Here is a 461373-nt window from a genome sequence, read left to right on the forward strand (position 1 = left end):
ACAAGGCATCGTAGAGTGGACGTAAATATGGATCAATTTTCTGGCTTAAATCACCTGGTAGGAAACCCAGTTTTTCACCTGCTTCAACGGCAGGGCGAACCAATAAAATCCTTTGAATTTCGTTACGTTCTAGCATATCGACTGCGGCTGCAACGGCGAGATAGGTTTTACCTGTACCCGCAGGTCCAATACCAAAAGAAATATCACTTTGTAGAATACGCTGCACATAACGCTTTTGGTTAGCACCGCGTGGATTGATACGACCTTTACGGGTTTGGAGCCACACTTCATCTAAACCAGTGTGCTCTTGCCCATCAAGGTCTTCTTGCAATTCACGGTCAGTCTGACTGCCTTGAATCATGAGGTGTAAGGTGTCGGCACTGATTTGTACCGTATTTTCTGCTTCTTCATGCAGGCGATGAAGCAGACCTTCTGCTCTCTCAACTGCATCCATTTCACCATCGACATAAAATGCATCACCTCGATGGGAAATAGTGACATCTAAACGCTGTTCGATTTGTTTCAAATGACCGTTATAAGCACCGAGCATGCTCTTTAAACGTTCTATTGAAACCCCAGGAAAAGTTACTGTACGTCGAATCGCTGCAGTCAAGAGAATTCCTTTAAGTAGTCAGAATCTATTCTCTTACATTACGCCACGTCAGGCTCAAGATTCAAGAGTTCGCCATAAACAAAATTCAAAGTTTTAATCTCTGTCACTTCGATTTCTGCGAAACGTCCGACCCATGCTGCATCACCAATAAAACTCACATAACGAGTGTTATCCGCCGTACCAATCAGTAGGTTTGGATCTTTATCCGAAACTTTCTCGACCAAAACGCGTTGAATCGTGCCGAGCATGGCATCGGTCTTTTCAATACTCGATTGTTTAATCCACTTTTGGACTTTGGATAAACGTTCTTTTTTCACGTCTTCAGAAGTGGTGTCTTCAAGCTCAGATGCAGGTGTACCCGGACGTTTTGAGTAAACAAAACTATAGGAATGGTCGAAGTCCATGTCTTTGATAAATTGATAGGTTTCTTCAAAGTGTGCATCGGTTTCACCTGGGAAACCAATGATAAAGTCACTCGATAAATGCATGTCTGGGCGAACTTTGCGTAACTTGGCAATTTTGTCGATATAGACGTCAATGGTGTGGTTACGTTTCATGGCTTGCAACACATCATTTGAACCGCTTTGTACAGGCAAATGTAGATGCGATACCATTTGTGGTAAATCACGGTAGCACTGAATCAAGTCATCATTAAACTCAAGCGGGTGTGATGTGGTATAACGCAAACGACCAATCCCTGGGATTTCTGCAACAAGACGTAACAAGTCTGCAAAAGTACAGATATTGCCTTCGAATGTTTCACCGCGGTAACCATTCACGTTTTGACCTAATAGCGAAATCTCACGGACGCCTTTTTCGGCTAAGGTGGCAATTTCAGCTAAAACGTCATCCAGTGGACGAGAAACTTCTTCACCACGGGTGTAGGGCACCACACAGAATGAACAATATTTTGAACAACCTTCCATAATTGAAACAAAAGCCTTGTAACCTTCCACACGCGGTTCAGGTAAAAAGTCGAATTTTTCAATGTCAGGGAAAGAAATATCTACCAATTTGATTTTTTCTTTCTTGGGTTTTTCGATTTGATCAAAGTGCTGATCGAGCATTTGTGGTAAACGGTGCAAGGTTTGTGGACCGAAAATCATGTCGACATAGTTGGCACGTTTTTGAATGTTGTCGCCCTCTTGAGAGGCCACACAACCACCGACCCCAATGATCAGGTCAGGGTTTTTGTCTTTCAGCTTGCGCCAGCGACCCAGCTCAGAGAACACTTTTTCTTGGGCTTTTTCGCGAATCGAACAGGTATTCATCAGTAGAATATCGGCTTCTTTCGGGTCTTGGGTCAGTACATAACCGTGTGAGTCGCCCAGTAAGTCTGCCATACGGTGACTGTCATACTCATTCATCTGACACCCTTGCGTTTCGATATACAGTTTTTTAACTGATCCATCGGTGGCTGGGGTGTGCTGTGGCTGGGTGACAGTGTTTTCTGAGGCAGCTTGGGCACCATTTGGAATGAAGGTTTGAACCGTCATGTAGGCTCCTAAGGGGATAAATCTAGGTTTTTTGTGTCTGATCGGTATCTGTGGCGGCGAAAGCAGGGCTTGGCTAGCGACAAAAATGCTCGATCAAGCACCATTTGAAATCTACGAAAGGCGCATATTTTAGCAGGAAATCTGAATAAACTTATAGCTTTAAATCTGAAGCTAAAAAGATTGATTTGTGAAGTGAAAATACAGGAAAATTAATATTGTCTAATCATAAGGTTACATAAGAGAACAATAGAGTCTGTTCTGAGTTATTAAACTAATCAAAATGATGAGACGAGACTAGGCTATACAAAGATGACAGAAGGCACACCCATGTTAAAACGATTACAGAATAAATATTATCAAGTGTTTGCGTTGGGTGTAGCTGCCTTGGGTTTATCTGCAGCGACACATGCCGCAGATGAACAATTCAATGATGCTTTACGCGCAGCCAATACGGGTAATGCCAGCTTGTTGCAAGAATATCAAAGCAGTATGCAGGGTGATGTCTTGGGCTATTACCCTGAATATTGGCTATTAAACAGTAATTTAGCGTTGCAACCAGCGGCCAATATCGTGGGCTTTGCACAGCGCTATCCTCAGTCCGCGATGGCTGAAAAATTGGCAGCAGACTATATTGAAGAAAAAGTCAAAATGGCTGACTTTACTTCCGCACAGCCAGTATTGGCGTATGTGTCTAATGCAGACCAAGCAGAAAGCTGTGCTATGGCGCAAGTCCGCGCCAAGTCGGGCGACCCTTTGGTTTTCGCCGAATATAAAGATGTTTGGCTCGCGACCAATTCACAACCTGAATCATGTACTGGGCTGGGACGCATGATGCTGTCGAGCCCTCTCATGACGGAACAAGACAAGCAACAACGTCTATGGGCGCAGCTACGTGCAGGGCAGTCAGGTCAAGCGATTGCAACTGCACAAACCATCGGTATGAATTTGTCTTTGGCGCAGCTGAATAGCATTCAAGCTGATCCACTGAACTATCTATGGTCAGCACCGAAAGCATCGGCTGTAGATCAAGCATATTTAATTTATGCCATTGGGCGCTTAGCCGATAGTGATCTAAATACTGCATTGGCTTCGGTAAAGCGTGCTGCAGAGGGTACCCCTGAGTCGGTGCAAAAAGCGTTGTACCGTGCTGTGGGGTATATCGGTGGCACAACTGTCATGAAAAATAATTTTAATGTGGAGGTATTACAAGCCTTCGATCGGAGTTATGGTTTAGCACTGAGTGAAGAAGAAGCCGAAATTTATGCGCGCCAAGCCATTCGCTTTGGGGCATGGGAGAGCGTGATTCGTGCCGTTGATGGTATGAGTGTGACGCAAAAACAAGAAGATCGCTGGCAATATTGGTTAGCCCGTGCTTCAGAACAACGCGGTGATGCAAAATCAAAGGCACTGGCGCGCGAGATCTTCAAAAAATTGTCAGTAGGTGACGATTATCATAACTTATTGGCAAAAGATCGTATTGGACAACGTTATCAGACCATTCCTGCGAATACCCAACCGAGCAATGCTGACATACAACGTTTGAATCAGGATATTCATTTTAGCCGTGCTTTTACACTGCGCAATGTCAACGCACCAGACAATTATGTCAACCGTGAGTGGAATTGGGCGGTCAGACAAGCTTATTTAAAACAAGATGATGGTTTAATTTTAGCTGCAGCAAAACGGGCAACGGAGATGGGGTGGTATGACCGAGCGATCTATGCGGCCGATCGAACAGTCAAGCAACATAACTATAGCTATCGCTATGCCATGCCACACCAAAGTTATGTGGTGAGTCACAGTCGTAATGCAGGCATAGATCCTGCATGGGCGTATGGGCTAATGCGCCAAGAAAGCCGCTTTGTCACCCATGCTCGCTCGCATGTCGGGGCAGGTGGCTTGATGCAAATCATGCCAGATACGGCAAAATTGGTCGCAAGACAAATGGGTGAAACCTATAATCCAGCCGCACTGAGTGATATGAATACCAATGTACGTTATGGCACTTTCTATCTGTCCATGATCCAAAGTCAGTTAAGCAATAATCCAGTGTTGGCGACAGCAGGTTATAATGCGGGTCCGAACCGTGCACGTCGTTGGCAGCCTGAAAATCAAGCCATTGCAGCGGATCAATACACGGAAAGTATTCCACTGACTGAAACCCGAGATTACGTCAAGCATGTGATGAGTAATGCCACGCATTATGGTGTTTTGCTTGGCCAAGGATCACAGTCCATTACTCAGCGCATGCAAAATATTCCTTTTAAAAGTCAATAATAAAGGTCTAGACATTTTATGGTTTTGATGTCACTCCCATCAGTCTTAACGCAAAAACTACTGCAGATGATTGGTAGTAGTCTTGTTTTGGGATTTTTTACGACATCTGCTCATGCTGCACCGACGGTATTTGGTTATGTGATGGAAATTCAAATGACACCCGCCGTGTGTATGTTTGATAACCAAGGCTTGAAAAAACGGAAGTGTCTAGAAGGTTATTCACTCAATATTACGGGTTTATATCCTGAAACCACCACACGGGAGTGTCAGACCAATTCTTCTGCGGTCCTTTCTCCGCTTCAAACCAAAGTCGTGGCGAGAGTCATGCCTGATGAACATGCGCGCCGCCAGTTATGGGCAGAAATTGGCGGTTGTGTGCCGATGAATGCCAGTCAGTATTTCCGTAATGTGATTAATTATGCAGAGCGTTTAAAAATTCCTGCAGATTTGACTTCTTCTGAAAATAAAACCGCACAGCTCAATACACTGCGAGGGCAATTTCAACGTTTAAACCCAGGGCTACCTGCAAGTGGGCTACGTTTTAGCTGTCGGACACAACGACAAACCAACATTTTGACCGAAGTCAAGGTCTGTTATAAACCCAACGGTCAGTACAAAGCTTGTGCAGAGAATATTCAAGAAAACTGCCCAAGTTCCTTTGCGATCAAAGGTTCTTACTAATCTCTTTTTCTAAATTAATTTATATTTCCTATCATACTTTTGTTGGAATTCATTCTCTTTTACATGCATCTGCCAAAGTATTGGAGTACAATCTTTGCCGTTTATGATTATTAAGATTAGATAGAACAGCTATTTAATCATATCTAACGTTCCTCAAATGGAGATAAGTACATGAAGCAACCTGTTCGCGTTGCCGTTACTGGCGCAGCTGGTCAAATTGGTTACAGCCTATTATTCCGTATCGCTAGTGGCGAAATGTTAGGTAAAGACCAACCAGTTATTCTGCAATTGTTAGAAGTTCCTTTTGAGAAAGCTCAAGCTGCGCTTAAAGGCGTAATGATGGAATTAGACGACTGTGCTTTCCCATTATTGGCTGGCATGATCGGTACTGATGATCCTAAAGTTGCATTTAAAGATGCTGACTACGCGTTATTGGTTGGTTCACGTCCACGTGGTCCAGGTATGGAACGTGCTGACTTATTGAAAGTGAACGGTGAAATCTTCATTGGTCAAGGTCAAGCACTAAACGAAGTTGCTAGCCGTGACGTTAAAGTACTTGTTGTGGGTAACCCAGCAAACACCAATGCTTACATCGCAATGAAATCTGCTCCAGATCTTCCAGCGAAAAACTTCACAGCAATGTTACGTCTTGACCACAACCGTGCCTTGACTCAACTTGCTCAAAAAGCAGGTGTTGCAGTTTCTGACATCGAAGACATGACTGTTTGGGGCAACCACTCTCCAACAATGTATGCTGACTACCGTTTTGCAACTGTGAATGGCGAAAGCTTAAAAGACAAAATCAACGATGCAGCTTGGAACAAAGATGTGTTCCTTCCAACTGTTGGTAAACGTGGTGCTGCGATCATCGAAGCACGTGGTTTGTCTTCTGCTGCGTCTGCTGCAAATGCTGCAATCGACCATATGCGCGATTGGGCTCTTGGTACAAACGGCAAATGGGTAACAATGGGTATTCCTTCTGACGGTTCTTATGGTATTCCAGAAGGCGTAATGTTCGGTTTCCCTGTAACAACTGAAAATGGCGAATACAAAATCGTTGAAGGTCTTGAGATCGACGAATTCAGCCGTGAGCGTATCAACTTCACTCTGAACGAGTTAGAAGAAGAACGTGCAGCAGTTGCTGACATGGTTAAATAATTTAATCGAACTGATTAAGTTGAAAAAGCACTCCATTTCGGGGTGCTTTTTTTATACAAATGTTTTATTGAACAAAAAATAACATGCTGAGATATAGACACAACTGACTAAAAAATAAGCATACCTTAATCTGTAAAGGTATGATCAAGGGCTTGAGGAGAACAATGATGTTTGATCAACAACCGACTTTAGAACTTTTATTTGAGCAATTGGGGCTTGATGCAAGTGCGGATGCGATAAATCAGTTTATTGACACACATCAACTCACTTCAGATGTTCCATTGCATAAAGCACCTTTTTGGTCTAAAGCACAGCATGATTTTATTATCAGCAATTGGAAAAAAGATGATGAATGGTCATTGGTCGTTGACCAGTTAAACGAGCAATTACACACAGAAAATAAACTTTCGGGTTCGTGTCATTTATAATCACAAATTGAAACAACAAACCTAGTTTTAAGACTAGGTTTTTTTTAAAAATACATATAAGTTAATTCAATAATAATTGACAATAGTATTGATAAGGAGGGCGAGATGCTCAATCAACACAAACCATCCTTAGAGCTTTTATTTTCTCAACTGGGACTTGCTAATAGTGCAGCTGCCATTGAGTTATATATTCGTACGCATCAACTACCCGCTCATCAATCTTTACATGATGCAGCGTTTTGGAATCCAGCACAGCGTGCATTACTCATCAGCCATTTGGTGCAAGATGATGACTGGGCGATTATGGTCGATGAACTCAATCAACAACTGCACTTAGATGCTTATAAGCTTCAAACAGCTTAAATGAATGATCACAACTGAAAGCAACACGGTCTTTGAACTATAAAAAACGCCTGATCACAGGCGTTTTTTATTCTTTAGATGTATAACTTGGATGCCCACATTTTAGTGCAATTTACTTTGTATGAGTTTGATAAACCAATCTTCTTGATGGAAGCTGATAAAAGCGGCATGTTCACGCAGTAAAATGAAATCAAACTCTGTACTTTTTGCATATTTTCCAAGCCAGTGTCGTGCCAATGCAGATTCTTTTCTACTCACAGAGGCGTAGGCCAAAAACAGGTAAATATCACCCTGACCATAGCTGGTCAGTGGTTTTAAAATTTGCTGTGTAATCAACGCAAAGCGATCTTCTTTGGTGATTTCAAAGTACAGCATATATGCCTTAGCAAGATGCAAAGACAAATTGAGGTACAAAGACAGAGGCATTTCCTCAAACTCAATTCGACCTTGCTCAAGTAATACCACCGCTTCTTGTAAGAAGTGGACTTGCTCTTGGCGCAGTTGGCTCAGTGTGACTAACTGTAAGCGCAAATCAGCACGCTCAAGTGCTAATTCAGGGCTATTGCCTTGTAAGTAGAGTTGGTCTGTTTCACCAATACGCTGAATAATGTGTTGACTGTTGGCACGCATCGGTTACATCCTCCTCAATGAATGTTCAGTATATGAGGATGCTTTTTACAATTTAAAGTCTTATTGCCTGAATCACAGAATTGTACTGTCACTACGTAACCATGCGGTAATTGATAAACGCTGATGTTTGGCTTTTAAAACCTCATGTAGCAAGTCACTTTGAAACAGTGCGATACGATTTGGTTTGGGTTGCAGTACATGCCAAATGTTATTTTTATCTTGTAGATGAAGCTCACCTCCCCAGCTGTCTTGCCAGTCTTCATGTAAGTAGTAAACTGCAGAAATCATACGACCATTTTTACCTTGAGGATTATCACGGTGTAGTGCATAAAACTCGCCGGCGTTATAGCAAGCAAAATGCGCTTCGACGTCCCGAATACCAAGATAAAAAGCACGGTTGAGCTCATGACCTAAGCTAAAAAGGGACTGTACATGTCGATTGGAAATGTGGAGTTCGGGATGTAACCATAAAATGTGATCACTACGGATCTTACTGATGACACCGTTTTGAATAGCGGCTTCACGAAAGCGGTTTAAGTTCGAAGTGCATTCTTCAATGAGTTGATGTACATAGTCATCAGAGTAGGCGTCATCAATGATGGCAAAACCATGTTGATCTAAATCATCTAGGATTTGATCAACATTCCAAGACTTTGGGAGAAGAACTGCTTCCATAACATAAAACCTAAAAGACAAAGAAAAGCCGCTGTTATTCTAGTGTAAGAAAGCTGTCTGAACGAAACTATTTTTCATGCTAAAATACTCATTGATTTTAGGAATAATACAAACATGAATTACCGTCACCATTTCCATGCAGGCAACTTTGCCGATGTCATGAAGCATGTTCTTTTGCTTCAGATTTTGACTCGCCTCAATCAAAAAGATAAACCGTATCGTTATATTGATACGCATGGCGGTGCTGGTAAATATGATTTATCGACTTCAGAAGCACAAAAGTCAGGTGAGTTTTTAAATGGCATCCATCGTTTAGTGAAACTAGATGATTCAATCAAGCGTAATGCGCCTGAAGGCGTTCAGCAGTATTTAAAAATTGTTGAAAAAATGCGTGAAGGTTCAGGTAAAGGTGCCTATCCTGGTTCGCCGTGGTTTGCCTTAGAAGGCATGCGTGAAATCGACAAAGCCACTATTTTTGAAATGCAGCGTGATGTATTCCAACAGTTGTATTACAACGTTCGTGATAAACGCGCGGGTTTGCATGAGCGCGATGCGTATGAAGGCTTACTCGGTGTCATTCCGCCTAAAGAAAAACGCGGTTTGGTGATGATTGACCCACCTTATGAAGTTGAACGTAAAGACTTTCCACAGTTAGTTGACCTGATTGCAGCAGCACATAAAAAATGGTCAACAGGGGTCTTTGCGATTTGGTATCCGATTAAAGACCGCGCGATGATTGAACGTTTTGAAAAGAAAATGATTAAAACGGGTATTCGTCGTCAGTTGATCTGTGAAGTATGTGTTTGGCCAGATGACACTCCAGTGGGCTTAAACGGCTGTGGTCTATTGGTGATTAACCCGCCTTGGAAGTTCTCCGAAGATGCCGATGAGGCGTTACAGTGGTTATTCCCGCATTTACGTATGAGTGAAAATGGTGGTCATGCTGCTGTTCGTTGGTTAGTTGGCGAATAAAGACAGACTTAAAGAGAAAAAGGCTACATTAGGATCGACAGAAAATGACAAATATAAATAAACCTGAAAGCGAATCTACTCCACGCAGTGTTCCCAGCTTTGATGGGATCACTTTCGAGGTGGAAGAAGAAGAGCATACACAGGAAGGTCAAAAAGTAAAACGTCGAGGTATTTATTTGTGGCCGAACCTGATTACAACGGCAGCGTTGTTGTCAGGCTTTTATTCCATTATTGCTAGTATGAATGGTAATTTCCAACAAGCGATTTATGCTATTTTCTTAGCCGCATTGTTGGATGGCCTAGACGGCCGTGTGGCACGTGCAATCGGTGCGCAGAGTGCTTTTGGTGAGCAGTATGACTCTTTGTCTGATTTACTTGCCTTTGGTGTTGCGCCAGCGATTTTAATGTATAGCTGGAGTTTGGATTCGCTGGGTCGTATCGGTCTAGCGTGCTGTTTTGTCTATACCGCATGTGCTGCGTTCCGTTTAGCGCGTTTTAATGTGCAAATTGGTGTAGTCGATAAGCGTTACTTTATTGGTGTGGCTAGTCCACTTGCAGCCATTATCATTATTTCATTGGTTTGGGTCGGGCTCGATTTTCCTGAAATTTTTGATATTCGTGAGCGCGGTATCCAAGCGATCAGCGCTGTAGTGATTGTTTCTGTTGGTCTATTGATGATTTCGAATATTAAGTATTATTCATTTAAAACAGTAGATCGCAAGCGCGTTCCATTTTTTGTTCTGCCGATTGCAGTCTTTATTTTTGCAGCAATGACCTACAATATTCCTGTGGGTATTTTGGTGATTTCCTTGATTTATGCGTTATCTGGATTTGTTACGACATTTTTAGCACGAAGCCAACAAAACCCATGATGAGTTAATAATATGTAGAAGGAGTGCGATATGTGGTTGTTCCAAGATTTTCTCGATCAGTCTAAACAACTTAATCAAACTCCTTCACGGTCTTTGCCTGCCTACCATCCGCCCAATAAGAAATACAAAATCATTCATCAGGCTGTAACCATTCCTAACCTTCCTGCACCATTACATTACTTAAATTTTTTGAGTATGATCGGGCAGCCCAACACGCCTATGCTTCGGAATAACAGTGCGATTAGAACCACAGCACTAGACACAGCAACGGTTCTAGCCAGTAGCAGTCCGCATATGGCAGGTCAACTGAGTCGCTATTCTATTTCTGCTGAATGTGCTTTTGAAAAACAACAATTTAAATTTGCAAACAAAGAACACGTTATAGGTGCATTTCCTAAATTTCAGATTCAACGAAAAGATAGTGAACTAAGCTTTGAGATAGAAGTTATCACCACACCCTTGATTTCTCATTTTACCAAGTTACGTTTTGGCTTAGCTGAACATTGGTCGGTGATGTGTCAGTGTCAGGGCGAGGTAAAATACAAAGGACAACACTATGACATAGATCAACTCGGCGCATTTGAATATGGGCGCAGTGTTGACTTTAGTTATGTCCCTTTAGCTTTTTTTACATATCAAATCATTAATCTAGCAGATCAACGTCAGCTCTTATTAGAGCAAATTCGGGATTCATTTAATCGAGTCGTTCAGTCACGGATTTATTTACGTGATTTAAAAAAGCAGCAGACTTCCATGTTTGACCAAATGGTACGCTTTCAAGTTCATCGTGTTTATCCTGCTGTGAAAACGCCAAATGGGCAAAAAATGTATTTACCACGAGAGTTTGAATGGTGTTATCAAGGTGAGCAGGGATATCGGATACATATTTGCGCACAGAGCCGTGGAGACTTTAAGTTTGGCTTAGCAGCAGGTTATGTAGGAAGTTTTAAATATCAAGTCAAAATTGATAACTATGAGGAAAATGGTGAAAGTGGCTACTGTGAATATGTCGACTGTCGTGCTTTAAAGTGGCAAGAACATAACTCACAAGAAAAAATACGCAATGAAATTGGAGAAATTGTTCCCTTTTCACTCAAGAAATAAGAAAAAAGTAATATTTTGCCGATTAAATAAACAAGTGGAAGTTTTTTTATAAATAATTGAGAGAAGGGGGTTGCAAGGGGATAGAAATGCTGTAGAATGCACATCCATCGGCGGTGATTAAGATTAAAACTTCTGATAAAACAGTAACTTAGTTGAAAGTGATTGAGTTGGGTTTTAGAAAGAGAGTTTAAAATAATTTAAATTACCAGTTGACTTTTAAGAGATTGAGAGTAATATAGCCGACCTAGCTTGATGGTGACGAACCATTGAGAAGATCATTAAGAGATTATGAAGAACAACTTGTGTGGATTTTTACTGATTGATCGATCGAAAATATTTCATTGATTGATGGTAGAAATTACTCGAAGTTTATTTGAGCGAATTTTTAGTCAGAAAATTGATGAGCCAGAATTGTGACCTTAAGTCACTAAATGATTTTAACTGAAGAGTTTGATCATGGCTCAGATTGAACGCTGGCGGCAGGCTTAACACATGCAAGTCGAGCGGGGGGAGGTAGCTTGCTACCTAACCTAGCGGCGGACGGGTGAGTAATGCTTAGGAATCTGCCTATTAGTGGGGGACAACATTTCGAAAGGGATGCTAATACCGCATACGCCCTAAGGGGGAAAGCAGGGGATCTTCGGACCTTGCGCTAATAGATGAGCCTAAGTCGGATTAGCTAGTTGGTGGGGTAAAGGCCTACCAAGGCGACGATCTGTAGCGGGTCTGAGAGGATGATCCGCCACACTGGGACTGAGACACGGCCCAGACTCCTACGGGAGGCAGCAGTGGGGAATATTGGACAATGGGGGGAACCCTGATCCAGCCATGCCGCGTGTGTGAAGAAGGCCTTTTGGTTGTAAAGCACTTTAAGCGAGGAGGAGGCTACCGAGATTAATACTCTTGGATAGTGGACGTTACTCGCAGAATAAGCACCGGCTAACTCTGTGCCAGCAGCCGCGGTAATACAGAGGGTGCGAGCGTTAATCGGATTTACTGGGCGTAAAGCGTGCGTAGGCGGCTTTTTAAGTCGGATGTGAAATCCCCGAGCTTAACTTGGGAATTGCATTCGATACTGGGAAGCTAGAGTATGGGAGAGGATGGTAGAATTCCAGGTGTAGCGGTGAAATGCGTAGAGATCTGGAGGAATACCGATGGCGAAGGCAGCCATCTGGCCTAATACTGACGCTGAGGTACGAAAGCATGGGGAGCAAACAGGATTAGATACCCTGGTAGTCCATGCCGTAAACGATGTCTACTAGCCGTTGGGGCCTTTGAGGCTTTAGTGGCGCAGCTAACGCGATAAGTAGACCGCCTGGGGAGTACGGTCGCAAGACTAAAACTCAAATGAATTGACGGGGGCCCGCACAAGCGGTGGAGCATGTGGTTTAATTCGATGCAACGCGAAGAACCTTACCTGGTCTTGACATAGTAAGAACTTTCCAGAGATGGATTGGTGCCTTCGGGAACTTACATACAGGTGCTGCATGGCTGTCGTCAGCTCGTGTCGTGAGATGTTGGGTTAAGTCCCGCAACGAGCGCAACCCTTTTCCTTATTTGCCAGCACTTCGGGTGGGAACTTTAAGGATACTGCCAGTGACAAACTGGAGGAAGGCGGGGACGACGTCAAGTCATCATGGCCCTTACGACCAGGGCTACACACGTGCTACAATGGTCGGTACAAAGGGTTGCTACCTAGCGATAGGATGCTAATCTCAAAAAGCCGATCGTAGTCCGGATTGGAGTCTGCAACTCGACTCCATGAAGTCGGAATCGCTAGTAATCGCGGATCAGAATGCCGCGGTGAATACGTTCCCGGGCCTTGTACACACCGCCCGTCACACCATGGGAGTTTGTTGCACCAGAAGTAGGTAGTCTAACCGCAAGGAGGACGCTTACCACGGTGTGGCCGATGACTGGGGTGAAGTCGTAACAAGGTAGCCGTAGGGGAACCTGCGGCTGGATCACCTCCTTAACGAAAGATTGACGATTGGTAAGAATCCACAACAAGTTGTTCTTCATGACGATGTATCTGAGGGTCTGTAGCTCAGTTGGTTAGAGCACACGCTTGATAAGCGTGGGGTCACAAGTTCAAGTCTTGTCAGACCCACCAAATCTGACTAACAAGCATTGTTAAATGCTGAATACAGAAAAACAGAGACATTGACTTATTGATAAGCTGGGGACTTAGCTTAGTTGGTAGAGCGCCTGCTTTGCACGCAGGAGGTCAGGAGTTCGACTCTCCTAGTCTCCACCATAGATTATAGAAATTAGTAAGTTAAAGCTTATTAACTTCTGTGATTTATCGCAGTTTCCTGACCTGACGAAGGCTGGAAAAATCATTAACAGAATATATTTGAGTTGAAATAATTTGTTCATACTCGTTTTTAAGATCGACATTAACAGTGATTTATTACTGGATGGTGAAGATTGAAGAAATGAGTTACTAGCGAAATTAACTGAATCAAGCGTTTTGGTATGTGAATTGAATTGAAGCTGTACGTAGTTAAATCTACAAGGCTCCAACTGTAGCGATTAAGTTCGCGACGCAATATCCTACTTGTAGGGATTAGCGACTGTTTGGGGTTGTATAGTCAAGTAATTAAGTGCATGTGGTGGATGCCTTGGCAGTCAGAGGCGAAGAAAGACGTAATAGCCTGCGATAAGCTCCGGGGAGGCGGCAAATATCCTGTGATCCGGAGATTTCTGAATGGGGAAACCCACCTGTCATAAGGCAGGTATCGTATGATGAATACATAGTCATACGAGGCGAACGAGGGGAAGTGAAACATCTCAGTACCCTTAGGAAAAGAAATCAATTGAGATTCCCTCAGTAGCGGCGAGCGAACGGGGAAAAGCCCATTAAGTCATATAAGTTTTAGTGGAATGCTCTGGGAAGTGCAACCATAGTGGGTGATAGTCCTGTACACGAAAGGGCTTATATGATGATGTCGAGTAGGGCGGGGCACGTGAAACCTTGTCTGAATATGGGGGGACCATCCTCCAAGGCTAAATACTCCTGACTGACCGATAGTGAACCAGTACCGTGAGGGAAAGGCGAAAAGAACCCCTGTGAGGGGAGTGAAATAGATCCTGAAACCGCATGCATACAAGCAGTGGGAGCCGACATGTTCGGTGACTGCGTACCTTTTGTATAATGGGTCAGCGACTTACATTCAGTAGCGAGGTTAACCGCATAGGGGAGCCGTAGAGAAATCGAGTCTTAATAGGGCGTTTAGTTGCTGGGTGTAGACCCGAAACCGGGTGATCTATCCATGAGCAGGTTGAAGGTTGGGTAACACTAACTGGAGGACCGAACCCACTGTCGTTGAAAAGCCAGGGGATGACTTGTGGATAGGGGTGAAAGGCTAATCAAACTCGGTGATAGCTGGTTCTCCCCGAAAGCTATTTAGGTAGCGCCTCGGACGAATACCATTGGGGGTAGAGCACTGTTTCGGCTAGGGGGTCATCCCGACTTACCAAACCGATGCAAACTCCGAATACCAATGAGTACTATCCGGGAGACAGACTGCGGGTGCTAACGTCCGTAGTCAAGAGGAAAACAATCCAGACCGCCAGCTAAGGCCCCAAAATTATAGTTAAGTGGGAAACGATGTGGGAAGGCATAGACAGCTAGGAGGTTGGCTTAGAAGCAGCCACCCTTTAAAGAAAGCGTAATAGCTCACTAGTCGAGTCGGCCTGCGCGGAAGATGTAACGGGGCTAAAACTATATGCCGAAGCTGCGGATTTGCAATTTATTGCAAGTGGTAGGGGAGCGTTCTGTAAGCCGATGAAGGTGTATTGAGAAGTATGCTGGAGGTATCAGAAGTGCGAATGCTGACGTGAGTAACGACAAAACGGGTGAAAAACCCGTTCGCTGAAAGACCAAGGGTTCCAGTCCAACGTTAATCGGGGCTGGGTGAGTCGACCCCTAAGGCGAGGCCGAGAGGCGTAGTCGATGGGAAATTGGTTAATATTCCAATACTTCTATGTAATGCGATGAGAGGACGGAGAAGGTTAAGTCAGCCTGGCGTTGGTTGTCCAGGTGGAAGGTTGTAGGCATGTATCTTAGGCAAATCCGGGGTACTCTATGCTGAGAACTGATAGCAAGCTGTACTTGTACAGTGAAGTGGCTGATACCATGCTTCCAGGAAAAGTCTCTAAGCTTCAGTTACATAGGAATCGTACCCGAAACCGACACAGGTGGTCAGGTCGAGTAGACCAAAGCGCTTGAGAGAACTCTGCTGAAGGAACTAGGCAAAATGGTACCGTAACTTCGGGAGAAGGTACGCTGCCGACGGTGATAGGATTTACTCCTTGAGCTATTGGCAGCCACAGAAACCAGGCCCCTGCAACTGTTTATTAAAAACATAGCACTCTGCAAACACGAAAGTGGACGTATAGGGTGTGATGCCTGCCCGGTGCTGGAAGGTTAATTGATGGGGTTAGCGTAAGCGAAGCTCTTGATCGAAGCCCCAGTAAACGGCGGCCGTAACTATAACGGTCCTAAGGTAGCGAAATTCCTTGTCGGGTAAGTTCCGACCTGCACGAATGGCATAATGATGGGGGCGCTGTCTCCAGCAGAGGCTCAGTGAAATCGAATTCGCCGTGAAGATGCGGTGTACCCGCGGCTAGACGGAAAGACCCCGTGAACCTTTACTGCAGCTTGACATTGAACTTTGATCTTACTTGTGTAGGATAGGTGGGAGGCTTTGAAACCGAGACGCTAGTTTCGGTGGAGCCAATCTTGAAATACCACCCTGGTAATATTGAGGTTCTAACTCTGTCCCGTAATCCGGGACGAGGACCATGTCTGGTGGGTAGTTTGACTGGGGCGGTCTCCTCCTAAAGAGTAACGGAGGAGTACGAAGGTGCGCTCAGCGTGGTCGGAAATCACGCGTAGAGTATAAAGGCAAAAGCGCGCTTAACTGCGAGACCCACAAGTCGAGCAGGTACGAAAGTAGGTCTTAGTGATCCGGTGGTTCTGTATGGAAGGGCCATCGCTCAACGGATAAAAGGTACTCTGGGGATAACAGGCTGATACCGCCCAAGAGTTCATATCGACGGCGGTGTTTGGCACCTCGATGTCGGCTCATCTCATCCTGGGGCTGAAGCAGGTCCCAAGGGTATGGCTGTTCGCCATTTAAAGAGGTACGCGAGCTGGGTTTAGAACGTCGTGAGACAGTTCGGTCCCTATCTACCGTGGGCGTTGGAAATTTGAGAGGATCTGCTCCTAGTACGAGAGGACCAGAGTGGACGAACCTCTGGTGTACCGGTTGTGACGCCAGTCGCATCGCCGGGTAGCTATGTTCGGAAGGGATAACCGCTGAAAGCATCTAAGCGGGAAGCCTACCTCAAGATAAGATTTCCCTAGGACTTTATGTCCTCTAAAGAGCCGTTGAAGACTACGACGTTGATAGGTTGGATGTGGAAGCATAGTGATATGTGAAGCTGACCAATACTAATTGCTCGTGAGGCTTGACTATACAACACCCAAACAGTTGGTGTTGTGGTTCAAATCACTGCAAATACCTTGATTTAGTTATAAAGCTAAGTACAATGTGCAAATTAAATTAACTCAGATGTTCTGTTAATAACTCATTTGATGAAAGTTAGGCATACACAATGTGTAAATAAGACCAAACGAATAGTCATAAACAGTTGTGCTGGCGACAATAGCAAGAGTGAACCACCTGATCCCTTCCCGAACTCAGAAGTGAAACCTCTTAGCGCTGATGGTAGTGTGGCGTTTGCCATGTGAGAGTAAGTCATCGCCAGCTCATTATTCAAAAGCCCCCTAACTTAATTGTTAGGGGGCTTTTTTTATTATGCGGTTAGCGAAATAGTGAATTTATTGTCATTGATTAATGCTGATGTCTTATCAGTATCTGGTTTTTGGTTTGGATCAACCTCATTCAAAAAATAGAACTCAGCTTTTCATTGAAGACGGTTGATGAAATCGTTTAATCACGCACCGTAAACGTCTAAGTACCTATAGCAAGAGAACATGAATTTGGCAGCTTAGGGATTGAGTTGTCGACGAGCATGTTTTAAAGCCGTTCTTAAGCCTTCTTCAAGGGTTGGGTGATAAAATGGCTTTTCCAAAATTTCATCGACAGTCAATTCTTCTGCAATCATCCATGCCAATAAATGGGCCAAATGTTCAGTAGACTCTGTGAGTAATTCAGCACCCAGTAGCTTTCGGCTACTTCTATCTACATAAACCTCGATGGCCCCATAGTTTTTACCCAGAACCAATGCACGTCCTTGTTTTGCATAGGATACTTCGCCGATGACAAAATTGATATTTGCACTTTGTAGTTGCTTAAAGTTTTGTCCAACCATTGCCATTTCTGGGTTGCTAAACACGATGCCTAAAGGTGTTAGAGTTTTGCATGATTCTATAGTGGGGAAGTTCAATGCATTTTTAACCGAAACTTTACCTTCGTGTGCAGCTTCATGTTGTAGTGGTGTATCAGTATGTGCATCGCCAATGATAAAAATCGGGTAGTCAGCGAGTTGTTTTGTCTTAGGATCAACAGGTAAATGTTTTAAGTCTGTGAATGATGTGTCGATATTTTCGAGTTTAAGCGTATTTAAAAGACTACTTCGTCCAGTAGCAACCAGTAAATAATCGACGTTAAGTGTTTTAGGCTGATCATTTTCAGTAAAACTAAGTTCAACGTGATCGTTTGTATACTTAACTTCTGTGGGTAAAACTTCGAACTTGATTTCAAGTTCATCGCCAATTTCTGTTTGTGCCAACTGCTGTAATTTAGGACTGGTCAGAACGCCGACTTTACGGCTACGTGCAAAGACCGTGGTCTTGACACCAAGTCGTTGCATGGCTTGCGCGAGTTCAATCGCGATGACGCCACTCCCAATAACGGCTAAGGAGTTAGGTAAAGCATCAAGTTCAAAGATTTGATCGGAGGTGATAAGTCGATCACCGAGTTCATCTTTCCACATTGGGTTAAAACTTGGTGTGGAGCCTACAGCTAAAATAAAGCTTTTGGCTTGGTAGAGTTGCCCATTCACTTCGACCGTTTTTGCATCGACAAAGTGAGCACGGCCTTGAACTTTGTGCGACTTAGGCCAGCTCTCTACGGTTTTAAGGGTACTAGAGGTAAAGCGATCGCGGAGTGCTTGTACGTGTTTCATGACCTGACTGCGGTCAATTTTTGATTCTACTTTTAATCCGACACGATCCGCATGTTGAATATCATGCATGCGATTGGCTGTAGAAATCAGGACTTTTGAGGGCATACAGCCGACACGTGCACAAGTGGTGTCCCACGGTCCATCATTAATGATTAATAGATTTTGTGTGGACTTAATGGCTTGTTGGTAGGCTGCAATACCCGCAGTTCCTGCCCCAATAATAATCAGATCATACATAACACAGAGTTTACCTAAGTAAGATTGCTCTATAGTTAACATATTCATGGGGCTTGGGGATTATATTTTGTAAAAATTGGCATGGATTGCCGTCATTATTTATAAACTGCTACCAACGCTGACACCAACAGTAGGTCGAACATGCATTGAACTACATGCAGTTATAAGCGTACAACAGAGTAAAAGAAGAAAGAGCTTATTCATGCAGTAGTCCTAATTGTTTGGCTTGATGAAAGAGCCGACTTGAACGTTCACCACTTTTACAGACCATTAAAATGGGTTTGGGGAGCTCATTATAATATTTAGCAAATTCAATCACGTCTGTTTCAGAAATTTTACTGCTGGTAACTGGTTGGTAAATCACACTGACTTTCGCTTGCTCTGCGATACTTCGTAGTTGCTCAACGCGAACGGTATTGCCTTGTTCTTGATCAGGTCGGTTGACAATGACTGACTTAAAACCTTGTTTCATCAATTGTTGAAACTTATCTGTGGTCATTTGTCCTGAAACACTCAGTTGCGGACTCAGTGACTGACTGAGTGTTTCCGCTGCTGCCCAAAGTGTACTGCTTGCTAAAAGCAGAGCAGTACAGATGACGTGTTTAAACAACTGTTTAGTCATCTAACAGATCCATTTGTTTGGCAAGTTGGTACAAGTTATTTGAGCGATTACCTGTACGGCAGAACATGAGAACAGGTTTTGGAAGTTCATTAAAGTGGTTGGCAAAAGTGCGAACATCCATTTCGGTGATTTGACCAGCAACTACAGGTTGGTAGACATAATCCAAGCCTGCTACACGTGCAGCTTCCTCGATTTGAGCGCTGGTGGGTTGTTCTGGGCCACCTTCCATATCTGGGCGGTTATTGATCACAGATTTAAACCCTTTTTCAACCACTTGAACCAAATGTTCAGGACCAATTTGACCTGCAAAGCCTACATTTTCACTCATCCTGTCACTCCAAAATTAAGATAATCGAGATATGCTTTATGATAGCATTAAGCTGAAAGCTCAGCCTATGCTGTTGAAATATTTATAAGCGATTACAACCATAAAATAACGCAATGGAGCAGGTATGCACGCCTATACCGTTGAACCGCTGTATGTGAAAAGTGGCCAAGAGGTCATTGCTGCAGATTTTTACCGTCCGAAAACTGAAGAGAAGCCCGCAGTGATTTTGATGGCTCATGGCTTGGCTGGGCTTCGCCAATTCAAACTGATTCAATTTGCGCAACGGTTTGCACAAGCGGGCTATGCGGTCGTGTTATTCGACTATCGTTATTGGGGGGGAGTACGGGGCGCCCAAGAGAGCTGGTGTCGATTAAAAAGCAGCTCGAAGACTGGCGCACCATGATTAACCATGTCAAAGAGCGTAAGTCGATTGATAGCCGACGTATTGTGCTGTGGGGGACGGCACTCAGCGGTGGATATGTACTCGATATTGCTGCAGAGTTCAAAAATGTTCAGGCGGTGATGGCACAAGTGCCTTTTGTCGATGGTGCTGAAAGTGCCAAGCTTTACCCGTTACAGCAACTCCCGAAAGCATTAAAGCTGTCCAGCCAAGATTATATGGGGGGCAAAGTTGGTTTAGCGCCAACGACTTTACCCGTAGTTGACCCCCGAAAGCTGTGTTTTATGCCGACCCAAGATGCGTATTTGGGTTATCGTTCGATTATCAATCTAGACTATTATTGGAGTGGTGAGATTCCCGCACGACTATTTTTTAATTTAATCCGTTATCGTCCGATTCAAAATGTACGGCAAATTAATATTCCTGTACTTTTTATTGCAGCAAAACATGATAGCCTCATACCTATTGAATCGAGTCGTGAAGCGGCGACCAATATTGCTCCCTTTGTTCAATATCATGAATGGGAGATGCAACATTTCGATATTTATCATGCCACCTGGTTTGAAAAAGCCATTTCGACCCAATTAGAATTTTTACACCAACATATTGGAGTCAATTAAATGATTATCGTCTGTCCGACCTGTATGGCAAAAAATCGTGTCCCTGAAGAGAAGCTGAATGCTAATCCGAGTTGTGGCCAATGTCATGCTACGCTTCTGCCAGCTACACCTATTGAGTTGAATGAACAAAATTTTAGTCAGTTTATTAGCCATAGTGATTTGCCTGTATTGATTGACTTATGGGCAGAGTGGTGTGGTCCTTGTAAAATGATGGCACCGCATTTTGCTGAAGTGGCGAAACAAAATCCACAAGTGATTTTTGCCAAAATTAATACCGAAGAATCTCCACGATTAAGTAGTGCCTTTAATGTGCGAAGTATTCCAACCTTAGTTTTAATGAATAAAACTACTGAAATTGCTAGAATAAGCGGCGCGCTCCGTGCGCCACAATTGCAACAATGGTTAGATCAACAGTTGCAAGCCCAGTCATAACGAAAATTGGAGTCAACGTGTCAGAGATTCATGTGAAACCAGAAGGGATGCTATCTCTTCAAACGATTGCAATGCCAGCTGATACCAACTGGAGTGGAGATGTGTTTGGTGGTTGGATTGTGTCACAAATGGATTTGGCCGGCGCAATTCACGCAGAACGCTTTAGTAAAGGGCGTTGTGCAACGATTTCGATTAATCAGATGACGTTCTTGGTCCCTGTCAAAGTCGGGGACGTGATTAGTTGTTATACTAAAATTCTAAAAGTAGGCAATACCTCGATTCAAATGGAAATTGAGGTATGGGACAGTCATGATAGTTCACGCCCACCTGTACGTGTAACTGAAGGTGTATTTACCTTTGTGGCAGTGGATGTCAAAGGCAATAAGCGCCAAATTCCAACTGATGTGAAAGAGAAATTTTTTGCCAATCAAGCTAATTAAGCTTGAGACGAGCTAAAAGCCAGTAATAATACTGGCTTTTTTATAATTATTTGAAAAGTGATTAAGCTTTAGAACATCGTGTTGCTATTTGCTGATTCGGCAGGCACGCTCTGCACGGCATCCCAATGTTCTACAATTTTGCCTTGTTCGACACGGAAAATATCAACGACAGCCTCTCCGCGGTCTTGTGCATTTTGGGTGGAGTGGACGTGCAGTACAACCAAATCACCATCGGCAATCACACGTTTGATGGTACTTTTTGCTTGCGGGTGTTCTTTAAAATACTGGGTGAAATAGTTTACAAAAGGCGCTTTTCCGTCTGCAACATAGGGATTATGTTGAATATATTGTGTACCAATATAGCGGTCTGAATAGGTTTGAACCTGATGTTTGCTAAAAACCCCTTCATAAAAGTCCACCACAATTTTTTTATTCTGTTCGGTCAGAGCAGAGGCAGAATGGTGACTCGGCGTTGTTGAAACCGATGTGTTGGCTGGGTTGTGTTGTTGGCAGGCGACAAGCCCTAAAGAAAATAGGGTCGTTGCTAAAATTAGTCTTTTTTTCATTAAGTCAGCTCAAATATTCATATTATGTAGCATGATTTTGAGCTGAGTTGAAGCAAAGATATAGTAAGTTTTAGTCGCGGCTTTAGCGTATTGTTGTAAATTTTATACTTACCAAACAGTAAGTTATATTTACATTCTTATTTTTTTAATGATGCTTTATCGAGCCAAGCCCATAACATTTCACATTGAACAGGTGCTTCACCCGATTCATCCATTACTGTCACAGAAACTAAAGTTTCACCTTTGGCGGTAGTTTGCATCAGTTGCTGTTGTTCTGGTGTTAAGGTGGCTGTCGCTGTCATGGCACCTTTACTTGGACGTTTAAAGTCAATACGCATGCTTTTAATCAGAACGATGCAATGGTCAGGTACATTCATCCCTGTGACAAAACCTGTTGCCGTTTCGGCAATCAAGGCCATGGCACAGGCATGTAGTTGACCAATATGGTTTTGCATAGCTCGGTGGTTTTCAATTTTGACGACGACTTCACTATGATTCACTTGTAAATAACGGATATGAGCACTGCCGACCATGGGAACTATGCGACCAAAAGCTTGACTCCATAATCGCGTAAGCAACGCTTTCGGCAAGCGAGAAGTGGCTTTTACAATTTTAGATAAGCGATTGGCCTTTGGCATAGTTACCTCAAATGATCGAACAAGGGGATTAGTCTTTAAAGTTATTGAACTGTAAAGGCAGACCAAATTGCTGTTCTTTTAAAAACGTCATTACTTGCTGTAATGTATCGCGCTTTTTATCAGTCACACGAATTTTGTCGCCTTGAATTGAAGATTGCACTTTAATGCCGCTTTCTTTAATGGCTTTGTTAATTTTTTTTGCGGTATCTGAGTCAAGTCCGTCTTTTAATTTCACCACTTGAAGTACATTTTTACCTGAAGCGGTCATTTTTTGTGGATCAAGCGCTTGAATATCAACTTTACGCTTAAAGAAATGGTTCTCTAACATGGTATAAACTTGTTCGCACTGGAAATCACTTTCTGTTGAGATTTTAATTTCTTTGTTTTTTTCATTGAGTTCAATTGAAACATCTTGACCGCGGAAGTCAAAACGGGTTGCAATTTCCTTTTGGGTATTCTGAACAGCATGATTTACCTCAAAAATTTCTAATTCTGAAACAATATCAAAAGATGGCATGGATTAGACCTTTACAAATAGAAAGAATATCTGAGATGCTAGGGATGTTTTCTTCATTTGCCAAGTGTTGTTTACATCAAAGGAGTGCGCAATGATCCGTAAACAAGAAATTACAACATTTGAGTTCCCAGAGGATGCGATCATCTGGGATGTACGCGATTCAAATGCTTATGCCGAAGCACACGTGAAAGGGGCGGTTAATCAGCCCATCACGGGACTATCGGCACAGAGCCTTACTCAGGTGTCGACGGGTCAACCGATTTATATATTATGTGGCGGCGGAAGCAAAGCACCACGTGCAGCAGAGCTACTTGAAGGTTTTGATAGTGCACGTGAGTATGTCATTTTAATGGGCGGTACTCGTGCTGCTCGTGATGCTGGTCTAGCCTTAGAGCAGGGCAACTAAGCAACAGCAAAAAAAGCGCCGTAAGGCGCTTTTTTAATGTCTTGGAAATATGAATTTTCTCTATAGCGCCATGCGCTGCACTTGAGTCAAAAGCAGAACTAAGACTGAGCTTTAAAATAAGGCTTTTTGGCTTTGACTTTCTTGTGGAATCGGGTTGGACTGAGCTTTTGTAGCAGTGACTCAGGAACAGGGCAGGCCTCTTTTAGTATCTGTGCCGCTAAAATTTCACTGCATAAAGGCGCAAATAAGAAGCCCTTAGAGCCTAGGCCTGCAAAGCTATAAACTTCAGACTGTTCGGACATTCTACCAAGTACTGGAAAATAGTCCAAACTTTGCGCGCGAACGGATGCACGGCCTTGCCAAGTCCTCACATCAGGAAGTGATTGTGCATAATCTGGAAAGACACTGTGGATAAGCTCGTAGTTATGCACATGGTCTTCAAGCAAAACATCGCTGTCGTCCCGATTCGGATAGAAGGATGCGCCTAAGATGAGCTGTTGAGCATCAAGCTGCATACAATAGCCACCATAGCTATAGGCTTGATCAAGTGCGAATGCTTGTGACGTGTTCTCCACCCAGCTAACTTGTCCACGAATGGGCTTCAGCACAGGGTACTGCTCAAAGAAAGTAGCCGTGTGGCGTGCACAACACACAATCACGTGATCAAACTGACCTAGAGATTGAGCTTGTTCATCTACGATTTCATTGTGCTCTGGATGGATTTGAGTAATGTTGGCTTGTACGAACTGAATCAGCGGATGCGCTAAGATTTGATCTCTGAGTTGATGTGGTGAAACGGCGCCCGCTTCGGTTAAATTCAGACTGGAATATTCAGTGATTAACGCTGAATCAGCAGCGGTTTCGGCTGTCAAAAGACCCGCAGGATATTGTGGTTCGAGATCGAGTAAGTCTTCGGCTTTTTTAAGCGCCAGTTGATGTACTTGAATCGGGCGAAAAGCTTGAAATTTGGAATAGTGCTGTAAAGCATGTTGCCAAGCCAAGGTCATGAGATGTTCATGACTTTGTTCAATCGGACAAAGTTTGGGGTTGAGTAAGGCCAGCGGATTGCCTGAACCTCCTGCGAGTGGCTCAGATTGGTCGTAGAGCGTGACTTGGTGCCCACGCTCAGCAAAGGCCCATGCACTAGTTAAACCTGCAATCCCTGCACCTATGATTGCGATATGGCGCTGTTTAAAAGGGTATGGTCGTTGACCAGGTCGGTTTTGATCCGATACCGATTTGGCGTCTACAGCATCTGATGTATGTTCAGGCTCAGCAGGGAACCAGATGGCTTTGAGCATTTCGCGTTTGTGTTTGAATCCACGTGGGCGTGAAATAGAAATACCATACTGTTTTAAGCCGCGTTTAAGTACACCTGCAACACTAAATGAAGAAAATGTTGTTCCAATGTCAGACAAGCGAACGATGTGATTCAGTACTTGCTCTTCCCATATGTCTGGGTTACAGGCAGGTGCAAACCCATCGAGGAACCATGCGTTAATGCTACTGGTTTTTGCCATACTAGGGAAAACATCGTGGGCATCGCCTAACCACAGGTCTAGGCTAAAACGTTCATTAGGGAAGCTCAGGCGATGACAACCCGCAATCGGATGCGGGTATTGTGTTATCAATTCATCGGCGATCGGTTTAAGTTCAGGCCAAGCATCGAGTGCGCGTATCAGATCAGCCTTAGATAGCGGAAATTTTTCAACTGAAATGGCATGGAGATGGCTGTGGTTATTTGGCCGTACTTGTTGCCAAAGTTGCCAAAGTGCCAAGATGTTGAGCCCTGTGCCAAAGCCAGTTTCACCCACACTAAAATATTCAAAGGGCTGAAGATTTGACAGGCGCTCAGATAAATCGTTGCCATTTAAAAACACATGGCGTGTTTCGAGTAGACCATTGTCTTTGGAAAAATAGACATCGCCAAATTGTTTTGAAACTGGCACATCAATGCCATCAACTTGTTGCCACTCTAAATCGGCAGTTTGAATTGCGCTTGACAAAGCCACAGTACCCTATTGTTTCTAATAGGGCTTAGCTTACCACTGACGACGGCGTTTGGTATAAACGTAACTAGCAATTAAGAAACCCAGTAAGACACCCACAGCGATGGTTGCTGCACCGTAGAGAAACATTTGTGCACTGCGTTCGCTTTGTAAAACCTGTACTTGTACACCGAGGCTGTCATTTTTAAGTTGTAGCTCTTGGTTTTGTGCCAAAGCATCAAGATTGGCTTTTTCTAACTGAGCTAAGCGAGAAGCTTGGTCTTTGACCAATGCTTTGACTTTGGCATCTTGGAGGGCTTTGTTTTTCGCCAATTGTTCAGCGGTGAGCGGTTTGGCTTCCTGTGGTTGACCATTTGGACTAATGGTTGCTACAGCAGGAATAATTTTTGGTTGTGTAGCGGTGTTGTGTCCAGATGGTGGTGGAGCCGCAGTCGTTGCTTGGACGGCAGGGGCTACACTTGGAGCAGGTGCGGTTTCAACCGCCCATGCCATAGAAGAAAGAAGAGATAAACCCAATAAGCTTGTGACAACGACACGCATGACCTTATCCTTGAGGGAATGCTTTATTAAATGGTTTAACATCAATATGACGATAAACCCCTGCTTTTAAGAAAGGCTCTTCCTGTAACCATGCATCGAGTGCTTCACGTGAGTCAAAGTCAACAATGATCGTACTGCCATAAAAACCCGCTTGTGGATTGCTTGGGTCTTTAGGCATTGCACCAGCAACAATTAAACGACCTTCATCATTGAGCTTTTGTAAACGAACAAGATGTTCTGGACGTGTAGCAAGGCGTTTTTCGACAGTCCCTTCCTGATCGGTACATGTGACAACGAATAGCGGCATATGAATTCTCGATGTATGTTCTGGCTAAATTACTCTTCAGAAGATTTAAAGTATTTACGTAATACAATAAACTGAATAATGATAAAGGAAAACATCACGATCATGTCACCAAAAGCCGTGAATTCTCCCCAATATTTTCCGTCCATAAATAAAAATGCGAAAAATACGTGTAAAAAAGACATGAGAGCAAACATGGCCGCCCATGCAAAGTTTAAATTTTTCCAACCTGCGTTGGTTAAATTGAAGATTGGGCCGAACAAACGTTTGATCAGCGGTTTGCGTTCTTTGCCAAAATAAGGGGAAAGTAAGAAAGCACCTGAGAAAATTATATTCAGTAAGGCCGCTTTGAGTTTGATGTAAAAGTCATCTGACAGCATTAAGGTAACACCGCCGAAAATAACCGTCATAAACAACACAATCCACTGTTGTTTGTCTAAACGGAACTTTTGCATGAAGAACAGTGCGCCGTAAACCATCAGCATCGAAATAATTAAACCTGTGGTGGCTACAAGAATATTATTATTATCGACACCCCCAGCAGAACCAATCAATTGAAGTAATGGGTGATCAGTATTTTTCGGATCTACAGTTTTATATAAATAAAAGAAAATGATCAGCGGCACAAAGTCTAAAAGTGCTTTCATGTTAGAGTATCTAAATCTGTTCAAATAAATAGCTAGTATAAGTGATGGAAGGCGTAGATTTACATACTCACAGCAATATTTCTGATGGCACTTTTACACCGAAGCAATTGGTTGATGCTGCAGCAGAAAAAGGTATTCATACCTTGGCTTTGACAGACCATGACACCATGGATGGCCTTGCTTTAGCAGAGTTGGCTGCAAAGTCGCATGCGATGCGTATTATTTCAGGTGTAGAAATTTCCAGTCAGTGGTCGAGACCCTCGACTAAGAAAAACTATGGCGTGCATGTGGTTGCATTGAATATGCAAGATTTAGAGCCACTACAAAAATGTCTTGAACAGCAAAAACAAATCCGCGCGCGCCGCGCCAAAGAAATTTGTGATTTGTTGATTCCACTGATTGGTGAAGACATTTATGCTGATGTTTTGGCGAAAGTTGAACAGATGCCTGACCGCGTGACTCGAACCCATATTGCCAAGACCTTGGTTGAAAAAAAGTATGTGAGTCGCGCGCAACAAGCGTTTGATAAATATATTAAGGAAGGCAAAAAAGCCTACGTGAAATTTGATGGGCTGGGTTTAGAAGAAACCATTCAGGTGATTCATGCCAGTGGTGGTTTTGCAGTATTGGCGCACCCGACACGTTATGATTTATCGGCCACCAATATTCGCTATCTGATTGAAATCTTTGCGCAGTTTGGTGGAGATGCGGTTGAGTTGCCACCCAGTGTTGAACCGACATCTACCCGTCAAATGGTGGATCGGATGATTGCCGAGCATGATTTAAAAGTATCGGTCGGCAGTGATTTTCATGGTGACAATATGCCATGGATTAAATTGGGCAATATTCCCAGAGTCAAAGAGGGACAAGTGGGGATTTGGGATAGTTTTATCTAAATGTTTTGAGGATCGCTACCTTCTCCATGAGCTATATATGGCCTAAGAGAAGGTAAGTGTGAGTTCGCTTAGAGTAGATTATTGTCTTGTGCTTGAATCGGGGGAGGTGTCGGTTTACCTAAAGTCCCAAGCAGTTCAATTTCGATGGTACGTACCATCGAGTCCAGCGGCAAATCATTACTTTGCGTTCCGAAAGGTTCTTCAATTTCCGAACTCAAAGCATCGAGTCCTAAAAAGGTATAGGCCAACACACCAACCAATAGCGGGGTGAAAATACCCAAGGTTGAACCTAAGCTAAACGGTAAAATGAGACAGAAAAAATACACCGTACGATTGAGTAATACCGAGTAGGCAAAAGGTAGTGGCGTTGTCGCAATACGGTCACAACCGGTTTGCACTACACTTAGGTCAGCAACATGCTGATTCAACTGTGCATACACAATGTCGCTAATTTCACCTTCTTTTAATGCTTGCATTAACTCCCACTGAATCAAACTGAGGGTGTACTGCGGGGCATTGGCTTGTTGATACAGCTGAGTCAGTGCATTTTGACTTAGGCCACTGGTTTCCACCAGTTCCGTAGGATTGGCTGTTTGATGGCGTAAACGGTCACGCAAGACATTGGCAAAGACAATCACATGTTGAATTACACGTTCACGACGACCTTGGGTCAAGATACGACAGTCACGGTCAAAGTGACGTGAATTGGCAATTAAAATACCCCATAGCTTCCGTGCTTCCCACCAACGGTCATAGCAGGCACTATTTTTAAAGCCGAGGAAAATAGAAAGGACTACCCCAATGAGGGTGAAGCCGACCAAGGGCAGTTCAGGGAAATGAAAATAGCCGACATAGGACAAAATGCCAATAATGGCAGAGACCAACATGACCACGCCCAAAGGGGGTAAAACTTTGGGAAGAATGGTGCCACGCCATGAAAAAAGCACCTTAAAAATACTGGGCTGATCACGCACAATCATGTGATTAGAATTCTTTTACAATTTTGCTTGATCTTCATATTTGTCGTGGTATTTGTCAATCATTTGTCTGCATATTTAAGCGGGTTGGATCAGGTCGTGTTCAGCAAAAGAAAAAGTACCTTCGGGCGATAAAATAAAATGATCAATCAGTTGAATGTCCACAAGCTGACTGGCTTGAAGAATACGCTCGGTCAGTCCGATATCCGCCGCGGAGGGCTGAGCTTTTCCAAGCGGATGGTTATGGGCAATCACGACAAAGGTAGCATGTTGAGCAATACAATAACGGAGCAATTGGTTGATCGAAATTTCACAGGAATTGACCGCGCCAAAAAACAACTTTTTAAAGTTTATTTTTCTTAAATGTGCGTCGAGACAGAGCACGGCAAAAACCTCTTGGTTCTCGCTTGAAAATTCATATTGTAAAAACTTGAGTAACTGAGCTGAATGATTGAGCTCTAACTTTTCTTGCTTGAGCTGCTGACTACTGTAGCGTCGTCCCAATTCTTTGACGGCCATTAATTGTGAATACTTGGTCGGACCAATGCCGTGAAATTGGCTGAGTTCGGGCAGTTCAGCATCGAAAACGGCATTCAGACTGCCGAAATGCTGTAACAGCAGACGGGCCAATTCGACCGCAGAATGTTGTGTTGAGCCCGAGCGGATAAAAATAGCCAGTAGTTCCGCATCAGAGAGGCTGGCAGGCCCTTGTTGTAACAAGCGTTCACGTGGCCGTTCTTGTTCGGGCCATTTTTTTATAGATAAGTGCATTCTTTTATACTTTTTTATTCTTAATTTGAGGAACATTACCCAACCGATTATTGGGTATAAGACTATTTAATGCTATTGTGAGCGCCACTGCAACAGAAAGGTAGCCTGTTCGTGAGCTTTGATCTCAGTGTGATTCCAAATAAAAATATCCTTTTAGCTGTTACGGGCGGTATTGCTGCCTATAAAAGTGCCATCTTAGTTCGTCGTTTAAAAGACGCAGGTTTTCAAATCCGTGTGGTCATGACCGAAGGCGCACAAGCCTTTATTACCCCATTAACATTCCAAGTCTTGTCAGGCAATCCTGTGCATACTGAATTGTTAGACCCTGAAGCCGAAGCGGGCATGGGACATATTGAGCTGGCACGCTGGGCAGACTTGCTTTTGGTTGCGCCTGCTAGTTGTAACACCATTGCAAAGTTTGCTGCGGGTTTAGCTGATGACCTGCTTTCTACTTTATATTTAGCCACCAAAGCCCCTGTGTGGGTTGCACCTGCCATGAACCAACAAATGTGGGCAGCAAAAGCGACGCAGCGTAATTTAGCGACTTTGGTAGACGATGGCGTGCATGTAATCATGCCAGATGCGGGTGCTCAAGCTTGTGGTGATGTTGGGTTAGGTCGTATGCCTGAGCCTGAGGATTTGGCACATCAAGTGACAGAATACTTCCATAAAGCGCAGCGTGCCATGGCTGAAAAATTTGGGATGCTGGCCGGTAAAAAAGTCACCATTACTGCTGGGCCAACGCGTGAAGCGATTGATCCTGTGCGTTATATTTCCAACCACAGTACGGGTAAAATGGGCTTTGCTCTTGCCGCTGCATGTTATGCGGCTGGAGCCAAAGTAACTTTAATTGCAGGTCCTGTCAGCTTAGATACGCCGAATGGTGTACGCCGGATCAATGTTTCATCTGCCATGAAAATGTTGGATATCAGTATGCAAATGTTGGATGAAGGCTGTGATGTGTTTATCGCGACTGCTGCTGTTGCAGACTATCGCGTTGCAGAAGTTGCAGAGCATAAGATTAAGAAAGCAGGGGATGAGCTCAATGTTTCTTTAATCAAAAACCCTGATATTGTGGCGACCATTGCACAGCAAGATAAACGCCCATTCATGGTTGGCTTTGCAGCAGAAACACGCAATGTCGAAGAATATGCTGCAGGTAAATTAGTCGCGAAAAAGCTCGATATGATTGCTTGTAATGATGTGTCACGCCCTGATATTGGTTTTGCTTCTGATGAAAATGCGATGATAGTCTTTTTTGCAGAACATTATAAAATGCAAAAACGTGATCTGGAAAAAGCGTCGAAACAAGAAATTGCGTTGCAGTTGGTTGAAGCGATTCATGATGCTTTACACCGAGACCCTGAAAGTGATGATGATTTTTAATTTACATCGTTCTTAGTTTTTGCCATATTTAATGCAGCCTTAGGCTGCATTTTTTTGCAAACTCATAGGAATAAGAATGAAAACACTATTAAAGGTCGTGCTGTTGAGCAGTGGTATATGTTTGGCAGGATTTGCACAAGCATCGGAAGTGCTAGAAGGCGCGATGAAATCTTTGGCGAAGAACTCAAAGGCTTTTGCTCAAGCCCAGACTGCCACAGAGGCAAATAACGCATTAACTGAAATGCAAAAAGCCGCAGTAACTGCCAAACAAAATAAGCCCGGAAAGTTAGCGAAACAAGCAAAAGACAGTGCTCAAGTGAAGCAATATGAGCAAAGTTTTGATGTATTATCTCAAGAGATTGAACATGCTCAACATCTCGTACATGCAGGAAAGTTGACTGAAGCCAAACAAAGTTCAGCCAAGTTTGAAGCCATTAAGCAGCAAGGTCATAAAACGTTTAAATAATTCAGTACAATAAAAAAGACCGCAAAAGCGGTCTTTTTTATGTTTGAAGGGCTTAAAAGTTTAAGCTTGACCTTCAACAGCAGCGGCTTGAGCACGCTGCATATTTGCTTCGAACTCAGCATCAAAGTTAATTGGTGTAAGTAACAATTGTGGGAAGCTACCTTTAGTCACCATGTCATTCACCGCTTCACGAAGGAACGGGAATAAAATGTTTGGACAATATGCACCTAAGATGTATGGAAGACGTTCTTCTTCAACAGCATCTACAAGGAAAATACCCGCTTGAGTGACATCAACAATAAACGCCGTGTCGCCTGCATTGTTTGCTTGTACAACCACTTTAAGTGAAACTTCGTAGTGAGTTGGATCAACTTTTTCAGCAGAAGATGACAAGTTGATGTTCAACTCTGGTTGCCATTCTTTGGTAAAAACTTGCGCCCCAGGAACTTCAAAAGAAATATCTTTTGTGTAAATACGTTCTAAAGCAAGTTGTGGTTGAGCTTCACTCATTTTCTAATCCTTAATATGCTGAGCTAATTATGCCAATAGTTGGTCGAGTTTGCCTTCACGCTCTAAAGCATAAAGTTGATCGAAACCACCAATAAATTGGTCATCAATAAAAATTTGTGGGACCGTACGGTGATTTGTACGTTGCATCAGTTCAATGCGGACTTCAGGCGCTTCTTTAGATAAATTAATTTCTTTATATTCAACGCCTTTACGCTCAAGGAGCTGTTTTGCGCGAACGCAATATGGACATACAGTCGTTGAGTAAATAGTGACTTGAGCCATGAGTTTCTCCTTGTGCGAATTATTTAGCTTTGACCAGTGGTAAGCCTTGAGCTTTCCAGTTGCTAATCCCGCCATCTAAACGATAGCTGTCAGTATGCGCAACTTGTTGTAAAGCAGTGCCTGCCACTTGACCTAAGTTACAGATGAACACGAGTGGACGATCTGCAGCTTTTAACTCTTCAACATGTTTGGTAATTTGGCTGTAGGGAATGTTGCGACTTCCACTGATATGACCTTCACGGAAATCTTTGGCATCACGTAAGTCAATCAACATGGCATTTTTAGCTTTCACTAAAATACCTAAAGATTGTGGTGAAATTTTGCGACCATTGCGTTGTCCTTCAAGTACGAAAAACAAAACAACCAATACCGCAAGTGTTCCAAATAAGAAGGGGTGATTCCCCATAAACTCCAACCAACGTTCCACAAGTCACCTAAATTACAATTCAAAAATTGCTAGAGAGTATAGCTCATAAAATATGGTGATCAAAATCACCGCTTCAAGGGCTAAGGTTGAATAAAAATTAATTTTTTTGCTGAGCTTCAGCAATTTCATCAATCAGACGTAAATAGCTGTCTAAACGGCGCGTTAAAATTTCACCATTTGCCGCAGCTAAGCGTAAGGCGCATTGTTTTTCATGTTTATGGGTGCAGTTCCGGAACTGACAGTAGCCCAACAAGTTTTCAATTTCAGGAAAACCATGTTGCACTTTGTCTGCATCTAAGTGCCATAAACCAAACTCACGAATTCCCGGTGAGTCAATCAACGAGGCACCTTCGCCAAAACCAATCAAACGGGTAGAAGTCGTGGTGTGCTGCCCTAAGGCTGAGTTTTCAGAAATCACATTGGTTTTTTGTGCAGCGTCAGGCACGATGGCATTAATCAGGGTGCTTTTGCCAACACCAGACTGACCGACAAAGGCTACCGTTTCATTTTTTAAACGCTGGGTCAGAGCCGTTAAGTCACCATCGGCTTGTGTTTGCATCACTTCATAGCCTAAGGCTTGATATTCCGCAATCAACGCTAAAATTGGGTCATTGTCTTTAAGCAAATCGGTTTTGTTCAGCACCAACAGTGCTGGAATATTGGCATCGGCACAGGCCACCAAATAACGGTCAATTAGACCTGGTGCAGGCTCAGGCAGTGGCGCAAACACAATCACAATCAAGCTGATATTGGCAGCGACAGGTTTCACTTTATGATAACGGTCTGGGCGAGTCAGTAGCGACTGACGTGGCTGTATGGCATTGATGATTCCCAGCCCTGTATTTGGGTCGGCTTGCCATTTGACACGATCACCAGTGACCAATAGTTCGAGGTTGGTACGTGTATGACAGCGCCAAATACTGCCGAGTTCAATCGGTTTCCAAAACGGTTCAGGCTCGCCTGCTTGTACCGTCGGTTTGATGGGATGTGGATCTGGAGTCGTAAGGGCTTGCACTTCAAGCTGACGGCCATAGTGTTGTACCACCAAGCCTTCTAAGTCATTTGAAGTGTCGATATCTTCTTGACGTGTTTGCTGTTGTTTCTGAATGCGACGTTGTTGCTGTTCAGTTAAACGACGTTTACGAATTAAAGCCATTCATATCCTAAAAAACCATGAATTCAAGATGGCAAAAATAGCACGAAGCAGGGTAGCAGTTACAGCATCGAAGCAATTAATTTGCTACTATCATCGTTTTTAAGCCGAATAAGATTGCACATTTATGAGCAGCACCGCTGATACGCGTTTGATTTGGATTGACCTTGAAATGACAGGTCTCGATACAGATAACGATCAAATTATTGAAGTTGCTACAATTGTGACGGATGATAACTTAAATATTTTAGCTGAAGGGCCTGTGCTTGCTGTACATCAGCCAGATCGCGTGCTGAATGCAATGGACGAGTGGAACACCCGCCAACATGGTCAATCAGGCTTAATTGAACGTGTACGTCGCAGTAAATTGACGGCACAGGATGCTGAGCAGCAAACTTTAGAATTTCTAAAGAAATGGGTCAATCCAAAAAGCTCACCGATGTGTGGCAATTCAATCTGCCAAGACCGTCGTTTTTTACACCGTTTAATGCCTGAAATGGAACAATATTTCCATTATCGTAATTTAGATGTGTCTTCGGTTAAAGAGTTGGCTAAACGCTGGCGTCCAGAAATTATGAGTGGCTTGAAAAAGAATGCTTCACACTTAGCGATGGATGACATTCGTGATTCGATTGCGGAACTGAAGTATTATCGCGAATACTTTTTTATTATGAATAAATAAGTACTAAAGAAAGAGGCGTTAGCCTCTTTTTTATTGAAATCGAATAGAATAAAGCTGAGGGTGTTTGTGTAGAAAAAAGAAACACTTTTTTGCTATACAAGTTTAAAACAAGCTTTATGATAAAGTAAATTAATTAAATTATAACAAAGAGTTGAGTTATGCAAAGTAATAACCCTATTTTGAACCGCGTGGAAACACATGCGGATTATAGTCAACCGATGACTGTTCAAGGTGCTATTCAGAAGTCTGTATTACTTACAGTGATTGCGGCTGTGGTCGGTATGGCACTGTTTTTATACTGTTTCATGAGCTTAAATATTTCGCTGGCTTATGCTGCAACCTTAGTCGGTGCGATTGGTGGTCTAATTTTAGGTCTCATTGCAACCTTTAAACCGAATACCGCTCGAACTCTTGCTATTCCTTATGCCTTGTTTGAAGGTGCTTTTTTGGGAGGGGTATCGGTCATTTTCCAATTGAAATATCCCGGTGTGCCTTTACAAGCACTGTTGGCAACTTTTGTCACCACTTTGGTGATGTTTGGTTTGTATCGTTTTCAAATAATTCGTGCCACAGAAAAATTCAAATCTGTGGTGATGTCGGCTTCAATTGCCATCGCAATTGTCTTTGTGGTGCAAATGGTGATGCGTTTGGCTTTTGGTTCAAGTATTCCATTTTTATTTGAAAACAACTTATTAGGTTTAGGTTTTGCTGCTTTTGTTGCAGTGATTGCATCACTTAACTTGATTCTAGATTTCGATTTGATTGAAAGTGCTGCGGCACAACACGTGCCGAAAGCGATGGAGTGGCTGTGTGGTATTGCACTACTAGCGACTTTGGTGTGGATGTACTATTCATTCCTGCGTCTACTCAGCATGCTGCGTGGCGATGACTAATCGCTCGAGTCTTAACACATACGCCCCTTCATCGGGGCGTATGTGTTATTGAATGTTGATGAATTGAAAAAAGGCGCATTATGCAATTTCGGTTTCAACTTAAACTTGGCATTATGCAGATAAATTATTTTGAGTGAGAGTCACATGGCACAAGGACTATTGGCTGGAAAGCGTTTTTTAATCGCAGGTATTGCAAGTAAATTATCAATTGCATTTGGTATTGCTCAAGCGCTTCACCGCGAAGGTGCGGAACTTGCGTTTACTTATCCAAATGAAAAACTGAAAAAACGTGTGGATGAATTCGCAGCACAATTTGGTTCAACGATTGTTCTACCGTGTGATGTGGCTATTGATACTGAAATTGAACAGACTTTTGTTGAATTGGCAAAACATTGGGATGGTTTAGATGGTGTAGTGCATTCGATTGGTTTTGCACCTGCACATACCTTAGATGGGGACTTTACTGATGTAACGGATCGTGATGGCTTTAAAGTGGCGCATGACATCAGTGCATATAGTTTCATTGCGATGGCACGTGCAGCGAAGCCATTATTGGTTGCACGTCAAGGGTGCTTATTGACCTTGACTTACCAAGGTTCTGAGCGCGTGATGCCAAACTACAACGTGATGGGTATGGCGAAGGCATCATTAGAAGCGGGTGTACGTTATTTGGCTTCAAGCTTGGGTGCAGAAGGGATTCGTGTGAATGCGATTTCAGCAGGCCCAATCCGTACTTTGGCGGCATCAGGTATTAAATCGTTCCGTAAAATGTTAGACGTCAACGAAAAAATTTCACCACTTAAACGTAATGTGACCATTGAAGATGTCGGTAATGCCGCATTATTCCTTTGCTCGCCTTGGGCAAATGGTATTACTGGTGAAATCATGTATGTTGATGCAGGTTTCAACACTGTGGGGATGAGCCCAGACTTGATGCTAGATGAATAATTAGTTTGATCTAAATTATTTGATAAAGCCGCTTTTATAGCGGCTTTATTTTTTAAGATTGTGAGATATTCAAATTAGAACGCTCTAGCTTGATTGGAGTGAGAAGGTATAGCTTTTTAATGTTGTCTCATTGAGTTACATTTGTTGATAGTACCATTCAGCGCGTATAAATCTCTCTGTAGCCACCTAATTGCTTCAATGCCTCCATAAAGCTATCAGGTGCATTTGTACCGCGAGCCAAGAATAGAGTGGTTGGAACAGCATAAAGTACGAGCTCTTTTTCTGAGTTCTCTTGCTGTGCTTCTGTTGCCTGCCTGTGGGCTTGGGCTAGCCATTCCGCTTCATGCTCCGACGTTAGTTTTTTCGTGAGTTGATTTATATGTGCATAGACTAGCTCACAATACTCTATCGCAACATGCTCAGCAGGAAGAAGTCCTTTGTGGATGACTGCATTTCGGAATTCTTTCCATGTTTTTGTTTTACTTTTGGGGGTGTTTGGAAGTGTTGGCTTCATATTGTCAATCAATTCTGGAGATTCGTTTGACCATAGGAGCATACAAAACATGAAAGCGCCAAACTGACGTTCTGATGCAGCATCAACTAAGCGCCATGCTGCGTTTAATTGTTCGTCGGGAATTTTTTGACTCGCACAGATGACACGAACGCATAGTTCATAAAACCGCTCGAGTGCAGCTGCAATGGTTGCGATTGCCTCTCTAGGATATCCATCAGCTAGTGCCATTGCTCCAATCTCAAATAAAACTTCGTGCTTATGCTGAGTCAGAGCAACGAGCGTAGTGTGTCTGCGAGCGCAAGTGGCTTCGTGAATATTACTGTCGCCAATCTCTAGATACGAGAAGACGGGTTCTCGAATTCCATCTTGATCAAAACACTTTATACATGGCATCTTTAGCTTCAAATCATGCTCCTATTGCTATCTTCGTGTGGGATTCGATAAGCCTTGCCACAGTTATATGACAGACTTGCCGTATAACCATTTTGAGTATCTTATTAATTATGATTATATTTTTATCAACATATAAAACAGCAATATGTACGTCAACAAAAAACTCTGATTAACATAACTTCATAAGGTTTGACGTGAAACTTAATTCAATAATTAACTATATTTTTAAACATATCGAAAAATATACCTAATCATTTGGCATCGAATATTTTATATGCTAATAAATCCTAGTTTTTGTTGAATTAAAATTCTAAAGATAATGTCGATAAAAATATAATTTTTAGCTTTCGGGGTAGGTAAAAAGCGTGAAAAAAATAACTGTTGTTTTTGGATTAGTCACTCTTCTTTCACTTCAAGGTTGTGCCGCAGTGATGGCGAGTAACCAGCCGCATAAAAAGAATCTGACGGTTTTAGAGGTTGGAAAACACCGTAATTATGTGATTTCTGAATTGGGTGCGCCAGTCACCTCAGAAAACGTCAATCGAGAACGTAAAGAGATTTATACTTTCCAACAAGGCTACTTAAAAGCAGCCAGAATCAGTCGTACGTTATGGCACACGACTGCGGATATTGCCTCGATTGGTCTATGGGAAGTGATTGGCTCTCCAGCCGAGATGTATTTCGATGGTCAGCAACTTTCCTATGAAGTTGTTTTTGATGATCAAGACAATATTAAACGTATTCACCAGATCCAGAATAATCCAGATCTGGTGAAAGAATAAGAAAACAAAACAATAGTGCTCGGACTATTGTTTTGCTAGTTCTTTTACAGGACTTCCACCTAAGGCTTGCATCAAGGTCACGTAAGCGTTGTATTGGCTTTGTTTGGTATTGACCAAGGTTAAGCGAGCAGTACGCGTGGTTTCTTGTTGATCCAACAAGGTTTTTAAAGCCACGGCACCATAGCGATAACGCACTTGGGTCAAACGTTCCACTTTTTCAGCCAGTTCTAAATTCCGCTGTTGTAATTGTACTTGTTGACTCAACTCAGTTCGTGCAGACAGTGCATTTTCCACATCGGCAAAGGCTTGGTACAAGGTCTGACGATATTGCACGATGGCTTTTTCATAGTCCAATTGACTAATCGCAAGGTCGCGTTTCATATCGTTATATTGCAAGAACGGTAGACTTAAACTTGCGCCTAATGTTAGTGCAGGGTTCTTGAGCAGTTGCGTGAGTGAAGTGCTCGTTGATCCTAGATTCCCTGTCAAACTGATCGAAGGATAATAGCTCGCCGTGGTAGCATCTTTAGTGGCTAAACTCTCACGTAAACGTAGCTCAGCCGCTTTTAAGTCTGGACGGCGTGACAAAATGTCGGCAGGTAAGCCTGCTGCAATACTTGGCAAAGCCAAACGTGGTAAACGCTGTGGTTCATCAACACTTAACTGCTGCACAGGTATATGCAGTAACACTGCAATTGCGGTACGGGTCTCGACCAAACTTTGCTGAATTTGACTTAGACTGGCTTTTTGACTTTGTACGGACTGTTCCGCTTGGGTTAAGTCCAGTCCTGATACAGCCCCAGCTTGATACTGAACTTTAACCAAGTCATAGAGTTTTTGTGAGGTGGCAAGGCTTTGCTCAGCTGTTATACGGCTTTCATTATAATAGGCCAATTGCCAATATAGCTTCGCCGTGGTGCCAATTAAGCTTTGAGCAGTGGCTTGTAAATCTTGCTCGGTGGCAAGAGCTTCCCATCTTTTTGCTTCAGTTTGACGGGCCAATTTACCAAATAAATCGACTTCATAACTTAAACCTGCACCTAAAGACAGACCGCTTGAGCTGTCATTGCCTGAGTTTAAGTCGAACTGATGACCTGTAGATACCGTAGAGCTGACACGTGGCTTTTGCTGATTTTCTGCAAGTTCTGCTTGTAAGCGTGCTTGCTTTAAGGTCATCCCTGCAACGGCCAGATCGGCATTTTTTGCGAGCACGGCATCGACCAGTTGATTAAGCTGTGTATCGCCAAACAACGTCCACCATTGGTCGGTATAAATCGCTTGTTGGCGTTGTTGTGCAGTCGCTTTGTCATACTGAAACTGAGTCGGCGTTTGTACGACTGGCGTTTGATAAGGGGTTTTAACCACGGCTGCACAACCAACCAATGTGCTCCCAAGCAGCATTGCAGTACAAAGGCGTGTAAATAAAAAAGGCATATTTTTTCCTTATTCTCGAGCGAGTGCTGCAACAGGATCAAGTTTGGCTGCATTTTTTGCAGGTAAGAAACCAAACACCACACCAATTAAAGTTGAACAGACAAATGCGGCAATAATGGACGTGGTGGAATAAGCCACAGCAAAATTATCCCCTGCAAACTTCTCAATGATTTGCCCTAGTCCAAGGGAGAGTAGTACACCCAAAACACCACCAATTAGGCAGACTAGAATGGCTTCAATCAAGAACTGCTGTAAAATATCACTCTGACGTGCACCTACGGCCATCCGAACACCAATTTCTTGCGTCCGTTCTGTGACCGATACCAGCATAATATTCATCACACCAATACCACCAACTACCAATGAAATCACCGCAATAGCAGAAACCAATAGGGTCATGGTACTGGTGGTTTTTTCAATGGTTTGGCGAATACTGTCACTGTTCATGGTAAATACGTCTTGTTGACCATGACGTAGGGTGAGTAAGTTTACAATCGCATTTTCAGCAGCACTGGTTGAATATTTATCATTGATTTGCACAATAATATTGCGCACATTGCTCTGACCGAGCATACGGCTCATTACTGTCGTGTAAGGCATATAGACATTTAAGGTGTCATCAGAGCCCATAGCACTGTTTTGTGGTTCCACGATTCCAATAATGCGCGCAGGCACGCTGCCAAGTAAGACCACTTGACCGACAGGATCAGATCCGTCACTAAAGAATTGTTTTTGGGTGTTGGTATCAATGATTACGTCTTGGGTACGATCACGTACACTACGCTGATCAAAGGTTTGTCCACTTTTAAAGGTGAGACCTTTGACTGTAAAGTAGTCGGCACCAATTCCATTGATCGTGGCACTGGCTTCATTTTCTTGATAACGAATCGTTTTGGATGAACTCACCATGGGGCTGACAGCACTCACATAGGGTTGAGTTGCTAAAGCGTCGGCATCGCCTGGAACAAGCGTTTTGAAATTAGCCGTTTTAGAGTTGTCACCGAAGCCACGTCCCTGAAATACGGTAATGGTATTGGTTCCTAGGCTACTAATATTATTCAAAATCTGCTTCTGTGAGCCATTTCCTAATGCCACTACAGTTACGACAGACGCAATTCCGATAATAATACCGAGCATGGTCAAAAAAGTTCGCATGCGGTGAGCATTCATGGACAACAGTGCCATGCGGAAAGCTTCACCTAGACGGTCGAGCAAGGAGCGCCATGCTGAGACGCTTTTATTTTTTTCTTGCTGGGCAGAAATCGCAGTTTCTGCATCTGGATCTGTATGTAGTTCTGTGTCGTATTCGGGTTGATTAACTCGGTCGGCAATGATTAGACCATCACTGATTTCAATAATACGCGAGGCATTTTTTGCCACTTGCATGTCATGAGTGACCAAAATAATGGTATGGCCTGCGGCATTCAGTTCGCGTAAAATTCGCATTACTTCGATACCGCTATGCGAGTCTAATGCGCCTGTTGGTTCATCAGCGAGAATAACATCTCCACCATTCATTAGCGCACGTGCAATTGAGACACGTTGTTGTTGACCCCCAGAAAGTTGACTTGGACGGTTTTGAGTTTTGTTACCTAAACCTAGTTCCGTCAGTAGCGCAGTGGCTCTCTGCTTTCTTTGATAAGGGCTCACTCCAGCATAAACGGCAGGAACTTCGACATTTCCCTCGGCTGAGAGATCACCCAAGAGATGATAACGCTGGAAAATGAAACCAAAATACTCACGACGCAACTCAGCCAGTTGGTCTGGTTCAAGTTTGCCAGTTTCTCGTCCATTGACCTGATAACTACCTGAAGTTGGTCGATCAAGACAACCTAAGATATTCATGAGGGTCGATTTACCTGAACCCGATTGCCCGACAATGGCAACCAGTTCACCCTCATAAATGGTCAGATCAATCCCTTTGAGAATTTGTACAGTACTTTCGCCAGCTGGAAACTCTCGCACCAAATTGCTGACTTCAAGCAAGGCTCTTTTTGTCATGCTTACATTCCCATCGGTGGGCCGTTACGACGACGGTTGCTGCTGTTTGCGGTTGCAGCGGCAGTATCAGAGCTGTCAGCAATGACCACTTGATCACCTTCTTTTAAGCCTGCAATAACTTGTGCATTGACACGGTTATTAATACCAACCAAGACTTGTTTAGGTTGAGCAGAACCATCTGCCTGTAAAACACGAACGACACTCACCGTTGCTTTGCCGTCTTTGACCAATTGTTGCTGTGCAGCATTTAATTTGAGACGCTCTAAGCGAGGAGCTTGTGGATGATCTGCATCAGATTTATTTTGTGCAGAAGATGCAGCCTCTGTATTAGAGTTACTACTACGATTTGCATTTGTAGTGCGGGTAGAAAGCGCAGAAGAAGGGACAAGCAAGGCATTTTTTGCAGAGTCAAGTACGATATATACTTGTGCTGTCATATCAATACGAAGTTTGCCATCGTGATTTGGCACATCAAATAGCGCATTATAATAAATAGCTGTACTTGTAGATGTACTGGTACTGGTGTCATCATCTGTAATTGAGTCTGGTGCAGGCTCAACCTGACGCAAACTTGCATAACGTTTGCTGTCATCCCCTAAAGTTGTAAAGTACACAGCTTGTCCTTTTTGCACTTTCATAATGTCCGCTTCACTGACCTGTGCCTTAATGGTCATATTTTGTAGTTTTGCAATTTTGACAATGGTTGGTGTACTTTGATTAGCATTCACCGTTTGACCTTCTTCAGTCACAATCGCAACAACGGTACCGTCAGTCGGTGCCACAATACGGGTATAACCAATATTGGTTTGAGCTGTTGATTTGGTCACTTTTGCAGATTCAATTTGTGCATCAATCGCTTTTATTTGGGCTTGGGCTGTTTTATAGCTTGCTTCGGCAGATTCTAATTCTGCTTTAGATGTTGCATCTTGGGCATACATTTGTTGTTGACGTTTATAGGCCAACTGCATTTCATTTAAGTTGGCTTCTTGTTGTAGGCGCTGCGCTTCTAGATTCTTAATATTTGCTTCTGCTGTTTTAAAGCTGTTTTCTTGGGTCGTTGAATCAATTTGAGCGATTAATTGTCCTTGTTTGACTTCGTCCCCTAATTGCACATACATTTTTTGTACTTGGCCTGATACCTGTGCACCGACACTTACCAGTTTGGTCGCATCTAAAGTACCTGTAGCTAATACCGTGTTTTCGAGGTCGCCACGACTAACACTTTCGGTAATATATTGAGGTTGTTCTTGTTTTGGCTTGAAGTATGTCCATGCGACATAAGCAACTACAGCAATACAGAGTACTGCTATGATCATTTTAAAAGCTTTTATTTTTTGCATTGGAATCAGGGAGTAAACAAAATTAGGAACATTATAGAAGCGAAATACGGATAAATCGTGAATTTTTTGAACAAATAGAAATGATTATTATTTTAAAAATGAAGATACCGTGAATTTAAGCTGGAAAAAGTGATTTTCCACAGAGTGAGGCAATCGCTTGCATCACGACATGTTCTGCATTTTCATGTTGTAAACCCTTAATTGAAGCATCAATCCGTAGTAATAAATGGGGCCATGTCAAAAAACAGTGCGGATTTAGTCGACGTAAAGCGTGTTGATAGACGCTAACTTTATTTTTCCAAATGCCGAGTTGTAGCGCATTTTGTGGTTGTTCAAATAGTTGCATCAATAAACGCATTTCTTTGCTGATACTCCACAAAATCAGACTGAGAGGTTCGCCTGAAGCAATCAGATATTGATAAATTTTAATGGATTGCGCTAAATTTCCTTCGAGTAGGGCATCGCTTAAATCGAAGGTGCTATAACGGGACTGGTCTTGCAAACAAGCTTGTAAGTGATCAATTTGAATCAGTTCAACTTCAGCAAAAGTATCGCTGACACGCATCAAGCTGTTTTTTGCTGCAAGTAGGTTATGTTCATGATGCTGTTCTAACCATTGCCATGCATCCTGACTGAGTTTTATCCCCAGTTTATCTGCTTCAATGCCTAAAATCTGCTGACGATCCCGCGGATAATTCGCGGTCAGGGCCACATGCACACCATTGGCTTCAACAGTTTGAAAAAAGCCAGTTTTTAGGCTAGCACTGTCTTGCTTGGGCATCACGACCAAAAGCAAATTCTGTTCATTGTTTTGGATATAACTTTTTAGCAGCTTAAGGCCGTTGGCATCAGGCTTAATATTGCCATGAACTTCAATGGCTAACTGGCTGGAAAATAAGGATAAGCTGTTGAGTGCATTAAAGACATTTTTCCAATCATTAACATTATTAATGTCATGACGTTGCCGTTCGATCTCTTGTTTTTGCCAGCTGATCCGAAATGCATCTAGTAAGTTTTGTTCAAGTAATGGCTCTTGACCTTGCATCACCCACGCACCACGGGCTTCATCGACACGTTTTAAGGCTTGCAGATAGTCAAGTTTCATTCAATAACCTTATTGTTGGGCAGGGGGTAAACGATTCAAAGAAATCTGACGAACAATTTGTTGAGCAATATCATCGACGATGACTTGGTTCAAGTAAGTCTTTTCTTGATCATCGGTGTTGACGGTTTCAACGTTATATTGGTATGTACGTGTCGCGACAACTGTTCGTGGCTCCGTAATCGGGCGACCTTGCGCATCTTCAATACGGAAGGTGACGTTTAGTCGTAAAATGACTTCAATCAGTTTACCATTGAGTTCTAAACGCTGTGGTTTATAGTCTAAAACATGGAGTACATAGGCATCTGAACCATTGCTCAACTGAACCCCAGATGCACCAAGGTAGATGGCTAATTTTTCATGTAACTCATCAGTGTCTTTTGGCAGAACTAGATTTATTTTTGAATAAGCAATCGGTGTTGTACTTGGGTTGGTTCCTTTTAAATGAAAGCCACAACCGACTAAGCTTGCACCTAGGCCACAAGTTAAAACAATGGCTGCCAAACGTTTGCCTAAATGCATGTGTTGTCCTCTGTTTTGCTCTTTTTGATAAAAGAAAAATAATATGTCGTGATTGTATGTGCAAAGCCCGTTGACTGGCAACGGGCTTTGTTTGGGAATTGTTGATTCCTTTTCATTTCCGCCTCTTTTGAAAGAGGTGAGAAGCAATGCTTCGCAAGGGAGATTTTCTAATAAAATCCCACCAAGCCTCCCTTTATAAAAGGGAGGCTCAAAGGCTTTAAACCACCAAATTTACTAATTTATTGGGTACCACAATTTCTTTCTTGGTTGGACCCGTCAAGAATTGTTGAACTTCTGGCAAGGCTTTAGCTAAAGCAAGTAAATCATCTTTCGATACATCGACAGACACTTCTAATTTACCACGAAGTTTACCGTTGACCTGAACCACGATCGTTTGTGTATTTCGTACCAGTGCAGATTCATCTGCAGTCGGGAATAATACAGTGGTTAAATCCAACCCGAATTCAGCCAATAGCGTTTGACTCAAGTGCGGTGCAAATGGCGCAAGTAAGGTTAATAGAGTCGTGATTGATTCACGTGCAACAGCAACATCGTTATCAGTTTTCGCTTCAAACTTGTTGTTGGCATTTAACAGTTCCATCATTGCTGCAATGGCTGTGTTAAAGGCATGGCGGCGTTCAATGTCATCACCCACTTTTTGGATGGTTTCATGCGTTTTACGACGTAAATCTTGGGCTTCGGTAGATAATTGCGTTGTATCAATGCTAGATGCGGTATTGTCTTTCTCAAGGAAGTTTGCAACCAAACGCCAGACACGTTTCAAGAAACGGTTTGCACCTTCCACACCTGCATCTGACCATTCTAATGATTGATCTGGTGGGGCAGCGAACATCATGAAGACACGTGCTGTATCTGCACCGTACTGATCAATAATAGCTTGTGGGTCGATACCGTTATTTTTCGATTTCGACATTTTCTCTTGGCCACCAACAATGACTTCTTGACCGTCACCTTGGTATTTCGCAGACAGAATACGACCTTTTTCATCACGTTCGAGGTCGATATCCGCAGGGTTAAACCAAGTTTTCTTGCCTGATTCAGCTTCACGGTAATACGTGTCTGCCAAAACCATACCTTGAGTCAACAGGTTGGTAAATGGTTCATTGCCTTGTACTACACCTTCATCACGCATCAATTTGTGGAAGAAGCGTGCATAAAGTAAGTGCAGAATCGCGTGTTCAACACCACCGATATATTGGTTTACAGGAAGCCATGTTTGACTCGCAGCAGGATCAACCATACCGCCAGTAAAGTCTGGAGAGGCATAACGTGCATAGTACCAAGATGATTCTACAAAGGTATCTAAAGTATCGGTTTCACGACGCGCATCGCCACCACAGTTAGGGCACTTGGTTTCGTAGAACTCTGGCATCTTGTTCAATGGATTACCAGAACCATCTGGTACGACGTCAGTTGGTAATACCACTGGCAATTGATCTTCTGGTACGGTGACTTGACCACACTTTTCACAGTTGATCATTGGAATTGGGCAACCCCAGTAACGTTGACGAGATACACCCCAGTCACGTAAACGGAATTGAACCTTAGCATTCGCTAAAGTTTGTGGTTCTAATTTTGCAAGGAAAGCATCAAACGCAGCTTGGAATTCCAAACCATCAAACTCGCCAGAATTCACCAATTTGCCATCTTTAGAACCGTACCATTCTTGCCATTCAGTTGCTGAGTATTCAGCATCATCAGCGCCTTTGGCATCAATCACTTGCTTGATTGGCAAGTTAAATTTATTGGCAAATTCAAAGTCGCGTTCGTCATGTGCAGGCACTGCCATCACAGCACCTGAGCCGTATGACATCAACACATAGTTCGCAATCCAAACAGGTAAGTCTTCACCTGTCACAGGGTGCTTCACAGACAGACCTGTTGCCATCCCTTTCTTTTCAGCAGTAGCTAAATCAGCTTCTGCGACTGAACCCATACGGCATTCTTCAATAAATGCAGCAAGTTCAGGATTGCCCGCTTCTGATTGGACGGCAGCCGCTTTCAGTGCCATAGGGTGTTCTGCTGCAACGGCAACATAAGTCACACCCATTAAGGTATCAGCACGCGTGGTGTAAACGGTTAAACCATCTGCGTAGATTTCAGTATTGGCAGAAGGGAAGGTGATTTCCATCCCCGTTGAACGACCAATCCAGTTACGTTGCATGGTCAAGACTTGCTGTGGCCAACCGTCTTTTAAGGTATCTAAATCGTCTAATAATTCTTGTGCATAGTCGGTGATGCGGAAGTAGTACATTGGAATATCACGTTTTTCAACCAATGCACCTGAACGCCAACCACGACCATTTTCAACTTGTTCATTGGCTAAAACTGTCTGGTCTACAGGGTCCCAGTTCACAGTTGAAAGCTTACGATAGATCAAGCCTTTTTTGTACAGTTGTACGAACAACCACTGTTCCCAGCGGTAATATTCAGGGGTACAGGTCGCAAACTCACGATCCCAATCGACAGAAAGCCCCAATTTTTTAACTGATCACGCATATATGCGATGTTTTCAAAAGTCCATTTTGCTGGCGCAACTTGATGGGCAATCGCAGCGTTTTCAGCAGGTAGACCAAATGCATCCCAACCCATAGGTTGCAGTACAGTTTCCCCTTTGAGACGGTGGAAACGGCTAATCACATCGCCAATGGTATAGTTACGCACATGACCCATATGCAGTTTGCCACTTGGGTAAGGGAACATCGAGAGGATATAACGACGTGGACCTTCTACAGTGTCTGCAACTTTAAAGGCTTTACGAGCTTCCCAGTCTTGTTGGACGGTAGGTTCAATCGCGCTCGCTTGATATTCGGGGTCAATGTGAGTAGTCATATACGTATGTTAAGAACAATGATTAAAAAAAGTTTGTTGCACAGCATAGCGCAAAATGCACCTAAAAGTGAATTTTGCACCATGATTTGTGCAGGAAATTAAAGAAGTTGAAAATATAGCTGAAACTGTATGAGTTGTTTAAATCGCAGGTTGAGCCCGTTGCCCTTTTTGTAATGCTTTATTGGCGTCGCGTTGTTGGTTTTCGAATTCCACGGGTGCTGCGGGGGTTACAGTGGGTACAGCATCTGGTATTGCTGGTGTAGGACTCGGGACATTGCTTGGGGTCGGTGCTTCTGTTGTCGTCTGTTGAGGCGAGTTCTTCCAACCATAAGTATCTATTTTACCTTGCTTCTTTGCTGTTTTGGGTGGTGGCGTGGTGGTGTAATGTGTCGAACCTTGGCTGTCCACCCACTTATAATAGGTTTTGGCAAAGCTTTGTGTAGTCACCACGGTTAGCCCCATGCAAGCCAAACCTAAAAGCATTTTTGTAAACGGAAAACTCATCTGCGATTGTCCTTTTTATATCCCTAATCATTCGATTTGATTGGGTTTATCGTTATGGCTATTTTATGCTTATTTTTGAACAATAAAAATTGTTTGGCCTGTCTTTTCATCTAAGTTTTTTTGTGTTTTTTAGCTGTAATACTCAATTGACATCACAATATATGTGTTCTGGCACAGTTAGGCAGTTAGAAAGAAGAATAAACTTATAAAAATCTGTATATAAAAATGGGTTTAAGCCTAAAAACTTAATATGCAAAGTGCCGAAATAGTTTTAAAGCAAAGGTATGGCGAATTCAAACATGAGGTGCGACAGTTTCAAAAGCCATATGATAATCAACAAGCTGAGCAAATTTCTCTAATGGTGTAAGCCAATCTAACGCCTTTCTAGGACGAGTATTCAGTGACATGGCAACTTGATTTAAATAATGCTGATCTGCCTGATTTAAATCAATCCCTTTAGGTAAATATTGCCTAATTAAACCATTCATATTTTCGCATGTGCCTTTTTGCCAGGGTGAATGTGGGTCACAGAAATATACATCTATGCCTAAATCTTCTTCGAGTATTTTATGTTCTGACATCTCACGTCCACGGTCATAGGTCAACGTTTTACGCAGTTCTGCAGGTAAATATTTCAGAGCTTCAGTTAAAGCCTTGCGCACTGATTCTGCCTTTGCATCAGGTAATGTTGCCAAGATACAGAGCCGTGTATTTCGTTCAATAAGTGTTGCTATCGAACTTTTATTGTCTTTACCTTTAATTAAATCAGCTTCCCAATGACCCGGTATTTTTCTTTCTTGAACTTCGGCTGGGCGCTCATGAATAGTTTTAATATCCTGTAATATAGAATCTTTTTTAGGTTCACCGTTAGCTTTTCGCTTTTTATTTTCATGACGTAGACAGGATAATAAGTCTTTTTTCAACTCACCCTTGGGTAATGCTCGTATCGTTGAATAAATCGTTGTATGGCTTACATTCATTGTTTGATCCAAATCAGGAAATGTCTTTAAACGCTTTGCTATTTGCTGAGGAGACCATAAACAACGGATCGCTTCAACAATAAATTTCCAGAGGATTGAATCGATTTTGAGTTTTCTGTGACCACGTCTACGTCTAGCAAAAGTGTTATCAGAAGCATATTGAGCTTGATAAACGTCATTGATGCTATTTCTTTTAAGCTCACGATAGATCGTACTAGGATGTCTTTTAATAAGTTCAGCAAATTTTCTGGCTGAAAAGCCTTCTTTTCTTGACTCAAGCATTAATGCAGTACGATCTTCAAAGTTAAGATGATGGTATGACAATTTTATATACTCCATAAACCCTTTAAATTAATTAGGTGGTTTATGTCGCACTTCAAGTTTTACTCTGCCTATTATTAAACTTATTTATGGATTTCATGACCTTTTTTTATTAATAAATTCAGAGCAATAGAAAATCATGGGTTTGAACTTTAAAAAATAAAGAAAAACTTTCCTCGTTTCTTTGATCAAGGTGCATAAAAAATAAACGGTCTGTAAATAAACAAAAAAAAGCTAATTTTTAAACTTGACATTAGTCACGAAACTCCTAAAAATGCTGTCTTTAGTTTTATATGCCTTTACTCGATCACCCTTCGATAAAGTGTCATTTCATGCAATGGACACGCTTTCTAGCCGAGACCGTGAACAAAGTAAAAAAAATGTGTTTATCCCAACACATTTTAGATCTCATAGTGCTCAAACAGCATACAGATCAGAATTTTTTCCTATTGCTATGAAAACTAAGAAATATGTGTGCTATAACAGTGCAGACAATCAATGAATGAAACACTGCTGGTGCCTCCCACCATTGCAGTGATAAAAGATTAGGGTGAATCACGTTGGAACTTTTATCTGGTGGTGAAATGCTCGTTCGCGCATTGGCGGACGAAGGCGTTGAACATGTATTTGGATACCCAGGCGGCGCAGTTTTACATATCTACGACGCGTTCTTTCAACAAGACAAAATCAATCATTACCTCGTGCGCCATGAACAAGCTGCTGGTCATATGGCCGATGCTTACTCGCGCGTAACAGGTAAGACGGGTGTGGTGCTCGTGACTTCAGGTCCGGGTGCAACCAATACTGTGACTCCAATTGCAACGGCTTATATGGACTCAATCCCAATGGTGATTTTGTCAGGTCAGGTTGCGTCACATTTAATTGGTGAAGATGCATTCCAAGAAACAGATATGGTCGGTATTTCTCGCCCGATCGTAAAACATAGTTTCCAAGTGCGCCATGCCAGCGAAATTCCTTCGATTATTAAGAAGGCTTTTTATATCGCATCTTCAGGCCGTCCAGGTCCTGTGGTGGTTGATATTCCTAAAGATGCAACTAATCCTGCTGAAAAGTTTGCTTACGAATACCCAGAAAAAGTGAAGATGCGTTCGTATCAACCACCGCATCGTGGTCACTCAGGTCAAATTCGTAAAGCCATTGAAGAGCTAATTCACGCAAAACGCCCTGTAATTTATACAGGTGGTGGTGTTGTACAAGGTAATGCATCAGAACAGTTGACTGAGTTGGCGCATATTCTAGGCTACCCAGTGACCAATACTTTGATGGGTCTGGGTGCCTTTCCAGGCAATGATCCACAGTTCAATTGGTATGTTGGGTATGCATGGTACGTATGAAGCCAATATGACCATGCACAATGCCGATGTGATTTTGTGTATTGGCGCGCGTTTCGATGACCGTGTAACCAACAATCCTGCAAAATTCTGTCCAAATGCAAAAGTGATTCATATTGATATCGACCCTGCGACGATTTCAAAAACCATCATGGCGCATATCCCAATCGTGGGTGCGGTAGAACCTGTTCTTCAAGAAATGTTGACACAGCTCAAGCAGATGAATGTGTCTAAACCAAATCCTGAAGACATTGCCGCGTGGTGGGCACAAATCAATGAATGGCGTAAAGTTCATGGTTTGAAATATGACAAACCGACTGATGGTTCAATGAAGCCACAGCAAGTGGTCGAAGCGTTGGATAAAATCACCAATGGTGAAGCAATCATTACTTCTGACGTAGGTCAGCACCAAATGTTTGGTGCAAACTACTACAAGTATAAGCGTCCACGTCAATGGATTAATTCAGGTGGTCTTGGCACCATGGGTGTGGGCTTACCTTACGCGATGGCTGCGAAATTAGCTTTCCCAGACCAACAAGTAGTATGTATCACAGGTGAAGCATCCATCCAGATGTGTATCCAAGAGCTTTCGACGTGTAAGCAATATGACCTTAACGTAAAAATCCTCTGCTTGAATAACCAAGCTTTAGGGATGGTAAAGCAGTGGCAAGATATGAACTATGAAGGACGTCATTCGAGTTCTTATGTAGATTCATTGCCTGACTTCCCTAAATTGATGGAAGCGTATGGTCATGTAGGTATTCAGATTAACCATGCCGATGAGCTTGAGTCTAAGCTTGCAGAAGCAATGGCAATCAACGATAAATGTGTATTCATCAACGTTATGGTTGACCGTACCGAGCATGTTTATCCAATGCTTATCGCAGGTCAGTCAATGCAAGATATGTGGTTAGGTAAAGGGGAGCGCACGTCATGAGACACATTATCTCTGTACTTGTAGAAAACGAAGCTGGTGCGCTTTCTCGTTTGGTGGGTTTATTTTCTCAACGTGGTTATAACATTGAGACCTTAAACGTTGCGCCAACCGAAGATCCGACTTTATCTCGTTTGACTCTAACGACTTATGGTGATGACCATAAAATTGAACAAATCACGAAGCAACTCAACAAATTGGTTGAAGTTGTAAAAGTGGTTGATCTGTCTGAAGGTGCGCATATTGAGCGTGAATTGATGTTGATTAAGGTCAAATCACTTGGCTCGGCACGTGCTGAAATTAAACGAACTGCGGACATTTTTCGTGCGCAAATCGTGGATGTTACCCCAACGACTTATACCATTCAAATCGCGGGTACGACTGAAAAAATTGATGGTTTTATTGATGCATTAGCAGAGAATACCATTCTTGAAGTTGTACGTTCTGGTGTTTCAGGCATCGCGCGTGGCGAAAAAGTTTTAACCATTTAATTAATTAACACGATTCAACCTCCTTTTGATCAAAAGGAGGATTTCATCAAAAAATAAACTCTTGGTGAAATTACAGAATACAAAGCATTTTAGCGGAGACAGCAATGCAAATTTTTTACGATAAAGACTGCGACTTATCTATCATCCAATCTAAGAAAGTAGCGATCATTGGTTACGGTTCGCAAGGTCACGCGCATGCGCTTAACCTTAAAGATTCTGGTGTAGACGTAACTGTAGGTTTACGCGCTGGTTCTACTTCTTGGAAAAAAGCTGAAAATTCGGGTCTTAAAGTTGCTGGAAGTTCCTGCGGCTGTAGCGCAAGCTGATGTAGTGATGATCTTGACTCCAGATGAGTTCCAATCACAACTTTATCGTGACGTGATCGAGCCAAATATCAAAGAAGGTGCAACATTAGCATTTGCTCATGGTTTCTCTGTTCTTTATAACCAAGTTGTTCCACGTGCTGATTTAGATGTGATCATGGTTGCGCCAAAAGCACCAGGTCATACAGTACGTTCTGAATACCAACGTGGTTCAGGTGTTCCTGACTTAATCGCGATTCACCAAGATGCATCTGGTAATGCACGCAACGTAGCACTTTCTTATGCTTCAGGCGTAGGTGGTGGTCGTACAGGTATCATCGAAACTTCATTCCGTGAAGAAACTGAAACTGACCTATTTGGTGAGCAAGCAGTTCTTTGTGGTGGTGCAGTAGAGCTTGTGAAAATGGGCTTCGAAACTTTGGTTGAAGCAGGTTATGCACCTGAAATGGCTTACTTCGAATGCTTACACGAACTTAAGTTGATTGTTGACTTGATGTTCGAAGGTGGTATTGCAGACATGAACTATTCAGTATCGAACAATGCTGAATATGGCGAATACGTAACTGGTGTTGAAGTAATCAACGAACAGTCTCGTGAAGCGATGCGTAATGCACTTAAACGTATCCAATCTGGTGAATATGCGAAGATGTTCATTCAAGAAGGTGCGTTGAACTACCCATCTATGACTGCTCGTCGTCGTCAAAATGCAGCACATGGTATTGAAGTAACTGGTGGTAAGTTACGTGCGATGATGCCTTGGATTCAAGCAAACAAAATCGTAGATAAAGAAAAGAACTAATTTCTTGAATCAATTGATTTGAATGCGAAGACCCACTCTATTTGAGTGGGTTTTTTTATGTTTAAGCTTAGGTACCTCAACAAGATAAAAGCAGTGCTTTTATCTTTTTTTGTACCTTGGATTCAAGCGAACAAAATCGTAGATAAAGATTAAACTAAATTTTAGTTTAATTTTTAAAAACTTTGTTTTTACAAGATTTTTCTGCTATGCGTTGAGTATTGGTTGTTCTAGTGACGGTGTCGCAGTAGCTTACAATGCTAAAAATAGAGCCATCACTATGGTTTTAGCACTAAAAGAGGGTGCTTAGGGGGGAGTTCCAATAGAAAAACCACAAATGAATGATCTGTTTTTGTGGCTATATCTTAGTTCAATATTCTTTATAAAATTATTGGATTAATAATGTTTTTGTGGATTTTATTTTTCATAAAGAAAATCCTAGAAAAGAGTACTTGAGATTACATTTAGGTTTGAAGTGTCGGTTTAAGTTTTCTAAAACGCACATTCATGTAATTTTTAAGTTTGAAAGTGAGGTTTTGGTCATCTTATTCAATCCCTAGAACTGGGTAAATAGGATGTGAATAAACTTTCGGTTTTCATGAAGTAATCGCTATAAATGTATAAAATAGTTGAAAATTCAACTAAAAAAAGAATGAAAAATGAAATTTTCAGCAAAATAAGAAATTATTCAATCGAAGATGTAATGAAATGTAAAACTAAAATGTCATAAATTTCCAATATAAAACAGGGAACTATTTTAAATATTAAAATGCACAAAAAAAGTGCATCCCTGAAAGTTGTGTAACTATTTTTTGGGACTTCAAAAATATAGGATATATAAAAAAATAAATAAAAATAGTTATTTAAATTTACTTTTTTTAAAAATGCGTACTTGTTGTCTTTTTGAGTGAAAAGGGGTGTATAGGTGGTTTTTTGTTCAGAATAACTACAATTAAAACACGCTTAACAAAAAGCTTGGTAGCCAAGAAAGGCCCAGTTTTGATTAAGGGTAACCATAACAATTAATCAGGTTTTAAAAATAAACGTCCCGGAGAATGGCTATGAATAAGTTAGTTCAAACATCTTTAATGGCAGTTGCATTAGGTCTTGGCTCAACAGCAGTTTTTGCTGATGATGAAGGTGGCGAAGCAGCACGTGGTGGTGGCGGATATAATTGGGGTAACTGTACTTCACTTGGTTGTGAAAAAGATATTCCAATTAAATTGGAAATTCCTAAAAAATGTGAAGTGCTCGGTGGTAGTGCCATTACGTTGAATAAAAATGGCGGAACTCAGAGTTCAACTTACACTGTGCGTAGTAATACCCACTATACGCTTAACATTCAAACAGCAAACACTGGTACAAGTGCCAGCACTTATGTGAAACATGAAGATGATGGTAGTGTTCGTGTACCAACAACAATTGTTACAAATAAAACAGGCGGTGGTGTGATTCCATTTGGTAACTCAAATCACAATGGTCTAGCTGATGATGTATACTCTGTATCTGTTACAAATGCAGCAGTAAGTGCCTTCCAACGTGCGGGTACATACAACGATACTTATAAAATTAAAGTTTACTACTAATCTGGTCAAACTAAGCCTAACTTGATCACAGTATCAGGTTAGGTTTTTTAAAATTATAATAAGGGGTGTAACATGAAAAGAATAATAGCAATTTTAGTGTCTTCGATGCTGTATATGTCGGGAACACATGCTGGTGTTTCAGTTGACCCAGTCCAAATGTATATTCAAAATCCCGCAAAGCAAAGAACAACAACATTAACCCTAGAATCTAAAGATGAGACAGAAAAGCGAATTTTTGAAGTTAAAGCATTTAAGTGGACTCAAAAAGACAATGGCGAGAATGTGCTTGAGCCTGACAATAGTTTAATTATTAACCCTAAGAATTTTATTTTACAAGCCAATGGCAAGCAAACCATTCGCGTCGGTTTTAATCGTCCGGTAGAGTCGGTTTTAGAAGGGCAACAAGAAGGGACATGGCGTGTGATTGTTGATGAAATTCCACAGGCTGTAAAAGAATCTTCAGTAAATTTTCTGGTTAGCTTTAATTTACCCCTCTTTGTTGGCAAGCAGGAAGATGTTAAACTAAATTTCAACGTTGAAAATAATAAGTTGATTGTTAAAAATAATGCAAAATCGCATATTCAAATCGCAAATTTGAAAATTGTAGATGCAAATAAAAAAGAAGTTTTTAAAACGGAAACCATGAATTATTTGCTTGCAAATAAAAGTATGTCTTATGATCTAAACAATACACGAATAACAAACCCTAAAAATTATTACGTTCAATTGTTTACAGATAAGAACGATAAAATGGTGGAACTCAAATTCTCGGATTAGTCCAAGGTGGGGGGTGTAATGAATACGAAAATAAAAATACTGATCGTTATTCATTTTTTTTTAGCACTCAATGTAAATGCCAGTGAGGGTGTGCTGGAAGAAAATATTGCGAACCTTTGGATTAATGATCTAGATCATCATACAGATGTCGCCTTATTAAAGCAGGGCGATCAATATTATCTTGAATGTCAGGTACTGGCAGAACGTCAAATTTCAACTGCGCAATTAAAAACCTTAGCTTCGCGACCAGAATTCTGCTTGGTGTCATCAAGTGGTGTTCAGTCAACTTTTGATGATTCATCGCAATCCATTAAGCTCACGATTCCAACAGAACTTTTTGAAACGGACTTTAATGCATTAAACAATAACATCATTCCTGAAAAGGCCAGTTTTGGTGGCTTTATTAATTATGATTTCGTATATGCCAATAGCAATAATAATGACTCTTATAGTGGCTTGATGGAGTTAGGGGTTTTTAAAGATTACTGGATCATGAAAAACTCCATGCTATACCAGAACACCCCTACAGATGAACGTGTGGTGCGACTCAGTAGTAGTGTTGATTTTGAATTTCCCAAAAATATGACTCGGTTAACCATCGGTGATACCACTACAACCTATAATCCCTTGATTAATTCTCTACGTTTTGCGGGATTGAATTGGGGAACAAATTATACCGAGAGACCAAACTTTATTTATTGGAATATGCCAAGTTTACAAGGCAGTGCGCGGGTTCCTTCCACAGTTGATTTGTATATCAATGGAGTAAATATATACAGCCAGAAAGTCAGTCCTGGTGATTATAATTTATTAATGGGTGCGCAAATTCAACAAGCAGGTAATGCTCAAATTGTCGTTGAAGATGTACTTGGAAATCGAAGTGTGCAGAGTTTTCCGATCATGGTAACCAATCGGCTGCTACGCTCAGGTTTGAATGAATATAGTATTGCTGTTGGTAAATTACGTTATAACTATAATATGGACAGTAGTGATTATCGTGATTTCTTTGTAAATACTTATTATCGAAAAGGACTGACAAACTCTACAACGCTTGGAACAAACTTGTCATACAGTAAAGATATACAAAATGTAGGCTTTATGTGGACGCAGGCTGTTAGCAATATTTTTGTTTTGGATAGTGTAGTCCTTGCATCTCATGATGATGATAACCAGTTTAATTATTCTTATGGATTATCTGCAAGTAAAGACTTTGGCCGTTTCTCAATGGGGGCAAGTTCTAAATATACAGAGAGGAATTTTAAATTTCTTGGAGATGAATTAGGGGTTTCTTCTAATTACCCAAAATTTGAAAATCTTGCTTACTTTGGTATGAGTAATGTGCCGTATTTACAGAATGTTAATATTAATTATGCCGAACAAAAATATTATGATGACCCAGATTTTCCGAATAGTGATCAGAAAGTCATTAATATTGGCTTTAATCGAAATTTCGGACGTAGAGTCTCCTTTGGTTTAAGTTATTTCAATGCTTTTGGTGATCGTAAGGATTCTGGCGGGATTCTGTCACTTAGTTATAGTTTTGATGATAAGTCGGTTTATTTTAGTCAGTCAGCAGATCAGAATACCAACCTTCAATTGGTTAAATATGACTCTAATCAGGTTGGTTTCGACTATTCAGTTGGGGTCAATCGTCGTAATGATGAAACGATGTTTAATGCAAATGGTGTAGTAAAAACTGACGTGGGTGATTTGGATTTCTATCATATTCAAGGTCGTGATGATCGTGAAACACAACTAAACTACCGAGGTGCAGTAGTCTGGTTAGGTAATAAACTCAGTTTCACTAAAATGGTCGACAATGCATTTACATTGGTTAAAGTGGGTGATTATCAGGATATTGATATTTTGAGGTCACTGACTTATGTTGATAAAACCAATAAAAAAGGCTATGCGTTTATTCATGATATTATTCCATATGTAAAATATGATATTGCATTTGATCAAAATCAATTACCTGTGGAAGATAAAATACAATATTCAAATAAACAATTAACAGCATTGAACCAACGTGGTTATATTATAGATTTTCCTGTTTTTCATGCAAAACAAGTCAATATAAGACCATTAGACAGTAATAATAATACTTTTGCACCAGGCTCTGAACTTTATATTAATAATAATGGTGAAGGGGAAGTTTATCCGATTTCTACTGATGGTAGTGTCATGCTTTATGGTTTGATTCCTGGTACATATAATATACAGATTAAAACCAAAGATGCGCGCAGTTGTTCAGCAGAACTCAATATTACAGATACAGTAAATGAAGAGAATCAACCAGCAATGGATCTTCATTGTAAATAGATGGAGTAGTAGTGCCATGAAACTGAGAGTTGTTTTATTCGTGTTTTGTGTAGGAGCATCAGCTTTGACCTATGCAAAACAGTGTCAAATTGAGCGCTTAACCTCAAGCCAGCTGAATTTGAGTTCTTCCTATCTAAGTCAGGCTGCGACTTCTTTTTCAGTCGCATGCGATAGTAATTATGCGATTAAGTTTAATTCTCGTAATTTAATGAATGCAACGGGTAGCAGTTATTTAGTGAATGAGAAAAATCATAAACTAAGAACGCAAATGAATATTTCGGGTGCGAGTGCTTCGCGTTGGAATAGTCCTATCTCACAACCTGCAACTGCACAAAGTAAGTTTGTGGTATTGGTGCAATTGATGGAGCGACCAACGGCATTGACGCCGGCTGGAGTTTATCGAGATAACCTTTATATTAACTTAATGTTTTAAACGAAGTGTAATGCTTCATATATAAAAGATATGGCCAAGTGGCCTATCTTTTTGCGTGGGGAGTGTTAAATTAGTTTCATCATTCAATCATCAAACTGTCAAATAGTTCAGTTAAGCTTTACTTAAAATAAGAAAAGTTTGGTGTAGTATGATCGGTTCAATGACAACAAAATTATTCAAACAGCACAATTTCCCCGAACCACAGCGGTTTTATTTAAAACAACAACATCAACAAAATTTTCAGCAAGAGCTTTCCCTGCTTCAAGAAACTCTTAAGCCTAAATTAAAAATTACTATCGTGACTGAAACATGGTCACCAGAAATCAATGGTGTCGCAAATTCACTGTTACAATTATGTAAAGGCTTGCAAAAACAGGGGCACCGCATTCAGTTGATCCGCCCAATGCAAAAAAATATATGCACAGAGTTTCAGGCCGAACACGAGTGTTTGGTCTGGGCGAAAAGTATTCCAAAATATACGGAGATGCAATTTGGCATGCCTCAGTATGTCAAAGTCAGCAAGGCGATTGAGCGTTTCAGTCCAGATGTCGTGCATATTGTAACGGAAGGCCCTTTGGGATTGACTGCACTGTATGCCGCTCAAGCGCATCAAATTCCAGTATCTAGTGGCTTTCATTCAACTTTTCATGATTTTAGTCGCTTTTTTGATTTAGCTTTGCTGGTAAAGCCGATTGAAAGCTATCTTCGTTGGTTTCATAACCATACGGTACTCACTTGTGTGCCGAGTCAAACCACCTTAAATCAACTTCAGGATTTTGGAGTGACCTGTCCTTTGGTTGAGGTTGGACGAGGGGTAGATACCATACGTTTTCAGCCAGAACATCGCTCGGAACAAATGCGTCTGTATTGGCAAGCAGATGCAAATACCACTGTGCTTTTATATGTAGGGCGTTTATCTCCTGAAAAAGAGGTGGATGTGCTCATTCAAAGTTATTTGAATATCAAGAAGCAGTCATCACGCAAATTTAAAATGGTGATTGTGGGGGATGGGCCGGATCGTAAGCGTTTAACGGAGATGGCCAATGGTTCAGATGTGATTTTTACAGGCAGCTTAACAGGACAGTCACTCGCTCAGGCCTATGCCAGTGCGGATGTTTTTGTTTTTGCTAGCCAAATAGAAACTTTTGGCAATGTGGTACTTGAAGCGATGGCAAGTGGTTTACCTGTGGTGGCGTATAATTATGCAAGCCCGCAGCGATATGTCCAACATGGAAAAACAGGTTGGCTGAGTCCTTTTGGACAGGTGGCACATTTTATGCAAACGATTATACAGTTGCCAGCGCAAACTGTACTTAAAACCATGGGAGCTCAAGCGCGTCAAGATATTGAAAGTGTTGGTTGGCAATATCCTGTGAAACAGTTTGAGCAAGCTTTATATCAGGTGGCGAGTCTAAAAGCATCATCATCGCTTCGTGGTTAAAATTGTAAATGAGTGCGGGTATTTATGGATGAGTTTAGTGAAGATCATCAAACTGTCAAAAATATCCTTTAAAATGAAGCGTAATAAAATCCCTTAGACGGGCTAAAATCGTCGGCATAACAATGATTTTCCAGCTGAACTTTCAACGTTGTTGTTAAGGAGAAGTGGTATGAATCTTAAAACTGCAAAAATAAGAATATTAGATTTAGATCTAAAGGGCTGTGTTTATCTTAATCATTTTTCCCATTCACAGACAGTAGCCAATTTTTTCAAACGAATCAGCCGATTGGGCGATGGTGTTTTTTGGTACACCATGTTGGCTTTAACTTGGCTGTTGCAAGGTCTGGTCTATAGTCTGCAAATTGTGTATTTGGTTTTGGGTTCACTATGCGGTACTTTGATTTATAAGGTTCTAAAAATAAAAACGATTCGTCCACGACCTTATCAAGTGCATCAGGTGATTCGAATGGGTGAGCGACCGCTTGATCATTTTAGTTTCCCTTCAGGTCATACCTTACATGCGGTGATGGTGAGTACATTGCTAGGTTTCGTACAGCCAATTTTATTGATCCTTATGTTGCCTTTTACTGTTTTGGTCGCTGCATCTCGGATGATTTTGGGGCTACATTATCCAAGTGATGTTTTGGTCGGGGCTGCAATTGGCGCGGTTGTAGCAGTGGCTTTAATTTGTAGTGCACCACTTTTAAATATCGTGTTGTAAAAAAGTGCAGTTTTGCACAAAACAGACTAACGCTTAAATTTCAGAGTTTGCTACAGTACAGCATCTTCTATATTGTGATGAGACGCCACTATGGGCTTACGTTGGTCGGACACTATTGATATTGCTATTGAGCTCTATGAAGCTCATCCAGATGTCGATCCGCAGTGGATTCGTTTTACAGATTTACATGCGTGGGTGTGTGCCTTACCAGACTTTAGTGATGATCCTAACAAGTCAACTGAAGGGTTGCTTGAGGCAATTCAGATGGCATGGATTGACGAAGCACGATAATCCGTGCATCGAAAAAAGCAACTTTTTACAGAGTAAAAGCAGATAATTGTGCATTATCTCGGTATAATGCGCCAAAATTTTCATGTCTACATTGACTTAAGGAGCCAATCATGGCTATTGAACGTACTTTATCTATCGTAAAACCAGACGCAGTTGCTAAAAACCACATCGGTGACATTTTTGCTCGTTTTGAAAAAGCTGGTCTTCAAATCGTTGCAACTAAAATGAAACACTTGACTCAAGCTGAAGCTGAAGGTTTCTACGCAGAGCACAAAGAACGTGGTTTCTTTGCTGACTTAGTTGCGTTCATGACTTCTGGTCCAGTTGTTGTTTCAGTGCTTGAAGGCGAAAACGCAGTTCTTGCTCACCGCGAAATCCTTGGCGCAACGAATCCTAAAGAAGCAGCTCCAGGCACTATCCGCGCTGACTTCGCTGTAAGCATCGACGAAAACGCTGCTCACGGTTCTGACTCTGTAGCATCTGCTGATCGTGAAGTGAACTACTTCTTCGCTCAAACTGAGATTGCTCCGCGTACTCGTTAATTCGAAGTATTCAAACCAGATAAGTGTTATTATACTTATCTGGTTTTTTTATTCCCTGAATATATTTCTGCTCGTTTATTGAGCTTCTCCTTTCATCGTTAGACATGGTTTAGGTAATACACATGAGTACTGAAGTGGTCGCTGTCTCTACAGTTTCGGCTGAACAGCAACAATCTCCATCCGCTCCTGCACAGCAAAATTCTGTTGCGAAAGTGAACTTACTTGGCATGTCACGTCCGCAGCTTGAAAAATTCTTCGAAGATCTGGGAGAGAAAAAATTTCGTGCAGGGCAGGTGATGAAATGGATTCACCAATTTTTTGTGACTGATTTTGCTGAGATGACCAATATCTCAGGTAAATTACGTGAAAAACTTGAAAAGTTGTGTGAAATTAAAGCACCTGAAGTGGTACATAAGAATTATTCTAAAGATGGTACCCGTAAATGGGTTTTTCGTGTCGGTGAGGGCGAAGGCTCTTTGGTTGAAACCGTATTGATTCCTGCTGAACATCGTAGTGGTTTACGCCGTACTTTATGTATCTCATCTCAAGTCGGCTGTGCACTGGATTGTTCATTCTGTTCAACGGGTAAACAAGGTTTTCAGCGCGACTTAAACCCAGATGAAATTATTGGTCAGTTGTGGGTTGCAAACTATTCTTATATGGAAGATGTGCCTGTAGCTGAGCGTGAGCGTTCGGTAACCAACGTGGTGATGATGGGCATGGGCGAGCCATTACTGAACTATGATGCCGTATTGAGCTCAATGCGTATCATGCTAGATGACTTTGCTTATGGTATGTCTAAACGCCGTGTGACCTTATCGACTTCAGGTGTGGTCCCGAAAATTGATCAATTGGCACAAGATATTGATGTTGCATTGGCAATCTCCTTACACGCACCAAATGATGAACTGCGGAATGAGTTGGTTCCAATCAATAAAAAATATCCATTGGCACAACTGATTGCAGCATGTCAGCGTTATATCGCCAAAGATGGCAATGAAAGTGCACGTAAGCATGTCACGATTGAATATGTGATGTTGGATGGGGTGAATGATCATCCTGAGCATGCGCAGCAGATGATTAAATTGTTGAAGAACTTACCAAGTAAAATTAATTTGATTCCGTTTAATCCATTTCCACATGCGCCTTATGGTCGTTCAAGTCGCAACCGCATTATTTCTTTCCAAAAAACTTTGTCTGATGCAGGATTTGTGTGTACGATTCGTCAAACGCGTGGCGATGATATTGATGCTGCCTGCGGACAGTTGGTGGGCCAAGTAGCGGATCGAACTCGTCGTGCAGAGCAGTGGAAAAAGAAAGTAGCAGAGGAAAAACGAAATTCTACGTTCACAAGGATAATATGAGGATGCCAATTGAAAAAACCCGTTTCTAAACTTTACCTTGCACTGACATTGGGTGTGTCTGTGTGGTACTTAGTGGGTTGCCAAACCGTGAATACGAAAGGTGATCCGACGAAAGCAGTACAAGTTAGAACTCAGTTGGCAGCTGAATATATTAAGTCAAACGATTATGATACGGCGAAACGTACATTAGATCAGGCCTTAGACATCGACTCACGTGATGCATCTGCAAATATGATGATGGGTGTGCTGTTACAACGCGAAGGTAGTCCGCAAAATGTGGCAAAAGCTGAGCGTTATTTCAAGCATGCCATTGCGACTGAGCCAAAAAATGCACAGGCTCGTAACAACTACGGTACGTATTTATATCAAATTGGGCGTTATAATGACGCGATTGATCAACTTCAAGTTGCTGCTTCAACTTTGGGCTATGATCAACGTTATCGAGCATTCGAAAATTTAGGTCGTGCGTATATTCAGGTAGGTCGAGTAGCCGAAGCAGAAGCTGCTTTTAAACAAGCCCTACAGGTGAGTTCAAATGCCTATCTTGCCATGATCGAAATGGCGGAAATTTTATATTTACGCCAACAATACGCTGAAGCGACACAATATTATGAACAATTTGTGCGAGCCGTTGGCGAGAAAAACTTAGATGCGCGTGCGCTTTGGATCGGTATCCGAATTGCGCGTGCAAACCATGACACTTTGGGGTCGCAAGTACTGGTCAATCAGCTACGTGCCTTGTACCCAGATAGTCAAGAATACAAACGTTATTTGCAATTACAGTACACTACTGAGGCCGTATGGAAGTAAATCCTAATTCACCACAATCGAATGGTTCTAGCAATGCTTTAGGAAATATCCAGCGTCCAGGTGATTATCTTCGTCAAATTCGTATTGCACAAAAACGTGAATTAAGCGACGTTTCGAAAGAGCTCAATATTCCACTCAAGACATTAACTGCACTTGAGCAGGACGAATATACGGCACTTCCAGAAGCTACGTTTATTAAAGGTTACTATCGTACCTATGCGAAGTACCTGAAAGTGGATGCAACTACGATTATCCAACGTTTCGATGACATCTATGCCAATGATACGGGACTTCTGCCGAATCATGCTTTGAATAATTCGCCAATTAAAATTATGGGCAAATTGCCAGGTTCTAATCGCGACCGCAATCGTAAGTGGTTGAAACGCGGACTAGTTGCAATTGTTGTTATTGCCATTTTGGCAGCATTATTTGGTGTCATTCAAAATTGGTCAGGTGGTGCTGATGAGACGACAGCTCAACAAGCAGAATCAGATGTTCAAATTATTAATATGAATGGCGCTGCTGCAACCACAGGGGATCAGTTGAAACTTGAGTTCAATCGCCCAACATCTGTGCATATTGTTGATTCAACAGGTAAAGTTTTGGCAACAGGTCGTCAGGCTTCAACACTTGAGTTGTCTGGAGAGACCCCTTTTCAAATTCGTATTGATGATGCGGCTGCTGTGTCACTCAGCTTAAATAATGAAAGTATTTCATTGTCACCATATACCGTCGGTGGAAAAGCAGATTTCCGCTTGTCACGTTAATGGGATCAAGGAAAAGCCATGATTGTAAATCCAATTAAACGCAAGCCTACTCGCAAAATTCGTGTGGGTTCAGTCTATGTCGGTGGTGATGCACCGATCAGCATTCAAAGTATGACCAATACCGAAACTTGTGATGTTGAGGCAACACTGGCACAAATTCAGCGTTGTGCAGATGTAGGTGCAGACATTATGCGTGTTTCTGTGCCAACGATGGAAGCGGCAGAAGCTTTTGGTGAGATTCGTAAGCGTTCATCGGTGCCTTTTGGTTGCAGACATTCACTTTGATTACAAGATTGCACTGCGTGTTGCAGACTTGGGAGCGGACTGTTTACGGATTAACCCGGGAAATATTGGTTCTGAAGCCAAAATTCGTGAAGTGGTAGCCGCGGCGCGCCATAACGATATTTCTATGCGTATTGGGGTGAATGCGGGTTCACTGGAAAAAGATATTCAAAAGAAATATGGTGAGCCGACTGGTCAGGCATTGCTAGAGTCGGCGATGCGCCATATTGATATTCTGGATCGTTTAGATTTCCACGAGTTCAAAGTTTCAGTGAAAGCATCCAATGTGTTCTTAACCATGGACGCTTATCGCCTACTTTCACAGCAAATTGATAATCCTTTACACCTTGGTGTAACAGAAGCGGGGATTTATCGAACAGGTTCGGTGAAGTCTGCGATTGCATTGGGCGGTTTGCTGTTGGATGGCATTGGTGACACCATGCGTATTTCCTTGGCAGCGGAACCTGAAGAAGAGATCAAGATTGGCTTTGATATTTTAAAATCACTTAGTCTTCGCTCAAATGGTATTAACTTTATTGCTTGTCCGAGCTGTTCACGTCAAGAGTTTAACGTGATTTCAGTGATGCAGGCTTTAGAAGAACGTTTAGAAGATATTCGTACCCCAATGGATGTGTCGGTGATTGGGTGTAAAGTGAATGGTCCGGGTGAAGCCAAAGAAGCCGATATTGGTGTAGTTGGTGCAAGTCCACGTTCACTGGTGTATCGTAATGGCGAAAAGAGCCATTTAATTGACACAAATCAGTTGGTTGACGAAATCGAAGCGATGGTTCGTCAACGTGTTAGCGATCTTGAAGACGCTAAAGCTAAAGAGATTATTCGCACAAGTTTTTCTGAGTAGATCATGAGTTCAATAGTCGCAATCAAAGGTTTTAATGACATTCTTCCTACGCAAACCTCTGCATGGAGACGTCTTGAACAGCATCTCGCATCATTGATGGATGCTTATGGCTACCAACAAATTCGTTTACCTATTGTTGAACAGACCAATTTGTTCAAACGTTCAATTGGGGATGCAACGGATATCGTTGAAAAAGAAATGTACACCTTCTTGGATAAAGGTAATCCGCCTGAGTCTTTGACTTTGCGTCCTGAAGGAACAGCAGGCTGTGTACGCGCCATGCTTGAGCATAACTTGCTTCGTGGTGCCACTCCTCGGGTTTGGTATATTGGCCCGATGTTTCGTTATGAAAAGCCACAAAAGGGTCGTTACCGTCAGTTCCACCAATTTGGCGTGGAAACCTTTGGTGTAGCAACCCCAGATATGGATGCTGAGCTGATTTTGATGACCGCACGTCTGTGGAAACGCATGGGTGTGGCAGATAAAGTTCAACTTGAATTGAATACTCTCGGTGAGTCTGACGAGCGTGCTGCTTATCGTGCGGCATTGGTTGAGTTTTTGGAATCACACAAGGGTGATTTGGATGAAGACTCACAGCGTCGTTTAACCACCAATCCACTGCGCATTCTTGACTCTAAAGATGCAAAAACTCAAGCCATTCTGGAAAATGCACCGAAGTTGCATGACTTTATGGGTGAGGAAACGTTGAATCACTTTGCAACCTTGCAGCAATATTTAACGGATGCAGGTGTAAGCTTTGTCATTAACCAGAAATTGGTGCGTGGCTTGGATTATTACAACAAAACCGTTTTTGAATGGACCACTACGCATTTGGGTTCACAAGGCACGGTCTGTGCCGGTGGTCGTTATGATGGTCTAGTTGGACAGCTCAAAGGCAAAGCAGATCAGTCTGTGCCAGCCGTTGGTTTTGCAATGGGTATAGAGCGTTTATTATTGCTTCTTGAGCAAGTTGAAGATGCTACACCTGTACGTGACTGCGAAATGTTTTTGTTGGCAGATCCAGCGTCTCAAGGCAAAGCTTTAGTCCTTGCAGAGCAAATTCGCAATCAGTTGGATGTAGCATCGAGCACGATTCGTTTGAAAGTAGGCTCTCAGGGTTCAATGAAGTCACAGATAGAAAAAAGCCGATCAGTCTGGCGCATTGTTTGCCCTTATTTTAGGTGAGCGAGAAGTGGAAGCTGCGCAGTTTGCCGTAAAAGAGTTGGCAACAGCTGAACAAACTTTGGTTGCGATGGATGACATCGTGCCATTTATGATTGAAAAATTTTCTTCAAAATAAGCCAAAATATAAGGAAAGGGTAGTCACATGAGCGCATTAAGTGATGAAGAACAACTTGATAGTTTAAAGTCTTTTACTAAGAAATATGGTTCAGCCATTATTAGTGGGATTTTAATTGCGCTGATTGCCTTTTTTGGATGGCAATACTGGCAGAAGAAGACTTTGGCCGAGAACCAAATGAACACGGCTAAAGTTCAGCAATTGATGGATGAAGCACGTGCAACGCAAGGTGATGCATTTACTGCCTTGTCAGCAACTGCGGATAAAATCGTAAAAGATGCACCAGATTCGGCTCAGGCCATTCAAACGCAATTGTTGATGGCAAAATTAGCTTATGACAAAGCAGATTATGCAAGTGCTGAAAAAGCGTTGAAAAAAGTTGAAAACTCGAAAGTCGATGACGATGGTTTAGTGCAAATTGTAAAACTACGCTTGGCGTATGCTCAATTGGCACAAAAGAAATTTGATGATTCAATTAAAACATTAGCGCAAGTGACTGATCCTGCTTTTAAAGCAACGGCTGATGAAGCTTTGGGTGATGTCTATGTGGCTAAAAATGATATCGACAATGCCAAAAAAGCCTACCAAAGTGCATGGGATCAGTTGGTTGAACGTAAACAAGAACGCCAAATTTTACAAATTAAACTCGAAAGTGTTGGTATTTTAGTTGATGATCCTGAAATCGAACGTCCAATCATAGAAACCGTTGCGGAAGAATCTTAATGAATAGAAAATACAAAATTTCGTGCGCATTAACCGTATTGACTTTGGCTCTTGCGGGTTGTGCAAGTAGTGGCAAAGTAGAAGAAGTTAAGCCGAATCCACTTCCAAAACTGACTCAAGCGAAAACGCTGACCCCTGTATTTTCTCAAAGTGTGTCTTCAACTTCGACAGCGGACCCTTTACGGTTACGTTTAGATGCAGACAATGGTGTGGTTTTTGCGCTTGATCCAAAAGGTGAAGTGACGGCTTATAAAGGCAAACAAAAACTTTGGCAGAAAGAAGTGTCTAAGGCTGGCTTAAGCTCAGGTGTGGAAGCGGCTGATGGTTATGTCATAGTGGGTAATGCTAAAGGCCAATTGTTTGCTTTAGACCAAGCGACAGGCGAGCAAAAATGGACAGCACAATTAACGGGTGCACTACTTGCGCCATCGTTGGTTCAAGCGGGGCGTGTGATTTCTGTCAGTAATGATGGAACCGTTTTTGCACATGATTTGGCGACAGGTCAACAAGTGTGGACCTATAACCTACCAAATGTTCAACTTAGCCTTCGTGGTAATGCGGCACCAGTGCCTGTTGATTCGCGCACAGTACTCATTTCTACTGCAAATGCCTATGTTTATGCTTTAGATGTAGTTACGGGTGTGCCACGAATGCAGCGTCGTGTAGCTGTGTCGGATGGTCGTTCGGATATTCAGCGTTTAAATGATATCGACGGTGACCCAGTAGTTGCAGGTCAGTATTTGATTACCACCAGTTATCAAGGTCAAGTCACTATGACGGATTTGGCTTCACAGCAAGTGGTATGGAGTGAAGATTCGAGTAGTACACAACGCCCTGAAGTGGTTGGCAATGGCGTGTTTGTTGCACAGGCCGATGGTAAATTAGTGGCTTATGAAATTACGACGGGTCAAAAACTGTGGGAAAATGACAGTCTGCTGAATCGCCAATTGAGTAATCCTGTGATGTTAGGTCAAGACCTGATTGTGGGTGATCTAGATGGTGTATTGCACATGATTAACCCTGCAACAGGTGAATTGATTGGTCGTGCTAAGACTTCTGGTGAAGTGCGTACTTTACGTGTGATTGATGATCAACTTTATGTTGCAACACGAAAGGGTGCATTAAGCATTTGGCAGAATCGTTAATTCTGTTCGACTTATGTTAAACTAGTCGAAATTCGTATTTTTAAATTTCCTCGGGGTATTTGTTTAGACAAGACCCCGAGTTTTTATTCAGGTTTTTCACCTTATTTTTCTTCCAGTTTCTGATGTTCAGACCAGTCTTACTGGCTGATCTTGAATAAAGGTTAATCTATGAAACCCGTAATTGCGCTCATTGGCCGTCCGAACGTCGGAAAATCAACGCTATTCAATCAGATCACCAAGAGTCGTGACGCGCTTGTTGCTGACTTTGCTGGCCTGACGCGTGACCGTAAATATGGTGACGCTGTATATCAAAATAAGTCTTTCATTGTGGTTGATACAGGCGGTATCGGCGAAAATGAAGGGGATATCGACTCTTACATGGCAGAACAGTCTAAAACAGCCATTAATGAGGCTGATATTATTGTTTTTGTAGTCGATGCTCGCGCAGGTTTGTTAGCCTCAGATGAACAAATTGCTCGCGAACTGCGTACATTAGGCAAAAAAGTTTTCTTGGTTGCCAATAAAGTTGATGGTGTACACGCTGAAGCAGCTTTGGTTGAATTTTACAAACTCGGTATGGGTGAACCTCTGCAAGTGGCAGCAAGCCATGGTCGCGGTGTTCAGCAAATGCTGGAAGAAGTTCTACATGATGTGCCTGAAGATGAAAACCCAGATGAACATGATAAGCACACAGGTTTACGCTTAGCGATTATTGGTCGTCCGAATGTGGGTAAATCAACGTTAGTCAACCGTTTATTGGGTGAAGAGCGTGTGGTAGCATTTGACCAACCAGGAACCACCCGTGATTCAATCTATATTCCGTTTGAGCGTGATGGTCGTCAGTACACCTTAATTGACACAGCAGGTGTTCGTCGTAAAGGTAAGGTTGATGAAATGATTGAGAAATTCTCAATCGTGAAAACCTTACAAGCCATGAAAGATGCCCATGTGGTGGTCATAGTGGTTGATGCGCGTGAAGGTATTGTAGAACAAGACTTACACTTAATTGGCTATGCGCTTGAAGCAGGTCGAGCGATGGTGATTGCGATTAACAAATGGGACAATATGTCCGAGTATGATCGTAAGCAATGTAAGTTGGATGTAGAGCGCCGTTTTGACTTTATTCCATGGGCGAAGATCCACCTGATTTCTGCTTTGCATGGTACGGGTGTTGGTGAAATGTATCCATCAATTCACCGTGCTTATGACTCATCGCATTTGAAAGTCTCACCTGCGAAAATTACACAAATTTTAAATGATGCAACCGATGCGCATCAACCACCTATGGTACAAGGTCGTCGTATCAAGATGCGTTATGCACATATGGGTGGACAAAATCCACCAACCATCGTGATTCACGGCAACAAAGTCGACAAGACTCCACATGACTACCGCCGTTATTTGGAAAACGTATTCCGTAAAGTGTATAAGCTTGAGGGTACGCCAGTGCGTATTGAGTTTAAAACCTCTGAAAACCCATTTGAAGGACGTAAGTCGCAAGTGGATGAGCGTACAGCAGCGCGTAAGCGTCGTTATGTTCAGAAGTTTAAGAAAGCAGAGAAGAAATTCAAACGTTAATCAGGCATTAATGTTCTGATGCTGAAAAGCCCAAAGTGATCTTTGGGCTTTTTTATTTTATGATGCATGAAATGATGATAGGAAGGCAACGTGGCAAGGACAATACGTGTTGAGCTGAAAAAGATTAAGGACATTGTACAGGTGGATTACAATCTGTCACGTGTCGAGCAAATTGCACAGCGAAAACAAGCCATTTATCAATATCGCAATCAATCCTTATCTGAACAACGACAAATGATCGTTGATGATCATGCCATTGCACTGAGCGAGACAGGCAAACCCTATTGGGTTGATCAGCCTTCTTTTCATTTCAATCATAGTCACAGTCAAAATTACTATGCTTTAGCCATGAGTGAAAAAGTGGCTGATTTGGGCGTGGATGTTGAAGAGTTAAGTCGAAAAGTACGTTTTGGCGCTTTGGCTCAACATGCTTTTCATGTTGATGAACTTGAGCTATGGCAACAGGTTGAGCAGGAAAAATCCTACTGGTTTAAAGTTTGGACCACCAAAGAAGCGGTGCTTAAAGCATCAGGTTTGGGTATTCGTTTAAACTTAAATGAACTGAATACCCAAGCACATCCAATGCATAATGGTGGTATGTGTAATCATCCGCTCATTGGTAGTTTCGCCTATCAAAATTTTGAGTTGGGAGATGTGATGTTGACTGTGGCATGGCGGGCAGAGCAGTCCTGCCGTGGCTATGCGTTGCCTCAGATTGAGTTGATACAACAGCTTCATACCGATATAAAAAAGCCTCTCGATTGAGAGGCTTTTCTTTTGACGTAGCTATATGAGTTTATGGAATTTCATTTTCTTCTTCAAACTCAGGCTTCACTTGTACAATGAAGTCTTGACGGTTTAGACCACGCCATAAGGCAAAGGCTGTACCGATATAGATTGAAGAATAGGTACCCACAAAAACCCCGACAAACATCGCTACAGAGAACCATTTCAGACCATCACCACCGAGTAACATCATCGAGATCACCACCAGTAATAAAGTCATTGAGGTGTGAATGGTACGACGTAATGTTTCAGTCAATGCAATGTTAACGATTTCTAAAGGCGTTGCACCACGAATCTTACGGAAGTTTTCACGAATACGATCCGATACAACAATGTTGTCATTCAGCGAGAAGCCAATCAGGGCCAAAACAGCAGCTAAAACCGTTAAGTCAAACGGCCATTGCATCATGGCAAAAATACCGATGGTTACTACAACGTCATGGAACAATGATAGTACTGCACCCATTGCCAGTTTGAACTCAAAGCGAATGGTGACATAAACCAGCATCAGTAATAGAGCTAAACCCACAGCACCTGCTGAGCGAATATAGAGCTCATTACCCACTTGCCCACCGACTACATCAACTTTGTTGACAGAAGCCAAGTTACCTGGAAGCTGTACTGCTTGGGTAATGGTTTTGGTTAAGTCTTCTGCTGCTGTGTCTTCTTGTACAGGCATACGTACAATTAAGTCACGATCCGAACCAATGGTTTGTACCACGGGATCATGAAAGCCAGCTTTGGTTAGTGCAGCAGAGACATCGGCTGACTTTACTGGCTTACTATAGTTCAATTCGGCTGAAATACCACCAGTAAAGTCCAAACCTAAGTTAAGACCCTTGGTGAAAATGAAAAATAGGCTGCCAATCGTTAAAATAATAGAAAGAACGGCTGCAGGCAGCGCAATCTTCATAAAATTAATCACGCGATCGTCATCAGGACGGCCGTATTTTTTTGAAGTTTGTTGAGTCACATCAGTCATCGTCGATCTCCTTATATGCTCAACTTTTTCAAGTTTCGTTTTTTGCCATAGATGAGCTGTACAATTGCACGTGTTACTGTGATTGCAGTAAACATTGAGCAGACAATACCGATCATTAAGGTTACAGCGAAGCCTTTAATTGGGCCTGTGCCGATAGCAAATAAGATAAACGCAACCAAGAATGTGGTTAAGTTTGAGTCGAGAATGGTGTTATAGGCACGATCATAACCCGCCACAATAGCTTGTTTGGGCGATGCTCCCCATTTCATTTCTTCACGTATTCGCTCACAGATGAGGACGTTGGCATCGACGGCCATACCAATGGTAATCACGATACCTGCAATACCCGGTAGGGTAAGAGAAGCGCCAATCCAAGACATGACGGTTAAAATCATGGCTAAGTTGAAGACCAAAGCAAAGTTTGCAATTAAACCAAATAGACGGAAGAAGACCACCATCCAAATCGCGACGAGTAAGAAACCGATTTGAGTTGATAGAACCCCTTTATCAATGTTTTCTTGACCGAGACTTGGACCAACGACACGTTCTTCTACAAAGTACATTGGTGCAGCAAGTGCACCTGCACGCAGCATCAATGCTAGCTCAGATGCCTCTTGAGGAGAATCTAAACCGGTGATACGGAATTGTGAGCCGAGTACTGCTTGAATGGTTGCAGCGTTAATCACTACAGATTCTGCATACGGGGTACGGACTTCTGTTTGCGCACCAGTGGTAGGATCGGTGATATAGCTAATACGTTGTTTATTTTCAATGAACAACACGGCCATACGCTTACCTACCGCATTACGGGTTGCATCGGACATCAGTTTGCCACCAGCTGTGTCTAAGGTAATGTTTACCTCAGCACCGCCCGTGTCTTGGCTAAAGCCACTTGATGCATTTTGAACGCGTTCACCCGTTAAAATACGATTACGGTTTAACAGTAATTCACGTCCGCTGTCCAAAGATTGATAGGCAAAAAGTTCAGTGCCTGGTGGAAGCGGTTGCCCATTACTCTTGCCAGTATATTGGTCAATGACTTGATCATTCTGGTCAGAGACCAAACGGAATTCTAAGTTTGCAGTACGCCCTAAAACACGTTTTGCTTCGGCTGTGTCTTGTACACCCGGGAGTTCAACCACGATGCGGTTATTGCCTTGGGTTTGTACCAAGGCTTCTGCCACACCTAACTCATTAATACGGTTACGTAAGGTGGTTAAGTTCTGGTTTACCGCATAAGACTGAATTTCTTGGCGACGAACGTCGGTATAGGTTAAACGTAAGGTTGAACCTGTCGCAGTTGCGACCGCTTGCTGATTAAACTCATTGCCATTGCTACGTAAGTAGTCTTGAGCAGTCATGCGATCATCGTTGTTCGCAAACTGAATGGTAATCGTGTTGTTGTTTAATCCAAGACTGTTAAATTTAATCTTGTTGTCACGGAACTGTCGACGTAAGTCTGTCGCAGAGGTTTCCATGCGCTGAGAAATTGCTTTATCCATATCCACTTCTAACAAGAAGTGAACACCACCACGTAAATCCAGACCGAGCTTCATTGGTTTTGCACCAATTTTTTGTAGCCACTCTGGTGTTGTTGGTGCCAAGTTTAGTGCGACAACATAGTCATCACCAAGCCCACGACGTAGCGCCTCTTTGGCTTTTAATTGTGCTTCGCTAGAGTCAAGACGTAACAGTGCAGCATTATTACTAAAGCTGTTGTCATGGCTTGAGATACTTTCAGATTTTAAAATCTGCTCTGCTTTTTGTACGATGCTTTGGTCAATTTGGGTACCAGCTTTGGCACCAGAAATTTGAACCGCAGGTTCATCCGGATACAAACTAGGCAGGGCATATAATGTACTGATAATCAAAACCACGATAATCAGTAGATATTTCCATGCTGGGTAACGCATTCGTTTTCTTCTTAAAATGAAAAAAGTCGTGCGGATGCACGACTAATTTTTTTGATTAAAGGTTATTTAATGTGCCTTCAGGAAGAACTGAAATCACACTTGCGCGTTGGATTTTTACGTCTACACCACGGCTCAGTTCAACCACAGCGAAGTCGCCTTCGAGTTTAGTGATTTTACCCATGAGGCCACCAGCAAAAACAACTTCACTGCCTACACCAAGACTTTCAACCAAAGAACGGTGCTCTTTTGCACGTTTAGCTTGAGGGCGCCAAATTAAAAAGTAGAAGATGGCAATAAAAACAGCAATCATCAACAAGTTTGCGACCATACTTGGTTGTTGTGCAGCTTCACCCGCTGCGTGAGCTGTAGAAATAAAAAGGCTCATTTCAAATTCCTAAACTAAAAAAACGGTGATCAACGAATTGATCATAAATAGACTTGTTCTGCAATTTACCTTGTCTTTTTACCAAGCGCAAATGCTCACAACAATTAATCTTGGGGGCAAGGTGGAACTTCTAAACCACGACGTGCATAAAAATCTTCAACAAAGGCATCAAAGCGATCATTATCCAATGCGTCACGAATGTCTTGAGTGAAACGTTGGTAATAACGTAAGTTGTGAATAGTACCCAGCATTGAACCTAGCATCTCACCACATTTTTCCAAATGGAATAAATAAGCACGGGTAAAGTTGGTACAGGTATAACAGTCACAGTGTGGATCTAGCGGACTTTGATCATGACGGTATTTACTGTTACGGATACGGACTAAACCGTCGGTCACAAAATAATGTCCATTTCGGGCATTACGGGTAGGCATGACACAGTCAAACATGTCGACACCACGGCGGATGCCTTCCACGATGTCTTCAGGTTTACCGACACCCATCAGGTAGCGCGGTTTGTCTGCTGGCATTTTCGCAGGAAGATAATCTAGTACTTTGATCATTTCTTCTTTTGGTTCACCGACAGATAGGCCACCAATGGCATAGCCGTCAAAACCAACTTCAAGTAAGCCTTTTAATGACTCATCACGTAAGTCTTCATACATGCCACCTTGAATGATACCAAACAGCGCATTTTTATTTTCAAGCACATCATGATGTTGAGTCTTACAACGCTTTGCCCAACGCAATGACAGTTGTAGCGACTTTTGTGCTTCTTCATGCGTTGCAGGATATGGGGTGCACTCGTCAAAAATCATTACGATGTCTGAGTTCAGTGTGTGTTGGATGTCCATTGAGATTTCAGGAGACAAAAACACTTTAGAGCCATCAATTGGAGAGCGGAAAGTCACACCGTCTTCTTTAATTTTACGCATTGCACCGAGGCTGAAAACTTGGAAGCCGCCTGAATCGGTCAAAATGGGTTTATCCCACTTCATAAATTGATGCAGACCGCCGTGTTCTTTAATCACTTCAAGGCCAGGGCGCAGGTAAAGGTGGAAGGTGTTGCCTAAAATAATTTGCGCTTTGATGTCTTCAATGTCACGTGGGAGCATGCCTTTGACTGTACCATAAGTACCGACAGGCATGAACACAGGGGTTTCCACCACACCATGCTCTAAAGTTAAACGACCACGACGGGCGCGACCCGACTGACCTAATTTTTCAAACTTCATAAAAAATCCTAAACAAGAGCAAAGCACCGCTTGACTTGCAGTGCAAGAGCGAAAAAACAGTTCGCCGCTAAAAGGAGGCTATTTTCCTTGATTATGCAAATAAACACCAGTGTTGTAACACTTTTAAAGCAAAGCTTTTCTGTACGAAATAGTATGCGGTGACAACGGTTTTAATTTGAATGTATTGTCGGGGTGGAGATAGATTGTATCAAGCGGTGGTTGTCAGCAGTGCAGTCAGCGTAGAGGTTAAAAAAGGCACTCATTTAAAGTAAGTGCCTTTAAGCAAATATCGGTGTAATCACCCTGCTAATTAAAGTTTGGGCGGTAATCAAAATTTTGTAGCGCAACTGAGTCGCGGAACGGACGGACCGCTTTTTTGCCGACAGTCATGGTGTTGACAATGTTGTTTGGAAAAATTTGAATATGATTGTTAAACAGCTCGACATTGCGGTTAAAGATGCTGATCGCAGCACCGACATTTTCGTTTTGTTCCTCAATTTCATTCATCATTTTGAGATAAATATCATTGGCTTTGAGCTCAGGATAATTTTCGACCACGACATTAAGGCTACGCATTAGTTCTTGGTTTAAAGCTTCAATACGCTGTAATTGATTGACATCCGTATTGTTCAAGTTCAGGTTAAGAATGTTCTGACGGAGTTCAGTGACTTTTTCCAAGGTGCCTTTTTCAAAACTGGAATATTGTTCGACCAAAGGTTCTAGCCCATCTAAAATTTTGATCTTTTGACGTTCATAAGTAGCCACATCTGACCATGCGCGAATGGTTGCATTGTGGTGTCTGACAATATTATTACGAATGACAATCACGCCAAACACGATTGCAATAATAATCAAGAAGAAAATCAATAGCCCCATACGACCCTCTAACGGCAAAAATATCATTATTTTAAAAATTGCGTTAGATCGGATTCTAAACGCTCTAGATAAGGTAATTTAAAAGTACGTAAGTGTCCACGCAATGTCGAAATGTCATTGACTTTTTTTGCTTTACTGGATATTTCAAACAGGTCTTGCGGGCTGATATAGCACAAAATATTTTTTTCAGGATGAAAGAGTAAATCACCTTCACGTGATTGGAAGAAGTTAGCGACACGTAATACAAAAGCAGGTGATAGCAGTTTAGCCATGTGCATTTGGTCGGCACCAAAAAATTTGAGCCTTTGGTTGATTTGAATGTCACTGCTATGCCACGGAAAGCTATAAGGATAATAAAATTTTTTATTGTATGCTGTGATGGCAATTCCTTGAGTCGGTACATCAAACACAAAACATCCCCATAAGTCTTTGTGCACTTCTTTGACTTTCATCTCATTGCCATCTTTGTCTCGCACCCGAATTTCATCGACAAAGTGATATTGAAATAATAAGACCTGATGTTGTTGTCCGTCCTCATCCTGCCAAATCGTGCTGGCATAGTAGGGAATATCATTACTGATGGTTCCTTGGTTAAAGATCGGAAACAATTGTTTGAGTTGTGGGATAAAATACGCAGGTTGTAGCGGAACACCAATGTACTGCGGTGGTGTGAACTCATTGAGCTGATATTTTTTATGAATAATTTGCTTTTCGAGGTGGTCTATGACTTCCTCAAGGGCATCATCCTGTTCATAGCTTAAATAGGCCCAAAGCAAGCAAGCTAAGCCAAATAAAAAGCTAAATAATGTCCAAATATGTTGTCCTGCAAAAAACACAGGCACAATAAAAAAAATGCCGATTATTCCCAGTAGAATGGGCAACACATTTTCAAATTTAAGGGTAATCGGTGCTTTCCATGGATGCAACCGATCCAAGATTTCTTGGGCAGTGTCCGCACTCCGAGCAATGTCCCAAAGCCTGTCGATATTATCAAACACGACCTGATTCTTTTTACGTCGAATATGAATAGAATGTTTGATCGTATCGAGAGGCATGGTTCTTCTTATTTGGGTTGAAGTTGGTCGACTAACATGGCATCGCCATAACTAAAGAAGCGGTACTGGTTTGCAACTGCATGTTGATAAGCCATCAAAATATTATCACGATTTGACAGCGCTGAAACCAACATCAAGAGAGTCGATTCAGGCAGATGGAAGTTGGTGATAAGACGATCCACCACTTTGAACTCATAACCTGGGTAGATAAAAATTTGGGTATCTCCAGTCCAAGCTTTCAGTTCACCATCATGTGCCTGTGCTGCACTTTCAACCGCACGTGTCGCTGTCGTTCCGACAGAAATGACTTTATTACCACGCGCTTTGGTTTGACGAATAAGCTCAACTGAATGCTCAGGAACATCACACCATTCACTATGCATAATGTGATTGGCAATGTCATCGGTACGTACAGGCAGAAAGGTGCCAGCACCCACGTGTAAAGTGACAAACGTTTTTTGAATGCCTTTAGCTGCAAGCTGATCTAACAGTTTTTGATCGAAGTGTAGACTTGCGGTCGGTGCCGCGACACTGGCTAACTTGGTTGGATCATTAAATACTGTTTGATAGCGCTCGGTATCAATCGCTTCGGCTTCGCGGTTAAAGTACGGCGGAATGGGTAGTTGGCCGTATAAATCCAAAACATTGAGAATTGGCTGCGAAAACTCCACAATAAATAAATTTTCATGACGACCTAGCACCGTGACTTTAACAGCATCTGGGCCAATAAAAAGTTCAGCTCCCGCTTTGGGTGTGTTGCTGGCTTTTATGTGACAGTGTGCAATAAATGCATCTTGCATGCGTTCGACCAGAACTTCGACTGCACCACCACTAGCACGCTTACCTTTGAGACGTGCTTTCATCACTTTGGTGTCATTGAGCACCAATAAATCGCCTTCATTGAGTAATTCGAGAATATCGGTAAATTGGTGGTCGTGGTATCGACCTTGTGCATCGAGGTGTAAAAGACGAGAAGCACTGCGCGTGTTTAAAGGATAACGAGCAATGAGTTCATCGGGGAGGTCAAAATTAAAATCAGAAAGTTGCATGATGGAAAAGCAGCGTCAAAATAGAGGATATAAAATTGGCGCTAGTATATGCTTTTTTGGACATGAACGCTGATATTGCACAAATATAAAGCTAAAAAAGCACATGTGACTTAAAAATAGACAATTGTCATCAACTTACGTTGACAAGTTTTTCAAAAAGTTTAATATACGCATCAACACCTTCCCGAGGTGGTGAAATTGGTAGACGCGGCGGACTCAAAATCCGCTGTCAGAGATGACGTGTCGGTTCGAGTCCGACCCTCGGGACCAAGATATTAAAAACCCCAAGCATATTCAGTCTTGGGGTTTTTTATTGCCGGAAATTTATGGCTGAGGCTGTTGATGACTTGAAATTATAAAAGTACAGATAAATCATGTTTTTTCAAATAGTAAAATAAATCCAAAGATAAAGTCTCGCCATAGTTGATTTTTTTGTTAAATGCCATCATCGTATTGTTGTGTTTTTATATTGTTTTAATAGTGAAAGTTTGCTAATACATAGAATAAATAATGGGTTTGTGCCGATAAAATCACAAAAGATGAGGCAGAAATGGGTATTCAATTACTGGAAATCGGGTCTGATACAGAACAATTAAGTGCTTGTCACTTATCTTTATTATTGGGTGTAAATACTCAAGATAACAAAATTCAAAGCTTCCTTAAGTTTGCAAGAAAAATTTTGCGAGCAAGAACAGCGATTTTAACATTTATAGATGAGCCTTATATTTGGTATGTTGCTCAAAATTCCTTTAACGCTGTTCATCGACCCGCTGAAAGCAATTTTTCAGTTTATTTTGATGACCATTTCTTTATAGATGTACAACATCCAAATTATAAAAAAATGTCGCAATCTCTCTCCGATTTGGGCTTTGTGCATCATCGAATGGTCGCAATAGACTTAAAAGAGGATGCAAAGTCGATTGGTCAGTTGATTTTGTTTGATGAGCAACAGGATGCTTTTGATCGAGATGCGATTGACAGTGTGAAAGAGCTTGCAATGAGTTTTCTTAATATTCTGTATTTGCGTATGGAAAATGCCGAACTTAAGGAGTTATATGAACAGCAAGTGGCTATGAATGTCAGTAAAACCAAATTCTTTCAAATTATTGCACATGATTTAAGAGCACCATTTCATGGTTTAATCGGTTTCTCAGAGGTGTTGGCTGAAGAGCGTGAGAGTTTGGATGAGTTGGGTATACAAAGTATTGCAGACTATTTACATGATACTGCCCAATCGACTTATAGCTTGTTAGAAAGCTTGCTGAATTGGGCTATGGCGGAGGGAGGGCGTTCTTTCTACCATCCGATTCATTATAAACTTAAACAGTCTTCACAAATTGTCTTTGATGTACTAAATGGTCTAGCGGTCAATAAAAATATTCAACTGATCGACCGTGTCCCTGATGATTTAAGAATTTTTGCCGATATCAATATGGTGACTTCTGTCATTCAGAACTTGGTCTCAAATGCACTCAAATTCACCCATATGCATGGCAATGGTGTGGTAACGATTGATGCCAAACAGCGCGATGACTTTATTGATATTTATATTCAAGACACAGGTTTAGGCATGACGCATGGGCAAATTGAATCATTATTTGAACCGAAGTTGACGATTAGCTTTAAAGGTACAGCGGGGGAAAAAGGTACGGGTCTAGGATTAGTACTCTGCAAACGTTTCGTTGACTTAAATAAAGGCGAAATTTCTGTAACGTCTAAAGAGGGCGTTGGGTCAACCTTCATCGTCAGCTTACCGCGCTCAAACAGCGCACACCAAGCTTTGTCTTTGGTTTCGCCCCAACAAGAATTTATTGAATAATCATGTTTTCTTTATAAAAATAATTCGCTTAATATCATGATCTGCTGTTATAAATAACCAAAATAATGTGAAAGGGTCGATCATGAATGCTGAGCAATTGCAAAAGACATTGCGCGCAAGTCAATATGCTGAACAAGTCCTATCTATACATCATATTGATATCGAAAAAGATTATGCTATTGATCAGTTTTCTCAGCCACTGACGACCGAACAAATTTTTGCTGTAGTTCAGCAGACTTTACAAGATATAAGTGATGAAAATACATGGATGCGCGCACTCCGTGTTTTACGGGCACGCCTCATGTTTCGTTGGATTTGGCAAGATGCCAATCAGTTGATTGATGTGATGACCTTGACGCGCGAGCTCTCTGATTTTGCTGATGCGGCGATATGCGTTGCTAAAGAATTTGCATTAGTACCCTTGATTGCTAAATATGGGCAACCTGTAGGCTATAACCATAAACTTCAAGATTTAATCGTGGTTGCGATGGGGAAACTCGGTGCACAAGAGCTGAATTTGTCCAGTGATATTGATCTGATTTTTGCCTTTGACGAGCAGGGTGAAACAGATGGGCGCAAGTGTATTGATGTACAACAGTTTTGTATTTTGTGGGGACAGAAGCTGATTTATTTGCTGGACCATATCACTGCGGATGGTTTTGTTTTCCGTGTAGATATGCGTTTGCGTCCTTGGGGTGACGGTTCAGCACTGGCGATTAGTCATGCCGCTCTGGAAAAATATTTAAGTCAGCATGGGCGCGAGTGGGAGCGCTATGCGTGGATCAAGGCGCGAATTGTTACGGGTGGAAAAGAGGGGAATGCGTTATTGGGCATGACTCGTCCTTTCGTATTCCGTAAGTATGTCGATTACACTGCTTTTGAAGCCATGCGCGAAATGAAAGCCATGATTGAGCGTGAGGTGCTACGCCGTAATATTGAAGACGATATTAAGTTAGGTGCGGGCGGTATTCGTGAAGTCGAATTTATTGTACAAGTGTTCCAATTAATTTATGGCGGGGCAAAATTAGAGTTACAAGACCGTCAATGTTTAGTCAGCTTGCATCATTTGGGTGAAGTGGGTCTACTGGATGGGCAAGCAGTCAATGAGCTAGAAGATGCTTATTTGTTTTTGCGCCGTGTAGAGCATGCGATTCAAGCCTTGAATGATCAACAAACCCAGTCTTTACCAACAGAACCTGAACTGCGTCAGCGTATGATTGATACTTTGGGCTTCGCAAGTTGGGATACATTTATTGAGTATTTAAACCAAAAGCGCGCCAAAGTCATTTACCAGTTTGAGCATTTAATTAAAGAAAAAGAACATGACCCTTTTGTGGAAAGTTTTAGTCAACTTGAGACGCGTTTAAATGAAGTCTTGGATGAGGGGGCGAAAAATCTTATACACGAGTTTTGGCATGGTCATGCGTTAAAAAAATTGCCTGCCAAAGCGGTACAACGTTTAAAGATGTTTTGGCCACATTTGATTGAAGCGATTTTACAGTCAGATAAACCACAAGCCGCATTGCTACGTCTCATGCCCTTGGTGGAGTCAGTGATGCGACGCACCGTATATTTGGTCATGTTGATTGAGAGCAAAGGGGCTTTACAACGCTTAGTCAAAATGGCAACGGTGAGCCCATGGATTTGTGAAGAATTAACCCATTATCCAGTGCTGTTGGATGAATTCTTGTCAATGGATTTTGAGCTGCCTCGCCGTCAAGATTTGGAAGATTCGCTACGTCAACAGTTACTCCGCATTGAGCTGGATGATGTTGAAGACTTGATGCGTGTACTGCGCCTATTCAAAAAATCCAATGTGTTGGCAGTCGCGGCTAGCGATGTCTTGGCAGAAAGCCCATTGATGAAAGTATCTGATGCTTTGACGGATATTGCAGAGGTTTCGGTCAGTACAACTTTGAATTTGGCTTACCAAATCACCGCAAAGAAACATGGTTATCCGCTTGATACGGACGGTCAACGTTGTTCGATTGATCATTTGGCATTTGCAGTCGTGGGCTACGGTAAAGTTGGCGGGATTGAGCTGGGTTATGGCTCAGACTTAGATTTGGTCTTTATTCATTATATGGATGAGCAGGCTGATACTGATGGGTTAAAGGCCATCAGTGGATTTGAATTTGCCATGCGGGTAGCTCAGAAATTTATGTCACTAATGACGACTCAAACGCTTGATGGTCGGGTTTATGAAATTGATACCCGCTTACGTCCATCAGGGGAAGCTGGGGTATTGGTGACGAGTTTAAAGGCTTTTGAGCAATATCAATTGAAAAGTGCATGGATGTGGGAGCATCAAGCATTGGTGCGTGCTCGTTCGATTGCAGGTGAGGCCAGCCTACGTGATAAGTTTGAAGCACTGCGTTGCCAAATTTTGACGCAACCGCGTGATGAAGAAAATGTACGTGCAGAAGTGTTGAACATGCGTCAGAAAATGAAAGACCATTTGGGTTCTTCTAAAGAACAACAAAAAGATGGAATTTTTCATTTAAAACAAGACGCAGGTGGTATCGTCGATATCGAATTTATGGCACAGTATGCTGTGTTGGCGTGGAGTGGGTCTCATCCAGATCTTGCCCATTATTCCGACAATGTACGAATCCTTGAAGACGCCGCAAAAGCCAGTTGCTTATCCAGCGACGATGCGACCGCATTGATTCAAGCTTATCTCAGTGAACGAGCCGAGAGCCACCGCTTAGCCCTTGCGAATCAATCCATGCAAGTAAATGCTGCGGACTGGCGCGATACCCGAGTGATCGTTTGCAAATTATGGCAAAGATTAATTGATCCAAGCTCAATTGTGAGCATTGGGTAACATGACTGTGTATATAAATTTGGAGTGTGTGTCATGAATTTGGCTGATCGTGATGGTTTTATTTGGCAAGATGGACAATTGGTTGACTGGCGTGAAGCGAAAACTCACGTCTTAACACATACCTTGCATTACAGCATGGGTGTGTTTGAAGGTGTCCGTGCCTATGAAACACCGAATGGCACGGCTATTTTCCGTTTAAAAGAACACACTAAGCGTTTATTGAACTCTGCAAAAATTTATCAAATGAAAGTTCCATTTGATCAAGCAGCACTAGAGCAAGCTCAAATTGATGTGGTTCGTGAAAATAAATTAGCATCTTGTTACTTGCGTCCAATTATCTTTATTGGTTCGGAAAAGCTGGGTATTGCTGCCACAGATAATACTATTCATGCTGTTGTTGCTGCGTGGAGTTGGGGTGCCTACCTCGGTGATGAAGCGATGGCGAAAGGTATTCGTGTGAAAACTTCATCGTTTACTCACCACCATCCAAACGTGACGATGTGTAAAGCAAAAGCGTCAGGTAATTACACTTTGTCGATTTTGGCTCACCAAGAAGTGGCACATTCTGGTTATGACGAAGCAATGTTGCTCGACCCACAAGGTTATGTATGTCAAGGTTCTGGTGAAAACGTATTCTTGGTCAAAGATGGTGTATTACATACGCCAGACATCGCAGGTGGTGCACTGGATGGTATTACACGTCAAACCATTATTACCATTGCAAAAGATTTAGGATATGACGTGGTTGAGCGTCGTATTACCCGTGATGAGTTCTATATTGCAGATGAAGCATTCTTTACAGGAACGGCTGCTGAAGTGACGCCAATTCGTGAATATGATGACCGTGAAATCGGTTCAGGTACGCGTGGCCCAATTACTGAACAAATTCAAACCACATTCTTTAATGCGGTTAAAGGTAAAGATCCAAAATATGCACATTGGTTGACTTATGTAAAATAAGTAATTTGATGTGAAAAGGGCTCTTCGGAGCCCTTTTTTATTTTCTCTATTTTATTTTTATTGACTAATTTTGATTTTAAAATGATCAATACCACATTATCTATTAGTTTCTGAAAAAATATAATATTCACAAAGCATACACAATTGAATAAATTTGTTATCATTTGGTAAAAATGAGATGTATTTAAAATTTAACCAATGATTAACAATCTTATATATCAAGCAAAAGTAATTAGAACGATGTTTGTTTCGGATGAAAAATATCTAACAAAAAGGTTTATTAATAAATTGGGATATACCCCAAATTTTAATCAACCAGAAAGTTTTAATGAGAAAGTGACTGCGCGAATGATTTTTGAAAGAAGCGCACTACACACTAAATTAGCAGATAAATTCGCTGTCAGAGAGCTGGTGATAGATCGAATTGGTGAAGAATATATGGTTCCATTGATTGGGACATATTGTGATTTTAATGATATCAATTTTGATCAATTTCCAAACCGGTTTGTTTTAAAATGCACGCACGATAGTGGAAGTGCTACGATTTGTCATGATAAAGATTCATTTGATTTTAATCGGACAGAAATTAAGCTCAAAAATAGTTTAAAGATGAATATGTACTACCGCAAACGCGAGTGGCACTATAAAAATATTTCGCCGCTTATTTTGGCGGAGCATTATGTTGATTTATATCGTGATGCTGAAACACTTGCGACTATTACGACCTGCCGAGTTCACTGTTTTGAAGGGCAACCGATGTATGTTGAGGTTGATGTTCGTGGGCATGATGGTACTGAATATTCAAATATTTATGATACTTCTTGGTCATTACAGCCGTTCACCGTTGACTTGAAAGAAAATACACCGCAACCAGTTATTGAGCCTTGCAGGATGAAGAAGATGATGGAGTTATCTGAAAAACTTTGTTTGGAATATGGCTATAGCCGAATAGATTTTTTATTGTCGCAAGATGCAATACTGTTTAGCGAAATTACATTAACACCAAACGCAGGGCGTATGGTTATTTCTCCTGCTGAGTGGGATATCAAACTGGGAGCCTTATGGCGCTCTTAATGTGGCCTACAGAGTATTATTGGATTAATTTAAAAAAATATTTGATTATTCGATATTCTGAAATAGGATATTATTTGAATACTGTGCAGATGCTCTTTAATGATTAAAAAGCCTGACAATTAAAATTGATTATATCTAAGATTGTCGATTTAAATATCATGGAAAATAGAACCCCTAATCATAAAAAAATTAGGGGTTTTATTTTGTACAGTTTAATGACCACATTCGTCTTTAAACTTGGTAGAAATTTCGATACCACTGTACAAACTGTTGGACGCCGTCTTCAACTGAAACTGAAGGCTTATAGCCTACACTTTGTTCCAAGGCTGTACTGTCAGCAAAAGTGTCGGGTACATCACCTGCTTGTAAAGGTAATAAGTCCAAAATGGCTTCTTTATCTAATGCTTTTTCAATTGCATGAATATATTCAATCAATTTAACAGGATTATTATTGCCGATATTAAAGATACGGAAAGGCGCATTGCTGGTCGATGGATCTGGATGGTTGCTATCCCAGTTTGGATTGGCTTGTGCAATTTGATCGCTTGAGCGAATCACACCTTCGACAATATCTGCAATAAACGTAAAATCACGGGTATGGTTACCATGATTGAACACAGGAATTGGCTTGTTTTCAATGATATTTTTAGTGAATTTGAATAAAGCCATGTCTGGGCGACCCCACGGGCCATAGACCGTAAAGAAACGTAAGCCAGTGGTTGGCAGTTGGAATAAATGACTATAACTATGAGCCATTAACTCATTCGCACGTTTGGTGGCAGCGTAAAATTGCACAGGATGGTTGACCCCATGTTTTTCACTAAATGGCATGGTGGTATTGGCACCGTAGACGCTACTTGTGCTGGCATAAGTGAGATGCGGTGTTTTCGCATAACGGCATGCTTCAATAATATTGGTAAAGCCAATAATATTGCTTTCGACATAACTCATTGGGTTTTCAAGTGAGTAGCGCACGCCTGCTTGTGCGGCCAAGTGAATGACGCGATCAAACTGATGCTGTTGAAAGCATTGATCAACTGCTATTTTATCGGCAAGATTGGCTAGAATGAACTCGAATTGTCCTGCATTTTGGGTGGCTGTTTGATTTAATAAATCAACACGTGCTTGTTTGAGTGTAGGATCATAATAATCATTCATGTTGTCAAAGCCGACAACGCTATCACCACGTTCAAGCAACTTTTTAGCAACATGAAAACCAATAAAACCTGCTGCACCTGTGACTAAAACTTTCATTCATCACCTCCAAAAATATCACGAGTATAAATTTTATCTTCAACATCACTTAAGTCCTGAGACTTGCGATTGGCAATGATGACATCACTTTGCTGCTTAAATTGATCTAAATTATTGACTACTTTTGATTTAAAGAATTCCTCTTCATTTAAAGTTGGTTCATAGACAATCACATTAATCCCTTTGGCTTTAATGCGTTTCATAATGCCTTGGATAGCTGAAGCCCTAAAGTTATCTGAGCCACTTTTCATCACTAAACGGTAGATGCCAACAGTGTTTGGGTTTTTCGCAATAATGGAATCTGCAATAAAGTCTTTACGTGTACTGTTGGAATCGACAATCGCTTGAATTAGGTTGCTTGGCACTTGATTGTAATTGGCAAGAAGTTGCTTGGTGTCCTTCGGTAGACAATAGCCACCATAGCCAAAGGATGGGTTATTGTAATGGTTGCCAATACGTTGATCTAAACATACGCCTTCAATAATTTGACGGGTATCCAGACCAAAGGACTGCGCATAGGTATCGAGTTCATTAAAATAAGCGACGCGCATTGCAAGGTAAGTGTTGGCAAATAATTTAATTGCTTCAGCTTCTGTAGAGTCTGTAAATAATACTGGACTATCTTTTTTAATGGCACCTTCAATCAACATGTCTGCAAACAATTGAGCACGTTCTGATTTTTCACCGACAATAATACGTGAAGGATAAAGATTGTCATGTAAAGCCTTACCTTCACGTAAAAACTCTGGAGAAAAAATAATGTTCTCGGTGTTGTATTGTGCTTTTACTTTCTGAGTAAATCCTACGGGCACCGTGGATTTAATAACCATGGTTGCTTGAGGATTAATTCCAACTACATCTTGGATTACGCTTTCGACACTTTGAGTGTTGAAATAGTTGGTTTTTGTGTCGTAGTCGGTAGGTGTCGCAATAATGACAAAATCAGCGCCTCGATAAGCCTCATATTTGTCAGTTGTAGCACGAAAATTAAGCGGTTTCTTGCTTAAAAATGTCGATATATCTGCGTCCTGAATCGGAGATATTTTTTTATTCAACATGTCGACTTTTGTGTCGATGATATCCAGTGCAATAACTTCATGATGTTGTGAGAAGATCATGGCATTAGAAAGGCCGACGTAACCGGTGCCTGCAACTGCTATTTTCATATCAACCTGATTCTATATTCTTCATATGGGAGCTTGGATTCAAACCATTTCTGATTTGTAAAAAGCGACTTCGTATCATAGCACAAACTATTTTGAGTATTATGAAGGCTTTGAAAAAGCCATACACTAACTTCTTGTCAGAGATGTTATGATATGAAACAGAATGCTGGTGGATGATAGAACATGCAGGAAAACGTGAACGATGCGCTGTTAAAACAGGCTGATACCCAAGCAGAACAAAATGTTGTGTTGTGCATGAAATGGGGCACCAAATATGGGGCCGAGTACGTCAATCGTTTATATAATATGGTGAAACGTCATACCACGGTTGATTTCAAAATGGTCTGCCTAACAGATCGTTCTGAAGGAATTGACCCTGCAGTTGAATGTTTTCCGATTCCACCATTGGCATTACCACCGGGGAGTCCTGAACGAGGGTGGAATAAGCTGTCTACATTTGAACCAGATTTGTATGGTTTAAAGGGGAATGCATTATTTCTAGATTTGGATGTGGTGATTGTTGACAATATTGACAGTTTCTTTACCCACCCAGGGGATTTTCTGATTATTCATGATTGGAAACGCCCGTGGCGTATTACAGGTAATAGCTCGGTTTACCGTTTTAAATTGGGCGCTTTCCCGGGATTAATGCCTTATTTCCGTGAACATTTTGATGAAATTCGTCAGAAGTTTCGTAATGAGCAAGCCTATTTGTCATGGTATGTCGATCAAGAGAAAAAGTTGTCTTACTGGCCAGATAGTTGGTGTAAGAGCTATAAATATCACTGCCTACAAAAGATTCCTTTGGCGTATTTCAAGCCGCCTGTGAAACCTGAAGGCGTTAAAATCATTATTTTCCATGGTGAGATCAATCCACCTGACGCGATTCATGGTGGCGGTGGGAAATGGTATCGCTATGTATTGCCATCGCAGTGGATTAAGGATGCGTGGCAATAATTGCCACTAAGTAGACTCATGTTTTGAAGTGATCAAGCGAATGCAAAATATTGATGTTGTGATTGCCTGGGTAGATGGTAATGACATTGAACTGAAAAAAAAGCGCCATAAATATTTGACGGGTGAAGATGCCTCTGATGCGATCAGTGATACGCGTTTCGCCAGCAATAATGAAATTTATTACAATATTGCTTCAATTTTAAAATATGTTCCTTTTTGTCGTCATATTTATGTTGTAGCAGACAATCAACGTCCTGAATTTATTGATGAGTTTGTCGCGCAGGGCCTATGTGCTAAAGATAAAATTCGGGTGGTTGATCACCGCGAAATTTTCAAAGGTTTTGAACAGCACTTGCCCACATTCAATACACGTTCTATTGAAACGATGCTTTGGAATATTGAGGGGTTGTCGGATTATTTTATCTACCTGAATGATGATTTCTTTTTTAATTCGCCAGCAAAAATTGAAGACTTCTTAAAAGATGATCATTTGGTGGTCTATGGTCACTGGCAAAGTAGCTTTGCGCTTAAAGCCAAGCTGAAATATCGCCAGTTTATGAGTCGTCAATTGGGTCAACCTATACAGCCTAAGCATATGATTGCGCAGATGCTTGGTGCGGATATTTTAGGCTTTAATAAGTTCTTTGAAATTCATCATTATCCTCATATTGTAGATCGTGATGCATTAAAGGACTATTTGCTTGCGCATCCGCAGCGTTTAGAAACACAGATCAAGTTTAAATTTCGAAGTGTAGAACAGCTAAATCCAATTTCACTGATGAACCATATTAAGATTCAAAAACAGCAGGCGGAGTTGAAGCCTGATCTTGAACTGGCGTATCTTAAAAATCAGGATAGTTTGAATAGTTTTATACAGGCGCTTCAAAATCCCGAAATTAAATATGGTTGTATTCAAAGTTTGGATCAGCTGAGTAGCGATGCTGCAAAGCAGATCAGTGATGCAATGCATGAAAAATTAGCAGGCTATTTACCCCATTCCGTTTTGGTTTAAAGGTTCATGATGAAAGTTGTTACTTATTTAATTAATTTGGACGGCAGTCAGGAACGACTTGAGCGAGCAACACAGCAGTTGGATCAAGTCAATTGGCCTTTTGAGCGCTTTTCTGCGGTCGATGGTCGAGGCAAAGCACTCACTGAGTTTACAAACTATGATGATCATGGTGCGAATCAAGCACTGGGTCGTAGTTTGATGAATTCAGAGTTGGGGTGTTATTTGAGTCACTACGGTTGCGCGGAGAAGTTTCTAACGACAGATGCTGATTATTTAGTTGTGCTTGAAGATGATATGAAGATTAATCAAGAGTTTAAAGACAAGCTTGATGGCGTACTTACCTATCTAAATCAGCATAAAGAATTAGATTGGTATTTGATCAATATTGCAGCCAAAAAGAAAAAACTAAGCAAAGATGTTACGAATATTGATGGCATGAGCTTATGGCACGCTTTTTATTTCCCTATTCGCGGTCTCGGTTTAGTTTGGTCACGCAAAGGTGCTGAAGCATTTATACAAGAAGGAAAATCAATGACCATGCCTGTTGATATTTTCTTTCAAACTTGGCTCAGTAAAAATGGGAAAGGTTTAGGAGTATGGCCTGCATTGGTCAAACCAGCGGGTCTGGACAGTGATATTTTGGGGACTGTAGCTGCAGAAGGAATTTCTCGTAAAGAAAAAGAAGGTCGAAGTTTTTCTTATGGGGTTAAAAAGCAAAAACGAATGTGGCGTGACAAATTTTATGCGGTGAAGCATAAGTATTTGTAATTGTCCTAAGGTGTTTTGATACAAGGCTAAATGATCGACTAAAATGAAAATTTTTAAAAAGTTATTTTATATTTTTAAGTTTTATACGCTGCTTAATTTAAAACAACGAAATAAATGTGATGCCATAGATAACTATGCAGATCAGATCGTTTTACAGGCTAAGCCAGAGAATCAAAGCGTTCAATTACCTAAAAAGATATGGATCTATTGGGAAGGGAACATGCCAGCTTTGGTTCGGCATTGTATTGATCATATTCAGAAATTACATCCTGACTATACTGTGAATCTGTTAAATCCAAATAATGTCGCAGATTTTATTAGTTTTGACCTAACCTCACCTATTTTGCAAAAAGCAACATCCCAGCAACGCGCAGATTTAATCCGTTTTGACTTGATTTATCATTATGGTGGGATTTGGTTGGATGCAAGTATTATTGTTTATAAAAAATTAGATTGGATTGAAAATCTCATCCAGCAAACAGGAACACAAAGCTTTGCCTATTATCGGAAAAAAAATACGACGCTGGCTGATTTTCCCGTGATTGAAAATTGGTTACTGGCGAGTGTAGAAAAGAATCCATTTTATCAATTATGGTTTGATGAACTTTTTAAGGCGATTGATCTTGGACCAAAGCAATATATCCAATATATCCAAGCCAACTATGATAATTCTCAAGACTATTTTCAGCGTATTGGTCGGTTAGAGTATCTTGTGGCTTATGTCGCGTGTCAGAAGGTGATGCGAGATTTAGTACCGAGTATGGTATTAATCAATTGTGATAAAAATGCGTTTTTCTATCAAGTTAAAAATAAATGGGTTAAAGAAAAGACCCTCATTGATTTAGCTATTCATGAGTCACCAGATGAGTATCCGAATCTCATAAAACTTGCGGGGAAAGAGCGTCAGATATTGGATAAGCATTTTGTGCGAGGACAATATTTCAAGCACTCACTCTTAGATTTTTAGTCAGCACTCGAAAAAATAACCTTGAATCGGATGCATTTTATTGGGATTTAAATAAGTCCTTTGCATTTATTTTTGGAAATGCTTCCACAGCGCTATGTTCAGAAAGGTTATATACGGTAATTCCTTGAGCCTTAAAGAACTGTGCTGCTAAGTCGAAGGCTGGTAATGTGAAATCCAATGATCTGTCTAAAAGCGTTGGTTGTTTATTTTCAGCACTCTCATAGAAACGGGGTTGGGTAAAATTATTCATGTCTAACCCAGCTAAGTAAATCTCTTGATAGCGGAGTGAGTGAATAATCTGTAGTGCAACGTAGGCTACAGTAAAATAATCAAAGATCGCGGTATATATTTGAGTTGAAAAACCCAATTGATTGTTGGTATAGAAATAATTTTTTTGCATGTCGACAGCTTTTTTAGGCTGTAAGATTGGTTCAATTTCACCGCGAGTAATAGGTTCTACGACTCTAATGTTACATTGGATATCCTGAAATAAAACTTTTCGTAAAATCAGATCTAAGCAACGTGGTGTAGTGTAAAACGTACAATTGCTATTGAGAACTTTCAACACTAAATCAAAACGGCTCTCAACGAAATTATGGTCAATAATGACATAATGCTTAAACACAACATTAGGCATCGAAATTGCGCCATTTAATCCAACATAATCTATATCGGAGCGGGTAAAAGCTTCGGGAGGGATTTGTTGGACTGATGGCCCAGTTGCAATCATCATGCATAGTTTGTTTTCTGTACAAACAGCTTGTGTATTATCGACGACCAACTTCTGTTTGAAAAAGAGTTTTTGTAAACCATTTTCAGTATCACGTTCAACCTGATAATACGGCCAAAAACGGCGATTATGTTTGTATTGATTTGAATGACTCAGTTTGTAAACGACTTTATAAATATTTCTAAAACACAAGTTTGAAAAAAATAATTGTAAGGTCTGTAGCTTTTTAGGAATCATAAACAAATCATTCAGGTTGAACATTTTAAAAAATAGGCTAAGTTGTGACTAAAGCAGTCACTTTAAGCTTTAGTCATCTAGTCTAAATTTGTTGCCACTGAGTTTAGACTTTAATTTATTGAGCTTTTGAGTGAACCAAGATTCTTTCTGCCCTGGGCGTGTAATTTTATTGCCGTGATAGTTGGCTTGAGTTGCTTTGGTAAAAGCGCCAAAAGGTTCAATCATATATTGTTCTGGTTTGTATCCAGCAGCTAGCGCTTCGTCATAATATTGATCAAAAAGTGCTATTAAATCTGCCCGAGGGTGAGGCATGATTTCACCATCAAACCAGTGCTTTTGGCCTGTTGCTTCAAGACGAGGTAATGAATACTTATGACTGAACTGCGTGCCCATATCTGAGTAATGTAGAATTTTGATCTGTTCAATCGACATCCCTTCGCCATCAATATTATTGTAAGAATCTTGATAAGGTTGTACGAGATTTGGTTTTTCTTTTAGAAGGCGCATTAAATTCTTATGTGCATCTGGATTGGCTTGAATGTCTTTCAATGCAGGAAGATATTGTTTGGCTTTTTCGCAATCCCATACACAAGTACATAGACGTGCTGAGCTTTTGCCGCCCTTAGCGATAACAATGGCATCGTCCTGCATTGAATGAGACCAAAGCTCTGCAATATCACAAAGTACAATGACGTCGGCATCCATGTAAATTGCGCGACCTTCGAAGTTACACGATTCAGGAATGGCCCAACGGAAACCAGAAAAAGGAGTAGCCCATTTTTCAGTACGCCATCCCTCACCAGTCTCCTGATTGGTGTACCAAGGACTATTTGTGTCATGACTCAGTTGCATCCAAGTAATATTTACCGGATGCGAAGTGTGCTTACGAAGACTATATTCAAGAACCATCATTTGTTCTAAGTCACAATTATTGGGATCACAACCTACAAATACTTGAATTGTTTGAGTCATCTTACACACCGTTTTATATAATTAGATTTTAATACAAAGTCATCGCTATAACTATAATAGGATTATAAGTGCTAAAAGCTAGTTCTGCGTAGTAGTTTTTTGCAAATAGTGTCTTGCTGAATGCGGTGCCGCTAGAGATATATGATGTGATTGGTCGCTTTAAATTGATGAGTTTGGTGGGTTCAACTAATATATTGGATATGAGTTAGAGATCTTCCTTAGATTGAGTTTGGTCATCATTGTATTTTATGATTTTGGCGGAATATTTTGAGTGAGAATAGAAGTACTTTCTCTGTAATTTTTGCATTTATACGTTAAATTTTAAGTATAAGTGTTCGATGATTTATAGATTTAAGTATTTGTAATTAAATATAAAATAGCCTTGAGTGTTTTTCAGGTTTTACAGGATCGGTAATGTTAACAGTTTTTGGTTTCCATACGAACGATAAGTTATATACGAAGCATGCGAATATTTTAAAATGCTCGGCAAATAAATTTGGTATAGATGTACATTTTCAAAGCTTTTCCAAAGATGATTGGCAAAAAATTATTGCTTTTAAGCCATGTTATATTGCAAAAGTTCGGCATGAGCTACAAGGGCCGATTTTGTATATAGATGCCGATGCGATTATTCTCGAAGATATTCGACCTTATTTTGAATCAATCACAGAAGATATTGCGGTGCACTATATTCATAATAATCGTTTAATTAGTGCCACGTTGTTTATCAACGATACCCCAAATGCACGTCTATTGGTTGATGAATGGGAAAAAAGACAGTTGGCTGAGCCTGATCGTTGGGATCAGGTTGTATTGCAGGAATTACTGGATGCATGGGTCGAAGAAAAACGCGTTACACTCAAAAAGCTACCGCCCGAGTATAACTTTATTTTTGACACATCACGTAAAGCATACGGGGATACGGTTGAACCGATTATCGAACAATTACAGGCGAGTAGAGACATGCGTTGGGTGCAAAAATATCAGCGTAGAAATGCGTTCTACCGTTGGTTTATGCGCTCAACCACTTTAGCAAAAAGCACACGAAAAATTTTGATGCGTCACGCGGTTGTTAACGCACGGGCAAAGCAATTGGGAATTGATATACAGCTTGAACTTCAAGACCTCATGTAAATGGTGTTGAGGGCTGCTGTAGAGGGAGTTGGATCTGCTGGTAGGGAGCCTTTTTTAAAATATACCTGATCCAGTTGCCAAAGCTGTATTTCTCACGAATTTGTGGATCTACAGCGACATAAGGACTGTCTAAAAAGTCTTTCAATGTATCTAAATTTTTACCATCCCAAATCAGAATGTTGTTGGGATGGTAAAAATCATAATTGCGTATTTGCGCATTGTTGGTGATTAATTTTTTTTGATAATACAGTGCTTCAAAGGTGCGGAAAGATAATCCTTTATGCACTGGATTGACTACATCTACCAATATATCTGCTTGATTAATATGTTGAAGGTTATCCTCATAGTCAATATTTTGGCTGATAAATTTTATTTCTGAAGTGTGATATTGCGTTTGCGCATCTGCTTGATCACCATAGCGAAATTTAATATTGAAATCTAAAGTAATACCATGCTCAATAAGCGCTTTTGCACAATGATCAATTGGTTGAGAGCGGTCGTCAAAATGTAGACCTACAAAGTAGGCAACAGTACCTGTGTGTAATTTGGGTTTTGGAGGGTACACATCAAAATAGAAATTGGTACAACCTTGAAATTTGTAACTACTGTAGTTTGGATTTGATAAATCTTCTGGGTCAAATACAAAAAAATGGTCAAATAAATCAACAGATAATAATGTTTTAGGGAAGCGTTCTATGCCATTCCATTGGTAGCCAATAAAATGGTGATTCGAACCTGCTTTTAATAATTCTAAATGTTGATTATCAATTAAGTCTGGACGTATGACGAGTACATAATCAAAGGTATTATTCTGTAAAGCCTTGGAAATTTCTTCGGCAATGATTCGCTGTTTGATGGCATCTTTTGCTTTATCCTTATATGAAAAATCAGCCAAGAATAATTTTCGGAAAAGCGTGTAGATATTCATCCATCGTGAAAGTTTAATTTTTTGGATATTTTCAGGTGAGCTATTAATGAATTTGACTTCAAAGTTATGGAATTCTAAATTTTTCTGAATAGCTGTCGCAAAATTACTATGGCTGGGCATCACTAAGATTATTTTGTTGGTCATGATGTCTGTCTCATACGGGTCTCAATCTATTTTTAGGCCTATTTATACGACGGCTGAGGGGGCAACGCTTCTTAAAACAGTTTATATTTATTGGATATTTCTCTAGGCTGTACTCTAAATTTAACTGAGAATCTGACTAAATAAGATCATGCTTGGGAGTATTTTCTTGTGATCAGTTTATGTGTAATTAGCATAATCAGCCATGATTGGGTAATAGGTGATTTAGTTAAACCAAGAACTACAGGTAAATTAAAGTTTCTTTGGTTTGCGAATACATGTTTTTTATGCTGCAAAAAAAGCAATAGGTACCGCCTTAGCGGCACTGTTGCTATACATAATTGCTAGCTTGATCATCAACAAAAAGTGTATTTAGAGTCGTAATATGATTACTGTGGTTTATCCGCATTGCCTTTCAAGACCATATAAATTAGGCCGACAAAAATCACAAAAGCACCTGCAAGACTACTTACACAGAAAAAGACAATCCGATTATAGGTTGTTAAATTAAACAATTGATTGTCTAGTATGTAACGCATGAACAACCATTGCGCGATAGCAAAAACAATTAGCACAATACCGCGACGACGGACTTCAGGACGCATAGCCATTTGCTTGCTCACAACTGATATAAAACAGGACGCTATTATGCCATTGCTGAGAATTGATCTCAAATAAATAAAAGTATGCCAATCAAGCCTAAACTAAATAATTTTGATTTTATCTTATCGTCCTGTTTGGATCATGTCTTGCTCTATAGCATTTATACGGGTGGCAACTTTTTATACGCATTGATCTTGCCTGCACAATTTCTAAAACGTCTATAGGACCAAATGTATTGTTCAGGTGCTTGGTTAATCATGTCTTGCATGGCAAGGTTTAAACAGTCCACAGACTGCTGTAGGTCTTTCGATAAAATCTCCTGAGATAACTTAGTACAGTACACATTAAAACCCGTTGCATCCGTATTACGAATACAACTTAATCCAATCACATTACATTGCGTTTTGGCGGCCATTTTTGAGACAAGAGTTGCGGATAATGTATGTTGTTGGAAAAAATATGAATAAATACCGCCACTCGGTTTTGGCAGATGATCGGGTAAGATTACGGTGAGGCCACCTTGTTTTAAGTGTTTGAAGATACTGCGGATCCCTGTTTCATCAGTAGGCACAAGCGTCGCATTAAACTTCTGGCGTGCTTCTAAAATATAGCGGTTCACTCCCTTCGTTTTATAGGGTTTATACATGATCATGGGTTGTGTATAGACGTTTAACCATGCATTTAACAGTTCCCAACAGCCGAAATGCGGAACAACCACAATCACGCCTTTTTTATTGGCTAAAGCCTCTGTGAGGACAGATTCTCCGTGAATATTTTTGAGTAAATCTAGGCTGTATTGGGGTGACATGCCCCAGCATTTTAAAAATTCAATATAGGTCTGACATTGGCTTTGAATGCTGAGATGAACGCGTTTCTGGCGTGTTGTTGGAGCGAGTTTAGGGTAGGCCAATTGCAGATTGATGCTGGTAATACGTTTGATTGAAGAATCACTATAATAAAGAAGGTGTGCAATTCCGCGAGCGATGTATTGTAGAAAGGGTAATGGCAAAATTGAAATGCTTTTAAGTAAATAATACATAGCCATATTTAAACTCAGAAATCTTATGCAAAAGATGTGATGAGAGAAAATTTTGCAAAGAAACTTAAAAATCTAAGATAGATAAAATCAAAAAAAGATGAGCGTCTTAAGAACAAAATAAATGAATAAATCAACAGAATGCTTTAGTGCCAGAACTGCTGCAATAAAATATAGACTATCGTGACCCACTGTAAGTGCGATAGATCAAAAGTTCAAAGGAAATTTTGGAAAATTTGAAGCGAAAAATCGGATCTAGGGGGGAGGAGACTGCCTTGTCTTAAATAAAAAAACCCTGCACATGGCAGGGTTTTTTAATCATAATCTAAAGATTATTTAGTTTCTTCAGCTTTTGGTTTTTCACGTAAACGAATACCCAAATCACGTAGTTGGTTTGATTCAACTGGTGCAGGCGCTTGAGTTAATGGACATTCAGCAGTTTTTGTTTTCGGGAATGCAATCACATCACGAATAGAAGCACCACCTGTCATGAGCATGACTAAACGGTCTAGACCGAATGCCAAACCACCATGCGGAGGAGCACCGTAACGTAATGCGTTGAGTAAGAAACTGAATTTCTCTTCGGCTTCTTCTTCACCAATACCCAAAGCTTCAAAGATTGCTTTTTGCATTTCTAGGTTATGAATACGTAGCGAACCGCCACCAATTTCAGTACCGTTTAACACCATGTCATAAGCCACAGAAAGCGCAGCACCTGGGTTGTTCTTCACATCTTCAACGCTTGATTTAGGCAGTGTGAATGGATGGTGAACAGAGGTCCATTTGCCATCATCGGTTTCTTCAAACATTGGGAAGTCAACCACCCAAAGCGGTGCCCACTCGCAAGTTGACATCTTCAAGTCATGACCGACTTTAATACGTAAAGCACCCATGGCATCGTTGACAACTTTAGCTTTGTCTGCACCGAAGAACACGATATCGCCATTTTCTGCACCCACACGTTTCAATAGATCAAGCACGATCGGCTCGATGAATTTCACGATTGGAGATTGTAAACCTTCGATGCCTTTTTCAAGCTCGTTTACTTTAATGTAGGCTAAACCTTTCGCACCGTAGATGCCGACAAATTTCGTGTATTCATCAATTTGGCTACGTGGTAAAGAAGCTGCACCCGGAACACGTAATGCAACGATACGGCCTTTAGGATCTTTAGCAGGACCTGCGAATACTTTAAATTCAACTTCTTGCATCAGGTCTGCAACGTCAACCAATTTCAACGGAATACGTAGGTCTGGTTTGTCCGATGCATAGTCACGCATAGCATCTGTATAGGTCATGCGTGGGAATTTATCGAATTGAACATCAAGCAGTTCTTTGAACATCTTAACTGTCAACGTTTCCATTAAATCCATGATGTCATCGTCACTCATGAACGATGTTTCAACGTCGATTTGGGTGAATTCAGGCTGACGGTCTGCACGTAAGTCTTCATCACGGAAACATTTTGCGATCTGGTAGTAACGGTCAATACCACCCACCATTAACAATTGTTTGAATAATTGTGGTGACTGTGGAAGTGCATAGAAGCTACCATTAGATACACGGCTTGGCACTAAGTAGTCACGTGCACCTTCAGGTGTTGCACGGGTTAAAATCGGGGTTTCAACGTCTAAGAAACCATTGTCTTCGAAATAGTTACGAATGAGGTTGGTTAGCTTAGAACGGAAACGTAAACGATCTAACATTTCAGGACGACGGATGTCCAAGAAACGGTATTTCAAACGAATTTCTTCAGAAATATTGGTGTTGTCATCATTCAATGGGAATGGAGGTGTTTCAGATGCCGCAAGAACTTCGATTTCTTTGCCCAAAACTTCGATTTGACCGCTCACCATATTGGCATTTTCTGTGCCTGCATAACGGCGACGCACACGGCCTGTAATTTTTAATACGAATTCTGAACGTACTTTGTCCGCAGTTGCGAATGCTTCAGGAGTGTCAGGGTCAATAACCACTTGCACAAGACCGTCACGGTCACGCATATCAAGGAAGATGACACCACCGTGGTCACGGCGACGGTGTACCCAACCGCAGAGGGTTACTGTTTCATCAATTTGAGCTTCGGTTAAAGAACCGCAGTAATGAGTTCGCATCATGGCGTTAAAAATCCAACTATATGGCTAAAGGTAGCGAATACGTAAACAGCGTACCGCCAGAAATAAAGGTAGGATTATGCCTCTTTGGACACCTAGTCTCAAGGTATAGCTTAAAAAAGGTATAAAATTGCTTGCCAGTCTTGCTGCAAACTTAGCCTAAACGGCGATCACGATCTAAAAATAAAAACAGAATGCAGCCAAAGATCAATATCAGTAAAGCGACTCGGCTAAATTCATTGATACTCCGCCCAGTAAAATAATATAGGTCTGACTGCCAAACTTGCGTAGGGATATAACGCGCATAGTCCCAAACACTCACTAGACCACCCAAAAGGCTGAATATGAACAGCCCAATGGCAAAGCGCCTGATTTTTAAACTGACAGGAAAATGTTGCTGGTATGTTTGGTAATAACGCCAACTCATCCATGCCAACAAAGGCAGAGCCAACGCCGATGTCCCAATTTGTAAAATACGGTGTAGTGGGAATGGGTGTCCTAGCAGTGCAACATTCTGGCTTAAAAAGTTCTGAAAAAATAAGGTTCGGAAGTCGGCATGAGTGAGTCCATCCCAGAATAAATGCGTGGCCGTACCGAGAAGTACTGCCAGAATGGTGCCTGTTAAAAATTTAAAAATACGCATTGCACTGTCGAGCCTAAGCTCATGCTGAATGCCCACAAAACGATAAAAACAGGGCCGTAATAGCACATACCATAAAATACAAAAACTGAGTCCAATCCAAAGATCAGGGTGAATCAGTGACGTCCAATAGTGGGTGATATTTGAATTGGTCTGCGTAAACAGTCGATACAAATCGGGAGTCATGCAACCAATGGCAATCGCCGCAACTGGCAATCGGTCACCACTGAGTTTGGCTAAGGGAGGTGCGAGAACAGCATGTGAAATGGTAAAGGGCATTGTTATGTCTTAAATTACATAGACTTAAAATTTATGATTCAGTTTAACTGCTTTTTAAAATAGAAATGTTTTTTATTGCAATAAAAATGGAATGTTATATTATAACAATATTCAAAACTTGTAACTTGAGTCAGTTCCATGTCTTTTCATAAAAATTTGATTACGCTTTCTATTTTTACTGTCGTCGCACCAGGGGTTTTTGCAGAGGAAGCAACAACACAACTAGAAACGTTGACCAGTCAAGCCCATCCTTTGGTACAAACAGCGGCAGACTTTGCAGTCGCCGATCAGGTGATCGAGCAAAAAACATTAAAAGAACGTGCACCAACCATTGGAGATGCTTTGGCAGATGAGTTGGGGGTGTATTCAAATCAATATGGTTCAGGTTCAAGCCGACCAGTGATTCGTGGTCAAGATGGCCCACGAGTGAAGGTCTTACAACACGCCTCAGAAACTGCTGATGTCTCGGCTTTATCGCCGGACCATGCCGTGACGGTTGATCCGATTTTGGCGAAACAAGTTGAAATCATTCGTGGTCCTTCAACCCTATTGTATAGTGCAGGCACTGTGGGTGGTTTGGTTAATGTGACCGACCAAAAAATTCCAACAAGCATGCCTGAAAAGGGTATCGAAGGTACGGCAGGGTTACGTTATAACACGGGTAGCGACGAAAAATTGGCAAGTGCTGGGGCGACTGTTGCGTTGGGAAGTCAGTTTGCTCTACGGGTTGAGGGTTCAAAGCGTGAAGCAAATGACTATATTGCCCCGAACTACTACCATGAGCATGAGGGTGAACTCGAAAAAGAACGCCGTGTTGGAAATACCTTTGCCAAAGGTGAAACTGTCAGTATAGGGGGTTCATGGATTGGGGAGCGCGGTTTTGCGGGTATCGCCTATACCAATCGTCAAGATCAATATGGTCTACCGGGGCATAATCATGAATATGAAAGCTGTCATCCGCACGATGACCATTTACATTGTGGTGCCGATGGGCATGACCATGATCATGAAGAACACGAGGCAGGGCCTTGGGTTGACTTAAAGTCAGAACGTTATGATTTCCGTACAGAAGTCTTAAATCCGTTTGTAGGGTTCGATAAACTACGTGCTCATGCCAGTTATACTGATTATCAACATGATGAAATTGAAGGCGATAGTGTTGCAACCACCTTTAAAAGTAAGGGTTATGATGCGCGTTTAGAGTTGGTGCATCAGCCAATTGCAGATTGGGAAGGTGTGGTTGGCGTACAGTACAATCAACAAAAATTAGATATCACTGGTGAAGAGTCTATTTTAGACCCAACCAAGACGCAAAAATGGAGCGTATTTGGTTTAGAACATAAGCAGTGGAAGGACTTCCATTTTGAATTCGGTGCGCGTGTCGATCAGCAGACCATTGATATTGAGTCTGATCGAAAAGACTATGATGATTATGGCGTATCTTATTCGGGTGCTGTGAATTGGATGTTTGCACCCAACTATAAACTATCTTTGGTTGGATCTCATCAAGAGCGTTTACCTTTAGCGCAAGAGCTTTATGCTGATGGTAACCACCTAGCGACCAATACCTATGAACGTGGTAATGAAAATCTCGATGTTGAAAAATCCAATAACTTGGAGTTAGGTTTCCATTACGACACGGATAAAGTTGATTATCACGTGCATGTCTACCACAACTGGTATGACAACTATATTTATGCACAAACCACTGACCGTTATGAAAACTTCCGTCTAGTAGACTACACCCAAGACAAAGCGCGTTTTTATGGGACTGAAGCAGAAGCGTCTTATGCCATCAATGATGTGTATAAGATGAGCGTGTTTGGTGACTATGTACGTGGCAAAATTGACAATGAAAATGCTCCGCGAGTGCCTGCTGGTCGTTTAGGCACCAAAGTGAATGCAAACTTTAGTGATACGTGGTCGGGTACGGCAGAGTATTACCATGTATTTGAGCAAGATCGAATTGCAAGCTATGAAACGGAAACTGCGGGCTATAACATGGTAAATCTTGGCTTGGCGTATAATGGTCAATATATGCAGGGCAATGATTATCGTGTGTATTTCAAAGCCAATAACCTCTTGGATGAGACGGTTTATTCGCATGCTTCATTCCTATCGACCATTCCACAAGTGGGGCGTAACTTCACAGTTGGGCTCGACTTTAGTTTCTAAAATGCTACTTCAAGCTTCAACCCAACCTTTTCCGTAAAGAAGAGGTGCTTCCTCTCCTTTGTGGAGAGGTTGCCAAAACATCGACAACAGAAATCCTCTTGAAAAATCAAACAATAAAACCTAGTCTGAGCATATTGGACTAGGTTTTTTGTTATGCGTATCTTTCGAAAATTACATCAAAAGCTCAACTGGACTGCGACTCGTTACGTTGGTGTCGTGGTGGGCTTGCTGGCTCTAACTTACTTAAGCTCAGCGGTTTATCATACTGTTAAACCACTGCCTGATGGGTTGGACTATACTGGCAAGTTACGTCATGCCGATGTCAAATTTATTGCAGATCAAACCTATATTGATGCACAAGGTAAACAGCAACAAGATCACCATATTTTCAACGAAGTGTTTAAGTTGATTGAAGATGCACAAACCACGATTGTGCTGGATATGTTCTTATTTAATGATGAAGTGGGTACATCTCAAGTATCACAACGGGCGTTGACTCGTCAGTTGACCGATGCATTGATTGTCAAGCGTAGCTTGCATCCGAATATTGAAATCAAAGTCATCACTGACCCGATTAACTCAGTCTATGGCGGGCTCTTACCTGAGCATTACCGTAAACTGCGTCAGGCGGGTGTGGATGTGATCGAAACTGATTTACGTCCGCTCCGTGCTTCTAACCCTGTTTGGTCAGGTTTTTGGTATATCTGTTGTCAAAATGCAGGCAATAATCCCGATGGTGGTTGGTTAGGCAATCCATTTGGGGATGGAAAAATTACGCTACGCAGCTATTTAAACCTATTTAATTTTAAAGCCAATCATCGCAAAACTTTAGTGGTCGATACCGCACAAGGTTGGAAGACCTTGGTGACATCTGCGAATCCGCATGATGGCAGTTCGCGACATTCCAATGTAGCGCTGTTGGTGACAGGCAATACCGCAATTGATGTCTTGAAAACAGAGCAAACTGTGGCTCACATGTCTCAGGGCGATGTACCGATGGTGATTATGGGGGAGTTTGAAGCCAGTCCATCCCAGCCTCAAGTTCAAGTGCTGACTGAAAAAGCAATCCTAGATGCAACACTCAACTTGTTGAATAACGCAAAAGCCAATGATCAGATTGATTTGGCGATGTTCTATTTGTCTGAGCGTCAAATTATCAATGCTTTAAAAGATGCACAGAACCGTGGCGTTAAACTTCGGATTTTACTCGATCCCAATAAAGATGCATTTGGTCGTCAAAAGAATGGAATCCCCAACCGCCAAGTTGCGTCTGAGCTTAACGATGCCGGTATTACAGTGCGTTGGTGTAATACTCAAGGGGAACAGTGTCATAGCAAAATGGTTTTAAAACGCCATGCGCAAGAAGCAGAGCTCATTTTGGGTTCAGCGAATTTTACTGCACGTAATTTGAAAAATTATAACTTGGAGACTAATTTACGTGTGATTGGTCAGTCTAAAGCAGCGGTGTTTACAGATGCTCAGCAATATTTTGATGGGGCATGGTCGAACTTAAATGGTCGTCAAATGAGTGTGGACTATGAGCAATATAAAGATGAGTCAAAACTCAAATATGGGCTATACCGCTTTATGGAGTGGAGTGGTTTGTCGACGTTTTAATTTCGAATTCCTTTTTCCATTTCTTGCCGTTTCATGAAAAGCGGTACTTCTCCTATATTGTGCAAGATGAAAAATCCCTCTTTTTAAAGAGGGATTGAGGGAGATTTAATTTTTAAGATTTTACTGCTCAGGATTGGGCGGGATGATTTGATCCAAATCTTTATCGGTCATCTTATCGAGTTCATGTAGATCGGTTTTGATTTTCCATTTTTCAGCATCTTCTACTGGACTTGGCAGACGTGCTTCTAACCAGTCACAAATCACATCGGGTGGAAAGTCAGCGTGGTTACACTGAATGACCCATGCTAAGAATTGCTTGGCTTCACCATTCATGTACGGTGGAGGTGAGACAGGTAAAAACTGTGTCGGGAGGCGCTCATTTTTAGAAATATAGTTCAACACATGCCCAAGTTCTTGCACGGTTTGCCATGCCAAAGGATGATCTACATCAATTTGGAACTTAAACCACCACGCACTTTTTCCATCTGTACCATAAGCATCAATCAGATTTTTTTGAATACTGGGAACTTTGCAAAAATATTCATAGAGTCGATCAAAACTTAATTCAGCCACGGCGTGATCATCCAATACAATTATAAACTAAGGCTAAGTATAAACTGAAAACTCCTGTGATTTTTGATTTTCAAAGAAATCCAGTTTGTCACCTTATAGCGACGATAACCAGCAATGATCTAAAATCGACATTTTGTACATTTTTTATCCATTAAATTGGTTTAAAATAATAATATTCACCTCAGTGGAGGAAGATGATGAAATATTTAAAAATAATCTATGGAATAAGTTTACTCAGCTTATTTCCTGCACTGAGTTTTGCTCAACCAGTGACGCGTTATTATGGAAAACCGCTGACTTCGCAAACGCAACGTTTTCCAACTTATGCGGGGCCTTATCAGGGTTTAACCACGCGACCTACATCACCGCCTCCAATTGAGCCTCCTCAGCACAGACCACCTCCGCACCATCCTCCTCATGGCGGGTATCCGATGCGACCAGGTGTGAGTATTATTTATCGAGCACCTAGTTATTCAACTTATAGTCAGGAAACCAATAGCTATGTGTATGGGGATGGTGATTCCAGCATTGAAAGTCGTGATTATGTATTGATTACCGATTGGCGACGTTTAGGGCTACCAGACCCACCTGAAGGCATGCACTGGATTTTTGAAAATGGACGCTACGCTTTAGAGCCAGATTCAAAATAAATGAATCTTTGATTGATACTAAAAACCCTCCGTTGTTTAGACGGAGGGTTTTTTAGTGGTCAATAAAAATTAAGCGAGTTCATCATCTTGTGGACGTGGTGTTTTGCCTTCAGCTAAGGGTTTGTCGGCATGTTTATCCCGAATCACCGAAGGATAATTCCATGACGCATAACGAACCACCAGAATGGCAAGAGCCATAATTAATATTGAGCCTGTGATAATGACTAAATCCATATCGGCTTTGTGGTCGTGTTGGATGTCCGAAATGAGTAGCCGAGTGAGGGCAGTGATCGCAATATAAATTAAGAAACGAACAGGCATGTGGTTGGTTTTAAAGTAGATACCGACCATTGCACCCAGCTCTAAGTAGATGAATAACAGTAAAATATCATCAATCGAGGCGTACTGTTTAACGGTTAGGATCTCATAAACAGTATGACCAGCCGACCAAATCACCATACAGCCAATAATAAATAAAGCCACATAGTGAAAACTTTCTACTGCAGTATTGCCTAATTTATCGAGGAGGGTTTCAATTTTCTCTATTTTAGGATCACGGTTGGTCATGCTAGCCTCCTCATACTTTGCAGATATTATATTGAATCATATGCAAATTTCATGCAAATGACGAGAAGTTGATTATAAAAAGCTGACGTTAAAAAAAACGCCTGACTGGTCAGGCGTTTTTTATCGTGTTTAAACTAATTAAGCTTGGTTGGTGAAGTAGTCTTCAGAGAAGTTCATGATAACTTCTGCACCCGCTTTTACTTTTGCAATACGTAAGTCGATTTCAGGCAAAATACGCTGTGTAAAGTAAGCCGCAAGCGCCAATTTGTTTTGATAGAAATCACCATCTTTGGCTTTGGCCGCATTGGCAATTTTTGCAAACATATAAGCAAAGCTAAGTAAGCCGACTGCATGTAAGTAATCCACTGCTGCAGCATTTGGAAACTCTGCACTTTCAGCAGCACGTTCAAGAATATACTTGGTTACTTCTTCCACTTCAGTTGCTGCATCGAGTGTTGCATCTTTAATGAAGTTTAGGTCCGCATCTAAGCTGTTAGCAAAGTCACGGATTTCAGAAATGTAGTCTGCGATAAATGCACCACCACATTTAATGGTTTTACGACCAATTAAATCTTGAGACTGAACACCGTTCGTACCTTCGTAGATTTGTGCAATACGTAAGTCACGTACACATTGCTCCATGCCCCATTCACGAATATAACCATGACCACCGAAGACCATTTGTGAATCAATCACTGCATTAAAAGCAGTATCTGTTAAATAGGCTTTTGCAATTGGAGTTAGCAGTGCCACACGGTCATTGGCTGCTTTCACAGCTTCAGGGTCTGTTGAGAACTTGGTGATATCAAGTTGTTGACCGACATAGACAGCAAAGGCACGCGATGCTTCGTTGTTCGCACGTGCATTCAGCAACATACGACGAACGTCACCATGCACAAGAATGCTGTCTGCAAGCTTAGCAGGTGATTGAACACCTGATGCACTACGGCCTTGTAGGCGGTCTGTTGCGTATTGGGCAGCATTTTGGTAAGCAAATTCAGATGCACCTAAACCTTGGATACCCATCGACAAACGTTCGTAGTTCATCATCACGAACATCGCCGCAAGGCCTTCATTTTCTTTACCGACCAAGAAACCCTTGGCACCGTCAAAGTTCATCACACAAGTCGCAGACGCTTTGATCCCCATTTTATGTTCAATTGAACCTGGGCCTGCTGCATTACGTTCACCGACAGAACCATCTGCATTCACCAAGAATTTAGGTACGATGAATAATGAAATACCACGTGAACCCGCAGGTGCATCTGGTGTTTTCGCTAGAACCAAGTGAATGATGTTTTCAGCTAAGTCGTGGTCACCGCCAGTAATGAAGATTTTAGTCCCTGTAATGTTATAGGTGCCGTCTTCGTTACGTTCAGCTTTAGTTTTGATAATGCCTAGATCTGTACCTGCATGTGGCTCCGTTAAGCACATTGTTCCAGACCATTCACCTGAGTAAATTTTAGGTAAATACGTTTCTTTTTGCTCTTGAGAGGCATAGCTGTTCAGTGCCATACCAGCACCAACAGAAAGTAGCGGATAGAGCATGAATGATGGGTTGGTTGCGAACAGCATTTCATCTGCAAGAACGGTCAGCATTTTAGGCATGCCTTGACCGCCCCATTCTTCATCAGCTGCTAAGCCAATCCAACCGCCTTCAGCATATTGTTTAAATGCTTCTTTAAAACCAGCAGGTGTGGTGACTGCACCATTGCTATAAGTTGCACCTTCTTCATCACCTGTACGGTTTAAAGGCAGGGTAACGTTCTGCGCAAATTTAGCCATTTCTTCGAGGATCGCTTCAGCCGTTGCGCTGTCTACATGAGCAAGATTTTCATTAGACTGCCAGAACTGTTCAGCATTGAAAACGTCATTGAGGATAAACTTCATATCCGCAAGTGGGGCATTATAAATTGGCATGTTCGTTCACCTGTTTATTGTTTGAATCTCTGTAGACTTAGGACAGCTTAATGGACAACGGTGGATGTTGTTAGATGACCCAAGCGAAATAACGCTCTATTTATAAAGAAAAAGGACCGTCAAAGCTATGACCGTCCTTTCTCTATTTCTGTACTCAAGAGTACAACATTTCAAATATCAACTGAGATATTCAGCTTAGAATGCAAAATGTTCTGCATCTAATGCGAGTAACGGTTCTACACCACCAGCAATCACGTCAACGTGTGAGCGAACACGTGGAAGAATCTTCTTGAAGTAGAAGCGAGCTGTAGTAACTTTCGCGTTATAGAAGTCAACTTCAGTTGTCCCAGCAGCAAGTGTTTCTTGAGCCACAAGTGCCATACGTGCCCATAGGTAAGCAAGGGTGACATAACCAGAGAAGTAGAGGTAATCGACTGCTGCAGCACCCACTTCATTTGGGTTTTGCATTGCTTTCATACCAATTTGCATCGTGAGGTCACCCCACTCTTTGTTCAGTGCAGCAAGTGGTTCAACAAATTCTTGCATTGCAGCATTGTCTTTGTTCGCTTCGCAGAATTTGTGAACAATCTTAGTGAAGTCTTTCAACATTGCACCTTGAGTACCCAAAACTTTACGACCTAATAAGTCTAATGCTTGGATTTCTGTTGTTCCTTCGTATAGACACGCAATACGTGTATCACGAACGATTTGTTCCATACCATGCTCTGAAATAAAGCCGTGACCACCAAACACTTGAACACCGTGTTTTGCAGACTCTGAACCTGTTTCAGTTAAGAATGCTTTTGCAATTGGAGTCAGTAGAGACAAGATGTTGTCAGAGTATTTACGTTCTTCTTCTGTCGCACCTTGCTCAACCACGTCTGCATGTAGAGACAATAAGTAAACCAGTGCACGACCACCTTCAGCAAATGCTTTTTGTGTTAAAAGCATGTTACGTACAGCAGGGTGAACAATGATAGGGTCTGCTTCTTTTTCTGGGGCTTTAGGGCCAGTCAGTGAACGCATTGCTAAACGGTCTTTTGCATAAGCAAGCGCACCTTGGAATGAACCTTCAGATGCCGATAAACCTTGAACTGCTGTACCAATACGAGCAGTGTTCATGAAGGTAAACATGCAGTTTAAGCCACGGTTTTCAGGTCCAATCAGGAAGCCTTTTGCGTTATCAAAGTTGATCACGCAAGTTGAGTTACCATGGATCCCCATTTTGTGTTCGATTGAACCACAACGTACTGCGTTACGTTCACCGACAGAACCGTCTGCATTTAGATTGAACTTCGGTACGATGAATAACGAAATACCTTTGGTACCTTTAGGCGCACCAGGAAGACGAGCAAGGACGATGTGAACAATGTTCTCCGCCATGTCGTGCTCACCCGCAGAGATAAAGATTTTCTCGCCTGTGATTGCATAGCTACCATCTGCCTGTGGTTCAGCCTTGGTACGGATAATACCCAAGTCAGAACCTGCATGGGATTCAGTTAAGCACATGGTACCTGTCCAAACACCTGAAACAAGGTTTGGTAAGTACGCATCTTTTTGCTCAGCTGAACCGTGGTGTTCTAAAGTACGTACTGCACCATGAGAAAGACCAGGGTACATACCCCAAGCCCAGTTCGCAGTACCGACCATTTCAGAAATCACGTTACCTAAAGAAACTGGTAGACCTTGACCGCCATATTGCTCTTCAGCAGAAAGAGATGGGAAGCCTAATTCGATATATTTCTGATACGCTTCTTTAAAGCCTGTTGGCGTGGTAACAACGCCATCGTTCCATGTACAACCTTCACGGTCACCGCTTTGGTTGATTGGAGATAATTCGTTTTCACAGAAATCTGCAACTGCGTCTAAGTATTGGTCAACCAATTCACGGCTTACGGTTTCCTGAAATGCAGGCAGTTTAGAATAATGTTCTTCTGCGTTAAGTAACTCATGCAGTACGAATTGCATATCACGTAAGGGCGCTTTGTATTGTGGCATCTCGTTTTCCTCAATACTGGTTTAACCAGCTTATAATCCTAATAAACATAAAAACGTGTCTTCATTGACACGTGTTGGAATGGTTCAATCGTGCAACATCTTCTAATTTGGTACAAGCGTTTCAGGGGCTTTTCTTGGTGACTGTAAAGTCAAACAAATATTATTTAAAATCGCTAAGTGGGTTGAGTGTAAACAGTGTTGGCTGTTCTAGCATGACATAAATAGTCAAAAAGCGTAAAAAGTTATGTCCAAGAAAAAAGGCGCAGAATGCGCCTTTGAACTGAAACTATCTTTTTAAGATGCTTGATTTGGAGCTGGAACGGGTGGTTTTGGTTGGAAGTGAACCATACATTTACCATCCACGGTCTGCATACCAACTTTTATTTGAACAGATTTACCATCTGGTTGGCCTTGGCAAGCTTTAGCCATAGCTTCTTGGCGCGCTTGACGTTCAGCTAAACGCTGAGCATATTGTTTGGTCAGTTCAGCACGTTTTGCATCGGTTAATGGCTCACCGTGTTGCATATGCATGCCACGGAACTCACCACGATCACCTTGCATAGGTGCCTGTCCAGCATGATCATCTTCCATTGGTGGACGTTCGCCACGTTTCATTTCATCACGGTTTGGTTTAAATGAAATGGCGCAGGTACCATCTAAGTTTTGTTCACCTGCTTTAATTTGTACCGCTGTACCTACTGCCTTGCCATCACATGCTTTTTTCATGTCTTGCATGACTTGTTTATGTTCAGCGCGCATTTCTTTAAATTGCTCGCGTTGTTCAGGGGACATTCGACGGTCGTTCTTGTCATGACCATGCATGCGTTGAGGTTGGTCCATATCTTTTGGAGGCTGGGTTGATTGACAGGCAGTCAATGCGCCTACAGATAAAATACTGGCAGTGGCTAAAGCAATTTTTGTCATCTTATTCATGTGTAATTCCCCAATAAAGAGCAGGTGATTTTTGATGATTAAAGATTAAGTAATAATGATGTAGAAACAATGGAGAGTTTTTTAGCACAGTGTTCTATACAATACGAAATGAGAAGAAAAAACTGAGATATGTGTTTTGAAAATTCGTCGCGTACCGATTGCCTTACGCTTATTCCTGACCGTCTTGCTGACCACGTTGGTGATTACCACGGTGAGTTTGGGCGTGTTACATTGGACGATGCAAAAGAATTTTGCTAAATACGTTGCAGATGTGGAAATGCAAAAGCTTGATCATTTGATTGACAACTTGGCAGGTGTGTATAGCACTTATCATGATTGGGGCAATGCCATTCAAGCACAGATTTTACAGATTGAAGGTAAAGCGGATCCTGACGATTATGACCGGCTCTCGCATTGGTGGTTAAGACGGCAATATGATATTGCGTTACAGCAGCGTTATTTTGAAGAACATACTTTTGCGAATCTCCCGCCAACTTTGGCTAAAGCTGATCAAGGAAAACCATTACTTGATCAAGATGAATTGAAATGGTTAGAGCTTAATTTACCGTCAGAATATCAACCTTTTGAAGGGCTTAAATTTCCATTGAGGTCGAATGAAAATGCATTTCGCCCCCCTGAACGCAAAGACGGCAAAGCACCACCAAAGGAAAATCAGAAAAAGCAATTTATCTCAATGCCAGACCGTTTAGGTTTGAGCTCACGTTTATCTTTATATGACGCCAAACAACAATTCGTTGTTGGTGAGCCATCTTCAGACCAAGTTTCATATCGCCCCATAATTGTGGATGAAAAAATAGTCGGGTATTTGGGCCTAAAACCCGTGCTTGATCAAGATGATGCACTGAGTATTAACTTTTTTAGCAATCAGAAACGTTATTTATTATTGGCTTATGGTTTAACTGTTTTTGCCAGTTTGATTGTTTCATTATTATTGGCAACGTATTTTAAACAACCGATTCAGCGACTTTTAAATGGTACACGTGAACTGACGAAAGGTAATTTTCAGCATCAAGTTAAAGTGAATCGAAACGATGAGCTGGGTGATTTGTCCAATGAGCTCAACCAATTGGCGGTGATTTTAGATCAGCATGAAATTTCACGTCGTCAATGGGTGTCGGATACTTCGCATGAGTTGAAAACACCGTTGGCAGTGTTACAAGCGCAGATTGAAGCGATGCAAGACGGTATCCGAAAACCAACGCCTGAGCATTTTGCCTCGATGTTACGTCAAGTGACCAGTTTGAAAAAGCTGACTCATGATTTGGCAGACTTAGCACAAGCTGAAGCGCAGCAATTAAACTGTTATTTTGCAAGCGTAAATCCATGGGCGGTGATTGAGCAAGAAGTGGAAAACTTTAAGCCCAAATTTGAACAAGCTCATTTAAGCATCAGTGTTGAAGGTGAGGGGGCTGAGTTACAACTTGATATTGACCGCTTTAAGCAAATCATGGTCAATTTGTTGGGCAATAGTATTCGTTATACTGAAGCCGGTGGACAGGTTCGTATTCATACTGAACAATCTGCAACAGATTGGACAGTCTACGTTGATGACAGCCCTTATGGTTTAAGTGACGAACAGTTGGCACGACTCGGTGAGCGTTTTTACCGTGTAGATGACTCGCGGACGCGGAGCACAGGTGGTACGGGTTTAGGTTTGGCTTTATCTGCTAAACTGGCGCAAGCTTTAGGTGGCGAATTGAGCTTTGATCATTCGCCTTTGGGTGGTTTACGTTGCAAGTTAACGTTCCCAAAAAAATGAAACACAAAAGGAAGTATGTATGAAACATATTATGCTGGTTGAAGATGAAGTAGAACTTGCACAATTGGTCCGCGATTATCTTGAAGCAGCGGGCTTTGAAGTCAGTATGTTTCACGATGGTCAGGACGCATTTGATAGCTTTACGCAGCGTAAACCGAGTCTCATGATTTTAGACTTGATGGTGCCGCGTATGGATGGTTTAACCATTTGCCGTAAAGTCCGCGAACAGTCGGATTTACCGATCATTATGGTTACCGCACGTACCGAAGAAATTGACCGCGTGCTTGGCTTGAACATGGGGGCAGACGACTATGTGTGTAAGCCCTTTAGCCCGAAAGAATTAGTGGCGCGTGTCCAAGCCGTGTTACGCCGTTTAGAGCGCAAGGCTGAGCCTGAAGATCAGTCTTTATTCCGTATGGATAAAGCGCAGCAACGCATTTGGTATCAACAAAAGCCTTTAAACCTAACACCGACCGAGTTTCGTTTACTGGAGTTGTTTTTAGAGCATGTGGGGCAAGTCTATTCACGTGCACAGTTGCTAGATCATATCAACCCAGACAGCTTTGAAGTGGCTGACCGTGTGATTGATAGTCATATTAAGAACTTACGTCGTAAGATTTCGGATGCAGCTGAAACAGGCAACCGTCATGAATGGGTTCAGGCAGTATATGGTGTAGGTTACCGTTTTGAATATCCTGAAGATTAATTCAGTTGTCTAAACAATAAAAAAGCGGATAAGTCTTAGGCTTATCCGCTTTTTTATGCATTCAGGGGAGGGAGTAAGCAAAAATGACAGTCAGTTTGAATGCGAAATTGCTAAAGCGAGACGGGACAATCAGCGATTTTAAAGGACAAGACTGGTTGATCGTCTGTGCAAGCGGTACAATTCACTTTTTTATCAGATGAGCATGTGTTTTGAGCAGCGAGACGCCTAAACTTCAGCGCCGTTTAAAGAACCGCCATATTCAATTGATCGCCATGGGTGGTGCAATTGGTACAGGACTGTTCTTAGGTTCAGCACATATTATTGAATCTGCTGGCCCATCGATTATTTTGGGTTATATGATTGGCGGTTTGATTGCATTTTTAATTATGCGACAGCTCGGTGAAATGATTGTGCATGAGCCAGTGACGGGTTCATTCAGCTACTTTGCCTTTAAATATTGGGGGCGGTTTTCAGGCTTTTTAACGGGCTGGAACTACTGGGTGCTGTATATCTTGGTGGTAATGACTGAGCTGACCGCGATTGGTAAATATGTGAACTACTGGTGGCCACATATTCCTGCGTGGGTCTCGGTGCTGGTGTTTTTTGTGGTGATCACCCTGGCCAATCTTGCCAATGTCAAACTGTATGCGGAGTCTGAGTTTTGGCTGTCGATGATTAAAGTTGTGGCGATTATCGCCATGATCATCTTTGGGGTTTATTTGCTGTTGACGGCTGATGTCGGTTCAACCGCATCCGTCACGAACTTATGGGTACATGGCGGGTTTTTCCCACATGGCTTTGAAGGCTTGTTTTATATGTTGGCCTTTATGATGTTTGCCTTTGGCGGCATTGAGCTGATCAGTATGGCGGCTGCGGAAACCGAAGATCCTGAAAAGAACATTCCAAAAGCCGTCAATCAAACGGTGATTCGGGTTTTCCTATTCTATATTTGCTCGCTGGCGATTCTTTTGTCTTTGGTACCTTGGAATCAATTGGATTTGGGTGGGCTAGATAAAAGTCCATTTGTGCTTATTTTTAAGCAAATGGGCATTGATTGGGCAGCGCATTTACTCAATTTTATTATTCTGACTGCATCAGTTTCTGTTTGTAATAGTGGCATGTATGCCAATAGTCGCATGCTATTAGGTCTGGCCGAACAGGGCAATGCCCCGCAAGTTTTTAAGCAGGTGAATCGACAAGGGACACCAATTGCGGCGGTTTTATTTTCAGCATTACTGATTTTCGGTTGTGTGCTGTTAAATTACTTCTTACCTGAAAAAGCGCTCAGCTATCTGATTTATATTGTGGTTAGTGCGGCGGTGTTGAATTGGATGATGATCAGTTTGATCCATCTTAAATTTAGACAGAGTATGAAAAAACAGGGCATTCAAACCAAGTTTCCAGCGCTGTTTGCACCGTTTAGCAATTATTTTGTTTTAGCGTTCATGCTGATGATTTTATATATCATGTGGAATCAAGGTTTTATGCTTTCCGTGTTGATGCTTCCTGTCTGGATCCTCGTGCTCTTTGTTTTATTTAAAACATTGAAGCCGAAGAAGAGTTAAAGCGCAGGTGATGATGTTGAAAAGGACTCAATATGAGTCCTTTTTTATTGGGCTTTTGATCGTTTAGGATTCTGATTCATTGTTAAATTATAAGGATTTTAAATAATGTTTTAGTGTGTCCTTTTACTTTTACGTCTGTTTTAGACAAAGTCGATGAGTCTGTATTCAAATCAGTGATGCATTCCACGGGTCATGTGTGTCATTCAGGGCTTGGTGGTAAAAATGCGGGCCAAACTCTCCAACGATACTTTTAAATAAGCAACTGAGCAGCTAAATGACCTAGATTTCATTCAATCTCAGAGGGGCTTCGTATGAGGTTCACCATAGCTTTTGGATTAACTTGGGTGGAGAGTGAGCGACTCTCATACTTCATCTTTTCGGATTGATATGTATAGATAATTAAATAGGCAAAATTGAGAAAAGAGTGGTTATATTTCCAACAGATTGAAACAGTGGGTTATCAAGTTGCTTTTTAAGTACTCAAAAACTAAATTGAATGAGTAAGGTTCAGCTGCGGTCATACTGAAAACTATCCACAATTTCTGCGGATAATTTTGGGGGTAAGTCTAATTAAGCTTATTTTTTATGTACGTTTTGGCTTACAACTATTCAAGCGGATTGCGTCTAGGTCAGCCCCAAGATTTTTTATATGATGCAGTCATAGAGAACAGGAAGTTCCAAAACATAAAACAAAAATAATAAGTTCAGCACGAGGATGTGAGGTACGACAGGAGTTATACCTAGCTAAGTGATACGAAAAAAGCCCGACAGGATGTCGGGCTTTTTTTATGATCTATAAATGTCTCATTTCGTTTTTCGTTTCGAATTTTGCTTCCAAAGTGGGCAATACTAGAAAATGTAGTAAAGCTGTGCAGCAGAGACAATATGCGTTCAAATCTATGTATCTGCTTGATGCAGTGATAGGGTTGAGCTTTAGAAAATGTAAAAGGAGTAATTAAATTCTGTTCATTCAATACATATTTAGGTGATGGCTTGAAGCGCAGCGATTCGCTGTTTTTGTCGTTTATTCAGTTTGGATACCACGAGCTCATAAGAACTCTGTACTAGATCAATAACTAAATCTGAATCTAAGTCTTCATCCTCATAAATTGAAATCCAATGTTTTTTATTCATATGCCAACCTGTATGAATATATGGATAAATATCACGTAGCATCGCGCCGTGGTCAGGCGTGACTTTTAAGTTACTTAAAGCCACACCCTTTAAAGATGAATTGAGCAAAAACATTTTATCCATGACTTTATAGACATCACAGCCCTCACCAAAGGGCTGAGTACACGCCACCTCTGGTAGGACAAGTGCAGCTTTTGCAGCAATAAGATGTAAGGACATGGTGATCATCACTCAATGGGCGAAGCCCTGTGGATATTGTTTAATTTATCCACAGTTTAAGCCAAACGCTTAAGAGGAACAACTTACCATCACTTCAGGAATATCATTTGCTAATGGAGCTAAATCCTCCACTTTCTCCAGTGCTACATTCCGCTCAAACGGGTGGCTGAGGAGGTCAAATAAGCGTTCGACTTCTGAAAAATCATTTCGTTCGGCCAGTTCAATCGCTTTTTGCGCCATGTGATTGCGTAGGATATAAACAGGGTTGGCTTGTTGCATGGCTGCATCGAGTGCTGCTGTGTCTTGATTGGCACGAATTTGTTCATATTGCGCAAGGAAACTTTCAAACTGACGGCGGTCAAGGCAGTCATCTTTAATCGCTTCATATTGTTGATCCTGCAAACGAATAAAGCTTTGCGTGTAGTCGAGCTGTTCGGTTTGTAGAATCCGTAAGAAAGTCATGGCACAGTCAAAACTGTCAGCATGGAAATGAGGCAAGCCCATTTTCTGACTTAAACCCAGTTTATAGTGCTCCAAGAACGTGGGTTCATAGTGCTCTAGGCAAGTGGCAAGGTCTTGCTTCCATTGTTCTTTGTCATAGTCTTGTGGACAAAGCGGAATGAGGTTATTCAACCATGTCCATAAGTTCCAGTGTCCAATGCTCGGCTGTTGTTGATAGGTATAGCGACCTTGATAGTCGGAGTGATTGTTAATCCAATTCGGACGGAAGCGTTCCATAAAGCCATAAGGGCCAAAATCGAGGGTTGAACCCGTAATATTCAAATTATCGGTGTTCATGACGCCATGTGCAAAACCAACCAATTGCCATTTGGCAATCATGACCGCAGTCCGTTGAATCACTTGGGTTGCAAATGCCAAAACAGGTTGTTCCGCATCTAAACATTCGGGGTAATGCCATGCGATGCATTTTTGCGTAAATTCGCCAATTAAATCAGGTTGATACTGATTGATCCACTCAAAATGTCCCAAGCGAATATGACAGTCTGATGTACGTAACATCATTGCACCGAGTTCCAATTTCTCCCGCTGCACGCCTTGAGCTGATGAGGTAAAGCCCACCGCGTTGCTTGAAGCCACACCTAAACTATTCAGTGCATGCCCAGCCAAGTACTCACGAATAACGGAGCGAAGTACCGCACGACCATCTCCCATACGTGAGTAAGGGGTAGAACCTGCACCCTTTAAATGCAGGTCAATGGTTTGACCATGTTGATCGAGAATTTGTGCGATCAATAAACCCCGACCATCACCGAGTTGTCCCGCCCACTGACCAAATTGATGTCCAGCATAGACCATTGCCAAAGGTTCAAATTCACTAAAGGTTTTCTGTCCGCTACAAATCTCTACCCAAGACTGTTTGTCAGCTTCAGACCATTGCAACTGTTCTGCTAAGGCTGCATTGAAATGACCTGCTTTTGCCCCTTTTAGTGGAAGGGGCTGTTGATGGTGATAAAGCTTTGAAGGAAGGAGGGAATAGCGTGAGTTGAATTGCATAGTGAAAGATCACAAGGGATAAGCCATGACCCCATCAATATAGCAAAGTTTTAGTGTTAAGACATATATCCAACTGTTTTAGTCGACTATAAACAACTTGGCACCCTTTGAGGTGGATGAGCGATGGGCTTCAGCTTGATCTGCAACTTGGTAACTCATGCCAGCCGTAAGGATAAAGCTACGACCATCATCTAGTTCAGTGTGGAGTTCGCCTTCTAAGCACAACAGGATATGTCCTTTAGAACACCAATGGTCGGCCAAATAGTTCTCCGAATACTCCACCATACGCACGCGAATCGCGTCAAATTGCTGCGTACGCCACAGAGCATAACCTTGATCACCTGTATGGCGCGTGGTGGGTATCTCGGCCCAGTTGGTGATACCGAAAGGGATGTTCTTAATATCCATGTTGTTATCCTTTATGAACTGCTAAAAAAAGCCCCTTGCGGAGCTTTCTTTTGAAACAATTATTAGAAATCAATTATTGTGAAACAGGCGCTTTTTTAATGCTACGCATCAGCGTGGTTAAGGTTTGACGATGATGACCTAAACGCTGTTCAACCAATTGAAATTCAATTTTAAGCTTTTCATCCATTTGATGAATTTTTTCAGCTACAGCCGTTTTCTTGGCTTGAATTTCTTGTTCTTTCAATTTTGCCCAGTCATTTAAGGTCTGGGTGAACGCATCATACTCTTGTGCAATACGAGCTTTTGCTGAGCTGATGTCATCACTGACATTCAGACCATGAACTTCTAAGTCTTGCTCAGCATACTTAAACTTCATCGCAAGTTCAGCTTTTTTGATATTAAAGCTCGGAATACGACGTAAGTTTTTAGCTAAACCCAGTTTTGAGCATGACCAAATCAACCATTTGGTTGGGTCATATTGCCACCATTTCACACCATTACGGTAGTCATATTGGAAAATGTGGTGGTAGTTATGATAACCCTCACCCCAAGTCGCAATCGCTAACCAGAAGTTGTCACGTGCGGTATTTTCATCTGTATATGGACGTTTGCCCCACATATGACATAAAGAGTTAATGAAGAACGTAACGTGGTGGCTGAGGATTAAACGCATTAATCCGCCCAATAATAACACGCCCCATAAGTCACCTACGGCCCAACCAATTGGTAATAAAATACCCGTGTGGACGATGATCACTAAAGGCACATAGTATTTGTGTTGGAACATCACCAATTTATCATTGAGTAAATCGGGTGCATTTTTAAAGTCAGGTTCTGCTGATGGATAGTCACGAAGCATCCAACCCATGTGTGCATACCAAAAACCATTGTTAATCGAGTACGGATCTTTCTCGATATCATCGACATGGCGGTGGTGGGTACGGTGACCTGAACCCCAATATAAAATACTGTTTTGTACTGCAAATGTACCCATAATCATCAAAATGATTTTTAAAGGCAAGCTTGCTTCATAAGCACGGTGTGCCCATAGACGGTGATAGCCAGCGGTAATACCTAAACTACTAACACCCAGTAATACAAACATACTGATCCAAGCGGCTAAGCTGAAATCATGATGGTAGGCATATAACGGAATTGCAATGACAGCCACAATGGGAAGAAAAACCAATGCAAAAATTGCAACCCAGTTAAATGGGGCTTTGGGTAGGGGAGCATTCATCTCCAACAGCACTCCTGAAACCTTGGGAGGTATAAATGGAAGGTCAATCCATTACTTTTTGCATGGATTAAGCTACAGCATATTAGCATGAGCGAACCGTGATTCACTAGCATTATTGTACAGATGTATTGTACTAAACAGTAACAGAATAAGAATGTTTAGATATCGAAATTATCGAAGCATTTTTAGGCACTATAGTAGTAGAGCGATCAATATGAAAAGTGAACATTTTCAGTCCCACTGCTCATGTAAAATTCAAGTCAATTTTTGGCTTGCTCAATGAACATCTGCCAAATGTTGTAGCATCATTTTAGGAAAATCGGTAATTAATCCATCAATGCCACAGTCACGTAAATGTTTAGCGCGCTCGATGTCATTTACTGTCCAAACGCTAATCGCCAAATTCGCTTGTTGTGTGGCTTTTAACAGGTCATCGGTTGCCAGTTGGTTCATCCAGCCGATTTGGCAACAGCCATATTTGAGCGCTTGTTCAATTGCAAGATGTTGAATATTTTCTTCAATTAATAAGCCCCATTTCAGTGGGGAATGTAGATCTTGGAGTGCTTGTAGGATTTTAAGATCAAAACTGGTGATGACTGCACTCTGCTCAAAGTCTCTCAGTTGCTGTGTGAGATGTTGTGTCAGTCGCTCCGCTTCTGCTTGTGTTGCTACAGCTTTGACTTCAACCTCAAGATGTTCGAAGTCCTGCATAATCTGGAGTGCTTGTCGCAGAGTTGGAGTGCCTTGCTTTTCCCAGTCTAACCAAATATGTGCTTGATTATAGGTATCGAGTTCTGTGCTGTTTAATGGGTAGAGTGCTTGGTCGATACCAGTGGTCCGGAGCATGTTGTCATCATGCATAATGATCAGCTCATGGTCTTTGAGCTGACGAACATCAAATTCGACCGCACGGATGCCCAAATCATGAATATATTGAAAACCGCCGAGTGTATTTTCTGGGGCTTCGCCACGTGCACCACGATGTCCGATGATTCTCATATTGAACCTGATTTATACGTCTTTTGATTGATTGTAGCGCTAAAACATCGGATTGGGGGATAGATTCTAAGGTGGAAATATCAGATATACGTCAATGCCGTGTGTAATAGTTAGAGGTCGGATTGAGTTTGAGTGTAATGCCTCTGCGATATTGGCAATAAGCAATGAAGTCCGAAGAGTTTTACGATGGGTAAATGGTTTGGGTTAGTTTCTCGAAAGAAAAGTAACTTCAAAAAGCCTTCCAGTGAATTGATCACGGGAAGACTTTGAAAAAATCTATTTCGTTCTAAAACTTAGAAACGTTTAAATGGTTTCATTAATATTTTTTTGCCAAAGCACTTCTGAGCCGCCTTCAGCTCGTTGTAAGGCACGGGATGCAACAAAAAGCCAGTCTGATAAGCGGTTGAGCAACTGTAGCGCGGTGCTTTGAATATTTTGATCACGGGTGTGTACCGACATTAAGCTACGTTCAGCTCGGCGACATACCGCTCGCGCTTGGTGTGCGTAGCTACATGCTAAAGAACCTGAAGGGAGAATAAATTCTTTCAGCATGGGTAAGTCTTCATTCATACGGTCAATTTCTTGTTCAAGAAACTCAATACAAACTGGTTGGAGCAAATGATAGTTTGGAATACAGACTTCACCGCCTAAATCGAAGAGCCAATGTTGAATGAGGCTCAAGCTTTTATCCCATGTTGCTTTTTCCGTGATTTGGCTTGCACTAATTTGAGCACGAAGTACACCAATTGTTGAATTAAGCTCATCGACATCGCCCAGTGCGGTAATTCTTAGATCATCTTTAGTCACACGTGATCCATCGCCCAGACCTGTGGTGCCTGAGTCGCCAGTACGGGTATAAATTTTACTTAAACGGTGGCCCATAATTTGTCCTGCCTAAAGAATGAAAAAAAGGATAATGTCGGTCAAAACATTATCCATAAACTGCGCTGTTTTAAATTGTTTTTTTGAGTCTTTACGCTAAATTAATAACGGAAAGTGACTCCTGCTGAGGCAAAACGACCGCCATTGATGTACCACGTATCAGTGCTTGAGTAGACTGCTTTGTATTTGACATCACCAATGTTTTGGATATTGGTGAACAATTTGATATTTGGATTTACATTCCAAAATGCATTGAGATCAATCGTTGCATAACCAGGAATTTTAACGGAGTTTTGGCTTGCTTGAGCTTTTGCATGAGAACGAGCGACAAGAGCAGTATTTACACCATAAGTTCCGTCATCATATCCTGCTGTAAAGGTAAAGGTTTGACGTGGACGACGCACGAGTTCAAACCCAGTAGATTCATCTTCTGTTTTTACGTAAGCATATTCAGCAGATGTAAAAAGTTGATCTTTTTTCCAATTTAAACCGAGCTCACCACCAGTCATATTGGCATCATCAATATTGACATATTGCCATGAGGCATTTGATCCAATTAGGTTTTTGACTTTAGTGTAATACACAGACGCATTTGCACTTAAACCATAGTTAAATTGTTGATCTAAACCGATTTCATAAGAAATACTTTCTTCTGGTTTGAGATCTTGATTCCCATAAAAACCAGCATATAGCTGATAGGCTGTTGGCGCTTTAAATGCAGAACCAATATTGGCATAAACACTTGTCAACGGTGCAATTTGTAAACGTCCAGCTATTTGCCCTACAGTGTGTTGACCAAATTGATCATCATCTTCTAAACGGATACCTGCTTGAGTGTGTATGCCCGCATTATTATATTGATGTTGTAAGTAATACCCTGTAGACCCAAGGTTTTTCTTCCCAGATAGGTAATCATAAGTCACATCAGTATCTTGTGTTGATACACCGAACAAAATGTTTTGTTTTGGAGTGAACTTCCAATTTAAATTAATGTCACCTTCATTGCGCTCACTATCATAGGCATACGAATACGTTTCAATATAAGTTGCTTCATCTTGATAATTTGAATAGCGGGCATTTAAAGTTAATGCATCTGTGAATTGGTATAGACCATTCCAGTTGATCAATTGATTTTTAAAATCACGTTTAGCAGTATTTGTACCTGTAGAATAGTCTAAATAGTGATTGATTCCTTCATTTTCACTAATAGATACGTTTGTTTTAAAATTATCTTGTTTGTATCCAATCTTAGCGCTATAACCTTTTTGGTCATAGCTCGCTTGGTCATTATTCTGTGTATTTAAGATTTCTGTGCCATCACTTTCTAAGCGTTGACCTCGAATTTGAGCAAAAAAACCATCTTGAGCTAGATCTAATCCTACCAGTGCTTTATATGTGTTGTTCTCACCATATAAGCCAGTAATGAATGCACTATTTTTTTCTGGGGTGTCTGTCAGTAATTGGATTACCCCACCAATTGCATCAGAACCATATTGAACTGAAGCAGGGCCTTTAAGAATTTCAATTTGACCGACATCAGATAAATCTAAAAGTTCGGTATTATTTTTACCATTAATCCCTTCAATTAAAGCAGCACCATCTTTAAGTACTAAAGTATGATTGGAATTTGTACCACGGGTGAAAATGGAAGTTGTTTGCCCAAGACCACCAGTTTGAACAACATTTAATGCGGCATCTTGTTTGACTAGATCATTTAAGTTAAGAGCTGGATTTTTTTCGATGTCACTTTTTGAAATCACAGCAATACGGGCAGGAACGTCTTTAATCTTTTCTTCAGAACGTGTTGCAGTTACAACGAGTGTGTCTAAAGATGCATTAATACTGTCTTGTGCAGATGCTGTTGCGGAGAAACCCATCGCAAGAGCGATTGCGCCCACTAAAGCTGTAGGCTGAAATAAATTTGGCATGCTGGCTCCATACATTCACCCCCCGTGAATGATTGAGTTAAATGGCGCAATAAGCAGGTCTCCGGACTTAAATATAAATATTGCGAACAATATTGGTATATCCATCTTCCCACACGAGTGCAGTGATGTAAGTGCAAACACTTATAAAGATATACGTTTCGTTTTACCGTTGCGGGGGCAGTGTTGGACTCTCACCAACTTCCCTAAAGCATAGTGCTCAGACTTATTGCATTTGGGCGAAGTATAAGGTTTGTATGCGAATTAAACAATCTATGTAAAGATTTTTCAGGATGAACTTTACGCAAGGCGAAAAAATTGCATTACAATGATTCGCCCTGTTATTTATAGATCAGCTATAAATAGGGTTGAGCCAGAGTTATAACCTATGCGAACCCGTGCCAAAATTTGTGGGATTACCCGTAGCCAAGATGTTCAAGCTGTGGTCAAAGCAGGGGCAGATGCAATTGGTTTTGTATTTTTTCCACCTAGTCCACGCCATGTCAGTGTAGTTCAAGCCAAAGAATTGATTCAACATGTGCCTGCCTATGTGCAAACTGTTGGACTTTTTGTGAATGCCACTGCGGATGACATTGCGGATGTGTTAAAACAAGTGGCACTGGATATCATCCAGTTTCATGGTGATGAAACACCAGAAGACTGTCAGGTGATTGGGACACAAGTAGGAAGGCGCTGGTATAAAGCTATTCAAGTCAAACCTGAATTGGATGTGGTGGCAGAAGTTCAACGTTTCCAACAAGCAGGGGCAAGTGCAGTGCTCTTAGATGCCTGGCATCCTGAACTCAAAGGGGGAACAGGACACAGTTTTGACTGGTCACAATTCCCTACGCTTGATATTCCTTTAATTTTAGCGGGTGGTTTAACCCCCACTAATGTTGAAGACGCTATAAAGACGACTGGGGCTTATGCTGTAGATGTCAGCGGAGGCGTCGAATCCGCTAAAGGTATAAAAGACCAACAACTTATAGAAAACTTCATGCAAGGAGTCCATCGTGGATCAGCAAAGTAATGTGATTGACTATACCCAATACCCAGATGAACGTGGGCATTTCGGTATCCATGGCGGACGTTTTGTGTCAGAAACTCTAATGGCAGCATTAGAAGACTTAGAAAAGCTCTATTTCCGTATGAAGGATGATGAGCAGTTTCTGGCAGAATTCGACCGTGACCTCGCCTACTATGTAGGTCGTCCTAGTCCTTTATATTATGCTGAGCGATGGTCGAAAGAGTTGGGTGGTGCGCAAATTTATTTAAAACGTGAAGACCTCAACCATACGGGTTCACATAAAGTGAACAACACCATTGGTCAGGCTTTACTGGCAAAACTGTCAGGTAAAAAACGCATTATTGCTGAAACGGGTGCAGGTCAGCATGGTGTCGCAACGGCAACCATCGCGGCGCGTTTAGGTCTGGAGTGTGTGGTATTCATGGGTGCAGAGGACGTAAAACGTCAAGCCATGAATGTCTACCGTATGCGTTTACTTGGTGCAACTGTTGTGCCTGTCGAAAGTGGCTCAAAAACATTGAAAGATGCCATGAACGAAGCGATGCGTGACTGGGTGACCAATGTCGATTCAACCTATTATGTGATTGGTACGGTTGCAGGCCCACACCCATATCCACAGTTAGTTCGTGACTTCCAGTCAATTATTGGCCGTGAAGCGCGTAAACAAATTCAAGAGCAAGCAGGGCGTTTACCTGATGCTTTAGTGGCATGTGTAGGTGGCGGTTCAAATGCAATGGGCTTGTTCTACCCATTCTTAAACGATGCTGATGTGAAAATGTACGGCGTTGAAGCTGCGGGTTATGGCATTGAAACAGGTAAACACTCTGCACCGTTAAATGCAGGTCATGTTGGTGTTTTACATGGTAACCGTACTTATTTGATGTCAGATGAACAAGGTCAGATCATTGAAACGCATTCAATTTCAGCAGGTTTGGATTATCCAGGTGTGGGTCCTGAACATAGTTTCCTGAAAGATATGCATCGTGTTGAATATGTGCCAATCAATGACAATGAAGCTTTACAAGGTTTCCGTGATTTAACTCATATTGAAGGAATTATTCCTGCTTTGGAAAGTTCTCATGCGATGGCTTATGTCACTAAACTTGCGCCAACCATGTCTAAGGATCAAATTATCATTGCGACGGTTTCTGGTCGTGGGGATAAAGATTTGATGACTGTGGCACGTATTGATGGCGTGGAAATGGTTGAGATGTAATGACTTCTTTAAAGCCTTCCTATTGAGGGGAAGCTTTAAATATTAGATTTAAAGAATCGTGTTGGGTGAAAGCTCAGCACGATTTTTTTGAAATAGAAGTTTATCCAAAACATGAATAAGGGAAGGCGACATGGATGTTGCCCGTTGAGCAGCATTACAGGGATGTAATGTCTGCTCAATAAGATGGTTTTGTTACTTTTGCCGAAACAAAAGTAAGATATTTCCTGCCAATGAAAACTTTGGTCAAATCTATCTCATTGTATTGGTGATAACGTTATTTAAATTTTGACGGAGTCTTACTGCTTACACCTCAAATGTAAGGAGTTCATAATGTTACTTTGGATAAGCTCAAAGTAACCAAAGGCATTGTCATTCGCAAAACTCGTCCTATACTTTCATGTGATTAATGGAGTTGCAAAAACATTTCTCTTGAAGGGTAGTTTACCTCGAACAATTGCGAATGATGCTTCCGTGAAGCGCCTGTTAGCTATAAAAAAGTATCTCAAAAGAAAGGAAATAGAATGCCCAACCTATTTATGGTTATGCTAGGTGGTCGTCATGCACGTGCCAATACCGAAGTCCATGATGTTGTGTTTGCTGTCGCTGACAGTTTAGAAGACAGTTACCCGCAACTTAAACATGCATGGTTTGGTGAACAAAAAGGCTTACATATAGATGCTTGGGCACGGCTAAATGGTGTTGAAAGTGCGGGGAAAAAATACCAAATACAGTTTAGTGATGCTCAGCCTCAAGTCACAGATGAAAAATTGTGGCTCATAAATTTAGGTGGCTATGACACAGGTGAATTTGGGGAGTTGCATCGTTATGTACTCGTTGTTGCCCCCAATGCAGTAGAAGCCAAACAACTTGGCAAACTACATTTTGATCAAAAGTGGAAAAAGCAACATACAGATCGTGTTTTAGACGTCGATGACTGTATTGCGATTGATTGCATACATGGACGTTATGTGCTGTTGGTTGAAGCTGAGTTTGCACAGAATGTATGGGAAAATACGTATTTGATGTTGAGTTAAGCTGAGTGCGTATTCAGTGCTAGGATGAAAACATAAAGACATCAAAATGTTAATCTGATTTCTTTTCATAAGAAGCTGATGAAAAAATAAACTAAATGCTGTTCAGTGCCAAAATTATAGGCATAATAAGCATACGGATATTAATTAACTTTTGCTTAAGGATAGAGCATCAATGGATTTGATACAGTCCAATGGACAACCCCATTATGGTCGGTTTAGTGAACTTCCAAAAACCATTGATTTAGATAAATATCAGTATAAAACTCCGTATGGTGAAGTGCTTACGGGATGGCGTAAGAAACTGAAATATAAAAAATTTAAGTTTTGCAGCATTCAACATGAACACTATACCATTGGTCTTGCAATTGCCGATATTGCTTGGGCAGGACATGGTTTTGTTTATATTTATGATCATCTTAAAAATGAAGTGCTTGAATGGAATGCGGTGAACTTTTTAGCACGTAAAACCGTATTGGATGAACAGCCTTTATATAATCAAAGCGTGTTTGCAAATTCACCTTTCCAAATTGAAATTCAGCATGCCAATGGGGTGCGTTATGTGCAAGTGACTAAATATGGTGAAATTAAACTGAGTGCACGTATTTTCTGTGCCAGTACAGAACCGCTTAGTATGTGTAGCCCAACAGGAATCAATGGTTGGACCTACACACAAAAACTCACAACTTTGGCTTGTGAAGGATTTTTTACCAATAAAGCAGGTCAGATAATCCAATTCAATGATCGGACATTGGCTTCTTTAGACGATACCTGTGGTTTTCTTAGACCTGAAACAGCTTGGTTTTGGTTATCATGCAATTTTTGGGATGCTGAGGGCAGACGCATTGGGCTCAATTTAGCTTCTGGTGTAAATGAAAGTTTTGGCAACGAAAACTGTCTGTGGATAAATGGAAAATTATACACAGTGAGTGATGTTTTGTTTCAGATGGAAGAAGAAGGTCGCTGGACGATTCGTTCGTTAGATGAGCGTTTGCATTTAACCGTGACTACGGGTTGGCGTCGGTTTGAAAACCTCAATTTACGTCTGGTCGGCAGCCAGTTTAGTCAGTGGCAAGCCAAGATTAGTGGTACGATCCAGCAGGGTGAGCAAGAGCTTATCTTTCTCAATGAATATGGCTTACTTGAACAGCATTATGCAAAGTGGTGACAGCGAAAATAAAAAACTGGCTCAGTGCCAGTTTTTTTATTGGTTATGGTTTTTCACGTTATTTCCCAGCTTGCCAAAACGCTTCGCCCGCTAAAATTGGATCATTCGTTTCTGCTAGGGTGTCGATCCAAACATCATACTGTGCAATCACAGGATGTTGATTTGGGTGAAAGTCTTTCTTAAACCAATCGAAATATTGCCCACGCATCCGAGACAGTATTCCTTTTTGTCCAAAGAACCATGGCAGCCCTTTACGCATCATTTGCAAACGTTGCAGGCGGCTAAAACCATCATGTTTGAGCATGACATCTGCGCGGTAGGTGGTGAAACCAAACATCATCACCGTGGTAAAGGCCAGTGCAAACAAACGGGTCGCTTCTGGAACATGTCCGACTTGTTTCATGACATCAAACGCCACATCACGATGTTCCATTTCTTCAATGGCATGCCATGCAAATAAAGCACGTACATAGGGATGGGCTTCTGCTAAGGTTGTTTTGTGGCTATAAAACGTTTCCGCCATGAGTGCAGTTAAATGTTCCGCAGCGGCAGTCATCGCAATGTTGTATTGAGGCGAGCGTTTACTCAGTTCAAATTTAAAGATTTTATTTAAACGTTGAATAAATTGGTCAACGGGCATGCCCTGTTCTCGCATGACCTGATTCATTTTGTCATGGGCAATGCCATGTTGCGCCTCTTGTTTAATAAAATCTGTTACGCGCTGCGCTAATTCAGGGTCTGTAATCTGATCGCGAAATAAACGCACGCTTTGAATAAAATAGCGTTCACCATCGGGAAATGTGAGGCTGAGTGCATCAAACATGCGGGTCCGAAATGGGTCGTCGCCAAACCAAAAACGTGGCACTTCATCGAGCTTAAAATTAAGTTGGGTTCGCACAATCGGTTCAATAGGGGCACTAACAATGGCATTCATTTTGTTTTACTTCATTTGCCTTGGATGATTGCAGTATGTCGGAGAAAATGCAGTTTGTTTTGACAGATATTGCCATTTTTTATACATTTTACGCCAATATGAAAATGTCGCATGTCAAATAGCGGGTAGGCCGTCATGCAAGAATTACAAATCCCTAATGGTTATTTTCAGCTCTGGAATATGTACCTGATACAGCAGGGCATTGATTTTCATCATCTCGATATTTTAAATCCATATAAAGTGAACTTAGAGCATGTGCTCAGACTGCCGATTGATACTCAGTCACCTTTTTCTTTTTTTCATACGATTTTACAGCTCACGCAAACGGAGTTGGACTGTCCACAGTTAACCATGGAAATGGCTAAGCTGATTCGGCCTGAACACTTTGGTGTGCTAGGCTATATGGCGACTCGAAGTAATAGCGTGGCTGAAGCCTTACAGTATGTTATGCGCTTTAGTCGCTTGGTGATTGATGGGGCGGAAGTAACGCCGATGCACATGCAACAGCAGGGCAATGAAATATGGCTGACATGGCCGTTCCACCATGAAAAATATGCAATGCTGAATGAAATGACCATGGCCTCGATGGTGCATTTGGCTAAGCAAATTTTCCCCGATCAATTACAGTTCTTAAAAATTCAAATGGCCCATTCCGCGCAGATGGCACTCTATCATTATCAAAAGTTTTATGGCTGTGAAGTGAGCTTTAATCAAGCCTGCTATGCCTATGTGATGAGTGCAGACAGTTTGAGCTTAAAATCGGGCTTTGCTGATCCTTCCTTAACACAGCTTTTACTGAAACAAGCAGAGGTTGCCATTGCCCTCAAGCCTCGTTATGAAAGCGTATTACAACAGATTCATAGCGCCGTGGCGGATTATCTTAAAGCACATGCGGAAGCCCCTAAAATCGAGCACATTGCAAGTGAGCTACATTTGTCTACGCGGACCTTACAGCGCCAGCTACGAGACTTAGGCAGTTCATTTAAGCAAGTGCTTGAATGTGAGCGTATGAAGCAGTGTGAGCAGTTGCTTCAACAAGATTTAAGTTTGACTGATATTGCCTTTCAACTCGGCTACTCGGGGCAGTCTGCTTTAGCGCGTGCTTATAAACAGCATAGTGGACAGACCTTATTACAGTTGAAACGACAACTGAAATAACAGCAGGAATAAAAAAGCGCCTTTGGCGAGGCGCTGAAATGTATGAAAGGATCAGACCGATTTCAGTCGTGGAAAACGGAACGCAATCGCAAGAATGGCAAAAATCGCCAGTATCCAACAGTAGTAAATGCTGCCGATGAGTTCAACAGGAGAAAGCTTTGCAATCGAGCAGGCCAATAGAAGTTGTGCGCCATAGGGAATCAGTCCTTGTACCACACATGAAAAGATGTCGAGTAAAGCGGCTGCACGTTTTGGGTCTACGCCATATTCTTTAGCAACTTCACGTGCCATATCGCCCGATAAAATAATCGCTACAGTGTTATTGGCCACAAAAATGTTGGAGAAAACCACTAAAAAGCTCAATCCAATTTCACCTGCACGCTCGCGACCGACTTTAAATAAACGGGTTAGGCTGTAAATGCGTTGAATAAGCCAGTCGAGTCCACCTTCTTTTTGCATAATGGTCGAAAGACCGCCTAAGAACATCGACAGTAACGCCACTTCAAACATACCGACAAAACCATCATAGATGGCTGTGTTGAGTTGAATGACTGTAAATTCTGGCTGTGCAATCAATCCCATCACTCCAGAGAGCACCACACCAACCATGAGTACAGCAAGCACGTGTAAACGACTGAAGGCGAGGAAAAACACCATCACATAGGGCAATACCAGCCAAGGGTTAAAGTCTTTGGATTGAATACTTTCGGTTTGATGGATGCTAAAGACATAAATCGCGATCGTGACTAAAGCTGCAGGTACTGCAATCCAGACATTGACGCGAAACTTGTCTCGAAGCTGAACTTTTTGACTGGTGGTAGCGGCAATGGTGGTATCCGAAATTATTGACAGGTTATCACCAAACATTGCACCGCCGACGACTGCGCCTATGGCATAGACCGCAGCAATATCAGTGGCTTGAGAGAAACCAAAGGCAATCGGTGCACAGGCTGCAATCGTGCCCATCGAGGTGCCCATTGCTGTTGCAATGAACGCTGAAATAATAAATAGCATGGGCAGCACAAAGGCCGGCGGAATCGCAGACAAGCCCATTTGCACTGTAGCATCTACACTACCAATGGCGCTGGTGGTACTGGCAAATGCGCCTGCCAGCATGAACACCATGAACATTAAGATGAGGTTCGGGTGACTTGCACCGCGCAGAAAGGTTTCGATGCCTTGATTCAGCTCACCGCGATAAATCAATACTGCCAAAATAATAGCAGGAATGGCCGCAACAGGCGCTTTCATTTGATAGAACGCAAACTCGGTTCCAATCACAGAATGGTAAATACCACTGCCTAAGAAAATGGCTAAAAAAACAATAAGCGGTAATAGCGCAAGCGCACGTGCTTGCACTAAACCTGAGTTATCGGTGGTCATAGGAGATAGGGAAATGAAAGAATGTGCGTAGTATAATGCAGGTTTTGCTATTTCATAAAACTTTAAATGTAAAAGCTAAACCGCCTATTTTTATCATTTTTTTGCAAATAAAAATAAGTTTATCTAAAACTTAGACATTTTGGTATTTCCTAAAATTAGGCATCTTTGATCATTGAGAAAAAAACCGAAATATCAGTAAATGGTGCTTTACGGTTGTTCTGAAAATATTTGACGAAAAATGAATTGGAACGTGAACGCAATGTGCTCTATTCAATGAGTAAAAAATAGCGTTACAATGCAGCGTCTTGTATTTTTACAAAGCCAACTCCTCAGTAGTTTTAATTTTAAACAAGTTAAGGAAAGCACAACCCTATGTCACGTTTAGCCACTCGTTTTGGACAGCTTAAATCTCAACAGCGTAAAGCTTTGGTTTCTTATGTTATGGCTGGTGACCCTCATCCACAGGTAACAGTTCCTCTGTTACATCAGATGGTCGAGGCGGGTGTTGATGTGATTGAACTCGGTCTTCCATTTTCAGACCCTATGGCAGATGGTCCTGTGATTGCCCTTGCAGCAGAACGCGCATTGGCAGGTGGCACCAATACCTTAGATGCTTTGAATATGGTCAAAGAGTTCCGTCAAAAGGATCAAGAGACCCCAGTGGTATTGATGGGTTATCTGAATCCAGTTGAAGTGATTGGTTATGAAAAGTTTGTATCGACTGCGCACGCATGTGGCGTCGATGGCATTCTACTGGTGGACTTACCACCAGAAGAAGCAGCAGAGCTTGATGTTGTATTGAAGCAATTTGATATGGATCAAATCTTTTTACTAGCGCCAACCTCAACGGACGAACGCATTAAACATGTGGTGAAACAGGCGAGTGGTTTCATCTATTACGTGTCTTTAAAAGGGGTCACAGGTGCAGCAACTTTAGATGTTGCTGAAGCTGCAAACCGAATTGCAAAAATTAAAGCAGAAACAGATATTCCTGTCGGTGTTGGTTTTGGGATCAGTGATGCGACATCTGCCAAAGCAATGGGCGGAGTGGCTGATGCTGTGATTGTTGGTAGTGCTTTTGTTAAGCAATTTGCAAGCTTAGCACCAGAACAAGCCGTGGTTGAAACGGTTAATAAAGTCAAGGAGCTTCGAGCAGCGCTCGATGAGTTAGTATGAGTCAAGATGTTAAATCAGGGAAAATCCTAAGCCCATCGACGCCATGGACTGAACGTGGTGTACCCGGTATTCAAGTACCTGATGAGCAAACCTCACTCAAGGCGACGTTTACAGAACCAACGATAGAATGCCCTGAGTGCCATGCACTTGTTACACGTACTGCAATGTCATTTAACGCTTATGTTTGCCCTCAGTGTGATGAACATTTGCGTATGAAAGCCCGGGATCGTTTGAATTGGTTCTTTGACCAAGTACAAACAGAATTGGGACAAGAATTTAAAGCCAAAGATCCGTTGAAATTTGTTGACTCAAAGCCATATCCAGATCGTATGACTGAAGCACAGAGCAAAACGGGTGAAACTGAAGCCTTAGTTGTGATGCAGGGTTTGCTTAAAGGTATTCCTTTGGTTGCCTGTGCCTTTGAATTTGACTTCATGGGTGGTTCAATGGGTACGGTAGTTGGTGACCGTTTTGTGCAAGCAGCTGAAAAAGCCATTGCGGACAAACAACCTTTGATTTGCTTTGCTGCTTCAGGCGGTGCGCGTATGCAAGAAGGTATGTTGTCTTTGATGCAAATGGCGCGTACTTCAGCGGCTATCCAAAAAATGAAAGATGCAGGTCTGCCTTATTTAGTGGTGTTGACGCATCCTGTTTACGGTGGTGTAACGGCATCTTTAGCGATGCTTGGTGATGTGCATATTGCAGAGCCAAAAGCGATGATTGGTTTTGCGGGTAAACGTGTCATTGAACAAACTGTGCGTGAAAAGTTAGAAGAGCCGTTCCAACGTGCTGAATACTTGCTTGATCATGGTGTAATCGATCAAATTGTTCACCGTCACGCATTACGTGATACAGTTTATCGTATTGTCGCGAAATTGATGAATTTGTCTTGAACACAGCACCACTTGCAACAGACTCTTTAGCAACATGGCTCGATTATTGGGGCCATGTTCACGTTACGGGTATTGATTTAGGGTTGGAACGCGTCATTCCAGTAGCTGAAAAGCTTGGAGTGACACGACCTGATGCCAAAGTTTTAACTGTAGCGGGAACCAATGGAAAAGGTTCGACCACCACCACATTAGCTGCCATTTTAAATGCACAAGGCTATAAAGTGGGACTGTATCAGTCACCGCACATTTATCGTTTTAATGAACGAGTTAAATTGCGTGGGGTAGAGGTTGATGACCAAAGTTTGGTTGATGCTTTTGTGCAAGTGGATCAAGCACGCCGTGATTGTGATTTAAGCCTCTCGTTTTTTGAGGCGACGACACTCGCGGCTTTTGTCATTTTTAAAGACCAAGCCTGTGATGTTTGGGTGCTTGAAGTGGGTCTAGGCGGTCGTTTAGATGTGGTCAACGTGATTGAACCCGATGTTGCGGTGATCACCAATATTGGTTTAGACCATACTGACTGGCTGGGCGATACCATTGAAAAGATTGCCTTTGAAAAGGCAGGTATTATCCGTCCCAATATTCCTGTGGTGTTCGGCGGCTTACAACACATTCCTCAAGCGATTCTTGATAAAGTGGATGCTTGTGCTGCCACATTATATGCAGTGAATCGTGACTATTTTTATCAACCTAGTGAACATGGTCAGTCGTGGATGTTTGCATCCAGTGGCGCCACTTTAAATTTGCCCCTCGGCACATTGGCCGTTGAAAATATTTCAACAGCCGTTGCTGCTGTTTTATTGAGTGGTTTAACTGTCACTCAAGCGGCTATTTCTAAAGGAATTCAAAATGCAAAATTGCAAGGTCGTTTTGAAATTCGCCAAATACAGAATAAAACCGTAATTTTTGATGCAGGGCATAACCCGCACGGTGTTGCTTTTTTATTAAATCAATTGCGAAATTTCCTAAAATACAATAAACAGTACACTGAAGTAGTCAGTGTTTTCTCAATGTTGACAGATAAAGATGTGAAATCTGTCACAGAGTTATTGAAAGACACCATACAAATGTGGAAAATTGCGGCATTAACTGTTCCGCGTGCAGCACCAATTGAACAATTGGATCAAGCATTGCTAGGACAACAGGTGCAGCACTTTGACAGTGTGAAATTGGCTTTTAAATCAGCGCTCGATGAAACAAAGAATAATCAGCTGATTTTGGTATGTGGTTCATTTCATACCTTGGAAGCGGTATGGGAGTATTTGGAAGAATGTCAATGAATAGCAAACAGCGTTGGATGGGTGGCGTTGTTTTATTAGGTGGTGGTGTCCTTTTGGCAGCATTACTTCTTAAAGGCAAAGAAGAAATACATCAAAATAATATTAAAACACCAGAGCTTGCGACACAATCTGTGCAACGTAATGCTGAAGGTGAGTTAGCTCAACCTCAGTCGTTAACGGTTGATGTTGAAACAGAAAAACGCTTACTGGAACAGCAACGTGTCGCACGTGAAAAATCAGTTGCTGAACAAGAAGCTCGTGCGGCTGAATTTTTAGCGATGCAGCAACAAGCCGAAGCCGATGCTGCACGTAAGGCCGCAGAAGAGTATGCTGCGCTGAATGCACATCGCAATGCCGCACAGCAAAGCTCGGACAACATTCCACCCGAATTGGTTGAGGATGAAAAAGCCAAGCAACAACGAATTGTTGCGGACAAAGCGGCTGAACTAAAGAAGTTGGAACAGCAAAAGCTACAAGCCCATACTGAGGCTGAAAAAGCAGCTGCTGCAAAAAAACTGACTGAGCAAAAAGCCTTAGCGGAAAAGCAAGCGCTTGAAGATAAAGCCAAACGTGAAGCTGAGGCTAAACGTAAAGCAGAAGACGAGCGTAAGGCTGAAGCGAAAAAAGAAGCCGAACGTAAAGCCGATGCTGAGAAAAAAGCGGAAGACAAACGTAAGGCAGATGAAAAGCGTAAAGCTGATGAAGCCAAGAAGAAGGCGGAAGCTGAAAAAGCGCGTGATTTGCTTGAGCATGGCGATAAGCAGTGGATGGTACAAGTGGCATTGGCTGCCAATGAAGCCAATGCAGATGCTCTGGCTGCCAAGCTTCGTGCCAAGGGTTATAAGGTCACTAAAAGTCCAACCTCTAAAGGCGTGCGGATTATGGTGGGACCATCCAAAGACCGTGATACTGCCGATGCAGCTCGCAAGAAGATTACCTCAGATGCAAGCCTCGGCATGAAGTCAGCTTGGGTGATTGACTGGGTGCCACTCGACAAACGTTAAGATTGGGTTTAACCCAATTGCCTTCACTAAGATGGATTCAACAGTTGCTGTTGAATCCATTTTATATTTTCAGGGCTAAATAAAGGCTCAATATTTTGCCAAATCGGATGAAAACCATAACCACCATGTTTCATCTCAGCCAAGGCATCAGCGGTAGACCAGTTTTGAAAAATAATGCGGTACATCGCCACGCTGGCGCCTGTACGGTCTGAACCATGGTAGCAATGCAGTAAAACTTTTTGCTGATTTTGCTCTGCATGTTGAATTTGCTGCATCACCTTTAACAGGTCTTCTCGGTCAATCGCCCATGTATGAATTGGGATATGCACCAGTTCAAACCCTTGGTTGGACAGTTTTTTTAGGTCTTGATTGCGCGAGCGTAAATTAATAATCACGTCAATTTGCTGTGCTTTTAAACTTGGAACTAAATCTTGATCGGGTTGCTCACTCCGAAAAACAGTTTCGCTGATTTGATAGAAGTTATGCGCAGGTTGGATCGACTGTCCCCAGTGTTGTGGGCGCTCTGTCTCTGGCAGCGCAGGTGTAGTCATACAGCCAGAAATACTGACACACAGAGAAAGCATAATCATAGGATCAGGCTCTGATGGTATGAGAGTTCAACAGGGTCATGCGCACAAAAGATTTCGATACTGGGTTCAGACTGTGCCAATTGTTGAATTTTATGCAGGTTGCTTAAACGCTGTGAATTATCTTCGGCAAAAAATACTTCCAAGGCATTTAAGCTGCGAAGTTTGTTTTGAGGGTTGAGTTCTAAGTGAGAGTAGTAGGCATCCCCGCAGAAGAGTTTCCAACCCTGTTGGGTTTTAATGGCAATACCACAGTGACCTTCAGTATGCCCAAACAGCGGAATCAAAAGAATCTCATTATGAAATAAGTCAAACCCTTGCACTTGAGTCAAATTAAACCATGCGTCACCGTGGATCGGCTCAATAAAGTGCCAATGGCGATGCTGCTGAAATTGTTGTGTTTTATAACGCGCTTTATTTTTTAATGATTTCAGGTTTTGTGCAGCATTATATTCGTTAGACAGGATATGCACCGTTGCGTTGGGAAAGTCAGAAATGCCACCTGCATGGTCAAAATCCAGATGTGAAACCAAAATATGTTTAACATCTTTCGAGCTAAAGCCAAGTTTTTGGATTTGTGCAATTGCAGTTAATTCTAAGTTTTGTTCAATTTTTCCAATCCGAGCCACTAACTGCCCCAAACGCTGTTTGGTGTGTAGATAGTCTTGTATGCCTAAGCCTGTATCAATCAGCACCAGCCCTTGATCTGTTTCAACCAAAAGACAATGACACACCACCTTGGCTTGAAAACCTTTTTGGCCGAAGAGCGGAGCACAAACTGGACACATAGTGCCACAATGTAAATGGTGAATGTTATAAATCATAAAGTCATTTTTATCGTGTTGTTTGGACTGTTATAGCGGAAGATTTGAGTTTTAACAGTTTGATTTTGTTAAAGAGTCATGTGTGCCTGCTTTAAGCGGAAAAAAGCCTGTCGATTGACAGGCTTTCAAAAGTTCAAACTCGGCTCGTCATTAGAGTTTGAAACGATCATACAAGGTAACTCAGAACGTATTTTTATGGGTTAGTTTCCTCTTTGGATTGCTTGCAGTTCAGTGCCCATTTTTGTTTTCAATCGGTTTGCTCGGTCAAAACTTCGGGCTTCGCTTGTCTGCTGCAAGAGCAGAATATTTTATCCTTGCTCAGGCTGTGGAGTCAGGCGTAAATATGGCGTTACTGCCTTATAGCCTTTCGGAAAGCGCTGTGCGATCTCCGCTTCATCTTTGAGTGATGGCACAATCACCACATCATCGCCCTGTTGCCAGTTTGCTGGGGTTGCAACTTTGTGATGATCGGTCAGTTGCAGTGAGTCAATCACGCGTAAGATTTCATGGAAATTACGACCTGTTGATGCAGGATAGGTGATAATCAAACGGACTTTTTTGTTTGGGTCGATAATGACCAAAGAGCGAACCGTTAATGTTTCACTGGCATTGGGATGGATAAAACCATATAGCTCAGACACTTTTCGGTCTTGGTCGGCAATGATCGGGAAGTTCACGGTAGTATTTTGGGTTTCATTGATGTCTTTGATCCAGCCGTGATGTGACTCGACATCATCGACTGAGAGGGCAATGGCTTTTACACCACGCTTTTCAAATTCATCTTTGAGTTTTGCGGTAAAGCCAAGCTCGGTGGTACATACTGGCGTGTAGTCAGCAGGATGTGAAAAAAGTACTCCCCAGCTATCGCCTAAAAATTGATAAAAATCAATTTCGCCTTCGCTCGAAGCCTGTTGGAAATTGGGTGCGATATCGCTTAAACGTAAACTCATAGTAAACCTCAAATTATCTTTATGTCTATGGAATGAACATCACTATGGCGCAATTTCTTTTGCATGAAAAATAGTGTTTTATTATTTGTTTATACAAAATACTCATAATGAGGCGGATAGGGGTTCTGTATTTAGGCATATCAAAGATGATCTCATTTTTTGCTCTAGAGACCGTTTATTTGCATGTTTACTAACGGTATTTAAACGAAATTATTTCTGCTCTAAAGTGTGTAACTATATAGGATTGATCGCACATACGATCGGCTATAATTCTTTTTATGATTGATTTATATTGGTTTTTTAAAGTGATTCCAAAAATATAACAAATTTGAGCATTCGAACAATGAGAAAAAATAGGTATCGCCCTGACTTTGTTGCTGTGTGTGGGTGCTTCAACTCATGCGCAGTGGGCAATTGAAACAAGCCCAAGTGAGTACTGCTCGTCAAACGCCACAACAAATTACAGACCAATATTTAGCGTCTCAAAAGAGTCTTACACAGCGGAAAGTGGCACTGTCTCAGGCTCTCGAACGAGAGTGGGCTCAAGGTCAGACTACGAATGCGAGTAATGTCTATAATATTACCTGCGTACAGCTCGTTCCAATTCTCACTGCAATGCGAGTCAATGATGAGCAGCTTTTAGATTTTCTACAGAGCATGAATCCATGTCAGTCCAACAACGGAGTGAAAGGTTCGCTGCGGCAAAATCCAGCGCATGAAAGCAAAACATTGAACAACTGCAAACAATTAAAGTCGCTACTTTAAAAAAGACTGTTGAATCCTGATGAGTTCGGATGAAATCTCTATGTCGGCTGTTTAAAATTTGTTACATTAGTTTGCCTTAGATTCGACGGGCTAGAAACAATGAATAGATTTTTTAAATGGTTTTGTGTAAAGCCCTTGTACTTCAAATTTCTAGCACCATAATAACGACTAAGAAAACATATTCATTTGACAAGCAAGATTTAGAGAGTCTATTCATGTTGGCAAGTCTGATCGGAGGAATCTTCGGTACCAAAAATGAGCGCGAACTCAAACGCATGCGTAAAATCGTAGACAAGATTAATGCGCTCGAGCCGACGATATCCGCTCTTGGCGATGCAGACTTATCTGCAAAAACTGAAGAATTTAAACAACGCTATAACAAGGGCGAAAGCCTCGATAAATTACTCCCAGAAGCATTTGCTGTCTGCCGTGAAGCAGCTAAGCGTGTGATGGGCATGCGTCACTATGACGTACAGTTGATCGGCGGTATTACCTTACACGAAGGTAAAATTGCGGAGATGCGTACAGGTGAAGGTAAAACCCTGATGGGTACCTTGGCGTGTTATTTAAACGCGATTAGTGCTCAAGGTGTTCACGTCATTACTGTGAATGACTACTTGGCACAGCGTGACGCTGAATTAAACCGTCCGCTCTTTGAATTCTTGGGTTTAAGCATCGGGATTATCTATTCCATGCAAGATCCAACAGAGAAAGCTGAAGCCTATCGTGCTGATATTACTTACGGTACCAACAATGAATTTGGTTTCGACTACTTGCGTGACAACATGGTGTTCTCGCTTGCTGAGAAAAAGCAGCGTGGTTTGATCTATGCCATCATTGACGAAGTCGATTCGATCTTAATTGATGAAGCACATGCGCCGTTGATCATTTCAGGTCAAAGTGATGACTCTTCACAGCTGTATGCTGCAATCAACAGCATCCCACCTAAACTGCATGCGCAGAAAGAAGAAAAAGTTGCGGATGGTGGTCACTTCTGGATTGATGAAAAGCAACGCTCTGTTGAAATGACTGAGGTTGGTTTTGAAACGGTTGAAAATGAACTGATTGAGATGGGCTTGTTGGCTGAAGGTGAAAGTCTATATTCATCGACCAACCTGAACTTGGTTCACCATGTGACTGCTGCCATTCGTGCACATTACTTATATCAACGCAATGTGCACTACATCATCAATGATGGTGAGGTGATCATTGTCGATGAAAACACAGGACGTACCATGCCTGGTCGTCGCTGGTCTGAGGGTTTACACCAAGCAGTTGAAGCAAAAGAAGGCTTAGAAATCCAGCCTGAAAACCAAACGCTTGCAACAACGACTTTCCAGAACTATTTCCGTCTATACAAAAAGCTTTCGGGTATGACTGGTACTGCCGATACTGAAGCTGCGGAAATGAAAGAAATTTATGGTCTAGATGTTGTCATCATTCCAACACACCGTCCAATGATTCGTCTCGACCAAAACGATTTAATCTATTTAAATCGTAATGGTAAATACAATGCGATTATTCAAGAAATTCAACGCGTGCATGAGTCTGGTGTAGCCCCAATTTTGATTGGTACTGCAACGATTGAAGCTTCTGAGATTCTCTCGGATAAATTGAAAGAAGCAGGCATTCAGCATGAAGTGTTGAACGCGAAACAACACGAACGTGAAGCGGATATTATTGCGCAAGCGGGTGCACCGCGTGCAGTGACCATCGCAACCAACATGGCAGGTCGTGGTACAGACATTCTGCTTGGTGGTAACTGGAAAGCTTTACTGGCAAAAATTGAAAACCCAACCCCTGAAGATGAAGCGCGCTTAAAAGCAGAATGGGAACAAAGCCATGAAATGGTATTGAGTTCTGGTGGCTTACACATCATTGGTTCTGAGCGTCACGAATCACGTCGTATTGATAACCAGCTTCGTGGTCGTGCAGGTCGTCAGGGTGACCCAGGTGTGTCGCGTTTCTATTTGTCTCTTGAAGATGATTTGATGCGTATCTTTGCGGGTGATCGTGTTGTGGGTATGATGCGTGCGATGGGCTTACAAGAAGACGAAGCCATTGAGCATAAAATGGTGTCACGTTCGATTGAAAATGCGCAGCGTAAGGTTGAGGCTCGTAACTTCGATATTCGTAAGAACTTATTGAAATACGATGACGTCAACAACGAACAGCGTAAAATTATTTACTCGCAACGTGATGAAGTTTTGGCAGAAAGTACATTGCAAGATTACATCGAAGAGATGCAACGTGATGTGATGCAAGGTGTGATTTCTAACTATATCCCACCTGAGTCAATTCATGATCAATGGGATATTGATGGGCTTGAAAAAGCATTACGTGAAGACCTTGCGATTGATTTGCCAATCAATCAATGGTTGGAAGATGAGCGTCGCTTAGATGAAGAATCTTTGGTTGAACGTATTACTGATGAAGTGGTACAACGCTATCGTAATCGCCGTGAACAAATGGGGGATGAAACAGCAGCAATGCTTGAGCGTCACTTCATGTTGAACTCGCTGGATCGTCACTGGAAAGATCACTTGGCGGCAATGGACTATTTACGTCAAGGTATTCACTTGCGTGGTTATGCACAGAAAAATCCTGAGCAAGAGTACAAAAAAGAAGCGTACAACTTATTTGTAAATATGTTGGCGATTATCAAATCAGACGTTGTAACTGATTTGTCTCGTGTGCATGTACCAACGGCTGAAGAGCTCGCTGAAATGGAAGCACAGAAGCAAGCTCAAGCTGAAGCGATGCAATTGAACTTGTCACATGCCGACTTTGATGGTTTATTGGCCGATGATCAAAACCACTTTGCAGAAGTAGATGCACAATACGAACCAGTAGAAGCATTTGCTGCACCTGCGAGTCGTAATGCGCCTTGCCCATGTGGTTCAGGTCTGAAATACAAACAATGTCACGGTAAAATCTAAACATGGCGTAATAAAAAGCAGAACTTTGGTTCTGCTTTTTATTGGAATGGCTAAAAAATTCTCATTGAGCTAAATTGCATATTGCTTATGATGCCAGCTAAAGCGTTGCAGAATGTGAATAGCAATTGCAGTCTTAGTCATTAAATGCTATTTAGTTGCTCATTATCTAAATCTCTAAAGTGGAAAGACAATGAAAAAAGTATTAAAACCAATCATGATCGTAGCTTTGGTGCTTCCAACTTTTGCACTTGCAGACACCACTACCGCAGCTAAAGTCCAACAAGCACGTGGCACAACCACAGCGCCTGCGGCACAAGCCAATGGCAATATTACGGTACAAAGTCCACGTACAGGTATTCGTTATACTTTTCCTAACCCAAATCAACGTCCTGTCGTATTACAAACAGCGGCTATTGCTCCGGTGAATGCAGTCACAGTGAATCGTATCGTGGCTTCAAATCCAGCACTTTCCCCTATAAGCCAAGAAAATGCTAAACAAGCACTGTTGTCTGAGTCGGCACAGCTTGCTTCAAATTAATCGTATTTTCAAATATAAAACCGATCTTCGGATTGGTTTTTTTATGTCAAAAATGAACTCACTTTGAAAAGTGAAAACAAACAAAGTCTTCTGCTCGATTTTTTCTGAAAATTCTAATAAGCTGTGGTTTTTCTAACAAATGAATTGGACGTTTAAAATGCCAGTAGGTGACGTATCAATGCCACAAATGCACGTGGTGAAAGGGGTGAGAATCGGAACGGCTGAAGCTTATGTGCGCTATCAGAACCGACGAGATCTTGTCATTTTCGAATTTGCTGAAGGAACCAACGTTGCGGGTGTTTTCACCCAAAATGCTTTTTGTGCAGCACCTGTGCATGTGTCTAAAGCGCACTTACAACAAGCAAATCCACGTTACCTTGTCATTAATACAGGGAATGCCAATGCAGGCACAGGTAAAACTGGTCTAGCAAATGCCCAAAGCACTTGCACAAAACTGGCTGAACTTGCCGATGTAAAGGCGAACGAAATCCTGCCATTCTCAACTGGGGTAATTGGTGAGCAATTGCCTTTAGAACGTTTGTGTAGTGGTTTACAGCCTGCTTTAAATAGTTTGAGTGCTGACGCTTGGGTCGACGCTGCTACTGGTATTATGACGACTGACACAACTCCGAAAGGCGCATCTGAACAGTTCGAGCTAGATGGCATCATTTATACCATGACGGGTATTTCTAAAGGTGCAGGTATGATTCGTCCAAACATGGCCACCATGTTAGGTTATGTTGCAACTGATGCACCTATCAGCCGTAATTTGGTTCAGCAACTTTTGAGTGAAACAGCGAATGTTTCGTTCAACAGAATTACCATTGATGGTGATACTTCGACCAATGATTCATGTATCTTTGCAGCCACAGGACAAGCTGGTGGTATTGAAATTCAGTCCACAAATGATCCACGTTATGCTGTAGTCTTAGATGTATTGACCCGTATAATGAAACGCCTTGCACAACTGATTGTACGCGATGGTGAAGGTGCAACTAAGTTTATTACGGTTGCAGTTGAAGGTGGGAATGATACACAAGAGTGTTGCGATATTGCCTATAGTATTGCGCATTCGCCTTTGGTGAAAACTGCAATTTTTGCATCAGATCCGAACTGGGGACGCATCTTGGCTGCGATTGGTTATGCGGGTGTTAAAAATTTAGATGTTGAAAAAATCCAAGTTTGGTTAGATGATGTGCAAATCTGTAAGGATGGTGGAGCGGCAGTTGATTACACGGAAGCAGAAGGTGCTCGTGTAATGTCGCAAGCGGAAATGACCATTCGTGTAGACCTTGGACGCGGAGCGGCGAAAGACACAGTCTATACCTGTGACTTATCTTATGATTATGTGAAGATTAATGCGGACTACCGCTCTTAATCTGAACATGCTCAAGAAAGCCTCCATTGGAGGCTTTTTTATCTTGAGTGCTTTTGAATGATTGGTCAAAAGCCTAAATGCCATTTGACCAATAAATTGAGTGTGGGAATTGCTTGTTGATAAGCATGAAGGGATGGATGAATGATGAACAATGCGACCAATTTAATTGCCAATGAAGCAAAATCAATTGTGCAGGCGCATTTGGACCGTTTGGGTGAGACCAAAGAGTCACAGCTGAGCGAGGAGGCAAAACAGGAAAAATTTGCCCTAATCTTGGCTGAGCTGAAAAAACGCGATGCAGTTTTGGTAGCACATTACTATTGCGATCCAGAAGTGCAGGAATTGGCCGAGTTAAGTGGTGGCTGCGTATCCGACTCATTGGAAATGGCACGTTTTGGTCGTGATCATCCGGCATCTACCTTAGTGGTGGCGGGCGTTAAATTTATGGGGGAAACTTCAAAGATTTTATCGCCAAATAAAACCATTCTCATGCCCACTTTGGAAGCCACATGCTCTTTAGATTTGGGCTGTCCAGTCGATGAGTTTAGCCAGTTTTGTGATGCACATCCTGATCATACCGTTGTGGTTTATGCCAATACTTCAGCCGCAGTGAAAGCCCGTGCCGATTGGGTGGTGACTTCAAGCTGTGCAGTTGAGATTATTGAGCACTTAGATAGTTTGGGTGAAAAAATTATTTGGGCGCCCGATCAGCATTTGGGACGTTATATCCAAAAGAAAACAGGTGCAGACATGTTACTTTGGGATGGGGCATGTATTGTGCATGAAGAGTTCCGTGCGCGCGGTATTGCTCAAATGAAAGCACTTTATCCAGATGCTGCTGTTTTGGTCCATCCAGAGTCACCTGAATCTGTGGTTGATATTGCCGATGCTGTCGGGAGCACATCACAACTGATTAAAGCTGCTCAGACTTTGCCACATGAGCGATTGATCGTTGCGACGGATCGGGGTATTTTCTACAAAATGCAACAAGCCGTACCCAATAAAATTTTAGTTGAAGCCCCGACAGCAGGTGAGGGTGCAACTTGTCGGTCTTGTGCACACTGCCCGTGGATGGCAATGAATGAGCTAGATGGTATTTTGGAGGTTTTACAAAAAGGGGATCAAGAAATTTTTGTTGATCCTGCTTTGGCAGAACGTGCAAAACTACCTTTAGATCGGATGTTGGATTTCAGTGCATCATTAAAACGTTAAATTTTGTATAAAAAACAGCTGAAACGCTTGATTAATATACATTTGACGTGATTTTTTTACTTTTTTTAAATATAGGTGTTGACGTTATCAAGCGTCGCGCCTAGAATGCACACCGTACCGAACGAGATGTTCGATACGAAAAGCTGAGATGAATCGGAGCATAGCACAGCCTGGTAGTGCACCTGGTTTGGGACCAGGGGGTCGTAGGTTCGAATCCTACTGCTCCGACCAATTCTTCAAGGCAAGGTTTTCCATAATACCTCGTATTATTGGTCATGCGCCTGTAGCTCAGTTGGATAGAGCATCCGCCTTCTAAGCGGATGGTCACAGGTTCGAATCCTGTCAGGCGCGCCATTTGGTAGCTTGGTATATAAGAACCGAAACATGATGGTGGATGTAGCTCAGTTGGTAGAGCCCTGGATTGTGATTCCAGTTGTCGCGGGTTCGAATCCCGTCATTCACCCCAACTTTAAAAAGTTGAAATCGGAGCATAGCACAGCCTGGTAGTGCACCTGGTTTGGGACCAGGGGGTCGTAGGTTCGAATCCTACTGCTCCGACCATTTATTAAAATGGTCGAGATAAAGATACCGCGTTAAGCGGTTTTTTTATGCCTGAAATTTAGTGAAGTGCGTAAAAAAAGCCTTCGTGATGAAGGCTTAATTTAAGATACAAGCGAAGCAGATAATGTTTAAGGAATAATAATAATATTCACACGACGATTCAACGCTCGATTTTCTTCACTGTTATTTTCAACCAGTGGTTGTGAAGCACCACGACCAAGGGACTGAATATTTTGAGTTTTGAATCCTGTTTCAATAAAGATTTGACTGACGCTAGCTGCACGTTTTTCTGACAGTGTTTGATTATATGCTGGGTCTCCAATATTATCCGTATGTCCGACCACTTTGATTGTATTCAGATTATATTGTTGAAGTTGTTTTGATAGTGCCTCTAGCGGAGGCTTTTGAGTGGCTTGAATATCGGATTGGTCAAAGCCAAACAATAATTTTTCAGGCAGTCTCAGCGTCCAGCCTTCTTCGGTCAGGGTAAAGCCTTGTTTCTTCAACATGCGCGCCTGTTTATAGTTGAGATGTCCTAAACTGAGGCAGCCTGATAGGATGGTCATAAGACTTGTGACGATAATTAATTTATAAAGATGTTTTAGCATACGGCTTCCTAATAAATATCTTGACAGGGGGTGATATACCACCCTTGAGCTAAGTTTTTGGCTTTATACATGGCATTATCGGCTTCAGCAATCAGGTCTTCGGGCGTTGTTGCACATTTGGAAAAGGCCACGCCAATACTGAAACTGAAATAAATTTGTTGTTGGTCGAAATTCAGGGGAGCTCGGCTACATGCAATTAAGTGCTCACAGATCTGCTCTAAGTGCTCATAATGTTTGATATTGCGAACGAGAATAGCAAACTCATCTCCACCTAATCGTGCAACGACATCATAATTACGAACATTCTTCTTTAAGCGTAGAGCCATTTCTTTTAAAACTGCATCGCCTGCTAAATGCCCATAAGCATCATTAATATATTTGAAATTATTATTATCAATAAAGAATAATGCAGTTTGATTTTCCTCTAGATTTTCAAACTGATTACATAAAATATTGTAGAAATAATGTCGGTTTGGTAGCTCTGTTAGTTGGTCGTGTAGAGCTTTATGAGATAGCAGTGAATTTTCGCTTTGTAGTTTTTCATTGGTGCGTTGCACCTTGTCTAGCAAATTGTTAAAAGCACCACTAATCACTCGAAATTCATAAATGGGTGAAGATGGTAGCCGGGCTTGGTAATTGGTATCAAGATTTAAACTTTCAACGGTGTTAACCATAGGTTGAATAGAGTGCATCAGTTTTCGATAGGTAGAATGTACTAACCACAGCATCACTAATAGAATAATAAAAATACCAATAGATAAGCAGATCAACATCTGAAAGAAAAAACTCATCAGTTGATTTGCACTACCATGAATAATCAAAGTGCCGTACTGGTTATTTTTGTGCTTAATGCTTTGACTAACAGGATCTGCAAAAAAGACCCGATTAAATAGATTTTCCAGCCATGCAAACTCAGTTCGATTTTTGTACACGGCTGCAAGAGTATCGCCTTGCATGTCCTTTACCACAATTGCGCGTATTGGATACTGTTGAATGTGGTTGTTCAGTGTTTGTTGTAGTGTAATACGGTCATTAAAAATGACTGCGGGTTGGATTTGTTCACTTAGGGTTGCACTCAAGATATTTAAGCTTTGCTTGGCATAGGTGTTCATGGTGTAACTTGAAATAACAATAAAAATTAAGCTACAAATACCAAGTGTCAGTGAAAAAATTAGCAATTGGGACTGACTAAAAATCTTTTGTAAAGATGTGTTGTAGTGCTTACGAAACATTGTGTTAAGGCTCCGTAGATTTTGCTAATAATAAAACACGCGGATCTACATGAGCACGCGATTGAGAAAGGCTGCTTAAATTCACTTTAAAAGAAGTTCTAGTTTTACTCTGGTATAAGCAAAAAGCACTGCCTAATTCACATTCAGCATTATTCGAACTGAATGTAAGGGGCGCATCTTTTAAACTATTAATAATATTTTGCTCTTCACGAGGTGTATATGTTGAGAAAAAGACTGCATTACACATCACTTTATTGAGTTCAGATAAGTTAATAGCTTGAATTTGGTAAGCGCTTTTGAGTTGCTGATTGACTTGTGCAAACTGATTAGAGAGTTGAGTGTTATTTAAAATACATAAAGAAACAGGATTTGGGGTATTCCATCGAACATAGCTTAAGATAGTCAATGTGGTCGTGGGGAGATTAAGTTGAGGTTGTGCCTGTACCTGTGAAATCATTACACAAGACAAGAGCACACAATAAATTCTGTATTTAAAAGCTGTCATTATTCATTTTGCTTGGCAGCGAGATAGAGCATATCTTAACGAAAAATAAACAAGGATAGTAAAAAATGCTTTAATAATCGTCAAAAACAACAAATTTGACTAAAAAACACCCACTCGAAATAATAATTGCTGTAAAGGGGTTGCAAGGGGATAGAAATGCTGTAGAATGCACATCCATCGGCGGTGATTAAGATTAAAACTTCTGATAAAACAGTAACTTAGTTGAAAGTGATTGAGTTGGGTTTTAGAAAGAGAGTTTAAAATAATTTAAATTACCAGTTGACTTTTAAGAGATTGAGAGTAATATAGCCGACCTAGCTTGATGGTGACGAACCATTGAGAAGATCATTAAGAGATTATGAAGAACAACTTGTGTGGATTTTTACTGATTGATCGATCGAAAATATTTCATTGATTGATGGTAGAAATTACTCGAAGTTTATTTGAGCGAATTTTTAGTCAGAAAATTGATGAGCCAGAATTGTGACCTTAAGTCACTAAATGATTTTAACTGAAGAGTTTGATCATGGCTCAGATTGAACGCTGGCGGCAGGCTTAACACATGCAAGTCGAGCGGGGGGAGGTAGCTTGCTACCTAACCTAGCGGCGGACGGGTGAGTAATGCTTAGGAATCTGCCTATTAGTGGGGGACAACATTTCGAAAGGGATGCTAATACCGCATACGCCCTAAGGGGGAAAGCAGGGGATCTTCGGACCTTGCGCTAATAGATGAGCCTAAGTCGGATTAGCTAGTTGGTGGGGTAAAGGCCTACCAAGGCGACGATCTGTAGCGGGTCTGAGAGGATGATCCGCCACACTGGGACTGAGACACGGCCCAGACTCCTACGGGAGGCAGCAGTGGGGAATATTGGACAATGGGGGGAACCCTGATCCAGCCATGCCGCGTGTGTGAAGAAGGCCTTTTGGTTGTAAAGCACTTTAAGCGAGGAGGAGGCTACCGAGATTAATACTCTTGGATAGTGGACGTTACTCGCAGAATAAGCACCGGCTAACTCTGTGCCAGCAGCCGCGGTAATACAGAGGGTGCGAGCGTTAATCGGATTTACTGGGCGTAAAGCGTGCGTAGGCGGCTTTTTAAGTCGGATGTGAAATCCCCGAGCTTAACTTGGGAATTGCATTCGATACTGGGAAGCTAGAGTATGGGAGAGGATGGTAGAATTCCAGGTGTAGCGGTGAAATGCGTAGAGATCTGGAGGAATACCGATGGCGAAGGCAGCCATCTGGCCTAATACTGACGCTGAGGTACGAAAGCATGGGGAGCAAACAGGATTAGATACCCTGGTAGTCCATGCCGTAAACGATGTCTACTAGCCGTTGGGGCCTTTGAGGCTTTAGTGGCGCAGCTAACGCGATAAGTAGACCGCCTGGGGAGTACGGTCGCAAGACTAAAACTCAAATGAATTGACGGGGGCCCGCACAAGCGGTGGAGCATGTGGTTTAATTCGATGCAACGCGAAGAACCTTACCTGGTCTTGACATAGTAAGAACTTTCCAGAGATGGATTGGTGCCTTCGGGAACTTACATACAGGTGCTGCATGGCTGTCGTCAGCTCGTGTCGTGAGATGTTGGGTTAAGTCCCGCAACGAGCGCAACCCTTTTCCTTATTTGCCAGCACTTCGGGTGGGAACTTTAAGGATACTGCCAGTGACAAACTGGAGGAAGGCGGGGACGACGTCAAGTCATCATGGCCCTTACGACCAGGGCTACACACGTGCTACAATGGTCGGTACAAAGGGTTGCTACCTAGCGATAGGATGCTAATCTCAAAAAGCCGATCGTAGTCCGGATTGGAGTCTGCAACTCGACTCCATGAAGTCGGAATCGCTAGTAATCGCGGATCAGAATGCCGCGGTGAATACGTTCCCGGGCCTTGTACACACCGCCCGTCACACCATGGGAGTTTGTTGCACCAGAAGTAGGTAGTCTAACCGCAAGGAGGACGCTTACCACGGTGTGGCCGATGACTGGGGTGAAGTCGTAACAAGGTAGCCGTAGGGGAACCTGCGGCTGGATCACCTCCTTAACGAAAGATTGACGATTGGTAAGAATCCACAACAAGTTGTTCTTCATGACGATGTATCTGAGGGTCTGTAGCTCAGTTGGTTAGAGCACACGCTTGATAAGCGTGGGGTCACAAGTTCAAGTCTTGTCAGACCCACCAAATCTGACTAACAAGCATTGTTAAATGCTGAATACAGAAAAACAGAGACATTGACTTATTGATAAGCTGGGGACTTAGCTTAGTTGGTAGAGCGCCTGCTTTGCACGCAGGAGGTCAGGAGTTCGACTCTCCTAGTCTCCACCATAGATTATAGAAATTAGTAAGTTAAAGCTTATTAACTTCTGTGATTTATCGCAGTTTCCTGACCTGACGAAGGCTGGAAAAATCATTAACAGAATATATTTGAGTTGAAATAATTTGTTCATACTCGTTTTTAAGATCGACATTAACAGTGATTTATTACTGGATGGTGAAGATTGAAGAAATGAGTTACTAGCGAAATTAACTGAATCAAGCGTTTTGGTATGTGAATTGAATTGAAGCTGTACGTAGTTAAATCTACAAGGCTCCAACTGTAGCGATTAAGTTCGCGACGCAATATCCTACTTGTAGGGATTAGCGACTGTTTGGGGTTGTATAGTCAAGTAATTAAGTGCATGTGGTGGATGCCTTGGCAGTCAGAGGCGAAGAAAGACGTAATAGCCTGCGATAAGCTCCGGGGAGGCGGCAAATATCCTGTGATCCGGAGATTTCTGAATGGGGAAACCCACCTGTCATAAGGCAGGTATCGTATGATGAATACATAGTCATACGAGGCGAACGAGGGGAAGTGAAACATCTCAGTACCCTTAGGAAAAGAAATCAATTGAGATTCCCTCAGTAGCGGCGAGCGAACGGGGAAAAGCCCATTAAGTCATATAAGTTTTAGTGGAATGCTCTGGGAAGTGCAACCATAGTGGGTGATAGTCCTGTACACGAAAGGGCTTATATGATGATGTCGAGTAGGGCGGGGCACGTGAAACCTTGTCTGAATATGGGGGGACCATCCTCCAAGGCTAAATACTCCTGACTGACCGATAGTGAACCAGTACCGTGAGGGAAAGGCGAAAAGAACCCCTGTGAGGGGAGTGAAATAGATCCTGAAACCGCATGCATACAAGCAGTGGGAGCCGACATGTTCGGTGACTGCGTACCTTTTGTATAATGGGTCAGCGACTTACATTCAGTAGCGAGGTTAACCGCATAGGGGAGCCGTAGAGAAATCGAGTCTTAATAGGGCGTTTAGTTGCTGGGTGTAGACCCGAAACCGGGTGATCTATCCATGAGCAGGTTGAAGGTTGGGTAACACTAACTGGAGGACCGAACCCACTGTCGTTGAAAAGCCAGGGGATGACTTGTGGATAGGGGTGAAAGGCTAATCAAACTCGGTGATAGCTGGTTCTCCCCGAAAGCTATTTAGGTAGCGCCTCGGACGAATACCATTGGGGGTAGAGCACTGTTTCGGCTAGGGGGTCATCCCGACTTACCAAACCGATGCAAACTCCGAATACCAATGAGTACTATCCGGGAGACAGACTGCGGGTGCTAACGTCCGTAGTCAAGAGGAAAACAATCCAGACCGCCAGCTAAGGCCCCAAAATTATAGTTAAGTGGGAAACGATGTGGGAAGGCATAGACAGCTAGGAGGTTGGCTTAGAAGCAGCCACCCTTTAAAGAAAGCGTAATAGCTCACTAGTCGAGTCGGCCTGCGCGGAAGATGTAACGGGGCTAAAACTATATGCCGAAGCTGCGGATTTGCAATTTATTGCAAGTGGTAGGGGAGCGTTCTGTAAGCCGATGAAGGTGTATTGAGAAGTATGCTGGAGGTATCAGAAGTGCGAATGCTGACGTGAGTAACGACAAAACGGGTGAAAAACCCGTTCGCTGAAAGACCAAGGGTTCCAGTCCAACGTTAATCGGGGCTGGGTGAGTCGACCCCTAAGGCGAGGCCGAGAGGCGTAGTCGATGGGAAATTGGTTAATATTCCAATACTTCTATGTAATGCGATGAGAGGACGGAGAAGGTTAAGTCAGCCTGGCGTTGGTTGTCCAGGTGGAAGGTTGTAGGCATGTATCTTAGGCAAATCCGGGGTACTCTATGCTGAGAACTGATAGCAAGCTGTACTTGTACAGTGAAGTGGCTGATACCATGCTTCCAGGAAAAGTCTCTAAGCTTCAGTTACATAGGAATCGTACCCGAAACCGACACAGGTGGTCAGGTCGAGTAGACCAAAGCGCTTGAGAGAACTCTGCTGAAGGAACTAGGCAAAATGGTACCGTAACTTCGGGAGAAGGTACGCTGCCGACGGTGATAGGATTTACTCCTTGAGCTATTGGCAGCCACAGAAACCAGGCCCCTGCAACTGTTTATTAAAAACATAGCACTCTGCAAACACGAAAGTGGACGTATAGGGTGTGATGCCTGCCCGGTGCTGGAAGGTTAATTGATGGGGTTAGCGTAAGCGAAGCTCTTGATCGAAGCCCCAGTAAACGGCGGCCGTAACTATAACGGTCCTAAGGTAGCGAAATTCCTTGTCGGGTAAGTTCCGACCTGCACGAATGGCATAATGATGGGGGCGCTGTCTCCAGCAGAGGCTCAGTGAAATCGAATTCGCCGTGAAGATGCGGTGTACCCGCGGCTAGACGGAAAGACCCCGTGAACCTTTACTGCAGCTTGACATTGAACTTTGATCTTACTTGTGTAGGATAGGTGGGAGGCTTTGAAACCGAGACGCTAGTTTCGGTGGAGCCAATCTTGAAATACCACCCTGGTAATATTGAGGTTCTAACTCTGTCCCGTAATCCGGGACGAGGACCATGTCTGGTGGGTAGTTTGACTGGGGCGGTCTCCTCCTAAAGAGTAACGGAGGAGTACGAAGGTGCGCTCAGCGTGGTCGGAAATCACGCGTAGAGTATAAAGGCAAAAGCGCGCTTAACTGCGAGACCCACAAGTCGAGCAGGTACGAAAGTAGGTCTTAGTGATCCGGTGGTTCTGTATGGAAGGGCCATCGCTCAACGGATAAAAGGTACTCTGGGGATAACAGGCTGATACCGCCCAAGAGTTCATATCGACGGCGGTGTTTGGCACCTCGATGTCGGCTCATCTCATCCTGGGGCTGAAGCAGGTCCCAAGGGTATGGCTGTTCGCCATTTAAAGAGGTACGCGAGCTGGGTTTAGAACGTCGTGAGACAGTTCGGTCCCTATCTACCGTGGGCGTTGGAAATTTGAGAGGATCTGCTCCTAGTACGAGAGGACCAGAGTGGACGAACCTCTGGTGTACCGGTTGTGACGCCAGTCGCATCGCCGGGTAGCTATGTTCGGAAGGGATAACCGCTGAAAGCATCTAAGCGGGAAGCCTACCTCAAGATAAGATTTCCCTAGGACTTTATGTCCTCTAAAGAGCCGTTGAAGACTACGACGTTGATAGGTTGGATGTGGAAGCATAGTGATATGTGAAGCTGACCAATACTAATTGCTCGTGAGGCTTGACTATACAACACCCAAACAGTTGGTGTTGTGGTTCAAATCACTGCAAATACCTTGATTTAGTTATAAAGCTAAGTACAATGTGCAAATTAAATTAACTCAGATGTTCTGTTAATAACTCATTTGATGAAAGTTAGGCATACACAATGTGTAAATAAGACCAAACGAATAGTCATAAACAGTTGTGCTGGCGACAATAGCAAGAGTGAACCACCTGATCCCTTCCCGAACTCAGAAGTGAAACCTCTTAGCGCTGATGGTAGTGTGGCGTTTGCCATGTGAGAGTAAGTCATCGCCAGCTCATTATTCAAAAGCCCCCTAACTTAATTGTTAGGGGGCTTTTTTTATTATGCGGTTAGTGAATCGGGAAGAGGTTTATCAAAAAATAAATAAAAATGATGTTTCGAGTTATTGATGGTCTCTATGGCTAATATTAACTTAATTAAATTTATAGAAAGTTTTTAAACATGGATTGGATTACCTTTAATGAATATGCTTTTATATATTCGGTCTAAAATTAAATTTTGAGGTGGTTTAATGAAACTTAGTTCATTCTCCCCAATCCCTGAAAGCGATGATGAACTGCATTTACCTGAATTGGTTTATTGGGCATCTTTAGGTGAGTTGGCAGAAGTTGAAAAAAGTCTTGCCAGCGGTACAGATGTGAATTCTACTGATGATGAAGGCTATAGCGCGCTTCAAGCTGCTGCTGAAAATGGTTATCTAGATGTGGTGAAACTACTGGTTGAAAAAGGCGCAAATGTTCAGTACAAAGGTGAATATACTGCATTACAACTGGCTGAAATGGCGGAACAATTAGAAATTGCCTCCTATTTAAAAAGTCTGTAATTTTAGAAAGTGAATACAAGGGCTTGATGAATTTCAGGCTTTTTTATTTTATAAAGCTTTTAATTAGATTGATTGGATTTAGCTTCGCTCAAGACTAGTGATTGGATATTTACTGGGACACATAAGCTGATCACGGAATAGCTAGGAGTATTGCATTTGTTGGTAGCTTCATTGACCCAAATCCTGCCCATATTTTCCAAATCAAATTATATAGTTTTACGCGAGTTTAAGGAAAGATGTTCAGCTTCAATGCAGATGATATATCACAGTATGTTTTGGCTACATGACTAAAGCATCCAGTAATTTCGAGTGTTTTGTGATGGCGGTTAACCAATTAATATTGATTGATGCACCTAGAATAATGAAAAAACCATCGTTTTTTAATGCGCGTGTGCTAAGTCCGTATCCGAGGTGGTCTTGCATAGCTTCTTTCTTTATTTGACAGTGTAGATTTCGCTGTGCTCAATACTGTGCAATCTACAAAATAGGAGGCTGAATTTACGCATTATGTTCTACAGCTATGTTTGAGGTTCTTAATAATACTTTTGAGTTGTGTAAATTACTTTAAAAAATATCTATACGTAGGTTTTTACAAAGTTGAATGACGATGATGTTTTTATTTAATTGGCCCTTATAGCGAACTGAAAGTATGCGTTGAGTCTATTAAAATAGGATGGGATGATTTATTTTTTCTTAATTGATAAAAATCTGTGTAAAGCATGATGTTGTGTTATTCAGGTTGCGTAAAATAATATGCTCAAAATTTGTAGGTTTTTTGAATTTTTTATGCTATAAAAAATAAAACGGCACAAAAATTGCTTGTAATGCGTGCTTTAGAAAAGTTGTATAAAAGAGTAGGGATCTATGAAGTTATCTGTTGGATTGAAAGTTGCGAACTCTTTGTCGCTAACCCCCCAATTACAACAAGCTATTCGATTGCTTCAATTGTCGAGCCTTGAACTTGAACAAGAAATTCAGATCCAACTCGATAGCAACCCGCTTTTAGAAAAAGTAGAAGAACAATCTTCAATGGAAAGCTTATCTAGTGTACAAGAGCAAGAAGTAGATAAGAAAGACTTAACCAATGAACTGAATGCTGACCATTTGCCTGATGATTTACCTGTCGATACAGATTGGGATGATGTTTATACACATCAGCCGACAAGTCTCGGTGCGGCAGAATTTGAAGAGCGTGAAGATAACCGCCAAGGGCATTTGGGTTTAAAAGAGCATATGCTCGAGCAAATTAATCTTTTGCATTTTTCGCAAGTGGATCAGTTGATTGCTTATTGCATTATTGACTCATTAGATGATAAAGGATTTTTAGATAGCGATATTTCAGAAATTACGACTTCAGTTCAGCACCTTTTAGAAAGTATGGACTATGACGATGAAGTGGAAGATGATGAAGTCGTTGTCGTGCTCAAACATATTCAGCGTTTAGATCCATTGGGTGTTGGTTCTCGTAATTTGGCTGAGTGTTTAATGGTGCAGTTAGAAGCCTTGCCTGTACAAACTGTTTGTCGAAATGATGCCATGATTTTACTGAAAAATTATGAGCTGTTAATTACCAATGAGTTGGCTAAACTGATTAAACAAACAGGGCTGAATCAAGAGCAATTAAAATGTGCAGTGGATTTATTAAAAACTTTAAAAGCACATCCAGGATTGGAATTTGAAGATAAAGACTCGGATTATCAAATTCCTGATGTCGTGGTCATGAAGAAAAATGAGCAATGGCAAGTGGCATTGAATCCAGACATTATGCCTAAACTGCGTATTAACTCTTTTTATGCCAATATGATTAAACGTGCTGATCAAAGTGATGATAATCAGTACTTACGTAATCAGATGTTGGATGCGAAAAACTTTATTAAAAGTGTCGACGAACGGCATAAGACCTTGTTGAAAGTGGCGACGTGTATCATTGAACATCAACGCGCATTTTTAGAAATTGGTGCTGAAGGCATGAAGCCTTTGGTCCTTCGCGATATTGCCGAAGAGGTAGAATTACACGAATCGACCGTTTCTCGCGTAACTACAAATAAATATATGCTGACGCCACGCGGCTTGTTCGAGTTGAAATATTTCTTTTCAAGTCATGTCGGTACAACTTCAGGTGGCGAAGCATCTTCAACTGCAATTCGCGCCAAGATTAAAAAATTGATTGCTGAAGAGAATGCTCGTAAACCTTTGTCTGACAATGCAATTGCCAATCTTTTAAAAGATGATGGGATTGATGTTGCTCGTCGGACGGTGGCAAAGTATCGTGAATCGTTACATATTCCGTCATCTTCTGAACGAAAAGTCTTGATCTAAAATTTAAAATCTGACTATTCTAGAGGTTCATTATGACAACATAATGAACCTCTTTTTTCTTTAAGGAATGGCTAAAATGATTTGATGTTTCTATACGCACTGGTTGTTTTGCAGTCATTAAATCGTCTTGGCTTTTCCTCATTAATCCTAATGAAGGTGAGGGATAGATATATGCAAATAACAATTCGTGGACACCATTTAAGCATTACCCCAGCTATTGAAGATACTATTCGCTGCAAGTTTGCAGAAATGACCAAGCATATTGATCAAGTGAACAGTATGCAGGTAAAATTGACCAAAGATCATCAGGTCGATAAACATACTAAAAAAGGCAGTAGCAATCATATTGCAGAAGCAATTATCCGTTTACCGGGCATTGAATTTTTTGCTCAGGCTTCAGCAGATGATATGTATACGTCGATTAAAAAATTATCAGAAAAACTCAAAAGACAGCTCGATAAGCATCGTAAAATGCAGCAAGTTTACTAACCTATTGCCATTTAGTTTGATTTTTAAGCAAAAAGAGGTTTTTTTGAACCTCTTTTTTTATATATAAAGTGTATGGGTCTAATGCTTTATTTTTCAGATTTATAGTAAAATGGCAGGTTTTTACACCGTTGGTCCTATAAGAGGTCTTTGTGATGAATAGTGAACAGCTCACTGAAATTTTAAAAGCTGCTTTTCCTGAAGCTGAGGTTGCAGTTAGTGGGCAAGGCGGAAAGTTTGACTTACGTATTGTCGATGATCAATTCGAAGGCAAGCGTCCTGTTGCGCGTCAGCAAGCTGTTTATGCACCATTAAATTCTTATATCGCAAGTGGCGAAGTGCATGCGGTGACTATTCGTGCAATGACTAAAGAAGAATGGCGTAAAGCAAGCTTATTCGGAGCTTAATACTAGATGGATAAATTTTTAATTCAAGGTGGCACTAAGCTCGAAGGTGAAGTCCGTATTTCGGGTGCTAAAAATGCTGCTTTGCCTTTGCTTGCAGCAATGATTTTGCCTGAAACTCCAACCAAGCTTACCAATGTGCCACATTTAAAAGATGTGAATACTTTAGTGCAGTTGATTGGTGGTTTAGGGATTACCATGACCTATGAAGGGGATACGGTCACTGCAGATACTTCAACATTGGACAATCAGTTTGCACCGTATGAGTTGGTGAAAACCATGCGTGCATCTATTTTAGTGCTTGGTCCGTTGGTGGCGCGCTATGGTAGTGCAAAAGTATCTTTGCCGGGGGGCTGTGCGATTGGCTCGCGTCCAGTCGATCAACACTTAAAAGCTTTAGAAGCTTTAGGTGCAGAAATTGAAGTTGAAGCGGGTTATGTACACGCTAAAGTCGATGGACGTCTGAAAGGTGGCGAAGTCGTTTTTGATATGGTGACCGTAGGTGGTACCGAAAATATCTTAATGGCTGCGGCATTGGCAGATGGTGTGACTACGATTCGCAATGCGGCACGTGAACCTGAAATTACTGACCTTGCGAAAATGTTGATCGCGATGGGTGCAAAAATTGAAGGTTTAGACACTGATACCTTAGTGGTAACAGGCGTTGAAAAACTACATGGCTGTGAATACGCTGTAGTTGCTGACCGGATTGAAACGGGTTCGTATTTGGCTGCTGCGGCCATTACAGGTGGTCGTGTAAAAACTACACATACTGATCCAACGTTGATGGAATCTGTTTTAGAAAAGTTTGAAGAAATGGGCGCAGAAGTGACCCGTGGTGATGATTGGATCGAACTGGATATGATGGGTAAACGCCCGAAAGCAGTGAGTTTCCAAACGCTTCCACATCCTGACTTCCCAACCGATATGCAAGCACAGATTATGGCAGTCAATGCCATTGGCCGTGGTTTTGCCACCATTTCAGAAACGATTTTTGAAAACCGTTTTATGCATGTACCTGAATTGTCACGTATGGGTGCCAATATTCAGGTCGAGGGTAATGATGCTGTTGTGACGGGTGTGGAGAAACTTTCTGCAGCACCTGTGATGGCAACAGATTTACGCGCTTCTTTCTCGCTGGTGTTAGCGGCACTTGCTGCGGATGGTGAGACGTTGATTGATCGTATCTATCATATTGATCGCGGTTATGAAGATGTCGAAGCGAAATTACAAGGTATAGGCGCCCAAATTAAGCGAGTAAGTTCATGAGCGATATGAGAAACGATGATCCAAATTTTGACGTAATGGGCAATTTTGATCATGGTTTAACATTGGCATTGAGTAAAGGTCGTATTTTAAAAGAAACCCTGCCTTTACTTGAAACGGCTGGAATTAACTTACTGGAAGATCCTGATAAATCACGTAAGTTAATTTTCCCCACCACCCATAAACAAGTCCGTATTTTAATTTTACGTGCTTCTGACGTACCTACCTATGTGGAAAATGGTGCGGCTGATATTGGTGTTGCGGGTAAAGACGTGCTTATGGAGCATGGCGCGCAAAACGTTTATGAACCACTCGATCTAAAAATTGCAGTATGTAAACTGATGACCGCAGGTAAAGTTGGCATGGAGCGTCCCAAAGGGCGTTTAAAAATTGCCACCAAATATGTAAATTTAACCCGTCAGTACTATGCAAGCTTAGGTGAGCAAGTCGATGTGATTAAGTTGTATGGTTCAATGGAACTTGCACCGTTGGTGGGTTTGGGCGATTACATTGTTGATGTGGTCGATACCGGGAATACTTTACGTGCCAATGGGTTAGAACCTTTGGAAGAAATTTGTAAAGTCTCTTCACGTTTGATCGTGAACAAGGCAAGTTTCAAGCGTAAGCAAGCATTGTTAAACCCAATTCTTGCACAGTTAGAAACAGCAGTCGCTGAACGTGAAGCGTTAAAAAACAAATAAGTTGATCTTTTTTGTTTAAAGAAACCGCTATCTATGATGGCGGTTTTTTTGTACGTACTCATTTTTAATATTTTTATTGGATTGAAATACAATAGGATTGAATCTGAACCAGTTGATTTAAAGCATCAAAGGTATAGACATCACAAGCAGAAACTCGGGATGTCTGCTTGGCATCATGGAATTGCGCTTCACCTTGAATAATTACATGATGAGCTACTTGATGAACCGCTTGGATTTGGAACTCATGCGATATGCGCTTAAAATAATGTTCAATAGAGTGGCAATGTTTTAGAACTTGGTCGATGCCTGAGAGTTGTCGCTCGCCGATGATTTCCCATACAATATTTTGTGAAAAATACGGCTGAACTTGGCTGAATTGCCCGATGGAAAAGCTTTGGGCTATATCTGTAATCGTCATTAACGTTCACCTATTTTTTTAATTCTTAAAATCATTCTAGTTCAAAAATAAGATTTCTACTTATTTGCCGATGCGCTTAAAAGTAATTTTTCATTAAACTCTATCTTAAGCTGTAGGATTGTTGCCCACAAAATAAAGGAAACAAGGTAAACTAAAGCTTCCCTTTATTTTCATTGTGGATAAATTGATGCGACGTTTATCGACTCAAGATCAGAACTTTAAACAAGTCTTTGCTGATTTGTTGGCTTTTGAAACCGTGAGTGACCCAGAACTTTTAAAAACCGTAGATCAAATCATTGCTGATGTCCGTCAGCATGGTAATGCTCATGTTCTTAAACTCACTCAACAGTTCGATCGACATCCCGCGCATCAATTCTCAGATTTAGAGCTGACTCAAGAACAATTAAAAACCGCTTTTGATGGTTTGAGTAGCGAAGTTCGCGAAGCTTTAGAGCTTGCAGCAAATCGTATTCGTGAGTTTCACCAAGCACAGAAGCAAGAAGGCTGGACTTATGTGGATGCCTTGGGCAATACGCTCGGACAAAAGGTCACACCACTCGACCGTGTCGGGATTTATGTACCGGGTGGTTTGGCATCTTATCCGTCGTCAGTATTGATGAATGCTGTACCTGCACATGTCGCAGGTGTACCTGAAATTATTATGGTTGTACCTGCACCAAACGGCGAGTTGAATCCGCTGGTGTTGGCGGCAGCTTATTTAGCTGGTGTGCATCGTGTCTTCACTATTGGTGGGGCACAAGCAGTTGCAGCATTAGCTTATGGTACAGAAACGATTCCATCGGTGGATAAAATTACAGGGCCGGGCAACCGTTTTGTGGCTGCAGCGAAGCGTGCAGTATTTGGTCAGGTCGGTATCGACATGATTGCAGGGCCGTCTGAAATTTTAGTCTATGCTGAAGGCGTGAATAATGCAGAATGGTTGGCGATGGATTTATTGTCTCAAGCTGAGCACGATACTGTGGCGCAAGCTGTATTTATCACGCCAGATGCACAGTTGTTAAATGACGTAGAACAAGCGATTGAAGCACATTTACAAGCTTTACCTAAAGCGGAGATTGCACGTACTTCGATCGCCAACCGTGGTGCATTGGTGCTTGTGAAAGACCGTGCCGAAGCTGTTGAACTGATTAATCAAGTGGCGCCTGAGCATTTAGAGCTTTGCCTAGACGAAGCGCAGGAAATGGCCGAAGATATTCGCCATGCAGGCGCAATCTTCATGGGGCGTTATACCCCAGAAGCGATTGGTGACTATTGTGCAGGGCCAAACCACGTTTTGCCAACTTCAGGTACAGCACGCTTTTCCTCGCCGCTGGGTGTCTATGATTTCCAAAAGCGTTCAAGTTTGATTATGTGCTCTGAGCAAGGTGTGAAAACTTTGGCGAAAACTGCGGATATCTTAGCGCAACAAGAAAACTTAGATGCGCATGCGCGTTCAGCACGTTATCGTTATCAATAATATAAATTTAGATCCCTCATTTGTTCAGTAATGAATGTTCCTCTCCCTATGGGAGAGGTTAGGAGAGGGGAAAATATTTAATTCAGTTTGGGACATCATAAACCTTTCCCAAATCCTCTCCTAGAAGGAAAGGGCTTACAGAAAAGTAAGTTGAGTGCATAAATGAGATAGACAATGTCTAACATTACTACAGAACAAATGCGTTTTTGGAGCCCTGAAGTACGCGAATTAGAACCGTATGTGCCAGGTGAACAACCGAAAATTCAAAACTTATTGAAGCTCAATACCAACGAAAACCCATATCCACCTTCACCAAAAGTAGTGGAAGCAGTTCAAGCGGTCTTGGCAAATTCTGCAGATGTACTGCGTTTATATCCAGATCCAGATGCTTCTGCGTTAAAGCAGGCGATTGCGAAACAACAACATGTTGCCGTTGAAAATGTCTTTGTCGGAAATGGTTCAGATGAGGTCTTAGCGCATATTTTTAAAGCTTTTTTTGTGCAAGAGCTGCCTGTGCTTTATCCAGATATTACTTATAGTTTTTATCCTGTTTATAGCCAATTTTTTGGAGTCAAAACCAAAATTTTGCCACTTAATGATGACTTTGAAATCGTGATGGATGACTATAAGCAAGCCAATGGTGGCATTATTATCACCAATCCAAATGCACCAACCAGTATAGATATCGGTTTGGTAGCTATTGAGGAAGTACTTCAAGCTAACCCAAATTCAGTCGTGGTGATTGATGAAGCTTATGTCGATTTTGGTGCAGAGTCTGCGGTCAGTTTGGTGGAAAAATATGAGAATTTGGTGGTGTGTCAAACGACTTCAAAATCTCGTTCATTGGCAGGCTTACGTGTAGGTTTTGCGATTGCTCAGCCACATTTGATTGCTGCCTTAGAGGCGGTGAAAAATAGCTTTAACTCTTACCCGATGGACCGTTTTGCGATTGCCGCTGCGGTTGCATCATTTGAAGATCAAGCTTATTTCAAAGCACAAAATCAAAAAGTCATAAAGAGTCGTGAACGATTGGTTGAACAATTGACCGCGCTGGGCTTTAACGTTTTGCCATCGAGTGCCAATTTTATCTTTGCATCATTGCCTAGCAAAGATGCGGGACAATTAGCAGCTGAATTACGCGAACAAGGTATTATTGTACGTTATTTCAATAAACCGCGTATTAACCAGTTTTTACGTATCACGGTTGGAACTGATGAACAAAATCAGCGTCTTGTCGATACATTGAAAAATGATATTTTAAAATAACTTTTCAGTGAATTTGCCCGTGGAAAAAGTGAACCTTCATTGATGTGAAGGTTCACTTTTTTATTTTGGTGGCTATTCGACATCCTGTTTTACAAAGGTATTGAGTAAATTAAGAAGGGCGGAGACCTTGTCAAAGCATTCTTGATATTCAGCCTCACACTCTGATGCAATGGTGATTCCGCCACCAGCCCAAAGTGAAAGTTTGTCTTGTGATTTTTGGATTGAGCGAATCAGAATGTTCCAAGAGCCTGTACCATCGAAATTAAAATACCCCATTGAACCGCAGTACGCTCCACGTGGAGCACTCTCCAGCTCGTCAATAATTTGCATAGCCCGAATTTTAGGTGCACCTGTAATTGAGCCACCGGGCAGTGCAGAGAGTAAAACATCAAAGGGATGAATATCTGCTCTAAGTGTGGCTTCAACTTCGCTGACCATGTGGTGGACTTGGTTAAAACTTTCAATATTAAACAGCTTAGGTGTTTTGACTGAACCTGTTTCAGCATAAACGCTTAAATCATTTCGCAATAAATCTACGATCATTACATTTTCAGCTTGGTCTTTTTCTGAAGCCATCAAACGTTGTTTTGATTGTTCATCTAATATTGGATCTGCATAGCGGGGCATTGTCCCTTTAATTGGTTTTGTGACAATTTTCCGCTGTTCTTTAAAGTCGATAAACAGTTCAGGAGAGCAGCTTAGAAGTTCAAAATCATCAAGACGTAAGTATCCTGAATAGGGTGCATCCGTGAGTTTCCAAAAATGCTCAACGGCGCTGAGTAACTGACCTTCTGCGTTAGCTGTGAATTCTTGTGTGAGATTAATTTGATAGCAATCGCCCGCTTTAATGTACTCTTGCACCTGCTGAAATGCCTGCTGGTATTGGGTTTGGGTCCAGCGAGCTTGGCATGTGGATTGAAGCTGTAAAGGCGAGGGAAGAACAGGCATTGTACTGATGCATTGTTCTATTTTGCTGAAAATACGTTCTGCTTGCGGATCCGTACTATAAAAGACCCAGCCTGCATTGCTCCATTTGAGATAAGTGCTATATAGCCCTAAAAATAAGCTGGGTTGAGACTTGATTTGAATGTTAATTTGTTTTTGTGCTGCATAATCATAACTAATAAATCCAATCATCCCCCCATTGAAAGAATCTGTTTTGGAAGTAGATATTGGTTTGATTTCAGTAGAAAGTTCACTTGCCTGATCATCAGATATGTAACAAAAATCAGCAGTACGTTGAAAGAAAAAGTGCTGTTTTTCCTGAAAAACTTGATAACGCTCAGGCAGGAAAGCAATGACAGGTGCATCTACATTTTGTAAATAGACTAACTGCGTGAGTTCATTCAAGGCATGTAATAGTTTTGATACTGAAATGCTGGAATCACAGATTGTCTTTTTAAATGATGGGTTTAGAGTCATGCTAACGCAAATAGAGTCAAAAAATTCAGTCTATTTTACCGCATTGTGAGTATGTGCACAGCGTAAATACCGTTTATCGGTAAGCTGGGGATTACGACCAACAGCAGTTGATCAAAAAAGCACGCACATATAACTTAGTTCTGGCAGTTAGGTCACTCAAGGATAGATGTTGATACTGGGTCAAAATAAAAAAAACAGTAATTAACATCGAGTGACTGGTATCACAAAAATAAAGCTCTTAGGAGAGGAACAAGATGAAAATTATTACTAAACTTGCTTTAGTTTCTTCAATGGCAATCAGTGCAAATGCAATGGCAATGCAAGCAATGGATGACGCTTCGCTCAGTGCCGCTACAGGTCAAGATGGTTTAAATATCGGCATCGGTATTTCTAAAATCGAAATTGGTAAAGTCTTTGTCCACGATAATGATGGTCTAGCAGTTGCAAATGGCGGTACTGCCAAAGCTGGTGCTATTGTGATTCAAGGAAATGGTAAAGCGGGTGATGTGCTCGAAAATCACGGTATTATTATCGGTGCAAACTATGACAACGCGGGAGCATACTTACTGCCTTCTCGTAATTTGGCTGATCTACAAATTGACTCTGATGCAAACGGCGGTAATGCATTTATTAACGTTGCAGCTCAAGTTTCTGGTTTAGATATTAAAATTGGTCAAATTGGTGTCGTGGCTTCAGCTGATATACCAACAACAGGGGCAACATCTATCCGTCGTGGTGGTACAGGTACTGTAAACCCAATCTTAAGTGGCTTATCACTTAAAACGGGTCCAATGTCTGCAAATATCCAATTGGGTGCTGCACCGCAAGGCGCAATGATCCAATTGAACGCAACGATGGTGGGTGGTTTAGAAATTAAAGACTTGGGTATCTTAGATAACTCAACGAAAACAGCAACACGTGCTGCAGGTGAAATCTTTGTTGAAAGTATTAAAGTTGCAGATGCTAACTCTCTTGATTTAACGCTAAATCAAAAAATTAGCGTGATTGGTGAAGAAGGTGCGAATAAGGGTTATATTCGTATGATTAGCACAAGCGGTGCGCACGATACTTATGTTAAAGGTGTGCATTTAGGTAGCCGTAGTGCTGCGTCAATGGGTGATGTAGAAGTTCAAGGTATGCAAACATACTTTAGTCCTGCTGCTGGTGTATATATGCCAGGTGCTGTGATTACTATTTCTGGGCACTAAGCTTAGAACTAAAAAAAGCGCGTGAATTCACGCGCTTTTTTTCTAAAATATATTCATAAAAAATGCAAAAAAGACTATTTTTTTTTAAGAAAACGCAGTATCTTCTTGAATGTATGGATATAGAGTATTAACTCTAAAAACAAAAAATGGGCGGGATGCCTAAATTATTAAAAAAAGTAAAAGCTATGTTAGAGATCGCATTGGGCTCAGCAATGATGTATTACTTTGCCACCGAAGCCTTTGATATAAAGAAGAAACCTGCGGAAGCGGTTTACTATACTGAAGTTCTAGATTCTCGGAATGCATCTTTTACAAGAATGCACCATGAACCAGTCTTAATTAATCCTGCTGTCGAAGACCAATTTCGAGGCATTGTTCGTCAAGCCTATGACTATAGTTGTGGTTCAGCTGCACTGACGACACTCATTAATGGTTATGTCGGTGCTCAACTTACAGAACAGCAAACTATGGATGGCTTGCTTCGCTATGGGGAGTATGAGCGCATCATTGAACGTCGTAGTTTTTCTTTATTGGATATGAAGCGTTTTGTGACCGCACTTGGTCTAGAAAGTGGAGGATATAAAGGGGAGTTTGAGGATCTGGTTAAACAGGGTCAACCCGCAATTGTTCCAATTTCTTATGCCGGTTTTAAGCACTTTGTTGTGTATAAGGGCTATAAAGATGGTCGTGTGTATGTTGCTGATCCTGCACTGGGAAACATTAGTTTTGATGAGCAGCGTTTTAAGGATATTTGGGAAAACAACACACTGTTTTTAATTAATGTAGCCCCTGAGAAACGAAAAAATATGTTGGCTTTACAAGAGGCTGATATGCGACATGTCGATGATGCTACTGTCAATCGTTATGCATTGGTCGATATCCAATACCCTCAACATTACATGGAAAAAACAGCTGATCGGGCCTCAACAATTCGCCTAGAGCGCAATAAAAATAAAGAGTCGGAATACTATGGACAGCCGACATATAATTTTCTCAGGCTTTATTACAAAAACAAATAAAGTGTGAAAAAAATTAAAACAAGAACAATTGGTGGTAGGTAAAGGGACAATGATGAATAAATGGATGAATAAGACACTGCTCGCAGTAAGTGTGCAGATGATTCTTGGGGTGGCTTATGCAGCAGAAGAACCAACTTTGGGGGGCTATGAAGCTGTCAATGAGAATGTTGCAGTAGAACAAGCGACTGCTCAGCCTCAAGATACTACTGTATCTGAAGCACAAGTGGTTGCTCAGAGTGGCAGTAATGAGCAAGCAGCTTCTTCTGCTTTACAACAACAGGAAGGAGATGCAACCAAAGAGACGAATCTTCAAGAAGTATTTACTTCTAATGAACGTCAATATTCATTGATTAAACAAGGTGAAATTTCATCTTATTACGACATTGATTATACCTACTACCGAGATACTCAACTCGATCTGGAAATGGCACAAGGACAGCTTTATCAGCTTCGTGTCCAAGAAAATGCAACTCATAGTTTGACCAATACCTTCACAGCCCAATATGGTTTGAGAGATAACTTAACCTTAACGGCTTCATTGCCTTTGGTTGCTAAAACAGATTTATTAAAAGATACCTCTACGGCTGGGCTAGGGGATATTTCTTTTGGTGCTCGTTGGGAACCCTTCCCACTTAAAGCTGGTCGTCTACCTTTGATTTTATTCGGTAATATTTCGACTAAAACAGGCGATAGTCCTTATGAAATTAATGCCACTTCAGACTTAGCAACGGGTAAAGGATATTATTCGGCAGGTGTTGGAGCAAGTACACGTAAGTACATTGATCCTGTGGTGTTGTTTGCCTCCGTTTCTGCTAACTATGGTTTTAAAGAGTCTGGTTTAGATCAACGCCGTGGTAGCCGCGTGATTGAAGAATTTGAACCTGGAATTAGTGGTGGTTTTGCCGTAGGTTTTGCTTACTCGTTTAACTACGATGTATCAATGACGATGTCCTACCAACAGAGTTTCAATACGGGTGCGGAGTTTAAGTATAGCTCTGGTGAAAGTTATTCCCCAGCAGATCAAACCAGTTCAACGTTTGCTATTTCACTTGGGGTACGTGTTTCACCTGAAACAATTGTGAATGGCACGGTCGGTCTAGGTTTGACCGAAGATGCACCTGATGTATCACTCGGTTTATCTTTCCCGTTAGATATTCTTGGTTTTGGAAAAAAGCTTAAATAAAAGGGCAGTCGTATGAACAATCTTCGACTTAGCCCTTTGGTGTCTGCCATATTATTAACGGGCTATTCTAGTGTTACCTTTGCCGCTTTAGGGCAAAACCTATCAGTTGATATTCGCTCTTTGTCCATGGGGAATGCTGTGACCGCTGATCCTCCTGGAATCAGTGCGATTCATTTTAACCCAGCAGCCTTAACCAAGATTGAAGGCTTGCAGACAGATGTACAAGGAATTGTTGCTGATTTTAATATCGAGCGAGAATTTACTGTTCCAGCTGGTTATAACGTTTTTGGTTATTCTGATGACCCAATGGTCTGTAACGATGGACCTGAGGTTGATGCTGATATTTGTACTGATTTTAAAGGCCCAGTTCGAGGAGATGTTGAATACCCAAGCCTATATGTCCCAGGCTTAAAGAAAATGGTGGACTTAGGTAAAGGTATGCCAGTTGCTGCCCCTACGGCGGGTATTGCCTATACCCCTCCTGGATCCAAAATGACATTTGCAACCGCAATGTATGCACCTTTAATTGCAGGCTTTGGGGCTGAAGATGGCAATCCTGGTAACTTTATGGGGCAACAGGTTGCGTTAGAGCGGATTACATATTTATCTCCATCTATGGCTTATCAAATCAATGATCAACTTTCGATTGGTGGTTCAATCGGTATGTCATATCAAGCGCTAGCATTGAAAAATGATTTGCGTTTTCCCAATGAGTTAATTGGGATGCTAAGAATGATAGATGATGTTGTATGTACACCATTCAAAGAAAATTCAGATGTGATTACCGATATTTTATTATTGGGTATGTGTAATGCCAAAGAGGGAATGAATCCTTTTGGGCTTTTTGGAAAATTAGATCTTTCAGTTGAGCAGACACTGAGTCCATCCTATAACCTAGGTGTGCTTTGGGAGCCAACAGAAGACTTTAGCTTTGGTGTGGTTTATCAGAGTGCTGCCAAAATGAGGATGAAAGGTCGCTATCACATTGAAAATACGAAAGCACCACGTGAGTTGATTAATGGTTTAATGTCATCCCCGACAGGGCAAATTTTAGCTGCAATTTTAAGTTTTCCAAACTCTATACCAGCAAGTGAGTCTGGTTTAGTGTCAATGGAGTTGGAATATCCTGCACATTTCCAAACAGGGATTAAGTATAAGCTTTTACCTGATTTACAAGTGAATATTGATGTCGGTTGGACTGATTATAGAGCATGGAATAAGTTTAAGTTTGAGTTCGATCGTGAAGTTTCAGCACTCAAAATTGCAAAACTGCTTTCGGCAAATATTACAGATAATAGTTTGGCACTGCCTTTAGAGTTTGAGTCACCATGGAACTATGGTATTGGGCTTGAATATTCCGTTACAGACCGTTTGAAGCTCCGCGCTGGTTATGAGCCACGCACCAGTGCAATTCCAGATGGTAAGCGAAACACTATGGTTCCTATTAATAATGCACGTTTGTTTGGTTTAGGTGTAGGTTATCGGTTTGATGCAGATACCGATGTGGATTTGTCGATTGGATTTTTACAAAGCCGAGATAAAATTCCAGCAAATACCAGTAGTTTAGCGAACCAAACTGGGGTGAATAATATTTTATTAAATCCATACGCGGGTTTGAATGTAAAAACAGATACAACCATTACGATTTTAGGGTTGAACTATAGATCAAGGTGGTAAGCACATTGAATACAAGAAAACGGATTTTATTGTCTACATCATTTTATATCTTGAGCTGTGCTTTTAGTATTGGTTTTGCGGGCGAGTTTTTTACGATTATTGGTCCAGATGGAAGACCGATGGTTGTTCAACGCAAAGCAAATGAGGTGCAAGCGAAGCCACCCCTGCAAGAAACCAAACGTATAGACGTTATGAAGCCAGAGGTAAACCTAGTCATACCTCAGTCTAGTCTATCTACGTCTTCACCACAGTCAGTACCATTGAAACCTCAACAACAAGTGATTAAACAGCAAGCACATACGATTAAAGCAGGTGTAACCCAAGCTAAGGGTGTTCCTGGAGTGAAACAAGTAGATCCCTCAGTTCCTCCTCATGCTGAACAGCTACAGCATGAAAACCAATTTCAAGGACAGCAAAAAACGGTCGAGCAAAGCCCGTTGGTAAAGGCAAAGCAAGAGGCTTTACAAATAACTCAACCTGTTGTGATCAAAGCAAATACCACAGCTGCGGTAGCCAATGAAGTGGCACCTGTACCGTCAACAATGTTTAACCAAATGGATGGTACCGAGTATGTACGAAATGAATATTTGGAAGATCGTGAATTTAATTTGGAGGGTAAAAAACGTTTTTATACTATGCCTGAGGGGGTCATTGACCATAAAACAGGAGCTACCCGTTTTCAGGTTATTGAACGAGAAAAAGGGGTAAGTAAGTCTGTTCTGAACTCCATATTGAAACCGAAACAAAAAGAAAACTTAGTACCGATTGTGCTTGCATCGACATATTACAGAATGCCTAAACAAGACACGATTGAGAGTTTGGGACGAATTTGTTTCAACGATAAGAAGGTGGAGAAAGCCAAAACTTTGCAGTTTAATCGTGATATTAACGTTTGGCCAAAAAAACCGTTAAAAGAAAAATTTGAGTTCGAAATTATCAAAATTGAGAACAATGTTCAAAATATTCAATTGAATTCTTATGCCTCAAGACAAAATGATCCTACCTTTTATTGGCCTTTTGCTGTGTTTTTAGATGAAAAGGCCTGTGTCATTGAGGGAGCGGGGGGATTTAAAAACGATGAGAACTCATCTTCAATGTTATCTCATGGAATGATCGCAGGAACTCTACATGTACCTGAGCAAAGTCATTATTTACTTTTGACCCCACTTTCCTCAGCTATAGATGTTGAGCATAAAGTGTTAACCAATCATGGACAGTTAAAACTCATCGCAATTCGCTAAAAATAAATAGAGTACGAAAATGAAAAAACAAATGTTATGGCCGTTTACTTTTTCCACCTTGATGGTTGCGTTGACGGGTTGTGGTGGTGAAAGTGCAAATGTGAAATCAGAGCCAAACCACGTGAATTCTGTTAATGGCAGTTGCTTAGTTCAGGACAAAAATTGTGTTGAGTTTGCTTTAGACTATCCTATTGATGGGATCAATTTTGTTTGTAGTAGCGATCCTGATAATACCTATATCACACTCATAGAACCGAAAACCAATGCAGCAACAGGGCGTTGCTCTGAAGGCGACAAAGTTCATTTTTTCTTGACAGGAAGTTCAGATAAGCAAGTTGAACTTGGTACAGTTCCCTTGTCTGAGATTGGTAATGTAAGTACTGTTTCAGCGGCTCTTCCCCGCCTCAGTATTTTAAATATGGCAAAAGCTATCAATAGTGGTATAGCTGCAACGAGTTTAAGTCCAGCAGATAAAACTGTACAAATTGCGATGTCTTTAGCAAAAATTTTTCAGGCACTTGGAATAGAGCGTAGTGCAGGGGTAGCTGGAGATGTGCAACCTTTTAGTATCCCAACTGCTAAGAAAGAAGAGCTTTCTAAACTTTTGGCTTCTATTTCTGCAGATGATTATGTGTCAGGAGCCTATGCAGATAAAATTAAACCATGGATAGATGTCAGTCAAATTAGTAATGATGATGCTTTTAAAGTGGTGCAAACATTGGTTCTGATGAATAATTCAGCGACTTATCAAGCCGACTTTCCAATCTTTACAAATGCATTGTCTGAAAGTACAGGGATTGGCTTACCGCAAGGCTTATATGGCTGTAATGCTACTGACTGTAAAAGTAATCCCGCCAACCTTCGTCATTTAATTGGTAGTTTTTTAATTTTAACGGATCGACAAGGTTATACTTTTGGCTCAGGGGTACAGTGGCGTGGTCCATTAAAACAACAACTAGGGAGCGATTTGGCAACGAGTGTCACTGTTGATTTACTGAAAAATATTGAACCAGTCAAAATGAATGCATTGGCGCAAACATCGTGGATTAGCCCGTTGACTAAAAGCATTCAACAACCCTTTAAATTTAATTTGAGTGACCCTGATTCTAGTGACTTTACCATTAATCAGGGCAAGCTTTTTAACGATTATATGATTGCTGGAACAGAGAGTTTCTACAAGCAACTTACGAAGTCGACAACAGGTAGCCCATCTTCTTATGGTTTATGGCAACAAAATTATGGTACGGATATTTTTAAGGGTTCCTTTGATGTATTTAAGATTTTCCCGATTGGCTATTTAGATAATGATGTTTTTAAGTCTAAAAATAATGTTGAATCTGGTCAGAAATATATTTTCCCGCTTTATGCTAATTTGATTTTTACTGGCAAAGATTCGAGTGAAAAAGTGACTTTAGGAATTGCAATTGATGAGTCGGGAGATATTCGTACCGATATGCAGTCCAATACCAATAAGGCAACAGCTTGCACACCACTGACCAGCACAAGTGAAACGCTGATGACTGGTACCAATCAAGTGCAATATCGGATTGGGACATTAGGGGCAACCGATACAACAAATAAAGCCGTAACGTTCCGAATTCTATTGGCAAATCCAACATTTGAAAGCATTGATGGTGTGGCTATTGGTGTAAATACGAATATTGTTACTGACGTAGATAGTAATGGGAAACAAAGCTCTACAGTGAGTGGTGGAGCACGTATTAATTTGGCGAATTTACTCTCTGCAAATGCCAATGAAAGTGCTTATATTTCACTTAGTGATTTTGGTGGTGCGGGTGTGAAATGGACCAATATCTACAAATCGTATTTAAATGCGTATTATGAGAAAAATAATGTTGCCAATCGCGCAGCAGCAGCTTTCCGTGAAGGTGATGTTTCTATTGAGATAGCAGATTGTTATCGTGTCTTACAGAAATAACCCAGTATAAAGATGAAAGCCCATCACTGATGGGCTTTTTTATTTCTATGAACATTAACCTGTATGGTCTAAACGTGTGCCCAGTGTTTCAAGATGCATCGTAAAGAGATTACTTTTACGGTCAGCAAAATAATGGCGTAATGTATGTTCAACACTAGGAAAAGCTAGCTCTGACCATGGTATTTCATGTTCTTCGAATAAACGGCATTCAATACTTTCTTCGCCTGCACCAAATTTACCATCTACTAAATTTGCTTTAAATAAAACGTAAATTTGACCAATACGTGGAATATTGTACATACAATACAATTGTTCGATTTCTACCTCAGCTTCAGCTTCTTCTCGCGTTTCACGTGCAGCGCCTTGCTCCATGGTTTCGAACAATTCCATATAACCTGCGGGTAAGGTCCATAAACCATAACGTGGTTCAATGGCACGACGGCATAATAAGACTTTATTTTCCCAAAGTGCAAGTGCACCACAAATCACTTTAGGATTAACATAATGAATAGCGTTACATGAGGTGCAAACACGACGCAATTGATGGTCACCAAGAGGGATTTGTTCTGTTGTTTTCTGCCCACAATTGCTACAAAAGTCCATATTCATCATCAATGATAAAGTTCAGACTCAGCATAACTGAAAAATTAAATTTTGGCATCATTTCTCTTTTTTCAGTATGAAATTCAGCTATGATGAAAAAAAGAAAGATTAGAGATGACGTGGAATGGATGAACACTCATTAACACACATATTGCAACAACAATTACGGTTTTCAAGAAAAATTAAATCGGCAGATGCAGCTGTGTTAATCGCGATCACCAATGAAGCAAATCCTAAAGTTCTACTGACTCGTCGCTCAGCTTATTTATCTAATCATGCTGGAGAGGTCTCTTTTCCAGGGGGGAAAAGAGACCCTCAAGATACCAGTAATATTGTCGTCGCCTTACGTGAAGCCTATGAAGAAACGGCATTGAATCCTTTTGATGTACAGTTATTAGGTGATTTGCCGATGCAAAAAGCCCGTAATGGCATGCTTGTTAAACCCGTAGTTGGCCTGATTCCACCTGAAGTTGAACTGGTGGCTCAACCGACAGAAATTGATCGTATTTTTTTTGCCTCGTTAAAACAACTGATGGAAGTACCTGCGGTGCCTTATGAAGTTCGCTTTGCTCATCAGTCGCTCTATTTCCCCAGTATGCGGGTGGAAAATGAAATTGTGTGGGGACTCACTGCGCGCATGCTAGTTGCATTGTTTCAATATGGTTTGGACTACCATAAAGAATGGCCATTTTTAGTCAATTCACCGACATTTCGGTTGCCCAAGTAAGTTTAATATTTTAAGGAAGAGATATGCTGTACAAATTTAAAGATCATGCACCGCAAGCCACGTATCAACCTTGGGATGGTTGGGTTGCTGAAAATGCCACAGTGATTGGCCAAGTTCAATTGGGACGGCAGGTCAGTATTTGGTTTGGAGCAGTCGTACGTGCAGACAATTGTAGTATTCGTTTGGGTGACTTTACGAATGTTCAGGAAAATGCAGTTTTACATACCGATGCTGGAATTGAAATGAATATTGGTTATTATGTCACCATTGGGCATCAAGCCATGTTGCATGGTTGCACCGTGGGGGATAACAGTCTGATTGGGATTAATGCGGTGGTTTTAAACAATGCCGTGATTGGAAAAAATTGTATTATTGGCGCCAATGCACTGATTCCTGAGGGTAAAGTCATTCCAGATAATTCCCTAGTCATGGGTTCACCCGGTAAAGTCGTCAAAACTTTGGATGAAGCAACGGCAGCCAGATTAAAAATGAGTGCCTTGCACTATGCTGAACACTTTAAACAGTTTATGGACTTAGAGCCTGCACATTTATAAATCTGCTTTTTAAAATATAGCCTAGATTTGTCTAGGCTTTTTTATATCTACTTTGAGAACAACTCGCCTAGTGCTTTTGAGTGGAGTATCATAGCCACGTTTTTATAGATTAAATCATTAAGGTTGTGCATGAAAGTGCTGGCATTGGAATCTGCAAATGAGCAGTGTTCCGTCTCTATTGTAGATGAAAATCAAGAACTTTTTTCCAATTGGATACGCGCGCAAAAGCACAAACGCAAACGATTCTTCCAATGATTGAGCTAGGTTTTCAACAGTTGGGTTTAAAGACAGAAGATTTATCTTGTATCGCTTTTAGCCGTGGTCCTGGTTCTTTTAGTGGCGTTCGTATTAATGCTGCAGTGACTCAAGCTTTGGCATGGTCAAATGATTTACCTGTGGTTCCTGTCTCAACTTTACAGGCTCTGGCTCAAGCTGCTCATCGTGTACATGGGTTAATGGAAGTAACAGCAGTTTTAGATGCGCGAATGAGTGAGGTCTATATTGCAAGTTTTCAATTAGATGTAGACGGCATCATGCAAGCGACCAATGAAGAGCAACTTTTAAACTATGCTGATGCGACGGCCTATGCTCGCTTTACTTTAGTCGGTTCAGGCGCAACCTTAATTGACCCATCACAAATACAATACAAAGATATCAGCGCAAGTGCGCAAGATATTGCCACAATTGCACGCAAGTTTGCACAGCAACAACAATGGGTCAGTGCTGAATTGGCACTTCCAGTCTATTTGCGTGATAACGCTTGGAAAAAAATCCCAGAACAGGGTAAAGCATAATTAGGGTTTTTTATGGATCTTTTACTGCTGCTCAAAGCAGCAATTATGGGTATTGTTGAAGGTATTACCGAGTTTTTGCCCATTTCAAGTACAGGACATTTAATTTTAGCTTCTGAACTCATGAATTTCTGGACCAAAGAAAAAAGTGATGTCTTCGTGATTGCCATTCAAATGGGGGCAATTGCAGCCGTTATTTATGAATATTGGGCACGTTTGTGGGGGGCGGCAACGGGCATTTTTAGTGGTGAACCCCAAGGTCGTCGTCTCGGAGTTGGACTCATTTTAGCGTCGATTCCTATTGTACTGATTGGTTTGACCTTAGGTCAGACGGTGAAAGAGCTTTTATTTAATGATATTGCCATTGCCATCGGTTTGATTGTGGGTGGTTTGATTATTATTTGGATTGAAAAGCATCCACCACAAGAGCGCGTACATGAAGTTGAAGACCTAAGTGTGAAAGATGCGATGTGGATTGGTCTGATTCAAGTGCTGTCTTTAATCCCAGGTACATCACGTTCGGGGGCAACTATTATTGGCGCGATGTTCTTAGGTGTATCGCGTAAAGCGGCGACTGAGTTTTCATTCTTCTTGGGTATTCCAGTAATTATTGGTGCGGGTCTTTTAGATTTGTACCAAAGTGCGCATGTGTTTGACGGACAACAAGATTGGATCGTATTGGCAACAGGCATTATTGTTTCTTTTGTCTCAGCTTTACTGCTGATTCGTGCTTTAGTTGCTTATGTGGCGAAGCGTGATTTCATGATTTTTGCATGGTATCGCATCGCTTCAGGCTTAGTGATTCTATTGTTTGCCTTTACAGGTTGGAAGTTATGGTAAGCCCAATGCGCTTATATGTGGAACAAGAGCATTTAGAAAAAGCACAGCACTATGTTGCTGTGCTTTTTTCTCGTGGTGTAGATGTCAGCATCGAAGTCGCCGAGAAGCTAAATGCACGTTTTTTCCGTTTTCACCCTGAACTGGGGTTGTGTGCCGATGCCGATGGGCTTTGGCTTTGTGCCAATGGCATGAAAATGCAGCCAGATTGGAAAGCAGAAGTTCCACGCTTAAAACGTGCATCGTTGAAGTCTGAAATGATTGCGCGTGCTTGCCACTTGACTGAAAAACCGAAATTGATTGATGCAACGGCAGGGCTTGGGCATGATTCATTGCTCATGGCATATTTGGGGGCCAATGTCACTTTAGTAGAACGCCATCCCATTTTATTCACCTTGCTAGAGTCAAGTAAGGAACAGGCTTTGCAGGATGCATTTTTAAACTCTGTGGTGAGTCGAATTGACTTGGTTTTTTCAGATTCAGCGCAGTATTTGCAGCAACAAGCAGAACAGGGCAATACGGTCGAAGTGGTTTATCTGGACCCGATGTTTCCGCAACGGGATCAAAATCAGCAAGCCGTGAAAAAACAGGCGCAAGTGAAAAAGCAAATGCAGCTTTTACATATGTTATTGCCTGAAGATGGCGAAATGGATTTGGGTGATCATCTGCTTGGCTTGGCACAAAAAGTGGCAAAACGGGTGGTGGTCAAACGTCCGCGCTTGGCCGTATTTTTGGCAAATCAAGAAACCACTCATCAGTGGCTGGGGGATGCATGCCGTTTTGATGCCTATTTTCAGCATGAACGCTTAGACTGAAGTGGAAGATTGCTTCAAAAGTATGCAAAGATTTGTTATATAGTTAAAAACATCATTGATAAAATGCTGATCAAGCATAAACTTAGTGTGTCCCTACGCAAGTCACAATTTAATTAGAATCTTATGATCGACTTCAAACCTTCCATCAACTTTTGGCATGATTTTAAAAGCAACCAAACTGCGGGGATGTGGTTGTTTCTAGGTTCACGACGCTCTTTGCAAATTGTCCATCCTTCGATTATGCAGCTCATTTTCTGGGGGATTTTAGGTGGCTCAGCCAATACTTTATTTAGCTGGTTGAGTGCAGGAGAGATTGGTGACTTTAACCCGCAAGGTTTGGTCAGTTATGCGCTTTGGCCCTTTATTGCCCTGATTGTTGGGATTTTTCTGTCTCAACGGGTGAATAATCCACGTTTGATGTTGGTACCAGCACTCCTTTGGTTGGTGCTGGATACGCATATCGCGTTATTGCAAAGTTTTATCCAATATTTGGGCATGATTGATGTCTTGCCTTATTTCTTCTATGACTACTTGCCGAATGTGTTCATGGTGTTGTTTGTCTGGCAGAGTTTGGCTGTGGTGTGGGTGTTTTCCCGTGAGCTGAAATGGCCATGGTGGGAGCGTGCCTTGATTGTCTTGGCCACGCTGTTTACTCTTGTGGTTTGGCAAATGTCAGTGACCAGTCAGCCGATTTGGAAGGTAGAAGAAACGCCACCAACCTTTGCAGAAGATGCTTTCTATGCACAAAGTCGTTTATTAAATAAAGCACTTGAGTCTGTGCAATATGGCGAATTTGCGCAGTCACATTGGTACTTCCTTGGGGTGGCAGGAGCGAGTTATCAAGATGTATTTCGTTCGGAAGTCGAGCGAATTAAAGAACAATTCGATACCCGTTTTGGTACGTTGGGTCGTTCGATGATGCTGGTGAATAACCCTGCAACACGGACAGAAATTCCGATAGCCTCTAAACACAGTATTGAAATGGCGCTGCGCCGTATGGGACAGCAGATGAACCGCGAAAGTGATGTGTTATTTTTATACATGACCTCGCATGGTTTACCGAACCAGTTCGAAATGGAAAATGCACCTTTAGACTTAACACAGGTCGACCCGAAATGGTTACGTGAAACTTTAGATGCATCGGGTATTCGCTGGCGTGTGATTGTGATTTCCTCGTGTTTTTCAGGTAGTTTTGTGCCTGCATTGCAAAATGACAATACTTTGATCATTACCGCATCGGCGGCCGATCGTCAGTCTTTTGGATGTACCAATGAAGCCGATTATACTTATTTTGGTCGGGCGTTCTTTGATCAGGCGATGCGTGAGCAAAACAGCATAGAAACGGCGTTTAGCCAAGCACAAAAAACCGTGAGCCAATGGGAAACAGCACAAGGTTTTGAACCGTCAGAACCACAATGGTCGATGGGTAAAAATATGGAGCTGATGCTTCCTCAACTTGAACAGCGCTTGTTCCCACCTAAAGCTGTTGCAACCCCTTAATTTGGATCTAAAAAGGAACCTTGATGGAATTAGTACAATCTAACCGTAGTTTTGATGGTGAACAGCGTATTTACCGATTTAATTCCATCAGCCTCCAAGGTGAGAGCAAGTTTGGTATTTATTTACCTGCCCAAGCGTTAGCAGGGCAAGCGTGTCCAGCCTTATTTTACTTAGCGGGATTAACCTGTACCGAAGAAACTTTTGCCATTAAAGCGCATGCACAGCGTTTAGCAGCACAGCTAGGTCTGATTTTGGTAACGCCTGATACTTCACCCCGTGGTGAACAGGTTGCACAAGGTGATCATTGGGATATTGGGCAAGGGGCAGGTTTTTATATCAATGCAACCCAAGCGCCGTGGGCTGAGCATTTCCAGATGGAAAGCTATGTCGCTGAAGAACTGTATGATCTCGTGATTCAGCAGTTTGCCGTACAAGCTGAGCGTATCGGTATTTTGGGGCACTCAAAACAATGTTTTTTTGAAAATATGGAAAATATTTTAGTTTGTTGATTTTTATAAGTTTTAATACCTAAGTTAAAAATTCCATAAAAAAATCTATATTTCAGCAGAATACATCAAATTTTCTTATCAAAAATTCCATACTTTTTCATATCCACGCTACTATATCCATTATTCATAATTGTAGGAGTAGTCATCCGTGGAAAGATTAGAAAGACATGCTTCATTTGGTGGTTCGCAGGAAGTATATAAGCACGAGTCGGAAGTATTGAAGTGTTCAATGAATTTCTCGATATATCTTCCACCACATGATGAAAATGAAAAACTCCCTGTAATTTATTGGCTTTCAGGTCTTACATGTAACGAACAAAATTTTATAACTAAAGCTGGCGCACAAAAATATGCTGCTGAACATAAGGTAATTATTGTTGCTCCAGACACTAGCCCACGAGGTGAGAGCATCCCAGATGATGAAGCTTATGATTTAGGGCAAGGCGCAGGCTTTTATTTGAATGCAACTCAAGAACCTTGGTCAATAAATTATAGAATGTATGATTACATTGTTGATGAATTAAGAGCTTTAATCGATCAAAATTTCCCTACAAATAAAGTTCAAAGCATTATGGGGCATAGTGCTGGTGGACATGGGGCATTAGTTATTGGATTAAGAAACCCTGAGATTTATAAGAGTATTTCTGCTTTTTCACCAATTGTTGCACCTTCTCAAGTTTCTTGGGGGCAAAAGGCATTTACCGCTTATCTTGGCAAAGATCAAGCTTCATGGTCTCAATATGATGGTGTTGAACTAATTAAATCCAGTTCTGTGCAGATACCTATTTTAGTTGATCAAGGTGTGGAAGACTCTTTTCTGCAAGAACAATTGAAACCTGAACTATTCGAGAAAGCATGTAGGGATAAAGAATATCCGATAACTCTAAACATGAGAGATGGATATGATCATAGTTATTACTTTATAGCTAGTTTTATTGAAAATCATATTAAATTTCACTCATCAAAGATTAAATAATTTATTAATCTCTAACGAGGTTTTTTCTTAATAATTTAACGTTGATTACTGTTAAATAAAAATGGGGCATTTCTTAAATGTTTTCAAATATAAACAGCCGTTAATTGTTTAGAAATACGCATTAAATACTCACACAATTTGTAAGATTAGGATTTATTCATGTCTGATAATTCACTCAAAAAAGGCAGATACACTCGTCTTAGTAATAAGATTGGTCTTTATTCAACCAGTCAAGATCGAATCGGTTTTTTAAACAATAACAATGATGTGGTTCTAAGTTTCCCATTTAAAGATACTGTGCTTGAAGCAGGAATGAGTAAGGAAGATAAAGGGCGTGAAGAACGCTTCTTGCACGAAGTAATTGATGGTGCAGATATTGATACTTTATTTGAAGCTAAAACACTTACTAACTTTGAGCTAATTGGTAGCGATAAAAATATACAAGACATTACTTTCTTTGATGAAAATGGTGATTTACAGCAAAACTTATTAATCAAAGGAAATAATTTACTTGCGTTACACTCATTAAGTGATCATTTAGTAAACAAGATTAAGCTCATCTATATTGATCCCCCATTTAATACAGAGAATGACAGTTTTCAATATAATGATAGTTTTACCCATTCAGCATGGCTGACATTCATGAAGAATCGACTCGAAGTTTCTAGAGAACTTTTAAGTGATGATGGGTCTATTTTTGTTCATTGTGATGATAATGAGTTAGCTTATCTTCGAGTTTTAATGGATGAGGTGTTCGGTAGGAGCAATTTTATTAGTCAAATTAATATTGATGCACGTTCCCCATCGGCATTTAGTACGGTTAATTTAGGAGTATTTAAAGCATCAGAATATATGCTTTGGTATGCTAAAAATCGTACAAATTTTACAGAAAACAGTTGTCGTGTAGCACGGAATCCTGACTATGCTTATGATAAATGGTTAGAAAATCCAGAAGATGATATAAATGAGTGGAAATTTATTTCTGTAGTTGATGCATATAATAAAGATGCTAACCAACAAAATAGAAATCCACTAACTGAATTAAAGCGTTTTAATAAATTTATCCTTAATAATGCTGATAGAGTTTGTCGTTTAGCGAGTATTAGCGACTCAGGAGCAGGGCAAGCCATATTAGAATTAAAAGAAAAATCATTGCAACAGCCGAACACATTTTTTTATTTAAAGCGTGATAATGGCTTAGATGATGTTTATGTAATAAATGGACAACAACTTATCTTCTATAAAAAAAATGTATCCGTTATCAATGGTGAATTAACAGCTACAAAGTTATTAACAAATGTTTGGACTGATATAGCTTGGGAAGGAATTGCAAAAGAAGGTGGTGTTAAATTAAAAAAAGGGAAAAAACCAGAAGCTTTAATTCAAAGAATTATAGCCTTATCTACGATTGAAAATGACATTGTGCTTGATTTTTGTTTAGGCTCAGGAACAACCTGTGCTGTAGCTCATAAGATGGGGCGTAGATGGATTGGTATTGAACAAATGGACTATATCGAAGACATCACAAAAAAACGCTTAAAAAGTGTTATTGAAGGCGAACGAAGTGGTATTTCAAAAGTAGTGAATTGGCAAGGTGGCGGTTCATTTGTCTATTTTGAGCTAAAAAAATACAACCAATACTTCTTAGACAAAATCATGGCTGCTACAACCAAGGGCGAACTTGATGAAGTCTATAAAGACATGGCTAAAAATGCCTTCTTGAAGTTTTGGTTTGATAAAGACGAATTTGAAAAAGATGAAAATTTCCGTGTACTTGATTTAGATCAACGTAAGGAATTACTGATTGGCATTTTGGACGAAAACCAACTTTATCTTAACTACGCTGATATGCGTGATAGTCGTTACCAAGTTACAGAACAAGAGATGGCATTAACCGACCTATTCTATGGAGCGAATAATGGCTAAGAGTATAAAAACTAAAGTTAAAGATACGTTGGAACAATTCTTATTCAATCAAATTGAATCGAATCCTGAATATCAAGAATGGGTCAGAGATTATCAATTGCCATCTTATATTACCGACAATCTTTCAAAGACGTTGCGGGGCTATCAGGAAGTTGCCATAAAGCACTTTATTTGGCTGTTTGAGCAAGACCCAAGCAAAGCCAAACACCTGCTGTTTAATATGGCAACTGGTACAGGCAAAACGCTAACAATGGCTGCTGCAATCTTGTACCTATACCAAAAAGGCTACCGTAATTTTGTGTTTTTGGTGCATCAATTACAGATTAAAGATCAGGCAATAAAAAACTTTACTGATTATAAGTTCGCCAAGTACCTATTTAACCCTAAAGGAGTTAAATTGAATGGTAAGACAATCAGTATTCGTGCAATTGATCGTTTTCAAGATGCTCAAAAAGATGCAATTAACTTTATGTTTTTCAGCACTTCGCTTTTATACAACCGTCTGACAGAAGATAAGGAAAATAGCCTAACTTCTCAGGATTTTGCGGATAATGCAGTAGTTGTCATTGCTGATGAAGCTCATCGTCTCAATGTAGATACTCGTAAAAAACTCAAGAAAACGGATGAAGAGGATATACGAAATTGGGAAACTGCCGTTCAATCTGCAATCTATGCTCGACCTAATAACTTGTTATTGGAATTTACTGCTACCGTAGATTTAGAAAACCCCCTTATCCATAAAAAATACCGTGACAAGCTGATTCATCGTTATGATTTTCTACAGTTCAATAAGGATGGATACAGCAAGGCAGTTAGTTTCCTTTATAACGAAGAAACACAGCTTGAAGATCAAAAGCGGCTATTGGTTATTAATGCGGTGGTTTTGAGCGAATACCGCAGATTGCTTGCTGAACGAGAAATGAATGTTCACATCAGTCCGATTATCTTAGTTAAATCAACAAAGATTGCTAAAAGTGAGGAAGATCGGGAGTTTTTCCATAAAGTCGTTAGCTCCTTAAAAGTAAAAGATTTAGACCATTTAAAGAATCTAGGTGTAGGTACTCAACAATCTTTAATAGAGGAAGATCGAAACCGCTTTATCTCGCAGATGTTTAGTTGGATTGGTTCGCTTAAATCCGGTTTGGTATCAGCTCAAGACCCTGACGGTTTAAATGCGTTCATTGCAGAAATCAAAATGCATTTCCGTGAAGATAACAGTATGACGTATAACAGTCAGAAAAAAGAAAAAGCTGACTTACTTCCGCTATTGGATAGCCCTAGAAATGTTATTCGAGCAATTTTTTCTGTCAATGCGCTCAATGAGGGATGGGATGTCCTCAGCCTGTATGACATCATTCATTTTGATATTTCTGAAACCAAGAAAGTATCTTTACAGGACATTCAACTTATAGGTCGTGGCGCAAGATTGTGCCCATATAAACTACCAAAAGCCTATAAGATTTCTCAAAGTGGTGGATTGTTTGATGAAGAACACGGCTATGAGTTTGACCCCTTCAAGCGCAAATTTGACAATGCCCCGCATGAGCATGGACGCATTTTAGAAACTTTCTTCTATCACTTTGTAAAAACAGGTACGTTCCTAGAAAATCTGCAACATGCTCTACTTGATGAAGGCATTGTCAATCAGAGCATGGAGAAACGGACAATTAAGCTCAAGTCTGAATTTCTCCAAAGCGAAACCTATAAAAAAGGTTTTGTCTTGGTTAATCAGCAGTTGTACCGCACCAAAACAACGGATACGGAAATTGATGCCACATTTAAACGTGAAATTAAAGCGAGTACGTACAGGCTTCATACAAGAAGTTTAACGGATGCTGAACAAAACAATATCCAGGCGGGTATTCGATATAAAACGATTCATCTTACTGAAAAGTATTTTTCATCATTGATCATTCGCAAAGCGTTAATGTCGGCAGAAAATAACTTTTTCCGCTTTAATAACCTGAAAAATCATATTGTTGGAATAAAGAGCATTGATGAATTGATCGAAAACTATCTCCCTTTATATGAAATCAAATACTCGTATTCAGAAGGTAAGGACATTCATCAACTTGAAGCACATGAAAAACTGCAATTATTAGTCGGTGTGATTTTACCGGAAGTGCGTAAGGCAATAGATAAGCACATGCCACAAATTACAGGAAGTCATATTTTTAAACCTAAATCACTCTCATCAATCTTTCAGCAAGAAAAAAACATATACTTAGTTTCATTCCCTATCCAAGATTTAAATGGTGAAACAAGTGAACACGCACCTGATGAACGTGCAAAATCACAGTCAAATCATGATAATCCAGATCTACAGTTTGATGTTGAAAATGCCGGTTGGTATGCCTACAGTGAAAACTATGGTACAAGTGAAGAAAAACGCTTTGTTAAGTTTGTTGCAACTCAAATTGGCGAACTTAAATCACGCTACAAAGGCGCAGAAATTTACCTGATTCGTAATGAACTCGATTATTGGTTGTTTAGTCCCAAAGATGGTCGTAGATTCAGTCCAGATTATATGCTCATTATTAATGATGCTGAAAATGGCGAAATGTATTATCAATGCTTAATTGAGCCAAAAGGCGGTCATTTACTTGAAAAGGATGCTTGGAAAGAAGATGTCTTGATTAGTTTAGCTGATGAATGTGAAATTACTTTTGATGCAGATTACGATGATGATCAAAATCATGTTGATTTCTTAAATGAAGTTAAACAACATGGCTACAAAGAAATCAAATGCTTAGGGTTCAAATTCTACAATACCGAACCACGAAGTGAATCTGATTTCGCTATTGATTTTCAAACAAGAATGCCGAGTTAATCTCGGCTTTTTTAACTAAATCCTCTAATATATCTAATTTAGTTTTAACTTTATTCAACTCTTTAGTTTTGTATACAGAAAAGTTATCTAGTTCATAAACAAAAAGAGGGATTTCCTTTTTCAATTCCTCAATAGCTTCAATTTGATTGGTCAGAATTTCTATTCGGATTTTTAGCTTTTGGCAATGATCATCAAGTGTGGAAATCTTTCGATCCTCTTTTGAGCAAAAGAGTTCACGAAATTCTTCCATTTTTGATGTCTCTGAGTAGGTGGTACAACCCATTTCATTTTTATCAGCATCGATAATTAAAAATTTTCCTCGTTCCAATCTAAGTACAAACCTGTAAACATTCTGGTAATTGATATTTGTTTTTTCAACATCAAAGTCTTGTCTAATTTTTTTCCAAAAATCATTAGCTTGCCAAGAGGTAATGTGATTTTTCCTAAGGACTGTCATTATTTCATTAAAAAATGGAAGTTGAGGATATGGTAGTAGTTTCATAATTAAAAATGAGGATTATAAGCCGTGGATTAAAAACCTTCAATTCCTGATAGTTCTTGTATTTGGGCATTAGCCATGAATCAAGAGCTTGCACAATCCATAGGTTCTCAAATCAGAAATGTACGTAAGCAAGAGAACATTAGTTAAGAGCAATTGGCGCTTTTGACAGGCATAGATCGGAGCTACTTAGGTAGAATAGAACGAGGGGAGGTGAGTGTGACAGTTGAAAAATTGGCTCAGATTGCCGTGATATTAAACGTAGATATTAAAAGTTTAATACCTTAGCATATGCTTCAATTGAACATCTGCTCTGTTCTAATAATGTCTTTTTCTCATTTTTAAATATTCTTTAATTGCCCATAAGAAGCTACCTATAAGAACTATTTCGAAAAAAGCGATACGACGCATTTTTTCGTAGTGTTTTACGAAAATAGGGGTGAAATCAATAATAGACTTTGATGTTTTATTGGCAGCTTCTAGAAGTAAATGTTGCATCCATACATCTAGTAAAATAAATAAAATCATACCAAAACAAGGCAAAAATAATATTGCCTTCCGTCTATGCAGAATTTCTAAAAATGTATAAAACTCATTAATCAACCAGTCTTTCATGAAGAATTCCTCTAATTTTTGTTGATCTTAAAGCCTATGATTTTATTATCGTTTTCCTCATTGAGGAACTGGTTTTCTCGCTTTAACCTATGATTTTCGAAAATTAAAGAGTTGATTTGGCTAAGTTGAACATCATATTTTTCCTGAAGTTCTTTTAATTGTTGCTTGAGCTTTAAAGCTTCATTTTGCATTACAATTTTTGAGTTCTTCTTACTATATTCATTGCCAAGTCTTTTTGCTTCAGCTTCCCTAATATTATCTAATAACTCTGCAAGTTCAGGACGAGAGCGCTTTACAGCACCTCTTTTCAGACCAGCTTCTAGTGCTACCGTATCATTATTGATTTTTGAGCCTTTAGGTACTCTAATAGGCGTATTTACAATTAGACGATTCAGCGCCTCATTAAGATTCACCAAAGCTTTAGACATTTTTTACCTCAATGTATTTCTTACGAAGTTTTTCTAGAAGTTGTTCGACTGCTTTGACTTCTTGCATGTACTGCTCATATAACAAAGACTCGTTTGTATTTAATTTTTCATCAGCAATTTTAGCGTATGCGTTTTTTGCTAATTCCAGAGCATCAATGGAGTCTTCGTTGAAAATTGAATAAGAGCAAGGGATACATGCGGTAATATAAGAAAATCCTAACTTATTACAACCTGAGGTACGAGAGCATCCACCCAGAACTGTTTTTCGATAAGCAATTTTTCCTTCAAAAATATACTTTTCGGTCTGTTTTTTATCAGTTAAAAATACAGGAGCTTTATTTTGATCTTTAAGTACTTGTAGTCTAGTACCTTCACCTCCAAATAAAGGTGTATCTTTTTGTACTACCTCCTTTGTGAAATCAGATAATTGTTCATATAAGGTTTGATTTCTATATTCTTTAATTAAACTAGATTCATACTCTCTATCTGAAAGATTTTGATCTTGTATGATATTTTGAGCATTCATATAGTTTTTGCCGTAGTACAGCGTCATATCATAAGTGATATGTTTCAATTGACGTTTTAGTGTTGGAATATTCACTAAACCACTTCGAGCACAGTATACAGTCAAAGATCTGCGAAACTGGTGGCTAGTAAACTTCCATGGTTTTCCAATTTCAAGTTTATAGTCTTCTAACCAATTAATTAATGGATTAAAGATATTTAACTCATGTAAATCATCTTCTGTGAAAATGATGGGATCTATCGCTCTATAAATTGAATAATGATCTTCCATAAATCCGCCTAAAGGCATCTCAAAAATGGGATGGAATGATTTTTCATGCTTAATGGCAAATGATGGAAATAGAGGATACGATTCAAGGTCTAAATGTGAAAAGACACCTCGTTTAGCACTCCATGATTTATGTATTTTTGCCAGTTTTTGTAATGTACCAATAACATGATGTATTACACTAGATGACACCCAATATGTCGAAACGGCTCCAACTTGGGTAAACTTACTAGTAGTTCCCTTCAGTACCCATGCCGATGGTAAATTTCTTCTTTTTATTTCTTGATATGATACATAATTCAGATTTAATGCTTCTGATCGACGCATTCCGCTAAAGCATAGTAGTAGAAAGGCACCTAAATTTTGAATAGACTGAATGAAGAATAAGACACGTTGACTAAACCTTAAGTCGTATTTTTCACTTAATACTGTAAGTCCATGTTTTTCTAGCATTGCTTTAAATATTTGCGGTTTCTCATGAAAATTATTACCTTCTTTATATGTGTGAAAGTCATTTTCACGAATCAAATTATGAATTCCATTTATAAATTGCTGTATTTCATGAAAGAAATTTAATCCACTATCAATAAATAGTGCGTAAATTCTAGACGGAATTAGGAGAGTTTGCTTGTGCTGTTTCATTTCAGGGAGCTGAGTATTTTTTATTTCTTGTATAAACTTTTCATCGAACCCAAATTCATCAATTTGATAAAGCATACCTGCTTTATTGATGGAGTTTAATACACTGAGATACTTCTTTTTACTCTCCCAACTAAGTTCAGTTAAATGGTTTTTTAATGCTTTGAGAAGTAACCCATTTCCCCTCATTTTTGTGAAGTCACAATTATAATCTAAGCAAAAAAAAGCAATTTTTCGAATCATGGCAAAATTATTGTAAATAGTGGCCAATGTAATGTTGTTATCTCTTCTTTTTCTTGAAAATAAAATGTAAAACAAAGTGATTTTTATTTGGTGTGACAGAATGTCTGTATTGTTTGATGGGTGATTTAAAGTAAAGTCAATTTCAGATTGGTTCGTATAATTATGAGCGTAACAACCTAACTCCCAAATCATACTTTCAAAGTAGCTTAATGGGTTTCCTAATTCATCTAAACTAATGACAGTATTATTTTTAGGGTGGTGATTAAATTCTTGTTCTGATGTTCCGAATGTATTTGCAATAGCAGGGATATTATTCATAAAAACTTACTCCTAAATCTGTAAGTGTATTTAGCATAATTTCAAAAAAGGGACTTAGTTTTCCAGTGCTTATTAATTTTGAACTAAACATAATAGTTTTTTCATTCTTTGGATCATTATTAAGAATAGAATCCAGCACATCATTTATTTTTTGAATAACAAGCAAAAGATTTTCTGAGTTCTGGCTAGAGTGTGCCATTTCAAAAACTTTTTTAGCTGATAAAAGCTTATGAATATCCTCTTTGTCTGTATGGATGACATAGTTTTCGCAAAATAAACATGAAATTGGGTTGGAACAATTTGGTGTATCTAGATCAATATCTTGGTAAATACTTTGAAGTTTAGGTGCTTTAGTGAAACAGTGACCCATGTCAGTAATTAACGTGTTAGCCAAATTTAGCCTTATCGTTGAAGCAGTATTCGATATGATCGGTGCTGAAGTAGAGATACTTTGAAAGGTATTAGTCATTTCAGTTAAGACTTGAGATTCAGTAGCTTCTGTGTATGAGCTAGCAACGATTTGAGGCGTATTTCCTAATTTTTTAGCGACTATATTTAAGTTTTTACTTTCATTATGATAAATATTTGCAATAGTGGATCTTAATTTTGATAATGGAATCCACTCTATTTCATAAAAATGTTTTACAAACCAAGTCCTAAATATATTATGTTGGTTTTCGGAATAAGATATAATAAAGTTGTCTTTATAAATAGCTTTAGTGTTATTTAAACCTATGAAAAGTAAATTTCCACTTTTATCTATATCATCATTAAACTTATGATTTTTTATTATCCACTCTCTAAGGTTTAAATACTCCAAGAGTAATTTTTTAAATTTTAAAGGTAAAGTTAATTCAATATTTTTATAGCCAGCTCTCGGCTTTGTAGTAATAACTCTCATTCCTTTTGTTGAAGAGTGTAAGTCTTTTACGTCAGAGACTTGCAAATTGTATATTTGTGATGTGTTTAGTGCTGATGCTGATACAAAACATTTTATAAATGCCGTGATTGCTAAATTGGAAATTTTTGCATTATTTTGATTAATCTTATCTATATTATTTTTCTCTATTTTCTTGTTGTTAAATTCTTCATAAAATGAAATATCAACATTGTTTTTTTTATTTCTTAAATGAATTGGTAGACTCTTTTTGTTAATTAAAAAGTCTGAAAAAGTTAAAAAAATTGTTTTATTGATTTCGAAGAAATTTTGAAATTTATAATCATCAACAGGAATATTATGTTTTTTATGCTTGGATGCAATTTCTATATAAGAGTTTTTCACTTCTTTAATATCAATTTCTAGTGATCTTGATAGGATTTCTGCAAAAACATGTTGTTTTCTATTGTATTGGCCAAGATCTGTAATCGAATTTTTAAGTTTGGTTGCTCGATCCATAATTAAATATTGTGTATAGTCTCTATATATATTTAATGCTTGAGACCTTTCCTGTAATTCAAATACACCATAACGAGAATATAGCTCCTTAATTACATTTCTAATCACTTTAAAATAATGTTTAATTGAGGCATGAGAATACCTCTGAGTCATATCTAAAATATACTCATGTAAAGGCGAGATTAACTCTATAAACAATGATTTTTTATCGACTAACGCGTAATGTGTTTGTCTATTCATTGCTGTATGATTTTGAAAAAAAATTGTACCAAAATCTAAGTATGAAATTTTTCCAACAACTTTTAATTTTAAAACGACATTAGGTAAAAAAGAAGTAGATAGGGCGTCATAATCTTCTGGGAACAGATATTTAATGTCTCTTTCTTCGAACATGATTTTTAATTCATTCCTTGATAGTTAAATAGTATTTCTTCAAACTTTTTATCCACCTCAGTATTAAATTTTGAATAAGCAATGTACCTAACATAGTGAATTGTACTCATGATATTTCGATGACCCATTCGGCTTTGTATATACGGTAAAATTTTATCAATATCATTGACATGCTTCGAGGCAGATAGAAGTAGATTGACTCCAAAAGTTGCACGTAAATCATGTAGAGTGAATGTCTTTATGTCTTCTTTATTCTTGTGCATCAGATCAATCAATTTGGTCAGTGCTTGTCTGGCTGCATTACCTCTATGTATTGAAGACTTTATTTCTTTTGAAAATAATTGAAGATTACGATCCTCAATTTCTTTGATGGATGTGTAGTATGGGTTTCCATGTTGAGTAAGAAAGACATAATTTTCATCTTGAACTTTATATAGGCTCTGTGATGCTCTTTTCTTCCAAGATTCAGAGCATAAATATTGATCTATATCTTTGATTAACCATGCTGGTACTTTCAAATTGTGTTCATAGCCCCCCTTAGTATCAATAATTGATTTTCCGCCTATTCGAATGCTGTAGGTATCATCAACACTATTCGGCATTTGTTTAGCAAGTAACTCTTTTATATGAAATGCTCTTAACGTACAGATAGTTTGTAATCTTGCCCCAGTGTATAGAGCTATATAGCAAATAAGTTGAAAATCTCTAGAACTATATTGTTCTAAATATTGAAGAAAAATTTGCTGTTCGATTGTAGAAAGTGGGTGAAGTCTTCCACCATCGATAATTTCATTTCCATATCGAGGATTAGGGCTATACCGAATTTTCAGATTTGAACTATTCACCTGTTTTTTATAAATATCACCAGAAGAAGTAACACATGACACATAGGTTTTAATTTTTTCATAGGGCCGATTCTTTAATTCATCAGGAGTAAATACATTTTCTGCAATTAAGAAATCATAAAAACGTAAAATTCTGTTCATCCGTTGACGAGCAGTGCTTGGTGAAATTAAACCAAGTCTTATTCTTTGCAAAAGCGATGTATGAAATTGATAAGTAACTCTTTTTTCAGGCTTAGGAGGAAGGTGCAAGATATCTAATTCATTTTCCTCTAAGAATCTTAAAAAATCTATTAAGTCTGATGCAACCGATTCTAATAGAGCGGTGCTTTTTTTCTCATCAATGAGTAAGTGATTGAAATAATTTGAAGATAGATGCCATACAGTATTGTCACTTTTGATCAATGACGGAAATCTTGGGCAATAGATATTTTCCATTTGGTCAAAGCTATTTGTTATGGAGTCAAAATAGGTTGGACGATATTCTTTTATAAAATTTATATGGGCTTTAGATTTAGAAAAATACGGCTCTAATTTTTTGCTCATGTTTACCCACTCATTAAATAGTATCTATTTACAACAAGCTATAAATTCCATATAGTTTTTACAGCACGTTGAAGAAGCATACTACACAAAGTACATTGAGCATGGGCGGGCATGGTGCTTTAACCTTGGCGTTGAAATATCCTGAGAAATTTAAGTCTGTGTCTGCTTTTGCCCCGATTTGTGCACCTAGCCAATGTCCTTGGGGCGAGAAAGCATTTTCAAACTATTTAGGTTCAGATCAAGCTGAATGGCTAAACCATGATGCAACTGCTTTAGTACAAACAAAAGTTTCCCAATTTGCCGATATTCTAATTGATCAGGGTTTGAGTGATCAATTTTACAGTCAGCTTAATCCTGCATTATTTCAGCAAGCCTGTCAGGCTGTGGGTCAACCACTAACCCTTCGTGAACATGCAGGCTATGACCATGGTTATTACTTTATTCAAAGTTTTATTGATGACCATTTGCAGTTTCACGCGGTACAGCTTGAATCTTAAATATTGATTTGTAATATTTATTCTTAATTTTTGACTAGAAATCATCCAGTACTGGCATTAACATGGTTGGGTGATTCATTGATGTGCTTAAAAAATAAAACAGTAAAATAATAGATAGGGTATACATGCAAAACTCTGAGGCATCATTGCCACCTGTAGAGGCTTCTTTTGAAGCAAGTTGGCCACCTCCGCCAGTCGTCCCAGCGGATGAACCTAATACATACTTAGGTCAGACCTTTCGTTTCCAGTTCAAAGGTAATGCTAGAGAGTACTTTGGCATTTGGATTGTGAATATTCTACTCACGATTGTGACCTTCAGTTTATATGCACCTTGGGCAAAGGTTAGACGCTTACGCTATTTTTATGGCAACACTGTATTTTATGCGCGTAAGTTTGATTTTACTGGAGTACCGACACGGATTTTAATTGGTCGAATTATTGCATTGGGCGTGTACTTTGGTGCTTCAGCTTTGGCTAAGGTTTCACTGACTGCAGCGCTGATTGGTTTTGTTCTGATTTTTTTATTGGTGCCATGGTTGCTACGTTCCACTATTCGCTTTCGTGCCAGAAACAGTAAATTTGGCAATAGCCGCTTTTATTTTACAGGCACAACCAAAGAAGCCTATATCTTGGCGCTGAAAGGCATTTTGATTTACATCTTTACCCTCGGGATCTTTTTCCCAGTGCTGTTTTGGTATTTTAAAAAATACACGATGGATAATTTACAACTGGGGCAGTTACGTTTTGAGCTACATGCCGATTGGCCTGACTATATGCGTGCCATGTATGTCCCGGTGTTTTTGTTTATTGGAATCGTCTTTGTTTTAGGATTATTCGTTGCCTTCACCCTTCAAGTGGGGAGTAGTTCTCCAACCCAGTTTGGGATCATCGTGGCAGCGATTTATATGATTGCTGCTTTTATGATTTGGCCGCTGATGATGGCGCGAATTTTTATTACCACATGGAATAAAGCCACTTTGGGGCGTAGTCCTTTCCAAACGGACTGTGGTCAGATGCATTATGCATGGATCGTGATGACCAACTGGATTTTAAAAATTCTCTCGCTTGGTTTGTTATCTGCATGGGCTGCGGTACGTTTATATCAGTATCAAATTGAGTCATTAACTTTAACCCTAAAAAATGATCCAGACCGTATGTACAATTTGGCTCAAGATGACCCGAATGCCATTGCTGAAGAACTGAGTGATATTTTTGACATCGACATTTCGTTGTAACGAGGCTTAAATGCAGGAACAAGATATCACCTTTTACGATGGACAAATCTCAAAACCGTATCCCGCGACGATTTCTCCAATTGACCGTGAAACGGTGTTGATTTGCTATAATCAGCAGCAGCGCCGTTATTATTATGCCGATATGCAGTTGATTGGGGCATTGGGGCAGATACAACCTGTGATTGAGTTGAAAGATGATGCACGGATTGAATTTCCGCAGGCACTGCCAGAGTGGTTTGAGTTGAACAAAAAGCATGTGCAACATTCGATTTGGAAATTAGAACGCTCCCCAAGTCTCATTTTATTTAGTGTGATGTTTGTTGCCGCTTTCATCTTCGCCATTTTAAGGTGGGGCATTCCCAGTGCGGCGCATTATGTCGCGATGAAACTGCCTGAGGACACTATTTATCAACTGGGAGATGAAGCACAAGAACAAGTGTTCAATATGACGGCGCCTTCGACTGTACCCGTATTACGTCAAAAACAAATCATAAAAAGCTATCAGGATCTTGTTGCCAATGGTCGGCCTGCCAAAGTCTTATTTCGTTCAGGTGGAAAAATTGGAGCCAATGCTTTAGCTATTCCAAACAATACGATTATTTTGACCGATGAACTGGTTAATTTAGCCAAAGATGATCATGAAATTATTGGGGTGTTAGCGCATGAACAAGGGCATTTGGTTGAGCGACATAGTCTACAGCAAGCCTTATCCAGTTTAGGTTTTAGTGTGCTGTTGATTGCGGTGACGGGAGACAGTTCGGCCTTATTTACAACTTTGCCTGTGGCTTTGGTGGGTGCCAGTTATTCACGTAATTTTGAAAGTGATGCTGACTTGTATGCCATGCAAGTGCTGGATAAAAATCATATTTCCAGCTTACATTTGGCAAACTTTTTAGCGCGTATGGAAGCCGAAGCACGTGGCGAAGAAGAAAAACAGCCACAAGAGAAGTCTAAGGAAGAGGAGGACGGTGGCATTGGTTCATTTTTCCAAAGTCATCCAGCGACTCAAGAGCGTATCGCAGCTATTCGTCAGTTTAATCAACAGCAACAACGTTGATTAAACAGATTCAATTTAGCCACTTACTTAAACTTGTGTCCACGTGGCTGTAAGTGGTTGTTGCCCCATACGAATCAGATGATCTAAGACGACGTGTTCTAAGTGACTCAGTTTATCTTCACTTGCCTCAATGCTGACATGTAAATGCTCGGCTTGAGGGCTTAATAACACGCGTGCTTCAGGCATGATAATACCAAATGTCGTTGTTTCTTGTTCAATATCAAATTTGTGTTTCCAGTGATTCACCAGTCGTTTTGCAATTCGAGCTGCATCTGTCGTGACAATATCTGCTGTACTTTTCATATTTACCTCGTTGATTGATCTATCAACATAGCAGTTTCATCGCAAATGGAAAGTTGAATGTTGCAACGCTATGTTGCAAATTTAGAAAGCTTGGGGCTTTCTTTTTTGACAAGTCTGCAGTTCAAAAGCTGAATTTGCTATAATACCTCTATTCCCTTTTGTATAAGCCAGGTACACGCATGTCCAAGCCTTATTTAATCGCACCATCTATTCTATCTGCTGACTTTGCTCGTTTAGGTGAAGATGTTGAACATGTACTTGCAGCAGGTGCAGATGTGGTTCACTTCGATGTGATGGATAACCACTATGTGCCAAACCTGACTTTTGGTGCGGGTATCTGTAAGGCCCTCAAGAATTACGGCATCAAAGCTCCGATTGATGTGCATTTGATGGTCAAACCTGTCGATCGTATGATTGGTGACTTCTTGGAAGCTGGCGCGGACATTATTACTTTTCACCCAGAAGCTACTGATCATATCGACCGTTCTTTACAGTTGATTAAATCTGGTGGCGCAAAAGCAGGTTTGGTCTTTAACCCAGCAACACCGCTCCATTATTTAGATTATGTACTGGATAAAGTCGATCAAATTTTGCTGATGAGTGTGAACCCAGGTTTCGGCGGTCAAAAATTTATTCCGATGACTTTAGACAAACTCCGTGAAGCACGTAAAATTATTGATGCTTCAGGTCGTGATATTCGCTTAGAAGTCGATGGTGGTGTGTCGCCTGCAAATATTCGTGAGATTGCAGAATCAGGTGCAGATATGTTTGTTGCAGGTTCGGCTATTTTTGGAAAACCAGATTATAAAGCTGTGATTGATGATATGCGCTCAGAGCTTGCAAAAGTCGGTGCGGTAAAGGTTTAAGCTCACAGGTATAAATACATAATGGGTTGTGGATAACTTTGTGGGTAAGCTGGTGGATATCTGTGTTGATAACCACGTGGATAACTTGATTAATATTCAAACGTTTACACAGCAATGGTTTAGTATTTAGACATTAAATGTATAAAAAGGACTCATTTGAGTCCTTTCTTATGTCTTGAATAGTTGATTTTCACTGATGCTTTATTCAACTTTGCTTAAAAATGGTACTGTTTAAAAAATAACTTTCTTGTTTAAGTCTGCTGGGAGACTAAACCCTCACAGTCATTGAATTTAAATTTATAATCTTGTGTATAAGCCATTCTTTGCTTATCCTGTAAGGAATCAGCTAAAAAATGTAAGCCATTTACTGGCGATAAACATTTGATCGTGCTTAGATACCACCTTCCATTCACTGACTTAATAGGATTGATTGTGCGTTCATTGCTCAAGTCACATTCTTGGTTTGTCTTACTCATTACCTTGGTAATGGGGTGGAGTGGTATTGCCCAAGCTTCGGCGGCGCCGATGCATCAAATGATGCAACTCAGTATGCAGGTTGCAACCAGTGAGCAAAGTTCAGCGCATGCAACAGGCATGCAAACCATGCCAGACTGCCATCAAGCGAAATCATCAAGTCCAGCCTCTGGACATCAAATGCATATGGCTCAAGCCGATATGGCAGCGAAGAGCAACTGTCATGTGTCGGATGTTATGCAAAGCAAGCAAGTTCAGTGTCAGGAGTGTGCACAGTATCACTGCCAAACGACGCTGACGCTTTTAGATGTTGAACCCCTCGTATTGGTTCAGCTTGAAGCTGCTGTAGCACAATCAACCCCGCATTTCCGCTATCACGCTCAACATTTAGTGGGCTATTGGCAAGAAATTCTACGTCCTCCTAAAGCCTAATCCTGATTTTTAAAACTTTATTTTTAAAATTATTAGGATTTAGTCATGTCTATTCAATTTAAACAAAGCCTCATCCTTGGGGTGTGTCTGATGTCATCATCTTGGAGCTTTGCCGCAGTCAAAGAGTACCAATTGGTGATTGATGAAAGCCCAGTTAACTTAACGGGAAAGTCGCTCAAGCGGATTAGTGTCAATGGGCAGTTTCCAGCGCCTTTGCTTGAGTTTGAGGAGGGTGATGATGCAGTCATTCGCGTCAAAAATAACCTAAAAAATCAAGACTCATCAATCCATTGGCATGGTTTGCTTTTGCCTGGGTTGATGGATGGTGTTCCGGGTTTTAATGGGTTTAACGGCATTCAGCCGAAAAGCGAATTTGTCTATAAGTTCAAAGTTCGCCAGAGTGGAACTTATTGGTACCACGCACACTCGAAGGGACAAGAACAGGACGGGCTGTATGGCGCATTGGTCATTTATCCTAAAGACAAAAAGCCTTTAGCGCAGCATGAAAAAGCCGAGCGTGACTATGTGGTGATGCTATCAGATTTCCATGAACAGAGCAGTGAACAAATTCAGAAGAATCTGAAAATTTCTGCCGAGTATTATCAAAATCAACGCGAAACCTTAGGTGATACTTGGAAGCAAGTGCAACGTGATGGTTTAAAAGCTGCATGGAAAGACCGTTCGATGTGGAATCAAATGCGCATGTTGAAAACGGATTTGTCCGATGTCACGGGCTACACCTTCCTCATCAATGGCAAAACCCCTGAACAGAACTGGACAGGTATGTTTAAGCCAAATGAAAAAGTTCGTTTACGTTTTATCAATGCCTCAGCCATGTCATTTTTTGATGTACGTATTCCTAATCTAAAAATGACGGTAATCAGTGCAGATGGTCAGCCTGTTAAACCCGTTCCTGTGGATGAGTTTCGGATTGGAACGGCCGAAACTTATGATGTGATTGTGGAGCCGAAAGCAGGGCATTACCAAATTGAAGCAGAGTCGATTGACCGTTCAGGCTATGCCATTGGAACTTTGCACAATGAGTTGACCCCAATGACCAAGGGCATAGATATGCCTGCACCCCGTCCACGTTCATTGTTGACTATGGAAGATATGGGGCACGGCTCAGAACATTCAGGTATGGATCATTCAAAGATGAACCATACGGCAATGTCTGAAATGGATCATTCCAAAATGAACCCTGAAGCGATGCCTGCAATGGATCATTCGAAAATGAATCCTGAAGCGATGTCTGAAATGGGTCATTCGAAAATGAATCATGATGCAATGGCGAATATGGATCACGCTCAACACAACACGAAAAAAAGTTTGGTACAAGAAGCTGTTACACCAGTTTATGGTTGGGCGAATGCTTCTACGCCTAAAGGTGATAAGGCATTGCAATATAGCGATCTCAAATCCTTAGAACCCCAAAAAGATACCCGTGAAGCAACGAGCGAGTTGGTAGTCCGTTTGGGCGGAACTATGGAGCGCTACCTGTGGACCATCAACGGGAAAAAATTTAGCGATGCTGAACCACTGAAAGTGAAATATGGCGAGCGTCTTCGGATCAAATTTATTAATGACAGTATGATGGCACATCCGATGCATTTGCACGGGATGTTTATGCAACTGGAAAATGGACAAGCCGCCGTTGATATGCCGAATAAGCACACGTTGATTGTACCACCAGGTAAAACAGTGACCGCTTTACTGACCGCAGATGAGTTAGGCGAATGGGCCATTCACTGTCATCTGCTTTACCACATGAGTTCAGGCATGATGAATAAATTGATAGTGGCCAATGTCAGTGACGCTCAAGTGTCTACCACCCCAATTCAAGGACAAAAAGCAGCAGCTCAAGCTGAGCCAAAAGGAGATGAACATGCGCATCACTAATCTTTTTTCAGGCTTTGCCTTAGCTGTTACTGTGTTATTGAGTTCGATTGCGATGGCTGCCGAATCTCATGCACAGCATGAAAAACAAGAAGCCAAATCAACAAGCCAAGCACAGTCCAAAGAAATGGCGCATGAGCATCATCAGCATAGTGCCGATGAGCATGCTCAGATGCTGAAACAGAAAAATGCGGTGGGTCAGCCTTCATCGGAGAAGCAAGCTCAAACTCAACCAAGTAAGCAGTCGAAGGCTCAGAAAGGAGATCATCATGCGCACCATTAATCTTTTTTCTAAAAGCATATTGAGCAGTTCTTTAATGTTGATGAGTGCTGCGGTTATGGCGCATGAAGGGCATGATATGCCTGCTGAAGCAAATGCAAATATGTCCATGACCACTGAGTCTGTGATGTCACAACATGCACAGCATCAGGCGATGACCATTCCAACTCAAGTTGCTCCGCAGTCTAGTGCACAACATGGGCAGCAGATGAATCATGATTCAACAGCACATACGCATGATCACCGCAAAGAGCACGGTGCGCAAATTTATGCGGTCACCACCGTTGATAACAAATGGTTGCTGAATGAAGACGGTGATGGTGGTTTAAAGTCTGAGTTTGAAACTCGTATCGGGACAGATGAAAATAAGCTGTTTATCAAACTACATGCAGATAAGCAGGAATCGCATAAGGCTGAGTATGATGCCAAAGTACTGTATAGCCGTATGATTTCAGACTTTTGGGATGTACAGGCGGGTGCACGTTACCGAGTTGAAAAAGTGGAGCGTGAACAGCATGACTGGGATACGGAAGAAAAAGTGGATGGGGTGCTTGGCTTACATGGTTTAGCGCCGTATTTCTTTGAAACCGATGCCTATGTGTATGCTGGTGCAGACAACTATGCCGCATTTAGTTTGGAAACTGAGCGGGACTTGTTATTGACCCAAAAGCTGATCTTTAAACCTTATTTAGATCTGAATCTTATTTTTAGTGATGACTCTAAATATGCCAAAAAATCAGGTCTCAGTAGTGCAGCCGTCGGTCTTGAGACACGTTATGAGATTAGTAAAAAAGTCATGCCTTATGTGGACATTGCCTATGAATATAGCAAAGGCAATGAAGCGACGGCTTGGCAAGTTGAAAGTGACGAAGAGAAAGGTTGGCAGTATGGAATGGGTATTCGCTTTAAGTTTTAAGTCGAACGTTTAGGTTTAAAGTGAATACCTGAGATTGCACTAGATTTGTGCTGAAAGAGGGGTGATTTGCTGGTTTAGATCACTCCTTTTGCACTTTAATGATTTTTAAGTGTAAAAATAGCTCATTTTGGTGCGTATTTTGCTATAATTTGAGGCATATTCAGGAGGAACGACCTCCCTCATATTGAGAAAATTCGTCAGGACGACCTGACTCTAGTGAAATGGAGTTGGTAGTATGGCTTGGGTTTTTCTTATCTTTGCGGGTCTGTTTGAAATCGTTTGGGCATATTCAATGAAGCTGTCCGAAGGGTTTAGCAAACTCACACCCAGCATCATCACCATTGTGTTCATGATTTTAAGTTTTGGTTTACTGGCCTATGCAATGCGAACATTGCCGCTAGGGACCGCGTACACCATTTGGACTGGAATTGGTGCGATTGGTTCCTTCTTGGTCGGGATTTTTATTTTAGGTGAACCCGCAACGGCTATGCGGATGTTTGCTGCGGTGCTGATTGTATCGGGCCTAATTTTGATGAAACTCTCATCAAGCTAAATTCATTTAAATCTGTCGAGCTTCAAGCGATCCTTCGTTTGAAGCTTTGTTGTTTCTGGTTTCGGTAAAAGGTGTGTGGCGTATGGCATGGGTGATTTTAATTGTTGCAGGTTTGCTCGAAGTGGTTTGGGCCTATGCGATGAAAGTATCGGATGGTTTTACCAAATTGACACCGAGTATTTTAACCCTCGTATTTATGGTGGCCAGTTTTGCGCTGCTGTCTTATTCCATGAAGACCTTACCTTTGGGCACTGCCTATACCGTTTGGACAGGGATTGGCGCGATTGGTTCATTTTTGGTTGGAATTTTGATTTTGGGCGAACCAGCCAATGCCATGCGGATGCTCGCAGCGGTTTTAATCATTTCTGGACTTGTACTGATGAAACTTTCATCGTCATAATGTTGCTACATAGACAATTTTTGTGGTGAAGCATGCGCTTATTTTTTAAATATATGCCATCTCCTGTCGGGGTACTGAGACTGGTGGCACATGATCAAGCCTTGGTTGCCGTATTGTGGGAAAATGAAAACCCAAAACGGGTACGATTAGCTGAGTTGGTTGAACAGAATCAGCATCCGATTTTGTTGGAAACGGAACGACAGTTGAGCGAATATTTTTCGGCAAAGCGTCAAAGTTTTGATTTGCCTTTGGATTTTGCTGGGACAGATTTTCAGAAGCAAGTTTGGCAGGCTTTACTGCAAATTCCGTTTGGTGAAACCCGAAGCTATAAAGATATTGCGCTACAGATTGGCAATGTCAAAGCTGTTCGTGCAGTGGGTGCAGCCAATGGCAAAAATCCGATTTCAATTATTGCACCGTGTCATCGGGTGGTGGGGGCGAATGGAAAATTGGTTGGTTTCGCAGGCGGTCTGGACAATAAAGATATTTTATTAAGGCTTGAGAAAATTGCGAATTAAGCTTGTTTTTCGGAGTTTTTAAGCTTGTTTTTTTATTTTAATAATTTAAAAATCAGAATCTTATGTTTTAATCTATCTTCTTTTGAAGAATCGTGTCTCTAACTCAAACAACGATGAATAATATGATAAGTCAAATTGTGGGGAATGTATTTTCAGAGCTATGGTGGATGCTACTGATCTTGTTTGGGATTGGTCTTTTAAAAGTGTTTAAGCCTTATCTGAAAGGAAAGTTTGGGGAGTTCGCGGTTCAAGCGCATGTGAAATTATATTTGGATGAGCGTTATATTCTAATTAACGATGTGACTTTGCCTGACGAGCAGGGTGAGACGACGCAAATTGACCATATTGTATTAAGTCCCTTTGGTGTTTTTGTAATTGAAACCAAAAACTACAAGGGTTGGATTTTTGGTGGTGAACGTCAAAAGATGTGGACGCAGAAAATTTATAAAAAGAGCTTTAAATTTCAAAATCCGCTACATCAAAACTATAAACACGTCAAAGTACTGCACAGTGTGTTGCAAGATATTGTCGATGTAGACTATATCCATTCTGCTGTGGTGTTTATGCCTGAATGCGAGTTCAAAACTGCAATGCCCAGTACAGTATTTAAAGGTAAAACATGGGTCGATTATATGAAGACCTTTAACACAGAAGTGATTCCAGCGATGAAACTGAAAAGGATTCAGCTTCGGATTGAAAAAGAAGTGTTAGAGAAGTCATGGAAAACCAACCGTGAGCATGTGGCACGTTTAAAACAACGTCATCAAGACCGTTAAACAAAACCCTGCATATGCAGGGTTTTGTACTTAGAAACGCTTTGGAATTTTCTGACCGCCTTCAACAGGTGTTTCTGCCTGTTTTAATACACCAAAGAGCCATGTTTCGGCATGATGTACTGCGACTTTAACACTGTCACCTTGTGCCAAACGACCGGCAATAAAACTCGCCAGCGAACAACCTGAACCGTGATATTCGCCTGCTAAACGCGGGCAGCGAGTTTCAGAAATGAGCTCGCCATTCACAAACAGAGCATTGCGAATATAGTCTGGTGTGTCTTCATGACCACCTTTGACCAGTACCGCTTTGGCGCCCATTTCAAACAACTTTTGCGTTGCGGCATCTAAGTCATCGAGACCCGTTAACGCCCGTAATTCAACTGTATTTGGAGTAATAATGTCTGCTAATGGGATCAGTTCAACAAAAGCTTTGACCAAGGTTGCTTGATCGCCCAGTGAACCTCCACTGTTCGCTACTAAAACAGGGTCGAGCACATACTGGTACTCAGGATGTTCACGTAGAAATTCAGCTAGTGCTGCAATATTATCTGTGGTGCCTAACATGCCAGACTTTACGGTTTTAATCGGTAAATCACCGACAACAGCGTGCGCCTGAGCTAACAGCAATTCTTTTGATGTTGCTTCAAAGCCAAACACTTGTTGCGAGTTTTGAACAGTGAGTGCTGTACACGCAATGGCTGCATGCGCACCACTTTGACCAATCGCTTCGATATCGGCCTGTAAACCAGCACCACCTGAAGGGTCTAAACCAGAAAAGCACAGTACGGTTGAACGCACAGAAATATCCTTGTTGCGAAAATTTGCGATAGTATAGGCAACTTTAGCAGAACTCTCGATAGTATTTTATTTAAAGCCCAAGAAGGATCAGCTGTGATTAAACATATTTTGCTAGATTTAGATGGAACATTAACAGATCCGAAAGTTGGTATTACCACCAGCGCACGTTATGGCTTAAACAAAGTTGGGCATCCCATTGCCGATGATCTAAATATTGACTGGATTATTGGGCCACCACTCAAAGCGTCTTTGGCAAAACTCTTAAATGTTGCAGTGGACGATGTTTTGGCAGAGCAAGCTCTACTGGGCTATCGTGAGCGTTTTGCGGTGAAAGGTTTATATGAAAACCATTTATTTGCCGATGTTGAACCGACCTTAAAAAAACTGACCGAGCAGGGTTATCACTTGTATTTGGCGACAGCAAAACCAGAAGTCTATGCCCGTCAAATCTTAGAGCATTTCAATTTACTACAATACTTTGTGCACCCCTATGGCAGTGAACTGAACGGTGAGCGCACCAATAAGGGAGATTTGATTGCTTATATTCTAGAAAAAGAGCAGTTAAAAGCAGCAGAATGTCTGATGGTTGGCGACCGAGAGCATGACATTTTGGGTGCACGTCGCAACGGCATTGAGACTATTGCGGTGGAATACGGTTATGGTTCTGATCAAGAGTTGACGGAAGCCGCGCCTAAAGCACGAATTAAAACTTTTGCTGAGATACTTCAATTTATTAAGTAAAATCAGTATGATTGCTAAATAATAAAATACTTGATTATGCGAATAATGATAAAAAAAGTTCTGCTGGGTTTGGTTATATTGGCATTCGGTAGTGGTGGATTGGTTTATTGGTTACAGCAGGATGATGAGTTATCTGCTCAAACCAAAGCCTTGATAGATGCTGACTATGCCTTTCAAAGCGATCTGAAACAGCATCCATTTTTCTATGCCTGGGGAATGGATGCGAAAGCAGATGTTGAGCCTGAAAGCTTGGGTCGTTTACGCTATTATGAGCAGTGGCAACAGCAGGGTAAGTCATTATCTTCCGCAAATAAAGCAGCGCCTATGCAAATACAGCAGTTGCAAAAACACCCGTTGTCGGCAAAACAAAAACAAGTATTAGATGAACTCAATCAGGTTTTACTACAAACGCCAGAACAAAGTGAATCCTTTATTCGCCAACATCAATCTCAGTTTGTTGCAATGCTTGCAACAGAGCAATTTGCAATACAGCGTTATTTGCACTGGTTAAACAGTACGGATTATGTCTCTTTATTGCTTCCAGCTGACGGTGCACTGCCAGACTATCAGACTCTGCGCGATCTTCATTTATTGCATGCGGTTCAATTGAGTTTAAAACCTAAAGATGAGTCAAAGACTGCATTATTACAGTACATCTCTGCTTTACAAAATATGCAGGGACAGAAACTCTCTATGATTGAGAAATATATCATGCAGAACTTTATCTGGCAGAGTCTGGATATGCTCAATCTAAAGGCTCAGCATGCGAGCGTGCATGTCGCACCTTTAACTCAGCATGCTTTGAGTTTAAGGCAAAGTATGCGTTATGAAGTGAGCCAAAATGCACACTCCTTTCAAAGTCTAGCAGTACCAAAAGGTATGTCTGATTGGCAATACCGTCTGGTTTATCTACCAAACCGCAGTTTAAATCAGCAAGTTAAAGACATCGAACCTTATATTGCATTGTCTGAACTATCGTATTTGGATTTCTTGCAACAGTATGAGCATTTTCAGCCTGAGAAGCGCTCTAAATACGTTTTGAAAAATTCGGTGGGAAATATTTTAGCGCAAGTAGCTGTTGTTGATTGGCGGCCTTATGCACTTCGTTCTCGAATTTTAGACAATAAAATTCGAGTTTTTAATGCGGTACAAAAGCAGGAATCGGTAGAAGAGCTGAATAAAAATAGGGAAGGATATGATTATTATCAAAAAGGGCATCAGCTCTGTTTGAAACAGCCATTTCCACAACAAAAGCTCCCTGCGTATTTAGCTCAAGATACTTGTATGCCGATTTAAGCTATTGTGCAATTTAGCGAATGTCCAAATAAAAACTTTCTTTGACTTCTTCCATCACAATATAACTGTGCGATGACGCTGAAGAGGGCAGTTTTTTTAGTAAATCACCCAATAGGCGTCGGTAGGCACTCATTTCTTTTAAACGGGCTTTGACCAAATAATCGAATTCACCTGAAATCAGATGGCATTCTAAAACCTCTGGAATCTCGACCAAGTCACGCGCCACTTGATCAAACACATCGCCAGACTTGGCTGATAGCTTAATTTCTAAAAACACCAATAAGTTTCGATCGACCAGTTGCGGATTGAGGCGTGCGTAGTAACCCATGATAATACCATCACGCTCTAAGCGTTTGACGCGTTCCGAACATGGCGTGGTTGAGAGGTTAACGCGAGAGGCCAATTCACTAATTGCAATTCGTCCATCGCGCTGCAAAATGTCTAAAATCTGCTGATCAATCCGATCTAATTTACGCATTATAAATTTCCTATGTTTAGAATTTTAGCGCGACAAAAGTGGTGATTTACCTAGATTATAATATTAAAAACAGTGAAAAAAACTATTAACCTAAAAATATACTAGTGAAATAAACTAGTGTGTGTAAGGGATCAGTCATGCGTGTAATTGTCTTAGGTAGTGGTGTCATCGGTGTTGCAAGTGCATATTACCTTGCACAACAAGGCGCAAGCGTTACGGTTTTAGACCGTCAGGCTGGTCCTGCTGAAGAAACTAGCTTTGGTAACGCAGGGCAAATCTCTCCGGGTTATTCTACACCGTGGGCTGCACCTGGTATTCCGTTTAAAGCCGTAAAGTGGATGTTCCAACATCATGCACCCTTAGCCATTAACATTGATGGTAGCATGTGGCAGTTAAACTGGATGGCGCAGATGTTAAAAAACTGCAATCCACAAAGCTATGCCATTAACAAAGAACGTATGACGCGTGTTGCTGAATACAGCCGTGACTGCTTACGTGAACTGCGTAAAGAAACTGGTATTCACTATGAAAACCGTGCGAAAGGAACTTTGCAGGTTTTCCGTAATGAAGCTCAATTGGATGCCGTACAACGTGACATCCAAGTATTAAAAGAATGTGGCGTTGACTACGAACTATTATTAAAAGATGACTTAGCCAAAGTTGAGCCAGCTTTAGAATATGCTAAAGATAAATTAGTCGGTGGTTTGCATTTACCGAATGATGAAACAGGTGACTGTTACCTATTTACCAATGCTTTGGCAAACCTTGCAAAAGACATGGGTGTAGAATTTAAATTTAACCAAAATGTTGAAAAACTAGTGGTTGAAGGGGATGAAATCAAAGGCGTGGTGGTGGATGGTCAAGTGCTTACAGCAGACCGTTATGTGCTTGCTTTTGGTAGTTATTCACGTGATTTCTTGAAACCATTGAATTTGAATTTGCCTGTATACCCTGTCAAAGGCTACTCACTAACCATTCCAATTGTAGATCCTGCATTTGCGCCACAGTCTACGGTTCTTGATGAAACTTATAAAATTGCCATCACGCGTTTTGACCAACGTATCCGTGTGGGGGGGATGGCAGAACTGAGTGGTTTCAACCACGGTTTAAACCAAGATCGCCGTGCAACTTTGGAGATGGTGACTCAAGACTTATTCCCAGGTGGAAACTTAGCTGAAGCCAGTTTCTGGACCGGTTTACGTCCAATGACACCAGACTCAACGCCAATCATTGGTGCGACTCGTTTTAAAAACTTATTCTTAAATACAGGACATGGCACCTTGGGTTGGACCATGGCATGTGGTTCAGGCAAGCTCATCAGTGACTTGGTGATGAATCATCAACCAGATATCAGTACTGAAGGTCTCTCTATTCAACGTTATCCTTCAGCAGCCTAATCCGTTTTAGGCCGTATTGATTCAAGGAAGAAAAAAATGCCACGTCCAATTACTGCAGTGATTCATAGCCAATCACTGCAGCATAATTTAAATGTTGCTCGCACTAAAATGCCGAATAGCCAAGTCTATGCGGTGGTCAAAGCCAATGCTTATGGTCATGGTATTGAACGCGTCTATCAAGCGTTCAAATCTGCCGATGGTTTTGCGCTGCTCGATTTGGCAGAGGCAAAACGCATTCGTGCTTTGGGCTGGACAGGCCCAATTCTGTTACTCGAAGGTATTTTCTCAGAGCAAGATCTATTTGACTGCCATGAGCTAGGTCTAAGCTACAGTATTCATAGTGAATATCAACTTGAATGGTTAGCGCGTTTTCCTTTAGAGGCGCAGTTCGATGTTTATTTAAAAATGAACAGCGGCATGAACCGTTTAGGTTTCCGTCCTGAACAGTACCGTCAAGTATGGCAGCAGCTTTCAAACTTGCCTCAAGTTCAACGTTTGACCCATATGATGCATTTTTCAGATGCCGATGGTGAGCGTTTCGGACGTGACGGCATTGCACATCAATGTCAGTTATTTGATGCCATTACCCATGATCTACCGGGTGCACGTTCAGTCAGCAACAGCGCAGCCATCTTACGTCATGAACAGTTGCAGTCGGATGTGATCCGTAGCGGCATTATGCTTTATGGCAGTTCTCCAGATTATCCAAGCCACTCCATTGAAGACTGGGATTTGCAACCTGCCATGAGTTTGCGTAGCGAGTTGATTGCCATTCAGCAGTTAAAAGCAGGCGATAGTGTCGGTTATGGCTCAAAGTTCATTGCTGAAAGCGACATGCGTGTGGGTATTGTGGCTTGTGGTTATGCCGATGGTTATCAACGGATTACTGCAACAGGTACGCCTATTTTAGTCGATGGACAACGCAGTAGCTTGGTCGGACGGGTCAGCATGGACATGTTAGCAGTCGATTTATCTCACCTCCCCAATGCCCAAGTTGGCAGCGAAGTGGTGCTGTGGGGTACTTCGAAACAGGGTACTGTGCTTAGCATTGATGAAGTCGCAGCAGGTTCAGGCACGATTGGCTATGAGCTGATGTGTGCTGTTACTGCACGTGTCAATTTTATCCAAGATTAAATTTTATTTTTAGACAGTTTCATACAAGGAAAGACCTATGTCACATTCAGACATTCAAAAATTCAACACCAACGAAGTCATGAGTGCAGTCACTGTGTTTAATCAAGTGGTGTATTTGTCAGGGCAAGTGCCAAAAAATACCGACAATGATGTCGCAGGTCAGACCCATGAAATTTTAGCAACGATTGATGAGCTTTTAGCTTTGGCAAATACAGATAAATCACGTTTGTTATCTGCTCAGCTTTACATCAAAAATCTCTCTGATTTTTCAACAGTCAATGCGATTTGGATTGATTGGATGAACGGTTGTGTGGCGCCTTCACGTGCCACGATTCAAGCTGATTTGGTCAATCCAAACTGGTTGATCGAAATTGCAGTAACTGCTGCACAAAACTAATTTTTAAACTCTCCCCGTGTGTATCAGCCCTTTGGCTCAGGCTGAATGGCTGATCAGCGTATAAATACCGCCCGTTAGGAAAACGAGCACTGTATGAACATGGTTTATACGCAAAAAAGGACATTAACAGGATGTTAAATTATGACGACCACACCACAAGCTGACGGTGCAAATGCATCATCGCATGAATTACAACGGAAATTATCTAACCGCCACCTGCAATTGATTGCCATTGGTGGCGCGATTGGGACGGGCCTATTTATGGGTTCGGGCAAAACTATCTCTCTTGCTGGTCCTTCTATTCTGATCATTTATATGATTATCGGGACCATGTTCTTCTTCCTAATGCGTGCATTGGGCGAAATTCTATTGTCCAATTTGCACTATAAGTCGTTTATCGACATGGCTCATGATCTGATTGGGCCGGGTGCGGGTTACTATATCGGTTGGTCCTATTGGCTCGGTTGGGTCTTGGTCGGTATTGCGGACTTGGCAGCCATTATTAACTATCTTGGCTTTTGGCTCCCGCCAGATATGACCTTTACGCCTATGGGACAGGCTTTAATCAGTGTCGGCTGTGTGCTGTTTGTCCTTGGGCTAAATTTGCTGACCGTGAAACTTTTTGGCGAAATTGAATTTTGGTTTGCTTTAATCAAAATTTTAGCCATTTTAGGGTTGATCGTGATTGGTGGCTTTATGGTGTTTAGCCATTTCCAAGCACCGGGCGGTTCAGTTGCAAGCTTCAGTCATGTTTGGTCGCATGGTGGGATGTTCCCTCAAGGCGGTAGTGGCTTTTTAGCAGGCTTCCAAATAGCACTCTTTGCCTTTGTCGGTGTAGAGCTGATTGGAACCATGGCTGCTGAAACCAAAGATCCTGAAAAGAACTTACCGAAAGCAGTGAATGCGATTCCAACCCGTATTATTTTATTCTATGTGTTGTCGCTATTTGTCGTGATGTCGGTGACACCATGGAATCAAATTCCTGCGGATCAAAGCCCATTCGTTTCACTATTTTTACATGCGGGTATCCCAACTTCAGCCATCATTATGAACTTGGTGGTACTGTCTTCAGTGATGTCTTCCATGAATAGTGGTGTGTTCTCTACATCACGGATGCTGTTTGGTTTGGCAAGAGAAGGGCAAGCACCACAGAGCCTAGCGCGTCTGTCAAAACGTGCTGTACCAGCAAAAGGCCTATTCTTCTCATGTGCCTTTATCATGGCAGGTGCGGCGCTACAGTATTTTGTACCAAACACCGTTGAAGCCTTTACATTAGCCAGCTCATTGTGTGTGATTCTGTTTATCAGTATTTGGAGCATTATTATGGTGTGCTATATCCGCTACCGTAAATTGCGTCCTGAGCTACATGCAAAGTCGACCTTTAAAATGCCGGGCGGTGTTTGGATGTCTTATGTGGTCTTAATCTTCTTATTCTTCACGTTGGTTATTTTGAGTTTAGAGGCGGATACCCTTCGCGCATTGATGATCAGTCCGCTATGGGTGATTATTTTAGCCGTGACCTATCAACTGCTGTACAAGCCACGTATGAAAAAACGTCTGTTAGAAAAGCAACTGGATAACTAAGTAAATTCATTCTGTACTCGTGATGTTTGAAAGAAAGCCCTGCATAAGCAGGGCTTTCTTTTTGCTTAAGCTGAATCAATGGGTTCTAATTCAGTGTTGGATCATTGTATGATTTTATATATAAAAGCTATTTAAATCTGATGGTTTCACTTTTAATGAAGCACTTTAAAATTTTAACAATGATTTATGCGTAATTATAAAATTGACATCCTGCGTGGCGTGTCCATCCTGTTGGTGCTGATTCACCATTTCAATATTCCGTATAAATTACACGATACGGTTCTCGGCATTCCCATTGGGGGCGAGAGCTTAAGTACTTTGATTGCAAGAAATGGCAACTATGGTGTGACCATATTTTTTGTCATTTCGGGTTTTTTGATTACCCAGCATACTTTACAGCGCAGTGGTTCTTTGGCGCAGATTAAACTGAAAGATTTTTATATCCGTCGTATTGCCCGAATTATGCCGTGTCTGGTGTTATTGGTCGCGATGGTTAGTGTGCTCGGAAGTTTAGGATTACAACCCTTTATCAATCAGTCGCCCAATGGCGTAGAGGTGTCCTATGCTGTGACTGTTCTTTCAGCTTTGAGTTTCTGGATGAATCTACTGATTATTGAATACGGTTGGGTGAACTATGCTTTGGGCGTATTGTGGTCTTTATCGGTTGAAGAAGTCTTCTATTTAGCCTTTCCTGTCCTGTGTTTAGGGCTTGGTCGGGGCAAAGGCTTTATTGTTTTGCTGCTCGCCGTCATCGCGTATGCACCGTATTTTCGTGCCCTGCATTTTGGAGAGGAAAGTGGGGCTTATCTATATCACTATTTCTCTAGCTTTGATGGAATTGCCATTGGCTGCCTCACCGCAATGTATGCACAGTATTTCAAGGGAACTATTTATAATCAAAAAATGATTGTTGCAGTAACAGCGTTTCTAATGACCGCTTTATATTTTTATGCACCCATCAAAGAGGTGAGTACTTGGGGCATCAGCGTATTTGCGTTACTGACGGCATTACTCATATTTTGCTTTACTCAAGAGCCGAAAGCTAAACCTGTTTCACACACGGCACGGAGTTTGGTCTGGATTGGGCAGCGTAGCTATGAAATGTATCTGTTTCATTTGATTATTCTTGGCTTAATGAAAGTGGTGTATTTCCCAAAAGACACTTTAGCGGCTGAAAAGCTGATGTTGTTGCCTGTTTATTTTATCGCGGTGTTTATTTTGAGTTGGGCGATTGAGAAATATTATTCGACCCCGCTCAATTTGAAGATTCGTCAATTTGGGATACGGTCATAGCGTGGATCTTGAGTTGTACTGTTGATTTTTACAGACATTAAAAAGCCCCGAATCAATCGGGACTTTTTAACTGTGGGATTTTAAAATGTCGGTTTAACCACGACTAAAATCACCACAGCAAATAAAATGAGGGTCGGCATTTCATTAAAGAAGCGCCAAAATTTGTGTGACTTGTAGTGTGCATGACCAATCAATTTCTTACGGTAATAACCGCAAACAAAGTGGTAAATAACCAACAGTCCAACCAAACCGACTTTGAGGTAGAACCACAGGGCTTCATGATAGTGGCGTGTTGCATCACCCCAATCGACCAAGAAATGTGCCGTGATCAGTGTTGCAATCATCGACGGCCACATAATGCCACGGTATAACTTACGTTCCATAACCTCGAAACGTTGATGACTGACTGCATCATCACTCATGGCATGGTAAACATAGAGCCGTGGTAAGTAGAACAGTGCAGCAAACCAACACACCACGGCAATAATATGTAATGCTTTTACCCACAAGAAAGCATCAGAAGGAGCATCCATCAAGTCACCCTAAAATGGGCGGCTTAGCCTTCCCATTTTTTGAAAATGAGACATGCATTTACGCCGCCAAAACCGAAACTGTTACTCATCACAGTATTCAATTTTGCGTCACGTTTTTCAAGCACGATATCAAATGGTTTTGCGCCTTCATCCAGTTCAGTCACGTTGATGTTGGGTGCAATAAAGTCATTTTGCATCATTAGGACAGAGTAGATCGCTTCTTGTACGCCTGCTGCACCTAAGCTATGACCTGTCATTGACTTAGTTGAGCTCAGTGGAGGAACTTGACCTTCGCCAAATGCACGTTCCATTGCTTTTAACTCAGTCACATCACCAGCAGGCGTTGATGTCCCATGCGTATTCACATAGTCAATTTTGTCGACGCCGTGCTGTTTTGCTTCTTCAAGTGCCATCAGTACACAACGTGTCGCACCTTCACCTGATGGTGCAACCATGTCTGCACCGTCAGAGTTTGCAGCATAACCTACGACTTCAGCCAAAATGTTGGCGCCACGTGCTTGCGCATGCTCTAAAGACTCAAGCACCACAAAACCGCCACCGCCAGCAATCACGAAGCCGTCACGGTCAGCAGAATAAGGACGAGACGCTGTTTCTGGTGTGTCATTGTACTTTGAGCACAGTGCACCCATGGCATCAAACAACAAGCTTTGAGACCAGTGATCTTCCTCACCGCCACCTGCAAGCATTAAGTCTTGTTTGCCGAGTTGAATCAGGTTGTAGGCATAACCAATTGCATCAGCAGAGGTTGCACATGCGCTGGTAATGGTGTGTGCAACACCTTGCATTTTAAAAGCAACACCAACGTTTGCTGTAATTGTGTTCGACATATTACGTGGTACGAAGAACGGACCAACTTTACGTGCGCCTTTGGTGTCTAACAATTCTTTCATTTCAACTACAGATGCAGTTGAACCACCACCTGAACCGCCTGCGATACCATAGCGTGGATTGCCACCAATTTGCTCGGCTGTTAAGCCTGCATTTTCAACCGCAGCAACCGCAGCGTTATATGCATACATAGCACAAACACCCATAAAGCGTTTTAGCTTACGGTCGATACCATCAAAGTCTTGTTCAGCAGCAGCACTGATATGACTTTTAAAATTGAGTTCAGCATAGGTTGGGTTAAAACGTGTCCCAGAAATCCCGTTTTGTAATGCATGAGTAACTTCTTCCAAAGTATTACCGATACATGAGTTGATCCCCATGCCAGTGATTACTACACGTTTCATTTACAGATCCCTTATATGGTGGTTTTACCGAGTTGCGCTTAGAGATGAATCAACAATTTATTTCTAAGCCAATTGCAACTCTTATGTTTTCAATGCAGATCATAATAGCAGAAAGAATTTTTAATTCTTATGGCAAATCCTATGCCAATTTAGCTTGTCTTAAAATCAAGCAAAGCACATTTCAACTTTACTAAAAGACACATATTGTTATTGAGATAAATGCGTACTACACCTAGTATTTAGCTAGAAATGAAAGATTATAAAGCACGAGGTAAGGAATGGCGGATTCAAACAATAAACAGCGCAGTGGTTTCTTTTCAAATGCCTTTGGAGTGGCTAAAAAGCTCAGTCATACAGGTTTAAATCTCTTAAACCAAGTGGCTCCAGACGCGGTGTCAACACTGACAAATAGCCCAACAGGAGATGCCACGACTCCAAAAACAAAATCAAAAAGTAAAACTTATGAGCGCCCGCAACATGTTTTACGTGAGCACCTGCCGACGGTATCACGTCAGTTATTAGGCCGACATTATGCGAAAGCAAACCGTATGGCGAGTTTTGTTTCTCCGCAACTTTCCGATAAAGCGGCTGATTATCTATTTGGTCAGCTCAATCAATTTAGTTCGAATATGTGTTCTGTCGATGCTGTTTTAGATGAAGCGGGTGTGCGTGATCTTGAAATGTTAACTCAAGATGTTGACCGTTCTAAGCGGATTAGTCAGGCATTATCGGAACAAAATAAGATCATTGCCATTGTTCAGGGGGCATTGACAGGGGCAACAGGTCTAGTGGGTTCAACCGTGGATGTGCCTGCTTCTTTGGTCATGTCATTGCGAATGATCTATCAAGTAGGGCGCTCTTACGGTTTTGACTTAAATAAAGAGTCTGATCAGGACATCGTACAGTTTATTTTTAAGCAAATTGATTTGGGTTTAATTGCCGAAAAGCAAACTTTATTGATGGCGATTAAAGCGATTTCGAGTACCTTGCAAACCCATGATGTTTCTCAGTTACAACAGTTGTTGGGATCGAGCAATGATGCAGAAGCTTTGAAGAAATGGTTGACCAATGCCGATGGTCAACTGAAATGGGGGCAGTCGCTTGCTAATCTATCCTTACTCAATAAACTAGCAAAGCTCTCACCCATTGCCAGTGCTAGTGTGAGTGCCGCTTATAGTTGGCGCTTAGTGGATGATGCACATCAAAAGGCGCAGTTGATTTTTTCACAAGCTCGCCAGTATATCATTCAGCAAAAAGACAATAGCCTAAGTGCCTTGACCGCTTATGAGCGTTCACTTGAGCTTTTAGTTAAAGCATCGCCGCGACTGCTTACTCAACGCAGTGCAACAGATGCGGAAACAGAGAGCTTAAATATGGGCACTGAAATCGCATTGGATGGTCATCAAAATATTGCTAAAGTGAAAGTTCAGAAGAAGTCAGACAAAGGCACACAAACACCAACCGATGATCTCGTTCAACAAGGCCTAGAGCAGCTTGCAGATCAAATGGTTGAACCCCATGATGCTGTTGCACCGCAACAGCCAGCCCTGCAAGTCGAAGAAGATCTTGCAGATTTATATCCTATGGATGAGGTTGAAGAAACCGTACAAAACAATAATGCGTCTTTTGTACAAAATGAACCCAATACGGCTTCAAAAGTTGCTGCGAAGCCTACTGTAGAGCCGACTGAAAAAAAGGTTACAAAAAGACGAAATGCGCCAAGTAAAAAATAAACTACTTAAAATAGATGAAAATTTGTAAAAGTCCTGATGTAGTCAGCATTACATGTAGTTTGAAATGTTGACCATTTTTGCGTCTTAGCTTACAATTGCATGCCCTCAAAAAGTCGTCTTTTTTTGGGTTTTTTATTAACGGGAGAATTGCCAAATGGCAACAACAAATCAGTTGATCCGTAAGGGTCGTACGACTTTAGTTGAAAAATCTAAAGTTCCTGCGTTGAAGGCTTGTCCACAACGTCGTGGTGTTTATACACGTGTTTACACAACTACACCTAAAAAACCGAACTCAGCAATGCGTAAAGTTTGCCGTGTGCGTTTAACTTCTGGTTTCGAAGTTTCTAGCTACATCGGTGGTGAAGGCCATAACCTACAAGAGCACAGTGTTGTTCTTATCCGTGGTGGTCGTGTTAAAGACTTACCAGGTGTACGTTACCATACCGTTCGTGGTTCTTTAGACTGTGCTGGTGTTAAAGATCGTAACCAGTCTCGTTCTAAATACGGTACTAAACGTCCTAAGAAATAATCTTTCGAGATTAACTTCTTAGTTCGCTAGAACTGCAATCCTTTATCGTCTCGCTTGTCTGATTTCTGCATTAATTTTGTGAAATTCAAGCGACGTGTAGTAAGGCCAGCGAAAGCACATGACACTTTGTGCTACGGCTGGATTAACCTGAAGTGTCATATATATAGGTAGTTTAAAATGCCAAGACGTCGCGTAGTTGCTGCTCGTGAAATCCTTCCGGATCCTAAGTTCAGCAGCCAAACAATCGCTAAATTCATGAACCACGTAATGCAAGATGGTAAAAAATCTATTGCTGAAAGTATCGTTTACGGTGCTTTAGACCGCGTTCAAGAAAAAAACAAAGTAGACCCAGTTGAGTTTTTCGAGACTACTCTTGAAAAAGTTCGTCCTATGGTTGAAGTAAAAGCACGCCGTGTTGGTGGTGCTACTTATCAAGTACCTATGGAAGTACGCCCATCCCGTCGTACTGCTCTAGCTATGCGTTGGTTAGTAGATGCTGCTGCTAAGCGTTCTGAAAAAACTATGGCTTTACGTCTTGCTGGTGAGTTGCTTGATGCAGCTGAAGGTAAAGGCGCAGCGGTTAAAAAACGTGATGACGTGCATCGTATGGCTGAAGCCAACAAAGCATTCTCTCACTACCGCTTCTAAGCGACTAAAACAGCCCCTATTCAGGAGGGTGACAGCTTGGTTTACGCCAAACTGTCATCGAATCGCTTTAAGCTGTCTGCCAGCTTAAAGCGTCCTGTTTTAAACAACAAAATTTAGGAATGCAAGAAATCATGGCTCGTCAAACCCCAATTTCTCGTTATCGTAACATTGGTATTTCTGCGCACATTGATGCTGGTAAAACCACAACTACAGAACGTATTTTGTTCTACACAGGTGTATCTCACAAAATTGGTGAAGTACACGATGGTGCAGCAACAATGGACTGGATGGAGCAAGAGCAAGAACGTGGTATTACCATTACTTCTGCTGCTACGACTACATTCTGGTCAGGTATGTCTAAGCAATTCCCTGAACACCGTATCAACGTAATTGATACACCGGGACACGTTGACTTCACAATTGAAGTTGAGCGTTCTATGCGTGTTCTTGATGGTGCATGTATGGTTTACTGTGCTGTAGGTGGTGTACAACCTCAGTCTGAAACTGTATGGCGTCAAGCAAACAAATACCAAGTACCTCGTTTAGCATTCGTGAACAAGATGGACCGTACAGGTGCAAACTTCTTCCGTGTTGTTGAACAAATGAAGACTCGTTTAGGCGCGTCTCCAGTACCTGTAGTGATTCCTGTTGGCGCTGAAGAAAACTTCCAAGGCGTAATCGACTTGATCGAAATGAAAGCGATCATTTGGGATGAAGCTTCACAAGGTATGAAGTTTGAGTACGGTGAAATTCCAGCTGAACTTCTAGCTTCTGCTGAAGAATGGCGTACAAACATGGTTGAAGCTGCTGCTGAAGCTTCTGAAGAGCTAATGGACAAGTACCTAGAAGAAGGTGATCTTTCTAAAGAAGACATCGTTAATGGTCTACGTGTTCAAACTTTGGCTTGTCAAATTCAACCAATGCTTTGTGGTACAGCGTTCAAAAACAAAGGTGTTCAACGTATGTTGGACGCAGTAATTGAATTCTTACCATCACCTACAGAAGTTAAAGCGATTGAAGGTGTACTTGACGACAAAGCTGAAACTAAAGCGATTCGTGAAGCATCTGACGAAGCTCCGTTCTCTGCACTTGCGTTCAAAATCATGAACGACAAATTCGTAGGTAACTTAACTTTCGTACGTGTTTACTCTGGTGTTCTTAAACAAGGTGATTCTGTTTACAACCCAGTTAAATCTAAACGTGAACGTATCGGCCGTATCGTGCAAATGCACGCGAACGATCGTCAAGACGTTGAAGAAATTCGTGCAGGTGATATCGCTGCGTGTGTAGGTCTTAAAGACGTAACTACGGGTGATACACTTTGTGATGAGAAAAATGTCATCACACTTGAGCGTATGGAATTCCCAGAGCCAGTAATTGCATTGGCTGTTGAACCAAAAACTAAAGCTGACCAAGAAAAAATGTCAATTGCTTTAGGTCGTTTGGCTAAGGAAGATCCATCATTCCGCGTTCGTACTGACGAAGAGTCAGGTCAAACAATTATTGCTGGTATGGGTGAGCTTCACCTTGACATCATTGTTGACCGTATGAAACGTGAATTCGGTGTTGAAGCAAACATTGGTAAACCAATGGTTTCTTACCGTGAAACGATTAAAAAGTCAGTTGAACAAGAAGGTAAATTCGTACGTCAAACTGGTGGTAAAGGTAAATTCGGTCACGTATACGTACGTTTAGAGCCAATGGATCCTGATGCTGGTAAAGACTACGAGTTCGCTGAAGAAGTTGTTGGTGGTGTAGTTCCTAAAGAATTCTTCGGTGCTGTGGATAAAGGTATCCAAGAGCGTATGAAGAATGGTGTCCTTGCTGGTTACCCAGTTGTTGGCATTAAAGCTACATTATTTGACGGTTCTTACCACGATGTCGATTCGGACGAATTATCGTTCAAAATGGCAGGTTCTTACGCATTCCGTGACGGTTTCATGAAAGCAGATCCTATCTTGCTTGAGCCGATCATGAAAGTTGAAGTAGAAACTCCAGAAGACTACATGGGCGATATCATGGGTGACTTAAACCGTCGTCGTGGTATGGTTCAAGGTATGGATGACTTGCCTGGCGGTACTAAAGCAATTAAAGCTGAGGTTCCACTTGCAGAGATGTTTGGTTACGCGACTCAAATGCGTTCTATGTCTCAAGGCCGTGCAACATACTCTATGGAATTTGCTAAATATGCTGAAACTCCACGTAACGTGGCTGAAGGCATCATTTCTAAATTCCAGTCTGGCGGTAAAAAAGGTGACGACGAGTAATCTTTCGATTACTATAAGCCCAAACTAATTCATAGTTAAAAACCAAGTGCTCATGCAGTGATCCTGCATGAGTAGTTTAAAAAGGAAGATCTCATGGCTAAGGCTAAGTTTGAACGTAATAAGCCACACGTTAACGTGGGCACAATCGGTCACGTTGACCATGGTAAAACAACTTTAACAGCTGCAATTGCAACTGTATGTGCGAAGAAATTCGGTGGTGAAGCGAAAGACTACGCTGCAATTGACTCTGCACCAGAAGAAAAAGCACGTGGTATTACAATTAATACTTCACACGTAGAATACGATTCACCAACTCGTCACTACGCACACGTAGACTGCCCGGGCCACGCCGATTATGTTAAAAACATGATTACTGGTGCTGCTCAGATGGACGGCGCGATCCTTGTATGTGCTGCGACTGATGGTCCAATGCCACAGACTCGTGAACACATCCTTCTTTCTCGTCAGGTTGGTGTACCTTACATTCTTGTATTCCTTAACAAGTGTGACCTTGTTGATGATGAAGAACTTCTTGAATTAGTAGAAATGGAAGTTCGTGAACTTCTTTCTACTTATGACTTCCCAGGTGATGACACTCCAGTTATCCGTGGTTCAGCGCTTCTTGCACTTAATGGTGACGCTGGTCAGTATGGCGAAGAAGCAGTTGTTGCGCTTGTTGATGCGCTTGACACTTACATTCCAGAGCCAGTACGTGCAATCGACCAAGCATTCTTAATGCCAATCGAAGACGTATTCTCAATTTCTGGTCGTGGTACAGTAGTAACTGGTCGTGTAGAAACTGGTATTGTGAAAGTAGGCGAATCAGTTGAAATCGTTGGTATCCGTGATACACAAGTAACAACAGTTACTGGCGTAGAAATGTTCCGTAAACTTCTAGACGAAGGCCGTGCGGGCGAGAACTGTGGTGTTCTTCTACGTGGTACTAAGCGTGAAGACGTACAACGTGGTCAAGTACTTGCTAAACCAGGTACAATCAAGCCGCACACTAAATTCGATGCAGAAGTATACGTACTTTCTAAAGAAGAAGGTGGTCGTCACACTCCATTCCTTAACGGTTACCGTCCACAGTTCTACTTCCGTACAACTGACGTAACTGGCGCGATCAAACTACAAGATGGCGTAGAAATGGTAATGCCTGGTGACAACGTTGAGATGTCAGTAGAATTAATCCACCCGATCGCAATGGACCCAGGTCTACGTTTTGCGATCCGTGAAGGTGGTCGTACAGTTGGTGCTGGTGTAGTTGCTAAAGTAACTGCATAATCATCTGATTGTGTGAAAAAGCGCCCCTTTGGGGCGCTTTTTTTATGGCGTCTAGTTAGATGTTTTGTTTGTTGGGTTGTTAGTTATTGCAGCAGTGCAATATTGATAAGCTTTTATGAAACTTATTTAGTAATAAGATGGTTTTGTTTTACGATTGTTTTTAATAAAAATAATATAAATTAGTTGCTTATGTGCTGTAAAGAAGGTGTAAATTCAATTCTTATCCCTTATTAAGCCTGTCTCCTAGAGTTAAATATCTGTCTCATTATGTCAAGTTTTAATTTTCATAAGAATTAGTATAAATGGAAGAAAAATACAAAAGCGACAAGGAGATGCAAAATGCAAAAGGAATATGATGTCGTCATCATCGGAGCAGGGCTTTCGGGTATTGGTATGGGATGCCAATTAACTCAACAAAGCCCGCACAAATCATTTACTATTTTAGAACGTCGTCAGGCTTTAGGCGGGACGTGGGATCTTTTTCGTTATCCTGGAATTCGCTCTGACTCAGATGTGATTAGTTTTGGCTTTAAGTTCAGCCCTTGGAATAGTAATCAAGTTTTAGCTGCTGGAGAGTCCATAAAAAGCTATTTAAAAGACACTGCTGAAAAATTTGGTATTGATCAGAAAATTCAGTACGGTATTAAAATTAACTCAGCAAATTTTTCCACTCGAACCAATCGTTGGACGGTAGATGCGATAGATGAGGCAACGGGCGAAGTATGTCAATTTGGTTGTAATTATCTGATCACCGCTACAGGTTATTATAACCATGATCAAGGTTATACGCCAAAGTATCAAGGTTTGGAAAATTTTAAAGGGCAATTTGTGCATCCGCAACACTGGCCAGAAAACTTAGATTATAAAAACAAACGTGTGGTGGTGATTGGCAGTGGCGCAACTGCGGTGACCTTAATTCCTGCGATGGCAAATGAGACGGCGCATATCACGATGTTGCAGCGTTCTCCAAGTTATGTGATTAATGTGCCAAATACCGACAAATTGGTTGATGCCTGCCGAAAAGTTTTATCTGAAGAGTTGGTGTATAAAATTTTCCGTAAGCGTAATATTTTTATGCAGCGTGGTATTTATAAATTATCACGTCGTTTCCCAAATAAAATGCGCTCATTCTTGCTGTCAAATGCGCAAAAAGCGTTGGGTGAGCACTATGATATGTCCCACTTCACACCGAAATATATGCCTTGGGATGAGCGTCTTTGTGCTATTCCAGATAATGATTTATTTGCTGTAATTCGCGAAGGTAAAGCTTCTGTTGTAACAGATCATATTGAGTGTTTTACCGAAAAAGGTATTTTGTTGAAATCAGGTGAAATGCTTGATGCAGATATTATTGTAAGTGCGACAGGCCTTGAGTTGCAGATGCTTGGGGGGATTCAAATTTCGGTCGATAAAGAGCAGATTAAACCGAATGAAAAAATGAGTTATAAAGGAACATTAATTCAGGATGTTCCTAATTTTGCGTACTTATTTGGTTATACCAATGCGCCTTGGACACTCAAAATTGATTTAGCGTGTGATTATATTTGTCGCTTAATCAATGAATTGGATGTTCGTCAAATGGCTGCTGTTAAAGCGGTTGCACCAATTAATGAGAAGACAGAGCATAGTATCGTATATGGCATGCAATCGGGTTATGTACAACGAGGGGATTGGGTCTTGCCGCGTCAAGGAAAGTCTTCTGAATGGTTTGTTAGGCATAATCTTGAAAAAGATACAGAAATGTTTAACCAATCCGTTGATAGTCCGAATCTGGTTTGGTCAGTTGTTTTAGAGAAGCCTAAAGGAAAAGTGAAGGCAGCATAAGTTGGGGAAGGCTTTGGCGTATGCTGTAGATGAAGACATGCGCCAAAATTAATTGCCGAAAAGGGAATATGGGCATGAATATAAAACAATTAAGTTTTATGAGTGGTGGGGGTATTCTTTCTCGGGTGGGCATGCGATTCAAACTGCAGCCAATCATCCAGAAATTTGTGCAGTATTACTTCAAGCAGCGCTTGTCAGTGGTTTATCCAGTTTGAAAGGTGTTCCACTGGCAAAATTGGCCCGTTTGAGTGTTGCTGGTCTTTGTGACTTGATGGGTGGCTTGCTCGATAAACCCGTTTATCGTCCAATTGTTGGGCATGTGCAGGATGATGCGGCCATGACCACAGCAGATGCCTGAGAGGGTTATCTGTCGCAACTTCCCGAGAATGCGAACTGGGGGAAAACAAAACTCGGGCCCGTATCTTCTTAGAGGTACCATTATATAACCCGATTCGTTCCGTGCATAAATTGAATATGCCAAGTTTGGTGATTTCAGGGCAAAACGATACAGTCATTCCAGAAACAGCAATACGTGCGGCGGTCCATAAAATGCCAAATGCACGCTATTACATGCTGCAAAGTAATCATTTTGAACTTTGCTCAGGTGAAGTTTTTGAAAAGAATATTGCTTTGCAAATCGGCTTTTTAAAGGAAAAAGTTCCCGTGCATTTGGTGCATGTAGCAGCATAAAAAATGAGGCCTAGTGCCTTATTTTTATGCTCATCATCTTTGTTTGTACTAACTTTCTATCTTTAGGTGGATCTGGGTGTGGGGTAGATTGTCTAACAACTTAGCTCTAAAACTGTCCTAAACTGATATTTTGCTGACCTTAACTGCACTTATGGGCAGAGCCTAATCACGTAAGATAAAAAGACAGAATAAATATAAGGATTGAATATCTTTATCGGATGTTCATAGGAGCCGAAAGATGAATGCTAAGGTAAAAATTACCAATCGCGCAGGTGCGAGTTTCCCTGTGCGTCGAATGAACTTTGAGTTTGAAAATGTGCCTGAATATTGGATGAATGGTTCGGCAGGGCTGACCCATTTTATGACAGCGTTATCGGCACTCTTTCCGGCAGGTGAGATGTTTTTTATCGACAGTGTCCGTGCCGTACGCCAGCATCCAGCAATCAAAGACAATGCTGAACTGCAAAAGGAAATTTCAGCGTTTATTGGTCAAGAAGCGATGCATACGCAAGAGCATGAAGGCTTTAACGCATCAGCACAAAAATATGGACATGATGTGGCAACCCTTGATCGCTATACTGATCGTGCGATTCAGACCACGCGTAAAGTATTTGCTTTTTTAGGTAAACCTGTGGGCATCACTCAAGAAATGGTCGATTTAACCGCAACTACAGCGTTAGAGCATTTTACTGCAACGATTGCCTCTCAACTGTTGGTCAATAAACACATCCAAGAACTTATGACAGATGAAACCATGAAAACCATGTGGTTATGGCATGCGATTGAAGAAAATGAACATAAAGCAGTGGCTTATGATGTTTTTGAAGGCGTTTTTGGTAAAGGCTTAAAAGCATATCTTTTAAGAACCAGTTCTTTGGTTGCAGCAATGGCAATTCTGTTCCTTGTACAGTCGTATTTCGTATTTCGGTTATTGCGACAAGACAAACTGTTGAACATGGCGGCATTAAAAGATATTTATACCTATGGATATAGCCCATCGAAAGGCATTATAACGGGGATGGGGCGTGAAATGATGATGTATTTCAAACCCGGTTTTCACCCCAATGACCACGATACCGATGCTTTACTGGAAAAGTGGAAAGCAAAGTTAGGTTTTTAAGTTGTATTGACACTTTGAGCGATATAAATCGCTCATTTTTGTATTCGATTTTAGCTACAAATTTTTTATAATGCTGCATCCTTATTTTAGAAAGATAAACGAAGATGATTCGTTTAATGCACACTGCGGACTTAGATCAAGTCGTTCAGATTGAGCGTTTAGTTCAAACCCATCCTTGGAGCTTGCAACAGTTTCAAGAGTCAATCCAGTCTTATCAGAGTACCGTGATTGAACAGGCGGGGCAGGTGGTCGGATTTTGTATCCTGCAACCTGTACTTGATGAAGCCAATTTACTATTGATGGCTATTCATCCGAGTCAGCAAGGCAAAGGGCTGGGTTATCAACTGCTCGATGCTTCATTGGCACAACTCAAAAACAACCCACTGCAAGTCTTTTTAGAAGTCCGTGAGAGCAATCAGGCGGCCATTGCATTGTATGAAAAGTCGGGCTTTCATCAGATTGATCTGCGGAAAAATTATTATCCTAAACCCGATGGGACTCGTGAGCATGCCATTATTATGGTGAAATCGTGCAGTGATGACTTTGCCGAACTGTTTAAATAATCGAAAAGTTGAATTGAATACGATGACTATTTAATAATGGCATTATTCCAGCCTGAAGGCAGGGTGGTCATTAATGAGTTTCCCAATTGCTCGACTTCTTCTGTACTGAGACTGTGGTTGAGTCGACGCCATTGGCCATCAATGAGTAGCTCTAAAGGCAAATATTGCGATTTGTAGTTCATTTTTTCTGAGTGTGGTACCCAGTAACCCAAGTACACAAACTGTAAAGCACGTGCTTTAGCAAGCTCAATTTGTTTTAAGATGGCAAAAGCCCCCAGTGAGCGTTTGCTTTCATCGGGGTCAAAAAACGTGTAGACCGCAGACAAGCCATCATCTAAAGGGTCACAAGTCGAAACACAGATGAGACGGTCTTCTTTCCATAGTTCTAGGAAAAAGCTATCAGTACAACTGTGCACGAGAAATTTATCAAATTGGTCACGACTAGGTGGGAACATATCTCCATCGGCATGGCGTTTAAAGATATAACGCTCATATAAGTCATAATGCTTTTTAGTGGCATCTGCCGTGCGAGTAATCTTTAAAGTAAGATCTTGGTTGCGTTTCCATGCCTTTTTTTGACTGCTGTTCATTTTAAATTCGCGTACAGGTACACGGCTAGACAAACACTGTCGACACAGATGACACTCTGGGCGGTAGACAAAATCTCCACTGCGACGGAAACCGACACGAGAAAGTTCGGACAGTGTAACCACATCAATACGATGTGCTGGATCGAGGAACACCATCCGAGCTGACTTTTTTTCTAGATAGCTACAGTCATGCGGTGGGGTAATGTAATACTGTAAATCATTCAGTAGGGACTTCGGGTGATACGAATTCATAGTAAATCCCTCTATTATTCTTTATTCAATCAGTCGCGCATTCTGCGCTATTGTTTTACTTGAAAATACACCCTCCTGATATATTTTCCAATCAATAGCAGGTTGATTTACAACATCTTGTAACGATTTTAAGTAGGTTTGCCGAGAAAGTGTACAAGCACCGAGGCTCAACAGATGATCATTGACCAATTGGCAGTCGATCCAAGGTAGTTCATTTTCACGTCCAATCAACATCAGTGTATAAAATGCCATTTTTGAAACATCTGTTTCGGTACTGAACATCGACTCCCCAAAACAACCTTTGCCGATGCTGACACCATAAAGCCCTCCGACTAAGCGTGTTTGATCCCAAACCTCGACACTATAGCCATAGCCTGCATCAAACATGTCACAATAACCCTCAATAATATCTTCACTGATCCATGTGTCATTGGCATAGCTACGTGGCAGTGAGCAGGCACGGATCACCCGTTCAAAAGCTTGATTGATGGTGATGCGATAATCTTGCTTTTTCATGCTACGAAGTAGGGTTTTACTGGGCTGATAATCCTGCGGTCGGATGATGCAACGTGGTTCAGGGCTCCACCAGCAAATGGGTTCACCTGCGGAGAACCATGGAAAGAGACCATGGCTATAAGCCTCAAACAGGGTAGACGGGGAGAGGTCTGCACCGATACAAATTAAGCCTTCACCCTCGGGGTCAACTTCAAGCGGATCGGGAAAGATATACTCAGAAGGCGGTAACTGCTGCATAGTAAAGTCGAAACATGATAAAAAATGACCCTTAGATCATACATAAAAAAACCGCCCATTGTGGGCGGTCTTTTTTAAAGGCTTAGATTATTCGCCTAAAGCATCCAAATATTTTTCCGCATCTAGTGCAGCCATACAGCCTGAACCTGCTGAAGTGATTGCTTGACGATAAACACTATCTGCAATATCACCTGCTGCGAATACACCTGCGACAGAAGCAGCGGTGGCATTACCAGATGTACCGCTTTGAACTTGGATATAGCCATCACGTAAGTTCAATTGACCATCAAACATTGAACTGTTTGGTTTATGACCAATTGCAACAAATAAACCTTGTACATCAATGTTTTGGGTAGATTCGTCTTGAGTTGATTTTAAGCGAACTGCGGTTACGCCCGTGTTGTCACCTAACACTTCATCGACTTGGTGATTCCAAATGATGCTGATTTTTCCTTCTTTTTCTTTTTCAAATAAATGATCTTGAAGGATTTTTTCAGAACGCAATGAATCACGACGGTGAACCAAAGTCACATGCGATGCAATGTTAGACAAATACAGCGCCTCTTCGACGGCAGTATTGCCTCCACCCACAACCATGACTTTTTGGTTTTTGTAGAAGAAACCATCACAGGTTGCACATGCGCTCACGCCTTGGCCCATAAAAGCAGCTTCAGATTCAAGACCTAGGTACTGAGCGGTCGCACCTGTGGCAATAATCAGTGCATCACAAGTGAACTCATCCATATCACCTTTAAGGACGAATGGACGTACAGAAAGATCGACTTCATTGATATGATCGTAGATGATTTCAGTACCAAAACGTTCCGCATGTGCTTGCATACGTTCCATGAGTGCAGGGCCTGTTAAGCCTTCAGGGTCACCCGGCCAGTTATCCACTTCAGTCGTTGTGGTGAGCTGACCACCGAGTTGGATACCTGCAATCAATGTAGGCTTTAAGTTGGCACGAGCAGCATATACCGCAGCGCTGTAACCTGCAGGGCCTGAACCGAGAATAATCAAACGTGAGTGACGAGCGCTCATACGTAGAATCCTTTTTTTATTTAGAAATTTGTGGAATTATACGTGAAACTCTATAACAGTTGTGTGTGTTCAATGTCGATATTATTGATCATATAAATCGTTTTGAGCTATATAGAAGAAATATGCGGTGTAGAGCGGGTAAAAGTGGATAAATCATCTACTCGCTATACATAAAGCATTTAAGAATAGTGCATCTTTTTATAGAGAAGAGGTGCATAATATGACGTTTATTGTGAAACTTTTGCTTTAGGTTTCGAACAAAAACATTAATGAAGAATTTGTTACAGGACAGTATATGACTGAGGTGTCGGGTGCTTATGCACAGCGCTTATTAATGACATTATTTTTAGTCTCGTTTGGCATTTATTTGTTCCTTGCTACCGTGACCTATACCCCATTTGATCCGGGCTGGATGCATATATCAAGTGATACCTTACAAGTTTCGAATGCCAGTGGTGTTGCAGGGGCATGGATTGCTGATTTGTTGTTCGGCTTTTTGGGGTGGGCAAGTTTACTTATTCCTGTGTTTTTGTTTATTGAAGCCATTCAAGTGTGGTGGCCACATAGCTTTTTAAACCGCCCATTTCGTTATGCTGCCCAGTTTTTTATTTTGCTTGCAACGGCCAGCTTACTGTTCTTGTTTTGGCAAGTTCCCGCAGATACTTTGGATAATGCCTCAGGCGGGATTATTGGCTACGAACTTGGACAAAGTTTGTCGCAAATTTTAAGTATTTATGGTGCAACTTTATTTTTGGTTGTTTTTACTTTAGTTTTGCTAACCTTGGCTTTTGGTATCAAGTGGAATCGTACTTTCGCTACACTTAAGGCAACCCCAGCTTATTTACAAGATCTATTTTATCGTAACGTGCCTGAAAGCGAGTCTGCCTTTGATCGGACGACGCCAAGTGTAAAAAAAGAAGTGATTGCAACAGCACCGAAAAAGGGTATTGATGCAACGGAATTGGCAGATGCGCCAGCTGTGCAAGAGGCATCGGTGAAAGCACCTCAGCGCGACTATTCAGCAGAGCATTTGTTTAATGATATGGTTGCGAAAGAACACCGTGTCCAAGAACAAGTACTTGATGCTGATGATGAGGCAGAGCTTGAGCGAACCCTTAAAAAAGCACATCAATTAGAACAAGACAGCCAACGTGTCGTGGCGACAGGTGAGGTTTGGCGCGCATTAAACTCAGGTGAGGATCAACGTCATAAAAATGATATTGATGCTTTACTTCGTGCTGCCGAAGAAGATCGCCCATTTAGCCCAGAACAACATTTTCAAGCAGTGGTGCAAGATCATACAGCACCCATTGCTGATCCAAATTACTTCCAAGACAATGCTCCTGCGCAGAAGAAAAATGTCGATTGGGATGATGATGAAATCTTTGATGAGTTGCTTGCTGCCGTACCTAACGGCAAAACAGCAACGGATGTTCATAGCCCATTCAATATGCCTGAACCTGTGTCTCATTTACATGTCGTTGAAGATCCTGTTGCAGTGGCAACAATAAGTACTGCTGTGACTCAGGCAGCATCACAACGGTCAATCCAGACTGGACAAATAGCCCCATTAGATACATTGGATGATATTGATGACTTCTTAGCTGAAGACTGGGAAGAGCGTAAAGAGGCTTCACCTGAAGTACGCACCACTAGCAGTTATGCTCAGTCTTCAGCCTTTGTCCAAGCCCCGATTCAACATCAAAATACGGTGAGCACTCATGCTACACCTGCTGCGGTCAAAGAAGTTTTATCTAAAGAAGCATTTATTGAAGCATGGCAAGATACCGCAGGCAAACCGCAGGATGAAGACGAGTTTGATTTTGATGCGCCACTGACGGATGCCTCTGGTCGTCCGATGTCTTTGGCAATGCAAGTGGTCGAACGTCGTCGTGATTTATCACCACTCCCGGGGTTAGATTTGCTCGATGAAGTTGATCTGAATAAAAAAGTCAATTTCACCGCGGAACAGTTAGCCCGATTATCTGAATTGCTTGAAATTAAGCTACAAGAATTTAATGTCAAAGCTAAAGTGGTTGAGGCGCAACCAGGACCTGTGGTAACTCGATTTGAGTTAGATTTGGCTCCAGGTGTAAAAGCCTCTAAAGTCACCAATATCTCGCGAGATTTGGCACGTTCAATGTCCATGGCTTCCGTACGTGTGGTCGAAGTTATTCCGGGTAAACCGTATATTGGGATTGAAGTGCCAAATAGCAGCCGTGAAATGGTGCGTTTGATTGAATTGTTAAAAACCCCAGCCTTTGAAGATCCTGCTGGCTTACTGTCTATGGCAATGGGTAAAGACATTTCAGGTAATCCTGTGATTACTGATTTGGGCAAAGCACCGCATATGTTAGTTGCGGGAACTACAGGTTCAGGTAAGTCCGTTGCAGTGAACTCGATGATTTTGTCGATGCTGTTAAAATATAAGCCAGAGCAACTGCGCCTGATTCTGATTGATCCAAAACAGTTAGAACTTGCAAACTATAACGATATCCCACATTTACTTACCCCAGTTGTGACTGATATGAAAGACGCGGTCAGTGCCTTGAATTGGTGTGTGAATGAAATGGAACGTCGTTATAAGCTGATGTCTTTCTTAAAGATCCGTAAGCTTGCAGACTACAACCGTAAGGTGGAAGAGGCTATTGCTAATGGTGAAGACCTGATTGATCCGACATGGAAAGCCAGCGACTCTGTTGCAGGTGAGCGAGCACCACGTTTACAACCCTTACCTTCGATTGTGATTGTGGCCGATGAGTTTGCTGACATGATTATGCAGGTCGGAAAAAAAGCAGAAGAAATGATTACTCGTTTGGCGCAAAAATCACGTGCCGCAGGGATTCACTTATTGCTTGCAACACAGCGTCCATCGGTAGATGTGATTACAGGTTTAATTAAAGCTAATATTCCAACACGTGTGGCTTTGCGTGTGAACTCAAAAATTGACTCACGTACGATTTTGGATGCGGGTGGTGCAGAAGACTTACTCGGTCATGGTGATATGTTGTTTTTAGGGCCTGGTAAAATTGAGCCTGAACGTGTACATGGTGCCTTTATTGCCGATGACGAAGTGAACCGCATTTGTGATGCGTGGCGTGAACGCGGCTCACCAGACTATGTCGATGAAATTTTGACGCCATTTGATGAAGAGCCAAGTTCTCGTGGCTTTGAAGATGGTGATGGTGATCCAAACCGTGATGCGCTTTATGATCAGTGTGTGTCCTTTGTATTGGAAACACGCAAAGTTTCGGTATCTTCGCTACAACGTAAATTTAGTTTGGGTTATAACCGTGCGGCACGGATTGTTGACCAAATGGAAGAAAACGGAATCGTAAGCGCACAAGGTGCGAACGGTAAACGAGAAATTTTAGTTTAGAAAAGTCAGCCTGCGGATAGCAGGCTTTTTCTTAATCATTCAGTTTAGGCATAGTCATGCAAATTATTGATGCATTAATTCCATTGGTGGTACTGATCGCAATGGGATATGTATTAAAGCGTTATCGCTTTTTAACGGTGGAATTTTGGCAAGGTGCTGAAAGGCTAAACTATTGGATTCTATTTCCTGTTCTACTTTTTACAAGTTTAGCTACAGTTCATTTTGATATCGGACAAGTTCTGCCTCCGCTAGCGGTTGTTTTTGCAGTGACTTTGCTGATTAGTTTAGTTCTGTGGATACTTAAAGCAATCTTTCACTTTCCTGTCGCTCAGTTTGGTGTGTATTTACAAAGCCAGATTCGTTTCAATACCTATATTGGCTTGACCAGTATGGCACTGATTTTTGGTGCTGCTGGGATGCAAGTCTTTGCCATGATTATTGCCTTTGTGATTCCTTTGGTGAATGTGCTGTCGGTACTGAGTTTTTCTCAAGGGCAGGGGCTGTCTTATAAAAACATTGCGTGGTCGGTTGCGAAGAATCCACTAATTTTGGCGTGTATCGTGGGGATTATGTTTAATTTCTCAGGTATGCACTTAGCTGAAAGCATTAGTCAATCCTTAAAACTGGTGGCGGGAATGAGCCTTCCACTTGGTTTGTTGTGTGTTGGTGCGGCATTACAGTTTAATGCGTTGAGGCATGCTGGGCGTGCTTTGATTTTAAATACCTTCGGGCGTTTAATCCTTGTGCCGATTCTGGCTTATTTTGGCTGTCGTTTAATGGGTTTAGCCTCATTTGAAACCATGATTGTAGTGGTATTCTTCTCGCTCCCAACGGCATCAGCAGCCTATGTCCTCACTAAATACTTCCAAGGTGACAGTCAGCTCATGGCTGCTGTGATTAGTTTACAAACCATTTGTTTTGGTCTGACTTTTCCACTGTGGATGTGGTTATTGCATGTATAAAAAAATGCCAGTTCCATTGTGCTGAACTGGCATTTTAAAATGGCTGTTTTGGAAGAGTTAGGCAAATTTAGCCAAGACCTCTAAAAATGGTGCCGCTTGACGTGGATAAGCGGCAATCACGTCATGAATGCGCTGACCTTCTGGATTGGTTGCGTTAATATCGCGACCATCCGTTTTAAATTGGGTGAGCAGACGCTCATAATCACTTGGGCGCATGTGTTTAAATGCATGGTACAACACATGAAAGTCGCCATTCACACCTTCAGGAGGAAGCTGAGTTAAATAGGCAAATACACGCTCATCTGACCATTCTTCATTGAACGTTGCTGGCTGAGATAATGCCATAGCAATCTCCTTGCTGGTTTAATCATTAAAAAAGGCAAAATATGGGAGACAAAAAATACTTTTTTGTGTCTGCGCATATTCTGCCTTGATTCAATTTGCTTGACTAATCAAAAATCAGATTAACGTTCTTCAGGCAAATTGATATTCATTTCAAGCATTTCAATATTCGCTTCAGAACGAACAGCCATTTGAATGTGCTGTTCATCTACACCGCGAACATAGCGATTCACCACTTGCATGATTTCTTTCTTCATTTGGTCGATTTTTTCTTGGCTAAGACGTTTACCTAAACCACTTTCAGACGCTACGATAACTTTCAAACGATCTTTTGCTGTTTGTGCACTAGACGGTTTTTCATCATTACTAAAAAGCTTACTCCAAAATCCTGCCATGTCTACGCTCCAAATAATCGTGCTAACCAACCTTTAGGCTTCACGGTAATGTGACGATAAGGACGTTCTTCACCTAAGAAACGCGCTACAAGGTCATCATAGGCTTGGCCTGCTGATTCTTCAGTGAAGAGAATCACTGGTTTACCTTCGTTCGATGCTTGTAAAACGCTCTTACATTCAGGAATAACACCCAAAGTCGGCACACGTAAAATATCTTTAGAAATGTCGTCAATAGTTAACATTTCTTGTTTATCTGCGCGCTCAGGGTTGAAACGTGTGATACACAAGTGTTTACGAATACGACCTTCGTTCATTTCCACTTTCTTGGTTTTGCTATCGAGCATCCCAATAATACGGTCTGAGTCACGTACAGATGAAATTTCAGGGTTTGTCACAATAATTGCTTCGTCGGCATGGTACATTGCTAAAATCGCACCACGCTCGATCCCTGCGGGTGAGTCACAAATAATATAGTCAAACTCTTGTGACAACTCATCCATAACACGCGCTACGCCTTCATCAGTTAAGGCATCTTTATCACGGGTTTGCGACGCAGGTAAAATATATAAGTTCTCGATATCTTTATCGCGGATAAGCGCTTGTTGTAATCGAGCTTCGTTATTTAAGACATTGACAAAATCATAGACAACGCGGCGTTCACAACCCATGATCAAATCAAGGTTACGTAAACCTACGTCAAAATCGATCACAACAGTTTTGTGACCACGTAGGGCTAAACCTGTTGCAAAAGATGCACTTGTCGTAGTTTTGCCTACGCCACCTTTGCCTGATGTTACGACAACAATTTTCGCCACCGAATCCACTCCTGTTATGGTTTAAATCCCCTTATTTATCATTTGGGGCTTTTGGTGTTTATTTATACATTAAAATTCAAGCGCTTCAAATACAAGCTCTTGTTGATCATTTAAGTAAATATGTGTTGGGCGTTTTAAATGCTGCGCTGGAATATCATCTGCGACACAATAGGTTCCTGCAATTGAAACCAACTCAGCTTCTAAAGCATGGCAAAAGATACGTGCAGCAGTGTTTCCACCCGCGCCGGCAATGACTCTACCACGAGCACTGCCATAAATATGTATATTTCCTGAAGCAATTACTTCCGAGCCACTGTTAATGCCCGCGGTAATAATGATATCGCCTTGATTTTGGACCAAGCACTGGCCCGTACGTAAAATTTCGTCATGGTATGAGGTCGCATGACGAATCACAGAGGCTGCCGCAACTGGAGCATTGGCAGACGGTGTGGCAACAGGAGCAGGGGCTTCAACCACTTGCTCTTTGGTTGCTTTAACTTCTTGTAGCTGTGCACCTACCGCATGACCTTGGGCTGGAATTACGGGGAACTGAATGGCACGTGCTTGTTCAGCCAAAATCCCATCTTGTACGGCCATTGGTTGAACATCCAGATCAAGCAGTAATTGGATGAGCGAAATTAACTCTTGCTCAACAGTACTTTCTAGAACCACCAAAGCTCCAGCAGTTGATGCACTTTGTAATGTTTTAGTTAACTGCTGTCGGATTGCATCATGATCATTGGTGTCAAGGGTAATGCGAATTGCATTGACCATTCTGCCGGTTATCCGGATATCAGCCATAATTTTTCCTTAAGACTTCTCAGATTTATTTTTTACTAAAGAAGTGATGTTGTAAATAGAGCAAATCCTAGAACAAAATGAAGGATTGCACTAGCTACGTTTGTAATATTTTTAGCTTAATGCTTATTCTTTGGCTTGATCATCTTTTTCTAGCTCTTCTAGCCATTGTTTCACTTTAACTTGCTTACGAATTGCATCCAAACTTTCATAGACCACAGACTCAACCAATTGCTCCAATGACTGATTGTCAATTTTTAAATCACTGACCTTTTCCGCAATTAAGCGGTAGGTTGCATTGGGTTGTGCTGGGTTTCCCGTAACCATTGGTTCTAATAAGCCTTGAGTGATATTTTCACCGAGACGTTGCCCGATACTTTGAATTTGCTGTTCAATTCGTCCTCCCACAATTGGAATTAAACGTAGTAATTGGGTGAGTTCGGGGGTATCTTCAATCGCACGGTTCACAATCAGACCGACATTTTGTGCAATAAAATACTGACGCTGTTTCAGTTCAGTTGCGAGAGATTCTTGTAGAATTTCGGCCAATGCTTGTGCAAATAAAGTCCGATGATGATCGACAAGGTCATGGATAATTTTTTTATGGGTCGAGCTGGTATTTAATTCGTGCTTAACCCCATCCAATACGGTAATCACGACGCGGTCAGACAGTTCCTCCATCACCACGCGGTAGTAAAATTTGCCCTTAGCTTGTACCGATTGAGGAATGACGTTATAGCCTAATTCATGCAGGCGAAAAGCAATCACTCCTGCACGGAATAACCTTAAAAAGCGTAAATGAGGAATAATGGCTAAAATTTCGTACCAATGGATGAAAGGGAAGAAAAACCAGCGACGATGGTGCCTATAAATAATAGCAATGCCCCAACGTACCAGTAATTCAGCAATCAAGAACAGAATAAACCAAGCCTCGGTGGTAATGACCCACGGGTGCAAATGTTCGCGATAAAACGCTAAAATATTTTCAAGATGAATGGCATGGAAAAACCATCCACCAATATTGCTCATGATAAAAAAATTAGCACACAAGCAAAACAAGTTAAAAATGATGAGAAACACCATAAAAATGTCATAGATCAAAAATAGTTTGAAATACAAACTTTGTGGATCGACCTGATGATATTTTGATTTTTTGGCTTGGTTATTCTGCATCATGCATAGACCCTTACTGGGTTGAGTGGGAAGGTGAATATTTGGTTTTCATTTGTTCAATCAATTGGTCTTTTTCAGCCCAAAGTTGGTCAACCCATTGTTGAAACTGTTCACGAAAGCGAGCATCGTCTTCATAGTTTCCAGAAAGTACCCACGCAGGGATGTCAATTTTACGCAAATTAACTGCAATCCGTGGGACTTCGCCAAGCCAAAATTCACTATAGCCAGGCACACCATCGGGATAGACAATGGTCATGTCCACCAACGCATCAATCTCCTTACCCAAAATCCCTAAGGCCAAAGCTAAACCGCCTGCTTTGGGTTTGAGCAAATGTTGATAAGGGGATTGTTGCTGGTCATGTTTTTCTTGGGTAAAGCGTGTACCTTCCAAATAATTTAATAGGGTAAATGGTTGACTCAGTAATTGTTCACAAGACTTGCGCGCTTCAATCATATCGCGTGTTTTTAATGCAGGATTTTTCGCAATTTGTTCTTTACTATGCCTTTTCATCATTGGAAAACCTAGAATTTTAAAGGCTTGTCCGACAAATGGAATAAAAATAAGTTCCCACTTGGTAAAGAAGCGAGTGAGGGGCATACGGGTTAAGCCGAAGTACTGATTGACTGTGGTATCGACCCAACTTTGGTGGTTACAGGTCATGAGATAACGACCTTGCATACTTAGCTCAAGATCTTCATCGACTGAAATATCCCATTGGGTATCAGGTAAAATATGATCAATTAAATAATTGTTCACCCCTAGCCAGCTGTTGGTAATTTGAATATTGGTTTCATCTACTTTTTTTGATTGTTTAAACAGTTTTGTGAGACCAAGTGCCAGTACGGGTGGGCCGTGAAAAAAAGTACTTCCTGTAATGACTGAACCAACAGTTAAACCACGTGTGATTTTTTTTAATAAAGGTTGTTTTTGGTTTGGCGATGACATAAAAATAAACCCTGAAATCTAATGTGTTTTACAACTCGTTCTATTTTCTAAAGGTCAATATAGTACGGGATGATCAAATAGAAAAGCACCAAACATTAACTGTGTAGGAAATGTGACGAAGAAAGCCTTGAAAAGGAAATTTTTTATTACATATTGTAAATAAAGGCTTTATTATTAACAAAAAATCAATGGTCTAGTTTATCGTTTTACGACAATATTTGTTCTATAAACAAAACACACAAAGAAGGAGGCATGCGATGCGTGCACTAGCAATTTCCGCAGTCGTTGGGGCAATGGTTCTTACAGGTTGTCAAAGCACTGGCAATAACATTGGTGGTGTAGAATACGATAAAGCTGCTTTAGGTACTTTAATTGGTGCTGCTGCGGGTTATGGTATTTCTAAAGGTAATGCGAATAGTAGCCGTCAAAACAACCGTGCTGCAGCGATTGGTGCTGTATTAGGTGGTGCAACGGGCGTTTACCTTGACAATAAAGAGAAAAAACTTCGTCAACAAATGGCGGGTACTGGTGTAGAAGTTAACCGTAATCCAGATGGCTCTGTAGGTTTAATCATGCCAGGTAACATTACGTTTGATACCAACAAATCGAACATCAAGCCAAACTTCTATTCAACGTTGAACAAAGTTGCGCAAACTTTAACTGAAGATAACAAGAGCGGTATTCTTGTAACAGGTTATACCGACAGTACAGGTAATGACTCAATCAACATTCCGCTGTCTCAAGCGCGTGCGCAATCTGTAGCAAGCTACTTGGCATCTCAAGGTGTTTCTACAACACGTATTAATGCGCAAGGTCAAGGTTCAGCAAACCCAATCGCGTCTAACGCAACTGCTGAAGGCCGTGAGCAAAACCGTCGTGTAGAAATCAGCATCTACGCAATTCAATAATTTTTATTGAAGACTGAAAAACCACCTTCGGGTGGTTTTTTTATGACGATTAAAATGTGAATTTGCATTATGCATCTTGAGTGGAGATGACTATAATCGAGCTCGGAATGAAATAGAGGAAAGACTATGTCACTGGCAAGTCAGTTAAACGACAAGCAACTTGAAGCCATGAAATATACTCAAGGACCCTTGTTAGTACTTGCAGGGGCTGGTTCAGGTAAAACTTCGGTGATTACCCGTAAGGTTGCTTACTTGGTGAAACACTGCGGTATTCCAGCATATCGCATCACAGCGATGACGTTTACCAATAAAGCAGCACGCGAAATGAAAGAACGTGTCACTAAATTACTTTCACGCGAAGAGGCAAAAGGACTTTCAGTTTCGACTTTCCATACCTTCGGCCTAAACATGTTGCGTTTAGAGTTGAAACACACACCATTAAAAAATAATTTTTCTATTTTAGATGCAGACGACTGTAAGCGTATTTTGATGGACTTGATGCACCGTGACAATTTATCTGGTGCGGAAAGTAAAGAGCTGATTGCGAAAGCCATGAAGATGATTTCAGATTGGAAAAACGATCTGATTCCACCTGAGCAAGCACACACCACTTGTGAAACTGCTGAAGATGTTCAGTTTGCGCATTTGTATCAACTGTATGAACGTAATTTACGTGCTTATAATGCGGTCGATTTTGATGACTTGATTGTGATGCCGACGCGTCTTTTACAGGAAAATGCAGAAGTTCGTGAACGCTGGCAAAATCGCATTCGCTATTTATTGGTCGATGAATATCAAGATACCAACACTGCACAGTATATTTTGGTGAAATTACTGGTGGGGGTGATGGGGCAGTTCACCGCAGTGGGCGATGATGACCAATCCATCTATGCATGGCGTGGGGCTAAACCTGAAAACATGGCTTTGCTCAAAGAAGACTTTCACAATTTAAAAGTGATTAAACTGGAGCAGAACTATCGTTCGACCAGTCGCATTTTAAAAGCGGCCAATACCGTGATTGGTAATAATCCACATATTTTTGATAAAAAACTGTGGTCAGATAAAGGCCATGGTGAAGTCATTCGCGTGATTACGTGTCGCAATGATGACGATGAGTCAGAGCGCGTGGTGAAAGACTTGATTACGCATAAACTGATGAATGGCAAAAATTGGAAAGATTATGCCATTTTGTATCGGGGTAATTTCCAAGCACGTGCACTAGAAACACAGCTCCGTCAGATGCAAATTCCATATAAGTTATCAGGCGGTCAGTCGTTCTTTGCGCGTGCTGAAATCAAAGACGTGATGAGTTATTTGCGTGTCATTATTAACCCTGAAGATGACAGTGCATTTTTACGGATCATCAATACGCCTAAACGCGCCATTGGCCCTGTGACTTTAGAAAAACTGGGTTTATTTGCTCAAGAAAATCATTTGTCTTTGCTTTCAGCAGCGGGTGATCAGCGTCTCACCATGGTGATTCCTAAAAAAGCCACCACGCAGTTGGCGGAGTTTGCAGACTTCATTACCACCTTTACTCGTGAGTTGCTTGAGGATGATGAACCAGTGCCGATTATCCGCAAGATGATGGTTGAAGCGGGTTATATCGACTATGTCAAAGAGTCTGCGGCGACGCCTGCACAGGAAAAAACCAAGCTAGATAATATTGAAGTACTGTATAGCAGTATTCAAAGTTTGATTAACCGTGCTGAAGATGTTGATGAGAAAAACATTGAAAGTGTGATTCGTAAAATGGTGTTGCTGGATATGTTAGAGCAGCAACAAGAAGAAGAAGACACCGACAAAGTAAACTTGTTGACGTTACATGCATCCAAAGGTCTTGAGTTTCCATATGTCTATCTGATTGGTCTTGAGGAAGAATTGCTGCCGCATAAAAACTCGATTGCCGCAGATACGGTTGAGGAAGAGCGTCGCCTGATGTACGTGGGTATTACTCGTGCGCGTCAGGGGTTAACCATTACGCTGGCAGAACAACGCAAAGCGGGCGGGCAGATGAAGCAAATGACACCAAGTCGTTTCTTGGATGAGTTGCCGCAAGATGAGTTGGAATGGCTAGGACGGAAAAAGAAACTGGCGGGCAATGTCGATCCGAAATTACAAGCGCAGCACTATTTAGACAATTTACGTGCGTTGATTAAACGCTAATTTTTTTTGTTTTTGAAATTTATTGTACGAGGAAGAATAGAATGAAAGTTCAGGTTAAAGTGTTGGATTCACGTTTAGGCAATGAATGGCCAATGCCAACTTATGCGACAACGGGTTCAGCAGGCTTAGACCTTCGTGCATGTGTCGATGTTGCGACCGTCATTGAACCGGGACAAACGGTTTTGGTCAAAACGGGTTTATCTATTTATATTGAAGATCCACATTTTGCAGGTTTAATTTTACCGCGTTCAGGTTTAGGTCATAAACACGGTATTGTTTTAGGTAACTTGGTGGGTTTAATTGATTCGGACTACCAAGGTGAATTGATGGTTTCAGTTTGGAACCGTAGTCAAACGGCATTCAGTTTAGAACCAGGCGAGCGACTTGCACAGTATGTACTTGTACCTGTGATGCAGGCACAGTTTGATATTGTAGAAGAATTTGAAGCGACAGAACGCGGTGCAGGTGGTTTTGGACATACAGGTCAAAACTAAACGGTCCGTGAAAATGTAAAAAAGCCTCTCATCTGAGGGGCTTTTATTGTTTCTATGCTGAGTGCTCATTTTTAGTTCATAAAAAGTTACACCTCGTTTTTGAATCCTGAGTAAAATTAAAAAAAGCACAAAGCCATAAAAACAAGGGCAGTTGAAAATGAGCTGCTCGAAATGAACAGATTAGAAGTTAGAACTATGCATTATCAGCCGAATTTCCCTGCACATATTTTCCGCGCCTATGATATTCGTGGCAAATTGGATGTCATGAGTGCTGAGTTGATTCGTGCCATTGCGCAGGCGCTAGCGATGCAATATTTAAATGCTGGCCAAACCCGTTTAGCGATTGGTTATGATGCTAGGCTAAGCAGTCCCGCATTTGCAGAAATTATTTATCAAGAATGTATTAAACAGGGGCTAGAAGCACATGATATAGGCTGTTGTGCCAGCCCTGTATTGTATTTTGCAGCGCGTCAGTTTGATGGCAATGGCATTATGGTGACAGCCAGCCATAACCCGAAGTCGGATAATGGTATTAAATGGATTGTGCAGAGTGAACCTCCTTTACCTGAAACAATTCAGCAAGTGGCATACGATACAAATGCGTGCTTGGATCGTCATGCAGAAATGAACTGGCAGATGTTGCCACATGAGGTCGTGCCTGAATATTGTTTAGCTTATCAAGATGCATTATTGAGTGATATCCAACTGCAGCCCCAAGCTCGACCATTTAAGGTGGTGGTAGATGGGCTACACGGATCTGCGGGGCGCTGTGCAGTCTTGGTTCTAAAAAAGTTAGGTTGTGTGGTTCACCCTTTACGCTGTGAGGCCAATGGTGAATTTCCTGAACATGCCCCTGATCCATCTCAAGCCAAACATCTAGAACTGCTACGCCACGCCGTGCAACAGCAGCATGCGGATATCGGTATTGCCTTTGATGGAGATGGAGACCGTGTTGTTTTAATTGATGAAAACGGAGTGATTATTTCAGCTGATCGGTTACTGTCACTGTTTGCGCAAATGTGTTTGTCTCAACATCCCGAGCATGAAGTCGTTTTCGATGTGAAATGCTCCACGATGGTTCGCAACACAGTACTGGCTCATCAGGGAACTCCCAAAATGATTCGCACAGGTAGTTCATTTCTACGTAAGTATTTGGCGCAGTCTAAAGGACAAGCTATCTTTGGCGGTGAGTATGCTGGGCATTATGTGTTTAATGATGGGCGTGGTTTCGGTTATGACGATGGTTTGTATGCTGCACTACGAGTATTGGAATATTTAAACTTACATCAGCTAACTTTATCAGAAGCACTGGCAGATTACCCAGAACGTTCGAGTACTGAAGATATTTATATCAGTACCCATCAAATTTCACCTGCGCTGGTTTTAGCGAATGTAGAAAAACAAAGTCAGCACTTTCAAGCAGAAATCAGTAAAATTGATGGTGTAAGACTTGATTTTGAGGACGGATTTGGCATTATTCGAGCATCGAATACGGGCGAGTATTTTACCGTGCGTTTCGACGCGGACAGTGATCAGCGGCTCAATCAAATTCGCCATAGCTTTGTGCACATGCTGACGGCAGATTATCCGCAGATTGCACAAGACATATTAGACGCCCATTAAGGAGAGGCACATGCCACATCAACATACTGGCCTCGACAAAGCACAGGTTCTGACTGAAGCTTTGCCGTACATTCAACGTTTTGCTGGAAAAACGCTAGTTGTAAAGTATGGTGGCAATGCAATGACCGATCCTGAGCTTGAGAGCTCGTTTGCACGTGACATCGTTTTGTTAAAAACCGTTGGATTGAACCCAATTGTAGTCCATGGCGGAGGTCCACAAGTCGACTCGTTTTTAAAGCAGTTGGGACGTGAGTCTGACCGTATTGATGGCATGCGTGTGACTGATCCAGCGACCATGGAAGTGGTTGAAATGGTGTTGGGTGGTAGTGTGAATAAATCTATCGTGAACTTGATTAACCAACATGGCGGTCGAGCTATTGGTTTAACGGGTAAAGATGGTAACTTACTGCGTGCACAAAAGTTACTGATGGAAAAAACTGCTGAAGATGGTACGGTACAAAAAATTGATCTTGGCCTAGTCGGTGAAGTGACCAGTGTTAAAACCGATGTATTGGAAATGTTTAGCAGTGGTGATTTTATTCCTGTGATTGCACCCTTAGGTGTGGATGAAGAGGGCAATACTTATAACATCAACGCTGATTTGGTGGCTGGAAAAGTGGCTGAAGCCCTCGGTGCTGAAAAGCTAATTTTGTTGACTAATATTTCAGGCGTTTTAGATGAAAATAAAAATCTGCTGACAGGACTTACCACCCAAGAAGTTGACCGTCTTATTGAAACGGGCGTGATTTATGGCGGGATGATTCCAAAAGTGGGTTGTGCGCTAGATGCGGTGAAAGGCGGTGTGGTGAGCGCGCATATTGTGGATGGTCGTGTGCCACATGCAACACTGTTGGAGATTTTCACCGATCATGGTGTGGGTACATTGATTACCAACCGCAGTAAACACTAAGTATTTTGAAAGCCTCCTCGGAGGCTTTTTTTAAGCCTATACGTTTTATAAAAATGGTTTTATGCCCGAATGTGTTCGGGTTATGAAGCATTGTGAATTGCAAGCCAGTCAGGACTCATGCACAATAAAACCATCATAAATAAATATGTTTGAAATAAGATCAAGATTATGTGCCAACTGCTCGGAATGAATTGTGCAACACCGACTGATATTACCTTTTCATTTCGAGGCTTTTCGCAGCGGGCGGGGATTACCTCAGATCATTGTGATGGTTTTGGAATTGCTTTTTTTGAGAACAAAGCCTGTCGTTTGTTTGTTGATAATCAATCTGCAGTTGAGTCACCGATTGCTGAATTAATTCGGAACTATCCGATCAAATCACGCAATGTGATTGCCCATATCCGCAAAGCGACGCAGGGAAAAATTAACTTAGAAAACTCACATCCATTTAGCCGTGAGCTATGGGGGCGACAGTGGATTTTTGCGCATAATGGCGATTTGCATGACTTTGATCCTGTACTGTCAGGACGTTTTACTCCTGTGGGGAATACTGACAGTGAACGTGCATTTTGTTATTTGCTAGATCAGTTAGTGAACAAATTTGGTTATGTTGAGCCAAGTTTAGATCAAGTTTTTGATTTATTAACCGATATTTCTCCACGGATTGCGGAACATGGTACGTTCAATTTTTGTTTGTCTAATGGGCAGGCACTTTTTAGTTACGCTATTACCAAACTGCATTGGTTGGTGCGAGAGTACCCATTTAACCCCGCGCAGCTGATTGACCTTGATGTTGAAGTGGATTTTAGTCAAGTCACTACTGCAGAGGATCGAGTCGCTGTGATTACTACAGAGCCTTTAACTCAAAATGAAGCATGGACGGCCTTTGCACCAGGGGAAATGATTTTATTTCAATATGGCAAAGCGATACGGCATGAAATGACGCATGTAGAACGCTTAGTCCGGGAAGCTAAAGACCCATCATTAAAAAGAGTGACCAAAGCAGATCAATATTAAATTATTCCAAAATAGATAAAATATAAAAGCATGCTGATAATAATGTTAAGCATGTTTTTATTATTTTTTGTGTATTAAAAATAATAAATTGGTTAAAAAATAACTTATTCTTTTGCTCGGGTTTAAATTAATATTTTGATATAAAATAATCACTTATGTTGAATACGATGCTAATATCAGAAACCCTACTAAATTGATTCACTTTTATTTTCATCACTAACCGATATGATTAATTCATGTAATTAATCTATTAATTTTTATTGGGTGGTCGGAATGATAATGAAGTGGGTTCCAGAATATAATACTGGTATCGATGTGATTGACGATCAGCACCGTCGTATTTTAGATTACATTAATGAAATTGAAGCAATTGATGTTGATACTGATCGTGCACGTGTAAAGCAAATTCTAGAAAATATTATTGATTACACACAATCTCATTTTACTTTTGAAGAATCTCTTCAAGAAGAGGCGGGTTATAAATACCGTGTACCACATAAGCGTGTGCATGATTTATTTATTAAAAAAATTGAATCTTATCGTGACCGTTTTGAGTTAGGACAGTCGATTGAAGCTGAGTTACATGAAGTATTGTCGAAATGGCTGATTAATCATATTCAACACGATGATGCTGACTATGTCGGGGCAGTGAAAGAAAACATGATGGGGATCATCAAAGAAAAAGAAAAGAAAAAAGGGAAAAACTGGTTTGCTCGCTTCTTTTCATAAGTGAGCATAACAAGGGATAAAAACAATAAATTTTAATTATATTTAGCGCAGCAAATCATCAGTTTTGGTGGTTTGCTTTTTGTTTTTGATTTTCATAAGAGAGCAAGGCAAAATAGCGCAAGACTTATTGAAGGAACGCATCATGCAAGACAATGCTATGTCACGATGGTTATCGCCGCTGATGGCATTTTGTTTATCATTTATTATCATTGCCACACTTGCACCATTGGTGGGAATTCAGGTTGAACGTCAGCTCGACTTTTGGTTGCTCTGGTTATTCACCATGCTGATCTTGGCTTTACCTGTGTGTTATTTAGAAATTGCCTTAGCAAAGCGTTCAAAAACTACGGCATTAAACGCATTATCAAGTTTAACCCGTGATGCAGATGCATCACAAACTTGGCGTCTTGTGGGTTGGCTTGCAGTTGTCTTTATTCCTTTCTTGGCAGGTGGCATGCTCTCTAATGCTGCACAGCTCCTGAATCAATATGCACTGCCAGATAGTATATCACCCGTGATTTTTGGTGGTTTGGCTGTGGTTACCATCGCTTTGTCTTTTGCACCACGGAAGCTAATTTTAGCCCTAACGGCTATTGGTGTAATCGTTTCATTAGTCGTAGCCAATGTCTCTGGAGTAAGTGTGGCTGAATGGCAAGTGACGCCTGTTGAATTCTCAGAATGGGGCAGTGCAACGGTATTGGCATTAGTGGCAAGTGGTTTAGGACTCGGTCTGTACTGGCAAAATAGCCTGCTACAGGTTCAACAGCAAGATGCTGCAAGCAAGACGGTTCTACCCATTTGGATTGCACAAATTTTAGCCGTGGTTGCTTTTGCATTTTTTGCAGTACAAGCAGCATTACCTGCATATGCCATTGCTTTGACTGCAGTTGCAGCAGCGGCCGTGTTGTTGCAGATGGCACGTGAACAGTTGGCACAGCGTCAACTGAATGTGGTCATTCAATGGTTGATACTTCTGGCTGCGACATTGGTTTGGTTGATTCCAGCGACTGGTCCGATTTTTAACATCTTACTGATGCTTTGGGGCTTAGTGATTAGTTTGATCTATGCCATTTTTGCTGGTTGGATTATGAAAATTAGCCATTTACGTAAGTCAATGAACTTTAGCAATGAAGCTTTTTATAATATTTGGCGTATTGCGGTGCGTGTGGTCTTACCCGTTTCTATTGTATTGGCTATTGTGGCTGTGCTTGGAAAATTGATCTAATGAGCCAGCTTCACTACGTCTGGGTTGCTTATGCAACAGCAAACCAGCAGTTTCATCTCCGGGTTCCGTTTGCTGAGGGGATGACGGCATTGGATGCGATTCAACTGAGCGGTATTTGTTCTCAAGTTGAATTACCAGAACCATTACAACTGGGTATTTTTGGTGTTCGTTTAAAAGAGCATGCGCAGATATTACAAGCTGGGGATCGCGTTGAAATTTATCGAGCTTTAAGCATTAATCCTAAAGATATTCGTCGGATACGTGCAGAAAATAACCCTGTGGGGCGCTTTGCCAAAGGCAATCGCTTAAAACAATCGAAGTGATATGAAAAACCCCTCAGTTGAGGGGTTTCTTTTTTATTATAAGGCTTTATAGTGGGGGCGCGTTTAGAATCGCTTCTTTCGATGCTGGTAAGCCTGGCTGAGATTCAGGGATGCTTTCTAAGCCTTCAATTTTTTGGACAATACCATTTGAGTCAAAGTAGATTTGCAGGTGTTGCCCATGCGCAGCAGGAATCTTGGCTTTTTTAGCATAGGTTCCTGGGGTATAATTGTAGATGTAGTCCCAACGTAGTGGATTCATTGGATCTGAAAGCGTAGGGCTGCCAAGTAAAAAGCGAACTTGTTGATGGCTCATGCCAACTTGTATTTTTGACGCTTGTGCTTGAGTTAATGGTGTACCTTGAGGAATATCAACTTTATAAACGCCCAAGGTCGAACAACCTGCGAGCAGTGAAGTGACGAATAACGTCAACATGATTTTTTGCATTTTGCTACACTATCCCAAATTAATTATGATGCAATTGAGCCACGGATAGATCATACTGCATCTACACTTTGTTGCATATTCTAACTTTAAATTTGTTGAGAGACCTTTTTACATGCCAATTTCAAATCAAGATCTACGCAAAGCTGGACTTAAAGTTACACTTCCACGAATTAAAATATTAGAACTATTAGAAAATTCAAAACAACACCATTTAAGTGCGGAAGATATTTATAAGACTTTACTTGAACAAGGTGAAGATGTCGGTTTAGCAACTGTTTACCGCGTGTTAACGCAATTTGAAGCAGCGGGTATTATTCAGCGCCATCACTTTGAAAATAACCACTCTGTTTTTGAAATTATGCAAGATGATCATCATGATCATATTGTGTGTCAAAACTGCAACAAAGTGGTTGAATTTACGAATGAAGTGATTGAGCACGAGCAGCATGAAGTTGCTGAAAAACATGGCTTTACTTTAACGGGACACTCGTTGAACCTGTACGGTTATTGTGATGCTACTGAATGCCAAGACGCGCTACGTAAAAAGTAAGATGTTCATCTAAGATATAAAAAAGGGCTTCATGAGAAGCCCTTTTTTAGTTTGAAAGAATAAAATTAAGCTTGTCCATCAAACGTGATATTTGCACTGGCATGCAATAGACGATCGCCGCCTTCTTCTGATAATTTGATTTGTAAACGTAAGTCGTTTGGTGAGTCAGCGTGTTTCAGCGCATCTTTATAGGTAATCTGCTTGGCTTTGTACAAATCAAACAAGGCTTGGTCAAAGGTTTGCATACCAAGTTCACGAGAACGCTTCATCAAATCTTTAATTTCGTGGATTTCGCCTTTACGGATCAAATCGGAAATTAACGGTGAGTTAATCAAAATCTCAATTGCAGCACGGCGTGAATTACCGTCAGGTGTTGGAATCAACTGCTGAGCAACCATCGCTTTAAGGTTTAAAGATAAGTCCATAAACAATTGGCTATGACGGTCTGCTTCAAAGAAGTGAATAATCCGGTCGATAGCTTGGTTGGCGTTGTTGGCGTGCAGTGTTGCAAATACCAAGTGCCCCGTTTCCGCGAAGGCAATTGCATAATCCATGGTTTCACGGGAACGAATCTCACCAATTAGAATCACATCGGGAGCCTGACGCAAGGTGTTTTTCAGCGCGATTTCAAAAGAGTCCGTATCAATGCCGACTTCACGCTGGGTAATAATACAGCCTGCATGTTCATGAATAAATTCAATCGGGTCTTCAATGGTAATGATATGACCTTTCGAATTCTGGTTACGATACCCAATAATTGAAGCCAACGAGGTTGATTTACCTGTACCTGTTGCACCCACAAAGATGATGATGCCACGTTTGGTCATCGCTAGTTCTTTGAGTACAGGTGGAAGTTTTAACTCGTCCATGGTTGGAATCTTGGTCTCAATTCGACGCAAAACCATACCTGGCATATCACGTTGTTGAAAGGCACTGACACGAAAACGCGCAGTTTTATCCCGATTCATAATCGCGAAGTTACACTCACGTGTATCCGCAAATTCTTTACGCTGCTTCTCGCTCATGATGGAGTTCAGCAGTTGTCCTGCGACATCACCTGTCAGTTTGCCTTTAGCTACAGGCACAATTTGACCGTTAATTTTCATTGAAGGTTCAACATCAGCGGTGATAAATAAATCTGACGCTTTTTGTTGAATCATATAATTGAGTAAGTCGTTAAAATCCATATCTCTACCCCAAATCCATTGTTTTCTTATAAGAATGTTTCAGGTTGTTTAGCAGCAGTACGTGCGGTCTGTGGACTAATCACCCCTTTAGTGACCAAATTTTTCAAACTTTGGTCCAGTGTGGTCATGCCGTAGTTTGCACCAGTCTGAATAGCAGAATACATCTGTGCCACTTTGTTTTCACGAATTAAGTTACGAATGGCAGGAATACCAATCATGATTTCATGCGCGGCAACACGTCCACCGCCATTTTTCTTGAGTAAGGTTTGAGAAATGACGGCCTGTAGCGATTCAGATAGCATGGCACGAACCATGTCTTTTTCTTCAGCAGGGAATACGTCAATCACACGGTCAATCGTTTTTGCAGCAGAGGTGGTATGTAATGTACCAAAGACCAAGTGACCTGTTTCAGCTGCTGTGAGAGCCAAACGAATGGTTTCAAGGTCACGCATCTCACCTACGAGAATAATATCAGGGTCTTCACGCAGAGCAGAACGTAGTGCTTCATTAAAGCCATGTGTGTCACGGTGCACTTCACGTTGGTTCACGAGACATTTTTTTGATTGGTGCACAAATTCGATGGGGTCTTCAACGGTTAAAATATGGTCATAACGGTTGTCGTTAATGTAGTCAACCATAGCGGCCAGTGTAGTTGATTTACCCGAACCAGTCGGACCTGTTACCAGTACGATACCACGCGGAAATTCACAAATATCTTTAAAGATTTGTCCCATACCCAAGTCTTCGATAGTCAGAACTTTGGATGGAATAGTACGGAATACAGCACCAGCACCGCGGTTTTGGTTGAATGCATTCACACGGAAACGTGCAATGCCTGGGACTTCAAAGGAAAAGTCTGTTTCTAATAATTCTTCAAAATCACGACGTTGTTTGTCATTCATGATGTCATAAACCAACTTATGCACTTCTTTGTGTTCTAAAGCTGGTAAATTAATTCGACGAACCTCACCATCGACACGAATCATCGGTGGCATACCCGCAGATAAGTGTAAATCTGACGCACCGTTCTTAGCAGCAAAGGCTAGTAATTCTGTGATATCCATAATTTCCCCGAGATCATATAAATGTTAATTATTTTGATAGAATAATAAGGCTTTCAAACAACTTAACCAACAGTTTGTTGAAAGGCAAAGCAAAAAAGATGACTGAAATGAGACCCTCGTCAATGAATATCCTGCAAAACTCACGTCAACATGTGTTATCCCAAATTCAGCAGGCCTGTGAGGTTTCAGGGCGTGATGTGCAATCTGTGCAGCTTTTAGCCGTTTCGAAAACACATCCAAGTGAAGTGTTACGAGACATGTACGTTTGCGGTCAACGTGCCTTTGGTGAGAACTATCTGCAAGAGGCTCTGCAGAAGATTGAGGTGTTACAGGATTTAGATATTGAATGGCATTTTATAGGACATGTACAACGCAATAAAACCAAACATTTGGCTGAAAAATTTGCATGGGTGCATGGGGTAGATCGTTTAATTATTGCTGAGCGGTTATCGACTCAGCGACTTGCCACCCAAGCAGCCTTAAATATTTGTCTACAGGTTAACATTGATGGTCAGGACAGCAAAGATGGCTGTCAACCTAACGAGGTTTCTGAGCTGGTACAAAGCATTAGTCAGTTGCCTCACATCAAACTGCGTGGTTTGATGGTCATTCCAGCACCAAACAATGTGCAGGCTTTTACGGCGGCGAAAGTGCTATTTGAGCAAGTGAAAGCACAGCATGCACATCCAGAAGACTGGGATACGCTTAGTATGGGGATGTCGGCAGATATGAATGAGGCAATCGCTGCGGGTTCAACTATGGTACGTGTTGGAACAGCTTTGTTTGGGGCGAGAGACTATTCACCACATTGAGCTGTTGAGGCATTAAGGTCAAAAAAGCTTCTTGGTATTCAAATATGCTGAGAAGACTTAACTTACAATTTTATAAAACTAAAACGCTGCTGAAAAAATAGGCTTCATTTAAACTGATTGAATTGCTTGTAGATTTAAGTTACTGAGTTATTGGAACAGACACTCTGACAATGATAAAAACTGCATTTAGGATGAACCCAAAAATGGAAAAAATTTATTTATTTCTCTCTCTGATGCTGAGTTTATTTTTGGCAGCGTGTAGTAGTACAAATACTCACATGGAGGAAGTGACAGCTGAACCAACAGCATTAAATGCGACGGTTTCTCGAGCTGAAAAATTGGGTACGAAATGGGGTGATGAGCTTCGTTCAAACGTAACAGAAGTGAATTTAAAACGTTTATCCAGCAGCCCAATTGCTGAATCACAAGTTCGCTATGCCAGTAAAACATATACAGGCAAAGCGGTGAATAGTATTTCTTTGGCGGCCGGAAAAATCAGTTTTTCAATTATAAATGATGCACAGCGTCCACTGCCTTTATTTCGAGATGGTCAGCAGTATTATTTATCTGGCAAAGATGGACAAAGTTATCAACTCAAATACCAAAACCATAGCAATAGCACCTTTGAAGTGGTTGCCAGTGTGGATGGTTTAGATGTGATTAATGGGCGTTCCGCATCTCGTAGCAACTCAGGTTATGTGCTTCGTCCACAGGGTGAGCTGATCATTGAAGGTTTCCGTAAGAGCGACTCCGCGGTGGCATCTTTTACCTTTAGTCGACCTGAAGAGGCTTATGCGGCAAATTCAGCTCATGGTTCCATCCAAAATACAGGTGTGATTGGTACAGTCATTTATCCGTTAGAGTCTGCTGCGGCAGTGGACAAGGCAACTGATGCATCTAAATACGCACCACCACCAAAAGCATTCCCAGCGGATTAAAAGTTGGCGTTCTGGTTTCTCTATTGAAATGGCGTTTAGTGGGAGCACTTACATTAAGTAGGATGCTCCTATTATTTTTAGCAGGGAACTGTATCTTAAAAAAAAGATCAAACTTTGATCATTAAAAAAGTTGAAATTATCCCACCACCTCAATGGTACTGGCACCTGCGCCTAGAGCTTTAACTTGGATTTGGACAGGAATACGTTCATGCATTTCTTGGATGTGTGAAATCAGCACCACCTTACGGCCTTGGTTTTGTAGTTGATCGAGAGCATTCATGACCATGTGTAGCGATGATGCATCTAAAGTCCCAAAGCCTTCATCAATGAACAGCGATTCGATTTTCATTGAGCCCGAGGCCATATTGGCGATGGCAAGAGATAGGGCAAGGGCCGTCAAGAAAGACTCGCCTCCTGAGAGTGATGCAACGGAGCGGGTTTCTCCATCCATGTCATGATCAATAATAGCTAGACTGAGCGAGTGATCCAAACGCTTTAAGGTATAACGCTGTGAGAGTTGGTTGAGCTGTTGGTTCGCATGTTCCAGTAAAATATCAAGATTATATTGCTGTGCATAATCACGGAATTTCTTGCCCGTAGCATCGCCCATCAGACCTGATATTTTCCCCCAACGATGTTCTTCTTGTTGAATGTTTTGAATTTGATCGACAAATTGTTTTTGTTTCACCACATTTTGCTGATGTAACTCAAGTTTCAGTTTGAGCTGATCGCGTATTTCAAGTTGATTATTGAGTGCAACCTGATGCTCCTGCATGTGTTGCTCTAACTGTAGTGGATCAATCTCAGGTTGATACTTGAGATGTTCTTGCAATTGCTCTTGTATGGTTTTCAAAGCAGCATCGGCTTCATTCAGTAGGCGTTCAGCATGCTGTAATTTTTGACGGATCTGTTGCACTTGTGCAGGGTTAATTTCAGCAAGCGTTTTTAAGTCTTGCAGTTCAAACTCAGGATGTTCTTTGAGCCAATGCTGGATTGTATTTTCCACATCATCTGCACTACTTTGGTTTTGCTGTAATTGTGCTTGAAGTTGTTCTAGCTGACTTTTGTCTTGCTCAAATTGATGACGTAATTGCTCAAAATGTTGCTTGATCTGTTGGTAATGGCTTTGTGTCTGTTGGCGCTGATGATCGTGTTGAATAAGCCATTCGTTGGCTTTAATACCCATTAAGCCTGTCATCTGTTGGATCAATTGATTGGCTATTTCTGTATTCTGCTGTCCTTTTTGTTTGATCTCACTAAGCCGTTCAGCGGTTTCTCTGATGTGTTGGCTCGTGTGATCAAGATTCTGTTGATTGGTCTTGAGCTGTTGATTGGTCTGATCGAGTTGCTGACGCCATTGTTCCAGTTGTTCTAGTTGCTGTGCACGAGTCTTTAGACGTACTAACAGTTGCTGTGCAGCCAAGCTAGTCTGTTGTTGCCAAACTGTTTTTTCAGCATCAGATAAATACTGGGCAATGTGTTGAACTTGCTTTTGCAAACTATTTGCTGTGTGTAGCAAGTGTTCAGTCTGTTGAATGTTTTGGATGCAGTATTGCTGGGTTTTAATATTATGTTGGCACTGCTCAGATTGCTGTTTGAGTTGCTGTAGATCGAGCGTATGTTGCTGAATGATCTGCTCAACTTGCATGTTTATTTCTGATTTTGTTTGTGTCAGGTCGAGTGTAATATCTGCTGTTTTGCCGTGTGCAATCAGCACGCTTTGTAATGGGCTGATTTTTTCAGAAAGTTGCTGGATTAGTGTTTTGCGTTGTTCTATTTCTGCATTGAGTTTGGTGAGTTGTTGCTGTGCTTGCTGCCAAGCTTGAAAGCTTTCGAGCTCTTTTTGGTTTGCTTGTTGTTCCTGCTGTTGTTGAAGCTCAAACAGGGCTTTGGAGAGCGCAGTATCTTCCATTTTATAAGGATGTGATGTACTTCCACAGACAAGACAAGGTTCGCCCTCTTGGAGTTCAGCACGTAAATGTTCAACATTCTCAGCATGTAAAAGCCGTTGCTGTTGTAAAACTTGTTGTAGTTGGATGCGTTCACTTTTGGTTGATTGAAAAGCCTGATCTGCTTGCAGCGTATGCTGTTGTAAGGCTTGTTGCTGAGTTTGAGCACTGTTGAGCTGTTCTTGCTGTTGTGCAATATCAGTCTTCAATTCAAAAAACTGTTGAACTTTTTGCTGAATTTGCTCAATTTGACTGAGCTGATTGATCTTCAACTCTCGTTGCTGCTGTGCATGCGCAATTTTAACTTCCAGCTCTTCGATGTGACCAAACTGTTGTATGGACTGTTGTAATTTTACCTTTTGTGCTGACAGTTGCTGTTCTACTTGAGCTTGTTGTCCGAGTTGATATTCAATGTTTTGGTATTGTTGAATAAACTGTTCGAGTTGTTGGACATGGGCGCTGAGGCCTTGGTCTAAGCTTGTAAACTGTTGTGAACTTTCCAGTTGCTGCTTACACTCGGTTTGCTGACGCTCAATGTGCTGAATCTGCTGTTCAAGCTTTTGTTGTTGCTGGGTTAGGGGGAGCTTAGACTGTTCTAAAGCCTGCAATTTTTCCTGAGCTTTCTTAAACTCAGCCCCGATAAAATCACGTTCTTGAATACATTTACGTACATCATTCAATGCATCATGATGGGTACTTTCAAACTGTTGTAGTTCATTCACTGCCGTTTCAGCTTGCATGAATTGAGCTTTTTCAGTCTCAAATTGCGTGAGTAAATGTTCAAATAACTGTTGTTGTTTTTGCAGGCGGGGCAGCAGTTGTTGTTTGGTTTGAAGTAGCTGTTGTTGTTGGAACAGCATAGGTCGAACTTCTGAGAGGATCTCTAACCGAGCCAAGCGTTCACGCTCAGGGTTTAATTCCTGTTGTAACTTATACTGTGCTTCGACCAGTTGTTGTTTAATGATGATTTCACTGTCGAGTTTCTGCTTGCTTTCAAACCATTGCTGTTGTTTTTGCAGTTGTGACTTTTGGGCTTCGAGTTGTTGATAGCTGTGGTCACTATGTTGGAATTGTGTGGATAGTTCTGCAACTTGCTCATCGGTTAACAGTTCAATATGACCCAATACATTTTCTAGCTCTTTGCGCTGAGTCGCGACCAGTTTGGTTTTCTCATAAGCCAGTTGTCCAATTTTGCCAAAAATAGCCGAATTGGTGAGATATTCCAATAATTCGCCGCGCTCATTATCTCGTGCTTTTAAAAAAGCAGTAACTTCGGATTGTGCCAGTAGAACAGCGCGCGTGAATTGTTCAAAGCTCAACTGGGTAATACGTTTGATGTTTTCATCGACGGCTTTGGCCTTATCCGCAACAACGACACCATCGGTGATACATTTTAAATAGCGCTGTACGTTTTGTAGTTTCCCGTCAGCTTTTTCTCGTGAACGTTTCAATTCCCATCGAGCGATATAGCGTTTTTGGTCTTGTGCAATAAAGCAAAGTTCAGCATAACCATGCGCGGTACCACGACGCAGTACGGTCAGTGGGGAATTGGTGAGTAGTTCCGAGCCATCGACATCTTGAATTTTTCCGTCGCTGTCTTTGAGGCGTGGAATACGGTTAAACAGTGCCAAACACATTGCATCTAAAATGGTAGATTTGCCTGCACCTGTTTTCCCTATAATGGCAATAAGCCCTGCACTGGCTAAAGGATCACTTTCAAAATCAATCAAGTGTTCGCCAGAAAGTGAAGCAAGGTTTTTTATTCGAATGGAAACAATATTCATAGTAAACCTTTAAGCCTCGTATCCATCTTCAAGGGATTGTTCAGCTTCACGCATTAAACTTATAAAATCCTGTAGCACAGCGGCATCATGCTGATAACCCTGTTTTTCCCAAATTTGCTGAAACAGTTTTTCTGGTGTGGGTGGTTCTAAACTTACTTTAGCAGGGGCATTGGGGTCTTGCTCCGTGGCTAAGTACTGACGTGAAATACGGACTAAACGATAACGATTTTTAGGCAGGGCATCTTCAAACTGTTGTCTTAAATTGGGCTGAGGCGGAACTGCTGTATGATATTCAATATCGACATATTCACGTTGATCAATCAGCTCAATTTCACCTGCTGGTAAGGCTTTGAGTTTGTCCAGCACCTCATTTAACTCCCCCCGTATTTTATGCAGTTGAATACTACGTGGTATAGTGAGTACATTTAACTGGAAACGTGAGGCATCTTTCTGTACGGGGTCAAGTGTCACTTCAAGAACTTGATGTTTATAGTTAATTTCACTAAATGACAGGGGGATAGGTGAGCCGCTATAACGGATATGCTCTTCACTGACTTTTTGCGGTTTATGTAAATGCCCGAGTGCTACATAGTCAATGATTTCATCAAATAATGCTGTTGAGAGTGCTTCTTCATTACCAATCACAATCGGACGTTCAGAGTCTGAGGTTTCGCCACCTTGCATATGTGCATGAGACATTAAAATCAGGGCTTGATCTGCTGTTTTGCGGGCTTTGGCCTCGGCAATCAGTTGTTGATGCAAATAGGCAATCGCGTTTTGGCTATTGGTGGTGTGTTCATTAACGCCTGTAATTTCAGCGGGGCGTAAAAAGGGCAGGCTCAGACACCATGCCACAATATTCTGTTGTTCATCTAAAATGGGCACCAATAAATGTTCAAGGTCGATTTGTTGTTCAGTATTTTTATGAATGACACCGACTGCTTTGGCATTGTATTTCGCCAGTAAAGGTTCAACTTGTTCAATGCGATAGCCTGAGTCATGGTTGCCTGCAATCATGAGCGTTTGCATGTGGGGGGCACGTGCATGCGCATCGGCTAAGAACTGGTACAGTTGTTTCTGTGCACTGGATGCAGGATTGATGACATCAAAAATGTCTCCTGCAATAAGTAAAGCATGCGGTTGTTTTTCAATGATTTGTTGTAGTAACCATGCTAAAAACTGTTCATGCTCATACTGGCGGGAATGGTTATAAAAGAACTGTCCCAGATGCCAATCCGATGTATGAAAAAAACGAACAGCCATAGATGCCCCAAGCTCAAAACGCAATAGAGCTATAAGCTAACATAAATCAAACTTTTTCGAAGGATAATCATCAGCTCTACGTCAAACCTTGACGTAGATGATTGAGCTGATAGCTATAAGTTGCATGACACTGAGATATGGCGGGATTATTATGTGAAAAGGAAAGTGATGGATGTGTTTGATTAACACTATAGTAAAAAGATTAAATATGATTAAAAAATGTTCTTTTTATGGGCTATTATGTATCTGAATGAAATTGTATATCGTTTCGTATGCATAAAAAAATGTAAAAATTGATTAAGTATTCAATTTCAATAATTTATAAGAATGATTTATGAAGAAGGTTAAAAACAATAAATCATTTATCGAGTAAGACTGGGTATAAGGAGAAAATAACTATGTCTGATTCTATTTTCAATTCGCCCCGTATCGTCAATGATCTGGTGTATAAGACGCTGATTGAATCAACACTTGCTATTCCTTGGAGCATAGATTGGGAAACCAAAACTTTTAGTTATATTGGCCCACAAATTGAAAAAGTATTAGGTTGGAAACAGGATTCATGGAGAACTGTTGAAGACTGGGCAATGCGTATGCATGAAAATGACCGGGCATGGGTGGTTGATTTTTGCGTGGCACAGTCGATTTCGGGTGTCGACCATGAGGCAGACTACCGTGCGCTGACCATTAACGGGGAGTATATTTGGATTCGCGATGTGGTTCACGTGGTTAGAAAGCCAGATGGGGAAGTGGACAGTCTGGTCGGATTCATGTTCGATATTTCTGAGCGCAAAAGACAGGAACAAGAGTTAGAAACGCTGAAAAAGCAATTGGAAGAATATTCGTATCAAGATGGCCTTACGGGTATTGCAAACCGTCGGTTCTTTGAAGATTGCTATCAACGTGAGTGGCTTAATGCGCAGCGTGAGCAGAAACCACTGACATTAATGTTATTAGACATCGACTATTTTAAACAGTACAACGATTATAATGGTCATATTTTGGGGGATGCATGCCTCAAACAAATTGCACAATTGTTGAAAAAAAATGTGTCGCGTCCACGTGATTTAGTTGCACGTTTTGGTGGGGAAGAGTTTATTTTGGTTTTACCAGATACATCTCAAGATGCTGCCATTGAAATTGTAGAACGTATTTTGCAGAGTATTCGGACAGCCGATATTTGTCACAGTTCATCGCCATTAGATCAGCGTTTATCCGTCAGTCTAGGAGTAAAGACAATTGTGCCTATGTTTAATCATGACAAAATGACCTTCTTAAAAGAAGTAGATCGAAATTTATACTTGGCTAAAGAACAAGGACGAAATGGCTACGTTATTCAAGATGAGTCTGCTGTTCAACATTTAACGTATTATTAATCTATTCTTTGCTTCCTCATCTCTTGATGGTGGGGAAGTTCTAAAAAATCAGTTGCGCAAAAAATAAAGACCGACGATTCGAGTGATGATGAAATCGTCGGTCAAAGAAAACTGCTTCACGTTTAAATGTTGGCTGCTAACAACATTTAAATTTGGAGCCAATCTTATTGCTCTAGGAAAGGTCACCGTACGTATTGTGGATGCCGGTACAATATTTTGACGGTTGCTGCGACCTTGTACCCTATTTAACGCAACTCAACTTCGATTGGTTGACATGAAAATGAAAAAAAATTGAATTTTTTTTATAATGAGTTTTTAGCTAGGTTGTAAGCAGCGCTATGGTATCACTAACACGATATTTTCTTTGGTTTTTTTTCTTGTGTTTTATTTTTAGCTGCGTATGCGGTGTGTTAGCAGCACTGCTACCTACAGGTTTGGGCGGCGTATTAACAGCTGTACCGTATTTGGTGGCTATGATTTGGGTGCTCCAAAAATTTATTAAACAACAGCGCCGTGCGCCGACCCAAGCTGAACGTAAAAAATTTACTTTGGGTTTTAGTCTGATATTTTGGGGCTATAACTTGGCGTTTCTCTTGCTTGGTTTATTCATTTTTGCCCAAGCTGATGCTGAAGTGGGACAAAACTTTATGCTTTATCTACAACAGCCACAGTTCGTCGCGATTATCGTAATTATGTTTTTACTGGTTGCCATTCCACTTTGTTTGCTGACTTATTGGTTCTATGGCAAACAAGCAGAACGTATGGCGGCAAAAATTGTCGCTTAATCGTAAAGCTTTCTTCTAAATGCTATAGTCTGATGAAAAGTATCATTTGAGATCACGCTATGCAAAAAGAACGTGTATTGGTGACAGGAGCGAGTGGTTTTATTGGTTCAAACTTGCTTAATTATTTATTAGAAAAAGATTATGAGGTCATTGGTTTAAGTCGGCAGAAGAGTCTTTCAAAAATACATCCACATTTAATCTGGATTCAAACCTTGGATGAATTGAAACATGATCGAATTGATTATGTGGTAAATCTGGCGGGGGAAAGTATTGCACAGGGGCGTTGGACAGATGCCCGCAAACAAAAGCTGATTGCCAGTCGTGTTGAAATGACCACGATGCTCTATCAGTATCTAGCCAAAAGAAATATTAAACCGAAATGCATTATTTCAGGTTCAGCGGTGGGCTATTATGGTATTGACCCGACTGAACAATGGACAGAACGCTGTACAGAACAGTCTCCACCGCAGTCGATTTTTATGTCGGAGTTATGTCAAAAGTGGGAGCAATCTGCGCGGCAAGACACAACGCAAAATACCAAAATCATCCGCTTGGGGGTGGTCTTTGGACGCGGGGCGGGCATTCTGCCGCAAATGTTGTTTCCGATTAAAATGAATCTGTGTGCTCGAATTGGTTCAGGACGACAACCTGTGGTGTGGGTGCATATTCAAGACGTGTTGCGAGCGATCGAGTTTTTGATGCTACATGAAACGACTGAGCAGGTCTTTAATGTCGTCAGTCCAGAAAAAGTCACCCAGTCGGCGTTTGCACAAACCGCAGCTCAAATTCTAAAACGTAAACCTTTACTTTCTTTGCCTGCTTTTGTGTTGAAATTGCTCTTAGGCGAGCAATCTCAACTAGTGTTAAATGGTCAGTTTGTCCGTCCGCAAGCGCTGAGCAATCAAGGCTTTGAGTTTAAGTATCCGACTTTAAAAGAAGCATTGCTTCATCTCATTCAGCCCAAAGCGTGATTGTGGTGAAGTCATCATCACGCAAAATGTGCTAAACGTTCTGGAGTATAGGCAGTCGCATCAACAGTTAAGGGGTGCTCCAACATTAACTCACGCAGTAGCCGTGCAGATGCGGGTCCCATACACAGACCATTTCGATAGTGGCCGAAGTTTGCCCAAAGATTGGAAATTTCAGGAAATGCTCCGATATAAGGGACGCCCGTTGGTGAACTTGGGCGTAGACCCGCCCAATGCTTCACAATTGGGAAATCAGCCAGTTCTGGCACTATGTCCACACAGGCTTTATAAATATTTTGTTGGGTTTGTAGGGAGGGGCGTTGGTCAAAACCGACATCCGCCATGCTTGAGCCACAAACGATATGACCGTCTAAACGTGGAATCAGATACATGACCTGATTCATACACATTGTTGGGAGCCAGTTTTCAGGGGTTTTAAACAGCAACATTTGCCCTTGTACAGGGTTCACTGGAATGCTGCATTGGAGTTGTTCGGACCAGTGCTGTGACCATGCGCCTGTTGCAATCACCACATGATCTGCATGATAACTTTGACCATCAGCAGTTTTTACCCCTTGAACTTGCTGATTGACTATGTCAAACCTATGTACCCATGCTTGCTCATGGAAAGTGACTTGTGGTAGCTGTTTGAGATATTCCACAATCGACTTGAGCAGTCGTGGATTGCGGACGTTAGCCAACTGTGGAAAATGGATGGCTTGTTGAAAGCGCGTTGAAATACGTGGATTGATCTGTTCCAGTTGCGTGCGTTGTAAAAGTTCACACTGCTGCATCGGTTCCTGATGTTGTTCTTTATAATTTAGACCAATATCAAAATCAACTTCGTCAAAAATTAGCATACCTGTTTCATGGATTTCAAAATCTATCCCTGAAACGGGGCTAATTTTTTCATTCCATGCTTGATACATGCTTTTGCCATATTTGGCGAGGTCATTGACACTTTGTGGATAGCGCCACGGGTACATCGGAGAGAGAATACCTCCACCTGCCCATGAGGCCGCTTGTCCTGCTTGTTGTTGGTCAAAAATCTCCACTGAACAACCGTGTTCAATCAGCTCAAGCGCTGTCAGTAATCCACTGATACCTGCACCAATAATGGCAATATGCATTGCAACTCAATCCTTCTGGTGTATTTCTTTTACTTCATGTCTTTCAGTTTGAGTGCCGCTTCTTCTGCAAAATAGGTCCAGATGCCATCGGCACCTGCGCGGCGGCAACTCATCAGTGATTCGATAATCACGCTGTCCGATAACCAACCATTTTGAATGGCTGCGGCAAGCATGGCATATTCACCACTGACTTGGTAAACGAAAGTCGGGACGCCAAAAGTGTCTTTGACTTCACGAACAATGTCCAAATAAGGCATACCTGGTTTGACAATTACCATATCCGCGCCCTCTTGAATATCAAGGGCGATTTCATGTAAGGCTTCTGCGCGGTTGCCGACATCCATTTGATAGTTGTATTTGTTGCCACCTTTAAGGTTGCTCGATGAACCGACTGCATCGCGGAAAGGACCATAGAAGCTTGATGCATATTTTGCTGAATAGGCCATGATCGAGGTGTAGATATGGCCATTGGCTTCAAAGGCTTGACGGATGGCGCCGATACGACCATCCATCATGTCACTGGGTGCGAAAATATCAGCACCCGCTTCAGCATGACTTAAGCCTTGTTTAATCAGTGCCGCAACGGTTTCGTCATTGAGTACATAACCTGTTTCATCAATAATGCCATCTTGACCATGCGTGGTATATGGATCAAGTGCACCATCGGTAATCAGCACCATTTCAGGCAATTCTTTTTTGAGCAGATGTAGCGTGTTTTGAACCAAACCATCTTCACGCCATGCTGCTTCGGCACTGAGGCTTTTATCTTCTTGAGGAGTCACTGGAAATAGTGCGAGTTTCGATACACCAAGTTCAAGTAAACGCTCCGCCTTTTTTACAAGTAAGTCAGCAGATAAGCGCTGAATATTTGGCATACTGGGAATATCTTGGGTTTGCTTCTGTCCTGGCAGGACAAATACTGGATAGATGAGATGATCTGGCGTTAAATGAGTCTCACGGACCATAGAGCGCAGATGTTCATTTTTACGAATACGACGCATGCGAGTAGCGGGAAACGCGGGACGATTGAACGTATAGGTCATAAAAATCTCGATAATCAGTATTAAACTAGGTCAGTATTGTAGACCTATCTGGTGGTTTTGGGCAGATTTGGATAGGTTTTTATTGTTTGCATGCTAAAGCAGGGTGTTATGAATAGTGGTGAAAAAAGCTGGACGGGCAGCATACACTTAGGAGCGAAAGTGGATATTGATGTGGTTTTTGAGCAATTGGTCAAGGCTTTTAATGCATCGCCATTTTTTAAGCACAACAGTATGAGCATGCGTGTAGTCAATGGACAGATTGAAGCCTATATAGATATGCAGGATTACTTAATTGGTAATGTCGCGTTCCAGATTTTACATGGTGGCGTGGCTGCAACGATCTTGGATAGTGTTGGCGGTATTGTGGCGATGGGGGAGCTGTATAAAAAAGCCGAACCTGACACGATTGCAGATACCATCAAAAAAGTATCACGTTTAGCGACAGTAGATATGCGGGTTGATTATCTTGCGCCGGGACGTGGAAAATATTTTATTGCACGTGCTGAAACCCTGAGATTGGGGCGTAAAGGTTGTACGATGCGTATGACTATGGTGAATGATGAAGATCGAGCGATTGCAACAGCTATTGCTTCGTATGCATATTAGGTCTATATGACTAAATGATTAATAATTAAGTGAAATTTATAGCACTCAGCAGGAAGTTGGGTGCTAAAAACTAAAAAAGACTGTGCAGTTACAAATTATATTCTCAAAATATGATTATCTAATCGTAAAATGCATCAAATTTTATAGTGACTTTCTCATCGACACCAATGCAGACAAGTTTTTTGTCTGATGTCCCTTTAGAAGGGATGATGCCGGCTGACCAAGTCTGTTAGATTTAGGAAAAATCAATGACAGATGCCTCAAATACACTGCCAGATACCGATACAGCCAATCAAATTAGTGATCAAACACTGAAAGCAAAACGGAAGAAAAGTTTAACTTTTGTTGCTCTAATTCTGATTATTGCTGCCGTTTTATACTTGGTTTGGAAACTGTTTTTTCAACATTCAGTTTCTACAGACAATGCTTATGTGGGTGCAGAAACGGCATCCATTACCTCTATGGTGACAGGTCAAGTTGAAAAAGTCTTGGTCAGTGATACTCAGAATGTGAAAAAAGGTGATGTGCTGGTTTTAGTGGATCATCGTGATGCTGAAATTGCTGTAGCCCAAGCTCAAGCTGAATTACTTAAAGCACAGCGCCAATATAAACAAAGTGCCGCCAACAGTAGCTCTTTAAACTCGCAAGTCTTTGTGAGTGATGACGCCATTCACAGTGCTGAAGCGCAAGTGGCTAAAGCCCAAGCTGAGCTAAATAAAGCACAGGATGACTTGAACCGTCGCCAGCAGTTGAGTGCAACAGGGGCAATTTCCAAAGAAGAGTTGAGTACTGCACAAGCCACATTCAATAATGCACAAGCCGGCTATAACTTGGCACAGGCTGGTTTAGCTCAAGCAAAGTCGAGCCAAAAAGCGGCACAAAGCAATTTGGCTGCCAATGAAGCCTTAATTCAGGGTAGCAATGAAAACTCGATGCCTGATGTTTTAGTGGCACAAGCAAAATTAAAACAAGCTTTGTTAGACCTAGAACGTACAGAAATAAAAGCGCCTTTTGATGGTGTGGTGACAAGCCGGAAAATCCAAGTTGGACAACGTGTGGCACCGGGTTCAGTGCTCATGATGTTGGTTCCTATTTCACAGTTATATGTCGATGCGAATTTTAAAGAAAGTCAGCTTGAAAATGTACGTCCAGGTCAAAAGGCTATTCTAACCTCAGACTTATATGGGGATTCGGTTGAATTTCATGGCACAGTCTTGGGCTTTTCAGGCGGTACGGGCTCTGCCTTTGCATTGATTCCTGCTCAAAATGCGACAGGAAACTGGATCAAGGTCGTACAGCGCTTGCCAGTACGTATCCAACTTGACCCGAAAGAACTGACTGAGCATCCTTTACGTGTTGGCTTATCTATGGAAGCTCAAATCGACTTGAAATCGAAGTAGTTGCTTATGAATAGCTACGTTCCCTATGGCGACTTAAAAGGTGGTCGCCTCATGCTGGCAGCCTTTGTTCTTGCTTTGGCCAACTTTATGGTCGTGCTAGATATGACGATTGCCAATGTCTCTGTACCTCATATTACGGGAAGTCTTGCTGTATCAAGTTCGCAAGGGACATGGGTGATCACCTCCTATGCTGTGGCTGAGGCAATATGTGTTCCTTTAACGGGATGGCTTGCAGGTCGTTTCGGTGGGGTCAAAATTTTCATTTTAAGCCTAATAGGCTTCACGGTATTTTCAGTACTGTGTGGTTTATCAACCAGTTTAGAAATGTTGGTTTTTTGCCGAATCGGTCAAGGTCTATTTGGTGGTCCGATCATGCCACTCAGTCAGATGTTGCTGATGCGAATTTTCCCTCCTGAGAAACAATCTCAAGCGATGGGTATGTGGGCAATGACGACTGTGGTTGGTCCAATTCTGGGTCCAATTTTAGGCGGAACCATCAGTGACAACATGTCATGGCATTGGATTTTCTTTATCAATATTCCAGTCGGTATTTTCTGTGCATTTGCAGCAATGCGTTTATTAAAACCAGCAGAAACAGCAACAGCAAAACTGAAAATTGATATGGGGGGCTTATTGCTATTGGTGCTTTGGATTGGGGCATTACAACTCATGCTCGATCTGGGGCATGAACGTGACTGGTTCAATAGCCCTGTGATTGTGGTATTGGCTTTAACCGCTGTGATTGGTCTGGTGATCTTTACCATTTGGGAGCTGACCGAACGACATCCAGTGGTGAATATCCAAATCTTTAGATACCGTAGTTTTACTATTTCTGTTTTAGCATTGGCCTTTGGTTTTGGTGCTTTTTTCGGCAGTATTGTGCTGATTCCACAGTGGCTACAGATCAATTTGGGTTATACCGCAACTTGGGCAGGTTATTTAACTGCAACTATGGGGTTTGGTAGTTTAACCATGTCGCCGGTTGTGGCAAAGCTAGCAACCAAATATGACCAACGCGCACTGGCGAGTTTTGGTTTGAGTATTTTGGGTGGGGTGACGCTGATGCGTTCATTCTGGACCACAGATGCAGACTTTTTCGCATTGGCATTACCACAAATCTTGCAAGGTTTTGCTGTGCCTTTCTTCTTTATTCCACTGTCGAATATGGCATTATCGTCTGTGTTGCCACATGAAATGGCATCTGCCGCAGGTTTAATGAACTTTTTAAGAACTATGGCAGGGGCAATTGGGGCATCAGTTGCCGTTACCATTTGGGATGACCACACTAAAGTTGCACGTAGTGAAATGGTAGGTAGTTTACATACAGACCAGACCCAATCCCTGTTAATACAGCAGGGGATGAGTTCGGAGAGTGCTTTAGCTTATATTTCCAGTCTAGTCGATAAAGAAGCATTAACCTTATCCGCAAACTATATTTTTCTGATCTTAGCATTAGTATTTCTTTTCGCTGCTGCCATTATTTGGCTTTGCCCTAAACCTAAATTGGGTGCCGGTGGTGGAGGGCATGCACACTAAGACCATAAAAAATCACTTAAAAAAGAACATGCCAGTCAGTTCCTTAACTGACTGGCATGTTCTTTTTCAACCCTAGATTTTATTCGATAGAAGTAGGAATTAAATTTCAGACTTTGCACGTTCTAATGCGGACTGCCATTGCTGTAAGTGAAAATCACGTTGATCTGAGCTCATTTGGGGTTCAAATGCACGCTCAAGTTGCCAAGACTGTGCAATTTCATCTAAGTTAGAAAAGATACCAGATCTTAAACCTGCCATGGCAGCAGCCCCCCATGCTGTAGATTCTTGCATTTTAGGGCGTAAAACAGGCACATTTAAAATGTCTGCCTGAAACTGCATAAGCATATCATTTTGACTCGCACCGCCATCGACACGTAATTCTTTGAGTGGTTGCTGAATATCGGCTTGCATGGCGGTCAGTACATCTGAGACTTGGAAGGCAATAGATTCTAAAGCTGCACGTGCAATATGGGCTTTGTTGGTTCCACGTGACATTCCACATAGTAATGCACGAGCTTCACTGTCCCAATGTGGCGCACCAAGTCCAGTAAAAGCAGGGACAAGGATAACACCATCGGTATCCTTAACTGTACAAGCCAGCTTTTCGACATCGCCACTTTTTTGAATAATGCCTAAATTATCTCGTAGCCACTGCACAATTGCTCCTGCCATAAATACGCTACCTTCTAAGGCATAAGTAGTTTGATTTTGCGTTTTCCAGCCAAGTGTAGAGAGCAGTTTATTTTTACTGTACTGAACGGTGTCCCCCGTATTGAACAACATAAAACAACCCGTGCCATAGGTATTTTTAGCTGTACCACTTTCAAAGCAAGACTGGCCAAACAGCGCAGACTGTTGGTCACCTAAAATCCCTGTAATTGGAATATTGGCTCCAAGTAGCCCTGTTGCAGTATCGGCCACATAGGTATCTGAATTGATAATTTGAGGAAGTAGTGTAGATGGAATATTAAAGAGTTCTAATAGCTCTTCATCCCACTGCTGGGTACTCAAATTCATCAGCATGGTACGAGATGCATTACTAACTTCGATGACGTGATTTGCGCCTTGAGTCAGGTTCCAAATGAGCCAACTGTCAATGGTACCAAAAGCTACATGACCTTCTGTCGCCAATTTACGGAGACCGTTGACATGTTCAAGTAACCATACCAATTTTCCAGCACTAAAATAAGGATCAATTCGAAGCCCTGTTTTGGATTGAATTTTGTGGCTCATGTTTTGCTGAAGGAGTTGGTTGCACCATTCAAAAGCACGACGATCTTGCCAAATAATGGCAGGTGCAAGTGGTTGCCCTGTACGTTTATCCCATACGACAGTCGTTTCTCTTTGGTTGGTGAGACCAATGGCTTGAATGTCTTTGGCAAGGATGCGAGCCGAGGCGAGTGCTTGCTGTACAACGGCAATTTGTGAGCTCCAAATCTCTTGGGCATCTTGTTCAACCCAGCCAGATTGAGGGGTGTGTATGCGTGTTTCGCGTTGTGCCGTTGCCTGAACTTGACCTTGTTCATTGAAAATAATGGCACGACTCGAAGTGGTTCCTTGGTCGAGTGCAAGTAAGTAGCTCATAAATTATTTTATTGTTGGACTTGAAAACCAAAATATTAACGCAATTATGTAATTAAGCGCATCAATATGTGTGTTTGTTTAGAAAATAGATCGTATTTTCTGGCAACTATGCTATGATTGGCGCTACTTTGGGGGTGTTTCTGGCTTCGACGCTGGTGATGAAACTCATAGATGCATGTCGAGAGCGCATTTTCTCTCGTAAATCAAATTTGCATTTTTTAGTCGCAAACGACGAATCATACGCTCTAGCTGCCTAAGGGCAGCTTGTCCGCCTCTCCGAATACTTGTGGTTAGAGAGTCCGACTGAAGCGCACGCACACAAGTCCGTATAAAACCAAGCCTCGGGGTTTTGTACTAAATTAAGAGGATCGCGATTTGTACCCTGTTCGTCGGGTCACAAAGAGTTAAAACAGTAGACGATATCTAAGCATGTAGTATTCTCGAGCGTAGTGCTGGCGGACGCGGGTTCAACTCCCGCCACCTCCACCAAAATTCTTTCCGAAGTAATCCATTGGAATCTAAAAAAGCCTTTAAACTCAATGTTTAAGGGCTTTTTTATTGGCTGTATTGTCCGATACTGTCCTAAGCGATTTGACCCTATTTTTGCTTTTTCTGGGTCAAAATTGGGGCAATTTGACCCAGAAATTAACACTTAATATTCTGGTTAAAGTTATGGCACTCACAGATACTGAATGTAAAAAGTCTCAACCAAGAGATAAACAATATCGTCTTTCAGATAGCAGTGGACTTTCGTTAAGAATTGATCCGAATGGAAACAAATATTGGAATGTTCGAATTTCAGTCCAAGGGCAGCGTAAATCTGAATCGCTAGGAAAGTACCCTGAAGTAAGTCTAAAGAAAGCCCGTGAGTTGGCTTATGAACTTAAATATAAATATTCTAAAGCTGAAAAATTGGATGAGCTTAAACCCTTATTTCGTGAAGTAGGTGAAGATTGGTTTAATAACCAAAAGGATACGTGGTCGCATAAACATATTTTGAATGTTCGAGCATCTTTAGATGAGCTTTATGTATGTTTAGGAGATAAAAGAATCAATCACATTACAGCCCCCGAAATATTACAAATCATCAAAAAAATCGAAGCACGTGGTTCTTTAGAGGTAGCGAAACGAACATTGTCACGTTGTGGCATGGTGTTGCACTTCAAATGCTAATCTAAGCTAATAAAAATCAGCCTATCCAACCAGCCTCAGTTATGCCTGTTATCAAAAGATTGGGTGATCTTTGGCAACAACCTCAAGAGGTAGTGATAGCACAAATTTTTGAAAATCTTAAAAAACTTTTAATATCGGTAAACTGATATATGGTGGAATCAGGAAATTATCTTTTGAATTATTCAATAAATTAAGGCTAAATTCTATTCTTTGCTTCCGCTTCAAGTAGATATAGCTCATTAATTAATAAAAACTCGCGGTATTGATGAATTAAATTTTCTTCATGTTTTTCTCTATGTGTGCGTGCATTCCTGAAAGCTTGATAAGTACCAAGAAATAGGTTTGCTCTACCAATAACCTCTGATTTGTCAGGAACGATCCAAGTTAATTGAGCATTTGATGTATTAAATGCTTGAGAAAAAAGCTTGGTACTGTGCTCATTTAAATCTGTACGCTCCCTAACAATATCTTCTAAGCGTTTATATGCCTTTGTTAAGGCGGAGTCAGGATCTTGCTTAAATAACAATGCTAAGTCGAAAATTCTGTCATCAATAATCGAGTACGGTAGCTCTAGCGGATAATAAGGTTTTAACTTGGAAGTTTGGGCTACTTCATTTTTGAAGGGATAAATATAGTCATGCAGACGTATAGGACGAACAATTTTTTGTTGAAAAATAAAATCGATATCCTGATCACTCAATGATGAGCTATTCAATTTATTGAGGAGCTTTGAGGACACTAGAATTTCTTCAGTTTCAATTCGATGCTTTCCCAAGAGAGTCAGAGCTTTTGCTAGACCTTTTGGTCCTTCTCCAAAATAACCTGATGTAAAGCCTGAGCGAATAATGTAATAATTGTGAGTTAAATCTCTGAGTATAAAGGCGTGAGTTTGATCATTTGTGAGTAACAAAGCGTAGTCTAGATTTTCATGAGTTTGGATTAAACTGCAAAGGCTATAGAGAGATCTTTCAGTAACTCCAGCTTTGCCTAAATAATTAGCATGGTAAAAATTTTCTGTTTTGAACATTTTTATAAATAAAGTAGTTGTTGTATGAAAAGATGATGGGGTAAATTGGGGTAAAAATCTAGAGCTTCAATTTTTTTTTAACAAGTAGATTTCGTTAGAGATTTTGGATGAGTTCAATAGCCACTACCATACCACAAGCTGTAAGCAATAAAGATGATAGAGTTATTGTTAAAATCGGCTTTTTCCTTTTCTAAAACACGACAACACATATTGATATTAAATGAACTATTGGCACATACAATTACACCCAGACTCAAGATTAGACGTTGATACGCTAAAATCCATACTTACGACAAAACAAGTTATTGGTATGGGTGAATCTTGGAATGACAAAATAGGAAAGCCTGTTAGCGACCCTAAGCTTTTCAAAGACGATATGAAAATTGACGATGTTGTAATGGTTCGTGATGGAAGTACGCCAGTAGCATTAGTAAAAGTAAAGGGCAATGCTTACATAGAACACGATACAGATGATGAGTTTGATTGGTTTAAACTTAGAAGGAAAATTGAAATTTTGGGTTTTTACGAAGAAGATGAGAAAAAACTTCTTAAGCAAACTTTAGCAGATTATGGTACGAGCCACATACAAGCACCAGGCACGTTAACCTATTGTAATCGAAAGAATGCTACCAATAATTTTATTTTAGAATGGTATATGTTAAGTAATCAGAAAAGACTAATGGAAAATATAAAACTGTCAGAAGAGCGACAAACTCAAATCAAAGCACTTTGGAACAAATTTAAAAGTGAAACGAAAGAGGAAGAAAAGAAATTTAACAATGACGAAGTTGAGAAACTAATTTCTGCATGGAAATCATACAAGGATAAAATCTTAAATGACACATTGAGTTTGGATGACTACACAAACATTTTAGGAAGTTCTACAGCAACAATGCCTGGCGGATATTTGTGTAACTTTTTAGAACGAACCACGAGAATTGTTTTAGGTTCTTCAAAGCCTGGCACAGCATTTAACTTTGAAGTGAAATTGAATGATGACAATTCTACTTATCATATCAAAAGTGCAAGCAAACCAAATGCTACTCGCCAAGACGCAGAAATTTATTTTAATAACAACATAAAAGGTTTGTTGAAAAGTATCGTTTCAAAAACTGACCCGTTAGAAAAAATACATTTGATTGAAAACTCAAATTACAGTGCCAAGCAAGTTTTAATGAAATTGGCTGTATTGGATAATTTATCAGACTTTCTCTACATCTACTCTACACAATGGTTAGAAGAACTATATAACGAGTTTATTGATAGTGATGCCGAAGGAATCTTTAGAAAAAACCATCAAGTTTGTCTTGTAGCAAAGCAACTTTTAGACGTAAATGAACAAGACAAAAACGAACTTGTTTTGCTTTCACGTTTCTTATGGCGTTTTGTCAATTCTAAATCGATTGCAGACATAAACAATCCTAACGTTATTCTTTATGGACCACCAGGAACAGGTAAAACATTTTCTGTAAAAAGTAGTTTAGATTTTGTTTGCCAAGGTGATACTTCAAGATATGAGGTTTTACAATTCCATCCTTCATTTACTTACGAAGATTTTATTGAAGGTATTAAACCAAAAGGTGTTTCAAAAGATGGAAATATTCGCTTTGAGTTGGTAAATGGTATTTTTAAAAACTTTTGTATCAAAGCGAAAAAATACCCTGAAAAGGATTTTTATTTCGTCGTGGACGAAATAAACCGAGCAAATCTTTCAATGGTTTTTGGCGAAACTTTATCGCTATTAGAAAAAGATTACAGACAAGACACTAAAAATAAAAACCTGATTCGAACACAATACTCTGCGCTAATTGAAGATTTGATCAAAGAGGACAATAAATTTAAAGATTTGGCTTATGAGATTGACAACAATGAAGTGAAGTTCGGAGTTCCTAAGAATGTATTTTTTATTGGAATGATGAATGATGTGGATAAAAGTATTGATGCTTTTGACTTAGCACTCCGTAGACGTTTTAAATGGATAAGAAAAGATTGTGATTACGAAGTAATTGAAGAGGAAACACGTTTCAAAGGAAAAGATCAGTTCAATAATATTGGTCAGTATGTCAAAGCCTGCGAAAAATTGAATGACTTTATTTCTAAAGACTTGGGTTTAGGAAAATCATATGAATTTGGTCATTCATTTTTTATGAAGATTAGCGACATTGCTAAACGTAAAGATATTACAAATAACAATATTGAAATTTTATTTAACTTGTATTTGCGACCAACATTGAAAGAATATCTAAGAGCAGTATTTGCGGAAAGCGAATTGGAAAGTAGATTAGATGAAGCGTTGAATCAGTTCAAAGAAACAATGAAATAAAATGAAAATTAGTATTCCAGTCAATCATAATTTTTACGAAGAAGCCCCAATTTCAGATTTAGGTAAAGCTTTTGGGGTAAAAAAACAGTCAATCGTAAAAAACTTGCAAGAAATTTTTTCGTCTGTTCATGAATTAAAACTTGGTGCAGAACAACTAAAGCAGGTCAAAGTATTTCATTTCAAAAGCAAACGTATTTTTGAACAAGATGAAGAACGTCTAATTTTAAAATTATATTCAAAAGAAAAAGAAAAAGAAAAAGAAAAAGAAAAAGAATACTTTATTCAAACTGGTTTGTATGCTGGAGTGCTTTTTTACAAAGGTTGTAAAATTAATATTACAACAAAATATGGTGACATTTTTCTAAAACGTATGCTCAACTTCGTAAATGACATTTACGTTGACAATGAGTCAATACAAGCTAAGAAAGACGAAACCGAAAATCAGTTCTTGTTTATTATTGCTCATTTATTCATTCAGTCATTAGAAAAAGTGGTTGTTTTAGGTTTGCCACAACAATACCAAAAACAGCAAGAGCGAAGTCAAAAAGTAAGAGGAAGTATAAATTTTAATGATTATTTAAAAAGAGATATTCCATTTCAAGGAAAACTAACGACAACTTTTAGAGAGCGAATGTATACTCAAGAAATCATTGATGTTTTATATTTGGCATTGAAGAAATTAGAAAGTGTTTTCGGGAAAGAAATTCACAGCCGTTTGCTTGGTTTAAGTCAATTTTTAAAACAACAATATTCTGGTCGTTTTACGAGTTACGAAACAATACAAAGAGCCAAAACACACCAAACTATAAACAATCCAATGTATCGTGGTTTCAAAAAAGTTCTGGAGTATGCAGAAATAATTTTATTGAACAAAGACCTAATACCCGATAATGATAAGAAAAGTTTAGAGACAACGGGGTATTTGTTTGATATTGCAGAATTATACGAAATTTATCTTGAAAAACTTTTGAGTAGAAACTTTCCTGAATGGTCTGTAAGTGGACAAGTTGATATTCCAATTTACAAACAGCAATTTTATCGCAGATCAATATTTCCAGACTTAATAATGAAACATAAGGCAACGGGAAAAATTATTGTTTTTGACGCAAAATTTAAGAAAATGGGAATGCAAAATAATGACATTGATAGATCAGATTTACACCAAATACATTCTTATTCGGGTTATTACCAAAATAACTTAATAGCAAGTGGGTTGATCTATCCATTATCAAAACAATTAGACGTTGATAAGTCTTACTCTGACACTTTATACGGTAACAACAATAATGATGTGCTATTTATAGTGGATGGAATTTATGTTTATGAAACACAGACAATGAATGATCTAATTGAAAATGAAGATATATTTATAAAACGAATGACAGATTTGATAGGTAAACAAGACGTAACTATTTGACAAAAATAATAAATAGCACGAGCGATCAAGAGACCGCTCAAGTTAGCGATCAAGTTAAATGCCTCATTGAAAAGATGGGACAGAAGGAATACAACCTTAGCGAGCTCATGTCCTTATTAGATCTATTACACTGTGCAACATTCCAAAGAAATTATTTAAATCCAGCATTGGAGGCTGGCTTAATTGAACGTATGCTCCCTGATAAACCAAAGAGTCCTAAGCAGAAATACAGATTAAAAAATGATGACTTCGAAAAGTATTGAGAAATGTTCATTAAAACAAATAAAAGTAATGTTATGGTGTAACATTTGGTATTGAATTCACACTTGTTAAAATCAGTACCAAAAGTTCAAATCCTAAAGACAGATTTGGACAAAAATTAGTTTTGGTATTTAATGTACTAAATCTAATTTGGGTACAAATTGGGTACAGAATATTTTAATTTTTGAAATTTATATTTAAAAATCATTTGTTTAAGTTTTTAGTTCAATTGACACCATCTCTGTTTTAGTAGTTTGCCCAAGACAAAATGAAAATTTAAGAAATAAAATAATTTTTACAACTTATGACATGACCTGTCATTTTTGTGTCTTATCTTCAATTTATTAGTCATTTCGATCAAAATTTTAAATTTACAAGGCAAATTGGAAGGACATTAGTATGACAATAAGCTCTGATCCATTTACCAATAAACATAGAAAGAAGGCTTTAAAGCGTATTTTTAGAGCTTTAATAGTGGGAAAAATAAAGTGGGCTGAATTAAAGAAGTTCTATTTAGCAATGTTGTATCTAGAACGTTATTTAGAAAGACTGAAAATTATTTAAATTTAAATTAAAATAATGTTTTTTATGTGGTTTAGTGTAAAATTTCGTTTGTTTAATGTGGTATATTTCAAACATATCGAAATTTTAAAAGTTCGATATATGTATTAAATAATTAGAGAAAATTTATGCAGCGTGATGATTCTATTCATGAGCGTTTAGCCGACCGATTGGCCAATATTTTAACAAAGTTAAATATGGGGTATCAGTTAAGTATAAAAGAGCTAGCATCTGAATTTGGGGTAAGTACACGTACAATTTCGAGAGATTTTGATCGTCTTAACGCTTATTTACCATTGTTACAGGATGATGAAAATAAAAAATTTTATCTAGATTCAAATTATTTGGGAAAAATTGCTCCAAAAGATATCCGTAATTTTGCTCAGCTTTCAGGAATTAGCCATTTGTATCCATCATTGGATATGTCTTTTCTACGTGAGATTTTAGATAGTCGTGCACATCAGATTTATAGTGCTAAAGGTTATTCTTTTGAAGATGCTAGCCAATTTATGGAACTATTCAAAGCACTTGGAAAGGCTATTCAAGAGCATAGACAAATTGGTTTTGTATATAAAGGAGAACCGAGACTAGTCCAGCCTTATCGCTTGATTCATCATCATGGTAGTTGGTATCTAGCCGCAGTAAGAAAAAATCAACTGCGCACTTATCGTATTTCACATATTCAGCTTACACATAATCCACATGAATATTCTCAATTTATACCAGATCAAAATATTGTAAGACTTGTGGAAGATGATGACAGTATCTGGTTTGGACAGGATAAACAGGAAATCATTTTATCTATTCAGGCTGATGTAGCCTTTTATTTTAAGCAACGCAGTTTATTACCTGAACAGAAATTAATAAGAGAATTAAGTGATGGTAGTTTATTAGTTGCTAGTCAAATTAGTCATAAGATGCAAATTTTCCCATTAGTTAAGCATTGGATACCATATATAAAAATTACTCTGTACACGACAAAAATAGATAACTCATTGAAATAATGTCACAATAATTGTTTTCTAACGACGAATACTATGACACATCTCAATGAGTTATATCTTATCTTAAACAAATATCTAAAATGGAACAAGTCACATTTAAAGTGCTTTGCGCTCATCATGCTTGTGATTATTTTAAAGCAAACATGTAATCTTTCTTCTGCATCTAAAGCCTTGCCCATCAAGTGCTTACCACAATCATTTTATCGACGTATGCAGCGCTTCTTTGCAGGTCAGTATTTCGATTATCGTCAAATTTCTCGGTTGATTTTCAATATATTTTCATTCGACAAAGTGCAACTGACTTTAGATAGAACCAATTGGAAATGGGGAAAACGAAATATTAATATCCTGATGCTCGCGATCGTTTATCGTGGAATAGCGATACCTATCCTTTGGACATTGCTTAATAAACGTGGAAATTCAGATACGAAAGAGCGCATTGCTTTGATTCAACGCTTTATCTCCATTTTTGGTAAAGACCGTATTGTGAATGTGTTCGCAGACAGAGAGTTTATCGGTGAGCAGTGGTTTACATGGTTAATTGAACAAGACATCAACTTCTGCATTCGTGTTAAAAAAACTTCATTGTCACCAATCATTTAGGAAAGAATCATAAAATTAGTGATTTATTTCGCCATCTTAAAGTTGGTCAAATTGAATGTCGTAAACGACGGATTTTGGTTGGTCGGGTGAAACTATATATAAGTGCACTACAGTTAGAAAATGGAGAGCTTTTACTCGTCGTTTCTCCTCAGTTTAATGCCAATGCTATTCAGGATTATGCATTACGCTGGGAAATTGAAACCTTATTCAGTTGTCTCAAAGGACGCGGGTTTAATCTTGAAAATACGCGCTTGACAGACCCTAGACGAGTGAAAAAATTGATTGCGGTGTTAGCTATAAGCTTCTGTTGGTGTTACTTAACGGGTGAATGGCAACATGATCAAAAAAAAGCGATAAAAATAAAGAAGCATGGACGACTCTCAATGAGTTTATTTCGCTATGGTTTAGACTATGTTCAAATGGCGATTCAGCGTTTAATTGGTTTTGGGAAAAAAGAAGAGTTTAAGGAAATTTTGGCAATTTTAAGAAGGCAGAAGCCTGATAGGATAAGGGTTCTGTGAAATTTGTCGTGTACAGAGTAAAAATTATGAATCCAGAAGGGCTGCAAGAGCAGTTAGAAAATGAATTAATAGGATATTTGAATAGTTGATCTGTTGAAACTAAATATTTTTCATATTTGAAAGTATATTATTATTTTGTGAGGCTAACTTGATATCTAAAAAAGTAAATATTGCATATGCTGCAACTATGAGTGCTGGAAAGACAACATGTATCAATGCACTTATAGGCACGGAACTTTTACATGCTGCTAATGAGGCTACTACAGCTACAATTACAGAAGTACGTTTAAGTCAAAAAGAATTAATAAGGTGCTATGATGAGAATAAAAGAATAATTGAGGAAATAAGTTTTATTACACCACAAATAATAAAAGAATTAAATTGTAATGATAAAGTTAATGAAATATTAATCGAAGGTAATTTTGCTTTTGATGAAAATTTTGTATTGATTGATACGCCAGGACCTAATAACAGTAGGGATGATAAACATTCTAGTCTGGCGTATGATTTTATTTTGGAATCTAATTTTGATTTTTTAGTGTATGTAATAAATTCAACACAGCCTTTTATTAATGATGATGTTATTTATTTAAAATTTATTGAAAAAAATATAGAGCATAAAAAAATTATTTTTTTGGTTAATAAGTTGGATGAATTTGATGCAGAAAATGAATCAATAGATAGTTTTAAAGATAATTTGAAGGTTTATCTAACTGATATAGGTTTTAATGATCCAATTATTTTTGGAGTAAGTGCTTATAGGGCATTACTTGTAAAAAAATTAATATTTCAAGAAAAACTATCAAAAAAGGAAAAGCGGGAACTACTCCATTTTTTTGATCGAAATCATGATTATTTGGATTATAGTTTTATCAATTTTTCTGAAGAAATTATTGATGAAGTCGAGAGTAAAAACAGATTTGGATTTCTAGGGGAAGGTTTTGAGGATTATAAATATTTGAATGAAATATACTGTAAGACAGGTTTTCCATACTTTGAGTTTTATTTGAAAAATAAAACATATAATTTAGATAAATAGGGTGTAATGTAAATTGAATAATATTGTAATTGAGCATAATCCATTTAATATTGAGACAAATTTCTATGTAGATGGAAAAGAGTTAAATGGTACTAATATTTTAGCTAACTTCAAGCATAGACGTTTACAGTTGTGGGTAGATCAACTGCCGAAGGCTTTATATGAGTTCTTTAATCAAGATGTTGACGTTAAAATAAATTTCATTGGTTTAGAGTCTGATTATATTGATATTAAAGAAGAAATTGACAGAGCTAATTTTGAGTATGGCACTAATATTCTGTTAGCAGAATATCAACCAGTAGAGGGAGTAGATGCTCGTTTAGTAAAAGTTCAAGAAATGATTGGTAAGGCAAAGAAAAATCCAAAGTTTTTAAGTTACTTAGAGAATAACTCGAAAATCTCTTCTGCTTTAAATGAAGCATTTAATAATGATTTTGATGCATATGTTGTAGCGACTATGTCTTCTGGTAAGTCAACATTTATTAATGCAATGTTGGGTACAGATCTATTACCGGCAAGAAATGAAGCAACAACAGCAACTATAGCCAAAATTTTTGATACGAAATCTGAGGAATATAGTGGAATTAGATGTAGTAAAACTGGAGATATACTGGAAGAGAGTGGAAGTTTAAATAGTGATGTGTTGAATGAATGGAATGATCAAGAGGATACGCATACAATTAACATTGACGGTCCTATTTATGGTATGCAAAAAAGAGATAATGTTCGACTGGTATTAACAGATACTCCTGGACCAAATAATAGTCGAGATGAGTCTCATGCTCGACTAACTATGTCTTTTATTCAGGACTCTCAACGCAGTCCATTAATTTTATATATTTTAAATGCAACTCAATTAGGTATCAATGATGATAAAAATTTGTTGAGTTTGGTTGCTAAAGAAATTAAGAAAGGTGGTAAGCAAGCAAAAGATCGATTTATTTTTATTGTGAATAAATGTGATGAATTTGATTTAGAAAAAGAATCCTTAGAAAAAGCTTTAAATAATGTTAAAAATTATCTTTCCGAAAATGGAATTCAAGATCCACAAGTTTATCCTGTCTCCGCATATGCAACTCGTTTAATGAGAAATGATGAAAATTTTTTAACAAGTCGAGAGCGACGTAAAAAAAATATCTATATTGATCAATTTTTAGAAGATGAATATAACTTAATTAAATATATGCCTTTGACTGCAAAAGTTCATTCTAGAGTTTCAAGTTTGAAATTATTAGAAAATGATGAATTAAATGTAGCTTTGAAAAATAGTGGTATTCCAGCTGTAGAAGTAATGATGGATGAGTATATTGAAAAATATAATTTACCTCATCGATTAAATCGAGCCAAAGAAGCATTAGATGAGGTGATTAAGCTGGCACTTAATGAAGAGGGAATTACTTTATCTTTAGTTCAAAATGAGGCTGAATTACAAAAAACGTTAGATGCAATTCATATTCTGGAGCAAAAGAGAAATCAGGGTTTTAAAACTGAGGTGTATAAAAAACAATTAATAGAGAAGAAGAATAAAATACCAAATGGAATACAGAAAAGAGTAAAGGAATTGAGGATTGATGTTTCAACAGCTCTTTTGAATGCAGGCAATAGCATGCGGGGAGAGGTAAATCTTTATCAGGCAAATATGATCCTAGAAAAGATTGAAAACAATCTCAGTTTTAAATTTAAAGAGGTTATTAATGAGTTAGATAACGAATATAGAGTGATGCAGAAAGATATTAGGGATGATCTAAATTTAGAGTATCAGAAATATGTATCTTCTATTTTTGAGGATGTTAAAGATTTAAAAATACCTGTATTAGCAGGACTAGAAGCAAAATTTAAAAATCTTGATATTAATGTTGCTAAGACATCAAGCAAAGAAATAAAAAGTAAGCGTGTTGTTATTGGTCAAAGAGAAGTTAAAGACTCTTCATGGTGGAATCCATTCTCATGGGGGAGAAAAAATTAGTTGATATTACAGAGGAGCGAGAGTCTGTGGTATTAGATGAATTATGGAAAGCGAGAGTGGATGAATTACGTAAGCCGTTTGATCAACTACTTGACGATGGCATGCAACATATACAGCAGGGTGCAAATGAGATAGTTGATCTTTATGTTAAATTTATATCAGCTGAATTCGATAAACATTTTAATGCTGTAATTTCGGAATTGACAGGAAAGATAAAAGATAAAGATAAGCGATTAAATGCCATCCAATTAGCTCAGCAGGAATTAAAATGGATTGAAAATTTCCGCACACAATTAAATAGTACGCTTATGATTAAAGGTAATAATTAAAATGGAACAATTAACTAAAGTTGAGTTTTTAAGAATATTGGAAAATTCTAATGATCTTTCTGAACTGATAGAATTAAAAAAATACTCATTGGAATTTGATGATTTTAATGAGGCTTGGGGCGAGATTATCGAGAATAACCATAGTTATGATCAAGATGACTTTAACCGAAGCCTAATTCAACTTGAGAATAATTTTTGTGAAGAACGATTGGAGAGATCTATTGAAATAAAGAAATTTTTAATTGAAATAGGTGCAGAAGGTTTTATACAGCATAATGATGCAGAGAATACTCGAAAAGATCAGTCCTATTCAGAAGTGTCATATGAAAAGAATATTGGTGTAAATGAGATTTACTCTCAAGTTGATTTATCTTCTCAAGATATCCCTGATTTTTTGGTTGAAGCCTTATCTGAAAATGATTTACACAGCTTAAAAGTATCTTTGCTTAATATATTATTAGATAACAGTAAAAATTTTAGTAATTTAATAAATTTAATAGATTTAGTTCATTCTAAGTGCCCTGAAATTTTTAAAGAATATATTGAGGATGAAATTAATGATCCTATAAATTTAGATTCAAATAGTTGGACTGTACGGTATTTTCATGAGCAAAATTTAGCCTTGGAAACCAATTTCGCAATAAAACGATATAAACATTTGCTTGATGTTCGCGAATTCTTACGAAAAAAGGGAGAAAGTGCTTTTCAATTTATTACTGCAACTAAAAAATCAGGGCAATCAGGGCAATCAGGGCAATCAGGGCAATCAGGACAATCAGGACAATCAGGACAATCAAAAAGTATATTTGATGAACTATTAGATATTTTGTTAGACAGTCTAAGTACGCTCAAAGACGTTAGTTGTAGCCTTATTAAGAAAGTGAAAGCGAAATTTAAATAATCGAAGAGTAGGAAGAATATAAAATGACAAATCAACTGATTAAATCATCTGATTTTTTGATGAGTAATGATAGTCTTGAACGATCATTATATTCTGCTGAGTATATGATTAATAAAAGTTATTTACCTGATTTGGCAAAGATGTCAATTCTTCCTACTTTTAATATAGAAAATATTAATTTTAGCGCCGAAGTAAGATTGTTTAAATTAGAGAGATTGGTGCAGAATAATAAGCAATCTGTATTAGAAAGCCTGACTGCAATTTATACAGCTTTAGGTAAATCTGGACATAGTCTGTTTTTTGTTCTTGAAAGTGATGGCCATACAACTCAGATATATTTAGGTATAAAAAGTAAAATTAATAGTTTTGAAGGTCACAGTGCGGGGGAGTTATTAAAAGCAACTTTTGAAGGACAGTTTTCTGGAAGTAGTTTAAGTGCTATTTCAAATACACGTCTTTCTGAAATTTTTCAAAATACAGTCAATTATGAAGAGAGCGATAGTGCAGGAGTTACCGCAGTTACTGCAATTCCGTCTCTTTCAGTAGAAAACCGTGAAAACTTTATGCAAGGTATGGAGCGTTTTATTGATGCTGCAGAAGGAAAGGTTTATCAAGCAATTATTCTGGCGGAGGCTGTAGCAGAAGAGTTATTACAGACAATTAGTCGAGGCTATGAACAAATTTATACACAAATATCACCCTATGCGAAAAAGACTTTCAGTTATTCACAACAAGAGTCAGACAATGTTGCAGAAACTTTAAGTAGCGGAATTACTGAAACTTTAGCACAAAGTGTTGGACTAACTGAAACAAGAGGGCAAAGCACTGCAACAGGCACGAATGAAAGTAAGCAGACAGGTTCTTCTAACAATAAAGGTATATCTATTGCGCCTATTGGGCTAGGCGGGAACATTGGAGGTGGATATTCATCTTCTGAAACTAAAGGGAATAACTACACAGAATCTGAAAATACATCTGAAACTAATAATAAGACACAAACTTCTTCTAATGCACGCATGCAAAACTCAAGCACTACAAATGGTAAGACAATAGGTACGAGTGAGCAGAATACGATTGAATTTCAGAATAAATCTGTTCAACAAATGCTTAAAAAAGTTGACCAAAACTTAGAAAGACTTGATGAAATACAGTCTTTTGGCGGATGGAATTTTGCAGCCTATTTCATTGGAGATACACCAACTGTTTCACACGCATTAGGTAGTATTTATTATGGACTAATGAAAGGTGACGAATCAGCCTGTGAAGCATCTACAATTACAACATGGAGTCATACAAACAAGTCTTTGATTTTAAAGTATCTAAAAAATTTACAGCATCCTCAATTAAAACCACTTGCTGGATTAGATGTAAAAGTCTCTTTTATTACACCAACAACATTACTATCAACAAAAGAGATAGCATTGACGTTAAATTTACCCCAACACTCTACTTCTAGTGTGAGTGTGGTGGAAACTGTGCCATTTGGACGCTCAATACAGTATTTAAATAATGTAAAACATGAAGTTGATAATGGTATTGAACTAGGTGTTTTACGTCATCTATGGAAAGATTTTGATCAAAAAATAATTTTAGATAATAAGCAACTAACGCAACATACTTTAGTCTGTGGGTCGACCGGTTCTGGAAAAAGTAATACTTTATATACTATTTTAAGTAAACTTCGCCAACAAAAAATTCCATTTTTGGTTATTGAACCTGTGAAAGGTGAATATAAACATGTTTTTGGAAACTACGTGGATGTTTCAGTGTATGGTACTAATCCTAAACAGGCCCATTTATTAAAATTAAATCCTTTTAGTTTTCCTAATGAAATACATGTTTTAGAGCATGTTGATCGTTTGATTGAAATATTTAATGTATGTTGGCCAATGTATGCTGCTATGCCTGTCATCTTAAAAAAATCTATTTTACAAGCATATGAAAAAGTCGGTTGGGATTTGGATATTTCTGAGAGTATTCAGGAAGGTGTTATATTTCCTAGCTTTGCAGACGTTGCAATTTCTTTAAAAGAGATTATTCAAAACTCAGCATATTCTGAAGAGGTAAAAGGTAATTATATTGGTTCGTTAGAAACCAGAATTATGTCATTAACAGATGGCCTTAATGCACAATTGTTCAGCCAAAATGAGCTTAGTAATTCAATATTGTTTGATGAAAATGTGATTGTAGACTTGAGTCGAGTTGCATCATCTGAAACCAAGTCCTTGATTATGGGAGTCTTGGTGATGAAGTTAAATGAATATAGAACAAGTCAACGATTAGAAATGAATTCTGACTTAAGACATGTTGCTATCTTAGAGGAAGCCCATCATTTATTAAAGAGAACGAATACTAGTCAATCTATGGAATCAAGTAATTTAGTTGGTAAATCTGTAGAAATGCTAAGTGAGTCGATCGCTGAAATGCGTACTTATGGGCAAGGCTTTATTATTGTGGATCAATCACCAAATGCACTTGATATTTCGGCTATACGAAATACAAACACAAAAATTATTTTAAGATTACCTGAAGAGCAAGATAGGCAAGTTGTTGGTCGTTCTGTTGCCTTGAAAGATGAGCAATTAGAAGAAATTTCAAAATTGCCACAAGGGGTTGCGATTGTGCATCAAAGTAATTGGTTAGAGCCAATATTATGTAAGATTAATTTTTTTGCGCAGGATCATCAAAAGTTTCATTTTGAACAAAATACTGTAGACATAGTAAAAGTGAAAGATGTCCAGCAAGAAGTTGTTTCTTTTCTACTTCATGTAGGTAGTCGCTTACCTGATGATTACATTTATCAAAATATTGATTTTTTGAATAAAAATCTAGGTCTTATTCCTGATACGATGACTCGTATAGAGATTAATCAATTAATACAGGATTATAAAGATAAGAATATTAAACTTGATGCAATAAAAGATTTTAATAAAGTTAGTCAACTTATTGTCAAAACATTAAATCTAGAGGATAGATTAGAGCCACTTTTGAAAAAATCACTTGATGTAGTGGATTTTGATAATCAGTTGAATCTATATATTTTGAATCAAGATAATCTTTTACAATTAGAACTTAAACAGGCTTGTTTAAAGTATTTAACAAGTATAGATAATGGGTATCTAAAAGCATATAAGGTATGGTCTGACCATCACCAAAATAATGCTGTATTATAAATATAATTAGGGGGAATATTGTGGAATTTTCAGCAATAACAAATGTATTAAAATCATTTGCGGAAGTTAGCGGAGTTGAAGTAAAAGATGAATGGTATAAAAGTTCTCCTTTTGTTGAAAAAGCAGAAAAATATGACATAACCATGTTAGATCAACCTATTTTCAAAACCTTTGATTTGAATCAAGTAAATGATTTCGAACAAACTAGTCAAACATTTCAAAAAAGTTTTGTACCTCGTGAATATGATGAAAATGGTAATTCAAATGGTTCATGGACGGGTGAATCTGGGAACTCTACCTGGGAACCAAATAAAGAAAAAATTCCTGATCCAATGAATGGAAAAAATGGCAATCCAGATGGATTAACTTGGGAAAATATTTTAGATAAATATGAAATTGATGGAATAACATTTAGGGATGGAGAGCCCGATTTTAGTGAAGTAATGAAAGATCAAGTTGAAATCGGTGATTTTACCACTGATAGGCGTATAAATTTCAACCAAGCTGATGTTGCTTTGGCTGAAAAATGGGATATGTCGCCAAGAGAAGTCGCGGATTGGCGAAAAGAAAATAATTATACTTGGCATGAATGTAAAGACTGTAAAACAATGCAATTAGTTCCATGTGAGGTGCATAATAATATTCCTCATGAAGGAGGAATTGCTGTAAAAAAACGTGAATTGAATAATTAAGGTGTATTTAAATGAAAATCTTAGAAACAGAAGTTGGGATATTAGAGTTTAATTATGGTTGGACTAAACCAATTAGTATAGATATTGATTTTCAATCTTTTGAAATTAATTTAGTATTTGAAGCATTCGATGGAGAGTTAGTTTCTGATCAACAATTGAATAATTATAAGTTATTTAAACAGGAGCAGAGTAAGTATGAAGGGAGTATTTTAAGACTAATAAATGAGTATATATTAAAAGAATCTATTCAAAATAAAAAATTTACTCCAACAAGTTTAGTCTTTAAAAGAGATGGTAGTTTTGGATTGCTTTGTGATTGTGACTGGGATATTGATCAAGGGGTTGTTGTTATTTTATCCCCAAATGAGATGGTTAAAAATCAAGATTACTTTCTTTAGATTTTAAATTAATTAGAATTGAAATATTTATTGGTTTCTCCAAAATGTGCTGTTTCATCTTGATTTTAAATAATAAGAGAAATGACACATTTTGGAGATATTCTGAGGTTAATTTTTAATTAGGGGGTGAAAATATTAATTTAAAATGTTGTTATTTTTTATTAAGTTGTAGGGGGGTTAAAATATAAGGTTAAAAGTCTATATCTGGAGAGAATTTAATACTATCCATTTATTGTAGGTTAAAAGATTATATTTCAGCTTCTTTTGAATATGGGACGGCTTTGTTGCATAAACATTCAAAAGCTGAGTTTTCCCCAATCCATTCAAATTTAAGTGACAACTTGGGTGTGAGGTCTACCTAATTCCGTAAATCTATTCAGAACTGCCACACGCGCATGAATTTCATTGACCTGACTTTGAAAATGTCTTGCCGTCAGCTTATCTCCTAATAATTTGATGCAATGCATCTTGGTTTCCACCAAACTGCGACGGTGATAGCACGACCATTTTTTCCATAGAGTTCTGCCTAAATGTTTAACCGTTTGAAGTAACTCATTTCGTTCTATTGAACTGATTTTAGAATCTTTCCAGGGCTTGGCATTCTTTCTGGGTGGAATTACTGCATGTGCTTGACGATCTGAAATCAATTGTCTGCAGCACTTCGTGTCGTACGCCCCATCGGTATAGACAGAATCTATTCGCTCATCTAGTGGGATTTGATCCAGTAAATCACCTAGTACTTGTGAATCCTGACATTATTTGTCGTAAGCTGAATGGCACGTATTTGCAGTGTTTCAGCATCTATAGCAATATGCAGTTTACGCCATTGCCGACGGTATTCAGGCTGATGTTTCTTACGCTTCCATTCGCCTTCACCTAAAAATTTTAAACCCGTAGAGTCGACGAGTAGGTGTAACCCATCACGACTTTTCTGATAGCTTATCGCAATATCAATATGCTTTTGTCGTCTACAGAGGGTGGAGTACGAATATCACTGATATTCGGGGCGGTCCAATTCAAGCCACTGAGTTTAATCAGGCTTTGAGCAAAGCCAGTGACCATACGTAAAGAAAGACGGAATAGAGATTTGATCATTAAACAGCATTGAATCGCTGTATCGGAATAAGTTTGATTTCGTCCGTGCTTGCCTTGTGGTTGTGCATACCATTGGGTCTTCGGATCAAACCAGATTGAAATATTCCCTCGCTTGATTAAAGCTTGGTTATACGAGGACCAGTTGGTTGTACGGTAGATTTTAGGTGCAGGCTTCTTCATCTGGAAATTATATTGCTGAAGAAGCCTTCAAGAATAGCTTTGTGCAACAAAGCCGTTTGGTGTAGTAACTCAACTGATGGCTCTAGTTTTTCTCTTTTCAAGTTAATTGTTTATCCAAGATTTAGGTTAATTAATTTGATTTAAGTTTCACCTTTTAATATTTATAACTTAGTTCCGTATTCTTGAATTACACTTCTATTGTACCTTGAAATATAAAATAGTCTTGAAGAGAAATTTTTTATGATGTCATGATTGTCTAGATTCTTAGAATATATAAATATACAGATCTGTCTATAAAAAGGTAGACATGGTTATATTTTTTGTTAAAATTTGCGCATTTTTATTACATTAGAATTACAGTTGCTCAGATGGTATATAAATTTAAAAAAAAAGCGCTCATTTTTTGTATGACGTTAGTTAGTTTTAATAGCTATTCAGCAATTGATCTTCCAGCAGAAATTACACATCGTCAGGAACAAAGAGACGAGGCGCTACAGAAACAAATACAGCCTGAAGTAAACGTAAATTTAGGAATAGAATCTCAAAAAATACCTTTAAAACAATTAGAGTATTTAAAATCAAACAGTGAAGAGATCTGTTTTGATATTAAAAAATTCATTTTGATGGGGGATGATGCGCGTAATTTTACTTTTGCATTGCGCTCAATCACGCAGGGGGAGAATAATATTATTGGTCGTTGTATTGGAGTACAAGGACTTAACCAAGCACTTGATTTAGTTCAAAATAATATTATTCGTCATGGCTATGTGACAACACGAATGTTATTGCCTCAACAAAATATTGCATCGGGTGAAATCAAACTTCAAGTTATCGCAGGTAAGGTGGATCAAATCCAGTTCGTTTCAGGTACCTCAAAACGTGCACATAAATTCAATGCACTTCCTGTGAGGTCTGGTGATATTTTGAATATTCGAGATATCGAACAAGGTTTAGAAAATTTCAAACGTGTGCCAACAGTGGAAGCTGATTTTAAAATTAAACCTTCGGAGCAGTACAATGCACCTGGTTATAGCGACTTGGAGTTGGCATGGCAACAGTCCAAACCTTACCGCATCCACTTAGGTGTGGATGATGCAGGTTCGGATTCGACAGGAAAATATCAAGGAACTGCGACACTATCACTCGACAATCTGTTAACAGCAAATGATCTATTCTACGGTAGCTATAATCATGATTTAGGTGGTGGCGATTCTGGAAAACGTGGTACAGAGGGTTACTATCTCAGCTATAGTATTCCACTAAAATACTGGTTACTGAGCACGAGCTATAGTCAATCAGATTATAACCAAACGGTAGCAGGTCCACTTGAGAGCTACGAATATAGTGGTAAAAGCAAATTGATTGGTGCTGATTTATCTCGAGTTCTTTATCGAGATGCCCGCAGAAAAACTACTGCGAGTATAGGTGGCTGGTATAGGGAATCTCAAAACTATATTAACGATACTGAAATTGAAGTCCAACGCAGAAAAACAGCAGGCTGGAAAACCAGTCTGGATCATACCGAATATCTCTCAGCTGCTACTTTATCTGGCAACGTGACCTACAAACGTGGGACAGGCGCCTTTAATGCCATGTACGCACCAGAAGAAGAATATGGTGAAGCCTATACCCATGTCGGGATATTACAGGCCAATGCCAGCTTACAAGTTCCATTCAAAGTGGGTCAGCAATCTTTGCAATACCTTGCCGAATGGCGCATGCAGCATAGCCAAAAACCATTAACCCCTCAAGATCGCTTCTCGATTGGTAACCGCTATACCGTCAGAGGTTTTGATGGAGAACAGACTTTACTGGCTGATAATGGTTTACTCATTCGAAATGAATTGAGTGGAAGCATTCCTAAAGTTCCAATGCAATGGTATGCAGGGGTTGATTATGGCGAAGTGGGTGGACAAACCGCCCATGAACCCAATCCATTACTCGGGACGAGTTTGATGGGTGCTGTTGTTGGTTTGAGAGGCCAAGCATTTAACTCAGTGAGTTATGATGTCTTTATGGGTGCGCCACTTAAGAAACCGGATCGCTATAAAACAGACAATGTGACAACAGGCTTTAGTTTGAACTGGATGTACTAATTCCAGTTCATCTGAGTAAAGCAGTGAATGATTTTTTATAACTCATTATAAATAAACAAATTTAGATATTTAGAATTTTAGGTAGACCACCATGAATAAGAACCGCTATCGCGTGATATATAGCCAAGCACGAGGTGTGTTTGTTGCCGTTGCTGAGATTGTGAAGAGCCGTACCAAAACAGCAGGGCAAAGCAGTGCCAATGGGGCAACAGAGTTAGAAAGTGAAGATGATGTTTCTCATATTACTTATAAAAAACTCAATCCGCTAAATTTCTCAATTATTAGTCTGCTGGGAGCTGTGATTTATACCATTCCGATGTCAAGTATCGGAAATACCCAGATTATTGCAGACAAGACTGCACCAATATCACAACAAGCGACTATATTAAATACGAGTAATGGTATTACCCAAGTCAATATTCAAACACCTAGTGCTGGAGGCGTTTCACGTAATACCTATAAACAATTTGATGTAGGACAAGAAGGCGTGATTTTAAATAACTCACGCAATAATGTTCAAACACAAATCGGAGGTTGGGTTCAAGGAAACCCATGGTTAGCAAAAGGCGAAGCCAAAGTCATTCTCAACGAAGTGAATAGCAGTAATCCGAGCCAACTTAAAGGTTATTTAGAAGTTGCTGGTAAATCGGCTCAAGTGGTTATTGCCAATCCATCAGGCTTAGTCTGTGATGGTTGTGGTGTAATTAATGCTGATCGCTTTACGTTGACCACAGGTCAAGCTGTGATGAACCAAGGTTATCTTGAGTCATTCCGAGTTCGAGAAGGTCAAGTGACCATTGAGGGCAAAGGACTCAATGGGAGTTTGACGCCTTATACTGATGTCTATGCACGTGCATTAAAAGTGAATGCAGGTCTATATGCCAATGAGTTGCATACAGTACTAGGACCGAATGATATTCAAGTGAAAGATCAGGTTCAACCAAATGTTACGCCTGTATCAGGTTCAAATAACGCCAATAGCAATACGACTACACCACAACCTGATTTTGCTCTTGATGTAGGGCAATTGGGTGGGATGTATGCAGGCAAGATTTATCTTGTGGGTACAGAGCAAGGTTTGGGGGTTCGTAACGCGGGCTCAATCAATGCGACCACAGCTCAGATGACCTTGAATGCCAATGGGGATCTAGTCAATACAGGCAATATTATTGCAAATAAAGATCAAATTGCTATTCAAGCACAAAATGTAAAAAATAGCGGCAATATTAGCAGTACACAGCATCAGATACATATCCAAGCCAATGACATTCAGAACAAGGGCTTAGTCGCGACCAATGACCAAATCAAGTTGGAAGCACGAGGTAAAATTAATAATAATGATGGTGTGATCAATGCTGGGCGTATTGATTTTACAGCACAAAACCTGAGTAATGACAAAGGTAAAATTGAACAAACAGGTTCACAGCAACTCAATATTACAGCAAAAGCTCTGGATAATAGCCAAGGTTTAATCGGTCAGGCTAGCAAAGAAAGTACAGGAACAACATTACCAGGGGGAAATACACAACCAACAGTGACTGATCCACAAGATCAATCTTCGGCACAAGATTCAAGCAGTATTGAAGTTGTTGATCCTGCAATACTCACTCCAAAAACCTTTGATGCAGGACAAATTAAAATTGCTCAAGATATGAGTAATATTGCAGGACATATCATCAACAATGCTGATATCAGCCTTAAAGTACAAGACAGTATTAAAAATAATGGTGGTAAAATTCAACTCCCTGAGTTGCAGTTCAATGGGCAAAACTTTGAAAATAAAGAAGGTCAATTAACAGCTAAAGTGATTAATATCACTGCACAAAATGCCGATAACCAAAAAGGTTTGATTGATGCGCTAGAGAGCTTTGATTTAAATACACAGCAATTGAACAACAATCAAGGTCGCTTACAAAGTTCAAAAACGCTTAACTTAAGTTCCAATCAAATCGATAACAGCACAGGACATATACTTGCTAACGATACTTTGATACTGAATTCAGAGCAGACCAATAATACTGAAGGTGTAATTGCTTCAGTCAATACCGATGCACAATTAAATATCACAGCCTTAGAAAATAACAAGGGCGAGATTTCTGCTCAAAATGTACAACTCAATGGGCAAACCTTAAATAACCACCAAGGAACGATTCAATCCAAAGTGGGTGATTTGACTTTAAAAGTTGATCGAATTGACAATGGAAATGCACAAGATTCGGCCGGAAGTTTAGTTGCTGGTAAAAACCTCAATATCACAGCACAGCATTTGAATAGCACAGGACAAATCTATGCAGGTGATACTGCAGATTTAACGGTGAAACAACTGCAACAAGATGGACAATTGGCTGCACGCAATAAAATCAAAGTGCAGTCTGATAGTATTAGCAGTAAGCAAAATGCGATTTGGGCAACAGGTTTAGATCAAGATGGCAAACTCAGCCAAGGTGATGCGACGCTCAATATTAATGCACAAAAGGTACAAATTGCGGGCAAAGTCTTATCGGGTTCTGAAATTCAAATTGATGCAGTCCAAAGTGCAGACTTAAGTTTAAGCGAGAACCAAGCAAAAAATATAAAAATCCAAACCAAACAGCTTAAAACTGAAAGTGCAAAAGTCATTGCAGATCAACAACTAGATTTAACGGCAACACAAAATATTGATAATCAAAAAGGTCAATATAGTGCCAATCAAATCAATATTGATACGAATCATCTGAACAACGACCAAGGCCTGATTCAACATACAGGACAGAATGATTTTATTTTGAATATTGCCGATCGTATTGATAACAATACAGGTAAGATCATCAGTAATGCGAACAATACTGAAATTAAAACGACTAGTTTGAATTCAAATGCAGGTGAAATTCTACATGCTGGAAATCAACAACTCAAGATCACTGCGAAAAGTCTACAAGGGCAAAAAGGGACAATTCAAAGTAATAGTAAACTACAACTTGAATTGGGTGCTACTAATTTAGATAACGCCACAACCACAGCGCGAAATATCAATCTCAATGCGATAAGCTTAAGCCATCAACAAGGTCAATTGATTCAAAGTGATGCCAATGGACAACTCAATGTCAATGTTGAACAAGCTTTAAATAATACCTCAGGTGTGATCAGTGCAGCGGGTCATGCCAAGATAAAAACTGCCGATTTAAATAATCAACAAGGTGTGATCCAAAGCCTTGCACAAAAAGATTTTATGATCGACAGTAAGACAGTTGAAAATGCTTCTGGCAAAATCATTGTTGGGCGTGATGCCAATTTACATGTCGGCCAATTAAACAATGATACAGGAATAGTGTATGCTGATGGAAAGCTTGATCTTCAAGCGGAACAGAATGTTAGCAATCAGCAAGGACTAATTGCTGCAAAGCAAGCTCTAAGCATAAAAGGGCAAGCGCTGAACAATCAAAAGGGACAAATCCAATCTGAACAAAGTGATGTCAATTTAAACCTCACACAAACAATCAATAACCACTCAGGCCATATTCAGTCTACGCAAGCCTTGAACATACAAAGCCCGGATTTAAATAATAAAAATGGGCAGTTGATTTCAGGTGCAGATAGCCAACTCAATGTTACAGACCTGAATAACCAAGCGGGTACGATTTACGCTAAAAAACAATTAGATGTGAGCGTGTCCGCTACTGCAGATAACAGCGCAGGAACCATTGCTGCTGAGCAAAACCTGAATTTAAATGCGCAACAATTGTTGAATGATGCAGGACAAATCCGTTCAGAAAATGTCGATGCCACGCTAAATATTACGCAAAGTATTGCCAACAACACGGGCTTAATTTCAGCGGGCAAAGATTTAAATCTCACAGCACAAGATGTTCAGTCACAAAAAGGTAAATTGCAATCAGGTGCCAATGCTCAAATTAAAGTCAGAAATTTAGACAATACCGAAGGTGTTATCTATGCAGCAGAACAACTACAACTTAATGCAACAGGTGAGTTGAACAATAGTAAAGGTGTGGTTGCAGCCGAACAATTGGCAGACATTACCGCAAGTACTGTGAAAAATGATGCAGGACAAATCCGTTCGCAACAAGATCAATTGAAGCTGAATGTTGAAAATGAATTGAGTAATTTGGCAGGCGAAATATCTGCAAATAAAGCGATTGAATTAACTGCCAATACACTGAGTAATCAAAATGGTAAAGTGATTGCAGGTACATCATTGCATGCAACTACTCAGCAGATTGACAATACGACAGGTACAATCTACGCCAAAGACCAACTCAACCTCAATGTTGCGGATCAGCTGAATAACCAATCAGGAACAATTGCTGCCAATCAACAGGTACAGATTCAAGCGAAGAATTTAAATAATAATGCAGGAAAAATCCGTTCAGAACAAAATCTGCTGGATTTAAACGTACAGCAAACGCTTGATAATCAGTCTGGAGAAATATTTGCTGGTACCAATGCCAAGGTGAATACGACCACGTTGAATAATCAGCAAGGGACGATTTATGCTAAAAATCAAATTGATCTCACAGCGGGACAACTGAATAACCAACAAGGGCAAGTGTATTCAGCAGATTCGGCAACGGTCACTGTCAAAGGCGATATTCAAAACCAAAAAGGTGTATTGGTTGCGGAGCAAAACCTGAATGTTCAAAGCCAAAAATTGGATAATACAGAAGGTACCTTACGTTCTGAAAAAGCAGATTTAACCCTGAATGCACAAGGGCAACTGATTAACCAACAAGGTGATATTTATGCAGGGCAGAATGCGAGCTTAACGACACAGAATTTAGTGAATACTGCTGGGCAAATTGCCTCAAAAAATCAATTGAATATTGATACGCGACAGCAACAACTTAATAACCAAAACGGTAAAATCATTGCCAAAGCTGTAGATTTGAAAACGGGAACATTGGACAACCAGACTGGTTTAATCCAAGGTGAGCAATCCGTTAAAATCGATACCCAAAATCATGCATTGTTTAATAATAATTCAGGCGAGCAGGCAGGAATACTCAGCCAAGGTCGTCTTGAAATTGCAAATGTTTCCCAACTGGATAATATCAGTGGTTATATTGCAGCAGTAGGCTCAGCCAATATTACCACTCAAAATACCAATAATAACCAAGGGAAAATTAATAGCCAATCTGACTTGACGATCAGTCAGCAAAGTTCAGGCGGTCGCATTGATAACTTGGCTGGACAAATCCAAGCACAAAAGAATGTGAATTTGAATGTCGATACGCTGAATAATAGCGGTGTTGCAAGTCACATCGTGGCTGGTGAAAAGCTGACAGTAAATACGCAGACATTGCTTAATGCTCAAACCAAAGATAGCACTGTGCTTGGCGGTTTAGATGCAAAAAATATTGAGATTAATGCACAAGAATTGGATAACCAAGTCGGTGCAATTCGTGCTAGCGAAAATGCAACACTAAATATTCAAAATCAACTGTCTAACCAATCAGGTTCGATCAGCAGTTTAGATCGCTTAACTATAGGTACACCTAATAAAACCCTCAATGTGAACAATATGGGAGGTGAATTACTTGCTAAAAACCAACTGAACCTGAAAGCCAATGAATTGATCAACAAAGGTAAAATTATCAGTGAAGGCAATGTTGATATTGATATCAAACAAAGCTATACCCATACCCAAGATGATCAAATTGCAGCAAATGGCACACTGAAGTTCAATACTGACAATGATCTGATTAATCAGTCAGAATTGACGGCAGGTCAAAAACTAGAATTAAGTGCGAAAAATATTAAAAATGAAGCTGGTGCTAGCATTTCATCGAATGAAACACATTTAACAGCACAAGATACAGTGCATAACCAAGGCTTAATTAACGGTGAGTTGACCCATATTCAAGCCAATCGTGTGTGGAATGATGGCGCACGTATTTATGGTACACAAGTTTCAATACAAGCCAAGACCTTAGACAATAAATCCAATACAGCTGGTACAGGAGCTGTGATAGCTTCTCGTGGAGATATGGACTTAGGCATTGTGACGCTAAACAACCAATCTGGTGGTGTGGTTAAAGAGAGTGCGCGTGATAATGCATGGATTTTTAGTTCTGGTGATTTAAATATTGGTGAAAGTTTAGATGGGAATTTGAAGGCCCAAGGTCAGGCTAATGTAATTAATAACCTAAGTGCTCGCATTGAGTCCTTAGGTGATATGACGTTGACTGCAAAAAATATTAATAATATTAATTTGAATTTTAAAGTTGATGAATTTCAAGTAGGTGGAGTTGAAAATAAACTTTATATTCAGCCAGACGGTAAAACGACGAAAATTCCAGCAGAGAATTTGATTTGGAGAAATTGGAGTAGAGCTGGGTTGTATAAATACGACACAACTCCAAATACTTTGCCTGAAAATGTTATTTTGGGGGAAACACCTATACCGAATGTTGAGTCAATTCAGTGTGTAGGAATTGGAGATGATGAAAGCTGTAATGTGAATTATAAAAAAAATGATCCTGTATGGGCGTTTTTTAAAATCATCCCTCCTTCAAAAGATGCGCCGACAGCGCCTAATATGGTTGCACCTGTTCCGCCAACAGGACAAGCGAGTTGTGAAGCAGGCACAGGCTATGATGCAGTTGCATGTACAGCATATCAAACAGCCCATGATCAATATGAAAAAGATCAAGAAACGTATGAGCAAGGTCTAGAGCAATATAAAAAAGACCTAGATGCTTGGAGTGAAGCAGATGAATCCGTTTATCAAGCACTTAGCGATGCAATCGAAGCCTATAACGAAAAATTTAGCAATTCGGAATTTAAGAAATGGACACAATACGAAGTTAAAGAAACTAAATTTAAGAGTGAAGTCATAAATTCTGCTCCTGCTGAAATTGTTGCTGGTGGAGATATCAATTTATATGGTGATGCCTTTACAAATGATAAAAGCCTTGTATTGGCGGGTAAAAAACTTAATGTTCAAATCGCTAAAGAAAATTTAAATCATATTGATGGTAAGGGTGTTGAAATCATCAAACAAACAGGAACGAGTCAATATACTTATTCCAAATGGCGGGGTGGATTTAAACGCTACCATCAACGCAAATGGGGGGATAAAGTCACCTACAACCCAGCAGATGAAGTGACAGAGATTGACTTACCTGTTAATCAATGGTTGGGGAATGTAAAAAAAATCATACTTCAAATCAGAATATATCTAAGGTTACAGCTGGAACCGCTGTGAGCAATGCTACAGGTGGAGAAGCGCCTGATCAGCAAATTGATCGTCAGCAACAAGGTCAGTCTAATCAAGTTACCGTTAATAGTGGCCAAAGCCTTTCGGTAAATGGGCAAACTGCTGATGTACCGAATTCGCCAGATCAATTAGATGTGAAGTCTCAAAATGATCAAAATATAGAGGCTGAACAACAACAAGTTAAAACTGTTGATACGGCAAAAAATCTACAAGCAGGTGATACAAATACTTCAGCGACTAAAGGTCAGGGTGAAATCGAAATTCGCTCGGTATCTATGGATTTCATGAGTTTGCCAAGCAATGCACTGTTTAGTACAACCAAAGACAGTCAGGCAAAGTTTTTAGTCGAAACAGACCCCGCATTTAGTAATTATAAAAATTGGCTCTCTTCTGACTATATGTTAGATGCGATGGAACTTGATCCTGCGACAAAACAAAAACGTCTTGGCGATGGTTATTATGAGCAAAGGCTCATCCAAGACCAAATTGCACAATTGACAGGGCAACGTTTCTTACAAGGTTATGGTAATGATGAGGAACAATATAAGTCATTAATGAACAATGCCTTAAGCTTTGCAAAACTCTATAACTTAAGACCAGGTATTGCATTGACAGCAGCACAGATTGCGCAATTGACGACGGACATTGTTTGGCTAGAAGAAAAAACCGTCAAGCTTGCTGATGGTACAACGACGAAAGCAGTGGTTCCACAAGTTTATGTGAAAGCTCGTGCAGGGGATTTAAAAGGCGATGGAACACTGATCAGTGCAGATCAAGTCAAAATCCAAGTGAAAGGCAATGTCCTAAATAATGCAACCATTGCAGGACGTGAAGCAATCCAAATTTCAGCGGATAATATCAATCAGTTGAATGGTCGGATGCAGGCAAACCAGATTGATTTAAACACTACAAAAGATTTAAACAATATTGGTGGAACGATCACCGCTGTTGAGTCTGCAAGCTTAAATATTGGTGGTAATTTCAACCAACGTAGTACGACACAAACGACCGTAAATAAAATAGGTGCAAGTGAATTTACCCGTGAAGGTTTTGATCGTAAAGCTGGAATTTACGTCACAGGTGTACCACTCACTCAAATTAGTAATAATACCGAAAATTTAAGCACTACACTGACTATACGGGTAGGTGGTGATACGATTCTGAAAGGTTCAGAAATTGTGAACAACAATGGTTCGAGTACTATTAAAACCGAGGGTAATTTAAATATAGGTGGTGTAAATACCTCGATCAACAATCGTGGCTATGCAAATAAAGATAATTTCAATTACGAGAAAAAGCAGGAAGATATTGGATCGGTCATTCAGAGTGTAGGGGATACACGTTTGCAAGCTGAAAATATCACAGTGAAAGGCTCACAAATTTCCAGTGAACAAGGATCGACCATACTATCAGCCCAGCAAAATATTGATATTTCAGAAGGTAGAAAGTTATCAGATACAGAGCAAGCATTTAAAGTTAAAGAAAAAAGCACGTTCAGTAAAACGGTACGCCAAGGCTATGTACGAAACATGAGTGATGAGGCAATTGCTAGTACTATTGATGGTAAAAATGTCATCCTTGATGCAAACAATATTGATATTCGTGGCAGTAATGTTGTTTCAGATGAGCTGACACAAATTCAAGCGAAAGAAAAAATCAAGATCAGTGCTGCAGAAAATCAGTATGCGAATGAAGCAGAATATAGCATTAAAAAATCTGGGTTTACTTCAAGTTTCTCAGATGGTGTAGCAAGTGTTGGCTATGGAAAGTCAAATATAAAACAAGATAACAAATCCCAATCAACATCGCTCACACAAAGCTTAGTGAGTAGTGTAAATGGCAATACCAACATTATTGCAGGTCAAGATTTAAATGCAGTAGCTTCAATCATAGAAGCGGGTAAAGACATCAACCTGATAGGTAAAAATGTTCATCTTGATGCTGCGGATGTACAGCAGGATACTCAATCAAAATTTGAGAGTAAGAGTTCAGGTGTCTCGATTGGCTTTACTTATAGTGGAGAAGCTGCCGCGGCAGCTTCTGCGAAGAAGAGCCAAGAGAATAATGACTTCTCGGACAGTGCAGTTGGCAAGATCATGTCCAGTGCAGAAACTGTGCGTAAAGCGACGATGGCAGCAACTACACCTGTTGTTTTCCAAGCACATAACCAAAAAACCAGCAAAACTAAAGATACGAGTTCAACTCAATCTGTAGGTACAGAAGTCAAAGCTGGTGGGAATTTAAATATTATTGCTACTGAGGGGGATATTCGTAGTCAAGGCGCGAAAATCTCGGCCGAAGGCGATGCATTGCTACATGCCAAAAACAATGTTGACTTGTTAGCAGCCCAAAATACTGAAAGCCAAACCGCGGATTCTAAACGTAAAGGCTTTAGTATTGATAACCGAGACCATATAGCCCCGCTAGGTGTTTATAATGACAAAGAAAAAGCCAATGGTGGTTTCGTACAAAGTGTAGGTACAGAACTTTCTGTAGGTGGAAAAACCACAATAAAAGCTGATGATGGCAACATTAATATTGTGGGCAGTAAAGTGGTATCTACAAATGACCTCGTCCTCAATGCGGGCAAAGACGTTAACATCAAATCAGCACAAAACAGCTTTAACCAAAATGAAGATAAAAAGAGCAAAGGCTGGGGAAGTGTACAGATCTCAGATACAGAACGTTTTGATGGTTACATGGCAAACCAAAACAAGGCGAATAATGAAAGTGTTAGCCAAGAACGTAGCCAAGTGGGCAGTTTAGATGGTAGCGTCAACATCAATGTTGGTAATAACTATAACCAAAAAGTAGCCGATGTCGTTGCAGGTAAAGATATCAACATTACCGCAAAAAACATCAGCATACTCGATGACCACAATATAGGCAGTGACAGCCAATCGAGCAAAGACCTTAAAGTCGGTGTATTTAGCCGAATTACATCCCCATTACTTGATCTAATTAATGCAGTAGATAATGCAGGTAAGAGCAAAGCCGATGATCGAACACAAGCCCTGCAAGGACTTGCAGCAGGCGCTCAAGCCTACCAAACAGCCAATACCGTAAACAACGTACAAAAAGATATCGCAGCACTTGCACAAGATCCGAATGCTGCTACTTCAAAAGCGGCACTGTTCAAAGCTGAAGCAGGCCTAGGCTTTAGCACCAGTAAGAACAATCAAGACAATAGCTATTCAGCATCGCAAGGCAATGTACTCAATGCAGGCGGCAACATTAACCTGACCAGTACAGAGGGAGATATTCACCTTCAAAATACACAAGTGAATGCCAAAGACAAAATCAGTCTAGATGCAGCCAAAAACATCTTACTCGAATCTGGACAAAGTAAAGAATATGCAGATGGCAAGAACAGTAACGCAGGCGCACAAGTCGGTGTAGGAGTATCGGTAGGCGCACAAACAGGTGTCTATGTCTATGCAGAAGCAGGTTATGGCAAAGGTAGCAATCACTTAGAAAGCACCACACATAACAACACGACACTGAATGCAGACAAAATCAGCATCAAGAGCCAAGGCGATACCACGCTGAAAGGTGCACAAGCCAAAGCCAACCGCATAGATGCAGATGTGGGTGGAAACTTAAACATCATCAGCCAGCAAGACACCCTAGACCAAAACAACAAACAAATGGGCGTAGGTGCACGTGTGCAAGTATCGGCTGGTACCGCATGGGATGCATCAGGAAATTTCAATAACTCAAGTGCGAAAGGCAACTCAAAGAGTGTTAATGAACAAAGTGGATTATTTGCAGGTGATGGTGGTTACCATGTCAAAGCAGACCATGTAGACCTAAAAGGTGGAGCAATTGCATCTACCGCATCAAAAGAAAACAATGACCTCACTGCGAATAGCTTAACATTTAGCAACATCGAAAATGAAAGCAGCCATAAAGCGACCACAGTGGCTCTGTCTGGCGGTACACGCTTTGGTGAAGAAAAAGGCACAGATAGTACAGGTGTGGAATACACCAACAATGTGAATTGGCGAGACAGCACCACATTCAGTCCGACGCTACCACAACAAGATAAAGACAGTGATAGCAGTACCACGTATGCCACGATTAGCGCAGGCAACATCAATATAGGTGGAAAAGACACAACAGTCGAAAAACTGGGTATTCATAGCGACATTAATACGGCTAACCAAAAAGTAGATGCATTACCAGATTTACAAGCCATCTTAGACAAACAAAAAATTGTAGCGGATGCAACGTCAACGATTGTTGCAGCTACACGTACTTATAGCCAAAACAAACAAGCCGAAGCAGAAGTGCAAAAGAAAGCAGCAGAAGCTCAAGCAATTGAAAAGTTAAAAGCAGAAGGCGGAGCAGATTGGGAAAAATATAACAGCACAGATGACTATGTAACGAAACAAAATCTTCTGAAAAATGCTTTACCAGCATACAAAGAGGCATCAGACCAAGCCCAAACATGGGGCATGGGCGGTAATAGTAGTCGAGCATTGAATGCAGTGACCACAGTGATTACAGCAGCATTGGGTGGACAAACCGACTTACAAGTGGTGACCAATACCCTAGCACCGTATGCAGCTCAGGTGATTGGGCAAGAATTTGGTCATGGAGAGGATAAAAACACGGCAGCACAGTTGGTATCTCATGCGATCTTGGGTGCAACGCTAGCCTACATTAACGGTGGCGACCCAACGGCAGGTGGAAGTGCGGCGGTGGCTAGTGAAGCAGCAGCAAACTACTTAACCAACCAACTCGCAGAAAGATACAAAAATGATCCTAAATATTTTGTAAATGGAGAGTTCCAAGCAAATTTACTATCAGAAACTGAAAAGGCACAGATACGTGATTTAACGGCAGGTATTGGTGCTGTTATTGGTGGAGCAGCAGGAGATTCTAGCTATAACGCACAATTGGCAGGTGTGATTGGGCAGAATGCTGTGGAGAATAATAGTACTGCTGCTGATATGATTAATGCTAAATTGCAAGGTAAGACGCATGCTCAAGTAGCAGAAGATTTGGTTCAAGGTGCTGATGAACTATATCGGAAAAATAATTGTGCAGGATTAAGTGCCACAGCTTGTAATAGTAAAATGTATGCCGAGCGAAAAGAAGTACTTTGGTTAGCTACTGGTTTTCTTCCTGTAATTGGTGATATTCAAACACTAGCACAAGCAAAGTCTGCTGGTGATGTACTTTGGGCGATGGCTGGAATTGTCCCTGGGCTTGGCGAAGCTCGTCAGGCTTATAAAGTTGCTGAAAAAGCAGGTGACTTAGCTGGGATGAAAAAAGCCTTAGAACAAGGCGCAGCAATAGCAACTGAAAAAGGTTATGTGAATAAAACAAAAGTCACAGTAAATCAAACAGCACTAAAAGTTACTTCTAAAGCAGATCAAGATTTAGTTAATAGAATTGCTAAAGGTGAAGATAAAGGTGGAGAGCTGACTGAGCAATTATTTAATTCATTAGCAAAACAAAACGGATTTACAGTTGTTAAAGGCGGTAAATATGGTTCAAACAATGGGTTTGATCATATTTGGGTAGCAAAAGATGGCAGTGTTACGATTCTTTCTGACAGTAAACAAATTGCCAATGGTACTGTAAAACTCTCTTCAAATGCAGCGGGCGGAAATACGCAACTATCTGAAGCATGGGTTGCAGCAGTTTTAAAAGAGCTATCACCAAATGATCCAGCAAGATTAGCTATTGAGCAAGCAAGAAGGAGTGGAAAACTTCAAACAGCAGTAACAGGAGTAGATCGGGTTACTGGTCAAGCCGTGATTATTCCAGTCAGTGTACCCGCTAAATCAAAACCAACCGTGAAAAAATAATAGGAGGCTACGAATGCAAATAAATATGATGTGTGCACGACGTGAATTTAAAAATGCACAACAACGTTTTGATCATATGACAATGGTGATAAAAAGTTACTTAGATAGTGAGGAAATTATTAATAAAGAAGCTTTGCCATATATACAAGAAAGAAAAGGTAATCCTTTTGCTGCGATGATGGATATTGACTCCTATATCGATGGAAATATGGCAGGTGCTTGGATCTTTCATAAAGACTTAAAAACTTTTAAAAAACTAGCCTATGTCTATTCAAAGCTCAGTGTATTAAAGAGTGTAGAGTATAGTAATCCTGTGCCATTCTTTTTTCGTTCGGATTATACGAATGTCAAAGAACCCATGTTTCATATGCTGATGAGTGATAGTACTGAAATCAGTGATTTTTTAATTCGAAATATTGAAGACGTTGCGAATGATACTGAAGACTTAGAAGATGAATACGACTTAAATCGTCAAATGATTTATAACACCTTACTGATGTTGGAAGGCAAACAATTAGAGCTTTTAAAACAACGCAGTCAAAAAGTACTTGATGCTCCAGTGCCAAAAATTAAGCAATTTGCTAAAGAACTTGAACTCAGAAAATATGATTTTCAATTTTATCTTGCATTTGCAGAAAAAGATTTAGAAGGAATGAAAAAAGCATTAGAACCATTTTTTAATAAAAAAATAGCACAAGATGCAGCTAAGCATACACTCGTCTATTACGATTTTTATTTACAACCCCAAGTTGTTATATATGCAAAATTAGCTTCGATACATGGTTTCGATTTAGGCATAGACCATGAAATTGCACCAAAAGAACTTATTCAATATCAGCCACTCCCTGAAGAAGAATATCAAGATATTGTTGACTTTATGAAACCTTACAAACTTTCGTATCCATATGCATATTTGCAGAATTGGATTGATTACTATTTAAGAAAAACCGATCAGCTTTTTCCAGTTTGAGTAAATTAGAGACGAGAGTAACTGGCGCTAATTCGGGATGATTATTTGCTAAAGATGACTATGTAACGAAACAAAATCTTCTGAAAAATGCTTTACCAGCATACAAAGAGGCAGCAGACCAAGCCCAAACATGGGGCATGGGCGGTAATAGTAGTCGAGCATTGAATGCAGTGACTACAGCGATTACAGCAGCGCTGGGTGGACAAACCGACTTACAAGTGGTGACCAATACCCTAGCACCGTATGCAGCTCAGGTGATTGGGCAAGAATTTGGTCATGGAGCGGATAAAAACACGGCAGCACAGTTGGTATCTCATGCGATCTTGGGTGCAACGCTAGCCTACATTAACGGTGGCGACCCAACAGCAGGCGGGAGTGCAGCAGTTGCGAGTGAAGCGGCAGCAAACTACTTAACCAACCAACTCGCAGAAAGATACAAAAATGATCCTAAATATTTTGTAAATGGAGAGTTCCAAGCGAATTTACTATCAGAAACTGAAAAGGCACAGATACGTGATTTAACCGCAGGTATTGGTGCCGTGATAGGGGGAGCAGCAGGAGATTCAATGTATAACGCTCAGTTGGCGGGTGTGATTGGGCAGAATGCGGTAGAGAATAATTCCTTACTTGGTGATGATATACGTAATAAAGTTAAGCAAGGGGTGAAGTGGGTAGCATCACAAACAGATATTCCAATTGCTCAAGGCGTTGTAAATGGTGTTGGAAGTGTAGGTGATGGTATTTTAGCTATAGCTGATGCATTCGGTGATACAGCAGTTTCAGCAATACATTGTCCATTAGGCACTTCGGCATGTGCAGAGGCGATGGAGAATAATCGTAAAAAAGGGGAGGCGATTTACCAACTTTTAACAAATTTGGATTTAAAAGAACAAGCAAATAAAATTAAACAATCTTATGCAGATTTAAGTAGTGGAGATGCTGAAAAAGTAGCAAATGCACAAAGAGTTCAAGCAGAAGTATTTACTAGTTTGGGGTTGAGTGCAGCGAGTATTAAGAAATTAGGTACAAATAATGTTTCGAATATTCCAAAACTTGATTGGTCTACAGGTTGGGCAACGAGGGGGTTACAGTGGGAAGCGAAATTAAAGCAATCATTATCATCAGATTTTATTGATCTTAATAGTTTTAAAACAAATTTTAAGACGTTTGATTTTTATAATCCATCAACACAAACAGCAATTAGTGCTAAGTCAATGGACACAATTAGTTCATTTAACGGGACCAATGGTTTAAAATCACTTGAAAAGCAGATGAAAAGTTATGTTGATGATACATTAGCGTTTAAGCGAGATGCTCAAAAAGGAGGAGGTCCTTTTGTGTTAACTAAAGATAAAGTTAAAAATAGAGAAGTTCAAATAGCAATACCAGAAGGCACATCAAAAGCTAAAATGCAAGTAATTAAAAGTATGGTAAATTATGGTAAGCAAAATAATGTCAAAGTCATTGTTACAGTTACTAAGAGTGGGAAGTAATGAATAAGGAAGCTATGTTAGTATTTGGTGTTAACTTTATTAAGTTAATAACCTATATAAATGCAGGACTATCAATTGTAGATAAAAATTATGATGCGATTATTTTAGATATTGATTGTACTAATGAAGAGTTAGGTTGGGCAGTTAAAGAAGCTTTAATGCGAAGTACTGTAATTGAGGATCCTGGAGAACGGTCAAAAATTTGTCAAGAATCAATGCTTAATCAGGATGCAATAAAGAATAAAATGAATGAGGAAGATATTGAGATAAGAAAAAAATATGGTTATAAGAATAAAAAAAAATATGAACAGGATTTAATGTATATTTTTCTTAAATTAAATAAAAATGAATATACTTTAAGCCCATCTCATACAGATAAAGATGGATCTACCTCACTAGATAAAGATATTATTTTATCATTATCTGTTTCAGATGAAGAAATAGGCTTAGAAGTTAGAAAGGCGATGAATATATGCACGAGTATTTATAAGTAAAACAATTTATTATTTACGCACTATAATTTGAGACAGTTAGAGCTTGTAAATTATTTTGTATAAGTGCTTTTTTATAAATGATTTAAGTCTAATTGTTAATCCTTCTGGCCTTGAGAGGTCAGAAGCATTGCGCAAGTGATTGGAAAAGAATTTAGTCATGGAGAGGACAAGAATACCACAGCACAGTTAGTATCTCATGCGATCTTGGGGGGCAACGCTGGCTTATATTAACGGTGGCGAGCCGATGGCAGGAGGAAGTGCTGCGGTTGCGAGTGAAGCGGCAGCGAACTACCTCACAAAACAATTAGAAGAAAAATACAAAAAGGATCCTAAATATTTTGTAAATGGAGAGTTCCAAGCAAATTTACTGTCAGAAACTGAAAAAGCGCAAATCAGAGATTTAACCGCTGGTATTGGTGCTGTGATTGGCGGAGCGGTAGGTGACTCATCATACAACGCACAATTGGCAGGTGTGATTGGGCAGAATGCGGTGGAGAATAATGAAATGAGCTTACCTTTTCCACTTGATTCACAAAGGGGGCAAGGTTATGACTCTATAGTCAAGTATGCTCAAGATAAGGGCTTAAGCTATGAAGAGACTCAAAAGTTAATTTATGAATATGGTCAGCCTGAAAACAAACAAGCAAAGGAATATATAGAGGGTTGGATTTTTGAACCACCGAAACTAGCTGCTTCTATACTTAGTGCCAGAGTTAGCTGCACAAAAATTAGAACCGATAGTTGTAATAGCATCCAAAAGTAAGTGGTATATGGGAGCAGTTGATAAAGTAAAAGATTGGTTTGGTACTGAAAGTAAGATAGATGCTGATGTATTAGGGAATAAAGTTCAACAGTTGGATGCCAATACTATAATGGCTCTAGTGGTGCTTGGTATGAGCTGGAAACTACTTGGAAAAAAGCTTTAAAAAGTAATAAAGCTGTGAAAGTGAATATCCAACCAGTTTATTCTGGAACCAGTAAAAGACCTACTTCTTTTATTGTTGAGCAAAATGTAGGTGGTAAGCAATTACCAGTATTGAAATTGAAAAATACGGCTACAGGAAAATGAAGATGCATGATCAAAAAATATATCAAAGAATCGGTGAGTTGTTGTGGTCAATTATGCCAGAAAATGCTTTGGATATTTATTATATCGGCTGTATTTATCCTGATTATTCAGCTGGTGGCGCTGAGTGGCTAACTAAAGAAAATAAAATAGTTAGCTTTGAAATGGGGCAGAGGCCTTATTATATTGAGAGTCAAATCGATGATCTAATTGTCGAGCTAAGGTTGCTAGACATTTTTAAAGAAAAATGGACACATTTTAAAATTACACTTACGGATAATGGTGGATTCAATACGGAATTTGGATATATTCCAAGAGAGGATAGTTGGGTGAGTTTATATATGAAAGCTGTCAGTGATTTAAATGAAAGTGAACTTGATGAATATAATATTCCTCATGAAGAGTGGGAAAAACGAGTTGAGCTGAAAAAACAAAATAAATTATAGAGTGGTTTTTTTAAGCTCTGAGTTTTGTCTCAGGGCTTTTTTTTATTTACGGGGCTTTTTTGCATAAACTGATCAATCTATCTTCCAACGTACTAAATCTGATGTGGGTCAAAATTGGGTCAATGAATTTTTTTATTCAATTAAATAGCTTTGGAATGAATGAGTTGGGATTTGAGTTCAATTGACGCCACCCCACCAAAATTCTTTCCGAAGTAATCTGTCGGAATCTAAAAAAGCCTTTAAACTCAATGTTTAAGGGCTTTTTTATTGGCTGAATGTTTAATGTTGCCAAAAGGAATTCAGAATTCATAAAAACGTTTTATTTTTTAATGGAACCAATTTCTAAAATGTAAAATTCAATGCTTTTGCTACCTAAGTTCTTTCAAAATATAGTATTTATTTCAAGACTTATTTAATACTCTTAAACTTTTATTTGATAGTTTAAGGGCTCACAAGAAAACCATTGTTCTTTTTGTGAAATTCCTCCAAAAGGAAAGTCTATTTTGGTGGCCTTGTTAAAACTTGATTATTACAAGTTTATTTAGAGTTGAGTTGGGCGGTATTTTAAAATCTATTTATATTGAATGATGAAATTCTATCTGTGTTATTGGTTGAGCTTTATGCAGAAAACTCTAAATGGGGTACTTGATATTAGAAATGTCTATTAAAAGATAAGTATTGGATTTTATACTTAAAAAAAATAGAGCCAAGAGACTCTATTTTTTAAGAAAACTTTAATAGCTGTTTTATTTTACCAGCTCAAAGCTCCCCCGTTTGGTAATCCGTTACACGTGTTTCGAAGAAGTTCTTCTCTTTACGTAAGTCCATCATTTCAGACATCCACTGGAATGGGTTGTTCACACCAGCGAACTGCTCTGGTAAACCAAGCTGCGCTAAACGACGGTTACAAATGAATTTTAAGTATTCTTCCATCATTGCTGCATTCATACCCAATACACCGCGTGGCATCGTGTCACGTGCGTATTCAATTTCAAGCATCGTGCCTTCAAGAATCATTTGAATGATTTCTTCTTGGAATTCGGCTGTCCAGAGGTGAGGATTTTCAATCTTGATTTGGTTAATCATATCTATACCAAAATTCAAGTGCATCGACTCATCACGTAAGATGTATTGGAATTGCTCAGCAACACCATTCATCTTATTACGACGGCCCATTGACAAGATTTGGCTGAAGCCACAGTAGAAGAAAATTCCTTCCAGTACGCAGTAGAATGCGATCAAGTTGCGAAGCAAAATCTGATCGTTTTCAGGTGTGCCTGTTTTGAACGAAGGGTCGCTTAAAGACTGAGTATATTTGAGGCCCCAAGCTGCTTTACGTGCAACACTTGGTACTTCGCGGTACATGTTGAAGACTTCACCTTCATCCATACCCAAAGATTCGATACAGTATTGGTAAGCATGTGTGTGAATTGCTTCTTCAAACGCTTGACGCAAAATGTACTGGCGGCATTCAGGGTTGGTAATGTGACGGTAAATCGCGAGAACCAAGTTGTTGGCAACCAAAGAGTCAGCAGTAGAGAAGAAACCAAGTGAGCGCATAACAATCGTGCGTTCGTCTTCAGTTAAGCCATTTTCAGACTTCCAAAGCGCGATGTCATGGTTCATGTTTACTTCTTGTGGCATCCAGTGGTTTGCGCAACCGTCTAGATATTTTTGCCAAGCCCATTCGTATTTGAACGGTACAAGTTGGTTGAGGTCAGCACGACAGTTAATCATCGCCTTGTCGTCAACTTGTACACGTTGCGCACCCATTTCTAGTTCTTCTAGACCTGGAGCAACATCTAAGCTTTCTAAGGCGTGAGATGCTCTTGCCAACGGATCGGCTGGATTTGTTGATCCGCTTCGAGGGGCTGAAGCGGATTGTGTAGTTGCCACATTCTTCTGTGGTTGCTCTGCAGTAGATACCATCTGCGGATTAGCCGCTTTTTGCGGTTCGACGGGCGCAGACTTGTGTTCAGGTGCAGCCGGTTTTTGCGAATCATTTTCGAAATCGTCCCAACTTAGGATAGACATATCAATTCTCTCTACGTTGCTTTATATCTTTTATTGACATCCAGCAAAGCTGAGATGTCCTACTATACGCTTAATTTGTGAAAGCAAAATTAAGTTTTGCCAATCGTTACTCTAAAATGATGTCTAGAGCATGATTCTCATGACTTATTTTGCTTTCGCTTTTTAGCTTGATTGACTTTCACCCAAAAATAGGCGATTGGCATGTAAAACAAAACCACAAAGGAAAGCACCAAGGCTGTAAGACCTAACATGTAGTTATGTGTCATATGAAGCATGGTAATTTCCTTGGGTATCTTTAACTTTTTAATCCCCCTAAACCCCTCTTTATGAAAGAGGGACTTTCACACCTCAATAAGTTTGGTGTAATTCCCCTCCTTTTAGGAGGGGTTAGGGGAGGTTATTACTGACAAGCCTCACAGTCTGGATTGTCAATTGAACATGCCATTGGCACTGGAGCTGCTTGACCGAAGCCTTCATCTTCAGCAACCACTTCTGGTTTAACTTCCTGAGCAACTGCTGCAACAGGCGCTGCCGTTACAGTTGCAGGTTTTACTGCATTCAATGCACCCGTGTTAATGGTTGATTTTTCAGCAGATGTTGCACCTAAAGCACGGAGGTAATACGTCGTTTTTAAACCGCGCAACCAAGCCATTTTATAGGTCAAGTCAAGTTTCTTACCGTTTGCACCAGAGATGTAAAGGTTTAGAGATTGTGCTTGGTCAATCCATTTTTGACGACGTGATGCAGCATCCACAATCCAGCGTGGCTCAACTTCAAACGCAGTCGCGAAGATGGCTTTAAGCTCTTCAGGAATACGCGAAATTTTCTGAACTGAACCCTCGAAGTGTTTCAGGTCATTGACCATCACAGAATCCCACAAACCACGGTCTTTCAACGCACGTACGAGGTACGGGTTGATCACAGTGAACTCACCTGATAGGTTAGATTTTACATATAAGTTTTGGAATGTTGGTTCAATCGACTGAGAAACACCACAAATGTTTGAAATGGTTGCAGTCGGTGCAATGGCCATCACGTTTGAGTTACGCATACCATCTTTTTGAACTTTGGCACGTAAAGTGTCCCAGTCCAAACGTTGAGTACGGTCAACTTCAAACATACGCTCAGGGCGTGATTTTGCAACAAGGTCAAGTGAGTCAATTGGTAGAATCCCTTGATCCCACAGTGAACCTTTAAATGTCTCGTAAGTGCCGCGCTCAAGTGCGAGATCGCTTGATGTTTGGATCGCATAGTAGCTGATCACTTCCATCGACTCATCAGCAAAGTCTACTGCGGCATCAGAACCATAAGCCAGTTGCATTTCATATAGCGCATCTTGGAAGCCCATGATACCCATACCCACTGGGCGGTGTTTCAAGTTTGAGTTTTTCGCTTGAGGAACTGCATAGTAGTTAATGTCGATTACATTATCGAGCATACGAACCGCTGTTTTTACTGTACGTGCAAGCTTTTCACGGTCTAACACACCACCTTGAACGTGTTGTACAAGGTTGATCGAACCTAAGTTACATACCGCGATTTCATCTTTGCTTGTGTTTAATGTGATTTCTGTACACAAGTTAGAAGAGTGAACTACACCAACGTGTTGTTGTGGTGAACGTAAGTTACATACGTCTTTGAATGTGATCCACGGGTGACCAGTTTCAAACAACATCGACAGCATTTTGCGCCACAAATCTTTTGCACGGATTTTCTTGTGCAACATGTTTGTTTCTTTTGCAATTGCTTCATAGTGTGCATAACGCTCAGCGAATTCTGCACCTGTTAAGTCGTGTAGGTCTGGTGTTTCAGACGGCGTGAACAGTGTCCATTCTGCATCTTCAAAAACACGTTGCATAAATAAGTCAGGAACCCAGTTTGCTGTGTTCATGTCATGCGTACGGCGACGGTCATCACCAGTGTTTTTACGTAGCTCTAGGAACTCTTCGATGTCTAAGTGCCAAGTTTCAAGGTATGCACAGACTGCACCTTTACGTTTACCACCTTGGTTTACCGCAACAGCAGTATCGTTCGCCACTTTAAGGAATGGAACGACACCTTGTGACTTACCGTTTGTCCCTTTGATATACGAGTTCAAGGCACGAACTGGCGTCCAGTCATTACCTAGACCGCCTGCCCATTTAGATAGCATTGCGTTATCACGCATAGCGCCATAAATGTCATACAGGTCATCATCAATCGTAGTCAAGTAACAGCTAGACAACTGTGGACGTAGCGTACCTGAGTTAAACAGAGTAGGCGTAGATGCCATGTAATCGAAGCTAGAGAGTAAGTTATAGAATTCGATTGCACGTTCTTCACGATTTGCTTCGTTGAGTGAAAGACCCATCGAAACGCGCATGAAGAATAATTGTGGTAATTCGAAACGTGCGCCATCTGAGTGGATGAAGTAACGATCAAATAAAGTCTGTAAACCTAAGTAAGTAAATTGGTTTGAACGTTCTGGTTGAATCGCTGCTGCCAATTTTGCAAGGTCAAAGTTAAGTAGCTCTGGTGAAAGGAGGTCTAATGCAATACCTTTCTTCAGGAAGGTTTCTAAAGCATCGCCTTCAGCTGTGTCTTCAGACAAGCCAAGGAACGTTAAACCTGTTGCAACCAATTCATCACGCAGTAAGCGAGCCGTGACATAGGTATAGTTTGGTTCTTGTTCGATACGTGTACGTGTAGCCATCATCATCGTCGTTGCGATGTCAGACGCTTTTACACCGTTGTAGAGGTTTTTAATGGTTTCGTCGATGATCGCTTGAACATTAATGCCTTCTAAACCTTCAGCCGCTTTGGTTACTGTTGCTTCAAGCTTACGCATGTCAAGCGGTTGAAGCTGACCATTGGCGTCAGTGATTTGTAGTGTTGGGTGATGGTTTTCACCTGCTTGTTTACGTGCGTCAGCACGTTGATCGCGGTAGATGACATACGCGCGAGCAACTTTCTGTTCACCTGTACGCATTAGCGCAAGTTCAACTTGGTCTTGGATTTCTTCGATGTGGATTGTACCGCCAGAAGGTAAGCGACGCGTAAATGTATTTAATACCATCTCGGTAAGTTGTGAAATACGATCGTGGATGCGGCTTGAGTCAGCACTTTGTTGACCCTCAACAGCTAAAAATGCTTTACCAATAGCAACAGAGATTTTTTCTGCGTCAAAGCTGGCAACATCTCCAGTGCGTTTAATCACCTGAATTTGACCAGGGGTTGAATTTGATACGCTCATGCTAGCATAGCTCCATTTTGTCATCTATTTTTATGTCTATGGACCATTTGAACTGGGCAATTTTTATGCCACAGTGTTTGAGGTTTAAACACAAGACCTAGTGGTTTAAAAATTAATTGAACACAAGATACGGGAAAATTCGGGGTAGATCAATATTGACATTTTATTAAAAATTTCGATTGCTCTTGTATTGAAATGGTCGCTAAAAAAATCCCTTTTTTATGATTCTTGTATTAAGCCTTATTAGACAAGGCGATAGCATAACAAAGCTCGGTTTAAGTACTTATAGATAACATTGTGGATAAGTGAAAAAGAGATGTGTGGAGTAGAAATAAACGGTTGAAAGCAGTGGTTTGGCGTGAAAAAACATCAATTTGTAAAGAAACGTTTCTTTGCTTTGGTTGGATATAGAGCAAACGCGAGAAAGTGCTTATTTTGTGCTTAAAAAAATGTATAACAAAATGCTACTTTGATGTATCAGTTTGGTGAACAAGATCTTGTTTACAATGTAAACGTGTGTATATTGCAAACTATATCAGAGCGTATCCCTTGGATTTTAAAGGATACGTTAAGTCGTCAAAATAAAGGGGCACTCCATGAGCCAAGAAGAAAAGTTACCAAAAATTTTAATCGTAGAAGACGATGAGCGTCTAGCTCGCTTAACTCAAGAATACCTGATTCGTAATGGTCTTGAGGTTGGGGTAGAGCCCGATGGTAACCGTGCCATTCGCCGTATTATTGCAGAACAACCCGATATGGTGGTGCTAGATGTCATGCTTCCAGGTGCTGATGGCTTAACGATTTGTCGTGAAGTTCGTCCACATTACCATCAACCGATTTTGATGTTGACTGCACGTACAGAAGATATGGATCAAGTGCTTGGTCTGGAAATGGGTGCAGATGACTATGTGGCAAAACCAGTTCAGCCACGCGTTTTACTTGCACGTATCCGTGCATTATTACGTCGTACCGACAAGGCGCCAGAAGATGAAGTTGCGCAGCGCATTGAATTTGATGATCTGGTGATCGACAACGGTGGTCGCTCAGTGACTTTAAATGGTGAATTGGTTGACTTCACCAGTGCTGAATATGATTTATTGTGGTTACTTGCTTCAAATGCTGGTCGTATCTTATCGCGTGAAGATATTTTTGAACGCTTACGTGGTATTGAATATGATGGTCAGGACCGTTCAATTGATGTACGTATTTCACGTATTCGTCCAAAAATTGGCGATGATCCTGAAAATCCAAAACGTATTAAAACGGTACGTAGCAAAGGCTATTTATTTGTTAAAGAAACCAATGGTATCTAAGTCATCTATTTGATTCGTTAAAGTGGGACATTTTTAGTGTTCAAACACAGTATATTCTTGCGTATCTATGCAGGGTTAGTCGTGCTGGTTGCTATCGTAGCTCTCATGGCGTATTTGCTTGTGCAAATTATTAATTATCAGCGAGTGCAAGAATATCGCGAATCATTAACAGATGGGATTTCCTTTATTATTAGTGAAGGTGTATCTCGTCAAACCAACGCGCAGCAAAAAGCAGACTGGATTTCAGATGCGTCTGATCTGCTTGAACTGCCCATTAATATGATTCCTGCAAGTAAAGTTAATTTAACTCGAGCAGAGACTAAACGGATTAGTGAGCGTAAAGCCGCTGTACGTTATGATGCGCAAACGCAAGTTGCGTATCTGATTCTTGGTCTAAAAGATGACCCAAATCATTTACTCTATATTAAGGTAGATAAAATTGGGGAGTTGCAAATGAAAGCACTCCCGATTTTTATTCTTGATTATTTGGTCTATTACCCAGGTCAAGAGGAAGAGTATTTAGCGAAAATACAAAAGTATTTCTCTTATCCTGTACATATTGAAGAAGTGCAAAATCTTGCGCTTGAGTCTGAGCAAATTGGTCGATTGCGTTTAGATCATAGTGTGATCTTATATCGCGATAGCGCTTCCGTGCGCGGTACAACCATTTCTATAGTTTCTCCTCCTTTGCCAAGTTCACCGAATAAAGTGTTGGTGCTTGGGCCTGTACCTATTTTCAACTGGATGCCATTTCAGCTTGCAGCAGGGATTACCTTATTAAGTTTGTTTGTGCTCAGTTTAGGGGTATATGGTTTGCTAGTGCCTATGCAACGTAAGTTGCGAGAGGTTAATTATGGTTTGAACCGTATGAAAGCAGGGGATATGACTTTACGTTTGCCTGTCGATGGTAAAGACGAAATGGCGAGTCTGGCGAATAGTTATAACAGCATGTCCGATCACATTCAGCGTTTGATTGAAGCACAGCGTGAACTCATGCGTGCCGTATCCCATGAGCTTCGCACGCCTGTTGCGCGCATCCGTTTTGGGATGGAAATGTTGGCGGAAGAAGACGATTATGAATATCGCCTGCAGCAAGTTGATATGATTGATAAAGATATTGAGGCCTTAAATACTTTAATTGACGAAATTATGACTTATGCCAAATTAGAGCAAGGTACGCCATCACTCGATATTGAAAATATTGTCTTGTTTGAAGTGTTAGATCAGGTGGTGGTAGAGACTGAAGCCTTAAAGACTCAAAAGGAAATCAACTTAAATGCACCACCTTTAACGTTACAGGTTGAAGCTGAACGTCGTTACTTACATCGTGTAGTGCAAAACTTAGTCGGCAATGCCGTACGTTATGGTGACCATCAGGTGTTGGTGAGTGGTGGTATTAATGAAAATGGGATGGCTTATGTCTGTGTGGAAGACGATGGGCCAGGTATTCCCGAAGATGAGCGTGAGCGTGTTTTTGAGGCATTTGCTCGTTTAGATGATAGTCGGACTCGTGCATCTGGTGGTTATGGTTTGGGGCTTTCAATTGTGAGTCGTATTGCTTACTGGTTTGGTGGGCGTGTAATGGTTGATCAAAGTCCAAGTTTAGGGGGCGCGCGTTTTACCATGACATGGCCAGCACATCGTTTTAGTAAGTCTAAAAAGAAATATAATGTCAAAGAAAACACAGACACCAAAAACTAATTTTTATGTGGTATGAAAAAGCACCGAAGTTCGGTGCTTTTTTTTCATTATTTTTTTATTCTTGAATAGTGGCATCAGGAGAAATAATTTGCTTGCCTTGCTTTAGGCTTTCAAGCGCACTGGCATTAAAGTCAATCAGCAGAGAATTGTTTTGTATATCTATGCCATAGCGGCTAATGAGCTTTTGGTCACCATTGATTGTTTCAATTTTGTATTCATCTACAATATTCATAATGCCATCGAGATTGGTGGTAGCTGAAGCTTTGTCTTGACGAAAAAGTTCATAAATGTCGCGTAAATCAAAAATAGCATTATTGGCATCGGGGTGTTTACGGACATAGTTTTCAACATGGCGAATAAGCAACTGGGCAAATAAAAAATAATTAGGTTTATGGGTGAATTCTAGGCTCATTCGGTGCTCCTTATTCTTTGTTGTTGGTTATTTATATCAATAGCATAAGAAAAAGCTGAGTGCATCTATTGATTGATTTGATTTGCAAATAAACACAAAAAATATGAGTGACTTAATTTGCTTTTATCTATGTTTGATGAATAAAAAAAACGGTTGGTTCGGTTGATTTTTCTCGTTTTGGTAGATGGTCTGCCATGTGTAGAGAGATGGTGTAAATGATTTGAGGGGCTTCCACAGGTTTGTGAATTCCAACTGTAAGATGAAAATTTAGAAAAATAATAGAATAGTACTGTTTTATTTAAGAAAACGATCAGTTTTAAAATAAAAGGGTTTGCATAGAAAAAATCTCAAAAAACGACGAGAAATCATCCTAAAGACGAATATCTATAAGCTAGCAACTTACGTCATCAATCGGGTACAATTGGCGGGATTAATTTTGTGTTTGGTGTATTTGAAGGCCAATACATACATTCTTTGTTAATAAATTAGGCCTGCCAGGAGTTATCCCCGCATGAGTGCCATTACTCCATACGAATGGGCAATTATTGCCTTCGTGATCGGCGTTACATTTCTTTGCGTCTTTATGCTGACCGTTCCATTACTCCTTGGGGGTAAGTCATGGGGCCGTGCCAAGCAAGAGCAATTTGAATCAGGTGTGGTTGGTGCTGGTGGTGCACGTATCCGCCTATCAGCAAAGTTCTATTTGGTTGCTATCTTCTTCGTCGTATTCGACTTAGAGGCGCTTTACCTTTACGCATGGGCGAACTCTGTTCGTGAAGTGGGTTGGGTTGGGTTTACAACAGCAGCAGTATTTATTTTAGTTTTACTCGTTGGTTTGGTTTATGAGTTGTCTACTGGTGCGCTTAACTGGTCGCCTTCAGACAAGCGTAAAGCAGCAGGGATTAAACCTAAAGTTGGTTCTCCAAATATGAACATTGCAGAAATCACTCGCTTTAATTCAATTGAAGAGTTGGTTATGGATCCTACGGGTCAAATCCCAGCTCAATCATCTGGTCGTGTGAAAGATAAATCACCGGCTAAATCGTCTGACAAGGAGTAACTCGGGATGAAATATACATTAACCCGTGCGAATCCGGATGCTGATCAATATCCACTTCAAGAGCGTCAAATCGTAACGGATCCGCTTGAAGAAGAAGTGAATAAAAATGTGTTCATGACTCGTTTAGAGGACGTGGCACATACAGCAGTGAACTGGGGACGTAAGAACTCAGTTTGGCCGTTTAACTTTGGTACATCTTGCTGCTACGTAGAGTATGCAACGACTTTGACAGGCGTGCATGACTTGTCGCGTTTCGGTGCCGAAGTAATCCGTGCTTCACCTCGTCAAGCGGATTTGATGATTGTTGCAGGTACATGTTTCGTCAAAATGGCTCCAGTTATTCAACGTTTATATGAACAAATGTTGGAACCGAAGTGGGTTATTTCAATGGGCGCATGTGCAAACTCTGGCGGTATGTACGATATTTATTCAGTTGTACAAGGTGTGGATAAAATCATCCCAGTTGATGTTTATATTCCAGGTTGCCCACCACGTCCAGAAGCATTAATCCAAGCATTAATGTTGTTACAAGACCAAATTCAACTAGAGCGCCGTCCACTTTCTGCCGTGATTGGTGATGATCTTAAGCCAGTATATAAGCCAAAGATGATGCCAGAACGTGACCGTAAGAATGCTGAACGTATTGCAGTGAAAAACTTACGCTCTATGGATGAAATTAAATAATTTAAACGATAAATTTTGATGCACCCGGCTTGGGTGTAATTGTCGTTTAGGTTGAATGAATTTGTATTAAATAGGAAGCCAAGCCAATGGCTGAAACTGAAAACGCTATGCCAGAATCACCGCAAGTTGATTCACGCCCAGCATTTGCAATTGTAGAAGAGCTCAAAACCAAATTTGGTGAGAACTTCTATGTGCAAACGACTTTTGAAGACTTTCCAACAGTCTGGGTTGAGCGCGCGCGCGTACAAGAAGTTTTAATGTTCTTGCGTACAGTGTCACGTCCATACGTGATGCTGTTTGACTTGTCTGCGGTAGATGAACGTTTACGTACACACCGCGACGGTTTGCCTGCGTCTGACTTTACTGTGTTCTATCACTTGTTATCGCTTGAGCGAAATAGTGATATTCGTATCAAAGTTGCGTTGAATGAAAATGATGTAAATCTTCCAACGGCAACCAACATTTGGCCAAATGCCAACTGGTACGAGCGTGAAGCTTACGATATGTTCGGGATCAATTTCGAAGGGCATCCAATGCTTCGTCGTATTTTGTTGCCAACATACTGGGAAGGTCATCCACTTCGTAAAGAGTATTCTGCGCGTGCTACTGAATATACACCGTATATGCAGAACCAAGCGAAGCAGGACTATGAACAGGAACACCTTCGTTTCGTACCTGAAGATTGGGGGATGAAACGTGGAAATGACGACGAAGACTTCATGTTCCTTAACTTAGGTCCTAACCACCCATCTGCGCACGGTGCTTTCCGTGTAATCTTGCAGTTGGATGGTGAAGAAGTGAAAGACTGTGTGCCTGATATCGGTTATCACCACCGTGGTGTGGAAAAGATGTCCGAACGTCAAACTTGGCATTCATTCATTCCTTATACCGACCGTGTGGATTACTTGGGCGGTTGTGCGCAAAACATGCCTTATGTGATGGGTGTGGAGCAAATGGCGGGTATTACTGTACCTGACCGTGCGCAATGTATCCGTGTCATGATGTCTGAATTGTTCCGTATCAATAACCACTTATTGTTCATCGGTACTGCAATTCAAGATGCCGGCGGTATGACACCTGTCTTCTACATGTTTGCGGATCGTCAAAAAATCTATGACGCAATTGAAGCAATCACTGGTTACCGTATGCACCCAGCATGGTTCCGTATCGGTGGTACAGCGCATGACTTGCCAAATAATTGGCAGCATCTGATTCGTGAAATCCTAGATTGGATGCCGAAACGTATGAATGAATACTACACAGCAGCACTTAAAAACTCTGTGTTTGTAGGTCGTACGCGTAACGTAGCTCAATATGATGCAAAATCTGCATTGGCTTGGGGTGTGACTGGTACAGGTTTGCGTGCAACTGGTATTGATTTTGATGTTCGTAAATACCGTCCTTATAGCGGTTATGAAAACTACGACTTCGATGTGCCACTTGAGTACGAAGGCGATGCTTATGCACGTGTGATGGTTCACTTCCGTGAAATTGAAGAATCTCTCAAAATCGTGAAGCAATGTTTAGACAACATGCCATCTGGTGCATACAAAGCAGATCACCCATTGGCTGTTCCACCGCCGAAAGATAAGACTTTACAAGACATTGAAACCTTGATTACGCACTTCTTAAGCGTATCTTGGGGTCCTGTAATGCCTGCAGGTGAAGCATCTGTAATGGCGGAAGTGGTCAAAGGTGCGTCGAACTACTACTTGACTTCAGATAAGTCAACGATGAGTTACCGTACTCGTATTCGTACACCAACTTTCACGCATTTACAGCAAATGCCTTCTGTGATTAACGGCAGTCTGGTATCTGACTTGATCATTTATTTAGCGACAATTGACGTCGTTATGGCTGACGTGGATCGCTAAGGGGTAAACGCATTATGATGATTTTGACTGATAAAAAGCCACGCGTGAATGTTGAAGGGATTTTGACTACGGACGAAATCCATGAAATCGAACATCACATTGGTCACTATCCGTACCCACGTGCAGCATCTTTGGATGCTTTGAAGTGTGTACAACGCCGTAATGGCTGGGTAGATGATGCGCAGCTAAACGCCATTGCTCAGTTATTGACAATCAGTGTTGCTGATTTGGAAGGTGTTGCAACTTTCTATAACCGTATTTACCGTCAACCCGTGGGTCGTAACGTCATTTTACTTTGTGACTCGATTGCGTGTTTCTTGATGGGTGCGGAAACTTTAGCAGAAGCTTTTCAGCGCGAGTTAGGCATTCAGTTTGGTCAAACGACTGCTGATGGTCGTTTTACTTTGCTGCCGATTTGCTGCTTAGGTAACTGTGACAAAGGCCCAACCTTGATGGTGAATGAAGACACTCACGGTTTGGTTGAAGTTTCTTCAGTGAAACAGTTATTGGAGAAGTATGTATGAATACCGAACCAAAACCAATTTATGGCGAAGGTAACCCAGAAACGCATCCATTAACTTGGCGTTTGAGTAAACAAGAGCACGTTCGTAATGCAGATGATTACGAAGCGCTTGAAGGTTACGCGGGTCTAAAAAAAGCAATCACCATGCCACCGAAAGATGTGCTTGAAGTGATTAAAGCTGCGACTGTGAAAGGTCGTGGTGGTGCGGGCTTCCCAGCTGGGATCAAATGGTCTTTGATGGCGCCAAATGACAACTCAGGGCCACGTTACCTGATTTGTAATGCCGATGAGATGGAACCAGGGACCTTTAAAGACCGTTTGTTGATGGAAAAACTTCCTCACCAATTGATTGAAGGGATGTTGATTGCAGCGTATACGCTTGAAGCAACTCATGGTTATATCTTCATTCGTGGCGAGTACATTGAAGCGGCTGCTTACTTAAATGAAGCGCTTGAGCAAGTTCGTGCCAAAGGTTACTTGGGTGATAACATCCTTGGAACGGGTTGGAACTTCGAGCTTTATGTACACACGGGCGCAGGTCGTTATATTTGTGGTGAAGAAACTGCATTGATTAACTCGCTTGAAGGTCGTCGTGCAAACCCACGTACCAAACCGCCATTCCCGCAAGTTGCTGGTGCTTGGGGTCGTCCTACGATTGTCAACAACGTAGAGACCTACAATAACCTACCTGCAATTATGCTGCGTGGCCCTGAGTGGTATATCGGTTTATCTGCAGGCAAGTCGAAAGATCCGGGCACAAAAATTTATGGTGCATCTGGCAAGGTGAAATTTCCAGGACTTTGGGAACTTCCATTTGGTACAACTGCGCGTGAAGTGATTGAAGACTATGCAGGCGGTATGCGTGATGGTTTGAAACTGAAAGCATGGTTACCGGGTGGTGCATCTACAGATTTCTTGGCTGCTGAACATATTGATCTACCGATGGATGCTGAGAGCATCATGAAAGCAGGTTCACGTTTAGGTACGTGTTTGCTGATGGTGGTTGACGAAACGCAATGTATGGTTTCAGCGACACGTAACTTAGAAGAATTCTTTGCACGTGAGTCATGTGGTTTCTGTACGCCTTGTCGTGATGGTTTACCGTGGGCGGTGAAAGCACTGAAAGCATTGGAAGATGGTACAGGTAAGAAAGAAGATATTGATCACTTACAAGAGCTTACTCGTAAGCTTTGGATTGGTAAGACTTTCTGTGCGCATGCTCCAGGTGCAATGGAACCGTTGATGGGTGCACTCAAATATTTCCGTGGCGAGTTTGAAGCAAAAGTGGTGAATGCTGCTGCTGCGCAAACTAGCAACGTAGAACAAGCTTAAGGAATTCGACTATGGCTACAATTCATGTCGATGGCAAATCGTACGAAGTCAATGGCTCAGAGAACTTGCTACAAGCATGTTTGTCTTTGGGTATTGATATCCCGTACTTTTGTTGGCATCCATCCTTAGGTTCTGTCGGTTCTTGCCGTCAATGTGCCGTGACTCAATACGCGAATCCTGAAGATACGCGTGGTCGTTTAGTCATGTCATGTATGACACCTGCATCTGACAATACCTACATCTCGATTGAAGACAAAGAAGCGAAAGACTTCCGCGCGTCAATTGTTGAGTTCTTGATGACCAACCACCCACACGACTGTCCAGTCTGTGAAGAAGGTGGGCACTGTCATTTACAAGATATGACTGTGATGACTCAACACGACCGTCGTCGTTACCGTTTCACGAAACGTACGCACTACAACCAAGAGTTAGGCTCATTCATTTCTCATGAAATGAACCGTTGTATCGCATGTTACCGTTGTGTTCGTTACTACAAAGACTACGCGGGCGGTACAGACTTTGGCGTATATGCAAGCGCGTCACGTGTTTACTTTGGTCGTCCTGAGTCGGGTACTTTAGAGTCTGAATTTTCGGGTAACTTGACTGAAGTATGTCCTACAGGTGTATTTACTGATAAAACGCATTCAGAACGCTATAACCGTAAGTGGGACATGCAGTATGCGCCAAGCGTATGCCAAGGCTGTTCTTCGGGTTGTAACATTTCTCCGGGTGAGCGTTATGGCGAACTTCGTCGTGTCGAAAACCGTTTTAATGGTGATGTAAACCAATACTTCCTTTGTGATAAAGGTCGTTTTGGGACAGGCTATGTGAACCGTGCAGATCGTCCACGTCAACCACAGTTCCGTAATGCTACAAACATTGAAACTGTTTCTGTAGATACTGCTTTAGATACGGTGATTGCAAATATTCAAGGCAAAAAAGTCTTAGGTATTGGTTCTCCACGTGCATCACTTGAGTCGAACTTCGCACTTCGCGAATTAGTTGGTCAAGAGCACTATTCAACAGGTATGTCTCAAAAAGAGCAGAACTTAGTTGAATTGGCTGCATCTATTATGCAAACCGAAGGTGTATATAACCCAGGTATGCGTGAAATCGAAAGCTATGATGCGGTGTTGATCTTGGGTGAGGACTTAACGCAAACTGCGCCACGTATGGCGTTGTCTGTTCGTCAAGCGGCGAAAAACAAAGCCAAAGAAATGGCTGCGGAACGCCGTACCCAAGACTGGTTGGCGGAACCGCTACAACGTATTGCTCAAGATGCCAAATCACCGATTTTCATCCTCGCTGCAACGCAAACACGCTTAGCTGATGTGGCTACAGGTGAAGTGGTTGCATCTCCAAACGACATCGCTCGTTTAGGTTTTGCTGTTGCTGCTGCTGTAAAAGGTGATGCAATTCTTGGTCTGGCGGATGATGCGAAAGCCTTTGCTCAGAACATTGCAGATACACTGAAAGCGGCGAAGAAACCACTGATCATTTCAGGTACAAGTTTACAAGATGCATCCATCATGGAAGCTGCTGCACAAGTTGCGCAAAACCTTGGTGGAAATGCTGGTTTAACCCTGACAGTTCCTGAAGTGAACTCTATGGGCTTGGCGATCTTTGGTGGTCAAAGCTTAGAACAAGTGTTTGCACAAGACTATGACACGGTTGTGATCGTTGAAAATGATCTATTCCGTCGTTTGCCAGCGGCACAAGTTGAAGCGGCACTTGCAGATAAAGAAGTGATTGTTTTAGATCATTCTGAAACTGAAACTGTCAAGAAAGCCGATATCGTACTTTCTGCTGCGTCATTTGCTGAAGGTGATGGTACGGTGGTCTCTCAAGAAGGCCGTGCACAACGTTTCTACCAAGTGTATGACCCGAGCTACTATAAACCTGAACTGGCGATCAAGGAATCTTGGCGCTGGTTACATGCCATTGAAACTGGCGTGAAGGGCAAAGCGATTTCTTGGACCTTGCTTGATGACGTGATTGAGTCAGTTGCGAAAAACGTACCTGCACTTGAGGCGATTCAAGATGTAGCTCCAGATGCGGGCTTCCGTGTCCATGGTTTGAAAGTTGCGCGTGAACCACGTCGTTACTCTGGTCGTACTTCTATGCGTGCACCATTGAACGTGCATGAACCGAAACAACCGACAGATATCGACTCTGCATTAACCTTCTCTATGGAAGGCTATGTCGGGAACCAGACGCCGTCTCCACTGGTACCATTTGCATGGTCAGCAGGTTGGAACTCACCGCAAGCTTGGAACAAATTCCAAGATAACGTCGGTGGTCACTTAAAAGGTGGTGATTCGGGTGTGCGTTTATTCGATCGTTTAGCGAAGCGTCCAGCACGTACTTTCGTAGCTCCTGCGGTTGTGGTTGCAAACCCTGATAGCTTCCGTTTAGTGCCAATGCATCACATTTTTGCTTCTGGTGAATTTACTGTGAAAACACCTGCAATGGAGTCGCGTATTCCTGAAGCAGTCTTTGCAGTGGGTGAGCAAGATGCAACTCGTTTGAATGTTCAAGATGGTCAAAAAATCACTGTGAAAGCAGGTGAGACTTCGATTGTACTTCCAGTTCAAGTGATTGATTATTTACCTACAGGTTATATTGGTTATCCAGTTGGTCTTGCACCTACGGTTTCACTTGCTGAGCCTGTATCAGTCGCGGTAGGAGCGTAATTCATGCAACAAGAATTAATCCGTCAAACGCCGCTTTGGGCTGAGAACTGGCCAATTGCCTACTCAGTCATTCAAGCGATTGTGATTTTACTCGTTGTAGTACTCATCGCTGCGTTGATGTCTTTTATTGAGCGTCGTTTACTGGGCTTATGGCAAGACCGTTATGGTCCCAACCGTGTAGGTCCTGGGGGGATGTTCCAGATCGTTGCTGACATGCTGAAAATCATGTTCAAAGAAGACTGGACACCAAAGTTTGCTGACAAATTGACTTTCCGTTTAGCTCCTGCTGTTGCCATGGCAACAGCGGTGCTGTCGTTCATGGTTATTCCTGTATCACCATACTTAGGTGTGTCAGACATGAGCATTGGCCTATTGTTCTTTATGGCAATGGCCGGTATTGCAGTCTATGCCGTATTGTTTGGTGGTTGGTCATCAAACAACAAATATGCATTGCTCGGTGGTCTACGTTCAGCAGCACAAACCATTTCTTATGAAGTGTTCTTGGGTATTTCATTGATGGGTGTGGTTGCGATTGCAGGCTCATTCAACATGCGTGAAATTGTAGAAGCACAAAAAGATGTATGGTTTGTTATTCCACAGTTCTTAGGTTTCTTAATCTTCGTGGTTGCAGGTGTTGCGGTTACTCACCGTCACCCATTTGACCAACCAGAAGCAGAACAAGAATTGGCGGAAGGTTACCACGTCGAGTATGGTGGTATGAAATGGGGGATGTTCTTCGTTGCAGAATATGTCAACGTGGTTCTGATCTCTGCATTGATCGTCACGCTATTCTTCGGTGGTTGGTTAGCGCCATTTAACATCGACATTCCGTTCGTTCCACCCGTATTCTGGTTCATTATCAAAACAGCATTCTTTGTGATGATGTTTGTCTTGGCTCGTGGTTCACTTATGCGTCCACGTTATGACCAAGTGATGAACTTTGGTTGGAAGATTTGCTTACCATTAGCGTTAGTTAACTTATTAGTTACTGGCGCAGTGATTCTGTGGTAAGGGCAGGGAGAATAAAATGTATAAAATTCTAGCTGGGTTCGGGTCAATCGTACGTTCACTGTGGATGGTTTTCTCACACGTGACACGTAAACGTGACACCATTCTTTACCCAGAAGTGCCAGCCGAACAAATTGTTCCACCACGTTTCCGTGGTCGTATCGTGTTAACACGTGACCCAGATGGTGAAGAACGTTGTGTTGCGTGTAACTTATGTGCAGTTGCATGTCCTGTTGGCTGTATTTCACTACAAAAAGCAGAAAAGGAAGATGGTCGTTGGTATCCGGAGTTTTTCCGTATCAACTTCTCACGTTGTATTTTCTGCGGTATGTGTGAAGAAGCATGTCCGACGACTGCAATTCAAATGACGCCAGATTTCGAGTTGGGTGAATACGTTCGTCAAGACTTGGTATACGAGAAAGAAAACTTACTCATTTCAGGTCCTGGTAAATACCCAGACTACAACTTCTACCGTGTAACAGGTATGGCTGTAACTGGAAAAGACAAAGGTCAAGCGCAGCGTGAAAGCGCACCAGTTGATGTACGGAGCTTATTACCATGATGTGGCCATTTTATTTGATGGCACTTGTGGCCATCGTTTCTACGATTCGTGTTGTGACCAACGCGAATCCTGTACACGCTTTATTGAGCTTGATCGTGTCACTTCTTGCAGTTGCAGGCATGTTTATGATCGTGGGTGCGCCATTTGCTGGCGCGCTTGAGATCATCGTCTATGCAGGCGCGATCATGGTGTTATTCGTATTCGTAGTGATGATGTTAAACCTTGGTCAACATACCGTTGAACAAGAGCGTAAATGGTTAACATCGTCTGCTTGGGCATATCCAGCACTCATGAGCTTCTTAATGGGCTTGGTGTTGGTGTGGATGCTCGGCTCTGACTACACAGTGGCTGGCCCAGCTATGGGTACCGAAGTTGTGGGTCCAAAAGTCGTTGGCCAAGCACTCTTTACTCACTATTTATTATTGGTTGAAGTTGCTGCCATGTTATTGCTTGCTGCATTGGTTGCAGCATTCCATCTTGGTAAACGTGAACCAGGTGCAGAAGAGGACAAACAATAATGGGCAACATCCCTTTAGAACATGGTTTGATTGTTGCAACCATCCTTTTTGCACTGGGTTTTTACGGTGTGATGGTGCGACGCAATCTATTATTTATGTTAATGAGCCTTGAAATCATGATGAACGCAGCAGCGCTTGCGTTTGTTTTGGCTGGTAGTGCATGGGTACAACCAGACGGACAAATCATGTTTATTTTGATCTTAACGCTTGCTGCGGCAGAGGCTTGTATTGGTCTTGCGATCGTCCTTCAGTTCTACCATCGCTTCCATCACTTGGATGTGGATGCTGCTAGTGAGATGCGCGGATGAGTTTTTTATATTTAACAGTATTATTCCCGCTCATTGGTTTTGTCCTTTTAGCGGCAGGTCGCAACAAGCTTCCTGAAAATGTTGCTGCCATTATTGGTGTGGGGGCAGTTGGCCTTTCTGCATTGGTTGCTTTGATCGCTGGTCTAGACTTTGTTAATAACGGCAAAGTGACTTATGTTCAACATCTGTGGACATGGTTCAATGTCGGTAATCTAAGCCCAGGCATTAGCTTACATCTTGACGGTTTATCACTGCTCATGATGGGTATGGTGACGGGTGTGGGTTTCCTAATTCACATCTTTGCGTCATGGTACATGCGTGGTGAAGAAGACTTTGCACGTTTCTTCTCTTATTTCAACCTATTCGTTGCTAGCATGTTGCTGCTCGTATTGGGCGATAACTTAGCGTTATTGTTCTTAGGTTGGGAAGGCGTGGGTCTATGTTCTTACTTGCTGATTGGTTACTACTACCAAAACCCTGCAAATGGTTTTGCAGCAATTAAAGCATTTACCGTAACACGTATCGGTGATGTGTTCTTACTGATCGCTTTGTTCTTAATTTACCAACAGTTCGGTACATTAAACATTGCGGAAGTGGTTGCAGCTGCACCAACAGTGATGACACAAAGTTCATCTTTAACCATTTGGACAGCACTCATGTTGTTCTTGGGTGCAGCAGGTAAATCTGCACAGATCCCATTACAAACATGGTTGGCTGATGCGATGGCAGGTCCTACACCTGTATCTGCATTGATCCACGCTGCAACGATGGTAACTGCAGGTGTTTACCTGTGCTGCCGTATGCATACCGTGTTTGAAATGGCGCCAGAAGTGATGATGTTTATCTCAATCACAGGTGCGGTAACCTTGTTAGTGGCTGGTTTTGCTGCATTGGTTCAAACCGACATCAAACGTATTTTGGCTTACTCTACAATGAGTCAGCTCGGTTATATGTTTATGGCTGTGGGTGCTGAAGCTTACCAAGCAGGTCTATTCCACATGCTGACTCACGCATTCTTCAAGGCATTGTTATTCTTGTCTTCAGGTGCAGTGATTTTGGCTTATCACCACGAACAAAACATCTTCAAGATGGGCGGTTTGTTCTACAAGAATAAATTCCTATTTATGTGTTTCGCCATTGGTGGCGGTGCATTAGCCGCGATTCCATATATCACCGTGGGCTTCTTCTCGAAAGACGCGATCTTGGGTGCAGTTTGGGTTCAAGGTGAATCAATCGCAGTGTATAACTCATTATACTGGGCGGGTGTAGCAGGTGCATTCTTAACCTCGATTTACACATTCCGTCTGATTTGGGTTGTGTTCTTTGGTAAAGAAAATACCCCATATCATGCGATTAAAGGCATCACATACTGGGGACCTTTGGGTATTCTTGCAGTACTTTCAACTTTCATTGGTGCGGTACTTAAAGCACCTGTAGAAAGCATTTTAAATGCAGCAAAAATCCCAGCATTTGTAATCCCAGAAGCATTAGAACATGGCATGCACAGCGCTGAATGGACTGCTGTTGGTATTGCATTGGTTGGTTTAGCGATTGGTGTGGTGTTATTTGCATTTGCTTATAGTGCTGTGAAAAGCTTTGCTAAAACGTCATTCGGTGCAGGTCTTGCAAACATTTGCCGTAATGCGCTAGGTTTCGATGCGCTCTATGACATTGTTTTTGTGAAACCATATTTGCTTATTGCGAAGATTTTAGGTCGTGATCCAATTGATCGCTTGTGGTTAGTCTTGCCTGCTATTGTGAAGGGTGGACATAGCTTCACAAGTTCACGTCAAACAGGTTCATTGCGTGATTACGCATCAAGCATGGCATTAGGTATCTTTGTATTGCTAATGGTCTTGATCGTAACTCAGATCGTGGGGAAATAAGATGGAAATCACAAACAACTGGATTCTACCCGCGCTGATCTTAGTTCCGTTCATTGCTGGTTTTATTTGTTGGTTAGTCGACAAACTCGACGACAAACTGCCGCGTTATATTGCGCTGATTGGTATGCTCATTACTTTGGGCTTAACCATTGCACTGTGGCAAACAGGTACATTTAACTACGAACTTGGCGCGAAAGTGCCATCGTGGTCTGCTGAATTCATGTTGCCATGGATTCAAACTTTAGGCATTAACATCCACTTAGCGGTGGATGGCCTATCTCTATTAATGGTGGGCTTAACGGCACTTTTAGGTGTGTTGGCTGTCGGCTGTTCTTGGGGTGAAATTCAAAAGAATGTTGGTTTCTTCCACTTAAACCTTTTATGGTCTTTGGGTGGTGTGATCGGTGTCTTCTTAGCGATTGACATGTTCTTGTTCTTCTTCTTCTGGGAGATGATGCTTGTACCTATCTACTTTTTGATCGCGCTTTGGGGTCATAAAGGGGCAGAAGGTAAATCACGTGTTTACGCTGCAACCAAATTCTTTATCTATACGCAAGTCGCTGGTCTTATTATGTTGATCGGTATCCTAGGCCTCGTGGTTTATGGTTACATGATGACAGGTATGATCGGTTTTGATTACAACTACTTATTAGCTGTAGCCAACACTTTAGACAAAGAATTACCTACCGTTGCTTATGCATTCATGCTGTGTTTATTTGTCGGTTTTGCGGTAAAACTTCCAGTTTTCCCATTACACGGCTGGTTACCAGATGCGCATGCACAAGCACCTACAGCGGGTTCGGTTGACCTTGCAGGTATCTTGATTAAGACGGCTGCATACGGTCTACTTCGTTTTGTGATTCCATTCTTCCCAGCGGCTTCTGCACAGTTTGCAGATATCGCGATCATTTTCGGTTTGATCGGTATCTTCTACGGTGCTTGGTGTGCTTTCCAGCAAACCGATATGAAACGTTTACTTGCGTACACGTCGATTTCACACATGGGCTTTGTTTTACTTGCGATTTACGCAGGTAACATTTTAACCTTCCAAGGTTTGATGATCATGATGTTGGCACATGGCTTGTCATCTGCTGCATTGTTCATTATGTGTGGTCAAGTGTACGAGCGTGTTCATACACGCGATATGCGTTTGATGGGCGGTATGCGTGGTCAGTTCCCATATCTTGCATTCTTCCTCATGTTCTTCGTGGCGGCGCTTGTGGGTATTCCGGGTCTAGGTAACTTCATTGGTGAGTTCCTGATCCTGATGGGTTCTTATGCAAAATTCCCAGTGTTTACTATTCTTGCAGCTGTAAGCTTAGTATTTGCAGGTCTTTATGGCTTGATTCTGATCCACAAAGCATTGTTTGGTACACCGAACGAAGAACAACAACAGCACTACAACAACCCATTGAAAGACTTAAATGCGCGTGAAGTAGTGATCTTGTTAATCTGTGCTTTCGGTCTGTTATGGCTGGGTCTATATCCACAAAGCTTCCTTGATATTTCAAATTCAAGCATGGCGTGGTTAGCAAACAGCTACATTCCTGTACAAGAAGTCGTTGACGTTGCAAGTCAAGCAACTGTTCAACTCGAAAATGTGGAGATGCAATAAGTCATGAACTTCACAATGTCATTTTCTGAGCTTATGCCTTTAGCTCCCGTGATGATCGTTGCTTTAACAACGATCGTCGTGATGATTCTTACTGCAATTAAGCGTAACCATAACTTAATTGCAACAGCATCAGTTGTGGGCTTAAACCTTGCAGCAGCTTATGTGCTTTTCACAATGTTTGGTGGGGCTTTTAAACCAGCAAACGTGATGGGTATGTTCATGGTGGATGCGTTCACCTTGTTATACCAAGTGATCATTTTGATTGCGGCACTGGCATGCTGTACTTTGTCTCATGCCTATATCGAGACTTATAAAGATAACCGTGAAGAACTGTATATCTTAATGTTGTCATCAGTGACTGGTGCAATGTTAATGGTCGCAAGCTCTCACTATGCATCGTTCTTCATTAGCCTTGAGTTGATGTCGATTCCTGTATATGGCTTATTGGCGTATACACACCAACGCTCTAAATCTTTAGAAGCGGGTGTGAAGTACTTGGTGCTTTCAGCAACAGCTTCGGCAATGTTGTTGATGGGTATGGCTTACATTTACGCGTACACAGGTTCAATGTCGTTCTATGACAATGTTCAAGCGTTAATGCAAAACATCCAGCAACCGATGGTGCTTTTAGGTTTAGGTTTCATCGTATTTGCTGTGGCATTTAAACTGTCTTTAGCGCCATTCCACAAATGGACACCAGACGTTTATGCAGGTGCACCAACACCGATTGCAACTTTCCTTGCAACGGCTGCAAAAGTCGCAACAATTGGCCTGTTTGTACGTTACATCTTAACTTCAGGTGCGATCCTAGTTGACTCTATCATCACGATCTTAACTGTGATTGCAGTGTTATCAATCTTGGTGGGTAACTTCCTTGCAGTGAAGCAAGTGAACTTGAAACGTATCTTGGCATACTCTTCAATTGCGCACTTTGGTTGCTTGTTGATTGGTTTAATCAGCATGACCTATGCAAGCCTTGGAAACGTATCTGTTTATGTAATCACTTATGTATTAACTACAATTGGTGCGTTCGGTGCAGTTGCATTGATGTCTAGTCCATATAACAATGTGGATGAAGCAGAAAGCCTAGCAGACTACCGTGGTCTATTCTGGCGTCGTCCAGTGTTGACCGCAGTGTTAACCGTGATGATGTTATCGCTTGCAGGTATTCCATTGACAGCGGGCTTCATTGGTAAGTTCCTGGTGGTGATGGCTGCGGTAACGACTCAACATTGGTTCCTTGCTGCGATGATCATTGTTGGTTCTGGTATTGGTCTGTACTACTATCTCCGTGTGATGGTTGTGATGTACATGACACCGCCAGACGCACCGCGTGTCGACGCTGTGGATCATTGGGGTCAAAAAGTGGGGGGTATTATGGTGCTTTTAGCTGCGGCAGCAGTACTGGTGATTGGTATCTATCCAGATCCAATTATTAAGCTTGCGCTTCAGTCTGAGATTTTATCTCCAATCCACTTTATGCTTTCTCAACAGCACTAATCATTCAAAACGTTTTGTTTTAATAAAAAAGCCTCCATCAATTGGGGGCTTTTTGTTTTTATCGCACGATAAAAAGCTTTATAATGTCAGGAATTTTATTTTACCTTTTAGGTGCTCTCCCGTGGCTATCCATGAAATTCGTCATCCGTTGATTCGTCATAAGCTTGGTCTTCTTCGTCGTGCAGATATCAGCACGAAAAACTTTCGCGAGCTGGCTCAAGAAGTGACTATGCTGTTGACCTATGAAGCAACTAAAGATTTACCTGTGTGTGATCATGAAATTGATGGTTGGAATGGTAAAGTCATCGTAGATCGTATTGTGGGTAAAAAAATTACGGTTGTGCCTATTTTACGTGCGGGTATCGGCATGTTAGATGGATTCTTAAACCTGATTCCAAGTGCCAAAGTGTCTGTACTAGGTTTAGAGCGTGATGAAGAAACGCTTGAAGCACGTACTTATTATAAAAAATTAGTTCCAGATGTACAAAACCGTTTAGCCATGATTATTGACCCAATGCTTGCAACAGGGTCTTCGTTGGTTGCGGCGATTGATGTTTTAAAGGCAAGTGGTTGTAAAGATATTCGTGTAATGGTATTGGTTGCTGCGCCTGAAGGAATTAAACGTGTAAATGATGCGCACCCAGATGTCACTATTTTCACGGCTTCAATCGACCAAGGTTTAAATGCTAATGGTTATATCGTGCCGGGTCTAGGCGATGCGGGCGATAAAATCTTTGGTTCAGTTCAAAAAGATTAATGATTAAAATGAATGCATAAAGGAGGCTTTCACAGCCTCTTTTTTATATACTGGCTATCTAGCCATGTACAGATGAGGATCGGGTAATGAAGTCTGAACAATATCAAGGAAAAGTGAAGCAATATAATGCGGATAAAGGTTTTGGTTTTATTTCCTCACCTGAAGGCGACGTATTTTTTCATATCTCGGATTTCCCAGCAGACTCAGGTGAGCCGAAACGCAATGAACGTGTAAAGTTTAATGTGGTTGAAAATGGCGATCGCTATAAAGCAATTAAAATTGAGCGGGTTGAAGACAACTCTGCCAAAGCTAAGAAATCGAAAGTCTCAAGCCACAATAAGTCGATTACCACAGATTTATTGTCTAATTTCAGACGTTAAAATGGGTAAATTGAGTATGCACATGCTGCAAAATTAATCTGCTTATTTTGATTGAAAGAGGCTTTTTAGCCTCTTTTTTATTGATTACAATACTCGAAAATACAGTTGATTAGCACATATTATGTTTTTGAACGGGAAAATCAAAAGCTTTAGCCCCTCACGTGGTTTTGGTTTTATTGAAGTAGACGGGGATGTTGATGATGTGTTTTTTCATATCAAAGATTTGCCACAGAACAACATTGAACCCAAGATTGGTGAAGCGTTGCAGTTTATGATTGTGGAAGAACAAGGCAAGTTTAAGGCTGGAAATATCCAGCGGCTGAATCATCCAACAGAAACTCAAAAATTAGGTGAGTTAAAGAAAAAAGTAAGACCGAGTAACTCATCTGTTCGCTATAACGAGGCAGGACATAAAAGTACGATCATTACCGTGATCGGTGTGATTGTGATTGCAGTGTTGGGATTTCTGATTTATGGCAAATATCAAAGCTATAGTATCGAAAAACAACATAAAGCTGAGCAATTGATGCTTGAGCAACAGCAGATTGTAGAAGAACAACGTAAGGCTTTAGGTGAGTTACCTGATCAGGTGCTTACAGAGCAAGGTAAACAAAACTTAGATGCTGAGCTACATCAAACCAATCAACCTCGCTCAGAACGTGTGACGCAGAGCATTGATAAACAAAATGGTCGTTTACCTGTCAGCACAGGAAAGTTCAAATGCGATGGACGAACTCATTGCTCCCAAATGCGTTCCTATGAAGAAGCGCTTTACTTCTTAAGGAACTGTCCAAATACCAAAATGGATGGGAACAATGATGGTGAGCCTTGTGAGCGCCAATTTGGGAAATAAAAAAAGCACCTTCGGGTGCTTTTTGCTTAGTTATTTTTCGCAAAACTTCATGAAAGCTTTGAGTCCTGGGCCTTGGTACTTCTGACGATGCACCAACATGAACAGTGGACGGGTGAGAGACCAAAACGGTGTATCAAGCACCACCAACTGGCCTTTTTCACGCAAAGGTTCAGTTGCCAGTTTTGAAATACAGGACATCCCTAAACCACCCGCCACGATTTTTAAAATCGCTTCATTATGACCCAAGGTCAGACGGATATTGGCATCAGGCAAGTCTTTCAAAATAGCGTTATCAAATACTTCACGCGTACCTGAACCTTCTTCACGCAAGATCCACTCGACCGATTTAAAGTCATCTGCGGTCAAAGTACGGTCTAGTTGTGCAAGAGGGTGGTTGGGTGCACAGCAGACGGCTAATTCATCGTCACGCCAGTGAATGCATTGCAGTTGTGGTAAGTGACAAGAGCCTTCAATCAAGGCCAAATCCAGTTGGAACTGATTCACTGCCTCAATCATTTGACGGGTATTACCAACTTGTAGCTGTAAATGGGCTTGAGGTTGAATTTGTAAGAAGTCAGCCATCAGGTCAGGCATGAGGTAGTCACTGATGGTTAGAGTTGCACCTAAACGTAAATCAATGCTTTGTAACTCACCTTTAGCGGCCTGCTCGAAAGCATCACAGCGACCCAAAATTTCTAAAGCTTGTGGCAGTAAGAAACGACCCAAATCATTGAGTTGAAGACGCTTACCTAGACGGTCAAATAAAGGAGCCCCCAAACCGTCTTCTAGATCTGCTAAAGCCATACTCGCAGCACTCTGGGTGAGTCGAACCGCATCACTGGCTTTGGTTACTGTGCCTTCTTGAGCAACTGCTACAAAAACCGCCAACTGGCGTAAAGTCATGCGCATGAATATAGCCTTAACATTTAAAAAATATTAACAAATTATGTGGTCATGCTAACATGAGCAACGTCTTTGATGCCACGCTGAAATCATGTCAATTGAAAAATTTAGCCTAGAAAAGGTTTTATCCGTACACCGTTGGACCAATACACTTTTTAGTTTCACCATGACGCGACCTGCACATTTTAAGTTTAGCGCAGGACAATTTGCCCGTATTGGCATCAAAGTGGGTGATGAATTGGTGGTTCGAGCGTATTCGGTGGTGTCCTCTCCCTTTGATGAAACTTTAGAATTTTTCTCGATTGTGGTGCCAGAAGGTGCCTTTACCTCAAATTTACAACACTTAAAAGTTGATGATGACATCTACCTTGAAAAGATCCCGTACGGCTTTTTGACTTTGGCGCGTTATCAGTTGCCACTACCAAAAGACTTATGGTTACTGGGCACAGGGACAGGGCTTGCGCCTTTTATTTCGATGTTGCAAGACTTTGAGACGTGGTCGAAGTACGAGAGCATTACACTGGTCTATAGCGTACGTACAGCTTCTGAACTGGCCTATGCAACACGTATTCAGGAAATTGCAGAGACCTTTGGCGAGGGCCATACAGGCTTTAAATTTGTGCCGATTATTACGCGTGATCCGCATGCGCCACTACATGACCGCTTACCCGTACTGATTGAAAATGGTGAGCTTGAAAAAGCAGTTGGTTTGAGTCTGAACCCTGAAACTAGCCATGTGATGCTGTGTGGTAACCCGCAAATGGTCGAAGACACCAAAGAGGCATTAAAAGCACGTGGCCTGACTATGAATCGCCGTGGTGAAGGAAATATTGCGGTCGAAAACTATTGGTAAAGCTATTTCGCTAATAAAATGCTCATCGAATGATGGGCTTTTTTTATTCTTAGATTAGCATTTGAATCACTCAGATTTTAAACTTGGCTTAAAAGAGAGATCACTGCTTATACGCTCAGATCGCGCTATAATTTCTCTTTTGTACTGGGTTGGATGGGTTATGTCTTTAGCGTTAAAAACGACGGCTCAGCTAGAGGTTCAACTCAGTCCACAGCAGAAAAAATTAAATCGTTTGATTGAACGCATTGAACAACAAAAACAAGAATTGGCAGCATGGAAAAATGCGCAAGCCGACATTCAAGACCATACGCGCAGTAAGCTTTTACCTGTTTATAGCGAGTTACATACAGTTCTGTTTACACAGCTGGATACTTTGTGGAATCACTTGGCCAGCGATGCCTTTAGTAAAGCTGATTTAGCGCAGATTGACACCAAAATAACTGCTTTAGCCAAGATGCTAAAAAAATCTCAGATGCTGAGTTCCGTGCAGAAAGAACAGGTAGAGAAAATTGATACTTTCTATATGCAGCATGCAGAGCATATACGTGCGAAGAAAGCCAAAGCAAACTCAATACAAAGTCATGAGCTTGCTGAAACGGTAGAACAAAACGTGGATGTGGACTGGGAAAATTATGAATACGATTCTGCTCAGTATGAAGCAGAGCGAGAACGTGCCAAGCAGTTAAAACAACAAGAAAAACGTGAGCAAGCAGCCAAAATGGCAGCGCAGTCACTGAAAACCGTGTATTTAAAAATTACCGCGATGATTCACCCTGACCGTGAGCCTGATGAAGCGAAGAAGTTAGATAAGACCGAACTTTTGCAGAAGGTAAATGAAGCTCATGCAGAGCAGGATTTATTTTATTTATTGAAACTCCAGTTACAGCTCGAGACCAATAAAGGCTTAAGCTCAAAGCCATTAAGTTCTGAACAAGTGAGGTTTTATCAGTTGTCTTTGGAAGCACAGAGTCAGAATTTGCAAAGCCTATTAGAGGAGATCTTTGCATCTTTCCACTTGAGCAGTCATATCAACACCAAACAGCTCAAAATGAGTGATGTGTATAAGGTGATTGATAAGGATGTTGCTGAGTTAAAACAGCAGGTGAAGTGGGAAAAAGAACGTTTAAAGCATATGAAAAAGGTGAGTGGAGTAGAGATGTTGTTGGGGTATGGGGCATTATAAAATCCCTCACCCCCTTGCGGAATAATATTCCTCATCCCATAGGGAGAGGGAGCCACAAGTGATTACATACCTGCATAAAATTTATAATGAATGTTCCCTCTCCTTTTAGGAGAGGGCTAGGGAGAGGTAAAAATAAAAATGAAATTAAGACCTACAATTATTAGAATTCGCCAAAACTATGAGAAGCAATACCACATATGCAGAACACCTTATGTGGCAACTACTCCGTGCCAAACGATTTATGAACCTTAAATTTCGCAGACAGCATGTGATCAAATCTTATATCGTGGATTTTTATTGTCATGAAATTGGTTTAGTGATTGAGTTGGATGGCAGTCAGCATGGAGTGGAAGATGCCATTGAATATGATGCTGAAAGAACTAAGTTTTTAGAGGCTTTGGGCTTAAAAGTGGTTCGGTATTGGAATCATGATGTTTTAAACAGAACAGAAAGAGAATTAGACGATTTATGGATTGTTTGTTTGGAGCTTAAGAGTAAAAGTGCCTCTCTATGACCTTCATTTGTGATTTGTTTAAAGCAGTGCTTTAAAATTTTCTTAATAGAAAAATGGTTAAGTTAGAATAACTTAATATTTGTATTTAATATGAAAAATCAGTATCTTGTAAAACGAATAAGCCTTATATGAAGCTATGGTATGAATCTTCTGAAGTCAATTGAACTTGCAATATCGAATATTAAAAAAGAATCATTAACTGATGTAGACATATTTCATAAACCATTTGAATTAACGTTGATAAAGGGAGAGTTTGAAAATGATTTAGTAAAAGATATTCAAGCTTACTTTAAAGACTATAATTTAAAAAGTTTAAAAATTTCTCCTATACCACATATTTTGTTCCCCAAAAAGGCTTTATTTGATTTTAGAAAGTGTGCATTTATACAAATTGTAGACGAAATTAAATATCTAGCACTAGTTTTACAGGTTGCAGAAATAATCGAACGTAATCGAATTAAGAAAAATAAAAATATCATTTTTTCCTACAGATTTTTACCAAATGAAAAAGGTGATTTATTTGACTCAAATTATAATTACACAGCTTTTAAGACTTATGTAAAACAACAGGCGAAAAAAGAAAATGTAAAAGTTGTTGTTACTACTGATATTGCAAACTTCTATGATCGAATTAATTTACACAGAGTTGAAAGTGTACTTTTATCCTTACGGAATATTGAGAAAAAACAAGTAAATTTAATTAATGAATTATTACTTTTTTGGGCGAATAGAGATTCTTATGGATTACCAGTTGGCTCAAATGCAAGTAGAATTTTGGCAGAAGCTTCTTTAATTGAAGTTGATAATTACTTAATTTCAAAAAGAATAAACTTTTGCAGATTTGTAGATGATTATCGAATTTTTGCACCTGATGCAGCAACTGCACATCATTGGTTAGCTATTCTCGTGGAGAGATTAAACAAAGAGGGGTTATTTCTAAATAGCAATAAAACAAATCTGTTTGATGTTTCTGCTGAAACTGCTGAAACTGCTGAAACTGCTGAAACTGCTGAAACTGCTGAAACTGCTGAAACTGCTGAAACTGCTGAAACTGCTGAAACTGCTGAAAAAAACAATCATCTTTCAAAGATTATTAGAGGATATTCAGGGTTAATACCAACTAAGTTCAGAGCGCTGTCAGAATCTGAAAGATTATCATTAAAATTGAATAAAATAGAAATTTTGAGGCAGGACGTCCTTGAAAGTGTTTTGATAGAACCTGTAGATTTTGTCAAATATGTAAAGACCATTATTGCTCAAGAATCATTTAATGATCTTGTGTTACTTACAAATAACTTAAATAAGTTTCCGCAATTTTTTCCATATACATTAGATATTATTTCTAAGTTCCATTTGTCCTTTTCACAAGAGCAAATTATAGAAATAAAAAATAATCTAAAAGTTTGGCTTGATAAAAAAGAAACATCAGAATTTATCTTGGTTTACTTAGTACGTTTTTTTGGCAACGTAAATTTTAGAGATAAAGAAGTTCTTATGAGTTTCTTCAGAAATTTGAGAAGAAATGAAGGTCATTATATTGGTCGAGTTGTGCTTGAAGAGCTTGAGGATATAGTAACACGTGGTGAGGTCTTAGAAATAAGGGATTATTATGTTAGGGCAGACCAATGGGAAAAAAGACAAATTGCTAAATTAGTATCTAAACATTTTAGTGAAGGTGAGCAGAGACCATTTTTTAAAAATATTCTATCTACTGATAATGATATATTTTTAAGAAAAATTTGCGGAAAATAAATAAAGGGCTGAATAATCAGCCCTTTATACAATATATTAGATTAAATCGACAACACCTTACAGCGCTGCAATTTGCTCCATATTTGCTTTAATCTTCGCTAACTGGTCAGCAAACTCAGCTAATTTCACTTTCTCACCTTCAACCACAGCTACAGGTGCTTTTGCTACAAAACCTTCATTCGAAAGTTTGCCTGCAATGACGTCATGCTGCTTTTGCACTTTGTCTAAGTCTTTCTGTAAACGACCCAATTCCGCTTTCGGGTCAATTAAACCTTTCATCGGAACGAATACAGACGCATGTCCAACCACAGAAGAAGAAGACAATGGCGGTTGTTCGCCATCTGCCAAGAATGTGATGCTTTCTACTTTCGCCAAGGCTTTAAATAACGCTTCAATACGCGTGATTTGAGCTTTCTCAGCTTCCGTTGTGTTTTGTAGAAGCACGGGTAATAAACGGGCATTACCTAAGCCCATCTCACCACGAATGTTACGTACCGCACCAATCAAACCTTGAAGCCATTGCATATCCGCTTCAGCCTGTTCGTTTACACGCTCAGGGTTAGCAACAGGGTACTGCGCCAGCATAATGGTTTCGCCAGAAATACCAAGTTTCGGTGCAAGCGTTTGCCAAATTTCTTCGGTCAAATACGGCATGATTGGGTGTGCAAGACGTAAAGACGCTTCCATCACTGCAAGGAGTACACGACGAACTTCAGCTTTACGCTCAACCGATACGTTTTCATCGTTCAGAACAGGTTTAGTCAGTTCGACATACCAGTCACAGTATTCATTCCAAATGAACTCGTAAATTGCTTGTGCAGCCAAGTCTAAACGGTAAGTCGCAAAAGCTTGTTGTACCGCAGCTTCGGCTTTTTGCAGACGGCTCACGATCCACTGTTCAGGCAATTCCCAAAGGTCTTGACGAACTTCAGTGCCAATCACTTGCTCTTCACAGTTCATCATCACGAAACGGGTTGCGTTCCAGATTTTGTTGGCAAAGTTACGGTAGCCTTCAACACGTTTCATGTCGAACTTAATGTCACGACCCGTGTTCGCAAGCGCACAGAACGTGAAACGAACTGCGTCAGTACCGTAAGCTTGAATACCTTCTGGGAACTCTTTACGGGTTGATTTTTCAATCTTCGCCGCTTGTTTTGGATTCATTAGACCTGTAGTACGTTTTTGTACCAAAGTCTCAAGATCAACACCGTCAATCAAGTCAAGAGGGTCAAGTACGTTGCCTTTCGACTTTGACATTTTTTGACCTTCGCCATCACGAACTAGACCGTGTACATAAACCGTTTTAAACGGTACTTGTGGCGTACCATCTTCATTTTTCATGAAGTGCATCGTAAACATGATCATACGAGCAACCCAGAAGAAGATGATGTCAAAACCAGTCACCAATACATCCGTTGGGTGGAAGGTATTGAGGAAATAGTTTTCCGCATCTTTCTTGGCATCGCCAGTCCAACCTAAAGTTGAGAACGTCCATAGCGCAGAAGAGAACCATGTGTCGAGTACGTCTTCGTCTTGGCTAAGCGCAACATCAGCAGGGATGTTGTTTTTGGCACGGACTTCAGCTTCATCACGACCGACATAGATATTGCCTTCAGCATCGTACCAAGCGGGAATACGGTGACCCCACCAAAGCTGACGCGAGATACACCAGTCTTGGATGTTGTTCATCCACGCCATGTACATGTTGCTGTACTGTTCAGGCACAAACTTGATACGACCGTCTTGAACCGCTTCAATGGCAGGTTGTGCCAATGGTGCAATTTTTACATACCATTGGTCTGTCAATAATGGCTCAACGATTACACCTGAACGATCACCGCGTGGTGGTTTCAATGTGTACGGTTGGATTTGATCTAACCAGCCTTCAGCTTCGGCTTGTTCAACCAATTTCTTACGTGCTGCAAAACGCTCTAAACCAATATAGTCCCCAGGGGCAGGGATGGTTTTAGAAATTTGCTCACCCGCTTTGGCGATGTATTCAAACTCAGCCAATATTTCTGCATTTTTGTTGAAGATATTGATGATCGGCAATTCACAACGCTTACCGACTTCATAGTCGTTAAAGTCATGAGCAGGCGTGATTTTCACACAGCCTGTACCGAATTCTTTATCGACATATTCATCTTTCACGATTGGAACAGCACGTCCTGTAATCGGTAGAATGATGTTCTGACCCACAAGGTGCGTATAGCGTTCATCATCCAGTGCCACAGCAACCGCAGTATCACCGAGCAATGTTTCAGGGCGTGTGGTCGCTACAACGATGTGGTCTTTACCATCATGGGTACGTAGGTTTTTATCTTCAAAGAAATATTTGAAGTGCCACAATGAACCTGCTTCTTCTTTATCTGACTCAACTTCGAGGTCAGAAAGCGCCGTTTGTAATTTTGGATCCCAGTTCACCAAACGTTTGCCACGGTAAATCAAACCGTCTTCGTGCAGTTTAACGAACACTTCTTTGACCGCATTCGATAGACCTTCATCCATGGTAAAGCGTTCACGCGACCAGTCCACTGAAGAACCTAAACGACGGATTTGACGAGTAATCGTGCCGCCTGATTGTTCTTTCCATTCCCAAACTTTTTCAATGAATTTTTCACGACCGAGGTCATGACGGCTGACACCCTGAGCGCCCAATTGACGCTCAACCACCATTTGCGTTGCAATACCCGCATGGTCTGTACCTGGCTGCCATAAGGTATTTTTACCTGACATGCGGTTGTAGCGAGTTAACGCATCCATAATGGCATTGTTAAAACCATGACCCATGTGCAAGCTACCGGTGACGTTTGGTGGCGGAATCATGATACAAAATGACTCACCTTTTTCAGAGGGCTTAAAATAGCCACGCTCTTCCCAAGTTTGGTACCATTTTTTCTCGATCTCGGTCGGATCGTAAGTTGTAGCGATATTTTGCGCTGAATCAGTCATAGTTCAAACAGTTCAAAAGTAGATAAAAAATTGCATCTATTGTAGCAAAGAAATCGTAAATGGGGGCATGTAAAGCAAATGCGTTGATCTAGCAATTGCGACATGAAGCAGAGCGCTTTATGATGTGCTTACACCTAGAGTGCGCATTGTTCGCAGTAAAAATCAAAAAAAAGGGGGGATCACGATGACTTATCAAATATCATTAAAATTAAAACCTGAAACTCACCAACGCTTTGCCCATATTCATCAACAGCTCAATGCAGGCGAAAGCCAAAATTTAGCAAAACCACTCGGTGAAGTTCTAGCAGATATTTCGTGTGAAGTAATTGATCAGGTCTTTGGGGATTTAGCCCGACTCTCAACTTCGGGCGATGGAGAGTCGGAAAAAGTCATCAAGCAGATTGTGGATACGATGCGTAAGTACATGCCGTGGTCGGTCTCCTTTTTTTCTAATGATCGCCTAACGCCTATGGTGAATTATTTAGATCGTATGATGTACGATGCTGAAGGAACCCATTTTCTAAGTTATCCTGTCGAAAAGACTTTAGTGAATGAGCTTTTGGGTTGTGCGGAGCAGATGGATAAAGGCAATAATCAATATGTATCACCTGCTTTAAAAGCATTTACTCAAATTGTGGATCAGGGGGTGACCAGTTTGATCCGTGAACCGAAGAAAATGTTGAAATTTAATGTAGTGGTGGATAAAACACTCAATGGGGTGATTAGCTTTACCACTCAATTGGGTTATAAACGCTTTGACAAATTAGGTCGTATTTATGATGCGCAGATGATGAGTCAATATTTTGATCATTTTCTAACTTTTTTAAATGATCAACCTACAAATAAAACTTCGGTATGAGGCAATAAGGACATGGCACAGTTAAACAGTTTAGATGCGAAAGTGGTGTGGATTACAGGAGCATCTTCAGGGTTAGGAGAAGCACTGGCTAAAGAATGTGCCTTACAGGGGGCTGAGGTCGTACTCACGGCACGACGTTTGGATGAACTCGAAAAAGTCCGCGTAGGGCTGCTTAATCCAGATCAACACATTTCTATTTGTGCGGATATTACCGATGAGACGCAGGTCCGTCACGCCTATGAGCAAGTGCTCCAGAAAAAAGGTCGGATTGATTGGCTGATTAATAATGCCGGTTTAAGCCAACGTGCCTTGATTGCCGACACGACCATGCAAACTGAACGCGCGATTATGGAAGTCGATTATTTCTCGCAAGTGTTTTTAACCAAAACAGTTCTGCCGACATTCTTAGCACAAAAATCAGGTCGTATTGCCTTTGTGTCAAGTGTGGCGGGTTTATTGGGGACGCAGTATCGTGCCAGTTATTCAGCGGCCAAGGCTGCTATTCACATGTGGGCAAATAGCCTACGTGCCGAAGTGGCCAATGAAGGTGTAGATGTTTCGGTGATTTTCCCAGGTTTTGTTAAAACCAATGTCTCGTTTAATGCTTTAAATGGCGCAGGTAAACCGCAAGGTCATCAAGATGAAGCGATTGAAAATGGTTTAGAACCGGATATTTTTGCGCAAACCGTAGTAAGTGCTTTGCTCAAAGGTGAAGAATACATCGTAGTCGGTGGACGTAAGGAGAAAATGGGTGTTCTGGTGTCTCGTTTATCACCTAAAACATTGTATAAAATGATTCGTAAGATGAAAGTGAAGTAAAGTGAAACGGGCAGGGAGAAATATGTTCCCTGCCCATTGAATTGATGTTTTCTTATAGATATAGTTTGGGATCGGACTTTTACTTACTGATTTTATTTAAATAATTTAAAAATAATTCCGCATTTTTCCCACGCACTTGCCAAGACATACAACGCACGCCACCGCCCATATGACAGACATTCGCAGACTGTACAGGAATCACGGTACGTTTGGTTACGCTACGAATTTGCTTTAAAGCGATAGCATCCTCTTTAATACCAAATTGCGGGAAGTAAATCCGCTCAGGTGTGACCAGCATGTTGGTGTATAAGCCACATGCAGAACCAAACTTTTCATCATAAATCTCACTGCCATCATAAGGGGTGATGATTTCACGAATTTTTACATTGGGAATGCCACGTTTTAGGTCTGCTTTAAGCTGCTTGGCATAGTCGGGATCTTCAGGGTAGGAGTTAATTACCAGTGTATTTTGGTCCACAAAACTGACCACACCGTCCGCATGTTCCAAGCCACCTTGTTCGTCGGCTTCAATGAATGCAATTTGTTTGGCTCCTGTCAGTGCCATGAGTTTCTTACGCGCTTCGTTTTCGGTTAGCTTGTTATCTGCTAGAAACTTGGTGCTGAGGACGACATTGCCATACCCATCTTCCACCCAATTACCACCATCATTCAACAGTTTGGTCTGAGTAAACTGTAAGCCTGCTTTTTGACTGTAGTATTTAAATTCATCCTGCACTTCATCTGAAATAGCCTGACCTTTTTTAGCCCCACCTTGTCCTGCGGCCGTGTAGCGGAACATGACGGGTTGAGCTGGATTGGCGCTGGTGAAGTCACGCATCCAAATGTCATGCATCGGTGCGATTGCTACATGCTTTTTTCCCAAAGCTTTGACATAGTCGGGGTAGAGCTGTTTGTCTGTCAGAACAACGACATTGTCTCCATTTTTAATAATTTTTTTTGCATAATCGACGTGAAAATCGAAAATATCATCAATCATTTTTGCATAGTAAGCATCATTACTTTGAGGGGATGCCAGTACAATTAATTCAGCTTTGGCTACAAGTGGGATCATGCTGAGTACAGCCATACTTATTCTTAGTGCTAAAGATTTCATTATTTGTGACCTATTTACAGTGTAGGTGAAGTCCATTTTTATTTTGTTCAGTGTAGAGAATTATGCTCTAGCTGTACGATAGAAGGTGACCGAGCATGAGCGATTTTGCGCACTCATGCTGTTTGAGTTTAGTGAATGGAGGATTGGTTCATAGTCGCTGTTTAAGGAATTTGAATGGCGGTCCCATAAGCAAAGACTTCGACCATACCGCCTTGCATCCCCATTTCTGTAGTCGCCAGTCGAATACAAGCGATGTGTGTTGCGCCGTGTTTTTCTGCTTCAAGCTTAAGTCGGACAATAGCTTCACGACGGGCACGATCTACCACACTTTCATAACTGGTCAGCCGACCGCCCAAAAAGTTTTGCACAGTGGCCAGTACGTATTTGAAGTAATCATGTGAAATCACCACATTGCTACTGATCATGTGTCCAGACTGTGCAAAATTCACTTTGCGCAGATTACCCACAGTGATGTAGGCAAGTCGCTTTTCATTCTGTTCAAGTTCCGCCAAATGTTTGCGTTCGTTATAACGACCAAAACCAAAACCGACGCTAAACAGCACCGCAAAAATCAGCAGTTGGAAAATTAAACTTTCCATCGTTTAGGCCTGTGTTGGAAAAGGGTCAGGGAGATGGTTGTTTAACGGTGTGACACGGACGGCAGTGCCATACACAAATAATTCTGATGCACCTTGGGCAATATTTGAAGTTGAAAAACGAATTCCTACGATGGCATTTGCACCTAGGCCTTGTGCTTTTGCAATCATACGATTCATGGCTTCTTGGCGTGATTCTTCTAAAAGTTCAGTATAGGCCGTGAGTTCACCCCCGACGATATTTTTCAGGCCTGCCAGAAAATCGCGTCCGACATGTTTACTCCGAACTGTACTCCCATAAACCACGTCCAGTTGCTGAGAAATCGTATGTCCAGGTACAGACTCAAGGTTACTTAAAAGCATAATGTCCATTATTTAAAAGTGAGTATTGTCTTTGAAGATAGGAAAAAGCCGATGAAAAAGCAATAAAAAAGCCCACCGAAGTGAGCTTTTCATACCGCAAGCGTTAGTTTGCAGTTTTGTTATATTTTACATCTGAAGAAGAGGGCTGTTTCGCCACTTGATCAACTGTATTGGCTTTCACACCACCACCAAGAGTTTTATACACTTCAACTTGGTTATTTAAGTTTGCTTGTTCAAGCAATAACAGACCTTGTTCCGCCGAGTACGAAGTACGCTGAGCATCGAGTACTGTTAAGTAGTTGTCGATCCCTGCACGGAAGCGTGCTGTTGACAGCTTATAGGTGGTATTGGTGGCATCCACAAGACGACGCTGTGCAGATAGACGATCACCAATATTTTCACGTACAGCTAATGCATCATTCACTTCACGGAAAGCTGTTTGAATGGTTTTTTCATAATCTGACAACGCAATTTTTTGGTCAGTTTCTGAAATCTTCACATTGGCACGACGTGTACCCCAGTCAAAGATAGGAATATCTAAGCTTGGGCCAAGTGACCAAACGAAGGCACCTGATTTAAACAAGTCGCTTAAATCTGTCGATGCATAACCTGCTGTACCTGTTAAGCTAATTGTTGGGAATAATTGTGCTTTTGCCGCACCAATATTGGCACCTGCAGCAGACAATTGATACTCAGCAGAGCGAACATCAGGACGGTTATTCAACAAGTCACTTGGTAATCCAGCAGTTAAAGCTGTACTTTGAGTAATGCGTTTAACTGGTTGTGGTGCCAATAAGTTAGCTGGTACAGCCTGACCCACCAACAAGTTCAATAAATTCTGCGCTTGGGCCACTTGAGTCTTGTAGTTGGCAACATCATTACGTGCAGTTTCAACTGAAATTTGCGCTTGACGAACGGGAACTTCACTGTCGATACCAACATCAAAACGTTTTTTGTTCAGATTGTATGACTCAAGCTGTGCTTTAAGCGTTTGATCTGCCAGTTTTAAGTTAGCATTGGCAAATGAATAGCTGAGCCATGCTTGCGCAACTTGACCAATCAACGAAATTTGTGTTGCATCACGCGCACTTTGGGTCGCTAAATAGCTGTCCAAAGCATTGTCTTTTAAGCTACGTACACGCCCCCAAAAGTCTAACTCATAAGCGGTGACACCAAGGCCAACATTATAGGTTGTGACTGGCTTAGTCGTACTTAACGTATCTTGACGAAGCACACTACCACTTGCCCCAATAGTGGGTAGTTGGTTGTTTTCAGTAATTTGATACGCTTGTTGTGCACGTTGAATATTTAAAGTTGCAGTGCGTAGGTCACGGTTATTGGCCAAAGCCATTTCAATGACTTGTACCAATCGTGCATCAGCAAAAAAATCTTTATAACCTTGCTCAGCAATAGACGGTCCTGTAGCTGAACCAATATATCCTGTTGGGATATCCGCTTGAACGACGGGTTCTGGACCACGCATGCTTTGACATGCAGTCAAAGCAAGCGCAAGTGCAGATACCGCAATGCTACGACCTGAAATAGACCATACTTTTTGCATCACGATGTTTGCTCCTGATTATTTTGTTTCTTAGGTTTGTATTTGAAAATGCTGCGAATCCAAACAAAGAATACTGGAATGAAGAAAATACCCAAAAGTGTAGAACTAATTACACCACCAAGTACACCATAACCGACAGAGTGTTGACTACCTGCACCTGCACCTGCTGAAAGGGCAAGAGGGAGTACACCAAAACCGAAGGCAAGGGTGGTCATAATGATTGGGCGTAAACGCATTTTTGCAGCATGAAGGGTTGCATCAAATAAGTCTTCACCTTTTTCTTGCAACTCTTTTGCAAACTCTACAATCAAGATTGCATTTTTCGCAGAAAGACCAATTACGGCAACAATTGCGACTTGGAAGTAGATGTTAAATGACAGGTTTGGATCGCCTTTGATGATCATACCTAACCACGTTAAAGTAAATGCACCAATAATACCAAGTGGTACAACCAGCAATACTGAAACAGGGATAGACCAACTTTCATATAAAGCTGAAAGACAAAGGAATACGATCAACATTGAAAGAATGAGTAATGGTCCTGTTTGACTACCAGAATCACGCTCTTCTAAAGATAAACCAGTCCATTCATAGTCGAAACCATCTAAGCCCATTGACGGTAATTTGCCAATGATTTCTTCCATTGCGATCATGGCATCACCCGAACTAACGCCTGGTGCAGGAGTACCTTGGATGTTGACTGATGATACGCCGTTATAACGCTCTAGACGTGGGGAACCATAAGTCCATTCGCCTGTTGCAAATGCTGAGAATGGAACCATTGTGCCGCTACTATTACGTACGTACCACTTGTTCAAGTCTTCAGGCATCATACGTGCATTTGCTTCGCCTTGCACATAGACTTTTTTCACACGACCACGGTCTACGAAGTCATTAATATACGCCCCCCCCCAAGCGATACTCATGGTTGTATTGATATCAGCAATACTTACACCCATTGCGCCTGCTTGTGCTTGGTCAATACTAATTTGATACTGAGGCGTATCTTCTTGACCATTTGGACGCACACCTGCAAGGCGTTTATCCTGTGCTGCCATACCTAAAATCGCATTACGTGCAGCAATCAGTTTTTCGTGACCTTGACCACTCGCATCTTTTAATTGGATGTCAAAACCAGCAGATACACCTAATTCAGGCATTGCAGGTAACTGTAATGGCATGATGTAAGAGGCATCTTTCACGATCATATTCAATGCCATACCACGTTGGATGATGGCACCAATTTGTGATTCAGGTGAAGTACGCTCACTCCAGTCCTTCAGCTTGATAAACGCAAGACCTGCGTTTTGACCAACACCTGTGAATGAGAAACCAGAAACAGTAAAGATGGACTCTACATGTTCTTTTTCTTTATTCATGAAATAGTCTGTCATTGTGGTGATGACTTTATCGGTACGTTCAAGGCTTGCACTTGGTGGAAGCTGTACGAGTGTCATTACCACACCTTGGTCTTCGTCAGGCAAGAATGATGATGGTAAAGCTTTATATAGGCCAACTAAGCCTGCAATCACCAGTAAATAAACCACACCAGAAAATACTTTATGATGGGTCATACGGTTGACACCACCTTGGTATTTTACGGATAGCTTTTCAAAGCTGTTGTTAAACCAACGGAAGAAACGCGCAAAAATATTATTACTTTCGGGTTTGTTTGCATCATGTTGTTTTAACAAGGTTGCACATAGGGCAGGGGTGAATGTTAATGCGACGATCAATGACAGAATCATTGCTGTCACAAGTGTAATCGAGAACTGACGGTAAATAACACCTGTAGTACCACCGAAGAAAGCCATTGGTACGAATACAGCTGTTAACACACTGGTAATACCGACTAAGGCACCAGAAATCTGTTGCATTGACTTTTCAGTGGCAACAACAGGGTCGAGATGTTCTTCTTGCATGACACGTTCGACGTTTTCCACCACAACAATCGCATCATCGACTAGAAGACCAATCGCTAAGACCATTGCAAACATGGTGAGTGTGTTGATGGAGAAACCGAAAATGTTAATGACAGCAAAGGTACCCAATACAACCACAGGAACAGCAAGTGTTGGGATAATCGTTGCACGCCAGTTCTGTAGGAACAAGAACATGACAATGAACACCAAAATTATGGCTTCAATTAAAGTGTGAACCACACTTTCAATCGAAAGTTTAATAAATGGAGTTGTGTCATAAGCCAGTTTATCTTTTAAACCATCTGGATAGTTCTTACGAAGTTCACTGAGGCGCTTTTCTACAGCTGCTGCTGTATCTAGTGCATTTGCACCAGTTGCCAGTTTAATCGCTACACCACCAGCAGGTTTGCCGTTGAATTTAGAGTCAAATTGATAGTTATCTGAACCAAGTTCAACACGTGCAACATCAGATAAGCGCACTTGAGCGCCAGATGCTGTATTTTTGAGGAAAATATTTCTAAATTGCTCAGGGGTCTGCAACATACTTTGCGCATTGACCGTAGCATTCAGAACTTGTCCCTGAATTGATGGAGCACCACCGAGTTGACCCACAGCAACTTGTGAGTTCTGCGCATTAATGGCAGTTGCAATATCACTTGGTGTAACTTGCAGACTGGTCATTTTCGCTGGATCAAGCCAAATACGCATCGCGTATGAACCACCAAAAACTTGTACTTCACCCACCCCAGCAACACGACTGAGCGGTTCAGAAATGTTGGAGTTTACATAGTCTTTAATGTCAGATGCAGAAAGGCTTTCATCTGGAGAATAGAATGCCACAACTTGCATAAAGCTTGCGCCAGATTTGGTGACTTTGACACCTTGGCGTTGCACATCTTCAGGTAAGAGTGCAGTTGCAGATTGTAGCTTGTTCTGTACTTGAACTTGTGCAATGTCTGGATCAATCCCTTGCTCGAAGTTCAAGTTAATAGATGCCTGACCATTACCAGCACTGTTAGAAGAGATATAACGTAAGCCATCTAGACCATTCATTTGTTGTTCAATGATCTGAGTCACGGTATTTTCAACCGTTTGTGCAGAGGCACCTGGGTACGTTGCAGAAATTGTCACCGTGGGCGGTGCAATCGTCGGATACTGGGCAACTGGCATATTGGTTAGCGTAATAACACCCGCCAACATAATCACCAGTGCAATCACCCACGCAAAAATGGGGCGATGAATAAAAAATTGAGCCATTCAGTCTACCCCTTATGTGTTTGAAGTAGCTTTTTGTTCTGTTTTCGCACCAGCTTCTGTCTTTTTAGCCTCAGTTGTTGGAGCTTGAGGCGCTGCTGCTTGAGGTTGATACGGTTTCGTAACAACTTTTTGTTCAGCTTTAACTTTCGCTATACCGTCAACAATAACTTTTTCACCTGTTTTAAGACCTTGAGTCACAATCCAGTTTTGGCCTTGAATGCCAGATGTGGTGATTGGGCGAGACTCAACAACACCTTTGTCATTCACAATCATCGCGATGGCTTGACCAGTAGGTGTACGTGTCACAGCAATTTGCGGCACTAAAATCGCATTTGGGATCACCCCTTGCACGATTTGAGCGTTGGCAAACATACCAGGAAGTAATAAGTGATTTGGGTTCGGGAACACTGCACGGATGGTCACAGTCCCTGTATCAGGATTGACACTTGCATCAGAGAACGCTAAACGTCCTTCGACTGGGTACTCACTTCCATCTTCTAGTTTAAGTTTTACGCGAGTGTTATTACTGCTGTCTAAACTACCTTTGCTTAGTTGTTGGCGTAAGCGTAGAAGTTCAGAACTTGACTGATTGATATCAACATAGATTGGGTCTAAACGCTGAATTGTCACCAAAGGGTCGGTTTGATTTGCTGTAACCAATGCGCCTGCTGTAACTGTTGAACGGTTCGTTTGACCTGAAATAGGTGAACGAATGGTTGAGTAGCCTAAATCTACTTCAGCATTTTTAACTTGTGCACGTGCAGCAGCGACTTGTGCCTCTGCAACATTCACTTGACCGACTAAGTCATCATAATCTTGTTTCGCAACAGCATTGCTTGAAACTAGTTGTTGATAACGATTGAGTTTGGTTTTAAGTGAGCTTAGATTTGCTTCTTGTTGTAATAATGCTGCTTTGGCATTATCAAATGTTGCGCGATTAGTACGAGAATCAAGTTCATAAAGTGCCTGTCCTTCACGTACATAGCTGCCTTCCGCAAACAAACGTTTTAGAATAATTCCACTCGTTTGTGGGCGAACTTCAGAGACTTCAAATGCCGTGGTTCTGCCAGATAACTCTACAGATTGTTCTACATTTTGCGGTTGTGCAACAATGACACCGACTTCAGTAGGTGGCATTTGTTGAGAAGCGCCTGCTTGCTGCGCATCCTTTGGGTCTTTGCTACAACCAACAAGTGCAATACTCGTTGCTAATGCGCAAGCGGTAAGGGCTGGGGCCCAAAGCTTTGCCGACATCATTGTTCCACCTCGATTAGATTTTTATCTAAAAATAATTTGTATTTGATTGGTTGTATCTGCCATACATAATGTAGAGCAGTGAAATCCATATAATACTGATACTCCATCCCGCAAGGACATCGGACGGGAAATGTACTCCAAGATAGACTCTTGAAATTCCCATCATCAGCATCCATAAAAGAGCAATGCAGACAATAAAACGATGTGCAGGAAATGGGCGACTTAAGAAAATGGCAAGACACGCCAAAGTGGCAGCATACATACTGTGCGCACTTGGAAAGGAAGCACCATAGCTCGTCACTAGGTGAAACATTTCTGGTGGGCGTGGTCTTGAAATTAAAAATTTAAGTAGCCAAACAGAAGCAATGCTTCCAACTACGCCTAAACCTATAAAAATGACATCTTTATACTTTTTATACCATGCACGATGGAAACACCATAGACAGGTTAAAAATAATACAAATGGCATGCCGCCGAGTGCAGATAAAAGTATTGTAAACTTATTTATAGGCTCAGTTCTCAACGTACTGAAATTTTCAACTATTGTTAAATCTAGCGATGTTAATGGTTGAAAAAATAATACTAATATGCTGATTATAAATAGAATAATACCGATAAAAAGCAACAAATAAGGCATGCTAAAACTCGTGTCATTTGAACCGATTTGAGCGCGGTTATTTACTGGGTTAAAGTGTACTCATCAGTACACTTTAATTCAAGTGTTGATTAATAATGCATAAAATTTTGTTCATAGTCTAACAAGTGCTCAAAATGGGTACAAAATCATTTTGTATGGTGTTTTGTACTGTTTGAACTTTCTTCAACTTCAAGTGGTACTTTTGGGGGCCAAAAGAAATCACTTGGGCGAGTCAGAAAATGGGTGAGTACCAATTTTGCTAAAGGTTTCCATTGTTCAAAACGAACTCGACGTGCACGTAAAGCCACAATAATAGTCAAGGTAAAACTGACAAATAAGTTTGTTAGACCAATGCACAACACCCCAAGGAAAGATACAATAATCAAGCCAATTTCAGGACTGCCATTAATATTCATCAGGCCTTGAATAAAGTTTGCTGAAGCAAAGGCAATGTGTCGAATATCTAAAGGTAACCCCAAAATGTAGCCAATGGTTCCCATACTTCCTAGCATAATCCCGAATAAGAAATTACCTGCCAACGCACCTAAGTTACGTTCTATATAACCTGCAAATTTATCGAGCCGTTCTTGTCGCATGATGGTTTTGAGACGGGGGTGTGCTTTTAAGCGAGGACCAACTTTGCGGTAGACGGCCATATTATCGAAATAGCCCGCCAGCAGACCTGACAAAAATAAACACACGCCAGCAATAGCAGCATGGGGAATGGCTAAAGAGGTAAATGGATTCAGGTCGTGTAGTGCTTTGCTGGCTTTTGCATGTGTCATCAGCGGTTCGTGTAGCCCCGTTGCCCAAGCCCATGCAATAAAGGCTGCAACGGGTATGGCAATCGAGATATTACCCAAAATAGCAATGAACTGGGTACGGATAATATTGATAATCAATGCTGCTAATTCAGCAATTTGGGCGGTTTTAGAACCTTTGCGGTGTTGTACTGTTGCTGCAAGGGCTGCAGCAGTCATCGCGGGTTGTTTAGTCGCTACAGTAAAGTGCAAGACATGAATCAGCATAAAACCTAGTGAGTAATTCATACTGTAAATAAAGGCTTGCATGAGTGGTGCCATGACCATACGTGCCGACAAGGTTTTGAGCGTTGCCATAATGGCAATAATAACCCCTGCACCTGCTGCCGATTTGTACATGGCCAAAAAGCCTTGTTTGTCTGTACTTACATAGTGTTCACCTGTTTTACTGGCATTTTCAGTTACCTGTAACGCAATGAGTTCACTATTGGTAGTGAGTAGAGAACGAACACTGCGTTCGCTATAAATTGCAGCGGTAATATCGACCAGAAGGTTGCTAATGGCTTTATAGTGCGCTTCACCTTCTTCTACAATCAAATTGAGCAACAGTTCAACGCGGTCTAAGCACTGTTCTAATAAGGATATGAGATAAGTTAGGCTCACACTTACCCCAATGCGTTTGGTCGAGCGACGGATTTTTAGAACTACATCTCGACACTGCTCAATCATAACCAATGCCTGAGATGCATCGGGTGGTGCAACCACACTGGAAACATCGGCGTCGTGATGAGCTTTTTTATACTGTTGAATGAATTCGATCATTTCGCGATTCTGAACTAAGAAAGGCGATTCATATTCAGTCAGTTCAGGATGTGCATTAATAAATTCAGGATATAAACCAATACCACTAATCCGATAAGACAGCACCGTGATGGCTTTAATCACTTCACTGCGAATTTTGACTTTTTCTTTTTGATTGGCATGGCCATGATTGAGCAGGTTCAGCAGTTGTAGCCAGTCACTGTCTTTGATGTTATCAAGCCAATATTTATCACTTCGGTTGGGGAAAACACGACGGACTAAATCTTGCAACTGCGTCTCGTCGTTAATCAGCGGTAAAAAATGTGCGCCTAAACGCTGCGACAATTGATTCCAAAAACCATCTAAAGACAAAATGCCAGTATCGGCATACAGACTGGTTTGTTTGTATTGGGAAATCAGGCCTAAGATGAAGCTTTGCAATGTTGAGCCTGCATCAGGCGTAATCAACAAAGCATGAATTAATGCTTGTATTTTTTGATGAATTTCATCAGTTTGATATGAGTCAGTAGGGCGAATACGTTCAACCAACTCAATTAAAAGTTGGTCATTTAAAGCAACTTGAGGATGCTCAAGTTGCTGCTGCATTTGAGAGAAAAGATCATTAAATTGTATATGCATAAGCAAGTTAAAAACGTTCTAAGGCATGATTTGTTATTGAATTCGATGCAAAGCCAGTTGGGTTAGATTAACCAAAGCTTGACGATATTGGCTTTCAGGTAAAGCCTGTAAAGCGTCTAAAGCAGCTTCGGTTTCTTCGTGCGCACGCTGACGACAATAGTCCAGTGCACCAGAGTTGTTCACAATTGCAATGACTTGTTCAAGATCTGCCGTTCCACCTGTGGCAATACTTCTACGAACGACATCATGCTCTGCGCCCGTTGTGTTTTTCAATGCTGAGATTAAAGGTAAAGTTGGTTTACCTTCCATCAAATCATCACCAATATTTTTACCTAATGTTTCAGCATCTGAGGTGTAATCTAAAATATCATCAATAATTTGGAAGGCATTGCCGAAGTGACCTGCGAATAAACGCAGTGCTTCTCGATACTGTGGCGTACCTGAAAGAATAGCAGCACCTTCAGTTGCCAGTTCAAATAAACGTGACGTTTTACCGTGAATAATATCTAAATAAGTTTGTTCTGTGGTTTCAGGCTGATGTTGGGCTTGAAGCTGTAGTACTTCACCTTCCGCAATTTCACAGGTTCCTGTAGAAAAATCTTTGAGTAAAGTCATGTCGCCCAAATCGACCAACAGATCAAAGGCACGTGAAATGAGGAAGTCACCGACCAGGACTGCAGTCTGATTGTTCCAAGTCGCGTTCGCTGTTGGTCGACCACGACGTAAACCAGATTCGTCCACTACATCGTCATGAACTAGAGTTGCGGTATGAAGCATTTCAATGATTGCAGCAAGTTTACGTTGGCGTTCTAAATCTTCTGCACCACAGGCTTTTGCTGCCAATAAACACATAATTGGGCGCATGCGTTTACCACCTGCTTCAACCACATGTTTACTCACTGCCATGACTAGAGCCACTTTAGAGGTAATTCCTTCATTAATAAATGTGTCCATCATGGCAAAGTCTTGAGCTACTGGGGCGAGAATATCTTGCTTAAAATCGACGGTCATTTGAAGAGAAGCCTCATCTATATAAAGTGATAAAAATCAGCAATACAATTATGGTTTAAAATAAGGGCACATGTCTAAATCATTCATTTCAATCATAAATAAGGCTAGCATTGTGCGAGGCTATATTTTAGAAAGACAGTTCCTTATTTCCCCGATGTATAAGCGTACCGTATTTGTACGTCTATTTATACCTTCGAATCAATTCCTTCATACTATAGCGAATTGATTTTAAAAATCTATTTCATTGTAAGCAAACTCTAGCCAGAGTTGAACTGTAATTTGTTGATTGAGTTTTTCCCGATTATTAAATAATCGTTAATTTAGTCGAATAAGTTTGGCAAATCTCTTGTTGTTTGATCAAATATCACTTAAAATCCTTGCCCTTGATTAACCCCAGTGGCGTTCGTATTAAGATCGGTATATTCCTTTATCGGCACGACGACACGGGCATGTTTGGAGTACATTATGTACGCAGTAATCCAAAGCGGTGGTAAACAGCACCGTGTTGTAGAGGGTGAAACCCTTAAAGTTGAATTGTTGAAAGCTGAAACTGGCGCAACTATTACGTTTGATGACGTACTAATGCTAGTAAATGGCGACAGCATTCAAATCGGTGCTCCAGTTGTTGCTGGTGCGACTGTAACTGCTGAAGTAGTTAGCCATGGTCGTCACGACAAAATCCGTATTGTAAAAATGCGTCGTCGTAAACACTACCGTAAACAACAAGGTCACCGTCAATGGTTCACTGAGTTGAAAATTACAGCTATTTCAGGCTAATCACGAGGAGTAATGAGACATGGCAACTAAAAAAGCCGGTGGTTCGACTAAGAACGGTCGTGATTCGAACCCTAAAATGCTTGGTGTTAAAGTTTACGGTGGTCAAACTGTAACTGCTGGTAACATCATCGTTCGTCAACGTGGTACAGAATTCCACGCTGGTACAAACGTAGGTATGGGCCGTGACCATACTTTGTTTGCTACTGCTGATGGCGTAGTTAAATTCGAAGTGAAAGGTCAATTTGGCCGTCGCTACGTAACTGTTGAAGCGTAAGTTTTAATAGTAAAAAAGCCCACAATTTAGTGGGCTTTTTTTTGTCTTTTAATAACAAGGATCTGTTTTTTTACTTCTGTTTATTTATAATTTAAGTCTCAAAATCACAATAAATAGTGATGTATATCACATAAAATAAGCGTGTAATAGAACTGTAAAACTAGAAGAAAAGGCAGATAGATATGGACAGAATAGATAAAAATGTCTGGCCTGATTCAGGCAGCCATATGGCAGAAACCCTTGGGCATAAGTTCAAACAAGAGCAAAGCCATATCAGTGCCGCAGTGAAAGACATTATTCAGCGACGTTGTTTTTTATTTCATCATGATTTTCATCGAGAAAAATTCACTTTAAAAGCAGTTTTGTTGGGTGCGATGCTCATTACAGCACATGGTGTGTGGGCTGGTGGGAGTGAAAATAATTGCTATTTTAAGAATGACTATTGTGGTGGTCAGGTTGGACCTGCTGGGCCTGCGGGTGCAGATGGTCAAGATGGAGATAGTGCCTATCAAATTGCTTTAAATAATGGATTTGTAGGAACTGAGCAAGAATGGTTATTAAGCTTGCAAGGAGCGGATGGTATAGATGGTCTTAATGGTAAAGATGGTATCAATGGGGCTGACGGTCTAGATGGACAAAATGGTGCAAGCGCTTATCAAGTTGCAGTCAATAATGGATTTGAAGGTAGTGAAACACAATGGCTTGAAAGTCTACAGGGTGATACAGGAGCTACAGGCGCACAAGGTATCCAAGGTGTGAAAGGTGATACTGGGGCAACAGGCGCAACTGGAGCGCAAGGTGAACAGGGTCTCCAAGGCTTACAGGGCGAACAAGGCCTCCAAGGCTTACAGGGTGAACAAGGCATCCAAGGTGTGAAAGGAGATACTGGGGCAACAGGCGCGACTGGGATGCAAGGTGAACAGGGTCTTCAGGGCTTACAGGGCGAACAAGGTATCCAAGGTGTGAAAGGTGACACTGGTGCAACTGGGATGCAAGGTGAACAGGGTCTCCAAGGCTTACAGGGTGAACAAGGCATCCAAGGTGTGAAAGGTGACACTGGTGCAACAGGTGCGACTGGGATGCAAGGTGTGAAAGGAGATACTGGTACAACAGGCGCAATGGGTTACAGTGCTTACCAAGTTGCGCAAGTAAATGGTTTTGATGGCACAATTACCGAGTGGCTTGCCAGCTTAAAAGGTGATACAGGTAACACGGGTATGACTGGTGCTTCGGGGTTTAGTGCCTATCAAGTTGCTGTTGGGGATGGTTTTGATGGAACTGTAACCCAATGGTTGGCTAGCCTTAAAGGTGCAGATGGCACAAATGGCATAACAAAAGAGGTGATGGATGCAGCGGATACCTACATCCTTAATGAAGCAAAAACCTATGTGAACCAAGTCGGGGAGCAAACTCTCAATCAAGCGAATGCATATACTGATAGTCGTGTAAATGCTTTGAATCGAGACATGCGAAAACTTGAGGACCGAACCTATGCAGCAGTTGCATCAAGTATTGCGATAGCATCTTTACCGCAACCGACAGATGCAGGTTACAATATGTTGAGTGCTGGTGTGGGGACTTGGGAAGGTGAACAAGGCTATGCTTTCGGTCTTAGCGGTGTGACCGAAAACAATAAATATGTGTATAAAGTCGCAGTGACAACCAATAGTGAAGGTGACTTCGGCGCAGGTGCTGCAATTGGTTGGCAATGGAAATAACAATGATTGATCTTGATTTAAGCTAAAAAGCCTCTGCTTATTCAGAGGCTTTTTAATGTCTAAAATACAACTAAGTTCTCCATCATGATGGATATTTCACAACACTAAGCACCAATAAATATACAAATCTTCTTATATTCTCAATTATTAGCCATAAAATTTGATTTAAGATAGCTCATCTAACAAATTGCGACTGCGCAAATTATAAAAGGTGAAATTATGAAAATGCTTCGTAAGACTTTATGTGCGATGACAGTAGGCGTGGTAGCGCTGGGCCCTGTTATGAGCAGTACAGTATTTGCAGCTTCGGTTGCAGCATCGGAGCAACAAGCGACGACGAGTTTAGTCAAGCAGTTGAGTGGTATTCAAAGTATCAGCTCTAATTTTGAGCAAACCACTAAAGTGACGAATGCATCTAAGGCGCCGAAGAAACAAGGTTTATCTGCTCAGCACATGAATCAGACCTTTAAAGGGGTGATGAAAGTTGAGCGTCCTGGGAAATTCTATTGGGAAACCACCAGTCCTGCGAAACAAACGATTGTAACCTCGGGTAAAACGGTTTGGATTTATGATCCAGATTTACAGCAAGCAGTTCGTCAGACTTTAGATGAACAGGTGGCGAATACACCTGCACTATTATTGTCAGGGAATACCGAGCAAATCCGTAAGTCGTATCGTATTACTCAACCAAATAAGAGCAAAACCTACTATACCTTATATCCAAAGAGTGATGATGGTGCATTTCAAAGCTTGATGATCAGTTTTGGTGCGAAAAGCGCACCAACGCTAATGATCTTAGAAGACTCTTTGGGGCAAACGACTTATGTGCGGTTTAATAACACCAAAGTCAATGCCAGCATTCCAGCTTCAACCTTTAATTTTACACCGCCTAAAGGCACCGACATTATTGATCAATAATGTTGAACAGTCCGTGAAAACCACCTTTGGGTGGTTTTTTTATGGGATGCAGTCCAGTTACATAACGTGGTGGGAAGTTTTTCCTGTGCTTTGTATAGTCTTTGATAAATGAATATATGACTGAGGAAAAGTAATGACATCACTTCATAACAATAAAATGCGATCAGTCTTTGCTGTGGTGCTATGCGTGGGTTTACTCAGTGCTTGTCAGCCACAAAATGACAGTGCTGCGGCAAAAAGTGAAGAGACCGCTAAGCCAGCTAAAGTTGCACAGAGCTTACCACTGATTGAGGCAAAAGTTAGACCATTACCATTGGCGCATTCTGTTGCTTGTGATGAAGAAGGTTGTACCCAATACCAGTTGTACAGTTTGGAAACCAATGTTCCGTGGATCAATGAGTATTTTGATGAACGGATGAAAAAAGCCAATCCTGTGGCATTTGAAAAAACCAAGCAGTCAGCAAAGCAGCCAGACGTAAGTATGCTTAGTGAAACTTTGTCGGATGTACGTTATGTGGCACAGCGTGGCAAATATGCAGATTTTGTTTTGATGGATTATTACTATCCAGCACGTGCGGCGCACGGTATGTATCATAACGAATACATTACTTTAGATTTAGCAACCCGAAAACGGGTTGCATTGAGTGATATTGTGGTGGAGAAGACCGAGTCTAAACTATTAGATGCATTGTATAGTGCCAACAGCATGTGGTTGTCCGAGCATAATATTTCACGCGAGCAATTGAAGCTAACGGACAATTATTATATGAGTGCTAAGGGTATTGTCTTTGTTTATCCCTTATATGAATTAGCCTCTTATGCAGAAGGGATGTCTGAATTGGTTTTACCGTATCCACAAGCCAGTGGCTTAATTAAGTCGGAATATTTACCAAGTTTTGTCGATTATGCTGCTGAGCGAGAAAAAGCGGGTAAAGAAAAGCCATGAAAATTGCTGTAATAAGCCACAGCTAGTGATCGCGTGACTGTATTTTTTGGCTTGAAGCGCTTACACTATAGCCAGTTTTTTTCTTTGCAAAAGATTGGCTATGATCGACCCGAAATTACTCAGAAATAATATTGAGGCTGTAAATTTAGCCTTAGCAAAACGTGGTGTACAACTGAATGTTGAAGAATGGGCATCACTAGAAGCTCGCCGTAAAGAGATTCAATCCAAAACTGAATCTCTTCAGGCAGAACGTAATTCGGGTGCAAAACAAGTTGGCCAAATTAAGAAAGCTGGTGGCGATGCATCTGAAATTATGGCGCGCATGTCAGCAATTGGTGATGAAATCAAAGCGGCAGAAGTGGCTTTGTCTGAATTACAAGCTGAACTTGAAGCGAAATCACTCAGCATTCCAAACTTGCCAGATGAGTCTGTTCCAGAAGGAAAAGACGAAAGTGATAACGTGGAAATCCTCACATGGGGTACGCCACGTACGTTTGACTTCGAAATTAAAGATCACACTGACTTAGGTGAGTGGATGGGCGGTCTTGAGTTTGAAACAGCGACCAAATTGACAGGTTCTCGTTTCAGTGTGCTTAAAGGGCCACTTGCGCGTCTACAACGTGCGATTACCCAGTTTATGTTGAATACGCATACCTTAGAAAATGGTTATACCGAAGCGTATGTGCCGTATTTAGTCAATGCTGACTCACTCCGTGGTACAGGCCAATTGCCTAAATTTGAAGAAGATTTGTTCAAATTACAAGGTGAAAAAGAGTATTACCTCATTCCAACTGCGGAAGTGCCTGTAACTAACTTCGTGCGTGATGAAATCATTGATGCAGACCGTTTACCACTGAAATATGCAGCACATACGCCATGTTTCCGTAGTGAAGCGGGTTCGTATGGGCGTGATACACGTGGTTTGATTCGTCAGCATCAATTCGACAAAGTAGAAATGGTGCAAATTGTTAAACCTGAAGACTCAATGCAAGCGCTTGAAGAGCTTACAGGTCATGCTGAAGGGATCTTGAAAGCACTAGGTTTGCCGTACCGTAAGATCATTCTTTGTGGTGGTGATATGGGCTTTGGTGCAACTAAAACTTACGATCTTGAAGTTTGGGTGCCAAGCCAAAATACGTATCGCGAAATTTCTTCATGTTCAAACATGGGTGACTTCCAAGCGCGTCGTATGAAAGCACGCTATCGTGCAGACCAAAAGAAAACTGAGTTTGTCCATACGCTGAATGGTTCAGGTTTGGCTGTGGGTCGTACTTTACTTGCGGTCATGGAAAATTACCAACGTGCTGATGGTTCGATTGAAATTCCGACCGTGCTTCGTCCATATATGGGCGGTGCTGAGTACATTGACTAATAAAGTCGATGTACTGCACCATTTTGTGCACAATAATTGCTTTAAGACAGTCAGATAAAACTCATTGAGGTCGTGTGTGGATATTTTTCCAATCTCTTTAAAGTTGCAGCAGCAACCTTGTCTGATTGTCGGTGGTGGGCATATTGCTTACCGTAAGGCAGTGTTGTTACATAAAGCAGGCGCGGTGATTCATATCATCGCTCCTGATATTGATGCAAATTTATTGCAACTGGTTGAAGAAAGCCAAGGGCAATATATCCAAGCGCTATATCCTGCGCAGATTCAACTCAATGACTATCGTTTAGTGATTGCTGCAACAGATGATTATGCGGTGAATACTCAAGTCTTTGAGGACTGTGAAGCGCTAAAAATACTGGTCAACAGTGTTGATGATCCACCGCATTGTCGTTTTATGGTTCCAGCCATTGTCGATCGTTCCCCTTTGGTGATTTCAGTTGCCAGCAATGGGACATCTCCTGTTTTATCTCGCCAAATTCGTACCCAGCTTGAAACCAGTATTCCACATGGGATGGGCAAGTTGGCTGAGTTTTCAGGAAAATGGCGTGCAGCGGTGAAAGCGAAAATTTCCAGTCCTGATGAGCGCCGTGTTTTTTGGGAAGACTTATATGCAAGTCCGCTGAAAGAACAGGTTTTTCATGACAACCTTGCTGAAGCAGACCGTTTAATCGAACAAGCGTTGGCAGAGTGGAAAACACCAAAAGGTGAGGTGTATTTGGTGGGTGCAGGTCCTGGCGATCCTGAGCTGCTGACCCTCAAGGCTTTGCGTTTGATGCAACAAGCTGATGTGGTGATCTATGATCGTTTGGTTTCCCCTGCGATTATGGAACTTTGCCGCCGTGATGCAACCAAGATTTATGTGGGTAAAGCGCGATCTAACCATGCTGTGCCACAAGAAGGTATCAATGCCTTGTTGGTGGAATATGCTTCGAAAGGTCAGCGTGTTTGTCGTTTAAAAGGTGGTGATCCATTTATTTTTGGGCGTGGTGGCGAAGAAATTCAAGAACTTTTTGCCTCGGGTGTACCATTTCAAGTGGTTCCAGGGATTACCGCAGCTTCAGGCTGTTCCGCTTATGCAGGCATTCCACTTACCCATCGTGATTATGCACAAAGCGTACGTTTCCTTACGGGGCACTTAAAAGAGGGTTCACCTGAATTACCGTGGGATGAGTTGGTTTATCAAAATCAAACACTTGTATTGTACATGGGCTTGGTTGGTTTAGAAAAAATTTGTGAAAAACTGATTGCGCATGGTCAACGCCAAGACATGCCAGTTGCGTTGATCTCGAAAGGAACAACGCCTGAGCAAAAAGTCGTAGTAGGTACTTTGGCCGATATTGCATCTAAAGTTGAAGAGCATCATATTCAAGCACCTACATTGACCATCATTGGCGATGTAGTGAGTTTGCGTGAACAATTACAATGGCAAGATTAACTTTTGCCAAATTGAAAAAGTAGAGAAAAGCTGTGATCCATGTTGTTTTATACGAGCCTGAAATTCCTGCAAACACAGGAAATATCATTCGTTTATGTGCTAATACTGGAGCGCAGCTACATTTGGTAAAACCATTGGGCTTTGAACTAGATGATAAAAAGCTCAAACGTGCGGGTTTGGACTATCACGAGTGGGCACGCATGCAAATTTGGGAAACATTCGATGAGTGTTTAGCAAATTTGGCAGAAAAGGGGGTTGATCTAAATGCGATTTATCCTTTAACCACTAAAGGAACAGAAACACCGCATACTTCGGATTTGAATCGACCCGTGGCTTTACTCATGGGGCCTGAGACGCGTGGTCTGCCTGAACAGGTTCGTATGTTATTTCCACGAGAGCATTGGATTCGTCTACCTATGGCTGAAAACTCGCGCAGTTTGAACTTATCCAATGCGACAGCTGTAATTGTTTATGAAGCATGGCGTCAGCAGGGTTTTAAGCCTTTAGCCTAATCAAATGGCTGTGACAGAGCCTGCTTAAGCAGGCTCTGTTTTTTCTAGCTTTTGATCGAATCCCGCTCTGGATTTTAAAACTTTAAGCATATTGGCTTCGACCCAATCTTTCATTTGATAGGCATTTTGAGCAAAGTCTTTGCCAATCTCAGTTAAGGCATACTCCACTCGTATCACGTTATCTTCATGAATGGTTCGCGTCAGAAAACCATCGCGCTCTAATATCTTCAACTTTTGCGAAAGCACTTTAGGTGAAATACCTAAAACGTTTTTCTTGAGCTCATTAAAGTGCTGCGATTCTTGATCCAACGTATATACAATCAATAAAATCCACTTGTCTGCAAATTTTTCAAAAAAAAAGACGAGCAGGGCAGTCTGGATGAAAAATATTAAATTTCATGGGTTTATTCATCTGTAAATATGTTCCTTTTATGTTCTATCTTCATCTGAAACAGTGAATTTGACCAGTTACCAAGTGGTAACTAATTGATACTAGGTTTCATAAGTGTATCATGAATACAGACTTAATGCAGCGTTGTCATTAGACGATGCTTTCGCAAGATACTGGCTAATTGGATGGATCATAGGATGAATGTTTCAGAGGCGGTTGTTTTTATTACGGGTGGAAATCGTGGCTTGGGACTAGCCATCGCTCGGGAAGCTCGTCGTCAGGGCGCTAAAAAAATTTATGTAGGGATGCGTCAGATCGGTAGTTTTCACGAAGAAGGGTTAATCCCGATTCAAGTGGATGTGAATGATGAAGGATCTATACAGCAGGCTGCCGAACAATGTGCAGATACCACGATTCTTGTGAATAATGCAGGCATTGCACTTTTGAATGAGCATCCTGTTGACGCCAATATCATTACAACTACGCAAAAGATTTTGGAAACTAATTTATTGGGTTTGATGCGAGTGACCCAAATTTTTGCTCCAATCTTGCAAAAGAGCCAACAGGCTTATGTGGTCAACATTCTCTCAGATGTGTCATGGGAGCCAAGCACTGTTTTGACTAGTTATGCTATTTCCAAAGCAGCAGCATGGTCCTATACCAACTCAAGTCGCCAGTGGTTGTCTCAATTTAATATTCAGGTGATGGGCGTACATGTGGGTTTTATTGATACCGATCTGACTCGTTCATTACCTATTCCGAAGATTGCACCGGAAACAGTGGCTCAAGAAATTTTCCACGGCATCCAGCAAAATGCTTATGAGGTTTTAGTTGGAGAAAAGACTCAACAGCTTAAACAAGGTTTAAGTGCTGAAGTGGCAAGTTATGTGAAACTTAAGCCTGATCAGGCAAGCGTTTAAAATATTACATATGATTTATTTTTAATGGTTTACATGGTGCGATGTCACAATTGATTGGCCCATGCAAATGATGTGATTTAAAAGAGGAAACTAAAATGTCGAAAATTTCTGTTGTTTATTTTTCAGGTTATGGTCATACCAAAGTGATTGCTCAAACGTTTGCGCAAGAAATTGGTGCAAATCTGGTAGAGATTGATCCAAATGGAGACATTCAGGAGCAAGATTGGCTGACACTGGATCAATCTGATGCAATTGTATTTGGTGCACCGACTTATATGGGCACTGCACCGTGGCAGTTTAAAAAGTTTGCTGATGCATCTTCAAAGAAATGGTTTACCCGCTCATGGCAAGATAAGATTTTTGGTGGATTTACCAATAGTGCAAGCCTTAATGGGGATAAGCAAGTGACCTTAATCCAATTGCAAACACTTGCGTCGCAGCATGGTGGTATTTGGGTGAGCTTGGGTTTATTGCCAGCCAACAGCAAAGCTGCAACCCGTCAAGATGTGAATAACTTGGGTGGTTCTGTAGGCTTATTGCTGCAAACGCCTTCAGATGCAAGTGTGGATGAGATCCCAACAGGAGATTTAGAGACTGCAAAAGTTTATGCACAACGCATTGCCAAAATTACTCAACAATTTAAGGGTTAGTTTTTTAGCTATATCCTTAAAAAAGAAAAAGACGCACTTGGCGTCTTTTTCTTTTTGAATGAGAGATTATGGATGATCATCAAATTCATTATGTTGTGGTGCTGGTTGCTTAAAGCCTTTGGTTTTATAACCTAAGTATAAAATACCAAACATTGCCCACCACAAACCGAATTTCAATGCAGTTTCTTCAATCTCTAACCACATGGCAAAGATACTGAGGAATCCACACATTGGAATGACCACAAAGCTCAAGATATCTTTAATATTCTTTGTGCGACCATCACGCAGAGCATAACGCGAAATAACGGATAAGTTTACAAAGGTAAATGCCGTTAAAGCCCCGAAACTGATCATCGAAATGACGATGTCCAAGTCCATGAAGCCCGCGGTTAATGCCACAGCACCTACAATGAGAATGTTATAAGATGGTGTGAAGCTTTTCGGACTAATATGACCAAAAATCTTCTTGTTAATCACGCCATCACGGCCCATTACATACATTAAACGTGAAACGCCTGCATGTGCCGAAATACCTGATGCCATAACAGTCACAATTGCGAAGTACAACACCACCGTTTTAAACGCCACGCCACCAACGGCTTGTAAAATGTCAGGCTGTGTTGCAGCAACATCTTCAAAGTACGTCTTAGGATCGTTCGGGAAGTAAATCTGCATGAAGTAGGTGCTGATAATAAAGATCACACCTGCAAAGAGTGCTGTTAAGAAAATCGCTTTAGGTAAAGTTTTCTCGGTATCTTTTGTTTCTTCTGCAAGTGAGCTAAGTGAGTCGAAACCAGTGAATGAGAAGCACAGTAAAGTCGCACCAGTAATTAGGGGACCCAGTGTAGTAAGTTCATTCCAAAATGGCTCTAAGCTCCATAACTGATATTTCGCATTGACCAAAGTACCATCAGCATTGACGCCATTTGCAAGTAAGCTGTAAACCATCCAGGTAAAGTATGCGATAACTGCTAACTGTACCAAAACGATTAAGCCATTAAAGTTTGCAACGAAGCGTGCACCGCGTAAGTTGACCGCCGTCATAAATGCAGTTAAGCCTACTACCCAAACCCAATGGTTTACATCAGGGAATAAGGCTTCTAGGTAAATCACAGCAAGAATGATGTTGACCATTGGAGACAATAAATAGTCTAACCATGATGACCAACCCACCATAAATCCAACATTTGGATGGATGGATTTTTGTGCATAGGTGTAGGCTGAACCCGAGGAAGGGTAGCGACGAATCATGTGACCATAACTGATCGACGTGAATAAAATTGCGATTAAAGCAATGATGTATGACGTCGGCACATGATAATGACTTTCTTCTGATACTAAACCGAAAGTATCAAATAATGTCATTGGTTGAATATAAGCTAAACCAATAATAATGATGTGCCAGAGACCTAGCGTTTTTTGCAGTTTAGCTGCCGATTGAGTCCCAGAAATATTAGTCAACGGCGTTATCCTCTTTATCGTTGATCAAGGATCAGTCATGTTTATAAGGATCGTTTGAGACGAACGATCCCCCCTATGTTTAATTTCAAAAGTGCGCCAATCTACATTAATTTGGCATCTTTTGTCAGTAACTTTTTCAGATTTTTTAGCAGTTTTTATGCCAATAAGTCTATGCATAGCATTATTCCTTATGGCAAATAAAAGCCCGATGTTTAAAAAAGCATCAGGCTAAGATTGTCGCTATATTGGCTGATTTTATGCCAATTACCAAGCTTTTTCTAAAATTGCTTTTAAATCTTTTAAGCTGGCTTCTTTCGGGTTGTAAATAATTGAACCATCGTTGAGGGCTTTTTCTGCGACCTCATCGAGTTGTTCTAAGGTCACTTTTCCTGTTTCACTCAACGTACGCGGTAATTTGGTTAATGTGAATAAGCGATCACGCATCGTGAGTAATGTACTAATGGCTTTGTCTGCACGTAAGTGAGCAGGAGTCTGCGCATAGATATCTGGCCCTGCAAGCGGTAATAGGAGGTCTGCAATCTTGTCTCCATTCACTTCTTTATTAAACTCAAGCACATAAGGAAGGAACAGGTTCATGCATAGTCCATGCGGTAAGTGGGCAACTGCACCTAAAGCATGGCCTAGAGAGTGAACGAGACCGACCATTGAGTTTGAAAATGCAATACCTGCCATAGTGGAGGCTTGAGCCAATTCTAAGCGACCGTTCGCGTCGCTTGGATTATCCAGTACATTAAACAAATGATTGCTGACTTTTTTAATTGCAGCCGTAGCATAGGCATCTGAAATCGGATTATGTGCCATGCAAGTATAGGCTTCGACAGCATGGGTCATGGCATCCATTGCGGTCATCGCGGTTAGGTGCGGTGGCAAGGTTTGGGTCATGCGTGGATCAAGAATCGCAGCATGTGGCATTAAATAGTACGATGCGAAAGGTAGTTTGACATTTTTCTCTGGATCAGACACCACCGCGACCATGGTAACTTCAGAACCTGTGCCTGACGTGGTTGGAATCACAAAAAAGGGGTTAAGTGGCTTAGGTAAGTTGTGTGCCCCAGAGTATTTGAGTAAATCATCGCCACCTTCAGACACCAAAATATTGGTGGCTTTAGAGGTATCAATCACTGAACCCCCACCGACAGCAATAATGGCATCACACTGGTGTTCACGGTATAAATTGGCCGCTTTACGTACTGTCTCTAAGCTTGAATCAGGCGGAACATCATCAAAAATTGCGCCAATCACTGCATCGGTAGATTCAAAAGCTGCTTCAATCGGTGCAAGTAAATTGTTGGCACGTACGCCTTTGTCAGTAATGATTAAAGGTCGGGTTGCCCCTAATGTTGCCAGTTCAAACGGAATGTGTTCCAAAGCAGCATGACCAGCGATCACTTTTACAGGACAAAAAAATTCGTAATAAGGCTTCGCCATGTTATGCACTCCGTTTTAAATATGATTGGGCTACTTTGAGGTAAATATTTGCAGCGCCTGTGAGTTTTTCTTTTAAGCTCAGTTCTGTTGGGTATTCTTTGACTGCAAGTTCTGCAACCATTTTTGGTAAAATCAAGGATTCCATTTTATTTAGACAGCGGACGAGGCGAATTGCATAAGAAATATCGCCATCTGCGATCATACGATCATGGGCAAATGCTTGTGCTGTACTTTCTTGAAATGAAAATACTAAAAAGGCATGACTTAAATGTTTAAACGTAATCGTTAAATCTGCTTTTAGACTGCCAGGTGTCAGCAGTTCAAGTTGATGGTCTTCGGTCACTTTGGCTAAAAAAGCAGGCCCATTTGGAAAAACATTCATAGATAGAGTGAAATTGGCTGGAAATTTTGCAACTTCTTGCTGAATTTCACTATCGACTTGGCTGGCCATGACCAATCCTCGGCCAATCACATCCATCATAAGTTTGACATAGGTTAATTGCAGAGCGGGTTTCACTGAATTGAGGTTAATCACTCGCTGTCCTTTCTAAAAATAATTATTAGTTTAGAGTAAATACTCTAATTTATTTTTCCATGAAAAGCAAAGCCTTTATACATGCTGTACTTGAACATCTTTAAAGTAACCGCTGTGCTTTAAAGTTTCAATAATATCGGCACATAAGTTTTCAAAACGTGGGTAGTCGGTTTTGAGATCTGAGATACGCACCATTTCCAAACCTGCATAACCACATGGATTGATGGTCTGAAATCCGAACAAATCGCAGTCAATATTTAAGGATAAACCGTGATAACTACGGCCTTTACGTATTTTAAAACCTAGTGAGCCAATTTTACGTCCATCAACGTAGACGCCAGGTGCATCAGCTTTGGCGTAGGCTTCAATTTCATATTTTTTGAGTAACTCAATCATTAAGTTTTCAGCATAAGATACTAAAGTACGGACGTTCCAGCCAAGACGGTTGAGGTCAAACATAAAATAGGCAACCAATTGACCGGGACCATGCCATGTCACTTGACCACCACGGTCGGATTGAACAACAGGGATATTGCTGTTCATCAAAATATGTTCAGGTTTTCCTGCTTGACCTTGGGTGAGAACATCATGATGTTGCAGTATCCAAAGTTCATCAGGCGTATCCACATCACGTTGTTCAGTCAATGTCTTCATTTCAACAAAGCGGTCAGCATAGGGAGTTAGGCCATCAAACTGACGAATAATGAGTTGTGGTTTGAGAACGACATCTGACGACACGGCACTTGCGTCCTTATAAAACAAAAAGTATGGGTTAAATTATAAAGAAAAGATCAATAGTGTAGGGGGATTTCTTTAGTGAATAAGTTGAATTCTTGAGATTAAAATATAGGTACAAAAAAACACGCTCGTAAGCGTGTCTCATTGATACATCATTTGAATTACAGTGCAGTCTTAATTAACGGACAAGCTGCAAGATCTGCATATAACTGATGCACTTGTTCTAACTCTTCAAAACGCAATTGTGCAGTCAAAGAGTGATATTTACCTGTACGTGATGGCTGAGTTTGAACCGATTCAGCATCAAACTCTGGAAAATGTTTTACTAAAATTTCAACTACAGCAACACGTAAGTCATCGCCAGCAAGGCCAATGAGTTTAATTGGGTAGTCCATAGGAAATACCCAAAGATGTTCTTGTAATTCACGAGATGGTGTGCGGTCTAACATAGTCATGAGCGTCAGTCCCCCTTTTATTTCAAACGCCTGCGAAAGTGCAGGCGTTAGGTGTTGCGCTTAAAGACTTAAATGGAGACAATTGATAAAATTTCAAGTCTCCATCGCGTCTATATAAATTAGTCGTTTTCCAAGAATGAACGTAAGTGTTCTGAGCGAGAAGGGTGACGAAGCTTACGTAATGCTTTCGCTTCAATCTGACGGATACGCTCACGCGTTACATCAAACTGTTTACCTACTTCTTCTAAAGTATGGTCGGTTGGCATGTCGATACCAAAACGCATTTTTAGAACTTTCGCTTCGCGTTCAGTCAAGTTTTCAAGCACTTCACGTGTCGCTTCTTTTAAGCCTTCAGACGTTGCAGCATCGACAGGTGAAGTGATGTTTGAGTCCTCAATGAAGTCACCCAAATGCGAATCTTCATCATCGCCAATCGGTGTTTCCATCGAAATTGGTTCTTTGGCAATTTTCAGCACTTTACGCACTTTAACTTCGTCCATTTCCAGACGTTCACCGAGTTCTTCAGGTGTTGGTTCACGGCCCATTTCTTGTAGAAGTTGGCGTGATACACGGTTGATCTTGTTAATGGTTTCGATCATGTGTACTGGAATACGAATGGTACGCGCTTGGTCGGCAATCGAACGAGTAATGGCCTGACGAATCCACCACGTTGCATAAGTCGAGAACTTATAACCACGACGGTATTCAAACTTGTCTACCGCTTTCATCAAACCGATGTTACCTTCTTGGATCAAGTCCAAGAATTGTAAGCCACGGTTGGTATATTTTTTCGCAATCGAAATTACCAAACGTAAGTTCGCTTCTACCATTTCTTTTTTCGCGCGGCGTGCTTTTGCTTCGCCTACAGCCATACGTTTTGAAATGTCTTTGATGCCTTTAACATCAAGGCCCAAATCTTTTTCAATGTCTGCAATTTTTTGTTGGAACGCTAAAACATCTGGACGTACTTTTTCAAGATAGCCTTTTTGATCTGGTGACGCTTTCGCAATTTGTTCATCCAACCAAGCAAAGTTTGATTCTTGACCTGGGAAAGAGGTGCGGAATTGCGTGCGATCCATACGACCACGGCGAACTGCATAGCGCATTACTTCACGTTCAGAGGTGCGAATTTGTTCATGCGTACCACGAATCATTTCTGAAATGATGTCAAATAAACGAGGTGTAAATTTGAACATCATAAACACAGTTGCTAGTGCTTCTAATGCATCTTCAGCTGGTTTGCTTGAACGACCGTGCTTTTCGATTACCGCTTGGGTATTTTTCCAAGCGGCTGCCAATTCGTCAAAACGAACTTTTGCAATTTCAGGATCTGGACCAGACTCGCCTTCAGAATCATCATCACCTTCAGACTCTTCTTCTTCCTCGTCATCATCCAGTTTCACATCTTTGGTTGATTTGCTCGAAGACTCTTCTTCGTCATCAATCTCAGATTCTTCTTCGAGGACTTCTGGAATGTCTTCATCTGTTTCTGGATCTAAATAACCAGAAAGGATGTCTGCAAGGCGACGTTCGCCTGCTTCATAATCTTTGTATTCTTGTAATACCACTTCAACCGCATTCGGCCAGTAAGCAATCGAATGAAGAACGTCGCGAATGCCTTCTTCAATACGTTTAGCAATGCTGATTTCGCCTTCACGCGTTAACAGTTCAACTGTACCCATTTCACGCATATACATGCGGACTGGATCTGTAGTACGACCAGGTTCATTTTCTACAGAAGCGAGAACAGCTGCGGCTTCTTCTTCAGCAACTTCATCGGCAGCTTCATTACCACCTTCAAACATTGCATCGTCAGATTCAGGTGCACGCTCATGCACAGGAATACCCACGTCTTGAAGCATTTGAATAATGTCTTCAATCTGTTCGCTTTCAGTAATCGAGTCTGGGAGATGATCGTTAACCTCAGCGTAAGTTAGGTAACCTTGCTCTTTGCCTCGGCTAATCAGAGCCGCTACTTGCGAAGTAGGGGAAGTCATATCGCTCATCTTTGCTTACTCTTCGTTGAATCTGTGGCAGTGGAAAACCGTGCATTTTAGCACAATTTGCTTCATAAATTTAGCTGTCAATAGCTGTCTATTTCATCAGGATAATTCAGCAAAAGTGCGACCTGATAAAATATTAAAATATAAATTCAGTAATTTAGATGGGGGTGAAATTGTTGTTTTCAAGTTCATCCCTCACGCGCTTAAGTTTAAAACCCAAATATGAAATAAAGGATATTTGGCGTTTATTCGACACAAACAAGCCGTAAAACTAAACAGACGCAAGGTGGATTATATCATGCCATAAAAATTGCTTAAAAATAAAGAGCAAAAATCGAATTAATTGCCCTAAATGCAAATAAAACTTGACAAGGTTCTGTAACCCATATAAATAGCGCCTAAGACCCTTCACATTTTTTCACTATGAGGTAGTTTTAGTGTCTTCTACAGATTTTGAACTAGATGATAACTACGCTGATGATGATGTTAATTTTGATGAGTCATCAAGTAAAATTAGTGCGAAAGAATCATTAGAAAAACGTCGCCTGATTGATGACCTTCTTGCACAGCGCCGTTTGGAACGTGAGCTTAAAGATTTTGATTACGACATCGACGATGACGACGATTTTGACGACGAAGAAGACTAAAATCAGATGTAGCATCGTGTCTGAAAATGCTATGCTAATGCCCTAATCAGTTTCTGAATTTGGATTTGAAATGAGTGCTTTAGATTTAGACTTATTGAGTGAATATCTAGATGGTGACCAAAATGAGTATGGTCTAGATTTTGCAGCGACTCATGGTTTTTTGTGTGCAATTGCAGTTGGTCCTACTTTTGCAAAATGGTTGGATGAACTTTTTGATAATAATCAAAAGAAAGTGCCTGCCGAAATCATCGTGCAAGTGAAAGCTTGGCTTGAGTCTATTCGTCAAAACCTTGCCAATGAAGAGGGAATTGAGTTTCCTTTTGAAATTGAAGAAGCAGATGTAGAATCAAGCTTGGGCGACTGGAGCGTTGGTTTTGTTGATGCAATGTTTTTAAACGAAGATGCTTGGTTTACGCCTGAGTTTGAAGAACAGCTGGTCGATCTTACCTTACCAATTATGGTGTTTAGTGGGATTGATGAAGAAGACCCGCAGATGGAAACCTTCCGTCGTAACGGTCAGTTAATGGATGAACTTGCAGAAGAAATTCCAGAGAACTTAAATGAACTTTATTTGATGTATCACACACCAAATTAAGCTAAACATTTATTTTATATTTAACTCGGGTAGCGAGCGCTTTGTTGTGCTATCCGAGATTAGCCATGTATGCAACCAAGTCCTCCACAACCACGCGAACACGCGTTGGTAGTAATTTTTGTGATGGCCATATTGCATAAATATCACGAACAGGTGTTTGCCACTCAGGTAACACTTTTATCAAACGTCCCGACAGTATTTCCGCTTTACATACATTTTCTGGTAAATAGCACAAGCCTAAGTCATGTAAGGCTAAATCTGTACAAATCTGCATTTCATTTGTAATCTGCGCTCTAAAATTTTCTAATTTGAACTCTATTTGTTCATGATTACGTTGTAATTTTATAGTGGATAATGGTTGCGCGATGATCCAGCTATGATTTTTTAAATCGTTCGGATGATAAATATTTGGGGCTTGAGCAAGATATTGCGGTGAGGCCACAATCATCGTTTGAAGACTACAAATATATTTTTGAATATACGAAGTATCTTGCTGTTGACCTATTCGTAAAGCTAAATCTGCCCCCGTACTTAAAAGATGATCCTTTTTGTTGTCTAAACAAATTTCTAAGCGGATATCTGGGTATTTATGTAAAAAACTCGCCCAGAAAGCTTTAAGAATTGTATTGGCGAGATTGATTGGTGCTAATAATTTTACTTGACCAATAGGGTCTAAAATATGATGGCTTAGTTCTTGAGTCGCTTGCTGCAAACTAGAAATAAGGGGTTGGCATCTTTCGTAATAGCTTTGTCCCTCATGGGTAAGTTGAATACCTCGTGTTGTGCGGTGCAGTAGTTTACATCCTAATGTTTTTTCGAGCTGTTGTAGGCGTCGGGTTAATGTTGCTGTTGGAATAGACTGATTTTTAGCGGCTTGACTCAAGCTGCCTGCTGCAACGATAGCAATAAAGAGTGAAAGATCATCAAGCATTTCATTTTTGGAATTAATGTTTTAATTTATAGCGATTCTATCAAATATGAAATTAAGTCACAATTTCTCAGTCGTTGATTGAGGAAAAAAATATGACACTCAGATTTCGCTTGTTTAATACAGCTTTAATGTCAATGCTATTGTCTTTCTTGATGACATTATGGGTGACTTGGCTAAATTTAGGCTTCATTACCGACTTTATCCAACATTGGTTACATGCATGGTTAATGGCTTGGCCTGCTGCTTTCATTTGTGTAATGCTTTTAGCACGGCCTGTATTGTTAATCAGCCAAAAGGTTTTGGGTGTACAAAAGTAGTCTAAAAATGGACATGCTCAAGTTTTATTTCGATAGGTTATGTCCATTATTCAGCCTAATGGTTATGTTTTTGATCATAAAATGTTGCATACCATCCATAAGCAATATGGAAAATAGCACCATGAATCGCGACCATACACAACATCACTACTGCTGTGAGTCCGATACCAGCATTATCGACAGATTTCATAATGGCTTCAGCATTGGGATTCATCACAACTAAGAATAGGACAAAAAAACTGCCAATGATAATGGCAACAGCACTTGAGCCCCACACCAGCTGAATCTTTTCATGATTACTTGGAACGCGTTTTTCTTTTTTAACGAAGTGTCCCACAGTGATCAAAGCACAGGCTACTAAGGTTGGAATTAAGGTAAAACCACCAAGGTTTAAACCAAAGATGAGTACTGTGATTAAGAGTACTAAAGCAATGCTATATACTGCGGCGAAGTGCAGTAAGTAGTGTTTCATGTATTTCCCCAAAAATAAAAAATTAACTGCGAGTTTTGCGTAAATGTTTGCGGTATAGAATCCATGAAATAAGCACAGCAACAATGGTAATAATCACATAACCGACTTTACTAAAAATTTGATGCATCAATGCTTGGTTTTCACCAAAGTAATAACCGACTGTTGCTAAAAATGTTGTCCAGATAATCGTACCGAGTCCACTATAAAACATGAACTTCCAAAAGGGCATACGGCTCATCCCTGCGGGAATACTGATCAGTGAACGTACCGCAGGTATCATCCGACCAAAGAACACAATGCGATGTCCATATTGTTCAAACCAGTCTAAAGATTTTTTGATATCGCTGGATTTAATAAATAAGTATTTTCCATAGCGGTCAACCCATCTAAAGATGCTGTCTTGTTTAAACTGATAACCAACCCAATACAGTAGAGCTGCTGCAAGCAATGAACCGATACATCCTGCAATAATGACCCCAGTTAAAATGAGCTGCCCCTGAGATGCTGAGTAACCTGCAGAGGGCATAATGATCTCGGATGGGATGGGCGGGAAGACATTATCAAGGAACATGAGTAGGGCAATTCCGACATAGCCCAATTGTTCCATGATAGCGATGATCCACTCGGTGAGATTCATAAAACGTGTGAAAAATAAATGCGATAAGTTATCTTAAGGACTTATCGCATGTGGGTAAAGATTTGCAATGTATTGTTTTGCTATTCATCAAAACGCGTATGTGTCAGGGTGTGAATATATACTTTGCGTAAAGTGTAAGCGAATACAATCGGAATGAGAATGAGTAGCCCATAATTGAAGATCGTTGAGTCTAAGTGATAGCCAATCCCAAGTGAGATACTTGAACCAATCAACATGCCCAAAACCACAATAAACAAATGTGTACGTTGTTCAAGCTTGGCCTTAATCTGATTGAAACTGGTATGGTGATATTGTTCAATACGGTTGGCTGCAGCATTACGAATTAGATCGCGATGGCGCGAAAGGATCATTTTATGCATAGCAATTATCCTATGTTTCGTCGTTTAGGAACGTCATTTTTATTGTTATGTGGAGACTTTTAGTACACCACTTTAGGTTATTATTTGTACAGTATGAATTAGATTTATCAGAACGCCATGACAAAATTGTTAAATAATTTTAAAAACGTGAACTATATAAAAAAATAAGCCCTCAAATGAGGGCTTATTTGGATAAAGCGAGCAAATGATCAAAGGCGTTTACGTTTTGCTGCTGCAATTTGTGACTGGCGCATACGGAAGCCTTCTTTTTGTTTTTCAGTGGTTTTATCAATGCAGTATTTGCATGATACGCCGTGTTCATAACTGGTTTCTTCAGCTTCTACTGGAAGAAGTGGCCAACCACAAGCATGGCATTTAATGTTTAGACCTTCTTCGACACCATGTGTGACAGCTGTACGACCATCAAATACGAAACATTCACCTTCCCACATGCTTTCCTCAGCAGGGGTTTCTTCTAAGTACTTTAAGATCCCGCCTTTAAGGTGGTAAACCTCATTGAAACCTTCTTGAAGAAGTAGTGATGTAGATTTTTCACAGCGGATACCGCCTGTACAGAACATCGCAATTTTTTTATCTTTATGCTGTTCTAAGTTTTGTTTTACATAATCAGGGAATTCGCGGAAGGTTTCCGTTTTCGGGTCAATGGCACCTTTGAACGTTCCTGCTTTATATTCATAGTCATTACGGGTATCGACCAAAATGACATCATCGCGCGCAATCAGTTCATTCCACTCTTTCGGATCAAGGTAGTGACCGACTAAATCGCGTGGTTTAACTTCCACACCTAAAGTGACGATTTCTTTTTTAAGTTTGATTTTCATCTTACGAAATGGTTTGTCTGCACTGTCAGACTCTTTGTATTCCATATCGTTGAAACCTTCATTTAGAAGGAATTGATGAATAGTGTTAATCGAAGCACGATTACCAGCAACCGTACCGTTAATACCTTCGCCAGCAACAATCAGAGTACCACATAGGTTGATGGTTTTTACCAAGTCTAAAAGACGTTGTTGCAGATCAGCAGGATCTTGAACTTCTTTGAATTGATAAAGTGCGGCAACAACCCAACCAGTCGTCGCTTGCTGTTCTACAGGTGCAAGCTGTTCTACAGTAGCGTTCATGGAGTACTCCAATGTATTTTGATAGATAATTTTAAGGCCCACATTTTACATGGAATTCAATCAAGATGCGAGATAAGTAAACATTTTAAATGGCTTCTCAAGTTGTAGGTGAGCGTGTATATTCAGTTGCCTAAGACAAAATCTATTTTGTTTTGGTAGATTGCTTATCAGGAGTATGTTTTGAGTACAGATCGTCGAATTGCCTCTTTGACCCCATGTGCAGGGCGTTGTTCAACGGTATTTGGTGATTCTGTGTGTCGTGGCTGCCGTCGTTTTAATCATGAGGTAATTCAGTGGAATACCTACACTTCGGAGCAGCATAGTTCAGTTTGGCAACGCTTAGATGCACAACTAGATCAAATTTTAGTACCGATGTTGCCATTTGCAGATGTACAGCAGGCCGAAGCTTTTGTTTTATCCAAACGTGTTCGTTTGCGTCCCGATGCATCAAAAGGACGTAAGCTTTATCATGCTTTGAAAGTGTGTGAAAAGAATAAGAGTTTTACAGAAGAGAGTGGTTTAGGTATTCAGGCACAGCAAGTGAAACCACTTTGGCAAGAATTTGAACGCCGTGTTCTTGCCCTTGCGACAGCCAGTTATGATTTGGCTTTTTTACGCGCTGATGCCATTCGGCAACATCTCATCCATACCGAAGAGGACGAATAAGTCCTCTTTGTTTTTGTATAAAAAAAATACTCATGTCACTGAAATAGAGTATGTGAGCGTGGGCTGGGGGAAAGGATTTTTAGATGGTAAATGTATTTGAACTCATGCTGTACTGTATGGCTGTGGTGGTCATGATTGCAACACCTGGCCCAGTGATGTTACTGGTTGCCAGTGCAGGTCTAAAAGGTGGATATAAACAAGCCTTAAAAACCATTTTTGGGACGAACTTAGCCTCTTTAGTCCTTATTGTTTTGTCAGTGCTGATTTTAAAAGGCTTTTTAAATATTGCAGAGCATTGGCTAAATGCCATTAAAGTTTTAGGCTGCTTATATATTGCCTATTTAGGCTTTCAAATTTTAAAAGAAGCTGTTGCGCAAGAACCTGATACTGCACCTGTGCAGTTAACTGCGGTACAGGGAGGTTTTAAGCAAGGTTTCTTGGTGGGTATTTCCAATCCGAAAGATATTATTTTCTTTGCTTCATTTTTCCCACAGTTCATCGGGGTTACCAGCGATGTCGATGTCAGCCTTGTACTATTGACCATTCTCTGGATTATTTTAGACTTCAGCACCTTGTCTTTGGTTTATTTGGGTTTTAATAAACTCTCACAGTCCGCTTTGTACAATAAGCTGTTAGGTGTTTGTGGCGCGATATTGGTCAGCATTGCGCTCTATGGTATTTATACTGTCTTTGCTTGATGTTGATGGTACTGCATCAAAAAGCCTCCAACACGGAGGCTTTTTGATTGGGAGCTTAACAATCAAACTCCGTGTTTAATGCGATACTGCACCAATTCCTCAATGGTGATCACGGTCAACTGATGCGTTTGTGCATAAGCCAACACTTGAATGCCTGAGGCCATAGTTCCATCGGCATTGGTCAGTTCACACAAGACACCTGCTGGCTTCAAGCCTGCTAAACGTGCTAAATCAATTGTCCCTTCGGTATGACCACGACGGGTGAGCACACCGCCTTGGCGTGCACGAAGTGGGAATACATGACCGGGGCGGTTTAAGTCGCTGGCAATAGCCCCATCCTTAATCGCGGCTTTGACTGTGGTAGTGCGGTCTTGTGCAGACACACCAGTAGTCACGCCAGTTGCAGCTTCAATCGTTACAGTGAATGCTGTTTTAAACTGACTCGAGTTATCTGACACCATAGGCACAAGCTCTAAGTGATCGGCCAATTCATCGGTCAGACATAAACAGACAATGCCAGAACCATCACGAATCATACGTGCCATTGTTTCGACAGTGAGAGTTTCGGCAGCCACAATCAGGTCGGCTTCGTTTTCACGGTCAAAGTCATCCATCACCAAAACAGGTTTACCTTGGCGGATATCTTCTAAAGCTTGTTGGATACGTTGTTCAGCTGGAGAAAGGGCTGAAAAGAAAATTTCGGGTTGAATCAAACTAGACATTGAAACGCTCGCGTAAAATTAAAGTACGGTTGAACATTTCAGGACTTTGAAAAATTGGCGTAGCAATAAATCCTCACAGGTTTGCACCTGAGATTCTATTGGTCACGTCGTCTTCTTTCATCCGGACTATACCGTCGGCTTTGGAATTGAACCAAATCTGCGAGCCAAACAGATGATTTCTGCTTGGCTAGCTCGTGGGCTGATTCAGTCTGAGTTATTCAACTGAACTTACCACCGGTGGGGAATTGCACCCCGCCCTGAAGCGATGTAACTCCATTATAGTGCTAAATATTTATAAAAAAAGGGGGAGTTTTAGAATGATCAGTTTTATACATAGAACAATTTTTGCTATAGGGTTGTTTATGTTATTGGTTTGCTAAAGACCAACACTCTCTGTGTATGATTTCACTTAGTATGAGTTTAATGTTTAAAAATGAATACTTGAGAAGAACCATAAACATGAATAAGACGTTTTTTACAGATTGAATGATTTGAAATGATCAAGATAAAAATAAGAGTGAGGGGTTAGGATTGATTAAAATTCAACAATACGATTATCCTTGGAATGCTGAATCCTTTGTAAAGCATCTTCAAGTTTTTGGTTTTACACTGATTGCGGTCAGTATGTTGTATTTGGTTGCTGCCAATTGGTTTATGTTGCCAAAGAATATTCAACTGGCTATTCCTCAGTTGTTGTTATTCCTCAGTGCGGTTTTTAGCCTGTGGCTGACAAAACATGATTTTCTAGTGCAGTGTTTACATAGTATCTGTGGTTTGATGATTGGTTTAAGCTTGGCTGTGATTGGTCAAATTTATCAAACGGGTGCTGACAGCTATTTATTATTTCTACTTTGGTCTGTGCTGCTTTTACCGTGGTTATATCGTCCGAATATCGGGATGTTTTTCCTTTTATGTATTACCAGCCAATTGGCATTGTTTCTGTTTTTTATTCAAACCTTTTGGGGAGATCAATATCCAGATCTTTTCTTAATCAGTATTCATGTATTTGCACTGATTCAATTCTATCTCTGCAATAAATATTATTCGAAACTCCGTTATTTATTCTTGCTGTGGTTTGCCATTCTCTCGGTTTGGCATATGGCGATGTATCTCTATGCAGATAAAAACATTCTTTATTTCATCGTGTCTTTTCTCTTGTTGGGCATTTCACTGGCTTACTATTATCAAAATAAAGATCAGCTATGTAGCGCACTTTCAGCCGTTGGCTTGGGCATTAGCTTTACCTTGGTCATTGTGAAAGCGGTGACGGAGTGGTTTGGTCAGAATGAAATTTTTGAATTATTTTTTATCGCACTGATTATTTTTGCGTGGTTTGCTTCTATCACTTATCTGTTGATTAAATTTATTCCACATAGTCGCTTCAATGCTATTCCACTTGCGGTAGGAGCTTGGATTGCGGGCATCGTCTTTGCTACGTTGATGCTGACCTTTTGGGGGAATTTCTCTTTAATTATGGGTATTGTCTTTGTAGCTTTGGCAGCTTATTTGTTGAAAGCTAAACAAAGTTTGTTTTTAAGACAATTTGCTTATTGTCTCTGGGTTGCAGGGCAAATTGCGGTGATTTTTCACACCGTTGATTTGATGAATCAAATTATACCTATTCTATTTTTACAATTGGTGATGCTTGCACTCGCCTATTTTATGCGTACACATTGGTTCTTTGTTTTTGTTCAAATTTTGGGTTTATATGCAGCAGGTGTGGCGTGTATTTGGGATATTAATGCACATCTCAGTTGGCGTAATATTGTTGAGAATTTTGTCTATTTAGCGCTTTGGAATTATGTTGTTTATCTGGGAATTCTAGCCATAAAATTCATACAGCCAACTGAATATCAACGTAGTGTATTGCTTGCGACACTAGGGATTATTCTATTTTCCATGGGCTTTTATACTTTATTTGGAAAATATGAATTAGCGAAAATTGAGCACATTCCGATATTGGCTTTTGGTCTGCCGATTTTATGGTTTGTACTTTTTGTCTTTTTACATATTCAAAAGCAGTTTCATTTATTTGCGCACTTCATTTTGGTTGCTTTCGCAACAGGACTGATTTTTTATGGCTATTTCGATATTTTTATTTGTTTGGCCATCATTTCATGGGCATTAAAAACACAAGATAAAGTGATCTATGGATTTGCACTGGCAACTTTCGCTGTAATTTTAGGGTTTTTATATTATTCCCTTGATGTGACCTTTCTGATTAAAAGTTTAAGCATGTTTTTGTCAGGGCTGATGTTGCTCTTACTGACATTGAGCTTGACTATATTTAAGCAAAAAGAGGAGTTTGGGGTATGAAAAAAATGATTCCTCTTGTTTTGGCACTACTTAGCATCGCAGTATTTTTAGGCTTAATCTTTAAAAATGAATGGCACATAAACCATAGTCAAAGCATATATGTGCGTTTGCAACCTGTAGACCCGCGTTCGATTATTCAGGGTGATTATATGGCATTAAATTATCAACTTTATTTTGCGCCACAGCATTCAAACCCAGAAAGTAACAACCAAGCCAACATCAATCAAGAAGATCAGATTTTTTCAGGTCATTATTTTGATGAAGTGATTAACAACAAGTCTTCGGTGCTCACTTATGTTGAACTCGATGCACATAGGCGCGTGATCCATAGCTATTTTGATTCGCCTAAAAATGTTCGGACAGCCCGACTGATTTTACAAAACCCGAATAATCGTTATAACCAGCTTTATCCTGCATCGAGAAGTTTTTTATTTGCAGAAGGTTTAGCCGATTGTTATCAGCAGGCAGAATATGCTGAGTTTAAAGTCGATGAGCAGGGCAATGCGATACTTACGGCATTGAAAGGTAATCAGCTACAAGATTTAGGTTGTGAGAGTAAACAGGATTGGCTGAGCGGGTTTCGTCCTGATTCAACTTGATACAATGGTATGATTCTGATGATAAAAAAATCCGCACGCAGCGGATTTTTTTAAATCTATTGGGTTTAAGCCACTTGTACTGGAATACAGTTTGCCATGTGACTTACAGTGTTATCTGGATTTGCATAAACCAAGCGTGGTTTATGTGCATTTGCTTCAGCTTCTGTAAAATCACCAAAGGTCGCGATAATCATTAGGTCGCCTACATCAGCTTGATGTGCTGCGCCACCATTGACTGAAATGATGCCAGAACCTTCTTCACCACGAATTGCATAGGTACTGAAACGCTTACCATTTGTCACGTTCCACATGTGAATTTCTTCATATTCGCGGATACCGGCTAAATCCAATAAAAGACCGTCAATTGCACATGAACCTTCATAATGGAGTTCAGCTTGAGTAACAACACAACGGTGGATTTTTGCTTTTAATAAACGAGATAGCATGACGAGCGTCTCCTGAGTGGACCTAAGATCGTTATCTTATGGTTAAATCAAACTGAACTTGCTGGATAAGCAATCAGGCAAGCGCATTTTGCCTTTAAAAAGACACTATGGCAAGCAGTAGCGTTCAACAAATTTTTGACTTATCAGTTCGGTTTGTAAGCATTGATTTGATTCATGGCTGGCTGAATCTCACCATTCACTAGCATTTTAGTGCGAGCTAATGCGTGATGGATTGCGTCATCCATTAAATTTTGTTCATTGCTTGGTGCTTTGCTCAGGACATGTCCTGAAACACGTTCTTTTGAGCCTGGATGGCCAATTCCAATGCGTAAGCGATGGAAGTTTGGGCCGATATGAGGAACTATGTCACGTAAACCATTATGTCCACCATGACCACCACCTGTTTTTAGGCGAATGACACCAGGGTTCATATCGAGTTCATCGTGAGCAATCAGTATTGCTTCTGGAGCAATATTGTAGAATTTTGCGAAGGGAACAACACTTTTACCAACAAGGTTCATAAAGGTTGTGGGTAATAACAGACGGACGTCTTGACCTTCGATATTACCACGCCCACTCATTCCATTGAATTTTGGGTCTTTTTTTAGCGTAATGCCATATTGTTCTGCAAGGCGTTCAACAAACCAAAAGCCTGCATTATGGCGGGTTTGGGCATACTCAGAACCTGGGTTGCCCAAACCAACAATCAGTGAAATATTTGACACTAATTACACCAATAACACTTATGCGCGAACGAAGTCAGCGTGCATAGGTGTGTTTTTAGCTGGGTGACGTTGTAACGCTTTGATTTTAACGCTTTCAACTTTATCGCCAACTTTGATTTCAACAACTTCTTCGAAGAAAGCATTGCTTTCTAAAGCTTTAACAAGCTCACGAAGTTCTAAAGTAACAGCTACAGGTTCAGCAGCACCACCGTAGATGATTGCTGGAACTTGAGCAGCATGACGAAGGCGGCGGCTCGCACCTTTCCCTTGGTTAGCTGCTTCACGCGCTTGAGCGTTTAATACGAAGTTTGCCATGATAGACATCCTTAATTTAAGTTTTAAATAAACTAGATCTGCGACCGACCTAGTGAGACAAAGCCCTGCACATAGCAGGGCTTTTAAAATTCAGCGCTATATTATAGATAAGAATCAAACATTGCGCTAATAGATTCTTCGTTGTTAATACGACGAATTGTTTCAGCAACCATACTCGCAACTGAAACTTGGCGAATCTTACCAAGAGCTTGAGCTTCTTCAGAAAGAGGAATGGTGTCTGTAACAACCAATTCATCAATCACAGAATTTTTCAAGTTTTCGATAGCCTTACCTGATAAAACAGGGTGAGTTGCATAAGCAACCACTTTGCGCGCACCAAATGTTTTCAATGCATCAGCAGCTTTACATAACGTACCAGCAGTATCCACCATGTCATCTACGATCACGCAGTCACGGCCTTTAACATCACCAATCAAGTGCATGACTTGTGATTCATTTGCCTTTTGACGACGTTTGTCGATGATAGCAAGGTCAATATCGCCCATTTGTTTAGCAACAGCACGGGCACGAACGACACCACCAACGTCTGGAGAAACCACCATGAGGTTATCATGTGATTGTTGACGAAGGTCAGCTAAAAGCGCTGGTGTACCGTAGATGTTGTCTACAGGGATATCGAAGAAACCTTGGATTTGGTCAGCGTGAAGGTCGATCATTACCACACGGTCAATTCCTACAGTTGTCAGCATATCTGCGACAACTTTTGCAGTAATTGGAACACGTGATGAACGAGGACGACGATCTTGACGCGCATAACCGAAATAAGGAATCACTGCGGTAATACGGCCAGCACTTGCACGACGCAAAGCATCGGCCATGACGAGGATTTCCATAAGGTTATCATTCGTTGGGGCGCAAGTAGGCTGTACGATAAATACGTCTTTACCACGAACATTTTCAGTAATTTCGACAGCAATTTCACCGTCAGAAAATTGACCTACAGATGCAGCACCTAGAGGGATGTGCAGGTGGCTTACGACTTTTTGGGCGAATTGTGGATGTGCAGATCCACTAAAAACGACAAGATTGGGCATGAAGCACCCTTGGCGGTTGGCAATTTGGAAATTAGATGGCAGGGGTAGCTGGATTCGAACCAACGGATGCCGATATCAAAAACCGGTGCCTTACCACTTGGCGATACCCCTAATGCGGCAGAACTTTAATATTTTTGCGTCTTTTTGTCAAGGTAAATTAACAGTCAAATAGCAAAGTGATGCTCTGTCTTTTTTAGAAAATGGCAGGGGTAGCTGGATTCGAACCAACGGATGCCGATATCAAAAACCGGTGCCTTACCACTTGGCGATACCCCTAAATTTGATCACTGTAAAATGGCAGGGGTAGCTGGATTCGAACCAACGGATGCCGATATCAAAAACCGGTGCCTTACCACTTGGCGATACCCCTAGTACAGTCATCTACAGGTGAAATAAATGGCAGGGGTAGCTGGATTCGAACCAACGGATGCCGATATCAAAAACCGGTGCCTTACCACTTGGCGATACCCCTATCAGGTAACTTTGAAATGTCGCATTGGTGACTCGTTCAAACTATTGACCAAGTAAGCTTTACATGGTGCATTTGCCAGAACATCATCAATGTTTATATCATTCGTTACTTCAGTAAAAACACAAGCACCTGTACCTGTAAGTTTTGCAACACCGAACTGGTCGAGATATTGCATCGCTTCATCTACTTCTGGATATAAACTTCTTGCCAAAGGCTCAAAATTATTTCCAAAATCAGACGGCTTTAACTGATAGGCGCAAAATGTAGAGCTCTTCGTGTTTCTTGTCAACGTTTTTTGTGAAAAAAGCAGTTGAGTGCTGATAAAACAGTCAGGTTTTAACACAATGTATTGTTTTTGATCTAAGTCTATGAATGTTAAGTGTTCACCGATGCCTTCAGCCCATGCATTTAAGCCATGTACAAAGATGGGAACGTCCGCACCCAACTGAACGGCTAAGTCTGCTAATTGTTCAGTATTGAGTCCGCACTGCCACAGTTGATTGACCACGATTAATGTCGTTGCAGCATCCGATGAACCTCCACCTAAGCCTGCACCCATTGGAATATTTTTTTCAAGATGAATAGATAAACCCGTAGGTGTTTGTGCATACGGTTTAAGTATCTGCGTCGCTTTATAAATCAAATTTTGATTCAAATCGACACTGTTTAAGCCTTCAATATAAATCTGTTGATCCGGACGAGACTCAAATTCTAACCAATCACATAAATCGACCAGTTGGAAAATACTTTGCAACTCGTGGTAGCCGTTTTCACGTCGACCTGTAATGTGCAAAAACAAATTCAGTTTTGATGGAGCTGGGACACGGATCATAACGAAGCAAATTAACGGTTTTGAATGACCATTGTAATACGGTTTTCTGCACCATTTTCAAGTGCTTGTTTTAAAATCAACCGATTTGGCATTTTAGCTTGCTCGTTATAGCTCAGTTCCACGTTCCAGCCATCTTCAACAATTTGAGTTGCACGTTTTTCAGCATCTCTTTTTATTTGAGCCTGAACTGTCGCAGGTTTGGCTTGAACCCAATTGACCAAATGGGTGATCGGTGCTTGCCAACCTGTGGCTATTTTTAAGAGTTCTTCGGGTGTTTCTGCTTGAATCAACCCAGTTTTAGCACTATTGAGGCTGACTTCACCCGGACGGCCTGTAATTTGTGTTTTACCCACACCTAAAATGCCACTCAGTTCAATATCAAACTCTTGTTGCTGTTGTACCCAGGTAAAAAAAGCACTACCTGTTTGTTCAGGTGTACGTACCCCAATTTTACCTTGTAAGCTAAATTGTTGATCTGTTTCGGTTTGTATGGTGTTTGGATCAAGCTGCGGTTTGGTAAATTGTTGACAGCCTGTTAGTGCCAAGCTACTTGCAGCAAGTAGGCTTAAACTCAGATTTGAGAAAATACGCATAAAAACTATGAGCTCTTTTTCAGTTGTTGGGGTAACAATAAAGTATTGAGTTGATCCAATTGAGGATCATTTGGATGTTTTTGTTTGAGTTGTTGTAACACCGTAGAGAATTTTTGCAGATCACCTAACATATATACAGAACGTGCATAACGCACTCCAATATTGACACTGCCACTGAGAATGTAGGCTTTTTCTAAGACTCTGGCTGAGGTGCTAAAGTCATTTTGTAAATAACAAATAAAGCCTAGAGTATCTAAGATGGAAGCTTGCTCAGGTGCATACTCTAAAGCGTGTTCAACAAATCTTCGAGCATCATCTAAGCGTCTGTTTTGTAATGCTAAAGTGTAAGCGTATGCATTTAAGTATGTCGGGCTATTGGGCTCAATGCTTAAAAGTTGATTGAGCAGTTTTTCAAGTTTTTCCTTGTCTGTATGTGCATCTAGCATCAGCACTTCAGAATAGACCAGCTCAGGGTCATCTGGTATGTTTTTAATCGCTTCATCCAATAGACGCATAGCATCAGCTTTGTTATTCATACGCTTTAATATATCGGCTTGTGCTTGATACAAAAAACTTGCATGTTGCGGATAATTGACCCGTTCTTGGGTTAAAAAACGCAGTGCGTCATTGAGTTTATTTTGTTCACTATAAATGCTGATGAGGCTACGACGTGACACCGTATACAAGCTACCATCGACTAAACGATAGTAGGCCTTTGCTGTTTCAAAGTGTTGCTTTCGTTCAGCATTTACAGCAAGGTAGTAGTAGGCTTCATTTTGATATTCGGCTGAATTCCGTAGTTCAACCAAATATTTTTCTGCTTTTTCGTACTGTTTTAGGTCAATACTGGTTAAACCGGCAATAAATAAGGCATCTTCATTATCAGGCCACTTTTTAATAAGACTTTCAAGTTTGCCTAAGGCTTCATTGGAAGCATTTACTTTAATTAAGTATTTAGCTTCTGCTAAGCGAACTTCGACATTGTCACGATGCTTACGACTCGATTTTGCATACCAATTACGCGTTTCTTCCTCTAGACCCAGAGCACTGAGTAAATTGGCTTTCATAAGAATATAGCCTGTAACACGACCACGCTTTTTTAGGGCTTTATTGATTGTGATTAGTGCTTGTTCAAGCTGCCCATTTTGCGCTTCTAAACCTGAAATCAGAGCTAAAATAGAGGGATTGTTGCGCTCTTTACTTGAACGCAAGGCTTGAATTAAGACCTCTTGATCTTCAGGTTCTTCTGGGGCAATTCCTGCAAAAATTTGTTCCAAATCGGCATTTGCGTCGATATTGAGAATTTTGTCTAATGTTTCAGCAGCAAGCTCATATTCATGCGCTTTCAGTGCAATGTGGGATAGATAAAATAATGCAGGAACGTCAGTGGGTTCTTGCACCACCCAATGCGTCGCAATGTCGAGTGCGGCACGTAAGTCATTTTGTTCAAGGGCAATATTTAAAGCGCGTTGTTTAATGGTCGTGGAATTACTTTTAATTGCAAGGACCGTATAATTATGCAATGCCGTTGCATTATCTTGGTAGGCCAGTGCAAATTCGGCAATCATACTTTGTTGAATTGCATCATAATTAGATAGCGAAAATTCTCCAGCTGCTCTAAGATGAGCACTAGATGCCATGCTACCGACGAGTAAGAATGTGGTAGAATATTGCTTAATTCTCGCGCCGCTCAGTCGGCAATGTGTTTGACGCAATTTTTCTTGATCCAAGTATGCTTTTTATGACACCGTTATTGCACAATAGCATAAATTTAGCGAAATGATGATCTGATATGTCTTTCTTTGCATTGGGTGTCAACCATCAAACCGCCTCCGTAGAGTTGCGTGAACAAATTGCATTTAACCCTGAAAAGTTAACGCAACTGCTTGAGCAACAAGGCCAAAACCATGACTTAAATGAAATGGTGGTGGTGTCTACGTGTAACAGAACAGAAGTGTATGCTATGTCTGAAAACTCAGATATGGTATTAAACTGGCTCGCCCAAGCAAATGGTATAGATGTTAAACAACTGTTGAATCATGTATATCGTTATGAAAATGCGCAGGCCGTGACACACTTAATGCGTGTTGCAAGTGGTTTAGACTCACTTATGCTTGGTGAGCCGCAAATTTTGGGACAGGTTAAATCTGCACTGTCGCTCGCTAAATCGGCACATACCGTTTCCCCGCACTTAAACCGAATTTTTGAATATGCTTTTTATGCAGCGAAGCGTGTGCGCTCGGAAACAGCCGTTGGCAGTCATGCTGTATCCATGGGTTATGCTGTTGCTCAGCTTGCTTTGCAAGTTTTTAGTAAACCTGAAAAGTTGACGGTCATGGTGGTTGCTGCGGGTGAAATGAATAGTTTGGTGGCAAAGCATTTGGCTGAAATGGGAGTCGCAAAAATCCTGATTTGTAACCGTACCCGTGAGCGGGCTGAAAGTTTGGCTCAGGAAATTGCACATCGGGTAGATGTTGAAATTATTGAGTTTGATCAACTGGCGAACAATCTTTCACGCGCAGATGTCATTTCTAGTTGTACGGGAAGCTTGCATCAAGTCATTCATTATCCAGATGTGAAGGCGGCCTTAAAAAAGCGTCGTTATCAACAAATGTTAATGGTGGATTTGGCTGTTCCGCGTGATATAGACCCGAAAGTTGAAAGTTTGGATGGCGTCTATTTATATGGCGTGGATGACTTGCAATCGGTGATTGATGAAAACCTTGCTCAGCGTCGCCAGGCGGCGGTTGAAGCTGAGGTGATGGTGAATCAACTGGCAACGGAGTTGGTGACACAGCAAAAAGTCAATCTAGCAGGCGAAACCATTCATGCCTATCGCGAGCAAGGTGAACAGTTAAGACAAGAAGAATTACAACTCGCATTAGCTCGTATTGCAAAAGGGGAACAAGCAGAACAGGTGATGCAGGATTTTGCACATCGTCTGACACAGAAATTACTGCATCCAACCTCGATTATGCTACGTGAAGCAGCTAAAGCTGAAGATCCAAGTTATTTTGAACATATGCAAAATTGTTTAAATGAGACTTTTGCTAAACGACGTAAAACTAAAAAGTAAATCAAAATATAAAAATCTAATAGGTTTAAGTAATTAGTCTTAAGCCTATTTTTTTGGTCAATTCATTTAGCTTTTGACGTAGATTACGTGATTCAACTAGGCTTAAAGGCGCTTTTAGTTTTTGGCGCAAATATTTTTCTTCAAGCGAGAGAGCATATTCGCTGGCCAGTTTATCGGCCATTTCAGGTGTTTTGGTCAGCACTTCAATATTGGTGCGCTGCATAATATCGGCAATTGCATTGGCATAACGGCTACACGCACCCAAAACATAATAGGTTGCCAGTTCTTGATCATCAGGCAGATCATCAAAAATAGTATCCAAGACTTGTAGCACATGTGCCAAAAGTTCATCTTCAGGTAGATAAGCGCGCAAGGTTTCAAAGTGAATATACAAAAACGGATGATGGATCAGAACGGCGAGAGCGAAGTCTTCATCTTTGGTGCGAATATTAAATGACAACGAGGCGTCGTTGCTAACTTGAGGTGTCCAACGGCGACCAAAACCGAGTTTTTCTTTAAAGGATTGATTCAATAAATAACGGAAAGAGCCTGTTTTTGGCAATAAATCTGTCAGTTGACGCAACTCACTCATGACCTGACTTTTGCCTTCAGGACTACTGATGTCATGGTTCTGCGTCAGGTGGGCAAAAACAAAGTCTGAAAGTAGAGGAGCTTGTTGCAATAGTTTATTAAAGTTTTCAATACCTTCACGACGGATCAATGAATCAGGATCATGATCACTCGGTAAAACAAAAAACTTCAGTTCACGACCATCATTGAGTAAAGGCAACGCGATTTCTAAAGTACGACGTGCTGCTTTTTGTCCTGCCAAGTCACCATCGAAGGCGATGGTAATACGGTTGTTTTGCTTAAACAGAATATTTAAATGTTCGGTGTTACTGGCAGTCCCTAAAGTCGCCACGGCACCTGCGATGCCATACTGCTGTAGCGCAATCACATCCATATAGCCTTCGACCATTAGCCAGTCTTGAGCCTTTTGTTTGCGACCTTCATATAAACCATAAAGTAACTGGTTTTTATGAAATACCTCAGAGTCTGGTGAGTTGATGTATTTGGGTTTGATTTCGTCATTCAGGGCACGACCACCGAAGCCCACTACACGACCTTTGGCATCACGAATCGGGAAGATGACGCGGTCACGGAGTAAGTCAAAGTCCCGTCCACTGTCACTAGTACGAATCAATCCGAGTAGCTTTAAGCCTTCGATATCTTGCGGGAAGGCTTTTTCTAAGTGTTGCCAGTCTTCAGGGGCATAGCCTAAACGCCAATATGCAATAGTATCTCGACTGAGTCCACGTTGTTTAAAATACTGCTGTGCGGTACGACTATGTGGGAGTTGTTGTTCATAGTACTGTGCAATATTTTCTAATAGGTCGTATAAATTACCTTCTTGAACAGGGGCGGTGTTAAAGCCCTCAAAAGCTTCAAAATCTGCATAGCTCTCTTGGTAGTCCATGGACTGAAATTCAGCAAATGGATCATGTTCAACCTGAAATTCGGCTTGTGCAGGAGTACGTTCAACCTTAGCTTCCGTCGCTTCTACTTTGGGTTGTTCGACAGGTTTGGCTTCGCGTTTATATACCAGTTTTTTCGAGTCACGATTGTCTTTAGGCAGTTCGATGCCTGTTTGACTCGACAAATCCTTCATCACATCTATAAAACTACGACTGTCGATGTCCATTAAAAAACGAATGGCATTTCCATTGGCCTGACAACCAAAACAGTGAAAATACTGTTTGTCACGGTAAACGTGAAAAGATGGTGATTTTTCCTGATGGAATGGACAACAACCTGAATAGGTACGACCTGACTTTTTAAGTTTCACCCGTTGACCAATCAGGTCGACAATGTCGGTCCGATCTAGAATTTGATCAATAGTATGTTGAGGAATAGCCATGTCGAGTCGTCAATCGCTGAAGTCTTTAGAAACGTGAAAAAATAGAGAGATGGATGCTTTAAAAATGCAAAAAACCATCAAAGTTAAATTGTTTTGTATACCTTTTGAGCGTTTTGATCAAGCGAAAACAGCATAAAACAAAAGGGCAAGTATGATAACTTGCCCTTTGTAAAATAGCGAATATTTCAAATGAATTATTCAGCTCCAGTGCTTGCGTTGTCTGGTGTTTTAGGACGGTCGAGTAAACCGAAGCTGATGCGGTTGGTAAAACTGCGCTCAGTCATTTCTTTCGGTTGTTCAATTTTTTGCTCAGAACTATTTTGCTCTTCACGACCAAACACACCTAGAGTTGCACGGTTGATCCAACTTGCTTCTTTACGTGCTGCGCGTAAGTTTACTTCACCATTTGATTTTACTAAATTTGGATAATTCAGTTTGAGTACATCAATGTACTGTTGAGCGGTTTGTTTATCGCCCAATTGCGTATAAGAGTATGCCACTGTCGCTAAAGCTTCAGGTATTTGCGGGCTTTGAGGATAATGTTCAATCACCCATTGCGAACGCTCTAATGCTGCAACCCATGCTTTACGTTTGATATTAAAGCGTGCTGCATTCATTTCACTTTCAGCCAATTCATTGCTGATAAACTTCATACGCTGAGCTGCATCTACCGCATAAGTGCTTGAAGGATAGCGACGAATGAAATCTACAAAGTTTTGATAAGCAACTTTCAAATAACTCACGTCACGGTGTGACTGCTTTAAAGAGGTATAGCGTAGTAAACCATCATAGTTTTGCTCCATATTGGCTACACCACGTACATAGTAGGCATAGTCCACGTTTGGATGTTGAGGGTTTAAACGAATAAAACGGTCAGCCAGTGCAATGGTGCCTTCATAATCTTTCTGCTGGAATTTCACATAGAGCAATTCAAGTTGTGCTTGTTGTGCGTATTCGCCTGTTGGATAGTATGTATCTATGGCTTCAAGGTGTTTCGCAGCGTCGGTATATTGACCACTTTTTAGTGCTGTTTCTGCTTTTTGAATATAAACCTGTTCACTCGATTGTGGACCGGTATCTACCACTTCTTTCTTGGGATTGCTGCTACAGCCTACCATTGCCGATGCAATGCCAACCGTAAGAGCAAGCATTGTCATTTTATAATGTGGTAGCGACATAAAAATTCCTCTGTTAATGCGGGCAATGAGCTACAATTGCACTATTAAATCACTTTTGTTTGAATGATCAAATGACTCAAGCACAATCTTCCGATCCAAATTTCCCTGAAACTGATTTCAATTTACTTGAAGATTCTGAGGATGCAGATAACCATACTTCAAGCTCTACTGCAACACGTTTATCGTTGCAATTTCAACTGGATGAATCTTATCTCGGACAGCGTATAGACCAAGTTGCAGCACTGATTTGGAGCGACTTTTCGCGTGAAAAGCTCAAACAGTGGCTGAAAGAAGGCCATTTGTTGGTAAATGGTAACAGTGTCAAACCTAAATATAAATGTGAAGGATTTGAACTGTTAACCCTTGAAGTTGAACTAGAAGCACAAACTCGTAGCCTGCCTGAAGATATTCCACTGGATATCGTCTATGAAGATGATGACATTATTGTCGTGAATAAACCCGTTGGTATGGTGGTGCATCCAGGTGCTGGAAATTCATCAGGGACCTTGGTCAATGCATTGTTACATCACTATCCAAAATCGTCAGAACTGACTCGTGCGGGCTTGGTACATCGGATTGATAAAGATACGTCTGGTTTGTTGGTCGTTGCAAAAAACTTAGAAGCACAATTTTCACTGAGCAAGCAGTTGGCTAAAAAGTCGGTCTATCGCGTATATGACTTAATTGTATATGGCAATGTAATTGCGGGTGGTACGGTGGATGAACCGATTAAGCGTCACCCTGTGGATCGTGTCAAAATGGCGGTACTGCCAGGTGGTAAAGATGCAGTAACACACTATAACGTGAAAGAGCGCTTCCAACATTTCACCCGTATCCAAGCCCGTCTTGAAACTGGACGTACGCATCAAATTCGTGTGCATTTTAGTTATATTGGTTTTGGTTTAGTTGGTGATCCTGTGTATATGCCACGTGTACGTGTGCCTGCAGGTGCATCGGAGCTTTTAGATGAGACTTTACGTGGTTTCAGACGCCAAGCGTTACATGCAGCAGAGCTCGGTTTGAAACATCCTCGTACAGGGGAAGAAATGCTGTTTAAAGCGCCGTGGCCAGCAGACTTGGCGACCTTGGTCGATGTACTACGCACGGAAAATAAAGCTTACTGATTTATAGCTGAATCATCATAAGGACAGTATATGCAATTTGTTCAAGGACTTCCGGCAGGTGTTTTTGTGGGACAAACCCGTGTGCATCATGATCGTGCTTTAGAGACCACTCAAACTGAATTGCAAGGTTTTAATTTGGCTTTGCATGTACAGGATGATGCCGCACGGGTGCAACAGCATCGTATGATTTTGCTTGAAGAGTTTGCAGGCTATGGGGTCGATAAAATCACATGGATGACGCAAACTCACAGCACTATATGCCGTGTAGTGAATGAGCAAATTGACTTTGATGCTCAAGAAGGGGATGGTTTGGTGACACAGCGAGCAAACCATGCCCTGATGATGATGACTGCAGATTGTTTACCCGTAGTTTTAGGCAATGCTGACGGTACCGAGGTTGGGAACTTACATGCAGGTTGGCGTGGGTTGGCGCATGGCATTATTGAAAATACCATTGCCAGTATGAACACTCAGCCGACATGGGCTTGGTTGGGTGCAGCTATTAGCCAATCATGTTTTGAAATTGGCGCTGAAGTTAAAGATGCTTTTTGCTCAAAATATGCTGCGCTTGAATCTGCATTTCAAACAGGTGAGCAAGCTGGAAAGTATTATGCTGACTTATATGCAATCGCAAAATTCATTCTAAAACAGCACGGTGTTGAAGTAGTCTCTGGCGGTGATCAGTGTTCCTTTAGCCAGTCGGATGAGTACTATTCTTATCGACGTCATGCCAAAACTGGGCGTATGGCGACTTTTGTCTTTATGCAATAGTTTTGGCGTGTGATCAAGTGCTTGGCTGTTTTAATCCTTGTACTTACTCCCCACTCAGCGAGTGGAAGTGTTAAACTTAACTCAATTCTTTGCTCTTAAAAATTTCCATGTCTGTACCTGATCTTGTTTCTGTTGCACCTGTTCATGTGTGTGTGGTTTATCATAGCGCCTATGGTCATACGGCGAAAGTCGCTCAGTATATTGCACAAGGTGCAGAGCAGGCGGGTGCTGACGTGCATTTGATTTCTGTTGCTGCAGTACAATGGGACTTGTTAGATCAGGCCGATATTATTGTAATGGGTTGCCCAACCTATATGGGGAGTCTCACAGCGGCACTAAAACAGTTTATGGAAGATTCCTCTAAGCGTTGGTTAGCACGGGCTTGGCAAGGAAAATTAGCTGCAGGCTTTACCAATGGTGGTGGCTTAAGTGGCGATAAACTGGCGGTATTACAACAGATTAATCTATTTGCAATGCAACATGGTATGTTGTGGGCAGGTTTACCGTTTATGCCGACGGGACGTAGCCAACACGATATTAATCGGATGTCGAGCTTTTTAGGTTTGATGACTCAGTCAGACAATGCCAGTGTTGAAATAACCCCACCCGAAGGCGACTTGGAAACTGCTCGAAAGTTCGGAAAATATTTGGTCGAGCTAAAAGCGGATTATTAACAGTTCCAATAAGAAAAAACCTCCACATGGGAGGTTTTTTCTTACTTATGCATAATGCGGGCTTTATCGCGTTGCCAGTCACGGTCTTTTTCCGTGGCACGTTTGTCATGTAGCTGTTTGCCTTTCACTAAAGCAATTTCTAATTTCGCACGTGGCCCTTTCCAATAAGCAACAAGCGGAACGCATGAATAACCTTTTTGATTCACTGCACCGAGTAACTTATCCAGTTCACGACGGTTCAACAGTAACTTACGGGTACGGGTCGCTTCAGGAACAATGTGCGTAGATGCACTGAGTAAAGGCTGAATTTGAGCACCGAACAGGAAAGCTTCGCCATTTTTAAAGGTAATATAACTCTCAGACAACGTCATACGACCTGCACGTAGCGATTTCACTTCCCAACCTTGCAGTGACAGGCCAGCTTCAAATTTTTCTTCAATAAAATAGTCGTGACGTGCACGTTTATTTTGTGCAATCGTCCCACTGGTATTTTTTTTAACTACAGTTGCTTTCGCCATAATCAATTACTTCCAACAATGTACCTATTGTGCCTTAAAGCAGGGTTAAGGTGAAGTTTTTTCAAATTTATGGAGTTTCTTCACCTATAAAACAAGTTTTTGCTAAAATATGGCTCTACAAAATCAACAGAGTAAAAATGGATGTCTAAAACTCGCGTCATTTATCCGGGGACTTTTGATCCAATTACCAATGGTCATATTGATTTGGTCACACGTGCATCACGTATGTTTGATGAAGTGGTGGTTGCCATTGCCATTGGTCATCATAAAAACCCTGTCTTTAGTTTAGAAGAGCGTGTGAGCTTGGCCAAAGCATCATTAAGCCATCTTGATAATGTTGAGTTTGTAGGTTTTGATGGTTTGTTGGTGAATTTCTTCCGTGAACAAAAGGCAACGGCTGTGCTGCGAGGATTGCGTGCAGTGTCTGACTTTGAATACGAGTTCCAGTTAGCTAATATGAACCGTCAACTTGATTCACACTTTGAGGCGGTGTTTTTAACGCCGTCAGAGCAGTATTCATTTATTTCATCGACGTTGATTCGTGAAATAGCACGTTTAAAAGGTGATGTGACCAAGTTTGTACCACAAGCTGTGGTTGCAGCTTTTGAGCGTAAACATCAACAAGGTTGGTAGAGTGTCTTTATATATAACCGATGAATGCATCAATTGTGATGTTTGTGAACCTGTGTGCCCCAATGAAGCCATCTTCATGGGGGAGCTGATTTATGAAATCAATCCAGACTTATGTACAGAGTGTATCGGACACTATGATAAACCCCAGTGTCAATTGTTCTGTCCAGTGGATTGTATTCCGCTTGATCCTAATCATGCGGAAACTGAAGATGAGCTCATGGATAAATATAAAAAGCTGATTGCTCAAAAAAGCGCAAGCAATTAAGTCTAAGATTTGATACTATGCGCCTCGAAGTGAGCCAGACGATCGCTGCTGTGGAGATCTCCGTGATTGAAGCAGGGGAGGAAAGTCCGGGCTTCATAGGGCAAGGTGCCAGGTAACGCCTGGGCGGCGTGAGCCGACGGAAAGTGCAGCAGAGAGTAGACCGCCTTCATTATGGTTTCGAGTAATCGAAATCGGAGGTAAGGGTGAAAGGGTGCGGTAAGAGCGCACCGCATGGCTGGTAACAGTTCATGGCATGGTAAACCCCACCGGAAGCAAGACCAAATAGGGATCCTTTAGGCATGGCCCATGCAGGATCCGGGTAGGTCGCTTGAGCGTATGAGTGATTGTACGCCTAGAGGAATGATCGTTCTCGACAGAACCCGGCTTATCGGCTCACTTCAACAAATTTTGATCAATTAAGCGCGCAAGGTACTTGACGTACTGGTGAGAACACCACATAATGCGCGCACAGTTTACGGCTATGTAGCTCAGTTGGTTAGAGCACCGCACTCATAATGCGGGGGTCACAAGTTCAAGTCTCGTCATAGCCACCATTTTTATAGATCATGCTCTCAGCATGATCTTTTTTTTTGTGGGAAATAAAGGCTGTAAAACTGTTTTTATTGACTGGTTATTTCTGAAGTGGCTTTGTGGTTTGTTGTACTGTTATTTCGATATTTAAAGCAAAGCTGTGACTACTGATATATTTTATCTTCTAAAATTTTCCCTCGCAGTTCATGTTTTCGGGCGTTAAATTGATCTGCATCTGTAAGTTCTGAATGTGTTGCCAGTTGGCTTGATGTTCGGGCAATGCAAAAATTTGATGATCGACTAAATTGAGTTTTTTTAAAGAGATGTGCTGACTTGCACAGTAGCGTCCTTCGGCTCTTTCTAAAGCTAAGTTTTGCTGTGCTGTTGGACTTAAGCGATCTGCGGTTAGTATTTGTTGTTGTCCTTTGGCATAGTTGACCAGTATCTCTCGGTCTTTTAGGCTAAAGAGTAGATTTGAGTTGATATAGGCCGCTACATCACGCCGTACACCGTTATAGTTGGTGATCATGGGGGAAATCAGCTGACAACTGCTCAATGCTACAGTGCTCAGGATGATGAAAAGACTAAAGTCTTTTTTTATTATCTTTCTCGTAAATATGTTTAAGTTAAATACAGCTTGCAGCATAAAAATAATTTTAAAAAGAGTGGTTTGCTGAAAAATTGCTAGTTTAAAGTGTATTTGTTTATGGAATAACCATTTGTGTGTAAAAAGGGTTGACGCTTGTCTTTGAACTTTGCATAATGCGCGCACAGTTTACGGCTATGTAGCTCAGTTGGTTAGAGCACCGCACTCATAATGCGGGGGTCACAAGTTCAAGTCTCGTCATAGCCACCATTTTTATAGACCAAGCTCTCAGCTTGGTCTCTTTTTTTGTGTGTGAAAAATATATTTTTATTTTTTAAATGAAAAACAGCCCAAACATTTGTTTGGGCTGTTTTGATTGGGGGATAGCTTATACGCCAGCTTTCCATCCATTTACGATTGGGTAGCGACGTTCACGACTAAATGCACGTGAGCTGATACGTGGCCCAATTGCACCTTGGCGGCGTTTGTATTCATTGAAGTCAACCAAGCGAATCACTTTTGCAACCACTTCAGCATCAAAGCCTTTGGCAATGATGTCATCTTGGCTTGTATCTTCTTCGATATAAGCATACAAAATGGCATCCAGTACATCATACGGCGGTAAAGAGTCTTGGTCTTTTTGATCTGGACGTAGTTCTGCTGAAGGTGGACGAGTAATCACACGCTCAGGAATCACGGGCTTGTCCGAAATGCTGTTACGGTATTTCGCAAGTTCAAACACAATGGTTTTATACACATCTTTCAATACGGCAAAACCACCCACCATGTCGCCATAGAGCGTGCAGTAGCCCACAGCCAATTCTGATTTGTTGCCTGTAGATAGCACTAAATTACCAAATTTGTTTGATAAACCCATTAGCAGTGTACCGCGGGCACGTGCTTGCAAGTTTTCTTCAGTTGCATCCGCAGGGCTGTTGCCAAAGAACGGATAAAGTGTTTGCATAAAGCTGTTCACAATCGGGTTGATTTCAGCAATCCCGAAAGTTACCCCCATACTTTTTGCTTGTTCAGCTGCATCTTCTACACTGATTTGAGCGGTATAGGTATATGGCATCATCACAGCTTGCACTTTGTCTGCACCAATTGCATCGGCAGCAATGGCAAGAGTCAGAGCGGAGTCGATCCCGCCTGATAAACCAAGAATCACTCCAGGGAAACCTGAGCGCTGTACATAGTCACGGGTCGCCATCACTAAGCTTTGGTAAATCTCGGCCATAGTGTCTAGAGCAGGCGGTAGCGCATTGACCTTAAAGGCTTGTTGTTCTGCTTCATATTCCGCGAAATATAGGGCTTCTTTAAAGCTTTCTGCTTGAAGTGTAATAGAACCATCTTTAGCGATTACAAAGCTTGTACCATCAAAGATCAGGTCATCTTGACCACCGACTTGGTTCACATAAACCAAGTTGAGGTTCATTTGTTTCGCAAGGGCAGACATGGTTTCAATGCGATGCTGAGGTTTACCTACTTCGTATGGTGAAGCATTTAAAACCAAAGCCGTTTCAACATTCAGTTGTGCCAGTTGTTGTACGGTTGAAAGTGACCAAACATCTTCACAAATCAACACACCAAACTTATGTTCAAGATATTCAAAAACAAGGTGTTGATGTCCTTCAGTGAAGTAACGCTTTTCATCAAACACGCTGTAGTTTGGCAAGTTTTGTTTGTTATACACACCCAAAACCTGTCCATCTTTCATGACCGCAGCGGCGTTATAGCGTTGACCGTCTTCAGTTTGATTGACAAAACCAAAGACCATCACAATGTCTTTTACTGTTTTAAGTTGTTCAAAAACTTGTTGCGTGCGTTTGGTTAGGCTTGGACGTAGAAGTAAATCCTCTGCTGGGTAACCAATGCTCGAAAGTTCTGGAAAAATAATTAAATCAGCATTTTGTTTTTTTGCTTCATTGGCTTGTTCCACCATTTTCAGGGCATTTGCTTCGAGGTTGCCAATGTGCGGAGAGAACTGTGCAAGTGCAATTTTAAAACTTTTCATTTCCAACTAAATCCTATACCTATAGGGATATATACACGACGATTGAGTTTGTTATAGCTATAAGTTCAACGTAGTGCAATTGACGAAAAACAAATAGAAGTATTAATCAATAATAAGTGCGAATATTATATACGAAATGCGATTTTTTTTAAGGGATATTCTAAAAAAAATCCGTAAATGTCCTTAAAAAGAACAAATTATTCTAATGTCTTTATGGAGTGTGATTGTGTGGTTTCAACCGCTTTTACAAAAAATACAGCAAAAGTTTGAACTTAAAAACCGTCCTCTGACTGAAGCTGAAAAAAGCTCGCGAGCAGTATTTTTGGGAACAGTCTGAACATGGATTCGGTTCGAATTATCGCACATCGAGCAGTGCTGCCGCATTATGCGATTAGCCCGAATGGACATGTCTATTTTAATATCAAAGATTGGTGCGAAAACTTTGCCGATCAACCGATTCATCAACAAGCTTGGTTGATTCATGAGCTAACGCATGTTTGGCAAATTCAGCAGGGACTCGCTGTAGTCCGTAAGGCGCTTTTTAACCGTCAATATCGTTATGCATTAAAACAAGGGAAGCAGTTTTTAAGCTATGGCATCGAACAACAGGCGCAAATGGTGCAAGACTATTTTCTTAAAAAACACTATGGTGAAGAGTGCTCAGCCTATGAGCAGTGTATTCCTTTTGTGGCGCACAAAGCCTCGTTCTGACCCCGATAGATAAATCTGCAGAGTGATTGTTAGACAACAGATTTTAAAGTCATAAATTGCAAATTATTTGAAGAAAAATGCCAGTGGCATAGGGGATGTGGGCTCTTATTTTGAATGCAAAGCACAGGTAAAAAATCGTGAGATTGAGCCTGAAAACGAGCTAAAAATAAGAAGGAATGTCCTATGCGTATCGCTCTTCCATTAAAAGGTAAAGCCAGCCGATTTTTTGCGGGACCAGTATTCGATGCTGAAAAACAGTCTGCGATTATTCCGATTCGGCATATGAAATTTGACTTTGAAGCGGAGAAAATTGATCCCAAATTCTACCTAAATGCGGAGCTGGCGAGTGCTTACTTTGCATCACTCTCAATCTTTCTGACCTATGGTGAGGACTTGGTGATTGACACCGCCCGCTATCACCGTGATTTCCTTACTGACCCTGTATTAAAACAACGTGTGACGTCTTTGATTGGTCAGGAGGCACTGCATTCAAAGTTACATGAAGAGTTGAACGATACTTTCAAACAGGTGGATTTGCCGGTTGGCATTTTTCGCTATTTAGCTGAAATCGTTTTCGACTATGGTTTTAACCGTTTACCACAACCGATGAAATTGTCTTTGATGGCGGGCATTGAACATTTTACCGCAGTGCTGTCCGAATACATGATGAACCATGAAGAGATTTTCTTCGATTCTCAAGATGAAAAACAACGGGCGATTTGGATGTGGCACATGTTAGAGGAATCTGAGCACAAAGACATTGCGTATGATGTGTTTCAATCGCTTTCCAATAATTATGCTTTGCGTATTGCAGGCTTTTTTCCAGCGCTTATCACCATTTTACTGCTGATTTCTGTGGCGTCAGTTTTTGTCCCGTTTTATCGCAAACCGTCTAATTTGCTGAGTCTCCATTATTGGAAGGATGTGCCGCGGAGTTTCAGCCTCTTGTTTGGGCTAAAACGGGGTGTTTATGGCAGTAGCTGGATGCATATTTTTGACTATTTACGTCCGAGCTTTCACCCGAATGATTATGATACTTCTGCATTTTTAGATTATTACAAAGAACGTTTACTGCATCCTGAAACAGGAGTGCTCACACCGTACTTCACCAAAGAATTTACTCCAGTACTGAAATCATAAAAAGGAGATTATGACATGGGACTGTTGAGCAAAAAAAATAAATCAAGTCAAAAAGCCTACGCTGTCGTAACGGGTGCAGGCAGTGGTATTGGTCGTAGCTTTGCACTGGAACTGGCAAAGCGTGGTGGTGATGTCATCTGTGCGGATATTGAATTAAGCTCAGCACAGGAGACGGTGGATTTGATTCAGTCGATGACATCTTCGTCAGCCTATGCGGTGCACTGTGATGTTGGATTAAAAGAATCTGTACACACTTTGGCGGAGCAAGCGGAACAGTTTTTGGGGCATCCTGTTACCTTGCTCATCAATAATGCAGGAGTTGGGTTGGGTGGTAAGTTTGATGAAGTGTCGCTAGAGGATTGGCAGTGGTGTATGCACGTCAACCTGTGGGGGGTAATTCATGGTTGCCACTACTTTGTACCTAAATTTAAACAGCAAGGTTTTGGTGCCATTATTAATGTGGCATCGGCAGCGGGTTATACCGCAGCTCCTGAAATGACAGCGTATAACGTGACCAAGTCTAGTGTTTTGGCGCTATCAGAAACCTTAGCCTCAGAACTTCATGCTTATAACATTGCAGTCAATGTGCTGTGTCCAACCTTGGTGCCGACCAATATTATGAAGAATGGGCGTTTGCCAAGTCGCTATTCTGGACTGGCTGACAAACTGCTGATGAACCATGCGTTTACCACCAGTGATGCTGTGGTCAGAAAAACCTTGAATCGTTTAGATGCAGGCAAGCTTTATACCATTCCACAACCTGATGCCAAATTGTTTTGGTGGATGAAACGCGCATCGCCAAGCTTATACGTCAAGCTTTTAGGTCTGGGTTATCCACTGTTTAATCAAATCACAAAATAAGAACAGAGAAAAATGAATATAGAAATGCAATTAGAGATAGAGCAAGCAGATGTGCAAGAGCCGTCTGATCAAATGCAAGATCAAACGATAACGTCAAAAAGTGCGGAAGCTCAACCTAAGCAGGCTCGTAAAAAGGCTGTACTTAACCCTAAAGCCGTACATACGTACGATACCATTGTTGTGGGTGCTGGGATTTCGGGCATTGCTGCGGCTTATAAAATGAAACAAGTCGGCTATCAGGACTATCTGGTATTAGAAAAAGCGGAGAGCGTTGGTGGCACGTGGCGTGATAATCATTACCCTGGCTGTGGTTGTGATGTACCTTCGGCCTTGTATTCATTTTCCTTTGCACCTAGTCATCAATGGAGTCACTTATTTGCGAAACAACCTGAAATTTTAAGTTACTTGGAACAGGTGGTTGAGCAGTTTGAGCTACAAGACAAAATCCGTTTTCAGCATGAGTTGCTCAGTGCAAAGTGGGATGAAGAGGCGAGTATTTGGCAACTCGAAACCTCTCAGGGGGCATATCAAGCACGAACTGTGATTTTTAGCACAGGGCCGATTACAGAACCGTCTTTACCTAACATTAAAGGGATAGCGGGGTTTAAAGGAGAAATGTTCCATTCAGCCCGTTGGAAACATGATTATGACTTAACGGGAAAGCGGGTTGCCGTGATTGGAACTGGCGCATCGGCCATTCAGTTTATTCCACAAATTCAACCGTTGGCGAAGGAGCTGATCGTATTTCAGCGAACTGCGCCGTGGGTTTTGCCCAAAGCGGATATGCAGCTCAATGCTAGCGTGAAATCGTTGGCGGCCAAATTCCCGATGATTCAGCAAGGTTGGAGGAAGAGTGTTTCCAGTATTTTAAATGGGATCAACTTTGGACTACGTCATCCGTCACTGCTTGAGCCAGTCAATTTTTTAAGTCGTCAATTATTGAAATTGCAAATACAGGATGACGCCTTACGTAAAGCTGTAACGCCTAACTTTTCGATTGGCTGTAAGCGACTTTTATTTGCCAATAATTATTATCCAGCACTGCAACAAGACAATGTCACGCTGTTGCCACAAGGTTTGGCCGAGATGGATGGGCAGACTGTCATTGCTGCAAATGGTGAGCGATTTGAGGTCGATGTCATTATCTGGGGAACCGGTTTTGAAGTGGCACACCCACCGATTGGACAACGGGTATGGAATGCTCAAGGTGAGCGATTGGCCGACCTTTGGAAGGGCAGTTCTCCAGAAGCGTACTTGGGGACAAGTTTGGAAAATGTGCCAAATGCATTTTTGGTACTGGGGCCAAATATCTTGGTGTATGACTCTTTTATTGGGATTGCTGAAGCGCAGATTCAGTACATTGTAGATGGTCTACTAAAAATGAAGCAGCAAGGCTTTAAACGTATGATGGTGAAACGAGATGTTCTGCGTTATCACAATGCCAAGGTGCAAACTCATTTGAAAACCACCGTATTTAACCGAGGTAGCTGCTCAAGCTATTATTTAGATCAAAATGGGCGTAACTTCGCGGCTTGGCCGTGGTCCTTGGCTGAGTTAAAGCAACATTTATCTGCACTTGAGCTAAAACACTACGATGTTGTTAAAGCTTAGAGTAGTTTTATTAACAGTAAAAACGCCTGAATTTGCACAGACTGTGAATATTCAAATGATGTTATTGATACATTGTTGATTTAAATTACATCATATAAAAAAACCACCCATGAGGGTGGTTTTTTGTCTATCAACGCAGACCGAATTAACGGTTGATGTCGCGTTGAACTTCGCCAGTGTAAAGCTGACGAGGACGACCGATCTTGTACGGACCGCTGTGCATTTCTAACCAGTGGCTGATCCAACCAACAGTACGTGCAAGCGCGAAGATCACTGTAAACATTTCTGTCGGGATACCAATCGCTTTAAGGATGATACCTGAGTAGAAGTCTACGTTCGGGTATAAGTTACGTTTGATGAAGTACTCATCAGAAAGTGCGATACGTTCAAGTTCCATAGCAAGTGCAAGCTGTGGATCGTTGATGCCAAGCGCACCAAGAACTTCGTCGCAAGTTTCTTTCATTACTTTCGCACGTGGATCGAAGTTTTTGTACACACGGTGACCGAAGCCCATGAGTTTAACTTCTTTAGTTTTCACTTTTTCCATGAAGTCAGCAACGTTCTCTACAGTGCCGATTTCATCAAGCATTTTAAGAACAGCTTCGTTCGCGCCGCCGTGAGCAGGGCCCCAAAGTGCAGAGATACCCGCAGCGATACATGCGTATGGGTTAGCACCAGTAGAACCAGCTAAACGTACTGTAGACGTAGAAGCATTTTGTTCATGGTCAGCGTGAAGAGTGAAGATACGGTCCATTGCTTTAGCAAGGATAGGATCTACTTTGTAATCACGGTCTGCTGGAGTAGCAAACATCATGTACAAGAAGTTTTCAGCGTAGCTTAAGTCGTTACGTGGGTAAACGAATGGTTGACCTACAGTGTACTTGTAGCTCCACGCCGCCAAAGTAGGTACTTTAGCAATTAAGCGAATCGCTGTAATTTCACGGTGATCAACATTTTCGATGTCTAAGTTGTTGTGATAGAACGCAGAAAGCGCACCAACTACACCAACCATGATCGCCATAGGGTGAGCATCGCGACGGAAACCATTGAAGAAACGGCTAACTTGATCGTGAACCATGGTATGGTTACGAACTTTAGCATCAAATACTTCTTTTTGCTCAGCTGTTGGAAGCTCGCCATTGAGAAGTAAGTAGCAAGTTTCTAAGTAGTCAGCTTTAGTTGCTAACTGGTCGATTGGGTAGCCACGGTGTAAAAGCACACCTTTGTTACCGTCGATGAAAGTGATTTTAGACTCGCATGCAGCAGTAGCCATAAAACCAGGATCAAAAGTGAAGTGACCTGCGGCCAATACATCCTTAACGTCGATTACATCTGGGCCCAATGTGCCGCTGTAAATTGGTAATTCAATTTCTTTGCCATCAAGCTGTAAAACGGCTTTTTTGCCAGTTGCTTCAGACATTCAATAGATCTCCTGTCCTGGTGAATGTTTTATCTGACTCGAAATACTCATCTTTTAATGCACGAATCAGACGGATTAAAAATTTGCTCTAAGAGTAGAGAGTACTGAAATTTTGTCAATTATACTTATGGATAAAATGATAACTGCCGAGTTTATAGTTAAGATTTAATCCGTTAAAATTTGCATAAAATCACAGCACCGACACACTATAATAAGTTAATTCATGGAGCAAGTGCATAAATAAAAAATGTTGCTGGTGGAATTGTAAGCAGTTTTATATTCAAAAAAGTTCTTTAAAAGAGTAAAAAATCAAGTTGCAGTGTATTTACATTTATTATGATTCTCGTAACTTACGATAAATTTTTTACTGAAAATGGTGCTTTATTACTCATTGTTAAAAACAATAAATTCACTCAAAAAAAATATTTATTTGTATAAAAAAACAGCTTATTTACCATTTCGAAAACGATATATCAGGCACTTTTTTTATTTAAATGCATAGGGTAATTTTGTTTTAATTAAAATTTATTACGAGATATTTCAAGCTTGTAAGATATTAATCCATTGCACCAACATCATGCAGATTTATACCATTATATTAAAATAAAATAATGAACATTTTATATAAAAATAAAAAATGATTAAAATAATGCGATGAAATTTGTGACTCATAAAGCCAAATTTTTTTTGTTCATCTTTAGTCTAAAGTTGTTTTTTGTCGGTTTGGAGAAGGATTGTTCTTATAAAATTTATGTTTAATTTATAAAAACCAATCATATAGCTTAATAAAAAGCATAGAAGTGGATTGAGAATGGTATTTTTACACATGTTAATGATTCTTATTTAAAGAATTTTTATGCAAAAAGGCAAAGGGCATTGTTTGTATTTTGACAGTTCACGTCTTATAATTCAGTGTCGTTTTAAGTTCAAACGCTATTTAATTTAGAGTTTTAAAGTAGCTGCTGAACAATGCCAGCTTTCCTTCGAATTAATTCCAACAAACTCCGGATGGAGTTTTTACTTACAGGATGCCCGCTGTGAAAAGCAACAGACCTGTCAATTTGTCCATGGGTCAAGTTTTAGAAGTAAACTTAAAATCCCCTGTGGCTATTGCATCAATCTTACACCGTCTATCAGGTGTCATCGTATTTTTACTCGTACCGGTACTTTTATGGATCTTAGACAAGTCTTTGTCTTCGCCTGAAGGTTTTGCTCAAGTTCAGGCTATTTTTAATAGCTTCATTGTGCGTTTTGTCGTATGGGTATTTGTAGCCGGCTTAATTTTCCACTTTATTGCGGGTGTTAAGCACTTACTTGCTGACCTAGGTTTTGCTGAAGAGCTACAAAGTGGTCGCATCGCAGCTACTATTTCATTGATCTTGTCTGCAATTGGTATCGTTGCGGCATTTGTATGGATTGTTATCTAATGAAAAGTGCTACTGGTTTAACGGGTTCAGGTTCTCGCGATTGGTTTATCCAACGTGTAAGTGCTGTCGTATTAGCGGTTTATACAGTTGTTGTTCTAGGTTGGATCCTATGCAATGGCGGTTTTAGCCATGAACAGTGGTACGGCTTTATGATGACAGCTCCAATGAAGATCTTATCTTTATTAGCCGTCTTATCTCTTGTTGCACATGCTTGGATTGGTATGTGGCAAGTATTCACGGATTATGTGACTACTCGCCAAATGGGTCCTTCAGCTTCAGGTTTACGCCTTGTACTGACTTCAGCAGTAATTATTGCTGTATTTGCATATGCGATCTGGGCAATCCAGATTTTTTGGGCGAATTGATAGGAAGAGATCATGGGCGCTATAACCCCTAAAGAAGATTACACAAATATTCCACACGAAACTTTCGATGCTGTCATCGTTGGTGGTGGTGGTTCTGGTATGCGCGCGTCTTACCAACTTGCTCAAGCTGGTTTGAAAGTTGCTGTTTTAACTAAAGTATTCCCAACTCGTTCGCACACTGTTGCAGCGCAGGGTGGTATTGGTGCATCTCTTGGTAACATGCAAGAAGATAACTGGCACTACCACTTCTACGACACTGTTAAGGGTTCTGATTGGTTAGGCGACCAAGACGCAATCGAGTTTATGACGCGTGAAGCGCCGCAAGTGGTTTATGAGTTAGAACACTTGGGTATGCCATTTGACCGTAACGCAGACGGTACGATTTACCAACGTCCATTTGGTGGTCACTCTGCAAACTACGGTGAAAAAGCAGTGCCACGTGCCTGTGCTGCTGCTGACCGTACAGGTCACGCACTTCTTCACACGCTTTATCAAAGCAACGTGAAAATGGGCACTCAATTCTTTGTTGAATGGATCGCACTTGATCTGATTCGTAACGAAGCGGGTGATGTTCTTGGTGTAACAGCAATCGACCAAGAAACAGGTAAAATTGCAGTATTCCAAGCCAAAGCAACATTATTTGCTACAGGTGGTGCAGGTCGTGTTTACCGTGCATCTACCAATGCTTATATCAATACGGGTGATGGCCTTGGTATGGCGGCTCGTGCAGGTATTCCATTGCAAGATATGGAATTCTGGCAGTTCCACCCAACGGGTGTGGCTGGTGCAGGCGTATTGTTAACTGAAGGTTGTCGTGGTGAAGGTGCAATCCTTCGTAACGATGCGGGTGAGCCGTTCATGGAACGCTATGCACCAACTTTAAAAGACTTGGCGCCACGTGACTTCGTATCACGTTCGATGGACCAAGAAATTAAAGAAGGTCGTGGTTGTGGTCCGAAGAAAGACTATATCTTGCTTGATATGACGCACTTGGGTGCTGAAACGATCATGAAGCGTCTTCCATCTGTATTTGAGATTGGTAAGAAATTCGCGAACGTGGATATCACGAAAGAGCCTATTCCAGTTGTACCAACAATTCACTACCAAATGGGTGGTATTCCAACCAATATCCATGGTCAGGTGGTTGTGCCTGAAGGTTCTGAAACTGAAGCATTTACAGCACATTATGATAAAGATAGCGATATCTATTCAACTAATGCGGGCGATCGTAACTTTACCAAGCCTGTGAAAGGCTTCTATGCAATTGGTGAGTGCTCTTGCGTATCTGTGCATGGTGCAAACCGTTTGGGTACGAACTCACTACTTGACTTGGTTGTATTTGGTAAAGCTGCAGGTGAACACATCATCGACTACGTGACTAAACACCACGGTGATGAATACCAACCGCTTCCTACGACTGTACTTGAACAAACTGTTGCGCGTATCCGTAAATTGGATGACTCAACATCAGGTGAAAATGCTCAAGAAGTTGCAGATGCAATTCGTGACATCGTTCAAGACCATGCAGGTGTATTCCGCACGACTGCGCTTCTTGAAGAGGGTGTGAAGCAGATTCTTGCTATCGAGCCGCGTGTACGCAACATTCACTTAAAAGACAAATCTAAAGTATTTAACACTGCACGTGTAGAAGCTTTAGAAGTTGAAAACTTGTATGAAGTGGCAAAAGCGACATTGATTTCTGCTGCTGCTCGTAAAGAGTGTCGTGGTGCGCATACAGTTGTAGACTTTGAAGAGTCACCAGATCACCCAGCTTACCCGTATGGCCGTCGTGATGATGAGTGGATGAAACACACATTGTGGTTCTCTAGCGATAACCGTCTTGAGTACAAGCCTGTACGTTACAAGCCATTATCGGTTGCTGCAATTCCACCTAAACCACGTACATTCTAATTGGGAGAAGTAAGATGAGTAGAGGTACTCGTACATTTAATATCTACCGCTACGATCCTGATAAGGATAAAGCACCGTATATGCAAACGTTTAAGCTAGAGTTGACTGATAAGCACCGTATGTTGCTTGATGCACTTCTTGCATTAAAAGTTCAAGATGAATCATTAACATTCCGTCGTTCATGCCGTGAAGGTATTTGTGGTTCGGATGGTGTGAACATCAATGGTAAAAATGGTTTAGCGTGCCTTTGGAACCTAAACGATTTACCAGAAGTGATTACAGTTCGTCCTTTGCCTGGGTTGCCAGTAGTTAAAGATTTAGTTGTGGATATGAATCAGTTCTACGATCAGTACAACAAAATTCACCCATTCTTGATCAACAACCAACCTGCGCCACCGAAAGAGCGTTTACAGTCTCCTGAAGATCGTGAACACTTAGATGGTTTATATGAATGTATTCTTTGTGCATGCTGTTCAACATCATGTCCATCATTCTGGTGGAACCCAGACAAGTTCTTGGGTCCTTCAGCGTTGTTGAATGCATACCGTTTCATCATCGACTCTCGTGATACAGCAACTCAAGAGCGTTTGGCTCGTCTTGACGACCCGTTCTCGCTCTTCCGTTGTAAAGGTATCATGAACTGTGTATCAGTATGTCCTAAAGGTTTGAACCCAACGAAAGCAATCGGTCACATCCGTAACATGCTTTTAGATGCTGCTGGTTAATCTTTAGACTGATATATTGGTCAAAAAAAGCACACCCATGAGGTGTGCTTTTTTATTTTTGGTTAAAAATTTTTCAATTGCGTTAAATTTTTATGAAAAGACCGAAGTTGGCATTATTTTTGTTTGTGGTGTGAGACTTTTACTGGAAATGCACCAGATCAGTGAAAAGCACAGTGATTTAAAACAAATGTCATAAATAAGTGCAAGGATGAGTCTGCAAAAAAGTTATGAAGGTGTTAAGATGGGGCTTGTAAATGAGAGGGCATATTGAAAGATGGTGCTCTCTTTTCGTATGTGTTTTTTAGAGTAGACTTTGGTCTACGTTGAAACTCATTTTTATTTAAAGCACCATATATTAGATGAAATTTTGATATGTGTATTTCGCCAATTTATGAAAGGTATATGTCAAAAAAATCAATTGAAATATAGGGAGTATGCTAAAATTTTTACACGTTTATATTTAAAAAATGTGTGTTAAATATGTACATTAATTCAACATTTAAGCTGGACCAGAACGCGTATAAATGAGTGGATTAGTCGCTTTAGAAAAAATAATGTAAGGCTTTATTTTTTCTAAGTCGATTTGCAAAAAATTGCTCGGTTTTGGCCGGGTATGAATGAGTGATGATGCCGCTGAGGGCGTTATGATTCATTGTCACATTGGGTAATTCTAATGTAGTGATAACGCCTCATGGCATACGCCTTATGGGGACTAATGTCATGTTACCAATTTGACATTAATAATCATGGGGTTGCTTAAAAAGCATCCTGAAATGTTTTTGCAATAGGAAATGGGTCCACAAATGCAAGAAGTTGCTGACGCATTGCGTCTTGACACTGAACTTTCCGCTGATAGTGCAGCGTATATTGAAGAACTTTATGAGCAGTACTTGGCTGCACCAGACTCAGTAGAAGCTGACTGGCGTGCATACTTCGATAAATACCCGAAAGGTGATCAACCACACAGCAATGTACGTGAGCAATTCTTATTACTAGGTCGTAATTCAAGTCGTGTTCAAGCAGTGGTACAAAGTTCTGTTAGTACAGAACATGAACGTCGTCAAATTGGCGTACTACAACTGATCGCAGCGTATCGTAACCGTGGTCATCAAAAAGCAAAGCTTGATCCTTTAGGTTTAGCAAAACGTGAAATCGTACCTGATCTTGACCTTGCGGCACACGGCTTAACCCAATCTGATTTTGATACTGTATTCAATACAGGTAATCTTTTGATTGGTAAAGACGAAGCAACTTTAGGTGAAATGGTTCAAGCCATGGAAGCGACGTATTGTGCTTCGATTGGTGCAGAATACATGCACATTGTTGATACCAAAGAAAAACGTTGGATTCAACAACGTCTTGAAGGTGCACGTGGTCAATTCAATTTTACAGCAGATCAGAAAAAACACGTATTAGAACGTTTGACCGCTGCTGAAGGCCTAGAAAAATTCCTTGGTAATAAATACGTCGGCGCAAAACGTTTCGGCGTGGAAGGTGGTGAATCTTTTATTCCAATGGTTGATGCTTTGATTCAGCGTGCAGGTTCTGTAGGTTGTAAAGAAGTAGTCATTGGTATGCCACACCGTGGTCGTTTGAACCTTCTTGTAAACATCATGGGTAAAAACCCAGCAGACCTATTTGGTGAGTTCGAAGGTAAGAGCTTACATAAAAAAGGTTCTGGCGATGTGAAGTACCACCAAGGTTTCTCTTCAAACGTAATGACTCCAGGTGGCGAAGTTCACTTGGCATTGGCGTTTAACCCATCGCACTTAGAAATCGTTGGCCCTGTGGTTGAAGGTTCAGTACGTGCACGTCAAGTTCGTCGTAAAGACATTGGTGGCGATGACGTATTGCCAGTCATTGTTCACGGTGATGCTGCATTTGCAGGTCAAGGGGTGAACCAAGAAACCTTCCAAATGTCACAAACACGTGGCTATACAGTGGGTGGTACGGTTCACATTGTGGTGAATAACCAAGTTGGTTTCACAACATCTGATCCACGTGATGCACGTTCTACAGAATACTGTACGGACATTGCGAAAATGATCCAAGCACCGATTTTCCATGTGAACGGTGATGATCCTGAATCAGTATTGTTTGTTGCGCAATTGGCACATGACTTCCGTCATACTTTCCGTAAAGACGTTGTCATTGACATGTTCTGTTACCGTCGTCGTGGTCACAACGAAGCGGATGAGCCAGCTGCAACTCAGCCAATGATGTATCAAGTCATTAACAAGAAAACGACAACCCGTGCATTGTATGCAGATCAATTGGTTCAAGAAAGCATATTAGACCGTGCTAAAGCAGATCAAATGGTAGAAGACTATCGTTCTGATCTAGAAGCAGGTAAGCATGTTGCCAATGCGTTGGTACTTGAGCCAAATACAAAAATGTTTGTAGATTGGGCACCGTACTTAGGACATGACTATACAGACGTATGGGATACCACATGTTCTGAAGACCGTCTAAAAGAACTGGGTCGCAAAATGCGCGAGCTTCCAGAAGGTTTCGTGATGCAGCGTCAGGTTGCAAAAGTGATTGATGATCGCTTAAAAATGCAAACTGGTGAAATGCCATTGAACTGGGGTGCTGCGGAAACTTTGGCTTATGCATCTATTTTAGATGATGGCTATTTGGTTCGTTTGACTGGTGAAGACGTAGGTCGTGGTACTTTCTCACACCGTCATGCAAAACTGCATAACCAAGTTGATGGTTCGACTTATATTCCGCTTTGCCATATCAAAGAAAACCAACCACGTACAGCGATTTATGACTCATTATTGTCTGAAATGGCGGTGTTAGGTTTTGAGTATGGTTATGCAACGACTCTGCCTAAGAGCTTGGTGATTTGGGAAGCACAATTTGGTGACTTCGCAAACTGTGCACAGGTTGTAATTGATCAGTTCATCGCATCAGGTGAAACCAAGTGGGAGCGTGTATGTGGTTTAACGCTACTTCTTCCTCATGGTTTTGAAGGTCAAGGTCCAGAGCACTCATCTGCACGTTTAGAGCGTTTCTTACAGCTATGTGCTGAAGACAATATGCAAGTGATGACACCGACTACACCTGCACAGATTTTCCATGCTTTACGTCGTCAAGCGATTCGCCCAATTCGTAAGCCAATGATCATCATGTCACCGAAGTCTTTGCTTCGTCACAAGCTTGCAACGTCTACTTTAAGTGAACTTGCAAACGGTACATTCCAAACAGTGATTGATGAAATCGACAACATCAACAAAGCAGACGTAACACGTTTAGTGCTTTGTGGTGGTAAGGTTTACTACGACTTGCTTGAGAAACGTCGTGAGCAAGAGTTGAATAACACTGCAATCGTTCGTATTGAACAATTGTATCCATACCCTGAACAACGTATTGCTGAAGTTCTTGCTCAATATCCAAATGTGAAAGATATTGTTTGGACCCAAGAAGAGCCGAAGAACCAGGGCGCTTGGTTATTCATTGCACCGCGTCTATATGATGATGTAATGAAATCTGCGAAACCAGTACGTATCAGTTATGCAGGTCGTGAAGCTTCTGCTGCACCGGCTTGTGGTTCACCATATTTGCATGCAAAACAACAAGCTCAGCTCGTAAATGACGCTTTAGCGATCGTAGCTGAATAACAGGAGATTCTTAGTAATGGCAACCGAAATTAAAGCACCGGTATTCCCAGAGTCAGTTGCTGACGGAACAATTGCAACTTGGCACAAACAACCAGGTGAAGCAGTATCACGTGACGAAGTGATTTGTGATATTGAAACTGACAAAGTTGTTTTAGAAGTTGTTGCTCCTGCTGACGGTACAATTGCATCCATCATTAAAGCTGAAGGTGACACTGTTCTTTCAAACGAAGTGATTGCAGAGTTTGAAGAAGGTTCTGTATCTGGCGCGGCACAAACTGAAGCTGTTCAGTCTGAAGCGAAAGTGGAAGTTGCTGCTGCACAAACTCAAGCAGGTGCTGCGCCTGTTGTTGAACGTGCTCAAGTTGCTGATCAAGCACCAGCAGTACGTAAAGCATTGACTGAGTCTGGTATTCCAGCAGCAGATGTTGCAGGTACAGGCCGTGGTGGTCGTATCACGAAAGAAGATGTAGCAAATCATCAAACTAAACCAGCAGCTCCAGCTGCAGCGCCTTTAAGTGTTGCTGTGGGTGAGCGTGTTGAGAAGCGTGTTCCGATGACACGTCTTCGTAAGCGTGTTGCTGAGCGTCTGCTTGCTGCAACTCAAGAAACTGCAATGTTGACTACGTTTAACGAAGTGAACATGAAGCCAATCATGGAAATGCGTGCACAATATAAAGATGCGTTTGAAAAGCGTCATGGTGCTCGTCTTGGCTTTATGTCTTTCTTTGTTAAAGCAGCAACTGAAGCACTTAAACGTTATCCAGCGGTTAATGCTTCAATTGATGGTGATGACATTGTTTACCATGGTTACTATGACATCGGTGTAGCAGTATCTTCTGAGCGTGGTCTAGTTGTACCTGTGCTTCGTGATACAGACCGTATGAACTATGCTGAAGTTGAAAATGGTATCCGTGATTACGCTTATAAAGCGCGTGATGGCAAATTGGGTATCGAAGACATGACTGGCGGTACGTTCACGATTACCAATGGTGGTACATTCGGTTCATTATTATCTACTCCGATCTTAAATACGCCTCAAACAGCGATTTTGGGTATGCATAAAATCCAAGAGCGTCCAATGGCTGTCAATGGTCAAGTAGAAATCTTACCGATGATGTATTTAGCGCTTTCTTATGACCACCGTCTAATTGATGGTAAAGAAGCGGTAGGCTTCCTTGTAACAATTAAAGAATTGTTAGAAGAACCAGCTAAATTGATCCTTGACCTTTAATCTAAAGAATAAAACATGGGCTTAGGGCGATCCTCTAAGCCCATTTTTGGAGATAAACATGTCTCAACAATTTGATCTTGTTGTAATTGGCGGCGGCCCTGGCGGTTATGAAGCAGCGATTCGTGCTGCGCAGCTTGGTTTCAAAGTTGCGTGTATCGAAAAACGTGTACACAAAGGTAAACCATCTTTAGGTGGTACTTGCTTAAATGTGGGTTGTATCCCTTCTAAAGCATTGCTTGATTCTTCACATCATTATGAAGATACACTTCATGGCTTAGACGTTCATGGCATCACAGTTGAGAATGTACAACTTGACCTTGCTAAACTTTTAGCGCGTAAAGATAAAGTTGTAGATAACTTGACAGGTGGCGTTGCTCAATTACTGAAAGGTAATGGCATTGAATGGTTACAAGGTACTGGTAAATTACTTGCAGGTAAAAAAGTTGAATTCGCTCCATTAGATGGCGGTGAAGTACAAGTTTTGGAACCTAAATTTGTCATTTTGGCAACGGGTTCAGTTCCTGTAAATATTCCAGTGGCTAAAGTTGATGAAGATCTTATCGTAGATTCAACGGGCGCATTAGAATTCCAAGAAGTTCCTAAACGTCTTGGTGTCATTGGGGCAGGTGTTATTGGCCTTGAACTTGGTTCAGTGTGGCGTCGCCTAGGTTCTGAAGTTGTTGTATTTGAAGCAATGGATGCATTCTTACCAATGGCTGATAAAGCGTTGGCAAAAGACTACCAAAAGCTTTTGACTAAACAAGGTTTAGATATCCGTATCGGTGCAAAAGTTTCTGGTACTGAAATCAACGGTCGTGAAGTGACTGTTCAATACAACCAAGCGGGTGAAGACAAAACTGAAACTTTCGATAAGTTAATCGTTTGTGTAGGTCGTAAAGCTTATGCTGAAGGTTTATTGGCTGAAGACTCAGGTATTAAGTTGACTGAGCGTGGTCTAGTTGAAGTAAATGATTGGTGTGCAACGTCTGTTGACGGCGTATATGCAATTGGTGACTTAGTCCGTGGTCCAATGCTTGCGCATAAAGCAATGGAAGAGGGTGTAATGGCGGTTGAGCGTATGCATGGTCATGCTGCTCAAGTAAACTATGACACCATCATTTCTGTGATTTATACTCACCCTGAAGCGGCGTGGGTTGGTTTGACTGAAGAACAAGCCAAAGAAAAAGGTCATGAAGTTAAAACTGGACAATTCCCATTTGCTGTAAATGGTCGTGCTTTAGCTGCGAATGAATCTGCTGGTTTTGTGAAGTTTGTTGCAGATGCAAAAACTGACCGTCTATTAGGTATGCATATCATTGGCCCAGGTGCTTCTGATATTGTTCACCAAGGTATGATTGCACTTGAGTTTGTATCTTCTGTTGAAGATTTACAATTGATGACTTTTGGTCATCCTACTTATTCAGAAGTGGTTCATGAAGCTGCACTAGCAGTGGATGGTCGAGCGATTCACGCAATTCAGCGTAAACGCAAATAAGATAAAAAAAAGAGCGACTACGGTCGCTCTTTTTTGTTTCAGGTGGTTGTCTTATTTTGCAGAATCATCTAAAAATAAAGAGAAGAAGTTTTTTAAAAAATCCAAAATGTTTACTGTGATAGTAAACAGCTTCGGTGCAACAAAAAGTAAATAAGTAGTAATAAAAAGGTTAGTCGATGAATTTACATGAATATCAAGCTAAAGCGCTATTAAAAAAGTATGGTATGCCAGTCCAAGAAGGCGTACTTGCAACCACTCCACAAGAAGCAGTTCAAGCCTTTGAACAAATGGGCGGCAAGTTTGCTGTAATGAAGGCACAAGTGCATGCAGGCGGCCGTGGTAAGGCAGGTGGTGTAAAAGTTGTTAAGTCAGCAACAGAAGCTGCAGAATATGCAAAGAGCATCATCGGGACCAACCTCGTTACCTATCAAACAGATAGCCATGGTCAACCTGTCAACAGTGTGCTTGTCGCGGAAGATGTTTATCCTGTAGAGCGTGAACTGTATTTAGGCGCTGTGGTTGACCGCTCAAGCCGTCGTGTGACTTTCATGGCATCGACTGAAGGTGGTGTTGAAATTGAAAAAGTTGCAGAAGAAACCCCAGAAAAAATTATCAAAGTAGAAGTTGATCCTTTGGTTGGCTTACAGCCTTTCCAAGCACGTGAAGTTGCATTTAAGTTGAATTTGAAGGATGGACAAGTAAATCAATTCGTTAAAGTGATGTCTGCGGCATATCAAGCCTTCATTGAAAATGACTTTGCTCTTTTTGAAATTAACCCACTTTCAGTACGTGAAAATGGCGATATTTTATGTGTAGATGCCAAAGTTGGAATTGACTCAAATGCTTTATATCGTTTGCCTGAAATTGCGGCGCTACGAGATAAATCGCAGGAAAATGAACGTGAGTTAAAAGCATCTGAATTTGACCTGAACTACGTTGCACTTGAAGGCAACATTGGGTGTATGGTCAATGGTGCAGGCCTTGCGATGGCCACTATGGACATTATTAAACTTTACGGGGGGCAACCTGCGAACTTCCTAGATGTGGGTGGTGGTGCAACCAAAGACCGTGTCATTGAAGCGTTTAAAATTATTTTGGCAGATACCTCTGTGCAAGGGGTGTTGATTAATATCTTCGGTGGAATTGTACGTTGTGACATGATTGCTGAAGCGATTATTGCAGCGGTTCAAGAAGTAAATGTAACTGTGCCTGTGGTTGTTCGTTTAGAAGGGAACAATGCTGAATTGGGTGCCAAATTACTTGATGAATCAGGTTTAAAACTTATTTCTGCAAATGGTTTGTCAGATGCCGCAGAAAAAATCGTTGCTGCAGTAAAAGCGTAAGGAGTATCAATATGAGCGTATTAATTAATAAAGACACCAAAGTATTGGTACAAGGTTTTACAGGTAAAAATGGTACTTTTCACTCAGCACAAGCGCTGGATTATGGAACAAAAGTTGTTGGTGGCGTAACACCTGGTAAAGGTGGCACAACGCACCTTGATTTACCTGTATTTAACACGATGAAAGATGCAGTTGCTGGTACAGGTGCAGATGCAACTGTGATTTATGTCCCAGCTCCGTTTGTCTTGGATTCAATTATTGAAGCAGTGGACTCAGGTGTTGGACTGATTGTGGTGATTACCGAAGGTGTGCCAACTTTAGATATGCTCAAAGCTAAGCGTTATCTTGAAACCAATGGTAATGGTACGCGTTTGATTGGTCCAAACTGTCCAGGCATTATCACACCAGGTGAATGTAAAATCGGGATTATGCCAGGTCATATTCACCAACCCGGTAAAATTGGGATTATCTCACGTTCTGGTACCTTGACCTATGAAGCGGTTGCACAAACGACCAAACTGGGTTTAGGGCAATCAACTTGTATCGGTATTGGTGGTGATCCAATTCCAGGGATGAACCAAATTGATTGTTTGAAACTGTTCCAAGACGATCCGCAAACTGAAGCGATTATCATGATTGGTGAGATTGGTGGTACTGCTGAAGAAGAAGCAGCTGAATATATTCAGTCTCATGTGACTAAACCTGTCGTTGGTTATATCGCAGGTGTAACAGCGCCGAAGGGCAAACGTATGGGACATGCTGGAGCAATTATTTCGGGGGGTAAAGGGACTGCTGAAGAAAAATTCGCGGCATTTGAAAAAGCAGGAATGGCTTACACGCGTAGTCCCGCAGAATTAGGCTCTACAATGTTACAAGTACTTAAAGAGAAAGGTTTGGCTTAAGCACAGACTTAAAGCTTTAGAGAATCCCCAAAATTGGGGATTTTTTTATTATTTCATAGACATATCTAATAGAGTCCCGTAAAAAATCTCCGTTTTTCTTACATTTTTCATGACGAAAATTGGTTGGATTTCACTTACTACGAAAATACAATGTGATTGAAGTCACATAATTTAATTATGTGGTGATCTTTATTTACATAGTGTGAAAAGTATATGAATTATAAAAAGCCAATATGGATGATTTGTATTTTAGCTAGCACTTGCCCTGTAACACTTTTGCAAGCAGCAGATAACATTGATCAACTCCGAGAAGAGAGTGTTGTTTTGATTCGATCAGGTCAAGTTGATCAAGGTCTCGAACGGTTAAGGGCTTTATTGGCACAACAACCACAAAATCAAAAGCTCATTGCAGACTATATGGTCAGTGCCTATGCGCATCAGAAAGTAACTGCATCAGATCTAGCCCATTTACAAGATATTAGTGTTCAACGTTTTCCTGAATATGCATGGTTAAGTGTTGTGAAGGCTCAGCGTGATTTAAGACAGTTCAATACCGCTGCAAACTGGGCTGAAATGTTTTACCAACAGAGTAAACAACAGCAATGGTTAGTGTGGCAAGTTGTATTAAATGCAGAGGCTGGACAAACGGTTCAAGCAAAAAAATTACTGGCACAAGTCAAAACAGAACAGCTCAGCCCTGACTATTTAGCACAAATGTCATATGCCTACCGCGTTCTGAGTATGCCGGTTGAAGCATTGGAAAGCTCAGAGGCAGCACTGAACCAACAGGTCAATCCTGATCTACAAGAGCAATATGTTTTAGCCCTGATGATGAATAGTGCTTATGTTGAAGCTGAGGAATATATTCAAAGTCATGGTTTAAATGAATTACGTCCAAACTTGCGTCATAGTGTAAAGCTTAATGAGTTTTCTCAACGTATCCAAAATGCAATTCAGTCCCAGCGTATGTTGACCTATCGTGATCAAGGTATGCAAGCCTATAACAAGCTTGATCAAGTGATTGCGGCAATGCAGCGTTATGAAACTGAGTTATCCGAAGATCAGGCGCTTCGTCGCAAGTTTTATTATGACTACAGCTATGCTTTAAATGCACGACAAGCATCTCATGAGGTTTTAGCTGAATTAAAAAAAGTGAATTTGCCAATTGCGGATATGCCTGCTTATGTACGTCATGCTGCGGCAGACAGTTATTTGAGATTGCGTCAGCCTAAGCAAGCGGAAGTGTATTATCGCAGTTTACTATTAGAAAAAAATTATCCTAATTACGACGTCTATGCAGGTTTGTATTATTCTCTGATTGAACAAGAAAAGTTTAAGCAAGCTGATCAGTTGATTGTTCAGATGGATCATTTATTACCGACTTTTAAATACAGCAATGCAAAAGGTGTAAATAGAACAACACACGATGACCGTTTTGAATATTTGGGTTTAAAAGGTCTGAACTATGCCTATCGTAACGAACATGCCAAAGCTGAACATTATTTTGAGCAGTTGGTGGCACAAGCACCTAATAATGTGAGTTATCAAAACAATCTTGCTTTAATTCAGCGTTGGCGAGAAAAACCAAAACTATCTGAAAGTAACTTATCCCAACTACAAGGGGTAGAGCCGATTGATCAGGCAACGCGTATTAACCATATGCAAAATAATCAAGCTCTTGGAAATATTCAGGCTTGGCGTGCTCAGAATGCAGATTTAATGCAACGCTCACCTTTAGATACAGGGGTTCGACTTAGCCAGAAAGAGTTGAATGACCGTAATCGACCAACTATTCAGCACCAAAGTATGCTTTCAAAAAGCAAATCTGACAGTCGTGACTTACTTGGGCAGTTAAAAGGTTCGCGTGAGCGCGAGCATCAAACGCGTCTGAATAGCCCTTGGTTTTATGATAACTATCGTGCTTATGCTATGCAGGACTATCGTTGGTCTGAGTTTGATGACGGGAAGGTGAAAGATAATCGGATTGGACTTGGACTTGAATGGGCATCAAAACGAAAATCAGCAAGTATTGCATTATCGCAGACTACAAACGGAGATCGTCTAGGTGCTGAACTACAATGGTCACAGTGGTTGAATGATCATTGGAACTATCATTTGGCTTATAACAGCCAAGCCGATATTCCCTTACAAGCTATACGCAATGGTGATGAAGGACAGTCTTACAGCTTGGGTTTTGACTGGCAGCAGAATGAGTCCCGTAAGGCAGGGGCAACTTATCAACTGACGGATATTGATGATAACAATACGCGCCAGGAAGTGGCTGCCTATTTTAGGCAACAGATTTATCAAGCACCACATCATATTACGCAAGCCATTTTACGGGGCTATTACGGTCAAAATGATGATGTCCGCGTGGATTATTTTAATCCTGAGTCGAATTACAGTTTAGAAGTCGGCTTAGAGCATGAGTGGATGACATGGCGTCATTATGATCGCCATTTTAGTCAGCACTTTGAAGCAAGTGTAGGGACGTATAAGCAAAAAGACTATTCGGCAGAAGCAATTTATAACATTTATTACCAACATGATTGGCAACTGTCGAGAACATGGAAGCTCAATTACGGCATAGGTTGGGGAATCCATCCTTATGATGGTGATTCTGAGAAACGTACTTATGGGGTGATTGGCTTTGAGGGGCGCTTCTAATGAAAAAATTCATCAATATATTAATCGCAATGAGTTTAACGGGAACACTTGTTGTTCCAAACCTTTCATATGCAGAATTGCAAAAACCTAAACAAATTAAATTACAAGATAATCAGTTTGTGACTTTAACTTTTCATGATGTACGGGATGATGTTGCAAAAAGTGGTGATCGTGATGTGTACGCGATTAGCACCAAAAATTTGGCGCAGTATCTAGAATGGATACAGCGTGAAGGATGGCAGCCGATTCGTCTAGAAGATATTTGGCTGGCAAGGCAGGGGAAAAAAATATTACCTAACAAGGCTTTACTATTAACTTTTGATGATGGGGCATTGAGTAGTTATAACCGGGTTTTTCCACTGTTAAAGCAGTATAAAACGCCAGCAGTATTTGCAATACCAACCAGCTGGATTAATGGTAATACCAAAGATGCCTATGAGGCATACGGTGTAGGCAACTTAATGACATGGCCACAAATGCGTGAAATGGCTGCATCAGGTTATGCTGAATTTGTATCTCACTCTGATAATTTACACCGTGGCATTTTGGCGAACCCACAACAAAATATGGAACCAGCAGCCATTACTCGTCAATATTTTGAAAAACAAAAAACTTATGAAACAGAGGCTGAATATCGCAGTCGAGTGGTTGCCGACTTAAAAAAATCAAAACAGGTATTAGATCGTGAGCTGGCTATAAATAGTCGCGCTATTTTCTGGCCTTATGGTGCAGTCACTGCGGAAAGTGAAGAATTGGCAGCTAAAGCAGGCTTACCGATGTCTTTTAGTTTAGGTAGTGTTGCACCCCTGGCAGACTCGGTAAAAACATATCAACGTGCTTTGATTATGGATAACCCAACACCTGAAATGATTAATCAGGAAATGTTGGAGTTTTTGAATTATGTCCGAGCACCTTATAAGCAGCGGAAGAGTTTTTTGCGTTTTGATTTAGCAGAAATGCAATCGGCCGATAATGAGCAGTTTAATCAGAAACTCGGACAGTTATTGGATCGTGTCGACGGTTTAAAAACCAATACCTTGATTCTTAAAGCCGTGTCAGATAGCAACGGTGATGGAAAAATTGATGCTGCATATTTCCCCAATCGGCAGTTGAAAATGCAGCAAGATATGCTGAATCGTGTGGTATGGCAGTCACGAACACGTATTGCTAACCGTGTTTATGCCGAGCTCCCAATCAGCTTGGAAACTGAACAGAATGTAGACCTTGCGATGTTGACGGCTGACTTGGTAAAGAATAATAGCTCGATTGAAGGGTTAATGTTGGATACGGGTTCGATGCTAGACTGCGCGATTGGTCAGCAAAAATGGACTCCTAATTGCGAAGCTCAAGTAAATCGCGTCTTCAAAATCAAAGAGCGAACCAAGGAGCAGGCAAAGTACTATGCCAATATCAGTAATAATTACCAAACAGCGCTGAAAGTTAATTTAGAACAAACCCAGTTAGATGGTTTAAAGCCTTTATTAGACTATACCTTAGAGTATGCAGATTTTCTTTATGTTGAGCTAGATCCTATCCAACAACCAGAGGTATTTAATGCCTTTGTTAAACAACTTAAAACTTTGAATGAAAAAGAGCAGCAGTATTTGATTGCGAGCTTTAATGTCCCAACTCCGCTTAGCACCCAACAGGTAAAACAGCTCAAAAAGAGTTATCAACAACTGAGAAGTTTAGCGATTCAAAAAGTAGGTGTAAATAATTACAGCTTTAATCTTGCGAAGGTGATTCATCAAAATTTTTACCCTGAGCTGAGTTTAAATAGCAGCCCATTGAATTACCGCGATCCATTTACTCAAAAAGTTTTGGAGAAAAAATAATGCAATGGTTATTTAATTTAAGATTTAGCGACTACTATTTTGGTTTTGCATTTTTATATCCACTCTTTATGGCTTGGCTATGGATTGCAGGCGGAATATGGTTCTATTTAAAACGTGAATATCGGGAGAATGATGTTCCACAACCAAGTGAGCATGCCTGTAGTATTTTGATTCCTTGTTTCAATGAAGAAGATCAAGTTCGAGAAACCATTAAATACGCCATGCAAACGCAATATCCTGACTTTGAAGTGATTGCGATTAATGATGGCAGTAGCGATAAAACCGCTGAAATTCTAGATGAGTTACAGCAAACCTACTCACGTTTACGTGTGGTGCATCTGGCTGAAAACCAAGGAAAAGCTTATGCACTAAAAGCGGGAGCTATGGTCAGTCAGCATGAATATCTGATTTGTATAGATGGTGACGCTTTATTGCACCCACATGCTGTGCTATGGATGATGCACCATTTAACACGATTTCCACGTGTGGGGGCTGTGACGGGGAACCCTCGAATTATCAACCGTTCAAGTATTTTAGGCAAAATTCAGGTCGGTGAGTTCTCATCTATTATTGGTCTCATTAAACGTTCACAACGGACTTATGGTCGGATCTTTACAGTGTCTGGGGTATTGGTCGGATTCCGTAAAACTGCTTTGGATCGTATTGGATACTGGCGTGACGACATGATTACTGAAGATATTGATGTGTCATGGCGTTTGCAATTTGACCATTGGGATCTGCACTATGTGCCAAATGCACTCGGCTATATTTATATGCCAGAGACCTTTATCGGCTTATGGAAGCAACGTTTACGTTGGGCGCAAGGTGGAATAGAGGTCTTATTGGCCTATAGCAAACAAATGTTTAACTGGCGTTTACGCCGTATGTGGCCAGTCGCGATTGAGTCTATGATCAGTATCCTCTGGGCCTATGTGATGTTCGGTATCATTATTTTATATCTCTACGGTTTGTTTTTTCCATTACCTGGTGAGTGGGCGATTCAGTCCTTTATCCCGCAGTGGTATGGGGTAATTTTAGGGGTTACCTGCCTTATTCAGTTCTTTGTCAGTTTGATGATTGATAACCGATATGATCGTGGTCGTATTTTGAGAAATTATTTTTGGGTGATTTGGTATCCACTGTTCTTTTGGCTGTTAACCATGATGACAACGGTTGTTTCTGTACCGAAAACCTTATTGAAAACGCAAAAGCGTGCTCGATGGGTGAGTCCAGACCGTGGTTTTAGAGGAGAGACCAAAGATGCAAAAAACTGAAAACTTTAAAATAATTACTGATGAAAACTTACTAGACATCCCTAGCTATATAGACCGACCAGAATATGTTCGAAATAAAACAGCAGGTTATAGTCTGTTGGCGCTTGGGTGGATCACGTGGATGTGGTTGTTTTTACCATTACTCACAGTTCTGTTTTGGTTATTTGAAGGAAGCTTGGTTTATGAGCAATTGATTGTGGCAGAAATGCCACGGAAGCCCTTGAATCTGTTTCATTTAACAGGGTTGATTACGTTTTTCATTCTGTGTCTGTTTATTTGGGCGAGTTATAATTGGTATCGGTTTCATAATAATGAAAAGCGCTTATTTCCGAGCAATGTCATGCCATCTGAACTTGCGCATAGTTTTCGTGTCAGCACGACAGATATTAAACGTTTGCAATATGCAGACAACATTACCTTACACTACAGTGAGGATGGTGAACTGACTACTTATGATCTAAATGATCAGGCGAAAACACTGGATTCAAAGCCGCTGCGTGTGGATGTTGTTGTACAAAATCATCTGGATAATAACCAAAATGCTTAACGCCGTGTTGTTTAAGTAACTGCATGGTTTCAGCGAGCTCAGCGCTGGAAATTTTCTGATTATTTTTCCAGTTGATGGCTTGAAGTTCAAAAATAGTACGATCCAAGTTTGGGTCGTATTTTTTAGCCTGAGCAATCAGGTTCAAGTAAAATTGACGATGATTCGGACTGTCCTCCATATAAGGCATCGCCATAATTGCATTATAGTCATAATAGGCTAGGGTACTGGCTTGGGATTGACTAAACCACTGTTCGCTCTTTGGATTGAGCACAACTGGTGCATACATGTTACGAGCGGTGAGTAAATTCGGCTGCTGTTTTCTTAAAACTCGGCTTAAGCCCGCTGCAAACTGGTCCAAATAAGCAGTTTTAAACTGTGCAAATTTAAACTGTTCAGGGTGCTTTGGATCACGAAGTATAGATAGGTCTTTAAATCCCCATGCCCCATACATTTTTTCGGCTACGATAGATACATCTTCATGATCATTAAGGGTTATGTCGTCATGGTACAAAATGCCGTCGACTTTATTTCTGCTTATAAAATCATTGAATATCTCAGTAACCAATTTTATATTCTTAGGGTCGAAGGGGCTGATACGAATATAAGTATTTGACACTTTTTGACTATTTTCCACATATTGTAATTGGTCTTGTCGAGGAAATTCCCATGCGATGAGAGGAAGCCATGCATAGACTTGCTTTACCTGAGTTTGTTGTCGAATTTCGCGCAAAACTTGCGGGAATAAATTATCACGCGTTGGAATATGTCTATTTTCAAAATAAACTTGGTCTGCTGAACCATTAGCATCTGGATCGGCAAAAGCTTGTAGAAAAATGGTATTCGGCTGAATCTGTTGAATGCGAGAAATCAAGGTTTGAATATTTTGCTGTTGCTGTTTTTTATTGGGGTCGAAAACATAGTCTAGATCAATATGCATAATGCGCATCTGATCAATTTTTGTTGCGGTAGAAAGTTGAATATTTTGTGCTTGATACTCTGCAACAATGGTATCTATTGGGTGGTTTTTGATCAAAACGGGAGGCGTTGGTTGATGTATAACATTACATGCGAACAGGGGCAGTGTGGTTATACAGGTGAGTAATATGTTCAGTTTTTTATGCTTTAAAAAATAAACCATGGTGTTTCATGAAAAACAGAGTATGAATAAATACTGTAATCGAAAAGCCAAGCGTGAGGGGCGTTTTTATGTATGCTTGTGTGAGCTTAAATTTGTAGGTAGATTAAACCGCAAGGCATTAGAACTCTTGCAAAAGTTAAAAAATGATCATTCATTGGCAATAAAATAAGTGTTGAACATCACTTCTCTCTTGTTGAAAAGCTTAGAATGAAGGCGGATTCTTCCCATAAATCCTCTCTCTAGCCCTTTCCTTTACAAAGGAGAAGGAACTTTCATTGTGATTTCAATACAGCTCAAAAAATGACTGATGCAAGAAATCCATTGTATGGCCATAAGCTGCTAAAGCTGTTGAACAAAAACAGTGAGGATTGCAGCTAAAGCCAAAGTCATGGATATTTCGTATTGCTTGTGATCGCTATTTTATTGAATGGCTGTGTTATATTCTTTATTTATATACTAATTTTTCGTAGAACAGTATTATAGATGTTGAATTCCATTCATTTGTGCTTTTGTCGTTTTTTATTGTTGTTATGGTTACCGATTAATGCGGCCTATGCTGAAAATGAAGATGTCTATTTGGTTGAGTTTATGGGCGATGAAATCTTTCATCATTATCAGGACTTAGCGGAACAACATGAAGAAGAAGAAAAAAATTATACACTGATGAATAATGATTTTTATGAGAATGAGTATATCCGAGTATTTAACTATACAGCTTACAATGTAGATAGTTTGAGCCATAAATTAGGGACTGGAGAGTTTCACAGTTCTGATTTGGATGCGCTTAGCATTTCATTTGGTTATGGTGTTGAAATTAAGGTTAACAAAAGAAATAAAATTGGATATGAGTACCTTTCAAGTTTTCCCTATGATCGCGGGCAGTTGATACGAATTTTTTGGGTGCGACTGTTTTAAAGATTGTGTGTGAATACAGAGTGTAGCTCAAATAGGGTCCAGCATATTCTCAATAAGAATGCTTGCATAGGCTCCGTATAGGAGACTTTAAACATCAAAAATATGATGTTAGGTTTCGACTAAACAGTGCTTTAATTTCAGTAGGGATGAGGGCGTTTTGGAATTTAAATCAGATGTTTAGTGGATTTTTTGAAATGTCTGTTTCCCTCTTTTAAGCGATAAAGCTGTGATAACGGAATAAAAAACGCGACCCATCGTCGCGTTTTTTAGATATGAAAATTTATGCACTTTTTACATTTTGTGGTTTTAAACTTTGGGTTAAGCCATTAATGTCACCGCCTTGAATCCCTAGTTCATTCATTAAACTATCAATCAAAGGTGCTTGAGTACGATAGCGTAGGGCACTGTTTACCACCTGATCGGACAGTGCTACAGAGGATTGTTCTGTGCCATCTGCGGATGTTGATGATACTGTGCCTACATTTCCTAAGCCATTGACTTGTAAGATCTTAATGTCATCAATGTTTTCCATTGGTTTAACGCTTTCACGAATGATTTCTGGTAAGTATTTCAATAGCGCCAAACGAATTTGCATTTCCACCTGTTCAGGGGACAGTACATTGTTGGCTTCATTCACTGCACGTGTACCATCGGCATCGACTTGGTATTGTTTTTCCATCGCCTGCGCTAAAAGAATTTTGGCATCTGATTCACCTTTAGCTTTTAAGCGAGCTTGCTCGGCTTGAGCTTCTGCTGCAATACGAACTGCTTCGGCATCATCTGCAGCGGCTTGTTTACCTGCTTCAGCAGCCACGGTAATCGCAATTGCATCTTTCTCAGCGGCTTGTTTTGCAGCGACCAATTCAACAGCTTTTTGACGCTCAGCACGTTGTGTTTCACGGACTGTAATCACTTCTTCTTCAGCTTTAACCGCTTCAGCACGAGCACGGTCAGCAGAGGCTTTGGCTTCGGATTCTTCACGCGATTTTTCAGCAATTGCAATGGCACGAGACTGCTCTGCAAGTTCAATAGTTTTCTTCTGTTCAACCTGAGCTTGTTCAATAATTTGTGATTTTTGAATATTTTGACTTTCTACATCTCGTGCAGCACTGATGCGTTTTAGTTCAACTTCACGTTCAGCTGCAATACGTGCCTCTTCTGCTTCACGTTTTTTCACAGCTTCTTGAGAAGCAATCTCGGCCAGTTGTTCTGCACGACGAACCGCAATTTCACGTTCTTGTTGTAGTTTTGCGTATTCTTCTTCGCGTAAGATTTGCAAACGTGCTTGTTCTGCTTCTAGGTTTTTGGTTTTAATGGCAAGGTCAGCATCTTGCTCGATGTGATTTCGTTTACGACGGCGGTCTTCAATGGTTTCAGTTAGCTTGGTTAAACCCTCAGCATCGAAGGCATTTTGCGGGTTAAAATATTTAAAGCCTGTTTGGTCTAGACCTGTTAAAGACACAGTTTCAAGTTCTAAGCCGTTTTTATGCAAGTCTTCAGACACCACTTGTTGTACTTTTTGCACGAAATCTACACGTTTTTCATGTAACTCTTCCATCGCCATTTCTGCGGCAACGGCACGCAGTGAGTCCACAAATTTACCTTCGACTAAGTTTTTTAACTCATTCGGCGACATGGTTTTTTGACCCAAGGTTTGCGCGGCAATTGCAATCGACTCAGCCATAGGCTTTACACGAACATAGAATTCTGCCATCACGTCGACGCGCATACGGTCACGTGTAATTAGTGCTTGGTCATCGGCACGACGAACTTCTAAGCGCAGGGTATTCATATTGACAGGGATAATTTCATGCAGGACTGGTAGTACAATTGCACCTCCACCTAAAATGACTTTTTCACCACCAAAACCAGTACGAACAAAAGAAATTTCTTTGCTTGAACGACGGTATAAACGGGCAATAATAATGCCGATAATGACGAGGGCAGCAAAGATAATCCCTGCAAGAATAAGAATGTTATAGAGATTGTTTGTGAGCATAATGATCTCGATTTTATTTAAAGTTATAAATGAAGAATTAAAAAGTGACTAAACGGAAATGGCCTTAAAGCCAATATGGGTTTTTTGGGTCAAAATGACTTCTTGACCTTGTGAAAAATGAATATCAGCTTCGGGTTCAACCATAATATAGTGGGTTTGTCCAAATTGGTCTTTTACGCGTGCCTGCGCAGGCGAGTTGACTTTTGCTTCTCCCAAAACAATCAAAGCTGTGCGACCAATCAACTCTTCACTATAAATGGCTGTGGTTTCATCTTGAGGTAAAATCTTGGCAATCAGCATCGAACTATAGCGAATGAAAGGCATCGAGACGACAAGACAAAGTGGTGCGATAATCCATGCACTGAAATATGTGGCAGTGAAGCTCTGAATTATGGATTGCAGAATAAAGCCAGTTAAACTATATAAAGTCAGAAAGATAATCAGCCAGACCAATAAAGGAACACGACCGATAAAGAGCCAGTCTAATAAAGCATTCAGCCAGCCCTGATCAGCATCTAAAGCAATATCAACATCTTTAGACGTACTGAGATCATCGGGTAAGAATTGGTCGAGTAAACCTTGTGAACCTCCACCAAAAACCAATAAAATCAGTTCCAGAAGCCCCAATAGAAACATGAGGCATAAACAAATGCTAAAAATTAAATTAGAAGGGTGAGTAAATAATTCCCACATTTGAAAGATTCTCTATTTTTATGCTGTTGTCTGTTAAGTATAAATTTTTAAACAAAATTGTATTAAAACTGAACTTTAGCATAGCACCCAAATTAATGAATGTCTAAGCGAGTTACAGCATAAATTGGCAAGAGTTTGCATGTTGTTTTATAAAATTCAGACAAAAAAATACGCAATGATTGGGGTTTTCATTGCGTAGAACTACGAATCTGTTGTTACACAGTTTCGGTAAAAAGGAGAAATGTTATATCTCAGAGGTTAATCTAAGCTATGAAGTTATAATAATCGCTGAGGACGGTTATTTCATGAGTATTCACGTTAAGTACTGTAAATTTAGGTTAACAAGCGACGTAAAATGTCACTTTTAAGTTGAAAATAGCTTATTTTACATTCAAAAAAAGCCTTTCTCAAAGAGAAAGGCTTTTAGTTGCTCATTGAAACGTATTTTAATTGCGAATCAATTTAGAAGTGAAATACGCCTAAACCAGATTTCACTTCATCTAAAGTTTGTTGCGTAATGTCGCGACATTTGTCTGTGCCTGTTTTCAAAATATCCATGATGTAATCAGGATCTTTTGCAAGTTCCATACGACGTTCACGAATTGGGGTAATCAGTTCCTTCAACACGCCTTCAAGGCGTTTTTTCACAGTACCATCACCTAAGCCACCCCGACGATAATGTGCTTTGAGTTCTTCAACTTCTTCTTTGTTTGGATCAAAAGCATCTAAATAAGTAAATACAATATTGCCTTCGACTTGACCTGGATCTTCAATACGTAAGTGGTTCGGGTCAGTGTACATTGCATTAACTGCTTTTTTGATGTCTTTATCTGATGCATCAAGCACAATCGTATTACCCAACGATTTAGACATTTTGGCTTTGCCATCAAAGCCTGGTAAACGGCCTACGTTCGAAAGTAGCGCTTTACACTCTGGAAGTAATTCTTGACCAATTTGGCGGTTTAAACGACGCACGATTTCATTGGTCTGTTCGATCATTGGAATCTGGTCTTCACCCACAGGTACAACCGTTGCTTTAAATGCGGTGATGTCTGCTGCTTGTGCAACTGGGTAGCATAGGAAACCCGCTGGGATATCACGCTCAAAACCACGCATCTGAATTTCAGATTTGATCGTGGGGTTACGCTCTAAACGAGATACGGTCACAAAGTTGAGATACAACATGGTCAGTTCATTCAGTGCAGGTAAGCTGGATTGCACACAAATGGTGGTTTTGGTTGGGTCAATACCCACGGCTAAGTAATCAGTAGCAACTTCAATAATATTGCGGCGTACTTTTTCAAAGTTATCAGCATTGTCTGTGAAAGCTTGCGCATCTGCTAAGAGTAAATGCTGATGGTGAGAATCCTGTAAACCTACGCGAGAACGTAAAGATCCTACAAAGTGCCCTAAATGAAGTTGTCCCGTTGGACGGTCGCCTGTCAAAATCACAGGACGGTTGTCTTGATTACTCATTACTTATTTCCAAAGTCGTCTTAGCGACATGCTATTTTCAAAGAATGCAGACATTGTACGGCATAATCTTTTTGAATGTCAGTGTTAAAAAAATGGGAGCGAAAAAAATATAAAATTCAGGCAAATTTCAAAAAACAAATATTCAAAAGGCTAAATCACAGATTAAAATGTCAAAATTCTTAAGATGGATAAAAATAAATGGCGAGTAGCTTATTAATATTACTAGACGATATTGCCACGATATTAGATGACGTTGCTGTCATGAGTAAAATGGCAGCGAAGAAAACAGCAGGGGTTCTTGGTGATGACTTAGCTCTAAATGCGCAGCAGGTGAGTGGAGTTCGTACTGACCGTGAGTTGCCTGTAGTTTGGGCGGTGGCCAAAGGCTCATTTATTAATAAACTGATTTTAGTCCCTGCTGCGCTGTTGATTAGTGTGGTTGCCCCGTGGTTGATCACGCCTTTACTTATGATTGGTGGTTTATTTCTATGCTATGAAGGGGTGGAGAAAGTTTTACACAGCCTGCATCATAAAAAAGCCAAAACTGAAGAAGAAGCTAGTCATGAAATAGCAGCGATTGAAACGGATTTGGCAACTTTTGAAAAAGATAAGGTCAAAGGGGCGATTCGTACCGACTTTATTTTGTCGGCAGAAATTGTGGTAATTTCATTAGGAACTGTAGCTGCTGCTACTTTTTCGACCAAAGTCATGGTGCTATCCGTAATTGCTATCATTATGACAGTAGGGGTATATGGTTTTGTCGCAATGATTGTCAAAATTGATGATTTGGGATTGTATTTGACTGAACAGGCGTCTTCTGTGAAGCAAAGTATTGGTCGTGGTTTATTGGCTTTTGCACCGAAGTTGATGAAGACTTTGACCATTGTGGGAACGATCGCGATGTTTTTGGTGGGGGGGGCATCATTTCGCATGGTGTGCCTTTATTACATCATTTCACTGAAGGTTCAGTGGATTATGCTGAACATATCCCAACCGTGGGTAGCATCGTAGGTGCATTGACACCAACACTGATAAATCTGGTGATTGGTTTTGTGGCGGGTTTGATTGTTTTAGCTATCGTAAGTTTGATTAAAAAAGTTTGGCCGACGTCAAAAAAGGCATAAACTGAATCAGTTAGGCATGAATTAGAAAAAGGAAGCGTGCTATGCGTTGGAAGGGACGTCGAGTCAGTAGTAATGTAGAAGATCGTCGCGGTGGTGGCGGTGTTAAAGCAGGTGGGATCAGCATCTTAGGGTTGATTGTGGCATTTGTGGCATGGAAGTTTTTGGGCGTCGACCCACAGCAGGCGTATCAAGCCACCAAGCAAGTGACGGCTCAAACGGGAGCGTCTGAAACTCAAGGTTTGGAGAATCCGACACCTGACCAGCAAGAGGCTATTGAATTTGTTGGGACAGTACTGGCAGATACCGAGGACACGTGGAGCCAAGTGTTCCAACAGCAGTTAGGGCAGCAATATGTCCCACCGAAGTTGGTGATGTTTTCTGGCGCGGTGAATTCAGGTTGTGGTACTGCTCAATCTGCGATGGGACCGTTTTACTGCCCTGCAGATCAAAAAGTATATATGGACACCGCTTTCTTTAAAGATATGCGTACGCAGATGGGGATTGGTGGTGAACAAAACCAAACCGAACTGAACCGTCAAGACCAAGCGGGTGACTTTGCTCAAGCTTATGTCGTCGCGCATGAAGTCGGGCATCATATTCAGACGCTTTTGGGTATTTCTGAACAGGTGCAGCAGGCACGTGCGCAGGGTTCACAAACTCAAGGTAATGCTTTATCAGTACGCCAAGAGTTACAAGCTGACTGTTTAGCGGGTGTCTGGGCGCATCATAATAATCAACGTACTCAGTTCTTAGAACAGGGTGATATTGAAGAAGCCATGGATGCTGCAAATAAGATTGGCGATGATTACTTGCAAAAGCGTGCAACTGGTCAGGTTGTGCCAGATAGCTTTACCCATGGAACCAGTCAGCAACGTATGAAATGGTTTGAGACAGGATTCAAATCTGGCCAGCTCAACAGTTGTGATACCTTTAATCAGGCAATTTAAGCTATTTGTAATAAAAAAGGCGATTAAACGCCTTTTTTTATTTCGATATATTGGATTTTTATCGGTTTAAGAATTGTTTAAAGTTTCGTGCAACACGCACGCTCACATAAAGTGCGATGAGTGCAAATAGCAATACACCAAAAATCACATACTTTAAGTTACTCACATCGGCACGGTAAAATTGTTGAATCTGCTCTGCTGTGTAACGCAACGTTTTGATTTGCTGAGTACGAGTGTCGAGATAACTGACTTGTTGGATATAATTAAACGGACCTGCTTTGAAAAGTTCAATGGATTGAATTTGACGGGTATGTTGTTCGTTGTAGTCATCCACACAAATGTCAGTTAAATAATGATCGCAACTGAGTTTAGCAATATAGCCTTGATTTGCCACATGCAAATAAATATGCTCATCTGGGGCTTTATTATTTGAAAGTAAAACCAAAGTTTGCTCAGGGCTAGAGTTCATTTTAAAAGTTTGTGCTGCGGCAAAATTCTGATCTGCTTGCCAGATATCTTTGCCTTTAGCAAAACAAGTCAAAAACAACGCAAAAGTTGTTAAGAAAATAATCAGTGCGAAGAACATTCGAAAGACTGTTTTAAAGGTGAATGGCATAGGAGATCAAACTTTAAAAATGGGGAAGATCACGCATAAAAGACATGCATCGGCACTATGTTAATTCATCATCAAAAGAAATGTTAAAAAAATTATTTTTTTCGGGCTTTGGATGTAAAAATGATTAGAATATTTTGACGAAGCATGTTTATGGCATCATTATTTATGGTCTAAATAAGGATTTAAAGTCGTAATCAGCCCCACCGCCCAATTTGGAAGTTCAATGGGAAATTATTTTTTTCTACAAGTTTTTACCGTTATTTTTGCATTATCTATTGCAACCACTATTTTTAATAAACGTATTTTAGGTTTTCCCCAAGCCATCGGCGTGCCGATTGTTTCTGCTATTTTTGTCTTTATTTTGCAGTGGGGTGCAAGTCTGCTAAGTGGCAATCAGTTTATAACCATCAATATTCATAACATTGAAGATGCTGTACGGCACATTGATTTTTATGACTTTCTAATCAATGGTGTGATCTGTTTCATTTTGACCTCATCCGCATTGAAGTTCAAAGTTTCAGATTTACGTAGTCATTGGAAACCGATCAGTATTTTAGCCAGTATTGCACTGGTATTGTGTGCCGTGTTCTTTGGGGTGGCGCTCTATGGTTATCAGTTCCTGATTGGGCAGCATGTCGATTTATTGGTACTTTTACTGTTGGGTGCCGCATTGGGTGCAACGGATCCGATTGGGATCAAAGGCGTGCTCAGTTCTATACGTGCACCGCATCATTTAATGGTCAAGCTCGAAGGCGAATCACTGTTTAATGATGCGATGTGTATTGCCTTGTTTATGACTTTATTAAATGTCTTACAAGGTGAAAACTTTACTGTTATAGGTGTATTACAGACCTTACTCTATGAAATCTTTGTCGCTGTTATTATTGGTTGGGCATTTGGTTTAGGAATTCTACGTTTACTGCGTGGTAAGCACGAAATGGAATCCCTCATTTTAACCACAGCACTCTTGGCTTGTGGTTCGTATTTGGTTGCATTGTTTGCGCATGCCTCAGCACCGATTGCATGCGTTATAGGTGGTTTGATCGTAGGGAACAAGTGGAAAGAAATTTTACAAGAACGTGAAATACGTGAAGTAAACCATTTTTGGCATACGGTTGAAGGGATTATCAACTCGTTCTTATTTACCTTAATTGGTTTGGAACTGTTTATTTTAGATCTCAGTTTTAGTTTGATCTTTGGTGGCATCGTCGCTTTTATTATTCTGCATGCTTCACGTTTTGCAGCCAACTATTTATCTTTTGCTTTTTTCCCATCTTTCCGTAAGAAAAGCTATAACGGTAGTTTGGCTATTCTGTCATGGGGTGGGGTACGTGGGGGAATTTCTCTAGCGCTGATCTTAGCTGTTGCCAACGTACCCGAGTTGAGCGAATACAGCAGTATCCTGATCGGCTATACCTTTATCGCAGTGTTGCTCTCAGGGGTTGTTTGTGGTTTGGGATTACCAGCAGTTATGAATGCTTTTTACTACAATCCGAATGAGGAAAAGACTGGTTTTAAGGGCTGGTATCAACGATTATGCAATAGAATGAACCGTAAAGGGTTTAAATACATCATAGGTGAAGATACGCAAGGCAATGAAACTATTATCGTTTATCAGCCAGAGGCCTTGATTGATATTAAAGCCGATGATGGTATTGCAGCAGTGCATAATCCTGAGCGAGTCCAAGAAGTGAAACGTTTGGAAAGTCCTGATAATTTTTAGTTATTTGGCTGTACTAATACCATAATTGAGACATAGATGTTCTTTTATACATTTAATAGATGATGAAACGTATTGAGTTTCATTTATATCAGGCATTTTCAGAGAATATTAAATTTCAATGAAAATGCTTTTTTGTTTGATTACTTTTGATTTGGGAAAGAAATGGATTAGATGCAGTCTGCATGTAATGGTTATTTGACTGTATTAGAGCTCTTACAAAAGTCAAAAAATGATTATTCACTGGCAACAAAATAAGTGTCGAAAGTCACTTCTCTCTTGGTGATAAGGTGAGGATGAAGGGATATTCTTCATATAAATACTATCTCTAACCTTGCCCTTTAAAAAGGAGAGAGAACGTTCATTATGATTTCAATACAGCTCAAAAAACGACTTATGCAAGAACGCTATTAATCTGCTCGTATTGTGGATGGTGAGCCGTAAATATAAGGATGAGTAAGAGAATAAAAAGATGGTATGTGAAACGAACTAAATGACACAATCGAATAAAGTGGCACTTACAGGGGTGTAAGTGCCAAATCGAGTTATTCTGTTACTTCTACAGTCACGCTATAGGTGTAGGTTTGAGCGGCAGGTTGTTTGGTACTGTCTGGGCTTGCTTCTGGATAGGCTGTCGTAATTAAATAAATACCAGCTTCATTAAATTTAACCTCTACTTCACCTTTAGCATTGGTTTTTACAGGTGGTTGGTCGCGTTTTGCATTTGGTTGGTAACTACTTGCACCTTTAAATACATCAACCTCTAAGTTAGGAACGGCTTTACCATTCATCAAAACTTGTGCTTTTAATGATTCGCCTGTAAATAGCTCATTAGGATGAGTTAAAAACTTAAACTCAAAACCTTTGTTTTCAACATTCGGGATTGGGCTTGGTTTGCCTTTGGTCACAAAACTTTCAGCAATATAGATATTGGTTGTTTGTACGGTTTTTGCATTTGCAGGAACTTGGTCTTCCGCAACAAAACGAGGCGGCTGATTTGCAGGGGCTTGTTGAGGGGCTTTTTGTTCAGCATTTGCTGGCGGTTGTTGCATTGGTGCTGCATTTGCAGGACGTGGTGGGCGTACACGTAGCCAATGCCCATCAATTAAAGCGTATTTGGTTGGGTTCCCCGTCGCCTCTTTTGTACGGATCCGATAGGTGCCGTCATCGTTTAAATTGAACTCAGCGATATTAAATTTTTTCAGTTCTGCTGCGGCGTTGATTGATTCAGTTTTACCATTGGGATTTGTAACTTGATAACTGGTTTTGAAGTTACGGCTTGGAACAAAGAATTTTTCTACAGTGATACTACTTTGGAAACTTACACTATCAGATTTACTATCAAATACTTCTGGCAATAAAAAAGGGCTAGCGGTATGAGCAAAACTTAATGTTGGTAGCGCAGACAGTAATGCAATCGTAATGAACTGACGCATGAGACTTCCTTATAAAGATAAATAAGCAAAAATGGCAAATATTTGTGACAATTTACTTGATAACGAGTATCAATTTCAATATTATTTCGATAAATTTTTAATCAGCCATCTGAAAAAATAGATGATCAATTAAAAGTTATTTCCCTTGTTTGTGTAGCGTCTAAATTTTGATTGATCTTATTGATTTTACTAAAAATATGGTCAGCATTTAAACTGTGATATCGCTAAACACCAGATGAGCATTAAGATAGAGTTAAGAACATTACTTTAAAATTTATACAGCACTAAATTTGAAGTAAGTCTTGGAGCATGGAACCCCTAGTATGTCATCAACTCAACAACTTTTCCGCCCAGTACAGATAATCTTCCGTTTATCACCGTTGATGGCAGCGTTGGCTGTATTCATGTCACCAATCACGGCGACTCAAGCCAATGAGCAAAGTCTCAGTGAAAATGCAATACAACAGTTATCCGAGTCAGCTCAAGCATCAAGTTATCGTTTTCATCAAGATCATGTGCTAGGCACTTCTTTAGATGTTGTGGTTACGACATCTCAGCAACAAGATGCAGAAAAGGCATTACAAGCGATTCAGACAGAAATTGCTCGACTTGATCAAGTTCTCTCGGTTTGGCGTGATGATAGTGAAATTAGCCAATTAAATCGTGAACACCAAATTTCGGCTTCATCTGAGCTTTATGATGTTGTCGCAGCTTGTGAACAATGGCGCAGTGCAACGTGTGGCGGCTTTGATGCACGTTTGGGGCAATTGACCCAGCTATGGGAACAAAGCAATCAAGTTCAACGTTTGGATGACAATACTCAAGAATCATTATTGCGTCAGTTACAAACTCAGAGTATTGAACTGAATCCTGTAACCAAGCAGATTAAAACACCATCAGCAGTTAAAATCGTACCTGATGCTTATGCCAAAGGTTATGTGATTGACCGTGCTATGTTGGCGGCAAAACAAGCTGTGCCACATTTACAAGGGATTCTGATTGATATTGGTGGTGATATGCGTGTTTGGGGGCAATCACCTCAACAAGCAGGCTGGAAAGTCGGTATACAAGACCCGAATGAGCATTTTGATAATGTCGCGCCAACTCAAGTACTCAACCTTAAAGATCAAGCTGTGGCTTTTAGTGGTCAAGGCTACCGTGGATTCGCAGATCAATCACATTTGTTAAACCCACACACAGGGCAACCGATTCAGAACGTTGAACAATGTGTTGTCGTTGGACAATGTGCTGCTGATTCAGATGCATTGGCAACGGCATTAACTGCAATGCCTGCACATGAGGGGATGCAACTGATTGAACAACTCGTCGGTTATGAGGCTCAGCTTGTTGCAACAGATGGTACACGTTATCAAAGTTCAGGCTGGTCATCATTATTAGATGCCAATCAACCTGCTCTAATGCGTCATGTTGCGGCGAATGGTGCAGCAACCGCTTGGCCAAAGGGCTATCAAGCTCAGTTAGAAGTGAATATTCCAAAGATTGCTGTCGATAACTATCGTGCGCCTTATGTTTCAGTTTGGGTCACGGACAGTGATAAAAAGATTGTGCGCACTCTAGCGGTTTGGGGTAAAGATGAGAAGTGGATTAACTCTAACTATGTTTGGTGGCGTCGATATGGTCGTCAAATGCCAAACCTAGATGCAGTTGCAAAACCTTCACGTCAACCAGGACAATATAAGTTGGCGTGGGATGGTAAAGACGAAGTGGGTAAAATGGTGAAAGCGGGTAAATATATCATTCATATTGAAACCTCGCGTGAACATGGTGATCACTCTTATCAAACCATTGAGTTGAATGTTACACCAAAATCAGCGACACAAACGCTTCCTGCTCAAGCAGAAATTGGTACAGTTAAATTGAATTTCCAACGTGGTGCTTAAGCTTTAGCATCACTCCATCTATGAGGCTAGTCCCTTGTATCAACGCCGTGATTTTTACCGCCATGCACGTTATGTGCATGGTTGGCTTTCTGCCTTTGCCTTTATCGTTTTGATCTTCTTTGCTGCCACAGGTCTATTTCTCAATAACCCTGATTGGTTTAAATCAAAGAATGAAGAGCAGACCACCACATTCACTTTGCCGCCAACACTGGTTGAGTCTCTGCAAAAACAAGAGAACCCAAGTCAAAGTATTGTTGAATATGTTCGTACAAAACAACCTTTGATTGGTCGTTATAAAAGTAGCGAAGTGATGGATGGTGAAGTGATGATTCGTCTCGAAAGCCCAGCAGGTTCAACAGACCTATGGGTATTGCTCGACAATGGTGATGTTGAGATGACGCAGAAACCAGCCACTACTGTTTCACTATTGAATGATCTGCATCGTGGGAAAAACGTTGGAACAGCTTGGCATTGGTTAATTGATATCAGTGCAATCATCATTATTTTATTATCGTTGGCAGGCTATATTCTGTTCCTGACCATCAAAACCCGTTTAGTGACGCATCTGCTTTTAACAGCATGTAGTTTATCGGCAATTATTTTGCTCATTTGGTCTGCTATTTAAGGTGAAAGGATGACTCAAGCTGTACTGACGATTATTGTGATATTGGCAATATTATTGAGCCTACATCTTTTTATAATCGTTTGGTTGTTATGGCAACAACGTCATGCTAAGCAAAAAGCGAATCAAGATCACCCTGCTTATTTAGTGGTGTATGCCAGTCAATCGGGACATGCTGAATCTTGGGCAAAGCATACGACTGAGCAATTACGTTTAATTGATCATCACACTACAATTCGTAATATTCAAGAATTGAGCATTGCTGATTTAACCCAACATCAACGAATTCTATGGGTGGTGAGTACTTATGGAGAAGGTGATGCACCTGATGCTGCCCAGTCATTTGTCCATAAAATATTGTCTCAATCTTTAGATTTATCGCATTTATCCTTCGCAGTGCTTGCATTGGGCGATAAACGCTATGCGAATTTTTGTCAGTTTGGACAAACATTGGAACAATGGTTGTTGAAGCAGCAAGCACAGACTTTATTTCCGACGGTTCTTGTGGATCAACTCAATAGTCGTGATTTAGAACAATGGTTGCTGGGTTTGGAGCAATTAACCACCACTCAGTTTTCAGCGCTATCTATTGAAAAAGAGCGTATAGAATTAAAGTTTGCTCATCGTCAATGCCTGAATAAAGGCAGTATCGGGGACGCAATTTATAAAATTCAGTTGATTGCCGAACAAGATTTGGTTTGGTCGTCAGGTGATATTTTAGAAATTCAATGTGAAAATAATACGGCTGATATTCACGACTTTTTAGTAGCACAACAGCAAAAAGATGCAGTGGATTTCATTCCTCAACTACGCCGCTTAAATTTAAGAAAATTACCACCTAGAGCCTCGCTTCCATTTGCAGAATGGATTACACAATTTGAATCTCTAGCTCAGCGTGAATATTCGATTGCGAGTTTGCCTGAAAATGGTTTAATTGAATTGGTGGTGAGGCAGCAGCAGACTGAATCAGGCTTAGGACTAGGTTCAGGTTGGTTGACGGCGGGGTTGGAGCAAGATCAATCACTGCAAGCCAATATTCGTCATAATCCAAGTTTCCACTTAGCTCATGATGAGCGGCCACTGATTTTAATTGGCAATGGTACGGGAATCGCAGGTCTAGTTGCACATTTACGCCAACGTGAGCATTGGGGATATAAAAAGAATTGGCTCATTTTTGGTGAAAGACAGCAGCAGTTTGATCATTTATATCAAACAGAGATTCGGTACTGGCAGCAGCATGGTTTTCTGGATCAGGTGGATTATGCTTTTTCACGTGATCAGGCTGAAAAAGTCTATGTGCAAGATTGTCTAAGAACACAATCGGTTCAATTACAGACATGGATTGCACAAGGTGCAGCGATATATGTCTGTGGTAGTTTGCAAGGCATGGCGAGTGGTGTGGATCAAGTCCTCAAAAAGATTTTAGGGCATGAACACGTAGAACAGCTTAAGCAGCAACAGCGTTATCAACGCGATGTTTACTAAGCCTTTCGATTAAGCTGATTGGGCTAAGACTAGTGCTTTAATCTTGTCAGCTTTCTCAAAATGATTCAGTCGATGTTCGATGATCCACCAATGGGCAGCTTCCATTAAGCATTCAGGATCATCATTTTTATTGGCAAAGAAAGCATAAAAAGAAAGTCCGACGTTACTGCCTTTTTTTTGCAATTTTTTCATCGCAGACCTGTACGATTTTGGCTTTTAGTTCGGCTCTCATATTATCCTCTAAGCATTGATGAAAGTAGAACGCAGATCATAGCATTCCCAATATTGGGAGTTTTCATAATTCGATTTTTAATACCTAGCTTGAAATCTAAAAAGCCAGCTATAAGAATAGCTGGCTTGTGTTGATCAAGAATAAACCTAGCAGAGAAATTTAGAACTTCTTCTCTAGAGAGAATTGGAAACTAGGCATGCCTTGGTTGGTTCTTGCTTGATATAAACTGCCGTCAGACTGATTGGTCAATCGTTCTTTATAATCCGTGCTTAATACATTGTTCAGATTCAAACTTGCTGCCCAACCATCAGTAAAGCGTTTAGTTGCACTTAGATCTACACCAAAACGTTCATTGGTGGTTCGATCATAAGGTTGACCATCTAAACCACGAGTGAATTCAGGTGTATAGCTCACATTGATACTGGTAGAAAGTTGCCATGGCTTAAAGTTATAAGATAAACCTGCGCTTGCATTGTAGGGTGCAACATCACTCACTAAACGTTGATTGTGTTGCTCATCTTCGACTTTGGCACGGATGGTTGATACTTGCCCATTCAGCATAAATGAATGACCTGCATCTGTTTGTTTCAACGCATAACGCCCAGAAAGCTCAACTCCATACGTTGTTGCTTCATTTTGGTTTTGTGGACGTTCAACATAGCGAGCGCCTTCAAGTGCAATCACTTTCTCGATATAGTCTTTAATTTTACGGTGATACGCCGTTAAGCTAACTCCACCACTCGTAGAGTCATAAGCCAATGTTGATTCGGCAGCACGGATTTTTTCTGGTTTTAAGTTTGGATTGCCACCGCGATCGGGGTTGTTTAATGAACCCGCATCACTATCTGTAGAGACTGTTACATGAGAGACCAAACGCTCTGTTTTAGGGTTGTTAAACGCTTGGCTTAAGTTGGTTTGGATCGACCATTGTTCGGTCAGGTCAAAACGGTAAGCCAGTACAGGACTCAAATGTTGATCTTGATAATCGACTAAACCTGAACGATTTAACCATTCTTGACGCGCACCCAAAGTCACAGTTTGACGATCTGTAAAACGCCAACTTCCTTCTGCATATAGAGCATAGCGCTGTTCATCTAAACTTTCACTGACATTGCTATCTAGATTATTATGACGTAGATCAGCACCAAATTTAATTTGACGATCTGGATCTAATTTACGCATACCATCATAAGCTAAACCATATTCATGAATGGTTTCATCGGTATAAATCGTATTTTGAGGCGAACGTGTGAGTTGAGTTTCGGTTTGGCGTTCAACAGATAATTTGATTTTATCGCTGAGATCTTTGTCTTTACGCTCATAACGTGTGTTTAAACGAATGCTATCATTCTTATCATCTTGAGTTTGATTGGTAGAAGAACCTTCTATTTTCATGTTGCGATAGGATAATTCAGCAATCAATTTTTGTTGATCATCAAGCTCATATTCCAAACGTGGCATAAACATCTGCATGGTACGGTTAAGAGTACGTAATTGTTCTCGCGTTTCAGTTGCAGTTTCAGTTTTAGTAAGCGACGTATTATCAACCCACATTTGATTTGCAGCAACACTATATGACCAAGCATTGTCACGGCCATCGGCTTGGACACTGATTTTCTGCTCACTCTTAGATTGTTTTTCAGAGCTTTCATACTTGCCATAACCGACTTTGACTGAACCACTTAAGCGATTATTCAGAGGTTCTTTTAGAATAATATTGATCACGGCTGATGATGCAACGGAAGCTTGGGCAACACTTGGTTGCTTAACCACTTCAATGCGTTCAATCATTTCAGGGGTAAGGGTATCAATAATAGACATCCCACCACGAGGCCCCCCTTGTACTGGCTCACCATTAATTAGAAATGTGGGACCAGCACCGCCGCGAAAACGCATTCCAGAAGCACCACCACCACCGCGAGGATCTTGCCCAGGTGTTGGAAGCTGAAAGCCTGCAGAGCGGCGTAAAGCATCCATGACCGATTGATCGCCATATTGCAGCATTTCATCTCGGGTAATGACTGTTTTGGCTACAGCACTAATATCATCATCTTTTTGCTTTTGTGGCTCTTCATCCGCTTTAAAAGAGAGTGTGGGTAAAACTTTTGGGGTCGATTCATTATCAGGGGGAACACTTGTATCAAGTGCAAATATGGATGAACTGATACTGAGTAATGTAGAGCTAAGTATGCTCAGCTTTCCATAGTAGAACGGATGTCCCATTAAAATACCCCAAAGAAAAATCAAATTATTTTGTATGTAGCGTAGTGTAAAATTATGTAGAAAAATGCAACTTTTTCTAAAATAATTATAGTTGCACACGAATTTTTAGAAAATTGTTATTCGTGACTTTATGGTGAGTTATTTTTAGTCGTCAAAAAAGGATAGGTCTGCATGGCGGAGGCGATAGTTAAAGAATTGGCACCCATGATTTTTCAAGTGATTGCTCAAATTCCGTATGGTCGTGTAGCGAGTTATGGACAAATTGCACGCTTAGCAGGCATCCCAAAACATGCACGTTTGGTGGGCTATGTGCTGAAACATATGGATGCAGACAGTAGTTTGCCTTGGTATCGGGTCATCAACTCACAAGGGAAAATTAGCCTAAGTAAACTCAATGATCAGGGACAGAATATTCAAGCACAGTTACTTATGGCAGAGGGGATTTTAGTGATTGGGGATAAAGTGAAAATGAAAGAGTTTCAATGGAATATTTAAAATAGACATGCTCTACCTCCGTGGAAGTAGAGCATTTGATATATTACTGACGAACAACTAAAACAGGAATGTGCGCTTCACCTAAAACACTTTGCGCAACGCTACCTAGGAATAAACGCTTTAAACCTGTACGACCATGAGAGCCGATCACAATCAAATCTGCCTTAGATGTTTCCGCTTCTCTGATAATTTCACGGTGAATCACCTGACCTTCAAGTAGTTTTGCTTCAACAGGAATATCGAGATCACTAAATTTAGCTGCTGCTTCCTCTAATGTTTTCAAAACTGAAGTACGCGCACGTTCAATTAAGTCATTGGTTTGAGTTGCAGAAATATATTCAGCCGCAATATAAGGGTCAAGTGCAAGCACCTGAACGACTGTAATTTTACCGCCAAATGCTTTTGCAAGTTCAGCCGCTTGCGCAACTGCTGCATATGAAGTTTCTGAACCGTCTACTGGGACTAAAATGTTTTGGTAAGCCATTGTTGTTTCTCCTTATTATCCACTCTGATTATGTACAAACTGCTGTTCTAATGTATCACTGTTCAAATACAGCCCATACCTTGATATTAGCTGTATTTTTTAAAGAATAAAACCTAGTAATTTCATACGGATATTTGTATATGAAATGCTAATTTTTCACTTCTAAATTAGCATAAAAGCGCGTGAATAATAATCAATTTAACACTAAAGTTGAATGTAAATGTAGCGTTTAGGAAACATAGGCTCTGTCTAAAAAATAGCATATATTTATGAATAACTTACTATTTTATAAATACAATGACAGATACGAATCAACTGAATTGGCAACGGACAAATTTAGATAATATTGAAACTGCTTGGGAGGACGATCTTTGGGATCGTAAGCGTTTGGGTATTCAACTGACGAATTATGTTGATCGTTTGCAGTGTGGGGCTGTACTCGCTTTAGATGCCCGTTGGGGTGAAGGAAAAACGTGGTTTGTAAGACATTGGCAAAAACATTTAGAAGATGAAAATCATAATGTGATTTATTTGGATGCATTTGCAAATGATTATTTAGATGATCCATTTTTAGTAATTTCTTCTGAAATTGCTTCTAAACTTAACCAAACAGCTGATAAAAGACTTGTTCATAAATTTAAAAAGGCAGCAGCTGTTTTACAACAAGGTTTGTTGACCCAAGCACCAACAATTATTGCTTCAATGATTAGCTTTGCTTTAACTGGCGGAATCATTCCTTTTTTAAAGCTTGATAATGATTCCATAAAAGATAAATATGAGGATATTGTCGATCAGGTAACTGATAATATTGGTGAAAAAGTTACTGAAGCAATTCAAAAGAAAATTGATGATTATGAAGAAGAAAAACAGTCCTTAAATGCTTTCAAAGAAACACTAGCGAAGCTAGCTGAAAGTTTAGATAAGCCTTTAGTTTTTATCATTGATGAGCTTGATCGTTGTCGTCCTGATTTTGCAATTCGTTTGATTGAGCGAATTAAACATTTTTTTGATATTCCTAAAATTGTTTTTGTTTTGGTAATGGATAAAACTCAATTTTCAAAAGTGATTTGTCATAATTATGGTTATGATGAAAGTCTTGGTGAGGAATACTTAACAAAGTTTGTCGATTTTACGATTGAATTAAAACATGCTAAAGATAGTGAAAACTTTGAACTTATCATAAAAGATCAATTGTTTAAGATAGGTGAACTAAACACTTTAGAAGAACTTAGTGAAATATATTATTGGGCACTTTATTTACAGCTTCATGTAAAAATGAATAGTCGAGAGTTAATAAAAAGAATTAATCAGTATGCTTTATTAAGAACAGAAAGCAATGAGAAGAATTTAATTTTAATAACCTTTATATTTGGCTCTATTACAGCAAATAATTTTAAACCTTTTATAAAAGAGATTTTTCAAGAATTAATAAAAGATTTAAGAGGTGATGTATATCATTTTGGACGAAAACACGGTATTTCAACATGGGGAGGTAATTATGATGAAATAACGAGTAGTGAATGGTATAAAATTATTATGCAAAGAGAGCTTCAAATTAGTAATTCTTTATTAAACATAGTCATTACTGCTTATCATGATTCAGATAAATCACAAGATAAAACTACAAAAGAACATTACTTGAGACAGGGTTTAGAAAATTTTTCTATTTCAGACTTTACTCATTCGAATAATTTTGCATTAGATTGGGAAAATTATATTAAGAGAGGTATCTAACTTTTGTTTTTAAAGTAATTAACTAATTTTTGAACATCATCTGTCTGTAACTGCTCACGCATTTTTAAAAACTGCTTTTCATCTAGGTCATAGAGCTTCAGTGCAAGCAGTTTTTCGATGTCTGCTTCGGGAAAGCGATATTTAATAATCTTGGCAGGTACTCCACCCACAACAGCATAGGGTGGAACATCTTTGGTCACGACAGCACCTGTTGCTACTACAGCACCTTCACCTAACTTCACACCTTGCATAATCATGGCACGAGAGCCAATCCAACAGCCATCCCCAATGATGGTATTACCTGCGGGAACAAAACTACGCGTATCAAAGGGAAAAGCTGAAATCCAGTCAGTACGATGCAGTTGGTTACCGCCCATCATAATGACGCATTCTGCACCAAAACAAACGAAGTTACCGATATAGAGCTGATCAATCGGTTTATCTATGGTTGAAGGCTTATCATGTAAATAACGCACGACACAACGTTCAAAACCCTGATCCCAATAAGCTGAGTAGTAAGAATAATTCCCTTTAATGTGAATATTTGGATTCTTCACCGTTTTAGAGATGAACTCAAACTCACACCAGTGTTTGACAGGAGAATTGATCAAAGGTTCAGACATAGAATGATAACATTGCAGGGTGTAGGGAATTATAACAAATAAAAGTCTTGCTTTGAAAAAGAGAGGGGAATGAATGCCTTAAATCTAACACTCTCTTGTTTGATGTACCTCATCCTAACCGTATTCTTTAGATGGAAGGAGTATCCATGGCGAATTAAATTTTGGGTTTTGGTAGGCAGGTTTGTATATCTTAAACCCATCGCATTTTTGTAATGAAATTTCCCTTGCCATAATAAGAGGGTAAAGGAGAGGTATTTTGGGAAAATATAAAAACAAAAAACCCCTCAATTGAGGGGTTCTTACAGCCGTAAATATCAAAGAAACTTAGATATATGCAACTTTTACAATTTCGTATTCAACTTCACCTTGAGGTGTTTGAATTTTTACTTCGTCGCCTTCGCTTTTGCCCAAAAGGCCACGTGCGATAGGAGAGTTCACTGAAATTTTATTGATTTTAAAATCAGCTTCGTCATCACCCACGATCATATAGGTCTTTTGTTCTTCGGTATCTAAGTTTTCGATAGTGACTGTCACCCCAAAAACTACACGACCGTTTTGTTCAAGTTCTTTGACATCAATCACTTGAGCTGCACCCAATTTGCCTTCGATGTCTTGAACACGACCTTCACAGAAACCTTGTTGCTCACGGGCAGCATGGTATTCCGCATTTTCTTTTAAATCCCCGTGCTCACGTGCTTCAGCAATTGCCGCAATAATACGTGGACGTTCAATACTTTTTAATTGATGTAATTCTTTCTCTAAGGCTAACTTGCCTTGGGGAGTCATAGGATAACGTTGCATTGTTGTCCCTCAAGTCTGTGAGTGTAAAAAATATAGGTTTATAAATGAAAAAAGCCCGCCACCGAGAGGTGACGGGACTTCTCGGTAAACGAATTAACCTACAGTTTGTAAATCTTGCAAACGGTATACATCCATTGGCAATTGAATCGCAAAAGCTTGGCATACAGCATCAGCACCGTTCAAGGTCGTTGTGTTATACACTTTCGCTTGAAGCGCTGAACGACGAATCGAGAACGAATCTTGTTGAGCTTGTTTGCCTTCAGTTGTATTGATAATGAGGTGAACTTCGCCATTTTTCAAGCGGTCCACGATATTAGGACGACCTTCAGTGACTTTATTTACACGTTCACACTCAATACCAGCAGCTTTAATAAACTCGTAAGTACCGCCAGTTGCAAGTACTTTGAAACCAAAGTCTACTAATTTTTTCGCAATACCAACAGCACGAGGCTTGTCTGAGTCACGTACAGAGATAAATGCATGCTTCACTTCGCCTTCTGTAGGAAGACCTGGTACGCGTTCATTCGAGCCTAACACAGCTTTGTAGAAGGCTTCACCAAATGTTTTACCTACACCCATGACTTCGCCTGTAGATTTCATCTCAGGGCCAAGAATAGGGTCAACACCCGGGAATTTGTTGAATGGGAACACTGCTTCTTTTACAGAGAAGTGAGTTGGGATGATTTCTTTTGTGAATCCTTGAGATTCTAAAGACTGACCCGCCATACAACGTGCAGCCACTTTCGCTAAAGACTCACCGATACATTTAGAAACGAATGGCACAGTACGCGACGCACGTGGGTTCACTTCTAGGATGTAAACGTCTTCGCCTTTCACAGCAAACTGTACGTTCATCAAACCAACCACGCCAAGCTCTTTCGCCATCGCAACAGTTTGACGACGCATTTCGTCTTGGATTTCAACTGAGAGCGAGTACGGAGGAATCGAACATGCTGAGTCACCTGAGTGAATCCCTGCTTGTTCAATGTGCTGCATAATACCGCCAATCACAACGTCTTTACCGTCAGATACACAGTCTACGTCAACTTCGATCGCATCATCTAAGAAACGGTCAAGAAGAACAGGCGCTTCATTTGATGCTTGAACTGCATCACGTAAGTAGCGTTTAAGCTCTTCGTCGTTGTATACGATTTCCATCGCACGACCACCGAGTACATAAGAAGGACGTACCACAAGTGGGTAGCCTACTTTCGATGCTTCAGCCATACCTTCTTCAGCAGATTTTACGATGCTGTTGTTTGGTTGACGAAGTTGAAGACGTTGAATCATTTGTTGGAAACGTTCACGGTCTTCTGCACGGTCAATCGCATCTGGTGATGTACCAATAATTGGCGCACCCGCTTCTTCCAAAGCACGAGCCAATTTAAGCGGAGTCTGACCACCATACTGAACGATAATGCCTTTTGGCTTTTCAGTACGTACGATTTCAAGTACATCCTCCAAAGTGATTGGTTCGAAGTACAAACGATCAGATGTGTCGTAATCCGTTGAAACTGTTTCAGGGTTACAGTTCACCATGATGGTCTCGTAGCCATCTTCACGCATTGCAAGCGCTGCGTGTACACAGCAGTAATCGAATTCGATACCTTGACCAATACGGTTAGGACCACCACCGATCACCATGATCTTATCTTTGTCAGATGGGTTTGATTCACACTCGTCATCATAAGTTGAATACATGTATGCAGTGTCAGATTCAAACTCTGCTGCACAAGTATCCACACGTTTGTAAACTGGAGTCACGCCCAAGTTCCAACGGTGCTTACGGAATTGTTTTTGTGAAATACCCATCAAGTTCGCGATGCGAAGGTCAGATAAACCTTTACGTTTGAACGAACGAATGTTATTCGCATTCAAATCACCAAAACCTAGGGTTTTGATTTCATTTTCAGTTTTGATGATGTCTTCGATTTGGATTAAGAACCAACGGTCAATTTTGGTTGCTTCAAAAACATCGTCTAAGCTAAAACCGTGACGGAAAGCATCAGCTACATACCAAATACGCTCAGGACCCGGAACTTTAAGCTCTTGAAGAATCTTTTCGCGTGCGCCTTCAGCACCCACTTCGATTTTTTCGTCAAAACCAGAAACACCCACTTCAAGACCACGAAGTGCTTTGTTTACAGACTCTTGGAAGTTACGACCAATTGCCATGACTTCACCCACAGATTTCATCTGTGTCGTTAAAGTCGCGTCTGCTTGCGGGAATTTTTCAAAGTTGAAACGTGGAACTTTAGTTACCACGTAGTCAATTGCAGGTTCGAATGACGCAGGAGTAGTACCACCTGTGATGTCATTTTTCAATTCATCAAGGGTATAACCAACAGCCAGCTTCGCAGCGATTTTTGCAATCGGGAAACCTGTTGCTTTTGATGCAAGAGCAGATGAACGTGATACACGTGGGTTCATCTCGATGATCACCATACGGCCAGTATTCGGGCAAATACCGAACTGAACGTTAGAACCACCCGTTTCCACACCAATTTCACGAAGAACTGCTAAAGACGCATTACGCATCAATTGATATTCTTTATCTGTCAATGTTTGCGCAGGTGCAACAGTGATTGAGTCACCTGTATGCACGCCCATTGGGTCAAAGTTTTCAATTGAACAAACGATGATACAGTTGTCGTTTTTGTCACGAACAACTTCCATCTCGTATTCTTTCCAACCAATTAAAGATTCATCAATCAATAATTGTTTAGTTGGTGAAAGGTCGAAACCGCGTTCACAGATTTCAAGGAATTCTTCACGGTTATATGCGATACCACCGCCTGAACCACCCATCGTGAATGACGGACGGATAATCACAGGGAAGCCGAAGCGCGCTTGAATCTCTAAAGCTTCTTCCATGTTTTCAGCAATCGCAGCTTTTGGACATTCAAGACCAATTTTACGCATTGCTTCATCAAACAGTTTACGGTCTTCAGCTTTTTCAATCGCTTCTTTGGTCGCGCCAATCAATTCAACATTGTATTTTTCTAAAATACCGTTGGCATCCAGTGCAAGCGCACAGTTTAATGCTGTTTGACCACCCATAGTTGGAAGAACCGCATCTGGGCGTTCTTTCTCAATGATTTGAGCAACGGTTTGCCAAGTGATTGGCTCGATATACGTTGCGTCTGCCATTGTAGGGTCAGTCATAATGGTCGCTGGGTTAGAGTTCACCAAAATAACACGGTAACCTTCTTCACGAAGGGCTTTACACGCTTGCGCACCTGAGTAGTCAAACTCACATGCCTGTCCGATGACAATCGGACCTGCACCAATAATTAAGATGCTTTTAATGTCTGTACGTTTAGCCATGATCGCTTCCTTAATTACTTCTTAGATGCTTCGATAAGTTCGATGAAATGATCGAACAATGGTGCGCAGTCATGCGGACCAGGGCTTGCTTCAGGGTGACCTTGGAAGCTGAACGCTGGCTTGTCTGTACGATGAATCCCTTGAAGAGTTTGATCGAACAAAGACTTGTGCGTAGCTTTTAAGTTTGCAGGAAGTGTTTCTGCATCCACTGCGAAGCCATGGTTTTGAGAAGTAATCATCACCGTACCATCTTCGATGTTTTGTACTGGATGGTTAGCACCGTGGTGACCATGCGGCATTTTCACCGTTTTAGCGCCAGAAGCAAGTGCAAGAATTTGGTGACCTAAGCAAATACCAAAGACAGGTAAGTTGCGAGCGTCTTCTACAATTGTTTTTACAGCTTCAATTGCGTAGTCACATGCAGCTGGATCGCCAGGGCCGTTCGATAAGAACACGCCATCTGGATTCAACGCAAGTACGTCAGCAGCAGGAGTTTGTGCAGGCACCACAGTGAGTTTACAACCGCGGTCAGCAAGCATACGTAAGATGTTGGTTTTGACACCGTAGTCGTATGCAACAACATGGAATTTAAGTTCAGGTTGTGTAAAGCCTTTGCCTAAAACCCAAGAACCTTCGGTCCATTCGAAGCCTGTTGGGTCACAGCATTCTTTCGCTAGGTCTAAACCATTTAAACCACCAAAGGCACGAGCTTTTTCTAAAGCTTGTTCTTCAGTAATATTTTCACCAGCAAGGATGCAACCATTTTGTGCGCCTTTGTCACGTAGAATACGAGTCAATTTGCGCGTATCAATATCTGCAATCGCAACGACATTATGTTCTTTTAAGTATTCGCCTAAAGATTGCGTTGATCGGAAGTTGCTATGCAATAAAGGTAGGTCACGAATGATCAATCCATTGGCCCATACTTTATGAATTCGACCTGACTCAGCGTCTTCATCATTACAACCTGTGTTACCGATGTGTGGGTAAGTTAGAGTCACAAGTTGTTGTGCATAACTTGGGTCAGTCAAAATTTCTTGATAGCCAGTCATGGCAGTGTTGAAAACGACTTCACCAGTCGTACTACCCGATGCACCAATAGACGTTCCTTTAAAGATCGTACCATCGGCAAGGGCTAAAATTGCTGGGGTGCTCAAACCAAAGCTCCTGAAATTTAGGCTGTAAAAAAGCGAGTAGACGAAAAAAAGGAAGGCTATCTAAAAACCTACCCTCCCTATGTCTGCTCGCTTGAACTTAACACGGCATTATACGCAACCGCACTATTAAAGTCCATGCCAATAACAAGGAATAAATAATATAAAAGACTTGTATTTTGAGGCGAAAGCTGTTTTTAAAGTTTTGTGAGGAAAATGTAACAACAAATAATTGTCTGACAAATCAAAATCTAAATTTTATCAAATCACGCTAAGCTGTCACTGTCTATATAACAACAGGAATAAAATCATGACTGAACCAAAAGCTGAACCAAAAAGAGTAGCTAAACCAAAGCCTGCGCTGAAAGAAGTCGTTGCGGAAAGCACTGAAAAGCTAGAGCAAGTGGCAAAAGAAGCATCAGAGCAAGTCACTGAAGCTGTAGTTGAGAGTAAAGAAAAGCTTGAGGCAGAAGCAAAGCAGTTGAATGCCAGTGTGCAAGAACAATTGCGTCAGTTTAAACAAGATTTGTTGCAGCGTTTAGAAACCATTAAAGGGCAGTTGGCAAATTCTCAAAAAGATATCTCAGAACTAAAAGAGTTTGTAAAAACTGAGTTTACTGCAGTTTTAGATGATTTAACTAAATTGGGCAAAGAGCTAAAAGGTGATGTCAGTGAAATTTCGGTGAAGCATAAAGATCAGTTAACAGAAACCTTTAAGCGCTCTAAAGAACATACGCTTGAGGCTTGGAATAAAGTTTCAAGTAAATAATGGTCTTTGTGCTGACTTGAATTGAAATATATCCATAAAAAAGTGAGGTCAATGCCTCACTTTTTTATATGCTTAGTTTGTGTATAGCTTAGAACTGATGTAGCCAATCACGTTTGTTGTGAAAGTCGGCTTGTTGACCGCTATGCTGCATGGCATAGAACTGTTCACCTTGTGAGGTATTCAACACTGCAGATAAGCCTAGATATAGGTCAGCCCATTTCAGTTTGTGTTGCAACATAAACTCAGTCAGATCAATACTGACATTTAAACCATAGTGGGTGCGCTTCAATTGATTGAGTTCAATATCGTAAGCGACCTGTGGCGGCATATCTTCAGGATAACGATATTCCTCAAACTGATAGGCTTGCCAAGCTTGAGAAGGGGAGAGATTAATCTCGCGATAGTAGTCTTCGCCTTTTACCCCGATAAAGACTTCAAAACAGGTGTTTTCCCATAAAAAGTCTTGACGAGGATTTGAATTCACGACTTCGGGCCAGTGCATGTACACATTAGGGTCGCGTAGCCAAAAGCCGATATTGAGGGTATACGGGCTTTGTTGTTCGATCGCACCGACAAGCGAAATTGCTTGAAAACGACGATCAAATGCACTGAGTTCGTAACTTGCCATAAAAAAATTACAACTATTTTGCTGCGTGTGCGAAACGAACTAAGTTAGACAATTTGGCATTTTGTTTCGCCGCTTTTTTGTAAAGTAATGCAATTTTACCAATCGTTTGTACTACTTCTGCACCCGTAGTAGATGCAATTTCTGCAATGATTGCAGCACGTTCTTCACGGTCTTCGCCCGCGATTTTGACTTTAATCAATTCGTGGTCATTTAAAGCGCGTAAAATTTCTTCAACGACATTTTCAGTCAGACCTGAACCGCCGAGCATAACTACAGGGTTTAAAGCATGTCCGATTTGACGCAAACGCTTGCGTTCCTGAATGGATAAAGTCGCCATAAAGATAACCTAATTTTAAAAACGGCTTAGTATAACAAACTGCGCAATTAAACGCTTTATATTCTGTGGAAATAATCGATTTAGATAATAGAAAAAAACATCTAAAACCCAAGATTTGGATACAGATGTATACTGCAAGCCTAGAGAATTTAACGTACAATTAAGTTTAAGAAATTTTAATGTTTTAGAGAGATATGGCAACACGCATTACCAACCAAAAGTTATCCAAAAGTAGCCGTGCGTGGATGAGAGAGCATCTCGATGACCATTTTGTGAAAAAAGCGCAAAAGGAAGGTTATCGTGCGCGTGCAGCTTATAAGTTACTTGAAATTCAAGAAAAATATAACATTATTCGTCCGGGCATGACCGTGGTTGATTTGGGTGCAGCACCTGGAAGTTGGTCTCAAATTGCAGGGAGATTGGTCGGTGATAAAGGATTGGTGGTTGCATCAGATATTTTGGAAATGGATGCTCTGCCAGATGTGACCTTCTTACAAGGTGACTTTCGCGAACAAGAAGTATTCGATAAATTGTTAAATATTTTAGATGGACGTAAAGTAGACGTTGTAATTTCAGATATGGCCCCCAATACATCAGGTAATAAGGCTGTTGATCAACCGCGCCAAATTTACCTATGTGAGCTAGCTATCGATTTTGCAACGAAAGTGCTCGGTCCAAATGGTCAATTTGTTGTAAAGGTATTCCAAGGTACAGGCTTTGACGAATTCCGTAAGCAAGTAGTCGATAACTTTGATGTGTTAAAAACAGCAAAACCTGCTGCATCACGTGCCCGATCGAAGGAAGTATTCTTAGTCGGACAAGGCCGTAAGAAGGCTTTCAAATAAAGTTTACTTGCCAAGTCGTTAAAAATTGTGCATTTTGTACCTTTTTATATTTTGCGAAGCTGATCTTCAGCAGAAACTTTAAGGTCACCCGCTAGGGCATGATCAAATTAGATTGATATGGGAATAAAGCTTTGAGCGATCTCTTCAAGAATGCCATATTGTGGCTAGTGATACTGGGTGTACTGATCCTTATTTTCAGTAACGTCAGTAGCAATGAAAAGCCGACAGCAATGAATTATTCAGAGTTTGTTGCTGCGGTGAATGCTGGTCAAATTAAGCAAGTGACAATTGATGGCGAACGAATTCATGGCCAAAAATCAAATGGTTCAGAGTTTGAAAGTATTCGTCCTGCGGTTCAAGACCCAGAGCTTATGCCTAATCTGATTAAAAATAACGTTGTCGTTGAAGGTACAGCACCACAACGCCAAGGTTTATTGATGCAACTTTTGATCGCAAGCTTCCCAGTACTTTTAATCATTTTGTTATTCATGTTCTTTATGCGCAACATGGGTGGCGGAGCTGGTGGTAAAAACGGTCCAATGAGTTTTGGTAAGTCAAAAGCTAAAATGTTGGCAGAAGACCAAATTAAAGTCACATTTACCGATGTGGCTGGTTGTGACGAAGCAAAACAAGAAGTTGTTGAAATTGTTGATTTCTTAAAAGATCCATCAAAATTTAAACGTTTAGGTGCAACAATTCCTAAGGGCGTATTGATGGTGGGTCCACCGGGTACAGGTAAAACTTTACTTGCAAAAGCAATTGCAGGCGAAGCGAAAGTGCCATTCTTTAGTATTTCAGGTTCTGACTTTGTTGAAATGTTCGTGGGTGTGGGTGCGTCTCGTGTCCGTGACATGTTTGAACAAGCGAAGCGCCATGCGCCTTGTATCATCTTTATTGATGAGATTGATGCTGTGGGTCGTCACCGTGGTTCAGGTACAGGTGGTGGTCACGATGAGCGTGAGCAAACCTTGAACCAAATGTTGGTTGAAATGGATGGCTTTGAAGGCAATGAAGGGATTATCGTCATTGCTGCAACAAACCGTGCAGACGTACTAGATAAAGCTTTACTTCGTCCAGGTCGTTTTGACCGTCAAGTTATGGTCGGTCTACCAGACATTAAAGGTCGTGAGCAAATCTTAAATGTTCACATGAAGAAATTGCCTTCAGTGACTGGTGTCGATGTACAAGTACTGGCACGTGGTACACCGGGCTTCTCAGGTGCGCAATTGGCAAACCTTGTGAACGAAGCTGCACTTTTTGCTGCACGTCGTAACAAGAATACTGTCGATATGCATGATTTTGAAGATGCAAAAGACAAGTTGTATATGGGTCCTGAACGTAAGTCGATGGTGATTCGTGAAGAAGAACGTCGTGCAACAGCGTACCATGAAGCGGGTCATGCGATTGTAGCTGAAATTCTACCGGGCACAGATCCTGTGCATAAAGTGACCATTATGCCACGTGGTTGGGCGTTGGGTGTAACATGGCAGTTGCCTGAACATGATCAAACCAGCCACTATAAAGACAAAATGTTGAATGAACTTTCAATTTTGTTTGGTGGTCGTATTGCCGAAGAAATCTTTATCAACCAAATGTCGACAGGTGCTTCAAACGACTTTGAACGTGCAACTAAAATGGCACGTGCGATGGTCACTAAGTACGGTATGTCTGACAAACTTGGTGTAATGGTGTATGAAGATGATTCTCAGCAATCATTCATGGGTAGTATTGGTAGCCGTACCATTTCTGAAGCAACTCAACAGCAGGTTGATGCTGAAGTCCGCCGTATCATTGATGAGCAATACCGTGTTGCACGTGACATCTTGGAAAATAACAAAGATATCGCGCATGCGATGGTGAAAGCCTTGATGGAATGGGAAACGATTGATCGCGAGCAAATTCGTGACATTATGGAAGGCCGTGAGCCACAACCACCGAAAGTGTATGTTGCAGAAAATCCTGTGATTGATGTAACACCAACAGATGGTCCAAGCACACCACCACCGTTACCATCAGCAACTTAAGATTTAAATCTTGAAATAAAGGACCACCTTCGGGTGGTTTTTTATTGTGCATATTTTTTTATGTTTTAAAGAAAAATAAGCACACAGCTGTGCTACACGCGTTAAGATAATCCCAGTTGAACTGGAGTAAATTAGATGCAATTGATGGCTTTACCAAAGAAAATCCTACATTGTGGTGAGCTATCACTCGATTTGTCGGTACCGCAGGTGATGGGTATTCTGAATGTGACGCCAGATTCGTTTAGTGATGGTGGAGAACATAATGGTAAAGTGCAGGCGATTGCACATGCGAAGCAAATGATTGCAGATGGAGCAACGGTGATTGATGTAGGGGGCGAGTCCACACGTCCAGGTGCATCTGTGGTTGAGGTCGAGGAAGAAATTCGTCGTGTTGTTCCAGTGGTGGAAGCCTTGGCTGAACTTGATGTGGTTATTTCGATTGATACTTCTCAACCTGAGGTGATTCGAGCCGCTGTTGCCGCTGGTGCGCACATTTGGAACGATGTCAGAGCTTTGACACGCCCGAAGGCATTAGAGACTGCTGCTGAGCTGAATATTCCTGTAATTATTATGCATATGCGTGGTGAGCCGACCACCATGAATGGCTTAGATCACTATGATGATGTCACTCAAGATGTAATAACGGAGCTTTCCCAGCGTGTGGACGATGCCTTAAAAGCAGGGGTGCGGCCAGAAAATATTATGATTGATCCCGGTTTTGGCTTTGCTAAAAACGCAAAGCAGAACCTTAAACTTTTAAAAGAATTTCATCAACTGAACCAACTGGGTTATCCTATTTTGTCCGCATTGTCACGAAAACGCTTTATAGGTGAAGCTTTAGGTGGGGCTGATGCAAGGCAACGAGCTGTGGGTTCTGTAGCAGGACATTTAATGAGTATTCAACAAGGTGCGTCTATGGTACGTGCCCATGATGTCAAAGCGATGAGCGATGCGATTAAAGTTTGGAATGCAATGAACTTAGCTTAGCAGAAAATGCAGTAATGATAGCTTGAGCTATTAGCGCAGTTGACCTGAAGCATTTATTTAAACAAGCAGGATCTTGGGGTTCTGCTTTTTTATTTGGTGATTTGTTTGGTTTATGTTATACAGACTCGTTTTTTAAGTTTCTCGTTTTGAGTGCCTGTATGTTTGCAGATTTACTTCTCCCTATGTTTGATGATGAATACTATCCAGATATTCTTGTTGCCGAAGTGAAACAACATGTTGAAGCTTTTGCCAAGAAAATTGTGAAAGCAAAGTCTGAAGATGATATTTATCAATATGCCAATGCAACTGTCGCTGAAATAAATGAAATGAAGCCCCATTTTGAAGATCTGGATTCATCTTTGGATGATACTGCTGCAGACTTTATTGCAGAAGCCATGATGATGGTGGTGCAAGGTGCAGGTTATATGGATATTGAAATGGAAGAGTTGGTGGTCAATAGAGAGTGGTGAATCACTCTCTATATTCTTATGTTCGTGAGATAGACTGGATGAACGAAAGGTTTAAAGTTCATCTAAAAGGTCACTTAGATGACAGCTTTGATTTAGGTGCTCATTTTCAATTGCATCAACCGTCATCACATATTGATCTTGAATCATTTCAGCATTTGCACTGAGATTCAGCCAAAACTTTGGATAAGTTTTTATGAGTGTGCGTATGTGTTGTTCATCACGTGTATGGTTAAAACTTAATTTAAACTCTGCATCTACAGACTTACACGCATGTAAGTAAAGCTGTTGGTCTTTTTCAATGATGGTCCCTGCGAATAGATCATAAAATTTTTCAGTATTTGTCTCTAATGTCTTTGTTTCTGCGTGAGTGGTGTTTGAAAGGCTCAGGATTAAAGTAATAAAGCTTAGAATTTTTTTCATATTGTTGTGGTTTAGTGATTTTGATTTATAAATTATAGGTATAAAAAAACCAGCATTATGCTGGGTTCTTTTATTGCACCATCTTAATTGTTTTAAGAATGGTGCCCGAGGCCAGACTCGAACTGGCACGCTTTGTGGGCGGGGGATTTTAAATCCCCTGTGTCTACCGATTTCACCACTCGGGCATGAGCGCAATAATAGAGGAGGAAATAAATATTGGCAAGTCTATTTGTGCTTATTTGCTTTCTTTTCAATCAATTCAGCAGTTTATGTTTAAAAACTAGCACAATCATCTGTACTGCACTCGTTCAGGCTTCATAAAAATGTCATCGACTTGAGATATGCATGTCATCTTTTTCGCATAAATTTCAAGTCCATATCGTCTTTAGGCTATCCACATGACAAAAAAAATGAACCGCCGAGAACTGATTCAAAAAACTTTGGCTGGATTTGGAGCGTTATCTTTACCGATTTCACTGACTGCATGTGGAGGAGATGGTTCAGACTCCGACACACAGCCGACAACTCAAGCACAGTTTTTACATGGGGTGGCAAGTGGAGACCCCTTGCAAACGCAGGTCATCATTTGGACTCGTTTGACGCCTAGCGATACTAGTGCACGTTTAGAAGTACAGTGGGAAGTAGCAAAGGACACGGACTTTAAACAAATTGTAGCAACTGGGAAGGTACTGACCACTGCCACGCAGGATTTTACCGTGAAAGTCGATGCCACTGGCTTAGTTGCAGGGCAAAGTTATTTCTATCGTTTTAAATATGCTTCAAATTATTCGATGATCGGACAAACCAAGACTTTAGCAGATGAGGTGCAAGCCGTTCAATTTGCAGTTTGTTCATGTTCAAACTATCCAGCGGGTTATTTCCATATTTATAAAGAAATGTCAAAACAGGATGTGGATGTTGTCATTCATTTGGGAGATTATATTTATGAGTATGGTATGGGGGGCTACGCAACAGAAGAAGCAGTAGCGATGGGACGTGCGCTGGCGGATGATAACAACTTAGAAATTATTCACTTAGATGACTATCGTAAACGTTATGCCTTATATCGCTTAGATCTAGACTTACAAGCTGCACATCAACGCCATCCGTTTATTGTGGTATGGGATGACCATGAGTTAGCCAATGATACATGGAAAGATGGTGCTGAGAACCATCAGTCAGATACAGAAGGTGATTTTGCAGAACGTAAATTTGCCGCGCTGGCTGCGTATTTTGAATGGATGCCAATCCGTCCGCTTTCTGAAAAAGATCATTTAAATATTTATCGCCAGTTTAACTTTGGTAATTTGGTGCAGTTGAATATGTTGGATACGCGCATCTTGGCGCGAAGTAAACAGTTAGATTATGCGGACTATTTAACCGCATCGGGTTTGGATGCTGTACGCTTTACTACAGATATGCAAGACCCAAATCGAACGTTACTCGGGTTGAATCAACGCGCATGGTTAACACAGCAACTTGCGAGCTCAAAAGCCACATGGCAAGTTTTGGGTCAGCAGGTGTTGATGAGCAAAATGCTCGTTCCAGCCGAAATGTTACAAGTACTCAGTGCAATCAGTAGTGGCGCGGTAACTCCAGAAGTTTTGGTGCAGGTGAATCAACTGATTAAAGAATTGGTCGAAATAAAACTGCGTTACTTAAATAATGACCCTTCTTTAACGGTAGAGCAGTTGTCTCGTATTAAGACTGTGGTTCCTTACAATTTAGATGCGTGGGATGGTTATGCAGTTGAACGCGAGACGCTGTACGGCACACTGCAGTATTTGAATAAAAAAGTTGTGGTCTTGGCTGGTGATACACATAATGCATGGGCATCGGACTTACATGATTTAACAGGGCAGTTTGTAGGCGTGGAGTTGGCGACAAGCTCAGTTTCCTCGCCCGGTATGGAAAAGTATTTGTCTATTCCAATGCAACAACTCAAAGAGTTTGAGTTTGCTTTTACAACCTTGATTGATGAGCTGAATTATTGCAATTTAAATCAGCGTGGCTATTTGAAAGTCAGTTTTACTGCTGAGCAAGTACAGGCAGATTGGATATTTGTTGATACCATTAAGCAAAAAGAATACAGCGTAGATGAAACACGATCATATCAAGTGATACTGGATCCAAGCTTATTGCCAGTCGGCAGTTTAAAGCAAACGGCATAAATGCTGTCTATAAAAAACCGAGCATCATTGCTCGGTTTTTTATAATTTTTCATCAATATAACTATCCAGATCGAGATGTTTGATCTGTTTGCAATAAGCCTGTTCATACTTGAGAAGTTTTACATATAAATCTGCTTCATGCCCCAATTGTATTTTTCTGGCTTGGTAATGGCTAGATTGACTCGAAATTAGACGTAATTTAAGGCGCGATTTGACCGTTTGCTTGTAGGCCCAAAAACAGATGCGTCTAAGTTGTTGTAGTTGATAATGCTCAAGCGACTGGCTATGGTCACGAAATAAATTTTCTTTATAGAAGCGGACAAAACCAAAGTTAACGCCAAAATAAAACAAGATCCACATCAGCAAACTGCTTTCAGTGAACATTAAATTCAGCCCACTCAAGAGAATTACAACTGTAAGCTTGATTGGTGCGTGACGTAACAGTTGATAGAGCGAGTGCGATGAGTGTTTAATTTGTTTAATGACAAAGGGTAGCACCCACATTAGTACCAATAAAATACTAATAATGGCATAGCTCAGACTTTGAAATGCATCCAACTTTTCCAGATGATTTGAGAAAAAATTTTGTAAAATAAGGCTGATCGGAATAAAAATCATCACCGCCAAGACCCAAGGAACGAGTTCTCGCCAGTCATCCAAAATACCACGTGTTTTGATTTGGCTATACAATAAAAAATTGCGCTTAAATGCAGCAGGGTAAAGGGTCTCTAATTGTTGCAGTAACAGTTGGACTTGTTTAGATTGCATCGTCAAAAAAAGAACGTATGAAAAAATAGCCTTTACTATAGAGGATTTGCGTCGTTATCGTGCAAAAAAATACGATAATCAGAATATTCAGTATGAAATGATGAAGAATTTAATTTTTTCATGCCAAATTATGCGAAAATAGACGATTCAATTTTTTTGTCTAAGGGCAGTTCATGACTGATCAATCTCCTGAATCTTTAAGTGATATCGAAATTTTAGACATTTTGCAGTCTATGAAAGACGATGTGCTTGATACAGAGGCAAAAGAAGAGATCCGTAAAGGTGGTAAAGCAGGTCGTCAAGAAGCACATAAACTTGCGATTGTGGCTTTGAACCAATCTTTTGAAAGTAAGTTTGTTGAGGCTGTGGCTTTGGCATTGGGTCTTAATGATGCCCAAGCCAAAAAAATTCGCTACAAGAAAGACCGTATTCGCATTTTAAAAGTGCGTGGTATCGACTACATGGCAATTGATGGCGCGGAAACAGCACAAGTCTTGTCACAAGTTGCGCAGGCGATTGTACGTGAAGATGCAACCGTGACCCATGATTTACACAACATCTTCCCATTTTGGAAAGAAGGCTGGCCAATGGTTCAGTTTGACAGTGCCTATAAAATCTTAGCTGAAGATATTACCATTCATTATCAAGCGACTTTAGATCAATTACTTGAATTATATGGTCGTTAAGATCGCAGGATTAAAAGCACCTCCGGGTGCTTTTTTATCGACTAGTATTTATGAGTTGAAAATCCACGCCAATAGTAGGCTGATAGGCCAAATAAAAAGTCGCCACCATGTGATGAGTGGATTCCAAAAATATTGTCCAAAAGACAGAGTATCGTTAAAGCTTCGTTGTCCACGTTCATAAGCATAAGGTGTGATACGCCATGCCAAAATCAGTAAAACAACAGCAGCAACAATCAGTAAGGTGTGACTGTACTGGAAAAAATAGTAATAAATTAAATACAGTGCAGAATAAAAAAGGTATATGCCAGCACAGCAGGCAATGAAAAAGACATGAGTTTGACTCTATTTGTATAGTTATTTCAACGTATTATAAATGAAAAAATACCCGATGTGATCCATCGGGTATTTATGTGTGAAGATGATTCAAAATGGTGTGCTTTGAATCATTGCATGCTGTTTATTTAGCCGAGAGTTGAATAGAGTGGGAAAATACCAAAGATCACTGCAGTGACGAGCATCACTAAACACGTAATGATTGCCCATTTGATGGTAAATTCTTGGTGTTCACCAAAGTTAATACCGGCTAATCCACAGAGTAAATAAGTCGATGGCACCAAAGGTGAAAGTAAGTGTACGGGTTGACCAACAATTGAAGCGCGCGCCATTTCCACAGGACTGATACCATAGTGTCCAGCGGCTTCAGAGAGCACAGGCAGTACACCAAAATAGAAGGCATCATTCGACATAAAGAAAGTCAGTGGCATACTAATCACCGCCGTGATTGGCGCTAAATACGGTCCCATACTTTCAGGAATAATTGCAACCAGTTCTTGAGACATGGCTTCAACCATACCTGTACCAGATAGAATGCCAGTAAAAATACCTGCCGCGAAGATAATCCCGACTACAGCTAAGGCACTGGCAGAGTGGTTACCCACCAAACGCTTTTGCATGTCTAAATCAGGATAGTTCACCACTAATGCAATACACAGTGCAACCATGAACAGAATTGCTGCAGGCAATAGCCCCATCACTAGGCAGACCATAAGTACTAAGGTCAATAGTGCATTGAACCATCTTAAGTGCGCGCGGTTGGCTTCAGGTTCTTGTGAAATTTGAATACTGTCGCCATGGCTAATGTCTAATTCCACAATACCAATACGCTTACGTTCCATACGACCATACATAAAGCCGAGGAAGTATAGCCATCCAATAGCAACGAGCATTGGCAAAATCATAGGAACAAAGACATCATTTGGATCGACATGTAATGCGGTTGCTGCCCGCGCTGTTGGTCCACCCCATGGCGTTAAGTTCATGATGCCGCTCGCAAGCATCATTAAACAAGCCATGATTAAAGGGCTCATACCAATACGCTTATACAGTGGTAGCATTGCAGCGACACAGATCATGTAAGTGGTTGAACCATCACCATCTAAAGACACAATTAAAGTTAGGGTAATGGTACCGAGAGTCACTTTTAAAGGATCACCTTTAACCTGCTTTAGAATCCATTTTACTGAAGGATCGAAAAGCCCAGTGTCGATCATGATGGCAAAATACAGTATAGCGAAAAGTAACATCACACCAGTCGGTGCAAGTTTTTTAATGCCTTCCATCATCATATCGCCAAGTTCGGCAATATTAAATCCAGCTAAATTATCAACAAAAAGACTTAAAACATAAGTAAGTAAAGCGAAAATGATAGGGATTAGAGTTAGGGCAACGAGGGCGCTCAGACGTTTAGACATGATTAAGTACATGAAGCACATAATCATGCCTAAACCTAATATGGTCAGCATGAATCAATCCTTTGAACGTGTTAAGTCTGTTTATTAATCAAGTGATAGCGATAGTATGCAATTCAACAGAATTTTTAAATGCTCTTAAACAAATGTGGTTTTCCATTCTATTTTTCTAAAAAATAATATATATCTATAAAGTATGGTAGAGATACTTAATTTGTATAACTCAAAAGATGCTTTGAGAATTTCAAAAAAAACCTTGCACTGGAGGCAAGGTTTTTTATTAAAAGAAGAGTAGCTTATTCTTCATCACTTTTACTTTCAGATGTTTTGATTTCTTCAAGTAGGCGTGTGACTAAGAGTTGGTCAATTTTAAAATGATCGACATCCACGACTTCAAACTTAAAGCCTGCATATTCAACAGTGTCGGCAGGACGTGGAATTTTTCGCAGACGGTACATCATAAAACCTGCAAGCGTTTCATAATTCTCTTCATCTGGCATTTCATCAATTTCAAGTGCGTGCTTAATATCTTCAATGGGTGTACTGCCATCAATCAACCATGAATTATTATCGCGTTTAATAATTTGTTGCTCAGCCTCAATCGGTGTAACCCAGTCACCCATGACGGTAATCATAATGTCTGAGAGGGTAATCACACCTACGACCAAAGCATATTCGTTAATCACGACTGCAAACTTTTCTTTGGTGGAGCGGAAACGGTCTAATAACTCAGATAAGGTTAATGTGTCTGGAATGGTGAGTACATTACGAATGGTACTTTCGTTGAGTTGCAGTAAAGATTGATTATTTAGAATGCGGACCAGAATGTCTTTGGCATCGACATAGCCAATCACATCGTCAATATTTTCACTGCAAACAAGAAATTTAGAATAAGGATATTGAGCTAATTTTTGGCGAATACTTTCTTCAGGTTCATTCAACGTAAAGTAAATGACATTTTCACGAGTGGTCATACTAGATGGAACATTTCGTTCTTCTAGCTCAAATACGTTTTCAATGAAATGGTGTTCTTGCTTTTGTAGGACTCCTGCTTGTGCACCAGCATCCATCACCGCAGAAATATCATCAAAGGTAATGTTGTCATCCCGTGTCGTGTTGACCTTAAACAGACGGAACAGCAAATTGGCCACTGCGTTAATAATCCAAGCAAGTGGCTTACAGACTTTAATAAAAACTTGAATCGGGTTGATCACCGCAATCGAAATTTTCTCAGGTGCAATCATAGCCAAACGTTTTGGCATGAGGTCTGCAAACAAAATGAACAGGGAGGTGACTAAGGTAAATGACAATGCAAAGCTAATGGTTTCCGCCCATGGTCCTGTATAAAAACGAGAAACAAAGGTCATGAAATAAGGACGAAAAGCCCCCTCACCTAAAATACCGCCCAAGATCGCCACTGCATTTAAGCCAATCTGCGAAGCAGCAAAGAAGTCGGCAGAATTTTCTTGTAAATTCAAAACTTTCTGTGCTCGATCATCGCCAGACTCAGCCAAGATTTTTAGCTTGACTTTACGTGCTCCTGCTAGTGCTATTTCTGTCAGAGACAAGAAACCCGCCCCAGCAATTAGGACTAGAATGATAACTATGTTTTGAAAAAGGCTCACGGAATCCACCTGTGATTCATCGTTATTATGAATATTTTTAACACAAAAAATGAAGGCAGTAATAAATTACTGCCTTCTATCATACCTGAGTATTGGTATGAAAATGAATTATTTAGAACTTGAATGCTTAATAATGTGAGAATTGTGAGTTATTGCCCAGAAACTCACGATTTTCTTCCTCAATCATTTGACGTGCCACATATAAAATGAGTTGTCTGAGCCAACGGTGCGCAGGATGATGATGGAGTAGAGGACACCATGCCATCTTGAGCTCAAACTCTGGAATGTAAAACGGAGGGTCTTTGATGAGTAGGCTTTGGCTCTTGGCTTGTAAGCGTGCAATACGTGTTGGTAAGGTTGCAACTAAGTCGACATTAGATGCCAGTAGAGCAGGCATTTGGTAGTGGCGAGTAAAGACCGAAATTTTACGCTTTTGCCCAATCCGTTCCAAAGCTTGGTCAATCCAGCCGAGTCCAGCTTGTTTTTCAGGGTTGACGCCGAAACCAACGCCCATACCAGTTTTAGAGACCCAAATGTGTTGAGCATCTAAATAGCTTTTTAAGTTCAAATTGCCAGCAGCAGGGTGTTTACTGTTAAGTAGGCAAGAGAAACTGTCACGCCAAACAAGAACTTGGTGGAAGCTTTGTGGAATTTCATTGAAGCGGTTGATGGCTAAATCGACTTTCCCTTGTTCCATGTCGCGATAGGACACGTCACTTGGGGTTAAAAAGTCTAAAACGACGTTGGGTGCTTCAGAGCGAAGCGCTTTCACGAGACGAGGAACCAAAGTTGCTTCAGCATAGTCCGAAGTCATAATACGGAATACGCGATTTGAGGTATAAGGACGGAACTCGGTACGAGGTTCCAAAATCATGGAAAGATCGGAAAGTGCGTCGCGAATGCGCGGTTGTAATTCTAAAGCACGTTCTGTGGGAGTCATCCCTTCGGAAGAGCGTATCAGGAGAGGGTCGTTAAATAAGTTACGAAGGCGACGTAGGATATTACTCATAGCTGGTTGGGTGACACCCAATTGTTCAGCAGCTCGGGTTACATTTTTTTCACGTAAGAGTACGTCCAAGTAAATTAATAGGTTTAGATCAACCCGCTCCAGATTCATAAAAAAAATACCGAGAATAAAATCATGAAATTGTTTGCATTATGCCATAAGCCATCGGGCTTGTGTGAGAAACTGATGAAAAAAAAAGCATCAAACTGTATTCGGAATTCTTCTTAAAAGGTGCGCTAAATAGAATGTTTTTAATCTGAAAATCTATTGGAATTTGGGTCAATATTTAGATTGGGAAGGCACGATGGTTGATGGTAATTTAGGCAAAAAAATTGGCTTGAAATTACTATTATTAGTGGAATAAATGTGTGAAAAATACACTTTAACCCAAGCAAATGGTTTTTGTCATTTGAGCTAAATGAAACATTGATTTCTAGTTTAAACTGTTTTTTTGAACTGCCGAGACTTAAGTCTAATGAAGAAATATTGAACTTAATGTTTAAATTTAAAGCATTTTATATTTTATATAAAATCATAAATAACATATGCTTGAATTGAAA

The 461373-nt window shown here is 40.9% G+C and carries 383 protein-coding genes, 16 tRNA genes, 6 rRNA genes, 2 other RNA genes, 20 pseudogenes and 2 riboswitches (1 of these 429 running past the window's edge); of the genes and pseudogenes, 264 read left to right on the forward strand and 163 right to left on the reverse strand.

Annotated elements, in window-relative coordinates; all coding sequences use genetic code 11:
• Positions 1 to 613 carry the 5' portion of a PhoH family protein gene (locus tag ACZ8ZH_RS02215; RefSeq protein WP_062032459.1) on the reverse strand. Its footprint begins 464 nt before the window's first position, so the window shows 613 of its 1077 coding nt (coding positions 1-613); it begins with the start codon at positions 611 to 613; its stop codon lies beyond the left edge, outside the window.
• A gap of 38 nt (positions 614 to 651) precedes the next feature.
• Positions 652 to 2109, reverse strand: a complete 1458-nt coding sequence (gene miaB / locus ACZ8ZH_RS02220; RefSeq protein WP_086208920.1) for a tRNA (N6-isopentenyl adenosine(37)-C2)-methylthiotransferase MiaB — start codon at positions 2107 to 2109, stop codon at positions 652 to 654.
• A 309-nt stretch (positions 2110 to 2418) separates the two neighbouring features.
• On the opposite strand from miaB, the gene ACZ8ZH_RS02225 reads away from it, so the two are divergent.
• The 5 genes from ACZ8ZH_RS02225 (at position 2419) to ACZ8ZH_RS02245 (ending at position 7016) form a co-directional block, all read left to right on the forward strand.
• The gene (locus ACZ8ZH_RS02225) at positions 2419 to 4386 is read left to right on the forward strand and encodes a lytic transglycosylase domain-containing protein (RefSeq protein ID WP_119064816.1); all 1968 of its coding nucleotides are present in this window, start codon (positions 2419 to 2421) and stop codon (positions 4384 to 4386) included.
• Positions 4387 to 4452: 66 nt separating this feature from the next.
• Positions 4453 to 5067, forward strand: a complete 615-nt coding sequence (locus ACZ8ZH_RS02230) for a ribonuclease T2 family protein (protein WP_228199459.1) — start codon at positions 4453 to 4455, stop codon at positions 5065 to 5067.
• Positions 5068 to 5238: 171 nt separating this feature from the next.
• Positions 5239 to 6225, forward strand: coding sequence for a malate dehydrogenase (locus tag ACZ8ZH_RS02235; protein ID WP_086208917.1), 987 nt, complete (start codon positions 5239 to 5241; stop codon positions 6223 to 6225).
• Positions 6226 to 6392: 167 nt separating this feature from the next.
• Positions 6393 to 6653, forward strand: a complete 261-nt coding sequence (locus ACZ8ZH_RS02240) for a DUF2789 family protein (RefSeq protein ID WP_086208916.1) — start codon at positions 6393 to 6395, stop codon at positions 6651 to 6653.
• Positions 6654 to 6758: 105 nt separating this feature from the next.
• Positions 6759 to 7016, forward strand: coding sequence for a DUF2789 family protein (locus ACZ8ZH_RS02245; protein ID WP_086208915.1), 258 nt, complete (start codon positions 6759 to 6761; stop codon positions 7014 to 7016).
• A gap of 102 nt (positions 7017 to 7118) precedes the next feature.
• Here ACZ8ZH_RS02245 and ACZ8ZH_RS02250 read toward each other — a convergent pair whose 3' ends face one another.
• Together ACZ8ZH_RS02250 and ACZ8ZH_RS02255 are read right to left on the reverse strand one after the other, a co-directional pair.
• On the reverse strand, positions 7119 to 7646 hold the full coding sequence (locus ACZ8ZH_RS02250; protein WP_086208914.1) for a hypothetical protein: 528 nt from the start codon (positions 7644 to 7646) through the stop codon (positions 7119 to 7121).
• Positions 7647 to 7718: 72 nt separating this feature from the next.
• Entirely contained in the window at positions 7719 to 8321 is a 603-nt protein-coding gene (locus ACZ8ZH_RS02255) for a 2OG-Fe(II) oxygenase (protein ID WP_086208913.1), read from the reverse strand.
• Between the two features lie 114 nt (positions 8322 to 8435).
• Between ACZ8ZH_RS02255 and ACZ8ZH_RS02260 the strand changes: the two genes are divergently transcribed.
• The 8 genes from ACZ8ZH_RS02260 (at position 8436) to rrf (ACZ8ZH_RS02295) (ending at position 17049) form a co-directional block, all read left to right on the forward strand.
• Positions 8436 to 9293: a 23S rRNA (adenine(2030)-N(6))-methyltransferase RlmJ gene (locus ACZ8ZH_RS02260; protein WP_086208912.1), complete on the forward strand. Its 858-nt coding sequence runs from the start codon at positions 8436 to 8438 to the stop codon at positions 9291 to 9293.
• A 44-nt stretch (positions 9294 to 9337) separates the two neighbouring features.
• Positions 9338 to 10165, forward strand: coding sequence for a CDP-diacylglycerol--serine O-phosphatidyltransferase (pssA, locus tag ACZ8ZH_RS02265; RefSeq protein ID WP_086208911.1), 828 nt, complete (start codon positions 9338 to 9340; stop codon positions 10163 to 10165).
• Positions 10166 to 10195: 30 nt separating this feature from the next.
• Positions 10196 to 11269 (forward strand): DUF6670 family protein, encoded by a 1074-nt coding sequence (locus tag ACZ8ZH_RS02270; RefSeq protein ID WP_119064820.1) that lies wholly within the window; start codon positions 10196 to 10198, stop codon positions 11267 to 11269.
• A 438-nt stretch (positions 11270 to 11707) separates the two neighbouring features.
• Positions 11708 to 13244: ribosomal RNA gene (locus ACZ8ZH_RS02275) — 16S ribosomal RNA — on the forward strand.
• Between the two features lie 61 nt (positions 13245 to 13305).
• Positions 13306 to 13382: transfer RNA gene (locus ACZ8ZH_RS02280), tRNA-Ile, on the forward strand.
• A 68-nt stretch (positions 13383 to 13450) separates the two neighbouring features.
• Positions 13451 to 13526: transfer RNA gene (locus tag ACZ8ZH_RS02285), tRNA-Ala, on the forward strand.
• 335 nt (positions 13527 to 13861) lie between these two features.
• A 23S ribosomal RNA gene (locus ACZ8ZH_RS02290) occupies positions 13862 to 16755 on the forward strand.
• A gap of 179 nt (positions 16756 to 16934) precedes the next feature.
• Positions 16935 to 17049 (forward strand): 5S ribosomal RNA (rrf, locus tag ACZ8ZH_RS02295).
• The 16S, 23S and 5S rRNA genes sit together here with 2 tRNA genes alongside, the layout of an rRNA operon.
• A 241-nt stretch (positions 17050 to 17290) precedes the next feature.
• Here the strand turns inward: rrf (ACZ8ZH_RS02295) and ACZ8ZH_RS02300 are convergent.
• The 3 genes from ACZ8ZH_RS02300 to ACZ8ZH_RS02310 all read right to left on the reverse strand — a co-directional run bounded on the left by ACZ8ZH_RS02300 (position 17291) and on the right by ACZ8ZH_RS02310 (position 19617).
• The gene (locus ACZ8ZH_RS02300; RefSeq protein ID WP_119064727.1) at positions 17291 to 18667 is read right to left on the reverse strand and encodes a dihydrolipoyl dehydrogenase; all 1377 of its coding nucleotides are present in this window, start codon (positions 18665 to 18667) and stop codon (positions 17291 to 17293) included.
• A gap of 196 nt (positions 18668 to 18863) precedes the next feature.
• The gene (locus ACZ8ZH_RS02305; RefSeq protein ID WP_119064725.1) at positions 18864 to 19289 is read right to left on the reverse strand and encodes a protein tyrosine phosphatase family protein; all 426 of its coding nucleotides are present in this window, start codon (positions 19287 to 19289) and stop codon (positions 18864 to 18866) included.
• A complete protein-coding gene (locus tag ACZ8ZH_RS02310) occupies positions 19282 to 19617 on the reverse strand; it encodes a protein tyrosine phosphatase family protein (protein ID WP_005401736.1) in 336 nt (111 codons plus the stop codon). The genes ACZ8ZH_RS02305 and ACZ8ZH_RS02310 overlap by 8 nt, the downstream gene beginning before the upstream one ends.
• 124 nt (positions 19618 to 19741) lie before the next feature.
• On the opposite strand from ACZ8ZH_RS02310, the pseudogene ACZ8ZH_RS02315 reads away from it, so the two are divergent.
• The 3 genes and pseudogenes from ACZ8ZH_RS02315 to ACZ8ZH_RS02325 all read left to right on the forward strand — a co-directional run bounded on the left by ACZ8ZH_RS02315 (position 19742) and on the right by ACZ8ZH_RS02325 (position 21509).
• Positions 19742 to 20637, forward strand: a pseudogene (locus tag ACZ8ZH_RS02315) (alpha/beta hydrolase).
• Positions 20638 to 21069, forward strand: a complete 432-nt coding sequence (gene trxC, locus ACZ8ZH_RS02320; protein WP_086210487.1) for a thioredoxin TrxC — start codon at positions 20638 to 20640, stop codon at positions 21067 to 21069. It abuts the pseudogene before it with no gap.
• A 17-nt stretch (positions 21070 to 21086) separates the two neighbouring features.
• A complete protein-coding gene (locus ACZ8ZH_RS02325) occupies positions 21087 to 21509 on the forward strand; it encodes an acyl-CoA thioesterase (RefSeq protein ID WP_086210486.1) in 423 nt (140 codons plus the stop codon).
• A gap of 68 nt (positions 21510 to 21577) precedes the next feature.
• Here the strand turns inward: ACZ8ZH_RS02325 and ACZ8ZH_RS02330 are convergent, their stop codons facing one another.
• From ACZ8ZH_RS02330 to ACZ8ZH_RS02340, 3 genes are all read right to left on the reverse strand, one after another.
• On the reverse strand, positions 21578 to 22075 hold the full coding sequence (locus ACZ8ZH_RS02330) for a nuclear transport factor 2 family protein (RefSeq protein WP_110975828.1): 498 nt from the start codon (positions 22073 to 22075) through the stop codon (positions 21578 to 21580).
• A 137-nt stretch (positions 22076 to 22212) separates the two neighbouring features.
• Positions 22213 to 22713, reverse strand: a complete 501-nt coding sequence (locus ACZ8ZH_RS02335; protein WP_470247835.1) for a DUF4442 domain-containing protein — start codon at positions 22711 to 22713, stop codon at positions 22213 to 22215.
• 28 nt (positions 22714 to 22741) lie between these two features.
• Complete coding sequence (locus ACZ8ZH_RS02340; protein WP_004697619.1) at positions 22742 to 23230, reverse strand: YajQ family cyclic di-GMP-binding protein; 489 nt, start codon at positions 23228 to 23230, stop codon at positions 22742 to 22744.
• Between the two features lie 91 nt (positions 23231 to 23321).
• Here ACZ8ZH_RS02340 and ACZ8ZH_RS02345 point away from each other — a divergent pair, with 91 nt between their 5' ends.
• Positions 23322 to 23636 (forward strand): rhodanese-like domain-containing protein, encoded by a 315-nt coding sequence (locus tag ACZ8ZH_RS02345; protein ID WP_086210483.1) that lies wholly within the window; start codon positions 23322 to 23324, stop codon positions 23634 to 23636.
• A 98-nt stretch (positions 23637 to 23734) separates the two neighbouring features.
• On the opposite strand, the gene mnmC is transcribed toward ACZ8ZH_RS02345, so the two are convergent.
• From mnmC to ACZ8ZH_RS02365, 4 genes are read right to left on the reverse strand one after another with little or no spacing between them, the layout of a single operon-like run.
• Positions 23735 to 25642, reverse strand: a complete 1908-nt coding sequence (mnmC, locus tag ACZ8ZH_RS02350) for a bifunctional tRNA (5-methylaminomethyl-2-thiouridine)(34)-methyltransferase MnmC2/FAD-dependent 5-carboxymethylaminomethyl-2-thiouridine(34) oxidoreductase MnmC1 (RefSeq protein ID WP_119064733.1) — start codon at positions 25640 to 25642, stop codon at positions 23735 to 23737.
• 36 nt (positions 25643 to 25678) lie between these two features.
• Positions 25679 to 26185, reverse strand: a complete 507-nt coding sequence (locus ACZ8ZH_RS02355; protein WP_086210482.1) for an SH3 domain-containing protein — start codon at positions 26183 to 26185, stop codon at positions 25679 to 25681.
• Positions 26186 to 26189: 4 nt separating this feature from the next.
• The gene (locus ACZ8ZH_RS02360; protein WP_086210481.1) at positions 26190 to 26492 is read right to left on the reverse strand and encodes a YciI family protein; all 303 of its coding nucleotides are present in this window, start codon (positions 26490 to 26492) and stop codon (positions 26190 to 26192) included.
• 29 nt (positions 26493 to 26521) lie between these two features.
• On the reverse strand, positions 26522 to 27136 hold the full coding sequence (locus ACZ8ZH_RS02365) for a septation protein IspZ (RefSeq protein WP_119064719.1): 615 nt from the start codon (positions 27134 to 27136) through the stop codon (positions 26522 to 26524).
• A 44-nt stretch (positions 27137 to 27180) separates the two neighbouring features.
• On the opposite strand from ACZ8ZH_RS02365, the gene ACZ8ZH_RS02370 reads away from it, so the two are divergent.
• Complete coding sequence (locus tag ACZ8ZH_RS02370; RefSeq protein ID WP_119064717.1) at positions 27181 to 28032, forward strand: PHP domain-containing protein; 852 nt, start codon at positions 27181 to 27183, stop codon at positions 28030 to 28032.
• 68 nt (positions 28033 to 28100) lie between these two features.
• On the opposite strand, the gene ACZ8ZH_RS02375 is transcribed toward ACZ8ZH_RS02370, so the two are convergent.
• Both ACZ8ZH_RS02375 and radC read right to left on the reverse strand, forming a co-directional pair.
• On the reverse strand, positions 28101 to 29012 hold the full coding sequence (locus ACZ8ZH_RS02375; RefSeq protein WP_004983451.1) for a bestrophin family protein: 912 nt from the start codon (positions 29010 to 29012) through the stop codon (positions 28101 to 28103).
• Between the two features lie 75 nt (positions 29013 to 29087).
• On the reverse strand, positions 29088 to 29780 hold the full coding sequence (gene radC, locus ACZ8ZH_RS02380; protein WP_119064715.1) for a RadC family protein: 693 nt from the start codon (positions 29778 to 29780) through the stop codon (positions 29088 to 29090).
• Positions 29781 to 29891: 111 nt separating this feature from the next.
• Between radC and coaBC the strand changes: the two genes are divergently transcribed.
• Entirely contained in the window at positions 29892 to 31166 is a 1275-nt protein-coding gene (coaBC, locus tag ACZ8ZH_RS02385) for a bifunctional phosphopantothenoylcysteine decarboxylase/phosphopantothenate--cysteine ligase CoaBC (RefSeq protein WP_119064713.1), read from the forward strand.
• A gap of 76 nt (positions 31167 to 31242) precedes the next feature.
• Positions 31243 to 31632, forward strand: coding sequence for a cytochrome b562 (locus ACZ8ZH_RS02390; protein WP_119064711.1), 390 nt, complete (start codon positions 31243 to 31245; stop codon positions 31630 to 31632).
• Between the two features lie 60 nt (positions 31633 to 31692).
• Here the strand turns inward: ACZ8ZH_RS02390 and secB are convergent, their stop codons facing one another.
• The 4 genes from secB to rsgA all read right to left on the reverse strand — a co-directional run bounded on the left by secB (position 31693) and on the right by rsgA (position 34007).
• The gene (gene secB, locus ACZ8ZH_RS02395) at positions 31693 to 32142 is read right to left on the reverse strand and encodes a protein-export chaperone SecB (RefSeq protein ID WP_086210475.1); all 450 of its coding nucleotides are present in this window, start codon (positions 32140 to 32142) and stop codon (positions 31693 to 31695) included.
• A gap of 27 nt (positions 32143 to 32169) precedes the next feature.
• Complete coding sequence (gene grxC / locus ACZ8ZH_RS02400) at positions 32170 to 32424, reverse strand: glutaredoxin 3 (protein WP_004697632.1); 255 nt, start codon at positions 32422 to 32424, stop codon at positions 32170 to 32172.
• A 19-nt stretch (positions 32425 to 32443) separates the two neighbouring features.
• Complete coding sequence (locus tag ACZ8ZH_RS02405; RefSeq protein ID WP_086210474.1) at positions 32444 to 32851, reverse strand: rhodanese-like domain-containing protein; 408 nt, start codon at positions 32849 to 32851, stop codon at positions 32444 to 32446.
• 97 nt (positions 32852 to 32948) lie between these two features.
• Positions 32949 to 34007, reverse strand: coding sequence for a ribosome small subunit-dependent GTPase A (gene rsgA / locus ACZ8ZH_RS02410; protein ID WP_119064709.1), 1059 nt, complete (start codon positions 34005 to 34007; stop codon positions 32949 to 32951).
• 124 nt (positions 34008 to 34131) lie between these two features.
• Between rsgA and orn the strand changes: the two genes are divergently transcribed.
• From orn to ACZ8ZH_RS02425, 3 genes are all read left to right on the forward strand, one after another.
• On the forward strand, positions 34132 to 34686 hold the full coding sequence (orn, locus tag ACZ8ZH_RS02415) for an oligoribonuclease (RefSeq protein ID WP_004697635.1): 555 nt from the start codon (positions 34132 to 34134) through the stop codon (positions 34684 to 34686).
• Positions 34687 to 34844: 158 nt separating this feature from the next.
• A complete protein-coding gene (locus tag ACZ8ZH_RS02420) occupies positions 34845 to 35579 on the forward strand; it encodes a Bax inhibitor-1/YccA family protein (protein WP_119064707.1) in 735 nt (244 codons plus the stop codon).
• A 144-nt stretch (positions 35580 to 35723) separates the two neighbouring features.
• Entirely contained in the window at positions 35724 to 36527 is an 804-nt protein-coding gene (locus ACZ8ZH_RS02425; RefSeq protein ID WP_119064706.1) for an enoyl-ACP reductase FabI, read from the forward strand.
• Positions 36528 to 36684: 157 nt separating this feature from the next.
• Here the strand turns inward: ACZ8ZH_RS02425 and ACZ8ZH_RS02430 are convergent, their stop codons facing one another.
• Complete coding sequence (locus tag ACZ8ZH_RS02430; RefSeq protein ID WP_162900305.1) at positions 36685 to 37269, reverse strand: hypothetical protein; 585 nt, start codon at positions 37267 to 37269, stop codon at positions 36685 to 36687.
• 530 nt (positions 37270 to 37799) lie between these two features.
• Here ACZ8ZH_RS02430 and ACZ8ZH_RS02435 point away from each other — a divergent pair.
• Positions 37800 to 38216, forward strand: coding sequence for a hypothetical protein (locus ACZ8ZH_RS02435; RefSeq protein ID WP_119064702.1), 417 nt, complete (start codon positions 37800 to 37802; stop codon positions 38214 to 38216).
• Positions 38217 to 38240: 24 nt separating this feature from the next.
• Here ACZ8ZH_RS02435 and ACZ8ZH_RS02440 read toward each other — a convergent pair whose 3' ends face one another.
• The 8 genes and pseudogenes from ACZ8ZH_RS02440 to ACZ8ZH_RS02475 form a co-directional block, all read right to left on the reverse strand.
• The gene (locus ACZ8ZH_RS02440; protein WP_119064700.1) at positions 38241 to 39650 is read right to left on the reverse strand and encodes an efflux transporter outer membrane subunit; all 1410 of its coding nucleotides are present in this window, start codon (positions 39648 to 39650) and stop codon (positions 38241 to 38243) included.
• A 9-nt stretch (positions 39651 to 39659) separates the two neighbouring features.
• Positions 39660 to 41651, reverse strand: coding sequence for a MacB family efflux pump subunit (locus ACZ8ZH_RS02445; protein ID WP_110974647.1), 1992 nt, complete (start codon positions 41649 to 41651; stop codon positions 39660 to 39662).
• A 2-nt stretch (positions 41652 to 41653) separates the two neighbouring features.
• A complete protein-coding gene (locus tag ACZ8ZH_RS02450) occupies positions 41654 to 42991 on the reverse strand; it encodes a MacA family efflux pump subunit (protein WP_086210468.1) in 1338 nt (445 codons plus the stop codon).
• Positions 42992 to 43106: 115 nt separating this feature from the next.
• A complete protein-coding gene (gene holA / locus ACZ8ZH_RS02455; protein WP_086210467.1) occupies positions 43107 to 44096 on the reverse strand; it encodes a DNA polymerase III subunit delta in 990 nt (329 codons plus the stop codon).
• A gap of 9 nt (positions 44097 to 44105) precedes the next feature.
• Positions 44106 to 44615, reverse strand: coding sequence for an LPS-assembly lipoprotein LptE (locus ACZ8ZH_RS02460; protein ID WP_086210466.1), 510 nt, complete (start codon positions 44613 to 44615; stop codon positions 44106 to 44108).
• Between the two features lie 217 nt (positions 44616 to 44832).
• Positions 44833 to 47468: pseudogene (gene leuS / locus ACZ8ZH_RS02465) on the reverse strand (leucine--tRNA ligase).
• A gap of 138 nt (positions 47469 to 47606) precedes the next feature.
• A complete protein-coding gene (locus ACZ8ZH_RS02470; RefSeq protein WP_086210493.1) occupies positions 47607 to 47951 on the reverse strand; it encodes a DUF4124 domain-containing protein in 345 nt (114 codons plus the stop codon).
• Between the two features lie 314 nt (positions 47952 to 48265).
• Complete coding sequence (locus ACZ8ZH_RS02475) at positions 48266 to 49291, reverse strand: IS30-like element ISAba125 family transposase (RefSeq protein WP_001988464.1); 1026 nt, start codon at positions 49289 to 49291, stop codon at positions 48266 to 48268.
• A 542-nt stretch (positions 49292 to 49833) separates the two neighbouring features.
• Between ACZ8ZH_RS02475 and ACZ8ZH_RS02480 the strand changes: the two are divergent.
• The 20 genes and pseudogenes from ACZ8ZH_RS02480 (at position 49834) to ACZ8ZH_RS02575 (ending at position 70875) form a co-directional block, all read left to right on the forward strand.
• Positions 49834 to 51562: pseudogene (locus ACZ8ZH_RS02480) on the forward strand (acetolactate synthase 3 large subunit).
• Positions 51559 to 52050: an acetolactate synthase small subunit gene (gene ilvN / locus ACZ8ZH_RS02485; protein WP_004697653.1), complete on the forward strand. Its 492-nt coding sequence runs from the start codon at positions 51559 to 51561 to the stop codon at positions 52048 to 52050. Before ACZ8ZH_RS02480 ends, ilvN begins: the two are co-directional and overlap by 4 nt.
• Positions 52051 to 52154: 104 nt before the next feature.
• A pseudogene (gene ilvC / locus ACZ8ZH_RS02490) lies at positions 52155 to 53172 on the forward strand (ketol-acid reductoisomerase).
• A 1058-nt stretch (positions 53173 to 54230) separates the two neighbouring features.
• A complete protein-coding gene (locus ACZ8ZH_RS02495) occupies positions 54231 to 54755 on the forward strand; it encodes a hypothetical protein (RefSeq protein ID WP_086210462.1) in 525 nt (174 codons plus the stop codon).
• A 72-nt stretch (positions 54756 to 54827) separates the two neighbouring features.
• Positions 54828 to 55532, forward strand: a complete 705-nt coding sequence (locus ACZ8ZH_RS02500; RefSeq protein ID WP_086210461.1) for a fimbrial biogenesis chaperone — start codon at positions 54828 to 54830, stop codon at positions 55530 to 55532.
• Between the two features lie 18 nt (positions 55533 to 55550).
• Positions 55551 to 57854 carry a fimbria/pilus outer membrane usher protein gene (locus tag ACZ8ZH_RS02505; protein ID WP_119064696.1) on the forward strand — a complete coding sequence of 768 codons (2304 nt, stop codon included), beginning with the start codon at positions 55551 to 55553 and terminating at the stop codon, positions 57852 to 57854.
• Between the two features lie 16 nt (positions 57855 to 57870).
• Complete coding sequence (locus tag ACZ8ZH_RS02510; protein WP_086210459.1) at positions 57871 to 58287, forward strand: hypothetical protein; 417 nt, start codon at positions 57871 to 57873, stop codon at positions 58285 to 58287.
• A 148-nt stretch (positions 58288 to 58435) separates the two neighbouring features.
• Positions 58436 to 59728 carry a glycosyltransferase family 4 protein gene (locus ACZ8ZH_RS02515; protein ID WP_086210458.1) on the forward strand — a complete coding sequence of 431 codons (1293 nt, stop codon included), beginning with the start codon at positions 58436 to 58438 and terminating at the stop codon, positions 59726 to 59728.
• 169 nt (positions 59729 to 59897) lie between these two features.
• Positions 59898 to 60449: a phosphatase PAP2 family protein gene (locus ACZ8ZH_RS02520; RefSeq protein WP_086210457.1), complete on the forward strand. Its 552-nt coding sequence runs from the start codon at positions 59898 to 59900 to the stop codon at positions 60447 to 60449.
• A gap of 90 nt (positions 60450 to 60539) precedes the next feature.
• The gene (gene iscX / locus ACZ8ZH_RS02525; RefSeq protein ID WP_086210456.1) at positions 60540 to 60740 is read left to right on the forward strand and encodes a Fe-S cluster assembly protein IscX; all 201 of its coding nucleotides are present in this window, start codon (positions 60540 to 60542) and stop codon (positions 60738 to 60740) included.
• Between the two features lie 110 nt (positions 60741 to 60850).
• On the forward strand, positions 60851 to 61282 hold the full coding sequence (ndk, locus tag ACZ8ZH_RS02530) for a nucleoside-diphosphate kinase (protein ID WP_004697669.1): 432 nt from the start codon (positions 60851 to 60853) through the stop codon (positions 61280 to 61282).
• Between the two features lie 122 nt (positions 61283 to 61404).
• Positions 61405 to 62641, forward strand: a pseudogene (gene rlmN / locus ACZ8ZH_RS02535) (dual-specificity RNA methyltransferase RlmN).
• A gap of 14 nt (positions 62642 to 62655) precedes the next feature.
• On the forward strand, positions 62656 to 63456 hold the full coding sequence (gene pilW / locus ACZ8ZH_RS02540; RefSeq protein WP_086210455.1) for a type IV pilus biogenesis/stability protein PilW: 801 nt from the start codon (positions 62656 to 62658) through the stop codon (positions 63454 to 63456).
• A complete protein-coding gene (locus ACZ8ZH_RS02545; protein WP_086210454.1) occupies positions 63447 to 64223 on the forward strand; it encodes a helix-turn-helix domain-containing protein in 777 nt (258 codons plus the stop codon). The genes pilW and ACZ8ZH_RS02545 overlap by 10 nt, the downstream gene beginning before the upstream one ends.
• Before the next feature lie 18 nt (positions 64224 to 64241).
• Positions 64242 to 65364 (forward strand): annotated as a pseudogene (gene ispG, locus ACZ8ZH_RS02550) (flavodoxin-dependent (E)-4-hydroxy-3-methylbut-2-enyl-diphosphate synthase).
• 3 nt (positions 65365 to 65367) lie between these two features.
• Positions 65368 to 66664, forward strand: a pseudogene (gene hisS / locus ACZ8ZH_RS02555) (histidine--tRNA ligase).
• A 27-nt stretch (positions 66665 to 66691) separates the two neighbouring features.
• The gene (locus ACZ8ZH_RS02560; protein ID WP_086210451.1) at positions 66692 to 67387 is read left to right on the forward strand and encodes a YfgM family protein; all 696 of its coding nucleotides are present in this window, start codon (positions 66692 to 66694) and stop codon (positions 67385 to 67387) included.
• Positions 67387 to 68532, forward strand: coding sequence for an outer membrane protein assembly factor BamB (gene bamB / locus ACZ8ZH_RS02565; protein WP_086210450.1), 1146 nt, complete (start codon positions 67387 to 67389; stop codon positions 68530 to 68532). The genes ACZ8ZH_RS02560 and bamB overlap by 1 nt, the downstream gene beginning before the upstream one ends.
• 168 nt (positions 68533 to 68700) lie before the next feature.
• On the forward strand, positions 68701 to 70110 hold the full coding sequence (gene der / locus ACZ8ZH_RS02570; protein WP_470247836.1) for a ribosome biogenesis GTPase Der: 1410 nt from the start codon (positions 68701 to 68703) through the stop codon (positions 70108 to 70110).
• A 90-nt stretch (positions 70111 to 70200) separates the two neighbouring features.
• Entirely contained in the window at positions 70201 to 70875 is a 675-nt protein-coding gene (locus ACZ8ZH_RS02575) for a 4'-phosphopantetheinyl transferase family protein (protein ID WP_171405811.1), read from the forward strand.
• A gap of 31 nt (positions 70876 to 70906) precedes the next feature.
• Here ACZ8ZH_RS02575 and secF read toward each other — a convergent pair whose 3' ends face one another.
• The 7 genes from secF to queA form a co-directional block, all read right to left on the reverse strand.
• Complete coding sequence (gene secF / locus ACZ8ZH_RS02580; RefSeq protein ID WP_119064690.1) at positions 70907 to 71878, reverse strand: protein translocase subunit SecF; 972 nt, start codon at positions 71876 to 71878, stop codon at positions 70907 to 70909.
• An 11-nt stretch (positions 71879 to 71889) separates the two neighbouring features.
• Positions 71890 to 73791 carry a protein translocase subunit SecD gene (gene secD, locus ACZ8ZH_RS02585; RefSeq protein WP_470247837.1) on the reverse strand — a complete coding sequence of 634 codons (1902 nt, stop codon included), beginning with the start codon at positions 73789 to 73791 and terminating at the stop codon, positions 71890 to 71892.
• A gap of 55 nt (positions 73792 to 73846) precedes the next feature.
• Positions 73847 to 74176, reverse strand: coding sequence for a preprotein translocase subunit YajC (gene yajC, locus ACZ8ZH_RS02590; protein WP_004697692.1), 330 nt, complete (start codon positions 74174 to 74176; stop codon positions 73847 to 73849).
• Between the two features lie 104 nt (positions 74177 to 74280).
• Entirely contained in the window at positions 74281 to 75411 is a 1131-nt protein-coding gene (gene tgt / locus ACZ8ZH_RS02595) for a tRNA guanosine(34) transglycosylase Tgt (RefSeq protein ID WP_086210446.1), read from the reverse strand.
• A 306-nt stretch (positions 75412 to 75717) separates the two neighbouring features.
• Positions 75718 to 76287 carry a LemA family protein gene (locus tag ACZ8ZH_RS02600; RefSeq protein WP_086210445.1) on the reverse strand — a complete coding sequence of 190 codons (570 nt, stop codon included), beginning with the start codon at positions 76285 to 76287 and terminating at the stop codon, positions 75718 to 75720.
• Between the two features lie 26 nt (positions 76288 to 76313).
• Positions 76314 to 77342 (reverse strand): hypothetical protein, encoded by a 1029-nt coding sequence (locus tag ACZ8ZH_RS02605; RefSeq protein ID WP_119064688.1) that lies wholly within the window; start codon positions 77340 to 77342, stop codon positions 76314 to 76316.
• An 8-nt stretch (positions 77343 to 77350) separates the two neighbouring features.
• Positions 77351 to 78391, reverse strand: a complete 1041-nt coding sequence (gene queA, locus ACZ8ZH_RS02610) for a tRNA preQ1(34) S-adenosylmethionine ribosyltransferase-isomerase QueA (protein ID WP_119064686.1) — start codon at positions 78389 to 78391, stop codon at positions 77351 to 77353.
• 183 nt (positions 78392 to 78574) lie between these two features.
• On the opposite strand from queA, the gene ACZ8ZH_RS02615 reads away from it, so the two are divergent.
• From ACZ8ZH_RS02615 to ACZ8ZH_RS02635, 5 genes are all read left to right on the forward strand, one after another.
• Positions 78575 to 78661: transfer RNA gene (locus ACZ8ZH_RS02615), tRNA-Leu, on the forward strand.
• Positions 78662 to 78941: 280 nt separating this feature from the next.
• Positions 78942 to 80210: a sensor histidine kinase gene (locus ACZ8ZH_RS02620; protein WP_119064684.1), complete on the forward strand. Its 1269-nt coding sequence runs from the start codon at positions 78942 to 78944 to the stop codon at positions 80208 to 80210.
• A gap of 82 nt (positions 80211 to 80292) precedes the next feature.
• Positions 80293 to 83037 (forward strand): bifunctional [glutamate--ammonia ligase]-adenylyl-L-tyrosine phosphorylase/[glutamate--ammonia-ligase] adenylyltransferase, encoded by a 2745-nt coding sequence (glnE, locus tag ACZ8ZH_RS02625; protein WP_086210441.1) that lies wholly within the window; start codon positions 80293 to 80295, stop codon positions 83035 to 83037.
• A gap of 33 nt (positions 83038 to 83070) precedes the next feature.
• Positions 83071 to 83997, forward strand: coding sequence for a branched-chain amino acid transaminase (locus tag ACZ8ZH_RS02630; protein WP_086210440.1), 927 nt, complete (start codon positions 83071 to 83073; stop codon positions 83995 to 83997).
• A gap of 198 nt (positions 83998 to 84195) precedes the next feature.
• Positions 84196 to 85071, forward strand: a complete 876-nt coding sequence (locus ACZ8ZH_RS02635) for an ATP-grasp fold amidoligase family protein (RefSeq protein ID WP_086210439.1) — start codon at positions 84196 to 84198, stop codon at positions 85069 to 85071.
• A 231-nt stretch (positions 85072 to 85302) separates the two neighbouring features.
• Here ACZ8ZH_RS02635 and ACZ8ZH_RS02640 read toward each other — a convergent pair whose 3' ends face one another.
• Positions 85303 to 86325: an NAD-dependent epimerase gene (locus ACZ8ZH_RS02640; protein ID WP_110974661.1), complete on the reverse strand. Its 1023-nt coding sequence runs from the start codon at positions 86323 to 86325 to the stop codon at positions 85303 to 85305.
• On the reverse strand, positions 86322 to 87491 hold the full coding sequence (locus ACZ8ZH_RS02645) for a nucleotide sugar dehydrogenase (protein WP_119064683.1): 1170 nt from the start codon (positions 87489 to 87491) through the stop codon (positions 86322 to 86324). The genes ACZ8ZH_RS02640 and ACZ8ZH_RS02645 overlap by 4 nt, the downstream gene beginning before the upstream one ends.
• Positions 87492 to 87674: 183 nt before the next feature.
• Between ACZ8ZH_RS02645 and ACZ8ZH_RS02650 the strand changes: the two genes are divergently transcribed.
• Genes ACZ8ZH_RS02650 through ACZ8ZH_RS02665 form a run of 4 tightly spaced genes read left to right on the forward strand, consistent with a single transcriptional unit; the run spans position 87675 to position 91195 of the window.
• On the forward strand, positions 87675 to 88448 hold the full coding sequence (locus tag ACZ8ZH_RS02650) for a glycosyltransferase (protein ID WP_086210436.1): 774 nt from the start codon (positions 87675 to 87677) through the stop codon (positions 88446 to 88448).
• A gap of 40 nt (positions 88449 to 88488) precedes the next feature.
• Positions 88489 to 89460, forward strand: a complete 972-nt coding sequence (locus ACZ8ZH_RS02655) for a stealth family protein (protein WP_086210435.1) — start codon at positions 88489 to 88491, stop codon at positions 89458 to 89460.
• A 9-nt stretch (positions 89461 to 89469) separates the two neighbouring features.
• Positions 89470 to 90228, forward strand: coding sequence for a glycosyltransferase family 25 protein (locus ACZ8ZH_RS02660; RefSeq protein WP_119064729.1), 759 nt, complete (start codon positions 89470 to 89472; stop codon positions 90226 to 90228).
• A 43-nt stretch (positions 90229 to 90271) separates the two neighbouring features.
• Complete coding sequence (locus ACZ8ZH_RS02665) at positions 90272 to 91195, forward strand: glycosyltransferase family 32 protein (protein WP_119064681.1); 924 nt, start codon at positions 90272 to 90274, stop codon at positions 91193 to 91195.
• A 37-nt stretch (positions 91196 to 91232) separates the two neighbouring features.
• Here the strand turns inward: ACZ8ZH_RS02665 and ACZ8ZH_RS02670 are convergent, their stop codons facing one another.
• Together ACZ8ZH_RS02670 and ACZ8ZH_RS02675 are read right to left on the reverse strand one after the other, a co-directional pair.
• The gene (locus ACZ8ZH_RS02670; RefSeq protein WP_110974665.1) at positions 91233 to 92162 is read right to left on the reverse strand and encodes a lipopolysaccharide biosynthesis protein; all 930 of its coding nucleotides are present in this window, start codon (positions 92160 to 92162) and stop codon (positions 91233 to 91235) included.
• Between the two features lie 69 nt (positions 92163 to 92231).
• A complete protein-coding gene (locus ACZ8ZH_RS02675; protein WP_119064679.1) occupies positions 92232 to 93134 on the reverse strand; it encodes a glycosyl transferase in 903 nt (300 codons plus the stop codon).
• 414 nt (positions 93135 to 93548) lie between these two features.
• On the opposite strand from ACZ8ZH_RS02675, the gene ACZ8ZH_RS02680 reads away from it, so the two are divergent.
• Positions 93549 to 94268 (forward strand): putative nucleotide-diphospho-sugar transferase, encoded by a 720-nt coding sequence (locus ACZ8ZH_RS02680; RefSeq protein ID WP_119064677.1) that lies wholly within the window; start codon positions 93549 to 93551, stop codon positions 94266 to 94268.
• On the opposite strand, the gene ACZ8ZH_RS02685 is transcribed toward ACZ8ZH_RS02680, so the two are convergent.
• The 5 genes from ACZ8ZH_RS02685 to ACZ8ZH_RS02705 all read right to left on the reverse strand — a co-directional run bounded on the left by ACZ8ZH_RS02685 (position 94261) and on the right by ACZ8ZH_RS02705 (position 100009).
• On the reverse strand, positions 94261 to 95340 hold the full coding sequence (locus tag ACZ8ZH_RS02685) for a WaaS/CpsH family glycosyltransferase (RefSeq protein WP_228199456.1): 1080 nt from the start codon (positions 95338 to 95340) through the stop codon (positions 94261 to 94263). The genes ACZ8ZH_RS02680 and ACZ8ZH_RS02685 overlap by 8 nt on opposite strands.
• 386 nt (positions 95341 to 95726) lie before the next feature.
• The gene (locus ACZ8ZH_RS02690; protein ID WP_119064673.1) at positions 95727 to 95948 is read right to left on the reverse strand and encodes a hypothetical protein; all 222 of its coding nucleotides are present in this window, start codon (positions 95946 to 95948) and stop codon (positions 95727 to 95729) included.
• A gap of 152 nt (positions 95949 to 96100) precedes the next feature.
• Complete coding sequence (locus ACZ8ZH_RS02695) at positions 96101 to 96985, reverse strand: lysophospholipid acyltransferase family protein (RefSeq protein WP_119064671.1); 885 nt, start codon at positions 96983 to 96985, stop codon at positions 96101 to 96103.
• Positions 96986 to 97308: 323 nt separating this feature from the next.
• Positions 97309 to 99093 carry an aspartate--tRNA ligase gene (gene aspS, locus ACZ8ZH_RS02700; protein WP_119064669.1) on the reverse strand — a complete coding sequence of 595 codons (1785 nt, stop codon included), beginning with the start codon at positions 99091 to 99093 and terminating at the stop codon, positions 97309 to 97311.
• A 151-nt stretch (positions 99094 to 99244) separates the two neighbouring features.
• Positions 99245 to 100009, reverse strand: a complete 765-nt coding sequence (locus ACZ8ZH_RS02705) for a DUF4184 family protein (RefSeq protein ID WP_119064667.1) — start codon at positions 100007 to 100009, stop codon at positions 99245 to 99247.
• A gap of 138 nt (positions 100010 to 100147) precedes the next feature.
• On the opposite strand from ACZ8ZH_RS02705, the gene znuD reads away from it, so the two are divergent.
• Positions 100148 to 102184 (forward strand): zinc piracy TonB-dependent receptor ZnuD, encoded by a 2037-nt coding sequence (gene znuD / locus ACZ8ZH_RS02710; protein WP_119064665.1) that lies wholly within the window; start codon positions 100148 to 100150, stop codon positions 102182 to 102184.
• A gap of 153 nt (positions 102185 to 102337) precedes the next feature.
• Positions 102338 to 103801, forward strand: coding sequence for a phospholipase D family protein (locus ACZ8ZH_RS02715; protein WP_086210424.1), 1464 nt, complete (start codon positions 102338 to 102340; stop codon positions 103799 to 103801).
• Positions 103802 to 103921: 120 nt separating this feature from the next.
• On the opposite strand, the gene ACZ8ZH_RS02720 is transcribed toward ACZ8ZH_RS02715, so the two are convergent.
• Positions 103922 to 104374 carry a hypothetical protein gene (locus ACZ8ZH_RS02720; RefSeq protein WP_110974671.1) on the reverse strand — a complete coding sequence of 151 codons (453 nt, stop codon included), beginning with the start codon at positions 104372 to 104374 and terminating at the stop codon, positions 103922 to 103924.
• Positions 104375 to 104568: 194 nt separating this feature from the next.
• Here ACZ8ZH_RS02720 and ACZ8ZH_RS02725 point away from each other — a divergent pair, with 194 nt between their 5' ends.
• Positions 104569 to 105024: an RcnB family protein gene (locus ACZ8ZH_RS02725; protein WP_228156976.1), complete on the forward strand. Its 456-nt coding sequence runs from the start codon at positions 104569 to 104571 to the stop codon at positions 105022 to 105024.
• Positions 105025 to 105093: 69 nt separating this feature from the next.
• On the opposite strand, the gene ACZ8ZH_RS02730 is transcribed toward ACZ8ZH_RS02725, so the two are convergent.
• The 4 genes from ACZ8ZH_RS02730 to ACZ8ZH_RS02745 form a co-directional block, all read right to left on the reverse strand.
• A complete protein-coding gene (locus ACZ8ZH_RS02730; RefSeq protein WP_110974673.1) occupies positions 105094 to 105591 on the reverse strand; it encodes a phosphate-starvation-inducible protein PsiE in 498 nt (165 codons plus the stop codon).
• Between the two features lie 138 nt (positions 105592 to 105729).
• Positions 105730 to 107511 carry an acyl-CoA dehydrogenase C-terminal domain-containing protein gene (locus tag ACZ8ZH_RS02735; protein WP_470247838.1) on the reverse strand — a complete coding sequence of 594 codons (1782 nt, stop codon included), beginning with the start codon at positions 107509 to 107511 and terminating at the stop codon, positions 105730 to 105732.
• Positions 107512 to 107706: 195 nt separating this feature from the next.
• Positions 107707 to 109509 carry an acyl-CoA dehydrogenase C-terminal domain-containing protein gene (locus tag ACZ8ZH_RS02740; RefSeq protein ID WP_470247839.1) on the reverse strand — a complete coding sequence of 601 codons (1803 nt, stop codon included), beginning with the start codon at positions 109507 to 109509 and terminating at the stop codon, positions 107707 to 107709.
• A gap of 294 nt (positions 109510 to 109803) precedes the next feature.
• The gene (locus ACZ8ZH_RS02745; RefSeq protein ID WP_470247840.1) at positions 109804 to 110442 is read right to left on the reverse strand and encodes a hypothetical protein; all 639 of its coding nucleotides are present in this window, start codon (positions 110440 to 110442) and stop codon (positions 109804 to 109806) included.
• 136 nt (positions 110443 to 110578) lie between these two features.
• On the opposite strand from ACZ8ZH_RS02745, the gene baeS reads away from it, so the two are divergent.
• The 3 genes from baeS to ACZ8ZH_RS02760 all read left to right on the forward strand — a co-directional run bounded on the left by baeS (position 110579) and on the right by ACZ8ZH_RS02760 (position 114493).
• Complete coding sequence (gene baeS / locus ACZ8ZH_RS02750) at positions 110579 to 112222, forward strand: sensor histidine kinase efflux regulator BaeS (RefSeq protein ID WP_086210417.1); 1644 nt, start codon at positions 110579 to 110581, stop codon at positions 112220 to 112222.
• A gap of 19 nt (positions 112223 to 112241) precedes the next feature.
• Positions 112242 to 112928, forward strand: a complete 687-nt coding sequence (locus ACZ8ZH_RS02755) for a response regulator (RefSeq protein ID WP_004983596.1) — start codon at positions 112242 to 112244, stop codon at positions 112926 to 112928.
• 209 nt (positions 112929 to 113137) lie between these two features.
• Positions 113138 to 114493, forward strand: coding sequence for an amino acid permease (locus ACZ8ZH_RS02760; protein WP_119064662.1), 1356 nt, complete (start codon positions 113138 to 113140; stop codon positions 114491 to 114493).
• A 981-nt stretch (positions 114494 to 115474) separates the two neighbouring features.
• On the opposite strand, the gene ACZ8ZH_RS02765 is transcribed toward ACZ8ZH_RS02760, so the two are convergent.
• The 7 genes from ACZ8ZH_RS02765 to ACZ8ZH_RS02795 form a co-directional block, all read right to left on the reverse strand.
• Positions 115475 to 115846, reverse strand: coding sequence for an MmcQ/YjbR family DNA-binding protein (locus ACZ8ZH_RS02765; protein ID WP_119064660.1), 372 nt, complete (start codon positions 115844 to 115846; stop codon positions 115475 to 115477).
• Positions 115847 to 115915: 69 nt separating this feature from the next.
• Complete coding sequence (locus ACZ8ZH_RS02770) at positions 115916 to 117361, reverse strand: protein adenylyltransferase SelO (protein ID WP_119064658.1); 1446 nt, start codon at positions 117359 to 117361, stop codon at positions 115916 to 115918.
• Between the two features lie 78 nt (positions 117362 to 117439).
• On the reverse strand, positions 117440 to 117769 hold the full coding sequence (locus ACZ8ZH_RS02775; protein ID WP_119064656.1) for a DHCW motif cupin fold protein: 330 nt from the start codon (positions 117767 to 117769) through the stop codon (positions 117440 to 117442).
• Positions 117770 to 117842: 73 nt separating this feature from the next.
• Positions 117843 to 119009: an acyl-CoA desaturase gene (locus ACZ8ZH_RS02780; protein ID WP_086210412.1), complete on the reverse strand. Its 1167-nt coding sequence runs from the start codon at positions 119007 to 119009 to the stop codon at positions 117843 to 117845.
• 276 nt (positions 119010 to 119285) lie between these two features.
• The gene (locus ACZ8ZH_RS02785) at positions 119286 to 120008 is read right to left on the reverse strand and encodes a glycerophosphodiester phosphodiesterase (protein WP_119064654.1); all 723 of its coding nucleotides are present in this window, start codon (positions 120006 to 120008) and stop codon (positions 119286 to 119288) included.
• A gap of 303 nt (positions 120009 to 120311) precedes the next feature.
• The gene (locus ACZ8ZH_RS02790) at positions 120312 to 120890 is read right to left on the reverse strand and encodes a cob(I)yrinic acid a,c-diamide adenosyltransferase (protein ID WP_086210410.1); all 579 of its coding nucleotides are present in this window, start codon (positions 120888 to 120890) and stop codon (positions 120312 to 120314) included.
• Positions 120891 to 120991: 101 nt separating this feature from the next.
• The gene (locus ACZ8ZH_RS02795) at positions 120992 to 122818 is read right to left on the reverse strand and encodes a TonB-dependent receptor plug domain-containing protein (protein WP_086210409.1); all 1827 of its coding nucleotides are present in this window, start codon (positions 122816 to 122818) and stop codon (positions 120992 to 120994) included.
• A gap of 35 nt (positions 122819 to 122853) precedes the next feature.
• Positions 122854 to 123060: riboswitch (cobalamin riboswitch) on the reverse strand.
• Between the two features lie 143 nt (positions 123061 to 123203).
• On the opposite strand from ACZ8ZH_RS02795, the gene ACZ8ZH_RS02800 reads away from it, so the two are divergent.
• From ACZ8ZH_RS02800 to ACZ8ZH_RS02815, 4 genes are all read left to right on the forward strand, one after another.
• Complete coding sequence (locus tag ACZ8ZH_RS02800; protein ID WP_086210408.1) at positions 123204 to 123845, forward strand: phosphoribosylanthranilate isomerase; 642 nt, start codon at positions 123204 to 123206, stop codon at positions 123843 to 123845.
• Positions 123829 to 125058 (forward strand): tryptophan synthase subunit beta, encoded by a 1230-nt coding sequence (gene trpB / locus ACZ8ZH_RS02805; RefSeq protein WP_086210407.1) that lies wholly within the window; start codon positions 123829 to 123831, stop codon positions 125056 to 125058. Before ACZ8ZH_RS02800 ends, trpB begins: the two co-directional genes overlap by 17 nt.
• Positions 125059 to 125579: 521 nt before the next feature.
• A complete protein-coding gene (locus ACZ8ZH_RS02810; protein WP_086210406.1) occupies positions 125580 to 126092 on the forward strand; it encodes a DUF1543 domain-containing protein in 513 nt (170 codons plus the stop codon).
• Positions 126093 to 126264: 172 nt separating this feature from the next.
• Entirely contained in the window at positions 126265 to 127257 is a 993-nt protein-coding gene (locus tag ACZ8ZH_RS02815) for a DUF2804 domain-containing protein (RefSeq protein WP_086210405.1), read from the forward strand.
• Between the two features lie 58 nt (positions 127258 to 127315).
• Here the strand turns inward: ACZ8ZH_RS02815 and ACZ8ZH_RS02820 are convergent, their stop codons facing one another.
• Positions 127316 to 128191 (reverse strand): metal-dependent hydrolase, encoded by an 876-nt coding sequence (locus tag ACZ8ZH_RS02820; RefSeq protein WP_119064652.1) that lies wholly within the window; start codon positions 128189 to 128191, stop codon positions 127316 to 127318.
• 135 nt (positions 128192 to 128326) lie between these two features.
• Between ACZ8ZH_RS02820 and ACZ8ZH_RS02825 the strand changes: the two genes are divergently transcribed.
• The gene (locus tag ACZ8ZH_RS02825; RefSeq protein ID WP_119064650.1) at positions 128327 to 129349 is read left to right on the forward strand and encodes an AraC family transcriptional regulator; all 1023 of its coding nucleotides are present in this window, start codon (positions 128327 to 128329) and stop codon (positions 129347 to 129349) included.
• Between the two features lie 51 nt (positions 129350 to 129400).
• Here the strand turns inward: ACZ8ZH_RS02825 and ACZ8ZH_RS02830 are convergent, their stop codons facing one another.
• Positions 129401 to 130732 (reverse strand): Na+/H+ antiporter NhaC family protein, encoded by a 1332-nt coding sequence (locus tag ACZ8ZH_RS02830; RefSeq protein WP_119064648.1) that lies wholly within the window; start codon positions 130730 to 130732, stop codon positions 129401 to 129403.
• Between the two features lie 372 nt (positions 130733 to 131104).
• Here ACZ8ZH_RS02830 and trpA point away from each other — a divergent pair, with 372 nt between their 5' ends.
• The 4 genes from trpA to ACZ8ZH_RS02850 are packed head-to-tail and all read left to right on the forward strand — an operon-like array spanning position 131105 to position 135085.
• On the forward strand, positions 131105 to 131908 hold the full coding sequence (gene trpA, locus ACZ8ZH_RS02835; protein ID WP_004983629.1) for a tryptophan synthase subunit alpha: 804 nt from the start codon (positions 131105 to 131107) through the stop codon (positions 131906 to 131908).
• Entirely contained in the window at positions 131905 to 132801 is an 897-nt protein-coding gene (gene accD / locus ACZ8ZH_RS02840) for an acetyl-CoA carboxylase, carboxyltransferase subunit beta (protein WP_086210400.1), read from the forward strand. Before trpA ends, accD begins: the two co-directional genes overlap by 4 nt.
• A complete protein-coding gene (gene folC, locus ACZ8ZH_RS02845) occupies positions 132798 to 134081 on the forward strand; it encodes a bifunctional tetrahydrofolate synthase/dihydrofolate synthase (RefSeq protein WP_086210399.1) in 1284 nt (427 codons plus the stop codon). The genes accD and folC overlap by 4 nt, the downstream gene beginning before the upstream one ends.
• Positions 134072 to 135085, forward strand: a complete 1014-nt coding sequence (locus tag ACZ8ZH_RS02850; protein ID WP_395579939.1) for an SPOR domain-containing protein — start codon at positions 134072 to 134074, stop codon at positions 135083 to 135085. The genes folC and ACZ8ZH_RS02850 overlap by 10 nt, the downstream gene beginning before the upstream one ends.
• A gap of 26 nt (positions 135086 to 135111) precedes the next feature.
• On the opposite strand, the gene ACZ8ZH_RS02855 is transcribed toward ACZ8ZH_RS02850, so the two are convergent.
• The 3 genes from ACZ8ZH_RS02855 to ACZ8ZH_RS02865 form a co-directional block, all read right to left on the reverse strand.
• The gene (locus ACZ8ZH_RS02855) at positions 135112 to 135675 is read right to left on the reverse strand and encodes a dual specificity protein phosphatase family protein (RefSeq protein ID WP_119064644.1); all 564 of its coding nucleotides are present in this window, start codon (positions 135673 to 135675) and stop codon (positions 135112 to 135114) included.
• Entirely contained in the window at positions 135672 to 136496 is an 825-nt protein-coding gene (locus ACZ8ZH_RS02860) for an MBL fold metallo-hydrolase (protein ID WP_119064642.1), read from the reverse strand. The genes ACZ8ZH_RS02855 and ACZ8ZH_RS02860 overlap by 4 nt, the downstream gene beginning before the upstream one ends.
• 308 nt (positions 136497 to 136804) lie before the next feature.
• Positions 136805 to 137446 carry a peroxiredoxin gene (locus ACZ8ZH_RS02865; protein WP_119064640.1) on the reverse strand — a complete coding sequence of 214 codons (642 nt, stop codon included), beginning with the start codon at positions 137444 to 137446 and terminating at the stop codon, positions 136805 to 136807.
• A gap of 399 nt (positions 137447 to 137845) precedes the next feature.
• Between ACZ8ZH_RS02865 and ACZ8ZH_RS02870 the strand changes: the two genes are divergently transcribed.
• From ACZ8ZH_RS02870 to ACZ8ZH_RS02910, 9 genes are all read left to right on the forward strand, one after another.
• Complete coding sequence (locus ACZ8ZH_RS02870; RefSeq protein WP_228199455.1) at positions 137846 to 138211, forward strand: hypothetical protein; 366 nt, start codon at positions 137846 to 137848, stop codon at positions 138209 to 138211.
• Positions 138212 to 138426: 215 nt separating this feature from the next.
• Entirely contained in the window at positions 138427 to 141150 is a 2724-nt protein-coding gene (gene secA, locus ACZ8ZH_RS02875; protein WP_470247841.1) for a preprotein translocase subunit SecA, read from the forward strand.
• A gap of 190 nt (positions 141151 to 141340) precedes the next feature.
• Positions 141341 to 141688, forward strand: coding sequence for a hypothetical protein (locus ACZ8ZH_RS02880; RefSeq protein WP_119064638.1), 348 nt, complete (start codon positions 141341 to 141343; stop codon positions 141686 to 141688).
• A 157-nt stretch (positions 141689 to 141845) separates the two neighbouring features.
• Positions 141846 to 143066 (forward strand): bifunctional glutamate N-acetyltransferase/amino-acid acetyltransferase ArgJ, encoded by a 1221-nt coding sequence (gene argJ, locus ACZ8ZH_RS02885; protein WP_086210392.1) that lies wholly within the window; start codon positions 141846 to 141848, stop codon positions 143064 to 143066.
• Between the two features lie 144 nt (positions 143067 to 143210).
• Positions 143211 to 144278 carry a quinolinate synthase NadA gene (gene nadA, locus ACZ8ZH_RS02890; protein WP_086210391.1) on the forward strand — a complete coding sequence of 356 codons (1068 nt, stop codon included), beginning with the start codon at positions 143211 to 143213 and terminating at the stop codon, positions 144276 to 144278.
• A gap of 154 nt (positions 144279 to 144432) precedes the next feature.
• Positions 144433 to 144509: transfer RNA gene (locus ACZ8ZH_RS02895), tRNA-Pro, on the forward strand.
• A gap of 46 nt (positions 144510 to 144555) precedes the next feature.
• Positions 144556 to 144632: transfer RNA gene (locus ACZ8ZH_RS02900), tRNA-Arg, on the forward strand.
• 36 nt (positions 144633 to 144668) lie between these two features.
• Positions 144669 to 144744: transfer RNA gene (locus ACZ8ZH_RS02905), tRNA-His, on the forward strand.
• A gap of 18 nt (positions 144745 to 144762) precedes the next feature.
• Positions 144763 to 144839 (forward strand) — tRNA-Pro (locus ACZ8ZH_RS02910).
• 128 nt (positions 144840 to 144967) lie between these two features.
• Here the strand turns inward: ACZ8ZH_RS02910 and yfiB are convergent.
• From yfiB to yfiR, 3 genes are read right to left on the reverse strand one after another with little or no spacing between them, the layout of a single operon-like run.
• Positions 144968 to 145447, reverse strand: coding sequence for an outer membrane lipoprotein YfiB (gene yfiB, locus ACZ8ZH_RS02915; protein ID WP_110975763.1), 480 nt, complete (start codon positions 145445 to 145447; stop codon positions 144968 to 144970).
• 8 nt (positions 145448 to 145455) lie between these two features.
• A complete protein-coding gene (gene dgcN / locus ACZ8ZH_RS02920; protein WP_119064636.1) occupies positions 145456 to 146679 on the reverse strand; it encodes a diguanylate cyclase DgcN/YfiN in 1224 nt (407 codons plus the stop codon).
• Positions 146680 to 146683: 4 nt separating this feature from the next.
• Entirely contained in the window at positions 146684 to 147136 is a 453-nt protein-coding gene (gene yfiR / locus ACZ8ZH_RS02925; RefSeq protein WP_228199454.1) for a regulatory sequestration protein YfiR, read from the reverse strand.
• 556 nt (positions 147137 to 147692) lie between these two features.
• Here yfiR and ACZ8ZH_RS02930 point away from each other — a divergent pair.
• The 11 genes from ACZ8ZH_RS02930 (at position 147693) to hisG (ending at position 158758) form a co-directional block, all read left to right on the forward strand.
• Positions 147693 to 149229: ribosomal RNA gene (locus ACZ8ZH_RS02930) — 16S ribosomal RNA — on the forward strand.
• Positions 149230 to 149290: 61 nt separating this feature from the next.
• Positions 149291 to 149367: transfer RNA gene (locus tag ACZ8ZH_RS02935), tRNA-Ile, on the forward strand.
• Between the two features lie 68 nt (positions 149368 to 149435).
• Positions 149436 to 149511: transfer RNA gene (locus tag ACZ8ZH_RS02940), tRNA-Ala, on the forward strand.
• Positions 149512 to 149846: 335 nt separating this feature from the next.
• Positions 149847 to 152740: ribosomal RNA gene (locus ACZ8ZH_RS02945) — 23S ribosomal RNA — on the forward strand.
• Positions 152741 to 152919: 179 nt separating this feature from the next.
• Positions 152920 to 153034: ribosomal RNA gene (gene rrf, locus ACZ8ZH_RS02950) — 5S ribosomal RNA — on the forward strand.
• Between the two features lie 236 nt (positions 153035 to 153270).
• Positions 153271 to 153582 (forward strand): ankyrin repeat domain-containing protein, encoded by a 312-nt coding sequence (locus ACZ8ZH_RS02955; RefSeq protein ID WP_086210789.1) that lies wholly within the window; start codon positions 153271 to 153273, stop codon positions 153580 to 153582.
• An 864-nt stretch (positions 153583 to 154446) separates the two neighbouring features.
• Positions 154447 to 155901 (forward strand): RNA polymerase factor sigma-54, encoded by a 1455-nt coding sequence (locus tag ACZ8ZH_RS02960; RefSeq protein ID WP_086210788.1) that lies wholly within the window; start codon positions 154447 to 154449, stop codon positions 155899 to 155901.
• 171 nt (positions 155902 to 156072) lie between these two features.
• Positions 156073 to 156390: a ribosome hibernation-promoting factor, HPF/YfiA family gene (gene hpf / locus ACZ8ZH_RS02965; protein WP_119064974.1), complete on the forward strand. Its 318-nt coding sequence runs from the start codon at positions 156073 to 156075 to the stop codon at positions 156388 to 156390.
• A 152-nt stretch (positions 156391 to 156542) separates the two neighbouring features.
• Positions 156543 to 156794 carry a BolA family iron metabolism protein IbaG gene (ibaG, locus tag ACZ8ZH_RS02970; RefSeq protein WP_004695019.1) on the forward strand — a complete coding sequence of 84 codons (252 nt, stop codon included), beginning with the start codon at positions 156543 to 156545 and terminating at the stop codon, positions 156792 to 156794.
• A gap of 6 nt (positions 156795 to 156800) precedes the next feature.
• A complete protein-coding gene (gene murA / locus ACZ8ZH_RS02975; protein ID WP_086210787.1) occupies positions 156801 to 158060 on the forward strand; it encodes a UDP-N-acetylglucosamine 1-carboxyvinyltransferase in 1260 nt (419 codons plus the stop codon).
• Positions 158057 to 158758 carry an ATP phosphoribosyltransferase gene (hisG, locus tag ACZ8ZH_RS02980; protein WP_004984172.1) on the forward strand — a complete coding sequence of 234 codons (702 nt, stop codon included), beginning with the start codon at positions 158057 to 158059 and terminating at the stop codon, positions 158756 to 158758. Before murA ends, hisG begins: the two co-directional genes overlap by 4 nt.
• A 73-nt stretch (positions 158759 to 158831) precedes the next feature.
• Here hisG and ACZ8ZH_RS02985 read toward each other — a convergent pair whose 3' ends face one another.
• Positions 158832 to 159176 (reverse strand): nuclear transport factor 2 family protein, encoded by a 345-nt coding sequence (locus ACZ8ZH_RS02985; RefSeq protein WP_119064973.1) that lies wholly within the window; start codon positions 159174 to 159176, stop codon positions 158832 to 158834.
• 175 nt (positions 159177 to 159351) lie between these two features.
• Here ACZ8ZH_RS02985 and hisD point away from each other — a divergent pair, with 175 nt between their 5' ends.
• Both hisD and hisC read left to right on the forward strand, forming a co-directional pair.
• Positions 159352 to 160653, forward strand: coding sequence for a histidinol dehydrogenase (gene hisD / locus ACZ8ZH_RS02990; protein WP_162900311.1), 1302 nt, complete (start codon positions 159352 to 159354; stop codon positions 160651 to 160653).
• 174 nt (positions 160654 to 160827) lie between these two features.
• Positions 160828 to 161919, forward strand: a complete 1092-nt coding sequence (gene hisC, locus ACZ8ZH_RS02995) for a histidinol-phosphate transaminase (protein ID WP_119064972.1) — start codon at positions 160828 to 160830, stop codon at positions 161917 to 161919.
• A 72-nt stretch (positions 161920 to 161991) separates the two neighbouring features.
• Here the strand turns inward: hisC and pabB are convergent, their stop codons facing one another.
• Positions 161992 to 163341 carry an aminodeoxychorismate synthase component I gene (gene pabB / locus ACZ8ZH_RS03000; RefSeq protein WP_119064971.1) on the reverse strand — a complete coding sequence of 450 codons (1350 nt, stop codon included), beginning with the start codon at positions 163339 to 163341 and terminating at the stop codon, positions 161992 to 161994.
• Between the two features lie 254 nt (positions 163342 to 163595).
• Here pabB and filA point away from each other — a divergent pair, with 254 nt between their 5' ends.
• The 6 genes from filA (at position 163596) to filF (ending at position 171608) form a co-directional block, all read left to right on the forward strand.
• Positions 163596 to 164549 (forward strand): putative pilus system protein FilA, encoded by a 954-nt coding sequence (filA, locus tag ACZ8ZH_RS03005; protein ID WP_119064970.1) that lies wholly within the window; start codon positions 163596 to 163598, stop codon positions 164547 to 164549.
• Between the two features lie 185 nt (positions 164550 to 164734).
• Positions 164735 to 165568, forward strand: coding sequence for a putative pilus system C39 family peptidase FilB (gene filB, locus ACZ8ZH_RS03010; protein WP_119064976.1), 834 nt, complete (start codon positions 164735 to 164737; stop codon positions 165566 to 165568).
• 64 nt (positions 165569 to 165632) lie between these two features.
• Entirely contained in the window at positions 165633 to 166751 is a 1119-nt protein-coding gene (gene filC, locus ACZ8ZH_RS03015; RefSeq protein WP_119064975.1) for a putative pilus system protein FilC, read from the forward strand.
• Between the two features lie 12 nt (positions 166752 to 166763).
• Positions 166764 to 168428 carry a putative pilus system OmpP1/FadL family transporter FilD gene (filD, locus tag ACZ8ZH_RS03020; RefSeq protein WP_110975636.1) on the forward strand — a complete coding sequence of 555 codons (1665 nt, stop codon included), beginning with the start codon at positions 166764 to 166766 and terminating at the stop codon, positions 168426 to 168428.
• 5 nt (positions 168429 to 168433) lie between these two features.
• Complete coding sequence (filE, locus tag ACZ8ZH_RS03025) at positions 168434 to 169669, forward strand: putative pilus assembly protein FilE (RefSeq protein ID WP_162900310.1); 1236 nt, start codon at positions 168434 to 168436, stop codon at positions 169667 to 169669.
• A 19-nt stretch (positions 169670 to 169688) separates the two neighbouring features.
• Positions 169689 to 171608, forward strand: a complete 1920-nt coding sequence (gene filF / locus ACZ8ZH_RS03030) for a putative pilus system protein FilF (protein ID WP_119064968.1) — start codon at positions 169689 to 169691, stop codon at positions 171606 to 171608.
• Positions 171609 to 171662: 54 nt separating this feature from the next.
• Here filF and ACZ8ZH_RS03035 read toward each other — a convergent pair whose 3' ends face one another.
• Entirely contained in the window at positions 171663 to 172211 is a 549-nt protein-coding gene (locus tag ACZ8ZH_RS03035; RefSeq protein WP_162622349.1) for an NUDIX hydrolase, read from the reverse strand.
• 124 nt (positions 172212 to 172335) lie between these two features.
• Here ACZ8ZH_RS03035 and ACZ8ZH_RS03040 point away from each other — a divergent pair, with 124 nt between their 5' ends.
• The 10 genes and pseudogenes from ACZ8ZH_RS03040 (at position 172336) to ACZ8ZH_RS03085 (ending at position 183676) form a co-directional block, all read left to right on the forward strand.
• Positions 172336 to 172938, forward strand: a complete 603-nt coding sequence (locus ACZ8ZH_RS03040) for a CoA pyrophosphatase (protein ID WP_086210777.1) — start codon at positions 172336 to 172338, stop codon at positions 172936 to 172938.
• A 23-nt stretch (positions 172939 to 172961) separates the two neighbouring features.
• Positions 172962 to 173492 carry a gamma carbonic anhydrase family protein gene (locus ACZ8ZH_RS03045; RefSeq protein WP_119064967.1) on the forward strand — a complete coding sequence of 177 codons (531 nt, stop codon included), beginning with the start codon at positions 172962 to 172964 and terminating at the stop codon, positions 173490 to 173492.
• Positions 173493 to 173621: 129 nt separating this feature from the next.
• Positions 173622 to 174286, forward strand: a pseudogene (tsaB, locus tag ACZ8ZH_RS03050) (tRNA (adenosine(37)-N6)-threonylcarbamoyltransferase complex dimerization subunit type 1 TsaB).
• 12 nt (positions 174287 to 174298) lie between these two features.
• Entirely contained in the window at positions 174299 to 175123 is an 825-nt protein-coding gene (locus ACZ8ZH_RS03055; RefSeq protein WP_086210774.1) for an undecaprenyl-diphosphate phosphatase, read from the forward strand.
• The gene (locus tag ACZ8ZH_RS03060) at positions 175117 to 175935 is read left to right on the forward strand and encodes a class I SAM-dependent methyltransferase (protein ID WP_119064965.1); all 819 of its coding nucleotides are present in this window, start codon (positions 175117 to 175119) and stop codon (positions 175933 to 175935) included. The genes ACZ8ZH_RS03055 and ACZ8ZH_RS03060 overlap by 7 nt, the downstream gene beginning before the upstream one ends.
• A 123-nt stretch (positions 175936 to 176058) precedes the next feature.
• The gene (locus tag ACZ8ZH_RS03065) at positions 176059 to 177435 is read left to right on the forward strand and encodes a C13 family peptidase (protein WP_078426258.1); all 1377 of its coding nucleotides are present in this window, start codon (positions 176059 to 176061) and stop codon (positions 177433 to 177435) included.
• A gap of 23 nt (positions 177436 to 177458) precedes the next feature.
• A pseudogene (locus ACZ8ZH_RS03070) lies at positions 177459 to 177899 on the forward strand (alpha/beta hydrolase-fold protein); the annotation flags it as partial.
• A 193-nt stretch (positions 177900 to 178092) separates the two neighbouring features.
• Positions 178093 to 178920, forward strand: coding sequence for an S-formylglutathione hydrolase (fghA, locus tag ACZ8ZH_RS03075; protein WP_119064964.1), 828 nt, complete (start codon positions 178093 to 178095; stop codon positions 178918 to 178920).
• A 159-nt stretch (positions 178921 to 179079) separates the two neighbouring features.
• Positions 179080 to 180846: a site-specific DNA-methyltransferase gene (locus ACZ8ZH_RS03080; protein WP_119064963.1), complete on the forward strand. Its 1767-nt coding sequence runs from the start codon at positions 179080 to 179082 to the stop codon at positions 180844 to 180846.
• Positions 180839 to 183676, forward strand: coding sequence for a DEAD/DEAH box helicase family protein (locus ACZ8ZH_RS03085; RefSeq protein ID WP_119064962.1), 2838 nt, complete (start codon positions 180839 to 180841; stop codon positions 183674 to 183676). The genes ACZ8ZH_RS03080 and ACZ8ZH_RS03085 overlap by 8 nt, the downstream gene beginning before the upstream one ends.
• Here ACZ8ZH_RS03085 and ACZ8ZH_RS03090 read toward each other — a convergent pair.
• Complete coding sequence (locus ACZ8ZH_RS03090; RefSeq protein ID WP_119064961.1) at positions 183645 to 184178, reverse strand: hypothetical protein; 534 nt, start codon at positions 184176 to 184178, stop codon at positions 183645 to 183647. The genes ACZ8ZH_RS03085 and ACZ8ZH_RS03090 overlap by 32 nt on opposite strands.
• A 75-nt stretch (positions 184179 to 184253) precedes the next feature.
• Between ACZ8ZH_RS03090 and ACZ8ZH_RS03095 the strand changes: the two are divergent.
• Positions 184254 to 184463: pseudogene (locus ACZ8ZH_RS03095) on the forward strand (helix-turn-helix domain-containing protein).
• Between the two features lie 30 nt (positions 184464 to 184493).
• Here the strand turns inward: ACZ8ZH_RS03095 and ACZ8ZH_RS03100 are convergent.
• Genes ACZ8ZH_RS03100 through ACZ8ZH_RS03120 form a run of 5 tightly spaced genes read right to left on the reverse strand, consistent with a single transcriptional unit; the run spans position 184494 to position 190388 of the window.
• The gene (locus tag ACZ8ZH_RS03100) at positions 184494 to 184790 is read right to left on the reverse strand and encodes a hypothetical protein (protein WP_119064960.1); all 297 of its coding nucleotides are present in this window, start codon (positions 184788 to 184790) and stop codon (positions 184494 to 184496) included.
• Positions 184791 to 184801: 11 nt separating this feature from the next.
• Positions 184802 to 185218, reverse strand: coding sequence for a hypothetical protein (locus ACZ8ZH_RS03105; RefSeq protein WP_119064959.1), 417 nt, complete (start codon positions 185216 to 185218; stop codon positions 184802 to 184804).
• Positions 185211 to 187211 (reverse strand): site-specific integrase, encoded by a 2001-nt coding sequence (locus ACZ8ZH_RS03110; protein WP_119064958.1) that lies wholly within the window; start codon positions 187209 to 187211, stop codon positions 185211 to 185213. The genes ACZ8ZH_RS03105 and ACZ8ZH_RS03110 overlap by 8 nt, the downstream gene beginning before the upstream one ends.
• Entirely contained in the window at positions 187204 to 189000 is a 1797-nt protein-coding gene (locus ACZ8ZH_RS03115) for a hypothetical protein (protein WP_470247842.1), read from the reverse strand. Before ACZ8ZH_RS03115 ends, ACZ8ZH_RS03110 begins: the two co-directional genes overlap by 8 nt.
• 5 nt (positions 189001 to 189005) lie before the next feature.
• Positions 189006 to 190388, reverse strand: a complete 1383-nt coding sequence (locus ACZ8ZH_RS03120; RefSeq protein ID WP_119064956.1) for a tyrosine-type recombinase/integrase — start codon at positions 190386 to 190388, stop codon at positions 189006 to 189008.
• Between the two features lie 98 nt (positions 190389 to 190486).
• Here ACZ8ZH_RS03120 and ACZ8ZH_RS03125 point away from each other — a divergent pair.
• From ACZ8ZH_RS03125 to ACZ8ZH_RS03135, 3 genes and pseudogenes are all read left to right on the forward strand, one after another.
• Positions 190487 to 190885: pseudogene (locus ACZ8ZH_RS03125) on the forward strand (alpha/beta hydrolase-fold protein); the annotation flags it as partial.
• A gap of 125 nt (positions 190886 to 191010) precedes the next feature.
• Entirely contained in the window at positions 191011 to 192120 is a 1110-nt protein-coding gene (locus ACZ8ZH_RS03130; protein WP_119064955.1) for a YjgN family protein, read from the forward strand.
• Between the two features lie 445 nt (positions 192121 to 192565).
• On the forward strand, positions 192566 to 193177 hold the full coding sequence (locus ACZ8ZH_RS03135; RefSeq protein WP_470247843.1) for a M48 family metallopeptidase: 612 nt from the start codon (positions 192566 to 192568) through the stop codon (positions 193175 to 193177).
• A gap of 27 nt (positions 193178 to 193204) precedes the next feature.
• Here ACZ8ZH_RS03135 and ACZ8ZH_RS03140 read toward each other — a convergent pair whose 3' ends face one another.
• Complete coding sequence (locus ACZ8ZH_RS03140) at positions 193205 to 193480, reverse strand: DUF2218 domain-containing protein (protein ID WP_086210769.1); 276 nt, start codon at positions 193478 to 193480, stop codon at positions 193205 to 193207.
• A gap of 179 nt (positions 193481 to 193659) precedes the next feature.
• Here ACZ8ZH_RS03140 and rpe point away from each other — a divergent pair, with 179 nt between their 5' ends.
• The 9 genes from rpe to ACZ8ZH_RS03185 all read left to right on the forward strand — a co-directional run bounded on the left by rpe (position 193660) and on the right by ACZ8ZH_RS03185 (position 200591).
• Entirely contained in the window at positions 193660 to 194346 is a 687-nt protein-coding gene (rpe, locus tag ACZ8ZH_RS03145; protein ID WP_119064953.1) for a ribulose-phosphate 3-epimerase, read from the forward strand.
• A gap of 432 nt (positions 194347 to 194778) precedes the next feature.
• Positions 194779 to 195252 (forward strand): hypothetical protein, encoded by a 474-nt coding sequence (locus ACZ8ZH_RS03150; protein WP_119064952.1) that lies wholly within the window; start codon positions 194779 to 194781, stop codon positions 195250 to 195252.
• 45 nt (positions 195253 to 195297) lie between these two features.
• Complete coding sequence (locus tag ACZ8ZH_RS03155) at positions 195298 to 197151, forward strand: copper resistance system multicopper oxidase (protein WP_119064951.1); 1854 nt, start codon at positions 195298 to 195300, stop codon at positions 197149 to 197151.
• Positions 197138 to 197431 carry a hypothetical protein gene (locus tag ACZ8ZH_RS03160; protein ID WP_119064950.1) on the forward strand — a complete coding sequence of 98 codons (294 nt, stop codon included), beginning with the start codon at positions 197138 to 197140 and terminating at the stop codon, positions 197429 to 197431. The genes ACZ8ZH_RS03155 and ACZ8ZH_RS03160 overlap by 14 nt, the downstream gene beginning before the upstream one ends.
• Entirely contained in the window at positions 197418 to 198344 is a 927-nt protein-coding gene (locus tag ACZ8ZH_RS03165) for a copper resistance protein B (RefSeq protein WP_119064949.1), read from the forward strand. The genes ACZ8ZH_RS03160 and ACZ8ZH_RS03165 overlap by 14 nt, the downstream gene beginning before the upstream one ends.
• A 235-nt stretch (positions 198345 to 198579) precedes the next feature.
• A complete protein-coding gene (gene sugE, locus ACZ8ZH_RS03170; protein WP_005400191.1) occupies positions 198580 to 198897 on the forward strand; it encodes a quaternary ammonium compound efflux SMR transporter SugE in 318 nt (105 codons plus the stop codon).
• Between the two features lie 82 nt (positions 198898 to 198979).
• Positions 198980 to 199297: a quaternary ammonium compound efflux SMR transporter SugE gene (sugE, locus tag ACZ8ZH_RS03175; RefSeq protein WP_119064948.1), complete on the forward strand. Its 318-nt coding sequence runs from the start codon at positions 198980 to 198982 to the stop codon at positions 199295 to 199297.
• A 32-nt stretch (positions 199298 to 199329) separates the two neighbouring features.
• Complete coding sequence (locus ACZ8ZH_RS03180; RefSeq protein WP_119064947.1) at positions 199330 to 199815, forward strand: methylated-DNA--[protein]-cysteine S-methyltransferase; 486 nt, start codon at positions 199330 to 199332, stop codon at positions 199813 to 199815.
• 122 nt (positions 199816 to 199937) lie between these two features.
• Complete coding sequence (locus tag ACZ8ZH_RS03185) at positions 199938 to 200591, forward strand: nuclease-related domain-containing protein (protein WP_416332354.1); 654 nt, start codon at positions 199938 to 199940, stop codon at positions 200589 to 200591.
• Positions 200592 to 200621: 30 nt separating this feature from the next.
• Here ACZ8ZH_RS03185 and ACZ8ZH_RS03190 read toward each other — a convergent pair whose 3' ends face one another.
• Positions 200622 to 201389, reverse strand: coding sequence for a hydroxymethylpyrimidine/phosphomethylpyrimidine kinase (locus ACZ8ZH_RS03190; RefSeq protein ID WP_119064945.1), 768 nt, complete (start codon positions 201387 to 201389; stop codon positions 200622 to 200624).
• A 93-nt stretch (positions 201390 to 201482) separates the two neighbouring features.
• On the opposite strand from ACZ8ZH_RS03190, the gene ACZ8ZH_RS03195 reads away from it, so the two are divergent.
• A complete protein-coding gene (locus tag ACZ8ZH_RS03195) occupies positions 201483 to 202130 on the forward strand; it encodes an HAD-IA family hydrolase (protein ID WP_119064944.1) in 648 nt (215 codons plus the stop codon).
• Between the two features lie 45 nt (positions 202131 to 202175).
• The gene (locus tag ACZ8ZH_RS03200) at positions 202176 to 203426 is read left to right on the forward strand and encodes a hypothetical protein (protein ID WP_119064943.1); all 1251 of its coding nucleotides are present in this window, start codon (positions 202176 to 202178) and stop codon (positions 203424 to 203426) included.
• Positions 203427 to 203439: 13 nt separating this feature from the next.
• Here ACZ8ZH_RS03200 and ACZ8ZH_RS03205 read toward each other — a convergent pair whose 3' ends face one another.
• The gene (locus tag ACZ8ZH_RS03205) at positions 203440 to 203904 is read right to left on the reverse strand and encodes an Lrp/AsnC ligand binding domain-containing protein (protein ID WP_004694947.1); all 465 of its coding nucleotides are present in this window, start codon (positions 203902 to 203904) and stop codon (positions 203440 to 203442) included.
• Between the two features lie 137 nt (positions 203905 to 204041).
• Here ACZ8ZH_RS03205 and ACZ8ZH_RS03210 point away from each other — a divergent pair, with 137 nt between their 5' ends.
• From ACZ8ZH_RS03210 to ACZ8ZH_RS03230, 5 genes are all read left to right on the forward strand, one after another.
• On the forward strand, positions 204042 to 205301 hold the full coding sequence (locus ACZ8ZH_RS03210; protein ID WP_086210758.1) for a D-amino acid dehydrogenase: 1260 nt from the start codon (positions 204042 to 204044) through the stop codon (positions 205299 to 205301).
• A 36-nt stretch (positions 205302 to 205337) separates the two neighbouring features.
• Complete coding sequence (gene alr / locus ACZ8ZH_RS03215) at positions 205338 to 206435, forward strand: alanine racemase (RefSeq protein WP_119064942.1); 1098 nt, start codon at positions 205338 to 205340, stop codon at positions 206433 to 206435.
• A 37-nt stretch (positions 206436 to 206472) separates the two neighbouring features.
• Positions 206473 to 206832, forward strand: a complete 360-nt coding sequence (locus ACZ8ZH_RS03220; RefSeq protein ID WP_119064941.1) for a RidA family protein — start codon at positions 206473 to 206475, stop codon at positions 206830 to 206832.
• Between the two features lie 141 nt (positions 206833 to 206973).
• A complete protein-coding gene (locus tag ACZ8ZH_RS03225; protein ID WP_119064940.1) occupies positions 206974 to 208416 on the forward strand; it encodes an amino acid permease in 1443 nt (480 codons plus the stop codon).
• Between the two features lie 186 nt (positions 208417 to 208602).
• Positions 208603 to 209709 (forward strand): acyltransferase family protein, encoded by a 1107-nt coding sequence (locus ACZ8ZH_RS03230; RefSeq protein WP_086210755.1) that lies wholly within the window; start codon positions 208603 to 208605, stop codon positions 209707 to 209709.
• An 80-nt stretch (positions 209710 to 209789) separates the two neighbouring features.
• On the opposite strand, the gene ACZ8ZH_RS03235 is transcribed toward ACZ8ZH_RS03230, so the two are convergent.
• Both ACZ8ZH_RS03235 and ACZ8ZH_RS03240 read right to left on the reverse strand, forming a co-directional pair.
• Positions 209790 to 210242, reverse strand: coding sequence for a CopD family protein (locus tag ACZ8ZH_RS03235; protein WP_005011820.1), 453 nt, complete (start codon positions 210240 to 210242; stop codon positions 209790 to 209792).
• A 23-nt stretch (positions 210243 to 210265) separates the two neighbouring features.
• On the reverse strand, positions 210266 to 211495 hold the full coding sequence (locus ACZ8ZH_RS03240; RefSeq protein ID WP_086210754.1) for a beta-ketoacyl synthase N-terminal-like domain-containing protein: 1230 nt from the start codon (positions 211493 to 211495) through the stop codon (positions 210266 to 210268).
• A 278-nt stretch (positions 211496 to 211773) separates the two neighbouring features.
• Between ACZ8ZH_RS03240 and ACZ8ZH_RS03245 the strand changes: the two genes are divergently transcribed.
• From ACZ8ZH_RS03245 to rimI, 10 genes are all read left to right on the forward strand, one after another.
• Positions 211774 to 213228 (forward strand): EcsC family protein, encoded by a 1455-nt coding sequence (locus ACZ8ZH_RS03245; protein WP_119064939.1) that lies wholly within the window; start codon positions 211774 to 211776, stop codon positions 213226 to 213228.
• Between the two features lie 154 nt (positions 213229 to 213382).
• The gene (gene rpsL / locus ACZ8ZH_RS03250) at positions 213383 to 213757 is read left to right on the forward strand and encodes a 30S ribosomal protein S12 (RefSeq protein WP_470247844.1); all 375 of its coding nucleotides are present in this window, start codon (positions 213383 to 213385) and stop codon (positions 213755 to 213757) included.
• A gap of 177 nt (positions 213758 to 213934) precedes the next feature.
• Complete coding sequence (gene rpsG, locus ACZ8ZH_RS03255) at positions 213935 to 214405, forward strand: 30S ribosomal protein S7 (RefSeq protein ID WP_004694929.1); 471 nt, start codon at positions 213935 to 213937, stop codon at positions 214403 to 214405.
• Positions 214406 to 214536: 131 nt separating this feature from the next.
• Positions 214537 to 216672: an elongation factor G gene (gene fusA, locus ACZ8ZH_RS03260; protein WP_086210752.1), complete on the forward strand. Its 2136-nt coding sequence runs from the start codon at positions 214537 to 214539 to the stop codon at positions 216670 to 216672.
• A 93-nt stretch (positions 216673 to 216765) separates the two neighbouring features.
• Positions 216766 to 217956 carry an elongation factor Tu gene (tuf, locus tag ACZ8ZH_RS03265; protein ID WP_004694925.1) on the forward strand — a complete coding sequence of 397 codons (1191 nt, stop codon included), beginning with the start codon at positions 216766 to 216768 and terminating at the stop codon, positions 217954 to 217956.
• A 339-nt stretch (positions 217957 to 218295) separates the two neighbouring features.
• Positions 218296 to 219780: a flavin-containing monooxygenase gene (locus tag ACZ8ZH_RS03270; protein WP_470247845.1), complete on the forward strand. Its 1485-nt coding sequence runs from the start codon at positions 218296 to 218298 to the stop codon at positions 219778 to 219780.
• 52 nt (positions 219781 to 219832) lie between these two features.
• Positions 219833 to 220138: a hypothetical protein gene (locus ACZ8ZH_RS03275; RefSeq protein ID WP_119065001.1), complete on the forward strand. Its 306-nt coding sequence runs from the start codon at positions 219833 to 219835 to the stop codon at positions 220136 to 220138.
• A gap of 101 nt (positions 220139 to 220239) precedes the next feature.
• Entirely contained in the window at positions 220240 to 220470 is a 231-nt protein-coding gene (locus ACZ8ZH_RS03280; protein ID WP_162900314.1) for an alpha/beta fold hydrolase, read from the forward strand.
• A gap of 238 nt (positions 220471 to 220708) precedes the next feature.
• A complete protein-coding gene (locus tag ACZ8ZH_RS03285; protein WP_119064999.1) occupies positions 220709 to 221590 on the forward strand; it encodes a metal-dependent hydrolase in 882 nt (293 codons plus the stop codon).
• Between the two features lie 104 nt (positions 221591 to 221694).
• Entirely contained in the window at positions 221695 to 222153 is a 459-nt protein-coding gene (gene rimI / locus ACZ8ZH_RS03290; protein WP_119064998.1) for a ribosomal protein S18-alanine N-acetyltransferase, read from the forward strand.
• 26 nt (positions 222154 to 222179) lie between these two features.
• Here rimI and ACZ8ZH_RS03295 read toward each other — a convergent pair whose 3' ends face one another.
• The 3 genes from ACZ8ZH_RS03295 to trxB form a co-directional block, all read right to left on the reverse strand.
• On the reverse strand, positions 222180 to 222995 hold the full coding sequence (locus ACZ8ZH_RS03295) for an arginyltransferase (protein WP_086208217.1): 816 nt from the start codon (positions 222993 to 222995) through the stop codon (positions 222180 to 222182).
• Between the two features lie 21 nt (positions 222996 to 223016).
• Positions 223017 to 223748, reverse strand: a complete 732-nt coding sequence (aat, locus tag ACZ8ZH_RS03300) for a leucyl/phenylalanyl-tRNA--protein transferase (protein WP_086208216.1) — start codon at positions 223746 to 223748, stop codon at positions 223017 to 223019.
• 87 nt (positions 223749 to 223835) lie between these two features.
• Positions 223836 to 224789: a thioredoxin-disulfide reductase gene (gene trxB, locus ACZ8ZH_RS03305; RefSeq protein WP_086208215.1), complete on the reverse strand. Its 954-nt coding sequence runs from the start codon at positions 224787 to 224789 to the stop codon at positions 223836 to 223838.
• Positions 224790 to 225084: 295 nt separating this feature from the next.
• Between trxB and ACZ8ZH_RS03310 the strand changes: the two genes are divergently transcribed.
• Together ACZ8ZH_RS03310 and ACZ8ZH_RS03315 are read left to right on the forward strand one after the other, a co-directional pair.
• Positions 225085 to 228168 carry a DNA translocase FtsK gene (locus ACZ8ZH_RS03310; RefSeq protein ID WP_119064997.1) on the forward strand — a complete coding sequence of 1028 codons (3084 nt, stop codon included), beginning with the start codon at positions 225085 to 225087 and terminating at the stop codon, positions 228166 to 228168.
• A gap of 56 nt (positions 228169 to 228224) precedes the next feature.
• Complete coding sequence (locus ACZ8ZH_RS03315; RefSeq protein WP_119064996.1) at positions 228225 to 229130, forward strand: AEC family transporter; 906 nt, start codon at positions 228225 to 228227, stop codon at positions 229128 to 229130.
• Between the two features lie 57 nt (positions 229131 to 229187).
• Here the strand turns inward: ACZ8ZH_RS03315 and ACZ8ZH_RS03320 are convergent, their stop codons facing one another.
• The 6 genes from ACZ8ZH_RS03320 to ACZ8ZH_RS03345 form a co-directional block, all read right to left on the reverse strand.
• Complete coding sequence (locus tag ACZ8ZH_RS03320; RefSeq protein ID WP_004694907.1) at positions 229188 to 229475, reverse strand: PA4642 family protein; 288 nt, start codon at positions 229473 to 229475, stop codon at positions 229188 to 229190.
• 119 nt (positions 229476 to 229594) lie between these two features.
• Complete coding sequence (gene minE / locus ACZ8ZH_RS03325; RefSeq protein WP_086208212.1) at positions 229595 to 229867, reverse strand: cell division topological specificity factor MinE; 273 nt, start codon at positions 229865 to 229867, stop codon at positions 229595 to 229597.
• A gap of 2 nt (positions 229868 to 229869) precedes the next feature.
• Positions 229870 to 230682, reverse strand: a complete 813-nt coding sequence (minD, locus tag ACZ8ZH_RS03330; protein ID WP_004694902.1) for a septum site-determining protein MinD — start codon at positions 230680 to 230682, stop codon at positions 229870 to 229872.
• 69 nt (positions 230683 to 230751) lie between these two features.
• Positions 230752 to 231483: a septum site-determining protein MinC gene (minC, locus tag ACZ8ZH_RS03335; RefSeq protein ID WP_110974842.1), complete on the reverse strand. Its 732-nt coding sequence runs from the start codon at positions 231481 to 231483 to the stop codon at positions 230752 to 230754.
• 123 nt (positions 231484 to 231606) lie between these two features.
• Positions 231607 to 232656, reverse strand: coding sequence for a preprotein translocase subunit SecA (locus tag ACZ8ZH_RS03340; protein WP_416332356.1), 1050 nt, complete (start codon positions 232654 to 232656; stop codon positions 231607 to 231609).
• A gap of 10 nt (positions 232657 to 232666) precedes the next feature.
• Positions 232667 to 233599: an acyltransferase gene (locus ACZ8ZH_RS03345; RefSeq protein WP_086208210.1), complete on the reverse strand. Its 933-nt coding sequence runs from the start codon at positions 233597 to 233599 to the stop codon at positions 232667 to 232669.
• A gap of 257 nt (positions 233600 to 233856) precedes the next feature.
• Here ACZ8ZH_RS03345 and ACZ8ZH_RS03350 point away from each other — a divergent pair, with 257 nt between their 5' ends.
• From ACZ8ZH_RS03350 to ACZ8ZH_RS03390, 9 genes are all read left to right on the forward strand, one after another.
• Complete coding sequence (locus ACZ8ZH_RS03350) at positions 233857 to 234507, forward strand: YiaD family glycine zipper/OmpA-like lipoprotein (protein WP_086208209.1); 651 nt, start codon at positions 233857 to 233859, stop codon at positions 234505 to 234507.
• A gap of 126 nt (positions 234508 to 234633) precedes the next feature.
• Complete coding sequence (locus tag ACZ8ZH_RS03355) at positions 234634 to 236673, forward strand: UvrD-helicase domain-containing protein (protein WP_086208208.1); 2040 nt, start codon at positions 234634 to 234636, stop codon at positions 236671 to 236673.
• Positions 236674 to 236714: 41 nt separating this feature from the next.
• Entirely contained in the window at positions 236715 to 237167 is a 453-nt protein-coding gene (dut, locus tag ACZ8ZH_RS03360; protein WP_086208207.1) for a dUTP diphosphatase, read from the forward strand.
• A gap of 195 nt (positions 237168 to 237362) precedes the next feature.
• Positions 237363 to 238790, forward strand: a complete 1428-nt coding sequence (locus ACZ8ZH_RS03365) for a phosphomannomutase/phosphoglucomutase (protein ID WP_119064995.1) — start codon at positions 237363 to 237365, stop codon at positions 238788 to 238790.
• Positions 238791 to 238800: 10 nt separating this feature from the next.
• Positions 238801 to 239700 carry an acetylglutamate kinase gene (gene argB, locus ACZ8ZH_RS03370; protein WP_086208205.1) on the forward strand — a complete coding sequence of 300 codons (900 nt, stop codon included), beginning with the start codon at positions 238801 to 238803 and terminating at the stop codon, positions 239698 to 239700.
• Between the two features lie 168 nt (positions 239701 to 239868).
• Positions 239869 to 240717 carry a class II glutamine amidotransferase gene (locus tag ACZ8ZH_RS03375; RefSeq protein WP_470247846.1) on the forward strand — a complete coding sequence of 283 codons (849 nt, stop codon included), beginning with the start codon at positions 239869 to 239871 and terminating at the stop codon, positions 240715 to 240717.
• Between the two features lie 273 nt (positions 240718 to 240990).
• Positions 240991 to 241446 (forward strand): bacteriohemerythrin, encoded by a 456-nt coding sequence (locus ACZ8ZH_RS03380; RefSeq protein ID WP_086208203.1) that lies wholly within the window; start codon positions 240991 to 240993, stop codon positions 241444 to 241446.
• A gap of 142 nt (positions 241447 to 241588) precedes the next feature.
• Positions 241589 to 242671: a hypothetical protein gene (locus tag ACZ8ZH_RS03385; RefSeq protein ID WP_119064994.1), complete on the forward strand. Its 1083-nt coding sequence runs from the start codon at positions 241589 to 241591 to the stop codon at positions 242669 to 242671.
• Complete coding sequence (locus tag ACZ8ZH_RS03390; RefSeq protein ID WP_086208201.1) at positions 242671 to 242994, forward strand: RnfH family protein; 324 nt, start codon at positions 242671 to 242673, stop codon at positions 242992 to 242994. The genes ACZ8ZH_RS03385 and ACZ8ZH_RS03390 overlap by 1 nt, the downstream gene beginning before the upstream one ends.
• A gap of 46 nt (positions 242995 to 243040) precedes the next feature.
• On the opposite strand, the gene ACZ8ZH_RS03395 is transcribed toward ACZ8ZH_RS03390, so the two are convergent.
• Positions 243041 to 243439, reverse strand: coding sequence for an outer membrane protein assembly factor BamE (locus tag ACZ8ZH_RS03395; RefSeq protein WP_086208200.1), 399 nt, complete (start codon positions 243437 to 243439; stop codon positions 243041 to 243043).
• 112 nt (positions 243440 to 243551) lie between these two features.
• Here ACZ8ZH_RS03395 and fur point away from each other — a divergent pair, with 112 nt between their 5' ends.
• Complete coding sequence (fur, locus tag ACZ8ZH_RS03400; RefSeq protein WP_086208199.1) at positions 243552 to 243989, forward strand: ferric iron uptake transcriptional regulator; 438 nt, start codon at positions 243552 to 243554, stop codon at positions 243987 to 243989.
• 65 nt (positions 243990 to 244054) lie between these two features.
• Here the strand turns inward: fur and ACZ8ZH_RS03405 are convergent, their stop codons facing one another.
• On the reverse strand, positions 244055 to 245176 hold the full coding sequence (locus tag ACZ8ZH_RS03405) for a PilT/PilU family type 4a pilus ATPase (protein WP_086208198.1): 1122 nt from the start codon (positions 245174 to 245176) through the stop codon (positions 244055 to 244057).
• 26 nt (positions 245177 to 245202) lie between these two features.
• Positions 245203 to 246240, reverse strand: a complete 1038-nt coding sequence (locus ACZ8ZH_RS03410; RefSeq protein WP_086208197.1) for a type IV pilus twitching motility protein PilT — start codon at positions 246238 to 246240, stop codon at positions 245203 to 245205.
• Between the two features lie 122 nt (positions 246241 to 246362).
• Here ACZ8ZH_RS03410 and ACZ8ZH_RS03415 point away from each other — a divergent pair, with 122 nt between their 5' ends.
• Together ACZ8ZH_RS03415 and ACZ8ZH_RS03420 are read left to right on the forward strand one after the other, a co-directional pair.
• On the forward strand, positions 246363 to 247052 hold the full coding sequence (locus tag ACZ8ZH_RS03415) for a YggS family pyridoxal phosphate-dependent enzyme (protein ID WP_119064993.1): 690 nt from the start codon (positions 246363 to 246365) through the stop codon (positions 247050 to 247052).
• A gap of 203 nt (positions 247053 to 247255) precedes the next feature.
• Positions 247256 to 247990, forward strand: coding sequence for a hypothetical protein (locus ACZ8ZH_RS03420; RefSeq protein ID WP_110974850.1), 735 nt, complete (start codon positions 247256 to 247258; stop codon positions 247988 to 247990).
• A 136-nt stretch (positions 247991 to 248126) separates the two neighbouring features.
• Here ACZ8ZH_RS03420 and ACZ8ZH_RS03425 read toward each other — a convergent pair whose 3' ends face one another.
• A complete protein-coding gene (locus tag ACZ8ZH_RS03425) occupies positions 248127 to 251723 on the reverse strand; it encodes an AAA family ATPase (RefSeq protein WP_119064992.1) in 3597 nt (1198 codons plus the stop codon).
• 9 nt (positions 251724 to 251732) lie between these two features.
• Positions 251733 to 252986, reverse strand: coding sequence for an exonuclease SbcCD subunit D C-terminal domain-containing protein (locus ACZ8ZH_RS03430; protein ID WP_119064991.1), 1254 nt, complete (start codon positions 252984 to 252986; stop codon positions 251733 to 251735).
• A gap of 398 nt (positions 252987 to 253384) precedes the next feature.
• Here ACZ8ZH_RS03430 and ACZ8ZH_RS03435 point away from each other — a divergent pair, with 398 nt between their 5' ends.
• The 3 genes from ACZ8ZH_RS03435 to ACZ8ZH_RS03445 all read left to right on the forward strand — a co-directional run bounded on the left by ACZ8ZH_RS03435 (position 253385) and on the right by ACZ8ZH_RS03445 (position 256118).
• Positions 253385 to 254362, forward strand: a complete 978-nt coding sequence (locus ACZ8ZH_RS03435; RefSeq protein ID WP_086208192.1) for a GGDEF domain-containing protein — start codon at positions 253385 to 253387, stop codon at positions 254360 to 254362.
• A gap of 338 nt (positions 254363 to 254700) precedes the next feature.
• Positions 254701 to 255147: an ABZJ_00895 family protein gene (locus tag ACZ8ZH_RS03440; RefSeq protein ID WP_086208191.1), complete on the forward strand. Its 447-nt coding sequence runs from the start codon at positions 254701 to 254703 to the stop codon at positions 255145 to 255147.
• 59 nt (positions 255148 to 255206) lie between these two features.
• Positions 255207 to 256118 carry a TIGR01777 family oxidoreductase gene (locus tag ACZ8ZH_RS03445; protein WP_119064990.1) on the forward strand — a complete coding sequence of 304 codons (912 nt, stop codon included), beginning with the start codon at positions 255207 to 255209 and terminating at the stop codon, positions 256116 to 256118.
• 17 nt (positions 256119 to 256135) lie between these two features.
• Here ACZ8ZH_RS03445 and thiO read toward each other — a convergent pair whose 3' ends face one another.
• Together thiO and hemB are read right to left on the reverse strand one after the other, a co-directional pair.
• Complete coding sequence (gene thiO, locus ACZ8ZH_RS03450) at positions 256136 to 257245, reverse strand: glycine oxidase ThiO (RefSeq protein ID WP_119064989.1); 1110 nt, start codon at positions 257243 to 257245, stop codon at positions 256136 to 256138.
• Between the two features lie 29 nt (positions 257246 to 257274).
• Entirely contained in the window at positions 257275 to 258288 is a 1014-nt protein-coding gene (gene hemB / locus ACZ8ZH_RS03455; RefSeq protein ID WP_119064988.1) for a porphobilinogen synthase, read from the reverse strand.
• Between the two features lie 108 nt (positions 258289 to 258396).
• On the opposite strand from hemB, the gene ACZ8ZH_RS03460 reads away from it, so the two are divergent.
• The 3 genes from ACZ8ZH_RS03460 to ACZ8ZH_RS03470 all read left to right on the forward strand — a co-directional run bounded on the left by ACZ8ZH_RS03460 (position 258397) and on the right by ACZ8ZH_RS03470 (position 261830).
• On the forward strand, positions 258397 to 258894 hold the full coding sequence (locus ACZ8ZH_RS03460) for a thioesterase family protein (protein WP_086208187.1): 498 nt from the start codon (positions 258397 to 258399) through the stop codon (positions 258892 to 258894).
• 248 nt (positions 258895 to 259142) lie between these two features.
• Complete coding sequence (locus ACZ8ZH_RS03465; RefSeq protein WP_110974858.1) at positions 259143 to 260294, forward strand: HlyD family secretion protein; 1152 nt, start codon at positions 259143 to 259145, stop codon at positions 260292 to 260294.
• Between the two features lie 6 nt (positions 260295 to 260300).
• Positions 260301 to 261830 carry a DHA2 family efflux MFS transporter permease subunit gene (locus tag ACZ8ZH_RS03470; protein ID WP_086208185.1) on the forward strand — a complete coding sequence of 510 codons (1530 nt, stop codon included), beginning with the start codon at positions 260301 to 260303 and terminating at the stop codon, positions 261828 to 261830.
• 99 nt (positions 261831 to 261929) lie between these two features.
• Here the strand turns inward: ACZ8ZH_RS03470 and glpK are convergent, their stop codons facing one another.
• Entirely contained in the window at positions 261930 to 263414 is a 1485-nt protein-coding gene (gene glpK / locus ACZ8ZH_RS03475) for a glycerol kinase GlpK (RefSeq protein WP_119064987.1), read from the reverse strand.
• Between the two features lie 130 nt (positions 263415 to 263544).
• On the opposite strand from glpK, the gene ssrA reads away from it, so the two are divergent.
• Together ssrA and ACZ8ZH_RS03485 are read left to right on the forward strand one after the other, a co-directional pair.
• Positions 263545 to 263903: a transfer-messenger RNA gene (gene ssrA, locus ACZ8ZH_RS03480) on the forward strand.
• Positions 263904 to 264086: 183 nt separating this feature from the next.
• A pseudogene (locus ACZ8ZH_RS03485) lies at positions 264087 to 264578 on the forward strand (tyrosine-type recombinase/integrase); the annotation flags it as partial.
• A 205-nt stretch (positions 264579 to 264783) separates the two neighbouring features.
• Here ACZ8ZH_RS03485 and ACZ8ZH_RS03490 read toward each other — a convergent pair.
• A complete protein-coding gene (locus ACZ8ZH_RS03490; protein WP_119064986.1) occupies positions 264784 to 265614 on the reverse strand; it encodes a TIGR02391 family protein in 831 nt (276 codons plus the stop codon).
• A 220-nt stretch (positions 265615 to 265834) separates the two neighbouring features.
• Here ACZ8ZH_RS03490 and ACZ8ZH_RS03495 point away from each other — a divergent pair, with 220 nt between their 5' ends.
• The 12 genes and pseudogenes from ACZ8ZH_RS03495 (at position 265835) to ACZ8ZH_RS03550 (ending at position 280802) form a co-directional block, all read left to right on the forward strand.
• Positions 265835 to 267937, forward strand: a complete 2103-nt coding sequence (locus tag ACZ8ZH_RS03495; protein ID WP_119064985.1) for an McrB family protein — start codon at positions 265835 to 265837, stop codon at positions 267935 to 267937.
• 1 nt (position 267938) lies between these two features.
• On the forward strand, positions 267939 to 269354 hold the full coding sequence (locus ACZ8ZH_RS03500) for an McrC family protein (protein ID WP_470247847.1): 1416 nt from the start codon (positions 267939 to 267941) through the stop codon (positions 269352 to 269354).
• 11 nt (positions 269355 to 269365) lie between these two features.
• A pseudogene (locus tag ACZ8ZH_RS03505) lies at positions 269366 to 269617 on the forward strand (Fic family protein); the annotation flags it as partial.
• A 687-nt stretch (positions 269618 to 270304) separates the two neighbouring features.
• On the forward strand, positions 270305 to 271180 hold the full coding sequence (locus ACZ8ZH_RS03510; RefSeq protein ID WP_470247848.1) for a helix-turn-helix transcriptional regulator: 876 nt from the start codon (positions 270305 to 270307) through the stop codon (positions 271178 to 271180).
• Positions 271181 to 271213: 33 nt separating this feature from the next.
• A protein-coding gene (locus tag ACZ8ZH_RS03515) for an IS4-like element ISAba1 family transposase (protein ID WP_470247662.1) occupies positions 271214 to 272304 on the forward strand; the annotation gives its coding sequence in 2 pieces (ribosomal slippage) (positions 271214 to 271754 and positions 271754 to 272304; 1092 coding nt in all).
• Positions 272305 to 272452: 148 nt separating this feature from the next.
• Complete coding sequence (locus ACZ8ZH_RS03520; RefSeq protein WP_162900313.1) at positions 272453 to 273343, forward strand: dynamin family protein; 891 nt, start codon at positions 272453 to 272455, stop codon at positions 273341 to 273343.
• A gap of 13 nt (positions 273344 to 273356) precedes the next feature.
• Positions 273357 to 275309 (forward strand): dynamin family protein, encoded by a 1953-nt coding sequence (locus ACZ8ZH_RS03525; protein WP_470247849.1) that lies wholly within the window; start codon positions 273357 to 273359, stop codon positions 275307 to 275309.
• Complete coding sequence (locus tag ACZ8ZH_RS03530) at positions 275291 to 275638, forward strand: hypothetical protein (RefSeq protein WP_470247850.1); 348 nt, start codon at positions 275291 to 275293, stop codon at positions 275636 to 275638. The genes ACZ8ZH_RS03525 and ACZ8ZH_RS03530 overlap by 19 nt, the downstream gene beginning before the upstream one ends.
• A gap of 1 nt (position 275639) precedes the next feature.
• Positions 275640 to 276539, forward strand: a complete 900-nt coding sequence (locus ACZ8ZH_RS03535; protein ID WP_162900312.1) for a hypothetical protein — start codon at positions 275640 to 275642, stop codon at positions 276537 to 276539.
• 23 nt (positions 276540 to 276562) lie between these two features.
• Positions 276563 to 279712 (forward strand): helicase HerA domain-containing protein, encoded by a 3150-nt coding sequence (locus ACZ8ZH_RS03540; RefSeq protein ID WP_119064979.1) that lies wholly within the window; start codon positions 276563 to 276565, stop codon positions 279710 to 279712.
• A 20-nt stretch (positions 279713 to 279732) separates the two neighbouring features.
• Entirely contained in the window at positions 279733 to 280404 is a 672-nt protein-coding gene (locus ACZ8ZH_RS03545; RefSeq protein ID WP_119064978.1) for an HNH endonuclease, read from the forward strand.
• Between the two features lie 11 nt (positions 280405 to 280415).
• Entirely contained in the window at positions 280416 to 280802 is a 387-nt protein-coding gene (locus ACZ8ZH_RS03550) for a hypothetical protein (RefSeq protein WP_119064977.1), read from the forward strand.
• Positions 280803 to 281131: 329 nt separating this feature from the next.
• Here the strand turns inward: ACZ8ZH_RS03550 and ACZ8ZH_RS03555 are convergent.
• A pseudogene (locus ACZ8ZH_RS03555) lies at positions 281132 to 282077 on the reverse strand (IS5 family transposase).
• Between the two features lie 407 nt (positions 282078 to 282484).
• Here ACZ8ZH_RS03555 and ACZ8ZH_RS03560 point away from each other — a divergent pair.
• The 10 genes from ACZ8ZH_RS03560 to ACZ8ZH_RS03605 all read left to right on the forward strand — a co-directional run bounded on the left by ACZ8ZH_RS03560 (position 282485) and on the right by ACZ8ZH_RS03605 (position 301674).
• On the forward strand, positions 282485 to 284173 hold the full coding sequence (locus ACZ8ZH_RS03560) for a ShlB/FhaC/HecB family hemolysin secretion/activation protein (protein WP_228199390.1): 1689 nt from the start codon (positions 282485 to 282487) through the stop codon (positions 284171 to 284173).
• 91 nt (positions 284174 to 284264) lie between these two features.
• A complete protein-coding gene (locus ACZ8ZH_RS03565) occupies positions 284265 to 291374 on the forward strand; it encodes a two-partner secretion domain-containing protein (RefSeq protein ID WP_470247851.1) in 7110 nt (2369 codons plus the stop codon).
• Positions 291371 to 297205, forward strand: coding sequence for a hemagglutinin repeat-containing protein (locus ACZ8ZH_RS03570; protein WP_470247852.1), 5835 nt, complete (start codon positions 291371 to 291373; stop codon positions 297203 to 297205). Before ACZ8ZH_RS03565 ends, ACZ8ZH_RS03570 begins: the two co-directional genes overlap by 4 nt.
• Positions 297206 to 297218: 13 nt before the next feature.
• Positions 297219 to 298175 carry an Imm49 family immunity protein gene (locus ACZ8ZH_RS03575; RefSeq protein ID WP_470247853.1) on the forward strand — a complete coding sequence of 319 codons (957 nt, stop codon included), beginning with the start codon at positions 297219 to 297221 and terminating at the stop codon, positions 298173 to 298175.
• A 137-nt stretch (positions 298176 to 298312) separates the two neighbouring features.
• The gene (locus ACZ8ZH_RS03580) at positions 298313 to 299668 is read left to right on the forward strand and encodes an endonuclease toxin domain-containing protein (RefSeq protein ID WP_119063188.1); all 1356 of its coding nucleotides are present in this window, start codon (positions 298313 to 298315) and stop codon (positions 299666 to 299668) included.
• Positions 299668 to 300162, forward strand: coding sequence for a contact-dependent growth inhibition system immunity protein (locus ACZ8ZH_RS03585; protein WP_119063187.1), 495 nt, complete (start codon positions 299668 to 299670; stop codon positions 300160 to 300162). The genes ACZ8ZH_RS03580 and ACZ8ZH_RS03585 overlap by 1 nt, the downstream gene beginning before the upstream one ends.
• 244 nt (positions 300163 to 300406) lie before the next feature.
• Positions 300407 to 300925: a VENN motif pre-toxin domain-containing protein gene (locus ACZ8ZH_RS03590; protein WP_228199389.1), complete on the forward strand. Its 519-nt coding sequence runs from the start codon at positions 300407 to 300409 to the stop codon at positions 300923 to 300925.
• Between the two features lie 7 nt (positions 300926 to 300932).
• On the forward strand, positions 300933 to 301088 hold the full coding sequence (locus ACZ8ZH_RS03595; RefSeq protein ID WP_162900238.1) for a hypothetical protein: 156 nt from the start codon (positions 300933 to 300935) through the stop codon (positions 301086 to 301088).
• The gene (locus tag ACZ8ZH_RS03600; protein ID WP_119063186.1) at positions 301061 to 301231 is read left to right on the forward strand and encodes a DNA/RNA non-specific endonuclease; all 171 of its coding nucleotides are present in this window, start codon (positions 301061 to 301063) and stop codon (positions 301229 to 301231) included. The genes ACZ8ZH_RS03595 and ACZ8ZH_RS03600 overlap by 28 nt, the downstream gene beginning before the upstream one ends.
• A 2-nt stretch (positions 301232 to 301233) precedes the next feature.
• Entirely contained in the window at positions 301234 to 301674 is a 441-nt protein-coding gene (locus tag ACZ8ZH_RS03605) for a hypothetical protein (RefSeq protein WP_119063185.1), read from the forward strand.
• Between the two features lie 751 nt (positions 301675 to 302425).
• On the opposite strand, the pseudogene ACZ8ZH_RS03610 reads toward ACZ8ZH_RS03605, so the two are convergent.
• Together ACZ8ZH_RS03610 and ACZ8ZH_RS03615 are read right to left on the reverse strand one after the other, a co-directional pair.
• Positions 302426 to 303708, reverse strand: a pseudogene (locus tag ACZ8ZH_RS03610) (ribonucleotide-diphosphate reductase subunit beta).
• Between the two features lie 400 nt (positions 303709 to 304108).
• On the reverse strand, positions 304109 to 306940 hold the full coding sequence (locus ACZ8ZH_RS03615; RefSeq protein ID WP_470247854.1) for a ribonucleoside-diphosphate reductase subunit alpha: 2832 nt from the start codon (positions 306938 to 306940) through the stop codon (positions 304109 to 304111).
• Between the two features lie 596 nt (positions 306941 to 307536).
• Between ACZ8ZH_RS03615 and bfmR the strand changes: the two genes are divergently transcribed.
• Complete coding sequence (gene bfmR / locus ACZ8ZH_RS03620) at positions 307537 to 308253, forward strand: response regulator transcription factor BfmR (RefSeq protein WP_005007943.1); 717 nt, start codon at positions 307537 to 307539, stop codon at positions 308251 to 308253.
• Between the two features lie 36 nt (positions 308254 to 308289).
• Complete coding sequence (gene bfmS / locus ACZ8ZH_RS03625) at positions 308290 to 309954, forward strand: sensor histidine kinase BfmS (RefSeq protein ID WP_086208156.1); 1665 nt, start codon at positions 308290 to 308292, stop codon at positions 309952 to 309954.
• A 55-nt stretch (positions 309955 to 310009) separates the two neighbouring features.
• Here bfmS and ACZ8ZH_RS03630 read toward each other — a convergent pair whose 3' ends face one another.
• A complete protein-coding gene (locus ACZ8ZH_RS03630; RefSeq protein WP_086208155.1) occupies positions 310010 to 310366 on the reverse strand; it encodes a hypothetical protein in 357 nt (118 codons plus the stop codon).
• A 511-nt stretch (positions 310367 to 310877) separates the two neighbouring features.
• Between ACZ8ZH_RS03630 and ndhC the strand changes: the two genes are divergently transcribed.
• The 16 genes from ndhC to ACZ8ZH_RS03710 all read left to right on the forward strand — a co-directional run bounded on the left by ndhC (position 310878) and on the right by ACZ8ZH_RS03710 (position 327919).
• Complete coding sequence (ndhC, locus tag ACZ8ZH_RS03635; protein WP_086208154.1) at positions 310878 to 311426, forward strand: NADH-quinone oxidoreductase subunit A; 549 nt, start codon at positions 310878 to 310880, stop codon at positions 311424 to 311426.
• Between the two features lie 6 nt (positions 311427 to 311432).
• Positions 311433 to 312110, forward strand: coding sequence for a NuoB/complex I 20 kDa subunit family protein (locus ACZ8ZH_RS03640; protein WP_004695382.1), 678 nt, complete (start codon positions 311433 to 311435; stop codon positions 312108 to 312110).
• A gap of 86 nt (positions 312111 to 312196) precedes the next feature.
• Positions 312197 to 313984 carry an NADH-quinone oxidoreductase subunit C/D gene (gene nuoC, locus ACZ8ZH_RS03645; protein ID WP_086208153.1) on the forward strand — a complete coding sequence of 596 codons (1788 nt, stop codon included), beginning with the start codon at positions 312197 to 312199 and terminating at the stop codon, positions 313982 to 313984.
• A 14-nt stretch (positions 313985 to 313998) separates the two neighbouring features.
• Positions 313999 to 314508 (forward strand): NADH-quinone oxidoreductase subunit NuoE, encoded by a 510-nt coding sequence (gene nuoE / locus ACZ8ZH_RS03650; protein ID WP_004695385.1) that lies wholly within the window; start codon positions 313999 to 314001, stop codon positions 314506 to 314508.
• Positions 314505 to 315839 carry an NADH-quinone oxidoreductase subunit NuoF gene (gene nuoF, locus ACZ8ZH_RS03655; protein ID WP_119063184.1) on the forward strand — a complete coding sequence of 445 codons (1335 nt, stop codon included), beginning with the start codon at positions 314505 to 314507 and terminating at the stop codon, positions 315837 to 315839. The genes nuoE and nuoF overlap by 4 nt, the downstream gene beginning before the upstream one ends.
• A gap of 11 nt (positions 315840 to 315850) precedes the next feature.
• Complete coding sequence (gene nuoG / locus ACZ8ZH_RS03660) at positions 315851 to 318532, forward strand: NADH-quinone oxidoreductase subunit NuoG (RefSeq protein WP_119063183.1); 2682 nt, start codon at positions 315851 to 315853, stop codon at positions 318530 to 318532.
• A gap of 3 nt (positions 318533 to 318535) precedes the next feature.
• Positions 318536 to 319543, forward strand: a complete 1008-nt coding sequence (nuoH, locus tag ACZ8ZH_RS03665) for an NADH-quinone oxidoreductase subunit NuoH (RefSeq protein WP_086208149.1) — start codon at positions 318536 to 318538, stop codon at positions 319541 to 319543.
• Positions 319544 to 319559: 16 nt separating this feature from the next.
• Positions 319560 to 320102 carry an NADH-quinone oxidoreductase subunit NuoI gene (gene nuoI, locus ACZ8ZH_RS03670; protein ID WP_004651038.1) on the forward strand — a complete coding sequence of 181 codons (543 nt, stop codon included), beginning with the start codon at positions 319560 to 319562 and terminating at the stop codon, positions 320100 to 320102.
• A complete protein-coding gene (gene nuoJ, locus ACZ8ZH_RS03675) occupies positions 320102 to 320620 on the forward strand; it encodes an NADH-quinone oxidoreductase subunit J (RefSeq protein WP_171264408.1) in 519 nt (172 codons plus the stop codon). Before nuoI ends, nuoJ begins: the two co-directional genes overlap by 1 nt.
• The gene (gene nuoK, locus ACZ8ZH_RS03680; protein ID WP_004695395.1) at positions 320620 to 320928 is read left to right on the forward strand and encodes an NADH-quinone oxidoreductase subunit NuoK; all 309 of its coding nucleotides are present in this window, start codon (positions 320620 to 320622) and stop codon (positions 320926 to 320928) included. Before nuoJ ends, nuoK begins: the two co-directional genes overlap by 1 nt.
• Entirely contained in the window at positions 320925 to 322814 is a 1890-nt protein-coding gene (gene nuoL, locus ACZ8ZH_RS03685; protein WP_119063182.1) for an NADH-quinone oxidoreductase subunit L, read from the forward strand. The genes nuoK and nuoL overlap by 4 nt, the downstream gene beginning before the upstream one ends.
• Before the next feature lie 7 nt (positions 322815 to 322821).
• On the forward strand, positions 322822 to 324429 hold the full coding sequence (gene nuoM / locus ACZ8ZH_RS03690) for an NADH-quinone oxidoreductase subunit M (RefSeq protein WP_171327429.1): 1608 nt from the start codon (positions 322822 to 322824) through the stop codon (positions 324427 to 324429).
• 3 nt (positions 324430 to 324432) lie between these two features.
• Positions 324433 to 325929: an NADH-quinone oxidoreductase subunit NuoN gene (nuoN, locus tag ACZ8ZH_RS03695; RefSeq protein WP_470247855.1), complete on the forward strand. Its 1497-nt coding sequence runs from the start codon at positions 324433 to 324435 to the stop codon at positions 325927 to 325929.
• 121 nt (positions 325930 to 326050) lie between these two features.
• On the forward strand, positions 326051 to 326686 hold the full coding sequence (gene upp, locus ACZ8ZH_RS03700) for a uracil phosphoribosyltransferase (protein WP_110975552.1): 636 nt from the start codon (positions 326051 to 326053) through the stop codon (positions 326684 to 326686).
• A gap of 86 nt (positions 326687 to 326772) precedes the next feature.
• The gene (locus tag ACZ8ZH_RS03705) at positions 326773 to 327066 is read left to right on the forward strand and encodes a cold shock domain-containing protein (protein WP_086208143.1); all 294 of its coding nucleotides are present in this window, start codon (positions 326773 to 326775) and stop codon (positions 327064 to 327066) included.
• A 121-nt stretch (positions 327067 to 327187) separates the two neighbouring features.
• Entirely contained in the window at positions 327188 to 327919 is a 732-nt protein-coding gene (locus ACZ8ZH_RS03710) for a cold shock domain-containing protein (protein ID WP_119063181.1), read from the forward strand.
• A gap of 30 nt (positions 327920 to 327949) precedes the next feature.
• On the opposite strand, the gene gigC is transcribed toward ACZ8ZH_RS03710, so the two are convergent.
• Positions 327950 to 328828 carry a LysR family transcriptional regulator GigC gene (gigC, locus tag ACZ8ZH_RS03715; RefSeq protein ID WP_086208141.1) on the reverse strand — a complete coding sequence of 293 codons (879 nt, stop codon included), beginning with the start codon at positions 328826 to 328828 and terminating at the stop codon, positions 327950 to 327952.
• Positions 328829 to 328913: 85 nt separating this feature from the next.
• Here gigC and ACZ8ZH_RS03720 point away from each other — a divergent pair, with 85 nt between their 5' ends.
• From ACZ8ZH_RS03720 to ACZ8ZH_RS03735, 4 genes and pseudogenes are all read left to right on the forward strand, one after another.
• A complete protein-coding gene (locus tag ACZ8ZH_RS03720; RefSeq protein WP_086208140.1) occupies positions 328914 to 329675 on the forward strand; it encodes a ferredoxin--NADP reductase in 762 nt (253 codons plus the stop codon).
• A 160-nt stretch (positions 329676 to 329835) separates the two neighbouring features.
• The gene (locus ACZ8ZH_RS03725; RefSeq protein ID WP_119063180.1) at positions 329836 to 330858 is read left to right on the forward strand and encodes a coiled-coil domain-containing protein; all 1023 of its coding nucleotides are present in this window, start codon (positions 329836 to 329838) and stop codon (positions 330856 to 330858) included.
• 148 nt (positions 330859 to 331006) lie between these two features.
• Positions 331007 to 331372: pseudogene (locus ACZ8ZH_RS03730) on the forward strand (endonuclease domain-containing protein); the annotation flags it as partial.
• A gap of 141 nt (positions 331373 to 331513) precedes the next feature.
• A complete protein-coding gene (locus tag ACZ8ZH_RS03735) occupies positions 331514 to 333124 on the forward strand; it encodes an RNA-directed DNA polymerase (protein WP_470247856.1) in 1611 nt (536 codons plus the stop codon).
• Positions 333125 to 333181: 57 nt separating this feature from the next.
• On the opposite strand, the gene ACZ8ZH_RS03740 is transcribed toward ACZ8ZH_RS03735, so the two are convergent.
• Positions 333182 to 336076: a valine--tRNA ligase gene (locus ACZ8ZH_RS03740; protein WP_119063177.1), complete on the reverse strand. Its 2895-nt coding sequence runs from the start codon at positions 336074 to 336076 to the stop codon at positions 333182 to 333184.
• 184 nt (positions 336077 to 336260) lie between these two features.
• On the opposite strand from ACZ8ZH_RS03740, the gene ACZ8ZH_RS03745 reads away from it, so the two are divergent.
• The gene (locus ACZ8ZH_RS03745; protein ID WP_119063221.1) at positions 336261 to 336935 is read left to right on the forward strand and encodes a hypothetical protein; all 675 of its coding nucleotides are present in this window, start codon (positions 336261 to 336263) and stop codon (positions 336933 to 336935) included.
• A 12-nt stretch (positions 336936 to 336947) separates the two neighbouring features.
• Positions 336948 to 337754: an SDR family NAD(P)-dependent oxidoreductase gene (locus ACZ8ZH_RS03750; protein WP_110974400.1), complete on the forward strand. Its 807-nt coding sequence runs from the start codon at positions 336948 to 336950 to the stop codon at positions 337752 to 337754.
• A 79-nt stretch (positions 337755 to 337833) separates the two neighbouring features.
• Here ACZ8ZH_RS03750 and ACZ8ZH_RS03755 read toward each other — a convergent pair whose 3' ends face one another.
• From ACZ8ZH_RS03755 to sdsA, 9 genes are all read right to left on the reverse strand, one after another.
• Positions 337834 to 338868, reverse strand: coding sequence for an agmatine deiminase family protein (locus tag ACZ8ZH_RS03755; RefSeq protein ID WP_119063176.1), 1035 nt, complete (start codon positions 338866 to 338868; stop codon positions 337834 to 337836).
• A gap of 161 nt (positions 338869 to 339029) precedes the next feature.
• The gene (locus tag ACZ8ZH_RS03760; protein ID WP_086208132.1) at positions 339030 to 339467 is read right to left on the reverse strand and encodes a YbjQ family protein; all 438 of its coding nucleotides are present in this window, start codon (positions 339465 to 339467) and stop codon (positions 339030 to 339032) included.
• A gap of 3 nt (positions 339468 to 339470) precedes the next feature.
• Entirely contained in the window at positions 339471 to 339827 is a 357-nt protein-coding gene (locus ACZ8ZH_RS03765) for a YbjQ family protein (RefSeq protein WP_119063175.1), read from the reverse strand.
• Between the two features lie 103 nt (positions 339828 to 339930).
• Positions 339931 to 341388, reverse strand: coding sequence for a multidrug efflux RND transporter AdeIJK outer membrane channel subunit AdeK (gene adeK, locus ACZ8ZH_RS03770; protein WP_119063174.1), 1458 nt, complete (start codon positions 341386 to 341388; stop codon positions 339931 to 339933).
• A complete protein-coding gene (adeJ, locus tag ACZ8ZH_RS03775) occupies positions 341388 to 344567 on the reverse strand; it encodes a multidrug efflux RND transporter permease subunit AdeJ (protein ID WP_119063173.1) in 3180 nt (1059 codons plus the stop codon). Before adeJ ends, adeK begins: the two co-directional genes overlap by 1 nt.
• Before the next feature lie 12 nt (positions 344568 to 344579).
• Positions 344580 to 345824: an efflux RND transporter periplasmic adaptor subunit gene (locus ACZ8ZH_RS03780; protein ID WP_086208128.1), complete on the reverse strand. Its 1245-nt coding sequence runs from the start codon at positions 345822 to 345824 to the stop codon at positions 344580 to 344582.
• 25 nt (positions 345825 to 345849) lie between these two features.
• On the reverse strand, positions 345850 to 346461 hold the full coding sequence (locus ACZ8ZH_RS03785) for a phosphatase PAP2 family protein (RefSeq protein WP_119063172.1): 612 nt from the start codon (positions 346459 to 346461) through the stop codon (positions 345850 to 345852).
• Positions 346462 to 346607: 146 nt separating this feature from the next.
• Positions 346608 to 348662, reverse strand: a complete 2055-nt coding sequence (locus ACZ8ZH_RS03790) for a site-specific recombinase (RefSeq protein WP_086208126.1) — start codon at positions 348660 to 348662, stop codon at positions 346608 to 346610.
• 33 nt (positions 348663 to 348695) lie between these two features.
• Positions 348696 to 349673 (reverse strand): All-trans-nonaprenyl-diphosphate synthase, encoded by a 978-nt coding sequence (gene sdsA / locus ACZ8ZH_RS03795; RefSeq protein ID WP_086208125.1) that lies wholly within the window; start codon positions 349671 to 349673, stop codon positions 348696 to 348698.
• Between the two features lie 465 nt (positions 349674 to 350138).
• Here sdsA and rplU point away from each other — a divergent pair, with 465 nt between their 5' ends.
• The 8 genes from rplU to ACZ8ZH_RS03835 all read left to right on the forward strand — a co-directional run bounded on the left by rplU (position 350139) and on the right by ACZ8ZH_RS03835 (position 357643).
• Positions 350139 to 350450, forward strand: a complete 312-nt coding sequence (gene rplU / locus ACZ8ZH_RS03800) for a 50S ribosomal protein L21 (RefSeq protein WP_004695441.1) — start codon at positions 350139 to 350141, stop codon at positions 350448 to 350450.
• A 19-nt stretch (positions 350451 to 350469) separates the two neighbouring features.
• Positions 350470 to 350724 (forward strand): 50S ribosomal protein L27, encoded by a 255-nt coding sequence (gene rpmA, locus ACZ8ZH_RS03805; RefSeq protein ID WP_086208124.1) that lies wholly within the window; start codon positions 350470 to 350472, stop codon positions 350722 to 350724.
• A 182-nt stretch (positions 350725 to 350906) separates the two neighbouring features.
• Positions 350907 to 352442, forward strand: a complete 1536-nt coding sequence (locus tag ACZ8ZH_RS03810; RefSeq protein ID WP_171405783.1) for a YadA-like family protein — start codon at positions 350907 to 350909, stop codon at positions 352440 to 352442.
• A gap of 219 nt (positions 352443 to 352661) precedes the next feature.
• Positions 352662 to 353360, forward strand: a complete 699-nt coding sequence (lolA, locus tag ACZ8ZH_RS03815) for an outer membrane lipoprotein periplasmic chaperone LolA (protein WP_119063171.1) — start codon at positions 352662 to 352664, stop codon at positions 353358 to 353360.
• A gap of 133 nt (positions 353361 to 353493) precedes the next feature.
• The gene (locus ACZ8ZH_RS03820) at positions 353494 to 354306 is read left to right on the forward strand and encodes an RsiV family protein (protein WP_119063170.1); all 813 of its coding nucleotides are present in this window, start codon (positions 353494 to 353496) and stop codon (positions 354304 to 354306) included.
• A 100-nt stretch (positions 354307 to 354406) separates the two neighbouring features.
• Entirely contained in the window at positions 354407 to 355678 is a 1272-nt protein-coding gene (gene serS, locus ACZ8ZH_RS03825; RefSeq protein WP_110974391.1) for a serine--tRNA ligase, read from the forward strand.
• 76 nt (positions 355679 to 355754) lie between these two features.
• The gene (gene cysG / locus ACZ8ZH_RS03830) at positions 355755 to 357131 is read left to right on the forward strand and encodes a siroheme synthase CysG (protein ID WP_119063169.1); all 1377 of its coding nucleotides are present in this window, start codon (positions 355755 to 355757) and stop codon (positions 357129 to 357131) included.
• Positions 357132 to 357163: 32 nt separating this feature from the next.
• Positions 357164 to 357643 carry a tRNA (cytidine(34)-2'-O)-methyltransferase gene (locus ACZ8ZH_RS03835; protein WP_119063168.1) on the forward strand — a complete coding sequence of 160 codons (480 nt, stop codon included), beginning with the start codon at positions 357164 to 357166 and terminating at the stop codon, positions 357641 to 357643.
• A gap of 24 nt (positions 357644 to 357667) precedes the next feature.
• Here the strand turns inward: ACZ8ZH_RS03835 and ACZ8ZH_RS03840 are convergent.
• Positions 357668 to 358055, reverse strand: a pseudogene (locus tag ACZ8ZH_RS03840) (winged helix-turn-helix transcriptional regulator).
• A 176-nt stretch (positions 358056 to 358231) separates the two neighbouring features.
• On the opposite strand from ACZ8ZH_RS03840, the gene ACZ8ZH_RS03845 reads away from it, so the two are divergent.
• Complete coding sequence (locus ACZ8ZH_RS03845; protein ID WP_228199388.1) at positions 358232 to 358954, forward strand: SDR family NAD(P)-dependent oxidoreductase; 723 nt, start codon at positions 358232 to 358234, stop codon at positions 358952 to 358954.
• A gap of 95 nt (positions 358955 to 359049) precedes the next feature.
• Positions 359050 to 359604, forward strand: coding sequence for a flavodoxin family protein (locus tag ACZ8ZH_RS03850; RefSeq protein WP_119063166.1), 555 nt, complete (start codon positions 359050 to 359052; stop codon positions 359602 to 359604).
• A gap of 66 nt (positions 359605 to 359670) precedes the next feature.
• On the opposite strand, the gene ACZ8ZH_RS03855 is transcribed toward ACZ8ZH_RS03850, so the two are convergent.
• The 6 genes from ACZ8ZH_RS03855 to rpoD form a co-directional block, all read right to left on the reverse strand.
• Positions 359671 to 361065, reverse strand: a complete 1395-nt coding sequence (locus ACZ8ZH_RS03855) for an APC family permease (RefSeq protein WP_119063165.1) — start codon at positions 361063 to 361065, stop codon at positions 359671 to 359673.
• 264 nt (positions 361066 to 361329) lie between these two features.
• Positions 361330 to 362514 (reverse strand): iron-containing alcohol dehydrogenase, encoded by a 1185-nt coding sequence (locus ACZ8ZH_RS03860; RefSeq protein ID WP_119063164.1) that lies wholly within the window; start codon positions 362512 to 362514, stop codon positions 361330 to 361332.
• Position 362515: 1 nt separating this feature from the next.
• Positions 362516 to 362995, reverse strand: a complete 480-nt coding sequence (locus tag ACZ8ZH_RS03865) for a hypothetical protein (protein ID WP_395579804.1) — start codon at positions 362993 to 362995, stop codon at positions 362516 to 362518.
• Positions 362996 to 363124: 129 nt separating this feature from the next.
• Complete coding sequence (gene lipB / locus ACZ8ZH_RS03870; RefSeq protein WP_119063163.1) at positions 363125 to 363787, reverse strand: lipoyl(octanoyl) transferase LipB; 663 nt, start codon at positions 363785 to 363787, stop codon at positions 363125 to 363127.
• A 161-nt stretch (positions 363788 to 363948) separates the two neighbouring features.
• Positions 363949 to 364236 carry a YbeD family protein gene (locus ACZ8ZH_RS03875; RefSeq protein WP_086208112.1) on the reverse strand — a complete coding sequence of 96 codons (288 nt, stop codon included), beginning with the start codon at positions 364234 to 364236 and terminating at the stop codon, positions 363949 to 363951.
• A 125-nt stretch (positions 364237 to 364361) separates the two neighbouring features.
• Complete coding sequence (gene rpoD / locus ACZ8ZH_RS03880) at positions 364362 to 366248, reverse strand: RNA polymerase sigma factor RpoD (RefSeq protein ID WP_086208111.1); 1887 nt, start codon at positions 366246 to 366248, stop codon at positions 364362 to 364364.
• A gap of 434 nt (positions 366249 to 366682) precedes the next feature.
• Between rpoD and ACZ8ZH_RS03885 the strand changes: the two genes are divergently transcribed.
• Both ACZ8ZH_RS03885 and ACZ8ZH_RS03890 read left to right on the forward strand, forming a co-directional pair.
• On the forward strand, positions 366683 to 366892 hold the full coding sequence (locus tag ACZ8ZH_RS03885) for a PA3496 family putative envelope integrity protein (RefSeq protein ID WP_004982817.1): 210 nt from the start codon (positions 366683 to 366685) through the stop codon (positions 366890 to 366892).
• A gap of 70 nt (positions 366893 to 366962) precedes the next feature.
• Positions 366963 to 367487 carry a YecA/YgfB family protein gene (locus ACZ8ZH_RS03890; RefSeq protein WP_086208110.1) on the forward strand — a complete coding sequence of 175 codons (525 nt, stop codon included), beginning with the start codon at positions 366963 to 366965 and terminating at the stop codon, positions 367485 to 367487.
• A gap of 49 nt (positions 367488 to 367536) precedes the next feature.
• Here the strand turns inward: ACZ8ZH_RS03890 and ACZ8ZH_RS03895 are convergent, their stop codons facing one another.
• Positions 367537 to 368418: a LysR family transcriptional regulator gene (locus tag ACZ8ZH_RS03895; RefSeq protein WP_119063162.1), complete on the reverse strand. Its 882-nt coding sequence runs from the start codon at positions 368416 to 368418 to the stop codon at positions 367537 to 367539.
• A 92-nt stretch (positions 368419 to 368510) separates the two neighbouring features.
• Between ACZ8ZH_RS03895 and ACZ8ZH_RS03900 the strand changes: the two genes are divergently transcribed.
• Positions 368511 to 368735, forward strand: coding sequence for a DUF2798 domain-containing protein (locus ACZ8ZH_RS03900; protein ID WP_119063161.1), 225 nt, complete (start codon positions 368511 to 368513; stop codon positions 368733 to 368735).
• Positions 368736 to 368790: 55 nt separating this feature from the next.
• Here the strand turns inward: ACZ8ZH_RS03900 and ACZ8ZH_RS03905 are convergent, their stop codons facing one another.
• From ACZ8ZH_RS03905 to trhO, 4 genes are all read right to left on the reverse strand, one after another.
• Positions 368791 to 369207, reverse strand: a complete 417-nt coding sequence (locus tag ACZ8ZH_RS03905; protein ID WP_086208107.1) for an ABZJ_00895 family protein — start codon at positions 369205 to 369207, stop codon at positions 368791 to 368793.
• A 22-nt stretch (positions 369208 to 369229) separates the two neighbouring features.
• Entirely contained in the window at positions 369230 to 369844 is a 615-nt protein-coding gene (locus ACZ8ZH_RS03910; RefSeq protein WP_119063160.1) for a DedA family protein, read from the reverse strand.
• A gap of 80 nt (positions 369845 to 369924) precedes the next feature.
• Positions 369925 to 370224, reverse strand: coding sequence for a hypothetical protein (locus ACZ8ZH_RS03915; RefSeq protein ID WP_086208105.1), 300 nt, complete (start codon positions 370222 to 370224; stop codon positions 369925 to 369927).
• A gap of 209 nt (positions 370225 to 370433) precedes the next feature.
• Positions 370434 to 371366 (reverse strand): oxygen-dependent tRNA uridine(34) hydroxylase TrhO, encoded by a 933-nt coding sequence (gene trhO, locus ACZ8ZH_RS03920; protein WP_119063159.1) that lies wholly within the window; start codon positions 371364 to 371366, stop codon positions 370434 to 370436.
• Positions 371367 to 371546: 180 nt separating this feature from the next.
• On the opposite strand from trhO, the gene ACZ8ZH_RS03925 reads away from it, so the two are divergent.
• Positions 371547 to 372032 carry a DUF1289 domain-containing protein gene (locus ACZ8ZH_RS03925; protein WP_119063158.1) on the forward strand — a complete coding sequence of 162 codons (486 nt, stop codon included), beginning with the start codon at positions 371547 to 371549 and terminating at the stop codon, positions 372030 to 372032.
• Positions 372033 to 372115: 83 nt separating this feature from the next.
• Positions 372116 to 372730, forward strand: a complete 615-nt coding sequence (locus ACZ8ZH_RS03930; protein ID WP_086208102.1) for a LysE family translocator — start codon at positions 372116 to 372118, stop codon at positions 372728 to 372730.
• 62 nt (positions 372731 to 372792) lie between these two features.
• Here ACZ8ZH_RS03930 and ribB read toward each other — a convergent pair whose 3' ends face one another.
• Positions 372793 to 373452: a 3,4-dihydroxy-2-butanone-4-phosphate synthase gene (ribB, locus tag ACZ8ZH_RS03935; protein WP_086208101.1), complete on the reverse strand. Its 660-nt coding sequence runs from the start codon at positions 373450 to 373452 to the stop codon at positions 372793 to 372795.
• A gap of 105 nt (positions 373453 to 373557) precedes the next feature.
• Positions 373558 to 373720, reverse strand: a riboswitch (FMN riboswitch).
• A 263-nt stretch (positions 373721 to 373983) separates the two neighbouring features.
• Here ribB and ACZ8ZH_RS03940 point away from each other — a divergent pair.
• Both ACZ8ZH_RS03940 and ACZ8ZH_RS03945 read left to right on the forward strand, forming a co-directional pair.
• Positions 373984 to 375768, forward strand: coding sequence for a DUF2157 domain-containing protein (locus tag ACZ8ZH_RS03940; protein WP_119063157.1), 1785 nt, complete (start codon positions 373984 to 373986; stop codon positions 375766 to 375768).
• The gene (locus tag ACZ8ZH_RS03945; RefSeq protein ID WP_119063156.1) at positions 375765 to 376367 is read left to right on the forward strand and encodes a GDYXXLXY domain-containing protein; all 603 of its coding nucleotides are present in this window, start codon (positions 375765 to 375767) and stop codon (positions 376365 to 376367) included. Before ACZ8ZH_RS03940 ends, ACZ8ZH_RS03945 begins: the two co-directional genes overlap by 4 nt.
• A 65-nt stretch (positions 376368 to 376432) precedes the next feature.
• On the opposite strand, the gene panD is transcribed toward ACZ8ZH_RS03945, so the two are convergent.
• From panD to ACZ8ZH_RS04000, 11 genes are all read right to left on the reverse strand, one after another.
• Positions 376433 to 376813, reverse strand: coding sequence for an aspartate 1-decarboxylase (gene panD / locus ACZ8ZH_RS03950; protein WP_004695506.1), 381 nt, complete (start codon positions 376811 to 376813; stop codon positions 376433 to 376435).
• A gap of 143 nt (positions 376814 to 376956) precedes the next feature.
• Positions 376957 to 377538, reverse strand: coding sequence for an aminoacyl-tRNA hydrolase (pth, locus tag ACZ8ZH_RS03955; RefSeq protein WP_004695508.1), 582 nt, complete (start codon positions 377536 to 377538; stop codon positions 376957 to 376959).
• A gap of 18 nt (positions 377539 to 377556) precedes the next feature.
• Positions 377557 to 377853: a 50S ribosomal protein L25 gene (gene rplY, locus ACZ8ZH_RS03960; RefSeq protein WP_058870099.1), complete on the reverse strand. Its 297-nt coding sequence runs from the start codon at positions 377851 to 377853 to the stop codon at positions 377557 to 377559.
• Positions 377854 to 377954: 101 nt separating this feature from the next.
• Positions 377955 to 378908 (reverse strand): ribose-phosphate pyrophosphokinase, encoded by a 954-nt coding sequence (locus tag ACZ8ZH_RS03965; RefSeq protein WP_086208099.1) that lies wholly within the window; start codon positions 378906 to 378908, stop codon positions 377955 to 377957.
• Positions 378909 to 378944: 36 nt separating this feature from the next.
• Positions 378945 to 379019: transfer RNA gene (locus ACZ8ZH_RS03970), tRNA-Gln, on the reverse strand.
• 90 nt (positions 379020 to 379109) lie between these two features.
• A tRNA-Gln gene (locus ACZ8ZH_RS03975) sits at positions 379110 to 379184 on the reverse strand.
• Positions 379185 to 379203: 19 nt separating this feature from the next.
• Positions 379204 to 379278, reverse strand: a tRNA-Gln gene (locus tag ACZ8ZH_RS03980).
• Between the two features lie 27 nt (positions 379279 to 379305).
• Positions 379306 to 379380, reverse strand: a tRNA-Gln gene (locus ACZ8ZH_RS03985).
• Position 379381: 1 nt separating this feature from the next.
• Positions 379382 to 380212 carry a 4-(cytidine 5'-diphospho)-2-C-methyl-D-erythritol kinase gene (gene ispE / locus ACZ8ZH_RS03990; RefSeq protein ID WP_086208098.1) on the reverse strand — a complete coding sequence of 277 codons (831 nt, stop codon included), beginning with the start codon at positions 380210 to 380212 and terminating at the stop codon, positions 379382 to 379384.
• A gap of 11 nt (positions 380213 to 380223) precedes the next feature.
• The gene (gene lolB, locus ACZ8ZH_RS03995) at positions 380224 to 380805 is read right to left on the reverse strand and encodes a lipoprotein insertase outer membrane protein LolB (RefSeq protein ID WP_086208097.1); all 582 of its coding nucleotides are present in this window, start codon (positions 380803 to 380805) and stop codon (positions 380224 to 380226) included.
• Positions 380806 to 380810: 5 nt separating this feature from the next.
• Positions 380811 to 382520 carry a tetratricopeptide repeat protein gene (locus ACZ8ZH_RS04000; protein ID WP_119063219.1) on the reverse strand — a complete coding sequence of 570 codons (1710 nt, stop codon included), beginning with the start codon at positions 382518 to 382520 and terminating at the stop codon, positions 380811 to 380813.
• Between the two features lie 77 nt (positions 382521 to 382597).
• On the opposite strand from ACZ8ZH_RS04000, the gene hemA reads away from it, so the two are divergent.
• The gene (gene hemA, locus ACZ8ZH_RS04005; RefSeq protein ID WP_119063155.1) at positions 382598 to 383881 is read left to right on the forward strand and encodes a glutamyl-tRNA reductase; all 1284 of its coding nucleotides are present in this window, start codon (positions 382598 to 382600) and stop codon (positions 383879 to 383881) included.
• A 25-nt stretch (positions 383882 to 383906) separates the two neighbouring features.
• Here the strand turns inward: hemA and ACZ8ZH_RS04010 are convergent, their stop codons facing one another.
• Positions 383907 to 385799, reverse strand: coding sequence for a DNA primase (locus ACZ8ZH_RS04010; RefSeq protein ID WP_119063154.1), 1893 nt, complete (start codon positions 385797 to 385799; stop codon positions 383907 to 383909).
• A 194-nt stretch (positions 385800 to 385993) separates the two neighbouring features.
• Complete coding sequence (locus ACZ8ZH_RS04015) at positions 385994 to 386977, reverse strand: outer membrane protein assembly factor BamD (protein WP_086208094.1); 984 nt, start codon at positions 386975 to 386977, stop codon at positions 385994 to 385996.
• Between the two features lie 71 nt (positions 386978 to 387048).
• Here ACZ8ZH_RS04015 and rluD point away from each other — a divergent pair, with 71 nt between their 5' ends.
• The 3 genes from rluD to ACZ8ZH_RS04030 all read left to right on the forward strand — a co-directional run bounded on the left by rluD (position 387049) and on the right by ACZ8ZH_RS04030 (position 389546).
• Positions 387049 to 388101, forward strand: a complete 1053-nt coding sequence (gene rluD, locus ACZ8ZH_RS04020) for a 23S rRNA pseudouridine(1911/1915/1917) synthase RluD (protein ID WP_086208093.1) — start codon at positions 387049 to 387051, stop codon at positions 388099 to 388101.
• A gap of 30 nt (positions 388102 to 388131) precedes the next feature.
• Positions 388132 to 388872, forward strand: coding sequence for a peptidoglycan editing factor PgeF (gene pgeF / locus ACZ8ZH_RS04025; protein ID WP_086208092.1), 741 nt, complete (start codon positions 388132 to 388134; stop codon positions 388870 to 388872).
• Between the two features lie 107 nt (positions 388873 to 388979).
• A complete protein-coding gene (locus ACZ8ZH_RS04030; protein ID WP_058870093.1) occupies positions 388980 to 389546 on the forward strand; it encodes a flavodoxin family protein in 567 nt (188 codons plus the stop codon).
• Positions 389547 to 389587: 41 nt separating this feature from the next.
• Here ACZ8ZH_RS04030 and smpB read toward each other — a convergent pair whose 3' ends face one another.
• Complete coding sequence (gene smpB, locus ACZ8ZH_RS04035) at positions 389588 to 390064, reverse strand: SsrA-binding protein SmpB (protein ID WP_004695532.1); 477 nt, start codon at positions 390062 to 390064, stop codon at positions 389588 to 389590.
• 141 nt (positions 390065 to 390205) lie between these two features.
• Between smpB and coaD the strand changes: the two genes are divergently transcribed.
• From coaD to ACZ8ZH_RS04055, 4 genes are all read left to right on the forward strand, one after another.
• Positions 390206 to 390697 (forward strand): pantetheine-phosphate adenylyltransferase, encoded by a 492-nt coding sequence (coaD, locus tag ACZ8ZH_RS04040; RefSeq protein ID WP_058870092.1) that lies wholly within the window; start codon positions 390206 to 390208, stop codon positions 390695 to 390697.
• A 1-nt stretch (position 390698) separates the two neighbouring features.
• Positions 390699 to 390962, forward strand: coding sequence for a YfhL family 4Fe-4S dicluster ferredoxin (locus ACZ8ZH_RS04045; RefSeq protein WP_004695536.1), 264 nt, complete (start codon positions 390699 to 390701; stop codon positions 390960 to 390962).
• A 26-nt stretch (positions 390963 to 390988) separates the two neighbouring features.
• An RNA gene (rnpB, locus tag ACZ8ZH_RS04050) (RNase P RNA component class A) lies at positions 390989 to 391366 on the forward strand.
• Positions 391367 to 391439: 73 nt separating this feature from the next.
• Positions 391440 to 391516, forward strand: a tRNA-Met gene (locus ACZ8ZH_RS04055).
• Positions 391517 to 391677: 161 nt separating this feature from the next.
• Here ACZ8ZH_RS04055 and ACZ8ZH_RS04060 read toward each other — a convergent pair.
• The gene (locus tag ACZ8ZH_RS04060) at positions 391678 to 392022 is read right to left on the reverse strand and encodes a hypothetical protein (protein ID WP_228199387.1); all 345 of its coding nucleotides are present in this window, start codon (positions 392020 to 392022) and stop codon (positions 391678 to 391680) included.
• Between the two features lie 250 nt (positions 392023 to 392272).
• On the opposite strand from ACZ8ZH_RS04060, the gene ACZ8ZH_RS04065 reads away from it, so the two are divergent.
• A tRNA-Met gene (locus tag ACZ8ZH_RS04065) sits at positions 392273 to 392349 on the forward strand.
• Between the two features lie 118 nt (positions 392350 to 392467).
• Here ACZ8ZH_RS04065 and ACZ8ZH_RS04070 read toward each other — a convergent pair.
• Positions 392468 to 394093, reverse strand: coding sequence for an NAD+ synthase (locus ACZ8ZH_RS04070; protein ID WP_110974372.1), 1626 nt, complete (start codon positions 394091 to 394093; stop codon positions 392468 to 392470).
• Between the two features lie 205 nt (positions 394094 to 394298).
• Between ACZ8ZH_RS04070 and ACZ8ZH_RS04075 the strand changes: the two are divergent.
• The 4 genes and pseudogenes from ACZ8ZH_RS04075 (at position 394299) to ACZ8ZH_RS04090 (ending at position 398416) form a co-directional block, all read left to right on the forward strand.
• Positions 394299 to 394804: pseudogene (locus tag ACZ8ZH_RS04075) on the forward strand (type IV secretion protein Rhs).
• A 183-nt stretch (positions 394805 to 394987) separates the two neighbouring features.
• Positions 394988 to 395944, forward strand: coding sequence for a metal-dependent hydrolase (locus ACZ8ZH_RS04080; RefSeq protein WP_119063153.1), 957 nt, complete (start codon positions 394988 to 394990; stop codon positions 395942 to 395944).
• Between the two features lie 15 nt (positions 395945 to 395959).
• Positions 395960 to 396805, forward strand: coding sequence for an SDR family NAD(P)-dependent oxidoreductase (locus ACZ8ZH_RS04085; RefSeq protein ID WP_119063152.1), 846 nt, complete (start codon positions 395960 to 395962; stop codon positions 396803 to 396805).
• Positions 396806 to 396823: 18 nt separating this feature from the next.
• Positions 396824 to 398416, forward strand: coding sequence for a flavin-containing monooxygenase (locus tag ACZ8ZH_RS04090; RefSeq protein ID WP_119063218.1), 1593 nt, complete (start codon positions 396824 to 396826; stop codon positions 398414 to 398416).
• Between the two features lie 145 nt (positions 398417 to 398561).
• Here the strand turns inward: ACZ8ZH_RS04090 and gltA are convergent, their stop codons facing one another.
• On the reverse strand, positions 398562 to 399836 hold the full coding sequence (gene gltA, locus ACZ8ZH_RS04095) for a citrate synthase (RefSeq protein ID WP_004695551.1): 1275 nt from the start codon (positions 399834 to 399836) through the stop codon (positions 398562 to 398564).
• A gap of 1028 nt (positions 399837 to 400864) precedes the next feature.
• Between gltA and sdhC the strand changes: the two genes are divergently transcribed.
• The 13 genes from sdhC to pgaD all read left to right on the forward strand — a co-directional run bounded on the left by sdhC (position 400865) and on the right by pgaD (position 419184).
• Positions 400865 to 401263 carry a succinate dehydrogenase, cytochrome b556 subunit gene (sdhC, locus tag ACZ8ZH_RS04100; protein WP_086208085.1) on the forward strand — a complete coding sequence of 133 codons (399 nt, stop codon included), beginning with the start codon at positions 400865 to 400867 and terminating at the stop codon, positions 401261 to 401263.
• On the forward strand, positions 401263 to 401628 hold the full coding sequence (gene sdhD / locus ACZ8ZH_RS04105) for a succinate dehydrogenase, hydrophobic membrane anchor protein (protein ID WP_086208084.1): 366 nt from the start codon (positions 401263 to 401265) through the stop codon (positions 401626 to 401628). The genes sdhC and sdhD overlap by 1 nt, the downstream gene beginning before the upstream one ends.
• 12 nt (positions 401629 to 401640) lie before the next feature.
• Complete coding sequence (sdhA, locus tag ACZ8ZH_RS04110; protein WP_086208083.1) at positions 401641 to 403539, forward strand: succinate dehydrogenase flavoprotein subunit; 1899 nt, start codon at positions 401641 to 401643, stop codon at positions 403537 to 403539.
• A 14-nt stretch (positions 403540 to 403553) separates the two neighbouring features.
• The gene (locus ACZ8ZH_RS04115; RefSeq protein WP_086208082.1) at positions 403554 to 404264 is read left to right on the forward strand and encodes a succinate dehydrogenase iron-sulfur subunit; all 711 of its coding nucleotides are present in this window, start codon (positions 403554 to 403556) and stop codon (positions 404262 to 404264) included.
• Positions 404265 to 405067: 803 nt separating this feature from the next.
• On the forward strand, positions 405068 to 407890 hold the full coding sequence (locus ACZ8ZH_RS04120) for a 2-oxoglutarate dehydrogenase E1 component (protein ID WP_086208254.1): 2823 nt from the start codon (positions 405068 to 405070) through the stop codon (positions 407888 to 407890).
• Between the two features lie 16 nt (positions 407891 to 407906).
• Complete coding sequence (odhB, locus tag ACZ8ZH_RS04125; RefSeq protein WP_470247857.1) at positions 407907 to 409121, forward strand: 2-oxoglutarate dehydrogenase complex dihydrolipoyllysine-residue succinyltransferase; 1215 nt, start codon at positions 407907 to 407909, stop codon at positions 409119 to 409121.
• Between the two features lie 58 nt (positions 409122 to 409179).
• Positions 409180 to 410616, forward strand: a complete 1437-nt coding sequence (gene lpdA, locus ACZ8ZH_RS04130) for a dihydrolipoyl dehydrogenase (protein ID WP_110974369.1) — start codon at positions 409180 to 409182, stop codon at positions 410614 to 410616.
• Positions 410617 to 410792: 176 nt separating this feature from the next.
• Positions 410793 to 411959, forward strand: a complete 1167-nt coding sequence (gene sucC, locus ACZ8ZH_RS04135) for an ADP-forming succinate--CoA ligase subunit beta (RefSeq protein ID WP_110974368.1) — start codon at positions 410793 to 410795, stop codon at positions 411957 to 411959.
• An 11-nt stretch (positions 411960 to 411970) separates the two neighbouring features.
• Positions 411971 to 412861 (forward strand): succinate--CoA ligase subunit alpha, encoded by an 891-nt coding sequence (sucD, locus tag ACZ8ZH_RS04140; RefSeq protein ID WP_086208078.1) that lies wholly within the window; start codon positions 411971 to 411973, stop codon positions 412859 to 412861.
• Between the two features lie 213 nt (positions 412862 to 413074).
• Positions 413075 to 415528: a poly-beta-1,6 N-acetyl-D-glucosamine export porin PgaA gene (gene pgaA / locus ACZ8ZH_RS04145; RefSeq protein ID WP_119063151.1), complete on the forward strand. Its 2454-nt coding sequence runs from the start codon at positions 413075 to 413077 to the stop codon at positions 415526 to 415528.
• A complete protein-coding gene (gene pgaB, locus ACZ8ZH_RS04150; RefSeq protein ID WP_119063150.1) occupies positions 415528 to 417363 on the forward strand; it encodes a poly-beta-1,6-N-acetyl-D-glucosamine N-deacetylase PgaB in 1836 nt (611 codons plus the stop codon). The genes pgaA and pgaB (ACZ8ZH_RS04150) overlap by 1 nt, the downstream gene beginning before the upstream one ends.
• Positions 417363 to 418637, forward strand: coding sequence for a poly-beta-1,6-N-acetyl-D-glucosamine synthase (gene pgaC / locus ACZ8ZH_RS04155; RefSeq protein ID WP_086208075.1), 1275 nt, complete (start codon positions 417363 to 417365; stop codon positions 418635 to 418637). The genes pgaB (ACZ8ZH_RS04150) and pgaC overlap by 1 nt, the downstream gene beginning before the upstream one ends.
• Positions 418624 to 419184, forward strand: a complete 561-nt coding sequence (pgaD, locus tag ACZ8ZH_RS04160; RefSeq protein WP_086208074.1) for a poly-beta-1,6-N-acetyl-D-glucosamine biosynthesis protein PgaD — start codon at positions 418624 to 418626, stop codon at positions 419182 to 419184. Before pgaC ends, pgaD begins: the two co-directional genes overlap by 14 nt.
• Here the strand turns inward: pgaD and pgaB (ACZ8ZH_RS04165) are convergent.
• Positions 419084 to 420217 (reverse strand): poly-beta-1,6-N-acetyl-D-glucosamine N-deacetylase PgaB, encoded by a 1134-nt coding sequence (pgaB, locus tag ACZ8ZH_RS04165; protein WP_228199386.1) that lies wholly within the window; start codon positions 420215 to 420217, stop codon positions 419084 to 419086. The genes pgaD and pgaB (ACZ8ZH_RS04165) overlap by 101 nt on opposite strands.
• A 588-nt stretch (positions 420218 to 420805) precedes the next feature.
• Between pgaB (ACZ8ZH_RS04165) and ACZ8ZH_RS04170 the strand changes: the two genes are divergently transcribed.
• The gene (locus ACZ8ZH_RS04170) at positions 420806 to 421237 is read left to right on the forward strand and encodes a hypothetical protein (RefSeq protein WP_119063148.1); all 432 of its coding nucleotides are present in this window, start codon (positions 420806 to 420808) and stop codon (positions 421235 to 421237) included.
• A 280-nt stretch (positions 421238 to 421517) separates the two neighbouring features.
• Here ACZ8ZH_RS04170 and ACZ8ZH_RS04175 read toward each other — a convergent pair whose 3' ends face one another.
• From ACZ8ZH_RS04175 to trpS, 3 genes are all read right to left on the reverse strand, one after another.
• A complete protein-coding gene (locus ACZ8ZH_RS04175) occupies positions 421518 to 423236 on the reverse strand; it encodes a flotillin family protein (protein WP_110974361.1) in 1719 nt (572 codons plus the stop codon).
• Between the two features lie 48 nt (positions 423237 to 423284).
• Positions 423285 to 423929 (reverse strand): YqiJ family protein, encoded by a 645-nt coding sequence (locus tag ACZ8ZH_RS04180; RefSeq protein WP_119063147.1) that lies wholly within the window; start codon positions 423927 to 423929, stop codon positions 423285 to 423287.
• 462 nt (positions 423930 to 424391) lie between these two features.
• Positions 424392 to 425405, reverse strand: coding sequence for a tryptophan--tRNA ligase (gene trpS, locus ACZ8ZH_RS04185; protein WP_086208070.1), 1014 nt, complete (start codon positions 425403 to 425405; stop codon positions 424392 to 424394).
• Positions 425406 to 425603: 198 nt separating this feature from the next.
• Between trpS and ACZ8ZH_RS04190 the strand changes: the two are divergent.
• Both ACZ8ZH_RS04190 and ypfJ read left to right on the forward strand, forming a co-directional pair.
• Positions 425604 to 426529 (forward strand): annotated as a pseudogene (locus tag ACZ8ZH_RS04190) (DUF808 domain-containing protein).
• 41 nt (positions 426530 to 426570) lie between these two features.
• Positions 426571 to 427476: a KPN_02809 family neutral zinc metallopeptidase gene (gene ypfJ, locus ACZ8ZH_RS04195; protein ID WP_119063146.1), complete on the forward strand. Its 906-nt coding sequence runs from the start codon at positions 426571 to 426573 to the stop codon at positions 427474 to 427476.
• 58 nt (positions 427477 to 427534) lie between these two features.
• Here the strand turns inward: ypfJ and ACZ8ZH_RS04200 are convergent, their stop codons facing one another.
• Positions 427535 to 428092 (reverse strand): hypothetical protein, encoded by a 558-nt coding sequence (locus tag ACZ8ZH_RS04200; protein WP_119063145.1) that lies wholly within the window; start codon positions 428090 to 428092, stop codon positions 427535 to 427537.
• 223 nt (positions 428093 to 428315) lie between these two features.
• Between ACZ8ZH_RS04200 and ACZ8ZH_RS04205 the strand changes: the two genes are divergently transcribed.
• Positions 428316 to 429815: a cation:proton antiporter gene (locus tag ACZ8ZH_RS04205; protein ID WP_086208066.1), complete on the forward strand. Its 1500-nt coding sequence runs from the start codon at positions 428316 to 428318 to the stop codon at positions 429813 to 429815.
• A 542-nt stretch (positions 429816 to 430357) separates the two neighbouring features.
• On the opposite strand, the gene ACZ8ZH_RS04210 is transcribed toward ACZ8ZH_RS04205, so the two are convergent.
• Positions 430358 to 431248: a DUF4198 domain-containing protein gene (locus ACZ8ZH_RS04210; RefSeq protein WP_119063144.1), complete on the reverse strand. Its 891-nt coding sequence runs from the start codon at positions 431246 to 431248 to the stop codon at positions 430358 to 430360.
• Between the two features lie 323 nt (positions 431249 to 431571).
• Between ACZ8ZH_RS04210 and ACZ8ZH_RS04215 the strand changes: the two genes are divergently transcribed.
• Genes ACZ8ZH_RS04215 through ACZ8ZH_RS04225 form a run of 3 tightly spaced genes read left to right on the forward strand, consistent with a single transcriptional unit; the run spans position 431572 to position 435256 of the window.
• The gene (locus ACZ8ZH_RS04215; protein ID WP_119063143.1) at positions 431572 to 433149 is read left to right on the forward strand and encodes a DUF2271 domain-containing protein; all 1578 of its coding nucleotides are present in this window, start codon (positions 431572 to 431574) and stop codon (positions 433147 to 433149) included.
• 34 nt (positions 433150 to 433183) lie between these two features.
• Entirely contained in the window at positions 433184 to 433774 is a 591-nt protein-coding gene (locus tag ACZ8ZH_RS04220) for a PepSY-associated TM helix domain-containing protein (RefSeq protein WP_086208063.1), read from the forward strand.
• Between the two features lie 9 nt (positions 433775 to 433783).
• Positions 433784 to 435256, forward strand: coding sequence for a sulfite reductase subunit alpha (locus tag ACZ8ZH_RS04225; RefSeq protein ID WP_119063142.1), 1473 nt, complete (start codon positions 433784 to 433786; stop codon positions 435254 to 435256).
• A gap of 9 nt (positions 435257 to 435265) precedes the next feature.
• Here the strand turns inward: ACZ8ZH_RS04225 and ACZ8ZH_RS04230 are convergent.
• Positions 435266 to 435488: pseudogene (locus ACZ8ZH_RS04230) on the reverse strand (DUF6500 family protein).
• 159 nt (positions 435489 to 435647) lie between these two features.
• Positions 435648 to 437711 carry a TonB-dependent receptor plug domain-containing protein gene (locus ACZ8ZH_RS04235; protein WP_119063141.1) on the reverse strand — a complete coding sequence of 688 codons (2064 nt, stop codon included), beginning with the start codon at positions 437709 to 437711 and terminating at the stop codon, positions 435648 to 435650.
• Positions 437712 to 437882: 171 nt separating this feature from the next.
• On the opposite strand from ACZ8ZH_RS04235, the gene ACZ8ZH_RS04240 reads away from it, so the two are divergent.
• Complete coding sequence (locus ACZ8ZH_RS04240; RefSeq protein WP_119063140.1) at positions 437883 to 438206, forward strand: MGMT family protein; 324 nt, start codon at positions 437883 to 437885, stop codon at positions 438204 to 438206.
• A 43-nt stretch (positions 438207 to 438249) separates the two neighbouring features.
• Here the strand turns inward: ACZ8ZH_RS04240 and ACZ8ZH_RS04245 are convergent, their stop codons facing one another.
• The gene (locus tag ACZ8ZH_RS04245; RefSeq protein WP_086208058.1) at positions 438250 to 438690 is read right to left on the reverse strand and encodes a universal stress protein; all 441 of its coding nucleotides are present in this window, start codon (positions 438688 to 438690) and stop codon (positions 438250 to 438252) included.
• 297 nt (positions 438691 to 438987) lie between these two features.
• Here ACZ8ZH_RS04245 and ACZ8ZH_RS04250 point away from each other — a divergent pair, with 297 nt between their 5' ends.
• Positions 438988 to 440424: a KAP family P-loop NTPase fold protein gene (locus tag ACZ8ZH_RS04250; protein ID WP_119063139.1), complete on the forward strand. Its 1437-nt coding sequence runs from the start codon at positions 438988 to 438990 to the stop codon at positions 440422 to 440424.
• Here the strand turns inward: ACZ8ZH_RS04250 and ACZ8ZH_RS04255 are convergent.
• The 4 genes from ACZ8ZH_RS04255 to carA form a co-directional block, all read right to left on the reverse strand.
• On the reverse strand, positions 440421 to 441047 hold the full coding sequence (locus tag ACZ8ZH_RS04255) for a CatB-related O-acetyltransferase (protein ID WP_119063138.1): 627 nt from the start codon (positions 441045 to 441047) through the stop codon (positions 440421 to 440423). The two genes, ACZ8ZH_RS04250 and ACZ8ZH_RS04255, sit on opposite strands and share 4 nt — an antisense overlap.
• Positions 441048 to 441371: 324 nt before the next feature.
• Positions 441372 to 441848 (reverse strand): transcription elongation factor GreA, encoded by a 477-nt coding sequence (greA, locus tag ACZ8ZH_RS04260; RefSeq protein ID WP_004695598.1) that lies wholly within the window; start codon positions 441846 to 441848, stop codon positions 441372 to 441374.
• A gap of 93 nt (positions 441849 to 441941) precedes the next feature.
• Entirely contained in the window at positions 441942 to 445175 is a 3234-nt protein-coding gene (carB, locus tag ACZ8ZH_RS04265; protein WP_110974346.1) for a carbamoyl-phosphate synthase large subunit, read from the reverse strand.
• 14 nt (positions 445176 to 445189) lie between these two features.
• Entirely contained in the window at positions 445190 to 446332 is a 1143-nt protein-coding gene (gene carA, locus ACZ8ZH_RS04270; RefSeq protein WP_087526323.1) for a glutamine-hydrolyzing carbamoyl-phosphate synthase small subunit, read from the reverse strand.
• A gap of 307 nt (positions 446333 to 446639) precedes the next feature.
• On the opposite strand from carA, the gene ACZ8ZH_RS04275 reads away from it, so the two are divergent.
• Positions 446640 to 447098 (forward strand): hypothetical protein, encoded by a 459-nt coding sequence (locus ACZ8ZH_RS04275; protein WP_119063137.1) that lies wholly within the window; start codon positions 446640 to 446642, stop codon positions 447096 to 447098.
• Positions 447099 to 447186: 88 nt separating this feature from the next.
• Here ACZ8ZH_RS04275 and ACZ8ZH_RS04280 read toward each other — a convergent pair whose 3' ends face one another.
• Positions 447187 to 447726 (reverse strand): DOMON-like domain-containing protein, encoded by a 540-nt coding sequence (locus ACZ8ZH_RS04280; protein WP_086208052.1) that lies wholly within the window; start codon positions 447724 to 447726, stop codon positions 447187 to 447189.
• 13 nt (positions 447727 to 447739) lie between these two features.
• A complete protein-coding gene (gene yhbY, locus ACZ8ZH_RS04285) occupies positions 447740 to 448063 on the reverse strand; it encodes a ribosome assembly RNA-binding protein YhbY (protein WP_086208051.1) in 324 nt (107 codons plus the stop codon).
• A 194-nt stretch (positions 448064 to 448257) separates the two neighbouring features.
• Between yhbY and rlmE the strand changes: the two genes are divergently transcribed.
• The 4 genes from rlmE (at position 448258) to ACZ8ZH_RS04305 (ending at position 452389) form a co-directional block, all read left to right on the forward strand.
• Positions 448258 to 448908 carry a 23S rRNA (uridine(2552)-2'-O)-methyltransferase RlmE gene (gene rlmE, locus ACZ8ZH_RS04290; RefSeq protein WP_086208050.1) on the forward strand — a complete coding sequence of 217 codons (651 nt, stop codon included), beginning with the start codon at positions 448258 to 448260 and terminating at the stop codon, positions 448906 to 448908.
• 131 nt (positions 448909 to 449039) lie between these two features.
• Positions 449040 to 450932 (forward strand): ATP-dependent zinc metalloprotease FtsH, encoded by a 1893-nt coding sequence (gene ftsH / locus ACZ8ZH_RS04295; protein WP_086208049.1) that lies wholly within the window; start codon positions 449040 to 449042, stop codon positions 450930 to 450932.
• A 135-nt stretch (positions 450933 to 451067) separates the two neighbouring features.
• On the forward strand, positions 451068 to 451919 hold the full coding sequence (gene folP, locus ACZ8ZH_RS04300) for a dihydropteroate synthase (protein WP_119063136.1): 852 nt from the start codon (positions 451068 to 451070) through the stop codon (positions 451917 to 451919).
• A 158-nt stretch (positions 451920 to 452077) separates the two neighbouring features.
• Complete coding sequence (locus ACZ8ZH_RS04305) at positions 452078 to 452389, forward strand: DUF5713 family protein (protein ID WP_086208047.1); 312 nt, start codon at positions 452078 to 452080, stop codon at positions 452387 to 452389.
• A gap of 51 nt (positions 452390 to 452440) precedes the next feature.
• Here ACZ8ZH_RS04305 and ACZ8ZH_RS04310 read toward each other — a convergent pair whose 3' ends face one another.
• Together ACZ8ZH_RS04310 and ACZ8ZH_RS04315 are read right to left on the reverse strand one after the other, a co-directional pair.
• A complete protein-coding gene (locus ACZ8ZH_RS04310) occupies positions 452441 to 452809 on the reverse strand; it encodes a hypothetical protein (protein ID WP_119063135.1) in 369 nt (122 codons plus the stop codon).
• 99 nt (positions 452810 to 452908) lie between these two features.
• A tRNA-Leu gene (locus ACZ8ZH_RS04315) sits at positions 452909 to 452994 on the reverse strand.
• 213 nt (positions 452995 to 453207) lie between these two features.
• On the opposite strand from ACZ8ZH_RS04315, the gene ACZ8ZH_RS04320 reads away from it, so the two are divergent.
• The gene (locus ACZ8ZH_RS04320) at positions 453208 to 454980 is read left to right on the forward strand and encodes an alkaline phosphatase D family protein (protein WP_119063134.1); all 1773 of its coding nucleotides are present in this window, start codon (positions 453208 to 453210) and stop codon (positions 454978 to 454980) included.
• Between the two features lie 39 nt (positions 454981 to 455019).
• Here the strand turns inward: ACZ8ZH_RS04320 and ACZ8ZH_RS04325 are convergent, their stop codons facing one another.
• The gene (locus tag ACZ8ZH_RS04325; protein WP_119063133.1) at positions 455020 to 455748 is read right to left on the reverse strand and encodes a hypothetical protein; all 729 of its coding nucleotides are present in this window, start codon (positions 455746 to 455748) and stop codon (positions 455020 to 455022) included.
• A gap of 173 nt (positions 455749 to 455921) precedes the next feature.
• On the opposite strand from ACZ8ZH_RS04325, the gene ACZ8ZH_RS04330 reads away from it, so the two are divergent.
• The gene (locus tag ACZ8ZH_RS04330; RefSeq protein ID WP_086208043.1) at positions 455922 to 456434 is read left to right on the forward strand and encodes a hypothetical protein; all 513 of its coding nucleotides are present in this window, start codon (positions 455922 to 455924) and stop codon (positions 456432 to 456434) included.
• Positions 456435 to 456895: 461 nt separating this feature from the next.
• Here ACZ8ZH_RS04330 and ACZ8ZH_RS04335 read toward each other — a convergent pair whose 3' ends face one another.
• The 3 genes from ACZ8ZH_RS04335 to ACZ8ZH_RS04345 all read right to left on the reverse strand — a co-directional run bounded on the left by ACZ8ZH_RS04335 (position 456896) and on the right by ACZ8ZH_RS04345 (position 460924).
• Complete coding sequence (locus tag ACZ8ZH_RS04335) at positions 456896 to 458236, reverse strand: CitMHS family transporter (RefSeq protein ID WP_086208041.1); 1341 nt, start codon at positions 458234 to 458236, stop codon at positions 456896 to 456898.
• Between the two features lie 242 nt (positions 458237 to 458478).
• The gene (gene paeA / locus ACZ8ZH_RS04340) at positions 458479 to 459807 is read right to left on the reverse strand and encodes a polyamine export protein PaeA (protein ID WP_086208040.1); all 1329 of its coding nucleotides are present in this window, start codon (positions 459805 to 459807) and stop codon (positions 458479 to 458481) included.
• 127 nt (positions 459808 to 459934) lie between these two features.
• Complete coding sequence (locus ACZ8ZH_RS04345; RefSeq protein WP_086208039.1) at positions 459935 to 460924, reverse strand: LysR family transcriptional regulator; 990 nt, start codon at positions 460922 to 460924, stop codon at positions 459935 to 459937.
• Positions 460925 to 461373: the final 449 nt, after the last annotated feature.

Source organism: Acinetobacter sp. SW-226, assembly GCF_055632855.1.

Bases quoted from the DNA above. Each gene is read 5' to 3' on its own strand.
- ACZ8ZH_RS03630 (WP_086208155.1), bottom strand. From the start codon at position 310,366: ATGAGCCTAGAATTCACCCATAAACCTAATTATTTTTTATTTGCCCAG.
- ACZ8ZH_RS02860 (WP_119064642.1), bottom strand. From the start codon at position 136,496: ATGATTTATAACATTCACCATTTACATTGTGGCACTATGTGTCCAGTT.
- ACZ8ZH_RS03435 (WP_086208192.1), top strand. From the start codon at position 253,385: ATGTCTGATTCTATTTTCAATTCGCCCCGTATCGTCAATGATCTGGTG.
- ACZ8ZH_RS03605 (WP_119063185.1), top strand. From the start codon at position 301,234: ATGCATGATCAAAAAATATATCAAAGAATCGGTGAGTTGTTGTGGTCA.
- ACZ8ZH_RS03900 (WP_119063161.1), top strand. From the start codon at position 368,511: ATGACACTCAGATTTCGCTTGTTTAATACAGCTTTAATGTCAATGCTA.
- secB (WP_086210475.1), bottom strand. From the start codon at position 32,142: ATGAGTGAAGCTCAACCACAACTTGCTTTAGAACGTATTTACACAAAA.
- bfmR (WP_005007943.1), top strand. From the start codon at position 307,537: ATGAGCCAAGAAGAAAAGTTACCAAAAATTTTAATCGTAGAAGACGAT.
- ACZ8ZH_RS03490 (WP_119064986.1), bottom strand. From the start codon at position 265,614: ATGTTCAAAACAGAAAATTTTTACCATGCTAATTATTTAGGCAAAGCT.
- ACZ8ZH_RS03945 (WP_119063156.1), top strand. From the start codon at position 375,765: ATGAAAAAAATGATTCCTCTTGTTTTGGCACTACTTAGCATCGCAGTA.
- ACZ8ZH_RS02630 (WP_086210440.1), top strand. From the start codon at position 83,071: ATGAATTTGGCTGATCGTGATGGTTTTATTTGGCAAGATGGACAATTG.
- rimI (WP_119064998.1), top strand. From the start codon at position 221,695: ATGATTCGTTTAATGCACACTGCGGACTTAGATCAAGTCGTTCAGATT.
- yfiB (WP_110975763.1), bottom strand. From the start codon at position 145,447: ATGCTAAAACATCTTTATAAATTAATTATCGTCACAAGTCTTATGACC.
- ACZ8ZH_RS03385 (WP_119064994.1), top strand. From the start codon at position 241,589: ATGCAAGACAATGCTATGTCACGATGGTTATCGCCGCTGATGGCATTT.
- lolA (WP_119063171.1), top strand. From the start codon at position 352,662: ATGAAAATGCTTCGTAAGACTTTATGTGCGATGACAGTAGGCGTGGTA.
- ACZ8ZH_RS03100 (WP_119064960.1), bottom strand. From the start codon at position 184,790: ATGAAAGACTGGTTGATTAATGAGTTTTATACATTTTTAGAAATTCTG.
- ACZ8ZH_RS04030 (WP_058870093.1), top strand. From the start codon at position 388,980: ATGTCTGTACCTGATCTTGTTTCTGTTGCACCTGTTCATGTGTGTGTG.
- ACZ8ZH_RS03140 (WP_086210769.1), bottom strand. From the start codon at position 193,480: ATGAAAAGTACAGCAGATATTGTCACGACAGATGCAGCTCGAATTGCA.
- ACZ8ZH_RS03310 (WP_119064997.1), top strand. From the start codon at position 225,085: ATGACTGAGGTGTCGGGTGCTTATGCACAGCGCTTATTAATGACATTA.
- aat (WP_086208216.1), bottom strand. From the start codon at position 223,748: ATGCAGCAGTTACCGCCTTCTGAGTATATCTTTCCCGATCCGCTTGAA.
- ACZ8ZH_RS04250 (WP_119063139.1), top strand. From the start codon at position 438,988: ATGACAGATACGAATCAACTGAATTGGCAACGGACAAATTTAGATAAT.
- lolB (WP_086208097.1), bottom strand. From the start codon at position 380,805: ATGCGTATTTTCTCAAATCTGAGTTTAAGCCTACTTGCTGCAAGTAGC.
- ACZ8ZH_RS03060 (WP_119064965.1), top strand. From the start codon at position 175,117: ATGGTAAGCCCAATGCGCTTATATGTGGAACAAGAGCATTTAGAAAAA.
- ACZ8ZH_RS04115 (WP_086208082.1), top strand. From the start codon at position 403,554: ATGAGTAGAGGTACTCGTACATTTAATATCTACCGCTACGATCCTGAT.
- ACZ8ZH_RS02660 (WP_119064729.1), top strand. From the start codon at position 89,470: ATGAAAGTTGTTACTTATTTAATTAATTTGGACGGCAGTCAGGAACGA.
- ACZ8ZH_RS03055 (WP_086210774.1), top strand. From the start codon at position 174,299: ATGGATCTTTTACTGCTGCTCAAAGCAGCAATTATGGGTATTGTTGAA.
- ACZ8ZH_RS02985 (WP_119064973.1), bottom strand. From the start codon at position 159,176: ATGACGATTACAGATATAGCCCAAAGCTTTTCCATCGGGCAATTCAGC.
- ACZ8ZH_RS03420 (WP_110974850.1), top strand. From the start codon at position 247,256: ATGGAAAAAATTTATTTATTTCTCTCTCTGATGCTGAGTTTATTTTTG.
- filC (WP_119064975.1), top strand. From the start codon at position 165,633: ATGAATAAGACACTGCTCGCAGTAAGTGTGCAGATGATTCTTGGGGTG.
- sdhC (WP_086208085.1), top strand. From the start codon at position 400,865: ATGCCCGCTGTGAAAAGCAACAGACCTGTCAATTTGTCCATGGGTCAA.
- carB (WP_110974346.1), bottom strand. From the start codon at position 445,175: ATGGCTAAACGTACAGACATTAAAAGCATCTTAATTATTGGTGCAGGT.
- glnE (WP_086210441.1), top strand. From the start codon at position 80,293: ATGAATGCTGAGCAATTGCAAAAGACATTGCGCGCAAGTCAATATGCT.
- ACZ8ZH_RS02775 (WP_119064656.1), bottom strand. From the start codon at position 117,769: ATGGATATTAAGAACATCCCTTTCGGTATCACCAACTGGGCCGAGATA.
- grxC (WP_004697632.1), bottom strand. From the start codon at position 32,424: ATGGCTCAAGTCACTATTTACTCAACGACTGTATGTCCATATTGCGTT.
- iscX (WP_086210456.1), top strand. From the start codon at position 60,540: ATGGGCTTACGTTGGTCGGACACTATTGATATTGCTATTGAGCTCTAT.
- ACZ8ZH_RS03180 (WP_119064947.1), top strand. From the start codon at position 199,330: ATGCGCTTATTTTTTAAATATATGCCATCTCCTGTCGGGGTACTGAGA.
- ACZ8ZH_RS03590 (WP_228199389.1), top strand. From the start codon at position 300,407: ATGGCAGGAGGAAGTGCTGCGGTTGCGAGTGAAGCGGCAGCGAACTAC.
- ACZ8ZH_RS03110 (WP_119064958.1), bottom strand. From the start codon at position 187,211: ATGAATAATATCCCTGCTATTGCAAATACATTCGGAACATCAGAACAA.
- ACZ8ZH_RS02725 (WP_228156976.1), top strand. From the start codon at position 104,569: ATGATGAAATATTTAAAAATAATCTATGGAATAAGTTTACTCAGCTTA.
- argJ (WP_086210392.1), top strand. From the start codon at position 141,846: ATGCCAGTAGGTGACGTATCAATGCCACAAATGCACGTGGTGAAAGGG.
- nuoJ (WP_171264408.1), top strand. From the start codon at position 320,102: ATGTGGCCATTTTATTTGATGGCACTTGTGGCCATCGTTTCTACGATT.
- ACZ8ZH_RS03755 (WP_119063176.1), bottom strand. From the start codon at position 338,868: ATGAAATCTTTAGCACTAAGAATAAGTATGGCTGTACTCAGCATGATC.
- ACZ8ZH_RS04080 (WP_119063153.1), top strand. From the start codon at position 394,988: ATGCGTATCGCTCTTCCATTAAAAGGTAAAGCCAGCCGATTTTTTGCG.
- ACZ8ZH_RS02230 (WP_228199459.1), top strand. From the start codon at position 4,453: ATGATTGGTAGTAGTCTTGTTTTGGGATTTTTTACGACATCTGCTCAT.
- rpsL (WP_470247844.1), top strand. From the start codon at position 213,383: ATGGCAACAACAAATCAGTTGATCCGTAAGGGTCGTACGACTTTAGTT.
- ACZ8ZH_RS02810 (WP_086210406.1), top strand. From the start codon at position 125,580: ATGCCCAACCTATTTATGGTTATGCTAGGTGGTCGTCATGCACGTGCC.
- ACZ8ZH_RS03165 (WP_119064949.1), top strand. From the start codon at position 197,418: ATGCGCACCATTAATCTTTTTTCTAAAAGCATATTGAGCAGTTCTTTA.
- ACZ8ZH_RS03850 (WP_119063166.1), top strand. From the start codon at position 359,050: ATGTCGAAAATTTCTGTTGTTTATTTTTCAGGTTATGGTCATACCAAA.
- ACZ8ZH_RS03565 (WP_470247851.1), top strand. From the start codon at position 284,265: ATGAATAAGAACCGCTATCGCGTGATATATAGCCAAGCACGAGGTGTG.
- ACZ8ZH_RS02635 (WP_086210439.1), top strand. From the start codon at position 84,196: ATGATTAACAATCTTATATATCAAGCAAAAGTAATTAGAACGATGTTT.
- ACZ8ZH_RS02475 (WP_001988464.1), bottom strand. From the start codon at position 49,291: ATGGAGTATATAAAATTGTCATACCATCATCTTAACTTTGAAGATCGT.
- ACZ8ZH_RS03295 (WP_086208217.1), bottom strand. From the start codon at position 222,995: ATGAATTCGTATCACCCGAAGTCCCTACTGAATGATTTACAGTATTAC.
- alr (WP_119064942.1), top strand. From the start codon at position 205,338: ATGCCACGTCCAATTACTGCAGTGATTCATAGCCAATCACTGCAGCAT.
- ACZ8ZH_RS03415 (WP_119064993.1), top strand. From the start codon at position 246,363: ATGAATATCCTGCAAAACTCACGTCAACATGTGTTATCCCAAATTCAG.
- ACZ8ZH_RS02365 (WP_119064719.1), bottom strand. From the start codon at position 27,136: ATGAAAGCACTTTTAGACTTTGTGCCGCTGATCATTTTCTTTTATTTA.
- ACZ8ZH_RS02515 (WP_086210458.1), top strand. From the start codon at position 58,436: ATGATCGGTTCAATGACAACAAAATTATTCAAACAGCACAATTTCCCC.
- ACZ8ZH_RS03270 (WP_470247845.1), top strand. From the start codon at position 218,296: ATGCAAAAGGAATATGATGTCGTCATCATCGGAGCAGGGCTTTCGGGT.
- ACZ8ZH_RS02825 (WP_119064650.1), top strand. From the start codon at position 128,327: ATGCAAGAATTACAAATCCCTAATGGTTATTTTCAGCTCTGGAATATG.
- ACZ8ZH_RS03550 (WP_119064977.1), top strand. From the start codon at position 280,416: ATGAAAATCTTAGAAACAGAAGTTGGGATATTAGAGTTTAATTATGGT.
- ACZ8ZH_RS02545 (WP_086210454.1), top strand. From the start codon at position 63,447: ATGGAAGTAAATCCTAATTCACCACAATCGAATGGTTCTAGCAATGCT.
- adeJ (WP_119063173.1), bottom strand. From the start codon at position 344,567: ATGGCTCAATTTTTTATTCATCGCCCCATTTTTGCGTGGGTGATTGCA.
- yfiR (WP_228199454.1), bottom strand. From the start codon at position 147,136: ATGATTTCACAGGTACAGGCACAACCTCAACTTAATCTCCCCACGACC.
- ACZ8ZH_RS03745 (WP_119063221.1), top strand. From the start codon at position 336,261: ATGACTTATCAAATATCATTAAAATTAAAACCTGAAACTCACCAACGC.
- ACZ8ZH_RS03355 (WP_086208208.1), top strand. From the start codon at position 234,634: ATGTCACTGGCAAGTCAGTTAAACGACAAGCAACTTGAAGCCATGAAA.
- ACZ8ZH_RS03895 (WP_119063162.1), bottom strand. From the start codon at position 368,418: ATGCTTGATGATCTTTCACTCTTTATTGCTATCGTTGCAGCAGGCAGC.
- ACZ8ZH_RS03580 (WP_119063188.1), top strand. From the start codon at position 298,313: ATGGGCGGTAATAGTAGTCGAGCATTGAATGCAGTGACTACAGCGATT.
- ACZ8ZH_RS03245 (WP_119064939.1), top strand. From the start codon at position 211,774: ATGGCGGATTCAAACAATAAACAGCGCAGTGGTTTCTTTTCAAATGCC.
- pgaC (WP_086208075.1), top strand. From the start codon at position 417,363: ATGCAATGGTTATTTAATTTAAGATTTAGCGACTACTATTTTGGTTTT.
- ACZ8ZH_RS03780 (WP_086208128.1), bottom strand. From the start codon at position 345,824: ATGATGTCGGCAAAGCTTTGGGCCCCAGCCCTTACCGCTTGCGCATTA.
- ACZ8ZH_RS03430 (WP_119064991.1), bottom strand. From the start codon at position 252,986: ATGGCTGTTCGTTTTTTTCATACATCGGATTGGCATCTGGGACAGTTC.
- ACZ8ZH_RS02730 (WP_110974673.1), bottom strand. From the start codon at position 105,591: ATGACCAACCGTGATCCTAAAATAGAGAAAATTGAAACCCTCCTCGAT.
- nuoK (WP_004695395.1), top strand. From the start codon at position 320,620: ATGGGCAACATCCCTTTAGAACATGGTTTGATTGTTGCAACCATCCTT.
- rpmA (WP_086208124.1), top strand. From the start codon at position 350,470: ATGGCAACTAAAAAAGCCGGTGGTTCGACTAAGAACGGTCGTGATTCG.
- ACZ8ZH_RS03115 (WP_470247842.1), bottom strand. From the start codon at position 189,000: ATGTTCGAAGAAAGAGACATTAAATATCTGTTCCCAGAAGATTATGAC.
- ACZ8ZH_RS02500 (WP_086210461.1), top strand. From the start codon at position 54,828: ATGAAAAGAATAATAGCAATTTTAGTGTCTTCGATGCTGTATATGTCG.
- ACZ8ZH_RS02740 (WP_470247839.1), bottom strand. From the start codon at position 109,509: ATGCCACAATACAAAGCGCCCTTACGTGATATGCAATTCGTACTGCAT.
- coaD (WP_058870092.1), top strand. From the start codon at position 390,206: ATGTCTAAAACTCGCGTCATTTATCCGGGGACTTTTGATCCAATTACC.
- nuoF (WP_119063184.1), top strand. From the start codon at position 314,505: ATGAATACCGAACCAAAACCAATTTATGGCGAAGGTAACCCAGAAACG.
- pgaB (WP_119063150.1), top strand. From the start codon at position 415,528: ATGAAAAAATTCATCAATATATTAATCGCAATGAGTTTAACGGGAACA.
- ACZ8ZH_RS03375 (WP_470247846.1), top strand. From the start codon at position 239,869: ATGTGCCAACTGCTCGGAATGAATTGTGCAACACCGACTGATATTACC.
- ACZ8ZH_RS03205 (WP_004694947.1), bottom strand. From the start codon at position 203,904: ATGCGTAAATTAGATCGGATTGATCAGCAGATTTTAGACATTTTGCAG.
- ACZ8ZH_RS03740 (WP_119063177.1), bottom strand. From the start codon at position 336,076: ATGACTGATTCAGCGCAAAATATCGCTACAACTTACGATCCGACCGAG.
- ACZ8ZH_RS02225 (WP_119064816.1), top strand. From the start codon at position 2,419: ATGACAGAAGGCACACCCATGTTAAAACGATTACAGAATAAATATTAT.
- ACZ8ZH_RS02855 (WP_119064644.1), bottom strand. From the start codon at position 135,675: ATGATTATGCTTTCTCTGTGTGTCAGTATTTCTGGCTGTATGACTACA.
- ibaG (WP_004695019.1), top strand. From the start codon at position 156,543: ATGAATAGTGAACAGCTCACTGAAATTTTAAAAGCTGCTTTTCCTGAA.
- ACZ8ZH_RS04215 (WP_119063143.1), top strand. From the start codon at position 431,572: ATGTCATCAACTCAACAACTTTTCCGCCCAGTACAGATAATCTTCCGT.
- trpA (WP_004983629.1), top strand. From the start codon at position 131,105: ATGTCACGTTTAGCCACTCGTTTTGGACAGCTTAAATCTCAACAGCGT.
- ACZ8ZH_RS03865 (WP_395579804.1), bottom strand. From the start codon at position 362,995: ATGATGGATGTGATTGGCCGAGGATTGGTCATGGCCAGCCAAGTCGAT.
- ACZ8ZH_RS02340 (WP_004697619.1), bottom strand. From the start codon at position 23,230: ATGCCATCTTTTGATATTGTTTCAGAATTAGAAATTTTTGAGGTAAAT.
- minC (WP_110974842.1), bottom strand. From the start codon at position 231,483: ATGGCTGATATCCGGATAACCGGCAGAATGGTCAATGCAATTCGCATT.
- ACZ8ZH_RS03640 (WP_004695382.1), top strand. From the start codon at position 311,433: ATGAAATATACATTAACCCGTGCGAATCCGGATGCTGATCAATATCCA.
- ACZ8ZH_RS02335 (WP_470247835.1), bottom strand. From the start codon at position 22,713: ATGCCAAAGGCCAATCGCTTATCTAAAATTGTAAAAGCCACTTCTCGC.
- ACZ8ZH_RS04060 (WP_228199387.1), bottom strand. From the start codon at position 392,022: ATGATCACCAACTATAACGGTGTACGGCGTGATGTAGCGGCCTATATC.
- ACZ8ZH_RS03560 (WP_228199390.1), top strand. From the start codon at position 282,485: ATGACGTTAGTTAGTTTTAATAGCTATTCAGCAATTGATCTTCCAGCA.
- ispE (WP_086208098.1), bottom strand. From the start codon at position 380,212: ATGATCCGTGTCCCAGCTCCATCAAAACTGAATTTGTTTTTGCACATT.
- ACZ8ZH_RS02955 (WP_086210789.1), top strand. From the start codon at position 153,271: ATGAAACTTAGTTCATTCTCCCCAATCCCTGAAAGCGATGATGAACTG.
- ACZ8ZH_RS04240 (WP_119063140.1), top strand. From the start codon at position 437,883: ATGGCGGAGGCGATAGTTAAAGAATTGGCACCCATGATTTTTCAAGTG.
- ACZ8ZH_RS03615 (WP_470247854.1), bottom strand. From the start codon at position 306,940: ATGAGCGTATCAAATTCAACCCCTGGTCAAATTCAGGTGATTAAACGC.
- ACZ8ZH_RS02865 (WP_119064640.1), bottom strand. From the start codon at position 137,446: ATGAGTTTACGTTTAAGCGATATCGCACCCAATTTCCAACAGGCTTCG.
- ACZ8ZH_RS04120 (WP_086208254.1), top strand. From the start codon at position 405,068: ATGCAAGAAGTTGCTGACGCATTGCGTCTTGACACTGAACTTTCCGCT.
- ACZ8ZH_RS02330 (WP_110975828.1), bottom strand. From the start codon at position 22,075: ATGAAAAAAAGACTAATTTTAGCAACGACCCTATTTTCTTTAGGGCTT.
- lpdA (WP_110974369.1), top strand. From the start codon at position 409,180: ATGTCTCAACAATTTGATCTTGTTGTAATTGGCGGCGGCCCTGGCGGT.
- ACZ8ZH_RS04070 (WP_110974372.1), bottom strand. From the start codon at position 394,093: ATGAAAAGTTTTAAAATTGCACTTGCACAGTTCTCTCCGCACATTGGC.
- gltA (WP_004695551.1), bottom strand. From the start codon at position 399,836: ATGTCTGAAGCAACTGGCAAAAAAGCCGTTTTACAGCTTGATGGCAAA.
- ACZ8ZH_RS02880 (WP_119064638.1), top strand. From the start codon at position 141,341: ATGAAAAAAGTATTAAAACCAATCATGATCGTAGCTTTGGTGCTTCCA.
- ACZ8ZH_RS02240 (WP_086208916.1), top strand. From the start codon at position 6,393: ATGTTTGATCAACAACCGACTTTAGAACTTTTATTTGAGCAATTGGGG.
- gigC (WP_086208141.1), bottom strand. From the start codon at position 328,828: ATGCGCATGACTTTACGCCAGTTGGCGGTTTTTGTAGCAGTTGCTCAA.
- ACZ8ZH_RS02695 (WP_119064671.1), bottom strand. From the start codon at position 96,985: ATGGCTATGTATTATTTACTTAAAAGCATTTCAATTTTGCCATTACCC.
- ACZ8ZH_RS02260 (WP_086208912.1), top strand. From the start codon at position 8,436: ATGAATTACCGTCACCATTTCCATGCAGGCAACTTTGCCGATGTCATG.
- ribB (WP_086208101.1), bottom strand. From the start codon at position 373,452: ATGTCTAGTTTGATTCAACCCGAAATTTTCTTTTCAGCCCTTTCTCCA.
- ACZ8ZH_RS03595 (WP_162900238.1), top strand. From the start codon at position 300,933: ATGGGAGCAGTTGATAAAGTAAAAGATTGGTTTGGTACTGAAAGTAAG.
- serS (WP_110974391.1), top strand. From the start codon at position 354,407: ATGATCGACCCGAAATTACTCAGAAATAATATTGAGGCTGTAAATTTA.
- greA (WP_004695598.1), bottom strand. From the start codon at position 441,848: ATGCAACGTTATCCTATGACTCCCCAAGGCAAGTTAGCCTTAGAGAAA.
- ACZ8ZH_RS03090 (WP_119064961.1), bottom strand. From the start codon at position 184,178: ATGAAACTACTACCATATCCTCAACTTCCATTTTTTAATGAAATAATG.
- ACZ8ZH_RS03445 (WP_119064990.1), top strand. From the start codon at position 255,207: ATGCAAAAAGAACGTGTATTGGTGACAGGAGCGAGTGGTTTTATTGGT.
- ACZ8ZH_RS03410 (WP_086208197.1), bottom strand. From the start codon at position 246,240: ATGGATATCACAGAATTACTAGCCTTTGCTGCTAAGAACGGTGCGTCA.
- miaB (WP_086208920.1), bottom strand. From the start codon at position 2,109: ATGACGGTTCAAACCTTCATTCCAAATGGTGCCCAAGCTGCCTCAGAA.
- ACZ8ZH_RS03470 (WP_086208185.1), top strand. From the start codon at position 260,301: ATGAATAGCTACGTTCCCTATGGCGACTTAAAAGGTGGTCGCCTCATG.
- ACZ8ZH_RS02795 (WP_086210409.1), bottom strand. From the start codon at position 122,818: ATGCCAAATTTATTTCAGCCTACAGCTTTAGTGGGCGCAATCGCTCTT.
- ACZ8ZH_RS03160 (WP_119064950.1), top strand. From the start codon at position 197,138: ATGCGCATCACTAATCTTTTTTCAGGCTTTGCCTTAGCTGTTACTGTG.
- ACZ8ZH_RS03130 (WP_119064955.1), top strand. From the start codon at position 191,011: ATGCAAAACTCTGAGGCATCATTGCCACCTGTAGAGGCTTCTTTTGAA.
- ACZ8ZH_RS02445 (WP_110974647.1), bottom strand. From the start codon at position 41,651: ATGACAAAAAGAGCCTTGCTTGAAGTCAGCAATTTGGTGCGAGAGTTT.
- hemB (WP_119064988.1), bottom strand. From the start codon at position 258,288: ATGACCTATACGTTCAATCGTCCCGCGTTTCCCGCTACTCGCATGCGT.
- ACZ8ZH_RS03185 (WP_416332354.1), top strand. From the start codon at position 199,938: ATGATAAGTCAAATTGTGGGGAATGTATTTTCAGAGCTATGGTGGATG.
- rpsG (WP_004694929.1), top strand. From the start codon at position 213,935: ATGCCAAGACGTCGCGTAGTTGCTGCTCGTGAAATCCTTCCGGATCCT.
- ACZ8ZH_RS02460 (WP_086210466.1), bottom strand. From the start codon at position 44,615: ATGCATTTAGGCAAACGTTTGGCAGCCATTGTTTTAACTTGTGGCCTA.
- ACZ8ZH_RS03040 (WP_086210777.1), top strand. From the start codon at position 172,336: ATGGATGAACACTCATTAACACACATATTGCAACAACAATTACGGTTT.
- trxB (WP_086208215.1), bottom strand. From the start codon at position 224,789: ATGAGCGCTCGTCACTCACGTTTGATTATTCTCGGTTCAGGCCCTGCA.
- smpB (WP_004695532.1), bottom strand. From the start codon at position 390,064: ATGGCGAAAGCAACTGTAGTTAAAAAAAATACCAGTGGGACGATTGCA.
- odhB (WP_470247857.1), top strand. From the start codon at position 407,907: ATGGCAACCGAAATTAAAGCACCGGTATTCCCAGAGTCAGTTGCTGAC.
- folP (WP_119063136.1), top strand. From the start codon at position 451,068: ATGCAATTGATGGCTTTACCAAAGAAAATCCTACATTGTGGTGAGCTA.
- ACZ8ZH_RS04330 (WP_086208043.1), top strand. From the start codon at position 455,922: ATGACTGATCAATCTCCTGAATCTTTAAGTGATATCGAAATTTTAGAC.
- ACZ8ZH_RS04225 (WP_119063142.1), top strand. From the start codon at position 433,784: ATGACTCAAGCTGTACTGACGATTATTGTGATATTGGCAATATTATTG.
- ACZ8ZH_RS02560 (WP_086210451.1), top strand. From the start codon at position 66,692: ATGAGCGCATTAAGTGATGAAGAACAACTTGATAGTTTAAAGTCTTTT.
- ACZ8ZH_RS04280 (WP_086208052.1), bottom strand. From the start codon at position 447,726: ATGGCAAGTTACGAACTCAGTGCATTTGATCGTCGTTTTCAAGCAATT.
- ACZ8ZH_RS03750 (WP_110974400.1), top strand. From the start codon at position 336,948: ATGGCACAGTTAAACAGTTTAGATGCGAAAGTGGTGTGGATTACAGGA.
- hemA (WP_119063155.1), top strand. From the start codon at position 382,598: ATGTCTTTCTTTGCATTGGGTGTCAACCATCAAACCGCCTCCGTAGAG.
- ACZ8ZH_RS03230 (WP_086210755.1), top strand. From the start codon at position 208,603: ATGCGTAATTATAAAATTGACATCCTGCGTGGCGTGTCCATCCTGTTG.
- ACZ8ZH_RS03285 (WP_119064999.1), top strand. From the start codon at position 220,709: ATGAATGCTAAGGTAAAAATTACCAATCGCGCAGGTGCGAGTTTCCCT.
- ACZ8ZH_RS02430 (WP_162900305.1), bottom strand. From the start codon at position 37,269: ATGGCACTAGCTGATGGATATCCTAGAGAGGCAATCGCAACCATTGCA.
- ACZ8ZH_RS02650 (WP_086210436.1), top strand. From the start codon at position 87,675: ATGCAGGAAAACGTGAACGATGCGCTGTTAAAACAGGCTGATACCCAA.
- nuoC (WP_086208153.1), top strand. From the start codon at position 312,197: ATGGCTGAAACTGAAAACGCTATGCCAGAATCACCGCAAGTTGATTCA.
- ACZ8ZH_RS03135 (WP_470247843.1), top strand. From the start codon at position 192,566: ATGACGGCGCCTTCGACTGTACCCGTATTACGTCAAAAACAAATCATA.
- ACZ8ZH_RS03220 (WP_119064941.1), top strand. From the start codon at position 206,473: ATGTCACATTCAGACATTCAAAAATTCAACACCAACGAAGTCATGAGT.
- ACZ8ZH_RS03045 (WP_119064967.1), top strand. From the start codon at position 172,962: ATGCTGTACAAATTTAAAGATCATGCACCGCAAGCCACGTATCAACCT.
- ACZ8ZH_RS03810 (WP_171405783.1), top strand. From the start codon at position 350,907: ATGGACAGAATAGATAAAAATGTCTGGCCTGATTCAGGCAGCCATATG.
- ACZ8ZH_RS03500 (WP_470247847.1), top strand. From the start codon at position 267,939: ATGAAAATTAGTATTCCAGTCAATCATAATTTTTACGAAGAAGCCCCA.
- rlmE (WP_086208050.1), top strand. From the start codon at position 448,258: ATGGCAACACGCATTACCAACCAAAAGTTATCCAAAAGTAGCCGTGCG.
- ACZ8ZH_RS02675 (WP_119064679.1), bottom strand. From the start codon at position 93,134: ATGACTCAAACAATTCAAGTATTTGTAGGTTGTGATCCCAATAATTGT.
- hisG (WP_004984172.1), top strand. From the start codon at position 158,057: ATGAGCGATATGAGAAACGATGATCCAAATTTTGACGTAATGGGCAAT.
- thiO (WP_119064989.1), bottom strand. From the start codon at position 257,245: ATGCATATTGCCATTATTGGTGCAGGTATCAGTGGATTACTGACAGCG.
- ACZ8ZH_RS02605 (WP_119064688.1), bottom strand. From the start codon at position 77,342: ATGCCTCTCGATACGATCAAACATTCTATTCATATTCGACGTAAAAAG.
- ACZ8ZH_RS02510 (WP_086210459.1), top strand. From the start codon at position 57,871: ATGAAACTGAGAGTTGTTTTATTCGTGTTTTGTGTAGGAGCATCAGCT.
- ACZ8ZH_RS03845 (WP_228199388.1), top strand. From the start codon at position 358,232: ATGAATGTTTCAGAGGCGGTTGTTTTTATTACGGGTGGAAATCGTGGC.
- ACZ8ZH_RS02300 (WP_119064727.1), bottom strand. From the start codon at position 18,667: ATGTATGATCTGATTATTATTGGGGCAGGAACTGCGGGTATTGCAGCC.
- ACZ8ZH_RS03390 (WP_086208201.1), top strand. From the start codon at position 242,671: ATGAGCCAGCTTCACTACGTCTGGGTTGCTTATGCAACAGCAAACCAG.
- ACZ8ZH_RS04345 (WP_086208039.1), bottom strand. From the start codon at position 460,924: ATGAATCTGGAGCGGGTTGATCTAAACCTATTAATTTACTTGGACGTA.
- filA (WP_119064970.1), top strand. From the start codon at position 163,596: ATGAAAATTATTACTAAACTTGCTTTAGTTTCTTCAATGGCAATCAGT.
- ACZ8ZH_RS02690 (WP_119064673.1), bottom strand. From the start codon at position 95,948: ATGGCTATGCGTCCTGAAGTCCGTCGTCGCGGTATTGTGCTAATTGTT.
- ACZ8ZH_RS03965 (WP_086208099.1), bottom strand. From the start codon at position 378,908: ATGCCCAATCTTGTCGTTTTTAGTGGATCTGCACATCCACAATTCGCC.
- dut (WP_086208207.1), top strand. From the start codon at position 236,715: ATGAAAGTTCAGGTTAAAGTGTTGGATTCACGTTTAGGCAATGAATGG.
- secF (WP_119064690.1), bottom strand. From the start codon at position 71,878: ATGACTGATGTGACTCAACAAACTTCAAAAAAATACGGCCGTCCTGAT.
- ACZ8ZH_RS03705 (WP_086208143.1), top strand. From the start codon at position 326,773: ATGAAGTCTGAACAATATCAAGGAAAAGTGAAGCAATATAATGCGGAT.
- minE (WP_086208212.1), bottom strand. From the start codon at position 229,867: ATGGCAGGATTTTGGAGTAAGCTTTTTAGTAATGATGAAAAACCGTCT.
- ACZ8ZH_RS02780 (WP_086210412.1), bottom strand. From the start codon at position 119,009: ATGAATGCTCCCCTACCCAAAGCCCCATTTAACTGGGTTGCAATTTTT.
- ACZ8ZH_RS02655 (WP_086210435.1), top strand. From the start codon at position 88,489: ATGCAAAATATTGATGTTGTGATTGCCTGGGTAGATGGTAATGACATT.
- aspS (WP_119064669.1), bottom strand. From the start codon at position 99,093: ATGATGCGAACTCATTACTGCGGTTCTTTAACCGAAGCTCAAATTGAT.
- radC (WP_119064715.1), bottom strand. From the start codon at position 29,780: ATGCACTTATCTATAAAAAAATGGCCCGAACAAGAACGGCCACGTGAA.
- ACZ8ZH_RS04015 (WP_086208094.1), bottom strand. From the start codon at position 386,977: ATGTCGCTACCACATTATAAAATGACAATGCTTGCTCTTACGGTTGGC.
- secA (WP_470247841.1), top strand. From the start codon at position 138,427: ATGTTGGCAAGTCTGATCGGAGGAATCTTCGGTACCAAAAATGAGCGC.
- sdhA (WP_086208083.1), top strand. From the start codon at position 401,641: ATGGGCGCTATAACCCCTAAAGAAGATTACACAAATATTCCACACGAA.
- ACZ8ZH_RS03080 (WP_119064963.1), top strand. From the start codon at position 179,080: ATGTCTGATAATTCACTCAAAAAAGGCAGATACACTCGTCTTAGTAAT.
- ilvN (WP_004697653.1), top strand. From the start codon at position 51,559: ATGAGACACATTATCTCTGTACTTGTAGAAAACGAAGCTGGTGCGCTT.
- pgaA (WP_119063151.1), top strand. From the start codon at position 413,075: ATGAATTATAAAAAGCCAATATGGATGATTTGTATTTTAGCTAGCACT.
- fusA (WP_086210752.1), top strand. From the start codon at position 214,537: ATGGCTCGTCAAACCCCAATTTCTCGTTATCGTAACATTGGTATTTCT.
- sdhD (WP_086208084.1), top strand. From the start codon at position 401,263: ATGAAAAGTGCTACTGGTTTAACGGGTTCAGGTTCTCGCGATTGGTTT.
- ACZ8ZH_RS03460 (WP_086208187.1), top strand. From the start codon at position 258,397: ATGAATAGTGGTGAAAAAAGCTGGACGGGCAGCATACACTTAGGAGCG.
- rplY (WP_058870099.1), bottom strand. From the start codon at position 377,853: ATGGCAAACTTCGTATTAAACGCTCAAGCGCGTGAAGCAGCTAACCAA.
- queA (WP_119064686.1), bottom strand. From the start codon at position 78,391: ATGCAACTTTCTGATTTTAATTTTGACCTCCCCGATGAACTCATTGCT.
- ACZ8ZH_RS03395 (WP_086208200.1), bottom strand. From the start codon at position 243,439: ATGCAAAAAATCATGTTGACGTTATTCGTCACTTCACTGCTCGCAGGT.
- trxC (WP_086210487.1), top strand. From the start codon at position 20,638: ATGATTATCGTCTGTCCGACCTGTATGGCAAAAAATCGTGTCCCTGAA.
- pssA (WP_086208911.1), top strand. From the start codon at position 9,338: ATGACAAATATAAATAAACCTGAAAGCGAATCTACTCCACGCAGTGTT.
- ACZ8ZH_RS03585 (WP_119063187.1), top strand. From the start codon at position 299,668: ATGAATAAGGAAGCTATGTTAGTATTTGGTGTTAACTTTATTAAGTTA.
- ACZ8ZH_RS02685 (WP_228199456.1), bottom strand. From the start codon at position 95,340: ATGACCAACAAAATAATCTTAGTGATGCCCAGCCATAGTAATTTTGCG.
- ACZ8ZH_RS03350 (WP_086208209.1), top strand. From the start codon at position 233,857: ATGCGTGCACTAGCAATTTCCGCAGTCGTTGGGGCAATGGTTCTTACA.
- ACZ8ZH_RS04275 (WP_119063137.1), top strand. From the start codon at position 446,640: ATGACTGAACCAAAAGCTGAACCAAAAAGAGTAGCTAAACCAAAGCCT.
- ACZ8ZH_RS02670 (WP_110974665.1), bottom strand. From the start codon at position 92,162: ATGATTCCTAAAAAGCTACAGACCTTACAATTATTTTTTTCAAACTTG.
- ACZ8ZH_RS02305 (WP_119064725.1), bottom strand. From the start codon at position 19,289: ATGACTAAACAGTTGTTTAAACACGTCATCTGTACTGCTCTGCTTTTA.
- ACZ8ZH_RS03725 (WP_119063180.1), top strand. From the start codon at position 329,836: ATGTCTTTAGCGTTAAAAACGACGGCTCAGCTAGAGGTTCAACTCAGT.
- rluD (WP_086208093.1), top strand. From the start codon at position 387,049: ATGACTCAAGCACAATCTTCCGATCCAAATTTCCCTGAAACTGATTTC.
- rplU (WP_004695441.1), top strand. From the start codon at position 350,139: ATGTACGCAGTAATCCAAAGCGGTGGTAAACAGCACCGTGTTGTAGAG.
- ACZ8ZH_RS04200 (WP_119063145.1), bottom strand. From the start codon at position 428,092: ATGCCATTCACCTTTAAAACAGTCTTTCGAATGTTCTTCGCACTGATT.
- ACZ8ZH_RS02520 (WP_086210457.1), top strand. From the start codon at position 59,898: ATGAATCTTAAAACTGCAAAAATAAGAATATTAGATTTAGATCTAAAG.
- accD (WP_086210400.1), top strand. From the start codon at position 131,905: ATGAGTCAAGATGTTAAATCAGGGAAAATCCTAAGCCCATCGACGCCA.
- ACZ8ZH_RS03495 (WP_119064985.1), top strand. From the start codon at position 265,835: ATGAACTATTGGCACATACAATTACACCCAGACTCAAGATTAGACGTT.
- ACZ8ZH_RS02645 (WP_119064683.1), bottom strand. From the start codon at position 87,491: ATGAAAATAGCAGTTGCAGGCACCGGTTACGTCGGCCTTTCTAATGCC.
- ACZ8ZH_RS02705 (WP_119064667.1), bottom strand. From the start codon at position 100,009: ATGCCCTTTACCATTTCACATGCTGTTCTCGCACCTCCCTTAGCCAAA.
- ACZ8ZH_RS03710 (WP_119063181.1), top strand. From the start codon at position 327,188: ATGTTTTTGAACGGGAAAATCAAAAGCTTTAGCCCCTCACGTGGTTTT.
- ACZ8ZH_RS03120 (WP_119064956.1), bottom strand. From the start codon at position 190,388: ATGAGCAAAAAATTAGAGCCGTATTTTTCTAAATCTAAAGCCCATATA.
- ACZ8ZH_RS03105 (WP_119064959.1), bottom strand. From the start codon at position 185,218: ATGTCTAAAGCTTTGGTGAATCTTAATGAGGCGCTGAATCGTCTAATT.
- fur (WP_086208199.1), top strand. From the start codon at position 243,552: ATGCCAATTTCAAATCAAGATCTACGCAAAGCTGGACTTAAAGTTACA.
- ACZ8ZH_RS04245 (WP_086208058.1), bottom strand. From the start codon at position 438,690: ATGGCTTACCAAAACATTTTAGTCCCAGTAGACGGTTCAGAAACTTCA.
- der (WP_470247836.1), top strand. From the start codon at position 68,701: ATGAAACCCGTAATTGCGCTCATTGGCCGTCCGAACGTCGGAAAATCA.
- ACZ8ZH_RS03575 (WP_470247853.1), top strand. From the start codon at position 297,219: ATGCAAATAAATATGATGTGTGCACGACGTGAATTTAAAAATGCACAA.
- ACZ8ZH_RS02800 (WP_086210408.1), top strand. From the start codon at position 123,204: ATGCGAACCCGTGCCAAAATTTGTGGGATTACCCGTAGCCAAGATGTT.
- ACZ8ZH_RS02255 (WP_086208913.1), bottom strand. From the start codon at position 8,321: ATGGAAGCAGTTCTTCTCCCAAAGTCTTGGAATGTTGATCAAATCCTA.
- ACZ8ZH_RS02450 (WP_086210468.1), bottom strand. From the start codon at position 42,991: ATGCAAAAAATAAAAGCTTTTAAAATGATCATAGCAGTACTCTGTATT.
- ACZ8ZH_RS04180 (WP_119063147.1), bottom strand. From the start codon at position 423,929: ATGTGGGAATTATTTACTCACCCTTCTAATTTAATTTTTAGCATTTGT.
- ACZ8ZH_RS03530 (WP_470247850.1), top strand. From the start codon at position 275,291: ATGGGGGAGAAAAAATTAGTTGATATTACAGAGGAGCGAGAGTCTGTG.
- ACZ8ZH_RS03035 (WP_162622349.1), bottom strand. From the start codon at position 172,211: ATGGACTTTTGTAGCAATTGTGGGCAGAAAACAACAGAACAAATCCCT.
- dgcN (WP_119064636.1), bottom strand. From the start codon at position 146,679: ATGTTTCGTAAGCACTACAACACATCTTTACAAAAGATTTTTAGTCAG.
- ACZ8ZH_RS04235 (WP_119063141.1), bottom strand. From the start codon at position 437,711: ATGGGACATCCGTTCTACTATGGAAAGCTGAGCATACTTAGCTCTACA.
- nuoL (WP_119063182.1), top strand. From the start codon at position 320,925: ATGAGTTTTTTATATTTAACAGTATTATTCCCGCTCATTGGTTTTGTC.
- sdsA (WP_086208125.1), bottom strand. From the start codon at position 349,673: ATGACCGTCGATTTTAAGCAAGATATTCTCGCCCCAGTAGCTCAAGAC.
- ACZ8ZH_RS02820 (WP_119064652.1), bottom strand. From the start codon at position 128,191: ATGAATGCCATTGTTAGTGCCCCTATTGAACCGATTGTGCGAACCCAA.
- ACZ8ZH_RS02235 (WP_086208917.1), top strand. From the start codon at position 5,239: ATGAAGCAACCTGTTCGCGTTGCCGTTACTGGCGCAGCTGGTCAAATT.
- ACZ8ZH_RS04325 (WP_119063133.1), bottom strand. From the start codon at position 455,748: ATGCAATCTAAACAAGTCCAACTGTTACTGCAACAATTAGAGACCCTT.
- ACZ8ZH_RS04255 (WP_119063138.1), bottom strand. From the start codon at position 441,047: ATGTCTGAACCTTTGATCAATTCTCCTGTCAAACACTGGTGTGAGTTT.
- ACZ8ZH_RS02870 (WP_228199455.1), top strand. From the start codon at position 137,846: ATGCGCAGTGGGCAATTGAAACAAGCCCAAGTGAGTACTGCTCGTCAA.
- ACZ8ZH_RS03820 (WP_119063170.1), top strand. From the start codon at position 353,494: ATGACATCACTTCATAACAATAAAATGCGATCAGTCTTTGCTGTGGTG.
- tgt (WP_086210446.1), bottom strand. From the start codon at position 75,411: ATGAAGTTTGAAAAATTAGGTCAGTCGGGTCGCGCCCGTCGTGGTCGT.
- nuoN (WP_470247855.1), top strand. From the start codon at position 324,433: ATGAACTTCACAATGTCATTTTCTGAGCTTATGCCTTTAGCTCCCGTG.
- ACZ8ZH_RS04205 (WP_086208066.1), top strand. From the start codon at position 428,316: ATGGGAAATTATTTTTTTCTACAAGTTTTTACCGTTATTTTTGCATTA.
- ACZ8ZH_RS02420 (WP_119064707.1), top strand. From the start codon at position 34,845: ATGCAAAGTAATAACCCTATTTTGAACCGCGTGGAAACACATGCGGAT.
- nuoE (WP_004695385.1), top strand. From the start codon at position 313,999: ATGATGATTTTGACTGATAAAAAGCCACGCGTGAATGTTGAAGGGATT.
- nadA (WP_086210391.1), top strand. From the start codon at position 143,211: ATGAACAATGCGACCAATTTAATTGCCAATGAAGCAAAATCAATTGTG.
- rsgA (WP_119064709.1), bottom strand. From the start codon at position 34,007: ATGGCTTTAATTCGTAAACGTCGTTTAACTGAACAGCAACAACGTCGC.
- ACZ8ZH_RS03380 (WP_086208203.1), top strand. From the start codon at position 240,991: ATGATAATGAAGTGGGTTCCAGAATATAATACTGGTATCGATGTGATT.
- ACZ8ZH_RS03905 (WP_086208107.1), bottom strand. From the start codon at position 369,207: ATGAAACACTACTTACTGCACTTCGCCGCAGTATATAGCATTGCTTTA.
- ACZ8ZH_RS02345 (WP_086210483.1), top strand. From the start codon at position 23,322: ATGATCCGTAAACAAGAAATTACAACATTTGAGTTCCCAGAGGATGCG.
- ACZ8ZH_RS03210 (WP_086210758.1), top strand. From the start codon at position 204,042: ATGCGTGTAATTGTCTTAGGTAGTGGTGTCATCGGTGTTGCAAGTGCA.
- pgaD (WP_086208074.1), top strand. From the start codon at position 418,624: ATGCAAAAAACTGAAAACTTTAAAATAATTACTGATGAAAACTTACTA.
- ACZ8ZH_RS04320 (WP_119063134.1), top strand. From the start codon at position 453,208: ATGACAAAAAAAATGAACCGCCGAGAACTGATTCAAAAAACTTTGGCT.
- sugE (WP_119064948.1), top strand. From the start codon at position 198,980: ATGGCATGGGTGATTTTAATTGTTGCAGGTTTGCTCGAAGTGGTTTGG.
- ACZ8ZH_RS02310 (WP_005401736.1), bottom strand. From the start codon at position 19,617: ATGAGTGAAAATGTAGGCTTTGCAGGTCAAATTGGTCCTGAACATTTG.
- sugE (WP_005400191.1), top strand. From the start codon at position 198,580: ATGGCTTGGGTTTTTCTTATCTTTGCGGGTCTGTTTGAAATCGTTTGG.
- ACZ8ZH_RS02270 (WP_119064820.1), top strand. From the start codon at position 10,196: ATGTGGTTGTTCCAAGATTTTCTCGATCAGTCTAAACAACTTAATCAA.
- znuD (WP_119064665.1), top strand. From the start codon at position 100,148: ATGTCTTTTCATAAAAATTTGATTACGCTTTCTATTTTTACTGTCGTC.
- ACZ8ZH_RS03320 (WP_004694907.1), bottom strand. From the start codon at position 229,475: ATGGCATTATCTCAGCCAGCAACGTTCAATGAAGAATGGTCAGATGAG.
- yajC (WP_004697692.1), bottom strand. From the start codon at position 74,176: ATGAGCCTTTTTATTTCTACAGCTCACGCAGCGGGTGAAGCTGCACAA.
- ACZ8ZH_RS03915 (WP_086208105.1), bottom strand. From the start codon at position 370,224: ATGCATAAAATGATCCTTTCGCGCCATCGCGATCTAATTCGTAATGCT.
- ACZ8ZH_RS04210 (WP_119063144.1), bottom strand. From the start codon at position 431,248: ATGCGTCAGTTCATTACGATTGCATTACTGTCTGCGCTACCAACATTA.
- ACZ8ZH_RS02390 (WP_119064711.1), top strand. From the start codon at position 31,243: ATGAAAACACTATTAAAGGTCGTGCTGTTGAGCAGTGGTATATGTTTG.
- ACZ8ZH_RS03735 (WP_470247856.1), top strand. From the start codon at position 331,514: ATGAATCTTCTGAAGTCAATTGAACTTGCAATATCGAATATTAAAAAA.
- ACZ8ZH_RS04175 (WP_110974361.1), bottom strand. From the start codon at position 423,236: ATGCTCACAAACAATCTCTATAACATTCTTATTCTTGCAGGGATTATC.
- ACZ8ZH_RS03405 (WP_086208198.1), bottom strand. From the start codon at position 245,176: ATGGATTTTAACGACTTACTCAATTATATGATTCAACAAAAAGCGTCA.
- ACZ8ZH_RS03085 (WP_119064962.1), top strand. From the start codon at position 180,839: ATGGCTAAGAGTATAAAAACTAAAGTTAAAGATACGTTGGAACAATTC.
- nuoH (WP_086208149.1), top strand. From the start codon at position 318,536: ATGCAACAAGAATTAATCCGTCAAACGCCGCTTTGGGCTGAGAACTGG.
- ACZ8ZH_RS02770 (WP_119064658.1), bottom strand. From the start codon at position 117,361: ATGCAATTCAACTCACGCTATTCCCTCCTTCCTTCAAAGCTTTATCAC.
- ACZ8ZH_RS04010 (WP_119063154.1), bottom strand. From the start codon at position 385,799: ATGGCTATTCCTCAACATACTATTGATCAAATTCTAGATCGGACCGAC.
- ACZ8ZH_RS02360 (WP_086210481.1), bottom strand. From the start codon at position 26,492: ATGCCGCTATTCGTTGTCACATGTACCGATCAGGAAGGGACTGTCGAA.
- ACZ8ZH_RS03860 (WP_119063164.1), bottom strand. From the start codon at position 362,514: ATGGCGAAGCCTTATTACGAATTTTTTTGTCCTGTAAAAGTGATCGCT.
- filD (WP_110975636.1), top strand. From the start codon at position 166,764: ATGAACAATCTTCGACTTAGCCCTTTGGTGTCTGCCATATTATTAACG.
- ACZ8ZH_RS02505 (WP_119064696.1), top strand. From the start codon at position 55,551: ATGAATACGAAAATAAAAATACTGATCGTTATTCATTTTTTTTTAGCA.
- ACZ8ZH_RS03930 (WP_086208102.1), top strand. From the start codon at position 372,116: ATGGTAAATGTATTTGAACTCATGCTGTACTGTATGGCTGTGGTGGTC.
- bamB (WP_086210450.1), top strand. From the start codon at position 67,387: ATGAATAGAAAATACAAAATTTCGTGCGCATTAACCGTATTGACTTTG.
- ACZ8ZH_RS03340 (WP_416332356.1), bottom strand. From the start codon at position 232,656: ATGATGCAGAATAACCAAGCCAAAAAATCAAAATATCATCAGGTCGAT.
- secD (WP_470247837.1), bottom strand. From the start codon at position 73,791: ATGCGTTACCCAGCATGGAAATATCTACTGATTATCGTGGTTTTGATT.
- tuf (WP_004694925.1), top strand. From the start codon at position 216,766: ATGGCTAAGGCTAAGTTTGAACGTAATAAGCCACACGTTAACGTGGGC.
- trhO (WP_119063159.1), bottom strand. From the start codon at position 371,366: ATGAACGCTACTGTAGAACAGCTTGCACCTGTAGAACAGCAAGCGACG.
- ACZ8ZH_RS02375 (WP_004983451.1), bottom strand. From the start codon at position 29,012: ATGATTGTGCGTGATCAGCCCAGTATTTTTAAGGTGCTTTTTTCATGG.
- ACZ8ZH_RS03765 (WP_119063175.1), bottom strand. From the start codon at position 339,827: ATGCTTTTAAGTAACCTTGAGTCTGTACCTGGACATACGATTTCTCAG.
- hisC (WP_119064972.1), top strand. From the start codon at position 160,828: ATGTCTAACATTACTACAGAACAAATGCGTTTTTGGAGCCCTGAAGTA.
- ACZ8ZH_RS03465 (WP_110974858.1), top strand. From the start codon at position 259,143: ATGACAGATGCCTCAAATACACTGCCAGATACCGATACAGCCAATCAA.
- ACZ8ZH_RS02250 (WP_086208914.1), bottom strand. From the start codon at position 7,646: ATGCGTGCCAACAGTCAACACATTATTCAGCGTATTGGTGAAACAGAC.
- argB (WP_086208205.1), top strand. From the start codon at position 238,801: ATGCCACATCAACATACTGGCCTCGACAAAGCACAGGTTCTGACTGAA.
- ACZ8ZH_RS03875 (WP_086208112.1), bottom strand. From the start codon at position 364,236: ATGTTAGACCGCACACCATCTCGTGAATTACAAGAACATCTTTGGGTA.
- ACZ8ZH_RS02245 (WP_086208915.1), top strand. From the start codon at position 6,759: ATGCTCAATCAACACAAACCATCCTTAGAGCTTTTATTTTCTCAACTG.
- glpK (WP_119064987.1), bottom strand. From the start codon at position 263,414: ATGAGCTACTTACTTGCACTCGACCAAGGAACCACTTCGAGTCGTGCC.
- ACZ8ZH_RS02620 (WP_119064684.1), top strand. From the start codon at position 78,942: ATGGGTATTCAATTACTGGAAATCGGGTCTGATACAGAACAATTAAGT.
- pabB (WP_119064971.1), bottom strand. From the start codon at position 163,341: ATGACTCTAAACCCATCATTTAAAAAGACAATCTGTGATTCCAGCATT.
- ACZ8ZH_RS02640 (WP_110974661.1), bottom strand. From the start codon at position 86,325: ATGAAAGTTTTAGTCACAGGTGCAGCAGGTTTTATTGGTTTTCATGTT.
- ACZ8ZH_RS03155 (WP_119064951.1), top strand. From the start codon at position 195,298: ATGTCTATTCAATTTAAACAAAGCCTCATCCTTGGGGTGTGTCTGATG.
- ACZ8ZH_RS03910 (WP_119063160.1), bottom strand. From the start codon at position 369,844: ATGAATCTCACCGAGTGGATCATCGCTATCATGGAACAATTGGGCTAT.
- filF (WP_119064968.1), top strand. From the start codon at position 169,689: ATGAAAAAACAAATGTTATGGCCGTTTACTTTTTCCACCTTGATGGTT.
- ACZ8ZH_RS02755 (WP_004983596.1), top strand. From the start codon at position 112,242: ATGAAACATATTATGCTGGTTGAAGATGAAGTAGAACTTGCACAATTG.
- ACZ8ZH_RS03065 (WP_078426258.1), top strand. From the start codon at position 176,059: ATGATCGACTTCAAACCTTCCATCAACTTTTGGCATGATTTTAAAAGC.
- ndhC (WP_086208154.1), top strand. From the start codon at position 310,878: ATGAGTGCCATTACTCCATACGAATGGGCAATTATTGCCTTCGTGATC.
- ACZ8ZH_RS03890 (WP_086208110.1), top strand. From the start codon at position 366,963: ATGAGTGCTTTAGATTTAGACTTATTGAGTGAATATCTAGATGGTGAC.
- ACZ8ZH_RS02745 (WP_470247840.1), bottom strand. From the start codon at position 110,442: ATGAATAAGATGACAAAAATTGCTTTAGCCACTGCCAGTATTTTATCT.
- nuoI (WP_004651038.1), top strand. From the start codon at position 319,560: ATGTATAAAATTCTAGCTGGGTTCGGGTCAATCGTACGTTCACTGTGG.
- ACZ8ZH_RS03240 (WP_086210754.1), bottom strand. From the start codon at position 211,495: ATGAAACGTGTAGTAATCACTGGCATGGGGATCAACTCATGTATCGGT.
- ACZ8ZH_RS04170 (WP_119063148.1), top strand. From the start codon at position 420,806: ATGTTGAATTCCATTCATTTGTGCTTTTGTCGTTTTTTATTGTTGTTA.
- ACZ8ZH_RS04305 (WP_086208047.1), top strand. From the start codon at position 452,078: ATGTTTGCAGATTTACTTCTCCCTATGTTTGATGATGAATACTATCCA.
- ACZ8ZH_RS03200 (WP_119064943.1), top strand. From the start codon at position 202,176: ATGATAAAAAAAGTTCTGCTGGGTTTGGTTATATTGGCATTCGGTAGT.
- ACZ8ZH_RS02425 (WP_119064706.1), top strand. From the start codon at position 35,724: ATGGCACAAGGACTATTGGCTGGAAAGCGTTTTTTAATCGCAGGTATT.
- ACZ8ZH_RS03345 (WP_086208210.1), bottom strand. From the start codon at position 233,599: ATGTCATCGCCAAACCAAAAACAACCTTTATTAAAAAAAATCACACGT.
- ACZ8ZH_RS02830 (WP_119064648.1), bottom strand. From the start codon at position 130,732: ATGACCACCGATAACTCAGGTTTAGTGCAAGCACGTGCGCTTGCGCTA.
- trpS (WP_086208070.1), bottom strand. From the start codon at position 425,405: ATGAGTAATCAAGACAACCGTCCTGTGATTTTGACAGGCGACCGTCCA.
- ACZ8ZH_RS03540 (WP_119064979.1), top strand. From the start codon at position 276,563: ATGACAAATCAACTGATTAAATCATCTGATTTTTTGATGAGTAATGAT.
- ACZ8ZH_RS02665 (WP_119064681.1), top strand. From the start codon at position 90,272: ATGAAAATTTTTAAAAAGTTATTTTATATTTTTAAGTTTTATACGCTG.
- ACZ8ZH_RS03425 (WP_119064992.1), bottom strand. From the start codon at position 251,723: ATGAATATTGTTTCCATTCGAATAAAAAACCTTGCTTCACTTTCTGGC.
- yhbY (WP_086208051.1), bottom strand. From the start codon at position 448,063: ATGGCGACTTTATCCATTCAGGAACGCAAGCGTTTGCGTCAAATCGGA.
- ACZ8ZH_RS02790 (WP_086210410.1), bottom strand. From the start codon at position 120,890: ATGGGCCACCGTTTAAGTAAAATTTATACCCGTACTGGCGACTCAGGC.
- ACZ8ZH_RS02735 (WP_470247838.1), bottom strand. From the start codon at position 107,511: ATGCCAATTTATAATGCCCCACTTGCGGATATGAAGTTTATCCTCAAT.
- hpf (WP_119064974.1), top strand. From the start codon at position 156,073: ATGCAAATAACAATTCGTGGACACCATTTAAGCATTACCCCAGCTATT.
- rpoD (WP_086208111.1), bottom strand. From the start codon at position 366,248: ATGAGCGATATGACTTCCCCTACTTCGCAAGTAGCGGCTCTGATTAGC.
- ACZ8ZH_RS03790 (WP_086208126.1), bottom strand. From the start codon at position 348,662: ATGCATATACAATTTAATGATCTTTTCTCTCAAATGCAGCAGCAACTT.
- ACZ8ZH_RS02815 (WP_086210405.1), top strand. From the start codon at position 126,265: ATGGATTTGATACAGTCCAATGGACAACCCCATTATGGTCGGTTTAGT.
- ndk (WP_004697669.1), top strand. From the start codon at position 60,851: ATGGCTATTGAACGTACTTTATCTATCGTAAAACCAGACGCAGTTGCT.
- sucD (WP_086208078.1), top strand. From the start codon at position 411,971: ATGAGCGTATTAATTAATAAAGACACCAAAGTATTGGTACAAGGTTTT.
- adeK (WP_119063174.1), bottom strand. From the start codon at position 341,388: ATGCAAAAAGTATGGTCTATTTCAGGTCGTAGCATTGCGGTATCTGCA.
- ACZ8ZH_RS03535 (WP_162900312.1), top strand. From the start codon at position 275,640: ATGGAACAATTAACTAAAGTTGAGTTTTTAAGAATATTGGAAAATTCT.
- ACZ8ZH_RS02960 (WP_086210788.1), top strand. From the start codon at position 154,447: ATGAAGTTATCTGTTGGATTGAAAGTTGCGAACTCTTTGTCGCTAACC.
- pgeF (WP_086208092.1), top strand. From the start codon at position 388,132: ATGCAATTTGTTCAAGGACTTCCGGCAGGTGTTTTTGTGGGACAAACC.
- ACZ8ZH_RS02785 (WP_119064654.1), bottom strand. From the start codon at position 120,008: ATGAGAATCATCGGACATCGTGGTGCACGTGGCGAAGCCCCAGAAAAT.
- ACZ8ZH_RS03365 (WP_119064995.1), top strand. From the start codon at position 237,363: ATGCATTATCAGCCGAATTTCCCTGCACATATTTTCCGCGCCTATGAT.
- panD (WP_004695506.1), bottom strand. From the start codon at position 376,813: ATGCTATCTCGTTTATTAAAAGCAAAAATCCACCGTTGTGTTGTTACT.
- ACZ8ZH_RS02715 (WP_086210424.1), top strand. From the start codon at position 102,338: ATGCGTATCTTTCGAAAATTACATCAAAAGCTCAACTGGACTGCGACT.
- ACZ8ZH_RS02370 (WP_119064717.1), top strand. From the start codon at position 27,181: ATGGAAGGCGTAGATTTACATACTCACAGCAATATTTCTGATGGCACT.
- ACZ8ZH_RS04085 (WP_119063152.1), top strand. From the start codon at position 395,960: ATGGGACTGTTGAGCAAAAAAAATAAATCAAGTCAAAAAGCCTACGCT.
- ACZ8ZH_RS03315 (WP_119064996.1), top strand. From the start codon at position 228,225: ATGCAAATTATTGATGCATTAATTCCATTGGTGGTACTGATCGCAATG.
- ACZ8ZH_RS02680 (WP_119064677.1), top strand. From the start codon at position 93,549: ATGTTAACAGTTTTTGGTTTCCATACGAACGATAAGTTATATACGAAG.
- ACZ8ZH_RS03785 (WP_119063172.1), bottom strand. From the start codon at position 346,461: ATGCCTTATTTGTTGCTTTTTATCGGTATTATTCTATTTATAATCAGC.
- ACZ8ZH_RS02495 (WP_086210462.1), top strand. From the start codon at position 54,231: ATGAATAAGTTAGTTCAAACATCTTTAATGGCAGTTGCATTAGGTCTT.
- ACZ8ZH_RS04310 (WP_119063135.1), bottom strand. From the start codon at position 452,809: ATGAAAAAAATTCTAAGCTTTATTACTTTAATCCTGAGCCTTTCAAAC.
- holA (WP_086210467.1), bottom strand. From the start codon at position 44,096: ATGAAACTTGACTATCTGCAAGCCTTAAAACGTGTCGATGAAGCCCGT.
- filB (WP_119064976.1), top strand. From the start codon at position 164,735: ATGTTAGAGATCGCATTGGGCTCAGCAATGATGTATTACTTTGCCACC.
- ACZ8ZH_RS03235 (WP_005011820.1), bottom strand. From the start codon at position 210,242: ATGGATGCTCCTTCTGATGCTTTCTTGTGGGTAAAAGCATTACATATT.
- sucC (WP_110974368.1), top strand. From the start codon at position 410,793: ATGAATTTACATGAATATCAAGCTAAAGCGCTATTAAAAAAGTATGGT.
- ACZ8ZH_RS02440 (WP_119064700.1), bottom strand. From the start codon at position 39,650: ATGCCTTTTTTATTTACACGCCTTTGTACTGCAATGCTGCTTGGGAGC.
- nuoG (WP_119063183.1), top strand. From the start codon at position 315,851: ATGGCTACAATTCATGTCGATGGCAAATCGTACGAAGTCAATGGCTCA.
- ACZ8ZH_RS04335 (WP_086208041.1), bottom strand. From the start codon at position 458,236: ATGCTGACCATATTAGGTTTAGGCATGATTATGTGCTTCATGTACTTA.
- ACZ8ZH_RS03440 (WP_086208191.1), top strand. From the start codon at position 254,701: ATGGTATCACTAACACGATATTTTCTTTGGTTTTTTTTCTTGTGTTTT.
- ACZ8ZH_RS03720 (WP_086208140.1), top strand. From the start codon at position 328,914: ATGTCAATTGAAAAATTTAGCCTAGAAAAGGTTTTATCCGTACACCGT.
- ACZ8ZH_RS02600 (WP_086210445.1), bottom strand. From the start codon at position 76,287: ATGGGGCTATTGATTTTCTTCTTGATTATTATTGCAATCGTGTTTGGC.
- ACZ8ZH_RS02850 (WP_395579939.1), top strand. From the start codon at position 134,072: ATGTCAATGAATAGCAAACAGCGTTGGATGGGTGGCGTTGTTTTATTA.
- ACZ8ZH_RS03760 (WP_086208132.1), bottom strand. From the start codon at position 339,467: ATGGAAAGTTTAATTTTCCAACTGCTGATTTTTGCGGTGCTGTTTAGC.
- ACZ8ZH_RS03225 (WP_119064940.1), top strand. From the start codon at position 206,974: ATGACGACCACACCACAAGCTGACGGTGCAAATGCATCATCGCATGAA.
- ACZ8ZH_RS02470 (WP_086210493.1), bottom strand. From the start codon at position 47,951: ATGCTTTTAGGTTTGGCTTGCATGGGGCTAACCGTGGTGACTACACAA.
- rpe (WP_119064953.1), top strand. From the start codon at position 193,660: ATGTCCAAGCCTTATTTAATCGCACCATCTATTCTATCTGCTGACTTT.
- murA (WP_086210787.1), top strand. From the start codon at position 156,801: ATGGATAAATTTTTAATTCAAGGTGGCACTAAGCTCGAAGGTGAAGTC.
- ACZ8ZH_RS02355 (WP_086210482.1), bottom strand. From the start codon at position 26,185: ATGCGTGTCGTTGTCACAAGCTTATTGGGTTTATCTCTTCTTTCTTCT.
- orn (WP_004697635.1), top strand. From the start codon at position 34,132: ATGAGCAGCACCGCTGATACGCGTTTGATTTGGATTGACCTTGAAATG.
- ypfJ (WP_119063146.1), top strand. From the start codon at position 426,571: ATGCGTTGGAAGGGACGTCGAGTCAGTAGTAATGTAGAAGATCGTCGC.
- ACZ8ZH_RS03510 (WP_470247848.1), top strand. From the start codon at position 270,305: ATGCAGCGTGATGATTCTATTCATGAGCGTTTAGCCGACCGATTGGCC.
- ACZ8ZH_RS02765 (WP_119064660.1), bottom strand. From the start codon at position 115,846: ATGTCCTTACATCTTATTGCTGCAAAAGCTGCACTTGTCCTACCAGAG.